This is a genomic window from Roseomonas sp. AR75 (genome assembly GCF_005222815.1).
Classification (GTDB): domain Bacteria; phylum Pseudomonadota; class Alphaproteobacteria; order Acetobacterales; family Acetobacteraceae; genus Falsiroseomonas.
On the sequence record NZ_STGB01000002.1, the window covers coordinates 54,117 to 497,600 of the forward strand.

Annotated in this window: 421 protein-coding genes, 7 tRNA genes, 1 other RNA gene and 1 pseudogene (2 of these 430 running past the window's edge); 162 read left to right on the forward strand and 268 right to left on the reverse strand. The window is 71.2% G+C overall.

Annotated elements, in window-relative coordinates:
- The 4 genes from E4T13_RS08185 to E4T13_RS08200 form a co-directional block, all read left to right on the forward strand.
- A protein-coding gene (locus E4T13_RS08185; protein ID WP_137177804.1) for a hypothetical protein crosses the window boundary here: on the forward strand, positions 1 to 1,266 show its 3' portion. 423 nt of this gene lie to the left of the window's left edge; 1,266 of the gene's 1,689 nt are visible here — the last part of the coding sequence; its start codon lies off the left edge, out of view; it ends in the stop codon at positions 1,264 to 1,266.
- 54 nt (positions 1,267 to 1,320) lie between these two features.
- Positions 1,321 to 2,589 carry a M20 family metallo-hydrolase gene (locus E4T13_RS08190; RefSeq protein WP_137177805.1) on the forward strand — a complete coding sequence of 423 codons (1,269 nt, stop codon included), beginning with the start codon at positions 1,321 to 1,323 and terminating at the stop codon, positions 2,587 to 2,589.
- A gap of 70 nt (positions 2,590 to 2,659) precedes the next feature.
- Positions 2,660 to 3,907 (forward strand): phosphoglycerate dehydrogenase, encoded by a 1,248-nt coding sequence (serA, locus tag E4T13_RS08195; RefSeq protein ID WP_137177806.1) that lies wholly within the window; start codon positions 2,660 to 2,662, stop codon positions 3,905 to 3,907.
- 136 nt (positions 3,908 to 4,043) lie between these two features.
- The gene (locus E4T13_RS08200) at positions 4,044 to 4,454 is read left to right on the forward strand and encodes a cytochrome c (RefSeq protein WP_137177807.1); all 411 of its coding nucleotides are present in this window, start codon (positions 4,044 to 4,046) and stop codon (positions 4,452 to 4,454) included.
- 34 nt (positions 4,455 to 4,488) lie between these two features.
- On the opposite strand, the gene E4T13_RS08205 is transcribed toward E4T13_RS08200, so the two are convergent.
- The 9 genes from E4T13_RS08205 to gabD all read right to left on the reverse strand — a co-directional run bounded on the left by E4T13_RS08205 (position 4,489) and on the right by gabD (position 18,570).
- Positions 4,489 to 7,674: a PAS domain S-box protein gene (locus E4T13_RS08205; protein ID WP_137177808.1), complete on the reverse strand. Its 3,186-nt coding sequence runs from the start codon at positions 7,672 to 7,674 to the stop codon at positions 4,489 to 4,491.
- A 166-nt stretch (positions 7,675 to 7,840) separates the two neighbouring features.
- Positions 7,841 to 8,638 (reverse strand): xanthine dehydrogenase family protein subunit M, encoded by a 798-nt coding sequence (locus E4T13_RS08210; RefSeq protein ID WP_137177809.1) that lies wholly within the window; start codon positions 8,636 to 8,638, stop codon positions 7,841 to 7,843.
- Between the two features lie 14 nt (positions 8,639 to 8,652).
- Positions 8,653 to 11,031, reverse strand: coding sequence for a xanthine dehydrogenase family protein molybdopterin-binding subunit (locus E4T13_RS08215; RefSeq protein ID WP_137177810.1), 2,379 nt, complete (start codon positions 11,029 to 11,031; stop codon positions 8,653 to 8,655).
- Positions 11,032 to 11,060: 29 nt separating this feature from the next.
- A complete protein-coding gene (locus E4T13_RS08220) occupies positions 11,061 to 11,564 on the reverse strand; it encodes a (2Fe-2S)-binding protein (RefSeq protein WP_137177811.1) in 504 nt (167 codons plus the stop codon).
- Positions 11,565 to 11,675: 111 nt separating this feature from the next.
- The gene (locus tag E4T13_RS08225) at positions 11,676 to 12,257 is read right to left on the reverse strand and encodes a CHRD domain-containing protein (protein WP_137177812.1); all 582 of its coding nucleotides are present in this window, start codon (positions 12,255 to 12,257) and stop codon (positions 11,676 to 11,678) included.
- Between the two features lie 100 nt (positions 12,258 to 12,357).
- On the reverse strand, positions 12,358 to 13,734 hold the full coding sequence (gorA, locus tag E4T13_RS08230; RefSeq protein ID WP_137177813.1) for a glutathione-disulfide reductase: 1,377 nt from the start codon (positions 13,732 to 13,734) through the stop codon (positions 12,358 to 12,360).
- A gap of 120 nt (positions 13,735 to 13,854) precedes the next feature.
- Complete coding sequence (locus E4T13_RS08235) at positions 13,855 to 15,429, reverse strand: ABC transporter substrate-binding protein (protein WP_240791041.1); 1,575 nt, start codon at positions 15,427 to 15,429, stop codon at positions 13,855 to 13,857.
- A 35-nt stretch (positions 15,430 to 15,464) separates the two neighbouring features.
- Complete coding sequence (locus E4T13_RS08240; protein WP_170984879.1) at positions 15,465 to 16,958, reverse strand: M81 family metallopeptidase; 1,494 nt, start codon at positions 16,956 to 16,958, stop codon at positions 15,465 to 15,467.
- A 133-nt stretch (positions 16,959 to 17,091) separates the two neighbouring features.
- Complete coding sequence (gabD, locus tag E4T13_RS08245; RefSeq protein ID WP_137177815.1) at positions 17,092 to 18,570, reverse strand: NADP-dependent succinate-semialdehyde dehydrogenase; 1,479 nt, start codon at positions 18,568 to 18,570, stop codon at positions 17,092 to 17,094.
- A 120-nt stretch (positions 18,571 to 18,690) separates the two neighbouring features.
- On the opposite strand from gabD, the gene E4T13_RS08250 reads away from it, so the two are divergent.
- Positions 18,691 to 19,479 (forward strand): cyclase family protein, encoded by a 789-nt coding sequence (locus tag E4T13_RS08250; RefSeq protein ID WP_137177816.1) that lies wholly within the window; start codon positions 18,691 to 18,693, stop codon positions 19,477 to 19,479.
- A gap of 11 nt (positions 19,480 to 19,490) precedes the next feature.
- Positions 19,491 to 20,438 (forward strand): tripartite tricarboxylate transporter substrate binding protein, encoded by a 948-nt coding sequence (locus tag E4T13_RS08255; RefSeq protein ID WP_170984880.1) that lies wholly within the window; start codon positions 19,491 to 19,493, stop codon positions 20,436 to 20,438.
- 3 nt (positions 20,439 to 20,441) lie between these two features.
- Here E4T13_RS08255 and glmU read toward each other — a convergent pair whose 3' ends face one another.
- Positions 20,442 to 21,749, reverse strand: a complete 1,308-nt coding sequence (glmU, locus tag E4T13_RS08260; protein WP_137177818.1) for a bifunctional UDP-N-acetylglucosamine diphosphorylase/glucosamine-1-phosphate N-acetyltransferase GlmU — start codon at positions 21,747 to 21,749, stop codon at positions 20,442 to 20,444.
- A gap of 83 nt (positions 21,750 to 21,832) precedes the next feature.
- Here glmU and gph point away from each other — a divergent pair, with 83 nt between their 5' ends.
- Complete coding sequence (gph, locus tag E4T13_RS08265; RefSeq protein ID WP_137177819.1) at positions 21,833 to 22,492, forward strand: phosphoglycolate phosphatase; 660 nt, start codon at positions 21,833 to 21,835, stop codon at positions 22,490 to 22,492.
- On the opposite strand, the gene E4T13_RS08270 is transcribed toward gph, so the two are convergent.
- Positions 22,448 to 23,245 (reverse strand): DUF3108 domain-containing protein, encoded by a 798-nt coding sequence (locus tag E4T13_RS08270; protein WP_170984881.1) that lies wholly within the window; start codon positions 23,243 to 23,245, stop codon positions 22,448 to 22,450. The two genes, gph and E4T13_RS08270, sit on opposite strands and share 45 nt — an antisense overlap.
- A gap of 91 nt (positions 23,246 to 23,336) precedes the next feature.
- Here E4T13_RS08270 and E4T13_RS08275 point away from each other — a divergent pair.
- A tRNA-Val gene (locus tag E4T13_RS08275) sits at positions 23,337 to 23,411 on the forward strand.
- Here the strand turns inward: E4T13_RS08275 and E4T13_RS30975 are convergent.
- Genes E4T13_RS30975 through E4T13_RS08305 form a run of 6 tightly spaced genes read right to left on the reverse strand, consistent with a single transcriptional unit; the run spans position 23,368 to position 30,246 of the window.
- Positions 23,368 to 24,303, reverse strand: a complete 936-nt coding sequence (locus tag E4T13_RS30975) for an NAD(P)-dependent oxidoreductase (RefSeq protein ID WP_137178497.1) — start codon at positions 24,301 to 24,303, stop codon at positions 23,368 to 23,370. The two genes, E4T13_RS08275 and E4T13_RS30975, sit on opposite strands and share 44 nt — an antisense overlap.
- A complete protein-coding gene (locus tag E4T13_RS08285; protein WP_137177821.1) occupies positions 24,296 to 24,826 on the reverse strand; it encodes a dTDP-4-dehydrorhamnose 3,5-epimerase family protein in 531 nt (176 codons plus the stop codon). The genes E4T13_RS30975 and E4T13_RS08285 overlap by 8 nt, the downstream gene beginning before the upstream one ends.
- Positions 24,823 to 26,058 carry a class I SAM-dependent methyltransferase gene (locus tag E4T13_RS08290; RefSeq protein ID WP_137177822.1) on the reverse strand — a complete coding sequence of 412 codons (1,236 nt, stop codon included), beginning with the start codon at positions 26,056 to 26,058 and terminating at the stop codon, positions 24,823 to 24,825. Before E4T13_RS08290 ends, E4T13_RS08285 begins: the two co-directional genes overlap by 4 nt.
- Entirely contained in the window at positions 26,055 to 27,092 is a 1,038-nt protein-coding gene (gene rfbG / locus E4T13_RS08295; RefSeq protein ID WP_240791043.1) for a CDP-glucose 4,6-dehydratase, read from the reverse strand. Before rfbG ends, E4T13_RS08290 begins: the two co-directional genes overlap by 4 nt.
- The gene (rfbF, locus tag E4T13_RS08300) at positions 27,089 to 27,859 is read right to left on the reverse strand and encodes a glucose-1-phosphate cytidylyltransferase (RefSeq protein WP_137177823.1); all 771 of its coding nucleotides are present in this window, start codon (positions 27,857 to 27,859) and stop codon (positions 27,089 to 27,091) included. The genes rfbG and rfbF overlap by 4 nt, the downstream gene beginning before the upstream one ends.
- Complete coding sequence (locus tag E4T13_RS08305) at positions 27,856 to 30,246, reverse strand: tetratricopeptide repeat protein (RefSeq protein WP_137177824.1); 2,391 nt, start codon at positions 30,244 to 30,246, stop codon at positions 27,856 to 27,858. Before E4T13_RS08305 ends, rfbF begins: the two co-directional genes overlap by 4 nt.
- Before the next feature lie 155 nt (positions 30,247 to 30,401).
- Here E4T13_RS08305 and E4T13_RS08310 point away from each other — a divergent pair, with 155 nt between their 5' ends.
- A complete protein-coding gene (locus tag E4T13_RS08310) occupies positions 30,402 to 32,003 on the forward strand; it encodes a glycosyltransferase (protein WP_137177825.1) in 1,602 nt (533 codons plus the stop codon).
- Positions 32,004 to 32,139: 136 nt separating this feature from the next.
- On the opposite strand, the gene E4T13_RS08315 is transcribed toward E4T13_RS08310, so the two are convergent.
- The 3 genes from E4T13_RS08315 to E4T13_RS08325 form a co-directional block, all read right to left on the reverse strand.
- The gene (locus E4T13_RS08315) at positions 32,140 to 32,712 is read right to left on the reverse strand and encodes an EF-hand domain-containing protein (RefSeq protein WP_170984882.1); all 573 of its coding nucleotides are present in this window, start codon (positions 32,710 to 32,712) and stop codon (positions 32,140 to 32,142) included.
- Between the two features lie 141 nt (positions 32,713 to 32,853).
- Entirely contained in the window at positions 32,854 to 34,257 is a 1,404-nt protein-coding gene (locus tag E4T13_RS08320; protein ID WP_137177827.1) for a M20/M25/M40 family metallo-hydrolase, read from the reverse strand.
- Positions 34,258 to 34,308: 51 nt separating this feature from the next.
- Complete coding sequence (locus tag E4T13_RS08325; protein WP_137177828.1) at positions 34,309 to 35,100, reverse strand: SDR family oxidoreductase; 792 nt, start codon at positions 35,098 to 35,100, stop codon at positions 34,309 to 34,311.
- A 163-nt stretch (positions 35,101 to 35,263) separates the two neighbouring features.
- On the opposite strand from E4T13_RS08325, the gene E4T13_RS08330 reads away from it, so the two are divergent.
- The 3 genes from E4T13_RS08330 to E4T13_RS08340 are packed head-to-tail and all read left to right on the forward strand — an operon-like array spanning position 35,264 to position 38,256.
- Positions 35,264 to 36,271, forward strand: coding sequence for a tripartite tricarboxylate transporter substrate binding protein (locus E4T13_RS08330; RefSeq protein WP_137177829.1), 1,008 nt, complete (start codon positions 35,264 to 35,266; stop codon positions 36,269 to 36,271).
- A gap of 10 nt (positions 36,272 to 36,281) precedes the next feature.
- Positions 36,282 to 36,746, forward strand: a complete 465-nt coding sequence (locus E4T13_RS08335) for a tripartite tricarboxylate transporter TctB family protein (protein ID WP_137177830.1) — start codon at positions 36,282 to 36,284, stop codon at positions 36,744 to 36,746.
- Between the two features lies 1 nt (position 36,747).
- Positions 36,748 to 38,256, forward strand: a complete 1,509-nt coding sequence (locus E4T13_RS08340) for a tripartite tricarboxylate transporter permease (RefSeq protein ID WP_137177831.1) — start codon at positions 36,748 to 36,750, stop codon at positions 38,254 to 38,256.
- A gap of 7 nt (positions 38,257 to 38,263) precedes the next feature.
- On the opposite strand, the gene E4T13_RS08345 is transcribed toward E4T13_RS08340, so the two are convergent.
- The 3 genes from E4T13_RS08345 to E4T13_RS08355 are packed head-to-tail and all read right to left on the reverse strand — an operon-like array spanning position 38,264 to position 43,250.
- Positions 38,264 to 38,626, reverse strand: a complete 363-nt coding sequence (locus E4T13_RS08345; protein WP_137177832.1) for a hypothetical protein — start codon at positions 38,624 to 38,626, stop codon at positions 38,264 to 38,266.
- 47 nt (positions 38,627 to 38,673) lie between these two features.
- Positions 38,674 to 39,831 carry an acyl-CoA dehydrogenase family protein gene (locus E4T13_RS08350; RefSeq protein WP_137177833.1) on the reverse strand — a complete coding sequence of 386 codons (1,158 nt, stop codon included), beginning with the start codon at positions 39,829 to 39,831 and terminating at the stop codon, positions 38,674 to 38,676.
- A gap of 20 nt (positions 39,832 to 39,851) precedes the next feature.
- Positions 39,852 to 43,250, reverse strand: coding sequence for an indolepyruvate ferredoxin oxidoreductase family protein (locus E4T13_RS08355; RefSeq protein WP_137178499.1), 3,399 nt, complete (start codon positions 43,248 to 43,250; stop codon positions 39,852 to 39,854).
- A 109-nt stretch (positions 43,251 to 43,359) separates the two neighbouring features.
- Here E4T13_RS08355 and E4T13_RS08360 point away from each other — a divergent pair, with 109 nt between their 5' ends.
- Positions 43,360 to 43,815 (forward strand): Lrp/AsnC family transcriptional regulator, encoded by a 456-nt coding sequence (locus tag E4T13_RS08360; RefSeq protein WP_137177834.1) that lies wholly within the window; start codon positions 43,360 to 43,362, stop codon positions 43,813 to 43,815.
- Positions 43,816 to 43,839: 24 nt separating this feature from the next.
- Here the strand turns inward: E4T13_RS08360 and E4T13_RS08365 are convergent, their stop codons facing one another.
- The 10 genes from E4T13_RS08365 to ccoN all read right to left on the reverse strand — a co-directional run bounded on the left by E4T13_RS08365 (position 43,840) and on the right by ccoN (position 52,598).
- The gene (locus tag E4T13_RS08365; RefSeq protein WP_137177835.1) at positions 43,840 to 44,475 is read right to left on the reverse strand and encodes a hypothetical protein; all 636 of its coding nucleotides are present in this window, start codon (positions 44,473 to 44,475) and stop codon (positions 43,840 to 43,842) included.
- Between the two features lie 86 nt (positions 44,476 to 44,561).
- Positions 44,562 to 44,741: a hypothetical protein gene (locus E4T13_RS08370; protein WP_137177836.1), complete on the reverse strand. Its 180-nt coding sequence runs from the start codon at positions 44,739 to 44,741 to the stop codon at positions 44,562 to 44,564.
- Positions 44,738 to 44,899 (reverse strand): cbb3-type cytochrome oxidase assembly protein CcoS, encoded by a 162-nt coding sequence (ccoS, locus tag E4T13_RS08375; RefSeq protein ID WP_137177837.1) that lies wholly within the window; start codon positions 44,897 to 44,899, stop codon positions 44,738 to 44,740. The genes E4T13_RS08370 and ccoS overlap by 4 nt, the downstream gene beginning before the upstream one ends.
- A complete protein-coding gene (locus E4T13_RS08380; protein WP_137177838.1) occupies positions 44,896 to 47,259 on the reverse strand; it encodes a heavy metal translocating P-type ATPase in 2,364 nt (787 codons plus the stop codon). Before E4T13_RS08380 ends, ccoS begins: the two co-directional genes overlap by 4 nt.
- Positions 47,256 to 47,747 (reverse strand): FixH family protein, encoded by a 492-nt coding sequence (locus tag E4T13_RS08385; RefSeq protein WP_137177839.1) that lies wholly within the window; start codon positions 47,745 to 47,747, stop codon positions 47,256 to 47,258. The genes E4T13_RS08380 and E4T13_RS08385 overlap by 4 nt, the downstream gene beginning before the upstream one ends.
- Positions 47,744 to 49,261 carry a cytochrome c oxidase accessory protein CcoG gene (ccoG, locus tag E4T13_RS08390; protein WP_137177840.1) on the reverse strand — a complete coding sequence of 506 codons (1,518 nt, stop codon included), beginning with the start codon at positions 49,259 to 49,261 and terminating at the stop codon, positions 47,744 to 47,746. The genes E4T13_RS08385 and ccoG overlap by 4 nt, the downstream gene beginning before the upstream one ends.
- Positions 49,262 to 49,269: 8 nt before the next feature.
- Positions 49,270 to 50,148, reverse strand: coding sequence for a cytochrome-c oxidase, cbb3-type subunit III (gene ccoP / locus E4T13_RS08395; protein ID WP_137177841.1), 879 nt, complete (start codon positions 50,146 to 50,148; stop codon positions 49,270 to 49,272).
- 12 nt (positions 50,149 to 50,160) lie between these two features.
- A complete protein-coding gene (locus E4T13_RS08400; protein WP_137177842.1) occupies positions 50,161 to 50,334 on the reverse strand; it encodes a cbb3-type cytochrome c oxidase subunit 3 in 174 nt (57 codons plus the stop codon).
- 12 nt (positions 50,335 to 50,346) lie between these two features.
- Positions 50,347 to 51,075, reverse strand: coding sequence for a cytochrome-c oxidase, cbb3-type subunit II (gene ccoO / locus E4T13_RS08405; RefSeq protein ID WP_137177843.1), 729 nt, complete (start codon positions 51,073 to 51,075; stop codon positions 50,347 to 50,349).
- 14 nt (positions 51,076 to 51,089) lie between these two features.
- The gene (gene ccoN / locus E4T13_RS08410) at positions 51,090 to 52,598 is read right to left on the reverse strand and encodes a cytochrome-c oxidase, cbb3-type subunit I (RefSeq protein WP_137177844.1); all 1,509 of its coding nucleotides are present in this window, start codon (positions 52,596 to 52,598) and stop codon (positions 51,090 to 51,092) included.
- Positions 52,599 to 52,767: 169 nt separating this feature from the next.
- Here ccoN and E4T13_RS08415 point away from each other — a divergent pair, with 169 nt between their 5' ends.
- Entirely contained in the window at positions 52,768 to 53,550 is a 783-nt protein-coding gene (locus E4T13_RS08415) for a DUF2189 domain-containing protein (RefSeq protein WP_137177845.1), read from the forward strand.
- 83 nt (positions 53,551 to 53,633) lie between these two features.
- Here the strand turns inward: E4T13_RS08415 and E4T13_RS08420 are convergent, their stop codons facing one another.
- Positions 53,634 to 54,005 (reverse strand): YraN family protein, encoded by a 372-nt coding sequence (locus tag E4T13_RS08420; RefSeq protein ID WP_137177846.1) that lies wholly within the window; start codon positions 54,003 to 54,005, stop codon positions 53,634 to 53,636.
- A gap of 36 nt (positions 54,006 to 54,041) precedes the next feature.
- Here E4T13_RS08420 and ggt point away from each other — a divergent pair, with 36 nt between their 5' ends.
- Positions 54,042 to 55,724, forward strand: a complete 1,683-nt coding sequence (gene ggt, locus E4T13_RS08425) for a gamma-glutamyltransferase (RefSeq protein WP_137177847.1) — start codon at positions 54,042 to 54,044, stop codon at positions 55,722 to 55,724.
- A gap of 78 nt (positions 55,725 to 55,802) precedes the next feature.
- Positions 55,803 to 56,282, forward strand: coding sequence for a CreA family protein (locus E4T13_RS08430; protein WP_137177848.1), 480 nt, complete (start codon positions 55,803 to 55,805; stop codon positions 56,280 to 56,282).
- A gap of 7 nt (positions 56,283 to 56,289) precedes the next feature.
- Here E4T13_RS08430 and E4T13_RS08435 read toward each other — a convergent pair whose 3' ends face one another.
- Positions 56,290 to 57,090 carry a M48 family metallopeptidase gene (locus E4T13_RS08435; protein WP_137177849.1) on the reverse strand — a complete coding sequence of 267 codons (801 nt, stop codon included), beginning with the start codon at positions 57,088 to 57,090 and terminating at the stop codon, positions 56,290 to 56,292.
- Between the two features lie 132 nt (positions 57,091 to 57,222).
- Between E4T13_RS08435 and E4T13_RS08440 the strand changes: the two genes are divergently transcribed.
- Positions 57,223 to 57,528, forward strand: a complete 306-nt coding sequence (locus E4T13_RS08440) for a hypothetical protein (protein ID WP_137177850.1) — start codon at positions 57,223 to 57,225, stop codon at positions 57,526 to 57,528.
- A gap of 1 nt (position 57,529) precedes the next feature.
- On the opposite strand, the gene E4T13_RS08445 is transcribed toward E4T13_RS08440, so the two are convergent.
- The 7 genes from E4T13_RS08445 to E4T13_RS08475 form a co-directional block, all read right to left on the reverse strand.
- Positions 57,530 to 58,318, reverse strand: a complete 789-nt coding sequence (locus E4T13_RS08445; RefSeq protein WP_170984883.1) for a M48 family metalloprotease — start codon at positions 58,316 to 58,318, stop codon at positions 57,530 to 57,532.
- 122 nt (positions 58,319 to 58,440) lie between these two features.
- Positions 58,441 to 59,478 carry an ABC transporter ATP-binding protein gene (locus E4T13_RS08450; RefSeq protein WP_206030121.1) on the reverse strand — a complete coding sequence of 346 codons (1,038 nt, stop codon included), beginning with the start codon at positions 59,476 to 59,478 and terminating at the stop codon, positions 58,441 to 58,443.
- A 4-nt stretch (positions 59,479 to 59,482) separates the two neighbouring features.
- Entirely contained in the window at positions 59,483 to 60,493 is a 1,011-nt protein-coding gene (locus E4T13_RS08455) for an ABC transporter ATP-binding protein (RefSeq protein ID WP_137177853.1), read from the reverse strand.
- A gap of 5 nt (positions 60,494 to 60,498) precedes the next feature.
- A complete protein-coding gene (locus E4T13_RS08460) occupies positions 60,499 to 61,410 on the reverse strand; it encodes an ABC transporter permease (RefSeq protein WP_137177854.1) in 912 nt (303 codons plus the stop codon).
- A 3-nt stretch (positions 61,411 to 61,413) separates the two neighbouring features.
- Entirely contained in the window at positions 61,414 to 62,397 is a 984-nt protein-coding gene (locus E4T13_RS08465) for an ABC transporter permease (protein WP_137177855.1), read from the reverse strand.
- A 100-nt stretch (positions 62,398 to 62,497) separates the two neighbouring features.
- Positions 62,498 to 64,102, reverse strand: a complete 1,605-nt coding sequence (locus E4T13_RS08470) for an ABC transporter substrate-binding protein (protein WP_137177856.1) — start codon at positions 64,100 to 64,102, stop codon at positions 62,498 to 62,500.
- A gap of 103 nt (positions 64,103 to 64,205) precedes the next feature.
- The gene (locus E4T13_RS08475; protein ID WP_137177857.1) at positions 64,206 to 65,279 is read right to left on the reverse strand and encodes an AI-2E family transporter; all 1,074 of its coding nucleotides are present in this window, start codon (positions 65,277 to 65,279) and stop codon (positions 64,206 to 64,208) included.
- 119 nt (positions 65,280 to 65,398) lie between these two features.
- On the opposite strand from E4T13_RS08475, the gene otnI reads away from it, so the two are divergent.
- From otnI to E4T13_RS08490, 3 genes are all read left to right on the forward strand, one after another.
- On the forward strand, positions 65,399 to 66,175 hold the full coding sequence (gene otnI, locus E4T13_RS08480) for a 2-oxo-tetronate isomerase (protein WP_137177858.1): 777 nt from the start codon (positions 65,399 to 65,401) through the stop codon (positions 66,173 to 66,175).
- A gap of 74 nt (positions 66,176 to 66,249) precedes the next feature.
- Positions 66,250 to 67,161, forward strand: coding sequence for a 2-hydroxy-3-oxopropionate reductase (locus E4T13_RS08485; protein ID WP_256370446.1), 912 nt, complete (start codon positions 66,250 to 66,252; stop codon positions 67,159 to 67,161).
- 254 nt (positions 67,162 to 67,415) lie between these two features.
- Positions 67,416 to 68,288 (forward strand): helix-turn-helix domain-containing protein, encoded by an 873-nt coding sequence (locus tag E4T13_RS08490; protein ID WP_137177860.1) that lies wholly within the window; start codon positions 67,416 to 67,418, stop codon positions 68,286 to 68,288.
- A gap of 15 nt (positions 68,289 to 68,303) precedes the next feature.
- On the opposite strand, the gene E4T13_RS08495 is transcribed toward E4T13_RS08490, so the two are convergent.
- Positions 68,304 to 70,967, reverse strand: coding sequence for a GNAT family N-acetyltransferase (locus E4T13_RS08495; RefSeq protein ID WP_240791044.1), 2,664 nt, complete (start codon positions 70,965 to 70,967; stop codon positions 68,304 to 68,306).
- A gap of 101 nt (positions 70,968 to 71,068) precedes the next feature.
- Here E4T13_RS08495 and E4T13_RS08500 point away from each other — a divergent pair, with 101 nt between their 5' ends.
- Positions 71,069 to 72,022, forward strand: a complete 954-nt coding sequence (locus tag E4T13_RS08500; protein WP_137177861.1) for an alpha/beta hydrolase — start codon at positions 71,069 to 71,071, stop codon at positions 72,020 to 72,022.
- 87 nt (positions 72,023 to 72,109) lie between these two features.
- Here E4T13_RS08500 and E4T13_RS08505 read toward each other — a convergent pair whose 3' ends face one another.
- Both E4T13_RS08505 and E4T13_RS08510 read right to left on the reverse strand, forming a co-directional pair.
- Positions 72,110 to 73,354, reverse strand: coding sequence for an Hsp70 family protein (locus E4T13_RS08505; RefSeq protein WP_137177862.1), 1,245 nt, complete (start codon positions 73,352 to 73,354; stop codon positions 72,110 to 72,112).
- Positions 73,355 to 73,374: 20 nt separating this feature from the next.
- The gene (locus E4T13_RS08510; RefSeq protein WP_137177863.1) at positions 73,375 to 74,526 is read right to left on the reverse strand and encodes an amidohydrolase; all 1,152 of its coding nucleotides are present in this window, start codon (positions 74,524 to 74,526) and stop codon (positions 73,375 to 73,377) included.
- Positions 74,527 to 74,606: 80 nt separating this feature from the next.
- On the opposite strand from E4T13_RS08510, the gene E4T13_RS08515 reads away from it, so the two are divergent.
- Positions 74,607 to 76,466 (forward strand): autotransporter assembly complex family protein, encoded by a 1,860-nt coding sequence (locus E4T13_RS08515; protein ID WP_137177864.1) that lies wholly within the window; start codon positions 74,607 to 74,609, stop codon positions 76,464 to 76,466.
- Positions 76,450 to 80,265: a translocation/assembly module TamB domain-containing protein gene (locus E4T13_RS08520; RefSeq protein WP_137177865.1), complete on the forward strand. Its 3,816-nt coding sequence runs from the start codon at positions 76,450 to 76,452 to the stop codon at positions 80,263 to 80,265. Before E4T13_RS08515 ends, E4T13_RS08520 begins: the two co-directional genes overlap by 17 nt.
- An 89-nt stretch (positions 80,266 to 80,354) precedes the next feature.
- Here the strand turns inward: E4T13_RS08520 and E4T13_RS08525 are convergent, their stop codons facing one another.
- Positions 80,355 to 82,073 (reverse strand): metallophosphoesterase, encoded by a 1,719-nt coding sequence (locus E4T13_RS08525; RefSeq protein WP_137177866.1) that lies wholly within the window; start codon positions 82,071 to 82,073, stop codon positions 80,355 to 80,357.
- 148 nt (positions 82,074 to 82,221) lie between these two features.
- Positions 82,222 to 82,899: a bifunctional 2-polyprenyl-6-hydroxyphenol methylase/3-demethylubiquinol 3-O-methyltransferase UbiG gene (locus E4T13_RS29810; RefSeq protein WP_170984884.1), complete on the reverse strand. Its 678-nt coding sequence runs from the start codon at positions 82,897 to 82,899 to the stop codon at positions 82,222 to 82,224.
- Between the two features lie 123 nt (positions 82,900 to 83,022).
- On the opposite strand from E4T13_RS29810, the gene E4T13_RS29815 reads away from it, so the two are divergent.
- From E4T13_RS29815 to E4T13_RS08555, 6 genes are read left to right on the forward strand one after another with little or no spacing between them, the layout of a single operon-like run.
- Positions 83,023 to 83,241 (forward strand): hypothetical protein, encoded by a 219-nt coding sequence (locus E4T13_RS29815; protein ID WP_170984885.1) that lies wholly within the window; start codon positions 83,023 to 83,025, stop codon positions 83,239 to 83,241.
- A 55-nt stretch (positions 83,242 to 83,296) separates the two neighbouring features.
- Positions 83,297 to 85,111, forward strand: coding sequence for an ABC-F family ATP-binding cassette domain-containing protein (locus tag E4T13_RS08535; protein WP_137177868.1), 1,815 nt, complete (start codon positions 83,297 to 83,299; stop codon positions 85,109 to 85,111).
- Positions 85,112 to 85,121: 10 nt separating this feature from the next.
- Positions 85,122 to 85,997, forward strand: coding sequence for a DMT family transporter (locus E4T13_RS08540; protein ID WP_137177869.1), 876 nt, complete (start codon positions 85,122 to 85,124; stop codon positions 85,995 to 85,997).
- 52 nt (positions 85,998 to 86,049) lie between these two features.
- Positions 86,050 to 87,273: a Xaa-Pro peptidase family protein gene (locus E4T13_RS08545; RefSeq protein WP_137177870.1), complete on the forward strand. Its 1,224-nt coding sequence runs from the start codon at positions 86,050 to 86,052 to the stop codon at positions 87,271 to 87,273.
- The gene (locus E4T13_RS08550; RefSeq protein WP_137177871.1) at positions 87,270 to 87,926 is read left to right on the forward strand and encodes a glutathione S-transferase family protein; all 657 of its coding nucleotides are present in this window, start codon (positions 87,270 to 87,272) and stop codon (positions 87,924 to 87,926) included. Before E4T13_RS08545 ends, E4T13_RS08550 begins: the two co-directional genes overlap by 4 nt.
- A 26-nt stretch (positions 87,927 to 87,952) precedes the next feature.
- Positions 87,953 to 88,600 (forward strand): glutathione S-transferase family protein, encoded by a 648-nt coding sequence (locus tag E4T13_RS08555; RefSeq protein WP_137177872.1) that lies wholly within the window; start codon positions 87,953 to 87,955, stop codon positions 88,598 to 88,600.
- On the opposite strand, the gene E4T13_RS08560 is transcribed toward E4T13_RS08555, so the two are convergent.
- The 6 genes from E4T13_RS08560 to E4T13_RS08585 are packed head-to-tail and all read right to left on the reverse strand — an operon-like array spanning position 88,597 to position 93,596.
- On the reverse strand, positions 88,597 to 89,097 hold the full coding sequence (locus tag E4T13_RS08560) for a GAF domain-containing protein (RefSeq protein WP_137177873.1): 501 nt from the start codon (positions 89,095 to 89,097) through the stop codon (positions 88,597 to 88,599). The genes E4T13_RS08555 and E4T13_RS08560 overlap by 4 nt on opposite strands.
- Positions 89,094 to 89,996: a branched-chain amino acid ABC transporter permease gene (locus E4T13_RS08565; protein WP_137177874.1), complete on the reverse strand. Its 903-nt coding sequence runs from the start codon at positions 89,994 to 89,996 to the stop codon at positions 89,094 to 89,096. Before E4T13_RS08565 ends, E4T13_RS08560 begins: the two co-directional genes overlap by 4 nt.
- Positions 89,996 to 90,868 carry a branched-chain amino acid ABC transporter permease gene (locus E4T13_RS08570; RefSeq protein ID WP_240791045.1) on the reverse strand — a complete coding sequence of 291 codons (873 nt, stop codon included), beginning with the start codon at positions 90,866 to 90,868 and terminating at the stop codon, positions 89,996 to 89,998. The genes E4T13_RS08565 and E4T13_RS08570 overlap by 1 nt, the downstream gene beginning before the upstream one ends.
- Entirely contained in the window at positions 90,865 to 92,070 is a 1,206-nt protein-coding gene (locus E4T13_RS08575; RefSeq protein ID WP_137177875.1) for an ABC transporter substrate-binding protein, read from the reverse strand. The genes E4T13_RS08570 and E4T13_RS08575 overlap by 4 nt, the downstream gene beginning before the upstream one ends.
- A 37-nt stretch (positions 92,071 to 92,107) precedes the next feature.
- On the reverse strand, positions 92,108 to 92,830 hold the full coding sequence (locus E4T13_RS08580; protein ID WP_137177876.1) for an ABC transporter ATP-binding protein: 723 nt from the start codon (positions 92,828 to 92,830) through the stop codon (positions 92,108 to 92,110).
- Complete coding sequence (locus tag E4T13_RS08585) at positions 92,823 to 93,596, reverse strand: ABC transporter ATP-binding protein (protein WP_137177877.1); 774 nt, start codon at positions 93,594 to 93,596, stop codon at positions 92,823 to 92,825. Before E4T13_RS08585 ends, E4T13_RS08580 begins: the two co-directional genes overlap by 8 nt.
- 118 nt (positions 93,597 to 93,714) lie before the next feature.
- On the opposite strand from E4T13_RS08585, the gene E4T13_RS08590 reads away from it, so the two are divergent.
- On the forward strand, positions 93,715 to 94,104 hold the full coding sequence (locus E4T13_RS08590; protein ID WP_137177878.1) for a cytochrome c family protein: 390 nt from the start codon (positions 93,715 to 93,717) through the stop codon (positions 94,102 to 94,104).
- Between the two features lies 1 nt (position 94,105).
- Here E4T13_RS08590 and E4T13_RS08595 read toward each other — a convergent pair whose 3' ends face one another.
- Positions 94,106 to 95,431 carry an aspartate aminotransferase family protein gene (locus E4T13_RS08595; protein WP_137177879.1) on the reverse strand — a complete coding sequence of 442 codons (1,326 nt, stop codon included), beginning with the start codon at positions 95,429 to 95,431 and terminating at the stop codon, positions 94,106 to 94,108.
- Positions 95,432 to 95,550: 119 nt separating this feature from the next.
- Between E4T13_RS08595 and E4T13_RS08600 the strand changes: the two genes are divergently transcribed.
- The 3 genes from E4T13_RS08600 to E4T13_RS08610 are packed head-to-tail and all read left to right on the forward strand — an operon-like array spanning position 95,551 to position 100,044.
- Positions 95,551 to 96,744, forward strand: a complete 1,194-nt coding sequence (locus E4T13_RS08600; protein WP_137177880.1) for a CoA transferase — start codon at positions 95,551 to 95,553, stop codon at positions 96,742 to 96,744.
- Complete coding sequence (locus E4T13_RS08605; protein ID WP_137177881.1) at positions 96,741 to 98,375, forward strand: acyl-CoA dehydrogenase family protein; 1,635 nt, start codon at positions 96,741 to 96,743, stop codon at positions 98,373 to 98,375. The genes E4T13_RS08600 and E4T13_RS08605 overlap by 4 nt, the downstream gene beginning before the upstream one ends.
- A 1-nt stretch (position 98,376) precedes the next feature.
- On the forward strand, positions 98,377 to 100,044 hold the full coding sequence (locus E4T13_RS08610; protein ID WP_137177882.1) for a DEAD/DEAH box helicase: 1,668 nt from the start codon (positions 98,377 to 98,379) through the stop codon (positions 100,042 to 100,044).
- 6 nt (positions 100,045 to 100,050) lie between these two features.
- Here the strand turns inward: E4T13_RS08610 and E4T13_RS08615 are convergent, their stop codons facing one another.
- From E4T13_RS08615 to E4T13_RS08705, 19 genes are all read right to left on the reverse strand, one after another.
- Positions 100,051 to 101,259: a hypothetical protein gene (locus tag E4T13_RS08615; RefSeq protein ID WP_137177883.1), complete on the reverse strand. Its 1,209-nt coding sequence runs from the start codon at positions 101,257 to 101,259 to the stop codon at positions 100,051 to 100,053.
- 533 nt (positions 101,260 to 101,792) lie between these two features.
- Positions 101,793 to 102,959 (reverse strand): acetyl-CoA acetyltransferase, encoded by a 1,167-nt coding sequence (locus E4T13_RS08620; RefSeq protein ID WP_137177884.1) that lies wholly within the window; start codon positions 102,957 to 102,959, stop codon positions 101,793 to 101,795.
- Positions 102,960 to 102,999: 40 nt separating this feature from the next.
- Positions 103,000 to 103,797 carry an enoyl-CoA hydratase/isomerase family protein gene (locus E4T13_RS08625; protein ID WP_170984886.1) on the reverse strand — a complete coding sequence of 266 codons (798 nt, stop codon included), beginning with the start codon at positions 103,795 to 103,797 and terminating at the stop codon, positions 103,000 to 103,002.
- The gene (locus E4T13_RS08630) at positions 103,794 to 104,801 is read right to left on the reverse strand and encodes a succinylglutamate desuccinylase/aspartoacylase family protein (protein ID WP_137177886.1); all 1,008 of its coding nucleotides are present in this window, start codon (positions 104,799 to 104,801) and stop codon (positions 103,794 to 103,796) included. Before E4T13_RS08630 ends, E4T13_RS08625 begins: the two co-directional genes overlap by 4 nt.
- A 75-nt stretch (positions 104,802 to 104,876) precedes the next feature.
- Complete coding sequence (locus tag E4T13_RS08635) at positions 104,877 to 105,278, reverse strand: hypothetical protein (protein ID WP_137177887.1); 402 nt, start codon at positions 105,276 to 105,278, stop codon at positions 104,877 to 104,879.
- Positions 105,279 to 105,327: 49 nt separating this feature from the next.
- The gene (locus E4T13_RS08640; RefSeq protein ID WP_137177888.1) at positions 105,328 to 106,224 is read right to left on the reverse strand and encodes a DMT family transporter; all 897 of its coding nucleotides are present in this window, start codon (positions 106,222 to 106,224) and stop codon (positions 105,328 to 105,330) included.
- Complete coding sequence (locus tag E4T13_RS08645; RefSeq protein WP_137177889.1) at positions 106,221 to 107,378, reverse strand: nicotinate phosphoribosyltransferase; 1,158 nt, start codon at positions 107,376 to 107,378, stop codon at positions 106,221 to 106,223. Before E4T13_RS08645 ends, E4T13_RS08640 begins: the two co-directional genes overlap by 4 nt.
- A complete protein-coding gene (locus E4T13_RS08650; protein WP_240791046.1) occupies positions 107,375 to 108,715 on the reverse strand; it encodes a class II 3-deoxy-7-phosphoheptulonate synthase in 1,341 nt (446 codons plus the stop codon). The genes E4T13_RS08645 and E4T13_RS08650 overlap by 4 nt, the downstream gene beginning before the upstream one ends.
- A gap of 153 nt (positions 108,716 to 108,868) precedes the next feature.
- Positions 108,869 to 109,912: an ABC transporter ATP-binding protein gene (locus E4T13_RS08655; RefSeq protein WP_137177891.1), complete on the reverse strand. Its 1,044-nt coding sequence runs from the start codon at positions 109,910 to 109,912 to the stop codon at positions 108,869 to 108,871.
- Entirely contained in the window at positions 109,909 to 110,901 is a 993-nt protein-coding gene (locus E4T13_RS08660; protein WP_137177892.1) for an ABC transporter ATP-binding protein, read from the reverse strand. Before E4T13_RS08660 ends, E4T13_RS08655 begins: the two co-directional genes overlap by 4 nt.
- The gene (locus E4T13_RS08665; protein WP_206030152.1) at positions 110,901 to 111,764 is read right to left on the reverse strand and encodes an ABC transporter permease; all 864 of its coding nucleotides are present in this window, start codon (positions 111,762 to 111,764) and stop codon (positions 110,901 to 110,903) included. The genes E4T13_RS08660 and E4T13_RS08665 overlap by 1 nt, the downstream gene beginning before the upstream one ends.
- A 65-nt stretch (positions 111,765 to 111,829) precedes the next feature.
- Positions 111,830 to 112,771, reverse strand: a complete 942-nt coding sequence (locus tag E4T13_RS08670; RefSeq protein WP_137177894.1) for an ABC transporter permease — start codon at positions 112,769 to 112,771, stop codon at positions 111,830 to 111,832.
- Positions 112,772 to 112,785: 14 nt separating this feature from the next.
- A complete protein-coding gene (locus E4T13_RS08675) occupies positions 112,786 to 114,384 on the reverse strand; it encodes an ABC transporter substrate-binding protein (protein WP_137177895.1) in 1,599 nt (532 codons plus the stop codon).
- 167 nt (positions 114,385 to 114,551) lie between these two features.
- Complete coding sequence (locus tag E4T13_RS08680) at positions 114,552 to 116,144, reverse strand: ABC transporter substrate-binding protein (protein WP_137177896.1); 1,593 nt, start codon at positions 116,142 to 116,144, stop codon at positions 114,552 to 114,554.
- A gap of 122 nt (positions 116,145 to 116,266) precedes the next feature.
- Complete coding sequence (locus E4T13_RS08685; protein WP_137177897.1) at positions 116,267 to 117,871, reverse strand: ABC transporter substrate-binding protein; 1,605 nt, start codon at positions 117,869 to 117,871, stop codon at positions 116,267 to 116,269.
- A gap of 100 nt (positions 117,872 to 117,971) precedes the next feature.
- Positions 117,972 to 119,585: an ABC transporter substrate-binding protein gene (locus E4T13_RS08690; protein WP_137177898.1), complete on the reverse strand. Its 1,614-nt coding sequence runs from the start codon at positions 119,583 to 119,585 to the stop codon at positions 117,972 to 117,974.
- Between the two features lie 58 nt (positions 119,586 to 119,643).
- On the reverse strand, positions 119,644 to 120,618 hold the full coding sequence (locus tag E4T13_RS08695) for a class I SAM-dependent methyltransferase (protein WP_137177899.1): 975 nt from the start codon (positions 120,616 to 120,618) through the stop codon (positions 119,644 to 119,646).
- Positions 120,619 to 120,627: 9 nt separating this feature from the next.
- The gene (locus E4T13_RS08700; protein WP_137177900.1) at positions 120,628 to 122,154 is read right to left on the reverse strand and encodes an aldehyde dehydrogenase family protein; all 1,527 of its coding nucleotides are present in this window, start codon (positions 122,152 to 122,154) and stop codon (positions 120,628 to 120,630) included.
- On the reverse strand, positions 122,151 to 122,978 hold the full coding sequence (locus E4T13_RS08705; protein ID WP_137177901.1) for an NAD(P)-dependent oxidoreductase: 828 nt from the start codon (positions 122,976 to 122,978) through the stop codon (positions 122,151 to 122,153). The genes E4T13_RS08700 and E4T13_RS08705 overlap by 4 nt, the downstream gene beginning before the upstream one ends.
- Before the next feature lie 126 nt (positions 122,979 to 123,104).
- On the opposite strand from E4T13_RS08705, the gene E4T13_RS08710 reads away from it, so the two are divergent.
- The 6 genes from E4T13_RS08710 to E4T13_RS08735 all read left to right on the forward strand — a co-directional run bounded on the left by E4T13_RS08710 (position 123,105) and on the right by E4T13_RS08735 (position 128,891).
- On the forward strand, positions 123,105 to 123,578 hold the full coding sequence (locus E4T13_RS08710; RefSeq protein WP_206030122.1) for a GtrA family protein: 474 nt from the start codon (positions 123,105 to 123,107) through the stop codon (positions 123,576 to 123,578).
- Positions 123,579 to 123,627: 49 nt separating this feature from the next.
- Positions 123,628 to 124,599, forward strand: a complete 972-nt coding sequence (locus E4T13_RS08715; RefSeq protein WP_137177902.1) for a glycosyltransferase family 2 protein — start codon at positions 123,628 to 123,630, stop codon at positions 124,597 to 124,599.
- Positions 124,600 to 124,831: 232 nt separating this feature from the next.
- Positions 124,832 to 125,353 (forward strand): hypothetical protein, encoded by a 522-nt coding sequence (locus E4T13_RS08720; protein ID WP_137177903.1) that lies wholly within the window; start codon positions 124,832 to 124,834, stop codon positions 125,351 to 125,353.
- A 4-nt stretch (positions 125,354 to 125,357) separates the two neighbouring features.
- Entirely contained in the window at positions 125,358 to 127,112 is a 1,755-nt protein-coding gene (locus E4T13_RS08725) for a type I secretion system permease/ATPase (RefSeq protein ID WP_240791047.1), read from the forward strand.
- Positions 127,109 to 128,497, forward strand: a complete 1,389-nt coding sequence (locus E4T13_RS08730) for an HlyD family type I secretion periplasmic adaptor subunit (protein ID WP_137177904.1) — start codon at positions 127,109 to 127,111, stop codon at positions 128,495 to 128,497. Before E4T13_RS08725 ends, E4T13_RS08730 begins: the two co-directional genes overlap by 4 nt.
- Before the next feature lie 82 nt (positions 128,498 to 128,579).
- The gene (locus E4T13_RS08735; protein ID WP_137177905.1) at positions 128,580 to 128,891 is read left to right on the forward strand and encodes a hypothetical protein; all 312 of its coding nucleotides are present in this window, start codon (positions 128,580 to 128,582) and stop codon (positions 128,889 to 128,891) included.
- A gap of 168 nt (positions 128,892 to 129,059) precedes the next feature.
- Here the strand turns inward: E4T13_RS08735 and galE are convergent, their stop codons facing one another.
- Positions 129,060 to 130,049, reverse strand: a complete 990-nt coding sequence (galE, locus tag E4T13_RS08740; RefSeq protein ID WP_137177906.1) for a UDP-glucose 4-epimerase GalE — start codon at positions 130,047 to 130,049, stop codon at positions 129,060 to 129,062.
- Between the two features lie 237 nt (positions 130,050 to 130,286).
- On the opposite strand from galE, the gene mepA reads away from it, so the two are divergent.
- The 3 genes from mepA (at position 130,287) to E4T13_RS08755 (ending at position 133,004) form a co-directional block, all read left to right on the forward strand.
- Positions 130,287 to 131,078: a penicillin-insensitive murein endopeptidase gene (mepA, locus tag E4T13_RS08745; protein ID WP_240791048.1), complete on the forward strand. Its 792-nt coding sequence runs from the start codon at positions 130,287 to 130,289 to the stop codon at positions 131,076 to 131,078.
- 239 nt (positions 131,079 to 131,317) lie between these two features.
- Complete coding sequence (locus E4T13_RS08750) at positions 131,318 to 132,127, forward strand: ABC transporter ATP-binding protein (protein ID WP_137177907.1); 810 nt, start codon at positions 131,318 to 131,320, stop codon at positions 132,125 to 132,127.
- Positions 132,117 to 133,004, forward strand: coding sequence for an ABC transporter permease (locus tag E4T13_RS08755; protein WP_306768484.1), 888 nt, complete (start codon positions 132,117 to 132,119; stop codon positions 133,002 to 133,004). The genes E4T13_RS08750 and E4T13_RS08755 overlap by 11 nt, the downstream gene beginning before the upstream one ends.
- A 42-nt stretch (positions 133,005 to 133,046) precedes the next feature.
- Here the strand turns inward: E4T13_RS08755 and E4T13_RS08760 are convergent, their stop codons facing one another.
- Positions 133,047 to 134,612 (reverse strand): hypothetical protein, encoded by a 1,566-nt coding sequence (locus E4T13_RS08760; RefSeq protein ID WP_137177908.1) that lies wholly within the window; start codon positions 134,610 to 134,612, stop codon positions 133,047 to 133,049.
- On the reverse strand, positions 134,609 to 136,180 hold the full coding sequence (locus E4T13_RS08765; RefSeq protein ID WP_137177909.1) for a hypothetical protein: 1,572 nt from the start codon (positions 136,178 to 136,180) through the stop codon (positions 134,609 to 134,611). The genes E4T13_RS08760 and E4T13_RS08765 overlap by 4 nt, the downstream gene beginning before the upstream one ends.
- 137 nt (positions 136,181 to 136,317) lie before the next feature.
- On the opposite strand from E4T13_RS08765, the gene E4T13_RS08770 reads away from it, so the two are divergent.
- From E4T13_RS08770 to pcaB, 10 genes are all read left to right on the forward strand, one after another.
- Positions 136,318 to 137,199 carry a 2-dehydro-3-deoxygalactonokinase gene (locus E4T13_RS08770; RefSeq protein ID WP_137177910.1) on the forward strand — a complete coding sequence of 294 codons (882 nt, stop codon included), beginning with the start codon at positions 136,318 to 136,320 and terminating at the stop codon, positions 137,197 to 137,199.
- The gene (locus E4T13_RS08775; protein ID WP_137177911.1) at positions 137,190 to 137,810 is read left to right on the forward strand and encodes a 2-dehydro-3-deoxy-6-phosphogalactonate aldolase; all 621 of its coding nucleotides are present in this window, start codon (positions 137,190 to 137,192) and stop codon (positions 137,808 to 137,810) included. The genes E4T13_RS08770 and E4T13_RS08775 overlap by 10 nt, the downstream gene beginning before the upstream one ends.
- Before the next feature lie 69 nt (positions 137,811 to 137,879).
- A complete protein-coding gene (locus tag E4T13_RS08780; protein WP_137177912.1) occupies positions 137,880 to 138,929 on the forward strand; it encodes a TRAP transporter substrate-binding protein in 1,050 nt (349 codons plus the stop codon).
- Positions 138,930 to 138,942: 13 nt separating this feature from the next.
- On the forward strand, positions 138,943 to 139,449 hold the full coding sequence (locus tag E4T13_RS08785; protein WP_240791049.1) for a TRAP transporter small permease: 507 nt from the start codon (positions 138,943 to 138,945) through the stop codon (positions 139,447 to 139,449).
- Positions 139,449 to 140,771 carry a TRAP transporter large permease gene (locus E4T13_RS08790; protein ID WP_137177913.1) on the forward strand — a complete coding sequence of 441 codons (1,323 nt, stop codon included), beginning with the start codon at positions 139,449 to 139,451 and terminating at the stop codon, positions 140,769 to 140,771. Before E4T13_RS08785 ends, E4T13_RS08790 begins: the two co-directional genes overlap by 1 nt.
- A 49-nt stretch (positions 140,772 to 140,820) precedes the next feature.
- Entirely contained in the window at positions 140,821 to 142,029 is a 1,209-nt protein-coding gene (pcaF, locus tag E4T13_RS08795; RefSeq protein ID WP_137177914.1) for a 3-oxoadipyl-CoA thiolase, read from the forward strand.
- A gap of 110 nt (positions 142,030 to 142,139) precedes the next feature.
- Positions 142,140 to 143,294: an alpha/beta fold hydrolase gene (locus tag E4T13_RS08800; RefSeq protein ID WP_137177915.1), complete on the forward strand. Its 1,155-nt coding sequence runs from the start codon at positions 142,140 to 142,142 to the stop codon at positions 143,292 to 143,294.
- Between the two features lie 49 nt (positions 143,295 to 143,343).
- Complete coding sequence (gene pcaH / locus E4T13_RS08805; protein ID WP_240791050.1) at positions 143,344 to 144,048, forward strand: protocatechuate 3,4-dioxygenase subunit beta; 705 nt, start codon at positions 143,344 to 143,346, stop codon at positions 144,046 to 144,048.
- A gap of 4 nt (positions 144,049 to 144,052) precedes the next feature.
- The gene (pcaG, locus tag E4T13_RS08810; protein WP_137177917.1) at positions 144,053 to 144,595 is read left to right on the forward strand and encodes a protocatechuate 3,4-dioxygenase subunit alpha; all 543 of its coding nucleotides are present in this window, start codon (positions 144,053 to 144,055) and stop codon (positions 144,593 to 144,595) included.
- Positions 144,596 to 144,736: 141 nt separating this feature from the next.
- A complete protein-coding gene (gene pcaB, locus E4T13_RS08815) occupies positions 144,737 to 146,104 on the forward strand; it encodes a 3-carboxy-cis,cis-muconate cycloisomerase (protein ID WP_137177918.1) in 1,368 nt (455 codons plus the stop codon).
- Here the strand turns inward: pcaB and E4T13_RS08820 are convergent.
- On the reverse strand, positions 146,091 to 146,459 hold the full coding sequence (locus E4T13_RS08820; protein WP_137177919.1) for a response regulator: 369 nt from the start codon (positions 146,457 to 146,459) through the stop codon (positions 146,091 to 146,093). The genes pcaB and E4T13_RS08820 overlap by 14 nt on opposite strands.
- A gap of 123 nt (positions 146,460 to 146,582) precedes the next feature.
- Positions 146,583 to 147,335: a 2-keto-4-pentenoate hydratase gene (locus E4T13_RS08825; RefSeq protein WP_137177920.1), complete on the reverse strand. Its 753-nt coding sequence runs from the start codon at positions 147,333 to 147,335 to the stop codon at positions 146,583 to 146,585.
- Between the two features lie 89 nt (positions 147,336 to 147,424).
- Here E4T13_RS08825 and E4T13_RS08830 point away from each other — a divergent pair, with 89 nt between their 5' ends.
- Both E4T13_RS08830 and E4T13_RS08835 read left to right on the forward strand, forming a co-directional pair.
- A complete protein-coding gene (locus tag E4T13_RS08830) occupies positions 147,425 to 148,918 on the forward strand; it encodes a hypothetical protein (protein ID WP_137177921.1) in 1,494 nt (497 codons plus the stop codon).
- A gap of 16 nt (positions 148,919 to 148,934) precedes the next feature.
- Positions 148,935 to 150,068: a mandelate racemase/muconate lactonizing enzyme family protein gene (locus tag E4T13_RS08835; protein ID WP_170984887.1), complete on the forward strand. Its 1,134-nt coding sequence runs from the start codon at positions 148,935 to 148,937 to the stop codon at positions 150,066 to 150,068.
- A 76-nt stretch (positions 150,069 to 150,144) separates the two neighbouring features.
- Here the strand turns inward: E4T13_RS08835 and E4T13_RS08840 are convergent, their stop codons facing one another.
- Genes E4T13_RS08840 through E4T13_RS08855 form a run of 4 tightly spaced genes read right to left on the reverse strand, consistent with a single transcriptional unit; the run spans position 150,145 to position 154,676 of the window.
- Positions 150,145 to 150,642 carry a GNAT family N-acetyltransferase gene (locus E4T13_RS08840; RefSeq protein WP_137177923.1) on the reverse strand — a complete coding sequence of 166 codons (498 nt, stop codon included), beginning with the start codon at positions 150,640 to 150,642 and terminating at the stop codon, positions 150,145 to 150,147.
- Position 150,643: 1 nt separating this feature from the next.
- Entirely contained in the window at positions 150,644 to 152,143 is a 1,500-nt protein-coding gene (locus E4T13_RS08845; protein ID WP_137177924.1) for a M81 family metallopeptidase, read from the reverse strand.
- 5 nt (positions 152,144 to 152,148) lie between these two features.
- Entirely contained in the window at positions 152,149 to 153,387 is a 1,239-nt protein-coding gene (locus E4T13_RS08850) for a Zn-dependent hydrolase (protein ID WP_240791051.1), read from the reverse strand.
- Positions 153,384 to 154,676, reverse strand: a complete 1,293-nt coding sequence (locus E4T13_RS08855; protein ID WP_137177925.1) for an ArgE/DapE family deacylase — start codon at positions 154,674 to 154,676, stop codon at positions 153,384 to 153,386. Before E4T13_RS08855 ends, E4T13_RS08850 begins: the two co-directional genes overlap by 4 nt.
- A 43-nt stretch (positions 154,677 to 154,719) precedes the next feature.
- Between E4T13_RS08855 and E4T13_RS08860 the strand changes: the two genes are divergently transcribed.
- Together E4T13_RS08860 and E4T13_RS08865 are read left to right on the forward strand one after the other, a co-directional pair.
- Positions 154,720 to 155,751: a histone deacetylase family protein gene (locus E4T13_RS08860; protein WP_137177926.1), complete on the forward strand. Its 1,032-nt coding sequence runs from the start codon at positions 154,720 to 154,722 to the stop codon at positions 155,749 to 155,751.
- Between the two features lies 1 nt (position 155,752).
- Positions 155,753 to 156,763 carry an NADP-dependent oxidoreductase gene (locus tag E4T13_RS08865; protein WP_137177927.1) on the forward strand — a complete coding sequence of 337 codons (1,011 nt, stop codon included), beginning with the start codon at positions 155,753 to 155,755 and terminating at the stop codon, positions 156,761 to 156,763.
- 19 nt (positions 156,764 to 156,782) lie between these two features.
- Here the strand turns inward: E4T13_RS08865 and E4T13_RS08870 are convergent, their stop codons facing one another.
- Positions 156,783 to 157,766: a tripartite tricarboxylate transporter substrate-binding protein gene (locus E4T13_RS08870; protein ID WP_170984888.1), complete on the reverse strand. Its 984-nt coding sequence runs from the start codon at positions 157,764 to 157,766 to the stop codon at positions 156,783 to 156,785.
- Positions 157,767 to 157,780: 14 nt separating this feature from the next.
- Positions 157,781 to 158,788, reverse strand: a complete 1,008-nt coding sequence (locus E4T13_RS08875) for a Gfo/Idh/MocA family protein (RefSeq protein ID WP_137177929.1) — start codon at positions 158,786 to 158,788, stop codon at positions 157,781 to 157,783.
- Between the two features lie 283 nt (positions 158,789 to 159,071).
- On the opposite strand from E4T13_RS08875, the gene E4T13_RS08880 reads away from it, so the two are divergent.
- From E4T13_RS08880 to panC, 3 genes are all read left to right on the forward strand, one after another.
- Entirely contained in the window at positions 159,072 to 160,574 is a 1,503-nt protein-coding gene (locus E4T13_RS08880) for a YifB family Mg chelatase-like AAA ATPase (protein ID WP_137177930.1), read from the forward strand.
- 117 nt (positions 160,575 to 160,691) lie between these two features.
- Positions 160,692 to 161,198 carry a GNAT family N-acetyltransferase gene (locus E4T13_RS08885; RefSeq protein ID WP_137177931.1) on the forward strand — a complete coding sequence of 169 codons (507 nt, stop codon included), beginning with the start codon at positions 160,692 to 160,694 and terminating at the stop codon, positions 161,196 to 161,198.
- Between the two features lie 57 nt (positions 161,199 to 161,255).
- Complete coding sequence (gene panC / locus E4T13_RS08890) at positions 161,256 to 162,086, forward strand: pantoate--beta-alanine ligase (RefSeq protein ID WP_137177932.1); 831 nt, start codon at positions 161,256 to 161,258, stop codon at positions 162,084 to 162,086.
- A gap of 18 nt (positions 162,087 to 162,104) precedes the next feature.
- On the opposite strand, the gene E4T13_RS08895 is transcribed toward panC, so the two are convergent.
- A complete protein-coding gene (locus E4T13_RS08895) occupies positions 162,105 to 163,436 on the reverse strand; it encodes a replication-associated recombination protein A (protein WP_137177933.1) in 1,332 nt (443 codons plus the stop codon).
- Positions 163,437 to 163,597: 161 nt separating this feature from the next.
- On the opposite strand from E4T13_RS08895, the gene E4T13_RS08900 reads away from it, so the two are divergent.
- From E4T13_RS08900 to E4T13_RS08925, 6 genes are all read left to right on the forward strand, one after another.
- Positions 163,598 to 164,266 (forward strand): CCXG family PEP-CTERM protein, encoded by a 669-nt coding sequence (locus tag E4T13_RS08900; RefSeq protein ID WP_137177934.1) that lies wholly within the window; start codon positions 163,598 to 163,600, stop codon positions 164,264 to 164,266.
- Positions 164,267 to 164,351: 85 nt separating this feature from the next.
- A complete protein-coding gene (locus E4T13_RS08905; protein ID WP_137177935.1) occupies positions 164,352 to 165,323 on the forward strand; it encodes a tripartite tricarboxylate transporter substrate binding protein in 972 nt (323 codons plus the stop codon).
- Positions 165,320 to 166,609 carry an FAD-dependent oxidoreductase gene (locus E4T13_RS08910; protein ID WP_256370440.1) on the forward strand — a complete coding sequence of 430 codons (1,290 nt, stop codon included), beginning with the start codon at positions 165,320 to 165,322 and terminating at the stop codon, positions 166,607 to 166,609. The genes E4T13_RS08905 and E4T13_RS08910 overlap by 4 nt, the downstream gene beginning before the upstream one ends.
- Positions 166,610 to 166,685: 76 nt before the next feature.
- Positions 166,686 to 167,648: a tripartite tricarboxylate transporter substrate binding protein gene (locus tag E4T13_RS08915; RefSeq protein ID WP_137177936.1), complete on the forward strand. Its 963-nt coding sequence runs from the start codon at positions 166,686 to 166,688 to the stop codon at positions 167,646 to 167,648.
- A 65-nt stretch (positions 167,649 to 167,713) separates the two neighbouring features.
- On the forward strand, positions 167,714 to 168,682 hold the full coding sequence (locus E4T13_RS08920; protein WP_137177937.1) for a tripartite tricarboxylate transporter substrate binding protein: 969 nt from the start codon (positions 167,714 to 167,716) through the stop codon (positions 168,680 to 168,682).
- Between the two features lie 154 nt (positions 168,683 to 168,836).
- Positions 168,837 to 169,667, forward strand: coding sequence for a DMT family transporter (locus tag E4T13_RS08925; protein ID WP_256370447.1), 831 nt, complete (start codon positions 168,837 to 168,839; stop codon positions 169,665 to 169,667).
- A 5-nt stretch (positions 169,668 to 169,672) separates the two neighbouring features.
- Here the strand turns inward: E4T13_RS08925 and E4T13_RS08930 are convergent, their stop codons facing one another.
- From E4T13_RS08930 to E4T13_RS09140, 43 genes are all read right to left on the reverse strand, one after another.
- On the reverse strand, positions 169,673 to 170,080 hold the full coding sequence (locus E4T13_RS08930; protein WP_137177939.1) for a cupin domain-containing protein: 408 nt from the start codon (positions 170,078 to 170,080) through the stop codon (positions 169,673 to 169,675).
- 147 nt (positions 170,081 to 170,227) lie between these two features.
- Positions 170,228 to 170,650, reverse strand: a complete 423-nt coding sequence (gene rplQ / locus E4T13_RS08935; RefSeq protein WP_137177940.1) for a 50S ribosomal protein L17 — start codon at positions 170,648 to 170,650, stop codon at positions 170,228 to 170,230.
- Positions 170,651 to 170,676: 26 nt separating this feature from the next.
- A complete protein-coding gene (locus E4T13_RS08940; protein WP_137177941.1) occupies positions 170,677 to 171,690 on the reverse strand; it encodes a DNA-directed RNA polymerase subunit alpha in 1,014 nt (337 codons plus the stop codon).
- Positions 171,691 to 171,777: 87 nt separating this feature from the next.
- On the reverse strand, positions 171,778 to 172,182 hold the full coding sequence (rpsK, locus tag E4T13_RS08945) for a 30S ribosomal protein S11 (RefSeq protein WP_109872718.1): 405 nt from the start codon (positions 172,180 to 172,182) through the stop codon (positions 171,778 to 171,780).
- A gap of 1 nt (position 172,183) precedes the next feature.
- Positions 172,184 to 172,561 (reverse strand): 30S ribosomal protein S13, encoded by a 378-nt coding sequence (gene rpsM / locus E4T13_RS08950; RefSeq protein ID WP_137177942.1) that lies wholly within the window; start codon positions 172,559 to 172,561, stop codon positions 172,184 to 172,186.
- Positions 172,562 to 172,722: 161 nt separating this feature from the next.
- Positions 172,723 to 173,373 carry an adenylate kinase gene (locus tag E4T13_RS08955; RefSeq protein WP_137177943.1) on the reverse strand — a complete coding sequence of 217 codons (651 nt, stop codon included), beginning with the start codon at positions 173,371 to 173,373 and terminating at the stop codon, positions 172,723 to 172,725.
- 121 nt (positions 173,374 to 173,494) lie between these two features.
- On the reverse strand, positions 173,495 to 174,862 hold the full coding sequence (gene secY / locus E4T13_RS08960; protein WP_137177944.1) for a preprotein translocase subunit SecY: 1,368 nt from the start codon (positions 174,860 to 174,862) through the stop codon (positions 173,495 to 173,497).
- A gap of 109 nt (positions 174,863 to 174,971) precedes the next feature.
- Complete coding sequence (gene rplO / locus E4T13_RS08965) at positions 174,972 to 175,469, reverse strand: 50S ribosomal protein L15 (RefSeq protein WP_137177945.1); 498 nt, start codon at positions 175,467 to 175,469, stop codon at positions 174,972 to 174,974.
- Between the two features lie 2 nt (positions 175,470 to 175,471).
- Positions 175,472 to 175,663 carry a 50S ribosomal protein L30 gene (gene rpmD / locus E4T13_RS08970; RefSeq protein WP_137177946.1) on the reverse strand — a complete coding sequence of 64 codons (192 nt, stop codon included), beginning with the start codon at positions 175,661 to 175,663 and terminating at the stop codon, positions 175,472 to 175,474.
- The gene (rpsE, locus tag E4T13_RS08975; RefSeq protein ID WP_137177947.1) at positions 175,656 to 176,285 is read right to left on the reverse strand and encodes a 30S ribosomal protein S5; all 630 of its coding nucleotides are present in this window, start codon (positions 176,283 to 176,285) and stop codon (positions 175,656 to 175,658) included. Before rpsE ends, rpmD begins: the two co-directional genes overlap by 8 nt.
- Before the next feature lie 11 nt (positions 176,286 to 176,296).
- Positions 176,297 to 176,659, reverse strand: a complete 363-nt coding sequence (rplR, locus tag E4T13_RS08980; protein ID WP_137177948.1) for a 50S ribosomal protein L18 — start codon at positions 176,657 to 176,659, stop codon at positions 176,297 to 176,299.
- Entirely contained in the window at positions 176,659 to 177,192 is a 534-nt protein-coding gene (gene rplF, locus E4T13_RS08985; RefSeq protein ID WP_137177949.1) for a 50S ribosomal protein L6, read from the reverse strand. The genes rplR and rplF overlap by 1 nt, the downstream gene beginning before the upstream one ends.
- Before the next feature lie 13 nt (positions 177,193 to 177,205).
- Positions 177,206 to 177,604 carry a 30S ribosomal protein S8 gene (rpsH, locus tag E4T13_RS08990; RefSeq protein ID WP_137177950.1) on the reverse strand — a complete coding sequence of 133 codons (399 nt, stop codon included), beginning with the start codon at positions 177,602 to 177,604 and terminating at the stop codon, positions 177,206 to 177,208.
- 12 nt (positions 177,605 to 177,616) lie between these two features.
- Positions 177,617 to 177,922 carry a 30S ribosomal protein S14 gene (gene rpsN / locus E4T13_RS08995; RefSeq protein ID WP_137177951.1) on the reverse strand — a complete coding sequence of 102 codons (306 nt, stop codon included), beginning with the start codon at positions 177,920 to 177,922 and terminating at the stop codon, positions 177,617 to 177,619.
- Between the two features lie 77 nt (positions 177,923 to 177,999).
- Positions 178,000 to 178,542, reverse strand: a complete 543-nt coding sequence (rplE, locus tag E4T13_RS09000) for a 50S ribosomal protein L5 (RefSeq protein ID WP_240791088.1) — start codon at positions 178,540 to 178,542, stop codon at positions 178,000 to 178,002.
- Positions 178,543 to 178,703: 161 nt separating this feature from the next.
- The gene (gene rplX, locus E4T13_RS09005; RefSeq protein ID WP_137177953.1) at positions 178,704 to 179,024 is read right to left on the reverse strand and encodes a 50S ribosomal protein L24; all 321 of its coding nucleotides are present in this window, start codon (positions 179,022 to 179,024) and stop codon (positions 178,704 to 178,706) included.
- A gap of 4 nt (positions 179,025 to 179,028) precedes the next feature.
- Positions 179,029 to 179,397 carry a 50S ribosomal protein L14 gene (rplN, locus tag E4T13_RS09010; protein WP_137177954.1) on the reverse strand — a complete coding sequence of 123 codons (369 nt, stop codon included), beginning with the start codon at positions 179,395 to 179,397 and terminating at the stop codon, positions 179,029 to 179,031.
- Between the two features lie 3 nt (positions 179,398 to 179,400).
- On the reverse strand, positions 179,401 to 179,709 hold the full coding sequence (gene rpsQ / locus E4T13_RS09015; RefSeq protein ID WP_137177955.1) for a 30S ribosomal protein S17: 309 nt from the start codon (positions 179,707 to 179,709) through the stop codon (positions 179,401 to 179,403).
- A gap of 13 nt (positions 179,710 to 179,722) precedes the next feature.
- Complete coding sequence (gene rpmC / locus E4T13_RS09020) at positions 179,723 to 179,929, reverse strand: 50S ribosomal protein L29 (protein WP_137178509.1); 207 nt, start codon at positions 179,927 to 179,929, stop codon at positions 179,723 to 179,725.
- 8 nt (positions 179,930 to 179,937) lie between these two features.
- The gene (rplP, locus tag E4T13_RS09025; protein ID WP_137177956.1) at positions 179,938 to 180,366 is read right to left on the reverse strand and encodes a 50S ribosomal protein L16; all 429 of its coding nucleotides are present in this window, start codon (positions 180,364 to 180,366) and stop codon (positions 179,938 to 179,940) included.
- Between the two features lie 23 nt (positions 180,367 to 180,389).
- On the reverse strand, positions 180,390 to 181,067 hold the full coding sequence (gene rpsC, locus E4T13_RS09030) for a 30S ribosomal protein S3 (protein ID WP_137177957.1): 678 nt from the start codon (positions 181,065 to 181,067) through the stop codon (positions 180,390 to 180,392).
- Between the two features lies 1 nt (position 181,068).
- Positions 181,069 to 181,470: a 50S ribosomal protein L22 gene (gene rplV, locus E4T13_RS09035; RefSeq protein ID WP_137177958.1), complete on the reverse strand. Its 402-nt coding sequence runs from the start codon at positions 181,468 to 181,470 to the stop codon at positions 181,069 to 181,071.
- Between the two features lies 1 nt (position 181,471).
- The gene (gene rpsS, locus E4T13_RS09040) at positions 181,472 to 181,750 is read right to left on the reverse strand and encodes a 30S ribosomal protein S19 (protein ID WP_109872736.1); all 279 of its coding nucleotides are present in this window, start codon (positions 181,748 to 181,750) and stop codon (positions 181,472 to 181,474) included.
- Between the two features lie 5 nt (positions 181,751 to 181,755).
- Positions 181,756 to 182,592 (reverse strand): 50S ribosomal protein L2, encoded by an 837-nt coding sequence (gene rplB, locus E4T13_RS09045; protein WP_137177959.1) that lies wholly within the window; start codon positions 182,590 to 182,592, stop codon positions 181,756 to 181,758.
- A gap of 4 nt (positions 182,593 to 182,596) precedes the next feature.
- Entirely contained in the window at positions 182,597 to 182,926 is a 330-nt protein-coding gene (locus tag E4T13_RS09050) for a 50S ribosomal protein L23 (protein ID WP_137177960.1), read from the reverse strand.
- Positions 182,923 to 183,558: a 50S ribosomal protein L4 gene (gene rplD, locus E4T13_RS09055; protein WP_137177961.1), complete on the reverse strand. Its 636-nt coding sequence runs from the start codon at positions 183,556 to 183,558 to the stop codon at positions 182,923 to 182,925. The genes E4T13_RS09050 and rplD overlap by 4 nt, the downstream gene beginning before the upstream one ends.
- Before the next feature lie 5 nt (positions 183,559 to 183,563).
- Positions 183,564 to 184,253: a 50S ribosomal protein L3 gene (gene rplC, locus E4T13_RS09060; RefSeq protein WP_170984890.1), complete on the reverse strand. Its 690-nt coding sequence runs from the start codon at positions 184,251 to 184,253 to the stop codon at positions 183,564 to 183,566.
- A gap of 25 nt (positions 184,254 to 184,278) precedes the next feature.
- Positions 184,279 to 184,587 (reverse strand): 30S ribosomal protein S10, encoded by a 309-nt coding sequence (rpsJ, locus tag E4T13_RS09065; protein WP_137177962.1) that lies wholly within the window; start codon positions 184,585 to 184,587, stop codon positions 184,279 to 184,281.
- 33 nt (positions 184,588 to 184,620) lie between these two features.
- Complete coding sequence (tuf, locus tag E4T13_RS09070; protein WP_137177963.1) at positions 184,621 to 185,808, reverse strand: elongation factor Tu; 1,188 nt, start codon at positions 185,806 to 185,808, stop codon at positions 184,621 to 184,623.
- Positions 185,809 to 185,862: 54 nt separating this feature from the next.
- The gene (gene rpsG / locus E4T13_RS09075) at positions 185,863 to 186,339 is read right to left on the reverse strand and encodes a 30S ribosomal protein S7 (RefSeq protein ID WP_137177964.1); all 477 of its coding nucleotides are present in this window, start codon (positions 186,337 to 186,339) and stop codon (positions 185,863 to 185,865) included.
- 15 nt (positions 186,340 to 186,354) lie between these two features.
- Positions 186,355 to 186,726, reverse strand: a complete 372-nt coding sequence (gene rpsL / locus E4T13_RS09080; RefSeq protein ID WP_109872744.1) for a 30S ribosomal protein S12 — start codon at positions 186,724 to 186,726, stop codon at positions 186,355 to 186,357.
- 314 nt (positions 186,727 to 187,040) lie between these two features.
- Complete coding sequence (gene rpoC / locus E4T13_RS09085; RefSeq protein WP_137177965.1) at positions 187,041 to 191,234, reverse strand: DNA-directed RNA polymerase subunit beta'; 4,194 nt, start codon at positions 191,232 to 191,234, stop codon at positions 187,041 to 187,043.
- Between the two features lie 97 nt (positions 191,235 to 191,331).
- The gene (gene rpoB / locus E4T13_RS09090; RefSeq protein ID WP_137177966.1) at positions 191,332 to 195,519 is read right to left on the reverse strand and encodes a DNA-directed RNA polymerase subunit beta; all 4,188 of its coding nucleotides are present in this window, start codon (positions 195,517 to 195,519) and stop codon (positions 191,332 to 191,334) included.
- Between the two features lie 220 nt (positions 195,520 to 195,739).
- Positions 195,740 to 196,120, reverse strand: coding sequence for a 50S ribosomal protein L7/L12 (gene rplL, locus E4T13_RS09095; RefSeq protein WP_137177967.1), 381 nt, complete (start codon positions 196,118 to 196,120; stop codon positions 195,740 to 195,742).
- 82 nt (positions 196,121 to 196,202) lie between these two features.
- The gene (rplJ, locus tag E4T13_RS09100) at positions 196,203 to 196,730 is read right to left on the reverse strand and encodes a 50S ribosomal protein L10 (RefSeq protein ID WP_137177968.1); all 528 of its coding nucleotides are present in this window, start codon (positions 196,728 to 196,730) and stop codon (positions 196,203 to 196,205) included.
- A gap of 417 nt (positions 196,731 to 197,147) precedes the next feature.
- Positions 197,148 to 197,852: a 50S ribosomal protein L1 gene (gene rplA, locus E4T13_RS09105; protein ID WP_137177969.1), complete on the reverse strand. Its 705-nt coding sequence runs from the start codon at positions 197,850 to 197,852 to the stop codon at positions 197,148 to 197,150.
- A 4-nt stretch (positions 197,853 to 197,856) separates the two neighbouring features.
- Positions 197,857 to 198,291, reverse strand: coding sequence for a 50S ribosomal protein L11 (rplK, locus tag E4T13_RS09110; protein ID WP_137177970.1), 435 nt, complete (start codon positions 198,289 to 198,291; stop codon positions 197,857 to 197,859).
- 168 nt (positions 198,292 to 198,459) lie between these two features.
- Positions 198,460 to 198,990, reverse strand: coding sequence for a DUF2062 domain-containing protein (locus tag E4T13_RS09115; protein ID WP_170984891.1), 531 nt, complete (start codon positions 198,988 to 198,990; stop codon positions 198,460 to 198,462).
- Positions 198,991 to 199,015: 25 nt separating this feature from the next.
- Positions 199,016 to 201,571: an HWE histidine kinase domain-containing protein gene (locus tag E4T13_RS09120; RefSeq protein ID WP_137177972.1), complete on the reverse strand. Its 2,556-nt coding sequence runs from the start codon at positions 201,569 to 201,571 to the stop codon at positions 199,016 to 199,018.
- Positions 201,572 to 201,788: 217 nt separating this feature from the next.
- Positions 201,789 to 202,325 (reverse strand): transcription termination/antitermination protein NusG, encoded by a 537-nt coding sequence (nusG, locus tag E4T13_RS09125; protein WP_137177973.1) that lies wholly within the window; start codon positions 202,323 to 202,325, stop codon positions 201,789 to 201,791.
- 7 nt (positions 202,326 to 202,332) lie between these two features.
- On the reverse strand, positions 202,333 to 202,530 hold the full coding sequence (secE, locus tag E4T13_RS09130) for a preprotein translocase subunit SecE (RefSeq protein ID WP_137177974.1): 198 nt from the start codon (positions 202,528 to 202,530) through the stop codon (positions 202,333 to 202,335).
- Between the two features lie 69 nt (positions 202,531 to 202,599).
- Positions 202,600 to 202,676, reverse strand: a tRNA-Trp gene (locus E4T13_RS09135).
- A 143-nt stretch (positions 202,677 to 202,819) separates the two neighbouring features.
- On the reverse strand, positions 202,820 to 203,245 hold the full coding sequence (locus E4T13_RS09140; RefSeq protein WP_137177975.1) for an RDD family protein: 426 nt from the start codon (positions 203,243 to 203,245) through the stop codon (positions 202,820 to 202,822).
- Between the two features lie 63 nt (positions 203,246 to 203,308).
- On the opposite strand from E4T13_RS09140, the gene E4T13_RS09145 reads away from it, so the two are divergent.
- Positions 203,309 to 204,721, forward strand: coding sequence for a cytidylyltransferase domain-containing protein (locus E4T13_RS09145; protein ID WP_137177976.1), 1,413 nt, complete (start codon positions 203,309 to 203,311; stop codon positions 204,719 to 204,721).
- A 19-nt stretch (positions 204,722 to 204,740) separates the two neighbouring features.
- Entirely contained in the window at positions 204,741 to 205,406 is a 666-nt protein-coding gene (locus tag E4T13_RS09150) for a TylF/MycF/NovP-related O-methyltransferase (protein ID WP_137177977.1), read from the forward strand.
- 85 nt (positions 205,407 to 205,491) lie between these two features.
- On the opposite strand, the gene E4T13_RS09155 is transcribed toward E4T13_RS09150, so the two are convergent.
- The 4 genes from E4T13_RS09155 to E4T13_RS09170 form a co-directional block, all read right to left on the reverse strand.
- A complete protein-coding gene (locus E4T13_RS09155; protein ID WP_137177978.1) occupies positions 205,492 to 207,042 on the reverse strand; it encodes a hypothetical protein in 1,551 nt (516 codons plus the stop codon).
- 8 nt (positions 207,043 to 207,050) lie between these two features.
- Entirely contained in the window at positions 207,051 to 208,238 is a 1,188-nt protein-coding gene (gene tuf / locus E4T13_RS09160; RefSeq protein ID WP_137177979.1) for an elongation factor Tu, read from the reverse strand.
- 79 nt (positions 208,239 to 208,317) lie between these two features.
- A tRNA-Gly gene (locus tag E4T13_RS09165) sits at positions 208,318 to 208,391 on the reverse strand.
- 83 nt (positions 208,392 to 208,474) lie between these two features.
- Positions 208,475 to 208,556, reverse strand: a tRNA-Tyr gene (locus E4T13_RS09170).
- Between the two features lie 432 nt (positions 208,557 to 208,988).
- Between E4T13_RS09170 and rlmB the strand changes: the two genes are divergently transcribed.
- The 4 genes from rlmB to E4T13_RS09190 all read left to right on the forward strand — a co-directional run bounded on the left by rlmB (position 208,989) and on the right by E4T13_RS09190 (position 210,991).
- Positions 208,989 to 209,783 carry a 23S rRNA (guanosine(2251)-2'-O)-methyltransferase RlmB gene (gene rlmB / locus E4T13_RS09175; protein WP_137177980.1) on the forward strand — a complete coding sequence of 265 codons (795 nt, stop codon included), beginning with the start codon at positions 208,989 to 208,991 and terminating at the stop codon, positions 209,781 to 209,783.
- The gene (locus tag E4T13_RS09180; RefSeq protein WP_137177981.1) at positions 209,780 to 210,547 is read left to right on the forward strand and encodes a 2-keto-4-pentenoate hydratase; all 768 of its coding nucleotides are present in this window, start codon (positions 209,780 to 209,782) and stop codon (positions 210,545 to 210,547) included. Before rlmB ends, E4T13_RS09180 begins: the two co-directional genes overlap by 4 nt.
- Positions 210,548 to 210,644: 97 nt before the next feature.
- Entirely contained in the window at positions 210,645 to 210,872 is a 228-nt protein-coding gene (locus E4T13_RS09185) for a hypothetical protein (protein WP_137177982.1), read from the forward strand.
- A 47-nt stretch (positions 210,873 to 210,919) separates the two neighbouring features.
- Positions 210,920 to 210,991, forward strand: a tRNA-Thr gene (locus E4T13_RS09190).
- 938 nt (positions 210,992 to 211,929) lie between these two features.
- Here the strand turns inward: E4T13_RS09190 and E4T13_RS09195 are convergent.
- The 4 genes from E4T13_RS09195 to E4T13_RS09210 all read right to left on the reverse strand — a co-directional run bounded on the left by E4T13_RS09195 (position 211,930) and on the right by E4T13_RS09210 (position 214,957).
- Complete coding sequence (locus E4T13_RS09195; protein WP_137177983.1) at positions 211,930 to 212,553, reverse strand: PepSY domain-containing protein; 624 nt, start codon at positions 212,551 to 212,553, stop codon at positions 211,930 to 211,932.
- A gap of 280 nt (positions 212,554 to 212,833) precedes the next feature.
- On the reverse strand, positions 212,834 to 213,532 hold the full coding sequence (locus tag E4T13_RS30875; protein ID WP_206030124.1) for a hypothetical protein: 699 nt from the start codon (positions 213,530 to 213,532) through the stop codon (positions 212,834 to 212,836).
- A gap of 29 nt (positions 213,533 to 213,561) precedes the next feature.
- Positions 213,562 to 214,326, reverse strand: coding sequence for a hypothetical protein (locus tag E4T13_RS30185; RefSeq protein WP_206030125.1), 765 nt, complete (start codon positions 214,324 to 214,326; stop codon positions 213,562 to 213,564).
- A 151-nt stretch (positions 214,327 to 214,477) separates the two neighbouring features.
- On the reverse strand, positions 214,478 to 214,957 hold the full coding sequence (locus tag E4T13_RS09210) for a CYTH domain-containing protein (protein WP_137177984.1): 480 nt from the start codon (positions 214,955 to 214,957) through the stop codon (positions 214,478 to 214,480).
- 46 nt (positions 214,958 to 215,003) lie between these two features.
- Here E4T13_RS09210 and uvrB point away from each other — a divergent pair, with 46 nt between their 5' ends.
- The gene (gene uvrB, locus E4T13_RS09215) at positions 215,004 to 217,214 is read left to right on the forward strand and encodes an excinuclease ABC subunit UvrB (protein ID WP_137177985.1); all 2,211 of its coding nucleotides are present in this window, start codon (positions 215,004 to 215,006) and stop codon (positions 217,212 to 217,214) included.
- A gap of 144 nt (positions 217,215 to 217,358) precedes the next feature.
- A complete protein-coding gene (locus E4T13_RS09220; protein ID WP_137177986.1) occupies positions 217,359 to 217,589 on the forward strand; it encodes a hypothetical protein in 231 nt (76 codons plus the stop codon).
- A 142-nt stretch (positions 217,590 to 217,731) separates the two neighbouring features.
- Here the strand turns inward: E4T13_RS09220 and E4T13_RS30880 are convergent, their stop codons facing one another.
- On the reverse strand, positions 217,732 to 220,707 hold the full coding sequence (locus E4T13_RS30880; protein ID WP_137177987.1) for a calcium-binding protein: 2,976 nt from the start codon (positions 220,705 to 220,707) through the stop codon (positions 217,732 to 217,734).
- 56 nt (positions 220,708 to 220,763) lie between these two features.
- The gene (locus E4T13_RS09230; protein WP_137177988.1) at positions 220,764 to 221,513 is read right to left on the reverse strand and encodes a sulfite exporter TauE/SafE family protein; all 750 of its coding nucleotides are present in this window, start codon (positions 221,511 to 221,513) and stop codon (positions 220,764 to 220,766) included.
- Between the two features lie 114 nt (positions 221,514 to 221,627).
- Here E4T13_RS09230 and E4T13_RS09235 point away from each other — a divergent pair, with 114 nt between their 5' ends.
- Complete coding sequence (locus tag E4T13_RS09235) at positions 221,628 to 222,005, forward strand: septal ring lytic transglycosylase RlpA family protein (RefSeq protein ID WP_137177989.1); 378 nt, start codon at positions 221,628 to 221,630, stop codon at positions 222,003 to 222,005.
- Here the strand turns inward: E4T13_RS09235 and E4T13_RS09240 are convergent.
- On the reverse strand, positions 222,002 to 223,693 hold the full coding sequence (locus tag E4T13_RS09240; protein ID WP_137177990.1) for a thiamine pyrophosphate-requiring protein: 1,692 nt from the start codon (positions 223,691 to 223,693) through the stop codon (positions 222,002 to 222,004). The two genes, E4T13_RS09235 and E4T13_RS09240, sit on opposite strands and share 4 nt — an antisense overlap.
- A 90-nt stretch (positions 223,694 to 223,783) precedes the next feature.
- Between E4T13_RS09240 and E4T13_RS09245 the strand changes: the two genes are divergently transcribed.
- From E4T13_RS09245 to E4T13_RS09265, 5 genes are read left to right on the forward strand one after another with little or no spacing between them, the layout of a single operon-like run.
- Positions 223,784 to 224,953, forward strand: coding sequence for an ABC transporter substrate-binding protein (locus tag E4T13_RS09245; RefSeq protein WP_137177991.1), 1,170 nt, complete (start codon positions 223,784 to 223,786; stop codon positions 224,951 to 224,953).
- A gap of 8 nt (positions 224,954 to 224,961) precedes the next feature.
- Complete coding sequence (locus E4T13_RS09250; RefSeq protein WP_170984893.1) at positions 224,962 to 225,834, forward strand: branched-chain amino acid ABC transporter permease; 873 nt, start codon at positions 224,962 to 224,964, stop codon at positions 225,832 to 225,834.
- A complete protein-coding gene (locus E4T13_RS09255; protein ID WP_170984894.1) occupies positions 225,831 to 226,793 on the forward strand; it encodes a branched-chain amino acid ABC transporter permease in 963 nt (320 codons plus the stop codon). Before E4T13_RS09250 ends, E4T13_RS09255 begins: the two co-directional genes overlap by 4 nt.
- On the forward strand, positions 226,793 to 227,539 hold the full coding sequence (locus tag E4T13_RS09260; protein ID WP_240791090.1) for an ABC transporter ATP-binding protein: 747 nt from the start codon (positions 226,793 to 226,795) through the stop codon (positions 227,537 to 227,539). Before E4T13_RS09255 ends, E4T13_RS09260 begins: the two co-directional genes overlap by 1 nt.
- On the forward strand, positions 227,532 to 228,272 hold the full coding sequence (locus E4T13_RS09265) for an ABC transporter ATP-binding protein (RefSeq protein ID WP_206030126.1): 741 nt from the start codon (positions 227,532 to 227,534) through the stop codon (positions 228,270 to 228,272). The genes E4T13_RS09260 and E4T13_RS09265 overlap by 8 nt, the downstream gene beginning before the upstream one ends.
- A 49-nt stretch (positions 228,273 to 228,321) precedes the next feature.
- Here E4T13_RS09265 and E4T13_RS09270 read toward each other — a convergent pair whose 3' ends face one another.
- Genes E4T13_RS09270 through E4T13_RS09285 form a run of 4 tightly spaced genes read right to left on the reverse strand, consistent with a single transcriptional unit; the run spans position 228,322 to position 231,558 of the window.
- On the reverse strand, positions 228,322 to 229,653 hold the full coding sequence (locus E4T13_RS09270) for a phenylacetate--CoA ligase family protein (protein WP_137177994.1): 1,332 nt from the start codon (positions 229,651 to 229,653) through the stop codon (positions 228,322 to 228,324).
- Between the two features lie 58 nt (positions 229,654 to 229,711).
- Positions 229,712 to 230,659: a PRC-barrel domain-containing protein gene (locus tag E4T13_RS09275; protein WP_170984895.1), complete on the reverse strand. Its 948-nt coding sequence runs from the start codon at positions 230,657 to 230,659 to the stop codon at positions 229,712 to 229,714.
- Positions 230,660 to 230,670: 11 nt separating this feature from the next.
- Positions 230,671 to 231,078 (reverse strand): PRC-barrel domain-containing protein, encoded by a 408-nt coding sequence (locus E4T13_RS09280; protein WP_240791055.1) that lies wholly within the window; start codon positions 231,076 to 231,078, stop codon positions 230,671 to 230,673.
- A gap of 15 nt (positions 231,079 to 231,093) precedes the next feature.
- Positions 231,094 to 231,558, reverse strand: a complete 465-nt coding sequence (locus E4T13_RS09285; RefSeq protein ID WP_137177996.1) for a hypothetical protein — start codon at positions 231,556 to 231,558, stop codon at positions 231,094 to 231,096.
- A gap of 284 nt (positions 231,559 to 231,842) precedes the next feature.
- Between E4T13_RS09285 and E4T13_RS09290 the strand changes: the two genes are divergently transcribed.
- From E4T13_RS09290 to E4T13_RS09300, 3 genes are all read left to right on the forward strand, one after another.
- Positions 231,843 to 232,442 carry a hypothetical protein gene (locus E4T13_RS09290; RefSeq protein ID WP_137177997.1) on the forward strand — a complete coding sequence of 200 codons (600 nt, stop codon included), beginning with the start codon at positions 231,843 to 231,845 and terminating at the stop codon, positions 232,440 to 232,442.
- A gap of 58 nt (positions 232,443 to 232,500) precedes the next feature.
- On the forward strand, positions 232,501 to 233,451 hold the full coding sequence (locus tag E4T13_RS29820) for a hypothetical protein (RefSeq protein WP_170984896.1): 951 nt from the start codon (positions 232,501 to 232,503) through the stop codon (positions 233,449 to 233,451).
- A gap of 339 nt (positions 233,452 to 233,790) precedes the next feature.
- Positions 233,791 to 235,377, forward strand: a complete 1,587-nt coding sequence (locus E4T13_RS09300) for a 2-isopropylmalate synthase (protein ID WP_137177998.1) — start codon at positions 233,791 to 233,793, stop codon at positions 235,375 to 235,377.
- A gap of 42 nt (positions 235,378 to 235,419) precedes the next feature.
- Here the strand turns inward: E4T13_RS09300 and E4T13_RS30190 are convergent, their stop codons facing one another.
- From E4T13_RS30190 to E4T13_RS09320, 4 genes are all read right to left on the reverse strand, one after another.
- Entirely contained in the window at positions 235,420 to 236,001 is a 582-nt protein-coding gene (locus E4T13_RS30190; protein ID WP_206030127.1) for a PEP-CTERM sorting domain-containing protein, read from the reverse strand.
- Positions 236,002 to 236,073: 72 nt separating this feature from the next.
- Positions 236,074 to 236,289, reverse strand: coding sequence for a hypothetical protein (locus tag E4T13_RS09310; RefSeq protein ID WP_137177999.1), 216 nt, complete (start codon positions 236,287 to 236,289; stop codon positions 236,074 to 236,076).
- A gap of 66 nt (positions 236,290 to 236,355) precedes the next feature.
- Positions 236,356 to 236,928 (reverse strand): sigma-70 family RNA polymerase sigma factor, encoded by a 573-nt coding sequence (locus tag E4T13_RS09315; protein ID WP_137178000.1) that lies wholly within the window; start codon positions 236,926 to 236,928, stop codon positions 236,356 to 236,358.
- A gap of 65 nt (positions 236,929 to 236,993) precedes the next feature.
- Positions 236,994 to 237,521 carry a sigma-70 family RNA polymerase sigma factor gene (locus E4T13_RS09320; protein WP_240791056.1) on the reverse strand — a complete coding sequence of 176 codons (528 nt, stop codon included), beginning with the start codon at positions 237,519 to 237,521 and terminating at the stop codon, positions 236,994 to 236,996.
- Positions 237,522 to 237,608: 87 nt separating this feature from the next.
- On the opposite strand from E4T13_RS09320, the gene E4T13_RS09325 reads away from it, so the two are divergent.
- The 4 genes from E4T13_RS09325 to E4T13_RS09340 all read left to right on the forward strand — a co-directional run bounded on the left by E4T13_RS09325 (position 237,609) and on the right by E4T13_RS09340 (position 241,183).
- Positions 237,609 to 238,349, forward strand: a complete 741-nt coding sequence (locus E4T13_RS09325; protein WP_137178002.1) for a PhyR family response regulator anti-anti-sigma factor — start codon at positions 237,609 to 237,611, stop codon at positions 238,347 to 238,349.
- A 91-nt stretch (positions 238,350 to 238,440) separates the two neighbouring features.
- Positions 238,441 to 238,605: a DUF1328 domain-containing protein gene (locus tag E4T13_RS09330; RefSeq protein WP_137178003.1), complete on the forward strand. Its 165-nt coding sequence runs from the start codon at positions 238,441 to 238,443 to the stop codon at positions 238,603 to 238,605.
- A 23-nt stretch (positions 238,606 to 238,628) separates the two neighbouring features.
- Positions 238,629 to 239,324, forward strand: a complete 696-nt coding sequence (locus E4T13_RS09335) for a hypothetical protein (protein WP_137178004.1) — start codon at positions 238,629 to 238,631, stop codon at positions 239,322 to 239,324.
- A complete protein-coding gene (locus E4T13_RS09340; RefSeq protein ID WP_137178005.1) occupies positions 239,321 to 241,183 on the forward strand; it encodes an ABC transporter ATP-binding protein/permease in 1,863 nt (620 codons plus the stop codon). The genes E4T13_RS09335 and E4T13_RS09340 overlap by 4 nt, the downstream gene beginning before the upstream one ends.
- 99 nt (positions 241,184 to 241,282) lie before the next feature.
- Here the strand turns inward: E4T13_RS09340 and E4T13_RS09345 are convergent, their stop codons facing one another.
- Complete coding sequence (locus tag E4T13_RS09345) at positions 241,283 to 241,516, reverse strand: YMGG-like glycine zipper-containing protein (RefSeq protein WP_137178006.1); 234 nt, start codon at positions 241,514 to 241,516, stop codon at positions 241,283 to 241,285.
- Positions 241,517 to 241,762: 246 nt separating this feature from the next.
- On the opposite strand from E4T13_RS09345, the gene E4T13_RS09350 reads away from it, so the two are divergent.
- The 9 genes and pseudogenes from E4T13_RS09350 (at position 241,763) to E4T13_RS09385 (ending at position 249,485) form a co-directional block, all read left to right on the forward strand.
- Entirely contained in the window at positions 241,763 to 242,806 is a 1,044-nt protein-coding gene (locus tag E4T13_RS09350; protein WP_137178007.1) for a rod shape-determining protein, read from the forward strand.
- A gap of 68 nt (positions 242,807 to 242,874) precedes the next feature.
- Entirely contained in the window at positions 242,875 to 243,738 is an 864-nt protein-coding gene (gene mreC / locus E4T13_RS09355) for a rod shape-determining protein MreC (RefSeq protein ID WP_137178008.1), read from the forward strand.
- Between the two features lie 8 nt (positions 243,739 to 243,746).
- Positions 243,747 to 244,280, forward strand: a complete 534-nt coding sequence (mreD, locus tag E4T13_RS09360; protein ID WP_137178009.1) for a rod shape-determining protein MreD — start codon at positions 243,747 to 243,749, stop codon at positions 244,278 to 244,280.
- A gap of 118 nt (positions 244,281 to 244,398) precedes the next feature.
- Positions 244,399 to 246,273 (forward strand): penicillin-binding protein 2, encoded by a 1,875-nt coding sequence (mrdA, locus tag E4T13_RS09365; protein ID WP_137178010.1) that lies wholly within the window; start codon positions 244,399 to 244,401, stop codon positions 246,271 to 246,273.
- Positions 246,270 to 247,421, forward strand: coding sequence for a rod shape-determining protein RodA (gene rodA / locus E4T13_RS09370; protein ID WP_137178011.1), 1,152 nt, complete (start codon positions 246,270 to 246,272; stop codon positions 247,419 to 247,421). Before mrdA ends, rodA begins: the two co-directional genes overlap by 4 nt.
- 86 nt (positions 247,422 to 247,507) lie before the next feature.
- Positions 247,508 to 247,583 (forward strand) — tRNA-Lys (locus E4T13_RS09375).
- 155 nt (positions 247,584 to 247,738) lie between these two features.
- Positions 247,739 to 248,413: a hypothetical protein gene (locus E4T13_RS09380; RefSeq protein WP_137178012.1), complete on the forward strand. Its 675-nt coding sequence runs from the start codon at positions 247,739 to 247,741 to the stop codon at positions 248,411 to 248,413.
- A gap of 1 nt (position 248,414) precedes the next feature.
- Positions 248,415 to 248,585 (forward strand): annotated as a pseudogene (locus E4T13_RS30980) (helix-turn-helix domain-containing protein); the annotation flags it as partial.
- Between the two features lie 72 nt (positions 248,586 to 248,657).
- A complete protein-coding gene (locus tag E4T13_RS09385; RefSeq protein WP_240791057.1) occupies positions 248,658 to 249,485 on the forward strand; it encodes an ImmA/IrrE family metallo-endopeptidase in 828 nt (275 codons plus the stop codon).
- An 82-nt stretch (positions 249,486 to 249,567) separates the two neighbouring features.
- On the opposite strand, the gene E4T13_RS29825 is transcribed toward E4T13_RS09385, so the two are convergent.
- The gene (locus E4T13_RS29825) at positions 249,568 to 249,726 is read right to left on the reverse strand and encodes a hypothetical protein (protein ID WP_170984897.1); all 159 of its coding nucleotides are present in this window, start codon (positions 249,724 to 249,726) and stop codon (positions 249,568 to 249,570) included.
- Positions 249,727 to 249,831: 105 nt separating this feature from the next.
- On the opposite strand from E4T13_RS29825, the gene E4T13_RS09390 reads away from it, so the two are divergent.
- Entirely contained in the window at positions 249,832 to 251,208 is a 1,377-nt protein-coding gene (locus E4T13_RS09390; protein WP_137178014.1) for an L-serine ammonia-lyase, read from the forward strand.
- On the opposite strand, the gene E4T13_RS09395 is transcribed toward E4T13_RS09390, so the two are convergent.
- Positions 251,209 to 252,150, reverse strand: a complete 942-nt coding sequence (locus E4T13_RS09395) for an alpha/beta fold hydrolase (RefSeq protein WP_137178015.1) — start codon at positions 252,148 to 252,150, stop codon at positions 251,209 to 251,211.
- Positions 252,151 to 252,284: 134 nt separating this feature from the next.
- Complete coding sequence (locus tag E4T13_RS09400) at positions 252,285 to 260,561, reverse strand: calcium-binding protein (protein ID WP_137178016.1); 8,277 nt, start codon at positions 260,559 to 260,561, stop codon at positions 252,285 to 252,287.
- Between the two features lie 242 nt (positions 260,562 to 260,803).
- On the opposite strand from E4T13_RS09400, the gene E4T13_RS09405 reads away from it, so the two are divergent.
- Positions 260,804 to 261,607, forward strand: coding sequence for an IclR family transcriptional regulator (locus E4T13_RS09405; RefSeq protein ID WP_137178017.1), 804 nt, complete (start codon positions 260,804 to 260,806; stop codon positions 261,605 to 261,607).
- A gap of 1 nt (position 261,608) precedes the next feature.
- Here E4T13_RS09405 and E4T13_RS09410 read toward each other — a convergent pair whose 3' ends face one another.
- Positions 261,609 to 262,976: an aspartate aminotransferase family protein gene (locus tag E4T13_RS09410; RefSeq protein ID WP_137178018.1), complete on the reverse strand. Its 1,368-nt coding sequence runs from the start codon at positions 262,974 to 262,976 to the stop codon at positions 261,609 to 261,611.
- A gap of 148 nt (positions 262,977 to 263,124) precedes the next feature.
- Between E4T13_RS09410 and E4T13_RS09415 the strand changes: the two genes are divergently transcribed.
- The 9 genes from E4T13_RS09415 to E4T13_RS09455 are packed head-to-tail and all read left to right on the forward strand — an operon-like array spanning position 263,125 to position 271,751.
- On the forward strand, positions 263,125 to 263,409 hold the full coding sequence (locus E4T13_RS09415) for a (2Fe-2S)-binding protein (protein ID WP_137178019.1): 285 nt from the start codon (positions 263,125 to 263,127) through the stop codon (positions 263,407 to 263,409).
- A complete protein-coding gene (locus E4T13_RS09420) occupies positions 263,406 to 264,845 on the forward strand; it encodes an NAD(P)/FAD-dependent oxidoreductase (protein WP_137178020.1) in 1,440 nt (479 codons plus the stop codon). Before E4T13_RS09415 ends, E4T13_RS09420 begins: the two co-directional genes overlap by 4 nt.
- Positions 264,846 to 264,860: 15 nt before the next feature.
- A complete protein-coding gene (locus E4T13_RS09425; RefSeq protein ID WP_137178021.1) occupies positions 264,861 to 265,769 on the forward strand; it encodes a dihydrodipicolinate synthase family protein in 909 nt (302 codons plus the stop codon).
- A complete protein-coding gene (locus tag E4T13_RS09430) occupies positions 265,769 to 266,893 on the forward strand; it encodes an FAD-binding oxidoreductase (protein WP_137178515.1) in 1,125 nt (374 codons plus the stop codon). The genes E4T13_RS09425 and E4T13_RS09430 overlap by 1 nt, the downstream gene beginning before the upstream one ends.
- A 22-nt stretch (positions 266,894 to 266,915) precedes the next feature.
- The gene (locus E4T13_RS09435) at positions 266,916 to 267,905 is read left to right on the forward strand and encodes a tripartite tricarboxylate transporter substrate binding protein (RefSeq protein WP_240791058.1); all 990 of its coding nucleotides are present in this window, start codon (positions 266,916 to 266,918) and stop codon (positions 267,903 to 267,905) included.
- 7 nt (positions 267,906 to 267,912) lie between these two features.
- Positions 267,913 to 268,815, forward strand: coding sequence for a dihydrodipicolinate synthase family protein (locus E4T13_RS09440; RefSeq protein ID WP_137178022.1), 903 nt, complete (start codon positions 267,913 to 267,915; stop codon positions 268,813 to 268,815).
- On the forward strand, positions 268,812 to 269,582 hold the full coding sequence (locus tag E4T13_RS09445; RefSeq protein WP_137178023.1) for an SDR family NAD(P)-dependent oxidoreductase: 771 nt from the start codon (positions 268,812 to 268,814) through the stop codon (positions 269,580 to 269,582). The genes E4T13_RS09440 and E4T13_RS09445 overlap by 4 nt, the downstream gene beginning before the upstream one ends.
- Positions 269,582 to 270,775, forward strand: coding sequence for a CaiB/BaiF CoA-transferase family protein (locus E4T13_RS09450; protein ID WP_170984898.1), 1,194 nt, complete (start codon positions 269,582 to 269,584; stop codon positions 270,773 to 270,775). Before E4T13_RS09445 ends, E4T13_RS09450 begins: the two co-directional genes overlap by 1 nt.
- Before the next feature lie 16 nt (positions 270,776 to 270,791).
- The gene (locus E4T13_RS09455; RefSeq protein WP_137178025.1) at positions 270,792 to 271,751 is read left to right on the forward strand and encodes a tripartite tricarboxylate transporter substrate binding protein; all 960 of its coding nucleotides are present in this window, start codon (positions 270,792 to 270,794) and stop codon (positions 271,749 to 271,751) included.
- A gap of 358 nt (positions 271,752 to 272,109) precedes the next feature.
- Here E4T13_RS09455 and E4T13_RS09460 read toward each other — a convergent pair.
- The 3 genes from E4T13_RS09460 to E4T13_RS09470 form a co-directional block, all read right to left on the reverse strand.
- A tRNA-Glu gene (locus E4T13_RS09460) sits at positions 272,110 to 272,185 on the reverse strand.
- 41 nt (positions 272,186 to 272,226) lie between these two features.
- Positions 272,227 to 272,421: a DUF2256 domain-containing protein gene (locus E4T13_RS09465; protein WP_137178026.1), complete on the reverse strand. Its 195-nt coding sequence runs from the start codon at positions 272,419 to 272,421 to the stop codon at positions 272,227 to 272,229.
- A 12-nt stretch (positions 272,422 to 272,433) separates the two neighbouring features.
- On the reverse strand, positions 272,434 to 272,676 hold the full coding sequence (locus E4T13_RS09470; RefSeq protein ID WP_240791059.1) for a DUF6476 family protein: 243 nt from the start codon (positions 272,674 to 272,676) through the stop codon (positions 272,434 to 272,436).
- A gap of 4 nt (positions 272,677 to 272,680) precedes the next feature.
- Here E4T13_RS09470 and E4T13_RS09475 point away from each other — a divergent pair, with 4 nt between their 5' ends.
- The 3 genes from E4T13_RS09475 to E4T13_RS09485 all read left to right on the forward strand — a co-directional run bounded on the left by E4T13_RS09475 (position 272,681) and on the right by E4T13_RS09485 (position 275,582).
- The gene (locus tag E4T13_RS09475) at positions 272,681 to 273,727 is read left to right on the forward strand and encodes an RluA family pseudouridine synthase (protein ID WP_137178028.1); all 1,047 of its coding nucleotides are present in this window, start codon (positions 272,681 to 272,683) and stop codon (positions 273,725 to 273,727) included.
- Between the two features lie 280 nt (positions 273,728 to 274,007).
- Complete coding sequence (gene rpoH / locus E4T13_RS09480) at positions 274,008 to 274,889, forward strand: RNA polymerase sigma factor RpoH (RefSeq protein WP_170984899.1); 882 nt, start codon at positions 274,008 to 274,010, stop codon at positions 274,887 to 274,889.
- Between the two features lie 177 nt (positions 274,890 to 275,066).
- On the forward strand, positions 275,067 to 275,582 hold the full coding sequence (locus E4T13_RS09485) for a VOC family protein (RefSeq protein ID WP_137178029.1): 516 nt from the start codon (positions 275,067 to 275,069) through the stop codon (positions 275,580 to 275,582).
- Positions 275,583 to 275,767: 185 nt separating this feature from the next.
- Here the strand turns inward: E4T13_RS09485 and E4T13_RS09490 are convergent, their stop codons facing one another.
- The 14 genes from E4T13_RS09490 to E4T13_RS09550 form a co-directional block, all read right to left on the reverse strand.
- A complete protein-coding gene (locus E4T13_RS09490; protein WP_137178030.1) occupies positions 275,768 to 276,802 on the reverse strand; it encodes an ABC transporter substrate-binding protein in 1,035 nt (344 codons plus the stop codon).
- A gap of 23 nt (positions 276,803 to 276,825) precedes the next feature.
- Positions 276,826 to 278,223: an FAD-binding oxidoreductase gene (locus E4T13_RS09495; protein ID WP_137178031.1), complete on the reverse strand. Its 1,398-nt coding sequence runs from the start codon at positions 278,221 to 278,223 to the stop codon at positions 276,826 to 276,828.
- A 115-nt stretch (positions 278,224 to 278,338) separates the two neighbouring features.
- The gene (locus E4T13_RS09500) at positions 278,339 to 279,046 is read right to left on the reverse strand and encodes an ABC transporter ATP-binding protein (RefSeq protein WP_137178032.1); all 708 of its coding nucleotides are present in this window, start codon (positions 279,044 to 279,046) and stop codon (positions 278,339 to 278,341) included.
- Positions 279,043 to 279,804 carry an ABC transporter ATP-binding protein gene (locus E4T13_RS09505; RefSeq protein ID WP_137178033.1) on the reverse strand — a complete coding sequence of 254 codons (762 nt, stop codon included), beginning with the start codon at positions 279,802 to 279,804 and terminating at the stop codon, positions 279,043 to 279,045. Before E4T13_RS09505 ends, E4T13_RS09500 begins: the two co-directional genes overlap by 4 nt.
- The gene (locus E4T13_RS09510) at positions 279,801 to 280,685 is read right to left on the reverse strand and encodes a branched-chain amino acid ABC transporter permease (protein WP_137178034.1); all 885 of its coding nucleotides are present in this window, start codon (positions 280,683 to 280,685) and stop codon (positions 279,801 to 279,803) included. Before E4T13_RS09510 ends, E4T13_RS09505 begins: the two co-directional genes overlap by 4 nt.
- Positions 280,682 to 280,834 carry a hypothetical protein gene (locus tag E4T13_RS29830; protein WP_170984900.1) on the reverse strand — a complete coding sequence of 51 codons (153 nt, stop codon included), beginning with the start codon at positions 280,832 to 280,834 and terminating at the stop codon, positions 280,682 to 280,684. The genes E4T13_RS09510 and E4T13_RS29830 overlap by 4 nt, the downstream gene beginning before the upstream one ends.
- Complete coding sequence (locus E4T13_RS09515; protein WP_137178035.1) at positions 280,831 to 281,691, reverse strand: branched-chain amino acid ABC transporter permease; 861 nt, start codon at positions 281,689 to 281,691, stop codon at positions 280,831 to 280,833. Before E4T13_RS09515 ends, E4T13_RS29830 begins: the two co-directional genes overlap by 4 nt.
- 1 nt (position 281,692) lies before the next feature.
- Complete coding sequence (locus tag E4T13_RS09520) at positions 281,693 to 282,904, reverse strand: ABC transporter substrate-binding protein (RefSeq protein ID WP_137178036.1); 1,212 nt, start codon at positions 282,902 to 282,904, stop codon at positions 281,693 to 281,695.
- A gap of 80 nt (positions 282,905 to 282,984) precedes the next feature.
- On the reverse strand, positions 282,985 to 284,241 hold the full coding sequence (locus tag E4T13_RS09525; RefSeq protein ID WP_137178037.1) for a DUF4010 domain-containing protein: 1,257 nt from the start codon (positions 284,239 to 284,241) through the stop codon (positions 282,985 to 282,987).
- 42 nt (positions 284,242 to 284,283) lie between these two features.
- Positions 284,284 to 284,817, reverse strand: coding sequence for a GNAT family N-acetyltransferase (locus tag E4T13_RS09530; RefSeq protein ID WP_137178038.1), 534 nt, complete (start codon positions 284,815 to 284,817; stop codon positions 284,284 to 284,286).
- Positions 284,818 to 284,884: 67 nt separating this feature from the next.
- Complete coding sequence (locus E4T13_RS09535) at positions 284,885 to 285,250, reverse strand: cupin domain-containing protein (protein WP_137178039.1); 366 nt, start codon at positions 285,248 to 285,250, stop codon at positions 284,885 to 284,887.
- A 24-nt stretch (positions 285,251 to 285,274) separates the two neighbouring features.
- Positions 285,275 to 286,090 carry a methyltransferase domain-containing protein gene (locus E4T13_RS09540; RefSeq protein ID WP_137178040.1) on the reverse strand — a complete coding sequence of 272 codons (816 nt, stop codon included), beginning with the start codon at positions 286,088 to 286,090 and terminating at the stop codon, positions 285,275 to 285,277.
- Between the two features lie 8 nt (positions 286,091 to 286,098).
- Positions 286,099 to 287,388: an adenylosuccinate synthase gene (locus tag E4T13_RS09545; protein WP_137178041.1), complete on the reverse strand. Its 1,290-nt coding sequence runs from the start codon at positions 287,386 to 287,388 to the stop codon at positions 286,099 to 286,101.
- Between the two features lie 5 nt (positions 287,389 to 287,393).
- Positions 287,394 to 288,536 carry an ATP phosphoribosyltransferase regulatory subunit gene (locus tag E4T13_RS09550; RefSeq protein ID WP_137178042.1) on the reverse strand — a complete coding sequence of 381 codons (1,143 nt, stop codon included), beginning with the start codon at positions 288,534 to 288,536 and terminating at the stop codon, positions 287,394 to 287,396.
- Positions 288,537 to 288,704: 168 nt separating this feature from the next.
- Here E4T13_RS09550 and E4T13_RS09555 point away from each other — a divergent pair, with 168 nt between their 5' ends.
- Positions 288,705 to 290,501 (forward strand): calcium-binding protein, encoded by a 1,797-nt coding sequence (locus tag E4T13_RS09555; RefSeq protein WP_137178043.1) that lies wholly within the window; start codon positions 288,705 to 288,707, stop codon positions 290,499 to 290,501.
- A gap of 9 nt (positions 290,502 to 290,510) precedes the next feature.
- Here E4T13_RS09555 and E4T13_RS09560 read toward each other — a convergent pair whose 3' ends face one another.
- Positions 290,511 to 291,128: a protocatechuate 3,4-dioxygenase gene (locus E4T13_RS09560; protein WP_170984901.1), complete on the reverse strand. Its 618-nt coding sequence runs from the start codon at positions 291,126 to 291,128 to the stop codon at positions 290,511 to 290,513.
- Positions 291,129 to 291,219: 91 nt separating this feature from the next.
- Between E4T13_RS09560 and E4T13_RS09565 the strand changes: the two genes are divergently transcribed.
- The gene (locus E4T13_RS09565; RefSeq protein WP_137178045.1) at positions 291,220 to 291,756 is read left to right on the forward strand and encodes a hypothetical protein; all 537 of its coding nucleotides are present in this window, start codon (positions 291,220 to 291,222) and stop codon (positions 291,754 to 291,756) included.
- A 16-nt stretch (positions 291,757 to 291,772) separates the two neighbouring features.
- On the opposite strand, the gene serA (E4T13_RS09570) is transcribed toward E4T13_RS09565, so the two are convergent.
- Together serA (E4T13_RS09570) and E4T13_RS09575 are read right to left on the reverse strand one after the other, a co-directional pair.
- Positions 291,773 to 293,359, reverse strand: a complete 1,587-nt coding sequence (gene serA, locus E4T13_RS09570; RefSeq protein WP_137178046.1) for a phosphoglycerate dehydrogenase — start codon at positions 293,357 to 293,359, stop codon at positions 291,773 to 291,775.
- 3 nt (positions 293,360 to 293,362) lie between these two features.
- Positions 293,363 to 294,535 (reverse strand): phosphoserine transaminase, encoded by a 1,173-nt coding sequence (locus tag E4T13_RS09575; protein ID WP_137178047.1) that lies wholly within the window; start codon positions 294,533 to 294,535, stop codon positions 293,363 to 293,365.
- Positions 294,536 to 294,739: 204 nt separating this feature from the next.
- Here E4T13_RS09575 and E4T13_RS09580 point away from each other — a divergent pair, with 204 nt between their 5' ends.
- Both E4T13_RS09580 and E4T13_RS09585 read left to right on the forward strand, forming a co-directional pair.
- Positions 294,740 to 295,654, forward strand: a complete 915-nt coding sequence (locus tag E4T13_RS09580; protein WP_170984902.1) for a PRC-barrel domain-containing protein — start codon at positions 294,740 to 294,742, stop codon at positions 295,652 to 295,654.
- A 61-nt stretch (positions 295,655 to 295,715) separates the two neighbouring features.
- The gene (locus tag E4T13_RS09585) at positions 295,716 to 295,880 is read left to right on the forward strand and encodes a DUF1328 domain-containing protein (protein WP_137178049.1); all 165 of its coding nucleotides are present in this window, start codon (positions 295,716 to 295,718) and stop codon (positions 295,878 to 295,880) included.
- 12 nt (positions 295,881 to 295,892) lie between these two features.
- On the opposite strand, the gene E4T13_RS09590 is transcribed toward E4T13_RS09585, so the two are convergent.
- The 17 genes from E4T13_RS09590 to ruvC form a co-directional block, all read right to left on the reverse strand.
- Complete coding sequence (locus tag E4T13_RS09590; protein WP_137178050.1) at positions 295,893 to 296,843, reverse strand: C4-dicarboxylate ABC transporter; 951 nt, start codon at positions 296,841 to 296,843, stop codon at positions 295,893 to 295,895.
- Complete coding sequence (locus E4T13_RS09595) at positions 296,840 to 297,721, reverse strand: PhzF family phenazine biosynthesis protein (RefSeq protein ID WP_137178051.1); 882 nt, start codon at positions 297,719 to 297,721, stop codon at positions 296,840 to 296,842. The genes E4T13_RS09590 and E4T13_RS09595 overlap by 4 nt, the downstream gene beginning before the upstream one ends.
- Positions 297,718 to 298,611 carry a bifunctional hydroxymethylpyrimidine kinase/phosphomethylpyrimidine kinase gene (thiD, locus tag E4T13_RS09600; RefSeq protein ID WP_137178052.1) on the reverse strand — a complete coding sequence of 298 codons (894 nt, stop codon included), beginning with the start codon at positions 298,609 to 298,611 and terminating at the stop codon, positions 297,718 to 297,720. Before thiD ends, E4T13_RS09595 begins: the two co-directional genes overlap by 4 nt.
- Positions 298,611 to 300,002, reverse strand: a complete 1,392-nt coding sequence (gene glmM, locus E4T13_RS09605; protein ID WP_137178053.1) for a phosphoglucosamine mutase — start codon at positions 300,000 to 300,002, stop codon at positions 298,611 to 298,613. Before glmM ends, thiD begins: the two co-directional genes overlap by 1 nt.
- A 10-nt stretch (positions 300,003 to 300,012) precedes the next feature.
- A complete protein-coding gene (folP, locus tag E4T13_RS09610; RefSeq protein ID WP_137178054.1) occupies positions 300,013 to 301,080 on the reverse strand; it encodes a dihydropteroate synthase in 1,068 nt (355 codons plus the stop codon).
- Between the two features lie 114 nt (positions 301,081 to 301,194).
- A complete protein-coding gene (ftsH, locus tag E4T13_RS09615; RefSeq protein ID WP_137178055.1) occupies positions 301,195 to 303,120 on the reverse strand; it encodes an ATP-dependent zinc metalloprotease FtsH in 1,926 nt (641 codons plus the stop codon).
- Positions 303,121 to 303,250: 130 nt separating this feature from the next.
- Positions 303,251 to 304,420: a tRNA lysidine(34) synthetase TilS gene (gene tilS, locus E4T13_RS09620; protein WP_137178056.1), complete on the reverse strand. Its 1,170-nt coding sequence runs from the start codon at positions 304,418 to 304,420 to the stop codon at positions 303,251 to 303,253.
- A gap of 67 nt (positions 304,421 to 304,487) precedes the next feature.
- The gene (locus E4T13_RS09625) at positions 304,488 to 305,360 is read right to left on the reverse strand and encodes a hypothetical protein (RefSeq protein ID WP_137178057.1); all 873 of its coding nucleotides are present in this window, start codon (positions 305,358 to 305,360) and stop codon (positions 304,488 to 304,490) included.
- A gap of 59 nt (positions 305,361 to 305,419) precedes the next feature.
- Complete coding sequence (pal, locus tag E4T13_RS09630; protein WP_137178058.1) at positions 305,420 to 305,896, reverse strand: peptidoglycan-associated lipoprotein Pal; 477 nt, start codon at positions 305,894 to 305,896, stop codon at positions 305,420 to 305,422.
- 138 nt (positions 305,897 to 306,034) lie between these two features.
- On the reverse strand, positions 306,035 to 307,411 hold the full coding sequence (tolB, locus tag E4T13_RS09635) for a Tol-Pal system beta propeller repeat protein TolB (RefSeq protein ID WP_240791060.1): 1,377 nt from the start codon (positions 307,409 to 307,411) through the stop codon (positions 306,035 to 306,037).
- The gene (locus tag E4T13_RS09640; protein WP_137178059.1) at positions 307,408 to 308,511 is read right to left on the reverse strand and encodes a hypothetical protein; all 1,104 of its coding nucleotides are present in this window, start codon (positions 308,509 to 308,511) and stop codon (positions 307,408 to 307,410) included. Before E4T13_RS09640 ends, tolB begins: the two co-directional genes overlap by 4 nt.
- Before the next feature lie 10 nt (positions 308,512 to 308,521).
- Entirely contained in the window at positions 308,522 to 309,016 is a 495-nt protein-coding gene (gene tolR / locus E4T13_RS09645) for a protein TolR (RefSeq protein ID WP_240791061.1), read from the reverse strand.
- A gap of 4 nt (positions 309,017 to 309,020) precedes the next feature.
- Positions 309,021 to 309,782 carry a protein TolQ gene (gene tolQ / locus E4T13_RS09650; protein ID WP_137178060.1) on the reverse strand — a complete coding sequence of 254 codons (762 nt, stop codon included), beginning with the start codon at positions 309,780 to 309,782 and terminating at the stop codon, positions 309,021 to 309,023.
- 49 nt (positions 309,783 to 309,831) lie between these two features.
- Positions 309,832 to 310,287, reverse strand: coding sequence for a YbgC/FadM family acyl-CoA thioesterase (locus E4T13_RS09655; protein ID WP_137178061.1), 456 nt, complete (start codon positions 310,285 to 310,287; stop codon positions 309,832 to 309,834).
- Positions 310,288 to 310,419: 132 nt separating this feature from the next.
- Positions 310,420 to 311,484, reverse strand: coding sequence for a Holliday junction branch migration DNA helicase RuvB (gene ruvB, locus E4T13_RS09660; RefSeq protein ID WP_137178062.1), 1,065 nt, complete (start codon positions 311,482 to 311,484; stop codon positions 310,420 to 310,422).
- Positions 311,481 to 312,104, reverse strand: coding sequence for a Holliday junction branch migration protein RuvA (ruvA, locus tag E4T13_RS09665; RefSeq protein WP_137178063.1), 624 nt, complete (start codon positions 312,102 to 312,104; stop codon positions 311,481 to 311,483). The genes ruvB and ruvA overlap by 4 nt, the downstream gene beginning before the upstream one ends.
- A gap of 186 nt (positions 312,105 to 312,290) precedes the next feature.
- On the reverse strand, positions 312,291 to 312,818 hold the full coding sequence (ruvC, locus tag E4T13_RS09670; protein WP_137178064.1) for a crossover junction endodeoxyribonuclease RuvC: 528 nt from the start codon (positions 312,816 to 312,818) through the stop codon (positions 312,291 to 312,293).
- Positions 312,819 to 312,942: 124 nt separating this feature from the next.
- On the opposite strand from ruvC, the gene E4T13_RS09675 reads away from it, so the two are divergent.
- Positions 312,943 to 314,178, forward strand: a complete 1,236-nt coding sequence (locus E4T13_RS09675; protein WP_137178065.1) for a patatin-like phospholipase family protein — start codon at positions 312,943 to 312,945, stop codon at positions 314,176 to 314,178.
- A gap of 3 nt (positions 314,179 to 314,181) precedes the next feature.
- On the opposite strand, the gene E4T13_RS09680 is transcribed toward E4T13_RS09675, so the two are convergent.
- The 3 genes from E4T13_RS09680 to E4T13_RS09690 form a co-directional block, all read right to left on the reverse strand.
- Positions 314,182 to 314,838, reverse strand: a complete 657-nt coding sequence (locus E4T13_RS09680) for a GPP34 family phosphoprotein (RefSeq protein WP_137178066.1) — start codon at positions 314,836 to 314,838, stop codon at positions 314,182 to 314,184.
- Positions 314,835 to 316,418, reverse strand: a complete 1,584-nt coding sequence (locus tag E4T13_RS09685) for a gamma-glutamyltransferase (RefSeq protein WP_137178067.1) — start codon at positions 316,416 to 316,418, stop codon at positions 314,835 to 314,837. The genes E4T13_RS09680 and E4T13_RS09685 overlap by 4 nt, the downstream gene beginning before the upstream one ends.
- Positions 316,419 to 316,491: 73 nt before the next feature.
- Complete coding sequence (locus E4T13_RS09690; protein ID WP_137178068.1) at positions 316,492 to 317,154, reverse strand: GntR family transcriptional regulator; 663 nt, start codon at positions 317,152 to 317,154, stop codon at positions 316,492 to 316,494.
- A 363-nt stretch (positions 317,155 to 317,517) separates the two neighbouring features.
- Between E4T13_RS09690 and E4T13_RS09695 the strand changes: the two genes are divergently transcribed.
- Positions 317,518 to 319,680 carry a malate synthase G gene (locus E4T13_RS09695; protein WP_137178069.1) on the forward strand — a complete coding sequence of 721 codons (2,163 nt, stop codon included), beginning with the start codon at positions 317,518 to 317,520 and terminating at the stop codon, positions 319,678 to 319,680.
- 35 nt (positions 319,681 to 319,715) lie between these two features.
- Positions 319,716 to 320,300, forward strand: coding sequence for a hypothetical protein (locus E4T13_RS09700; RefSeq protein WP_137178070.1), 585 nt, complete (start codon positions 319,716 to 319,718; stop codon positions 320,298 to 320,300).
- A 10-nt stretch (positions 320,301 to 320,310) separates the two neighbouring features.
- Here the strand turns inward: E4T13_RS09700 and E4T13_RS09705 are convergent, their stop codons facing one another.
- From E4T13_RS09705 to E4T13_RS09715, 3 genes are all read right to left on the reverse strand, one after another.
- Complete coding sequence (locus tag E4T13_RS09705; RefSeq protein WP_170984903.1) at positions 320,311 to 321,459, reverse strand: MFS transporter; 1,149 nt, start codon at positions 321,457 to 321,459, stop codon at positions 320,311 to 320,313.
- Between the two features lie 138 nt (positions 321,460 to 321,597).
- Positions 321,598 to 322,350: an SDR family NAD(P)-dependent oxidoreductase gene (locus E4T13_RS09710; protein ID WP_137178072.1), complete on the reverse strand. Its 753-nt coding sequence runs from the start codon at positions 322,348 to 322,350 to the stop codon at positions 321,598 to 321,600.
- Positions 322,347 to 323,417: a ketopantoate reductase family protein gene (locus E4T13_RS09715; protein ID WP_170984904.1), complete on the reverse strand. Its 1,071-nt coding sequence runs from the start codon at positions 323,415 to 323,417 to the stop codon at positions 322,347 to 322,349. The genes E4T13_RS09710 and E4T13_RS09715 overlap by 4 nt, the downstream gene beginning before the upstream one ends.
- 136 nt (positions 323,418 to 323,553) lie before the next feature.
- Between E4T13_RS09715 and E4T13_RS09720 the strand changes: the two genes are divergently transcribed.
- Together E4T13_RS09720 and E4T13_RS09725 are read left to right on the forward strand one after the other, a co-directional pair.
- A complete protein-coding gene (locus E4T13_RS09720) occupies positions 323,554 to 324,414 on the forward strand; it encodes a DMT family transporter (RefSeq protein ID WP_256370441.1) in 861 nt (286 codons plus the stop codon).
- Entirely contained in the window at positions 324,411 to 325,388 is a 978-nt protein-coding gene (locus E4T13_RS09725; RefSeq protein WP_240791062.1) for a DMT family transporter, read from the forward strand. Before E4T13_RS09720 ends, E4T13_RS09725 begins: the two co-directional genes overlap by 4 nt.
- Here E4T13_RS09725 and E4T13_RS09730 read toward each other — a convergent pair.
- Positions 325,325 to 325,759: a gamma-glutamylcyclotransferase family protein gene (locus E4T13_RS09730; protein ID WP_137178074.1), complete on the reverse strand. Its 435-nt coding sequence runs from the start codon at positions 325,757 to 325,759 to the stop codon at positions 325,325 to 325,327. The genes E4T13_RS09725 and E4T13_RS09730 overlap by 64 nt on opposite strands.
- Positions 325,760 to 325,806: 47 nt before the next feature.
- Here E4T13_RS09730 and E4T13_RS09735 point away from each other — a divergent pair, with 47 nt between their 5' ends.
- Entirely contained in the window at positions 325,807 to 327,210 is a 1,404-nt protein-coding gene (locus tag E4T13_RS09735; RefSeq protein WP_137178075.1) for an L-lactate permease, read from the forward strand.
- Here the strand turns inward: E4T13_RS09735 and E4T13_RS09740 are convergent.
- Together E4T13_RS09740 and E4T13_RS09745 are read right to left on the reverse strand one after the other, a co-directional pair.
- Complete coding sequence (locus E4T13_RS09740; protein ID WP_137178076.1) at positions 327,188 to 327,439, reverse strand: hypothetical protein; 252 nt, start codon at positions 327,437 to 327,439, stop codon at positions 327,188 to 327,190. The two genes, E4T13_RS09735 and E4T13_RS09740, sit on opposite strands and share 23 nt — an antisense overlap.
- 16 nt (positions 327,440 to 327,455) lie before the next feature.
- On the reverse strand, positions 327,456 to 328,196 hold the full coding sequence (locus tag E4T13_RS09745) for a TSUP family transporter (protein WP_137178077.1): 741 nt from the start codon (positions 328,194 to 328,196) through the stop codon (positions 327,456 to 327,458).
- A 100-nt stretch (positions 328,197 to 328,296) separates the two neighbouring features.
- On the opposite strand from E4T13_RS09745, the gene E4T13_RS09750 reads away from it, so the two are divergent.
- The 5 genes from E4T13_RS09750 to E4T13_RS09770 all read left to right on the forward strand — a co-directional run bounded on the left by E4T13_RS09750 (position 328,297) and on the right by E4T13_RS09770 (position 332,958).
- Positions 328,297 to 329,202, forward strand: coding sequence for a LysR substrate-binding domain-containing protein (locus E4T13_RS09750; protein ID WP_137178078.1), 906 nt, complete (start codon positions 328,297 to 328,299; stop codon positions 329,200 to 329,202).
- A 98-nt stretch (positions 329,203 to 329,300) separates the two neighbouring features.
- Complete coding sequence (locus tag E4T13_RS09755) at positions 329,301 to 329,933, forward strand: TerC family protein (RefSeq protein ID WP_137178079.1); 633 nt, start codon at positions 329,301 to 329,303, stop codon at positions 329,931 to 329,933.
- A gap of 97 nt (positions 329,934 to 330,030) precedes the next feature.
- Positions 330,031 to 331,020, forward strand: coding sequence for a TRAP transporter substrate-binding protein (locus tag E4T13_RS09760; protein WP_137178080.1), 990 nt, complete (start codon positions 330,031 to 330,033; stop codon positions 331,018 to 331,020).
- A 67-nt stretch (positions 331,021 to 331,087) separates the two neighbouring features.
- On the forward strand, positions 331,088 to 331,684 hold the full coding sequence (locus tag E4T13_RS09765; protein ID WP_240791063.1) for a TRAP transporter small permease: 597 nt from the start codon (positions 331,088 to 331,090) through the stop codon (positions 331,682 to 331,684).
- Positions 331,681 to 332,958, forward strand: a complete 1,278-nt coding sequence (locus E4T13_RS09770; protein WP_137178081.1) for a TRAP transporter large permease — start codon at positions 331,681 to 331,683, stop codon at positions 332,956 to 332,958. The genes E4T13_RS09765 and E4T13_RS09770 overlap by 4 nt, the downstream gene beginning before the upstream one ends.
- A gap of 15 nt (positions 332,959 to 332,973) precedes the next feature.
- Here the strand turns inward: E4T13_RS09770 and E4T13_RS09775 are convergent, their stop codons facing one another.
- A complete protein-coding gene (locus E4T13_RS09775) occupies positions 332,974 to 334,767 on the reverse strand; it encodes a hypothetical protein (RefSeq protein WP_137178082.1) in 1,794 nt (597 codons plus the stop codon).
- Positions 334,768 to 334,880: 113 nt separating this feature from the next.
- Here E4T13_RS09775 and E4T13_RS09780 point away from each other — a divergent pair, with 113 nt between their 5' ends.
- Positions 334,881 to 335,561 carry a DNA-3-methyladenine glycosylase gene (locus tag E4T13_RS09780; protein ID WP_137178083.1) on the forward strand — a complete coding sequence of 227 codons (681 nt, stop codon included), beginning with the start codon at positions 334,881 to 334,883 and terminating at the stop codon, positions 335,559 to 335,561.
- Positions 335,562 to 335,632: 71 nt separating this feature from the next.
- On the forward strand, positions 335,633 to 336,628 hold the full coding sequence (locus E4T13_RS09785; protein ID WP_137178084.1) for an MBL fold metallo-hydrolase: 996 nt from the start codon (positions 335,633 to 335,635) through the stop codon (positions 336,626 to 336,628).
- Positions 336,629 to 336,640: 12 nt separating this feature from the next.
- Here E4T13_RS09785 and E4T13_RS09790 read toward each other — a convergent pair whose 3' ends face one another.
- Entirely contained in the window at positions 336,641 to 337,873 is a 1,233-nt protein-coding gene (locus E4T13_RS09790; protein WP_137178085.1) for an FAD-binding domain-containing protein, read from the reverse strand.
- 87 nt (positions 337,874 to 337,960) lie between these two features.
- Between E4T13_RS09790 and E4T13_RS09795 the strand changes: the two genes are divergently transcribed.
- Positions 337,961 to 338,560, forward strand: coding sequence for an HD family hydrolase (locus E4T13_RS09795; protein ID WP_137178086.1), 600 nt, complete (start codon positions 337,961 to 337,963; stop codon positions 338,558 to 338,560).
- 180 nt (positions 338,561 to 338,740) lie between these two features.
- Here E4T13_RS09795 and E4T13_RS09800 read toward each other — a convergent pair whose 3' ends face one another.
- From E4T13_RS09800 to E4T13_RS09820, 5 genes are read right to left on the reverse strand one after another with little or no spacing between them, the layout of a single operon-like run.
- On the reverse strand, positions 338,741 to 339,505 hold the full coding sequence (locus E4T13_RS09800) for an alpha/beta fold hydrolase (protein WP_137178087.1): 765 nt from the start codon (positions 339,503 to 339,505) through the stop codon (positions 338,741 to 338,743).
- Positions 339,506 to 339,515: 10 nt separating this feature from the next.
- Entirely contained in the window at positions 339,516 to 340,409 is an 894-nt protein-coding gene (locus E4T13_RS09805) for a DMT family transporter (protein ID WP_240791064.1), read from the reverse strand.
- Position 340,410: 1 nt separating this feature from the next.
- The gene (locus tag E4T13_RS09810) at positions 340,411 to 341,724 is read right to left on the reverse strand and encodes an NAD(P)H-dependent oxidoreductase (protein WP_137178088.1); all 1,314 of its coding nucleotides are present in this window, start codon (positions 341,722 to 341,724) and stop codon (positions 340,411 to 340,413) included.
- Between the two features lie 13 nt (positions 341,725 to 341,737).
- Complete coding sequence (locus E4T13_RS09815) at positions 341,738 to 341,935, reverse strand: hypothetical protein (protein ID WP_137178089.1); 198 nt, start codon at positions 341,933 to 341,935, stop codon at positions 341,738 to 341,740.
- A 3-nt stretch (positions 341,936 to 341,938) separates the two neighbouring features.
- Positions 341,939 to 342,943, reverse strand: coding sequence for an NAD(P)H-quinone oxidoreductase (locus tag E4T13_RS09820; protein WP_137178090.1), 1,005 nt, complete (start codon positions 342,941 to 342,943; stop codon positions 341,939 to 341,941).
- A 126-nt stretch (positions 342,944 to 343,069) separates the two neighbouring features.
- On the opposite strand from E4T13_RS09820, the gene E4T13_RS09825 reads away from it, so the two are divergent.
- A complete protein-coding gene (locus E4T13_RS09825; protein ID WP_170984906.1) occupies positions 343,070 to 344,353 on the forward strand; it encodes an ABC transporter substrate-binding protein in 1,284 nt (427 codons plus the stop codon).
- 4 nt (positions 344,354 to 344,357) lie between these two features.
- Here the strand turns inward: E4T13_RS09825 and E4T13_RS09830 are convergent, their stop codons facing one another.
- The gene (locus E4T13_RS09830) at positions 344,358 to 345,251 is read right to left on the reverse strand and encodes a LysR family transcriptional regulator (RefSeq protein WP_170984907.1); all 894 of its coding nucleotides are present in this window, start codon (positions 345,249 to 345,251) and stop codon (positions 344,358 to 344,360) included.
- Between the two features lie 87 nt (positions 345,252 to 345,338).
- Here E4T13_RS09830 and E4T13_RS09835 point away from each other — a divergent pair, with 87 nt between their 5' ends.
- The 3 genes from E4T13_RS09835 (at position 345,339) to E4T13_RS09845 (ending at position 349,484) form a co-directional block, all read left to right on the forward strand.
- Positions 345,339 to 346,487 (forward strand): mandelate racemase/muconate lactonizing enzyme family protein, encoded by a 1,149-nt coding sequence (locus E4T13_RS09835; RefSeq protein WP_137178093.1) that lies wholly within the window; start codon positions 345,339 to 345,341, stop codon positions 346,485 to 346,487.
- Between the two features lie 20 nt (positions 346,488 to 346,507).
- Positions 346,508 to 347,482: a tripartite tricarboxylate transporter substrate binding protein gene (locus tag E4T13_RS09840; RefSeq protein WP_137178094.1), complete on the forward strand. Its 975-nt coding sequence runs from the start codon at positions 346,508 to 346,510 to the stop codon at positions 347,480 to 347,482.
- Positions 347,483 to 347,588: 106 nt separating this feature from the next.
- Positions 347,589 to 349,484 carry a hypothetical protein gene (locus tag E4T13_RS09845; protein WP_137178095.1) on the forward strand — a complete coding sequence of 632 codons (1,896 nt, stop codon included), beginning with the start codon at positions 347,589 to 347,591 and terminating at the stop codon, positions 349,482 to 349,484.
- 41 nt (positions 349,485 to 349,525) lie between these two features.
- Here the strand turns inward: E4T13_RS09845 and E4T13_RS09850 are convergent, their stop codons facing one another.
- Together E4T13_RS09850 and E4T13_RS09855 are read right to left on the reverse strand one after the other, a co-directional pair.
- Positions 349,526 to 350,527, reverse strand: coding sequence for a tripartite tricarboxylate transporter substrate binding protein (locus E4T13_RS09850; RefSeq protein ID WP_137178096.1), 1,002 nt, complete (start codon positions 350,525 to 350,527; stop codon positions 349,526 to 349,528).
- A gap of 81 nt (positions 350,528 to 350,608) precedes the next feature.
- Complete coding sequence (locus E4T13_RS09855) at positions 350,609 to 351,784, reverse strand: diaminopropionate ammonia-lyase (protein WP_137178097.1); 1,176 nt, start codon at positions 351,782 to 351,784, stop codon at positions 350,609 to 350,611.
- Between the two features lie 154 nt (positions 351,785 to 351,938).
- Between E4T13_RS09855 and E4T13_RS09860 the strand changes: the two genes are divergently transcribed.
- Entirely contained in the window at positions 351,939 to 353,201 is a 1,263-nt protein-coding gene (locus E4T13_RS09860) for a Coenzyme F420 hydrogenase/dehydrogenase, beta subunit C-terminal domain (RefSeq protein ID WP_137178098.1), read from the forward strand.
- Between the two features lies 1 nt (position 353,202).
- Here E4T13_RS09860 and E4T13_RS09865 read toward each other — a convergent pair whose 3' ends face one another.
- The 6 genes from E4T13_RS09865 to E4T13_RS09890 form a co-directional block, all read right to left on the reverse strand.
- A complete protein-coding gene (locus E4T13_RS09865) occupies positions 353,203 to 353,628 on the reverse strand; it encodes a thioesterase family protein (RefSeq protein ID WP_137178099.1) in 426 nt (141 codons plus the stop codon).
- Entirely contained in the window at positions 353,625 to 353,972 is a 348-nt protein-coding gene (locus tag E4T13_RS09870) for an acyl-CoA thioesterase (protein WP_137178524.1), read from the reverse strand. The genes E4T13_RS09865 and E4T13_RS09870 overlap by 4 nt, the downstream gene beginning before the upstream one ends.
- Before the next feature lie 69 nt (positions 353,973 to 354,041).
- Positions 354,042 to 355,169 carry a M20 family metallopeptidase gene (locus tag E4T13_RS09875; RefSeq protein ID WP_137178525.1) on the reverse strand — a complete coding sequence of 376 codons (1,128 nt, stop codon included), beginning with the start codon at positions 355,167 to 355,169 and terminating at the stop codon, positions 354,042 to 354,044.
- Positions 355,170 to 355,220: 51 nt separating this feature from the next.
- Entirely contained in the window at positions 355,221 to 356,192 is a 972-nt protein-coding gene (locus E4T13_RS09880) for a tripartite tricarboxylate transporter substrate binding protein (RefSeq protein ID WP_137178100.1), read from the reverse strand.
- Between the two features lie 115 nt (positions 356,193 to 356,307).
- Positions 356,308 to 357,192: a fumarylacetoacetate hydrolase family protein gene (locus E4T13_RS09885; protein ID WP_137178101.1), complete on the reverse strand. Its 885-nt coding sequence runs from the start codon at positions 357,190 to 357,192 to the stop codon at positions 356,308 to 356,310.
- A gap of 10 nt (positions 357,193 to 357,202) precedes the next feature.
- Complete coding sequence (locus tag E4T13_RS09890) at positions 357,203 to 358,636, reverse strand: amidase (RefSeq protein WP_137178102.1); 1,434 nt, start codon at positions 358,634 to 358,636, stop codon at positions 357,203 to 357,205.
- Positions 358,637 to 358,701: 65 nt separating this feature from the next.
- On the opposite strand from E4T13_RS09890, the gene E4T13_RS09895 reads away from it, so the two are divergent.
- Entirely contained in the window at positions 358,702 to 359,601 is a 900-nt protein-coding gene (locus tag E4T13_RS09895) for a polysaccharide deacetylase (RefSeq protein ID WP_137178103.1), read from the forward strand.
- 42 nt (positions 359,602 to 359,643) lie between these two features.
- Here the strand turns inward: E4T13_RS09895 and E4T13_RS09900 are convergent, their stop codons facing one another.
- Together E4T13_RS09900 and E4T13_RS09905 are read right to left on the reverse strand one after the other, a co-directional pair.
- Positions 359,644 to 360,624 carry a tripartite tricarboxylate transporter substrate binding protein gene (locus tag E4T13_RS09900; RefSeq protein ID WP_170984908.1) on the reverse strand — a complete coding sequence of 327 codons (981 nt, stop codon included), beginning with the start codon at positions 360,622 to 360,624 and terminating at the stop codon, positions 359,644 to 359,646.
- Positions 360,625 to 360,760: 136 nt separating this feature from the next.
- Complete coding sequence (locus E4T13_RS09905; RefSeq protein ID WP_137178105.1) at positions 360,761 to 361,510, reverse strand: YebC/PmpR family DNA-binding transcriptional regulator; 750 nt, start codon at positions 361,508 to 361,510, stop codon at positions 360,761 to 360,763.
- A gap of 143 nt (positions 361,511 to 361,653) precedes the next feature.
- Here E4T13_RS09905 and E4T13_RS09910 point away from each other — a divergent pair, with 143 nt between their 5' ends.
- The 6 genes from E4T13_RS09910 (at position 361,654) to E4T13_RS09935 (ending at position 368,039) form a co-directional block, all read left to right on the forward strand.
- A complete protein-coding gene (locus E4T13_RS09910) occupies positions 361,654 to 363,168 on the forward strand; it encodes a bifunctional diguanylate cyclase/phosphodiesterase (RefSeq protein ID WP_137178106.1) in 1,515 nt (504 codons plus the stop codon).
- A gap of 135 nt (positions 363,169 to 363,303) precedes the next feature.
- Positions 363,304 to 364,332 (forward strand): Rieske 2Fe-2S domain-containing protein, encoded by a 1,029-nt coding sequence (locus E4T13_RS09915; protein WP_170984909.1) that lies wholly within the window; start codon positions 363,304 to 363,306, stop codon positions 364,330 to 364,332.
- A gap of 5 nt (positions 364,333 to 364,337) precedes the next feature.
- Positions 364,338 to 365,351, forward strand: a complete 1,014-nt coding sequence (locus E4T13_RS09920; protein ID WP_137178108.1) for an ABC transporter substrate-binding protein — start codon at positions 364,338 to 364,340, stop codon at positions 365,349 to 365,351.
- 47 nt (positions 365,352 to 365,398) lie between these two features.
- On the forward strand, positions 365,399 to 366,181 hold the full coding sequence (locus tag E4T13_RS09925; RefSeq protein WP_137178109.1) for an alpha/beta fold hydrolase: 783 nt from the start codon (positions 365,399 to 365,401) through the stop codon (positions 366,179 to 366,181).
- A 24-nt stretch (positions 366,182 to 366,205) separates the two neighbouring features.
- Positions 366,206 to 367,135, forward strand: a complete 930-nt coding sequence (locus E4T13_RS09930; protein WP_137178110.1) for a 3-keto-5-aminohexanoate cleavage protein — start codon at positions 366,206 to 366,208, stop codon at positions 367,133 to 367,135.
- Positions 367,136 to 367,145: 10 nt separating this feature from the next.
- Positions 367,146 to 368,039: an MBL fold metallo-hydrolase gene (locus E4T13_RS09935; RefSeq protein ID WP_137178111.1), complete on the forward strand. Its 894-nt coding sequence runs from the start codon at positions 367,146 to 367,148 to the stop codon at positions 368,037 to 368,039.
- Positions 368,040 to 368,046: 7 nt separating this feature from the next.
- On the opposite strand, the gene E4T13_RS09940 is transcribed toward E4T13_RS09935, so the two are convergent.
- From E4T13_RS09940 to E4T13_RS09965, 6 genes are all read right to left on the reverse strand, one after another.
- Complete coding sequence (locus E4T13_RS09940) at positions 368,047 to 368,673, reverse strand: HAD family phosphatase (protein ID WP_137178112.1); 627 nt, start codon at positions 368,671 to 368,673, stop codon at positions 368,047 to 368,049.
- A gap of 2 nt (positions 368,674 to 368,675) precedes the next feature.
- A complete protein-coding gene (locus E4T13_RS09945; RefSeq protein WP_137178113.1) occupies positions 368,676 to 369,494 on the reverse strand; it encodes a TIGR00282 family metallophosphoesterase in 819 nt (272 codons plus the stop codon).
- A gap of 8 nt (positions 369,495 to 369,502) precedes the next feature.
- Positions 369,503 to 370,093: a 5-formyltetrahydrofolate cyclo-ligase gene (locus E4T13_RS09950; protein ID WP_240791066.1), complete on the reverse strand. Its 591-nt coding sequence runs from the start codon at positions 370,091 to 370,093 to the stop codon at positions 369,503 to 369,505.
- A 160-nt stretch (positions 370,094 to 370,253) separates the two neighbouring features.
- A non-coding RNA gene (ssrS, locus tag E4T13_RS09955) (6S RNA) lies at positions 370,254 to 370,408 on the reverse strand.
- A gap of 9 nt (positions 370,409 to 370,417) precedes the next feature.
- Positions 370,418 to 370,747 carry a cell division protein ZapA gene (locus E4T13_RS09960; RefSeq protein WP_137178115.1) on the reverse strand — a complete coding sequence of 110 codons (330 nt, stop codon included), beginning with the start codon at positions 370,745 to 370,747 and terminating at the stop codon, positions 370,418 to 370,420.
- Positions 370,748 to 370,750: 3 nt separating this feature from the next.
- Positions 370,751 to 370,960, reverse strand: coding sequence for a hypothetical protein (locus tag E4T13_RS09965; protein WP_137178116.1), 210 nt, complete (start codon positions 370,958 to 370,960; stop codon positions 370,751 to 370,753).
- A 174-nt stretch (positions 370,961 to 371,134) separates the two neighbouring features.
- Between E4T13_RS09965 and E4T13_RS30885 the strand changes: the two genes are divergently transcribed.
- The 4 genes from E4T13_RS30885 (at position 371,135) to E4T13_RS09985 (ending at position 373,493) form a co-directional block, all read left to right on the forward strand.
- Positions 371,135 to 371,596, forward strand: coding sequence for a hypothetical protein (locus E4T13_RS30885; protein ID WP_137178117.1), 462 nt, complete (start codon positions 371,135 to 371,137; stop codon positions 371,594 to 371,596).
- Between the two features lie 52 nt (positions 371,597 to 371,648).
- Positions 371,649 to 372,560, forward strand: coding sequence for a class I fructose-bisphosphate aldolase (locus E4T13_RS09975; RefSeq protein ID WP_137178118.1), 912 nt, complete (start codon positions 371,649 to 371,651; stop codon positions 372,558 to 372,560).
- Positions 372,561 to 372,750: 190 nt separating this feature from the next.
- Positions 372,751 to 373,167, forward strand: a complete 417-nt coding sequence (locus tag E4T13_RS09980) for a HEPN domain-containing protein (protein ID WP_137178119.1) — start codon at positions 372,751 to 372,753, stop codon at positions 373,165 to 373,167.
- Positions 373,164 to 373,493, forward strand: coding sequence for a nucleotidyltransferase domain-containing protein (locus E4T13_RS09985; RefSeq protein WP_137178120.1), 330 nt, complete (start codon positions 373,164 to 373,166; stop codon positions 373,491 to 373,493). Before E4T13_RS09980 ends, E4T13_RS09985 begins: the two co-directional genes overlap by 4 nt.
- 262 nt (positions 373,494 to 373,755) lie before the next feature.
- Here the strand turns inward: E4T13_RS09985 and E4T13_RS29835 are convergent, their stop codons facing one another.
- Positions 373,756 to 374,376: a PEP-CTERM sorting domain-containing protein gene (locus E4T13_RS29835; protein ID WP_170984910.1), complete on the reverse strand. Its 621-nt coding sequence runs from the start codon at positions 374,374 to 374,376 to the stop codon at positions 373,756 to 373,758.
- Between the two features lie 887 nt (positions 374,377 to 375,263).
- Here E4T13_RS29835 and E4T13_RS09995 point away from each other — a divergent pair.
- Both E4T13_RS09995 and thiE read left to right on the forward strand, forming a co-directional pair.
- The gene (locus E4T13_RS09995) at positions 375,264 to 375,992 is read left to right on the forward strand and encodes a sulfite exporter TauE/SafE family protein (protein WP_206030130.1); all 729 of its coding nucleotides are present in this window, start codon (positions 375,264 to 375,266) and stop codon (positions 375,990 to 375,992) included.
- 19 nt (positions 375,993 to 376,011) lie between these two features.
- Positions 376,012 to 376,644, forward strand: coding sequence for a thiamine phosphate synthase (thiE, locus tag E4T13_RS10000; protein ID WP_137178123.1), 633 nt, complete (start codon positions 376,012 to 376,014; stop codon positions 376,642 to 376,644).
- Between the two features lies 1 nt (position 376,645).
- On the opposite strand, the gene E4T13_RS10005 is transcribed toward thiE, so the two are convergent.
- From E4T13_RS10005 to E4T13_RS10015, 3 genes are all read right to left on the reverse strand, one after another.
- Positions 376,646 to 377,110, reverse strand: a complete 465-nt coding sequence (locus E4T13_RS10005) for a hypothetical protein (RefSeq protein ID WP_137178124.1) — start codon at positions 377,108 to 377,110, stop codon at positions 376,646 to 376,648.
- Between the two features lie 128 nt (positions 377,111 to 377,238).
- Positions 377,239 to 378,411 (reverse strand): glycosyltransferase family 2 protein, encoded by a 1,173-nt coding sequence (locus tag E4T13_RS10010; protein ID WP_170984911.1) that lies wholly within the window; start codon positions 378,409 to 378,411, stop codon positions 377,239 to 377,241.
- 2 nt (positions 378,412 to 378,413) lie between these two features.
- Positions 378,414 to 379,802, reverse strand: coding sequence for a cytochrome P450 (locus tag E4T13_RS10015; protein WP_240791068.1), 1,389 nt, complete (start codon positions 379,800 to 379,802; stop codon positions 378,414 to 378,416).
- Positions 379,803 to 379,974: 172 nt separating this feature from the next.
- On the opposite strand from E4T13_RS10015, the gene E4T13_RS10020 reads away from it, so the two are divergent.
- Positions 379,975 to 380,838, forward strand: coding sequence for a bifunctional 2-polyprenyl-6-hydroxyphenol methylase/3-demethylubiquinol 3-O-methyltransferase UbiG (locus tag E4T13_RS10020; protein WP_170984912.1), 864 nt, complete (start codon positions 379,975 to 379,977; stop codon positions 380,836 to 380,838).
- A gap of 66 nt (positions 380,839 to 380,904) precedes the next feature.
- Here E4T13_RS10020 and E4T13_RS10025 read toward each other — a convergent pair whose 3' ends face one another.
- Positions 380,905 to 381,972 (reverse strand): alcohol dehydrogenase, encoded by a 1,068-nt coding sequence (locus E4T13_RS10025; RefSeq protein WP_137178127.1) that lies wholly within the window; start codon positions 381,970 to 381,972, stop codon positions 380,905 to 380,907.
- A 103-nt stretch (positions 381,973 to 382,075) separates the two neighbouring features.
- On the opposite strand from E4T13_RS10025, the gene E4T13_RS29840 reads away from it, so the two are divergent.
- A complete protein-coding gene (locus tag E4T13_RS29840) occupies positions 382,076 to 382,879 on the forward strand; it encodes a YidB family protein (RefSeq protein WP_170984869.1) in 804 nt (267 codons plus the stop codon).
- An 83-nt stretch (positions 382,880 to 382,962) separates the two neighbouring features.
- Here E4T13_RS29840 and E4T13_RS10035 read toward each other — a convergent pair whose 3' ends face one another.
- The 17 genes from E4T13_RS10035 to E4T13_RS10115 all read right to left on the reverse strand — a co-directional run bounded on the left by E4T13_RS10035 (position 382,963) and on the right by E4T13_RS10115 (position 401,085).
- A complete protein-coding gene (locus E4T13_RS10035; protein ID WP_240791069.1) occupies positions 382,963 to 384,162 on the reverse strand; it encodes a toxic anion resistance protein in 1,200 nt (399 codons plus the stop codon).
- A gap of 118 nt (positions 384,163 to 384,280) precedes the next feature.
- Entirely contained in the window at positions 384,281 to 385,090 is an 810-nt protein-coding gene (locus E4T13_RS10040) for a hypothetical protein (RefSeq protein ID WP_137178128.1), read from the reverse strand.
- Entirely contained in the window at positions 385,087 to 385,299 is a 213-nt protein-coding gene (locus tag E4T13_RS10045) for a hypothetical protein (protein ID WP_137178129.1), read from the reverse strand. Before E4T13_RS10045 ends, E4T13_RS10040 begins: the two co-directional genes overlap by 4 nt.
- 11 nt (positions 385,300 to 385,310) lie before the next feature.
- Complete coding sequence (locus E4T13_RS10050) at positions 385,311 to 386,219, reverse strand: ABC transporter permease (protein ID WP_137178130.1); 909 nt, start codon at positions 386,217 to 386,219, stop codon at positions 385,311 to 385,313.
- Positions 386,216 to 387,163, reverse strand: coding sequence for an ABC transporter permease (locus tag E4T13_RS10055; RefSeq protein ID WP_137178131.1), 948 nt, complete (start codon positions 387,161 to 387,163; stop codon positions 386,216 to 386,218). Before E4T13_RS10055 ends, E4T13_RS10050 begins: the two co-directional genes overlap by 4 nt.
- A gap of 127 nt (positions 387,164 to 387,290) precedes the next feature.
- The gene (locus tag E4T13_RS10060) at positions 387,291 to 388,799 is read right to left on the reverse strand and encodes an ABC transporter substrate-binding protein (RefSeq protein ID WP_137178132.1); all 1,509 of its coding nucleotides are present in this window, start codon (positions 388,797 to 388,799) and stop codon (positions 387,291 to 387,293) included.
- Positions 388,796 to 389,872 (reverse strand): ABC transporter ATP-binding protein, encoded by a 1,077-nt coding sequence (locus tag E4T13_RS10065; RefSeq protein WP_137178133.1) that lies wholly within the window; start codon positions 389,870 to 389,872, stop codon positions 388,796 to 388,798. Before E4T13_RS10065 ends, E4T13_RS10060 begins: the two co-directional genes overlap by 4 nt.
- A 181-nt stretch (positions 389,873 to 390,053) precedes the next feature.
- A complete protein-coding gene (locus E4T13_RS10070; RefSeq protein ID WP_137178134.1) occupies positions 390,054 to 391,040 on the reverse strand; it encodes an ABC transporter ATP-binding protein in 987 nt (328 codons plus the stop codon).
- Positions 391,037 to 391,744 carry a DUF1028 domain-containing protein gene (locus E4T13_RS10075; protein ID WP_137178135.1) on the reverse strand — a complete coding sequence of 236 codons (708 nt, stop codon included), beginning with the start codon at positions 391,742 to 391,744 and terminating at the stop codon, positions 391,037 to 391,039. Before E4T13_RS10075 ends, E4T13_RS10070 begins: the two co-directional genes overlap by 4 nt.
- Before the next feature lie 188 nt (positions 391,745 to 391,932).
- Positions 391,933 to 393,900 (reverse strand): methyl-accepting chemotaxis protein, encoded by a 1,968-nt coding sequence (locus E4T13_RS10080; protein WP_137178136.1) that lies wholly within the window; start codon positions 393,898 to 393,900, stop codon positions 391,933 to 391,935.
- A 79-nt stretch (positions 393,901 to 393,979) separates the two neighbouring features.
- Complete coding sequence (locus tag E4T13_RS10085) at positions 393,980 to 394,972, reverse strand: branched-chain amino acid ABC transporter permease (RefSeq protein ID WP_137178137.1); 993 nt, start codon at positions 394,970 to 394,972, stop codon at positions 393,980 to 393,982.
- A gap of 2 nt (positions 394,973 to 394,974) precedes the next feature.
- Positions 394,975 to 395,850, reverse strand: a complete 876-nt coding sequence (locus tag E4T13_RS10090; RefSeq protein WP_137178138.1) for a branched-chain amino acid ABC transporter permease — start codon at positions 395,848 to 395,850, stop codon at positions 394,975 to 394,977.
- A 66-nt stretch (positions 395,851 to 395,916) separates the two neighbouring features.
- The gene (locus E4T13_RS10095; RefSeq protein ID WP_137178139.1) at positions 395,917 to 397,158 is read right to left on the reverse strand and encodes an ABC transporter substrate-binding protein; all 1,242 of its coding nucleotides are present in this window, start codon (positions 397,156 to 397,158) and stop codon (positions 395,917 to 395,919) included.
- 41 nt (positions 397,159 to 397,199) lie between these two features.
- On the reverse strand, positions 397,200 to 397,892 hold the full coding sequence (locus E4T13_RS10100) for an ABC transporter ATP-binding protein (protein ID WP_206030155.1): 693 nt from the start codon (positions 397,890 to 397,892) through the stop codon (positions 397,200 to 397,202).
- Between the two features lie 40 nt (positions 397,893 to 397,932).
- Positions 397,933 to 398,724 (reverse strand): ABC transporter ATP-binding protein, encoded by a 792-nt coding sequence (locus E4T13_RS10105; protein ID WP_137178141.1) that lies wholly within the window; start codon positions 398,722 to 398,724, stop codon positions 397,933 to 397,935.
- Positions 398,725 to 398,881: 157 nt separating this feature from the next.
- Complete coding sequence (locus tag E4T13_RS10110; RefSeq protein WP_137178142.1) at positions 398,882 to 400,024, reverse strand: MalY/PatB family protein; 1,143 nt, start codon at positions 400,022 to 400,024, stop codon at positions 398,882 to 398,884.
- Positions 400,021 to 401,085 carry a sulfurtransferase gene (locus tag E4T13_RS10115; RefSeq protein ID WP_240791070.1) on the reverse strand — a complete coding sequence of 355 codons (1,065 nt, stop codon included), beginning with the start codon at positions 401,083 to 401,085 and terminating at the stop codon, positions 400,021 to 400,023. The genes E4T13_RS10110 and E4T13_RS10115 overlap by 4 nt, the downstream gene beginning before the upstream one ends.
- On the opposite strand from E4T13_RS10115, the gene E4T13_RS10120 reads away from it, so the two are divergent.
- Positions 401,054 to 401,629 carry a CarD family transcriptional regulator gene (locus E4T13_RS10120; protein ID WP_170984913.1) on the forward strand — a complete coding sequence of 192 codons (576 nt, stop codon included), beginning with the start codon at positions 401,054 to 401,056 and terminating at the stop codon, positions 401,627 to 401,629. The two genes, E4T13_RS10115 and E4T13_RS10120, sit on opposite strands and share 32 nt — an antisense overlap.
- Positions 401,630 to 401,877: 248 nt before the next feature.
- Here the strand turns inward: E4T13_RS10120 and E4T13_RS10125 are convergent, their stop codons facing one another.
- From E4T13_RS10125 to E4T13_RS10165, 9 genes are all read right to left on the reverse strand, one after another.
- Positions 401,878 to 403,086: an MFS transporter gene (locus E4T13_RS10125; protein WP_240791071.1), complete on the reverse strand. Its 1,209-nt coding sequence runs from the start codon at positions 403,084 to 403,086 to the stop codon at positions 401,878 to 401,880.
- Positions 403,083 to 403,817, reverse strand: coding sequence for a class II aldolase/adducin family protein (locus tag E4T13_RS10130; RefSeq protein ID WP_137178145.1), 735 nt, complete (start codon positions 403,815 to 403,817; stop codon positions 403,083 to 403,085). The genes E4T13_RS10125 and E4T13_RS10130 overlap by 4 nt, the downstream gene beginning before the upstream one ends.
- A 167-nt stretch (positions 403,818 to 403,984) precedes the next feature.
- Complete coding sequence (locus E4T13_RS10135; protein WP_137178146.1) at positions 403,985 to 405,094, reverse strand: 5-methyltetrahydropteroyltriglutamate--homocysteine S-methyltransferase; 1,110 nt, start codon at positions 405,092 to 405,094, stop codon at positions 403,985 to 403,987.
- A gap of 130 nt (positions 405,095 to 405,224) precedes the next feature.
- On the reverse strand, positions 405,225 to 406,130 hold the full coding sequence (locus E4T13_RS10140; RefSeq protein WP_137178147.1) for a hypothetical protein: 906 nt from the start codon (positions 406,128 to 406,130) through the stop codon (positions 405,225 to 405,227).
- The gene (locus E4T13_RS10145) at positions 406,127 to 407,119 is read right to left on the reverse strand and encodes an MlaD family protein (protein WP_137178148.1); all 993 of its coding nucleotides are present in this window, start codon (positions 407,117 to 407,119) and stop codon (positions 406,127 to 406,129) included. The genes E4T13_RS10140 and E4T13_RS10145 overlap by 4 nt, the downstream gene beginning before the upstream one ends.
- The gene (locus E4T13_RS10150) at positions 407,116 to 407,799 is read right to left on the reverse strand and encodes a hypothetical protein (protein WP_137178149.1); all 684 of its coding nucleotides are present in this window, start codon (positions 407,797 to 407,799) and stop codon (positions 407,116 to 407,118) included. The genes E4T13_RS10145 and E4T13_RS10150 overlap by 4 nt, the downstream gene beginning before the upstream one ends.
- Entirely contained in the window at positions 407,796 to 408,620 is an 825-nt protein-coding gene (locus E4T13_RS10155) for an ABC transporter permease (protein ID WP_137178150.1), read from the reverse strand. The genes E4T13_RS10150 and E4T13_RS10155 overlap by 4 nt, the downstream gene beginning before the upstream one ends.
- A 74-nt stretch (positions 408,621 to 408,694) precedes the next feature.
- Complete coding sequence (locus E4T13_RS10160; protein ID WP_137178151.1) at positions 408,695 to 409,591, reverse strand: DMT family transporter; 897 nt, start codon at positions 409,589 to 409,591, stop codon at positions 408,695 to 408,697.
- Between the two features lie 19 nt (positions 409,592 to 409,610).
- Positions 409,611 to 410,171, reverse strand: a complete 561-nt coding sequence (locus tag E4T13_RS10165; protein WP_137178152.1) for a hypothetical protein — start codon at positions 410,169 to 410,171, stop codon at positions 409,611 to 409,613.
- 89 nt (positions 410,172 to 410,260) lie between these two features.
- Here E4T13_RS10165 and E4T13_RS10170 point away from each other — a divergent pair, with 89 nt between their 5' ends.
- The 6 genes from E4T13_RS10170 to E4T13_RS10195 all read left to right on the forward strand — a co-directional run bounded on the left by E4T13_RS10170 (position 410,261) and on the right by E4T13_RS10195 (position 417,533).
- The gene (locus E4T13_RS10170; RefSeq protein ID WP_137178153.1) at positions 410,261 to 411,370 is read left to right on the forward strand and encodes an AI-2E family transporter; all 1,110 of its coding nucleotides are present in this window, start codon (positions 410,261 to 410,263) and stop codon (positions 411,368 to 411,370) included.
- Positions 411,371 to 411,445: 75 nt separating this feature from the next.
- Positions 411,446 to 412,411, forward strand: a complete 966-nt coding sequence (locus E4T13_RS10175; RefSeq protein WP_170984914.1) for a radical SAM protein — start codon at positions 411,446 to 411,448, stop codon at positions 412,409 to 412,411.
- Positions 412,412 to 412,440: 29 nt separating this feature from the next.
- The gene (locus tag E4T13_RS10180; protein WP_137178154.1) at positions 412,441 to 414,735 is read left to right on the forward strand and encodes a xanthine dehydrogenase family protein molybdopterin-binding subunit; all 2,295 of its coding nucleotides are present in this window, start codon (positions 412,441 to 412,443) and stop codon (positions 414,733 to 414,735) included.
- Between the two features lie 34 nt (positions 414,736 to 414,769).
- Entirely contained in the window at positions 414,770 to 415,480 is a 711-nt protein-coding gene (locus tag E4T13_RS10185; protein ID WP_137178155.1) for a metal-dependent hydrolase, read from the forward strand.
- Positions 415,481 to 415,525: 45 nt separating this feature from the next.
- Positions 415,526 to 417,139, forward strand: a complete 1,614-nt coding sequence (locus E4T13_RS10190; RefSeq protein ID WP_137178156.1) for an NAD(P)/FAD-dependent oxidoreductase — start codon at positions 415,526 to 415,528, stop codon at positions 417,137 to 417,139.
- 4 nt (positions 417,140 to 417,143) lie between these two features.
- Positions 417,144 to 417,533, forward strand: a complete 390-nt coding sequence (locus E4T13_RS10195) for a cytochrome c (RefSeq protein WP_137178157.1) — start codon at positions 417,144 to 417,146, stop codon at positions 417,531 to 417,533.
- A gap of 16 nt (positions 417,534 to 417,549) precedes the next feature.
- Here the strand turns inward: E4T13_RS10195 and E4T13_RS10200 are convergent, their stop codons facing one another.
- The 9 genes from E4T13_RS10200 to E4T13_RS10240 form a co-directional block, all read right to left on the reverse strand.
- Positions 417,550 to 419,094: a SpoVR family protein gene (locus E4T13_RS10200; RefSeq protein WP_137178158.1), complete on the reverse strand. Its 1,545-nt coding sequence runs from the start codon at positions 419,092 to 419,094 to the stop codon at positions 417,550 to 417,552.
- Positions 419,091 to 420,386: a YeaH/YhbH family protein gene (locus E4T13_RS10205; protein WP_137178159.1), complete on the reverse strand. Its 1,296-nt coding sequence runs from the start codon at positions 420,384 to 420,386 to the stop codon at positions 419,091 to 419,093. Before E4T13_RS10205 ends, E4T13_RS10200 begins: the two co-directional genes overlap by 4 nt.
- Positions 420,387 to 420,561: 175 nt before the next feature.
- Entirely contained in the window at positions 420,562 to 422,508 is a 1,947-nt protein-coding gene (locus E4T13_RS10210) for a PrkA family serine protein kinase (RefSeq protein ID WP_137178160.1), read from the reverse strand.
- Positions 422,509 to 422,764: 256 nt separating this feature from the next.
- Entirely contained in the window at positions 422,765 to 424,726 is a 1,962-nt protein-coding gene (locus E4T13_RS10215; protein ID WP_170984915.1) for an FAD-dependent oxidoreductase, read from the reverse strand.
- A gap of 1 nt (position 424,727) precedes the next feature.
- Positions 424,728 to 425,612: an EamA family transporter gene (locus E4T13_RS10220; RefSeq protein WP_137178162.1), complete on the reverse strand. Its 885-nt coding sequence runs from the start codon at positions 425,610 to 425,612 to the stop codon at positions 424,728 to 424,730.
- Between the two features lie 56 nt (positions 425,613 to 425,668).
- Complete coding sequence (locus E4T13_RS10225) at positions 425,669 to 426,871, reverse strand: mandelate racemase/muconate lactonizing enzyme family protein (protein ID WP_137178163.1); 1,203 nt, start codon at positions 426,869 to 426,871, stop codon at positions 425,669 to 425,671.
- Positions 426,868 to 427,827: a tripartite tricarboxylate transporter substrate binding protein gene (locus E4T13_RS10230; protein ID WP_137178164.1), complete on the reverse strand. Its 960-nt coding sequence runs from the start codon at positions 427,825 to 427,827 to the stop codon at positions 426,868 to 426,870. Before E4T13_RS10230 ends, E4T13_RS10225 begins: the two co-directional genes overlap by 4 nt.
- A gap of 156 nt (positions 427,828 to 427,983) precedes the next feature.
- Positions 427,984 to 428,910: a dihydrodipicolinate synthase family protein gene (locus E4T13_RS10235; protein ID WP_137178165.1), complete on the reverse strand. Its 927-nt coding sequence runs from the start codon at positions 428,908 to 428,910 to the stop codon at positions 427,984 to 427,986.
- Positions 428,907 to 429,611, reverse strand: coding sequence for a GntR family transcriptional regulator (locus E4T13_RS10240; protein WP_240791072.1), 705 nt, complete (start codon positions 429,609 to 429,611; stop codon positions 428,907 to 428,909). The genes E4T13_RS10235 and E4T13_RS10240 overlap by 4 nt, the downstream gene beginning before the upstream one ends.
- Positions 429,612 to 429,711: 100 nt before the next feature.
- Here E4T13_RS10240 and E4T13_RS10245 point away from each other — a divergent pair, with 100 nt between their 5' ends.
- The 3 genes from E4T13_RS10245 to trpC are packed head-to-tail and all read left to right on the forward strand — an operon-like array spanning position 429,712 to position 432,169.
- On the forward strand, positions 429,712 to 430,311 hold the full coding sequence (locus tag E4T13_RS10245) for an aminodeoxychorismate/anthranilate synthase component II (RefSeq protein ID WP_137178166.1): 600 nt from the start codon (positions 429,712 to 429,714) through the stop codon (positions 430,309 to 430,311).
- A complete protein-coding gene (gene trpD, locus E4T13_RS10250; protein ID WP_137178167.1) occupies positions 430,308 to 431,336 on the forward strand; it encodes an anthranilate phosphoribosyltransferase in 1,029 nt (342 codons plus the stop codon). The genes E4T13_RS10245 and trpD overlap by 4 nt, the downstream gene beginning before the upstream one ends.
- A gap of 32 nt (positions 431,337 to 431,368) precedes the next feature.
- Entirely contained in the window at positions 431,369 to 432,169 is an 801-nt protein-coding gene (trpC, locus tag E4T13_RS10255; protein ID WP_137178531.1) for an indole-3-glycerol phosphate synthase TrpC, read from the forward strand.
- Between the two features lie 75 nt (positions 432,170 to 432,244).
- Here the strand turns inward: trpC and E4T13_RS10260 are convergent, their stop codons facing one another.
- Complete coding sequence (locus tag E4T13_RS10260; protein ID WP_137178532.1) at positions 432,245 to 432,931, reverse strand: DUF2726 domain-containing protein; 687 nt, start codon at positions 432,929 to 432,931, stop codon at positions 432,245 to 432,247.
- Positions 432,932 to 433,137: 206 nt separating this feature from the next.
- Between E4T13_RS10260 and moaC the strand changes: the two genes are divergently transcribed.
- The 4 genes from moaC (at position 433,138) to E4T13_RS10280 (ending at position 437,739) form a co-directional block, all read left to right on the forward strand.
- Positions 433,138 to 433,614, forward strand: coding sequence for a cyclic pyranopterin monophosphate synthase MoaC (gene moaC / locus E4T13_RS10265; protein WP_137178168.1), 477 nt, complete (start codon positions 433,138 to 433,140; stop codon positions 433,612 to 433,614).
- A 1-nt stretch (position 433,615) separates the two neighbouring features.
- On the forward strand, positions 433,616 to 434,821 hold the full coding sequence (gene glp / locus E4T13_RS10270; protein WP_137178169.1) for a gephyrin-like molybdotransferase Glp: 1,206 nt from the start codon (positions 433,616 to 433,618) through the stop codon (positions 434,819 to 434,821).
- Positions 434,822 to 434,954: 133 nt separating this feature from the next.
- Complete coding sequence (gene lexA, locus E4T13_RS10275) at positions 434,955 to 435,692, forward strand: transcriptional repressor LexA (RefSeq protein WP_137178170.1); 738 nt, start codon at positions 434,955 to 434,957, stop codon at positions 435,690 to 435,692.
- 313 nt (positions 435,693 to 436,005) lie between these two features.
- The gene (locus tag E4T13_RS10280; protein ID WP_137178171.1) at positions 436,006 to 437,739 is read left to right on the forward strand and encodes a radical SAM protein; all 1,734 of its coding nucleotides are present in this window, start codon (positions 436,006 to 436,008) and stop codon (positions 437,737 to 437,739) included.
- 247 nt (positions 437,740 to 437,986) lie between these two features.
- Here E4T13_RS10280 and E4T13_RS10285 read toward each other — a convergent pair whose 3' ends face one another.
- The 4 genes from E4T13_RS10285 to E4T13_RS10300 form a co-directional block, all read right to left on the reverse strand.
- Positions 437,987 to 438,520, reverse strand: coding sequence for a hypothetical protein (locus E4T13_RS10285; RefSeq protein WP_137178172.1), 534 nt, complete (start codon positions 438,518 to 438,520; stop codon positions 437,987 to 437,989).
- A 356-nt stretch (positions 438,521 to 438,876) separates the two neighbouring features.
- Entirely contained in the window at positions 438,877 to 439,869 is a 993-nt protein-coding gene (locus E4T13_RS10290) for an NADPH:quinone oxidoreductase family protein (RefSeq protein WP_170984916.1), read from the reverse strand.
- Positions 439,869 to 440,801, reverse strand: coding sequence for an SDR family NAD(P)-dependent oxidoreductase (locus E4T13_RS10295; RefSeq protein ID WP_137178174.1), 933 nt, complete (start codon positions 440,799 to 440,801; stop codon positions 439,869 to 439,871). Before E4T13_RS10295 ends, E4T13_RS10290 begins: the two co-directional genes overlap by 1 nt.
- 2 nt (positions 440,802 to 440,803) lie before the next feature.
- Positions 440,804 to 441,781, reverse strand: a complete 978-nt coding sequence (locus tag E4T13_RS10300; RefSeq protein ID WP_137178175.1) for a tripartite tricarboxylate transporter substrate binding protein — start codon at positions 441,779 to 441,781, stop codon at positions 440,804 to 440,806.
- A gap of 172 nt (positions 441,782 to 441,953) precedes the next feature.
- Between E4T13_RS10300 and E4T13_RS10305 the strand changes: the two genes are divergently transcribed.
- Positions 441,954 to 443,369 carry a CoA-binding protein gene (locus tag E4T13_RS10305; RefSeq protein WP_137178176.1) on the forward strand — a complete coding sequence of 472 codons (1,416 nt, stop codon included), beginning with the start codon at positions 441,954 to 441,956 and terminating at the stop codon, positions 443,367 to 443,369.
- Here the strand turns inward: E4T13_RS10305 and E4T13_RS10310 are convergent.
- On the reverse strand, positions 443,336 to 443,484 hold the final stretch of the coding sequence (locus tag E4T13_RS10310) for a long-chain-fatty-acid--CoA ligase (protein ID WP_137178177.1). It continues 1,423 nt past the right edge of the window; the window shows 149 of its 1,572 coding nt (coding positions 1,424-1,572); its start codon lies beyond the right edge, outside the window; its stop codon occupies positions 443,336 to 443,338. The genes E4T13_RS10305 and E4T13_RS10310 overlap by 34 nt on opposite strands.

Sequence of the window (443,484 nt, forward strand, 5' to 3'; positions counted from 1 at the left end):
GGCGCGCGCATCGAGGACCCGACCTCCGGCGCGGTGCGCGTCGAGCGGCTGCAACTGCGGGAGTTGAGGCCGGATGGCGTCGCCGCCGCCGCGCTGCGCGGCTTCGAATTCCGCGGCGCGCCGCAGGACAACCAGTTCGCCCGCATCGGCCGTGTGGAGCTGGATGCGGTGACGCTGCCGCTCGCCAATGGCGATTTCGACCCCAACGCCTTCCGTGCCGGACGCATCGAAGTGGAGGGGGCGGAGCTGCGCGACCAGGGCCAGGCCGTGACGCTCTCGCTCGGCAAGCTCGCGCTGCGCGACTGGCAGCCGGGCCGCGCCACCGCGCTGGGCGTGGAGGGGCTGCAGGTCGCGGCGCCCGCCGCCAGCTACGGCCGGCTGGAGATGACCCTCGCGCGGCTCGAAGCCTCCGGCGTCGATGCGGTGCGAACGGTGGAGGCGGTGCTGACCGGGGTGCAGATGCCCGATCCCATCGCCGGCACGCCGCAGCGGCTGCTGGTGGAAGGGCTGGATACGGCGCTGGAAGGCCAGCAGGTCTTTTCGCTGGCACGGCTGCTGACGGAAGGCGCGCTGGAGAGCGGCATGGCGCGCGGCGGGATGGTCGCGGAAGGGCTGCGCATCACGCCGCCCCCCGGCCAGGGCGCCTGGCTGGATATGCTGGGCTATCGCGAGATCGCCGGCGGTCTGGAACTGCGCGGCAGCGTGCCCCGCAGCGGCGGCCGGATGGAGATCGAGCCCTTCCGCATCGCCTGGAACGAGGCGGCGACGCTCAACATCGCGGCGCAGCTCGACAACACGCCCGGCGCGCCGGCCGAGGGCACGGCGGTGGACCCGATGATGACGGCGGCGCAGTTCGCCGCGGCCCAGCTTGCCGGGATGACGGTGGCCCTGCGCGACCACGGGCTGCTCGGCCGCGTGCTGGCCGTGCAGGCGCGGCAGCAGCGCGTGCCGGAGGCGCAGCTGCGCGAGCAATGGGCACAGATGGTGCTGGCCATGCCGCTGCCGGGCGGCCAGCCGCCGCGCCGCGGCCCGGCACCCGCGGCGCCGGCGCAGCGCAAGGGCGCGGCCGCCCCTGCCCCGGCCGCATCCGGCGATCCGATCGCGCCGATCCGCGAGGCCGTGGCCCGCTTCATCCGCCAGCCGGGCACGCTGGAGATCTCGGTGCGCCCGCCGCGGCCGGTGGCCTTTGGCGAGCTGTCCGGCCTCGGCGGCGGCAATCCCGCGCAGACCATCGAGCGGCTCGGCCTGACCGTCACGGCGCGCTGAGCGGTTGATTCCGGCCCCGGCGGCGTGCAGTCAGGCGCCGTCAGGGGAACGACGATGGACGCGACGGACCAGGCGCGCGCCGCGGCAGCGGTGGATGAGGCGCGGCAATGGGACAGGCTGATGCGGATGGCCGCGCTCGGCGCCATCCCAGGGGATGGCGTCAATCGCGCCTGCCTGACCGACCTCGACCGCCACGCGCGGCGGCTGCTGATCGGCTGGGCGCAGGACCTCGGCCTGTCCGTCTCGGTGGACCGGTTGGCCAACCTGTTCCTGCGGCATGAGGGCACGGAGCCCGGCCTCGCTCCGGTGCTGGCCGGCAGCCACATGGACAGCCAGCCGAATGGCGGCCGCTTCGACGGCATCTGGGGCGTGCTCGCCGCGCTGGAGGCGGTGCAGGCGCTGCGGCAGGCCGGCGTCGCCACGCGCCGCCCGATCGAGGTCGTCGCCTGGACCAATGAGGAAGGCGGCCGCTTCGCACCGGGCTGCATGGGCTCGATGGCCTATGCCGGCTACGCGCCGCCCGAGACCTGGGACGCCTCCACCGATACCGAGGGCCTGACCTTCGGCGCCGAGCTGGCGAAGCACCTGGCGCTGGAAGCCGACATTCCCCGCCGCCCGCTCGGCGTGGTGGAGGGCGAGGCGCCCTTCGCCTATGTCGAGCCGCATATCGAGCAGGGACCGCGGCTGGAGGCGGAGGACCTCGAGATCGGCGTGGTCACCGGCATCCAGGGCAGCCGCTGGTTCACCGTGGAAGTGAACGGCAAGTCCGACCATGCCGGGACCGCGCCGCTGCGCCTGCGCAAGGACGCGGTCCAGGATGCGGTGCGCGCGATCACCGCGCTGAACGCGCTGATGCACGACCCCGAGGACGTGCTGCGCTTCACCGTCGCGCGCATCGAGGTGAGCCCCAACAGCTCCAACTCGGTGGCCGAGCGGGTGCGCTTCAGCATCGACTTCCGCCACCCGGACCGGACCGTGCTGGCCGAGCGCGGCGACGCGATCGAACGCGTTGTCCAGGGTGCGATGACGACCTGCACCGCCGTGGTGACGGAGCGCTTCAACGCCGCGCCCATCACCTTCGACCGGATGGTGCGCGATTCCATCGAGAAGGCGGCGCGGGCCGAGGGGCTCGGCACGCTGCGCCTGCCTTCGGGCGCCTTCCACGATGCGCAGTTCCTCTCCCGCATCTGCCCTTCGGGGATGATCTTCGTGCCCTCCCGCAACGGCGTCTCCCACCATCCGAGCGAATACACCGGGCCGGCGCACCTGGCCGCCGGCGCGCGGGTGCTGGCGGCGGTGCTGGCCGACCTCGCCAACCGCTGAAGCCCGGCCGAAGCTTGCAGTCCGCCTCCGGGAGGGGCAGAACCCCGCCCCTCCCCCGGACGCAGCCGCAATGAACGACCGCATCTCCCTCCCCAAGGACCGCATCCGCATCCTGCTGCTGGAAGGCATCGCCGACAGCGCCGTGGAACTGTTCGGCGACGCCGACTACGCGACGATCCAGCGCGAGAAGCGGGCGCTGGAAGGCAAGGCGCTCATCGAGGCGGTGCGCGGCGTGCACATCCTCGGCATCCGCTCCCGCACTGAGATCACCGAGGCGGTGCTGGAGGCCGCCGACCGGCTGATCGCCATCGGCTGCTTCTGCATCGGCACCAACCAGGTCGACCTGCGCGCCGCGGCGCGGCGGGGCGTGGCGGTGTTCAACGCGCCCTTCTCCAACACGCGCAGCGTGGCGGAGCTGACGCTGGCCGAGGCGGTGATGCTGCTGCGCGGCATCGTGGACAAGTCGAACGCCGCGCATCAGGGCGGCTGGGACAAGTCGGCGGCGAATTCCTGGGAGATGCGCGGCAAGACGCTCGGCATCGTCGGCTACGGCAACATCGGCAGCCAGCTTTCCGTGCTGGCGGAGGCCTTCGGCATGCGGGTGATCTACTACGACCACACCGCCAAGCTGCCGCACGGCAATGCCGGCCCGATGGCGACCCTGCACGAGCTGCTGCGCGAGGCCGACGTGGTGACGCTGCACGTGCCGGAGACGCCGGAGACGAAGGGCATGATCGGCGCCGCCGAGCTCGCGCAGATGAAGCCCTCTTCCGTGCTGATCAACAACGCCCGCGGCACGGTGCTGGACGTGGATGCGCTCGCCGCCGCGCTGCGCGAGCGGCGCATCCTGGGCGCCGCGATCGATGTGTTCCCCGAGGAGCCGAAGCGCAACGGGGACCCCTTCGTCTCGCCGCTGCAGGGCCTGCCGAACACGATCCTGACACCCCATATCGGCGGCAGCACGGCGGAGGCGCAGGACCGCATCGGCGCGGAGGTCGCGCGCAAGCTGGTGGAGTACAGCGACACCGGCGCGACGATGGGCTCGGTGAACCTGCCGAACGTGCAGCTTCCCGCGCGGCCGACCGGCGCGCGCTGGACGCATCTGCATCGCGACGCGCCGGGCATCCTGTCCCGCATCAACGAGAGCTTCGGCCGCCGCAACCTCAACATCGCCGCGCAGTACTACCAGACGGATTCCGAGCTGGGCTACGTGGTGGTGGAGAGCGTCGAGGCGCGCGCCGATGCGGATGCAATCCTGGCGGAACTCCGCGCCCTGCCCGGCACGGTGCGTGCGCGGCTGATCTACGAGCGGGGCTGATCCGGCGCCGCGCCCCGCGGCACGGCTCCAACGCCGCCAACCGCCCCCCACAATGTTAGTTTGTCATAATATTAGATCGTCCTGATACTTTCTTGCCCGGTGCGTCTCCAGGCGCCGGCGAGGAGGACGAGCCACGATGACGTGCACAGCGAAGGCGATACCGGCCGCCCTGGCCATCGCAGCGATGTTCGCGAGCGCAGCACCGGCACAGACGCCGCCGCCGGGGCGGGAGGCGTACGTGCTGTATTGCGGCCAGTGCCATGGCGCTTCCGGCAAGGGCGACGGGCCGCTGCGCCAGGTGCTGACGACGGCACCGAGCGACCTGACCACCCTGCAAAGGCGCAACAGCAACGAGTTCCCCTTCTACCGGGTATTCCTGATGGTCGATGGCCGCTCCCTGGTGCCGGCGCACGGCACGCGGGAGATGCCTGTCTGGGGTGGGTTGTTCGCGCTTGAGGCCGAACGCTTCGGTCCGTTCGGCGGCGAGACGTATGTTCGCGGCAGGGTCGTGGAAATCGTGCGCTACATCGAGACCCTGCAGCAATAGGCGCGATCGCGCGACGCAGGCACACGCCTCCGCATCAACCGGCGAGTCCGACATCGCGACCCGCACTTCGCGGCCAGCGGATCTGGGACGCCGGCAGGGTCAGCGTGCAGGCTAGTCCCTCGGGCGGCCAGTCGAACCGGACGCGGCCGCCGAGCTGGCGCTCCACCGTGTTGCGGATGACGGAGCTGCCGAAGCCGCGTCGCTCCGGCGGGCCGTCCAGCCTCGGCCCGCCTGCCTCGGTCCAGCGCAGCAGCAGGCCGCCATCGTCAGCAGCCTCCCAGGCAATCATCACCTGGCCTACGGGGGTGGCGAGCGCGCCGTATTTCGCCGCATTGGTCGCGAGTTCATGCAGCGCCATCGCCAGCGGCTGCGCCGCGCCGGGGGCGAGCGCGGCGGCGGGGCCGGCGATCGCGACGCGTTCCACGCCTTCCTGCGTTGCGCTGCGATGCGGCGCGACCTCGGCCTCCACCAGCTCGCGCAGCTCGGCGCTGCCCCAGCCCTCGCGCGCCAGCAGCGTGTGCGCGCGCGCCATGGAGGCGATCCGGCCGGTGACGGCGGCGCGGAACTGCTCGGGATCGCTGTGCCGGGTCAGGCCGACGATCGCCTGCACCACGGCCAGCGCGTTCTTCGCGCGGTGGTCCACCTCGCGCGCCAGCAGCAGCAGGCGCTCCTCGGCGCGGCGGCGTTCCGTCACGTCGTAGTTCACGCCGCGGATCACCGCTGGCCGTCCCGTCTCGTCGCGCACCACCTCGCCGCGGGTGGAGAGCCAGCGGACCTCGCCGGTGTCGGCGCGCCGGATGCGGAACTCGAAGGAGAAATGCGCCTGGGCCGGGTCGGAGCGCATGGCATCGCGCCGCGCATGGTGGATCGCCCGGTCGTCGGGATGCAGCAGCGCGAGGTGCTCGGTTTCGTGCATCCACGGGCTGCGATCCCCGGGATCGATCCCGTAGAGGCGGAACATCGTCGCCGACCAATGCGCATAGGGGCTCGGCAGCATGCGTTCGAAGATGCCGATCTCGGCCGCCTCCTGCGCCAGGCGGAAGCGCGCCTCGCTTTCGGCCAGCGCGGCCTCCGCCTCGCGGCGCTTGGTGACGTCGCTGCCGGACGGGATCAGGTGCGTGACGCGCCCCTCCGCGTCGCGCAGCGGGGCGATCTGGAAATCGAGCGTCCAGCGCAGGTCGCCCGCCATCCGCGCCTCGACATCGTAGCGCACGGCCTCGCCGGCCGCGGCCCGGCGGCACAGCTCGCGCAGCCGCGCCTGCACGGCGGCATCGTAGGACCACCAGGGGCAGTCCCAGAAGGGCTTGCCGCGCACATCCGCAAGCGTGAGGCCCGCCGCCTCCAGCGGCGCGCGGTTGACTTCCAGCAGCGTGCCGGAGGGCGACAGCACCGCGACGAAGACGAAGAGGTTGTCCAGCACGCGGCGCAGATGCGCCTCGCTCTCGCGCAGCGCCGCCTGCGCTGCGCGCTGCTCGGTGACATCGGTATGGGTGCCGAACCACAGCGCGATCCGACCTTCCCCGTCGAGCACCGGCATCGCGCGGGAGAGGAACCAGCGATAGCCGCCATCCTTGCCGCGCAGGGGAAAGGTGTCCTCCCACGGATGCCCGCCTTCCCAGGCGCGCGCCAGCCGCGCGGTGACGTGCTCGACATGCTCGGGATGGTGCACGCGGCGCCAACCCTGCCCTTCCACCTCGGCGAGGGTGGTGCCGGTGTAGTCGAACCAGCGCCGGTTGAACCAGAAGATCCAGCCATCCGGCCGCGCCATCCAGGCGAGCTGGGGAATGTTGTCGGCCATGGCGCGGAAGCGCGCCTCGCTCTCCGCGATGCGGGAGGCGGCCTCGCGTTCCTGCGTGACGTCGCGGAAGAAGATGACGATCCCGCCATCCTCGCGCGCATGGCTCTCGGCGCGGAAGCGGCGGCCGAGCGCGGGCCAGGCGGCCTCCACCACGGCAGGCAGGCGCTGTTCCATGGTGCGGCGATAGGCGCCGGCGAAGGCAGTGCCGGCCGCTTCCGGAAAGGCGTCCCAGAAGACCAGGCCGCGGAGTTCGCGCCCTGCGGCCAGCGCCGCGGCGGCGCGGCGATTGACGAAGCTGATGCGCCAGCTTGCATCGACCGCGATCACGCCATCCCCCGTCGCCTCAAGCACGGCGGCAAGCTGGCGCTCGCCGGCCTCGGCCGCCAGCCGGATGCGGCCGCCGCGGGCCAGTGCGGTGGCGACCGCGCCGGCGAGCGCCACCACCACCGCCGCAGCCAGGCCGAAGAGCAGCGCGTTGCGCAGCAGCCGGCCATGGAACGGCGCGAGGGCGGCACTGCGCGGCATGCCCGCCGCGGCCATCAGCGGCCCGGAGAGCCGCCAGGCAACGAGGTATTCCGCGCCGCCGGGGCCAGTCCAGCCGAAGCGCCCTTCGCGCATCTGCCCGGAGGCGGCGATGCGCAGCACCTCCGCCGGCGGCATCAAGGCCACATCGAGCGGCAGGCCCTGCGCATCGGCCGTGCGGGGCAGGGGCGAGACCATCAGCGGCGCGCCATCGGGCATGCGGAACAGGGCCACACGGCCGCCGGCGCCGAGGCCAAGGCCGCGCTGGAAGCGCAGGAACTCGTCGGCCCGGAGCGCGGCGAGCACCAGGCCGACCATGTAGCCCTCGGTGTCGCGCACCGGGCGGAGGAAGGCAAAGGACCAGGACGGCGTCATGCGATCCAGCCGCAAGGGTGCCAGTGCGCTGTCCGCCCGGTCCGGCAGCGCCGGATCCTCACGCGGGAAGACGCGGATCGGCGGCGGCTCGGGATCCTGGCTGCTGGACGCGACGACACCATCCGGCCCGAGCACCTGCAGCGCGCCGATCTGCGGGAGGTCCCGCAGCATGGCCGCGAGTTCGGGCTGGCCGCTGCCGCGGAAGGCGCGCGGCCCCTCGCGCCGGATGGTCGCACCGACGCGGTCGGTGACCATCCGGGCCGCACCGATGCTGCGCCCGGCATGCTCGGCGGCGCCCAGCGCCGCGCGATCCACCGCCGCCCAGCCATCCTCCAGCGTGGCCTCGTAGTCGTGCCAGGTGATCGAGACGAAGGCCGAGCCGAGCAGAAGGAGGACGGCGGCGAGGAGGACGGCAAGGCGGCCGCCGGCAGGGCCCAGCTCGGCGGACCGGCCGGCCGGCGACACCGGCTTCGCGGTGAGATCGGCAGGGGCTCGGCGCTCGGCCGCGGTCCCGGTATCCGGCATGGCTCCGTTCCGACGCGGCGGGGTCGGGCGGCGGCCCCGCGGCCGCTGCCGTCAACCCGTCCCTCACGTCATGCACGCGCCGCGCGTGGGACGCAATTGGATACGATCGTGAGTACAAGAAAAGGGCGCCGGCCAATGCCGGCGCCCCGCTCCTAGCCTGCGCGGTTCAGCCCGCGTTGGCGACGGCGCGCTTCGCCATCACGCTGACGAGATGGGCGCGGTATTCGGCGCTGCCATGGATGTCGCCATTCATCATGCCCGCGTCCATCTTCACACCGGCGACCGCATCGGGCGACCAGTTGGCGCCGAGGGCCTTCTCCATCTCGGAGGCGCGGAAGGCGCCGTTCGCGCCGGCCCCGTTGACGCCGACGCGCACGCCCGCCGGCCCCTTGGCGACGAAGACACCGGCCATCGAATAGCGGCTGGCCGGATTCTTCATCTTCGCGTAGCCCGCCTTCTCCGGAACCGGGATGTGGATGGCGGTCACGATCTCACCGGCTTCCAGCGCGGTGGCGAACATGCCCTGGAAGAAGTCGTCGGCGCTGATCTTGCGCTTGCTGGTCTGGATCGTCGCGCCCAGCGCGAGCAGCGCCGCGGGATAGTCGGCCGAGGGATCGTTGTTCGCGACGGAGCCGCCCATGGTGCCGCGGTTGCGCACCTGGGTGTCGCCGATGGTGCTGGCCATCCAGGCAAGCGCGGGAATGGCGGCCTTGATGTCCGCGCTGGTCGCGACCTCGTAGTGCTTCGTCAGCGCGCCGATGACGATGGTGTTCCCGTCCCGCTTCACGCCGCGCAATTCGCTGATGCCGGAGAGGTCCACCACAGCGGTCGGCTTGTTCAGCCGCAGCTTCAGCGCCGGCAGCAGGGTCATGCCGCCGGAGATCGCGCGCGCATCGGGATCCGCCGCAAGGATCTTGGCGGCATCGGCCAGGGAGGACGGCTTGTGGTAGGCGAAATCATACATGGGCTCGGTCCCCTCTAGGCCGCCTTGCGGCCGCCATTGATGATGTTCCAGATCTTCGCCGGCGTCGCCGGCATCTCGATGTGCTTCACGCCATACTCCTTCAGCGCGTCCACCACCGCGTTGATCACCGCGGGCGGCGAGCCGATGGCGCCGACCTCGCCGCAACCCTTCACGCCGAGCGGATTGTGCGTGCAGAGCGTGGTGTGCGTGGCCACCGACACGGGTGCGAGATCGTCCGCGCGCGGCATGGTATAGTCCATCATGGAGCCGCTGATGAGCTGGCCGTCCGCGTCGTAGACCGCGCTCTCCAGCAGCGCCTGGCCGATGCCCTGTGCGACGCCGCCCTGCACCTGGCCCTCGACGATCATCGGGTTGATCACCCGGCCGACATCGTCCACGGCGGTGAAGTTCACCATCGAGACCTTGCCCGTCTCGGTGTCGATCTCGACCTCGGCGATGTGGCAGCCGCCGGGATAGGTGAAGTTCTTCGGGTCGTAGAAGGCTGTCTCCTCGAGACCGGGCTCGATCTCCTCGATCGGGTAGTTGTGCGGGACATAGGCGGCGAGGCTGATGTCGGTCAGCGTCTTCGTCTTGTCCGTGCCGGCGACGCGGAAGGTGCCGCGGTCGAACTCCACATCCTCGACGCTGGCTTCCATGAGGTGGGCGGCGATGCGCTTGCCTTTGGCGATGATCTTGTCCATCGCCTTGAACATCGCGGACCCGCCGACGGCCAGGCTTCGGCTGCCATAGGTGCCCATGCCGAAGGGCACTTTCGCCGTATCGCCATGCACGATGTCCACATTGGCGATGGGCACGCCGAGCCGGTCGGCGACGAGCTGCGCGAGCGTCGTCTCATGCCCCTGGCCGTGGCTGTGCGTGCCGGTGAGCACCGTCACGCTGCCCGTCGGATGCACGCGGATCGTGCCGACCTCATAGAGGCCCGCCCGCGCGCCGAGGCTGCCCACCACCGCCGACGGCGCGATGCCGCAGGCTTCGAGATAGGTGGAGATGCCGATGCCGCGCAGCTTCCCCTTGGCCTTCGCCGCGGCGCGCCGCGCTTCGAAGCCCTTCCAGTCCGCGGCTTCCAGTGCGGCGTCGAGCGTCGCGAAGTAGTTGCCGCTGTCGTACTGCAGCGCGACCGGCGTCTGGTAGGGGAAGGCGTCCACCGGGATGAAGTTCTTGCGGCGGAACTCGACGCGATCCATGCCGATCTCGGCCGCGGCGACATCCATCAGGCGCTCGAGCAGGTAGGTCGCCTCCGGCCGGCCGGCGCCGCGATAGGCGTCGACCGGCACGGTGTTGGTGAACACCGCCTTCACCTCGGCATAGATCACCGGCGTGGTGTACACGCCGGCGAGCAGCGTGGCGTAGAGATAGGTCGGCACGCAGGGCGCGAAGGTGGAGAGATAGGCACCCATGTTGGCGTAGGTGTGGACCTTGAGGCCGAGAATCTTCCCGTCCTTGTCCACCGCAAGCTCGGCCTTCGACACGTGGTCGCGGCCATGCGCGTCGGACATGAAGGATTCGGTGCGGTCCGCGGTCCACTTCACCGGGCGCTTCACCCGGCCGGCCGCCCAGGTGACGATCGCTTCCTCGGCATAGTGGTAAATCTTGCTGCCGAAGCCGCCGCCGACATCGGGCGCCACCACGCGCAGCTTCGATTCGGGGATGTTGAGCACGAAGGCCCCCATCAGCAGCCGGATCACATGCGGGTTCTGGCTGGTGGTGTAGAGCGTGTAGTCGCCCGATTGCGGGTCGAAGTCGCCGACGGCCGCGCGCGGCTCCATCGCGTTCGGCACCAGGCGGTTGTTCGTGGTCTCGAAGGTGACGACCTTGTGCGCCTTGGCGAAGGCGGCATCGAGCACGGCCTTGTCGCCGATATGCCAGTCGTAGCAGAGATTGCCCGGCGCGGCCTCGTGCATCTGCGCGGCGCCGGGGGCGAGCGCCGCCTGCATCGTCGCGACGGCTGGCAGCGGCGTGTAGTCCACCGCGATCGCCTCGGCCGCGTCACGCGCCTGCTGGCGCGTCTCCGCGATCACCACGGCGACAGGATCGCCGACATGGCGCACCTTGCCCTCGGCGAGGACGGGATGCTTCGGCTCGGCCATCGGCGAGCCGTCCTTGTTGTGGATCTGCCAGCCGCAGGGCAGCCCGCCGATGGCGGCGAGGTCGGCGCCGGTGAAGATCGCGACGACGCCGGGCATGGCCTGCGCCGCCGCGGTCTCGATCGCGTTGATCGCGGCATGGGCGTGCGGGCTGCGCAGGATGTAGGCATGCGCCTGGCCCGGGCGGTTGATGTCGTCCGTGTAGTGCCCGCGGCCCGAGAGGAAGCGCAGGTCTTCCTTGCGGCGCACGGAAGCGCCGATGCCCTCGAAGGGCGCCACGACGTTCATTGTTCTTGTCCCTCCCCCTGCCGGCGCTGCTATTCGGCGGCGCGCGCCAGTTCGCTGCGGCGGCCCTGCATCACATCGGCCGCGGCGGCGATCGCCTTGACGATGTTGTGGTAGCCCGTGCAGCGGCAGATATTGCCCTCGAGCCCCTCGCGGATCTCCTGCTCGGTCAGGCCGTTCGGGTGCTTGTTCACCAGGTCGATGGCCGACATCACCATGCCCGGCGTGCAGAAGCCGCATTGCAGCGCGTGGTACTCGCGGAAGGCCTCCTGCATCGGGTGCAGCGTGCCGTCGGCCTTGGCCAGCCCCTCGATCGTGGTGACGTCGGCGCCCTCGCACTGCACGGCCAGGATGGTGCAGGCCTTGATGCTGTCGCCGCCCATATGGACTACGCAGGCGCCGCACTGGCTGGTGTCGCAGCCGACATGCGTGCCGGTGAGGCGCAGCTGCTCCCGCAGCAATTCGACGAGCAGCGTGCGCGCCTCGACCTCGACCGTGTGCTTCGTGCCGTTCACCGTCAGCGTGACCTGCGGCATCGCGCCTCTCCCCCGAATCCCATTGGCGCCCCGGATGTGGGGGCGCCGTTTCGCGTGGGAAGCCTCGCCCTGCCTCGCGCGGCCGTCAAGCCGAGGGTGGGGGGGCGCCGCTCAGGCGGCGCGTGCCTCGCGCCGCCGCCCTGTCAGCCCCAGCCCGGCGAGGCCGAGGCCGAGCAGGGCGAGGCTTGCGGGCTCCGGCACCGCGGCGAGGAAGCCGCGGATCTCGCCGCCCGGGGCGAAGGAGGAATGCACGTTCACATAGGCCGTGCCGGCACGCATGCCCGCGAGCAGCGCAGCCTCCGCATCCAGCGGCGTGCCGACCCCCAGGAACCCCGCCGTGTAGGTCACCGCCAGGTCCGTGGCGACGGTGTGGTCATAGCTGCCCGCGGTGACGCCCGCGGGGAAGCCCGGCAGGGTGCCCGGCGTCACCGCGACGCCGACGGTGCCGCTGCCGGGCGTCGCGGTGCAGCAATGGATATGCGCGACCGTGGTGGCGCCGGTGAGGCCTGCGAACGCGACCTCGATGCGCAGCGTATTGGCGACCGGGTCGAGCGAGACGCGGGCGCTGCCCACGCCGCTGGACCCCGCCACCTCCGGTGCGAGAGGCGTGCTGAAGACCAGCAATCCCGCCCGCGCCGCGCCCGGCAAGGCCAGGGCGGCGGCCAGCACCGCGGCTGGAAGAAGGTGGCGCATGCGTCTCTCCCTCGGCATCCTGCGCAGGCAAGATTCTGTCGCAGAACGCTTCGGATTGCCAAGGTTGCATGGTTGCCTCACGCGCTGGTGAAGCGCGGTGCTACTCCGCCGCGGCCTTCACCCCCGCTTCCCGCGCGCGGGTTCGCAGCGTGACGAACTCCTCCGCGGCGGTCGGATGGATGCCGATGGTGCGGTCGAAATCCTGCTTCGTCGCGCCCATGACCACCGCGATGCCGATGCCCTGCATGATCTCGGCCGCGTCCTCGCCCAGCATATGCGCGCCAAGCACCTGCTGCGTCGCCTGATCCACCACAAGCTTCATTACGGTCTTGCGGCCTTCGCGCTTGCTGATCGTATGGCGCATCGGGGTGAAGCGCGTCAGGTAGATGTCCACCGGCCCGCCGGCCGCCGCCTCGGCCTCCGTCAGCCCGACCGTGGCGATGGGCGGCGAGGTGAAGACGGCGGAGGGCACGTTCGCATAGCTCGCCTTGCGCGGCTTGCCGCCGAACAGCGTATCGGCCAGCGCATGCCCGACGGCGGTGGCCATCGGCGTAAGGTTCACGCGGTGGATCACGTCGCCGATGGCGTAGATGTGCTTCGCGCTGGTGGCGTGGTCGTCATCCACGACGATGGCGCCATTCGCGTCGGTCGCGACGCCGGCGGCTTCCAGCCCAAGGCCCTGGGTGTAGGGCAGGCGCCCGGTGCAGAAGAACACCGCGTCCACCTCCCGCACGAAATTGGTGGACAGGCCGAGCAGATACTCGTCGCCGGCGCGGGTGATGCGCGTCGGCGCGACATCCTGGTTCAGCCTGATGCCCTGCGCGGTCAGTGCCTCGGCCAGCGCGGCGCGGATGTCCTCGTCGAAGCCGCGCAGCGGTAGGGAGGCGCGGTAGACCAGGTCCACCTCCGCGCCCAGGCCCCGCAGCAGGCAGGCGAACTCCACCGCGATGTAGCCCGAGCCGAGCACGGCGACACGCTTCGGCATTTGCTTCAGCGTGAACAGGTCGTCCGAGATCAGGCCCAGCTCCGCGCCGGGGATGGGCAGGCGCTGCGGCTGGCCGCCGGTGGCGATGACGATGCGCTCCGCCGTCACGCGCTGCTCGCCGACCTGGATGGTGTGCGGATCGAGCAGCGTCGCGCGGGCGTCGAAGGTGGTGGCGCCGGCGCCCTTCAGCAGCTTGTCGTAGATGGCGGACAGCCGCGTGACCTCGGCGTCGCGCGCGGCGGCCAGCTTCGCCCAGTCATGCCCGTGCTTCGTGACATGCCAGCCGAAAGCGGCGGCATCCTCCGCCCACATGCCGTATTCGGCGGCGTTGACCATGATCTTCTTCGGCACGCAGCCGACATTGACGCAGGTGCCGCCCCAGAAGCGCTCCTCCGCAATGCCGACGCGCGCACCGTGGCTGGCCGCGACGCGGCCGCAGCGCACGCCGCCGGATCCGCCGCCGATGACGAAAAGGTCGAAATCATAGGCCATGAAGGGCGGCTCCCGATCCTGCGGCCGGGAATGTGGCGCCGCCCGCGCGCCGTGCCAACCGGGCGGCGGCGTGGGCGGCTGATTCACCGCTCCGGCGCTTCCGCCTTCGCGGATCAGACGCTAGCCGCGCTTCACGTTCCAGAAGGTGTGCACCGAACCGTGCAGCGCGCCCGTCAGGTCGCGGCGGATCGCGCCGTCAGAGAAGGTGCGGCCGAGTGGGATTGTCGGCACCGCCTCCATCGCGCGACGCTGCGCCGCGAGGAACAGTGCATCCGCCTCCGTGGGGTCGGTGGCCGCGAGCCAGCGCGTCACGAGCTCCTCCGTCTCGGCATCCTTGAACCAGCCCCACCAGCCGGTGTCGCCGAGGCCGCGCGTGGTGGCGTTGGTGGCGGGATTGTCGATGGAGATCGCCGGCCAGTTGGTGCAGGCCAGGCTCCAGCCGCCGCGATCCACCGGGTTCTTGGAGACGCGCCGCTGCACCACCGTGCCCCAGTCCAGGTCCTGCAGGTCCACATTCATCCCGATGCGCCGCAGCAGGTCCGCCACCAGCAGGCTGTGCGCGTTGATGGAGGCGATGTCGGTGGGGTTCAGGATCACCACCTTTTCGCCGGCATAGCCCGCATCCGCCAGCGCGCGCCGCGCCGCGGCGGCATCCAGCGTGCCCATCACGCCCTTGCCCACTTCGGTCACGCCGGGCATGCCGCAGGGGAACATCGAAAGGCAGGTCTCGCCATCTTCCGGCCGCGCCGTGATGGCCTGCACGAAGGGCGTCTGGTCCAGCGCCTTCAGCAGCGCCTGGCGCACCGCGACCTTGTCGAAGGGCGGCTGCAGATGGTTGAAGCGCAGCACAGCCATGACGCCGAAGGGGTCCACGCGGAACAGCTGCACGTTGCGGTTCCGTGCCACGGCCTGGGCCAGTTCCGGCAGCACGGAGGCGACCCAGTCCACCTCGCCCGCCTGGATGGCCGCGGCGGCGGTGGCGGGGTCGGGGATCACCTGCCATTCCAGCCGGTCGAAATTCACCACCTTGCCGCCGGAGGTCCAGGCCGGCGCCTCGGAGCGCGGCACGTAGTCGGCAAACTTCTCGTACACCATGCGCGCGCCGGAGACGTATTCGTCGCGCTTGAAGCGGAAGGGGCCGGAGCCGATCATCTCCGTCACCTGCGTGGTCGGGCTCGTCTTCGCCAGGCGCTCCGGCATGATCATCGCGGGCGAGGAATGCGGCTTGCCGATGGCGTGCAGCAGGCGGCCGAAGGGGCGCTTCAGCTTGATGACGATGGTCTTGTCGTCCCTGAAGCCGAAGCTTTCCGTCGCGGCGCCAAGCGCCTGGCCGAAGCTGTCGCGCTTCGACCAGCGTTCCAGGCTGGCGGCGCAGTCGCGCGCCCGCACCGGCTCGCCATCGTGGAACTTCAAGCCATCGCGCAGCGTGATCTCCCAGGTCAGGCCGTCGGCGGAGACGCTGTGGCCGGCGGCCATCTGCGGCACGGGCTGCAGGTTGGCATCCATGCCGTAGAGCGTGTCGAAGACGCAGTAGCCATGCGTGATGGAGACGGCCGCGGGGGTGAAGACGGGATCGAGCACCGTGAGATTGGAACTCGGCACGTAGCGCAGGATTCGCGCGCGCTGCGCGATGGCGGGCGCGGCCAGGAACGGCGATGCGGCCGTGGCGGCCATGAGGGTCCTGCGGCGGATCATGCTTGTGTCCTTCCCATCCGGCGGCTTGTTGTGGATCAGACGCTGTCCGGCAGCCTTTCCGGCACGTCCCTGTCGTCGGCTGGCCAGTACGGCCGGCGCCGGTGCTGCCACGCCACGTCCTGCAGGCGCAGCGGCGTGCCACCCTGCCCGTGCAGCGCGATGAAGTCCACGCCCGGGCCGAGCAGCTTGCGGAAATTCATCAACTGCTTGAATGAGGCGATCTTGCAGGCGCCGATGTCGATCCCGCAGGCGGCGTAGTGCTCGTCGAGGTGTTCGTAAACGGCGTGGCTCGCGACGAGGATTCGCAAGCCGCCGACGCGCAGCACGGCGCTCGGGCCGAGGCGGCCGGTGGCGCCGGCGACCGGGCCGCCGCGGTAGACGAAGTTGCCGTCGCAGAGCCGCTCGACGCGCGCGGTCACGCGCACGGGCTTGAACCAGCGCGTGTCCTGCCAGGCGCCGATCTCGAATTCTGCTTCCGCTCCGACGCCGAGCTTTTCGGCGTGCCGCACCGCCGCAGGGTCCACGATGGCCAGCGCCGCGGGCACATCCGGCGCGTGCGAAAGAATCGCGGCGAGCAGCGCGGGCGCGTCGCCGGATGCGCCGCCGCCAATGGAATCCGGCGTGTCGATGATCAGCACGCGGCCTTCCATGCGCAAAGCCGCTTTCACCGCCTCCTCCGGCGTCATCGCCAGCAATTCGAAGTCGCGGCGACGGGCATACATCGCGTCCAGGATGTCCTGCGCGACGGCCTCGGCGCCGGCGGGATCGCCATCGGTCACGGCCAGGCCGGTGATGCCGACGTCTTCCATGTCCAGCCAGGGCTGCACCGGGAAGTAGCTGACCGACAGCGCGCGCCCGGCGCGCTCCATCGCGCGCGCCTCCGCCGCCACCTTGGCCATCGGCGCATCGCCGAGCGTCGCGCCGCCCAGCACCGGCACGATCGCGTTGTATTTGCGGATGCGCGTGACGGGCCGGATCTCGCCACGCATGGCGCGCACCAGCAGCCCCGCGGCGCAGGCGCCGGTACGGTAGGCGTCGACATGCGGATAGGTCTCGTAGCCCACCACGATGTTGGCCGCGGCGACCATGCGCGGCGTGACATGCGCGTGCAGGTCGAGGCTGACCGCAATGGGGATCGCCGGCCCGATGCGCGCGCGCAGCGCGGCGAGCACCGCGCCCTCGGGGTCCTTCTCCTCAGCGCAGATCATCGCGCCATGCAGCGCAAGATAGACGCCATCGAGCGGCAGCGCGGCTGCGATGCCCTCCACGATGCGGTGCAGCGCCTCCCCGAGGAAGGAATCCTCGATATGCCCGCCGGCGCCGCCCTTCGCGGCGAAGATCGGCACGACCTTCACGCCCGCCTCGCGCAGCGCTTTGATGCCACCGGTCAGTGCGAGGTCCTTGCCCTCCGCGGCCTGCAGCACGGCGGCGCCCTCGTGCAGGCCCATGCGCGCGAAATCGGCGCGGGTGGTGACGCGGAGCGAGAGGGAATTGCCCTCGAATTCGAAGCTGGCGACGGCGGCGCGCATGTCAGGGCAGCCCGATGCCGCGAGCCGTCGCATCGCGGAGATGGTGAGCGTCGGTCATAGAGGTCCCTGCCTGCAAGGGGGGCGCGGCCCCCACCCCGACCCTCCCCCGCACCGCGGGGGAGGGAGAATAAGATCAGGCGCCGATCCCACCCAGCGCCAGGTACTTGATCTCGAGATAATCCTCGATCCCGTACTTCGACCCCTCGCGCCCGAGGCCGCTTTCCTTCACGCCGCCGAAGGGCGCGACCTCGGTCGAGATGATGCCCTCGTTGATGCCGATGATGCCGCTCTCCAGCGCCTCGGCCACGCGGAAGATCCGCCCCACGTCGCGGGCGTAGAAATAGGCGGCCAGGCCGAATTCGGAATCATTCGCCAGCTTCACCGCCTCCTCCTCCGTCTTGAAGCGGAACAGCGGCGCGACGGGCCCGAACGTCTCCTCGCGGAACACCAGCGCATCCGGCGGCACGTTCACCAGCAGCGTCGGCTCGAAAAAGTTGCCGCCTCTGGCGTGGCGCTTGCCGCCGGTGATGACCTTCGCGCCCTTCGACGTCGCGTCGGCGATGTGCTCCTCCACCTTTGCGACCGCGTCGGCGTTGATCAGCGGACCCTGCGTGACGCCGGGCTCCATGCCGTTGCCGACCTTCAGCGCCTCCACCGCCTCCTTCAGCTTCTGGGCAAAGGCGTCGTAGACGCCGTCCTGCACCAGGATGCGGTTGGCGCAGACGCAGGTCTGGCCGGTGTTGCGATACTTGCTCGCCATCGCGCCCTGCACGGCGGCGTCGAGATCCGCGTCGTCGAAGACGATGAAGGGCGCATTGCCGCCGAGCTCCATCGACGTCTTCTTGATGGTCTTGGCGCACTGCTCCAGCAGCTTGCGCCCGACCTCGGTCGAACCCGTGAAGGAGAACTTGCGGACGAGCGGGTTGGAGGTCAGCTCGCCGCCGGTCTCACCGGACGGCCCGGTGATGATGTTGCACACGCCCGGCGGCATGCCCGCGCGCTCCGCCAGGACGCCGATCGCCAGCGCGGAGAACGGCGTCTGCGAGGCCGGGCGGATCACGCCGGTGCAGCCCGCGGCCCAGCCAGGCCCGGCCTTGCGCGTGATCATGGCGGCCGGGAAATTCCACGGCGTGATGGCGGCAAAGACGCCGATCGGCTCCTTCAGCACCAGGATGCGGCGGCCCTTGGCGTTCTGCGGGATGGTGTCGCCATAGATGCGCTTGCCCTCTTCCGCGAACCACTCGATGAAGCTGGCGGCATAGGCGATCTCGCCCTTGCTCTCGGCCAGCGGCTTACCCTGCTCCGCGGTCATGATCGCGGCGAGGTCGTCGGTGTTCGCCAGCATCAGGTCGTTCAGCTTGCGCAGGATCGCCGCACGCTCCTTCGCCAACATCGCGCGCCAGCCGGCGAAGGCGGCCTGCGCGGCCTCGATGGCGCGGCGTGTCTCGGCGGCGGACATGGCGGGCACATGGCCGATCACCTCACCCGTCGCGGGGTTCCTCACGGCGGTCGTCTTGCCGCTCTCGGCCTGCACCCACTTCCCGCCGATCAGGTTGGCCTGGCGGAACAGCTCGGCATCCTTCAGCGGCAGTTTTCCGACATTGTCCAGCATGGCGGCCTTCCTTCCCTTCGGTCGGGGGAAGATAGGCGCCCCGCCAGGGCCTGTCAGCCGCCCGCGATTGACCGGATGGTGCGCTCTCCATAGCGTGCGCCCGCCACATGGGAGGGAACGATGCCGCGCCGCATCGTGGACATCAGCGTCGCCTTGCAGGCCGACATCGCCTCCGATCCGCCGCATGCGCTGCCGCGCATCGAATACCTCGATCATCACGCCACGGCGCCGGGCATCGCCGCCTATATGGGAGTGCCTGTCTCCGCCCTGCCGGAAGGCGAGTATGCGGCCGTGGAGCGCTGCGCGATCAGCACGCATAACGGCACGCATCTCGACGCGCCCTATCACTACTTCTCGCGCATGAATGAGCGGCTGAAGCCTGGCGGCGAACCTTCGATGCGCATCGACGAGGTGCCGCTCGACTGGTGCTTCCGGCCCGGGGTGAAGCTCGATTTCCGGCACTTCGAGGACGGGTACATCGTCCAGCCCGGGGATGTGGAGGCCGAGCTTGCGCGGATCGGCCACGAACTCCAGCCGCTCGAGATCGTCGTGGTGAACACGCGCGCCGGCAGCCGCTATGGCCAGGACGACTACGTCGATGCCGGCTGCGGCATGGGCAAGGCGGCAACGCTCTGGCTGCTGGAACGCGGCATCCGCGTGGTCGGCACCGATGGCTGGTCCTGGGACGCGCCCTTCAGCCACACGAAGCGCCGGCTGGAGCAGGGCGGCGATCCTGCGCTGATCTGGGAAGGCCATCGCGCAGGGCGGGAGATCGGCTACTGCCACCTGGAGAAGCTCAGCAACCTCGAGACGTTGCCGGCCAGCGGATTCACCGTGGCCTGCTTCCCCGTGAAGGTGCATCGCGGCTCCGCCGGCTGGACCCGCGCCGTCGCGATCATCGAGGAATGAGAGGATACCCCATGTTCCGTCGCACGCTCGCCCTGGCCGCGGCGCTGACGCTCGCCGCGCTGCCGGCCTTCGCCTGGCCCGACCGTCCGATCACCATCATCAACCCCTACGCCACCGGCAGCAGCACCGATGCCGTGGCGCGGGCGCTGGCCGAGGCCTTCACGCCGATGCTTGGCCAGAACGTGGTGGTGACCAGCCGCGCCGGCGCCTCCGGCACCGTCGGCATGCGCGCGCTGGCCGGCGCCGCGCCGGATGGGCACACGCTGGCCTATTCGCCGCTGGTGCCGCTGGTGGTGATGCCGCACCTGCTGCGCGACACCGGCCTCGGCCCCGATGCGGTGGCGCCGGTCTGCAACGTCACGGAGAACATCCTGGGCATCATGGTGCGCGCCGACAGTCCGATACAGGACCTGTCGGGGCTGGTGGCGGAAGCGAAGCGGCGCAACCTTTCCTACGGCTCGCCCGGCCCCAATTCGGCGCCCTTCCTTGGCGTGCACCGCATGCAGGTCGCCGCCGGCGGGCAATACACGCATGTGCCCTATCGCGGCGATGCGGCGAGCCTGACGGAGGTGCTGGCGGGACGCCTCGATTTCGCGGCGATCGTCGTCGCCTCCGGCGTGCCGATGGCGCGCTCCGGCCAGACGCGGCTGATCGCCACCTTCTCCGAGCGCCGCCACCCAGCCTTCCCCGATGTGAAGACCGCGCGGGAGCAGGGGATCGAGGCGCTGCAGCCAAGCTATGCCGCGCTGTTCGCCACGCGCGGCACGCCGGATGCGGTGCTGGACCGACTCGAGACCGCCTGCCGCGAGGCGATGGCGACGCCGGGCTTCGCGCGCATTGCGGATAACTGGGGCGTGGTGCCGGACTATCGCCCGCGCGCCGAACTCGCGCGCCGCCTCGCCGCGGAATACGAGGCGACCGGCAAGGTGCTGCGCGAACTGGGCGTGCAGCCGGAATGAGGACTACTTCCGCGGCTTGGGCTTCACGCCGCGGCCGTGCTTGTTCACCTGGCGGCCGCGGCCGATTGCCATGGCGTCGTCCGGCACCTCTTCCGTGATCACGCTGCCGGCGCCTGTGATGGCGCGCGCGCCCACCTTCACCGGCGCGACCAGGGCGGTGTCGCTGCCGATGAAGGCGCCCTCCCCGATCACCGTGCGGTGCTTGTTCACGCCGTCATAGTTGCAGGTGATGGTGCCGGCGCCGATGTTGGCACGCGCGCCGATCTCGGCATCGCCCAGATAGGTCAGGTGGTTGGCCTTCGCGCCTTCGCCCAGCACGGCGGCCTTCAGTTCCACGAAGTTGCCGACATGCGCGGCAGGCCCGACCACCGTGCCGGGGCGCAGCCGCGCGAAGGGGCCGATCACCGCGCCGTGCCGCACGACGCAGCCTTCCAGATGGCTGAAGGGGCGGATCTCGACCTCGTCCTCCACCGTGACACCGGGGCCGAAGACCACGTTGGGGCCCACCGTCACGTCGCGGCCGAGCACCGTGTCGTAGCTGAAGGAAACGCTCTCCGGCTGGATCAGCGTCGCGCCATTGTCCATCGCGACGCGGCGCAGCCCGCGCTGCACCTCGGCCTCGGCCTCGGCGAGCTCGGCGCGGGAATTGATGCCGCGCAGCTCGGCCTCGGGCGCCTCCACCGCCACCACGCGCACCCCCTCGGCGGCGGCGATCGCGACCACGTCGGTCAGGTAGTATTCGCCCTGGCGGTTGTCGTTCCGCACCTGGCGCAGCCAGCGCAGCAGGTCGGCCGCATCGGCGCAGACCACGCCGGCGTTGCAGAGGCCGATCGCGCGCTGCTCCGCCGTCGCATCGGCATACTCGACGATGCGCGTCACGGCACCGCTTCCATCGGTCAGGACGCGGCCATATTTCGCTGGGTCGGCCGGGCGCATGGCCAGCAGGGCCAGCCCCGCCTCGGCCCGCGCCTCGCGCAGGCGGCGCATCGTGGCGGCAGAGATCAGCGCGTTGTCGGCATAGAGCACCGCGACATCGCCCGCGAATCCCTCGAGCAAGGGCATGGCCTGCAGCGCGGCATGGCCGGTGCCGAGCCTCTCCCGCTGCACCACGGTCGGATGCGGCGCGGCGGCCTTCTCCAGGCCGGGCATGTCCGGCCCGACCACGACCACCGCGCGGTCAAAGGCCTGTTCCACCGCGGCCAGCAGGTGGCGGACCATCGGCCGGCCGGCGATCGGGTGAAGCGTCTTCGGCAGGGCGGACTTCATCCGCGTGCCCTGGCCCGCGGCCAGCAGGATGGCGGCAGCTTGCATGACAGCCCGCGTAACCGTCCGCCGCCCGCGCCGCAAGCGCCCCCCGCTTGCCCGACCGCCCCGCCCGGCCTATCGCGCAAGTGATGACACGCCTCGCCGTCTTCGACCTGGACGGGACGCTGGTGGACAGCGCCCCGGACATCCACGCCGCCCTCGATCGCCTGATGGCCGCGCGCGGCCTGCCCGGCTTCACCCGCGCCGAGGTCACGGCGATGATCGGCGACGGCGTCCGTGCGCTCGTCACCCGCGCGCTGGCGGCCCGCGGCCAGCCCTTCGAGGAGGCGGCGCTGGACGCCTTCATGGCCGACTACGAAGCCAATGCCGCCGTCGAGACCCGCCTGTTCCCCGGCGTGGCGGAGGCGCTTCAGGCGCTCACCGCCGATGGCTGGCGCATCGCCATCTGCACCAACAAGCCCGCAGCGGCGGCGCGCGAACTGCTGGACGCGCTCGGCCTGCTGGACCGCGTGGCCGCGCTCGGCGCCGGCGACAGCTTCCCGGTCCGCAAGCCCGATCCCGGGCACCTGCACGCCACCATCGCCGCGGCTGGCGGCGCGCAGCGAGGCGCGGTGATGATCGGCGACCACCGCAACGACGTGGCAGCGGCGCGGGGCGCCGGCATTCCCGTGGTCTTCGTCGGCTGGGGCTACGGTCCCCTGGCCATGGCGGAGGGCGCGCCGGTGGTGGCGCGGCCCGAGGCGCTACCGGGTGAGCTCCGCGCGGCGCTCGACGGGTTCCGCGCCTAGCAGCACCGCGGTGACGGTGCCGAACCAGCGCGTCGGGATGTCCACGCGCACCGGGATCTGCGGCGCGCCGGCATAGGGGGAGGCCACCCAGGCGGTGCCGCGCTGCGGCTCCTCCTGGCGCGCACGGTCCTCGTCGCGGCGGAATCCGGCAACCAGGCGGCCCTCATAGCCGCAGCGCAGCGCGTCGCCATGCCAGGCATTCCGCCACGGCAGGATGCGCTCCCGCCCCTCGCTGCGAGTTTCGATCTCGCTGCGGCGGCGGCCATCGAAGACCGGGGCGGTCAGGTCGCAGCGCCCGGTGCGCCCGACCTGGCGCGTGAGCGCCGCGAAGGCCGAGAGCACATCCATCGTGCCGCGCTTCAGCGCCTCCGGCACCGGCTCGCGGTCGTCCGAGGCGCCGTCGGGCACCAGGTCCACCACCCGCGGCTCCCGGTTCGTCCAGTCCAGGACGATCCGCCTGAGACGGCCGCGCCAGGTGCCTTCCGAGACGAAGGCGGAAGGCGCCGGCGCCTGCGCCGTGAAGGCGCCCTGGGCGCGGGAGACATGCTCGGCCGGGACCAGCAGCGCGGCGAGGCCACGGGTGCGGAACGCGGTCTCGATGCGGTAGGCGGTCTCGCTGAGGTCGAAGCGGGCTTCGAGTTCCAGCAGCGTTGCGCCGAGGGCGTGAACCTCGTAGCGGGCGCGCACGGTCTGCGCGGCGGCAGCGCCGGGCAGCAGCAGCGCGATCAGGGCGAGGGCGGCGGTGCGGCGCATGATCGCCGCCATATCGGGCGTGCGCGGCGCGGCACAAGGCCGGCTTGACACTCCGGGCCGGGCGCCCCTATCCAGCGCCTCCCGACGGCATGGGCGCGTAGCTCAGCGGGAGAGCATTCGCTTCACACGCGAAGGGTCGCAGGTTCAATCCCTGCCGCGCCCACCATGCCCCTCAGATCCTTTTCGACGTCAGGAGGTTCGGTGAAGCCGACCTCCGCGCGCAGGCGCGTGACGTCCGCGATCATGCACGGCACCTCATTGGGGCGGTCCGGCAGGGCGCCGAGGCGCAACAGGTCCGGCCGGCCGACGGCCTCGGCCAGCAGGCGCGCGACATCCGCGATGGCGCGGCCCTCGCCCGAGGCGATGTTGACGGGTCCGGTCACGTCGCTGGCCAGCAGCGCGGCGAGGGCGCGACCGACGAAGCCGGTGGAGGAGACATCGCGAATGGGGCGGCCGGAGGCGCAGCGCGCCTCCCTGCCCTGTTGCAGCGCGAGGATGATCGAGGGGACCAGCCGGTCCGGATGCTCGCCGGGGCCGAAAAGGTGGAACAGCCGCGCCCAGGCGGTGCCGGGGCGCTGCGCGAGGCGGGCGGCAAGCTGAGCCTTGGCGCGACCATAGGGCGTGGCCGGCGCGATGGCGCGGGTCTCGGGCCAGGGCTGGTCGTCCGCGCCGGCGGCACCGGCGTATTCGGCGCAGGTGCCGAGGCCGACGAAGCGGCGGCCGCCGGATTCCGCGAAGGCGGCGGCGAGCGCGTCCGAGGCTTCGAGCCAGTCGGCGTTTTCCGGCGCCGTCCAGAATTTGCCGTGGGCGACATACCAGGCGCAGTGCAGCAGATGCGTCGGGCGAAGGTCGCGCAGCAGGGCGCGGGTGGCGGCGGGGTCGAGGAGATCGACCGCGTGATGCGTGAGGTGGCCGCGGCCCCCACCCCGACCCTCCCCCGCAGGGCGGGGGAGTGAGAGAGACGCTGCGTGCACCTGGAAGCCGCGCTGCAGCAGCGGTGCGATGACCGCGCGGCCGACAAAGCCCGTCGCGCCGGTGACAAGGACGCGCTCAGCCATCGAAATCCGGCCAGGTCGCGTCGCGCTCAGAAATCACCGCGGGCGCTGCGGGCCAGGCGATGTCGAACCGCGGATCGTCCCAGCGCGCCCCACGGCCAAGCCCCGGCGCGAAGGGCACGTCCATCATGTATTCCAGCGCGGCGTCGTCGGTGAGCGTGAGGAAGCCATGCGCGCAGCCGGCGGGAACGAGGATGGCGTTGCCCGCCTCGGCCGAGAGCGTGACGGCGACATGGCGCAGCCGCGTGGCGCTGCCCGCGCGCAGGTCCAGCGCCACGTCCAGCACCGCGCCACGGATGCAGCGGATCAACTTCCGCTCCTCCGAGGGCGGCGCCTGCCAGTGCATCCCGCGCAGCGTGTGGCGGTGCGGGTTCTCCGAGACGCTGATCTGCACCGGGCGGAAGGCGAGGCCGGCGGCGGCGAATTCCGCCTCGCAGAAGCTGCGGAAGAACGCGCCGCGATCGTCGCGCGCGCGCTCCGGCAGGATCTCGAAGGCGCCGGGCAGGTCCAGCGCCCGGATGATCACGGTTCGATCTCGCGCATGGCGGGCACCGCGGTGAGCACGCGGCCCTGAAATCCGCCGGCGCGGATCTGCCCAAAGATCTCAGGCGCGATGTTCCAGGGCAGGATGAGGATGTCGTCGAGCGGCATGGCCAGCAGCGCGGCCGGCGTGACGACGGGAACGCGGCTGCCGGGCAGAAGGCGCCCCTGCTTGGCGGGGCTGGCATCGGCGACGGCAAGGATGTCGGCGGCGGTGACGCCCGCCGCGTTGAGGAAGGTATTGCCCTTCGCCGCCGCGCCATAGGCGCCGATGCGACGGCCCGCCGAACGGGCTTCGCGCAGCCACGCGCGGAAGCCGGCGAGGGTCTGCTGCGCGCGCGCTTCGAAGCCTTCATAGTAGGCGTCGCCGTCGAGGTCGAGCGCCGCTTCCTCTGCGCGAATCTCCCGCAGCGTGTCGGAGACGCCGCGATCGGCGGACGAAGAAAAAACGCGGATGGAGCCGCCATGCGTCGGCAGGCGCTGCACGTCGAAGACGCGCAGGCCGTGACGCCCGAGGATGCGTTCCATCGCCAGCAGCGACCAGTAGGCGTAGTGCTCGTGGTAGATCGTGTCGAACTGCACGCCTTCGACCATGCGCACCAGATGCGGCTGCTCGATGGAGACGACGCCGCGGGGGCCGGCGAGCACGGCCAGTCCCGCCGTGAAATCGTTGATGGCGGGAACATGGGCGAAGACGTTGTTGGCGGCGACGAGGTCGGCATGGCCGCGGCGGGCGACGAGATCCCGCGCGGTGGCCTGGCCGAAGAAAAACGTCTCGGTCGGGACGCCCCGCGCGCGCGCGACATCGGCAACGTTCGCGGCGGGCTCGATGCCGAGGCAGGGGATGCCGGCGGAGACGAAGTTCCTCAGCAGGTAGCCGTCGTTGGAGGCGACCTCCACGACGAAGCTCTGCGGGCCGAGCGCAAAGCGCTGTGTCATGTCACGGGCGAAGCGCGCAGCGTGGTCGAGCCAGGAGGCGGAGGCGGAGGAGAAATAGGCGTAGTCGGAGAAGATCCCCTCCGCATCCACGACGGTGTCGAGCTGCACCAGGCGGCAGTCGCTGCAGACCACGGCGCGCAGCGGGTAGCGCGGCTCCGGCGCGTCGGCCTGTTCGGGCGGGATGTAGGAGTTCGCCACGGGCTGCACGCCGAGATCGCAGAAGGTGACGCCAAGCGCGCCGCCGCAGGCGCGGCACGCGGTGACGGGGGTGGCGCTCATGCGCGCAGGCCCTCCGCGATCGCGCGCCGCGTCACCGCGACCATGTCTTCTCCGCCACGCCAGGCGGCATACCACGCAGCGGTCTCGGCGATCGCCTCAGGCGTGCCCAGCAGCGGGCGCCAGCCGAGCGCCTGCGTTGCGCGCGAGGACTCCAGCGCGAGGCGCGGTGCCTCGTGCATGACCGCGCCGGGCGCCTGCACCCAGCGTACATCGCCCCAGAGCGTCAGCAGGTCGCGCACGCGGATCTCGCCATCCTGCGGGCCGAAGTTCAGCGTAGGCGGCGCCGATCCCGCAGCCAGCGCCTCGGCCAGCAGCAGATAGCCGCGCAGCACGTCCAGCACGTGCTGGAAGGGCCGCGTGGCATCCGGGCGGCGCACCACCAGCGCCTCGCCGGCCATCTGCGCGCGCACCAGGTCCGGGATGATGCGGGCTTCGGAAAAATCGCCGCCGCCGATCACGTTGCCGGCGCGCGCGGTGGCCATGGGTGGCAGGTCACGGGCGAAGCTGGCGCGCCAGGAGGCGACGGCGATCTCGGCCGCGGCCTTGGAGGCGCTGTAGGGATCCTCGCCGCCGAGCGGATCGTCCTCGGTGAAGCGGCGACCGCTGCCGTCGTTGCGGTACACCTTGTCCGAGGTGACGATCACCGCCGCCTGCACGCCGGGCAGGTCGCGCAGCGCCTGCAACAGGTTGACGGTGCCGGTCACGTTGCTAGCGAAGGTGCCGGCGGGATCGGCATGGCTGCGGCCGACCAGCGCCTGCGCGGCGAGATGCAGGACGATCTGCGGCTCTGCCGCATGCACCGCGTCGCGCAGCGCCGGCACCTCCCGGATGTCGAGCCGAAGATCGCGCTCCAGCGCATCGGCCACGCGCATCGCCGCGAAGGCGGTCGGCCCTGGTTCGGGATCGAGCGCGATGCCGGTCACCTTGGCGCCGAGGTCCGCGAGGATGCGAACGAGCCAGCTTCCCTTGAACCCGGTATGCCCCGTGACCAGCACGCGGCGGCCGCGCCAGAAGGCGGCCTCGGGCTGCGTCACCACACCCGCCACGGCGCACGGCCTTCCGACCACAGACGCTCCAGCTGCTCGCGGTCCCTCAGCGTGTCCATCGGCTGCCAGAAGCCGCGGTGGTCGTAGGCGCAAAGCTCGCCGTCATGTGCGAGGCCGGTGAGCGGCTCGTTCTCCCAGACGGTGGCATCACCCGCGATGCGATCGAGCACGCGGGGCGAAAGCACGAAGAAGCCGCCATTGATGGTGCCGCCGTCGCCCGCGGGCTTCTCGGTGAAGGCGGCGACGCGATCGCCCTCGCGCTGCAGCGCGCCGAAGCGGCCGGGCGGGACCACCGCGGTGACGGTGGCCTGTTTCCCATGCGCGCGGTGGAAGGCGATGAGCGCGGTGATGTCCACGTCGCCGACGCCGTCGCCATAGGTCATGCAGAAGGTCTGGTCGCCGGCAACATGCGGCGCGATGCGGCGCAGGCGGCCGCCGGTCATCGTGTCCTCGCCGGTGTCCACCAGCGTCACGCGCCAGGGCTCGGCGTTCGGGCGCAGCACCTCCACCGCGCCGGTGGCGAGGTCCACGGTGAGGTCGGCGGCGTGGGAGCGGTAGTTGAGGAAGAACTCCTTGATCTGCCAGCCCTTGTAGCCGAGGCAAATCACGAAGTCCGTCACGCCATGCGCGGCGTAGATCTTCATGATGTGCCAGAGGATCGGCCGCCCGCCGATCTCGACCATCGGCTTGGGTCGGAGCGAGGTTTCCTCGGCAAGCCGCGTGCCGCGTCCGCCCGCGAGGATCACCGCCTTCATGCGCAGACCTCCTTCGCCTTGGCGTAGAAGGCATCCACGAAGCGCTGCACGTCGCCGAGCGGGCGGGCGCGGATCATCTCGCGCAACCCGCTGCGCCACATCTTCCGCTTCGCACGGTCCTCGGCCAGCGCGGCGGCGATCTGCACGAACTCCTGCTCGCTATGCGCGCACAGCTCGCCGAGACCGGCATTGGACAGGTTCGAATAGGACAGCCGCTCGGGGAAGCCGGCGCCGACCAGGGTGATCGTCGGCACGCCCATCCACAGCGTCTCGCAGGTCGTCGTGCCGCCAACGTGAGGAAAACTATCGAGCGCGATGTCGATGCGGTTGTAGTAGGGCAGGTGCTTGCCGCGGACGCCGACGAAATCCAGCCGCGCCGGGTCCACGCCGCGCGCGGCAAACACCTCGCCGGCATTCTTCACGAAGCTCTCGCCGCTCGCCTCGGGGCGCACGAAGAGGAAGCGGCTGCCCGGCACCGCGCGCAGCACGGCGGCCCAGGCGTCGAGGCATTTCGTGGTGTATTTGTAGGGGTTGTTCATCGTGCCGAAGGTCAGCGCGCCCTGGCGTTCCTCCGGCAGCCCGTCCTCGATCGGCACGCGATCATTAAAGCCGAGGCGGCCGAGCGTCACCCAGCTCTCCGGCATCTCGAACGCCTTCTCGATCAGCAGGCGCGGATCGGCGGGGCGCAGATAGGGATCGGTCAGGATGTAGTCGATGCGCTCCAGCCCGGCCGAATGCGGATAGCCGAGCCAGCTCGCGCCGATCCGCGCGGGGCGATAGGCCATCACGTCGAGCTTGTTCATCGCGGTGGAGCCGCCGAGCTCGAACAGGATGTCGAGCTCGTCGCGCGCGATGTCCTCGGCGACCTTCGCGCTGGGCTGGCGCGGCCACCAGCGGAAGGCGTCCACCTTCTGCTCGATATGCTGCTGCACGTTGTCGCGCTCGCCCTCGTAGAAGGAATAGCAGAACACCTGCACGCGATCGCGGTCGTAGCTCTCCAGCAGCGGCAGCGCGAAATAGGTCACGGGATGGTTGCGCAGGTCGGAGGACATGAAGCCGACGCGCAGCTTGCGCTCGGCATGGATCGCGGGACGGGCCGGCAAGGCCACAGGCCTGATCGTGCTCTCCTCTCGCCGACCCCATTGCCTGTGCCATTCGACGATCTGCAGCCGGTCCTCCAGAGTCTCCACTTGGCCGAGCTCGTAATGCAGCGCGGACAGCCGGTTCTCCGCCAGCCAGAGCGGCGCGAGCTGCGCCAGCGTGCCCGTGGCTTCGAGCCGCGGCAGGTCCAGCACCCGCTGGAACACCGTGCGCAGCGAGCGCGCATAGCGGGGCACGCGGTCCGGGTGTCGCTCCATCAGGCGGCACGCGATGACATAGGCGCGTTCGAGATGCGCCACCTCGCTGTCGTAGCGGCTGCGCGAGAGGCTCTCGACCAGCGCGTCCATCACCTCGGGGCTGTCGGGCTCGGCGGCATAGGCGCGCTCCAGCGCCTCGTTCGCGCTGCGCCGGTCGCCATCGCCATGCAGCCGCGCGAGCAGCATGTTGGCGGGGCGGTCGCCGGGGTTGCGCGCGATCACCGCCTCCAGCCGCGCGCGCGCCTCCGCGATGCGGCCCTGGCGCAAAAGGATGCGGCCTTCCATCACCTCCGGCATCGGGTCATCCGGCAGCGCGACGCGCAGCTTCTGTACGATCGCCAGCGCGCGATCGTTCTCGCCGCGGTCGAGCAGCAGGCCGATCAGCGTCGTGCCGATCTCGCGGTTGCGCGGGTCGAGGCCGAAGGCCTTCTCGAAGCTTGCCAGCGCGCCATCCACGTCGCCCAGCGCGCGCAGCACGCGGCCATGCAGTCGCCACAGCTCGCCATTGCGCGGATCGAGCTTCAGCCCGGCGGCGAAGGCCGCGGCGGCCGCGCCGAAGTCGCCGCGCAGTTCCTGCGTGTTGCCCAGGTTCTGGCAGGGGGAGACGCTGCGCGGATCAAGCTTGCGCGCGAGTTCCAGCAGCGGCACTGCCTCATCCAGCCGGCCCGCGCGCTTCATGAGCACGCCCAGCGTGTTGGCCAGCACGAAGTCCTTGGGCTTCTTCGACTGCGCCGGCAGAAGTGCCGCCACCGCCTCGGCGTGCCGGCCGGCATTGCTGAGCGCGAGCGACCAGGGAAGCGCGATCGCGAGCGCCGAGGCGCCATTGCGGACGGCCTGGCCGAAGGCGTCGGCGGCTTCCGCATGCCGGCCGGTCTGCGCCAGCAGCGTGCCGAGCTGCTGCCAGTGCATGCCCGATTGCGGCTGCGCCAACACCCGTTCGCGCAACTGCGCCTCGATCCGCGCGAGGTCGGCGGCAGATGGCGCAACGCGGGCGGGCGCGCGGGCGGCGCGGAGGACTGGTGGCGGCATGGCGTTCCGTCAGTCTTGGCCGGTGTTTTCGTCGTCCGACCGTCCATCGGCGGTAACACAACGCCCCGCGCAGGGACAAGCGCGAGGCGCAGCGGAACCTTTGGAGCACCCATCGTGGGTTGACGCGCCCGCGGGGTCCGGGGAGACCGGATGCGATGCCGACGCCCGACCCCGCCACCGCGCCCGCCGATCCCGCACTCTGCGCGCGCATCCCGCTGGGCCTCGCGCGGATCGTGCAGATCGGCGGCGACGCTGCGCTCGCGGCCTTCCTGGCGCGGCGCGATCCCGGCTGCGCGCTGACGCGGCTGGCGCGGCTGGCGCCCGGCGCCATCCCGGCGGGCGCCGCGGAAGCGGATCTGGTTGTGCTGCAGGCGCTGGCCGGCGATGCCGCCGATGCCATCCGCAACGCGGCGGCGCTGCTCGCGCGGGATGGCGTGCTGCTGGTGGATCTGCCCAACGCCGAGCATTGGCGGATTGCGCAGCAACTGCTGGTCGGCGGCATCAGGCCGACTTCGCCGCCGCCCGACGCGATGACGCGAGACGGCCTGCTCGCTGCAATCCGCGGCGCGGGGCTCATCCCGCTCGACGTGCCGCAATCCGTGCCGGAGGCCGAGGCGGCCGAGGGCTTCGCGCGCCAGATCGCCCCGGCGCTGGCCGCGCTCGGTGTGGACGCCGCCACCTATCTGCGCCGCGCCGCGCCGCCGCGTTGGCTGCTGCGTGCCGCGCGGCAGGCGCCGCCGCCGCTGATGCTGCTGGCGCATGTGCTGAAGCCCGTGGGCGGCGTGAACGAGGTGCGCGTGGACATGCCGCTCGGCGCGGTCGCGACGCATCCCGGCATCGCGTTGCGCATCGGCGAACGGCCGGAGACGCCGAAGCTCGCGCCGGACGTGCCGCGCATCCTGATCCTGCACCGCCGCCTGCTGAACAACCCGGAAGCGCCCGCCTTCATCAACCATTTCCGCCAGCGGGGCTGGGTGGTGGTGCAGGAATTCGACGACGATCCCGCGCATTGGCCGGTGATCGCGCAATCCGACCATTTCGCCTTCCGCGGCGTACATGCGGTGCAGACCACCACGCCGAAGCTGGAGGCGCTGTTCCGCGCCTTCAACGACGAGGTGATGGTCTTTCCCAACACCGTCGCCGAGCTGCCGGAGGTCGAGAATTTCGCGGACGCGTCACGCCTGACGCTGTTCCTCGGCGCGCTGCGCCGGGAGGAGGACACCGCGCCCTATATCGACGCGCTGAATGCCGTGCTGGCGGAGGCGGGCGATCGCCTCGGCGTCGAAGTGATCTTCGACCGCGCGAGCTTCGATGCGCTGCGCACGCCGCACAAGCGCTTCCACCCGATCCTGCCCTATTCGGCCTATCGCGCGCTGATGGCGCGCTGCGAGATCGCCTTCCTGCCGCTGGCCGACACGCGCTTCAACAGCTTCAAGTCCGACCTGAAATTCGTGGAAGCCGGCGCGCACCGTCTCTGCTGCCTGGCGAGCCCGGTGGTGTACGGCGCGACAATCCGCGACGGCGAAACCGGCTTCATCGTGGATGACGCCGAGGCCTTGGGGGACAGGCTGCGCGCGCTGCTCGCCGCGCCGGAGCGGGCGCGGGCGGTGGGCGATGCGGCACGCGGCTGGGTGCGGGAGAACCGGCTGGTGGCACGGCAGGTGCCGGCGCGGCTGGCCTGGTATCGCGGCTTGTGGGAACGGCGGGCGGCGCTGGATGCGGCGCTTGTGAAGCGGGCGCCGGAGGTGGGGGCGTAGGCAGCGACGCCGTAGCGGGGTGCCCCCACCCCGACCTGCCGCCGTAAGCGGTGGCCGAGGCCACCGCTACTTTGGCGTCCGACGCCGTTGGCGTCGGACCCCTCGCAAAAGCGGGGGAGGGAGAAGTGAGCGCTGCTCAGTTCGACTGCTGCTGCGCCGGCGGGCCGCGGCGCTCGCCGCCCTGGCCGTGGCCGTGCGGGCCGCGGTGGTGGCTGGCGCGACGCGGCATCACTTCCTGCCGGGTGAGCTGGCCGTCGCTGTTGGCGTCCCGCGAGCGGAACATCGCCTCGGCGAAGGGCCGGATCTCCTCCAGCGTCACCCGGCCATCGCTGTTCACGTCGAGCACGCGGAACATCGCCTGGCCGCGCTGCTCGCCCTGCTCGCGCGCGCCGGCCGGCGGCGTACGGCCGCCCATGCGGGTCTGCACATAGGCGCGGAACTCCTCGATGGTCACGCCGCCATCGCGGTTCCCGTCCACCTCGGCGAAGCGGGCCTGCAGCCACACCCAGCCTTCGTCGCGGCTGACTTGGCTGTCGGCATTCGTGTCGGCGCGGGCGAAGGCCTCGCCCATGGCGAAGCCGGGCGCGCCGCGGCGCGGGCCATCGGGACCGCGACCCTGGCCGGGGCCGGGCTGGGCGAAGGCCGGCAGCGCCAGGGCACCGGCGATGACCGCGGCACCCGCGACCAGCGCAATGCGGGACGTCTTCATCGTGTTCTCCTTGTCTGCGTTCATTCGCGACAAGATCACCCTGCGCCCGCACTGCAACAAAGACATTGCGGACACCGTCTCCATCCGTGAGCAAAAGTAACGCGACCTGTCACATGCCCGCATGAAACCCTGACACGCCTGTCAGGATCGGGGCGCCGGCGCGCCGGCCTCGCCGAGGTCCCACCAGATACCGGCGAAGCCCGCGATGCCCTCGCGCGCAGTCGCCTTCAGCAGGTGCTCGTCCGGGCCGTGCTGCTTGCAGCCGGAATAGCTGTGCGGGATCCACACCAGCGGCACGCCGAGATGATCCACGAAGACATCGCCCGGCAGGCCGCCCGAGGAATTCGGGATCACCTGCACCTTCCGCCCCAGTGTACGTGCCAGCGAATCGCGTGCGAAGGTCACCCAGGGATCGTCGGCCTCCGTGCGGCTCGCGGGCATGCGGATGGCCGCGTTCTCGATCTTCACGAAGTCGAAGCCGTGGGCATCGAGATGCGCGCGCAGCGCGGCCTCGAAGCGGTCCACCGGCGCATCCACGGTGTAGCGGATCTGGCAATGCGCGCGCGCATCCGGCGCGACGGCGTTCACCGGGTTTTCCGGCCGGCCGGAGACCATGGCGAGGACGATGAAGCTCTGCCAGCCATAGATCTTCTCGGCGGCCGTCAGGCCGGGCTCGCCCCAGCCTTCGTCGATCGACGCGGCTTCGCCGCCGCCGCCCATCGGGCAGCCTTCGAGCAGCGCCTTCACCTTCGCGGGCATGCCGCCCGCCGGCAGCCAGTCACGGACGAGGATCTTGCCGTTGCGGTCCATGATGGATGCGATCGCGTGGCAGAGCAGCACCGCGGGATCGCGCGTCAGCCCGCCCCAATGGCCGGAATGCACGCCGCCCGGGCGGAAGCGGATCACCAGGTCGCAATGCCAGGTGCCGCGCGTGCCGGTGGTGACGGTGGGCATCTCCGGCTCGACGCGCGGCCCGTCCGAGGCGATCAGCGCATCGGCGGCCAGGAGCGCCTTGTTGGCGGCGACGAAGTCGCGCAGCCCCTGCGAGCCGCGTTCCTCGGCGGTCTCGATCACCAGCTTCACGTTGAAGCCGAGCTTGCCGCCGCGTTCGGCCATCACGGCTTCCAGCGCAGCGAGGTTCAGCGCGTGCTGGCCCTTGTTGTCGGCGGTGCCGCGGCCGTACCAGCGGTCGCCCTCGTCCTTCACCTCCCAGGGCTTCAGCCCGTCATGCCACTGGTCGTCCAGCCCGCGCACGGTGTCGCCGTGCCCGTAGAGCAGGATCGTCGGGCGCGACGGGTCCTCGATGCGGGTCGCGGTCAGGATCGGGCCGAAGCCGGGCTTCGGGTTGGGATGGATCGTCGCCTCGAAGCCGAGCTTGCGCACCCAGTCGCTCAGCCCCTCCTCCAGATAGCGCGGCAGCGCAGCGGCGTGCTCTGGGTCCTGCGAGGTCGAGGGAATGGCGACCAGACGCGAGAGCAGCGCCGCATAGCCGCCATCGTCGAAGAAACCGAGTGCGCGGGAGATGGCGCCGTCGCGGCTGGGCATGTCGGGATACTCCGGTGCTGATGTGGGTCCGAGGCTAGCAGGATGCGCGGGCTACAGCAGCCCGCGCGCGATCCCGCCATCGACATTGACGGTCTGGCCCGTGACATAGGCCGCGCGCGGACTGGAGAGCCACACCACCATCGCCGCCACCTCCTCCGGCGCGCCGAACCGTCCCAGCGGGATCTCGTGCGCAAATCCGGCAATGATCTCGTCGAAGGGCACGCCGCGCTCGGCCGCCAGCTTCTCCGCGCGGTCCTGCCAAAGCCGAGTCAGCGTGCGGCCGGGCGCGACGCAGTTCACCCGGATGCTCTCGGCCGCATATTCGCCGGCGAGCGTCTTGGTCAGGCCGAGCAGCCCGGCCTTGTGGACGTTGGAGACGACCTGGTTCGGATAGGGCATGCGCGACGCCGCGGCGCCCAGCAGCACGATCGAGGGCGCGACGCCCTTGCGCAGCAGCGGCAGGGAGGCACGCACGGCGCGCACCGCGGAGAGAACGTTGAAGGCGTAGTTCGCCGCCCAGTCGGCGTCGCTCAGTGCCTCGAAGCCGGAGCGGATCGAGCCGCCGACGGCATCCACCAGCGCATCCAGCGCGCCCCAGCGCGCTGCGGCCTCCGCCAGCAGCGCATCGGCCGCGCCTTCCCGGGTGATGTCGGCGACCGCCGTGGCGGGCCGCCGCCCCGCCTTCGCCGCGATGCGGTCGGCGGCCGCGGCGATACCGGCCGGATCGCGGGAGGCGATCATCACCTCCGCCCCTTCCTCCACCAGCAAAGCCGCCGTTGCGAAGCCGATCCCCGCCGATGCGCCGATCACCAGCACCCGCCGGCCCCGATAGCCCAGATCCACGGCGTCCTCCCCACCCCTTGCCGCATGACCATGCGCAGCGGCGCCGTGGCGATCAAGCCGTTGGCGATTGACGATGCGTGCGGCGCGCGGCTAGTTGCCCGCACGATCATGTCGGCAGCCCGCCAGCCCGGGTCCGCCGGCCAACAGCGGGAGACGAACCAGGATGACCAGCATCGGGCCGATGATCACGCGCCGGCGCGCGCTGCTCGCAGCGGGCGCGGGCCTCACCCTCGTCGCGCCCGGCGTCCGCGCGCAGGGCTTCCCCGACCGCCCCATCACGCTGCTCGTGCCCTTTGCAACGGGCGGCTACAACGACCGCCTGGCGCGGGCCATGGCGCCCTTCGTGCAGAAGCATGTCGGCCAGCCCGTGACGGTGGTGAACCGCCCGGGCGGCGGCACCGTGCTCGGCAACACCTTCTTCCTGCAGCAGCCGGATGACGGCTACATGCTGATGGTGCATTCCGCCGGCCCCTACATCCCGGTCTCCATCCTGACGCGCAACGCCCGCTACAAGGCGGACGATTTCTGGATGATCAACCTGCCCTCGCGCGACCTGACGCTGATGGCCTGCGCGACGGACAAGCCGATCCGCAGCGTGGACGAGGTGGTGGCCAGCCTGAAGCGCGATCCGCGCAGCCTCTCCGTCGGGCTGCAACCGGCCTCGGCGGACCTGATCAACTTCGCCCTGTTCTGCCAGGCGCATGGCATCGACCGCTCGCGCGTGCGCGTCGTTACCTATGATGGCGGCGGCCCCGCCCGCAACGCGACCGCGGGCGGCGTGGTGGATGTCGGCCTGGTCGGCGGCGAAGGCTTCCTGCCGATCAAGGATCGCATCCGGCCGCTGCTGATGTTCACCGACGAGAAGAACAGCGACTACCCGGACGTGCCGATCCTCTCGGACCACGCCAAGGCCGCGGGCTTCGAGGCCGCCTTCGTCGAAGGCTCGCAGCGCGGCTTCGTCACCTCCAAGCGCTTCGTGGAGGCCGCGCCCGACCGCTACCGCATCCTGCTGCAGGCGATCGAGCGCGCCACGAAGGACCCGGAATGCGTCTCGACGCTCGGCGGCCAGCAGCTTTCCACCACCTGGTATGGGCCGGAGGCGTCGAACCGCGCCTATCTGGCGACGGCGGCGCTGATGGAGCGCTACGCCAGCCTGCTCCGCGCCTCCTAGGGCTGCGGGCGTGAGCCAGGGGGAGACGCGCCGGCAGCCGGCCTGGGCGGAGCTTGCCTTCGTCACGGCTCTGGCGGCCGGCGTGCTCGCCTTCCTGGTGGAGGCGCGCGGCGTCTCGCTCGATCCGCAGAACCTGCTGCTGCTGCAGCCCACGGCCTGGCTGGTGCTGGGGCTCTGGGCGGTGCTGGCCATCGGCTGCCTGACGCGGCGGCGCCCTGCCGATGCGCCGCCGCGGGAAAGCACGGCGGACCTCCTGCGCATCCTCGCAATGGTCGCGGCCTTCGGCCTGTTCACCGCGGGGCTGGAGCAGGTGGGCTACGACATCGCGATCTGCGCCTTCGTCCTGGTGGCGCTGCTGATCGGCGGCGAGCGTCACTGGGCAGCCCTGCTGCTGTTCCCGCCGCTGTTCACGCTCGCGGTGATCGAGGGGTTCCGGCTGCTGATCCCCTATCCATTCCCCACGACGCTGCTGTGAGATGATCGATACCGTCGCCTTCGGCGCCGCGGTCGCGATGCTCGCGGGATCGCTGGATGCCTGGATCTGGGTGATCCCCGGGCTGCTGATCGGGCTGGTCTTCGGCGCGCTGCCGGGAATCTCGGTTTCCATGGCGATGGCGCTGGTGCTGCCGGCGACGCTCTATATGGAGTTCCTGCCGGCGATCATCTTCCTGACCTCGGTCTATACCGGCGCGGGCTTCGGCGGATCGATCCCGGCGGTGCTGATCAACATCCCCGGCACCTCCTCCGCCGTCGCCACCACCTTCGACGGCTATCCGATGGCGTGGCAGGGCAAGCATAACGAGGCGCTGGGCGCGGCGCTGTTCGCCTCCTGCATCGGGGTGCTGCTCTCCTACGTGATCCTGCTGGTGCTGGTGCAGCCGATGGCGGAGGTGGTCCTGCGCATCGGGCCGTACGAGATGGCGGCGATCGGCATCTGGGGCATGGTGCTGCTGGGCTCCATCGGCGCATCCAGCGTCGCCAAGGGGCTGTTCGCCGCGGGGCTCGGCGTGCTGTTCGGCATGGTGGGCATGAACACCGCCGGCTACATGCGCGGCGACATGGGGATCACCTGGCTGCTCGACGGCATCCCGACCATCCCCGCCATGGTCGGCCTGCTCGCGGCCAGCCAGCTTTTTGCGCTGGTGAATGCGAAATTCATCGTCGAAGCGGAATCCGAGCGCAGTATCAGCCTGCGCCGCATCCTGGCGGGCGGCATGCTGGTGCTGAAGAACCCGGTGACGCTGCTGCGCGGCTCGGCCATCGGCGTGTTCGTCGGCGCGGTGCCGGGCATCGGCTCCTCCATCGCGAACCTGCTGTCCTATGGGGAGACGCGGCGGAATGCGCGCGATCCCGAGAGCTTCGGCAAGGGCGACGTGCGCGGCGTGATCGCCGCGGAATCCGCCAATTCCAGTTCCGAGGGCGGGTCCATGGCGACGATGCTCGCGCTCGGCATTCCCGGCGGCGGCGCGACGGCGATCCTGCTGGCGGCCTTCGCCATGCACAACGTCATAGGCGGCCCGCGCTTCATGGAAGAAAGCCGGGACGTCGTCTACGCCATCATCCTGTCGAACTTCGCGCAGGCGGCGATCCTGGTGGTGGTCGGCACGCTCTTCGTCTACGGCGCGTCCACCATCGTGCGGCTGCCGTTGCGCTACCTGATCCCCTGCGTGCTGGTGATGTCCGCCATGGGCGCCTTCGCGATCGAGGGATCCATCGCCGGCCCGATCACGCTGTTCGTCTTCGCCGTGCTGGGCTGGCTGCTGTCGCGCTACGGCTTCCCGGTGGCGGCGGTCGTGGTGGGGCTGCTGCTGGGCCGGCTGATCGAGACGGAGCTGCTGCGCGCGTGGCAGTTGGCGGGCGGCGATGTGTGGTACGTGCTGAACTATCCCTGGGCGCTGGGCATCCTGGGCCTGATGGTGGTCTCGCTCGCCCTGTCCGTGCGGCGCGACCTGCGCAAGCGGCGCGCGAGGGTGGCCCGGGCGTAGGCGCCGGTCAGCGCGTGGCGGCCGGCGCGCTCGTGCCGCTGCCGCCGCTCCCGGCCAGGCTGCCGCCGAGCAGCGCCGCGGCGGCAAGCGGCAGGATGAGGCCCGGTACGGCGGCGAGACCCATCGGCACAGCCGCTGCGGCCGCGGGGGCCAATGCCGCCGCGCCACCCGGGGCCGCGGCGGTGGCCGGCGCGGCGGCCAGCGGGGCGGCGGGCGCGGGCAAGACAGGGCGGATCGGCAGCGCCGGCAGGGTCACGCCGCGCGGCGGCACGGCCACCGCCGCGTCCGGCGGCACGACCATGCTGCGCAAAGGCTGAGCCCCGGCAGGCAGCGCCACGGCGACGGCCAGCAATGCGGCGAAAAGTCGCATGGTGTATTCTACCGCAGGTCGTGACCGCCGCGCCAGTGCGGCGTGGCTCACCGCCCCAGCATCTGCCGCGCCACAATCAGCCGCATGATCTCGTTCGTGCCTTCCAGGATGCGGTGCACCCGCAGGTCGCGGACGATCTTCTCGATCCCGTAGTCTGCGAGATAGCCGTAGCCACCGAGCAACTGCAGCGCCTCGTCCGCCACGCGGAAGCCGGTATCCGTCGCGAAGCGCTTGGCCATTGCGCAGAAGGCGGTGGCATCCGGCGCCTTCGCATCGAGCTTCGCACAGGCGCGCCAGAGCAGGGTGCGCGCGGCCTCGAGCTCCGTCGCCATGTCGGCCAGCCGGAACTGCGTCGCCTGGAATTTCTCGATCGCCTGGCCGAAGGCCTTGCGGTCCTTCACGTAGGCCAGCGCGATATCAAGCGCCCGCTGCGCGCCGCCGAGGGAACACGCGCCGATGTTCAGCCGCCCGCCATCGAGGCCGGCCATGGCGAAGCGGAACCCCTGGCCTTCCTCGCCCAGCAGCGCTTCCGCGGGAACGCGGCAATCGGCAAAGATGACCTGGCGGGTGGGCTGGGCGTTCCAGCCCATCTTCTTCTCGTTCGCGCCGAAGGAAAGGCCGGGCGCGTCCTTGGGGATCAGCAGCGCGGAGACGCCGTTCGCACCCGGCCCGCCGGTGCGCACCATGGTGAGATAGAGGTCGGAGGCCCCTGCCCCGCTGATGAACTGTTTTTGGCCATTCAGCACATAGCCTGCGTTGTCCCGCGCGGCGCGCGTGGACAGCGCCGCCGCATCGCTGCCGGCGCCGGGCTCCGTGAGGCAATAGGATGCGATCTTCTCCATGCCGATCAGCTGCGGCAGCCATTGCGCGCGCTGCGCATCGTCGCCGAAGCGGTCGATCATCCAGGCGACCATGTTGTGGATCGAAAGGAAGGCGGAGGTGGTCGGGCAGCCCGTCGCCAGCGCCTCGAACACCACCGCGGCGTCGAGGCGCGTCAGCCCGGCGCCGCCCGATTCCTCGCGGACATACAGCGCAGCCATGCCGAGCTGCGCGGCTTCCCGCAGCACGTCCACCGGGAAATGCTTGCGCTCGTCCCAGTCCTGCGCGTTCGGCGCCAGGCGGTCGCGCGCAAAGGCGAGCGCCGTCTCCCGCAGTTCCCGCGTGGCGTCGGGCAGGTCGAAGACGGCGGCGTCGTCCAGGGGCATGTTCGGCTTCTCCGCCCCGACTATAGCCGCGCCGCGATCTCCGCCCAACGCGCCCGCGTCTTCTCCACGTTGCGCGCCTTGATCGGCCCGAAACCCTTGATGCCGGCGGCGGCCTCGGCCCAGTCGCAGATCGTCGCGTGGGTCGTGGGTGTCAGCTTCGGCAGCATCGCGGCGATGGTGCCGCGGTACTCCTCGATCAGCGCGCGCTCCATGCGCCGTTCCTCGGTGCGGCCAAAGGGATCGAGCGGCGTGAAGCGCAGCGCCTTGCCGTGCCGCAGCAGGCCCATCGCCGTCAGCATCCAGGGGCCGAAGCGACGCTTGGCCGGCAGCCCGGTGTTCGGGTCCTGCTTCGACAGCATCGGCGGCGCCAGGTTCATCTCGATCCGCGGCTGGCCGGCGAAGTCGTGCGCGAGCTGCGCGCGCCATTCCGGCAGGGAATGCAGCCGCGCCACCTCGTACTCGTCCTTGAAGGCCATCAGCCGGTGCAACTGCGTCGCCACCGCCCGTGTCAGCCGCTGGCTGCCCAGCGGCGCTTCCGCCGCACGGACCTGCGCGACGAACGCCGCATAGCGGCGCGCATAGCGGGCGCTCTGGTAGGCGGTCAGGTCGGCGACGCAGCGCGCAACCTGCTCATCCAGCGTCTCGGCCTTTGGCGGCGCGGCCTCGCGTCCCTCCAGCACGGCGCGGCGGCCGAGGGCGAAGGCGGCGAGGTTGCGCTCCACCTGCGCGCCGTTGAGCCGGATGGCCTGCTCGATCGCGCCGGCGGAGACCGGGATTAGCCCGCGCTGGAAGGCGCCGCCGAGCAGCCAGATGTTGACGAAGATCGCATCACCGAGCTGCGCGACGACCTCAGCTGCGGCATGCAGCGGGTGCACATCCTTCGTCGCCGCGCGCAGGCTGCCGATCATGCCCTCGGTGTCGTAGCGCGTGGCGGTGTCGCGCACGAAGGCGGCGGTCGGCGCCATGTCCGCATTGACGATGGCGGCGGTGCGCTCCGGCCCCAGCAGCGGCCGCGCGTTGCGCCCATGCGCCACGACGATGTCGGAGGCGATCAGCACATCCGCCTGGCCGGCGCCGATGCGCGGCGCGGGGATGTCGGCCTCGGTCGCACCGGCGTGCCCGATGCGGAGCTGGACGTAGACGCCGCCGCCCTTCTGCGCGAAGCCGAGCGTGTCCACGCTGCGCGAGGGACGGCCATCCAGATGCGCCGCCATGGCCAGGATCTGTCCGAGCGCCGTCACGCCCTGGCCGCCGACGCCGGCGACCAGCAGGTTCCAGGCCTTGCCGTCCACCGGCTCCGGCAGCACCGGATCGGGCAGCGCGCCATCGGGCATCGCGACGGGCTTCGGCTTCGCCGGCTCGGCGCCGATGAGCGTGACGAAGGAGGGGCAGAAGGCCGTGATGCACGAAAGATCCTGGTTGCAGGCGGACTGGTCGATCCTGCGCTTGCGGCCCCAGGGCGTGGCCAGCGGCTCCACCGCGATGCAGTTCGAGACGCGGGAGCATTCGCCGCAATCCTCGCAGACGCGCGGATTGATCACGGCGCGCCGCTCGGCCTGCGCCGCCGTGCCGCGCTTGCGCTTGCGGCGGCGCTCGGTCGCGCATTCCTGGTCGTAGATCAGCGCCGTCACGCCGGGGAAGCCGCGCAGCTCCTTCTGCACGGCATCGAGCGTCGCGCGCGGATGGAATGTCACGCCCTTCGGCATCTCGGCATCGCCCTGGTGGCGGTCCGGGTCGTCGGAGACGATGGCGATGCGCTGCACGCCTTCAGCCCTGATCTGCGCGGCGATGCGCGGCACGGTGGGGTGGCCTTCCACCGCCTGGCCGCCGGTCATCGCGACGGCGGAATTCACCAGCACCTTGAAGGTCATCGGGTGGCCCGCGGCGACCGCCGCGCGCAGCGCCAGCGAGCCGGAATGCGACCAGGTGCCGTCGCCGATATTCGCGAAGATATGCGCCTCATCCGTGAAGGGCGCGATGCCGAGCCAGGGCACGCCCTCGCCGCCCATCTGGGTGAAGGCGGTGGTGTTGCGCTCCGGCATCTTGGTGACGAGCCAGTGGCAACCGATGCCGGCCAGGCCGCGGCTGCCTTCCGGCACCTGCGTGCTCGTGTTGTGCGGGCAGCCCGGGCAGAAGAACGGATCGCGCGTGGTCACGGGCTCCGCCGCGCCGCGCTCCAACTCCTCCAGCGCGCGCAGGCGCTCGGAGAGTTGCGGCGTGCGCAGCGCCTCCGGAAGGCGCATCGCGAGCGCGCGCAGCACCTGGCCTGAGTCCAGTTCCGTCAGCTCGGAGAGCAGCGGCGCGCCGCGCTCGTCCTTCTTGCCCAAGATGCGCGGCCGCTGGTCCAGCGGGTAGAGCGCGTCGCGCAGCTGCGGCTCGAGGAAGGCGCGGCGGTCCTCGATGACCAGGACCTCCTCGAGGCCCTGCGCGAAGGCACGCGCGCCGTCTGCATCGAGCGGCCAGGCGAGGCCGACCTTCCAGATGCGCAGGCCATTCGCGCGCGCGAACTCGGGGGAAATTCCCGCATCGGCCAGCACCTGGCGCAGCGTCGCAAAGGCCTTGCCGCGCACGGCGATCCCGAAGCGCGCATTGGGGCTGTCCACCACCAAGCGGTCGAAGCCGTTGGCGCGGGCGAAGGCGACGGCGGCCGGCAGCTTCACCTGGCGCAGCCGGCGCTCCTGCGCCTGGGCCGTGTCGGGGATGCGCAGATGCACGCCATCCGGCGGCAGGTCGAATCGCGGCGCGTGGGTGGCGTAGGAAGCGCGGTCCACGCGCAGGGTCTGCGCGGCGTCCATCGTCTCGGCGACGCATTTCACCCCGGCCCAGACGCCGGCATAGCGCGACAGCGCAAAGCCCTTGATGCCGAACTCCAGCACCTCCGCGACCTCGGCGGGATCCAGCACCGGAATTTCCAGGTCCTGGAAGGTGAACTCGCAGCCGCTGGTGACGGTGGAGGATTTCGCCGCCGGGTCGTCGCCGGAAAGCGCCAGCACGCCGCCCTTAGGGCTGGTGCCGGCGGAATTGGCGTGGCGCAGCACGTCGCCGCTGCGGTCCGTGCCTGGGCCCTTGCCGTACCAGATGCCGAACACGCCCTCATGCCGCGCACCCGGCGAGCGCGGCACCTGCTGCGTGCCCCAGACCGCGGTGGCGGCAAGGTCCTCGTTCAGGCCGGGATTGAAGACGATGTTCGCCTCGGCGAGCCGCTTCGCCTCCTTCAACAGAAGCTGGTCGTAGCCACCCAGCGGCGAGCCGCGATAGCCGCTGATGTAGCCCGCGGTGTTCCAGCCCTGCGCGGCGTCCATCTGGCGCTGCAGCAGGGGCAGGCGGACCAGCGCCTGGATGCCGGTCATCACCACCGGCTCGCCGGCGGCGTTCCACTTGTCCTCGAGGCTCGCTTCGGGGCGCGTGAGGCTGCCCATGGCGGTGGCTCCGTTCATGTCGGCACTATGGGAAGGATGCGCCGCCTTGCGAAGGGGATGCTTCCGTATTTCGTTGTGCGGTGCCGAACGAACGAAATAGGCTTCCGGCATGGACGCGATCGACAAGAAGATCCTTCGGGCCCTGGCACGGCAGGGCCGGCTGACCAACACCGAACTGGCGGAGGAGGTGGGATTGTCTCCCTCCCCCTGCTGGACCCGGGTGAAGCGGCTGGAACAGGCGGGCGTGATCAAGGGCTACGCGGCGCTGCTCGACCAGGCGGCGCTCGGCCTGCCGGACACGGTGTTCATCGAGGTGATGATGGAACGCCATGACGAGGCGCATCTGAAGCGCTTCGAGGAAGCGGTGCAGGAAATCCCGGAAATCCTGGAATGCCACCTGGTCACGGGCGAATACGACTACGTCATCAAGGCCGCGGTGGGCGGCACGGTCGGCTATGAAAGGCTGCTGCGGGACAGGCTGTACCGCCTGCCGGGCGTGCGGCACACGCGCACCAGCTTCGCGCTGCGCTGCCTGAAACGGGAATTGTCGCCCGTGCCGGGGTGAGCCGGCACGGGCGGAAGCCAGGGGTCAGGCCGGCGGAAGCACGCGCAGATCGGCGGTCTCGATCAGCACCACATCCACCATGTCGCCCTGGCTGAGCGTGCGCATGAATCGGCGCATGGCCGGATCCTGCACGCGAACCGTGCGCTGGCGTCCATCGGGCTCGGTGAAGGTGACGGAGTTGCGGCCGAGGTCGATGCTGTCCACGCGCACGCGCACGCGGTTGCCTACCGTCAGGCTTGCCGCAGGGCGCTGGCCCGGCGCGGCCCGGGTGGCGAGCACGCCGGCGCCTTCCGGCGCGGCACCGTCGCCGGGCCTGGCGAACACGGCGGCCACGGCATCCGTCACGGTGTAGACCACGCGGTCACCCGGCTTGATCTGCGCGAGGTTGCGCACCTGCGGCCCGACCTTCAGCGTCACCAGCACGCCGTTCTGCGAGCCGGCATCGCCGCGGAGCAGCACGGACCGCTCCTGCATGTTCACCGTCTCGACCACGGCGGTGCGCTGCATCGTCTCGGCGACCGCGGCCCCCTGAGGCGGGCCGGCGGGCGCAGGCGCCGCGGCGGCGGCGGGCGTGGCGGCCGGGGCCATCGCCTGCTGATCGGCACAGGCGGCAAGGCCGGCCGCGCCCAGCGCGGCGAGAAGGATTCGGGCGGATCTCATGCGGCGTTCTCCTCTCGCCGGCACGGCGCCGGCGGTGGCCAGTGTCGCGCGCGCGGCGCGCCGGCGCAACGGTTGCACCCGCGGCTTCAGTGGCGGGCGTTGCCGTCCGCGAAGTCGAAGTGGCGCTTCACCAGGAACAGCGCGAAGAGGACGCCGAAGGCGAACAGGCCGTAGCCGAAGATCAGCAGCCCGATATCCTGCGCTACCGAGATGGCGCCGAGGCCCAGCACCGCCAGGATCGCGCCCAGCACGACGAAGTAGATCATTCCTTGTTGTCCTTTCGCGGAAGGTCGTCGAAGAGGATGCGGCTCGCCGCACCGTCGAGGTCGTCGTACTGCCCCGACTTCAGTGTCCAGAGGAACAGCGCGAGACCGAGCAGGCCCAGCGTCAGCGCGGCCGGCACGAGAAAGACCAGGGCGTTCATGCACGCGCCTCCTTGCCGGCGCGCAGCGCGTTCAGGATCACGACGATCGAGGAACTCGCCATCACCACCGCGGCGATCAGCGGCGTGACGAAGCCCAGCACCGCCATCGGCACGGCAATCACGTTGTAGGCCAGGCTGAAGGCGATGTTCTGCCGCGCCAGCGCCTGCGCCTTGCGCGCCACGCGCACCGCGGCGGACAGCGCCGTCAGTCCTTCCGCGCGCAGCACGATGTCGGAGGCCGCCTGCGCCACATCCGTGCCGCTGCCCGGGCTGACCGAGACATGCGCCAGGGAAAGCGCGGCGGCATCGTTGATCCCGTCGCCCACCATCAGCGGATGGCGCCCGCCGGCGCGCAGCGCCTCGATGCGATGCGCCTTGTCGGCCGGCGTGGCGCGGGCCTGCCAGGGGCCGATGCCGACCGCCGCGGCCGCCGCCTCCACCGCGCCGGCGCCGTCGCCGGAAAGCAGCTCCGTCTCCAGCCCCAGCGCCTGCAGATCGGCCACGGCCTCACCAGCATCGCCGCGCAGCCGGTCGGCGAACCGGAAGATCACGGGCGTCTCGCCCGCGACGCACCAGACCAGTTCCATGCCGGAGCCCTGCTCGTCCGGCAGGCCGCAGAAGGCGGGACTGCCGAGCCTTTCGCTGCCGCGGATCAGCCCCTTGCCCGGCACTTCCCGCACGCCGGCCAGCGCCGGGGCCTCGGGGCAGGCGCGCACCAGCGCCTGCGCCAGCGGGTGGCGGCTGGCGCGCGCGAGGCTTGCGGCGCGGCAGACCACGTCGGGGTCAAGCGTGTCGTCCGGGATCAGTTCCGGCCGGCCCTCCGTCAGCGTGCCGGTCTTGTCGAGCACGGCATGGTCGGCCGTCGCCAGGCGCTCCAGAGCGGTGGGCGAGGCCACCAGCACGCCGCGGCGGAACAGCGCGCCGACCGCGGCCACTTGCACGGCAGGCACCGCGATGGCGAGGCCGCAGGGGCAGGTGATCAGCAGCACGGCCACGGCGGGCACCAGCGCGGCCTGCCACGCCACGCCCACCCAAAGCCACCAGCCGAGGAAGGTGGCCAGCGCGACCGCGTGCACCACGGGCACGTAGAGCCGCGCCGCCTTGTCCGCGATGGAGACGAAGCGCCCCCTGCCCTGTTCCGCGCGTTCCAGCAGCCGCGCAAGCTGCGCCAGCGAGCCGTCCTTTGCCGCCGCCGTCACGGTCAGCACGAAGGCCGCGCCCATGTTGACGCCGCCCGCCGCCAGCGCCTCGCCCGGCGCCATCTCGCGCGGCAGCGCCTCGCCGGTGGTGGCGGCGGTGTCGAGCAGCACGGGGTCTTCCGCCGTGCCATCCAGGCGCAGGCGTTCGCCGGCCGCAACCAGCAGCGTATCGCCGGCCTGCACGGCCTCCGCCGGCACGGCGCGCGTCGTGCCATCCGCCAGGCGGAGCGCGACGGTGCCTTCCTGCAGCGCCAGCAATTCGGCCACGGACTGCCGCGCGCGGCGCCGCATGGCGCGGTCCAGCACGCGCCCGGCCAGCAGCAGCGCGAGCAGCGAGGTCGCGCCGTCGAACCAGGTGTAGTCGCCGTTGCGCATCGTCTCGCTCAACGACATCAGCGTCGTCGCGATCACGCCGATGGAGACGGCAAGGTCCATGTTGACCCGCCCCGCGCGGATCGCCTGCCAGGCGGAGCGGTAGAAGGGCATGCCCGCCACCAGCACCGTCGGCAGCCCGATCAGCGCGGCGAGCCAATGCATCATGTGCCGCGTCGCCGGGTCCATGTCGGTGCCGACCCAGACGGCGATGGAAACCAGCATCACGTTCATCGCGCCGAAGGCGGCGATGCCCAGCGCGCGCACCAGCGTGCGGCCTTCGGCATCCTCCGTCGCGCGCAGGCAGGCGAGCGACCAGGGCGCGACACGGAAGCCGAGGCGCGCGACGAGCCGCGCGAAGTCGTTTGCGCGGGAGGCCGGGCCACGCCAGGCGACGGTAAGCCGTCGCGAGGACAGCGCTGCGCGCGCCTTCAGCACGTCCGGCTCCACGGCCAGCGCCTGCTCCACCAGCCAGACGCAGGCGCCGCAGGTGAGCCCGCTGACGATGAGGTCCAGTTCCATCATGCCGCCAGGCTTCGCCTGCACATGCGGCGCGAAGTCGGTGGCCAGGGTCTCCGGCGGGCGCAGCGTGCCGGCCGAGGTCTCCTGCCGGCGATAGAAGGCGTCGAGGCCGAGACCGCGCACCAGCGCATGCGCTCCGGCGCAGCCATTGCAGCAGAACTCGCCCTGCCCGGGCACCAGCGGTGCGCCGCAATGCGCGCAGGCCGCACGCGACAGACCCGCCTGCCCGGGTGCGAGCCCCTCGGGATAGGCGGCGGCGACGGTCATTTCGCGAAGACCCGCTCGCGGATCTCAAGGCGCTGCGCGCCACCGCCGTGCAGCGTCAGCCGCGCCTCCCATTGTCCGGGGGCGGGCAGTGCGGCATGCGCGATGTAGCGGCCTGGGCCGGCGGCGGCGAAATCCAGCGGCAGCGTCGTGCCTTCGAGCGGACGCAGCAGCACGCCCTCGATACGGCCGCCGACCGGCAGCCCTTCGCGATCCGTCACCGCAACGCCAAGCACGCCGCCTTCCAGAGTCACCCTTGCGGTCCAGCCCAGCGCATCCTGCCGAGCCGCCTCCGCCAGCACCTGGTTGTAGGCGCGGCCACGGTCATACGACTTGCCGGTGGTCAGCCCGGTGAAGGTGCTGAGCGAGGCGAAGACCAGCACCAGGTTCACGGCGATGATCACCACGAAGGCGCCGACGAAGGCCCAGGGGATCCAGCGGCTGCGCCGCGGATCGAAATCCGTGCCGGGCGGCATGGTGCTGTCGCTCATCGGCGATGCTCCTCGTGATGCGGGGCGAGGAAGACGCTGCTGGTCCGCGCGACGGTGCGGCCGCGCGCGTCAAGCAGGCGGAAGGTGACGGGCGTGCTTTCCTGCACGCGCGCGCCGGCCGGCAGCGTCGCCAGGCCGCGCCATTCCGTCAGCCCGTCGGCGCGGGTGTTCACGGTGAAGCGGTTCTCGCCGGCCTCCGGCGCTTCCTGGATGGCAAGCGTCAGCGGCGCCGCGCTCTCGAAGGCGAGGGTGAGCTGGCCCGCCTCGCGGGTCTTGTTGGCGATCTTCAGCGTGTAGGCGTTGCGCACGCCGCCATCGGCCAGCCGCACATAGAGCGGCGCGCGGTCGCGCAGCACGGCCAGCGTCACTTCCTGCCTCAGCAGCCAGGCGCCGAGCATCACGCCCATCACCGCGGTGAGCACGCCGGCATAGACCAGGGTGCGCGCGCGGATGAATTTCGGCACGTGCCGCACCTGCATCCCGGCCTGGGTGCGCGCGGCGCAGGGCGGGATGGAGCGCGTCGCGGCCTCGGAGGAGGCGATGTTCTTCAGCGTCTCGAAGGCGATGAGCCCGATCGGGCGGTCCAGCCGCTTCATGATGTCGTCGCAGGCATCGATGCAGAGCCCGCAGCCGATGCATTCCAGCTGCTGGCCGTCGCGGATGTCGATGCCGGTCGGGCAGACATTGACGCAGGCCATGCAGTCCACGCAGTCGCCGTGGCCCTCGCCCTTCAGCTTGCCGCGCGGCTCGCCGCGCCAGGCGCGGTAGGAGACGACGAGCGAGTTCTCGTCGAGCATCGCCGCCTGGAAGCGCGGCCAGGGGCACATGTAGGTGCACACCTGCTCCCGCGCCCAGCCGGCGAGGAGATAGGTGGTGCCGGTGAACAGCCAGAAGAAGAAATAGACGCCCATGCCGGCCTGGCCGGTGAAGAACTCGCGGAGCACGGTGGGGGCATCGTTGAAATACATGATCCATGCGCCGCCGGTGGCCATGGCGATGGCGAGCCACGCGGCATGCGTCAGGATCTTCTTGCGCCACTTCTCCGCGGTCCAGGGCGCCTTGTCGAGGCGCATGCGCTCGTTGCGGTCGCCCTGGATGACGCGCTCCACCCACATGAACAGGTCGGTCCAGACCGTCTGCGGGCAGGCGAAGCCGCACCAGACGCGGCCGAACAGCGATGTGGCCGCGAACAGCGCGATGGCGCCGAGGATCAGCAGGCCGGTCAGGAAGTAGACCTCCTGCGGCCAGATCTCGAAGAAGAAGAAATACAGGCGGCCATGGGTGATATCCACCAGCACCGCCTGGTCCGGCGCGCCGGGGCCGCGGTCCCAGCGGATCCAGGGCACCAGGTAGTAGAGCGCGAGGCAGACGATCAGCACGGCCCACTTCGCCCGGCGAACCGGGCCGGCCACCGCCTTCGGATACACCTTCTGGCGGGTGGCGTAGAGCGGCTGGTCCGGCGGCGGGGACCCGCCCGCCGGCTTCAGCTTCTCACGGGCCGTGAGGTCGTTCATGGCCTTGCTCAGTTCTCGCCGCCGCCGAGCGCGTGGACGTAGACGGTCAGCATGTTGATGGTCGCGGGGTCGAGACGCCCGGCCCAGGCCGGCATCACGCCCATCCGCGGATTGGCGATGAAGCGCGCGATGGCATGGCGATCCGCACCATGCAGCCAGATGCGGTCGTTCAGCCGCGGCGCACCGACATCGCGGTTCCCCTCGCCGGTGTCGCCGTGGCAGGAGGCGCAGTTCTCCGCGTAGAGCGGCTTGCCGCGCTCCGCCTCGGCGGCCTGGCCGGGATCCGCGTCGCCGGCGAGCGAGACGACATAGGAAGCGACGTCGTTCACCTGCGCCGGCGTCAGCACGCCGTCGGCGACGAAGCGCGGCATCATGCTGGTGCGCGCCTCGTCATCCTCCTCGTTGCGGATGCCATGCGCGATCGTCTGGTGGATGGCGTCGTAGCTGCCGCCCCAGATCCAGTCGTCATCCGCCAGGCTCGGGAAGCCGCCGACCGCGCCCTGGCCGCCCGCGCCGTGGCAGGCGGCGCAGTTGTTGGCAAAGGCGATGCGCCCACCGGCCATGGCGAAGGCGCGCAGCTCGGGATCGGCCGCGATCTGCTGCGGCGTCGCTGCGCGAAGGCGGTTCATCATCGGCGCCATCCGCTCATTCGCCGCGGCGACGTCCTGCACCACCGCCTCGCGCGCGATCCAGCCGGTCACGCCGGTCGCGCCCTGGAAGGGGAAGGCAGGATAGAGGATGACCCAGACCGCCGAGAAGGCGATCGTCGCGTACATCACATAGAGCCACCACTTCGGGAGCGGCGTGTTCAGCTCCTTCAGCCCGTCCCATTCGTGGCCGGTGGTGTTGGTGCCCGTCAGGGCGTCCTTTTCGATCTTCGTCGGCATGAGACGGATTCCTCAGCGGCGTGGAGCGGGAGGCTCGTCACGCAGCGGGATCTCGCCCGCGCGCTCGTAGCCGCGCTTCCGCCAGGGAGCCATCACGTAGAGGATGATCCCGGTGAACAGCAGGAAGAACCAGACCACCCAGAGCGTGGAGAAGGTGGACTGGAAGGAGGCCAGCGTCTCGATCATCGTCGCCCTCCCCTATTGCTGCCGCATCTGCTCGGGCGTCACGTCGCGGAACTGCACGAGCGTGCCGAGCATCTGCAGATAGGCGACCACCGCATCCATCTCCGTGACCGCCGCCGGATCGCCGTCGAAGGCCGCCTGGCGGGCACGGGCGTAGCGGCCCTGGAAGGCGGCGGGATCGGCCTCCGGCCGCGCCTGCGCCTCGAGGTCGGCGCGGGCATTGGCGATCATCGCGTCGGTGTAGGGCACGCCGATCGCGCGCTGCGCCTTCAGATGCTCCGCGATGTCCGCATAGGCCAGCGGGCGGTCGAGGAAGGCGTAGGGCGGCATGATGCTCTCCGGCACCACCGCGCGCGGGCTGCGCAGATGCGCCGCCTGCCAGTCATCCGAGTAGCGGCCGCCGACGCGCGCGAGGTCGGGCCCCGAGCGCTTCGAGCCCCACTGGAAGGGATGGTCGTACATGCTCTCCGCAGCGAGGGAGAAGTGCCCGTAGCGCTCGAGCTCGTCGCGGAAGGGCCGCACCATCTGGCTGTGGCAGGTGTAGCAGCCCTCGCGGACGTAGATGTTGCGTCCCATCAGCTCGAGCGGCGTGTAGGGGCGGATCCCCTCCACCCGCTCGATCGTCGTCGCCACCGTGAAGAGCGGCACGATCTGCGCGAGGCCGCCGATCGAGACCGTGATGAGCGTCAGCACGCCCATCAGGATCAGGTTGGTCTCGATCTTCGCGTGGTTGAACCACTTCATGGCACCGCCCTCCTTCACGCGGCGGCAGCCGGCACGGCGGACGCGGGCACAAGGGCGGGGGCCGCCTCCGTGCTCTCGCCGCGGGTGACGGTCATCCAGAGGTTGTAGACCATGATCAGCGCGCCGCTGAGATACATCACGCCGCCGAGCATGCGGATGACGTAGTAGGGATGCATCGCGGCGACCGTCTCGATGAAGCTGTATTGCAGGAAGCCGTTCTCGTCATAGGCGCGCCACATCAGGCCCTGCAGGATGCCCGACACCCACATCGCGGTGATGTAGAGCACGATGCCCAGCGTCGCGATCCAGAAGTGCCAGGAGATGAGCTTCTCCGAATACACGCCCTTCTTGTTCCACAGCCGCGGGAACAGCCAGTACATCGCGCCGAAGGTCACGAAGCCGACCCAGCCCATCGCGCCGGAATGCACGTGGCCGATGGTCCAGTCCGTGTAGTGGCTCAGCGCGTTCACGGCCTTGATGGACATGACCGGCCCTTCGAAGGTGGACATGCCGTAGAAACCGACCGCGGTGACGGAGAAGCGCAGCGCCGGATTGGTGCGGAGCTTGTCCCAGGCACCCGACAGCGTCATCACGCCGTTGATCATGCCGCCCCAGGAGGGCATCCACAGCATGATCGAGAACACCATGCCGAGCGTCTGCGCCCAGTCCGGCAGCGCGGTGTAGTGCAGGTGATGCGGACCCGCCCAGATGTAGAGGAAGATCAGCGACCAGAAGTGCACGATGGAAAGGCGATAGCTGTACACCGGCCGCTCGGCCTGCTTCGGGATGAAGTAGTACATCATCCCCAGGAAGCCGGCGGTGAGGAAGAAGCCGACCGCGTTGTGGCCGTACCACCACTGGATCATCGCGTCCTGCACGCCGGACGCCAGGCCGTAGCTCTTCGCATGGCCCAGGCTGATCGGCAGCGCCAGGTTGTTGCCGATGTGCAGCATCGCCACGGTGATGATGAAGGCCAGGTAGAACCAGTTCGCCACGTAGATGTGCGGCTCCTCGCGGCGCAGGATCGTGCCGCCGAAGGCGACGAGGTAGTGCACCCACACCACCGTCAGCCACAGGTCCACGTACCACTCGGGCTCGGCGTATTCCTTGCCCTGCGTCACGCCGAGCACGTAGCCCAGCGCCGCCATGACGATCACGAACTGGTAGCCCCAGAACAGGAACCAGCCCATCGAATCGCCGCCGAACAGCCGCGCCCGGCAGGTGCGCTGCACGACGTAGAGGCTGGTGCAGAACAGCGCGTTGCCCCCGAAGGCGAAGATCACCGCGCTGGTGTGCACCGGCCGCAGGCGGCCGAAGGTGGTCCATTCGAGGTCGAGGTTGAGCAGCGGCCAGGCAAGCTGGGAGGCGATGACCACCCCCACCAGGAAGCCCACCACGCCCCAGAAGATTGTGGCGATGGCGAAGGCGCGAATCGGCGCCTCCACATAGGCATCGACCCGCACGGCGGTTGGAACGCCCGTTGCGGGTGCGGCCAGCCCTTCGGCATAGCCCGTAGCTGACATGAGGTCGGATCTCCCCTCCGCACGCCGAGGTCGCTGACCGACTGGCGCGTGCCGCAAGAAGACCCTCCAATCCGGGGAGCGTCCTTGATGCGCATCAAGTCCTGCTGCGCCGCACACCGCCTAATGTGCCAGGATCACGCCCGCGCGGTCCTTGGGGAGGAGTACCGACATGACCACCGAAACGGCGGAGCCCGTCCCGCGCGGCGCACGGCCGGCGATCCGCATCGTGCCGAACGACCAGCCCTGGCGCTGGCTGGAGGCCGGCTGGCGCGACCTGATGGCCACGCCGCATATCGGCTTCTTCTATGGCGGCACCATCGTCGCCGCGAGCTGGGCGCTGGTGCTGCTGCTGATCGCGCTGGACGCGCTCTGGGCGGTGCTGCCGGCCGTCGCGGGCTTCTTCCTGGTGGCGCCCCTGCTGGCCGCCGGCCTCTACGACACCAGCCGCCGGCGGGAATTGGGCGAGCCCGTCTCGCTCGGCACGGCGTTCTCCGCCTTCCGTCGCAATGCGCCGCAGCTGACGCTGATGGGCGCGGTGCTGGTGCTGATCAACCTGTTCTGGGTGCGGCTGGCGGGGCTGCTGTTCATGGTGTTCTTCGGCCTCGGCTTCGCGCCGTCGATCGAGACGCTGCCGATGGCGCTGCTGCGCTCCGATGCGCTGCTGCCCTTCCTGATCATCGGCACCGGCGCGGGGCTGGTGCTGGCCTCGGTCGCCTTCGCGGTCTCGGCCGTGTCGATCCCGATGCTGGTGGACCGCGACATCTCCGCCATCGAGGCGGTGGTCATCTCCATCCGCGCGACGCTCGACAACTGGCGGGCCATGGCCTTCTGGGCCGGGCTGATCGTGGTGTTCACCGCGATGGCGCTGGTGCCCTTCTTCCTGGGGCTCGCGCTGGTCCTGCCCCTGATCGGCCACGCCACCTGGCACGCCTACCGCGACATCGTCCGGTAGCCTTCTTCTCCCCCCCCCCCCCCCGCTCGCGGGGAAGGGCCGGGGTGGGGGGCTGTGGCGCGTCTCCTCGGATCCTTGACCGCCTACTCCACGCGGAACGCATCGGCGATTCGCCGCACGCACCCCTCGGCATCCACCAGCATCACGTCGAACCGCACGCCCGCCGCCCCGCGCGACGGATTCGCCGCCAGCCACGCCTCCGCCGCCGCGATCAGCCGGGCGCGCTGACGCGGGCCCAGCGCGAAGGCGGCCTCCAGCAGGCTGGCGCGCGCCTTCACCTCGACGAAGGCCAGCAGCCCCGCGCGCTCGGCCACCAAATCGAGTTCCCCCGCCCCGGTGCGGGCGCGCCGGTCCAGCACCACCCAGCCTTCGGCCGCCAGCGCAGCCGCGGCGCGGTCCTCCGCGTGACGTCCACGTCGATCCGCGGCCTTCCGCTGCTCCTCCGCCATACGCATGCTGTCGAGACTGCCACGGCCGCGCCGGAGACTGGAATGCGCCCTGTCCTCGCCCTGCTTGCCCTGCTGCTGCTCGTCCGCGTCGCGGAGGCGCAGCCGGCAACGCGGCACATGATCGTCGCGCCGCATCCGATGGCGGCCGAAGCGGGACTCGCCATGCTGCGCGATGGCGGCAGCGCGCTGGATGCCGCCATCGCCGCGGCCGTCATGCTGACGCTGGTGGAGCCGCAATCCAGCGGCATCGGCGGCGGCGGCCTCATGCTGCATTTCGCCGCCGCGGACCGCCGGATCGAGGCCTGGGATGGGCGCGAGACGGCGCCGGCCGGCGCCACGCCCGACCTGTTCCGTCGCCCCGATGGCCAGCCGATGCGATTCGCCGAGGCGATGGAGGGCGGGCGCAGCGTCGGCGTGCCTGGGCTGCTGCGCATGTTCGAGCACGCGCATCGCCGGCACGGGCGGCTGCCCTGGGCGCAGCTGCTGGCGCCGACGATTGCCGCCGCCGAGCAGGGCTTCCCGGTGCCTGACCGCATGGCGGACGCCGTCCGCGCGGCGCGCGACTCGATCCGCCGCGATCCTGCCGCCAGCGCATACTTCCTGGACGCCGCCGGGGAGCCCTGGCCGGCCGGCACGCTGCTGCGCAACCCCGCCCTCGCCGCCACGCTGCGCGCCGTGGCGGCAGAGGGCGCCGATGCGCTCTACACCGGGGCGATCGCGGCCGAGCTCGTCATCGCGGTGCAGGGCCATCCGAATCCGGGCACGCTCGGCCTGCAGGACCTCGCCAACTACGTCCCGCGCCTGCGCGCGGTGGTCTGCCAGCCCTATCGCGCGCGGCAGGTCTGCGGCATGGGGCCGCCGACGTCGGGCGGCATCGCGGTCGGGCAGATCCTGGGCATGCTCTCGCGCTTCGGCATGGCCGGTCTGGACCCGAACGGTGCGCCGGCGGCGCATCTGCTGGCGGAGGCCGGGCGCCTCGCCTTCGCCGACCGCAACCTCTACCTGGCGGATGACGACTTCGTCCGCGTGCCGGTGCGCGGCCTGATGGATGCGGGCTACGTCGCCGGCCGCGCCGCACTGATCGCCCCGGGCCGCGCCATACCGGCCCCCGCCGCCGGCGACCCGCCCTTCCGCGAAGGCCGTGCGGCGCCGCAGGCCGGCGGGCAGGAGGCCGGGACCAGCCACATCGTCGCCTATGACGGCGGCGGCAACGCCGTCTCGGTCACGCCGACCATCGAAGCGGCGATGGGATCGCGCGTCTTCGTGCGCGGCTTCCTGCTGAACAACCAGCTCACCGACTTCGCCTTCCTGCCGGAGCAGGAGGGGCGGCCGGTGGCCAACCGCGTCCAGCCGGGCAAGCGGCCGCGCTCCTCGACCGCGCCGACCATCGTGCTGGATGCGCTGGGGCGGCCGGAGATCCTGGCCGGCTCGGCTGGCGGTGCCCGCATCATCGGCCATGTCGCCCAGACCCTGGTGGCGATGCTCGACTGGGGCATGACGCCGGAGGAGGCGGTGGCGCTGCCGCGCATCGGGGTTGCCGGCACGGGCCCGGTGGAGCTCGAGGCCGGCACGCCGGCCGCAGGGCTGGCGCCCGCCTTGCAGGCGATGGGCCATCGCACGGATGTGCGCGCGAATGTCTCGGGCCTGTCGGTGATCCGCATCACCCCGCTCGGCCTGCTCGGCGCCGCCGACCCGCGGCGCGAGGGCGTGGCGCTGGGCGATTGATTGTGTTCCGGCCGCGGTTGCGGGAGGGCACGCCCCCATGCTGAGTCGCCGCAACGCCCCGCCATGGAGGATTGCCGCATGCCCCGCCCGTACCGGCTCTGGCCCGCTTTCGCCCTGCTGCTCGCCGCCCTGCCTGCCGCCGCGGCCGAGGACACGCGGGAGGTCGGCTACGTCAACACTGCCATCACCAATCTCGGCCTGACCCGCAGCCACCGCGTGGTGGTGGAGCGGTTCGACGACCCGGACGTGCAGAACGTCTCCTGCTGGATCAGCCAGGCGCGCACCGGCGGCTTCTCCGGCATGCTCGGCGTGGCAGACGACCCCGCCCGCTTCGCCATCACCTGCGCCGCGACCGGCCCGGTGACTCTGCGGGACGGCGCCCGCCGCGGCGAGCGTGGCGAGCAGGTCTATGAGAGCAGCACCAGCCTGTTCTTCAAGGAGACCCGCGTCCACCGCTTCATCGACGAGGAGCGCAATGCGGTGGTCTATCTCGCCTGGTCCACCAAGCTGGTGGACGGCTCGCCCTTCAACGCGGTCGCGGTGGTGCCGATCCGCTGATCACGGATCAGCCGCGGCGCGGCATCGGGCTGCCGCCAGCCGCCTCGATCTCGTCCACCGTCCGCTCCCACGCGGCCAGGCGCTGCGGGCCGGTAGGATGGGTGCGGAGCAGGCTCGGCTGCTCCGACCCGCCCGCCGCCTGCGCCAGCCGCACCCAGATCTGGCCGGCCTGGTCCAGGTCGTAGCCGGCGCGCTGCACCATGAAGGCGGCGAGGTAGTCGGCCTCCCGCTCCTCCTCCTGCGAATAGACAAGGCGCGCGGCGCCGCCGCCGAGCTGCGCGCCGGTCTGGGCCAGCGCGTCGCCGCCGAAATAGCCGCCGATGATGGCGCCCGCGAGCGAGCCGATCTGCGTCCGCGCACCGGCACGCTGGATGTGGTTCGCGAGGTGATGCCCGTATTCATGCGCGACGACTGCGGCAAGTTCCGAATCGTTGCGCACCACGCCGAGCATGCCGGAGGTCACGCCCACCACGTTGCCGTCGGTGGCGAAGGCGTTGATCTGCTCGTCGCGCACCAGCGCGACCCGGAACTGGCAGGGCGTATTGAGATACTGCTGGCAGAGCGGGCCGGAGGATTGCGCCACGCGCTCCGCGACGCGCCGCAGCATCGCGACCTGCTCGGCCTCGTTGACCTGACGACGCTGCAGCGGGCCGGCGGCCGCGATGGCCTGGCGCGCCTGCGCGACCTGCGCATCCCCCGCCTGGGGCAGGGCGTGCTGCGCGCCGCAGCCGCAGAGGCTGAGACCGGCGACGGCGAAGAGCCCGCGTCGCGACAGGGCGGCAGGGACAGGATGGGTGCGGTTGAACATGGCGTAGCCTCCGTCGGTCTGCCCGGAGGACGCCGCAGAACCGCTCCGGTTCCGCGCGTGCCGCGCGGCGTGGTCGCGGCGCGTCGCGATCCGCGGTAGAGAGGACCGGGTTCGACCTGGAGAGCGGCTTCCATGCGCGCGTTGCGGCTGATGTTCATCCTGTCCATGACGGCGGCTTGCGCCCAGCAGCCGGCGCCGCCGACCCCCTCGCCCTCCGCGCGCGCGCCGGCGATGCCCGCCAACGCCACGGCCGCCCCGGTGGTGATGCCGCGGGGCGAGGCGCCGGCGCAGGCCGGGACGGCCATCGGCGCCCCCGGTGTCTTCGGTGCCGGCGGCGGCGGCGGGCTGGAGCCGGGCTACCGCGCAGACGACATCGGCGCCATGGAGCAGCTTCCGGCGATGCCGGACCAGGTCTCGCCCGCCTTCCGCGGGCTGTAGCTCAGGCCCGGCGCGGCCCCGACTCGGGGTCGCGCGCGATCTCGGCGGCCACGCGGCGCCATTGCGCCAGCCGCTCCGGCCCCGCCGGATGCGTGTCGGTCATCGAGGTGACCTTGTCGCCGGAGAGCTGCGTGAGCGTCGCCCAGATGCTGCCGGCGCGCTCCAGGTCGTAGCCGGCACGCGCGGTGATCCAGGCGCCGAGATAGTCCGCCTCGCGCTCCTGCGCCTTCGAGAAGGTGAGCGAGGCCACATGCGCGCCGGCCTCCGCGCCCAGCTGCGTCAGGCCGGGGTCGTAGCCGATGGCGGTCGCCACGGCATTGCCCAGCCAGGCACCCACCCGCGCCCCGGCCTCGACCCGCCAGGTGCTTTCGGGGATGTGGCGGGCGATGTGGTGCGCCATCTCATGCGCCATGATCGCCGCGAGCTCATCCTCGTTGCGGATCACGCTCATCAGCGCCGTGGTGAAGGTGATGCGGTCCTGCCCCGAGGCATAGGCGTTCGGCACATTGGCGCGGGCGAGGTCCACGCTGAAGCGGCAGGCGCGGCCGAGCTCCGCCTCGCAGAAGGGCTGTGCGGCTGCCGCGGTGCGCTCCGCCACGCGGCGCAGCAGCGCAAGGTCCTGCTGCGGCGGGCGGGCGACGATACGGGGCGGCGGCGTGGCCGCGATCTCGCGGGCGGCCTCGGCGATGGCCGCGCGCTCGGGGCGCGGCGGCGACAGCGAATCGCCGCAGCCCGCGAGCAGCAGGCCCGCCAGGAACAGGGATGCCAGGGCGGAACGCCGCTCGGCCAAGTCTGAAATCCTCCTTGCGGCGCGGCCCCATGCCGCTCCGCGTGGAGGAAATGTAACCGATTACGGGATCGCGATGGGTCTCGATGTGCAACGGCGTGTTGCGGCCACCCGGAGACGGCCGTTCAGGCCATCGCCACCGCGGCCGGCTCGATCTGCGGGCCGCCGTCTCGGCCTTCCTCCACCGCATGGCAGGCGACCTGGCTCTGCTCGGTGCCGCGCGCCGGGATCAGCTCCGGCCGCTCCGCCTTGCAGCGGTCGTTCGCCAACGGGCAGCGGGGGTGGAAGGGACAGCCGGAGGGCGGGCTGATCGGGCTCGGCACCTCGCCGCCCACGGGGATGCGCTGGCGCCCGGTCATGTCGAGGTCCGGGATCGCCTCCATCAGCGCGCGCGTATAGGGGTGGCGCGGCGTGGTGAAGAGCGTCTCGGCCGGCGCGTTCTCCACCAGGCGGCCGAGATACATCACGCCGACGCGGTCGCTAACCTGACGCACCACGGCCAGGTTGTGGCTGATGAAGAGGTAGGTCAGGCCGAGCGACGCCTGCAGGTCCTTCATCAGGTTCAGGATCTGCGCCTGCACGGAGACATCCAGCGCCGAGGTCGGCTCGTCGCAGACCAGGAATTCCGGGTTGGAGGACAGCGCGCGCGCGATGGAGATGCGCTGGCGCTGGCCGCCCGAAAACTCGTGCGGGAATTTCTGGCCATCCAGCGGCGAGAGCCCGACCTGGCTCAGCAATTCGCCCACGCGCGCCTCGATCTGGCCGCGGTCCGTCAGCAGGCCGAAGGCACGGATGGGTTCCGAGATGATGTCCCGCACGCGCCAGCGCGGATTGAGCGAGGCGTAGGGGTCCTGGAAGATCATCTGCATCCGGCGCCGCTGCGTGGCGTCGGAACGCGCATCGCCCAGGTCGCGGCCGTCGAAGATCACCTCGCCGCGCGTCGGCGCGTAGAGGCCGACGACGAGCCGGGCCACGGTGGACTTGCCGCAGCCGGATTCGCCGACGAGCGAGAGCGTCTGGCCCTTCGGTATCTCGAAGGTCACGCCATCCACCGCGCGCAGCATGCGCCTGCCCTCGCGCGAGAGGGCGCGCTGGATCAGCGGGCGGGAGACATCGAAGAAGCGCGCGAGGTCGCGCGTTTCCAGCATGGCGGGCTGGGTCATGGCGTCAGGCATCCTGCGCCGCCTTCAGCACGCCCTGCTCGCTGGCGGCGTCGTAGAGCCAGCACGCCGCGCGCGTCTCCCCGGCCGGCATCAGTTCCGGCCGATCCATGCGGCAGCGCTCGAAGACCTGCGGGCAGCGGGGGTTGTAGGCGCAGCCGCGCGGGATGGCGGAGAGCCGCGGCATCGCACCCTCGATCTGCTGCATGCGTTCAAGGCGGTGGGTGATCGGCGGGATCGAGCCCATCAGCCCGATCGTGTAGGGGTGCGAGGGGTGCTTCACCACCTGCCGCACCGCGCCGATCTCCACGATGCGCCCGGCATACATCACGGCGACGCGGTCGGCCGTCTCGGCGATCACGCCCATGTCGTGGGTGACGAGCATCATCGCCGTCCCCTTCTCCCGCGCCAGCGTCTTCAGCAGCGCGATGACCTGCGCCTGGATGCTGACATCGAGCGCGGTGGTTGGCTCGTCCGCCACGATCAGCTTCGGCTCGGCGCAGAGCGCCAAGGCGATGACCACGCGCTGGCGCATGCCGCCCGAGAATTCATGCGGGTAGCTGTCGATGCGCTGCGCGGCGGCGGGAATGCCGACCAGTTCCAGCCACTCGATCGCCTTGCGCCGCGCCTCCGCCGGCGTCACCGGCAGGTGCGTGGTCATCGTTTCCACCAGCTGGCGGCCGACGGTGTAGAGCGGGTTCAGCGTGGTCAGCGGGTCCTGGAAGATCGCGCCGATCTGTCGCCCACGGATCGGGCGCATCTCGTTGGGCGACAGGTTGTCGATCCGCTTGCCGCCGAGGCTGATCGTGCCACCGGCAATGCGCCCCGGCGGCTCCAGCAGGCCGATGATGGCGGCGCCCGTCATGGACTTTCCCGCGCCGGATTCGCCGACGACGCCGAGCACCTCGCCGGGGTGGATGTCGAAGGAGACGTCGTTCAGCGCGACGAGCGTCCCGCGCCGCGTGGGGAACTCCACGCGAAGGTTGCGAACCTCGAGCAGGGGCTGGGTGTTGGACATGCTCGTCACCGCAGCTTCGGATTCAGCGCATCGCGCAGCCAGTCGCCCAGCAGGTTCACGCTCAGCACCAGCACGATCAGCGCCAGCCCCGGGAAGATGGTGATCCACCACTCGCCCGAGAACAGGAAGTCGTTGCCGATCCTGATGAGCGTCCCGAGCGAAGGCTGCGTCGGCGGCACGCCGACGCCAAGGAACGACAGAGTCGCCTCCGCCAGGATCGCGAAGCCGAGCTGCAGCGTCGCGATCACCAGCACCGGCCCTAGCACGTTCGGCAGCACATGCGTCACCATGATCCGCCCGCGCCCCAACCCGATCACGCGTGCCGCCTGCACGTATTCCTTGTTGCGCTCCACCATCGTCGACCCCCGCACGGTGCGCGCAAAACTCGGCCAGTTGGAGAAGCCGATGGCGAAGATCACGACATACAGCGCGATCTGGTCATGCACGTCGCGCGGCAGCACCGCGCGGGTGATGCCGTCGATCAGCAGCGCGATCAGGATGGTCGGGAAGGTGAGCTTGATGTCGGCGATGCGCATCAGCAGCGCATCCACCGTGCCGCCGAGATAGCCCGCGGCCAGACCGGCGGAGACGCCGAGCACGACCGACATCACCACCGCGAGGAAGCCCACCAGCAGCGACACCCGCGCGCCGTACATGATGGCCGACAGCATGTCCCGGCCCTGGTCGTCGGTGCCAAGCAGATAGGTCGGGTCGCCCTCCGCCGACCAGGCCGGCGGCTTGAAGGCGTCAAGCAGTTGCAGGCTGGCGAGGTCGAAGGGGTTGTGCGGCGCGATCCAGGGCGCCAGCACCGCGCCGCCGATGCAGATCGCGGCGACGATCGCGGAGACCACCGTGATCGGGTTGCGCGTGAAGGACCACCAGATGTCGGAATCGAAGAAGCGGGCCACCGCGTTCATCGCTCAGTGACCTCCCTTCGCGCCGCCGACGCGCAGGCGCGGGTCCACGGCGAAATACAGCAGGTCCACGATCAGGTTGATGGTCACGAACAGCGCCGCGATCAGGATCAGGTAGGCCGCCATCACCGGGATGTCGGCCGCGCCGACGCTCTGGATGAAGAGCAGCCCCATGCCCGGCCACTGGAACACCGTCTCCGTCACGATGGCGAAGGCGATGATGGCGCCGAGCTGCAGGCCGGTGATGGTGATCACCGGCACCAGCGTGTTCTTCAGCGCATGGCCGAAGTTGATCGCGCGGTTGGACAGGCCGCGCGCGCGGGCGAACTTGATGTAGTCGGTGCGCAGCACCTCCAGCATCTCGGCGCGCACCAGGCGCATGATCAGCGTCATCTGGAACAGGCCGAGCGTGATGGAAGGCAGGATCAGCGCCTTCAGGCCGGACACCGTCAGGAAGCCGGTGCTCCACCAGCCCAGCTGCACCGTGTCTCCGCGGCCGAAGGAAGGCAGCCATCCGAGCCAGACGGAGAAGCAGAGGATCAGCAGGATGCCGATCAGGAAGGTCGGCAGCGACACGCCGATCAGCGAGAAGGTCAGGAAGAAGCGGCTGAGCCAGGAATTGCGGTAGAGCCCGGTGTAGATGCCCATCGGCACGCCCACCAGCAGCGCCAGGAAGGCCGCCGTCAGCGCCAGTTCCAGCGTCGCCGGCGCGCGCTCCGCGATCAGGTCCAGGACCGGCCGCGACAGCCGGTACGACATGCCGAACTCGCCATGCAGCGCGTTCCACAGGAAGGTGCCGAACTGCACGAAGAAGGGCTGGTCCAGGCCGAGGTCCTGGATCAGCGCGTCGCGCTGCGCCTGGGTGTAGTCCTGCCCGAGCATGATCGCCACGGGATCGCCGACATAGGCGAACATGGCGAAGGAGATCAGCGCCACCGTGAGCATCACGGGCAGGGCCTGCAGCACGCGGGAGATGATGAAGGCGAACAAGGTTCAGGGAATTCCTAGGTGATCTCCCCCGCCCCGACTCCCCCCCGCAAGCGCGGGGAAGGGTCGGGGCGGGGGGCGACACGCGGCGAGGATCAGTCCGTCAGTTCACGACCATCCAACGGAAATACGGCTGGTTGTTCGCCGCATGCGGGATGGTGATGTTGCTGCGCATCGCCCAGGGGATCATCTGGTGATGCAGGGGGATGTGCGGCACATCCTCGCGGTAGATGCGCAGCGCCTCGTGGATCGCCTGCATGCGGGCCTCGCCCGACTGCGTCTTCATCCGCTGCACCAGTTCGTCCATCCGCGGGTTCGAATAGCCGCCATAGTTCCAGATGCCGTCGCCCTGCGCACCGTTGCGCGTGGCCAGCAGCGACTGGAAGGAATACAGCGCATCCAGCGTCGGCACGCCCCAGCCCAGCAGGTAGATGCTGGTGTCGTCGCGCTGGATCTGCGCGAAGAACGGCCCGAGCGGCTGCGCCTTCACGCTGGTCCGCACGCCGATGCGCGTCCACATCGCCGCGATCGCCTGGCAGATCTGCTCGTCATTGATGTAGCGGTTGTTCGGGCAATCCAGCGTGATGCCGAAGCCGTTCGGATACCCGGCCTCCGCCAGCAGCGCGCGGGCGCGCGCCTGGTCATAGGGCAGGCGGACATCCTCGGCCTGGCTGTAGCCGTTGACCTGCGGCGGGAAGAAGGTGCCCGTCACGATGCTCTGGCCGCGCATCGTGGTGCGGTTGATCGCCTGGATGTCGATGGCGTGATAGAGCGCCTGGCGCACGCGCAGGTCCTTCAGCGGGTTGCGGTCGCGCACGTCGCTGTAGAGGAGCTGGTCGCGCTTCACATCCATCGCGATGAAGATCGTCCGCACCTCCGGCCCTTCGAGCACGCGGATGCTGCCCGCCTGGCGAAGCCGGTTCAGGTCCTGCAGCGGCGGGTCCAGCACGAAGTCGATCTCGCCCGAGAGCAGCGCGGCCACGCGCGTCGCGTCGGAGGAAATCGGGCGGAACACGATCTCCGTCACGTTGCCGGGCGGCGTGGCGGGCGGATTGTTCTCCGGCGCCCAGCCCCACCATGCGTCGTTGCGGCGCAGGACCGTGCGGACATCCGGCTCCCGCGAGACCAGGCGGAAGGCGCCGGTGCCGTTGGCGTTGCGGACGGTGAACATCTCCTCGCGCTGCCGCGTGTTCTGCGGGCGCGTGGCGTTGTGCGCCTCCGCCCAGCCCTTCGACATCATGGCCACGGAGGCGAACTTGTTCGGCAGGATCGGATCGGGGACCTTGGTGATCACGTCCACGGTGAACTCGTCCACCTTCACCGCGCGATCCACGGTATCGACATAGATGCCGTAGTTGGAGGTCGGCTGCTGCGCGCGCGTGATGGAGAACACCACGTCGTCGGCGTTGAACGCCTGCCCCTCATGGAACGTCACGCCCTGGCGCAGGGTGAAGCGCCAGCGGGTCGGCTCCACCTGTTCCCAGCTCAGCGCGAGGCCTGGCCGCAGCGACAGGTCGGCGTTGCGGGCGATCAGGTAGTCGTAGATCTGCTGCAGCACCATCGTGACGGTGCCGACATTCTGGCTGTGCGGGTCCATCGTGTTCGGATCGCCCGAGGTCGCCCAGCGCACGGTGCGCGCCTCCGCCCCCGGCGAGGCCAGGCCCAGGGCCAGCAAGGCGGCCGCGGCCGCCAGTCCCAATCGTCGCATCCCGTTGGATCTCCCCCGGCCGTCGCGCGGGTCGTCGCGCCCGCGTCCTGCCGAACCCCGTGCATATCCTGCCGGGCCTGGACCGAAAAGCCCGGAGTGAGCCTCAACCGGCCGGGCCGGCGCCAGGTGACCGCAGCGGGTCGCCGGCCCAGTCCCGGATCAGCGAATAGCCCACCGCCAGCATCACCGGCCCGAGGAACAGGCCGAGGATGCCGAAGGCCAGCACGCCGCCGATGGCGCCCAGCAGCGTCAGCAGCAGCGGCAGGTCCGCGCCGCGGCTGATCAGCCAGGGACGGATGACGTTGTCCACCGAGGAGATGCCGGCGGCCCCATAGATTCCCATGAAGATGCCCCAGCCCCAGTTCCCCTCCGCGAAGAGGTAGATCGTGGCCGGCACCCAGATGATCGGCGCGCCGACCGGCAGGATGGAAATCAGCCCGGCAACGACGCCGAGCAGCACGGGCTGCGGCACGCCGGCGATCCACAGGCCGAACATGGTCATCGCCCCCTGCACCACGGCGGTGCCGAGCAGCCCATAGACCACGCCCTTGGTGACATTGGCGGTCAGTTCCACCAGGTGCCGCGCCTGCGGCCCGGCCAGCTTCTCCATCAGGCGCTCGGCATGCAGCGCCATGGCGGGGCCGTCGCGGTAGAAGAAGAAGGCGAGGAAGATTGCCAGCAGCAGCTCCGCGATGCCCGACAGCACCGCCAGCAGCACCGCCAGCGCGCCCTGCGCCAGGGTGCCCGCATAGGGCTGGATCGCGCCGAACAGGCCGGACAGGGTCGAATCGAGCCCGGAGAGCCATTCGCCGAGGAAGGGCCCGACATATGGCAGGGCGCCGACGAAGCGGGCGACGCCGGGCAGCCCTTCGGTGATCACCCGCTCCAGCCCGTTGCGCAGCGCGGCAACGTCCTCGGCGCTGGTGGGCGCGGCGAAGGCGATGGGCAGGCCGATCAGCAGGAACTCCGCCGTCACCATCACGAGCGCCGCCCAGCCGGGCGAAAGGCCGGTGCGCTCGCGCAGGAACTTGAAGGCAGGCCAGGTGGTGTAGGCCAGGATCAGCGCCCAGAGCAGCGCGGAGATGAAGGGGCGCAGCACCAGGAAGCAGCCGATGCCGAGCATCAGCAGCGCGAGCAGCCCGATGATGCGGGCTGGTCGGATATGGTCCTGGTCCATGCGGGAGGGCTCCTCGGGCGTTACCGGATTAGCCGATGCCGCGCCGGTGCGCATCCGGCCGTCTTGCCCGGCCCTCCCGCACAGGGCATGACCGGGCGCGCAAGGAGAGGGACGCCAGGATGCCGCGCTTCGCCGCCAACCTGTCCATGATGTTTTCCGAATTGCCGTTCCTGGAGCGCTTCGACGCCGCGGCCAGGGCCGGCTTCAAGGCGGTGGAGTTCCTCTTTCCCTACGAGCATCCCGCAGCCGAGATCGCCGCGCGGCTGAAGGCCACCGGGCTGCAGCAGGTGCTGTTCAATGCGCCGCCCGGCGACTGGGGCGCGGGCGAGCGCGGCATGGCCGCCCTGCCCGGCCGCAAGGCCGAGTTCCGCGAGGGTTTCCGCAAGGCGCTCGACTACGCCTCCGCGCTGTCCTGCCCGCGCGTCCATGTCATGTCGGGCCTCAAGCCGGCGGGCATGGCGCATGACACGATGACCGCGACGCTGGCCGAGAACCTGGCCTGGGCCGCCGAGCAGGCGACGCCGGCCGGGGTCAAGTGCGTGATCGAGCCGATCAACCACCGCGACATCCCCGGCTTCTTCCTGAACACCACCGACCAGGCCGCGGCGATCATCGAGGCGGTGGGGCCGGAGAAGGTCGGCATGCAGTTCGACCTCTACCACTGCCAGATCACCGAGGGTGACATCGTCAAGCGCGTCGAGAAGCACCTGCCGCTGATCGCGCACATGCAGGTGGCCGACAATCCCGGCCGCAACGAGCCCGGCACCGGCGAGGTCAACTGGCCCTTCGTGTTCAAGAAGATCGACGAGCTCGGCTTCCGCGGCTGGATCGGCTGCGAATACCGCCCTGCCGGCGAGACGACGGCCGGCCTCGGCTGGTTCGCCCCCTACAAGTAACGCCCGCCCTGCCCCGCCGACGTAGCTCCCTCCCCCGCGCTGCGGGGGAGGGTCGGGGTGGGGGCCCGACCAACATCGCAGCGAAAGGACAGACCATGTCCAAGATCGGCTTCATCGGCCTCGGCATCATGGGCCGTCCCATGGCCAACCACCTCAAGGCCGCCGGCCACGAGATGACGGTGGTGGAGCGCAAGTCGCTCACCGCCGAGGACCGCGCGGCCTTCGCCGTTGCCGCCAGCGCCAAGGCGGTCGCCGAGGCCGCCGAGATCATCATCCTGATGGTGCCCGACACCCCCGACGTCGAGGCCGTGCTGTTCGGCAAGGACGGCGTGGCGGAGGGTCTCTCCAAGGGCAAGCTGGTGATCGACATGTCCTCGATCAGCCCGACCGCAACCAAGGAATACGCCAAGAAGATCAACGCGCTCGGCTGCGACTACCTCGACGCGCCGGTCTCCGGCGGCGAGGTCGGCGCGAAGAACGCGGCGCTGACGATCATGGTCGGCGGGCCCCAGGCCGCCTTCGACCGCGCCCTGCCCGTGTTCGAGAAGATGGGGAAGAACATCACCCTCGTCGGCACCGAGAACGGCGCCGGCCAGACCTGCAAGGTCGCCAACCAGATCATCGTGGCCCTGACGATCGAGGCCGTGGCGGAGGCGATGGTCTTCGCCTCCAAGGCCGGCGCCGACCCGGCCAAGGTCCGCCAGGCGCTGATGGGCGGCCTCGCCACCTCCCGCATCCTGGAACTGCATGGCGAGCGCATGATCAAGCGGACCTTCGCGCCGGGCTTCCGGATCGAGCTGCACCAGAAGGACCTCAACCTCGCCCTGCAATCGGGCAAGGAGCTGGGCGTCGCGCTGCCCAACACCGCCTCCACGCAACAGCTGTTCGCGGCCTGCGCGGCGCTCGGGGGCAAGGGCTGGGACCATTCCGGGCTGGTGAAGGCGCTGGAGACGATGGCCGCGCACAAGGTCGCGCCGGACGCCTGAACCGGCCAGGGTAGGCACGCAACCGGGCAGCGCTCCGTCCGGTTGCTTGCCGCCACACGACTCGCGCAATACGTGTAATCGACAGGATCAATCCTGCGATCCTGCTTCGGCGCTGCTTGCGCCGGGGTCGGAAAGCGGGATTTCGATATTGCATTCGTCCCGCCCGTCCCGCAAAACTTGGCCAGCGACCAGGAAGTGAGATACGTCTCCGGTTCCTTGGTTGTATCCGATTCGAGCGACCTACGGGGGATTGCATGCGGTTCGCCGACATTGGCCAGCAGTTGCGGGCCTACCGTCTGGAAAGCGGGCTGCGCGCCGAGGAGATCGCCGCGCGGCTCGGCGTCTCGCGCGCCGCACTCTATCGCTACGAGAAGGGCGAGGTCATCAAGCTGGATACGATCCGGCGGCTGGCCGAGCTTCTGAAGATCTCGCCGCTGTCGCTGCTCGGGATCGGCGTCGAGTATTTCAGCCGCCCGATCGCCTTCGAGGAGCGGCTCCGCCAGATCGAGGAAGGCGCCGACCAGATCCTGATCGTGGGCGGCGGCCTCTGCTACCAGGTCGCGACCGACGCCTATGACGGCGCGCTGGCCGAGGCGTGGACGGAGGCGGCGGATGCCTCCTCCGACCGCGCTTCCGCCCGCGCGGCGACCGACCAGATGCTGGGCCTGCTGACCGCGCGCAAGAAGCTGCACCAGTCCCGCCGTCCCACCATCACCGCGATCCTCGGCGAGGGCGCGCTGGTGCGCATGCTGCGCGAGGGCGTCGGCGCCGGGCTTACGGTGCCGGAGCGCACCCGGCAGCGCTGCCTGGCCGCGGCGCGGAGCGAGGCGGAATCCATCGCCGCCATGATGGAATCCGTGCCCATCGGCGTGCAGATCGGCCTGGCATCGGCGGTGGAGCCGGCCGGCGCCTTCATGGTGCTGCGCGGCCGCGACCGCGCGCATGTCGTCGCCTCGCCCTTCGCCCCCGACACGCCGCCGCAGGGCGGCATCGGCGTGAGCTCGATCACCGCCGCGGACGAGGCGGTGGGTGCGCATCAGCGTGTGGCGGAGGCCGCCTGGCGCGACTCGCTGAAGGGTGCCGCCGCCGCCGCCCGGGTACGCGAGCTGATCCGCGAATTGGGCTGATCCGGTCGCGGCCCGCTATCTTGCCTCACCGGGCAAGGTCGCCGGGCGCGTCACCTCGAAGACGTCGTCATCCTCCGCGCTACGCTTCGCGGCGAAGCCCAGCGCGGAGACGAAGGCGAGCATCGGCGCGTTGTCGGCCAGCACCTGGCCCGCGATGGTCGCGATGCCGCTGACGCGCGCCCAGGCAAACAGCCGCTCCATCAGGTGCCGCCCGAGCCCCTGCCCCTTCATCGCACGGTCCACGATCACCGCGAATTCGCCCGTCACGCCGTCCGGCTCGCGGATCAGGCGGGAGACGCCGAGCAGGTCCTCCGAGCCGTCGGGCGCCGTGCGCACAGCGACGAAGGCCATCTCGCGGTCGTAGTCGAGCTGCGTCATCCGCGCGATCTGCTGCGGCGGCAGCTCGCGCAGCTGGGAGAAGAAGCGCCAGCGTATGTCCTCCGGCGTCAGGCGGCGGAAGAAGGCGCCATGCGCTTCCGCATCCTCGGGTCGGATCGGGCGGATGGTGAGCGTCTCGCCGGAGCGCGTGGTGAACCGGGAAACCCATTCCTCGGGATAGGGCGGGATCGCCAGCAGTGCCGCCTCGCCCGCCGGGCGCAGGGTGCAACTTGCATCGAGCGCCACCACGCCGTCGGCGCGCGCGACCAGAGGGTTGATGCCGAGCGCGGCGATCTCCGGGAAGTCCACCGCGACCTGGCTCAGCCGCACCAGCGCATCCTCGACCGCATCAAGGTCGGCCGGCGGATGGTCGCGATATCCGGCAAGCAGAACCGCCGCGCGGCTGCGCGCAATCAGCGCCTTGGCCAGCGCGTCGTTCAGCGGCGGCAGGTCGAAGGCCTCGTCGCCCAGCAGGTCCGCCGCGGTGCCGCCCAGGCCGAAGCCGATGAAGGGCCCGAACATCGCGTCGTCCTCGAGCCGCAGGCGCAGTTCCAGCCCGCGCTCCACCTGCCGCTGCACGAGGAAGCCGTCGATCCGCGCCTCCGGCCGGAGGCGCCGCACCGCCTCCAGCATGCCCGCCGCCGCCTCGCGCAGCGCCGCCGCGCTGCGCAGGCCGATCGCGACACCGCCGACCTCGGTCTTGTGCGGGATGTCGGGGCTGCGCAGCTTCAGCACCACGGGGAAGCCGAGCGCGCCGGCCGCGGCGACGGCATGCGTCGCGTCGCGCACCGCACGGCCCTGCACCACCGGCATGCCATAGGCGGCGAGCACCGCCAGCGCCTCGTCATCGGTCAGCTCGAGCCGGTCCTCGCCGCGCACCCGCGCGAGGATCGCGCGCACCGAATCGCGGTCCGGCGCGAGCGCCAGCACGTCGCTGCCCGGCAGTTCCGCTGCAGCGCGGCGGTTGCGCCGATCCTCGCAGAGCTGCAGCGCGCCCTGCACCGCCGCTTCCGGCGTGGAAAACACGGCGAGGCCCGCACGCGCCAGCGCCAGGCGCTGCGGCGCGGCCGTCGCCTCCCCGGCCCAGCAGGCCAGCACCGGCGCGGCGCGCGTCGCCTTCGCCGCGGCGGTCAGTCCCGCCGCGACGGTCTCGGCATTCTCGCCCGCGACCGGCGCATGCAGCGCGATCACCGTGTCCACCTCGGGCAGCGCGGCGAGCATCGCCGCCGCCTCGCCCAGCGCGGTGCCGGTCAGCGGTCCCAGGATGATCGGGTTGCGCCCGTGCCAGCCCGCGGGCAGGCCGATGGCGAGGCTCCCCAGCGCTTCCGGCGGCAGCGCCGCGAGCCGCGCGCCGCCAGCCAATACCGCATCCGCAGCCAACTGGCCGAGGCCGGTGGCATTGGCGACGATGCCGATGCGGTCGCCCGCGCCGCCGCGCGGCGACAGCTTCGCCCGCGCCAGGGTCTCCGCGGCCGAGAGCAGTTCGGACAGGCCGGAGACGCGCAGCACGCCGGCGCGCCGCAGCGCCGCGCCCATCACCGCATCCGCCAGGCCGCTGGCATCCATCAGCCGCCCGCCCGCACGGATCGCCACCACCGGCCGCGTGCGCGCAGCCGCCCGCGCGGCCGAGATGAATTGCCGCCGGTTCTTGATGCGCCGCAGATCCAACAGGATCGCCGCGGTGCCGGGATCGCGCGAGAGCCAGTCCAGCGCATGGGCGAAGCCGAGATCGCCATTGCCGCCGATGCCGATCACATGGCTGAAGCCGACGCTCTCGGATTCCGCCCAGTCCAGCACGGCGCGCGCGAGGGCCGAGGATTGGCAGACCAGCGCCAGCTTGCCCGGCCGCGGCGCGAGATGCGCAAGAGAGGCGTTCAGCCCGATCCCCGGCACGCAGACGCCGAAACTGCCCTGCCCCAGCGCGCGCAGCCCGGTGCGCGCCGCGATGGCGCCGAGATCGGGCGCCACGCCCGGCACCACCGCGGCCTGCGCGCCGCGCTCGGCCAGCGCGGCCATCGCAGGCTCCAGCGCCTCGGCCGGCAGCGACAGCACGGCGAGGTCGGGCGCGGGATCGAGTTCGGCGATGGAGGCGACCGTCTCGAAGCCTGCATGCGCCATGCCCACCGCGAAAAGTCGGCCTCGGAATCCGCCGGCCACCAGGTTCGCCGCGAGCAGCGCGGATTGCGGCAGCGCCGGATCGGCCACCAGCACGACATGCCGCGGGCGATAGAGCGCTTCCTCGCGCAGCTTGCCGCGCGGACCCAGCGTCGGCAGGGGCTTCTGCATGGTGCGGCGCAGCATGGTCCCGCCAGCGCGCGGCCGCAACGGCGCCGGCGTGACATCGCGAGGGGTTGCGCCCCTGCGCGCCGCGGCGTCCCATCGCGGCGAAGGAAGGAACCGCCATGCCCGCACAGGATTCCCGCTGGGACCCCGAGATGCTCGCCTTCTCCACGATGATGGAGGCGCGGGCCGCCGCGCTGCCGCCCATCGTGCTGCAGCCGCCGCTGGACGAGGCGCGGCTGCTGAATGACGGACCGCAACTCGACCTGTCGCAGGGCGGGCCGGCGATGGCGGAAAGCGGCGACCGCTGGCTGCCGATCCGCGGCCGGCGCCTGCTCTGCCGCTTCCATCGGCCGGCGGCGGGGCCGCTGCCGACGCTGGTCTACATCCATGGCGGCGGCTGGGTCTGGGGCAGCGTGGACACGCATGACCGGCTGATGCGCGAATACGCCGCCGGCGGCGGCTGCGCGGTGATCGGCCCCGACTACGCGCTGAGCCCCGAGGCGGCGTTTCCGCAGGCGCTGGAGGAATGCGCCGCGGTCGTGCGCTGGGTGGCGCGCAAGGGCGCGGAATGGGGCCTCGATCCCGCGCGCATCGTGATCGGCGGCGACAGCGCCGGCGCCAACCTGGCGATGGGGGCCGCGTTGCTGCTGCGCGAGACCGATCCCGACATCCGCCTGGCCGGGCTGCTGCTGAACTACGGCGTGTTCGATTCGAATCTCGACAGCGCGACCTATCGCGAATTCGCCGAGGGCTACTTCCTGACGCGCGCCAAGATGCGGTTCTACTGGGAATGCTACTGCCCGCGTCCCGCCGACCGGCTGAACCCGCTGGCCGCGCCGCTGCGCGCCGACCTGCGCGGCCTGCCGCCGGTGCTGCTGCATATCGCAGAACTGGACGTGCTCGCCGCCGAGAACCGGGCGATGGCGGAGCGGTTGCGGGAGGCGGGGGTCAACGTGGAGAGTCGGCTGTTCCCCGGCACGGCGCATGGCTTCCTCCGCGCGCTGAGCCATGTGACGGCATCCCGCGAGGCGGCCGCGGGTGGTGCGGCGTGGCTGAAGCGGGTGTTCGGGTAAGTCGTTTCCGGGCAAGGTTCGGGGAAGCGCAGTCGCGCCCCCACCCCGACCCTCCCCCGCACCGCGGGGGAGGGAGAAGCGGCGCCTTCACCCGCCCTCGCGCGCGATCAGCGCCAGCCCCTCCGCCACCGAGACGAACTCGCCGCCGGCCACGACCTTCTCCGCGCCGAAGCGCCGCTCGAAGATGCGGCGCACCGCCGGCACCAGGGAGGTGCCGCCGGTCATGAAGACGCGGTCCACGCCCTCCGGCGCCAGCGCCGCGTGGACGAGCGCCGCCGACACCGCCGCCTCGATCCGCGCGAGATCGGGCGCAATCCAATCCTCGAAATCCGCCCGCGCGATCGGCGCGCGCAGCACGAAATCGTCATGCGCGAAGTCCAGCACAGTCTCCGGCTCGCGCGACAGTGCCGCCTTCGCTTCCGTGACGGCGCGATACAACGCGAATCCGGCCTCGTCCTCGATCAGCCGGACCAGGTGGCGGAGCGCCTCGGGCCGCTCGGCGGTGCGCGCCACGTCGCGGATGCCGCGCAGCGTGCGCGGCGCGCGCATCAGCGACAGGCGGTGCCAGTGCGCGAAGCTGGAATACCAGGCGGGCGGCACCGGCACCGGCTTGCCCATCACCCGGTAGTCGCTGCCCTTGCCGAGCAGCGGCGAGACCACGCGGTCGATGATGCGGTAGTCGAAGGCATCGCCCGCCAGCCCGACGCCGGCATGGCCGAGCGCCGTCACGCGCCGCGGTGGCCCGGGATCGAAGCGCAGCAGCGAGAAGTCGCTCGTGCCGCCGCCGAAATCCGCGACCAGCACCGTCGCCGGCCGCTCCAGCCCCTGCGCGAAGCGGTGCCCCGCCCCCGCCGGCTCCAGCGCCACCTGCACATCGGCGATGCCGGCGGCGGCGAAGGCGGCGCGCAGCCGCTGCTCGCCGAGTTCGTCGCCATCCTCCGCCGAGACGAAGCGCACCGGCCGGCCGATGGCGACCCGCGCGCCCTCCAGTTCCGCGCGCCAGGGTGCCAGCAACGCGCGCAGGAACAGCGCGACCAGTTCCTCCAGCCGCCAGCTTCGCCCGGCGATGCGCGTCTCGGTGAAGCTGCGCTGGCCGAGATAGCTCTTCAGCGACATGATCAGGCGGCTGTCGAGCGGATCGTCGAGATAGGCCTCGATCGCGGCGGGGCCGGCGGCGCGCCGCTCGACCCCTTCCGCATCGGTCCAGAAGCAGAGCACGGAGCGGAACAGCGCGCCGGTCGGGTGGCACAGCGTCTCGGTGGCGCCATCCGGGCGCAGCATGGCGACAACGCTGTTCGTCGTGCCGAAATCGATGCCGATGGCGCGCCGCATGGCCCGCGGCAAGCTGCCGCTCAACCCGCCGCGAGCGCCCGCTTCGCGGTGGCCGCGAGGAAGCCGCTGGCCACTGGCAGGATCGCGTCGTTGAAGTCGTAGCGGGGATGGTGCAGCTCGCGCCCATCCTCGGCCGGGCCGTTGCCGATCCAGACGAAGGCGCCGGGCACTTCCTTCAGGAACCAGCAGAAATCCTCGCCGGTCATCGCCGGCGGCATGTCGCGACGCACCGGCGCCACCGTCGCCGCGGCCTCGGCCGCCAGGTCTCGCTCGGCGGGATGGTTCACCGTGGGATCGACGCCGATCTTCCAGGCGACGGTCGCCTCCACGCCGAAGGTGGCGGCGATGCCCTGCGCCACGCGATGCATGCCCTCGCGGATCGCCTCCCCGGCCGAGGGCAGCAGCCAGCGCGCGGTGCCCTTCAGCACGACGCGGCGGGGGATCTGGTTCACCGCCTCGCCGCCTTCCACGACCGTGATGCTCACCACCCCGCCCGCCAGCGGGTCGAGGTTGCGCGCGACCACGCTCTGCAGCGCAACGATGCAATGCCCGGCGGCCACCATGGGATCGCGGGCGAGATGCGGCAGCGCGGCATGCGCGGCATGGCCGTCGAAGGTCACCTCGAAGCGGCAGCCCGCGGCCATCACGGCTGCGTCATGCACGGCGATGGTGCCGGCCGGCAGGCCCGGCCAGTTGTGCCAACCGAAGATGCGCTCCATCGGGAAGCGCTGGAACAGCCCCTCCTCGATCATGCGCTTCGCGCCGCCGCCGCCTTCCTCCGCGGGCTGGAACACCAGGCGGATGGTGCCGGTCCAGGCGGGATCGTCCAGCAGCAGCTTCGCCGCGCCGAGCAGCGCCGTGGTGTGGCCGTCATGCCCGCAGGCATGCATCACGCCCGGCACGGTGGAGCGCCAGGGCAGCAGCGCGTTCTGCTCCTCGATCGGCAGCGCATCCATGTCGCCGCGCAGGCCGACGCTCCGGTTGCCGCCGCCGCGGCTGAGGGTCGCGACCACCCCATGCCCGCCGAAGCCCTCCGCGATCTCGGTGACGCCCATCTCGCGGAGCTTCTGCGCAACGAAGGCTGCGGTATGCTGTTCCGCCAGGGTGAGGCCGGGATTCGCGTGCAGATGGCGCCGCCACGCGGTCAGGGTCTCGGCAAAAGCTGGATCCATGTCACATAGCTAGCCTTTCCCGGCGGAGCGCTCCATCCCCTCGCCGGGCAACCACGCCGCCGCAACGGCGCTGTCACCGGGTGAGGACCATCCTGCCGCGCATCCTTCTGCTCCTGTTCTGCCTGTTGCTGGCCGTCCCGGCCACCGCCCAGGAGCAGGATTCCAACCTCCCCTACACGACCACGCTGGTACCGACCGGCGAGGACGCGCTGGATTCCGCGCTGACCCAGGCATCGCAGCTCCGCAGCCTCGCCGAACCGGCGCCGGTGGATGCCTATGGCCTGGTCGCGCGCGCCCGCGCCGAGCCGCGCCGGCTCGAGGAAGTGCTGCATTCCCGCGGCTATTGGGCCGGCCGGGTCCAGGTGAGCATCGGCGGCGTGCCGGCGGAGACCACGGGCCTTGCCGACCGCCTCGCCGGCTCCCCCGCCCCGCCGGAGGGGGTGGGCGTCGAGGTCCGCGTGATCCCCGGCCCGCGCTACACGCTCCGACGCATCGAGACCCGCGCCGCGACCCAGGCCGAGGCGCCGGCCGTCGCGGCTCTGGGCACGCCGGCCGGCATCGCGCCCGGCGATCCCGCCGCCGCCGGCCCGGTGCTGGACGCCGAGACGGCGCTGATCGACGGGCTGCGCGACCTCGGCCACCCGCTTGCCTCCGTGATCGACCGCGCCGTCACGGTGGATCACGAGGCGCAGCGGATGGACGTGGTCTGGACGCTCTCGCCCGGCCCGAAGGCGGATTTCGCCACGCCCGCCATCACCGGAGAGACGCAGGTCAACCAGGCGCTGATCCGCAAGGTGGCCGACCGCATCACCGGCGACCCCTTCTCCCCGGCGCGGCTGGAGCGGGCGCGGCGCGAACTGCTTTCGCTCGGCGCCTTCGACACGGTGCGCGCCCGCGCCGGCGAGCGGCTCGACGCGGCGGGGCGCCTGCCGGTGACCTTCGCCGTCGCCGACCGCCCCCGCAACGCCGCAGGCTTCAGCGTGGCCTATGAGACAGAGTTCGGCCTCTCGGGCCGGGTCTACTACGAGCGGCGCAACCTCTTCGGGAATGCCGAGACGCTGCGGCTGGAGGCGGAGGTTTCCCGGCTCAGCTCCGGCAGCATCACCGCCGACACGAACTACCGCGCCAGCGCCACCTTCCGCCGTCCCGGCCTGTTCGACGGGCTGACCACGCTGATCCTGGAAGCGACCGCGCTGCGCGAACAACTCAACGCCTATGATCGCGATGCGGTCATCGCCTCCGCCCTGCTGGAACGCCGCTTCGGCGAGCGCTGGCTGCTGCGCGGCGGCCCGATCTTCGAAACGGGGCGCATCGGCCCGCCCGAGAGCGACGATCTCGAACCCTACACCCTCGTCGGCTTCGTCGGCGCCGCGCGCTACGACGCGACCGATTCGCTGCTGGACCCGCGCCGCGGCTGGCGGCTGGATATCGCCGCGACGCCCTATTACGACCTGCTGGAAGGCGGCACCTTCGTGCGCGCCCTGGGCACCGCGCGCACCTATTTCGACCTGCGCGGCGATGGCGGGTCCGTGATCGCGCTGCGCGGCACAGCGGGCAGCCTGCTCGGCGACAGCGCCGCGGCGCCGCTCGACAAGCGCTTCTATGCCGGCGGCGGCGGCTCCGTGCGCGGCTACGGCTTCCAGAGCATCGGCCCGCGCAACGCGCAGGGCCAGCTCACCGGCGGCGCCAGCCTCGCCGAGGTCTCGGTCGAGCTGCGCCAGCGCGTCTCCGGCCCGATCGGCGTGGTCGCCTTCCTCGATGGCGGCACCGCGAGTGAGTCCGATACGCCGGATTTCGCGGATATGCGCTACGGCGTCGGCCTTGGCCTGCGCTATGCCACGGCGATCGGGCCATTGCGCGTCGATGTGGGCTTCCCCCTCACGAAGGAACCGGGCGATACCGGGTATGGCATCTATGTCGGCCTTGGCCAGGCGTTTTAGCCGCAACCGCTGGCGCGTCCTTGCGCTCGCGCTGCTGCTTCTCGCGCTGGCGCTGCCGGTCGGCGCGCAGGATGCGGCGCGCGGCACCTGGATCGAACGGCAGCTGCAATCCTGGGTGCCGGGGCTCGGCCTGCAGGGGCTGCGCAACCCGCTCTCCTCCAGCCCGGGCTTCACCCGGCTGACGCTCTCGGATTCGCAGGGCGTCTGGCTGGAGATCGAGGATGGCAGCGTCGAGTGGTCGCCGACCGCGCTGCTGCGCCGGCGCATCGAGATCCGCCAGCTCAGCGCAAGCCGCCTCATCGTGCATCGCGCCCCCGTCTCGGACACGCCGGCGCCGGCCGATGCGCCGCCCGGCCAGCTTCTGCCCGAACTGCCGAGCCTTCCCGTCGCCATCCGCGTCGACAGCCTGCGGATCGAGCGGTTGCAGCTGGACGAGGGCCTGCTGGGCGAAGCCGTGGCACTGTCCACCACCGGGGGCATGCGGCTCGACGACGAGGGCCTCGACCTCTCGCTCGACGCGACGCTGATCGACGGCGGCGCGCTGCTGACCCTGCAGGCGACGCTGCGCCCCGGCACCGGCCGCCTGAACGCCGCCGCGACGCTGCGCGGCGATGCGGGCGGCGCGCTCTCCCGCGTGGCCGGGCTCGGGCAACGGCCGCTGTCGCTCGACCTCACGCTGGACGGGCCGGCCGAGAGCGCCGCCTTCACGCTGCGGGCCGAGGCCGGCGAGGGCGTCAGCGCGAATGTGGAAGGCACCATCGCCGCGCCCGACAGCGCGCGGCTTGGCGTGACGCTGGACGGGCAGGTGAACGCCTCTGGCCTGCTGCAGCCGCCGCTGGCCCGGCTCGCCGGCCCGCTGGCGCTGCGGCTCGACACCAGCCGCATGGCCGATGGCGTCTTCGACCTGCGCGCGCTGCACATCGCCGGCACCGCCGGTACGGTGGCGGGGAATGGTCGGCTGGACCTTTCGGGGCCGCGCAGCCAGCTCAGCGTGACCGCGGACCTCGCCGGGTCGGAGGCCTTCGCGGGGCTGCTGCCGCCCGACACGGTCGGCTGGGAGTCGTTGCGCGCCGAGGCGGAGGTCAGCGGTCCGCTCAATGCGCCGCGGGTCGCGCTGACCGCGACGCCCGCCGGCTTCACCAGTGCCATCGAACCATTGCAGGCACTGCTCGGCGCCACGCCGCGCATCGTGCTGCGCGCTACGGCGCCGGACCGGATCGAGGCCTTCTCCGTCACCGGCCAGGCGCTGGAAGCCTCGGCACAGGGGCAGGTCGGGCAGACGCTGGACCTGACCTTCGCCGCCAATGTCTCGGCGCCCGAGGCGGCGGTGCCCGGCGTCTCCGGCGCGCTGAGCCTGCAGGGCACCGCGACCGGGCCGGCGGGCGACCCCACCCTGACCGTCACGGCACGCTCCGACCGGCTGGAAGCGGCGGGCCGCGTGCTGGAGGCGCTGTCGCTGGATGCACGCATCGCCAGCCCCGCAACCCGGCCCGATGTGGATGCGCGGCTGACCGCGACACTGGAATCGCTGCCGGTGGAACTCACCGTGCGCGGCACGCCCGAGGATGAAGGCTGGCTGCGCCTGCAATCGGCCGATGCGCGGGTCGGCCCGGCGCGGCTGACCGCCTCAGGCCGTGTGCAGCCGACGCAACTGCTCGCCGAGGGCGAGGCGCGGCTGGACGCGCCGGACCTCGCGCCGCTCGGCCGGCTCGCCGGGCAGGAGATCGCCGGCGCGCTGCGGGCGGAGGCGCGCGGCACCGTGGATAACGGCCAGCAGCGCATCACGGCGCGCGTCGAGGCGCCGCGCTTCGCCGGCTTCGGCGTCACGGCGCGCGAGGTGACCGCCACCGCCGAAGGCCGGCTGGATGCGCTGGACGTCGCCCTCTCGGGCACGGCGAACGAGGTGCAGGCCGAGGCCCGCGGCACGGTGCGCGCGCTGGAGGATGGCGCGCGTCGCGTGGACCTCGCCGCGCTGCGCGCCACGGCGCAGGGCGAGACGATCCGCCTGGCCGCGCCGACGCGCGTGACGCTGCGGCCGAACGGCGCGGTGGAGATCGCCGCGACCACGATCGCCCTGCCGCGCAACGGCACGCTGCGCGCCGAAGGGACCTGGGGGCCGGAACGCGCCGATATCCGCGCGACGCTCGCCGCGCTCAACCTGGCCGGCTTCGCGCCGCTGCTGCCGGATGTGAACCCGGCCGGCACGGTGACGGGCGAGGCGCGCATCACCGGCCCCGTCGCCTCGCCCGAGATCACCGCAAACCTGCGCGGCACCGGCCTGCGCGCCGGCCCCGATGCCGCGCGCGCCCTGCCGCCGGGTGAGCTGCGGCTGGACCTGCGGCGCACCGGCGCGGGGCTGCTCACCGCCGATGCCGACCTCCGCCTCGGCCCGCAGCAGCGCCTCAACGCGACCGCGCGCTTCCCGCAGGGACCCGGCGCGGAAGCGCCCTTCGAGGCGACGCTGAACGGCAACATCGACCTCGCCGCATTGTCGAGCCCGTTCCTGTCGGCCGGCGCCGACCGGGTGACCGGCCGGCTGACGCTCGGGCTGCGCGCCAGCGGCACGCCGGGCAATCCCGTGCTCGGCGGCGAGGCGCGTCTGGCCAATGGCAGCTACCGCAATGGCGTCTATGGCGTGAACATCAGCCAGCTTGCCGGCACGCTGCGCCCCGATGGCCAGCGGCTGCGCGCCGACCTCACCGGCCGCACAAGCGGCGAGGGGCGGCTGGCCCTGGCCGGCACCATCGCACCCTTCGAGGCCGGGCTGCCGGTGGATTTGCAGGTGACCGCCACCAACGCGCAGCCGGTGGCAAGCGACCTGCTGCGCGCCACGCTCGACGCCGATCTCCGGCTGCAGGGCCAGGCGACCAATGGCGCGACGCTGAGCGGACCGATCCGCATCCGCCGCGCGGAGATCCGCATTCCCGAAAGCCTGCCCGGCGGCATCCGCACGCTGGACCCGGTGCGGGAGATCGGCACGCCGCCCGGACGCGCGCCGCGCCCGGCACGCCCCGCGACGCAACCCGGGGGGACCGCGCCGAGCTCGCCCATCGCGCTGGCGCTGACGGTGGAGGCGCCGCGCAACGTCTTCGTGCGCGGCCGCGGCGTGGATGCGGAGCTCGGCGGCCAGCTTGCCATCGGCGGCACCATCGCCGCACCCGACATCAATGGCGAGCTGACCATGCGGCGCGGCGACGTGACGGTGATCGGCCGCCGCATCGCCTTCGACCGCGGCGTGCTGGACTGGAATGGCGGGCTGCTGCCCGAGCTGGACCTGCGCGCGACCAGCCAGGCCGGCAGCGTGACGGCGCGGGTGGAGATCACGGGCTCGCCGACGCAGCCGCAGATCGTCTTCTCCTCCACGCCCGAACTGCCGCAGGACGAGGTGCTGGCGCGGCTGCTGTTCGACCGCCCGCTGCGCCAGCTTTCGCCCTTCGAGATCGCGCAGATCGCGCAGGTGCTGGCGGGCGCGGCCGGGCTTCCGGGCGGCGACGCCGCGGGCGGCTTCCTGGAGCGCATCCGCCAGACGCTCGGCCTGGACCGGCTGGCGGTGGGCAGCGAGAGCGAGCGCGCCGCGCGCAACACCTCCGCCGAGGATCGCAGCGGCGCCACGCTGGAGGCCGGGCGCTACGTGGCGGACGGCATCTATGTCGGCGTGCGCCAGGGCACCGAACCGGGATCGAGCCGCGTCGGCGTCCGCGTGGACCTCGGTCCCAGGCTGCGCCTGGATGCGGAGACGGGGGACCGGGAATCGGGGAACCGAGTGGGGCTCAGCTACGAGTGGGAGTGGGGGAGGTAAGCAGCGCCGATGGTGCAAATGCTCCCTCCCCTGCGATAGCGGGGGAGGGTCGGGGTGGGGGCACGACCGTCAGCGCAGGATTTTTCGCCTCACTCCCCCGGCACCACCACACGTCGTGGCGCCAGCATCTCCAGCGCGCCGCCCTCGCCCGGCGCGAAGCCGTGCAGCCAGAACCAGCGCGCCTCCGGGTCCTTCGCGCCCATCACCGGCGAGGGCGCCGACAGGATCCGCACCCCGCCGCATTCGCCCATCCAGTCGTAATGCCGGTGCCCGTGCAGCGCGACGAGGCGCTGCGCCTGGCGCCGCAGCCGCCACACCACCCAGTGCCCGTTGACCAGCGCCGTGCCGATCCGGTCCGCCAGCTTCGCGCCGGGCCGCGGATACTCCACCAGGTGATGATGCAGGCAGACCAGCCAGCGCGCGGCCGGGAATTGCCGCATCGCCGCCTCCGCCGCGTGCATCTGCGTCGCATCCACGATGCCGAGCGCATTGGTGAAGGAGAAATGCGTGCGCCCGTTGGAATCCAGCAGCAGCACGCCGAGCCCGTCGGGCTCCGTCGGCGGCGCGACCAGCGGGAAGATCGCGTCCCACACCGCGCTGGCGTCATGCCCGTCGCGCAGCCGCCCGCGATCCATGAAGCGCGCCAGCATCGCCGCGCGCCCATCCGCCGCAAGGTAGTCGTCCAGCGTCGGCCCCAGCCGCTTCGCGCCGCGGTCCACCAGATGCACGCGCCCGCCCTGCAGGGTGGCCATGGCGGCAAGCATGCGCAGCCGCCGCAACGTGCCGCCGGGCGCGATGGGCAGTTCCAGCCGCGCGGGATTGGCGCGATCCACGATGTTGACGTCGTGGTTGCCCGGAATGATCAGCGTGCGCTCGCGCAGCGCGGGATGCGCCGCCATCGCCTCGTCGAAGGCGACGAACTCCTCGCTGCGCGCGGCATCGGTGATGTCGCCGGTGATCAGGATCCAATCGAGTGGTCGCGCCGCGTGCTCCGCTTCCAGCAGGTCCATGGCGCGCAGGAAGCGGCCATTGCCGCGCGGGCCGTCACGGCCGCATTCCAGCCGGAAGCCGTAGCGCGTGGAGACCAGGTGGATGTCGGACAGATGCGCCACGCACCAGCGCGGCGTGCCCTCCGGCCAGTCCTTCGGCAGGTCGCGCGGCGTGCCGGCCCAGGTCTCGGCCAGAGCCCAGGCGGGCGCTGCGACCATGACATAGGCGGCGACGGCCCAGGCGGCGTTGCGCAGCGCGACCTCGGCTGCGGGCCACACATCCTGCGGCGCGGCCAGCGGGACGACGAAGCGCGGCAGCGGACCCAGCGCCCAGGCGACGGCGGCGGCGCCCAGCGCGATCAGCACGCCCGCGATGACGCCCGCCGAGGCGCGCGCCGCGGCATAGCGCCGGTCGGGCGAGGCCGCCTCGATCGCGCGGCCGATCAGTTCGCGGATCGCGGTGTAGAGCGGCTGCACCAGCGTCGCGCCAAGGTTCCAGAAGCTCTGCTCGACGAAGCGCAGGGCGCGCAGGCCCCAGTACCAGGCGACGAACAGCGCCACCGCCAGCACCAGCAGCCCGAAGGACAGGTGGAAGCCGACGGAGATCTTGTCGGCCACCGTGCGCAGATACCAGGCCAGCGCGATGGGCGCCGCACCGACGGTCAGCGCCGGCAGGACGATCAGCGAGAAGATCGCCAGGGCGAGCTTCGGGAAGCTGATCTCCACCAGCATGCCCGCCGCATGGCCGAGCAGCGTCTTGCTGACCGTGGAGGAGGCGTCGTCCTCCAGGTCGCCGTCCCGCGGGTCCGAGAAGATCATGCTGGCGTGCCTGCCCGCTGGCGCGGCCAGGCCTTCAAGCGCCAGCGCGGCACCTCCGTGCCGCTCGGCTTCGCGGCAAAGGCCGCGGCGCGCCTTCGCGCGCTCGGCCGGCTGCGCCGGCCGCCTGATGCGCAGGATGCCCGCGGTCTCATCCCTTCACCGCACGCCAGACATATTGCAGCGGCATGCTGCGTTTCAGCCAGTCATTGGGATCGACGCCCATCGCCTGAAGCCCCGGCGCCAGCGCGCGGGCGAAGGCCAGCGCGCGGTCCTTGTCGAAGATGCGCGGCGCCAGTTCCACCGGGCGCAGCCCGGCCGCCTCGATGGCCTGCTGCATCGCCTCGCGGGTGAACCAGCGCAGATGCGTGCGGTCGAACAGGCCCATCTCCTCATAGCGCCACTTCCCGGCCAGCAGCCGCGCGGCGAATGACCAGTGCTCGATGTTCGGCACGCAGACAAGCAGCGTGCCGCCGGGCACGAGCAGCGCGGCGTCGCGCTTCAGCACGCCCCAGGGATCGCGCAGGTGCTCCAGCACGTCGCCATACACCAGCACGTCCAGCGTGCCCGGCGCGATCGGCGGCGATGCCGCCTCGATATCGATGCGATGGATCGCGTCGTAATGCCGCGCCGCGTGCTCGGCCAGGGCGGGGTCGGGCTCCACGCCCTCCAGGCGCGCGGCGTGCCCCTTCGCCCGAAGCCCGAGCCCGAGCCCGCCGGCACCGCAGCCCACATCCAGCAGCAGTCGTGCCGCGTCCGGCACGCGCGCCAGAAGGTCGGGATTGGCGGCTGCGCCATAGGTGGTGGCGGGATCGGGCGTGCTCGTCATCTCCCGCATCCTCCTGGGCTGCCGGCACTGTGCATGGTGCGGCCACGCAATCAAGCGCGGGTGATTGGAAGCCGCGCCGGGCGCATCCCATCCATGATGCATCCGCGATGCGGCCGGCGCGATATGGCCGCGAAGCTCATGCAGGAGGACACCGGGATGGATGGCAGCGATCTGCAGCGGCGCATGGGCGATCCCAGCCGCCGCCCACCACGGGAAGCGATGGAGGCGCTGCGGCGCAACCAGCAGGCATCGCAGGGCGGCACGGCCGAGGATTGCCTGAAGGTGGCGCGCGACCCCGAGAAGCGCCTGGAACCGCTGCGCCGGGAGACGGGCGCGGCCTGAACCGGCCGCGGCCGCCCGGTTGACGGGGCGGCCGCGCCTCTCCATTCCCCGGGGCATGCCCCCGCCGCCGCTGCTCCATCTCCGAGACATCCGCCTGCGCCTGGGGTCCACCTGGCTGCTGGACGGGGCGGAACTGATGGTCGGCGCAGGAGAGCGCGTGGCGCTGGTCGGCCGCAACGGCTCCGGCAAGTCCACGCTGCTCAAGGTCGCCGCCGGCATGATCGAGGCCGATGGCGGCACGCGCTTCCTCCAACCCGGCGCCACGCTCCGCTACCTGCCGCAGGAGCCCGACCTTGCAGGGTTCGCGACCACCGGCGCCTATGTCGAGGCCGGGCTCGCCCCCGGCGACGACCCGCACCGTGCGCGCGTGCTGCTGGAAGGCCTCGGCCTGACCGGGGAGGAGGCGCCAGCGCGACTTTCGGGCGGCGAGGCGCGGCGCGCGGCGCTGGCGCGCGTGCTGGCACCGCGGCCGGACATCCTGCTGCTGGACGAGCCAACCAATCATCTCGACCTGCCCGCGATCGAGTGGCTGGAAGCCGAATTGATGCAGCTGCGCGGCGCGCTGGTGCTGATCAGCCATGACCGGCGCTTCCTGGAACGTCTCTCGCGCGCGATGGTCTGGCTCGACCGCGGCACGACGCGCCGCCTGGAGGAAGGCTTCTCCGGCTTCGAGGCCTGGCGCGACCGCGTGCTGGAAGAAGAAGAAGCCGAGGCCCACAAGCTCGCGCGAAAAATCGTGCGGGAGGAGCACTGGCTGCGCTACGGCGTGACCGCGCGCCGCAAGCGCAACGTCAAGCGCCTGGCCGGCCTGCACGAGCTGCGCAAGCGCCGCAAGGAACGCGTCGCCGCCGTCGGCACGGTGCGGATGGCGGCGACCGAGGCGGACGGATCGGGCACGCTCGTCGTCGCCGCGGACGGCATTTCCAAGCGCTTCGGCGACGCGCCGCCGGTGGTCCAGACGTTTTCCACGCGCATCCTGCGCGGCGACCGCGTGGGGATCGTCGGGCCGAACGGCGCGGGCAAGACCACGCTGCTGCGCATGCTGACCGGCGCGCTTGCGCCGGACGAGGGCGAGGTGCGGCTCGGCACCAACCTGCAGATGGTGACGCTCGACCAGATGCGGGCCGGGCTCGATCCCGACATGACGCTGGCCGATGCGCTGACCGGCGGCCGCGGCGACCAGATCCGCGTCGGTGGCGAAGCGAAGCACGTCATCGGCTACATGAAGGAGTTCCTGTTCGTCGCCGAGCAGGCGCGCACGCCGGTTGGGATGCTCTCGGGCGGGGAGCGCGGGCGTCTGATGCTGGCGCGCGCGCTGGCGCAGCCTTCCAACCTGCTGGTGCTGGACGAGCCGACCAACGACCTCGACCTGGAGACGCTGGATCTGCTGCAGGAGCTGCTGTCGGACTACCCCGGCACGGTGATCGTCGTCAGCCACGACCGCGACTTCCTCGATCGCGTCGCGACCAACGTGATCGCCTGGGAAGGCGATGGGCGTTGGCAGGATTATGCGGGCGGCTATTCGGACATGGTCGCGCAGCGCGGCCGCGGCGTGCAGGCGAAGGTTGCCGACATCCCGCGCCGCGAAACGGAAACGCGGATGGCCGAGGAGGTCGCGCGCGCCGAGCCGAAACAGAAAATGTCGTTCAAGGACAAGCACGCCCTCGAAAGCCTCCCCGCGCGCATCGCCCAGCTCGAACGCGAGATCACGGCGCTTCAGGCGCAGCTTGCCGATACGGGCCTCTATGCCCGCGACGCCGCGGGCTTCGCCGCGCGCAGCAGCCTGCTCGGCAAGAAGCAGGCGGAGCGAGAGGCGGCGGAGGAGGAATGGCTCCGCCTGGAACTTCTGCGCGAAGAGCTGGAAGGCTAGGCTTCGGCGCATGACCCCCGCGCAGCGCGAGCAGAACGTCCTGCTCGGCATCGGCTTCATGATGCTGGCCGCGACGATCCTGCCCGTGATGAACGGCTTCGTGCAGTGGCTCAACCTGCGCTACCCGCCGGAACAGGTGGTCTGGGCGCGCATCACCGGCCACCTGGTGATCATGCTGGCCATCATGCTGCCGCGCTCCGGGCTGCGCGTGCTGGCCACCAACCGCCCCGCGCTGCAATTCGGCCGCTCGCTCTGCCAGTTGAGCTCCACCTCCTTCTACTTCGTGGGGCTGGTCACGCTGCCGCTGGCCAAGGCCGCCGCGGTCGGCTTCCTCGCGCCCTTCATTGTCACGCTGCTCGCCTGGCCGATGCTGGGCGAGCGGCTGCGCGCGGCGCGGCTGGCTGCCGTGGTCCTCGGCTTCATCGGCGTGCTGGTGGTGATCCAACCCGGCAGCGACAGCTTCCAGGTGGCGTCCCTGCTGATCCTCGGCAGCGCAGTGACGAATGCGCTCTATCAGGTGCTGACGCGCAAGGTCGCACCGCATGACCGGCCGGAGACCTCCGTGCTCTGGAGCGCGCTGGTCGGCGGCGTGGTGCTGACGCTTGCCGTGCCCTGGTTCTGGACCACGCCGGCCACGCTGCTTGACCTCGCCGCCTTCATCGCGGTCGGCGCCATCGGCGCGGCCGGGCACTACTGCGTCGCGCGCGCCTTCGGCCTGGGGCCGGCGGCGGTGATCGCGCCCTTCCACTACTGGCAGATCGTCAGCGCCACCATCATGGGCGTGCTGCTGACCGGGCTCTGGCCGGAAGGCGCCACCTGGCTTGGCGCCGCGATCATCGTCGGCGCCGGCGTGTTTCTTGCGATCAACGAAGGCCGCCGCCGCTGACGCCGCGCACGGAACGTGGCATGCATGGCCGCGCAGCACGGGAAGCAGTCGCATGACGATCGGCGTGGGCGGGTCCGATTTCGCCACGGAACTCGCTTCCATCCGCAACCAGCGGGACGCGGTGCCGCCGATCGGCGCGGAGGAGCACGCAAGCCGCGTGGAACGCGCCCAGGCGCGCATGCGCGAACTCGGCATCGCCGCGCTCTGGCTGGACGGCACCACCAACCTCGCGTGGCTGACGGGCCTGAAGCACGGCCAGAGCGAGCGCCCGGTCGGCGCCATCCTGCCGGCGCAGGGCCCCCTGTCCTACCTGTGCCCGGAATTCGAGGTGGAGCGGCTGCGCACCATGCTGGCCCTGCCCGGCGAGGTCCGCGGCTGGGAGGAGGACGAGGACCCCTACGCGCTCTTCGCGGAGATGCTGCGCGAGGCGGATGTGGCGGGCGGCACCGTGGCGCTGGACGACATGGCCCGCGTCTTCGTCGCCGAGGGCATGCGCGGCGCGCTGCCGAACCACCGCTTCATCGCTTCCGGCCCCGTCACCAGCCACCTGCGGGAGCGGAAGACGGAGCAGGAAGTCGCGATCCTGCGCCAGGCCATGGGCATGACGCTGGCCATCCACGCCGCCACGGCGCGCGCCCTCACCCCCGGCGTGACGACGACGGAGGTCGGCGATTTCCTCGCCGCCGCGCATCGCCGCGCCGGCTTCGATGCCGGACCGTCCTTCTCCATCGTGCTGTTCGGCGAACCCACCGCCTATCCACACGGCGTGCCGTATCCGCAGACGCTGCAGGATGGCGACGTGGTGCTGATCGATGTCGGCGCGCCGCTGCATGGCTACGTCTCCGACATCACCCGCAGCTACGTGTTCGGCACGCCGACGCCGCGCCAGCGCGAGATCTGGGACCTGTCCAAGCGCGCCCAGGCCGCCGGCTTCGCCGCCGCAAGGCCGGGCGCGCCCTGCGCCGCGATCGACGACGCCTGCCGCGCGGAGGTGGTGAAGGCCGGCTTCGGCCCCGGCTACAAGGTGCCGGGCCTGCCGCACCGCACCGGCCACGGCATCGGCATGGACGTGCACGAGGCGCCCTATTTCGTCGGCGGCAACCGCCAGCCGCTTGCGGTGGGCAACACCGGCAGCATCGAGCCGACCATCGCGATCTATGGCGAGTTCGGCATCAGGCTGGAGGACCACATCGTCATCACCGAGCATGGCGCCGCCTGGCTGACGCCGCCGGCGAAGTCGGTCGACGATCCCTTCGCGCTGGAAGGCGGCCGATGATCACCCTCTACGGCCTGTATCGCTCCCGCGCGCTGCGCTGCCTCTGGGCGCTGGAGGAGATGGGGCTGCCCTATCGCCTGGTGCCGGTGATGCAGGCGTTTCGGCTGACCGACCCGGCCGCGCCTGACGCGCCCTTCAACACGCGCTCCCCCGGTTTCCTGAAGCTCAACCCGGCTGGCTCGGTGCCGGTGCTGGAAGAGGACGATGTCGTCCTGGCGGAATCGCTGGCCATCAACCTGCACCTCGCGCTGCGCCATGGCGGGCCGCTCGGCGCGGCCGATGCCGCGGAGGCCGCGCGGCTCGCACAGTGGACCCTGTTCGCCGCGACCGAGATCGAGCCGCGCAGCCATCCCATCCTGATGCACCGCGTGCAGCTTCCGCCCGCGGAGCGCAGCGAGGCGAAGGTGGCGGAGGCGGCCTCCGCGCTCGCGCGCCCCTTCGCGGTGCTCGACCAGATCCTGGCGAAGGGCCACCCGGTGGGCGGGCGCTTCACCGTCGCCGACATCGCGCTGGCCGAGACCGTGCGCTACGCGCAGCCCGCGCCGGCGCTGTTCGAGGCCGCACCGCATCTCAAGGGCTGGCTTGCCGCCTGCCAGGCACGGCCGGCCTATCGCCGGATCCTCGCCCGGCGCGAAGAGGAGCCGGCGCTGTAGCCGGCGCATCAAGGGAAGGAATGGGAATGCTGACCATCTACGGCGTGCTGCGCTCGCGCGCCTCGCGCAATGTCTGGCTCGCGCATGAGCTGGGCATGCCCTTCGCGCATGTCCCGGTGATCCAGGCCGGCCGCGCCGCCGGATCGGGCGTGGCGCTGAACACGCGCTCGCCGGAGTTCCTCGCGATCAATCCGAACGGCCGCATCCCCGCGATGAAGGATGGCGACCTCGTCCTCGCTGAATCGCTCGCCATCAACCTCTACATGGCGAAGAAGGCCGGTGGCACGCTGGCGCCAAAGGACCTGGCGGAGGATGCGCAGATGACCGCCTGGTCGATCTGGGCGATGACCGAGGCCGAGCCGCACACCATCGAGGTGCTCTACAATTCCATCGGCAAGCCGCCCGCCGAGCGCGATGCCGCGAAGCTCGCGGCCTCCGTCGCGGCGCTGAAGGCGCCCTTCGCCGTGCTGGACGCGGCGCTGGCGAAGGACGGCTTCGTGGTGGGCGGCCGCTTCACCGTGGCGGATGTGAACCTCGCCGAGGTGATGCGCTACGCCCAGCCGGCGCCCGAGCTGTTCGAGGCCGCGCCGCATGTGAAGGCCTGGCTCGCCGCCTGCCAGGCGCGCCCCGCCTTCCAGCGCATGATGGCGGAGCGCAACCAGGAACCCGCCTAACCCTCCGCGATCACCTTCATCAGCCCTGGCACCGCCAGGGCTGCGAAGACCTCGGCCGCCGCCACGTCGGCCTCCGTGTACCATTGCGCCTCGTGCAGCAGGTTGATCGTGCCGATGCTGCGCCCATCCCAGCGCACCGGCACGTTCAGCACGCTCTCGCAGCCCAGGCTGCGGATCAGCTCGTGGTCGAAGAACACGTCCTGGATGTCGGCATAGGTGCGGCCGATATAGGCCTGCCCCTCGCCCAGCACGCGCTGGAACCAGTGCGTCCGGTTGATCGGCTTGCGCCCGCCCACCGGATACTCGCGCGGCATGTTGGAATAGTAGCGCTGGCTTTCCTCGGCGCCGGGATGCACCACCAGGATGGTGAACAGACGGTGGCCGATCGCCGCGCCCATCGCCTTGTCCAGCGCGGCGAACAGCGGCGCCGGTTGGCCGCCCTCCGCGGCGGCGGCAACGACGGCGGCGTAGTGCGGGGCTGGTTCGGCGCGGCTCATGGCGAGGACCTCGTTCTTGTGCGTTCGGGGATCAGCCCCTGCGGGCGGAAGCGCAGCAGCAGGATCAGCGACAGCGCGATGATGCTCTCGCGCAGCGCCGCCTTCTGCACGGGCGACACGCCCGGGATCTCCTGCGCGATGAAGCGCGTGCCTTCCAGCAGCAGCACCACCAGCAGCGCGCCGACCACCGCGCCGCGCATGGAGCCGACGCCACCCGCGGTCAGCGCCAGCACGATGTAGATGGTCAGCAGCGGCGCGAAGCCGTCCGGCGCGATATAGGCGTTGTAGTGGGCGTAGAGCGCGCCGGAGAAGCCGACCACCGCGGCGCCCAGCGCGAAGGCGCGGACCTTGAACCACAGCACCGGCTTGCCCGCCACCGCCGCGACGTCCTCGTCCTCGCGGATCGCGCGCAGCACGCGGCCGAAGGGCGAGTGGGAGGCGCGCGCCAGCAGCACGAACACCACGCCCACAGCGGACCAGACCAGTGCCAGGAAGATCAGGTTGAAGGTCTGCGGCGAGACCTCCCCGCGCCAGGGGCCGGGGATGCCGCTGATGCCGTCGGTGCCGTTGGTCAGCCACACCTCGTTGGAAGCGACCAGGCGGATCACCTCGGCGAAGCCGAGCGTCACGATGGCCAGGTAGTCGCCACGCAGCCGCGCGACGATCACCGCCATCAGCGCGCCCGCCGCGGCAGCCACCAGCGCGCCCGCGGCCCAGCCCAGCGGCATCGGCCAGGCCAGGTTCTTCGTCAGCAGCGCGGTGGCATAGGCGCCGAGGCCGAAGAAGCCGACCAGGCCGAGATTGACCATCCCGGCGAGGCCCCAGATCACGTTCAGCCCCAGCGCCATCAGCGCATAGAAGCCGGCGAAGACCAGCATGGCGATGATGTAGGCTTCCATCAGCCGCGCCGCCCCAGCAGGCCCTCGGGCCGGATCGTCAGCACAAGCAGGATGGCCAGGAAGGCCGTGACAGTGCGGTAGGCCGGCTCCAGCAGCACGCCCGCCATCTCCTCGCCGAGCCCGACCACCATCGCGCCCAGCGCCGCGCCGGGGATGGAGCCGAGCCCGCCCACCACGGCGGCGGCGAAGACCGAGAGCACCACGCGGAAGCCGGTCAGCGGATCGATCGAGGTGTCGAGCCCGATCAGCATGCCGCCGAAGCCCGCAAGCCCCGCGCCGATGAAGACCGCGACGCGCGCGATGCGCTCGGGGTCCACGCCCTTGATGTCCGCGAGTTGCGGATTGTCCGCCACCGCGCGCATCGCGCGGCCGAGCCGCGTGAAGGCCAGCAGCGCGAACAGCGCCGAGGCCGCGATCGCGGCATAGATCGCGTTGGAAAGCTGCTGCGGGTTCACCCGCACACCGTCGAAGCGCCAGTCGCGGAACACCGGCAGGTCGTAGCCGCGCAGGTCGTTGCCGAAGAAGAAGCGGACGATGTTCTCCAGCAGCAGCGTCAGCGCGACGGAGGCGATCGCGACCGTCAGCGCGCCGGAAGGCCGCAACGGCTTGAGCGCGGTTTCCTCCGCCAGCAGCCCGATGGCGCCCGCGGCAAGGAAGGCGACGAGCAGTGCGAAGCCGGCGGGCAGCCCCCATTGCGTGTTGGCGATCCAGCCGGCGAAGGCGCCAACGGTCGCATAGCCCGCCACGGCGAAGTTCGGATAGCGCAGCACCGCGAAGATGCAGTTGAAGCCGATGGCCGGCAGCATCAGGATGCTGCCGGCCATCACGCCGTTGAGCAGGACCTGGAGAAGGTCGCGCCAGTCCTGGATCAAGCGAGTTCGATCAGCTCGAAGCGGCCGTTCGCGGCGCGCTCGTAGCGGAAGCGCGTGCCGCGGATGTCGCCGATATCGTCGAAATCCACCGGGCCGGAAGCGCCTTCGTAATTCACCGGCCTGCCCGCCGCGATGGCCTTGAGCCCGTCGGTGACGCTGGTCACCTTCTCGCCGTCCCCCTGGCTGATCTTGCGCACGTTGTCGCGGATCGCCGTGCCGGATGCGTCGCCGGCCAGCGCCGCGGCGAGGATCGCGAGCGTCGCATGGTCGTTCGTCTGCGCCGAATAGGGGTCGACCGGCGTGTTGCCGAAGCGCGCCTGCAGGCGCTTGAAGGCGTCGCTGTTCAGGTCGGGGCTCGGCTGGAAGGTGATCAGGCCGTTGGTCACGTCGTTCGGCAGCGATTGGAAGATGGCGGGCGGCGCGGCGTAGGCGAAGGTGAACTTCCGACCGTCGAAGCCCGCGCGATACAGTTCGCGCAGCAGGATCGTCACGTCCGGCAGATAGCCGTTGAGCATCACCGTGTCCGAGCGCGAGCGCATGAGCTGGTCGATCTCGGAGCGGAAATTGGTCTTGTCGCGCTCATAGATGATGAACCCGGTCACCTGCCCGCCGGCGGCGCGGAAGCGCTCCGCCATCACGTCCTGGCTGGACTGCGCGAAGGGCGACTGCGCCGCCAGGTGGAAGATGCGCCGCGCGCCCTGCTTCAGCAGCCAGTCGCTGCCGGTGGTGATCTGCAGCTTGCTGTTGGGCTGGGTGCGGAAGATGTAGCCCTGGTGGGGCAGCAGCGTGATGGAATCCGCGCCCGAGACGGTGAAAAGCGGCCGCCGGTTCTCCCAGCAGAGCGGCGCGACGGCGGTGGTGACGGAACTCGCCCAGGTGCCCATCACGGCGGAGACGTTGTCCACGTCGATCAGCTTGCGCGCGCCGCGCACGCCGGCGTCGGGGTTGGTCTGGTCGTCCTCCGCCACCACGCGGATCTGCCGGCCGCGGATGCCGCCCGCGGCGTTGGCTTCCTCGATCACGCCCTGGATGGCGCGCAGCATCGCGGGCCCGTACGGGCCGCCCGCGCCGGTCAGCGGCGGCAGCGCGCCGAAGGTCACCGGCGCGCCCTGGCCGAAGGCCCTGCCGCCGATGGCAAAGCTCGTGACGGCGCCGGCAGCGCCCAGCAGGGCGGCGCGGCGGCCGATGTGCAGGTTGGTCATGGGTTGTCTCCCTCTCCCCGTTGCAGATTAGCCATGCTCAGCCGCCCAGGAACAGGCGGCGCACTTCGGGATCGGCGGCCAGCGCCTGCGCCGCGCCGGTGCGGGCGACGCGCCCATCCACCAGCACGATGCCGTCCTCGGCGATGGCCAGCGCTTCCAGCGCGTTCTGCTCGACCATCAGGATGGCGGTGCCTTCGGCGTGGATGGCGGCGATGCTGTCGAACAGGAATTCCGCGGCCTTGGGGCTGAGGCCGGCGCTCGGCTCGTCCAGCAGCAGCAGCTTCGGCTGCACCATCAGCGCCATCGCCATCGCCAGGATCTGCCGCTGCCCGCCGGAGAGCGTGCGCGCAGCGCGGCGGCGCTTTTCCGCAAGCACCGGGAAGCGCTGCATCAGCGCCTCTGTCCGCTGCCGCACCAGCGCGCGCGGCTCCAGGTAGCCGCCCATCTCCAGGTTCTCGCGCACCGTCAGGCTGGCGAAGATGTTCGCTTCCTGCGGCACGAAGGCGACGCCGCGCGCGGCGATGCCGCGCGGCGGCAGGCCGGTCAGCGTCTCGCCATCCAGGCGGATGCTGCCGGCCTTGGGCTTCAGGATGCCGGCGATCGCCTTCAGCAGCGTGGACTTTCCCGCCCCGTTCGGCCCGACGATCGCCGCCATCCGTCGCGGCGCGAGGGAGACGGTAATGCCCTTCAGGATCTCGTCCGCCGCACCGTAGCCGCCGACGATGCCCTCGATGTCGAGCAGCGCAGCCGCGTCACGCATGCACGCGGCGTCCCATATAGGCTTCCTGCACGCGGGAATCGCCGGCGATGGAGTCGAAGCCGCCTTCCGCCAGCAGCTTCCCCTCGGCCATGACGATCACGGGATCGCAGAGCGAGGCGACGAAATCCATGTGGTGCTCCACCACCAGCACCGTCATGCCCTCCTCCCGCAGATGCGCGATGTGGCGCGCGATCTCCGCGGCGAGCGTCGGGTTCACGCCGGCCACCGGTTCGTCCAGCAGCAGCAGGCGGGGCTCGGCCATCAATGCGCGACCGATCTCCATCAGCTTCTTCTGCCCGCCCGACAGCGCCGCGGCCGGGTTGTCCAGCACGCGCGTCAGGTTGAGCCGCGCGGCGACCGCCACGGCCTGCGCGCGCAGCGCCTCCTCCCGCCGCCGCGTCGCCGCGCCGCCGAGCATCGCGACCGACAGCGTTTCGCCAGGCTGGTGCTGGCCGTAGAGCAGCAGGTTCTCCAGCACCGTCAGGCGCGGGATGCCGCGCGCGATCTGGAAGCTGCGCACCAGCCCCGCCCGCGTCACGCGGTCGGGGCGCGCGCCGGTGATGTCCTGGCCGTCGAAGATGACCTTTCCGCCATCCGGCCGGATCACGCCGGAGATGCACTGGAAGGCGGTGGACTTGCCGGCGCCGTTCGGCCCGATCAGGGCCGTGACGGTGCCGCGCCGGACCGTCAGGTCCAGCCCATCCAGCGCCACCACCCCGCCGAAGCGCCGGACGAGGCCGCGCACCTCCAGCAAGGGTGCCGTCATCACGCGAACGCTACACGCGGCCTTCGCCGGCCGGAAGGGGCGCCCCCTCTTGCGCGGCGGTAGGACGTCCTCTTATTCGACCTTGCCGGGATGGAACGCTCAGGGAGTACCCGCCTTCATGTCGCATCGCCTGCTACTGGCCGCCGCCGCCGCGGCGCTGACCCTCGGCTCCATGCCCTCCGCCTTCGCGCAGGACGCTGCCGCGGGACAGCGCGTGTTCAACCAGTGCCGCGCCTGCCATGTGATCGAGAACAACGGCCGCAATGGCGTCGGCCCGAACCTGCACGGCGTGGTCGGCCGCCGTGCCGCCTCCATTGAGGGCTTCCGCTACTCCGCCAACATGCGCGAGCTTGGCGAAGGCGGCCTGACCTGGACGCCGGAGAAGCTCGACGAATACCTCACCAATCCGAAGACGCTGGTGCCGCGCGGTATCATGGCGTTCGCTGGCCTGCGCAACGAGCAGCAGCGCAAGGACGTGATCGCGTATCTGCAGTCGCAGTCGAACTGACTCACCCGGCGCCTGGCGCGTCCCGCAGCAGCGGGGCGCGCAGCGCCAGCACCTCGGCCACGGCCTCGGCAAAGGCGGCGCGCTCTGCCTCGCCGACCGCCAGCGAGAGCGCGACCATGCCGCGGCGGGCGACGTAGAAGCCGCGCTCGAGCAGGTCGAGGAACAGCAATTCCTTGAGCGGCTGGCTGCCGGCAGCGGCCTCCGCGGCGTTGCGCGGCGGCTGCTGCGCCACATGGAACGCCATCATGCTGCCGCGGCCGGTCACCTGCACCGGCACGTCCTGCCGCCTGGCGATGCCGTTCAGCGTGGCGCGCAGCGCATCGCCGCGCGCATTGTGCGCGCGCGCCTCCTCCGGCGTGTAGATCTCCTCCAGCGCCGCGATACCGGCCGACATGGTCAGCGTGTTGTTGTTGAAGGTGCCGGCATGCGGCACGGCGTCGGCGCGTCGCGGATCGAACATGCCCATCAACTCCGCGCGGCCGCCGAAGGCGCCGAAGGACATGCCTCCGCCGACATACTTGCCGAGCGTGGTCAGGTCCGGCGTGACGCCCGTTGCCTCCTGCAGCCCGCCCGGCGCCAGGCGGCTGGTCATGACCTCGTCGAAGATCAGCAGCGCGCCGGTCTCCTCCGCCAGGGCGCGCAGCCCTTCCAGGAAATCCTGGTCGGCAGGGATGCACCCGCCGCCGCCGAGCATCGGCTCCAGGATGATCGCCGCCAGGTCGCCCGCATGCGCCCGCGCCACCGCACGCGCGGCTTCGAGGTCGTTGTAGGGCGCGACCACGGCCCGGTGCGGCACGTTGATCGCCGGCGGCGCCCCGCGCGGGAAGCCGAACAGGCTGCCGTGATACCCGCCCTCGAAGCCCAGGATCGTGCGCCGACCAGTGGCGATGGTGGCGCAGGCCAGCGCCAGCAGATTCGCCTCGGTGCCCGAATTGGTGAAGCGCACCTGGTCGATCGAGGGGAAGCGGTCGCAGATGAGCCGGGCGAAGCGGGCCTCGAACGCGTTGTGGGCCGTCAGGTTCAGCCCCCCATCCAGCGCCCGCACCACCGCGGCGCGGATCGCGGGGTGGGAGGCGCCGAACAGCCCCGCGGTGTATTCGCCCGCCAGGTTCACATAGGTCAGGCCGTCCGCGTCGGTGACGCGGCAGCCCTCGCCTTGCAGCACTGTGAAGGGGAAGGGCCCGTGGAACAGCACGGTGCGGGTGTTGCCGCCCGGCATGACCTCCGCCGCGTCGAGGTGCCGCGCACGGCTCTCCGGACGGCGCCGGGCATAGGTCTCGCGAGCCTCGGCCAGGGCCTGGTCCAGCGTCATGTTGCGGCCGTGCATCGAATTCGTGTCCCTTCCCGAGAGGCCAGCCTTCCGCAGCATGGCGGCCTGCGCAAGCCGCGGGTTGCCAGATGGCGCCGAGGCGCTATGCGTCCGCCCGGCAGGATGGGGAGAGGGGCATGACACCGCTGCTCGAAGGGCTGCGCGTGGTGGAAGTCTCGGCCTTCGTCGCCGCGCCGATCGGCGGGATGACGCTGGCGCAGCTCGGCGCCGATGTGGTGCGGATCGACCCGCTGGGCGGGAACATCGATATCGGCCGCTGGCCGCTCGCGCCCTCCGGCACCAGCCTCTACTGGACGGCGCTCAACAAGGGCAAGCGCAGCGTCTCGCTCGCGCTGAACACGCCGGAGGGGCAGGAGATCGCCGCCGGGTTGATCGCGGAGGCCGGCATCCTGCTGACCAACCTGCCCGCCGAGAAGGGCTGGATGTCCTATGCCGCGCTGTCGCAGCGCCGGCCGGACCTGATCATGCTGCGCCTGACCGGCACGCATGATGGCGGCAATGCCATCGACTACACGGTGAACGCCGCCGTCGGCTTCCCGACCGCGACCGGCGAGGATGAGCGCCCGGTCAACCATGTGCTGCCGGCCTGGGACGTGGCGGCGGGGCTCTATCTCGCCACCGGGATCATCGCGGCCGAGCGGCGCCGCGCGCGCACGGGCGAGGGCGGCGAGATCACGCTCGCGCTGTCCGATGTCGCCTACGCCACCGTCGCCAATCTCGGCTATGTCGGCGATGTGCAGGTGAACGGGCATGTCCGCCCGCCGCTCGGCAACGCCATCTACGGCGCCTTCGGCCGCGATTTTTCCACGTCGGACGGGCGCAGGGTGATGCTGGCGGCGATCTCCAACCGGCAGTGGCGCGCCATCGGCAAGGCGACCGGGCTGACGGAGCGGCTGGCCCTGATCGGCCAGGTGATGGAGGTGGACATGGATGACGAGGGCGGGCGCTACACCGCGCGCGACGCGATCTGCGCCGTGCTCGCCCCCTGGTTCGCCGCGCGCAGTCTGGCCGAGGTACGCGCCGCCTTCGACGGCTCCGGCGTGCTCTGGGGCGCCTACCAGGATTTCGGACAAATGGTGCGGGAGGATCCGCGCTGTTCCGCCGCCAACCCGCTGTTCCACGAGATGGAGCAGCCGGGCGTCGGGCGCGTGCTGACGCCCTCCGTGCCGTTGCAGCCTGCGCTGCCGCCGCGCCCCGCCTCCCCGCTCGGCGCCGACACGGATGCGGTTCTGGCCGAACGGCTTTCGCTTTCCGCCGCGCGCATCGCCGAGCTGCGCGACGCGGGCATCCTCCCCCGGGACAAGTCATGACCGCCGTGTTGACCGAGTGCCGCGCGATCCTCGCGGCCGCCGAATCCCTGCTGGAAGCCGCGCGCGCGGCGATGGCGCGCCGGGTCGCGCCCGGCGGGCGGATGGATTCCGTCGCGCTGGAAGCCGAGCAGTTCGGCGCGCATGCGCTGGCCTGGACCGCGACCTATGTCGAGGCGCTGCGCCAGGCGCTGCGCTGGGGCGAGCGGCTGGAAGCCGGCGACAAGCTGGGCGCGACGGAGCGCGCGATCCTGACGCTCGGCTTTGCCGAATATGGCGGGCAGCTCGCCGGCGGCATCCCGATGAGCCAGCTCGAGATGGCGCGCCCCGCCGATATGGGCCTGGACGATGCGGCGGTGGCGCCGCTGCGCGCCGCGCTCGCGCCCTTCGACGCGCGGCGGATGACGGCTTCCTGCGCCGCGATGCTCGCCGGGCTGGAGGCGGAGAGCTACGGGGAGATCGCACTGGACGACCCCGACATGGCGCTGCTGCGCGAGACCTTCGTGCGCTTTGCCGCGGCAGAGGTCGCGCCCTTCGCGCAGGACTGGCACGCGCGCAATGCGCTGATCCCGCTGGAGACGGTCGCGAAGCTCGGCGAGCTCGGCGCCTTCGGCGTGACGATTCCGGAGGCGCATGGCGGCCTCGGCCTCGGCAAGGTCGCGATGTGCCTGGTGAGCGAGGCGCTGAGCGAGGGCTATGTCGGCGTCGGCTCCCTCGGCACGCGCAACGAGATCGCGGGCGAGCTGATCGGGCTGAATGGCACGCCGGAGCAGAAGGCGCGCTGGCTGCCGGGCATCGCATCGGGAGCAATCCTGCCGACGGCGGTGTTCACCGAGCCGAACACGGGCAGCGACCTGGCCAACCTGCGCACCCGCGCGGTGCGCGAGGGCGACGTCTTCAAGGTGTATGGCGCGAAGACCTGGATCACGCATGGATCGCGCAGCGACATCATGACGCTGCTGGTTCGGACAAACCCCGAGGCTCCGGGCCACAAGGGCCTGTCCATGCTGATCGCGGAGAAGCCGCGCGGAACTGAAGAAGATCCCTTCCCGGCGCCGGGCATGTCGGGATCGGAGATCGAGGTGCTCGGCTATCGCGGCATGCGGGAGTACGAGATTTCCTTCGAGGGCTTCGAGGTGCCGGTGGCCAACCTGCTCGGCGGCGTGGAGGGCCAGGGCTTCCGGCAGCTCATGGAAACCTTCGAGAGCGCGCGCATCCAGACCGCGGCGCGCGCGCTCGGCGTGGCGCAGAATGCGCTTGCACTCGGCCTGTCCTACGCGCGCACGCGCATCCAGTTCGGCAAGCCGATCCTGCAATTCCCGCGCGTGTACGGAAAACTCGCGATGATGGCGGCAGAGACGATGCTGGCGCGCCAGCTCACCTATTTCGCCGCGAAGGAAAAGGATGCCGGGCGGCGCTGCGATGTGGAGGCGGGGATGGCGAAGCTGCTCGCCGCGCGCGTCGCCTTCGCCAATGCGGATGCCGCGCTGCAGATCCACGGCGGCAACGGCTATGCGCTGGAATACCCGATCAGCCGCGTGTTCTGCGACGCGCGCGTGCTCTCCATCTTCGAGGGTGCCGCGGAGATCCAGGCGCACATCATCGCGCGCGGCATCCTGGGGCGGCTGAACTAGCATGCCCTTCCCCGACCTTCCCGCCCCGCTCGCCCGCGCACTTGCCGCGCGCGGCTATGCCGAGCCCACCGCCGTGCAGCAGGCCGTGCTGGCGCCGGAGACGGCCGGGCGCGACCTGCTCGTCTCCGCGCAGACCGGCTCCGGCAAGACCGTCGCCTTCGGCCTGGCGCTGGCGCCAGAACTGCTCGGCGGGTCCGAGCGCGTCGGGCCGCCACGCGTGCCGCTGGCGCTGGCCATCGCGCCGACGCGCGAACTCGCCTTGCAGGTGCAGGCGGAGCTCGCCTGGCTCTATGCGGAAGCCGGTGCGCGCGTCGTCGCCTGCGTCGGTGGCACCGATCCGCGCGCGGAGCGCCGCGCGCTCGACCTCGGCGCGCATATCGTCGTCGGCACGCCGGGGCGCCTGCGCGACCACCTGGAACGCGGCAACCTCGAGCTCACTGGGCTGAAGGCCGCCGTGCTCGACGAGGCCGACGAGATGCTGGACATGGGCTTCCGCGACGAGCTGGAAGCCATCCTGGACGTCACGCCGCAGACGCGGCGCACGCTGCTGTTCTCGGCGACCATCCCGAAGGAGATCGCCTCCCTCGCGAAGCGCTACCAGCGCGACGCGCTGCGCATCGCCGCGACGGCCGAGGGCGGGCAGCATGGCGACATCGCCTACAAGGCCGTGGTCGTGCCGCCGCGCGAAGGCGAGCGCGCGCTGGTAAACGTGCTGCGATGGCATGACGAGCGCGCCATCGTCTTCTGCGCCACCCGCGCCGCGGTGAACCGGCTGCACGGCAACCTGACGGAACGCGGCTTCAACGCCGTCGCGCTCTCCGGCGAGTTGACCCAGGCGGAACGCAACCGCGCGCTGCAGGCGCTGCGCGACCGGCGCGCGCAGATCTGCGTCGCGACGGACGTCGCAGCGCGCGGCATCGACCTGCCGGAGCTCGGCCTGGTCGTGCATGCGGAACTGCCGCGCGACCGCGACACGCTGCAGCACCGCAGCGGCCGCACCGGCCGTGCGGGGCGCAAGGGGCTGGCCGTGCTGCTGGTGCCGGCGAACCGGCGTCGCGAAGCCGACCGCCTGCTCTCCGCCGCGCGCATCCAGGCCGAATGGGGCCCACCGCCCTCGGCCGAGCAGATCCGCGCGCGCGACAACGAGCGCCTGGTGGAGCAGGCGATCGAGGCCGCCGGCACCGCGACGAACGAGGCGGAACCGATGGCGCTCGGCCGGCGCGTGCTGGAGGCGAAGGGCGCGGAGGCGGTGGCGGCCGCGCTGCTGCGCGCGCTCGGCGCCGCGCTGCCGGCGCCGGAGGAAATCGAGCCACCCGAACCCGCCGCGCCACGCGGCCCGCCGCAACAACGCGACCGGCGCGAGGGCAGCGGCGGCGAGGGCGCCTGGTTCCGGCTCAGCGTCGGCCGTTCGCAGAACGCCGATCCGCGCTGGCTGCTGCCCTTCCTCTGCCGCCGCGGCCATGTGACGCGGCAGGAGGTCGGGCGCATCCAGGTGATGGAGCGCGAGACGCGCGTGGAGATCGCGCCCTGGGCCGCCGCGCGCTTCGCCGCCGCGGCGCGGCGCCACGATGCGGATGACGAGAACATCCACATCGCGCCGATGCAGGCACCGGAAGCGCCCGGCGCCCGCCCGCTGAAGCGGCGCCCCGCGCCCCCGCCGCGGCGCTGAGCGCGCTTACCCTGGCAGCACGAGGGAGGCGGCGGGCAGGTCCGCATCCGCCGTCACCGTGGGAATCACGCGGAGATAGGCGGTCTCCCCGAACATGCCGAGGCTGCCGGAGGCGTTGGTGCCGAGCCTGAAGGTCGTGAAGCCGGCGCTTGGCCCGCCGGTGGCGGCCACAACCGCGCCGCCGTTCAGGCTTGCCGCGGCGCGTCCCGCGCCGTCGATGGCCAGCGCCAGGCGCAGCGGCGCGTTCACCGTCGCGGTGCCGCTCAGCACGCTGGTCGAGCCCGTGCCGTAGATCCGGATGTTGCCGTTGGCCGGCTGCTTGTCGACCACCCAGCGCACCGTGTTGGTGCCGTCGTCGATCTGCAGGATGGTCAGCCCGGTGCCGGTGGGAAGCTGCGGCAGCCGGCCGGACCACAGCACCGTGCAGGCGCAGCTTGCGGGCAGGCCGAGCGCGACGAGGCTGGCATTCACCAGGTCCGCGCCGCGCGTGCTGGCCTGCGCCAGGCCGACCGGCGGCAGGACCAGGGTTGAGGGGAAGGCAGAGTTGGTTTCGCTGCTAGCGCCCCAGACCAGCAGGTCCGCCGTGGCGCTGTTCCCCGCGCCGCCGTTCAGCATGATGCGGTGGAGGGCACCGCCGGCGCTGACGCCGAGCCGGCGCCAGGTGGCGTCCACGCTGGATTGCGAGCCGGCCGTGGTGGAGGTGGTGCCGATCTGGACGCTTGCCGTGCCGCCCAGCGTGCGGATCCAGACATGGCGCGCCGCGCTGGTGGAGGTGCTGCGCTGCAAGCCGGAGAAATCCGTGCTGGCGGTGCCAGGGCCGCGGTCGAGTTGCAGCCGGGTGGCCGTGAAGCTGCCATCGGGCGCAGCAATCGCGCCGTAGTTCGGCGTGACGACCGGGGCGCTGCCGCTGCCGCCGCTCTGCGTCGTCCAGCCGCCGGCGCTGGTGAAATCGATCGGGTCGACGATGTCGTTGGTGCGCTGCCCCTCGACCACGAGGCGGGCGCCGGAGCCGGAGAATCGCGGCACATCCGCGCCGAAGGCCTGGATGGTCGCGTCGTCGCTGCCGAAGGCGGTGGCGCGGGAATTGACCTGCGCGCGCAGCAGGGCGAGCGGCGCATGGATCGCGCCCTCCGAGATCAGCACGCCCTCCTCGGGCGATGCGACGGACATGCCGGCGTGCACGCCGAGCAGGGCGGGAAGCGCGATCAGGCTCATCGGGGCGTCTCCAGGGCGCGGAACGGCACGGCCGGAATGGGCCGTGCGCCGGGGGGCTGGCAGGGGAGCGAGCTTCGGGGATGGCAGGGCGGCATGACCACCCGGCGACGGACGGAGTCCGGCCCGAGGCGGATGCAGCGATAGCAGGCAAGGCCGAGGCGGGCAAGAATTTTTTCCTTGCGCGCGCATCGGCCTTTATCGAGTCTGCGCGATTGCCTCCGAAATTGCCTCGCAAAATGCGAACACGCTTTCTCGGACAGGGTCGGCGCATCAGCCTTGCTGGGCCGAAGCGCAAAAAAAGAGGGCCGATCCTTTCGGACCGGCCCGAGGCAAGGTTGAGGAAGGCTAAGCTGCCAGGGACGGGCGAGGCCCGCCGCATGACAATTGATAGGATAGCAAGGGTCGTGCCAGAGCACGGGATGGCGGGGCGGCGCTCCTGTATGGGAAGATCCGCCTGCGCCTCGGGCCATCGAGCCAGGACGACGCCGCCTGCCCTTCCCTCCGCCGTCGTGCCGGGCTGCTCGGCTGAAAGGCTACCTCAGGGGCTCCAGGATGGAGCAGTAATTCGCCACCGCCGCGCCACCCATGTTGAAGACGCCCGCGCGGTCGGCCTTCGGCAACTGCATGTCGCCGGCCTGCCCGGTGAGCTGCATCGCCGCCATGGCATGCATCGAGACGCCCGTCGCGCCGATCGGGTGGCCCTTCGACTTCAGCCCGCCGGAAGGATTCACCGGCAGCCTGCCGTCCTTTGCCGTCCAGCCTTCCAGCGCCGCCCGCGCCCCCTGCCCTTCCGGCGTCAGGCCCATCGCCTCGTATTCGATGAGCTCGGCGATGGTGAAGCAGTCATGCGTCTCGACGAAGGAGAGGTCCTGCAAGGTGAGCTCCGCGGCGTCCAGCGCGCGGCCCCAGGCCGCGCGCGCGCCTTCGAAGCGGACGATGTCGCGGCCCGCAATGGGCATGGAATCGGTCGCCTGGACCGCGGCACGGAAACGCACGGCCTTGGCCATGCTCCGCGCCGTCTCCTCGTCGGTGAGGATCAGCGCCGCGGCGCCGTCCGACACCAGCGAGCAGTCGGTGCGCTTCAGCGGCCGCGCGACGAAGGGATTCTTCTCGCTCTCGGCGCGGCAGAAGGCGAAGCCGAGGTCCTTGCGCATCTGCGCGTAGGGATTCGAGACGCCGTTCTTGTGATTCTTCGCGGCGATCGCGGCCAGCGCGTCGGACTGGTCGCCATGGCGCTGGAAATAGGCCTCGGCGATGCGGCCGAAGACGCCGGCGAAGCCCGCGGGGATCTCGCCTTCCGTCTTGCGGTAGCTGGCCGACAGCAGGATCTCGCCCACCTCCGCGGTCGGCGTCGCCGTCATCTTCTCGGCGCCCACCACCAGGGCGAAGCGCCCCTTCTTCGCGGCGAGGAAATCCATCGCGCCATGGATCGCGGCGGAGCCGGTGGCGCAGGCATTCTCGTAGCGCGTGGTCGGCTTGAAGCGCAGCTCCGGCACATGCTGGAGAAGCAAGGACGCAAAAAAATCCTGCTTGGAGAAGCCGCCGTTGAACACGCCGACGAAGGCGGCATCCACCTCGGCCGGCTCGATCCCGGCATCGGCGATGGCGGCCATCGCCACGCGGCCGAACAGGCTCTCGATGTCCGGGTCCTCGAGCTTGCCGAAGGGGGTGTGGGCCCAGCCGACGATGCAGGCGGTCATGGCATGTGTCCTTCCGCGGTTGCGGGTCAGATGGGGTTGGTCAGCGCCGGGACCAATCGGCCTTGCGGCGTTCCTTGAAGCTGGCAATGCCCTCCGCCGCCTCGGGTCCGGCGGCCTGGCGGGCGAAGGCGTCGGCGCCGGCCTCGGCATAGCCCGCCGGCAGCACCGCGCCGAGGGCTGCGATCAGCCCCTTGGTCTCGGCCAGCGCACCCGGCGCGCCCTCCAGCACATCGGCAATGGTGAGATCGAGCAGGCGCGACAGCCCCTCCGCATCCGGGGCCGCGGCATGCACCAGGCCGATGCGCAGCGCCTCCGCCGCGTCGATCACGTTGCCCTGCAGGCAGAGCCGCGCCGCGGTGCTGCGGCCCATCCGCTTCGCCAGCCAGGGCAGGATCTGCGCCGGCACCAGGCCGCGCCGCACCTCCGGCGCGCAGAACTTCGCCGTGCCGGAAGCGAGCGCGATATCGGCCGCGCAGACGAAGCCGAGGCCGCCGGCGAAGGCGCTGCCCTCCACCGCCGCGATGACCACCTGCGGCAGGTCCGCGATGGCCTGGAAGCGGGCGCCGGTGCGGCGGTTGCGCGCCTGCTGCTCGGCCAGCTTCTCCTCCGGGCTCTTCGGCGCACCGACCTCGGTCAGGTCCAGGCCTGCGCAGAAATGCCCGCCCGCGCCGCCGATGACGACGACGCGCACGGCGCTGTCGGCGCGCAGCTCCGCCAGCACCGCATCCAGCCGCGTCACCATCGCCTCGCTCATCGCGTTGCGGCGATGCGGGCGGTTCAGCGTCAGGCGCGCCACCGCGCCGTCGCGCTGGACGAGGAGAGGGTTTTCGTCGCTCACAATCCGCTATCCGTGCCGAGGTGGAACAGGCAGTCGCCGCGCGCCGTCATGCCGGGCCAGCGCTTCACCAGCACGACGCCGTCGCGCGCGAAATTCACGCGCGCGGGCTCGCGCCAGGGTGTCTCCGTGTGGTGGATCAGCCCGGCCGGCTGGCCCGCACGCACCTCCTCGCCGAGCGCGGCCAGCGGCTCGAACACGCCGGGATCGGGCGCGTAGCCGTAGTAGTCGGCGCCGCCGACATCGAGGATGCGCGTGCGATGTGCCGCGCCGCCCGCGTCCCAGGGCAGGTCGGCCGCTTCCAGATGGCGCAGCACGCCCGCGATGCCGCGCTCTGCGATGCGGATCGCGTGCGGCGTCGCATGCCCGCCGCCGCCGAGCTCCGTGCCGAGATGCAGGATGCCGCGCTGGAAGCAGATCTCGGACAGGGTGCGCCCGCCATTGGTGCCGGGGATGACGATGTAGGAATGCGGCGCGCCGAACGCCTTCAGCGCCGCGACGCCGCGCGCGAACAGCGCCTTGTCGTCGCCCCGGCGGATCAGCGCGGAGGGTGTGTACATCAGGGAGGAGCCGCCGGAATGCAGGTCGATCACGCTGCTGCACAGCGGCAGCAGCGCCTCCGTCACGTGATAGGCGATCTGCTGCGTCACGCCGCCCTCGGGGTCGCCGGGGAACAGGCGGTTGAGGTTGCCGCCGTCGATCGGGCTGGTGCGCCGACCGGCCCGGGCGGCAGGGAAGTTCAGTGCGGGCAGGATGATGAGCCGGCCCTGCACCTGCGCCGGGTCGATCTCGCGGATCAGGCGGCCGAGCGCGATCTGGCCTTCGTACTCGTCGCCATGGTTGCCGGCGACGAGCAGCACGGTCGGGCCGCTGCCATGCGCGATCACCGCGATGGGGATCGGGATGAAGCCATAGGCGCTTTCATGCGTGGAATGCGGCAGGCGCAGGAAGCCATGGCGCTTCCCCGGCGCGTCCAGGTCGATCTCGCAACTGAGCGTGCTGCGCATGGCGTTTCCGTTCCCCGTCGCGGCAGGGTCGGGCGGGGCGGAGGCGGGGTCAAGCGGCGCGCGCGGGTTACGCCGCTACTCCTCTTCCTCGTCCTCCTCCTCCCGCCGGGGATCGAGCACGCGCCAGTTGCGCTCCTCCGCGTCGTCCAGGCGATGCTCGGCGAAGGCGTGCAGTTCCGCCGTGCTGCGCCAGGCATCGTCGCCGGCGCCGACGACCTCGGCATCCTCGCCATAGGCGAACCAGGCTTCCAGCACCGCCTCGGCATCCATCCCGCCGCTGCGGCAGCGCTCGATGCTGTCCCGCACATAGCGGCGCGCGAAGGCGTTGGCGTGGGCGATGCTGCGGAAGCCCGTCACCACCTCGACCGGGTCCGACCCATTGGCGCCGGACAGGTCGAGGATGCGCACGGCCAGCCCGGCGGGGGCCGAGATCGCCTCGGCGAAGATCGGGTCTTCCTCGTCGTCGCTGTCGCTCATCCGTCCTGCTCCAAGCCGTTCCGCGTGATCGGCCGGGCGGCGTGGCGCGTCAACGCACGTCCCGGCCAGCGACGCCGAGGATCATCCCGGCCGAGACCAGCGCCACGCCCGCCAGCCCCGCCGCGCCCAGCGCCTCCCCCAGCAGGGGCCAGGCGGCGAGTGCGGCAATGGCCGGCACCAGCGCGGTGATGGTGGTGGTGCGCGGCGCGCCGAGCGCGGTGACCGCGCGGGTGAACAGGAAGCCGGCCAGCAGCACCGCGAAGAACCCCTGGTAGACGAACTGGAACGCCGCCACGCCCAGCGGCACCGCGGCAAGGTTGGAGGGCAGCAGCAGCCACCACACCGGCAGGTAGAGCGGCGCGGCGAACAAGGCGGCGGTCAGCGTCGCCTCCAGCGCCGTGATGCCCCAGCGTTTCACCAGCGTGGTGTACACCGCCCAGGAGAAGGAGCCCGAGAGCAGCAGCAGGTCGCCGCGCCAGGCGCCGGGATGGCCGCCGAAGGTGTCGAAGGCCAGCAGCACCACGCCGGCGAGGACCACCGCGAGAGAGAGGCCGCGGCGGCGCGTCCACGCCTCGTGCAGGAACGCCACGCCGAGCGCCGCCGTCAGGAAGGGCAGCATCCCCGCATTCATCACCCCGGCATGGGAGGTCGGCGCGAAGACCAGCCCGGCATAGCAGAACAGCGGGAAGCCGAACGCGGCCGTGGCGACGATGGCAGCGGCGCGCCGGGGCGGCAGGCGCGGCCAGCCGAGCAGCATGGCCAGGGGCACCGCACCAACGAAAGCGCCGGCATAGCGCAGCGCCGCCACGTCCCAGGGCGTCATCGCCTGCTTCACGGAAAGCCGCGCCGCCAGGAGAAAGCCCACCCAGACAAACAGCACCGCGACCGCGCATGCGTAGCCGATGCGCCTTTCCCGCGCCGCGTCCCCCGGAATCGCGAGGCTCATGCCCCGTTGCGCTTGCGCACGCCGTGGTGGCGCAGCAGGAACTCGCGGCCCACCTTCACCCGCGCCTGGCCGTCATAATCCACGATGTCGGCTGTCGCGTAGGTCTCCGACCAGGCATCGGGGATGAAACTGCCCGTGCCGACCACGTCGATCGGCGCCTTGGCCTCCGCCATCACCCGGCATTTCTGCACGCCGAAGCCGGAAGAGGCCACGATGCGCACCTTCGGGAAGCCGGCCTCGTCCAGCACTTCGCGCATGCGCCAGATCGCCGCCGCGGAGACGCCGGTGCCGACCAGGTGGCGCAGCTCCGTCTCGCTGCGGTAGCGGCGGACGGCCTGGGGCGCGTGGCGTTCCAGGACGGCGTAGGATTCGGCGGGGTCCAGCCCCTCCATGAAGCGGCCGCCATGGGTGTCGAGCCGCACCGCCATGCGCCCCGCCACGGCAAGCTCCGGGAAACGGCGGCAGACCTCCAGCCCGTCCGTGACCTCGCGGCCGAAATAGTCGGTCAGCACGGTCAGGTCCTGGTCGGGGAAGGTCTCGTGGAACATCTCCGCGGCGCGCAGCGTGGAGCCGGCATAGCCGATCAGGGCGTGTGGCATGGTCCCCCGCCCGCGGCCGGGCCCGAACCAGTGGGCCGTGGCGTCGTTGGCGTTGCCGATGAAGCCCTTTGCGCCCTCGCGCCGGGCCGCGGCACCGCCGACGCTGGCGGCATAGGCCATCATCGCCTGCATCTCCTGCCCGGCGCAGTGCCGCGCCTCCATCGCCAGGAACGCCACGCCGGGCAGCTCGCAGCACATCTGGTAGGCGTTGTGCGCGGCGACGCAGGCGGCACCGAGCTTCTGCAGCACGATGGTCTCGAGGTCGACGAGCTGCACGAAGCTGCCGGAGAGGTAGAAGATCGGATCGCCGGCGCCGACCCAGGCGCCTTCCTCGTGCATCACCTCGATGTCGAAGCGCGTGCCGCGCTGCTGCGCGACCGCCTGCAGCCAATCCGTCGCCAGCCGAGGGGCGGAGATCACGGGCCGGCGGAGGAACACCGCATAGGTGACGCGGCAATCGCCGAAGCGGCTGACGATGGCCTTGGTGCGGTTGAAGTAGCTGTCGGTGCGCGCGGCGATCGAGGCGTCGTCGATCGCCGCGGGTCCGTCGCTCATTGCGCGGCCTGGGCAGGCACCGCCGAACCGGGCCGGCGGGCCTTCAGCTCCTCCGCGATCAGGAAGGCCAGTTCCAGCGACTGCTCGGCATTCAGCCGCGGGTCGCAGAAGGTCGCGTAGTTGCGCGCGAGATCGGCTTCCACCAGCTTGTGCGCGCCGCCGAGGCATTCGGTGACGTTCTGGCCGGTCATCTCCACATGCACGCCGCCGGGGATGGTGCCCTCGGCTGCGTGGCAGTCGAAGAAGCCCTTCACCTCCGCCAGGATCGCATCGAAGCTGCGCGTCTTGTAGGCGCCGGCCTTGGAGCCGTTGCCATGCATCGGGTCGCAGAGCCACACCACATTGCGCCCCGCCTTCTTCACGGCACGCAGCAGCGGCGGCAGCTTCTGCCCCACCTTGTCCGCGCCCATGCGGGAGATCAGCGTCAGCCGCCCCTTCTCGTTCGCGGGGTTCAGCACCTCCGTCAGCTTGACCAGTTCGTCCGGCTCCATGCTCGGCCCGACCTTCATGCCGATCGGGTTGGCGATGCCGCGCATGAACTCGACATGCGCCCCTTCGGGCTGGCGGGTGCGATCGCCGATCCACAGGAAGTGCGCGCTGCACGCATACCACTTGCCCGGATGCGTCGAGGGCTGGCGCGTCATCGCTTCCTCGAAAGGCAGCAGCAGGGATTCGTGGGAGGTGTAGAACTCCGTCTCCCGCACCTGCGGCAGGTCGGACATGCCGCAGGCGCCCATGAAGCGCAGCGTCTCGTCGATGCGGACGGCCAGGTCCTCGTATCGGCCGGCCAGCGGGCTGCGCTTCGCGAAGTCGAGGTTCCAGCGATGCACCTCGTGCAGGTCCGCATAGCCGCCGGTCGAGAAGGCGCGCAGCAGGTTCAGCGTGGCCGCCGACTGCAGATAGGCGAACTCCATCCGGCCCGGATCTGGGATGCGCGCGGCCGCGGTGAAGTCCGGGCCGTTGATGATGTCGCCGCGATAGGAGGGCAGCGTGGTCTCACCCACCGTCTCCGTGTCGGAAGATCGCGGCTTGGCGAACTGGCCCGCCATGCGGCCGAGCTTCACCACCGGCAGGGAGGCGCCGAAGGTCAGCACGACCGCCATCTGCAGCAGCACGCGGTAGGTGTCGCGGATGGTGTTGGCGTGGAATTCGGCGAAGCTCTCCGCGCAATCGCCGCCCTGCAGCACGAAGGTGCTGCCGTCCCCGGCCTTGGCGAGATGCGCCTTCAGCCGGTCCGCCTCACCTGCAAAAACCAAGGGCGGAAATCGGCCGACCTTCGCCTCCATGGCCGCGAGGGCGGCCTGGTCGGGATAGTCGGGGACCTGACGGATCGGCATGGCCCGCCAGGATTCCGGGCTCCACGCGCGCGTAGGCATATCTTCCACCGTGCTCCACTCTGGCCAGTGGACCATAGCGGGGCCGCGGAGCTTGGCAAATCGCGGGATTCGCGGGGGTGGGGCGCCGGGCAGGCGCCCCCTTGCATCCCTTCCCTATTCCGCCGCCAGCAGCGCGGCGCCCTTGGACCCGGAGAGCGGATTGTCCGCGGCCGGCAGGTCATGCAGGTGGCAGGCGGCGATGTGCCCCTCCCCCACCGCATCGGCCACCGCGCGCAGCGGCGGCTCCTCGACCCGGCAGCGGTCGAACGCGTACTGGCATCGGGTGTGGAAGCGGCATCCCTTGGGCGGGTTGATCGGGCTCGGCACGTCGCCCTTCAGGATGATCCGTTCCCGCGCCGCGCCAGGCTCGGGCACCGGCACGGCGGAAAGCAGCGCCTCGGTGTAGGGGTGCTTCGGCGCGGAGAACAGGCTGCGCTTCGGCGCGACCTCCACGATCTTGCCCAGATACATCACCGCCACGCGATGCGTCATGTGCTCCACGATCGCGAGGTCGTGGCTGATGAAGAGCATCGCCAGGCCGAGTTCCTTCTGCAGATCCTGCAGCAGGTTCACGATCTGCGCCTTGACCGAGACGTCGAGCGCGGAAACCGCCTCGTCGCAGATGATCAGGTCGGGCTCCGCCGCCAGCGCGCGGGCGATGCCGATGCGCTGGCGCTGGCCGCCGGAGAATTCGTGCGGCCAGCGATTCACCGCATCGCGCGGCAGGCGGACCTTGTCCATCAGCCCCGCCACCTTCGCCTCCAGCTCCGCGCCATCCTTCGCGAGGCCGAAGTTGCGGATGGGCTCGGCCAGGATGTCGCGCACGCGCATCCGCGGATTGAGCGAGCTGAACGGGTCCTGGAACACCACCTGCATGCGCCGGCGCATCGGCCGCAGCGTGCCGGACGCCATGTCGTCGATGCGCGCGCCATCCAGGATCACCTGGCCGCCGGTGATGTCGAACAGGCGCAGCACCGCCTTGCCGACGGTGGACTTGCCGCAGCCGGACTCGCCGACCAGCGACAGCGTCTCGCCCTTCGCGATGTCGAAGGACACGCCGTCGACGGCGTAGACATAGCCGGTGGTGCCGCCGAAGAAGCCGCCGCGCAGCGGGAAGTGCTTCTTGAGGTCGTTGACCTGCAGGACCGGGGTGCTCATGCGGCCATCGCCTCCGTCCGCAGGGCGTAGTGGCAGGCGGCGACATGGCCCGGCGCCTTTTCCTCCAGCGCGGGCGCGACGCTGCGGCAGAGATCGGTGGTGTGCGGGCAGCGGCTGGCGAAGACGCAGCCCGGAATCTTCTGCTTGAGGCTCGGCACCAGGCCCGGGATCTCGGCCAGCCGCGTCTCCTCCCCATGCAGGGAGGAGCCGAGCTTCGGCATCGAGCCGAGCAGGCCCTGCGTGTAGGGATGCCGCGGCGAGCGGAACAGCGGGCCGATCGCCGCCTCCTCCACCTTCTTGCCGGCATACATCACCACCACGCGCTCCGCGACTTCGGCGACCACGCCGAGATCGTGTGTGATCAGCACGATGGCGGCGCCGACGCGATGCTTCAGGTCGCGCATCAGCTCCAGGATCTGCGCCTGGATCGTCACGTCGAGCGCGGTGGTCGGCTCGTCCGCGATCAGCAGCTTCGGATTGCAGGCAAGCGCGATGGCGATCATCACGCGCTGGCGCATGCCGCCCGAGAGCTGGTGCGGATATTCGCGCACGCGCCGCCTCGCCTCGGGGATGCCGACGAGGTTCAGCATCTCCACCGCACGGTCCTCGGCCTGCTGCTTCGACAGGCCCTGGTGCAGGCGCAGCGTCTCGCCGATCTGCCGGCCGACGGTCAGCACCGGGTTCAGGCTGGTCATCGGCTCCTGGAAGATCATGCTGATCTCGTTGCCGCGGATCGCCCGCATCTCCTTGTCGGAGAACGTCAGCAGGTCGCGCCCGTTGAAGCGGATCGCGCCGGCGATCTTGCCCGGCGGCTCCGGAATCAGGCGCAGGATCGACATGGCGGTGACGGACTTGCCGCAGCCGCTCTCGCCGACGATGGCCAGGGTCTCGCCGGCGTTCACGTGGAAGCTGACGCCGTCCACTGCGCGGTTGATGCCGTCCGGCGTGCGGAAATGCGTCTGCAGGTTGTCGACTTCGAGCAGGGCCATCAGAGTCGCTTTGCCATCCGGGGGTCGAGCGCGTCGCGCAGGCCGTCGCCCAGCAGGTTCACCGCCAGCACCGTGATCGAGAGGAACACGGCGGGGAAGAACACGATGTAGGGCTTCACCTGCCAGAGCGCGCGGCCCTCGGCCATGATGTTGCCCCAGGAGGGGATGATCGGCGGCGTGCCGGCGCCGATGAAGGACAGGATCGCTTCGGTGATCATCGCACTGGCGCAGATGTAGGTGGCCTGCACGGTGAGCGGCGCCAGCGTGTTCGGCAGGATGTGGCGGATGATGATCATCGGCGTGCGCGTGCCGGCCGCGACCGCCGCATCGACATAGGGCTGCTCCCGCAGGGACAGCACCACGCCGCGCACCAGGCGCGAGACGCGCGGGATCTCCGCGATGGTGATGGCCAGGATCACGTTGCCGACGCTGCCGCGCGTCAGCGCCATCAGCGCGATCGCCAGCAGGATGGAGGGGATGGACATCATCCCGTCCATGATTCGCATGATGATCGCATCCGCCACGCGGATGAAGCCCGAGATGAGCCCGATCACCAGACCGATCAGGGAGGCGCAGATCGCCACGGAGAAGCCGACCGTCAGTGAGACGCGGGTGCCGTAGAGCACGCGCGAATAGACGTCGCGCCCCAGCATGTCCGTGCCGAACCACCACTGCGCGGAGGGCTCGCGCGTGCGCAGCGCCGGCGCCAGCGCGGTGGGGTCCTTGGTGCCGAGCCAGGGCGCGAAGATGGCGACGCAGACCATCAGCAGCACCAGGAACCCGCCGATGGCGATGGTCGGGTTGCGCCACAGGAAGCCGACGAAGCCCTTGCGCCGCTTCACCGGCGGCATGATGTCCGGCATCGGCGTCGCGGCGGCGACGCCGGCTGGCAGCGCCGGGGCCGCGCCCGGCGACAGGGTGGCCGTGCTCAATAGCGGATCCTCGGGTCGAAGAGGGTATAGGCGAGGTCGATGGCCAGGTTCACCAGCACGTAGACGAAGCTGAACAGCAGGACGACGCCCTGGATCACCGGGTAGTCGCGACGCAGGATCGCATCCACCGTCAGCCGGCCGAGGCCGGGGATGGCGAAGACGCTTTCCGTCACCACCGCGCCGCCGATCAGCAGCGCGATGCCGATGCCGATCACGGTCACGATCGGCACCGCGGCGTTCTTCAGCGCATGCAGGAACAGGATGGAGCGCTGGCCCACGCCCTTGGCGCGCGCCGTGCGGATGTAGTCCTGCTGCAGAACTTCCAGCATTGTCGCGCGGGTGATGCGCGCGATCAGCGCGATATAGACCGAGCCGAGCGCGATGGCCGGCAGGATCAGGTTCTCGAGCCAGGGCCAGAAGCCCTGCGAGAAGGGCGTATAGCCCTGCACCGGCAGCAGGTCCCATTCCAGCGCGAAGTAGTACGCGAGCAGGTAGCCCACCACGAAGACCGGCACCGAGAAGCCGAGCACCGCGAAGGCCATCACCGCGCGGTCGATCATCGTGCCCTGCTTCCAGGCCGCCACCACGCCCATCGGCACGGCGATGCTGATGGCCAGGATCAGCGTGACGATCATCAGCGACAAGGTCGGCTCGATGCGCTGCTGGATCATCGTGCTGACCGGCAGGTTGGTGAAGATCGAGACGCCGAGGTCGCCGCGCAGGATGTCCCAGAGCCAGGCGCTGAACCGCACCAGATAGGGGCGGTCCAGACCCAGGCTTTCGCGGATGCGCTCGACATCCTGTGGCGTCGCCTGATCGCCGGCGATCACCGCGGCGGGATCGCCCGGCGCGATGTAGAGAAGCGAGAACACGAACAGCGCCACCACCGCCATGACGGGGATGGTGGCGAGCGTGCGCCGGACGATGTAGGCGAACATGATGTTCCCTTAGCTCAGGTCTTGGACACGCCCCAGGCGAAGGGAATCGGTCCCTTCACGATGCCGGAGACGTTCCGCCGCCACGCCTGATAGCCGAGGAAGAAGCCGGTGGGGCAGTAGACCACGTTCTCCACCGCCGCGGCGTTCAGGCGTCCGATCGCCGCGCGCTCCTGCTCAACGGTGCTGGCGGCGAGCCAGTTCGGCACCTCGGCCTCTACCGCCGGCACGTTCGGCCAGCCGAACCAGGCGCCGTCCCCATTCGCGCGCACCGCGTTGTACAGCACGGGGTTGATGGCGTCCGCGCCCGCATGCCAAGTGTGGAACATGCCCCAACCGCCCTGGTTCGGCGGGTTCTTCATCGAGCGGCGCTGTCCGACCGTGCCCCAATCGGTGGCAACGTAGTCGACATTCATCCCGAGCCGCTTCAGCAGGTCCGCAGTCACGTCGCCCTGCGCCTTCGTGATCGGCTGGTCCTGCGCGACGAGGCAGATGACCGGCTCCCCGGCATAGCCGGATTCGCGCAGCATCTGACGGCCGCGCTCCATGTTGGCGGCCTTCAGCATCTCGCCGCCCTGCTCGGTGTAGAGCGGCGTGCCAGGCGTGAAGAAGCCGCCCATCACCTTCCACAGGTTGCGGTCGCTGCCGACCAGCGCCGTCATGTAGTCTTCCTGGCTCAGCGCCGTCATCACCGCCTGGCGCACCTTCAGGTTGTTGAAGGGCGCATGCAGATGGTTCATGCGGAAGCTGCCGATGTTGCCGAGCGGATCGGCGATGTCCACCGCGATGTTGCGGTTGCGGCGCAGCACCGGCACCAGGTCGGTGATCGGGTTCTCCCACCAATCCACCTCGCCGTTCTGCAGCGCGGCGGCGGCAGTGGCCGGGTCCGGCATGATGGTCCATTCTACGCGATCCACCATCATGCGCTTGCCGCCGGCCAGCCAGCTCGCCGGCTCGTCGCGCGGCACATACTGGTCGAACTTCGCGAACACCGCCTTGGCGCCCGGCACCCATTCGTCGCGCACGAAGCGCATCGGGCCGGAGCCGACATACTCGTTGATCTGCGTGAAGCTGTCGAAGCGCGTTGCGATGCGTTCCGGCATGATGAAGCACATCGGCGTGGCGTTCTTGCCAAGCGCCATCTGCATCTTCGGGAACGGCGCCTTCAGCTTCCAGGTGAAGGTGCGGTCGTCCACCGCGGCGAGCTCGTTGTTGATCGCGCGCAGCAACTGGCCCATCGGGTCGCGCGGCATCCAGCGGTTGATCGAGGCGACGACGTCGCGGGCACGCACCGGCTCGCCGTCATGGAAGCGCAGGCCCTGGCGCAGCTTGAAGGTCCAGGTCAGGCCGTCGGAGGAGATCTCCTCCCCCTCCACCATCTGGCGCTTCGGCTCCAGCTTCTCGTCGAAGCCATAGAGCGTATCCCACACCAGCACGGACGCGTTGCGAACGACATACTGCGTGCCCCAGATCGGGTCGAAATTGGCAAGGTTGGCCTGCGGTACGAAGCGCAGCACGCGCGCATTGGCCTGGCTGTAGGCCGGCGCGGCGAGACCACCGAAAGTAGCGGCGGCGCCGGCGGCAGCGCCGGATTTCAGGAACGACCTGCGATCCATTTCAAGACTCTCCCATGCGGGCCGTTGCCGCCTTTGCGGGCAGACTGCCCCATCCCTGTGCGATATGCCAGACCCGCCTTGCGAGGTTGCAGGGCAGGCGGCGATCGGCCTCCGTGGCTTTGCACAAGCCATGCCATGCGCGCGCCAAGCGGCGCGCGCATGGCCCGTCACCCGCGGCGGATGCCCCAGAACAGGGCGAGGCCGGAAACGCGTCCGCTGAGATCGTTGCGGAGCGCGGTGTTCGAGAGATAGGCGCCCACCGGCACATAGGGCAGCTCATCCATCGCCACCGTCTGGATCTCCCGCGCGATGCGCTTCTCCGCGTCGAGGTCCGGCGCCTCGAACCAGGCGTCGCGCAGTTCCTCGAGCCGCGGCGCAGTCGGCCAGCCGAACCAGGCGCCGGTGCCGTTGCCGCGCAGCGGGAAATGCGCCGCGGGATTGGCGAAGTCGAAGGAGGAGAAGGCTGTGAACAGCATGCTCCACCCACCATTCGCCACCGGCTCGCGCGAGGTGCGTCGCTGCACCACCGTGCCCCAGTCCGCCAGCACGATGTCGGCATTGAAGCCCAGGCGCCGCACCAGGTCCGCGCCGACCTGCGTCATCGCCGAAGGTGCCAGGATGTCGGTCGGGCCGATCAGGCGCATCGGCTGGTTCGTGTAGCCCGCCGCGCGCATCAGCTCCTTCGCGCGGTCGACGCTGCGCGGCCCCGTCAGCGGGCCAAGCGCCGCATCATTCGCCAGCGGCGTGCCCGGCGTGAAGAAGCCGACGCCGGTGCTGTAGTTGCGGGGATCGGTCCCCACCACAGCCGCCATGAAATCCTCCTGCGCGATGGCGGGCAGGATCGCCTGGCGCAGCGCCTTGTTGTCGAAGGGCGGATGCAGGTGGTTGAAGCGCAGGATGCCCGTCAGCGGCAGCGGGTCGATCGCCTCCACGCGGATGTTGCGGTTGCGCCCGAGCAGCTGCTGGATTTCCGGCGGCGGCTGCTCGTACCAGTCGATCTCGCCCGTCTGCAGCGCCGCGGCGGCGGTCGCGGCATCGACGATGATGTGCCACTCCACGCGCTCGAAATGCGCCACCTTCGGGCCCGCCGTCAGGCTCGGCGTCCCGCCGGAGATCGGCACGTAGTCGGCGTTGCGCGTGTAGACGACCATGCTGCCGGAATTGTACTCGTCCGCCTTGAAGCGGAACGGGCCGCTGCCGATCGCCTCGCGCACCTGCTGGAAGGGATCGGTCTTCGCCAGCCGCTCCGGCATGATGAAGGCCGGGCTGTTGGAGACCTGCGCGAGGCCCGCGAACAGCGCCGGGAAGGGCCGCTTCAGGCGGAAGCGCAGGCGCCTGTCGTCCACCACCTCGACCGCGTCGGTTACGCTCGCGATCTTCTGGCCGAAGGGATTGCGGCGCATCCAACGCTGCAGGCTCGGCACCACGTCCTGCGCGCGCACCGGCTCGCCGTCGTGGAACTTCAGCCCGTCGCGGAGCGTGATGACGATGGTCCTGCCGCCATCCTCCGCGACATGCCCGGCGGCCATCTGCGGATGCGGGCGGAACTGCGCATCCATGCCGTAGAGCGTGTCGTAGATCATGTGCCCGTGGTTGCGGGTGATGTTGGCGGTGGTCCAGATCGGATCGAGGCTGGTGAGGTTCGCCTGCGGCACCATGCGCAGCACCTGCGCGCGCGCCGTCTGCGCGACCGCCGCGCGCGTCAGCCCGCCGGCGAAGCCCGTGGCAACGCCGGCCTTCAGCAGATCCCTGCGAAGCATGCCAATTCTCCCGTCGTGAAATCCCTGTGGCGCGGATCAGACCAGGGCTGGGCCCGGCCTGCAAGGCAGCGCGGGCGCCGCGGTCTTCCGCGGCGCCCTGCCGGCACGCTGCGTCGCGCGGCTCAGCCGCTGCGCTGCACGTTCCAGAACAGCGGCAGGCCCTTCAGCACGCCCGTCAGGTTGCGCCGATACGCCGTCGCCTGGAAATACTGGCCGAGCGGCAGATACGGCACCTGGTCGAAGGCCACCTCCTGGATCTGCCGGCAGATCTGCTGCTGCGCCTCGAGGTTCGGCGCGTCGAACCAGGCCTGGCGCAGTTCCTCGATCCGCGGGATGGTCGGCCAGCCGAACCAGGCGCGTTCCCCATTGCCGCGCAGGCTCTGGTGCACACCCGGATTGAACATGTCGAGCCCTGCCCAGAAGGTGCAGAACATGCTCCACCCGCCGCGCTCCGGCGGTTCCTTGCTGGCGCGGCGCTGCACGACGGTGCCCCAGTCCGTGTTGACGAACTCCACATTCATGCCCGCCTTCTTCAGCATGTCGTTCGACACCTGCGCCAGCGCGTTCAGGCTGGGGAAGTCGGAGGCCGCCATCAGCACGACCTTCTCGCCGTTGTAGCCGGCCGCGGCCAGGTCGCGCTTCACCTTCTCCATGTCGCGGTCCGAGGTCAGCGCATTCAGCCCGACATCGGAGGCGAAGGGCGTGCCCGGCGGGAAATAGCCGATCTCCTCGCGCCACAGGCTGCGGTCGGTGCCGATCACCGCGGTCATGAAATCCGCCTGGTTCACCGCGCCCAGCAGCGCGCGGCGCACCGCCGGCTTGTCGAAGGGCGCGTGCAGGTGGTTGAAGCGCGCAATCGCCATCAGCCCGGTCGGGTCGGGGATCTCCAGGGAGATGTTCCGGTTGCGCCGCAGCACCGGCTGCAGGTCGCCGGTGGGCTGTTCCCACCAGTCCATCTCGCCGTTCTGCAGCGCCGCCGCGGCCGTCGCGACATCCGGCGTGACATGCCATTCGATGCGGTCGAAATTCGCCTTCTTCGGCCCCGCCGTCCAGGAGGGCGTGCCCTCGGCGCGCGGCACGTAACCTTCGAAGCGCGTGTAGACCACGCGCGCGCCCGGAACGCGCTCATTCGCCACGAAGCGGAACGGGCCGGAGCCGACGATGTCGCCGGTCAGCGGGCGGTTCGCATCCTGGCTCGCCAGCCGCTCCGGCATGATGAAGCAGACCGGGCTCGAGGGCTTGCCGAGCGCATCGAACATCAGCGGGAAGGCGCGCTTGAGGCGGAAGACGATGGTGCGGTCGTCGGGCGCGGCCAGCTCGTCGGTCACCGACATCAGCACCTGGCCCAGCGCATCGCGCACCGCCCAGCGGCGGATCGAGGCGACGGCATCGGCCGCGCGCACGGGCGTGTCGTCGTGGAACTTCAGCCCGGCGCGGAGCCGCATGGTGACGCGCTTGCCGTCATCCTCGACGGTGTGGCGTTCCACCATCTGCGGCTGCGGCTTGTAGTCGCCATCCAGCCCGTACAGCGTGTCCCACACCAGGTAGCCGTGGTTGCGCGTGACATAGGCGGTGGTGACGATCGGATCGAGCACCGCGAGATCGGCCTGCGGGATGAATTTCAGCACCCGCGCCGCGCCGGCGGTGCCCTGCCCCAGCGCGGGCGCGCCCAGGGCGCCCGCGCCGAGCGCGGCCCCTGCCCCGGCGAGAAGGTGGCGTCGCAGCATCGATTGGACCTCCCTTGCGGCCGGCGCGGGCAACCCGCGCCGGACCCGGTGCATCAACCGCAAGCGCGCGCCGCGCGCAAGGGGCGCGTGGTCCGGCCCCTCAGGCCCGCCGCAGGTTCCAGAACAGCGGCGGCTGGCCCTTCAGCATGCCCGTCAGGTTCCGACGATAGGCCGTCGGCTGGTAGTACATGCCGGTCGGCACATAGGGCACCTCCTCGAAGGCGATGCGCTGCATCTCCGTCGTCGCGGCCTTCGCCGCGGCTTCGTCCGGCGCATCGAACCAGGCATTGCGCTGCTGCTCGATGGCGGGGATGGTCGGCCAGCCCGGCCAGGCATTCGCGCCATGCCCGCGGATCGAGGCGTGGCTCGCCGGGTTCCAGTGGTCCACGCCCGACCAGAAGGTGAAGAAGCCCGACCAGCCGCCCTGATCCAGCGGATTGCGGCTGGCGCGCCGCGCCACCAGCGTGCCCCAGTCCGTGCTGACCAGGTCGACGTTGAAGCCCATGCGGCGGAACAGGTCGGCGCCCACCAGCGTCGCCGCGTTGATGGAGGCAAGGTCGGTCGCGTTCAGCAGCACGAGCTTCGCGCCCATCGCGCCGGCCGCCTGCAGCTCGGACCGCGCGGCATCCACGCTCTTCTTCAGCCGGTCGAGCCCGACCGTGGAGGCGGAGGGGCTTTCCGGCGCGAAGTAGCCGATGCCTTCGCGGCGCAGATTCGGCCTTCCCTCGATGCCCGTCTCGCCGATCACGGCGGTCATGAAGTCGACCTGGTTGATCGCGGTCAGCACCGCGCGGCGCACAGCGGGGTTGTCGAAGGGCGCGGTGACATGGTTCGGGCGGAAGATGCCGATCAGGCCGCTGTTGTTGATGATGCCCACGCCGATGTTGCGCGCGTTGGCGCCGCGCAGGAACAGCGGGAACAGGTCCGCCGTCGGCTGCTCCCACCAGTCGATCTCGCCCGATTGCAGCGCTGCCGCGGCGGTCGCCTGGTCGGCGATGATGTGCCATTCGACGCGGTCGAAATGCGCCACCTTCGGACCCGCCGTCATGCTCGGCGTGCCGTTCGGCACCGGCACGTAGTCCGGATTCTTCGCATAGGCGAGGCGCGAGCCCGGCACCCACTCGTTCGCGACGAAGCGATACGGCCCGCTGCCCACGGCCTCGGTGATGTTCTGGAACGGGTCAACATTGGCAAGCCGTTCCGGCATCACGAACAGGCAGCTCGTCGTGACCTTGGAGAAGGCCTCGATCATCTTCGGGAAGGGGCGGTTCAGGCGGATCGCGAAGACGCGGTCGCTCTCCTCCGTCATGTCGGCGACGCGCGCCATGAGCTCCTGCCCGAAGGCGTCGCGGCGGCCCCAGCGCTTGATGGAGGCGATGCAGTCGCGGCCGCGCACCGGCGTGCCGTCGTGGAACTTCAGCCCCTCGCGCAGGGTGAAGCGCCAGAGCAGGCCGCCATTCTCCACCACATGGCCCTGCACCATTTGCGGCACGGGCTCGAAGCGGTCGTTCATGCCATAGAGCTGGTCGTAGACCAGGAAGGCATGGTCGCGCGCGACGAAGGCGGTGTTGGTGAAGGGGTCGATGTTGCCGGGGTTGGCGTGCGGCACGTATTTGACCGTGCGCGCCTGGGCCGGCTGGGCGATGGCGAAGCGCGGCAGCGCGGCGCCGCCGGCGGCCGCAGTGGCGCCGGCGAGAAGGTGACGGCGATGCATGTTTGGATCGTCTCCCAAATGACGTGGCCGCGAAGCTAGCGGCCACCGGCCCGATCCCTCAAGGGGAAGCCGACGGCCTGTGCAGGATGAAACGGTTCGACACCTGCGTGATGCGCGCCAGGGAGTTGTCGCGATAGCAGGCCAGCACCGTGCAGCCGGCCTCGGCGATGGCGCGGAACACCGCCGCCTGGGGCAGGGCGTGCAGTTCCTGGTCCTCGATCGCATCCATGACAGCCAGATACTCCGCCAGCACGAAGCGATAGCCGTCCAGGAAGACCGGAAGCTGGAACACCGCGACGCCGCCCGGGCGCAGCGCCGCCAGCATCCGGCGCAGCAGGAACAGCATGACCGGCGGCGGGTTGTGCTGCAGGACGATGCGCGAATAGAGCAGGTCGCAATCCGGCAGGACGAGCCCGGCCGGGTCCTCGATCTGCGCGAGCGTCACGTTGCCGACGCGCTCCTCCGCCAGATGCGCCCGTGCGAGCGCCAGATGCGGCGCCGAGACGTCGAGGCCGGTGACCTGGCGCGCGAAGCCCGCGAGGTGCCGCGTGACCCGCCCGACGCCGCAGCCGAGCTCGACGCAATGCGACCAGCCCGTGGTCTTCAGCCCGTGACCGGCCAGTTCCGCCGCCAGCATCTCCGCCTCGGCCTTCCCGGTGGCCAGGAAGGCCGGCAGGGTGGCGGCGATATGCGCCGGCTTGTAGGCGGCGTGGCTCATCACGGAGAAATGCGGCTCCTCCTCGCCCAGCCGGCTCCAGACGCGGCGCACATGCGCAATCAGGCGGGCGAGGTCCTCGGGCGAGCACGCCGTCTCGACCGGCTCGTGGCGGCGTGTCGCGGCCCATCCGGTCATGAAGCGCAGGATCTCCCGCGCATTCGCGTGGCAGAACTCCGGCGCGCCCAGGAAGCTGGCGCGCAGCGCCGCGAGGTCGGGCGTCGCGGCGGCGCGCGCCGACACCACCGCCTCGCTCTCCGGCTCGCGGCCCAGCAGCAGGCGATACGCGGCGCGCACATCCTCCGGCGGCACCGGCATGGCGACGCCTCAGCCCGTCGCGGGACGGTGGCCGAAGCCCAGCACCGGCTTCTCGGCCGTCTCCACCCAGACGGCCTTCGACTGCGTGTAGGCCTGCAGCGCCTCGATCCCGGAAGACCGCCCGTGGCCCGAGGCGCCGAAGCCGCCGAAGGGCGCGCTGACATGGATGGTGCGGTAGCCGTTCACCCAGAAGGTGCCGGCGCGCACCGAAGCCGCCACGCGATGCGCCCGCCCGACATCCCGCGTCCAGACCGCGCCGGCGAGGCCGAAGGGCGTGGCGTTCGCCAGCCGGATCGCCTCCGCCTCGTCCTCGAAGGGGATCGCCGCCACCACCGGCCCGAATATTTCATCGCGTGCCACGCGCGATTCGTTCCCGACGCCCGCAAGGATGGTTGGCGGCACCCAGAAGCCGCCGGGCGGCAGTGCCGCGTCGCGCGGCGCGGCCAGCACCTGGGCGCCTTCCGCCGCGCCGGCCGCGATCAGCGCCTCGACATGCGCGAACTGACGGGCGTTGCAGACCGGCCCGGCCTCCGTCGTCATCTCCAGCGGGTCGCCGAGCGCGATGCGGCGGGACGCCTCGGCCAGCAGCGCGACGAAGCGGTCATGGATGCGCCGCTGCACGAGCAGGCGCGACCCCGCGACGCAGCTCTGCCCCGACCCCGCGAAGATCGCCTGCTGCGCGCCCTGCACCGCCAGCGGCAGGTCGGCGTCGTCGAAGACGATGTTCGCGCTCTTGCCGCCGAGTTCCAGCACGCAGGGGATGGTGCGCGCGGCGCAGGCGGCGGCGATGCGGGCACCGGTGGCTGGGCCGCCGACGAAGGTGACCATCGCCACATCATGCGCCTCCAGCAGCGCCGCGCCGGAGGTGGCGCCGAGCCCGGCGACCACCTGCACCAGCCCCTCCGGCAGGCCGGCTTCCAGTGCGAGGCGCGCGAAGGCGATGGAGGTCAGCGGCGTGTATTCGGAGGGCTTCAGCACCACCGCGTTGCCGGCGGCCAGCGCCGGCAGCACGTTCCAGCCGCAGGTGAAGAGCGGCGCGTTCCAGGGCGTGATCGCCAGCACCACGCCGAAGGGTTCCCGCCGCACATAGACCAGATGGCCGGACGGCACGGGGATGGTCCGCCCCTCGATCTTGTCGCACCAGCCCGCCCAATACTCGGCCATCTCGGCGACCCGGGCGACTTCGCCGCGGCAGTCGCGGATCGGCTTGCCGGTATTGGCGCATTCCAGCAGCGCCAGCGCCTCCGCCTCCCGCCGGACCAGCGCGCCGAGCGCCCAGAGCCGCCGGCCCCGCTCGGCGGCCGGCAGCCCGATCCAGGCACGCTGCGCCTTCGCCGCGCCCGCCGCCGCGGCGTTCGCCAGCGCCGGGCCGGCATCGGCATAGCTCAGCAGCATGGCGCCCGTGGCGGGGTCCTGCAGTTCGATGGCGGCGCCCTCGCCCTCGCGCGTCGCGCCATCCACCAGACTGCCGACGCGCCCGCCGAGCAGCGCCTGCACGCCGTCGCGCGCGACGATCGGGGCGTCGAAGGCGCTCATGCCGCGTCTCCCGCCATCAGCAGGGCGGCGATGCGGTTGAAATCCGCATCGTCGGCGAGCGAGGCGCCCTCCCAGGCGGCCACCGCGGCGCCGCAGGCCGAGGGCGCCGCGCCAACCGCGCGGGCCAGGTCCATCGCCAGCCGCGCGTCCTTGCGCATCAGCCCCGCGGTGAAGCCGGAATCGAAGCTGGCGGAGAGCACCCAGCGCGGCAGGTTGACCTCGGTCACCGCCGACCGGCCGGACGCCGAATTCACCACCGAGAGCAGCGCCTCGGCCGATACGCCGGCGGCCGTGCCGATGCGCAGCGCCTCGCCGGCGACGACCAGATGCGTCGCCACCAGCAGGTTGTTCACCAGCTTCGCCACCTGCCCTGCGCCGGATGCGCCGACATGCAGGATGCGCGCGGCGATACGCTCCAGCCCCGGCCGGGCGCGTTCCAGCGCCGCCTCGGTCCCGCCGAGCATCACCGTCAGCGTCCCCGCCGCCGCCCCGGCCGGCCCGCCGGAGACCGGTGCGTCCAGATAGGCATGGCCCGCCGCCTCGGCCCGCGCGGCGAAGGCGCGGGCCTCGATCGGCGAGATGGTGGAGGTGTCGGCGATCACCGCGCCGGCCGTCAGGGCGGGCAGCAGGCCGTCCAGCACGGCGCCGACCGCCCTCGCATCGGGCAGGGAGAGCAGGACCAGCGGCGCCGCCACATCCTCAAGCCTTGCGACGCCGCCATGGCCGGGGGCGATGTCGAAGGCCAGCACCTCCGCCCCGGTCTCGGTCAATCGCGAGCGCATCGCCGCGCCCATCCGCCCGAGGCCCACCAGCCCGATCCGCATGCCCTGCCACCCTGGATTGCGAGGCCGGCAGGGTCGCAGCCCGAAACCAACCCGTCCAGCGCCCCCCCTGCCTTGGCGCCGCCACCGGGGCGTGGTCTGTGCGCGCCGCCACGCAAGAGGAGCCGCATGTCCGCCCACGCGCTCGAGAGCCTGCTCGCCGGCATCCTCGCCAGCCTCCTCGGCGCGGAGCGCGGCCGCATGGCCCTGCAATTCCTCAAATTCGGCGTGGTGGGCACCATCGGCTTCGTGGTGGATACCGCGGTGCTCTATGCCGGGCTGGCGCTGGGACTCGGGCTCTATGGCGGGCGCGCGGTGTCGTACCTGGCGGCGGCGACGACCACCTGGGCGCTGAACCGGGCCTGGACCTTCCGCGGCCAGGGCAGCGGCCCGGCTCTGCGGCAATGGGCGGTGTTCGTGGCGGTGAACCTGGTAGGCTTCGCCTGCAACTACGGCACCTATGCGCTGCTGGTGGCCTTCGTGCCCTTCGTGGCGAACCACCCCATCCTGGGCGTGGCGGCGGGCAGCCTGGCGGGAATGGTGGGCAATTTCGTGCTGTCGCGCCGCTTCGTCTTCGCCAGCCCGCCGGACACCCGGCCTTGATTTCCGGCCCGACCTGCGCTGACTGCGCCCTGTGACGCAGGATCGCACCATGGACGCCTCCGCTGCGCTCGACACCGCGCGCCGGGCGCCGCGCATTGCCGTGCTGGTGCCCTGCTACAACGAGGAGGTCGCGATCCCCAAGGTGATCGCCGATTTCCGGGCCGCCCTGCCGGAAGCCACGATACACGTCTACGACAACAACAGCCGCGATCGCACGCGGGAGGTTGCCGCCGCCGCCGGCGCGGTGGTGCGGCGCGAGACGCAGCAGGGCAAGGGCCATGTGGTCCGCCGCATGTTCGCCGATGTCGAGGCGGATGTGTACGTGCTGGTGGATGGCGACGACACCTACGATGCCGGCTCCGCCCCCGCGATGGTCGCCATGCTGCTCGAGGAGCAGTTCGACATGGTGACCGGCGTGCGGGTGACCGATGCCGCGGCCGCCTACCGGCCGGGCCACCGCCTGGGCAACCGGGTGCTGACCGGCGTGGTGCGGCTGGTGTTCGGCGACCGCATCACGGACATGCTTTCGGGCTACCGCGTGTTTTCCCGCCGCTTCGTGAAGTCCTTCCCGGCGCTGGCCGTGGGCTTCGAGACGGAGACGGAGTTCACCGTGCATGCGCTGGAGTTGCGCATGCCCGTGGGCGAGTTGCGTACCCGCTACAAGGAACGGCCGCCGGGCAGCCACTCCAAGCTCAGCACCTACCGCGACGGCTTCCGCATCCTGCGCACCATCGGCCTGCTCGTCCGGCGGGAGCGCCCGTTGCCCTTCTTCACCGGCGTGGCCGCCGTCTTCGCCATGTTCTCGCTGCTGCTGGCGGTGCCGGTGCTGCAGACCTGGTTCGACACCGGCCTCGTGCCGCGCCTGCCGACGGCGGTGCTCTCCATGGGGCTGATGCTGCTGTCCTTCCTGCTGCTGTCCTGCGGGCTGATCCTGGATACCGTCACCCGCGGCCGGCTGGAGGCGCGGCGGATCGCCTATCTCGCCATCCCGGCGCCGGGGCCCTTGCCGCCGGCGCGCTGAACACGGAACGCCGGGCGCTCCACGCGACCTTCCGGAATGGGAAGGCCGCGAAACGATGTCGCGACAAACGTCATGTTTCGTAAAGGTTTCTCCTGTTTCGAGCCTTCATCCTTGATTTTGTTCCCTCCCCCCTGTCGTGCTACAACCCCATCCACGCGCCGTTCATGTGCGGGGCGGCAGTCTGCATCCTGCATCCTTCCAGTCCGACGGTCAGAAGAGCCCCAAGAACCCCATGACGGCCACCGCCCCAGAAGCCAGCGGTGACACCGCCGACCGTCCCGCGGTCGCGCCGGTCGCCACGGCCCGCCTGAACCGTCTCGGCACGGTGCCCGGGCCGACGCCCGCGCCGGAGGGCGCGCCGCCATCCCTGCGGGATTTCCTGGGCAGCTTCCTCGGCAGCGAGGAGACCCGGCTGCGCGACCTGCTGGCGTTCGGCCTTGCGGTCCAGGCCGGCAAGCCGCCGGGGCCGGACGGGATCGACGCGCTGCGCCGCAAGGCCGATGCCGACCTGAACGACCACGCCTTCCGCCTGCTGCACAACCAGGTGGCGGAGATCCGCCGCCAGGCCGTGGAGGAGGAGGCCGCCCGCCAGCCCCGTCGCTTCGGCTTCTTCCGCGCGGTGCTGGCCAACCTCGTCGCCCTGGCCATCGCGGGGCTCGTCGTCCTGGCGCTCCTCGCCATGGACCCGGGCCTGCCGGCCGAACTTGCCGGGCAGGCCGCACGGCTGCTCTCGACGATAAACGGGGGGGGCTGACGCGATGCTGCGCCCGATGCCGCTCAACATGCAGATGCCGGAGCGGACCGGCGAAACCGTGCTGTCCAAGGCCGTGGCCTCCTGCCGGCGGCACATCGCCGCGGTCGCGCTGTTCAGCGGCGTGGTCAACATGCTGCAGCTCACCGTCTCGCTTTACATGATGCAGGTGTTCGACCGGGTGCTCTCCACCCGCAGCATGGACACGCTCTACTACCTGACCGCGATCGCGATGTTCGCGCTGCTCGTCATGGCGGTGCTGGACGGGTTGCGCGGCCAGATCATGCAGCGCATCGCCGGCTGGGTGGAGGGCAAGGCCGCGCCCGAGGCCTTCCTGCGCGCCATCGAGAGCCAGCTCCGCAACCGGCCCTACCGGATGGAGGCGCTGCGCGACCTGTCGGTCTGCCGCAACTGGCTCGGCTCGCCCGCCTCGCTGACCCTGTTCGACGTGCCCTGGGTGCCGATCTTCCTGGCGGTGATCTTCCTGCTGCACCCGATGCTGGGCGCCATCGCCCTGGTGGGCGCCGTGCTGCTGTTCCTGCTCACGCTGACCAACGAGTGGGCGACGGGCGCGCTGGTGCGCCAGGCCTCCACCGGCGCGATGGCCAGCCAGCGCCGGGCGGAGAGCATGGTCCGCAACGCCGAGGTCATCGACAGCATGGGCATGGGCCCCGCGGTGCTGCAGCGCTGGCGAGAGGGGCTCTCGGCTTCCCTGCCGCCGCAGGAGCGCGCGGCGGACCGCGCGGCCTTCCTGCTCTCGATCACCCGGTTCTTCCGCCTGGCGGTGCAGGTCGCGGTGCTCGGCTACGGCGCCTACCTGGTGCTGGAACAGCAGCTGACCGCCGGCGCCTCCATCGCCGCCTCCATCATCATGGGCCGCGCGCTGGCGCCGGTGGAGCAGATGATCGGCGGCTGGAAGCAGCTGGTGCAGGCGCGCCAGGCGTATCGCCGCCTGCTCGGCTTCCTCTCCCTGCCGCGCATGCGCCCGCCGGGCATGGCGCTGCCCGAGCCGACCGGCCGGGTCGCCGCGGAGCGCGTGACCTTCGGCTTCCCCGGCCAGCCCGTGGCGATCATCAAGGGCGTGTCCTTCAACCTCGCCGCCGGGGAATCGCTGGCGGTCATCGGCCCCTCGGCGGCGGGCAAGACCACGATGATCCGGCTGCTGATCGGCACGCTCCAGCCTTCCGCCGGCACGGTGCGGCTCGACGGCGCCGACGTCTTCACCTGGATGCGCGAGGATTTCGGCAAGTATGTCGGATACCTGCCGCAGGATGTGGAGCTGTTCGACGGCACGGTGCTGCGCAACATCTCCCGCATGGCCGATGCCGACCCCGAGCTGGTGTTCGAGGCGGCGAAACTCGCCGGCTGCCACGAGATGATCCTGCGCCTGCCGCAGGGCTACGACACCGAGATCGGCGATGGCGGCCAGCACCTCTCGGGCGGCCAGCGCCAGCTCATCGGCCTGGCGCGCGCGATGTTCGGCAGCCCGAAGATGGTGGTGCTGGACGAGCCGAACTCGAACCTGGACGGCGATGCCGAACAGGCGCTGATCCGGGGCCTCGAGGAGCTGAAGCGCCGCGGCGCGACGGTGATCCTGGTCTCCCACCGCCCGACCCTGGTGCAGGGCGTGGACAAGGTGCTGCTGATGCGCGACGGCGCGGTGGAGGCCTTCGGCCCGCGCGCCGAGGTGCTCAAGCGGCTGGTGCAGCAGCAGAGCCGGCCGGCTGAAGTGCCGGCCCGCGTCGAGGGTGGCGCCCGATGAACCAGATGACGCTGCCCCGCAACGCCGCGCCGGCGCCCATCCCGGCAGGCGGCCCGCCCGCGCTCTGGCAGCCCAAGGACGAGCCGCTGATCCTCGATGCGCCGAAGCCGCGCACCGGCATGCCGGTGATGATCGGCTCGATCATCGTGCTGCTCTTCGTCGTCGGGCTCGGAAGCTGGGCCGCCTTCACGCCCCTGGCCGAGGCGGCGATCGCGCCGGGCGTGCTGAAGGTGGAAGGCACGCGCCGCACCATCCAGCATTTCGAGGGCGGCATCGTCCGCGAGATCCTGGTGCGCGACGGCGACGAGGTCCGGCGCGGCCAGGTGCTGATGAAGCTGGAACAGCCCCAGGCCCAGCAGCAGACCGAGACGCTGCGCAGCCAGCGCTGGGCGCTGCTGGCGCAGGATGCGCGGCTGGTGGCCGAGCAGAACGGCGCCGAGCAGATCACCTTCCCGCCGGAGCTGATGGATGCCCCGGCGGCGCGCGCGCAGGATTCGCTGGTCGGCCAGCGCACCCTGTTCGAGGCCCGCCGCGTCGCGCTGCAGAGCCAGCTCAACGTGCTGGAGGCCCGGGTGGACCAGTTCCAGGCGCAGATCCGCTCCGCCGAAGCGCAGCGCGAAGCGCAGGAACGCGCCCTGGTGCTGCTGCGCGCAGAGGAGAGCAACACCGCCCGCCTGCTCAGCCAGGGCCTGGCGCGACTGCCGCAATTGCTGGCCATCCAGCGCCAGGTCGCGTCCTCGGAGGGCAACATCTCCGACCTGCGCAACCAGGTGGAGCGCAGCAACGCCCAGATCGCCGAGGCGCAGCGCGAGATGCTCCGCCTGCGCGACCAGCGCGCGCAGGAGGTCTCGGCCGAGCTGCGCGAGGTCCGCGTCAAGCTGGCCGAGGCCGAGGAACGGCTGCGCGCCGCGGAGGACGTCTCGACCCGGCTCGAGATCACCGCGCCGGAGGCCGGCACGGTGCTGAACCTGCGCGTCTTCACCGTCGGCGCCGTGATCCGCCCCGGCGACCCGGTGATGGACCTGGTGCCGCGCGAGGACCGCATCGTCGCCGAGGTGAATGTCCAGCCGAACGACATCGAGGTGGTGCATCCCGGCCTGGTGGCGGAGGTCCGCCTGCCTGCCTTCAAGCAGCGGCTGGTGCCCTACCTGCACGGCCACGTGATCTTCGTCGCCTCCGACGTCACGCAGGACGAGCGGCGCGGCATCGCCTACTACAAGGTCAACATCGAGATCGACCAGAGCCAGCTTGCGGCGCTGAACGGCGTGCAGCTTCGACCGGGCATGATGGTGGAGGCGCAGATCCAGACCGGCGAGCGATCCTTCGCGCGCTATCTTCTGCAGCCGGTCTTCGACAGCTTCCACCGCGCCTTCCGCGAGCAGTAGAAGCCGCACCCGGCCCGAAGCGCGCCGCCGCCGCGGCGCGCGGCCGCGTCACCTCTCCACCATCCACGACAGGACCATCCCCATGGCTGCCAGCCCCATCATCTTCGGCGACGGCGTGCTCGATGTGCACATCGCCAACGGCGTCGCGCGCCTGACCTTCGGCGCGGCCACGGCGCAGAAGGACGCGAAGCCCGAGCCTTCGGGCACGCTGGTTGTTCCCGTGGTGCAGTTGCCCGCCCTGGCGCGGGTGATGGTCGAGGTGACGAAGCAGGTGGAGCAGCGCGCGAAGGAGGCGATGGCCCAGGCGCAGAACCAGGCCAAGGCCGCCCCCGCCGAGGCCCCGGCCACCGCCGGCACCGACCAGGTCACCGGCGCCTTCCGCTTCAACGGCTAGAGCACGTTCCGATCGACTGGAATCAGTCGATCGGAAGGTCGTGCTCTAGGAAACGCGATTCTAGAGCAGCTTATGCCCGTTCGGCGGAACCGTGGAGCGGTTCCACTCGAACGGGCGCTGCTCTAGGAGGCTCGCCCTCCCCTGCTTGCGAGGGAGGGTGCTTCGGCGTCACCCCGCCGCATATCCCTGCGGATGCGCCGCGTGCCAGGCCCAGGCGGTGCGCACGATATCGTCCAGCGCCGGAAAGCGCGGCGTCCAGCCCGTCTCCTGCCGCAGCCGCGCGGAGGACGCGACCAGCGCCGCCGGATCGCCGGCGCGCCGGGGGCCGTATGAATGCGGCACCGTCCGCCCGCCGACGCGTTCCACCGCCTCCAGCACCTGCCGCACCGAGTAGCCCGTGCCGTTGCCGAGGTTGTAGCGGACGGATCGCGTCTCGAGCACCTCGAGCGCGCGCAGATGCGCCTCGGCCAGGTCCGTCACATGGACATAGTCGCGGATGCAGGTGCCATCGGGCGTCTCGTAATCGGCGCCGAACACGGTCAGCGCCGGGCGTAGCCCCATCGCCGCGCCGATCGCCAGCGGGATCAGATGGGTCTCGGGATCGTGGTCCTCGCCCGCGCGTCCCTGCGGATCGGCGCCGGCGGCGTTGAAGTAGCGCAGCGCGGCGAAGCGGAGGCCATGCACCGTCTCCGCCCAGGCCAGCGCACGTTCGCAGAGCAGCTTGCTCTCGCCATAGGCCGAGGCGGGTTCCAGCCGCTGCGCCTCGTCGATCGGGATGCGCTCGGGGAAGCCGAACAGCGCGGCGGTGGAGGACAGCACGAATTTCCGGCAGCCCGCCTTGGCCGCGGCACCCGCCACGGTGGTCACGCCGGCCACGTTCTCGCCGATGTAGCGCATCGGATCGCGCATGCTGTCGCCCACCAGGGAGAGCGCGGCGAAATGCAGCACCGCCTCGAACGGGCCGCTGGCGAAGGCGGCTGCCACCAGGTCGCGATCGTCGCAGCGCCCTTCGATCAGCGTCGCCCCCGCGGGCACCGCGGCCCGATGGCCCTTGGACAGGTCGTCGAGCACCACGACCTCGTCGCCGCGGTCGAGCAGCGCCAGCACGGTATGGCTGCCCACATAGCCGGCCCCGCCGGTCACCAGGAAACGCGCCAAGCAGACTTCTCCCAGGAGATTCCGCCCGAGCGAAAGCAGGCGGCAGGCGGAAGTTCACGCACAGCACTGTGGCTGCCGCAAGGCGAGGCCGGGCCCGGCTTCGCGCCACCCCCCGGCCTGGACTATCCCTGGCCGATGCGCACGCAGCTTCGAAGGCGGATCGGACGTGGCGCGGGGCTTTCGGCCCTGCTGGGGATGCTCCTCGCGGCGGCGTCCGCGGGCGCGGCGGAGGGGCCGGTGGCCCGTGCCGCGGACTGGGCGGCGCGCTCCTTCCCCACCGAAGGCCCCGCCCGCGCGATCGGCAGCACCTCGCTCGGCTGCATCGCGGGCGCGGTGGCGCTGCCGGCGGAAGGGCCGGGCTGGCAGGCCATCCGGCTCTCGCGCAACCGCAACTGGGGGCACCCTGCCACCATCGCGCTCGTCGCGCATGTCGCCGGACGGGCCCGAGATGCCGGCCTGCCGGATCTCTGGATCGGCGATCTCGGCCAGCCCCGCGGCGGGCCGCTGCCCTGGGGGCATGCCAGCCACCAATCCGGCCTGGACGCCGACATCTGGCTCGACCTTCGTCCCAAGCCGCTGGTCCCGGCCGCGCGGCGGGAGGAGCTTTCGATCCCCTCCCTCGTGCTGCCGGATGGCAGCGGGGTGGATCCCGCGCGCTGGACCGCACGCCATGCGACGCTGATCCGCATCGCGGCGGAGGCGCCGGGGCTCGACCGATTGCTGGTGAACCCCGCGATCAAGCTGCGGCTCTGCCAGGACCACCGTGGCGAGGCGTGGCTGCGCCGGGTGCGGCCCTGGCGCGGGCATGACAGCCACATGCATCTGCGCCTGCGCTGCCCTGCCGGCAGCCCGGAATGCCGCGACATCGCACCGCCGCCCCCGGGCGATGGCTGCGACTCGACACTGGACTGGTGGTTCAGCGCCGAGGCACGCCGGCCCCCGCCCCGCCCCGCCCAGCCCGGTCCGCCGCCGCGGCTGCCGAGCGCCTGCGCCGCGGTGCTGGCCGCCCCGGATATGCCCGCCAGATAGGCATTCAGCGCATCGAAAGGGCAGCCCCGCCGCTGCTGCTGCGCTGCGGCAAGGGCTTGGCCGTTGGCGCGCGTCTTGCGTGGCCCTGCCCCCGTGACGCACATCTGGGGGCGTCTGGAGCAGATCGCGGACGGCCGGATCCGGCCGGGAGCGTGAATCTGCTCCACAAACAAACGGCTGGAGTCGTCGCCGCGAGCGCATGCGAGCGGCAGCGGCGGCCGGCCCGGGCAGGGGGCATAATGGAGCGGCCTTTCGTCGAGATCACCGGCGTTGCCATGCGCTACGGCGGCGTCGAAGGGACGCTGGCGTTGCAGGGCACCACGCTGGACGTGAAGAAGGGCGAGTTCATCGCCGTCGTCGGCCCCTCCGGCTGCGGCAAGTCCACGCTGATGCGGCTGGTCACCGGGCTCTGGCCAGCCACCGCCGGCACCGTGGTGGTGGCCGGGCAGGAGGTGGCGGGGCCGCTTTCCATCGCGGGGATGGCCTTCCAGAACCCCACGCTGCTGCCCTGGCGCAACATCCTGGACAACGTGATGCTGCCGCTCGAGGTGGTGGAGCCGCATCGCCGCAAGCTCCGCTCCGAACGCGCCCAGTACGAGGCCCGCGCGCGCGAGTTGCTGCGCCTGGTCGGGCTGGAGGGCTTCGACCAGAAATTCCCCTGGCAGCTCTCGGGCGGCATGCAGCAGCGCGCCAGCCTCTGCCGCGCGCTGATCCACGAGCCCGCCCTGCTGATGCTGGACGAACCCTTCGCCGCGCTCGACATCTTCACGCGCGAGGACCTCTGGTCGGTGCTGCAGGATGTCTGGATCGCGCGCCGGCCGACCGTGATCCTCGTCACCCACGACCTCCGCGAGGCCGCCTTCCTGTCCGACAGGGTGCTGGTGATGTCCTCCCGTCCCGGCCGCATCATTGCGGAGCGCGTTGTGGACTTCCCGCGGCCGCGCACGCTGGAGGACACCTACAAGCCGGAGTTCGTCTCCCTCGTGCATGACCTGCGCGAGTACATCAGTGCCGCCCGGAAGGGCGAGGAGGTCGCCCATGCCCAGTGAGGCCGCACTCGCGCCCGGCGTGGTCGCCGGCGACAACGGCATGTCGCCGGAGGCGCTGCGGCGCCTGGAATCCATGGCCGCCGCCGCGCGGCGCCGCCGCCGGCTGCAGACCGCCCTGCCCTGGCTGGTGATCATCGGCATGTTCCTGGTGTGGGAAATCGCGGTCCGCGCCTTCGACGTGCCGGAATTCGTGCTGCCCGCGCCCAGCGCCATCGCCGCCAGCATGGTGAAGTGGTGGTGGCCGCTGATGGACAATGCCTGGCAGACCACGATGACGACGCTGATCGGCTTCGGCCTGGCGATCGTCTTCGGGCTGCTGCTGGGCATCGCCATCGGCAGCTCGACGCTGCTCTATCACGGGCTCTATCCGCTGCTGATCGGCTTCAACTCCATCCCGAAGGTCGCGGTGGTGCCGATCCTGGTGATCTGGTTCGGCATCGGCACGGTGCCCGCCGTGATCACAGCCTTCCTGATCAGCTTCTTCCCCATCGTGGTGAACGTCGCCACCGGCATCGCGACGGTGGAGCCGGAGTTGCGCGACGTGCTGCGCGCGCTGGGCGCGCGGCACACCGACATCATCCGCAAGGTCGGCCTGCCGCGCGCGATGCCGTATTTCTTCGCCTCGCTGAAGATCTCGATCACGGTCGCCTTCGTCGGCTCGATCATCGCGGAGACGGTCGCGGCGAACAAAGGCATCGGCCACCTGATGATCCTGGCCTCCTCGCGCTTCGACGTGCCGCTGGTCTTCGCGGGGCTGATCGTCACCGCGATCCTCGGCGTGGTGCTCTATGTCATCGCCGTGGCGATCGAGAACCGCACCACCGGCTGGGCCATGCGCGGGCAGAACGACCAGCAGGTGAAGTTCGGCGGCGCATGACGGCGTCGGGGAGCGGGGCGCCTCCCCGCTCCCCCGCCGCGATCAGCCGCGGCGCAGCGGACACAGGGCCAGCGGCCCACCGATGCTGGTCGTCAGCCGGCGGCACGCCGCGAAATCGGCGACAAGCCCGTGGCGCGCCAGCGAAGCGGCCACCGGCGCCTCGCCGCCCGGCGTCATCAGCACCAGCAGGCTGCCCTCATGGGTCGCGATGCGCTGTGCGATCTCCCCGTCGAACCCGGTCACGAGGCGTCCCGCCGGATCGTCATGCGCGACGATGCGCAGGAACGGCACCTCCGGCGGGAAGAAGGGGATGACGAAAGCGTTCGGCCTCCAGCCGCGATGCCAGCCGGGCACGACCACCAGCGCATCGTCCAGCGCCATTCCCTCGGGCGGTGCCACTGCGACGAAGGGCGACCAGAGCGCGCCCGCCCAGGGGATGCGGTCCCGGTTGCTCGGCTGGATCGGCAGCACCACGAGCATCAGCGCCAGCGCCAGCAGCCGCGCCGCGCGCCCCGCCAGCGGCAGGAACCCGACCGCCGCGACGACGGCAAGCGGCGCCAGCATCTCGAGCGGGATGGCGTAGCGATAGATCGAGAACAGGTAGAGCCAGATCAGGTAGCCGGCCGCGATGGTGAACAGCACGAACAGCGCCGCGCGGCGCTCCGCCAGCAGGTTGGCGGCGCGCGGCCGCAGCAGCGCGAGGACGAGGCCGGCCGGCACCAGCACATAGGCGACCAGCAGCTTCGGATCGCGCACCGGGCTGTCCACGCGCCAGGGCATGCGCAGCATCACCCAGGGATAGACCAGGGCCTCCCACAGGTCGCGCGGCAGCGCGTGGCGCGTGCGCATGTCGGCGATCGGGCCGAGGGGCGAGCGGAAGACGTGGTTGAAATAGGGAAACAGCGGATTGCCCGTGGTCTCCCACAGATGCCAGAGCCAGAAGCCGGATGTCGCGAGCACGCCGATCGCGCCGCCCAGCCCATAGGCCAGCATGGCCGCGACGCGCCGCCCCGGCGTCAGCAGCAGCGCGAGCCCGATGCCTGCGGCGAAGACGATCACGGTCTGCTTGAGACCCACCCCAGCGCCGGCAGCGATCCCCGCCAGCACCAGCAGCGGCAGGGCGCGGGAGGCCGGACCAGCGAAGACGAGGTCGGCGCGGCGCAGGATCAGCCACATCGCCAGGAAGACCGGCAGCGCCACCAGCGCGTCGTAGTAGGTCGTGCCGAGAACGTAGAGCGAGCCCGCGCCGAGCATGCCGACCAGCGCCGGCACCACCGGCGGCACGCCGGCGCGCCGATCCAGCACATGCCCCGCGATGCCCCACAGCAGCAGCCCGCTCAGCCCGTGCAGCGCGCCGAGGAGGAAGGTCAGCGCCGCGCCAGGCAGCACCCGGTTGCCGAGGTGGAAGGGCAGGTCGAGCAGCGGGTTGAAATAGACGTGGAAATCCGCCGCCAGGAGGTCATGCCCGTGGCGCCCATGCAGCCAGGCATGCGGGTTGTAGAAGTGGTAGTGCAGCAGGTCCCAGTTGTCGTCCTTGCCGAGCGCCACCGCCAGCAGCCCGAAGCCCAGCGGGAAGCCGAGCGCGGCGAGGATGCGCAATCCGCTCATCGCAGGCGCCACGCGGCGACCGTCGTGCCCGACGGCAGCAGGCGCCGCGCCCCCGGCTCGGTCTCCAGCGCGCGGTCGGCGGCGCTGCCCGGCGCCACCAGCACGACGCCGGGTTGCAACCGGCGCAGCCGGTCGTCCTCCGGCAGCGCGTCCTCCGTGCCTAGGAAGGGACGCCCGGCGAAATAGGCCGCGAAGATCGCCGCGAAGCCGAGCTCGCCGACCGAGGCGATACCGCCCGGCACGTCCTGCGCGCCGATGGCGTGCGCGACCTGCCGCGCCGCCAGGACCGCCGGGTTGGGCCGGCCGAGCACCGCGACCGCGATGTCGTGCCGCAGGGGCAGCAGGAAGGCGAGCAGCAGCAGCAGCGCCGCCAGCGCCCGCCGCAGGTCGCGCCAGCGCCCCTCCCCGGCCAGGGCGAAGGCCATGCCACCGGCCGCCGCCAGCATCAGCGGATAGGCCAGCATCAGGTAGCGCGCCTCGCCATTCGACAGCACCGGCAGGTAGATCGCCGTCAGCATCGCCGCCGGCAGCAGCGCGAAGCGCCAGGCATGCGCGCCACCCACCACCGCCAGCGGCGCCAGCAGCAGCGCGACGAGGCCGAGCCCGATGGCGTCGAAGCCGCGCAGCGTGACCAGGCTGCGCTCGAGATTGTTGCGCATGACGCGCCCGAGATGCCGGAGCGACGCCGCATCGGCCCAGGGCGACCAGGCGGCATAGGGCATCTCGGTCGCCTCCTCCCACGCCGTCACGCGGCCCTCGCGCGGTGCATGGAAGGTCGTGAAGGCCGGGTGCGGCGGATCGAAGCGCCCGCCCGCGGCGGCGACATAGGACGGGCCGACCAGGGCAAGGTTGACGGCACCGCTGGTGCCGAAGCTCGGCTTCCCGTACTGCGCGGACAGCGCGCCGATCCAGGGCGCGGCGACGAGCAGCAGCACGACGGCGCTGCGCAGGGTGGGCCCCGCAGCCCGCCAGCCGGCGCCGCCCGCCGCCGCATGCCAAAGGCCGCAGAGGGCCACGAGGCCGAGGCCGAGCGGCAGCGCGACCGCCTTGGCGTAATAGGCCAGACCGAACAGCAGGCCGACCAGCGCCTGCTGCCGGAAGCGCATGACCCAGCCCGGCTGCAGCGCCGCCGCCAGCCCGCCCAGCAGCAGGCCGCTCACCAGCAGGTCCGGCGTGATGATGCGCACCGACCAGGCCAGCGCGAAGGCCAGCAGGCAGAGCCCGCCCACTGCCCGCGCCGCCGACGGCACGCCGGCGGCGCGCAGGAAGGCCATCGCGCCGCCCAGGAACAGCAGCGCGGAACCCGCCATCGCCAGCCGCGCCGCGCGCAGCGCGTCGCCTGTCAGCGGCTCCAGCGCGGCCACCAGCCAGGGCAGCAGCGGCCCCCAATAGCCGCTCAGCGCCAGGTCCCAGGCGCCGGACCGCCAGTGCCGCGCGATCATCAGGTAGCCGATCGCGTCCGGGTTCAGCCGGTCCGGATTGACCGCCGCGGCGAGCCCGAACAGCACCGCCGCGGTGAGCAGCAGCAACGCGGGCAGCAGCCTTCCCTCGGCGCGCAGCACGGCCATCCCCTCCGCCGGTCACGCAACGGTTGCAGGCTTGCACGAGGCGCGCGCCGGTGGAAGGCCGGTGCGGCGTCGCACGCCCGCGCGATGCGGCACCGGGCCGCTTGCGCTCCGCCGCCGGGCGGCCCATCCCTGGCGGCATGATCGGCGTCGACTGGGGCACCACCAGCCTGCGCGCCTACCGGCTGGGGCCGGGCGGCGCGGTCACCGACCGGCTGGACCGGCCGGGCGGAATCCTTACCGTGCCCGCCGGCGGCTTCCCCGATGCGCTGCGGGAGGCGATCGGCCCCTGGCTCGCGGCGGGCGAGGCGCGCGTGCTGCTCTGCGGCATGGTCGGCAGCCGGCAGGGCTGGGTCGAGGCGCCTTATCTGCGCTGCCCCGCCGGCCCGGCCGAGATCGCCGCCGCCACCGTTCCCGTGCCGTTCGAGGGCGCAGAGGTCCGCCTGGTGCCGGGCCTGACGACCGAGGACGCGGACGGCGTGCCCGACGTGATGCGCGGCGAGGAGACCAAGCTGGTCGCGCTCGCCATCGGGCTGGATGACGGGCTGGCCTGCATGCCCGGCACGCACAGCAAATGGGCGCGGCTGGAGGCCGACCGCGTCACCCACTTCACCACCCACATGACCGGCGAGGTTTTTGCGGCGCTGTCAACGCATACGATCCTGGCGCGCACCAGCACGGATGGCCCGCCGCGGCCGGAGGCCTTCGCGCGCGGCGTGGCGCGCGCCCGGCAGCAGGGCGGGCTGCTGCATCACCTGTTCGGCACCCGCGCGCTGAACCTGATGGGACGGCTGAAGGAGGCGGAGACGCGCAGCTACCTCTCGGGCCTGCTGATCGGGCACGAGATCGCCGCCGCGCTGGCGGAACGGCCCACGACGCAGGTGGAACTGGTCGGCGCGGCGGAGCTTGCCGCGCTCTACGAGGACGCGCTGCGCATCGCGGGCGTCACGGTGCGCAGGCACGACCCCGACCTGGTCGCGGCCGGGCTGCACCAGATCGGACGGAGCCTCGGATGGGCCTGAAGGACTGGCTTTCGCGCTGCCCGCTGGTCGCCATTCTGCGCGGCGTGAAGCCGGCGGACGTCGAGGCCATCGGCGACGCGCTGCTCGCCGAGGGCTTTGCCGTCATCGAGGTGCCGCTCAACTCGCCGGACCCGCTGGAGAGCATCGGCCGGCTGGCCCGGCGCTGCGGCGACCGCGCCCTGGTCGGCGCCGGGACCGTGCTCGATCCCGCCGATTGCACCCGCATCGCGGAGGCCGGGGGGCGGCTGGTGGTGACGCCGCATGCGGACCCCGAGGTAGTGCGCGCCGCGAAGGAAGCGGGCATGCTCGCCGTGCCCGGCTTCTTCACGCCGGGCGAGGCCTTCGCGCTGCTCAAGGCGGGCGCTGACGGCCTGAAGCTGTTCCCCGCCGAGGCCGCCTCCCCCGCGGTGCTGAAGGCGCTGCTGGCGGTGCTGCCGAAGGGCACGCCGATCCTGCCGGTGGGCGGGATCGATCCCGGCACCATGGCGCCCTGGCGCGCCGCCGGCGCCGCTGGCTTCGGCATCGGCAGCGCGATCTACCGCCCCGGCGACGCCGCCGCCACCGTCGCGGCAAAGGCCCGCGCCCTGCAGGCCGCGCTGCCCGGCGCTTGAAGTCCAGCGCCCGCGCATCTATTGCGGAAGGGTGGCCGCAGGGCCGCGACCTGGGAGGCAACGAACATCATGATCGCCCGCCGATCGCTTCTTCTCGCGGGGGCCGCCGGCCTCGCCGCGCCCGCGCTGGTGCGTCCGGCCTCGGCGCAGGAGGTGACGCTTCGCCTGCACCACTTCCTGCCCGCGGTGTCCAATGTCCACCGGCACTTCCTCATGCCCTGGGCGCAGAAGATTCAGACCGAGAGCGGCGGCAGGCTGCGCATCCAGATCTTCCCCTCGATGCAGCTCGGCGGCGCGCCGCCGCAGCTCTACGACCAAGCGCGCGACGGCGTGGCCGACATCATCTGGACGCTGCCCGGCAACACCCCCGGCCGCTTCCCCAAGGTCGAGGTGTTCGAACTGCCCTTCGTGGCGCATCGCCTGGCGATGCCGAACGCCAAGGCCTGCTGGGAATTCACCGAGAAGCACCTGCGCGACGAGTTCCGCGAAGTCCACCCGATCACCGTCTGGGCGCATGACGGCGGGCAGATCCATTCCAACAAGGAAGTCCTCCGCATGGAGGACCTGCGCGGCCTGAAGCTGCGCTTCCCCACACGCCAGGCCGGCGAGGCGCTGCGCGCGCTTGGCGCCGCGCCGATCGGCCTGCCCATCCCGCAGGTGCCGGAGGCGCTGAGCCAGCGCGTGATCGACGGCGCCGTGGTGCCGTGGGAGGTGGTGCCCTCGATCCGCCTGCAGGAGCTGGTGAAGAACCACACGGAGATCCCGGGCAGCCCGACGCTCTACGCCGCCACCTTCATCCTGGCGATGAACCCGGCGAAGTACCAGGCCCTGGCCCCCGACCTGAAGCGCGTGCTGGATGCGAATTCCGGTATGGTGGCGGCCGAGATGGCGGCGAAGGTCTGGGACGAGCAGGGCCCGGTGGTGCGCGCGATGGTGGAACGCCGGCGCGACAACAAGATCGTGCAGATCAGCGAAGCCGAGAAACAGCGCTGGATCGAGACGACGAAGCCGGTGATCGACAGCTGGGTGGCCGGATCGCGCGAGAAGGGCTTCGACGGCGCCGCGCTGCTGGCCGATGCCCGCGCGCTGATCGCGAAGAATTCCGGCGGGGTCGGCTGAGCCGGACGCGACGGTGAGCGTGGAGGCACGGGACGCCGGGCCGCCTGCCGGCCCGGTGCCGCTGCTGGCGCGCGCGCTGGCGTTCCTTGGCGGTGCCTCGCTGCTGGTCGCGGCCTGCATGACGACCGTCTCGGTCGTGCTGCGCTGGCTGACCAGCCAGCCGATCCGGGGCGATTTCGAGATCGTCTCCATCGCGTCGGGTGTCGGCGTGCTCGGCTTCCTCGCCCATGGCACGCTGATGCGGTCGAACATCCTGGTGGACAGCTTCACCACCTGGCTGCCCCGGCGCGTGACCGGCGTGATCGACGCATTCTGGATGCTGGTCTGGGCGGGGCTGGCGCTGTGGATCGCGGAGCGGCTGGTGCTCGGCGCCTGGGACAGCTGGCGCAGCGGCACGCGCACCATCGGCCTGCTCGCGCTGCCTTACTGGTGGGCTATCGGCCTCGGCGCGCTGTGCTTCGCCGCGACCGCGCTGGCCGCGCTGTGGTGGCTGCCGCGGCTGGTCCGCGGGCGCATCTGATGGCACCGGAATTCGTCCTGGCCGCGACCGGCTTCGCGGTGCTGCTCGGCCTGATCGCCATCCGCGCGCCCGTGGGCCTCGCGATGCTGCTGGTCGGCATCGGCGGCTATGTCCACATTCTCGACTGGTCCGCGCTGGCGAATTATCTGAAAGCGACGCCCTACCACCTGTTCGCGAACTACACGCTCTCGATCATCCCGCTGTTCATCCTGATGGGCGCGCTGGCGGAGCGCGGCGGGCTGGCGCGCGACCTGTTCGCCGCGGCGAATGCGCTGGTCGGGCGCAAGCCCGGCGGCATGGCGATGGGCGTGATCGGCGCCTGCGCCTGCTTCGGCGCGGTCTGCGGCAGCTCCGTCGCCACCACAGCCACCTTCGGCCGCGCCGCGCTGCCGGAGCTGCGCCGCTACGGCTACGATGCCGGCTTTTCCACCGGCACCATCGCGGTGGGCGGCACGCTCGGCATCCTGATCCCGCCGAGCGTGATCCTGGTGGTCTATGCCATCAGCACCGAGCAGAACATCGCCAAGCTGTTCATGGCGGCGCTGATCCCCGGCGCGATCGCGACGGTCCTCTACCTGCTCGCCATCGCCATCGTGGTGCGGCTGAAACCCGCCTTGGCGCCGCCGGGCGCCGTGCCGACCGGCGCGGAGAAGCGCGCGGCCTTCCTCAACGTCATCCCCGTGCTGCTGATCGCCGTGGTGGTGGTGGGCGGCATCTATGGCGGCGTCTTCACGCCGACGGAAAGCGCCGCGGTCGGCGTGATCGCGACGCTGCTGGTCGGGCTGCTGCGCGGCACGCTGCACGCCCGCCACGTGAAGGAAGCGCTGTTCGCCACCGCCGAGACGACGGCGATGATCTTCGTGATCCTGCTCGGGGCCGAGGTGTTCAACGCCTTCCTGGCCCTGACCCAGGCGCCGGACCTGCTGGCGCTGTGGATCACCGAGCAGGATTTTCCGCCCTATGGCGTGCTGGCGCTGCTGCTGCTGGCCTACATCATCCTCGGCGCGGTGATGGACGAGCTGGCGATGATCCTGCTGACCCTGCCGGTGTTCTTCCCCGTGATCACCGCGCTGGATTTCGGGCTCAGCACGGAGGAGACGGCGATCTGGTTCGGCATCCTCGTGCTCTGCGTCGTCGGCATCGGGCTGACGGCGCCGCCGATCGGGCTCAACGTCTTCGTCATCTCCGGCCTGGCGAAGGACGTGCCGATCGCCCGCACCTACAGGGGCGTGCTGCCCTTCCTGGCGATGGACGTGATCCGCCTGGTGCTGCTCGCGGCTTTCCCGGCGCTGTCGCTGTGGCTGGTCGCGCTGCTCAGTTGACGGCGGGCCGGGCCAGGGGCAAGCCCTGCCACACAGGAGGACCCATGCCATGGCCGACGCCTTCATCTGCGACGCCGCCCGCACCCCCATCGGCCGCTATGCCGGCGGGCTGAAGGAGGTCCGCACCGACGACCTCGGCGCCATCCCCATCAAGGCGCTGAAGGAGCGCAACCCGAAGCTCGACTGGGCCGCGGTGGAGGACGTGATCTATGGCTGCGCCAACCAGGCCGGCGAGGACAACCGCAACGTCGCGCGCATGGCGCTGCTGCTGGCGGGCCTGCCGGACAGCATCCCCGGCAGCACGGTGAACCGCCTCTGCGGCTCGGGCATGGATGCCGTCGGCATTGCCGCGCGCGCGATCAAGGCTGGCGAGACCGAGCTGATGCTGGCCGGCGGGGTCGAGAGCATGACGCGCGCGCCCTTCGTCATGGGCAAGTCGCAGGAGGCGTTCGGCCGCACCGCGGAGATTTACGACACCACAATCGGCTGGCGCTTCGTGAACCCGAAGATGAAGTCGGAATACGGCATCGATTCCATGCCGGAGACGGCGGAGAACGTCGCGCAGGAATTCCAGGTGAGCCGCGCCGACCAGGACGCCTTCGCGTATCGCAGCCAGCAGCGCGCCGGCAAGGCGCTCGCCTCCGGCCGCTTCAAGGAAGAGATCGTCCCGGTGACGATCCCGCGCCGCAAGGGCGAGCCCCTCGTTGTGGATACAGACGAGCATCCGCGCCCGGACACCACGCTGGAAGCGCTGCAGAAGCTCGGCACGCCCTTCCGCAAGGAAGGCGGCACGGTGACGGCAGGCAATGCCTCCGGCGTGAATGACGGCGCCTGCGCCATCCTCGTCGCCAGCGAGGCCGCGGCGAAGAAGCACGGGCTCACGCCGCGCGCGCGGATGGTGGCGGTGGCGACCGCGGGCGTCGCGCCGCGCATCATGGGCTTCGGCCCGGCGCCCGCCACGCGCAAGGTGCTGGAGAAGGCCGGGCTCAAGCTCTCCGACATCGCCGTGATCGAGCTGAACGAGGCCTTCGCCGCGCAGGCGCTGGCGGTCACCCGCGACCTCGGCCTGCCCGACGATGCGGAGTTCGTGAACCCCAATGGCGGCGCCATCGCGCTGGGCCACCCGCTGGGAATGAGCGGCGCGCGGCTGGTGCAGACCGCGGTCGCCGAGCTGCATCACCGCCAGCAAAAGTATGCGCTGGTGACGATGTGCATCGGCGTCGGCCAGGGCATCGCCATGATCCTCGAGCGCGTCTGAGTTTCGGCTCCGTCCCCCACTGTTCTTCTCCCTCCCCCGCCACTTCGCGGGGGAGGGTCGGGGTGGGGGAAACCCACTCACGCAACTCCTTTTCGGAGCGAGCACAAGCAATGTTCCTCCAGCTCCACGACATCGCCATCCACGCGCTTGTCGAAGGCCCGCCGCCCACCGCGGACGCGCCGCCGATCCTGCTGCTGCATTCCATCGGCACGAACCTGCACGTCTTCGACCCGCAGGCGGCGGGGCTGGCGCGCAACCACCGCGTCATCCGCATGGACCTGCGCGGCCACGGCCTCTCCGGCGTCACGCCCGGTCCGTACACGATGTCTCAGCATGCGCAGGACGCGCTCGCGCTGCTGCATGCGCTCGGCATCCCCCGCGCGCATGTGCTTGGCCTGTCCATCGGCGGGCGCATCGCACAGCAGATGGCGGCCGAGGCACCCGACCGCGTCGCCTCGCTGATCCTGATGGACACCGGCGCGGAATTCCCGCCGCCGGACTCCTGGCAGCAGCGCATCGACATCGTCACCGCGCAGGGCATGGCCGGCCTGGTGGACATGGTCATGCCGCGCTGGGTGGTGGATGCGACGCTCGCTTCCTCGCAGGGGCTGCGCCGCATGCTGCTGGCGACCGACCCGCTTGGCTATGCCGGCTCGGCCGCCGCGCTGCGCGATGCGCGGGCCGCCGAATTAGCCGGCCGCATCGCCTGCCCCAGCACCGTGATCGTCGGTGAGCGCGACGTCGCCACGCCGCTCGCCGTGGCGGAGACGCTGCGCGACATGATCCCTGGCGCACGCCTCGCCACCATTCCCGAAGCCGCGCACATTCCCACGCTGGAAGCCGCGGAGGCGACGACGGCGGCCGTGCTGGAGCATCTCGCCGCGCTGCGGCCGCAGCCGGGCCTCGATGGCGGCTTTGCCGTGCGCAGGGCCACGCTGGGCGACGCGCATGTCGCCCGCGCGCAGGCGCACCTGACCGCGATGGACACCGCCTTCCAGGACTGGATCACCGGCAATGTCTGGGGCGAGATCTGGACCCGCCCCGGCCTGACGCGCCACCAGCGCAGCATGCTCGTGCTGGCCGTCACCGCGGCGCTCGGCAGGCATGAGGAATTCGAGCTGCATGTCCGCGCCACGCGCAATACCGGCGTTACGCCGGAGGAGGTCGGCGAATTGCTGTTGCAGGTCGGCGCCTATGCGGGTGTTCCCGCGGCCAATTCCGCGCTTAAGATCGCCAAGCGCATCCTGCTGGAGGAGGCGGGCTGACCCTGCCGCTTCCGCAAGCTTTGCGACAACGCGCCAAGGAAGCCACACGGTGAGCGACCCGATCCCCTATCGCCCGCTGCAGCCCGGCACGCAGCCGCCGCTGGACAGCCCCGCCTATGGCAGCACGCACAAGCGCCATCCGAAGCAGGCGCTGCTGCGCATCCCGCAGACCCTGACCGAGACCAGCGCGCCGCGCTTCGACACATCCCGCTATCCCGCGCATGCCGACATGAGCCAGGTGAACGGCAAGGGTGCGCTGGGCGAACGCATCATCGTGGCGGGCCGCATCACCGACGAGGACGGCCGCCCGCAGCGCGGCGTGATGGTGGAGGTGTGGCAGGCCAACGCCTCCGGCCGCTACCACCATCCGCGCGACCAGCACGACGCGCCGCTCGATCCGAATTTCGAGGGCCGCGCGCGCATCTTCACCGACGACGACGGCAAATACAGCTTCGTCAGCGTGAAGCCCGGCGCCTATCCCTGGCGGAACCACTGGAACGCCTGGCGTCCCATCCATATCCATTTCGGGCTGCACGGCGCGGGCTTCGCCCAGCGCATGATCACCCAGATGTATTTCCCCGGCGATCCGCTGCTCGATCTCGACCCGATCTTCCAGGCGACGCCCGACAAGGCGGCGCGGGAGCGGCTGGTCTCGAAATTCGACCTCGAGATCACCAAGCCCGAATGGGCGCTGGGCTACCGCTTCGACATGGTGCTGCGCGGCCGCGAGGCCACGCCGTTCGAGAAGGCCTGAGGCGATGACCGCAGCCACTGCGTCGCAGACCGCCGGCCCCTACTGGCATATGATCGACTTCCCGGAATGGGCGGACCTGCTCCGCGCCGGGTCCGGCAACGAAGGCGTGCAGGGCGAGCGCATCGTGCTCACCGGCCGCATCACCGATGGCGACGGCGCGCCGGTATCAGACGGCCTGGTGGAGATCTGGCAGGCCGGCCCGGACGGTCGCTACGAGGATGTGTTCCACGGCTTCGGGCGCAGCGCGACGGATGCCGAGGGCGTGTTCCGCTTCACCACGCTGAAGCCCGGCCCCGTGCCCGGCCGCGGCAATGCGATGCAGGCGCCGCATATCGAGATCACCATCTTCGCGCGCGGCCTGATGCAGCACCTCGTCACCCGCGCCTATTTCGAGGGCGAGGCGCTGAACGCGACCGATCCCGTGCTGACGATGGTGGAAGACCCCGCCCGCCGCGCCACGCTGGTGGCGAAGCCGCAGGGCGAGGGCGTGTGGCGGCTGGACATCCGTTTGCAGGGCGAGGGCGAGACGGTGTTCCTGGAGGTTTGAGTCTGGAACCTCCCTCGCCGTCTTCTCCCTCCCCCGCATGCGGGGAGGGCCGGGGTGGGGGCGGAGCGCCGTCCCCACTCATATCTCGCGGCCCCCACCCTAACCCTCCCCCGCACGCGGGGGAGGGAATGTGAGTTCGCCATGACCGTGAACCCCGCCGATGCGCCCGTGCAAGGCGCCGTCTACGGCTCCGACGCGATGCGCGCGATCCTCGCGGAGCCCGCCGCGCTGCAGCGCATGCTGGATTTCGAAGCGGCGCTGGCCCGCGCCCAGGCCCGCCTCGGTCTGATCCCCGCCGAGGCCGCCGAAGCGATCACGGCAGCCGCCGACGCGACGAAGCTCGACCTGCCCGCGCTCGCCGGCGCCACGCGGAACATGGGTTTTCCCACCGTCGGCCTGGTGAAGCAGCTATCGGCCCGCGCCGGCGCCGAGGCTGGCCGCTGGACGCATTGGGGCGCCACCACGCAGGACGTGCTGGACACCGCGCTGGTGCTGCAACTGCGCGACGCCATTACGCTGCTCGACGCCGACCTGGCGCGCCTGATCGCCGCCCTCGCAACACTGGCCCGCACGCATCGCGACACCGTCATGCCCGGCCGCACCCATGCGCAGCAGGCGCTGCCGATCACCTTCGGCTACAAGGTGGCGCTCTGGCTCGATCCGCTGGTCACGATGCGCGAACGCCTGGCGCAGCTCCGCCCGCGCGTGCTGCGGCTGCAATTCGGCGGCGCGGTCGGCACGCTCGCCTCGCTCGGCGAAGACGGGCCGAAGGTTGCAGCGGAGCTGGCGCAGGAACTCGACCTCGCGCTTCCCGCCATCACCTGGCATGTCGCGCGCGACGGCATCGCGGAGCTCGGCTGCTGGTGCGGCCTGCTCTGCGGCACGCTGGCCAAGCCCGCCACCGACATCCTCTGGCTGATGCAGTCCGAGGTGGGCGAGGCCAGCGAGCCCGCCGCGCCCGGCAAGGGCGGCAGCTCCACCATGCCGCAGAAGCGCAACCCGATCGGCTGCGAATACGTCATCGCCCAGGCGCGCGGCGCGCAGGCGCAGATCCCGCTGCTGCTCGGCGCCATGCTGCACCAGCACGAACGCGGCGCCGGCCCGATGCAGGAGGAACAGCTCGCCCTCGGCCAGATCCTGCTGCTGACCCATGGCGCGCTGGCGACGCTGCTGCCCATCGCCGAAGGGCTGGAGGTGGATGCCGCGCGCATGCGCCGCAACCTCGATGCGGGCGGCGGCATGATCATGGCGGAGGCGGTGATGATGGGCCTCGCGCCGCATCTCGGCCGAGGCGCCGCGCATGACGCGGTGCACCATGCCTGCGACGTCGCGCTTGCGGAGGGCGTGACGCTGGCCGCGGCGCTGGGCAGGGACGAGCGCATCACAGCGCTGCTCGATGCCGCGGGCATCGCGCGCCTGACCGACCCCGCCGGCTACCTCGGTGCGGCGGGCGCCTTCACCGATGCGGTGTTGCTGCGCGCGGACGCATCACGCCTCAGTGCGGCGTGACCGCGCGCTGCAAGGTCTCCACCGCGCAGGTCAGGCTGAAGGGCTTCGCCAGGAAGGTGGCGCCGGGCAGGGCACGGCGCGGGTCGGCCTCGCGCACCCGACCTGAGGCGTAGACCACCGGCAGGTCCGGCCGCAGCCGACGCGCCGCGCGGGCCAGCACGAAGCCATCGGCGCCGGGCAGGTTGATGTCCGTCAGCAGTGCCGCGAGATCGCCGCGCTCCGCAACGAGATGCAGTGCCGTCTCCGCATCGGCGGCTTCCAGCACTTCGAAACCGGCATCGGCCAGCGCCTCGGCCAGCGTGCCGCGGACCAGCGCATCGTCCTCCACGAGGAGCAACAGGGGCGACGAGGCCATGGAGGGCGAGGAGCTCCGATGCCGACACCGGGACACTGGGGTCGGGCCGCACATCCGTCCTGTGACACTTGCGTGATCCGGCCGCGGCGGCGTGCGATTCCGCCGCGGCGTGTCGCACTTCCCTCAGCCGAGTTCCACCACGACCTCGCCAAGTCCCTCGAAGCCGCCGACCACGCGCTGGCCGCCATCCACCCAGAGCAGGCCGGTCCAGCTTCCGGTGGTCACCACCTGCCCCGCCTGCAGATGCAGGCCGAAGCCGTGCAGGTGGTTCGCCAGCCGCGTGAGCGAGACCAGCGGGTCGCCGGCCGGGTTGCTGCCGCGCTTCTCCACCTGCACCTGCCCGCCGCAGCTCTGCCGCACCAGCAGGTTGCCGAGGTCATGGCTGCGCCAGCCCGGCACCTCCGCGCCGCAGACCAGGCCGGCATGGGCGATGTTGTCGGCCATGTTCTCCAGCAGCGGCACCGCCTTGATGTCGGAATAGCGGCTGACCACCAGTTCCACCGCGGGGAAGCAGGCTGCGATCGCCTCGCTGACTTCCTCCTGCGTATACGGTGTGCCGCGCTGCGGCAGGTCGCGGCTGAGGCGAAAGGCGATCTCCGTCTCGATGCCGATCTTCCCGCCCTTCGGCACCGGCCAGGTCACGGGCGACCCCTTGATGCCGCGGGCGTCCAGCAGCGCGGCGGAGGGCGGCGCGCTGGCGGGCGTCGCGCATTTGTAGCCGCCGATGATGCCACCGAGCCGGCGCAGCACCTCGCGCTGGATCGCCCAGGCGCCTGCCTCGTCGGCTGGCGCGTTCGCGCCGAGCCCGGCGAGGGGCGGCGCGCCGTTGCGCACGGCAAGCAGCGCCTCGGCGGCGCGTTGGACAGTATCGGACATCAGGCGTTTCCCGTGGTTTCCCGGCGCGCAGCGTTGTGCGCCCCGGCCACGCTGTCTAGCCTGCGCGCCACGCGAGGAGGAAGCAGGGCATGGATGGGCGCTACAGGATCCTGTTCGGCGACATCCACAACCACAACGGCCATGGCTACGGCGTCGGCTCCATCGAGCGCAGCATCGAGGTCGCGCGCACGCATCTCGATTTCTTCGCCTTCACCGGCCACATGCAGTGGCACGACATGCAGCCAATGGAAGGCGGGCGGGAGCAGCACTGGCTGAAGGGCTTCGCCCGCCTGCGCGAGACCTGGCCGCGCGTGCAGGGCGCCATCGCCGATGCCAACCGTGACGGCGAATTCAACGCCTTCCTCGGCTTCGAATGGCATTCCAGCGAGTATGGCGACCAGTGCGTGATCTTCCCGCAGGACCACCGCCCGCTGCACGAAGCGCCCGATGTGCCCGCGCTGCGCCGCTTCTGCGTGGCGGAGGATGCGCTGATGATCCCGCATCACCTCGCCTATCCCTCGGGCATGCGCGGCGTGAACTGGGGCGTGTTCTGCGAGCGCTGCACCCCGGTGGTGGAGATCTATTCCGAGCACGGCAATTCCGAGGACGACCGCGGCCCGCTGCCGATGTTCTCGCATTCCATGGGCGGGCGGCAGACCTCCAACACCGCGCGCGCCGCGCTGGCGGAAGGGCTGCGCTTCGGCTTCGTCGCGTCGTCGGACACGCATTCCGGCTTTCCCGGCGCCTATGGCGAGGGGCTGATGGCGGCGCTCTGCACGGATCAGACGCGGCCGGCGATCCTGGAGGCGATCCGCGCGCGCCGCACCTATGCGCTGACGGGCGACCGCATCGAGGTGGATTTCTCCGTCGATGGCGCGCCGATGGGCAGCAGCATCGAGGCGGGGCGCGAAGTGGAGGTTTCCTACCGTGTGCGAGGACGCGACGAACTCGACGTCGTGGAAGTGATCCAGGACGGCGCGGTGGTGCATCGCAGCTTCGCGCCGGAGGCCACGCCGCCGGATGCGCTGGACGCGCCGATCCAGCTCCGCTTCGAATGGGGCTGGGGCCCCTGGGGCGCGCTGGCGCTGCAGCGCATCTGCGATTGGCGCTTCGACATCGTCGCGGACGGCGCGGAGATCCTGCGCGTCTTCCCCTGCCTGCAATCCGGCCCGTACGATGAGGATCGCCGCCACCGCTTCGCGCTGCGCGACCCCCGGCAGCTTTCCGTCACCTCCTACACTTCGCGTCGCGAGGCCTATCGTGAGAACCCGAATCAGAGCGTGGTGCTGGAAATGCAGGCGAACTCCGACGCCGCGCTGACGCTGCGGCTGGAAGCGCCGGTCGCGCAGGAGAGCACGTCGCGCATCGCCGACCTTCTGCGCGAATCCCACAACATGCGCACCGGCCCCTTCCCCAAGGAGAGCCACCAGTGGCACCGCATCGTGCCGCGCAGCGCGTCGTCGCTGGAGGACCGCTGCCGCCTTGCCGTGCCGACCGATCGCCGCTCGCATGTCTATCTGCGCGTGCGGCAGAAGAACGGGCACATGGCCTGGGCCAGCCCCGTCTTCCTCAACCATCGCTGAGACGGACCAGGCGCCGATGAAGATCGCGACGATCGAAGTCTTTCCCATCGCGCTGCCGATGAAGGCGGTGCTGACCCTGCCGCGCGGCGCATCGCACACGCCCGATGTCGGCCGCCGCTCCTCGGTGGTGAAGATCACCGCCGATGACGGCACCGTCGGCTGGGGCGAAAGCATGCCGAGCCCGCGCTGGTCCGCCGAGACGCTGGAAAGCTGCGTCGCCGCGCAGCGCCGCTATCTCGGCCCCGCGGTGATCGGCCATGACCCCTTCGACATCGCCGGCCTGCACGCGAGGATGGATCGAGAGCTCGCGCCGCTCTTCGATCCCGGCCAGCCCATCGCCAAGGCCGCCATCGACATCGCCGTGCACGACCTGGTCTGCCGCAAGCTCGGCATCACGCTGCAATCCTGGCTCGGCGCGAAGCGCCGCGGCTCCGTGCAACTCGCGCGCCTGGTCTCCGCCGGCAGCGCCGAGGATGCCGCGCGCATCACGCGCGACGCGCATGCGCAGGGCTTCCGCGGCTTCAAGGTGAAGGTCGGTCATGCGCCGGAGAAGGACGAGGCGATCGTCGCCGCGGTGATCGAGGCCGCGCAGGGCGGCTACGTCTGGCCCGACGCCAACCAGGGCTACGATGTCGAGACCGCCATCGCGAAATCCCGCGCCTTCGAGCGGCTGGGCATCACCCTGTTCGAGCAGCCGCTGCCGGTCACCGACATCGCCGGGTTGCAGCGGCTGATGCGCAGCACGGGGCTGACCATCGCGCTCGACGAATCCGTGCTGTCCGCGCCGATGCTGCTGGACTTCCTCAAGCGCGACCTGGTGCAGGGCATCGCGATCAAGCTCGGCAAGGTCGGCGGCATCCACCATGCGCGGCGCATCTGCGACATGGCGCAGGCCGCCGGCGTGCGGCTGATCGGCAGCGGGCTGATGGACCCGCCGCTCGGCTTCGCCGCCTCGGTGCATCTCTTCGCCGCGTATGGGATGGACCTGCCCGTGGACCTGAATGGCCCGCAGCACATCGCCGAGGATTATCTCGCCGCGCCCTTCGCGATGCGCGGGCAGGAGGCGCTGGTGCCGGAAGGACCGGGGCTCGGCGTGACGGTGGACGAGGCGAAGCTTTCCCGCTTCGCGCTGGATGTCGGGTTGCGCTGACGGGATCGTCTCCGGCGAGGTCGGTCGCGCCCCCACCCCGACCCTCCCCCGCAAAGCGGGAGAGGGAGCAGGGCGCCTAGGCCCGCAACCCCGTCACGCCCCGGACATCCTCGTGCAGCGCATCGCGCAGCGGCAGCACATGCGTCGCCGCGCGTTCGCCGACCGCGCGCAGGAAGCCGCAACGCTCGTAGAAGCGGAACGCCGAGGCCGGCGCGCGCACGCGAACCCGCGGCCATCCTGCCTCCGCCGCGCCGGCGATGATCGCCTCCACCAGCGCGCGCCCCGCGCCATGCCCGCGCGACGCGCGCCGCACATACAGCCGGCGCACGCGCCCGGCGGAATCCTGCAGATACGGATCGCGCGTCAGGCCGCCGAGGCCGAGCAGCGCATCGCCGGCATAGGCCGCGAACAGCGCGGCGCCCGGCCCGTCGAAGCGTTGCGTACCGCTCTCCCAATCCTCGCGCAGCACCTCCAGCATCTTCTGGCTGTCGGCAAGCGCGTCCGCCGCCAGCTCGCCGAAGGCGGGCGGCAGGGCGCGGATCAGCGCGACGCGGATGGGCTGGGCGGTGCGCATCTCACCCCACGCGGCGGTTGTCGCCAGGGCGCAGGCGCAGCCCGGGCCGCAGGTGGCGGAAGGGCAGGATCGCGGAATCGGCCACCACGGGCCCCGGCGCCGCCGCGACCAGCACGGCTTCCGCGATCGGCTGGAAATCCGCACGGAAATGCACGCTGGATTTCAGGGCCAGGATCTTCTGCCGCGCCGGCTCCACGCCCAGATGCCGGAACAGCGCCTGGTCATAGGCCTGCATCTTGCGCGAGGTGACGATCACCGCCACCCCGCCGATGCCGATCAGCGCGCTCGGCCCGAGATCGGCATGGTTGCCCGCCGCCATCGGCCCCGTGCAGGTGAACTGCCCATCCGACAGCGCCAGCACGCGCGCCTCCACCTCCAGCGGCGCGCCATCGGACTTGCCGCCGAGCGCCAGCGAGACCTGCGCCCCCTCGCCCGCGGCGTGGCAGGCGGCCGCGCTCTCCGCATCGTTGATCAGGCCGAGCACCGCGCCTTCGGCGCGCTGCGCGAGGAGTTCGGCCAGCAGACCGGTGGTGTCGCCATGGCCACCACCGCCGGGGTTGTCCTGCGTGTCCGCGATCACCACCGGCTTCGCCGCGCCGCGCGCGAGATCGAGCGCCTGCGCCACGGCTTCGCGCGCTTCCAGGACGGGTTGCGCGAATTCCGTCTCGCGCAGGCGCAGCTCCTTCAGCAGCGCATCGGCCGCCGCGTCCGCCGCCTCTTGCGTCACGCCATAGGCCACCAGCGCGCAGCCGCAATCGGCAAAGTCGGCATAGGGAAAGCCGAAGCAGAGCGAGAGCTCCGCCGCGCCGAGCTTGGCCGAGATGGTCTGCCGCGCCGCCATCACCTCCGCCATCGGCGGCACCAGCGTGCACTGGCTGGTGATGGGAATCAGGTAGTCGAGCTGCCGGAACGCCTTGGCGAAGGGCTCGGCGCGGGCGATGCGGGCGAGCAGCAGCGTCATCGCGCGCGCGCCGGCTTCCTTCATGTCCACATGCGGATAGGTGCGGAAGGGGCAGAGGATGTCGGCGTCGCGCACCATCGCCGCCGTCAGGTTGCAGTGCGGATCGAGGCTGGCAGCGATGGGTACGCCCGGTCCGAGGATGGCGCGCGCGCGGCGCAGCAGCTCCCCTTCCGCATCGGGGAAATGCTCCGCCACCATCGCGCCATGCAGGTCGAGATAGAGGCCGTCGAGCGGCCCTTCCGCCAGCGCCGCCTGCAAATCGTGGAAGATCAGCGAGGCCAGGCGCTCGAAGGCTTCCGCGCTGACGGGGCCCGCGGGATTGGCGAAGCCCCAGGAGAGCGGCGCGATGGCAACGCCCGCGGCCTCGGCCTCCCGGATCGCGCCGGCAGCAGGCACGGCCGTGTCGCGCAGCGCCGCCACCAGCGTCGCCGGTCGCTGCACGGCAGGCCAGCCGCCGGGCTCGAGGAAATCGCGCCAGGTCGTCGGCCGTGGCGCGAAGGAATGGCTCTCGTGCAGGAAGCCGCCGATCGCGATGCGCATCTTGCTCAGTCTCTCGAAACCCCGGCGGCCGCGACAACGGCGTCCGCCAGCACCACCAGCCCCGCCTCCGCCCAGGCGGGCGTGATGCTCTCCGCCTCGTTGTGGCTGATGCCGCCATGGCAGGGACAGAACAGCATCACCGCAGGCACGCGCCGCGCCACATAGACCGCATCATGCCCGATCGCCGTCGGCATTTTTCGGACGTTGACGCCGCGGGTTTTCGCGGCGGCTTCCAGATGACCGACCAGGGCGGGATCGAAGGGCGTGGCCGGAGAGATCCAGAAATCCTCGATGGCGATGGTCACGCCGCGGCGCGCCGAGATGCCCGCGGCCTCGGCGCGCATCGTCGCCGCCAGCGCCGCGAGCTGGTCCTCATGGTCGTGCCGCGTGTCCAGGCTGAACCACACGCGCCCCGGCACCACGTTGCGGCTGTCCGGGTGCAGCGTCATCCGCCCGATGGTGGCGCGCGCGCCGGCCGCCAACGCCGCGCGCTCGATCATCAGCGCGCATTCCGCCGCCGCCATCAGCGCGTCCTTGCGCCCGGCCATGGCGCTGCCGCCATGCGCGTCCTCGCCGGTGACGGTCACCTCGAACCAGTGCTGCGCCAGCGCATGGGTGACGAGGCCGAGGTCGAAGCCCTCGCGCTCCAGCACCGGCCCCTGCTCGATATGCAGCTCGAAATAGGCGCCGAGCTCCTGCAGCGCCGTAGGATCGGCCTTGCCTGCCCAGCCGATGCGCGAAAGCTCCGCGCCGAACACGGCACCCGTGCTGTCGGTCTTCGCCAGCACCTCGGATTCAGGAAAAATCCCCATCGCGGCGCCGGAACCCATCATCGGCGGCGAGAAGCGCGCGCCCTCCTCGTTCGTCCAGTTGATCAGCGCGACCGGCGCCTCCGTCTCCACCCCCGCCTCATGCAGCGCGCGCAGGATTTCGAGGCCCGCCAGCACGCCCAGCACGCCGTCGAATTTTCCGCCCGTGGGCTGCGTATCCAGGTGGCTGCCGATGGCCACCCGCTTGCGCGACGGATCGCGCCCCGGCCGCGTCAGCACCATGTTGCCGACGCGATCCACGCTCAGCGTCGCGCCCGCCGCCGCGGCCTGCTTCGCGAGCAGATGCCGCGCGTAGGAATCGAGATCGGTCAGCGTCTGCCGGTTGCAGCCGCCCTTCGGCGTCCCGCCGATGCGAGCGTATTCCATCAGGCTGTCCCACAGCCGCGCGCCGGAGACCGGAAGGTTCCCTTTCACCGCACGGCCTCCACTCCGCACCACTCCGCCATGGTCAGCGCAATGGAGCGCGTGATGTCGTGCATCGAGTCCAGTCCCACGCTCTCGTCGATGCCGTGGATCTCCTGCGCATCCGGCCCGAAGCAGGCCACCGGCGTGCCCTGGTAGAGCTGGAAGAAACGGCCGTCCGTCAGCCCCGTCGCCGGATATTGGCGCAAATCCCCGCCCGTCACCTCGGCATAGCTCCGCATCGCCAGCTTCACGATCGGCGCCTCCATGTCGAAGACGCAGGCATCGGCGTGGAAGCCGCGGAATTCCACCTTCACCTTGGCGCCCTTCAATGCCGCATCGTCGCGCGCGGCATCCACGATGCGCTCGATATCGGCGCGGACGCGATCCGCGCTGTTCCCCACCATCACACCCACCCGCAGCCCCAGCCTCGCCCTGGTCGCGACCGAGCTGTTCCACTCGCCGCCGTCGAAGGTTCCGAGATTGACGTTTACCGGATGGTTAACGCCGCGGAAGCTGGCGTGGATGTGTTCGGCGCGGTTCATCTCGCGCTCATAGGCCTCGAAGCGCGACCAGATTGCCATCGCCGCCTCGATGGCGTTCACCCCCGCCTGCTTGTCCCGCACATGGGCCGGCCGGCCGGTGACGGTGACGAAGGCCCAGACCACGCCGACCTCGGCGGAATACATCGCGGGCAGGCCAGGGCCGGGCTCGGGGATGATCGCGGCCTGGCAGGGCGGCATTGCCACCATGCAGGCCAGCGCGCCGTTGCCGCTGCATTCCTCCTCGATCACGGAGTGCATCTGCACCTCGGCCGCGGGCTGCAGTCCGGCCTCCTTCAGCGCGCGGAAGGCAGTGACGTAGCTGATGATGCCGGCCTTCATGTCGCCGGCGCCGCGGCCGTACATGCGGCCGTTGCGGATCGCGGGCTCGTAGGGCGGCGTGGTCCATTCGTCGGCGGCGCCTTCCGGCACCACGTCCACATGCCCTTGCAGCACCAGCGAGCGCCCCGTCGCGCTGCGCGGCCGATGCACCGCGACCACGTTGTCCCGCCCCTCGTACGAAACAAGCGGCGGCGAGAAGCCGGGATGCGCCTTGAGCTTCTCGACCTCGACCGGCACGCGCTGTGGCGCGAGGCCAAGCCCCTCATAGATCCGCGCCATCTCGTTCAGCGCGGAGGCCTCGTTCCCCAGCGTGGAGGGGCAGCGCACCAGGCGCTCCAGCAGGCGCACGGACTCCCCGCGCAGCGCCTCGCAAGCATCCAGGATCGCGCGCCGCGCGCCCGGGTCCAACTCCGTCATGCCGTCCTTCCCGCCGTCAGGTGGCGGGCCTACCCTGCCAAAGATGAAGGCATTCGCCCACCCTGCCGAGGCGCGGCACGACCCGCGTTTCTTCCTCATGCGCGGCCGCGTCCGCCAGAACTTCGAGGTGCCGGCCCGCGCCGCCGCGCTGCGGGTCGGACTCTCCCGGCTGGGCATCGTTCCGGAGATCCCGCCCGAGGCGCCGCGCGCCGCGCTGGAGGCGGTGCATGCGCCGGACTACCTCGACTTCCTGCGCGACGCGCCCGCCGCCTGGGCCGCGCTGCCCGAGCCGGGGCCGGAGGTCGTGGGCAACATGCACCCGACGCCCGAGATGCTTCTGGAGGATGCGCGCCGTCCGAAGGGGCTGGTCGGCCAGGTCGGCTGGTACACCGCCGACACCGCCTGCCCGATCGGTGCCGGCACCTATGACGCCGCCATCGGCGCCGCCGCCTGCGCACTGGCCGCGGCGGCCGAAGCGGCGCAGGGCCGCACCGCCTACGCCCTCTGCCGCCCGCCGGGCCATCACGCCTATGCCGCGCGGGCGGGCGGGCATTGCTACGTCAACAACGCGGCGATCGCCGCCCAGGCTTTGCGTGATGCCGGCGCGCAGCGCGTCGCAGTGCTGGACATCGACAGCCACCATGGGAACGGGACTCAAGGACTCTTCTGGCTGCGCGGCGACGTGCTGACCGTCTCCGTCCATGGCGACCCGGACGGCTACTATCCCTGGTTCGTCGGCCGCGCCGAGGAACGCGGCGATGGCGATGGCGAGGAGCGGAACCTGAACCTGCCACTCGCGCAGGGCACCGGCGATGCCGGCTGGCTGGAGGCGATCGGGACTGGGCTGTCGGCCATCCGCGCCTTCAAGTCGGATGCGCTGGTCGTCTCCCTGGGCTTCGACGCCAGCGAGCACGAGCCGCTGAATTTCCTGGCCGTGACCGAGGACGGCTTCGCGCGGGCGGGCGCGATGATCGCCGCGGCGGGGCTGCCGGCGGCGATCATCCAGGAAGGCGGCTACAATGTGGACCGCATCGGCGGGCTGCTGGGACGCTTTCTCGGGGCGTGGAGAGGCTGACATGGCCCCGCAGACCAACCGCCAGGTCCGCCTCCGCGCCCGCCCGGAGGGCATTCCGCAGGCCGCGCATTTCGAGATCGTCGCAGCCCCCTTGCCGCCATTGGCCGAGGGCCATTTCCGCCTGCGCAACGCCTTCCTGTCGGTGGATCCCGCGATGCGCGGCTGGGTCTCCGCGGTGGCGAACTACTCGACACCGGTCGGTATCGGCGAAGTGATGCGCAGCTTCGCCGTCGGCGAGGTGATCGAGAGCCGCCACAACCTCTACGCGCCCGGCGACCGGCTGGTCGGCATGTTCGGCTGGCAGGACTACGCCGACAGCGACGGCACCAACGTCACGCGCCGCGTGCGGGAGACGAACCTGCCACTGTCCGCGCAGCTCGGCGTGCTCGGGCTGAACGGCGTCACCGCGCTGCTCGGGCTGACGCGCATCGGCGATCCGCGGCCCGGCGAGACGGTGGTGGTCTCGACCGCCGCCGGATCGGTCGGCGCGACGGTCGGCCAGGTCGCGAGGATCCTCGGCTGCCGCACGGTGGGCATCACAGGCGGCCCGGCGAAGGTCGCGCTGTGCCGCGATGAATTCGGCTACGACGTGGCACTCGACTACCGCGCGGAGGCTGACCTCTCCGCCGCCGTCGCCGCCGCCTGCCCGGATGGCGTGCATGTGTATTTCGACAACACCGCCGGCGCGGTCAGCGACGCGGTGATGCCGCATCTTGCCGTCGGCGCACGCGTGGTGATCTGCGGCACGGCCGCCATCGCCAGCTGGAACCCGCCGCCCCTCGGGCCCCGCGTCGAGCGGCACCTGCTGGTCAAGCGCGCGCGCATGCAGGGCTTTTTGTACTTTGATCACCTCGATGGCGCGGAGCAGGCCATCGAGCAGCTCGCCGGCTGGATGCGCGAGGGCCGGCTTGTCCACCGCGAGGACATCCTTGAGGGCCTGGAGGCCGCGCCGGATGCCATCGCGGGGCTCTATCGCGGCGAGAACCTGGGCAAGCGCCTGATACGGCTCTGACCCGGCGCGCTTCGCCGCCTCAGCGCGGCGTCGCCGCGTTCACCCGCCGCCCGATCTCCTGCGCGATCTGCGCCTTCTCCCGCACGAACACCGCGAACTCGTCGGGCGGCATCGCGATGCCCTGCAGCCCCTGCGTGTCGAACAGCGCGACGATCTCCGGATCATTCACCGCGGTGCGCATCGCCGCATGCGTCTTTTCCACCACGGCGCGCGGTGCGCCGGCCGGCATCCACAGGCCGAACCAGTTGACCACGTCGTAGCCGGCCAGCCCCTGCTCCTGCATCGTCGGCACGTCGGGCATGCCCTTCCAGCGCCGCGCGCCGGTCAGCGCGATGGCGCGCAGACGTCCCGCGCGCACATGCTCCAGTGCGACATTCGTGCCGACGAAGAACATGTCGATGCGCCCGGCCAGCAGGTCCGACACGCCCTCACCCACGCCGCGATAGGGCACGGAGAGGATATCGGTGCCGGTCATCGCCTTCATCAGCTCGGCTGGGATGTGGCTGGCCGTGCCGTTGCCGGCATTCACATAGGTCAGCTTGCCCGGCTCGCGCTTCGCCAGCGCGATCAGCTCCGCGAGGTTCGTCGCCCGCACCGAGGGATGCACCACCAGCGCCTGGCCGAAATTCTGCACGGCGAGCGTCACATGGGTGAAGTCGGCGATCGGGTCGAAATTGACGTTCGAATTGAAGGGCGGCGTGTTCACGTGGCTCGCCGTGGTGAACAGCCATGCGTAGCCATCGGCGGGCATGCGCGCGACCGCGGCCGTGCCGACGATGCCGCCCGCGCCCGGCCGGTTCTCGATCACCACCGTCTGGCCGAGCGCGGCCGAGAGTTTCGGCGCCAGCGCGCGGATGATGAGATCGGGCGGCCCGCCCGGCGGCGAGGGCACCACGGCGCGGATCGGCTTGTTCGGATAGTCGGCGCCCTGCGCCATCGCGCCGCCCGAAGCCAGCGCCGCCGCGCCGGCCAGCGCCGCGCGTCGCGTCAATCGCATCGTCATCGCACGCATCTCCCTCAGGAAACCTTCACCGGTCCGCCGGAGGCGATGGAGGCCATGATCGCCTCCAGCACCGCCACGTTGTGCACGCCGTCGCCATCCGGCAGCGCGAGCGGCCGCTTCGCCTGCACCGCTTCGGCGAAGTGGTCCAGCTCCGCGCGTTCCGTGCTGGTGTCCTCGAAGGTGATCACCTGCGGACGCTGCTTCTTCCCGATGTCGTTGCGGTCGATCAGGCAGAGCCGCAGCTGCCAGGTCGGCAGGTGCTCCACATCGCCCACCTCTGCCCAGCCATTCGATCCGAACACCTGCAGCCGCCAGGTTTCGGCGGTGGCGATGAGGGTGCCGAGATAGCCCGTCGCGCCGGAGCGGAAGCGGAACAGCATCGAGGTCGTGTCGTCCATGCCGAAATCCTGGACGAGGCGAAAACTCTGCGCCGTCGCCTGCTCGATCGGGCCGGCCAGCGAGAGCATCGCATCCACCACATGCACCCCGCGCCCGGTCATGCCGCCGGCCGGTCCCTCGTTGCGGTCGTGCCGCCAATGGCCCTTCGGGAAGCGATAGGCGGAGGGGCCGCAGAAATTGCCTTCCATGTGCAGGATGCGGCCGAGCGTGCCGTCCTCGACCAGCGCCTTGATGCGCTGCAAGGCCGGCTGGAAGCGCCAGTTGTAGCCGACCGCGAGCGTGACGCCCGCCTTCGCGCAGGCCTCCGCCGCGCGACGTGCGTCAGCGGCGTTCACGCCGAGCGGCTTCTCGGTGAAGACCGGCTTTCCGGCCGCCGCGGCGGCAACGATCTGGTCGGTGTGCTGGGTGTGGGGCGTTGCCAGCACCACCGCGTCGATCTCGGGATCGGCCAGCGCGGCCTCGTAGCTCTCCAGCATGCGCAGGCCGCGCGATGCGGCGAAGTCGGCGGCCTTGGCGGGGGTGCGCGTGGCGGCGGCGGTGAAGCGGATGTGCTTCGCCCCCTCGGCGCAGCGCACGAGATGCTGCCCCCAGGTGCCGAGGCCGATGATGGCGGCGCGGATCATGCGTGCGGTGTGCCCGTGTTGTGTCGCGTTGCATGAAAGGGCGATGCGGGACGGGGGGGAAGAGGGGTGGCGCTGCGTTCGGCAGGTCGGGCGCGCCCCCACCCCGACCCTCCCCAGCTTCGCAGGGGAGGGAGCAAGCCGCGCCGCCGGCGCCTCCCTCCCCCGTTTACGGGGGAGGGCCGGGGTGGGGGCGCGACCCGCCGCGAAGAAACCGCGCAGGACCCCCGGCGCTGACAAAACCCACGGTTGATCTGCCACCCCCACCCGCCCCACCCTGCCGCGCGTGTCCTCCATCGCCCGCATCCCGACCTTCGCCTTCGCCGGCATCGAGGCCGTGCCGGTCGAGGTCCAGGTGCAGATTGCCCCCGGCCTGCCTGCCTTCCTCGTCGTCGGCCTGCCCGACAAGGCCGTGGGCGAATCGCGCGAACGCGTCCGCGCGGCGCTCACCGCCATCGGCCTCTCGCTGCCGCCCAAGCGCGTGCTGGTGAACCTCGCGCCCGCCGACCTGCTGAAGGAAGGCAGCCATTTCGACCTGCCCATCGCGCTCGGCGTGCTCGCCGCGATGGAGGTCATCCCCCGCGATGCCGTGGCCGAATTCGCCGCCTTGGGCGAATTGGCCTTGGACGGCACGCTCGCGCCTGTCGCCGGCGTGCTGCCTGCCGCCATCGCGGCCGGCGCCCGGGAACTGGGCCTGGTCTGCCCTGGCCCGCAGGGTCCCGAAGCCGCCTGGGCCGGCACGGTGGAGGTGCTGGCGCCGCCCGACCTGCCCTCCCTGATCAACCACTTCGCAGGCCGCCAGCTTCTCTCGCCGCCCGCGCTGCCGGATGTCGAACCGGAACCCTGGCGCGGCCCGGACCTTGCCGAGGTGCGCGGTCAGGAATCGGCGAAACGCGCGCTGGAAATCGCCGCGGCGGGGTCGCTGAACCTGCTGATGGTCGGGCCTCCCGGCGCCGGCAAATCCATGCTCGCCGCGCGCCTGCCCGGCCTGCTGCCCGACCTGATCCCCGCCGAGGCGCTGGAAGTCTCGCTGGTGCATTCGGTCGCCGGCATGCTGCAAGGCGGCAAGCTGATCCGCCGCCCGCCCTTCCGCGATCCGCACCACTCCGCCAGCGTCCCTGCCCTCGTCGGCGGCGGGCATCGCGCCAAGCCGGGCGAGATCAGCCTGGCGCATCTCGGCGTCCTGTTCCTCGACGAGTGGCCGGAATTCCCGCGCCCCGCGCTGGAGGCGCTGCGCCAGCCCATGGAGACCGGGCGCACCACGATCAGCCGCGCCAACGCGCATGTCTCCTACCCCGCACGCTTCCAGTGCATCGCGGCGATGAACCCCTGCCGCTGCGGCTATCTCGGCGATCCCGCGCGCGAATGCGCCCGTGCGCCCGGCTGCGGCCAGGACTACCTCGCGCGGCTCTCCGGGCCGCTGCTCGACCGCATGGACCTGGTGATCGAGGTGCAGCCGATCCCTGCGGTGGAACTCGCCCGCGCCCCCATCGGCGAGCGCACGGAGGTCGTCGCTGCCCGCGTGGCCGCCGCGCGCGAACGCTGCCGCGCCCGCGGCGGGGCCGCGCGCAACGCCGGGGCCGGCTGGGACGAGCTGCAGCCGGGCCTGGATGCCGATGCGCTCACCCTGCTCGAGACCGCATCGGGCCGGCTGCGGCTCTCCACCCGCGGCCAGGTGCGGGCGCTGCGCGTGGCGCGCACCATCGCCGACCTGGCCGGCGCCGCGCGCATCGGCCGCGCCCATGTCGCGGAGGCGTTGGCCTTCCGGCACCGCGTGCCGGGTCGCTGATTCGTTCTCACCTCACTTTCGGATTGATTTCGTCCGGCTCTCGGGACGCAGCGCCCGGCTTCTGGTGCCCTGCGCATCAGCCGCAGCACGCGGCACTGAGTCGCCAGGAGAGAAGAGATGCTTGCCAGCAGCCGCCGGATCGCGATGCCGCCGATCACCGCGCACGCACCCGTCTGCTTCCGCCGCGTCAATGGCGAGGATCGCCACGGGCTGGCGGTGCACCTCCAGGAGCTCTGCGGCTGGGATCGCGTGGCGCGCTGGGGCGCGCCGCGCACGAATGCGGAGATCGAGACGGAATGCCGCGGCTACGACTTCCGCCCGCGCATCGGCAACGCCGTCGGCTTCGTGGCGCTCGCCAGCAGCGGGCGCGTCATCGGCGCGGCGCTGTCCTGGCGGCTGCCGGACGGCAGCGCGACGCTCGGCGTCAGCGTCAGCGAGTCCTGGCGCCGCCGCGGCATCGCCAGCGAATTGCTGGCCTGCCTGGTGCCCGGTGGCCTGCTCGGCCTCGGCGTCAGCAGCGCGGAAATCGACTTCGAGGCGGAGAACATCGCCATGCGCCGCCTGCTGCGGGGCCTGAAGGCGCATGTGCTGTTCGGCGCGCGGCGGGCCATCGTCACCGTTTGAGCAGCGGGGCAGTGCCCGTCGGTTGACCACGGCCTGACCGCATGGGAGGCAGCGCGGATGGAGATCATCCGCGCGCTCCCGGAACTGCGGCAGGCCAGCGCCAGGCTGCGCGCCGGCGGCCGCCGCCTGGCCCTCGTTCCCACCATGGGGGCGCTGCACCAGGGCCATATCGCGCTGGTGCGGGCCGGGCGCGGCGCCGCGGATGCCGTCGCCGTCTCGATCTTCGTCAACCCGCTGCAGTTCGGCCCGAACGAGGACCTCTCGCGCTATCCCCGCGACGAGGCAGGCGACCTGCGCAAGCTGCGCGAGGCCGGCTGCGACCTGGTCTGGATGCCCGAAATCGCCACCATGTATCCGCCCGGCGCCGCCAGCACGATCGAGGTGGGCGGCCCCGCCGAGGGCTTCGAAGGCGAGGCGCGCCCCGGCCATTTCCGCGGCGTCGCGACGGTCTGCACCAAGCTGTTCTGCCAGACCCAGGCCGATGTCGCGGTGTTCGGCGAGAAGGACTGGCAGCAGCTCCAGGTGATCCGCCGCGTCGTCGCCGATCTCGACCTGCCGCTGGCGATCCTGCCGCATGAGACTGTGCGGGAGGAGGACGGCCTCGCCTGCTCCTCCCGCAACATCCGCCTGACGCCGGAGCAGCGCGCGCAGGCGCCGCTGCTGCCGCAGAGGATGCGCTCGGCGCTGACGCGCATCGCCAGCGGCGAGCCGCCGGGGCCGGTGCTGACGGAAGCGGTGTCGGACCTCACCGCCGCCGGCTTCGCGCCCGACTACCTCGCGCTGGTGGAGCCGGAGACGCTGCGCCCCTGGCAATCAGGCCCGGGCCGACTGCTCGCTGCCGCACGGCTCGGCGATGTGCGGCTGCTGGACAACATGGCGCTGGACTGACGACATAAGCGGGCGCTGTCAGCGTCGGCGCTGCCGATCCCGACGCAGGCGGTGCAGCTCGGCCAGGCGCTCCGCGACGGCGCGTTCGGCGCCCCGGTCGGTGGGGGTGTAGAGGCGCTGCGGGTCCATGCCCTCGGGCCAGTAGTTGGCGCCGGAAAAGCCTTCCTCCGCGTCGTGGTCGTATTCGTAGCCGCTGCCGTAGCCAAGCTGCTTCATCAGCTTCGTCGGCGCGTTGAGGATGTTCTGCGGCGGCATCAGGCTGCCGGTCTCCTTCGCCGCCCGCATCGCGGCGCCGAAGGCCGCATACACCGCATTGGACTTCGGCGCGGTGGCGAGATGCACGACAAGCTGCGCCAGGGCGAGTTCCCCCTCGGGCGAGCCGAGCCGTTCGTAGGTCTCCCACGCCGCGATCGCGAGCGGCAGCGCGCGGGGATCGGCCATGCCGACATCCTCCGCGGCGAAGCGCGTCAGGCGGCGGGCGATGTAGCGCGGGTCCTCGCCGCCCGTGAGCATCCGCGCGAACCAGTAGAGCGCCGCATCCGGATCGGAACCGCGCAGCGATTTGTGCAGCGCGGAGATCAGGTTGAAGTGCTCTTCGCGATCCTTGTCGTAGAGCGCGGCGCGCCTCGCCAGCAGCGCGGCGAGCGCGGTCGGGTCCAGCGCATCGCCGCCGGGCGGGATCGCGAGCAACTGCTCCGTCATGTTCAGCAGGTAGCGGCCATCGCCATCGGCCATGGCGCGGAGCGTGGCGCGGGCGTCCTGCGTCAGCGGCAGGGCGCGTTCCTCCATCGCCTCGGCGCGGGCGAGCAGCGCCTCCATCGCGTCGTCGTCCAGCCGCTTCAGCACCAGCACCTGGCAGCGCGAGAGCAGCGCGCCGTTCAGCGCGAAGGAGGGATTCTCGGTCGTCGCACCGACCAGCGTGATGGTGCCGTCCTCCACCACCGGCAGGAAGCCGTCCTGCTGCGCGCGGTTGAAGCGATGCACCTCGTCCACGAAGAGCAGCGTCCCTTTGCCCTTTCGGCGGCGGTCGCGCGCATCGTCGAAGGCGCGCTTGAGGTCGGCGACGCCGGAGAACACCGCGGAGAGCGGATGGAAATGCAGCCCGGCCGCGGCGGCGAGCAGCCGCGCGATGGTGGTCTTCCCCACACCCGGCGGCCCCCAGAGGATCAGCGAGGGCAGCGAGCCGCGGGCGAGCATCAGCGTCAGCGTCCCCGCGGGGCCGAGCAGGTGGTCCTGGCCGATCACCTCGGCCAGCACGCCCGGGCGCAGCCGGTCGGCCAGCGGGCGGGGGCCGGTTGGCGCGGCGGCATCGGTCTGAGGGTCGCCGAACAGGTCGGGGGCGCGGGCCATGCGGGGGAATGTGGGCCGGGCGGGGATGGACGGAAAGCCATGGCGCTGACCTTCCCCTACATGATCAGACGTATCGTTTCTGTCCTGTTTACACGAAAAATGAGATGAATGCGGCAGCGGGGTCGCAGTCCGCGACCTCGGCTTACCTGGACCCTCCACCGATGCGTGTTCCCCTCGCCGCGGCCGCCGCCGCGCTGTCACTGCTGGCCGCCCCCTCCCAGGCCAGCACGATCACCATGCAGACGCGCGAATACACCGGCGGCGCGCTGGGCTCCGCCGCGGCGTATCAGAGCCTGATCGACGGCCTGGTCGCCGCGCCCGCCACCGCCGGCTATGGCGATGCCGCGCCGATGGTGTTCAACGGGCTCAACAACAGCATCACGATGCAGGGGCCGTCCGGCAGCTACGCGGCAAAGTTCACGATCGACTTCGCCATCGGGCCCGGCCAGGCCGGCACCTACAGCATGCAGTTCGGCGTGGATTTCGGCCTGGGCGGCGCGCTTTTCGTGAACGGCGCGGCGGTCGCCTTCAGCGCGGACGACATGTGGTGGGGCGGCAGCTACAACAATGCCGGCGAGATCCTGCAGGCCGATGTGACGCTCGGCGCCGGGCAGCATCGCGTGACGCTCTACGGCCTCGAAGGCTGCTGCGACGGCACGATGCAGGGCCGCTTCCTGGCGCCGAACGCCTCCAGCTACACGCTGTTCGGGACGAATGACGGGCTGAACTCCGCCTGGCCGATCACGGATGTGCCGGCGCCGGCTGCGCTCGGCGTCTTCGCGGTGGGTCTGCTCGGCCTTGTTGCATCGCGGCGGCTCCGGGCGGCCTGAGCGCCTTCGCCCCGGGCGTGAAGGGAGACTGGCGCGCTTCCCCATGACGCGGCATCACGGTGCCGGACCCTGGAGGAAACACGTCATGACCCGTCTGAGCCGACGCGCCCTGGGCGCCGCGCTGCTGGCCTCTCCTCTGGCAGCGCGGGCCCAGGGCCAATGGTCCCCGAGCCGGTCGATCCGCATGATCGCGCCCTATCCGCCGGGCGGCGGGGTGGACACCACCTCCCGCCTGCTCGCGGGGCCGATGGGCAGCGTCCTCGGCCAGCAGATCGTGGTGGAGAACCGCGGCGGCGCCGGCGGCTCGATCGGTGCGGCGGAACTCGCGCGCAGCGCGCCGGATGGCCACACGATCATGATCGACGCGATGGCGCATACGGTGAACCCGGCGCTGCTGCGCAACCTGCCCTTCGATTACGCCACCGCCTTCACGCCGATCAGCCAGGTCGTGGTGCTGCCGCAGATCCTGGTGATCAACCCGCAGATCCCGGCGCGGACGCTGCAGGAATTCGTCGCCTATGTGAAGGCGCGGCCGGGGCAGCTTTCCTACGGATCCTCGGGCAACGCGACGGCGGCGCACCTGGCCGCGGCGCTGTTCGTCAACCGCGCGGGGCTCGACATCCAGCACGTGCCTTATCGCGGCGGCACGCCCGCGCTGCAGGACCTGCTGGGCGGCAGCATCGCCTTCGTCTTCGGCACCGTCTCCTCCTCGCTGCAACTGGCCCGCGACGGCAAGCTGCGGCCGCTGGCGGTGAGCACGGCGACGCGCATCGCCTCGCTGCCGGATGTGCCGACGGTGGCCGAGCAGGGCTTCGCCGGTTTCGAGCTGAATGAGTGGAACGGGCTCTACGCGCCGGCGGGGCTGCCGCCGGGTGCCGCGGAGCGTCTGTACGAGGTGGCGAAGCACGCGCTGGCGGATGCGACGGTGCGCCAGCGGCTGGATGCGTTGGGCGCCATCCCGCTCGGCACGCCGCCGGCGGAGTTCGCGCGCTTCGTCGCGGCGCAGCGCGAGGCGATGGCGAAGCTGGTGCGGGAGACCGGGATCGAAGTGGGGTGAGCCTCTCGCCCGTTTCCTGCGATGTCCTCGTCGCGGGGGGCGGGATGGCGGGCTGCATGGCCGCCATCGCCGCCGCGCGCGCGGGGGCGTCCACGCTGCTGGTGGAGCGCTGGGGGTTCCTCGGCGGCGCTGCGACGGCCGGCGCGGTCGGGCAGTTCGTGGGCTGGGAGACGGCAGCCGGCCGTCGTGTGATCGGCGGCCTCGGCGCGGCGCTGGTGCAGCGGCTGGTCGCGGCCGGGATCGCGGATGGGCACGGCCATTTCACCATGTCCACGGGCCACCGCATGGACCGTGTGAACTACGAGCCGGAGGCGCTGAAATCGGCGCTGGACGACTGGATGGCGGAGGAAGGCGTGCGCGTGCTGCTGCACGCCGCCATCGCCGAGGTCACCTGCGCCGGGCGCGGCGTGGAAGCCGTGCGGCTGCTGACGCGCGGCGGCATGCTCACCGTCCGGCCGCGGGTGGTGGTGGATTGCTCGGGCGAACTGGACCTGATGGCGCGGGCGGGCGCGGATTTCCTGCCGCTGGAGTCGGATGAGACGCTGCAGCCGGCAACGCTGATGTTCCGCTTCGGGCCGCTGGACTGGGATGCGTTCGACGCGATCCCGGCGGCCGATCGCGCGGCGCTGGCGCGACGCGGCGTGGAGAGCGGCGCGCTGGCGCGGGCGGCGCTGCATGCGGCGCCGGTGCCGGGCAGCGCCGATGCCTGGTTCAACATCACCCGCGTAGCCGTGGACGCGACCGAGCCCTTCGCGCTGTCCGACGCCGAGGCCGAGGGGCGGCGCCAGGCGTTCCGGGCGGCGCGCTACCTGCGCGAGAGCGTGCCGGGCTGCGCGGCGGGGCGGCTGGTGGCGCTGGCGCCGCAGCTCGGCATCCGGGAGACGCGGCGGATCGCGGGGCTGCATGTGCTGACGGCGGCGGAGTTGCGCGCGGGGGTGATCTTCCCCGACACGGTGGCGCTCGGCGCCTATCCCATCGACATCCATCCGGCGCAGGGCGCGGGGCTGGGCTTCGAGGAACTCGGCGCCGACCATGCCTATGCGATTCCCTATCGCAGCCTGGTGCCGGCGCGGCTGGACAACGCGCTGGTGGCGGGGCGCGGGATCAGCGCGACGCATGAGGCGAATGGCGCGATCCGCGTGATGCCGATCGCCATGGCGCTCGGCCAGGCGGCGGGGAGTGCCGCGGCGATGCTGGCGGCGGCGAATGTTCCGGCGGCAGGGTTGGATGTGGGCGCGTTGCGGGAGAGGCTGCGCGCGGAGGGGGCGGTGCTGGCGCCTGGCTGAGGAGGTCGGCGCGGCCCCCACCCCGACCCTCCCCCGCACTGCGGGGGAGGGAGAAGGACGAGGGAGGGAACGAGACATGACCACGATCACACGTCGCGCGGCGCTCGCGCTCGGCGGCGCAGCCTTCGCCACGCGCGCCCACGCGCAGGACAGCTGGCCGAACCGGCCCTTGCGCATCATCGTCCCCTTCCCGCCCGGCGGCCCGGCCGATGGCTCGGCGCGCGCGCTGGCGGAGGTGATGTCGCCGGCGCTCGGCCAGCCCGTGGTGGTGGAGAACCGCGCCGGCGCGGGCGGCGTGATCGGCATCACCGCCGCCGCGCAGGCGACCGACGGGCACACGCTGCTGATGGGCAGCACCTCCATGACCGTGACGCCGGCGCTGCGCGCCGACCTGCCCTATGACATCTTCCGCGACTTCGCGCCGGTGGGGATGGTCTCGGCGCAGCCGCTGGTGCTGGTGGTGCCGGCGAACTCCCCGCTGCGCGACGTCGCGGCCGTGGTGGCGGCGGGGAAGAACCCGGGCCTCAATTCCGGCACCAGCGGCAACGGCACGCTGAGCCACCTGGCGATCGAGCTGTTCAACGCGCGGACCGGCACGCAGATCAGCCCCGTCGCCTATCGCGGCGAGAGCGCGATCGTGCCGGACCTGCTGAACGCCACGCTGTCGATGGGCTTCCTCAACCTGCCGATCCTGCTGCCGCTGCTGGCCGAGGGGAAGCTGCGCGCGCTGGCGGTGGGCTCGCCGCAACGCTCCGACCGGCTGCCCACCGTGCCGACCTTCGCCGAGGCCGGCGTTCAGGGCATGGAAGCGCAGGGCTGGGCCGCGCTGCTGGCGGCGAAGGGCGTGCCGGAGGCGGGACTCGCGAAGCTGGAAGCGGCCCTGCAGACCGCGCTGCGCAGCGAACCCGTGAAGGCGCGCTTCGCGGCCTTCGGCGTCACGCCCGTGATCTCCACCCGCGCCGGTCTCGCGCAGTATCTGCGCGAGGAATACGAGCGCTGGGGCGAGGTGGTGCGCAGCCGCGGCATCCGTGCCCAGTAGCGCGCGCGCTTGACGGCGCCCGGCCGGCAGCGCCATTCCCGGCGGAAACGCCAGGAGAAATGACGATGTCGGTCTTCAGCCGTCGCGCGACGCTCGCCGCCCCTGCCCTGCTGCTGCCCTTCGCCGCCCGCGCGCAAGGCGCCTGGCCGACGCGCTCGATCCGCCTGGTCGTGCCCTTCTCGGCCGGCGGCGCGGCGGACAGCTCGGCGCGCGTGCTGACGGGGCGGATGGGCGAGAAGCTCGGCCAGGTGATCGCGGTGGAGAACCGCACCGGCGCCTCCGGCTCGCTCGGCGGGCTGGAGGTCGCGCGGGCGACGGATGGCCATACCTTCCTGTGGGATGCGTCGAGCCACATCGTGAACCCGACGCTGCTGCCAAACCTGCCCTTCGACTATGCGACGGCCTTCACGCCGATCTCGCTGGTGGTGCTGTTCCCCTCCGCCGTCGCGGTGAAGAACGACTTCCCGGCGCGCACGCTGGCGGAGTTCGTGGCGGCGGCGAAGGCGCGGCCGGGCGCGATCACGGTCGGCACGCAGGGCAATGCGACGGCGGGGCATCTCGGGCTGCTGGCCTTCGCCAAGGTGGCGGGGATCGAGGTGATCCACGTGCCCTATCGCGGCGGCGCCGCGGCGGCGCAGGACCTGGCGAGCGGCGCGATCGACGCGGTGTTCACCACGCTGGTCTCGGCCGGGCCGGTGGTGGATTCCGGCCGCGCGCGCTTCCTTGCCGTGGGCACGACGGAGCGGGTGGAGAGCCGGCCACAGGTGCCGACCATCGCGGAGAGCGGGTATCCCGGCTTCGAATCCAACGAATGGGCCGGGCTGTTCGCGCCTTCGCGCACGCCGGAAGCAGTGGTGGCGCGGATGTACGACGCGCTGACCGACGCCATCGCGGTGCCGGCGAACCGCCAGCGGCTGATCCAGATCGGCTGCGTGCCAGTGGCGAGCCGCCCGGCGGAGTTCGCGCGCTTCGTCACCGAGGGCCGCGCGGCGATGGCGACGCTGGTGCGGGAGGCGAATATCCGGGTGGATTGAGGGTTTCGGCGCCACGCGCGGAGGCGACGCTCTTGCGTTGCTGCACGCCCCCCTCACCCAACCCTCTCCCCCCTGTGGGAGGAGAGGGCTTGCCTGACGGATTGGACGGACGGTCCTGACCCAGCAGCCCAACCAGCACCTGGCCGGCATCCTGCTGATGTCGGCCGCGGTGCTCTGCTTCACGCTGAACGACGTGCTGGGGAAGTGGCTGGTCGCCACCTACACCGTCGCGCAGGTGCTGGTGCTGCGGAGCATCGCGGCGCTGGTGGTGCTGGCGCCGATGGTGCGGCGCGAGGGCTTGGAGCATCTGCTGCGGCCGAAGCGGCCCGGCCTGCAGGCGCTGCGCGTCGCCTTCGGCACGGTGGAGGTGGGTGCCTTCTACTGGGCGGTGTCGATGATGCCGCTGGCGGATACGCTCGCCTTCTGGATGGCGATGCCGATCTTCGTCGCCGTCGCCTCCGCCGTGGTGCTGAAGGAGAGGCTGGAGCCGGCGCGGCTGGCGGCGGTGGTGCTGGGCTTCGTCGGCGTGGTTCTGGCGCTCGGTGCCGGGCTCGACCATGGCTGGAAGCCGACGCTGGTCGCGCTGGTCGGCGTCTCCGTCTACACGGCCTATCTGCTGATGACGCGCGCGCTGCGCGCGACGCCGGCCGGGGTGATGGCGGTGTACCAGATGACCGGCGCGATGCTGTTCGGCCTGGTGCTGGCGCCCTTCGGATGGGTCACGCCGACCTGGTTCGATGCGGGGCTGCTGATGCTGCTCGGCGTGGTCGGCGCGGGCGCGCATGTGATGGTGACGAAGTCGCTGGCGCTGGCACCGGCCGCGGTGGTGGTGCCCTGGCAATACGCGATGATCCTGTGGGGCATCCTGTTCGGCTGGATCTTCTTCGGCGACGTGCCGGAGCCGCTGATGCTGGTGGGCGTCGCGGTGATCGTCGGCGCGGGGCTTTGGCTGACGCGGCTGGAGATGCGAGGCACGCGGGGGTAGGCGCCCTACTCCCGGAGCTTCGCCACCCAGCGACCCGGGACATGCGCTGCCTCGTCATGCCCCGGCCAAGGCGGCATCGTCACGCCCACCGCTTCGAAGGGAACATCACCGACGCAGCGGAACTGGAAGCGTGTGCCGAGCGGAATCGAAAGGCTGACGCCCGGCACCAGCGGCGTCATCTCCTCGCGGCCGGCCTGGCTGCGCCACATCTCGCCACGGCCGCCGACGACATACCAGAGTTCCTCCACGGTGCGGTGCTCGACGGCGATGGAGACCTCGCCGGGCGCCAGGCGGAAATGCGCCATGCTGCCGCCGGCGAGGCGCAGCAGCACGCGCACCTCCGAGCCATCGGGCGCAAGGACATCGGGCGCGTCGGGAAGCGGCTTCGTGGCGAAGGGCGGCGGCGCGGACATGGCGGAAGGATGCCTCGGCAAGGCCGAAAAGAGAAAGGGCGCCTTGCGGCGCCCCTTGAACCCCCACCCCGACCAACCTTCGGCCTCCAACGCCTTCGGCGTTGAAGCCCCCGCACGCGGGAGAGGGAGCAGGCCGCGCGGCGTGGCTTACTCCTCGCCCTCGTCCTCGGTCGCCTCGGGCTTCGGGCCGCTGTCCTGGCCCTTGGCGGAGAGGTCGCGCTCGACCAGTTCGATCACCGCCATGGTTGCGGCGTCGCCGTAGCGCATCCCGGCCTTCAGCACGCGGGTATAGCCGCCATTGCGGGCCTTGTAGCGCTCCGCGACCGTGGTGAAGAGCTTGTCCACCACCTTCTCGTCGCGGATCTGGGCCAGCGCCTGGCGGCGCGCATGCAGGCCGCCGCGCTTGCCGAGCGTGATGATGCGCTCGACATACGGGCGCAGCTCCTTCGCCTTGGGCAGCGTGGTGGTGATCTGCTCGTGCTTGATCAGGCTGGTCGCCATGTTGCGCAGCATCGCCACCCGGTGGGTGGAGGTGACGCCGAGCTTACGGCCGGAAACGCCGTGACGCATGATACCGTGTCCCTATGTCCCGAGCCTCAGAACGGCTCTTCGAGCTTCTTCGCGAGATCCTCGATGTTCTCCGGCGGCCAGCCCGGCACGGTCATGCCGAGGCCGAGGCCCATGGAGGCGAGGACTTCCTTGATCTCGTTCAGCGACTTGCGGCCGAAATTCGGCGTGCGGAGCATCTCCTGCTCGGTCTTCTGCACGAGGTCGCCGATATAGACGATGTTGTCGTTCTTCAGGCAGTTGGCGGAGCGCACGCTGAGCTCCAGCTCGTCCACCTTGCGCAGCAGGTTGCGGTTGAAGGGCAGGTCGTCCCGCACTTCCTCCACCACGCGCTGGCGCGGCTCCTCGAAGTTGATGAAGAGCTGCAGCTGCTCCTGCAGGATGCGGGCTGCGATGCCGACCGCGTCCTCCGGGGTGACGGTGCCGTCGGTCTCGACGGTCAGGACCAGCTTGTCGTAGTCGGTCTTCTGGCCGACGCGGGTGGGCTGCACCTGGTAGGCCACGCGGCGCACCGGCGAGTAGATCGCATCCACCGGGATCAGACCGATCGGCGCATCCTCCGGCCGGTTGTCGGCGGCGGGGACGTAGCCCTTGCCGGTCTCGACCGTGAGTTCCATCGAAAGCTTCGCGCCGTCGTCCAGCGTGCACAGCACGAGGTCGGGGTTGGCGATCTCGATGTCGCCGGTGGTCTGGATCTGGCCGGCGGTCACCTCGCCGGGGCCGGTCGCGGTCAGCGCGAGGCGCTTGGCGCCGTCGCCCTGGTAGCGGATGGCGAGCTGCTTCACGTTCAGGACGATGTCCGTCACGTCCTCGCGCACGCCCTGGATGGAGCTGAATTCGTGCAGCACGCCGTCGATGCGGATGCCGGTGACGGCCGCGCCCTGCAGGGAGGACAGCAGGATCCGCCGCAGCGCGTTGCCGAGCGTCATGCCGAAGCCGCGCTCCAGCGGCTCGGCCACGATCGTGGCGGTGCGCGTGGGATCGGCGCCGAGCTCGATGTCCTTCTTGGTCTCGATCAGCGAGCGCCAGTTCTTTTCGATCATCTCTTTCCTCGTCCCGGAAGCGCGGCGCGGCGGTGGCGGCGGGGCGATGCCCCGCCGAACGTCACACGTGCGGTTTCCCGCGCGTCATCAGACGCGACGGCGCTTGCGCGGGCGGCAACCATTGTGCGGGATGGGCGTCACGTCCTTGATGGCCGTGACGTAGAAGCCGACGGCCTGCAGGGCGCGCAGCGCCGATTCGCGGCCCGAGCCGGGGCCGCTGACCTGGATCTCCAGCGTCTCCATGCCGTGCTCGCGGGCCTTCTTGCCGGCGTCCTCGGCGGCGACCTGAGCGGCGTACGGGGTGGACTTCCGGCTGCCCTTGAAGCCCTGGCTGCCGGCCGACGACCAAGCAATGGCGTTGCCCTGCGCGTCGGTGATGGTCACCACCGTGTTGTTGAAGCTGGCGAGAACATGCGCCACGCCGGAGCTGATGTTCTTCCGCTCCTTCTTGCGCGGGCGGTTGCCGGCGCCACCGCGGGGTTCGCGAGCCATCTTACTTCGTCACCTTCTTCTTGCCGGCGATCGCGACCGCCTTGCCCTTGCGCGTGCGGGCATTCGTGTGGGTGCGCTGGCCGCGGACCGGCAGGCCCTTGCGGTGACGCAGGCCGCGATAGCAGGCCATGTCCATCAGCCGCTTCTTGTTCATCGCCTCTTCGCGGCGGAGATCGCCCTCGACGCGGTATTCGCGGTCGATCAGCTCGCGGATGCGCAGCACCTCGTCGTCGGTGAGCTGGTTCACGCGACGCTCCTCGGGGATGCCAAGCTCCTCGATGATGTCCTTCGCGTTCTTCGGACCGATGCCGTAGATGTAACGGAGCGAGATGGCGACCCGCTTGTTGGTCGGGATGTTCACGCCGGCGATGCGCGCCACGATGCGTCTCTCCTCACGGGGCCGGCCGGCCCCTCGTGCAGCCGACCGGGGTCGGCAAGGTGATCAACCAGTTGTTGCAACGGCGAAGGGCGGCCGGAGACACGCCCCTGACCGCGAGGGCGGGGCATTACCCCCTGCCCGCCTATCGAGTCAAGATCCCGTCAGCCCGTCCCCAATATGGCGCGGATCTGGCGCGTGACCTCGTCCATCTCCGCCATGCCGTCCACCGCCCGGAGCTTGCCCTGCGCCTTGTAGAAGGGCAGCAGCGGCGCCGTCTGGCGGTGATAGGCCTCGAGCCGCGCGGAGACCGTCTCCGCCTTGTCGTCGGCGCGGCGGATGAACTCCGTGCTGCCGCAGACATCGCACACCCCGACCTTGGCGGTCGGCTTGAAGCTGTCGTGATAGCCGGCGCCGCATTTGGCGCAGGTGAAGCGACCGGCGATGCGATCCACCAGCGCGGCGTCGTCCACCTGCAACTCGATCACATGGTCGAGCGCCATTGCCTGGTCGCGCAGCATGACGTCGAGCGACTCGGCCTGCGGCACGGTGCGCGGGAAGCCGTCCAGGATGAAGCCCTTGACGCAGTCCGGCTGCTGCACGCGCTTGGCGAGCATGGCGGTGACGATCGCGTCCGGCACCAGGTCACCACGCTCCATGATGGCCTTGGCTTCGCGGCCGAGGTCCGAGCCCGACTTCACCTCGGCGCGCAGCATGTCGCCGGTGGAGATCTGGGCGATGCCGTAGGCCTCCTCCAGCCGCTTGGCCTGCGTCCCTTTTCCGGCGCCCGGGGGGCCAAGAAGGATCAGGCGCATCACGCAATCTCCGCACGGCGGTTCGCGCAGCGGACCGAGGCCGCGAATGCGGCCCGCCGCCGGTGCGGCGAGCCAAGCCCGGGGATGCGGGCGCCGGCGCTTGAGGCACCGACCAGGCTTCTCATCGTCCGCGTCCCCCCGGTTGCGTGCCGCGGCCACCGAGCCGGGCCTTCTTGATGAGCCCCTCATACTGGTGGGCGAAGAGATGGGACTGGATCTGCGCCACCGTGTCCATGGTGACGGAGACGATGATCAGCAGGGAGGTGCCGCCGAAGTAGAAGGGCACGTTGTACTGCGAGATCAGGATCTCCGGCAGGATGCAGATCACCGCAAGGTAGATCGCGCCCACGGTCGTCAGGCGTGTCAGCACACGGTCGAAATACTCCGCCGTCGGCTGGCCGGGGCGGATCCCCGGGACGAAACCGCCGTACTTGCGCAGATTGTCCGCCGTCTCCTGCGGGTTGAACACGACCGCGGTATAGAAGAAGGCGAAGAATACGATGCCGACCAGGTAGAGCAGCATGTAGAGCGGCTGCCCGTGCGCCAGCATGTTCGCCATGTCGCCGAGGAAGGAGGGCTCCGTCCGGTCGGTCTGGAAGGCCGCGAATGTCGCCGGCAGCAGCAGCAGCGAGGAGGCGAAGATCGGCGGCATCACGCCCGCGGTGTTCAGCTTCAGCGGCAGATGCGTGGTCTCGCCGCCCATCATGCGGTTGCCGACCTGGCGCTTCGGATACTGCACGGGGATGCGGCGCTGCGCGCGCTCGATGAAGACCACGGCGGCGATGATCAGCAGCGCCGCGAGCAGGAAGAAGATGATGAAGAAGGTGGAAAGAGCGCCGGTCCGCCCGAGCTCCAGCGTGGAGGCCAGCGCACTCGGCAGGTTCGCCACGATGCCGGCGAAGATGATGAGGCTGATGCCGTTGCCGACGCCCCGCGCGGTGATCTGCTCGCCGAGCCACATCAGGAACATGGTGCCGCCGGTCAGCGTGATGACGCAGGACAGGCGGAAGAACATGCCGGGCTCTGCCACCGCGGGCGCGAAGGTGCCGCGCAGCGATTCGAGGCCCACGGCGATGCCGTATGCCTGGAAGATCGCGATGACCAGCGTGAGGTAGCGGGTGTACTGGTTGAGCTTCTTGCGCCCCGTCTCGCCTTCCTTCTTCAGCGCCTCCCATGAGGGGATGGCCGCCGTCATCAGCTGCACGATGATCGAGGCGGAGATGTAGGGCATGATGTTCAGGGCGAAGACGGTCATGCGCCCGAGCGCGCCGCCCGTGAACATGTCGAACATGCCGAGGATGCCGCCGCCCATCTGCTGCAGCAGCTCGCCCATCACGCCGGCATCGACGCCCGGCACCGGCACATAGGAGCCGATCCGGTACACGATCAGCGCACCGAGCGTGAACCAGATGCGCTTCTTGAGCTCGGTCGCCTTGGCCAGGACGCCGAGGTTGAGATTGGCCGCGAGTTGTTCGGCGGCGGACGCCATGCCTGTCTCTCCTCGCGCATGCGGCGTCCCAGGCCGGGCCGGGGACGCCGCATCGCAGCCGTCTTAAGGTGACGCCCGCACCCCGCCGGTGCAAGGGCGCCTGCTCATCTCAGGCCTCGGCGGCCTCTTCCGTGGCGACGGGCATGGTGGTGGTCACCGTGCCGCCGGCCGCCTGTACCGCGGCGACCGCCGCGGCGGAGGCCCCGGTCACGGTGATGGTCACCGCCCGCTTGATCTCGCCCTTCGCCAGCAGGCGCACGCCCACCAGCTTGGCAGAGGTCTTGACCAGCCCCGCAGCCTTCAGCGCCGCTTCGTCGATCGGCTGGCCTTCCGGCAGGCGCCCTTCCTCGATCGCGCGGTCGAGCGCGCCGAGGTTCAGCACCGCATAGTCCTTGCGGAACGGGTTGACGAAGCCGCGCTTCGGCATCCGGCGATAGATCGGGAGCTGGCCGCCCTCGAACCCGTTCAGCCGCACGCCGGTGCGGGCCTTCTGGCCCTTCACGCCGCGGCCGCCGGTCTTGCCCTTGCCGGAGCCGATGCCGCGCCCGATGCGCTTGAACTTGTCGCGCGCGCCGTCGTTGTCGCGGATCTCATTCAACTTGGGCATGGTCAGCCCTCCACCTTCACCAGGTGCGCGACCTTGCGGATCATGCCGCGCACCGCGGGCGTGTCCTCAAGCTCGCGGGTGCGATGCATCTTGTTCAGGCCGAGGCCGATCAGCGTTTCGCGCTGACCGGGCTTGCGGCCGATCGGCGACCCGGTCTGGGTCACCTTCACGGTCTTCTTGCTGCTCTCAGACATTCGCCTGCTCCGCCGCCGGCTCGGCTTCCTTCTTCGTGCCGAGCAGGTCGGTGACCTTCTTGCCGCGCCGCGCCGCCACCGCGCGCGGACTGGTGCAGTTGGACAGCGCCGCGAAGGTCGCCTTGACCATGTTGTGCGGGTTCGTCGTGCCGGTGCACTTGGCGACCACGTCGCCCATGCCCAGCGTCTCGAACACCGCGCGCATCGGACCGCCGGCGATGATGCCGGTGCCCGCCGGCGCCGCGCGCAGGATCACGCGGCCCGCGCCGAACTCGCCGATGATGTCGTGGTGCAGCGTGCGGCCTTCCTTCATCGGCACGCGGATCATGCCGCGCTTGGCACGCTCCGTCGCCTTGCGGATCGCCTCCGGCACCTCGCGTGCCTTGCCCGCGCCCCAGCCGACGCGGCCCTTCTGGTCGCCCACGACGACCAGCGCCGCGAAGCTGAAGCGCCGGCCGCCCTTCACCACCTTGGCCACGCGGTTGATGGTGACGAGCTTGTCCTTCAGCTCGTCGCCTTCCGTGCGCTCCTGGCGCTGATCCCGATCGCGGTCGCGCCCGCGGCCACGACGGCGATCGCCGCCCTCGCCGCCTTCGCCGCCAGTCCTCGGCTCACGTGCCATCGTTCAGTTCCTCAGAAGGAGAGACCGCCCTCGCGGGCAGCCTCCGCCAGCGCCTTGACGCGGCCGTGATAGAGATAGGGCCCGCGGTCGAACACGACCTTGGACACGCCGGCGGCGAGCGCACGCTCCGCCACCAGCTTGCCCACGGCGGTTGCGGCATCCTTGTCCGCGCCGGTCTTCAGGCTCTCGCGCATCGTCTTCTCGAGCGTCGAAGCGGCGGCCAGGGTCACGCCCTGTCCGTCGTCGATCACCTGCGCGTAGATGTGCCGGCCCGAGCGGAAGACGGAAAGGCGCGGACGCCCCCCGCTCTTCAGCTTCAGCTGGTAGCGCAGACGCGAGCGGCGCCGCGCCTGCAATGCGAGCTTGTCGGCCATTACTTCTTCTTACCCTCCTTCCGGAGGATCACCTCGTTGTCGTACCGGACGCCCTTGCCCTTGTAGGGCTCGGGGCCGCGATAGGCCCGGATCTCCGCCGCCACCTGGCCAACCTGACGCTTGTCCGCGCCTTCCACCTTGATGGCGGTCGGGCGTTCGCAGGTGATCTTGATGCCCTTCGGAACCGGATACCGGATCTCGTGGCTGTAGCCGAGGTTCAACACCAGGTCGCTGCCCTGCACCGCGGCGCGGTAGCCGGTGCCGGTGATCTCCATGGACTTCGTGAAGCCCGTGGAAACGCCGGTGACCATGCCCTGGATCAGGCTGCGGGTGGTGCCCCACATGGTGCGCGAGCGCCGGTCGCTGCCCTTCGGCGCGACGGCAACCTCGTTGCCCTCGATCTTCACGTCCACGTCCTCGGTCAGGTCGAGCCTGAGCTCGCCGTTCTTGCCCTTGGCCGTGATGGTGCGGCCCTGAAGCGCCACCTGGACGCCTGCCGGAACCTGCACCGGATACTTGCCGACGCGTGACATGCCTCTGCCCTCCTCAGAACACGCGGCAGAGGACTTCGCCGCCGACATTGGCGGTGCGCGCCTCATGGTCGCTCATCACGCCCTTCGGCGTGGAGAGGATGGAGATGCCGAGGCCGTTGTAGAACTTCGGCAGCTCCGCGATCTTCGAATAGACCCGCCGGCCGGGCTTCGAGACGCGGTGGATCTCCTTGATGGCCGGCTCGCCCTCCGAGTATTTCAGCTCGATGGCGATGACCTTCACGCCGGGGCGCAGTTCCTCGGTCGAGAAGGCGCGGATGTAGCCCTCGCGCTTCAGCACGTCGAGCACGTTCTCCCGCAGGCGGGAGGCCGGTGAGCTGCAACGGCTCTGGCGCGCGCGCTGCGCGTTGCGGATGCGGGTGAGCAGGTCGCCCAGCGGATCGGACAGAGACATCTTCTGTCCCCCTTACCAGCTCGCCTTGACCACGCCCGGAAGCTGGCCGGTGTTGGCCAGCTCGCGGAGCATGTTCCGGCTGAGCTTGAACTTGCGGTAGTTGCCGCGCGGGCGGCCGGTGAGCTCGCAGCGCAGGCGCACGCGGTTCTTCGCGCCGTTGCGCGGGAGCTGCGCGAGCTTCAGCGTCGCCTCGAAGCGCTCCTCGACGGGACGGTCGCGGTCCATCACCACCGCCTTCAGGGCAGCGCGCTTCGGGGCGTGCAGCTTGGAGAGCCGGGCCCGCCGGTTGTTCTTCTCGACTGACGAGGTCTTGGCCATGTCGTCTCAGGTCCTCCGGAACCTGCCGCGCTCCCGGTCACTGTCCGGGGTCGCGGCGGTTTTCCTGTGGAAAGATTTCAGTTGGCGAAGGGAAGGTCGAAGGCCTTGAGCAGCGCCTTCGCTTCCTTGTCGGTCTTCGCCGTGGTGACGAACTGGATGTCCATCCCGCGCACCGTGTCCACGCGATCGTAGTTGATCTCGGGGAACACGATCTGCTCCTTCAGGCCCATGGCGTAGTTGCCACGGCCATCGAAGCCGCGATTGCCGGGGATGCCGCGGAAGTCCCGCACGCGCGGCAGCGCGATGGTGACCAGGCGGTCCAGGAATTCGTACATCCGCGCCTTGCGCAGCGTGACCTTGCAGCCGATCGCCTGGCCTTCGCGGATCTTGAAGCCCGCGATCGCCTTCTTGGCCAGCGTCTTGACCGGCTTCTGCCCGGCGATCGCCATCAGCTCCGCGACGGCGGCATCGAGCTTCTTCGAATCGCCCGCGGCCTCGCCCACGCCCATGTTGATGACGATCTTCTCGAGCTTCGGAACCTCCATCGGGTTCTTGTAGCCGAACTCATCCACCAGGCGCTTGCGCACCACATCGTCGTACAGCTTGCGCAGGCGCGGCACATCGGCCGGCGAGGCCGCCGCCGGGCCGGCCTTGGCGACGACATTCGTCGCCGCCTGCCCGCCACGCCCATCCTGCGCCGCCGCCGCCTTCGCGTTGGTCGGCTTCGACGACGTCTTCGCCGCGCCCTTCTTCGGCGCCGGAGCGCCCTTCTTCGTACCGCTCATCGGTCGATCACCTCGCCCGAGGCCTTCGCCACACGGACCTTCTTGCCGTCCTCGAGGGTCTTGAAGCCCACGCGGGTCGGCTTGTCGGACTTCGGATCGAGCAGCGCCAGGTTGGAAAGGTCGATCGGACCCTCCTTCTCCGTGATGCCGCCCGGACGGTTCAGGCCCTGCGGCTTCTCATGCCGCTTCACCATGTTCACGCCCTGCACGAAGGCGCGGTTCTCCTTGGGCACAACGCGGATCACTTCGCCCCGCTTGCCCTTGTCGCGACCGGCCAGCACCTGGACCTTGTCGCCCTTCCTGATCTTCGCGGCCATGGCCTTACAGGACCTCCGGCGCCAGCGAGATGATCTTCATGAACTTCTTCGCGCGCAGCTCGCGCACGACCGGTCCGAAGATGCGCGTCCCGATGGGTTCGCCCTGCTTGTTGATCAGCACCGCGGCGTTGCCGTCGAAGCGGATCGCCGTGCCGTCGATGCGGCGCACCGGATAGGCGGTGCGGACGATGACGGCGCGATGCACCTCGCCCTTCTTCACCTTGGCGCGCGGGATCGCCTCCTTCACGGAGACGACGATGATATCGCCGACCGATGCCGTCTTCCGCTTCGAGCCGCCCAGCACCTTGATGCACTGGACGCGGCGCGCACCGGAATTGTCGGCAACCTCGAGGTTGGATTCGACCTGGATCATGGATCAGGCCCCCGCCTCGGCAGCAGCAGGCGTCGTCGCCGCGGGCGCGTCATAGCCCGCGGGGCGCGCGACGTCCTCGCCGTTGCGCGCCACGACCAGCCACGACTTGCTGCGGCTGATCGGACGGCACTCCTCGATCGAGACCAGGTCGCCCTGCTTGCACAGGTTGGCCTCGTCATGCGCGGCGTACTTCTTCGAGCGCCGGATGAACTTCTTGTAGAGCGGGTGCATCACGCGACGCTCGACAAGGACGGTCACCGTCTTGTCGGTCTTGTCGCTGACCACCCGGCCCGTGAGGACGCGCCTCGGCATCGCCCGGAACCCCTTACGCTTTCGCCGGAGCGCGATTGCGCTCGGCCATGATGGTCTTCACCCGCGCGATGGTGCGGCGCACTTCCTTGATGCGCCCCACCGCCTCGAGCTGTCCGGTCGCCCGCTGGAAGCGCAGGTTGAACTGCTCCTTCCTGAGGCCCACCAGCATTTCCTGCAGCTCGTCCGCGGACTTGCCGCGCACGTCCGCGATCTTCGTCATCGCCATGATCAGGCCTCCGCCGGCGTCGCGCCGAGGCGCGTGACGATCTTGGTCTTGATCGGCAGCTTGGCGGCGCCGAGCGTCAGCGCCTCGCGCGCGATGTCGCCGGATACGCCGTCGAGCTCGAACATGATCCGACCCGGCTTCACGCGGCAGACCCAGTATTCGGGCGCGCCCTTGCCGGAGCCCATGCGGACTTCGGCCGGCTTGGTCGAGACCGGCACGTCCGGAAAGATCCGGATCCAGACGCGGCCCTGGCGCTTCATCGCGCGGGTGATCGCACGGCGCGCGGCCTCGATCTGGCGCGCGGTGACGCGCTCCGGCTCGAGCGCCTTCAGGCCGAACCCGCCGAAATCCAGCGTGAACCCGCCCTTGGCGACGCCCTTGATGCGGCCCTTGTGGGCCTTGCGGAACTTGGTGCGCTTCGGTTGCAGCATCTCACTTCACTCTCAGCGCCATGTCACCGTTGCGGCGCCTGTTCCGCGGCGCGCTTGTCCTGCGCCATCGGATCATGGGCCATGACCTCGCCCTTGAAGATCCACACCTTCACACCGCAGGTGCCGTAGGTGGTCTTCGCGGTCGCCGTGCCGAAATCGATGTCCGCGCGCAGCGTGTGCAGCGGCACGCGGCCTTCGCGGTACCACTCCATCCGCGCGATCTCGGCGCCGCCGAGACGGCCGGAGCAGTTGATCCGGATGCCCTGCGCGCCGAGGCGCATGGCCGACTGCACCGCCCGCTTCATCGCGCGGCGGAACGCCACCCGGCGCTCGAGCTGCTGCGCGATGCTCTCGGCGACCAGCGTCGCGTCGATCTCGGGCTTGCGGATCTCGACGATGTTCAGCGACACCTCGGCGCCGGCCATCTTCGCGAGGTCCTTGCGCAGCACCTCGATGTCGGCGCCCTTCTTGCCGATCACCACGCCCGGGCGCGCCGCATGGATCGTCACGCGCGGCTTCTTCGCCGGACGCTCGATCACCACGCGGGACACGCCCGCGCCCTTCAGCCGGTCGCGCAGCGTGCGGCGCAGCTTCAGGTCCTCGTGCAGCATCTTGGAATAGTCGTTGTTGGCGAACCAACGGCTGTCCCAGGTGCGGTTGATGCCGAGCCGGAGCCCGATCGGGTTGACTTTCTGGCCCATGCTACGCGGCCTCCTGCTGCGCCGGCGCCTCGGGCGACACCTCGGCGACGACGATCTTCAGGTGGCTGAACCACTTCTCCACCCGGGACGCACGACCACGACCACGAGCATGGAAGCGCTTCATCACGATCGAGCGGCCGACCTCCGCGCGCGACACGACCAGGCGGTCCACGTCGAGCTGGTGATTGTTCTCCGCGTTGGCGATCGCGCTCTCCAGCGTCTTCTTCACGGTCTGCGCGATGCGGCGCTTGCTGAAGGTCAGCGTCGCCACCGCATCCTGCGCCGTGCGGCCGCGGATGAGCTGCGCCACCAGGTTCAGCTTGCGCGGCGAGACGCGGATGTTCCGCGTGATCGCCTGCGCCTCGGTTTCCTCGAGCGTGCGCTCGTGCTTCGGCTTGCTCATCTCAGCCCCGCTTCGCCTTCTTGTCGGCGGAGTGGCCGTTGAAGGTGCGCGTCGGCGAGAACTCGCCGAACTTGTGGCCCACCATGTTCTCCGTCACCTGCACCGGGATGAACTTCTTCCCGTTGTAGACGCCGAAGGTCAGGCCGACGAACTGCGGCAGGATCGTGCTGCGGCGCGACCAGATCTTGATGATCTCGTTGCGGCCGGACGCACGCGACACTTCCGCCTTGTTGAGCAGGTAGCCGTCCACGAACGGCCCCTTCCAGACGCTGCGCGCCATCGCGATCAGCCCTTCGTCGCGTTGCGGCGCCGGACGATGAGCCCGTCGGTCCGCTTGTTGTTGCGCGTCTTCGCACCCTTGGTCGGCTTGCCCCAGGGCGTGACCGGATGACGGCCGCCCGAGGTCCGGCCCTCACCACCACCATGCGGGTGGTCGACCGGGTTCATCACGACACCGCGGTTGTGCGGGCGGAAGCCCATCCAGCGGGTGCGACCGGCCTTGCCGATCTGCTGGTTCATGTTGTCCGGGTTGGACACCGCGCCGATCGCGGCCATGCATTCGGCACGCACCACGCGGAGCTCGCCGGACATGAGCTTGATCTGCGCGTAGCCACTGTCCTTGCCGACGAGTTGCGCGAAGGTGCCGGCGGAGCGTGCGATCTTGGCGCCGGCACCCGGCTTCAGCTCGATCGCATGGATGATCGTGCCGACCGGGATGTTCGCCAACGGCATCGCGTTGCCCGGCTTGATGTCCGCGCCCTTCGAGCCGTTCACCACCGTGTCGCCGACCTTCAGGCGCTGCGGCGCGATGACGTAGGCGAGTTCGCCGTCCTGATACTTGATCAGGGCGATGAAGGCCGTGCGGTTCGGGTCGTATTCCAGGCGCTCGACCGTGGCGGGCACATCGAACTTGCGGCGCTTGAAGTCCACCAGCCGGTAGGACTGCTTGTGCCCGCCGCCGCGGAAGCGGCTGGTGATGCGGCCGTGATTGTTGCGCCCGCCGGTATGCGGCTTGCCGACCGTCAATTGCTTGACGGGCTTGCCCTTCCACAGCTCGGAGCGGTCGATCAGGACCGTCCCGCGCAGGGACGGCGTGATCGGATTGAAGTTCTTCAGTGCCATGACGTCACGCGAGCCCCGTCGTCAGGTCGATGGTCTGACCGGCCTGCAGCCGCACCACCGCCTTCTTCCAATCGGACCGCCGGCCTTCGCGCCCGCGGAACCGCTTGGTCTTGCCCTTCATGACCACGGTGTTCACCGCCTCGACCTTCACCGAGAACAGCTTCTCCACCGCCGCCTTGATCTCCGGCTTCGTCGCATCCAGCGCGACGCGGAAGGTGACCTGGCTGAACTCGTTCAGCCGGGTGGCCTTCTCCGTCACCACGGGGGAGACGATCACCTGGTACATGCGCTCGGCGCTGAGCTGCGCGCCGGCCTTCTCGGTCGCCTCGCTCATGCCGCGGACTCCCCGTTGATGCGCTTCTCGAGCGCCGCGACGCCCGCGCGCGTCACCGCCAGCACGTCGTGCTGGAGGATGTCGTAGACATTCGCGCCGCCGGTCGGCAGCACGCTGACCTTCGGCAGATTGCGCGTGGCGCGCGCGAAGCCCTGGTCCACCGCCGCATCCACCACGAGCGCGCTGGACCAGCCGAGCGCCTTGAGCTGCTTCGCCACGGCCGAGGTCTTCGCCTCGCCGGGGGAGGCGGCATCGAGCACTACCAGCTTGCCTTCGGCGGCCTTGGCCGAAAGCGCGTGGATCAGGCCGAGGCGCCGGACCTTCTTGTTCAGGCTGTACTCGTGACTGCGCACGACCGGGCCGTGCACGACGCCGCCGGTGCGGAACTGCGGCGCGCGCAGCGAGCCCTGGCGAGCGTTGCCGGTGCCCTTCTGGCGATAGGGCTTCTTGGTGGTCCCGGAGACCTCGCCCATGCCCTTGGTCTTGTGCGTGCCGGCGCGGCGCTTGGCGAGCTGCCAATGCACCACGCGCGCGAGGATGTCGGCGCGCGGCTCGGCGCCGAACAGCGCCTCCGGCAGCTCGATCTCGCCCGCCGGCGCGTTGTCCAGCGTGATGACGGGAACGGTCGGCATATCGCTTACCCCTGCACCACGGCGGCCGGGAACGGCGCATCGGCCGGGCGCGCGCGCTTCACCGCATCGCGCACCAGCACATAGCCGCCCTTCGGGCCGGGGATGGCGCCCTTGATCAGCAGCAGGCCCTTCTCCGCATCGTGCCCGGCGACCACCAGGTTCTGGGTGGTCACGCGCTCGACGCCGAGATGGCCGGCCATCTTCTTGTTCTTGAAGGTCTTGCCGGGATCCTGGCGATTGCCGGTGGAGCCGAGCGAGCGGTGGCTGATCGAGACGCCGTGCGACGCCTCGAGGCCGGCGAAGTTCCAGCGCTTCATGCCGCCGGCAAAGCCCTTGCCGACCGTCACGCCCGTGACGTCCACCTTCTGGCCCTTCACGAAATGCTCGGCAGAGAGCTTCGTGCCGGGTGCCACGAGACCCTCCGCGTCCACGCGGAACTCCGCGAGCCTGCGCGGCGCCTCGACGCCGGCCTTCGCGAAATGGCCCTTCTGGGGCTTGGTCACGTTCTTCGGCTTGGCGTTCCCGATGCCGAGCTGCACCGCGGAATAGCCATCCTTCTCCGCCGTGCGGTTCGCCACCACGCGCACATCGTCCAGATGCAGCACGGTGACGGGCACGGTGGAGCCGTCTTCGTTGAAGAGCCGGGTCATCCCCAGCTTGCGGGCGATCAGCCCGGTACGGCCCTGAGTGGCCATGATCCCAGTTCCTTCGGCCGCGGCGTCAGATCTTGATCTCGACGTCCACACCCGCGGCCAGGTCGAGCTTCATCAGCGCGTCCACGGTCTGCGGGGTGGGATCGACGATATCCAGCAGGCGGCGATGCGTGCGGATCTCGAACTGCTCGCGCGACTTCTTGTCGACATGCGGCGAGCGGTTGACGGTGAAGCGCTCGATCTGCGTCGGCAGCGGGATGGGCCCGCGCACCCGCGCGCCCGTCCGCTTGGCCGTGTTCACGATCTCCCGCGTGCTGCCATCGAGCACGCGGTGATCGAACGCCTTGAGGCGGATGCGGATGTTCTGGCTGTCCATGACCGTAAGGCCCGTATCCCTGCGTCCGTTGCCTTACTTCACGATCTTGGCGACGACGCCGGCGCCGACGGTGCGGCCGCCTTCGCGGATGGCGAAGCGCAGCCCCTCATCCATGGCGATCGGCGCGATCAGCTCGACATCCATCGTCACGTTGTCGCCCGGCATCACCATCTCCGTCCCCTCCGGCAGCTTCACCACGCCGGTGACATCGGTGGTCCGGAAGTAGAACTGCGGGCGGTAGTTCGTGAAGAACGGCGTGTGACGGCCGCCCTCCTCCTTCGTCAGGATGTAGGCCTCGGCCTTGAACTGCGTGTGCGGCGTGATCGAGCCCGGCGCCGCCAGCACCTGCCCGCGCTCCACATCCTCGCGCTTCGTGCCGCGCAGCAGCGCGCCGATGTTGTCGCCCGCCTGCCCGCTGTCCAGCAGCTTGCGGAACATCTCCACGCCCGTCACCGTCGTCTTCACCGTGTCCTTCAGGCCGACGATCTCCACTTCCTCGCCAACCTTGATGATCCCGCGCTCCACGCGGCCCGTCACCACCGTGCCGCGGCCCGAGATCGAGAACACGTCCTCCACCGGCATCAGGAACGGACGATCCAGCGCGCGCGCCGGCTGCGGGATGTAGGCGTCCACCGCCTCCATCAGCTTCAGCACCGCCTGCTCGCCGATCTCCGGCTCACGGTCCTCCAGCGCGCACAGCGCACTGCCCTTGATCACGGGGATGTCGGCGCCCGGGAACTGGTAGGAGGACAGCAGCTCGCGCACCTCCATCTCCACCAGCTCGACCAGGTCGGGGTCCGCCATGTCCATCTTGTTCAGGAACACCACCAGCGCCGGCACGCCCACCTGCCGCGCCAGCAGGATGTGCTCGCGCGTCTGCGGCATCGGGCCGTCCGCCGCCGACACCACCAGGATCGCGCCGTCCATCTGCGCCGCACCCGTGATCATGTTCTTCACGTAGTCGGCGTGGCCGGGGCAATCGACATGGGCGTAGTGGCGGTTCGTCGTCTCGTACTCGACATGCGCCGTCGAGATCGTGATGCCGCGCGCCTTCTCCTCCGGCGCCTTGTCGATCTGGTCATACGCCGTGAAGGTCGCACCACCGGTCTTCGCCAGAACCTTGGTGATCGCCGCCGTCAGCGACGTCTTCCCATGGTCCACGTGACCGATCGTCCCGATGTTGCAGTGCGGCTTCGTCCGCTCGAACTTTGCCTTGGCCATTGTCGTGCTTCCCGATCGATCCGTGCTTCACAGCCACGCGCGAAGGCGCGGCGATTACCAACGATAGTGGCTGAAGGCCTTGTTGGCCTCGGCCATGCGATGCGTGTCTTCGCGCTTCTTCACCGCGGTGCCGCGGTTGTTCGCCGCGTCCATCAGCTCGGCGGAGAGGCGGTCTTCCATCGTGTTCTCGCCACGCTTGCGCGCGGCCTCGATCAGCCAGCGGATCGCCAGCGCCTGGCGCCGCTCCGGCCGGACCTCGACGGGCACCTGGTAGGTGGCGCCGCCAACGCGCCGCGACCGAACCTCGATCGCGGGCTTCACATTCTCCATCGCCTCATGGAACAGCCGCAGCGGGTCGGCATTGGCGCCGCCCTTGCGCTTCAGCGTGTCCATCGCCCCGTAGACGATGTTCTCCGCGACGGACTTCTTCCCGTCGTACATCAGCACGTTCATGAAACGGCTGAGCACGATGTCCCCGAACTTCGGATCGGGGAGAACCTCGCGCTTCTCGGCGCGGTGACGGCGCGACATATCTCCAGCGCTCCCTTACTTCGGCCGCTTGGCGCCGTAGAGCGAGCGCCGCTTGCGCCGCTTCGGCAGGCCCTGCGTATCCAGCACGCCGCGCAGGATGTGATAGCGCACGCCCGGCAGGTCCTTCACGCGGCCGCCGCGGATCAGCACCACGGAGTGTTCCTGCAGGTTGTGGCCTTCGCCGGGGATGTAGCTGACGACCTCGTAGCCGTTCGTCAGGCGCACCTTGGCGACCTTGCGCAGCGCCGAGTTCGGCTTCTTCGGCGTGGTCGTATACACGCGCGTGCAGACGCCACGCTTCTGCGGGCAGCCCTGCAGCGCGGGCACCTTGTTCCGCTTCGGGTTCGGCTCCCGCCCCTGGGCGATGAGCTGGTTGATCGTCGGCATGACGCCCCTTCGAAGTCCTAGCGGTCCGTCAAGCACATGAACCCGTCGGGCGCGCGCATGCGCGACCCAACGGGCACTTGTCCCACCATCGGCCTCAGCCCCCCTGCGGAAGGCGGCGCCGACAGCGCTGCGCTGTTGGACCAAAAACAGCCCAGCCGAGTGGAACGCCTTCGCGGCGCCGCCCCCGGCCGAGGGAGGGGTGATTAGCCCTGCCCCCGGGGCGAGTCAAGCGAAGGTGACGCCCCGGAAGCACGAAGGCCGGCCCCTTCGCAGGGAACCGGCCTTCACGTTTCGCAGGGCTGGTATGCCCCGGGCTATTCTGCTGCGCGTGCCGGCCCGGGCAGCGGCGTCGGCGAGGCCGGCGCCGGCTGCGGGATGCGCCCGCGGTCGCGCTGCGCGGCCAGGGCGCGCAGGCGGTTCATCACGCTGCCCGTGCCCGCCGGGATCAGGCGCCCGACGATCACGTTCTCCTTCAGGCCGGCAAGCGTATCCACCTTGCCCGCCGTGGCGGCCTCGGTCAGCACGCGAGTCGTCTCCTGGAAGGAGGCCGCGGAGATGAAGGAGGTGGTCTGGAGCGACGCCTTGGTGATGCCCTGCAGCACCGGCTCGGCCCTCGCGGGCCGCTCCTTCGCGGCGATCCGCTTCTCGTTCTCGATCTCGAACTCGATTCGCTCCACCGTCTCGCCGATCAGGAAGGTGGTGTCGCCCGGATCCAGGATCTCCACCTTCTGCAGCATCTGCCGGACGATGACCTCGATGTGCTTGTCGTTGATCTTCACGCCCTGCAGTCGATAGACGTCCTGGATCTCGTTCACGAGGTAGTTCGCGAGAGCCTCCACGCCCAGCACGCGCAGGATGTCGTGCGGCACGCGCGGGCCGTCCACCAGCGGATCGCCGGCCTTCACATAGTCGCCTTCCTGCACCGAGACGTGCTTGCCCTTCGGCACCAGGTATTCGCGCGGGGTCGGCGGCTCATCGCTGCCTTCCGGCGCGTCCGGCACCACCAGGATGCGGCGCTTGGCCTTGTAGTCCTTGCCGAACTCCACGCGGCCGTCGATGTCGGCGATGATCGCCGCATCCTTCGGACGCCGCGCCTCGAACAACTCCGCCACGCGCGGCAGACCGCCGGTGATGTCGCGCGTCTTCGACGATTCGCGCGGCATGCGGGCGATGACGTCGCCGGCAAAGACCTCCTTGCCGTTCTCGACCGAGAGCAGGGAGCCCGGCGGCAGGAAGGTGATCGCCTCGCTCCCGTTGTCGCGCTTCACGACATTGCCGCGCTCGTCCCGCAGGATCAGGCGCGGGCGCAGGTCGGCGCCGCGGCCGGCCGTCTTGTACTCCACCACCTCCTTGAAGGAGAGGCCGGTCACTTCGTCCGTCCGCTCCATCAGCGTGAAGCTGTCGATCAGGTCGGCGAACTCCACCTTGCCGTTCTTCTCCGTGATGATCGGCAGGGTGAAGGGGTCCCATTCGGCAAGCTTCTGGCCGCGCGTGACGCTCGCGCCATCATCGATCAGCAGCCTTGCGCCATACGGCACGCGGAGCCGGCCGCGCTCCCGTCCGTTCGCGTCGTAGACGACGGCCTCGCAGTTGCGGCTCATCACGATGGACGCGCCCTGGCTGTTCGTGACGACCTGGCGGTTCAGGAACTTCGCCGTGCCGTCCGTCATCGCCTCGACCGCGGACTGCTCCGCGCCGCGCTGCGCCGCACCGCCGATATGGAAGGTGCGCATCGTCAGCTGCGTGCCGGGCTCGCCGATGGACTGCGCGGCGATCACGCCGACCGCCTCGCCCACATTCACGGGCGTCCCGCGCGCGAGATCGCGGCCGTAGCAATGGCCGCAGACGCCGACGCGCGAATCGCAGGTCAGCACGGAACGAATCTTGATCGCCTCCACGCCGGCCTTCTCGATCTTCTCCGCGTCGGTCTCCTCGATCAGATGGTTGCGCGGGATGATCACCTCGCCGGTCGCGGGATCCAGCACGTCTTCCTGGCTGGTGCGGCCGAGGATGCGCTCGGACAGCGAGGAGACGATCTCGCCGCCATCCATGACCGCACGCACGGTGATGCCGCGTTCGGTGCCGCAATCATCCTCGACGATGATGCAGTCCTGCGCGACGTCCACCAGGCGGCGGGTGAGGTAGCCGGAATTCGCCGTCTTCAGCGCGGTGTCGGCCAGGCCCTTTCGGGCGCCGTGCGTGGAGTTGAAATACTCCAGCACCGTCAGGCCTTCCTTGAAGTTCGAGATGATCGGCTGCTCGATGATCTCGCCCGAGGGCTTCGCCATCAGGCCGCGCATGCCGGCAAGCTGGCGCATCTGCGCGGGCGACCCGCGCGCGCCGGAATGCGACATCATCCAGACGGAGTTGGCGGGCTTGCCCACCTCCTGCTTCTGGATCTCCTTCATCATCGCCTGCGCGACTTCCTCGGTGCAGCGCGACCAGGCGTCCACCACCTTGTTGTAGCGCTCGCCCGCGGTGATCAGGCCGTCGAGATACTGCTGCTCGAACTCCTTGACCTGGTCCTTGGTGGCCTGGATCAGCCCGGTCTTGCTGTCCGGGATGACCATGTCGTCCTTGCCGAAGGAGATGCCGGCCTTCGCCGCGTTGCGGAAGCCGAGGCCCATCAGGCGGTCGGCGAAGATCACCGATTCCTTCTGGCCGCAATGGCGGTACACCGCATCGATGACGTCGGAGATGTTCTTCTTCGTCAGCAGCCGGTTGAGCAGGCTGAAGGGCAGGTTGGGATGCAGCGGCAGCAGCGCGCCCATCATCATGCGGCCCGCGGTGGTGACCACGCGCTCGGTGACGACGTTGCCGTCCTTGTCCGCCGTCTTGCGGCGTGCACGAATCTTGCTGTGCAGCCGGATCGCGCCATTCGCCAGCGCCTGCTCGATCTCGCCCATCGTCGCGAAGGCGGGGGCGTCCTTCTCCTCGGTCGCACGGAACTCCGGCGTGTCGAGCGAGAGGTAATAGAGACCGAGCACGATGTCCTGCGACGGCACGATGATCGGCTTGCCGTTGGCGGGGCTGAGGATGTTGTTGGTGGACATCATCAGCACGCGCGCTTCCAGCTGCGCTTCCAGCGACAGCGGTACGTGCACGGCCATCTGGTCGCCATCGAAGTCCGCGTTGAAGGCGGTGCAGACCAGCGGGTGCAGCTGGATCGCCTTGCCCTCGACCAGCACCGGCTCGAAGGCCTGGATGCCCAGGCGGTGCAGCGTCGGCGCCCGGTTCAGCATGACCGGGTGCTCGCGGATCACCTCCTCGAGGATGTCCCACACCTCCGGCCGCTCCTTCTCCACCATCCGCTTCGCGGCCTTGATGGTGGTGGCGTGGCCGTACTTCTCGAGCTTCGAGTAGATGAAGGGCTTGAACAGCTCCAGCGCCATCTTCTTCGGCAGGCCGCACTGATGGAGCTTCAGCTCCGGCCCGACGACGATGACCGAACGGCCGGAATAGTCCACGCGCTTGCCGAGCAGGTTCTGCCGGAACCGGCCCTGCTTGCCCTTCAGCATGTCGCTCAGCGACTTCAGCGGGCGCTTGTTGGCGCCGGTGATCGCGCGACCGCGGCGGCCATTGTCGAACAGCGCGTCCACCGCTTCCTGCAGCATGCGCTTCTCGTTGCGCACGATGATGTCGGGCGCGCGCAGCTCGATCAGGCGCTTCAGCCGGTTGTTCCGGTTGATCACGCGACGATAGAGGTCGTTCAGGTCGGAGGTCGCGAAGCGGCCGCCATCGAGCGGCACCAGCGGGCGCAGCTCAGGCGGAATAACCGGCACGACGTCCAGGATCATCCACTCCGGACGCGCCCCGCTCTCCGCGAAGCTCTCGAGCATCTTGAGGCGCTTCACCAGCTTCTTGCGCTTCGCCTCGGAGGTCGTCTCCTTCAGCTCCGCACGCAGCTTCGGCGCTTCCTTCTGCACATCGATGGCCGCGAGCATCTGCTTCACGGCTTCCGCGCCGATGCCGACGCTGAAGGCGTCGTCGCCGAACTCGTCCTGCTTCGACTGCAGCTGGTCCTCGGTGAGGAGCTGGTGGAGCTTGAGATCCGTCAGCCCCGGCTCCAGCACCACATAGCTTTCGAAGTACAGGACCTTCTCCAGCTCCTTCAGCGACATGTCGACCATTAGGCCGACGCGGCTGGGCAGCGACTTCATGAACCAGATATGCGCGACCGGCGAGGCGAGCTCGATATGGCCCATGCGCTCGCGCCGGACCTTCGCCAGCGTCACCTCGACGCCGCACTTCTCGCAGATGATGCCGCGGAACTTCATCCGCTTGTACTTGCCGCAGAGGCACTCGTAGTCCTTGATCGGGCCGAAGATGCGGGCGCAGAACAGCCCGTCCCGCTCCGGCTTGAAGGTGCGGTAGTTGATCGTCTCGGGCTTCTTGATCTCGCCATAGGACCAGGACCGGATCGTCTCGGGCGAGGCGATCGAGATCTTGATCTGGTCGAAGGTCATCGCCTGGCCGGTCTGGCCGAGGATCTTCATCAGTTCGTTCATGCCGTCGTCTCCGTCCGGCCGGCACGAGCGGGGCAGGCGCGCGCCGTGAGAAAGGGAAGCCGCGCCGCATCGCGGCGCGGAAGGCGGACCCGCCGTGTCAGGTCGGGCGGGTCTCGAGATCCACGTTGAGGCCGAGCGACTTCAGCTCCTTCACCAGCACGTTGAAGGATTCCGGCACGCCGGCCTCGAAGTTGTCCTGGTCGCGCACGATCGCCTCATAGACCTTGGTGCGGCCCGAGACGTCGTCCGACTTCACCGTCAGCATCTCCTGGAGCGTGTAGGCGGCGCCGTAGGCTTCCAGCGCCCAGACCTCCATCTCGCCGAAGCGCTGGCCGCCGAACTGCGCCTTGCCGCCCAGCGGCTGCTGGGTGACGAGCGAGTAGGGGCCGATCGAGCGGGCGTGGATCTTGTCGTCCACGAGATGGTGCAGCTTCAGCATGTAGATGTAGCCCACCGTCACCTTGCGCTCGAACTGCTCGCCGGTGCGACCGTCATGCAGCCAGACCTGGCCCGAGCGTTCGAGACCGGCCCGCTCCAGCATGCCTTCGATATCGGCCATCCGCGCGCCATCGAAGACCGGAGTCGCGATGGGCACGCCCTTCTTGAGGTTCTCGCCGAGCTCGATCAGCTGGTCGTCGTCCAGCGGATCGACGTCGCGCGCGACGATCTCCTCGCCATAGGCCTCGACCAGCTTCGCGCGCAGCTCCTCGCGCATGGCGCCGCCGCGGCGGTACTCCTCGACCAGTTCGCCGATCTGCTTGCCGAGATTGGCGCAGGCCCAGCCCAGATGCGTCTCCAGGATCTGGCCGACATTCATGCGGCTGGGCACGCCGAGCGGGTTCAGCACGAGGTCAACGCTGGTGCCGTCCTCGAGGAAGGGCATGTCCTCGACCGGGACGACGCGCGAGACGACACCCTTGTTGCCGTGGCGGCCGGCCATCTTGTCGCCGGGCTGCAGCTTGCGCTTCACCGCGACGAAGACCTTGACCATCTTCATCACGCCGGGCGGCAGCTCGTCGCCGCGCTGCAGCTTCTCGACCTTGCTCTCGAAGCGCTTCTGCAGGCGCTCGACAGCGGCGTCGAACTCGCGCTTCAGCGCCTCGATCTCCGCCATCGAGGCATCGTCCTGCACAGCGATCTGCCGCCAGGTCGCCTTGGCGTATTCGTCGAGCACCTGGTCGGTGATCTCCGTGCCTGCCTTGATGCCCTTGAAGCCGCCGGCGGCCTTGCGGCCGAGCATGCGTTCGCGCAGGCGGGAGTAAAAGGACCGCTCCTGGATGGCCTTCTCGTCGTCGCGGTCCTTGGCCAGGCGCTCGATCTCGGCGCGCTCGATCGCCATGGCGCGCTCGTCCTTGTCCACGCCGCGGCGGGAGAAGACGCGCACATCCACGATCGTGCCGGCGACACCGGGCGGCAGGCGCAGCGAGGTGTCGCGAACGTCCGACGCCTTCTCGCCGAAGATCGCCCGCAGCAGCTTCTCCTCGGGCGTCATCGGGCTCTCGCCCTTCGGCGTCACCTTGCCCACCAGGATATCGCCGGGCTGCACCTCGGCACCGATGTAGACGATGCCGGCCTCGTCGAGGTTGCGCAGCGCCTCCTCGCCGACATTCGGGATATCGCGGGTGATCTCCTCCTGGCCGAGCTTGGTGTCGCGGGCCATCACCTCGAATTCCTCGATGTGGATGGAGGTGAAGACGTCATCCTTCGCGATGCGCTCGCTGATCAGGATGCTGTCCTCGAAGTTGTAGCCGTTCCACGGCATGAAGGCGCAGAGCACGTTGCGGCCGAGCGCGAGCTCGCCGAGCTCCGTGCTGGGACCGTCGGCGATGATGTCGCCCGCCTTCACGCGGTCGCCCACCTTCACCAGCGGACGCTGGTTGATGCAGGTGGATTGGTTGCTGCGCTGGAACTTGCGCAGGCGGTAGATGTCGACGCCCCGCGTCGTGCCCTCGTCTCCGGTGGCGCGCACCACGATGCGCGCGCCGTCGATGCTGTCGATCACGCCGTCACGGCGCGCGACGATGGTCGCACCCGAATCGCGCGCCACCGCGGCTTCCATGCCGGTGCCGACCAGCGGCGCATCGGCGCGGATCAGCGGCACCGCCTGGCGCTGCATGTTGGACCCCATCAGCGCGCGGTTGGCGTCGTCGTTCTCGAGGAACGGGATCAGCGCCGCGGCAACCGAGACAAGCTGCTTCGGCGAGACGTCGATCGCCGTCACTTCCTCCGGCTTCACAAGCCGGAAGTCGCCGCTGGAGCGCACGCTGACCAGCTCGGACTTGAAGTTGCCATCGGCATCGAGCTCGGCATCGGCCTGCGCCACGACGAGCCGCTCCTCCTCCATCGCGGAGAGGTAGCGCGGATCGCCGGTGACCTTGCCGTCGCGCACCAGGCGGTACGGCGTCTCGATGAAGCCGTATTTGTTCACCTTGGCGAAGGTCGCGAGGCTGTTGATCAGGCCGATATTCGGGCCTTCCGGCGTCTCGATCGGGCAGATGCGGCCGTAATGCGTCGGATGCACGTCGCGCACCTCGAAGCCGGCGCGCTCGCGCGTCAGGCCGCCCGGACCCAGCGCCGAGAGACGCCGCTTGTGCGTCACCTCGGAGAGCGGGTTGGTCTGGTCCATGAACTGGCTGAGCTGCGAGGAGCCGAAGAACTCCCGCACCGCCGCCGCGGCCGGCTTCGCGTTGATCAGGTCATGCGGCATGACGCTGTCGATATCGACAGAGCCCATCCGCTCCTTGATCGCGCGCTCCATGCGCAGCAGGCCGACGCGATACTGGTTCTCCATCAGCTCGCCGACCGAGCGCACCCGGCGGTTGCCGAGATTGTCGATGTCGTCGATCGAGCCCACGCCGTCCTTGAGCTGCAGCAGCACGCGCACGGTGGAGACGATGTCCTCCTTGCGGAGGGTGCGCTGCGTGTCCGGCACTTCCTCGGTCGAGAAGCCGAGGCGCATGTTCATCTTCACGCGGCCGACGGCCGAGAGGTCGTAGCGTTCGCTATCGAAGAACAGGCCGCGGAACAGGTTCTCCGCGGTGTCCGCGGTCGGCGGCTCGCCCGGGCGCATCACCCGGTAGATGTCCATCAGCGCCTCTTCGCGGTTGGAGTTCTTGTCCACCGCGAGCGTGTTGCGCATCCAGGGGCCGGTCGACTGGTCGATTGCGAGCGTCGGCAGGCGGTCGAGGCCGGCTTCCTCGATCGCCGTCAGCTTCGCCTCGGTCAGCTCCTCGCCGGCCTCGGCCCAGATCTCGCCGGTCTGCCAGTTCACCAGGTCCTCGGCGACGAAGCGGCCGAGCAGGTCGGCGCGGCCGACCAGCACTTCCGTGGTGCCGCCTTCGGCGATCTTGCGCGCCATACGCGCCGTCATCTTCGCGTCGCGCCCGGCGACTTCCTCGCCGGTCTTCGCATCCACCAGCGCTTCCGCCAGCTTCACGTTGCGGAACGCCTCGGGGTCGAAGGGTCGCGACCAGCCCTTCGGGCCGCGGGTGAAAACCACCTGGCCGTAGAACGCCGCGAGGATCTCCTCGGCATCCATGCCGCGGATCTCATGCGGCTCCAGCGACGGCAGGCCTTCCTCGGCGCGGCGCTTGCGCTCGCCCTCGGTCCAGGTGCTGTCCAGCGCATAGAGCAGCGTCGTCGCCGGAAGCTTCCGCTTGCGGTCGATGCGGACGTAGCAGATGTCCTTCGCGTCAAACTCGAAGTCGAGCCAGGAGCCGCGATAGGGGATGACGCGCGCGGCAAACAGGTACTTGCCGCTGCTGTGCGTCTTGCCCTTGTCGTGGTCGAAGAAGACGCCCGGAGAGCGGTGCATCTGGGAGACGATGACGCGCTCGGTGCCGTTGATGATGAAGGTGCCGTTGTCCGTCATGAGCGGCATGTCGCCCATGTAGACGTCCTGCTCCTTGATGTCGCGGACGGAACGGCTGCCGGTGTCCTCGTCCACGTCCCAGACGATCAGGCGCAGGCGCACCTTGAGCGGCGCGGCGAAGGTCAGGCCGCGCTGGATGCACTCCTCGACGTCGTACTTCGGCTCCTCCAGCTCGTACTGGACGAATTCCAGCCGGCCGCGGCCGCCGAAATCATCGATCGGGAAGACCGACTTGAACACTTCCTGCAGCCCGGCGTGCAGCCGCGCATCCGGGTCCACCCCCATCTGCAGGAAGGCCTCGTAGGAGGCCCGCTGCACGTCGATGAGGTTGGGCATCGGCGCCACTTCGGGCAGACGCCCGAAGGACTTGCGAATGCGCTTGCGCCCCGTGAACGACCTCGTGATAGCGTTCATGCCTGTCCCGCTTCCCTCGACCGCCGGCCCCGCGCTGGGCCGGTCGGCTGCTTCTGGCAATCAGAGCGGCCCCGCCGGAGCGGAGCCGAAAAACGCAGGCGCGGGCGGGATTCCGACCCTGGAATCCCGCCCGTTCCCAACCCTTGAAACGCGGTCCGGGTGCACCCGGACCGTCTGGCGCGGTCGCCCCGCCGGGGGGCGTTGCGGCCGCGCCGGCCGATCAGTTGATCTCGACCGTGGCGCCGTTCTCTTCCAGCACCTTCTTGATCTTCGCGGCCTCGTCCTTGTTCACGCCTTCCTTGACGGTCTTCGGCGCGCCCTCGACGAGGTCCTTGGCCTCCTTCAGGCCGAGACCCGTGATGGTGCGGATCTCCTTGATCACGTTGATCTTCTTGTCGCCGCCGGCCTTGAGGATGACGGTGAACTCCGTCTTCTCCTCGGCGGCCGGGGCCGCAGCCGCGGACGCGGCAGGTGCCGCCGCAACGGCGACCGGCGCCGCGGCGGAGACGCCCCACTTCTCCTCGAGCATCTTCGAGAGCTCGGCAGCCTCCAGAACGGTCAGGCTGGAAAGCTCGTCAACCAGCTTCGCAAGATCGGCCATGTTCGTGTATCCTCTGATCTAGTGGCTTGGCTTGATGTTTGCAACACCCGGGAGGGTTCGCCTCCGGGCGGGCAGGTCTTGGTCAGGCGGCCTCAGCCGTCTCGTCCTTCTTGGCATAGGCCGAGAACACCCGCGCGAGCTGGCTGCCGGGGGCCTGCAGCACGCCGGCGATGCGAGTCGCCGGGGTCTGGATCAGGCCGAGCAGCTGCGCACGCAGCGTCTCGAGCGAGGGCAGTTCGGCCAGAGCCTTCACGCCATCGGCGTTCAGCGTCTGGGCGCCGAGCGCCCCACCCAGGATCACGAACTTGTCGTTGGTCCTGGCGAACTCCACGGCGGTCTTCGCCACCGCCACCGGATCCTTCGACCACGCAAGCGCGGTCGGACCCTTCAGCAGGGGCTGGATGCCCTGGAAGCTCGAGCCATCGAGGGCGAGCGAGGCCAGCCGGTTCTTCGCAACCTTGTAGCTCGCGCCGGCTTCCCGCATGCGCCGCCGCAGGGTCGTCGCATCCGCCACCGTCAGCCCCTTGTTCTGGCTGACGAGGACGAACGACGTCTCCGCGAACACCGCCTGCATCGCCTGCACGAAGGCGCGCTTTTCCGTACGGTCCACGTCCCGTCTCCTGTAGTGAGCCGCGGCGATTCACGCCTTCGGTGCTCGGGGCCTTCGGCCCTCTGCGCCCTCCGGCGATCGCAGCGGGGCTCCGCCTTCTGGAAGGGCGGAGGCCGGTTCATCCGCACCGGTCGCCCGGCACGGCACTCGCCTGTTGGAAGGGACCGTCAAGCCAAGCCGATCAGAGGCTTGCGCCCCTGGCCAGCGTACTTCTCGGCACCCCATCTATCCCCTGCGAGCCTTGCGGCCGCTTCAAGGCGTCCCGGCGGACCGGTGCGCCACAGAGGGTCTCCGACAGGTTCGGGCATGGGGCCGAGGCCCCTGCCCTGCCCGGCGGCCGAAGCCGCCGTATCCTTTGGATGGGCCGCGCTTGCCCCCACCCCGACCCTCCCCCGCAGGCGGTGGAGGGAGAATGCTTCAGGCCTGGGCCGCGCTGAGCGTCGCCAGGTCCACCTTCACGCCCGGCCCCATCGAGGAGCTGAGCGAGACCTTCTTCACGTAGGTACCCTTGGCGCCGGTCGGGCGGGCCTTCTGGATCGCGTCGATGAAGGCGCGGGCATTCTCCAGCAGCTTGTCCTCGCCGAAGGAGGCCTTGCCGATGCCGGCATGCACGATGCCCGCCTTCTCGGCTCGGAACTCCACCTGGCCGGCCTTCGCCGCGGTGACCGCACCCTTCACGTCCATCGTCACGGTGCCGAGCTTCGGGTTCGGCATCAGGCCGCGCGGGCCGAGCACCTTACCGAGCCGGCCGACCAGGGCCATCATGTCCGGCGTCGCGATGCAGCGCTCGAACTCGATCTTGCCTTCCTGCACCAGGGCGGCGAGGTCGTCCGCGCCCACCACGTCGGCGCCGGCGGCCTTGGCTTCCTCGGCCTTCGGGCCGCGGGCGAAGACGCCCACGCGCACCGTCTTGCCGGTGCCGGCCGGAAGGCCGACCACGCCGCGGACCATCTGGTCGGCATGGCGCGGGTCGATGCCGAGGTTCATGGCGATCTCGACCGTCTCGTCGAACTTCGCCTTGGCGTTCGACTTGACCAGCTTGATGGCCTCCTCGAGGCCGTAGGACTTCTCGCGGTCGAAGGCGCCATTCAGGGCCTTGAGGCGCTTGCCGATCTTCGCCATGGCGTCAGCCCTCCACCACCGTCATGCCCATCGATCGGGCGGAGCCGGCGAGCATCCGCACGGCGGATTCGACATCGGTGCAGTTCATGTCCTTCATCTTCACCGCGGCGATCTCGCGCAGCTGGGACTTCGTGACGCGCCCGACAGTGGCCCCCTTGCCCGGGGTCTGGCTGCCCTTCTCGATCTTCGCGGCCTTCATCAGGAAGTAGGTGTTGGGCGGGGTCTTGGTGATGAAGGAGAAGGTGCGGTCGGAATACGCCGTGATGACGACGGGCGTGGGGGTGCCCGGCTCCATCTGCTGCGTCGCCGCGTTGAATTCCTTCACGAACTGCATGATGTTCAGGCCGCGCTGGCCGAGCGCGGGACCGACGGGCGGCGAGGGATTCGCCTTGCCGGCCGGGATCTGCAGCTTGATGTAGCCGACGATCTTCTTTGCCACTTAGAGCATCCTTCGGGTTCAAGAGGCCCGCGGTCCAGGCGATGCCCGCACCGGCATCTCCCGCGTTCCCCGAAAAGCGCCGAGCGGCCCGGAACCGGTCCGGGCCGCGCGACAGGGGCGGGCATATAGCGAGCGCGTGAGGGGATGTCGAGTCGGCAACGCGCACCCTCACGAACGCCGACTCGACGCCGACACCGCTGCCTCGCGCCGCTCCATCCGCGCCGCCTCCCTGCGCAGCACCGCGCGCAGGATCAGGAAGGCGGGCGGCGCGACGAGGAGGCCGAGCACGACGCCGCCGGCCAAGGCCTCCTCCGCCACCGGCACCAGATCGGCGGCCCAGGCCGGCAGCCAGGTGGCGTGCGGCCCCGGCGGATCCGGCAGCAGCCAGCGGCCGATCTCGTAGGAGGTCGGCAGGATCACCGCATGGGTCAGCGGGTTGCCGACCAGCAGGCAGGCGGCCGCCGCCGCGCCACGCCCGCCCCGGATCAGGAAGGCCAGCAGGATCGCGAGCAGCAGATGCGCGCCGAAGGCCGGGAGCATGCCGGCGAAGACCCCGGCCGCGCCGCCGCGTGCGACATAGGACGGGCCGCCGGGGCTTTCGATCAGCATGCGCCAATGCATCGCGGCGCGCGACCGCAGCGCGGCGATCCAGCCCCCTGCCCGCCCCGCCGCGCCGTCCTCGCGCTCGTCCCGCCGCACCGTCGCCTCTCCCGTCGCGGTCGCGCTACGTCCGCAGCGCCTCGGCCACCCGCGCACCGACATCCGCGGCGACATAGGGCTTCTTCACCACCGGCGCGCCCGCCAGGGAGGACGGCACCCGGAGCTCCTCGCCATAGCCGGTCGCGAAGACGAAGGGGATGCCGAGCGCCTTCAGGCGCACCGCCACCGGCAGGCTCGTCTCCTCGCCGAGATTGACGTCCAGCAGCGCAAGCCGGGGCGGCGCCGCCTCGATCAGGCGCATCGCCTCGGCCACCGAACTCGCGATCTCCACCCGCTCGGCGCCGAGTTCCCGCAGCACCTCCTCGCCATGCATCGAGACGATCAGGTTGTCTTCCACCAGCAGGGCGATGCCGGAGAGCGGCGCGGTCGCCGCGCCGTTCGCAGCGCGCTGCGGCTGGGCGGGTCGCGCGGCGGCACCGCGGGCGATGAAGCGGCGCGGGACGCAGAAGGCGGCGCTCATGCCGGTCAGCGCGTATTCCAGCCGTGCCGTGCCGCCGAGGTCGTGCGGCACCAGCCGTTCGATGATGGAGGTGCCGAAGCCGCGGCGCGTCGGCGCGCGCACCGGTGGCCCGTCCACGTCCAGCCAGTCCAGCGCCAGGTCGCCCCCGGGCAGCAGGCGCCAGGACACCTTCACATGGCCGCGGCGGTCGCTGAGCGCGCCATACTTCGCGGAGTTCGTCATCAGCTCGTGGCAGACCAGCGCGATGGCGGAGAAGGCGGCGGGTTCCAGCAGCACCGCGGGGCCGTCCATGCGCACGCGGTTGGCGCCGAGATGGACGAAGGCCTCCGCCTCCGCCGCGACCAGCGCGCTGAGCGGTGCCGGCCCCCAGGCGTCGGTGGTGATCTGATCGTGCGCACGGGCCAGCGCCTGGATGCGGCCGCCCAGCACCTCCGCGAAGTGATCGAGGTCGCGCGCGCCGCCGCGGGTCTGCGTCACCAGGGCGCGGATCAGCGCGAGGATGTTGCGCACGCGATGGTTCAGCTCCGCGATCAGCAGTTCCTGCCGCTCCTGCGCGCGGCGGCGCTCCTCCTCGGTGGCGGCGCCCATGCGCAGCAGCACCTCCAGCAGGGAGATGCGGAGCGATTCGGCGATGCGCAGCTCGGTGGGGTTCCAGGCCTCGGCGCGGCCGCGCACCGATTCCACCCAGGCGGCGAAACTCTTGCGGGGGGAGAGGCGCACGCCGTCCTCGGCAGGTGCCGCCACCTTGCGCGGATCGCCGGCCCAGGTGACGCGCCGCGCCGTCTCGCGCCGGAACAGCACGATGTAGTCGCGCGGCAGGCGGGAGATCGGGATCACCAGCATCCCCGCCGCGCGGTCCACGAAGGCGCGGCCGGGCGGGTAGTGGCGGCCGATCTCCTCCTCCGCCAGCACCTGGGCTGTGCCGAGGCTTGCCAGATGGGCGACCAGGCCGGCGAATTCCTCCGGCGTGGGCGTCGAGCCGACATGGCGCTCCTGCCCTTCCGCCAGCACGGCCACGCCGTCGCAGGGGATCAGCTCGCCGATCAGCTCGCCGCAATCCACCAGGTTCAGCGTGCCGCCTTCCACCGCGGCCAGGCGCGCCATCATCGCATCGGCGGCGCGGCGTGCCTCGGCCTCGGCCGTCGCGGCGGCTTCGCGCTCGCGCGCCTCGTTCACCAGGGAGAAGACCTGGCCCAGCAGTTCCACGGCGGTGCGCTGTTCGAAATCCAGCGTGCGCGGCGCCATGTGGTGGCAGGCGAAGAGGCCCCAGAGCTTCCCGTCCTGAACGACGGAGACCGAGAGCGAGGCCTGAACGCCCATGTTGCGCAGGTATTCGACATGCACCGGCGAGACCGAGCGCAACACCGAATCCGAGAGGTCGAGCGGCTGCCCCGCGGCATCGAGGGCGGGCACGATCGGCACCGGCTCCGCGCCGATGTCGCCGATCGAGCGCAGCAGGTTGCGCAGATAGAGGATGCGCGCCTGGGCGGGGATGTCCGTCGCCGGGTAGCGCAGGCCGAGGAAGGATTCGAGGCCGGGCTGGCGCGCTTCGGCCACCACCTCGCCGGCGCCGTCGGGCAGGAAGCGGTAGAGCATCACCCGGTCGAAGCCGGTCAGCAGGCGAAGCTGGCGCACCGCGGCATCGTGCAGGGCGGCAAGGCCCTCGGAGCGCTTCAGGCGGCTGAGCAGCGCACCGATCGGCGCGTCCGGCCGGCGCTGGGCGGAGGAGGGCTCGGCCTCCACCACGATCAGGTTGCCGGCGACATGCACGGCCAGGTCGAAGGCGGGCCCGTCGGGCATCATCGGCACGCGGAAGGCACGCTGCACCCCGCCGCCGCCACGCATCATGCCCAGCAGGTTCGAGATCGCGTGGACGGCCTCCGGCGCCAGCAGGGTGCGCAGCGACAGCCCGGCCATCGCCTCGGGTCGCGGATCGGCAAGGCCGAGCAGGGACGGCGCATTGGCCGAGACGCGGGCGATGCGCCAGTCGCTGCCCGCGGCCAGCAGCAGGCCCTGCGGCTGGATCGCGCCGAGAAGATGGATCGGCTCCCGGTCGCAGACCGAGAGATCAGGCGGCGAAGAGAGGCTCGCCTCGGCCATGCGGTGGAAATCCCAGAGGGTGGAGCGGCGCTCGCCCGCCCGCGCAGCGCGAGCGGCGCGGGCCTGGCGCCAGCGGCCCAAGGCCGTCGCGCAGGGGCGGAATTGTCACCAATCCCGCGCGGATGTCTGTCGGAAAGTGAACACAACGCCGGCTTTCGGTGCGCGGGCGCATCGCAATCGCGCGAGGCGCGGCGCCATGCCGCCGCGCCGGGGCGTTTCAGAGCTTCTCGACCTGCCCGTATTCCAGCTCCACCGGGGTGGAGCGGCCGAAGATGGAGACGGAGACCTTCACGCGGCCGCGCTCCTCGTCCACTTCCTCCACCGTGCCGTTGAAGCTGGTGAAGGGGCCGTCGGCGACGCGCACCTGCTCGCCCACCTCATAGACGATGGCGGGGCGCTTGGGCTTGTCGGCCTGGTCCGTCATCTGCTTCAGCATCCGCTGCGCCTCGGCTTCGCGGATCGGCGTCGGTCGGTTCTTCTCGCCGAGGAAGCCGGTGACCTTGGGCGTGTTCTTGACCAGGTGCCAGGCGTCGTCGGTCATCTCCATCTTCACCAGCACGTAGCCGGGGAAGAACTTCCGCTCCTGGTTGGTCTTCTGGCCGCGGCGGACCTCGACGACCTCCTCCGCCGGGACGAGGATCTCCTCGAACTTGTCGGCCAGGCCCTTCTGGGCCGCCTGCTCGCGGAGCTGCTGCGAGATCTTCTTCTCGAAGCCCGAATAGACGTGCACCACGTACCACTTCTTGTCGGCCATGATGCGGCTAAACCCCCACCCCGAACAGCAGGCGCATGACGCCCGCGATGATCCAGTCCACCAGCATGAAGAACAGCGCCGCCAGCGCCGAGAGGCCGAGCACCAGACCTGTGGTGATCAGCGTCTCCCGGCGGGTCGGCCAGGTGACTCGCGCCACCTCCTGCCGCACCTCACGCACGAAGCCTACCGGATCGAACCTGGCCAAGACGGCCCCCTTCTCCTGGGCATGCGCCGCAACGCCAGCGCGCGCCGCGCAAAGATCCGCGCGGCCGCATGGCAGGGGCGGAGGGTCTCGAACCCCCAACCTCCGGTTTTGGAGACCGGCGCTCTAGCCAATTGAGCTACGCCCCTAGCGTGCGGACCGCCGGCCTGCCTTGCGGGCAGTCTTCCGGCGTGCCGCGCATGGGCCGCGCGAGCGCGGACACATAGCGGCCAGCCCCCCGGGTGACAAGCCGCGGAGCGCGGGAACCGGCGGGGCCGCCCCGCGGTGCGCGTCAGCGGCGCAGGTCGCGGATGACGAGCGTACCGGCCATCTTGTCGTGCCAGCCCTGGCGGCGCGGGTCCCAGATCGCCCAGAGATAGCCGAGGCCGAGGGGCAGCGCGGAGATCAGGTAGCCGACATAGCGCAGCACGAAGCGCCCGAGCGTCGGCACGCCGCCCGTCGCGGCATCGACGATGCGGAGCCCCAGCACCAGCTTGCCGGGGGTGCCCTGCCGCTCCACCCAGAACAGCAGCACGACCAGGGCGCCGATCAGGTTGGCCATCATCTCGCCGCCGAGCGACATCTCGCCGCCATTCACCACGGCGGCGACGGTTCCGAGCACGAAGGACAGCGGCAGCAGCCAGAACAGGTCGATGACCTGCGCCAGCAGCCGCGACCACACGCTCGCCAGTTCCACCTGCCCCTGTCCGCCGGACATCGCCTCGCCTTCAGCCGATCCGGCGCGGTAACGCCACAGCGTCGCGGCGCTGTCCAGTGCGGGATGGCGGCGCGGGGCGGGCCGGGGGCTGTCGCAACCTTCGCGCGAACCGGTTATGCAGGGGCCTCGGCTTCTCCCCTCCCCGCCCGAAAGGACCGGCCGTTGCGCATCGTCGGATTTGTGCCCGCCAAGGGATCGAGCGACCGGATCCCGTCCAAGAACATGCGCATCCTCGACGGCGAGTTCCTGTTCCGCCGCAAGCTGCGCCAGATGATCGAGAGTGGCGTCTTCGACGAGGTCTGGCTGGATACCGAATCGGAGGAGATCGCAGCCCTGGCCTCGGATATGCCGGTCAAGGTGCTGAAGCGCGATCCCGGCCTGGCTTCCAACGCGACCGACGGGCACGAGCTCTTCGCCAATGAATGCCGCTCGGTGCCGGGCGCCGATGTCTATGTGCAGGCGCTCTGCACCGCGCCCTTCGTCGGGCCTGAGACCTTCCGCCGCGCCGTGGCGGCGCTCCGCGAGGCGCCGCAGGCCGACAGCCTGGTGGCGGTGACGAAGGAGAAGCACTACGAGTGGTCGGGCGACGACCCGGCCTATGGCCGCGGCCGCGTGCCGAACAGCGTGGACCTGCCGGCGCACACGATCGAGGCGATGAGCCTCTACATGATGCGCGCCACCTCCGCCGACTTCCCGGACAAGCGCTTCGGCCGCGCACCGCTGCTGTTCGAGCTGACGACGCGGGAGCGGCTCGACATCAACTGGCAGGAGGATCTCGACCTCGCCGAGACGCTCTGCGCCGGGGAGCGGCAGAAGGAGGTGATGCTGTTCCGCGCGCTGCGGCCGCATCTGAGCTCCTGCGTCTTTTCCGACCTGACGAAGGAGCTGGGGCTGCCCTGCACCCTGCCGGCGGAGATCAAGCCGCTGGCGGGCCGGCGAATCCTGGGGCGCGCCAAGACGCTGAAGCTCGTCGCGCTGCCGGAAGGCGCCACGCGCGAGAGCGGCGAGTGGAAGGGCATCTACGATGCGCTGAAATCCTACGCCTTCCTGCGCGCCGGCGACGTGATCGTGGTCTCCACCACGGTGCCGGACCGGGCCTATTTCGGCGAGCTGAACGCGCATCTCGCGATGCGTGCGGGCGTGGTGGGCGTGGTGGTGGACGGCTACACCCGCGACATCGAGGCGGTGACGCCGCTCGACCTGCCGGTCTTCGCGCGCGGCGCCTGGGCCAACGACATCAAGTATGAGGGCACGACCGGCGCGATGAACATCGAGGTCGCGGTCGGCGGCGTGCCGGTGCGCAACAACGACGTGGTGTTCGCCGATGCCGACGCCGCCGTGGTGATCCCGCGGGAACGCTGGGACGAGGTGCTGAAGCTCAGCCTGGACGCGATCGTCAACGAATCGCGGGTGCGGCTGAACGCCGCGCTCGGGCGGCCGGTGAACGAGCTGCTCGAGAAGTTCGGCTATTTCTGAACGGGGCGGCCGGCGCGTCATGGATACCTACCGCATCGACACCAAGGCCGACCTCTACGAGGTCGAGAACACCTTCTACCTGCGCGCGCCGGTGGGGCGGCTGGGCAAGCTGATGGCGCATGCCGAGCTCTATCGCCGCATCGTCGGCCTGCCGGGCGCGGTGGTGGAATGCGGCGTCTACAAGGGCGCCTCGCTGATGCGCTTCCTGGCTTTCCGCCGGCTGTTCGAGACGGACGAATCGCGCAGGGTGATCGGCTTCGACGCCTTCGGCCGCTTCCCCGTGGCACCGGGCGAGGATACGGACGGGCGCGGCTTCATCGCGAAGTTCGAGGCGGCGGGCGGGCTCGGCATCGCGCGGCCGGACCTGGAAGCGGCGATGGCGGCGAAGGGGTTCGGCGGCGTCGCGCTGGTGGAGGGCGACGTGTTCCGGACCGTGCCGGACTACCTGGCGGCGCATCCGGAGTTGCGCATCGCGCTGCTGCATCTCGACATGGATGTCGCGCCGCCGACCCGCTTCGCGCTGGAGCAGATGGCCGCTCGGATGGTGCCGGGCGGGCTGGTGGTGTTCGACGACTACGGCGTGGTGGGCGGCGCGACGGAGGTGGCGGACGAGTTCGCCGCTTCGCGCGGGCTACGACTGGAGAAGCTTTCCTTCTACTCGGTGCCGGCGTTCATCGTGGTGTGACGGCAGAAAGCCCTCTCCACCCGCAGGGGGGAGAGGGTTGGGTGAGGGGGGGCGTCGCGGCGGCGCGCCGTTCCGCGACTGCCGCTCAGCCCCCGCCCCGGCCCTCCCCCGCACTGCGGGGGAGGGAGATGGACGGGGGCGAGGCAAGCTCGCGTTCCAGGCCGAGGCGCTCGCCGACTGCGCGCACCAGCGCATCGTCCAGGCCCCAAAGCGCCAGCGTGAAGCGGCTGCCATGCTGGGCGGCGCCCTCGGATTCCTCGATGACCGCGCGCTGATCAAGCTGCACCACCGTCGGCTCATGCAGATCGGAGCGGTTCGGGACCATCGCGGCGACGTGGTAGACGATGGTCGGCCGCTCCAGCAGCCAGCTCGGCAGCAGCGCGCCAGTGCCTTGCGTCGTGATTACCAGATCGCAGGGCGCGATCTCCGGCACCTTGGCGTAGGCGGAGCGTCCGAACAGCCGGGTCTCGCTGGCGACCGGCACGCCGAGATCCTGCGTGATCTCGGCGATCACCGCCTCGATCTTCGCCATCACCATGCGGTCCCTGTCGTTCGGCTCGCCAGGCACCGTCCAGCCATCCCACACGATGTCGAGCGCCAGGCCACGGCGCAGGCAGGCCGTGCCGAGCCGGCGCAGCGCGAAGCGGAAGGCCTCCACCTGGTTCAGCACGCGGCCGCGCTCCGCATCCACGGACAGCATCACCCGGAAGCGCGCGGACGGGGCGGGTGCGGCGACGGAGGACAGGCCGAAGCGGCGGCGCAGCCAGGCCGGCCCCTCATGCGTCTTGTTGCGGTAGACGCGATGCGCATCCACGCCGGCCTCGACCAGCGCCAGCGCGGCGCCGGGGCTCGTCATCCGCTGGATCTCGCCCTGCGCGAAGGAGGGGATCACGGCCAGCGGATCCATCGCGCACCAGTCGGAGAGCAGCACCAGCAGCCCGCCGCGACGCTGGAAGGCGATGATCTCGGCCTCCGCCGCATCAAGATAGGCGAGCGACTCCTTCAGGTAGTGCCCCGGCCGCGGATCGCCGACGACCAGGGCCGGGCGCAGCGTGCCTGCCGTGCCGCGCGCGACGAAGCGGGCGATGCGCTGCGGCTCCGCGAGGAGGATGCGCAGGACGCGCCAGGCGGCATTGCGCTCGTCCAGCCAGTTCGGGCGCAGCACCAGGAACAGGTCGCGCGCCGGATAGTAGATGCCGAGCGGCAGCCGGCCGACAAGGACGAAGACAAACAGTTCGCCCCCATGCTGCGCGAGGTAGAGCTGGTGCGAATCGGCCAGGATTTCGCCAAGCACGGGCACGGCGCAGTGATGCAGCGGCGAGCGCAGCAGGCGGGGATGGCCGGCGAGGTAAGCGGCGTGGAAGGCACGCAGATGCTCGACCCAGAGGGCGGAGCGATACGCCCTTACGTCGTCCTTGTCGGGGCGCGGCAGATCCGCCGGCCAGTCGCGGCTGCCGAGCTGCAGGAAGCGGCAGCGTCCGAGCAGCGCGCTGATGCCGTGCCGAGCCGGATGACGCGGCGGGCCGGCGTAGGAGAATTGCTCGGGCGCAATGCCGCAGAGCGCCGACAGGTATTCGGCGGCCTGCTGCGACGTCGCATCGCGGGGGAGGCTGGAAGCACCCTCCCCCGATTCCATGCGCAGGATTACTTCACGATCTTGGCGACGACGCCGGCGCCGACGGTGCGGCCGCCTTCGCGGATGGCGAAGCGCAGCCCCTCATCCATGGCGATCGGCGCGATCAGCTCGACATCCATCGTCACGTTGTCGCCCGGCATCACCATCTCCGTCCCCTCCGGCAGCTTCACCACGCCGGTGACATCCGTGGTCCGGAAGTAGAACTGCGGGCGGTAGTTCGTGAAGAACGGCGTGTGGCGGCCGCCCTCCTCCTTCGTCAGGATGTAGGCCTCGGCCTTGAACTGCGTGTGCGGCGTGATCGAGCCCGGCGCGGCCAGAACCTGCCCGCGCTCCACATCCTCGCGCTTCGTGCCGCGCAGCAGCGCGCCAATGTTGTCGCCCGCCTGCCCGCTGTCCAGCAGCTTGCGGAACATCTCGACGCCCGTCACCGTCGTCTTCACCGTGTCCTTCAGGCCGACGATCTCCACTTCCTCGCCAACCTTGATGATCCCGCGCTCCACGCGGCCCGTCACCACCGTGCCGCGGCCCGAGATCGAGAACACGTCCTCCACCGGCATCAGGAACGGACGATCCAGCGCGCGCGCCGGCTGCGGGATGTAGGCGTCCACCGCCTCCATCAGCTTCAGCACCGCCTGCTCGCCGATCTCCGGCTCACGGTCCTCCAGCGCGCACAGCGCACTGCCCTTGATCACGGGGATGTCGTCGCCCGGGAACTGGTAGGAGGACAGCAGCTCGCGCACCTCCATCTCCACCAGCTCGACCAGGTCGGGGTCCGCCATGTCCATCTTGTTCAGGAACACCACCAGCGCCGGCACGCCCACCTGCCGCGCCAGCAGGATGTGCTCACGCGTCTGCGGCATCGGGCCGTCGGCCGCAGAGACCACCAGGATCGCGCCGTCCATCTGCGCCGCACCCGTGATCATGTTCTTCACGTAGTCCGCGTGGCCGGGGCAATCGACATGGGCGTAGTGGCGGTTCGTCGTCTCGTACTCGACATGCGCCGTCGAGATCGTGATGCCGCGCGCCTTCTCCTCCGGCGCCTTGTCGATCTGGTCATACGCCGTGAAGGTCGCACCACCGGTCTTCGCCAGAACCTTGGTGATCGCCGCCGTCAGCGACGTCTTCCCATGGTCCACGTGACCGATCGTCCCGATGTTGCAGTGCGGCTTCGTCCGCTCGAACTTTGCCTTGGCCATCGCCCTGGTTTCCCGACGCGCAAGAAGGTGGTGTCCGGTGGCCTGCCGCCCGACCGTCTGCGCGCCTGCCCGGGCGGGCTGGAGCGGGTGACGGGAATCGAACCCGCACAACCAGCTTGGAAGGCTGGGGCTCTACCATTGAGCTACACCCGCGCCCGGCACGCCGTACCTAGATGGGGCGCGTCCTAGCCGGCCTGCAAGACAGGCACCCGCGCGTCCACGGGCCTCGACGGGAATGGAGGGGGTTGGATTCGAACCAACGTAGGCGAAGCCAACGGATTTACAGTCCGTCCCCTTTAGCCACTCGGGCACCCCTCCGTGCGGCCGGCAGAAAGCCGGCATCACGTGATCCGTCGCGGCCCGAAAGTGCGGGCCGCGCGGACTAGCCCCATGGGCGCGGCGCTGTCAATTGCGATGGCCAATTGCAATGGCCCTGGGGCCGTGCCGCTTGCGATGGTTGGAGCGGCGCGCGGCCGGGCGCAGGATGGCGGCATGCATCGCCCGCCGCCCCGCCGCCCCGGCCCGCCCGGTTCCCGCCCGCCCGGCGGGTCTCGCCCGCCTGCCTCCCGCCACGGCAAGGGGGCCAAGCCGCAGGGTGCGCCGCCGCGCGAGGCGGAGGAGCCGACGCCCTCGCCACGCGGGCGGGATCGGCGCGGCATGGGTGATCCGCGACCCGGGCGCAGCGAGAAGGCACCGGGTGGCGGCGGGCAGAGGGGAGCGGGTTTCCCCCCACCCAGCCCACCCCCGCCGATGCGGGGGAGGGAACAGCAGGCCGAGGCGGCGCCGGCGGGGACGATCTGGCTGCACGGGCTGCATGCGGTGGCGGCGGCGCTGGCGAATCCGCGGCGTCGGCTCAAGCGGCTGCTGGTGACCGCGGATGCCGCCGCGGAGTTGGCGAAACGTGTCGAGAAACCCTGGCGCGTGCAGCCGGAGATCGTGGACCGCCAGCGCTTCCAGACCTTTCTGCCCGAGGATTCGGTGCATCAGGGCGCCGCCCTGCTGGCGGAGCCGCTGACGCCGCTCGCGCTCGACCAGGCGATCGCGAAGCATGGCGGGCCGGTGCTGCTGCTCGACCAGGTCACCGATCCGCGCAATGTCGGCGCCATCCTGCGCTCCGCGGCGGCCTTCGGCGCGGCCTGCGTGGTGATGCAGGACCGCCACGCGCCTCCCGAAACCGGCGCGCTGGCGCGTGCCGCCTCCGGCGCGCTGGAGATCGTGCCGATCGCGCGGGAGGTGAATCTCTCCCGCGCGATCGTCACCTTGCAGAAGGCCGGCTTCTGGGTGCTCGGCCTGGCCGGCGAGGCGGCACGGACGCTGGCCGAGGCTGCGCCGCGCGACCGGCGCGTGGCGCTGGTGCTCGGCGCCGAGGAATCGGGCATGCGTCGGCTGCAGCGCGAGACCTGCGACGAGCTGGTGCGGCTGCCGATCGCGCCCGGCATGGAGAGCCTGAACGTGGCTGCCGCGGCAGCCGTCGCGCTGTATGAGGTTGCGCGCGACCGAACGCCGCAGGCGTCCGCCGAATCCGAGGAGGAGACCGAGGCATGACCAGCGCCGCCGCAGAGGCGATCCTCGCAGCCCGCCGGGAACGCCGCATCCTGCTGCCGCTCGGCCCCGCCGCGCCGGCCGATGTCGCCGCCGGCTATGCCGCGCAGCGCGAGATCGCCGAGGCACTGGGCGCGGTACCGCCGGCAGGCTTCAAGATCGGCGCGACGACGAAGCAGATGCAGGCCTATCTCGGCCTGTCCGGCCCCGCCGCAGGCTTCGTGCCGGAAGGCGGCGTGCAGCGCAGCCCCGGCAGCTTCCGCTATGCCGACCTGATCGGTCCCGGCGTGGAATGCGAGGTGGGGCTGCGGCTCGGTACCGATCTGCCGGCGGGCCCCTGCACGCGCGACCAGGCTGCGGCCGCCGTCGCGGAGGTCTTCGCCGCGATCGAGATCGTCGAGAAGCGCTACACGGACCTTGCGGAGCTCGGCACGCCGACCCTCGTCGCCGACCAGGTGTTCCATCGCGCCGGCGTGCTGGGTCCGGCGGCGCCAGGCTGGCGCGCGGCCGATCTCGGTGCGATCCGCGGGCGGATCACGGTGGACGGCGCCTTGCGCGGCGAGGGCGTGGGCGCCGACCTGCTCGGCCATCCCTTCGAGGCGCTGGCCTGGCTCGCCGCCTCACCCGCCGCTGCGGTGTTCGGCGGGCTGCGCGCGGGGCAGGTGGTGTTCCTGGGCTCGGTGACCCCGCCGATCTGGCTGGACGGCCCGTGCCATGTGACGGTGGAGTTCGACGTGCTGGGCAGGGCTGAGGCAAAGTTCGCGTAACTTCACGCTTCCGAAAGGCTTGCCAGCGCAGGGTGGCGGCGCCGCAGGGTCGAGTGCGGCGTTTCGCCAGGACGGCGCCGAATGAGCCCGGAGCGTCATGCGAACCGCCAGTTGGAACACCCTGCCCGAGGAATTGCAGCTCGTGCTCTCGCGCGAGGCGCTGCGGCGGGCAGCCGAAACCCTCGCCGAGCACGCGGACATGCTCGCCGAGGAGATGGAGCGCGGCACGCTGACCGATCGCGGCGGGCCGGATGCACTGCGGCTCTTCGCCGCCGTGGTGCGGGCGACGAATGACGACGCCTTCGGCCCCGTGGGCCACGCCTGAACAGGATTGTTGAGCCGGGCAGCCCGCCGCGCTAGGTGTCGCGGCGCGCCGGGTTAGCACAGCGGTAGTGCAGCGGTTTTGTAAACCGAAGGTCGGGGGTTCAAATCCCTCACCCGGCAGGTACGCCCTTCCGCCACCGATCACGTCTGCGGAGCACGGTGGGCGGTCAGGACAGTGGGCGGCCAGGGCGGCGTCTTGCCCGAGGGCATCGCCGACTTGTCGCGGCTCACGCCGCTGGTGCTGCAGATCGCCGAGTTGTCGCACGACGAGCGCGGTTTCCGCCGCGGTGTCATCGCCACACCGCGGTCGCCCGTGGGTTTGGATCGCCGCGGGGCGCTTTCACGCTTTCGTCCGCATCCTGACACATCCGCACCCCGTCGCGGCCGCACCCCCGCGTAGACTCCGTCGCGAGCGCGAGCGCTACCGCACGAGGAGCGATGGAGGGGATGCCGCTGAACAGGGGCGGGAGGCCGCCGGGAGCCCGGCGACCGACCGAGCTGGAATTCGTGGCGTGCAGCGAATGCGGCGTACGCTTCCTTGCGCGCGGCGTGCAGCAGACCTGTTCGCACGCCTGCGGCCATCAGGCGCGGCGGAAGCGGCGAGAGGCGAAGCTCGCCCTCGGTGAAGGCCCTGCTGCGATACAGCGCGCCACGTCACGCGAGACAGACAACTAGCCTCCGGCCGCGGCCGTCTATCGCGTCGGGGGTGGGGCGAGGAGCTCGCGCGGTGCGGGCGCCGGGCCGCCGCCATCAGTCTCCGGGGGGACCATGCTGGTGCCTGTCGTCGTGGGCGAGGCGGTTTTGGTCGTGATCTGGGCTTGGGCGGCCCGGCGCGGCTGATCGTTCACCGCGCCGGTATTCGTGCTGTCGTCGATGGCTTGCCCGGACTGCACGCCCTGGCTGCCCGCCTGGCCAAGCTGCCGATTGCCCTGCATCTCCGGAGCTTGGCCGCCGCGCTGCGCGCCGGCGCTGGGCGCTTGGTCGCTGTCGTCTGGGCCGGGGCGCCGGGGGAGGCGCAGCCGAACAGCGGGCGGCCTGTGCCGCCCGCGTTCGCCAGCTCAGTTGCTGGCCTGCTGCTGCGTCACCACGCCGGTCGAACGGTCCACGCGCAGTTTCATTTCGCGATCGTTCTGCTTGGCCGTGGCAGTGATCGCATCGCCATCGCTGCTGACGTCGCTGACGTCCGAGTAGCCGCGATCCTGCAGCATGGTGCGCACCTGGGATTCGCTCAGCTTCTTCTCGTCGCGCACCTGGCCGGTCCGCGCATCGATGCGAAGGTTCTCGACATCCTCGCCATAGCGCTCCGCGCCCTCGACCTTGAAGTGGTCGCCATCACGCTCGAGGCCTTCGATGTCGGAGTAGCCGCGGGCGCGCAACACGTTGCGGATGGCGTCCTCGCTCATCGCGCTCGACTGCGCGGCGGAGCCGCCGGAGCTGCTGCCGGCCGGTCCCGGAGCCTGCGCGCCGGACTGCGCGGAGGAACCGCTCATGCTGCCGCCGGGCATGCCGGGGTTCCGCGTGCCGGTGCTGCCCATCGGGCTGCCCGCCGTGCCGCCCTGCGCCTGCAGCCCGCCGCTGGCGCTGCCCGGCTGCGCCGGATTCACGGCCTGAGCGCCGGCATGACCGATTCCGCCGAACACCAGGGCCGCCGCGATCGCGGTCGTGGAAAGAAGATGCTTCATGTTGATGAGCCTCCATTGTGGGTACTGCCGTCGCCCCGATGGGCGCGACGAAGGCGGGATTGCCGGTGGCGACCACCCCGCCTTCAGGACCACAACATCCCCTGGCCCGCATCGTTCGCGTGTCTTCCCCCTGCCCAACAATCGCGGTCGGCAACGGGATTTTCTTCAGGGAGGATCTTGAACAGGCAGCAACCCTGCCTGACGGTAACTTGTACGATTGGCGAGTTTCTCATGCAGCGCGTCGCTGCGGCCGCCCTGCCAGGACGGCCGCATCGATCGCTCAGGCCACGTCGCCGCGCTTGCGCAGCGTCGGGTCGTTCGCACCGGGAACGCTGTCGGCGCCAAGGCCGGGCGCCGCCACGCCGCCGCGATAGGCACCGGGCGGGGCTCCGGCCACCGTGCCGCTGCTGACGCTACCCGAGGTCGCGGCCATGCCGGTCCCGCCGGAGGTGCCGGTCCAGCCCTCGTTGCGCCAGTCGCTGCTCCGCCGGTTCATGTCCACCGGCTCGTGCCGGTCCAGGATGCGCTCGGCCTCGGCGGCGCGGCTCACCTCGGCGCGCACCACGACGAGGTGGCCGCCACGGCGGACGCCCTCGGAATAGGTGGTGGCTTCCTCCTCGCCGAAGCCGGCGCCGGCCAGCGCACCGATCAGCCCGCCCGCGGCGGCGCCTGCGCCGGCGCCGGTCAGCGTGGCGATCAGCCAGCCGGCCGCGACGACCGGGCCGACGCCGGGAATGGCGAGCGCGCCAAGCCCGGCGAGAAGGCCCGCGCCACCGCCGAGCACCGTGCCCAGCGTGGCGCCGGTCGCGGCGCCGCTGTCGGCGCCGGTGTCGTCCTCGCGGCGCAGCGTCGTGCCGTCGCCCTTGGGGCCCATGTAGCTGATGTCGCTGCGCGCGAAGCCTGCGGACTCCAGCTCGGTGACCGCCGCATGGGCGCTGCCGGAGCTGTCGTAGAGGCGCGCGATGTTGCGTGTCGCCATGTCATGCTCTCCTTGTGTGACGGCGACGCTCACTGCGTCGCGACGATGTTGCCGCGGAAGTCCATCGCCACGCCGGTGGGCTGGCCGTTTCGGATCGCGCGCCCGCGCCAGATGCCCTGCTCGTCAAGGCGAAGGCTCTGGACATCGGCGAAGCCGGCATCGGCGATTCGCTCGCGCGCCTGGCCCTCGGTGAAGGAATTCGCACCGGATTCGAGGCCACCGGGCGCGGCAGCGGCAGGCGCGCCGCCACCCTGCGCGGCGCGGCCGGGCGTGGTGGTGCCGGCGGCGGGTGCTTCGCGGTCGGGCGCGGCGGGCGTCGATTGGGTGGATTGCACGGCGCTGTCCGTGGATGGCGCGGCGGGGGCGGGCTGCGCGGCGGTCACATTGCCCGGCATGGCATTGGGCGCAGCGGCGCTTGGCGCGGCAGCGTTGGGCGCGGCAGCGTTGGGCGCGGCGGTGCTGGGCGCTGTGCCCGTCTGCGCCGTGCTCGCGGTCGCTGGGGCGCCGGGCGCGGGCGCGCCGTCTGCTGTGCCGGCCGGGTTGGCAGGCGTGCGTTGCGCGGCGTTGCCGGGCTGAACAAGCGCGGGATTGGCGCGCTCATCATCCGCCCCAGGCCTTGTTCCGGCGGCGGGAGGGCCACCCGGGCTCATGCCCGGTGCATCGCCGGCCCGGGTGCCGGGCACCATCGGGCTGGGGTTCACTTCCTGCGCGCGCTGCTGCGCCTGCGCCATTCCGGCGCCGAGCGCCAGCGCCAGCGCCGAGGCAATTGCCGCGTCGCGAATCCGCATGGTCATTGCTGTCTCCGTCCTGACTGGCCGCGAGGCTGGCCGCCTCGCCTCCGATCTCAACGGTGGCGCACGCAAGCTGTTCGTCGCGCGCCCGGCATGACCGCGCACAGGCGCGCGAGCGGAACGGGCGGAAGGCGAGACGCTGACGCGGTCGCGATCAGCCCCCGGGCGCGGCGGCGAGCGCGGCGGCGAGTGCCGCGTTGCTGTAGCGCGGGTCGTCCGTGACCTCCGGGCCGAGCCAGTCCGGCAGGTCCGGTGCGTCCTCGGCAGAAGCAAGCTCGACCTCGGCCAGGACGAGACCTGCGAGCGTGGCGGGGGCGGTGAACTCGTCCACGGTCCACAGATGCCCGGCGAACTCCACCTCCCAGCGGGTCTTGGCCAGGGCGGCGAAGGGCGAGAGGGCGAGCATCGCCTCGGCGTCGGCGACGGGGACCGGATATTCGAACTCGGCGCGCACCTTGCCGCCGGGGCCCTTCACGGTCAGCGCGGCGGCATCGCCGGCGATGCGGATGCGGACGCTGGGCTGGGTGGGCCCGCCGGCCGCCAGGTAGCCCTGCCGCATCGGCAGGGGTGCGCGCGCCGCCGACCGCCAGCCCGCGCCGGCGACGAGGAATTTCCGTTCGATCTCGATGCCCATGGGCGGCGCTGTAGCGCATCGCGCCGCGCGCGCCCACATTGGCGGCATGAACGTGCTCGCCCCCACCCCCGTGCTGTTCTTTCCGCAGAAGCGCCCGGTGCCGGATTCGGGCGCGCGGCTGAAGGTGGTCTCGCCCTTCGAGCCGAATGGCGACCAGCCCGCCGCAATCCGCGAGCTGGTGGCGGGGCTGGAACGCGCCGAGCGCGACCAGGTGCTGCTCGGCGTCACCGGCAGCGGCAAGACCTTCACCATGGCCAAGGTGATCGAGCAGGTGCAGCGGCCGACGCTGGTGCTGGCGCCGAACAAGACGCTGGCCGCGCAGCTCTACGGCGAGATGAAGTCCTTCTTCCCCGAGAACGCGGTGGAGTATTTCGTCAGCTACTACGACTACTACCAGCCGGAAGCCTATGTGCCGCGCACGGACACGTACATCGAGAAGGACGCGCAGATCAACGAGCAGATCGACCGCATGCGCCACTCCGCGACGCAGGCGCTGCTGGAGCGGTCGGACGTGATCATCGTGGCGTCGGTGAGCTGCATCTACGGCATCGGCTCGGTCGAGAACTACAGCCGCATGGTCGTGAAGCTGGAGCGCGGCGGGCGGATCGACCGGGAGGTGCTGATCAAGGGCCTGGTCGAGCAGCAGTACCGTCGCAACGATAGTTTCTTCGCGCGCGGCACCTTCCGGATCCGGGGCGAGACCGTGGACATCTGGCCCTCTCACCTGGAGGACCGCGCCTGGCGTGTCTCCCTGTTCGGCGACGAGGTCGATGGGTTGCGCGAATTCGATCCGCTGACCGGAGAGGTGGTGGGCGAACTCGATCGTATCGCGATCTACGCCAACAGCCACTACATCACGCCGCGCCCGACGCTGCAGCAGGCGATCCGCGACATCAAGATCGAGCTGAAACAGCATCTGGAGAAGCTGCACGCCGAAGGCCGCCTGCTGGAAGCGCAGCGGCTGGAGCAGCGCACCACCTTCGACATCGAAATGCTGGAGACGACGGGAAGCTGCAAGGGCATCGAGAACTACAGCCGCTACCTGACGGGCCGGAAGCCCGGCGAGCCGCCGCCGACGCTGTTCGAATACCTGCCGGAGAACGCGCTGCTGATCGTGGACGAAAGCCATGTGACGGTGCCGCAGATCGGCGGCATGTATCGCGGCGACTTCGCGCGCAAATCCATCCTGACCGAGTTCGGCTTCCGCCTGCCCTCCTGCACCGACAACCGCCCGCTGAAGTTCGAGGAATGGGACGCCTATCGCCCGCTGACCGTCTTCGTCAGCGCGACACCCGGCCCGTGGGAGATGGAGCGCACCGGCGGGTCCTTCGCCGAGCAGGTGCTCCGCCCGACCGGCCTAGTGGACCCCGTCACGGAGATCCGCCCCGTCGAAGGCCAGGTGGACGACCTGCTGGCGGAATGCCGGGAGGTCGCGAAGAAGGGCGGCCGCGTGCTGGTGACGACGCTGACCAAGCGCATGGCGGAAGACCTGACGGAATACATGACCGAGGCGGGAATACGGGTCCGGTATCTCCACTCCGACATCGACACGCTGGAACGCATCGAGATCATCCGCGACCTGCGCAAGGGCGTGTTCGACGTGCTGGTCGGCATCAACCTGCTGCGTGAGGGCCTCGACATTCCCGAATGCGCGCTCGTCGCCATCCTCGACGCCGACAAGGAAGGCTTCCTGCGCAGCACGACGTCGCTGATCCAGACCATCGGCCGCGCGGCGCGCAACGCGGAAGGGCGCGTGGTGCTCTACGCGGACACGATGACCGAAAGCCTGCGCCGCGCGCTGGAGGAGACGTCACGCCGCCGCGCCAAGCAGATCGCCTGGAACGAGGAACACGGCATCACGCCGCAGAGCATCAAGCGCGACATCTCCGACGTGCTGCAATCCGTCTACGAGCAGGACTACGTGACGGTCGAGGCGGTGGAAGGCGACGACACAACCAACTTCGTCGGCAAGGACATCGCGGCGACCATCGCCGAGCTCGAGAAGAAGATGCGCGCCGCGGCGGCCGACCTGGAATTCGAGGATGCGGCCCGGCTGCGCGACGAGATCAAGCGGCTGGAATCGCTGGAGCTGGGTCTGCAGCCGAACCTCGCCGGGCGCTCGCTGCAGGCCAGCACGCCGGCCGGCGGCAAGGCGCGGCAGAAGGAGGACTGGAAGCCCAAGCCGCTTGGGCCAGGCGGCGGCGGCTACGATCCGAAGAAGGGGAAAGGCGGGCGGGGACGCGGCCGGCGGGCATAGGTGCGCGTCGATCCGCAGACGGGTCCTGCGGCTCGGGAATGAATTGCGCGGGCATTCGTTGTCACGCGTCGTTGCCCAGGAAACGCCTCGTCTTCGCCATGACGGGCAGCTTCGCTGGCGACGCCACGACAAAGGGAGTCCCGCATGACCACGCCCCGCCTGCTGCCCCGGCTGATCCTCGCCGGCCTTCTCGCCATCCCGCTCGCAGCCTGCGACGGGATGACGCGCACGCAGCAGCGCGCCCTCTCCGGCGGCGCGATCGGCGCGGCGGGCGGCGCGGCGCTTGGTGCCATCACCGGAGGCTCTGCCGTGACGGGGGCATTGCTTGGCGGTGCGGGCGGCGCGGCCATCGGCGCGGTGACCTCGCGGCGCTGAGCGGCCTCGCGCTGCGGAGAAGCCGCGAGGGGCCATGCCGCGCGCAGCATCCGCCTTCGAGCGCTCGCGCGCCGGCGTTGCGCCGGGCCCGCCGCCTCGCCCCTTGCCGGCAGGCGCGGCTGGAATCGTGATCCGCGAGGAATCAGGCGATCAGGATGTCCTGCGCGCGCAGCGCGCCGGGGCCAAGGCCCTCCAGGAACACCGCGCCACCGGTGAGCGTCAGCTCCAGGCCGCCGCCCACCGCGCGGAAAGCCGTCAGCGCCGCGCCGGCGCTGCCGTGGCCGACGCCGGTCAGCAGCAGCACATCCTCGCCGGGGGTGAAATCGGCGATCACGTCGCGACCACTGGCGGCGATCATGACGAAGATATCCTCGCCGGTGCCGCCGACCAGCGTGTCGTTGCCGGCGCCGCCGAGCAGCGTGTCGGCCGCGGCGCCGCCGCTCAGCCGGTTGTCCAGCGCATTGCCCTCGATGCGGTTGGCCAGCGCGTTGCCGTAGCCGTCGCGCGCGGCGCCGAGCAGCACCAGCTCCTCGACATTCGCCGGGAGCGCATAGAAGCCGGCATCGAGCAGCGCGCGGATCGTGTCGATGCCGCCGCCCACCTCCTCCACCACGCGATCGGCAAAGCCATCCACGACATAGAGGTCGTTGCCGAGGCCTCCGACCAGCAGGCTGCCCGCGCCCTCCCCGGCCGAGGCGTCCAGCGTGTCGGCGGCCTCCGCACCGCGGAGTTCGGAGCCGCCATCGGGGCCCGCCAGCAGCAGGTCGTTGCCGGCGCCGCCATCCAGCCGGTCGGCGCCGGCGCCGCCATCCAGCGTGTCGGCACCAGGGCCTCCGGCGATGGTGTCGTTCCCTGCGCCGCCGCCGAGGGAATCATTGCCCTCGCCGCCAAGCAGCAGGTCGGCGCCCTCGCCGCCATCCATCAGCTCGTTGCCGGCCGTGCCGGCCATGATGTCATCGCCATCCTCGCCCTGCAGCGTGTCATCGCCGGCCTCGCCCAAAACCAGGTCGTTGCCGGTGCCGCCGCGCAGGCGGTCGTTGCCGGCGCCGCCCTCCACCAGGTCCGCGCCGGCCTCGCCGCGCAGCGAGTCATTGCCGTCCTCGCCGCGCAGCAGGTCGTCGTCGTCGCCGCCGAACAGCGTGTCCGCATCGGCGCCGCCTTCCAGCGTGTCCGCGCCGGCGCCCCCGGCGAGGCTGTCGGCGCCCGTGCCGCCGCGCAGCAGGTCGTCGCCGTCACCGCCCAGCACCGTGTCGGCGCCGGTGCCGCCTTCCAGCATGTCCGCGCCCTCGTCGCCGAGCAGGCGGTCGTTGCCGTCGCCGCCGAGCAGCGTGTCGTTCTCGCTGCCGCCGGCGAGCGTGTCGGCCTCGCTGCCGCCATCCAGGCTGTCCGCACCCGCTCCGCCGGACAGGCTGTCCGTGCCGGCCTCGCCCGCCAGCGTATCCGCCGCCGCGCCGCCCTCCAGCGTGTCGGCGCCGTTGCCGCCTTCGAGGCGGTCGGCCTGCTCCGCGCCGCGCAGCAGGTCGTTGCCCTCGCCGCCCGCCAGCGTGTCGTCCTCCGTGCCGCCATCCAGCGTGTCGTTCGCCGCGCCACCCTCCAGCCGGTCCGCGCCGGCGCCGCCGGCCAGGCTGTCCGCGCCCTCGCCGCCCAGCAGCAGGTCGGCGTCGTCGCCGCCGGCCAGCGTGTCCGCGCCGGCGGCACCCTCCAGCGTGTCCGCGCCCGCCTCGCCGGAGAGCAGGTTCGCGCCTTCGTTGCCCAGCAGGCGGTCGGCCAGCGCGGCGCCGAAGGCCGCCAGGTCGCCCGCGCCGTCTCGCAGCCGCAGCACCTCGATCCCGCCGGGGATGGTGGTGGCGAAGCCGGCGATGGCCGTGTCGGTGCCGCCATCCTCGGCTTCGAGGATCAGGTCGCCATCCCCGGCGAGCAGATAGGTGTCGTCGCCCTCCCCGCCGGCCAGGCTGTCCGCCCCCTCCCCGCCATCAAGCGTGTCCGCGCCGGTGCCGCCGGCCAGCGTGTCGGAGGCAGCGCCGCCGAGCAGCGAATCATCGCCCGCGCCGCCATCGAGCAGGTCCGGCTCATTGCCGCCATCCAGCGTGTCGGCGCCGTCGCGGCCGAGCAGCGTGTCGGCGGCGGTGCCACCGGAGAGGCTGTCCGCGCCCTCGCCGCCATCCAGCAGGTCGAAGCCGTTGTTGCCCTGGAGCATGTCGTTGCCGGCGCCGCCCTCCAGCACGTCGTTGCCGGTCTGGCCGTAGAGCGTGTCGTTGCCGTCGCCGCCCCGCATGGCGTCGTTGCCGAGGCCGCCCCAGAGCAGGTCGAGGCCCGGCCCGCCCTCCATCGTGTCGTTGCCGGTGCCGCCATCCAGCACGTCGTTGCCGGCCCAGCCCTCCAGGATGTCCGCGCCGTCGCCGCCGCCGATGTTGTCGTTGCCGCCATAGCCCAGGATGAAGTCGGCGCCGGTCCCGCCGACCAGCGAATCCGGATCCTCGGTGCCGGGGATGGAGGTGGTGCCGCCGCCGCCGGCCAGCACGGTGATCTCCAGGCTGAAGGCGGCGGATTGCAGCCCGTCCCAGGCCTCGACGATGACATGGCGCGTGGTGCCGCCGAGGCCCCAGAGCGTGACGCCATCGCGCAGGCGCAGCACGTCGCCGTCCACGACGAACCAGGCGTCGTCGGGCCAGGTGACGGTGTAGGTCAGCGGCCCGGGGCTGTCGGGATCGTCGGCGATGAGCGTGCCGATGGGTGCGCCCGGGTCGTTCTCCAGCACGGTGCCGCCGGAGAGGAAGCGCAGCGCCTCCGGCGGCGTGTCGTCCAGGCCGAGCAGCGCGACGTGCCAGGCCTGCGCCAGGTCGTGCCAGCCGGCGGCGGTCTCGACGGAGAGGCCGAAGCTGAAGACCGCCGCGCCCAGCGCCTCGGCGTCGAAGCGCGCCACGGGGGTGAGGGTCAGGCGCTGCGCGGCGCGGTCGAAGACCGGCTCGAAGCGGTTGGCATCCGGCCCGGTGAGGACGAGGTCGAGCACGCCGCCGGAGAACTCCAGGACGGCTTCCCAATCGCCGGGGCGGGCATTCTCGAAGATGCTGTCCGGCACGGCCCCCGATACCGTGACCGGGACCGCCGGCGCAGACATGACTTCCCCGTCCTGGGAACGGGGCGAGGCTTAGCGGGGCTGGGTTAACGCGCCCTTCAGGCGACCAGCCGCCAGGCCATGCCAGCCAGCACCACGGCGTTCAGGGCGAAGAGCGCCGCGCCGGCCAGTTGCAGCCCGGCGCCGGCGCGGCGCAGGAACAGCCGGCCGAGCAGCGCGACGCCGACCAGGGCCGGCACGGTGCCGAGGACGAAGGCGGCCATGACGATGGCGCCGGCCAGCGCGCTACCGGTGGCGGCGGCTCCGGCCAACGCGGCATAGAGCATGCCGCAGGGCAGCGCCGAGAGCGCGAGGCCAAGGCCGACGCCACGGAGGCCCGTCGGCGCAGCAATCAACGGCGCGACCACCGCGCCCAGCCGGGCCGAAAACCCGGTGAGGCCGGGCAGCGCGAAGCGTCCATGCGGGCGGAAGCGCTCCGGCAGGCGTTCGGAGGCCTGCAACGCCATCAGCACCGCGGCGCCGAGCAGCAGCAGCGCCAGCAGCCAGCGCATCCCGCTGAGCTGTGTGACCAGCCCCGCGCTGGCGCCGGCCAGCGCGCCCAGCAGCGCATAGCCGAGCATCCGACCCAGATGGTACGGCAGCAGGGCCGCGCCGCTGAGCCGCGCCAGCATCCCCCCGCCGGCGCTGCGATCGGCCCGCGCGCCGGCCTGGGCCAGCACGAAGGGCGCGCACATGCCCGCGCAATGGGTGAAGCCGCCCGCCAGGCCGGCCAGGAACAGGGCGAGGGCAACGGCGGGCACGCCCTCCGGGCCGAGGGCCGTCAGGTCAGCGAGGCAGTTCGCGATCATGGCCGCCTTTCCACCATGGCAGGCCCGCCCTGTCCTTGCGCTGGATCAAGGGCTTGGCCCGTCCCGGGCAGGCCGGGGTTGCAACATTCGGCATTGCGGGCTTCCTTGCGCCGCATGAGAGCGACCCCCTGGCGACGCATCCCGTCGCACGCCCTCCTCGCGCTGGTCCTGCTGGCGCCCTTCCAGGCCAAGGCCTTCGAACCCCAGGAGGGCGGTGCGGCGATCTACGCCAAGCGCTTCAACGGGCGGCCCATGGCCAATGGCCGGCCCTTCGATCCCGCCGCGAGTCACGCTGCGCACCGGCACCTGCCCTTCGGGACGGTGGCGGAGGTGATCAACCTGCGCAACGGCGCACGCACGCGGGTGGTGATCAGCGACCGGGGCCCCTTCACGCCGGGTCGGATCATCGACCTGTCGCCCCGCAGCGCGCGAGAGCTTGGGATCAACGGCGTGGGCCGGGTGGAGATCCGACCGGTCGTGGACAGCGATTAGCGGCAACGCACCGAGACCAGCGCCTGGGTGCCCGCGCGGACCGTCGCGATCGCCTCGGCCAGCGCCGCGTCGAGCGCATCCGGCTGCTCCACGCGCCAGCCGCGCCCGCCGCAGGCTTCCACGATCCGCACATAGTCGGGCACCGCAGTGAAGCGCGACAGTGGGATGTCACCGGAGGCGACGGCGGCGCCTTGCGGGTACATTGCGGTGGTCGCGCGCCGCACCGCGCCATAGCCGGCATTGTCGAAGACCACCGACAGCACCGGCAGGCCCGCGGCCGCGCTGGCCTGGTGGCAGGCGACCGGGTTGGCAAACAGGTAGGAGCCGTCGCCGAGCGCCGCGACCACCAACCGGTCGGGCGCGGCGAGCTTCGCGCCGAGCGCCGCCGGCAGGCCCCATCCGAGCGACCCGACGGGGGATGAGCCGAGGAAGCTGCCGGGATGGCGCAGCGTCATGGCCGTGCGGATCAGCGGGTATTCGTTGACGAAGACGACATCCGGCCCCGGCCCGCCGAGCGCCGCTGCAAGATGGGCGGTGACGAAGGCCATGGACATCGCCTCGCCGCCGGGATCGCGTGCGGCGGCAAGGCCGCGCTCGCGCTGCGCGGCATTCGCCTGCGCCATGGCCGCGCGGCGGGCGGCGATGCGCGACCCATGCGCGGGTGCGGCGCGTTCCAGCGCGGCCGCAAGCGCAGGGACGAAGCGGGCCGCGCGGACGGTGATCGCGGCTTCGCCGCCAAAGCCGCGCATGGGATAGCGTGCGAAGAGCGGGTCCGGGCCGGCGTGGAAGATCCGTGCCTCGGCGCGCGGGGCGCGCTGCGCGGGGATCCAGGGCACGTCGCATTCCATCACGAGGATCGCGTCGGACTCCGTTAGCCAGGGATCCACCTCGAAGCCGCCATGCATGGGATGCGCGTTGTCGAGGCTGTGGAACCGCGGGCGGTACTCCACCACGCGCAGCGCGAAGCGCTCCGCGAGACCGGCGAGCATTGCGGGCACGCCGGTGTCGCGCCCGGCGGAGGCGGTGATGATGAGCGGACGCTCGGCTTCCGCGAGCGCGGCGGCGATGGCTGCGACCGCATCCGGATCGGGTGCTGCGGGCGCCGCAGCCGGCGGGTCGGGCGCGACGGCGCGCGCGGGCACCGGCGCGGCCAGCACCTCGCGCGGCAGCATCAGCGCAACCGGGCCTTCGGGGTCGGAGCGCGCGATGGCGAGCGCGCGCGCGACGGCGGGCTCGGCCTGTTCGGGGCGGCGCAACTCGTAGTCCCACTTCACCGCCTCGCGCAGCATGCCGCCCTGGTCGAACATTTCCTGCGCCCAGTGGATGTTGAGGCTGCGCGCGCCGGGCGCGCCGGATTCCAGCACCGGCGTGCGGCCGGCCATGAACAGCATCGGCACGAATTCGCGCGCCGCGTTGAACAGCCCGCCCAGCGCATTCGCTGCGCCGACATTCACATGCACCATCACCGCCTGCGGCTGGCCCGAGACCAGCGCATGGCCATGCGCCATGCCGACGGCGAGGTTCTCATGCGCACACAGGATCGGCCGCGGCAGGCCAGCGGGATCGCGCGCATAGGCCTCGATGACGGAGGGAAAATCCGTGCCGGAATTGGCGAAGAGGCAGGTCACGCCGCGCGTCGCCATGGCGCGCAGCAGGGTCTCGCCGGCGCTCGGGCCTGGCTGATCCATCCGGGTCCCTCCGGCTTGTCCGAACAACTGCGCAAGCCTAGGCTCCGCGACAATTCCGCGCCAGCGGAGCACGGGAGAAGGAAGCTCATCATGCCGATGCTGACTCGTCGGACCGTTGCGGCGACGCTCGCCGCCGGCCTGCTCGGCGCGCGCCACGCCGCCGCGCAATCGGCCGGCACGCTGAGCTTCGGCATCCTGACCGCGCTTTCCGGCCCGCTCGCCGCGCCCGGCCGCTTCCAGATGAACGGCTTCAACCTGGCGAAGGACGCGTTGAACGAGGCCGGCGGCGTCGAGGTGGGCGGGCGCAAGCTGATGGTCGAGCTGAAGGTCTACGACACCCGCGGCAACCCGGCGGAGGGTGCGAGCGCGATGCAGCGCCTGACCACCGTGGACAAGGTGCCGGTGGTGCTGGGCGAGCTTTCCTCCGGTGTCGTGCCGGCCGTCGCGCCGATCGCGGAGGAGAACGAGGTTCCCTTCATCATGACGGTGCCGACCGGACCGGGGCTGACGAAGCAGCGCAATCCGTATGTGTTCCGCGTCAACGCGCATAACGACATGCTCGGCAAGGCGCTGGCGGATTTCGTCGCGCAGCGGGACTGGAAGCCGATCGCCTTCATCGCCTGGAACAACGATGCCGGCCGCGGCGGCGTGCGCGGCATGCAGGCGGCGCTGCCGCAGGGCTTCCCCGTGGCCTACACCGGCTACTTCAATGTGGGCGAGGTGGATTTCTCCGCGCACATCACGAACATCCGCAATTCCGGCGCCAAGGCCGTGATGCTGTTCATGGACGAGGAGCCGGGCAGCCTGGCGATCAGCCAGATCCGCGCGGCCGGCCTGCCGGTGCAGCTGATCGGCACGCTGGCCATGGGATCGGACCGCTTCCTCGCGCGGCTCGATGCACAGCGGCTGAACGGGATGGTGCAGTACAACGCCTTCCCGCCCAACGCGCCGATCCCGCGCATCCAGCAATTCTCGCAGCGCTACCGCGCCCGCTTCAACGAGGAGGCGCACGGCTTCGCGGCGCAATCCTATGACGGGCTGATGGTGGCGGCCGCGGCGATCCGCGCGGCGGGCAGCCTGCAGGGCCCGCGCATCCGCGACGCGCTGGCGCGCATCGAGCACCAGGGCGTGACGGGCGTGATCAAATTCGACGCCGAGGGCCAGGCAAGCCCGCCCGTCTACGTGACGGAATGGTGCCCGGACGGGAAGCGCAGCATCCTCTATCCGACGGAGCTTGCGGCGGGCTGCGGCGCGGGCTGAGCGCCCGCATGCTGGCCTTCGCCGAGCAGGCCCTCAACGGCCTGATGATGGGCTCCATCTACGTGTTCGTCGCACTCGGCATGATGCTGATCTACGGCGTCATGCATGTGCTGAACTTCGCGCATGGCGCGCTGTTCATGCTGGGCGGCTATGTCGCACAGACCATCTTCACGCGGGTGTTCGACAACTACCTGGCGGCGGTGCTGGGCGCGGCGCTGGTGCTGGTGGCGCTGGGCGCGCTGCTGGAACGCGGCGTCTTCGCGCCGCTGCGGGGCAATTTGCGCAACCAGGTGATCGCGTCGCTCGGGCTGGTGCTGGTGATCCAGAACACGGTGGTCGCGGTGTTCGGGCCGAACGCGCTGCAATTCCCGGTGCAGGCAACGCGCGCGACGGTGCAGCTCGGCCCTCTGTCCTTCGCCGTGCAGCACCTGCTGATCATCGCGGTGGGCGCGGCCTGCGTCGCGGCGCTGTTCGCCTTTCTGCAACTGACGAAGCTCGGCACCGCATTGCGCGCCGTCTCGCAGAATCCGCGCGGCGCGCTGGTGGTGGGGATCGACGTGGAGGCGACGCACAAGCTGGCCTTTGCGCTGTCCATGGCGCTGGCGGCGATCGGCGGCGCGCTGCTTGGGCCGCTGTTCCTGGTCTTCCCGCAGATGGGCGACCTGCCGCTGGTGAAGGGACTGGCGGGGATCGTGCTGGGCGGGATGGGATCGATCCCGGGCGCGGTGATCGGCGGGCTGGCGATCGGCGTGATCGAGGCGACCTCCACCCTGGTGCTGCCGACCGACTACAAGGACGTGGTGGTGTTCGGCACCATCGTCGTCGTGTTGCTGCTGCGACCGCAAGGGCTGTTCGGGCTGCGCACGCGGGACGAGCCGTGAATCCGCTGGCGGTCCTCGGCTTCTGCGCGGCGGTGCCGGCGCTGGTGTGCTACGTCGCGCAGGGCGGGCTGCCGCCCTACCTCCTGCACATCCTGGCGCTGGCCTGCACCTACGCCATTCCCGCCATCGGGCTGAACATCATGCTTGGCTATGGCGGGCTGGTCTGCCTCGGCCATGCGGCCTTCGTCGGGCTCGGCGCCTATACGCTCGGCATCCTCGCGGTGGACCATGGCTGGGGGTTCTGGGCGACGCTGCCGCTGGCGGCGCTGGTGGCGGGTGCCGCGGGCGCGCTGCTCGGCGCCGTCACGCTGCGGCTGCGCACGCATTTCTTCATGATCGCGACGCTGGCCTTCGGGCTGGTGACGCATGCCGTGCTGAACAACTGGGAGGAGCTGACGCGCGGCCCGGTGGGCCTGCCGGGCATCCCGCGGCCGGACGGCTTCGCGTTCTTCGGCTTGGATTTCGCGTTCCGGCGCCTGCCGGATTTCGCGGCCTTCGCGGTGGGGGCGACGGCGGTGGCCTTCGCGCTCTCAGCGCTGCTGATCCGGTCCGATTTCGGGCGGATGCTGGTGGCGATCCGTCAGGACGAGACGCTGGCGGCGGCAAAGGGCGTGAACGTCACCGCTGGCAAGGTGCTGGCCTTCGCCATCGGCGCGGCGATCGCGGGCGCGGGGGGCGCGGTGAAGGTCTCCTTCCTGCGCGTCGCGGCGCCGGCCTCCTTCGAGTATCTCGAGGGCATCAACCTGGTGCTGATCGTGATCATCGGCGGCGCGGGGCGGCTTTCCGGGCCGCTGCTCGGCGCGCTGCTGTTCGTGGCACTGCCCGAGTATCTGCGCGTCGCCGCGGAGTGGCGGCTGGTGTTCTTCGGCGTGGCGCTGGTGCTGCTGATGCGCTTCGCGCCCGAGGGGCTGGCCGGCATCGCAGCACGCCTGTTCCGCAGGCGCCCCGCGGTCGCGTGATGCTGCTGGAAGCGCGCGACCTGACCAAGAACTTCGGCGGCGTGCGGGCGCTGGACGGGGCGGGATTCGCGATCGCGGAGCCCGGGATCGTCGGGCTGATCGGGCCGAACGGCGCGGGCAAGACGACGCTGTTCGACATGATCGCGGGGCGGCAGACGCCCGATGCGGGACACGTGCTGCTGGACGGGCGCGACGTGACGGCGCTGCCGCCGGAACGCCGCGCGGCGCTCGGCCTGGCGCGCACCTTCCAGGAATGCCGCGTCTTCCCGGAATGGACGCTGCGCGAGAACCTGCTTTTCGCGGCGCGGCCGCGCAGCTTCGGCTCGGCGCTGCTGCGCGCCTTCACGCGGCGCGAAGCGCTGCCCAATGGCGCCGCGGCGCGGGCGGAGGACCTGCTGCGGCTGGCGACGCTCGATGCCTATGCGGATGCGCCGGCCTCGATCCTGTCCTTCGGCCAGCGGCGCATGCTGGAGATTGCGAGCGCGCTGATGACGCGGCCACGCTGGCTGCTGCTGGATGAGCCCGCGGCGGGCATCAATCCCGGCCTGCTCGATGCGCTCGGGCGCTTCCTGCGGCAGGCGCATGCGGACCAGGGCGGGCTGTTCCTGATCGTCGAGCACAACATGGAGTTCATCATGGGGCTCGCCGGGCGGATCATCGTGATGCACCAGGGCGCGGTGCTGGCCGATGGCCCGCCCGAGGCCGTGCAATCCGACGCGGCGGTGATCGAGGCGTATCTTGGTTGAGCCGCTGCTCACTGCCGCGGATGTCTCCGCCGGCTATGGCGGGCGGATGATCGTGGAGGGCGTCTCGCTGCGCGTGGCGCCGGGCGAGGTGCTGTGCCTGCTCGGCCACAACGGCGCGGGCAAATCCACGCTGCTGCGTGCCTTCTTCGGCCTGCTGCCGGGGCGCACGGGGCATGTGGCGGTGGAAGGGCGCAGCCTGGACGGGCTGGCGCCGCGCCAAGTGCTGCTCGCCGGCCTCGCCTATGTGCCGCAGGAGCGCAGCGTCTTTCCGAAGCTGACGGTGCGCGAGAATTTGCGCATGGGCGGCTATGCGCTGGGCGACGCCGCGCTGCTGGCGCGGCGGATGGAACAGGCGCTCGATCTGTTCCCGCGCCTGCGCGAACGCGTCGGGCAGTTGGCCGGCACGCTCTCGGGCGGCGAGCAGCGCATGCTGGAAGTGGCGCGGACCCTGCTGCTCGACCCGCGCGTGGTGATGCTGGACGAGCCCTCCATCGGCCTGGCGCCGCGATTGGCAGAGCAGGTCTTTTCCACGATCCGCGACCTGGCGGTGCAGCGGCGCGGCGTCCTGCTGGTAGAGCAGTCCGTGAAGCGCGCGCTGGCCGTTTCCGACCGCGCCGTGGTGATGGAGATGGGGCGGATCGTGCTGGAGGATTCCGCCGCCGCGCTGGCCTCGGACGACCGGGTGGCGAAGCTCTACATGGGCGCGGCCGGGAAGGCGTTCGGGGGGCAGTAGGGCGCGCGGCCCCCACCCCGGCCCTCCCCCGCACTGCGGGGGAGGGAGATCAGGCGCGCTGATCCACCCAGCGCTTCGCCTTCCAGGATTCGCCTTCGATCCGCTCCGCCAGCACCACGCGTGGCGTGACGCCGATGGCGTCCTTCACGCGCTTCGCGAGCAGCGCTTCCACACCGGGCTCCGCCACCACCAGCAGGACGAATTCGTCCATGCCCAGCGCGCCGCTGCGCGAAATCTCGAACCGGAAGTCGCGTACGGCGGCGACGCCCTCCACCGCGGCGAGGGCCAGCACCGGGTTCACCAGCATGCCGCGGATCTTCGTCAGGTCGTCGGCGCGGCGCGGCGTGCCCAGGATGCGCTCCGTCACGCGGCCGCAATGCGGGCAGGGCGCGGTGCTGCGCACGCCGAGGTCGCCCACGGCATAGCGCAGCAGCAGCGTGCCGCGGCGGCGCATGTGCGACAGCAGGATCAGCCCCTCCTCGCCATCCGGCAGCGGCGCATGCGTGACGGGGTCCACCACGTCGATGGCGATGGCCTCGGGGTGCGGATTGTGCAGACCGTGGCCGGCGGCGCATTCCACAAGGCCGCCCTGGATCTCCGTCATGCCGTAGCTGATGGAGACGCGCGCATCCGGCGCCCCGATGGCGGCGAGGCGCGCGAGCAGGTCGCCCCTGCCCTCCTCCGACAATCCCTCGCCGGTAACGAAGACGAGCCGCAAATCGGGCAGCGCCACGCCAAGCTCCCCGGCGCGGGCGACGACGCGCCGCATGTACGACGGCACGCCCCACAGGATCGTCGGCCGCGTGCGCGCGAGCGTGTGCACGACGCCATCCAGCTCCTGCCCCACCGCGAAGCCGGGGCCCGGATTGCCGGGCAGCGCGCTGACCACCGGGATGTGCAGCGCGGCGGCGGCATGCAGCACGCGGATGAAGGCGCCGTGCGGATGCCGTGTCAGCGGGAACAGGTTGGCAATGCGGTCGTCCTGTGTGACGCCGCGGATCTCCAGCATGCGCCGCTGAAGGATCAGGATGTCCCAGAAGTCGGAGGTGGTGCTGACGAAAGGCGTCGGGCGGCCGCTGCTGCTGCCGGTGGTGTGCATCGTGTCCCAGGTGACGCGCTGCTCCTCCGGCACCGCGGCACCGTCGAGGTCGAGCAGCGCATCCTCGGGCCGCGCCATCAGCTCGGCCTTGGTGGTGATGGGCAGGCGCGCGAGGTCGGCGGGCGTGGCGATGTCGGCGCGGGTCAGGCCGGCCTCGGCCAGCTTGCGGCAGGTCAGCGGGTGGCGCGTGGCGGCGAGATCGAGCGTCACGCGCAGCGCGGCGGCGCGGGCGGCGGCGATCTCGTCCCAGCTTCCCGGGAAGTCCAGAGCGGGATCGGGCATGGCGCCATGCTGGCGCGGGCGTGCCGGGATCGGCAAGCGCCCGCACCCGCATGCGTGGTCAGCCAGGCGGGTTGGCGGCCTGCTGCTGCCAGTAGCGGTCGATCCGATCGCGCCGCTCGGTGTAGCGCGTCATGTCGTCGAAGGCGTCGCGATCCACCTTGGGCGCGGCTTCCAGGGCCTGCTCGGTGGCGTCCATCACGAAGACGTCGAGGGAGGGCGTCGCGCGCAGACGGGACCAGGGCACGGCGACATAGTCCTCGCCGATGCCAAGGAAGCCGCCACGGGCGAGGATGACATAGCCGATCCGCCCGGTCTGCGGATCCATGACCACGTCCTCAACGCTGCCGAGATAGGCGTCGCGTGGGCTGCGCACATCGGTGCCGAGCAGGTTGTCGGCGCGCAGCGCGCCGCGCAGCTCCGTCACCGGCCGTGCGGCAACCAGCCGCTCGCGGCGCCAGTCGCCCATGCGCTCATTCGTCACGCCGGCCTGGCGAAGCTGCGTGCCGTATTCGGCATAGGCGTCGCGTAGCGCGGCGAGCACCGCGCGGCAGCCTTCCTCATTGCCGCGATGCCCGAGCATCGCTGCGGCCTGATGCAGGCTGCGCATCTCCTGTATCGGCGGCATGCCCCAGCCGATGCCGGACCACGGCGAATCGGCGGGATCGCCCGGCGTGGTGCGCGTGGCGCCGCCGCCCTGCGCCTGCACGCCGGCGGCGCGTGCCCGTGCGGACGGGCCGGAGAGGTCGGCGATGTCGCCGAGGCCGGGCGCAGTCCGCGCCGCGGTCTGGTCGTAGCGCGTCGCGGCGCTCACCGAAGGCCAGCCATAGCCTTCACGATAGCCACTGAGCCACAGGCCGTCGTCGCGAAGCTGCGTTCGGAACGCCTGCAGATCGGCAAGGCAGCCCGATTGGGCCCGGGGCTGGGGAGCGGCCGGCGCCTGTGCGCGCGCGGGCGCATGCGCCGCGGCCAGAGCGAGAGCCGATGCGGCGAGCAGGAGAGACTTCACGCGCATCCTCCTCACAGGCCCATGGGAAAGGGCAGGCCGTAATAGCCGTAGACGGAGCGGCCATAGAGCGGGTCGTTCCACGGCGTTTCGTCGCGCGCATAGCTCGGCGCGGATTCGAGCTGCTCGCGCGGGATGTCCACGACATAGCCGCCCTGGTCCGGATCGTAGGTCAGCTTCTCCCAGGGCAGCGGGTGGTAGCGCTCTCCGATGCCAAGGAAGCCGCCGAAGCTCATCACCGCATAGCGCACCTGGCCGGAGCGCTTCTCGATCATCACCGTATAGATCGAGCCGAGATGGTCGCCGGCGCTGCTGTAGACCGCCGTGCCTTCCACCTTGTCGGCGGAGATGAGCTGCTCGGTCTCGCTGGTCGCGACGCCTTCCTGGCGCATGCCGCCTCGGCGGCCGGTTTCGTCCTGCATCATCAATCTCCCTTATCAGCTCGCCCAGCCGCCGGAGGCGCGTTCCGCGCCGATCCCGCGGCCACCGCGGCGTTGGTATTCACGTTGCGCGTCACGCGACGGAAACGCCCCCATCGCCTGCTCCACGCGCCGCAGCGCCGCGCGCGCCTCGGCGAGGGCCTCGCCATCCTGCGAGCGGGCCTGCGGTTGCATGCGCAGCAACAGGATGGCGCGGCGCAATTCGAAGGCGGCACGCTGCAGCCGCTGTTGCGCGCGACGCTGCACGCGGTCCATCGGGTCGCCGCGCTGCGCACGGCTTTCGTCCTCCCGGCCCATGCGGTAGCCGCGCTCATAGGCGGCACGCGCAGCCTGGTCGTTGTCGCGCTGCCAGGTGCCGGCTGCACTCGGGTAGCGATCCGCCTCGGCGCGCGGCTGCGCCTGCGTCGTCATCGGCGCGGCGCACAGCGCCAGCGCCGCCGCCAGCATGGCGATCCGTGGCACGGTGATGGCCTCCCTGCCCTGTTGCGATGTCCTGGACAGGAACAATGGGAAGGCGGGCGCGGCGGCGCATTCCGCGTTCCTACCTAGGCAACCGTTGCCCTTCGTGAGTCACGGCGGCGGCGTCACGACCGTACGTAAACCACCGGACTGCCGTGGTACGCCGCGGCGCTCAATCTGCTGCGGGCGCCTCGCCGAGAACCGGACGGCCCGTGCGGAGACAAGCGGGCACGGCGCGACGGCGCGCGATGACAACAGACAGCAGACAGCAGGAGGAGCAGCGCAGCATGGCAGTGAGGAGCTTCCTGGCGGCGCCTGCCGTCGCAGCATTTCTCGGCGCGGCTTTGGTCGCAGCACCACCGGCCGTCGCGCAGGACCGGTGGCAAGGCACGCCGAGCCAGGGAGAATACCAGCGCGGCGAGTACCATCGCGGAAACGGCGGCATGATGGACTCGAGCATGGATCAGCGACGCCACCACGACGTGATGCGCCGCGACGCGCAGGAGGCCTTTGACCGCGGCTATCGCGCCGGGCGCGCGGAAGAGCGGCGGCGCAGCATGCAGGGCTCCCAGCACTCCGGCGCGTCGCAGCGCGACCGGGATTCGGCCGGTGGCGGGCGCGGCGGCGATTGGTGGCTCGTCGTGCCGGACATCCTGCCGGACGAGCCGCGCTATCGCGGCATGCAGGATTTCGCGCTGATGCCCGACTACACGCCCTCCATGGACTGGCTGCTGGTGGCGGCCCAGAGCCTGCGTCGCGCGATGCAGGCAATGGCGCAGCAGCCGCCGGGCCAGGGGCGCAACGAGGCCATGGACCGCGCCCGCGAGGCGCTCCTGGAGACGCAGCAGGCGATGGTGGAACTGCCGCCGCGGCTGCGTCAGCGATAGGCGCGCCGGCAGGCGGCACATGGCGGATACGGAATTTACAGCAGCAAGGAGATTGCGGATGAGCAGGACCAGCATGGGAATGGCGGCGACGGTGGCGGCGGGGCTCGCGCTCGGCGGTTTTGCGGGCCAGGCGGCAGCCCAGGGCTATATGGGCGGCAGCAGCGGGCAGGACCGCTATGGCACGCCGTTCAACAGCGGGCAGCAGGGCAGCCAGATGGGCAGCTCGTCGCAGTCCTGGCGCGACCAGTATGAGCGCGGCTACCGCATGGGGCGCGACGACGAGCGTCGCGGCGGGATGAGCGGCGGCCAGTATGGCAGCCAGTATGGCAGCGGCCAGCAGGGCGGAAACCAGTACGGCCAGTATGGCGGCAGCCAGCAGGGTGGTCAGATGAGCGGCGGCCAGATGGGTGGCCAGTCCGGCAGCCAGTATGGCAGCGGCTCCTCCGGCGGCAGCTATGGCAGCCAGTACGGCATGGGCCAGGGCGGCAACTGGGGCAGCCAGCAGAGCGGTTGGAACGATGATCGCGGCGTGCTGATCCTCCTGCTCGAGCGTGACCGGCAGCAGCAGGCGATGCGGGACGTGCGCCAGTCGCTGCAGGACGCGCGCAGCGCGATGCAGCAGGGCGACCAGAACAGCGCCCGCACGGCGCTCGACAACGCCGACCGCACGCTGCGCGAGGCGAATGCGCTGCAGAACCAGCAGCGCATCGAGCAGTCGCTGAACCAGGCCGAGCAGGCGCTGCGGCGCGGCGACCGCCAGGGCGTGCAGCAGGCGCTGCAGCAGGCGCGCACGGCGATGCGCGAGGGCGGCAGCGGGTCCGACAGCATGGGCTCGCAGTCCTCCGGCACCGGCGCCAGCAGCATGAGCGGCAGCACCAGCTCCGGCACGAGCGGCAGCAGCAGCACGGGCAACACCGGCAGCACCACCGGCACCGGCTCGCAGACGGGCTCCGGCTCCTCCAGCGGCTCCGGCGGCAGCACGGGCAGCGGCAGTTCCAGCACCCAGTGACGCCGCGGGAGGCCCCGCACAGGTCCTCCGACGAACAAAAGCCCTCTCCCCGTCTCCGGGGAGAGGGCGCCTGCCTCGCCGCGGTGCTTGCACCCGCCCGGCCGGGCGGCTAGCTTCCAGCCAGCCATGACCGCGCGCGCGCCCCGCACCGTGCCTGAAGCCGACCTGCGGGTCGGGCTCGGCCTGCGTACGGCCGCCGCCCTCGCCCTCCTTCGACTTCGTCGCCCCTGGGCGTGACGCCCGGCCGCTGAAGGCCGGGTGCGCTCAGGGGACAGCCCCTCGGGGGCCATTGGGCGCCACGCGCGCCTTCGTGGAACGACAGTCGCAGGACAGGCCGACATGACGATCACCCATCCCTCCTTCGGGACCCTGGACCCCGAACGCATCATCATCTTCGACACGACGCTGCGCGACGGCGAGCAGTCGCCGGGCTTCTCCATGAACCTCGAGGAGAAGCTGCGCATGGCCGAAGCCCTGTGGGAGCTCGGCGTGGATGTGATGGAAGCCGGCTTCCCCATCGCCAGCGTCGGCGACTTCGAAAGCGTGCAGGCCATCGCGCGCAAGTTCGCGAAGGACGGGCCGGTGGTCTGCGGCCTGGCCCGCACCGCGCCGGGCGACATCGCGCGGGCGGCGGAGGCGATCAAGCCGGCGGCGCGCGGGCGCATCCACACCTTCGTCTCGACCAGCCCGCTGCACATGCGCGTGAAGCTGCGCATGGAGCCGGAGCAGGTCCTGGAGCTGGTCTCCAGCTCCGTCACCGCCGCGCGCAACGCGACCGCCGATGTCGAGTGGTCGGCCGAGGACGGCACGCGGACCGAGCCCGACTTCCTCTGCCGTTGCGTGGAGGCCGCCATCAAGGCCGGCGCCACCACGATCAACGTGCCCGACACGGTCGGGTATGCGGTGCCGGAGGACATCACCCGGATCTTCACGATGCTGCGCGAGCGCGTGCCGGGCGCGGACCGCGTGATCTTCTCCGCGCACAACCACAACGACCTAGGCCTGGCGGTGGCGAACACGCTGGCCGCGATCCGCGCCGGCGTGCGGCAGATCGAATGCACGATCAACGGCATCGGCGAGCGGGCGGGCAATGCCAGCCTGGAGGAGATCGTCATGGCGCTGCGCACGCGCCACGACGCGATTCCCGTGGAAAACGGCGTGAAGACGCCGAACATCCTGCGCACCTCCCGCCTGCTGGCGACGATCACCGGCTTCGACGTGCAGCCCAACAAGGCGATCGTCGGGCGCAACGCCTTCGCACATGAGAGCGGCATCCACCAGGACGGCGTGCTGAAGGACGCCTCCACCTACGAGATCATGACGCCGGAGAGCGTGGGCTGGTCCACCTCCTCCCTCGTGCTGGGCAAGCATTCCGGCCGTGCTGCGTTCCGCGACAAGCTGAAGTCGCTGGGCTACGAGCTCGGCGACAACGCGCTGAACGATGCCTTCAAGCGCTTCAAGGACCTCGCCGACCGCAAGAAGGTCGTCTACGACGAGGATGTCGCCGCGCTGGTGGATGACGAGGTCGTGCGCGGCAACGACCGCATCAAGCTGGTCGGCCTTTCGGTCTCCACCGGCATGCAGGTGCGGCCGATCGCCTCCATCGCGCTGGAAGTGGATGGCGAGCGGCGCGAGGGTGTCGCCGGCGGCGATGGCGGCGTGGACGCCACCTTCGCGGCGCTGCGGCAGGCCTTCCCGCACGACGTGAACCTGAAGCTCTATGCGGTGCAGAGCGTCACGGGCGGCACCGACGCGCAGGCGCGCGTGACGGTGCGGCTGGAGGAGCAGGGCAAGCTGGTGGACGGCCAGGGCGCCGACACCGACACCATCGTGGCCTCGGCCCGCGCCTATGTTCACGCGCTGAACAAGCTGCTGGTGAAGCGCACGCGGACGGCGCCGGAGGACATGGCGGCGCCGGCCGCCTGACCCACCCGCGGCCTCCGCGCCCCGTGGGGCGCGGGGCCGCGATCAGCGTCGGCGGCGCGACGCCGCCAGGCCGAGCAGGCCGGCGCCGAACAGCAGCGCGGTGGCGGGTTCCGGCACCGGCACGCCTTCGACCTGGATGGTCAGCGTGTCGCCGAAGGTCTGCCCGCCCCAGGAATACACATACGTCCCGGGCGTCAGGCCGAGCGAGGCGATGGTCGCGCCGGTGAAGGCCATGTCGGTCGCCAGCGGGGTGCCGGGAACATAGCCCACGGGCACGCCGATGCGCCCAGTCTGGCCGGAGACATAGACGTTGTCGCCGCCGAAGATCGCGGTGAAGGCGGCACCACCGGGTCCGAAAACCGGTCCCGTCACGCCTTCGTAGAGATCGAAGTTGCCCGAAGTGGCCGACAGCGTGCCGGTGAAAGGCTCGATGCAGGTGCAGCCGACCACGGTGTTGTCGAAGCTGAGCCCGGACAGGTTCAGCGTGCCGGAGCCGATGATCACGACATCGCCGGCGATCTCCGCGATACTGAAGGTGTAGGCGGCCTCCGCGCGCCGTTCGGGCACCGCGGCCAGCGCGCCTGCCGCCAGCATCACCACCGCCGCCTTGCCAACTCCCCGCATCGCCGCTCTCCCGTTCCGTGCGAATGAACGGGATGGTCTACCGGAACGGCAGCGAAAGCAATGTGGTCCGGATCAGCCCTTCTCGCGCTTGCGCTTGTCTGCCTCGATCAGTGCGGCAAGTTCCGGCGGGATCGGTTCCTTGGTGACGCTGTCGTAGAGCTGGTGCAGCCGGTCGTGCAGCCAGACATCGAAGGCGCCCTCAGGCCCGGAAGGCCGCTCCGGCTGGGCCGGAGCGGCTTCTTCCTCCGCGCTGTCCTTGTCGCGCGAGCGCTCTTTGTCCTCGTCCATGCCGGTCGCTATCCTCCGCGCGGCCGCACCCCGGTGATCGGCGCGGCCGCACCGACCGGCGCGATACTAGGCGCCGGGGAACGCCTCGCCAAGCCGCGCGGAACGATCCTTGTCCCGCGACGCCTCGGCACGCGGCGCATCGCTGCGCGGCGCGGGACGATCCTCGCCCATCAGCCAGGCCTGCAACTGCCGGCGTGCGCGGAACACGCGGCTCTTCGCCGTGCCCACCGCGCAGCCCGTCGCCGCGGCGACCTCCTCGTAGGAGAGGCCCTGCAGCACCACCATGAACAGCGCCTCGCGCTGATCCACCGGCAGCTTGTTCACCGCGCGGCCGAGTTCCTTCAGCACGAGGCGGTCCTCATGCGTCGCGGCGACGGCGAAGGCGCCTTGCGGCAGGTCCTCGATATCCGTCGTGTCGCGCTGCTTGCGCAGCGTGGAGATGAAGCGGTTGCGCAGGATGCGATGCATCCAGGCGGCAAAGTTGGTGCCCGGCGTGAAGCTGTCCTGTGCGGCCAGCGCATTCGCGACTGCGTCCTGCACCAGGTCCTCGGCGGCCGCGCGGTTGCGCGTCAGCGCGAGTGCCTGCACGCGAAGCCGCGGCAGCAGGGCGACAAGTTGCGAATGGAATTCGTTAGGCATCGGATGCTCCCGTCCTGATGCCTTATCTATGACCGGCCCCAGGCGATGGTTGCATCGCGGCGGCGTTACCCGTTCACGGAACCGAGAGTTTTCGCGAGGCTCGCCCGCGCGCGCGAGACACGCGCCTTCATGGTGCCGACCGGCACCTTGCAGATCTGCGCCGCCTCTTCGTGGCTCAGGCCCTGCGCGCCGACCAGGACCAGCGCCTCGCGCAGCGCTGGCGGCAGCGTGGCAAGCGCGCGGCCGAGGTCGCGCATCCGCGCCATCGTCTCCTGCCCGCCGGCCTGCCCTTCATCCTCGCGCGCTTGTGACTGCACGTGCAGATCGTCGCGACGCCGCTTGCGCCAGTCCTCGCGGAAGGCATTCCGCAGGATCGCGAGCCCCCAGGGACGCAGCGCCGCGACCACGTCGCCGGCGTATTCGGGGCCTGCAACGAAGCCGTCCAGGCCGCGCAGCATGCGGAGCACCGCATCCTGCACCAGGTCGTCGGCCTCGGCTCTCGACCGGGTGAGAAGGCGGGCGGCGGCACGGAGCTGCGGCAACAACTGCGCGATGGCCGCGCGCTGGACGTCGCGCTCGTCTTGCTGCTCCACTATTCACCATGACATATCTGGAGGGAACGGGACGGCATCGCACAGCCATGCGCGGTTGCCCAGGCCCGAGCAGGAGATGATCTGGCGATGAGCGACATGGACCGCGCGGCGATGCTGGACGCATTGCCGTATGCCCGTCGCTTCGCACGGGCGCTGGCCGGCAGCCAGGAAGGTGGCGACGCGATGGTCGCCGAGGCGCTGCGCACGGGGCTCTCCCCCGTGCCGGGACCGGACGGCGCGCGGCTGGCGCTGTTCGCAGGCGTCGCGCGGGTGGCGCAGCGCCAGCCGGAAGAAGCACAGGCGCGGCTGCCGCGCATCGGCCGCATGCTGCTGCTGCTGACCTCGCTGGAGGAGCTCGATCCCGCCACCGCCGCCGCCGTGCTGGGGCTGGAGACGGAGGAGGCCGAGGCGATGCTCGCCGCGGCGCGCGACCACCTTCGCGCGGCGACCGCGGCGCGCGTGCTCATCATCGAGGACGAGGCGATCATCGCCATGGACCTGCAGCAGCTCGTGGAGAGCGCGGGACACGATGTGGTCGGCGTCGCCGCGACCGAGGACGAGGCTGTCGCCATCGCCGACCGGGAACGGCCCAGCCTGGTGCTGGCCGACATCAACCTTGGCCATGGCGGCGACGGCGCTTCGGCCGTGGAGCGCATCCTGGCGCGGCATGCCACGCCGGTGATCTTCGTCACCGCCTATCCGGAGCGGCTGCTGACCGGGCGTCGCGTGGAGCCGGCCTTCGTCATCGCCAAGCCCTTCGAGCCGACCGCGCTGGCGGTCGCGACCTACCAGGCGGTGACGCGCGACCTGCCGATGGGCGCGGGCTGAGCGCGGAGGCGCCTTCCGGCACGTTGCGGGACGGAACCGACGGCAGGTGGGGCGCGTTGCTGCGCCCACCAACCGTCGGAAAGGTGATCTCGTGCTCTACTGGACCCTCATCTTCCTTGTCGTCGCGCTGATCGCAGGCCTGTTCGGCTTCGGCGGAATCGCCTCGGCCTCGGCCGGGGTCGCGCAGGTGCTGTTCACCATCTTCATCATCCTGTTCCTGGTCAGCCTCGTGGTGGGCCTGATCCGCCGGCGCTGAGGCGCAAGCCAGGGAGAGGGGGCATGCGACGGCGGGCGCTGATCGCGGCCGCGCTTCTGCCACCTATGGCGGCGGCAGCGCAGGAGGCAGCGCCGCGGAACCGGGCGAGCGAATTCTGGTTCGACCCGACACAGCTTCCGGCCTTCACCGGCACCGTGGAGCGCTACCTGATCAACCCGCGCGGTGAGACCGATGCCCTGCTGTTCCGCGAAGGCCCGCAGATCGTCTTTCCCCCAGAGTTCGGCCAGGCGGTGCGGGAGGCTGCACCGCCCGGCCGCCCCATCGTGGTCTGGGGCATCCGCGCGCGTCAGGCGCCGGTGATCACCATGCTGGCCTTCGCACCGAATGCCGAGATCGCGCCGGTGGTGGTCGAGCGCTTCTACTGGCGCCTGCTCGGCCGCGACGCCGCGGAGCGCGCGGAGCCATTGGAGGCACAAGGCACCGTGAAGGCGCCGTACTACACGCCGCAGGGCGAGGTGGCCGGCGCGGTGCTCGAGGACGGCACCGTCATCACCGTGCCGCCCGGCAGCGCGGAAGCGCTGCGCGACCGTCTGCAGCCCGGCGCGAAGCTGGCCGCTTCCGGCCGCGGCGTGGCGGGCGAGCACGGCCGCGCGCTCGCCGCGGAGCGGATCGGCGCGGAGCCCGAAAGCCTGCAGCCGGTGCCCGTGCCCGCGGCGAACCCGTCCCAGACACCCTCACGGACCAGAGCGACCCAGTGACCGAGGATACGGCGCAGCCTGCGCCCTCGCCGCGCCGGCGCGGCTTCTTCGGTCAGTTCTGGCGGATCATCCGGATCTACTACTTCACGCCGGGCGACCGCGTGCGGGCCTGGGGCTACACGCTCTCCGTCATCGGCCTGACCCTTCTGCAGATCCTGGTGGAGCTGCGCTTCAACACCTGGAATCGCGACTTCTTCGACGCGCTGGAAGCGCGCGATCCTTCCGCCTTCTATGGCCAGCTCTGGACGCTGCTGCTGCTGTTGCTGGCCGCGATGGTCAGCGCGGTGGCGCAGCTCTGGGCGAAGCAGATGCTGGCGCTGGACTGGCGCCGTTGCCTGGTGTGGAACATGCAGTCGCGCTTGCTGAAGCACGGCACGCATTACCAGCTCAACTTCATGCCCGACGCGGCCGACAACCCCGACCAGCGCATCAGCGAGAACACGCGCTGGGCGACGGCGATGGCGGTGGATCTGCTGGTCGGCCTGCTCGGCTCCATCCTGACGCTGGCGACCTTCCTCGGCGTGCTGTGGACGCTGTCGGGTCCGCTGCACCTGGCGCTGGGCGCCAGCGAGTTCACCATCCCCGGCTACATGGTCTGGGCCGCGCTGGCCTATGCGACGATCGGCAGCGTTTTCACCTTCCTGCTCGGCGGGCCGCTGGTTACGATCAACATGCGGCGCAACGAGGCGGAGGGCGACCACCGTTTCGCGCTGATCCGCATCCGCGAGAACAGCGAGGGCGTCGCGCTGATCCAGGGCGAGCCGGACGAGGACCGTGGCCTGCGCGCCGCCTTCGGGCGGGTCATGGCCGTGATGAATCAGCTCTACGGCCGCGAGCGTGCGCTGATGTATCTCACCTCCGCCTATGGCATGGCGGCGGGCGTGGTGCCGATCATCGTGGCGAGCCCGCGCTATTTCGCCGGCGCGATCACCCTCGGCGTGCTGATGCAGATCACCCAGGCCTTCCTGCAGGTGACGCGCAGCCTCAACTGGTTCGTGGACAAGTATCCGCTGCTGGCCGACTGGCGCAGCCACATCGAGCGCGTCGCCGAGCTGGAGGACACGCTGGAAGCCGCGGAATCGCTCGAGGCCGACCAGACCATCAGCCTCGTCGTCGGCCCCACCGAGGACGGGCGGGAAGTGCTGGCCTTCCGCGACCTGCAGGTCGGCCATGCCGACGGCAACGTGGTGATCCAGGAAGCCACGGCGGAGATCGCGGCGGGCGAGAAGGTGCTGATCGTCGGCGAGAGCGGTACCGGCAAGTCCACGCTGTTCCGCGCGATCGCGGGGCTCTGGCCCTGGGGCTCGGGCGAGATCCGCACGCCCCCGCGCGAGCACATGTTCTTCATGCCGCAGCGCCCCTACATCCCGCTCGGGCCCCTGCGCGCGGCGCTGGCCTATCCGGCCAATCCGCGGAAGTTCAGCGACGCAGCGATGGTGGCGGCGCTGGAGCGCTGCGGCATCGGCCAGTTCGCCTCCCGACTGGATGAGGAAGAGCGCTGGGACCGGGTGATGTCGCTTGGAGAGCAGCAGCGCCTGGCCTTCGCCCGTCTGCTGCTGCAACGTCCGCGCTGGGTGTTCCTCGACGAGGCGACGGCGGCGCTGGACGAGGAGAACCAGGATTCGATGATGCGGCTGTTCCGCGAGGAGCTTGCGGAGACGGCACTGGTCTCGATCGGGCACCGGCCTGGGCTGGATGTGTATCACGACCGCACGCTGCACCTGATGCGGGCGCCGGATGGTGCGCGGCTGGAGGTGCGGCGGAAGGCGCCGGCGGCGCGGCAGTTGCGGTCGCGGCGCACGGGCCCGCTGGTGGCGGCGGGCCAGGGAGCACTGCGGCGGATGCTTCGACGGGGGTGATGCACGCCGGCAGGCGGACTGCTCCGACCGTGCGCCCTCCCCCGCCGGCGCGGGAGAGGGCCTCGGAGAGCCCTTAAGGTCTCCTCAAGTCACAACGCGTCAGCGCCAGGCGGGGCGGCCCAGATTCACCTGGTTCGAATTGGTCAGCGCACCACCCGCGGCGCCCGCCGCGCCGCCGATCAGCGCACCCGTGCCTGCGCTGCCGGTCAGCGAGCCGATCGCGGCGCCCGCGCCGGCGCCAAGCAGGCCGCCCGACACCGCGCGATCGCCCGTGGACTGGCCGCAGGCACCCAGCAGGGCCGCAAGACCGAGGGCCATGGCAAACTTCCGCATCCGCTGTCTCCTTTGTCCTGTGAAGTGACGCAGCCGGAACGCCTTCCCCGGCGCCGGGTTCGCGCGACCGGGGCGCCACTGGGGCTTGAGCGGGGGACGGGGGAAGGCTAAGCGGAGGCCCGCGCGCCATCCCGCGAAACCGTGATCAGCAGGCGCCCGCCCGCCATCGCGGGCCGGGCGCCCGGCCGGGCGGGCCAGAGGGTCGGCGGCGCACCGGCAACCGGCCCGCTCGGAAGGTTCCTCCGCATGTTTGCTCGCCTGTTCGGCTTCTTCTCGGCCGACATGGCCATCGACCTCGGCACCGCGAACACGCTCGTCTACGTGAAGGGACGTGGCATCGTGCTGAACGAGCCTTCGGTGGTGGCCATCGCCGACCAGCGCGGCAAGAAGCAGGTGCTCGCGGTGGGCGAGGAAGCCAAGCTGATGCTCGGCCGCACGCCGGGCTCGATCGCCGCCATCCGGCCGCTGCGCGACGGCGTCATCGCCGACTTCGAGGCGGCGGAGGAGATGATCAAGCACTTCATCCGCAAGGTGAACAACCGGCGCGGCTTCGCCTCCCCCATGGTGGTGGTCTGCGTCCCCTCCGGCTCCACCGCGGTGGAGCGCCGCGCCATCCAGGAAAGCGCCGAGAGCGCCGGGGCGCGCAAGGTGCTGCTGATCGAGGAGCCGATGGCGGCCGCGATCGGCGCTGGCCTGCCGGTGACCGAGCCCTCCGGCTCCATGATCGTGGATATCGGCGGCGGCACCACGGAAGTGGCGGTGATCTCGCTCGGCGGCATCGTCTATGCGCGCAGCGTCCGCGTCGGCGGCGACAAGATGGACGAGGCGATCATCTCCTACATCCGCCGCAACCATAACCTGCTGATCGGCGAGAGCACGGCCGAGCGGATCAAGATGGAGATCGGCGCCGCCGCCCAGCCCGAGGGCGGGGAGGATGGCCCCCTGACCGAGGTGCGCGGCCGCGACCTGATGAACGGCGTCCCGCGCGAGGTGATCGTCAGCCAGCGCCAGATCGCCGAGAGCCTCTACGAGCCGGTCAGCCAGATCGTCGAGGCGGTGAAGGTCGCGCTGGAGAACACGCCGCCCGAACTCGCCGCGGACATCGTGGACAAGGGCATCGTGCTGACCGGCGGCGGGGCGCTGCTGCACGGGCTGGATGCGGTGCTGCGCAACGCCACGGGGCTGCCGGTGGCGGTGGCGGAGGACGCGCTGTCCTGCGTGGCGCTCGGCACCGGCCGGGCCCTTGAGGAAATGAAGCGGCTTCGCCACGTCCTCAGCTCGATGTATTGATGCAGGGGCTGGGACGCGGGGGCTGCTGGGGGGCCGCCGCCGCCGTCCCGATCAGGGGGTAAGGGCGCGTGATCCGACTGAGCATCCCGCTCCGTCAGGCGCTGTCGCGGCTGTCGCTGCCGCTGATGATCGCGGCTGCCTTCGGCACCATGCTGCTGGGCAAGGCCGACACGATGCTGGCCGAGCGCGCCCGGATCGTGCTCGCCGACGTGCTCGCCCCCTTCTACGCCGCCTTCGCCGAGCCTGCCCGCGCGGTGCGCGGCGTGGTGGCGGAGCTGCCGGAGCTGCTGGTGCTGCGCGAGGAGAATGCCCGCCTGCGCGAGGAGAACGAGCGCCTGCGCCGCTGGCAGGCCGCGGCACTCGCGCTGGAAAGCGAGAACGCCCTGCTGCGCCGGCAGCTTGCCTACATCCCCGAGCGCGCCCCCTCCTACCAGACGGCGCGCGTGGTGTCCGATGCGGGCGGGGTCTATGCGCGGGCGGTGCTGGTCGCGGTGCCGCCGGATGTCACGCTCCGCCGCGGCCAGATCGCGCTGGACGAGCGCGGCTTCGTCGGGCGCGTGACGGAGGTGGGCAACCGCTCCGCCCGCGTGCTGCTGGCAACCGACATCAACAGCCGCATCCCCGTGACGCTGGAAGGCAGCCGCGCGCGAGCCATCATGGTCGGCACCAACGGCCCGCGGCCGCGGCTGCAGCACTGGACGGAGGGCACCCGCCCCGCCGAGGGCGAGCGCCTGGTGACCAGCGCCGAGGGCGTCTCCTTTCCCGCCGGCCTGCCGGTGGGCGTGGTGCATTGGAGCGAGTCCGGCGTGCCGGAGGTGGAGCTGTTCGCCCGGCTGACCCGGCTGGACGTGGTGCGACTGTTCGATTTCGGCCTGGGCGGCATCCTGCCGCCCGAGGCGATCGCGCGGCCCGAGCCGCGGTCGCGCCGGTGAGGAAAAGCGTGGTCGGGCGGCGCCAGCCCTCCCCCGGCCTGCTGCGGCGCGTGGAAGCGATCGCCCGCTCGCTGCTGCCTTCGCTCTTCGTCGCGCTGGCGATGGTGGTGGCAGCGGGGCCCACGGGCGTCGCGGCGCTCGTGCCGGCGGTGACGCTGCCGCAGGTGGTGTTCTGGTCGGTATTCCGCCCCGGCGCGATGCCGGCCGCGGCGGTGTTCCTGCTGGGGCTGCTCCAGGACCTTCTCTCGCTCGCGCCGCTGGGGACGGGGGTGCTGACGCTGCTGGTGGCGCATGGCCTGGCGATCACCTGGCGCCGCGTCCTGGCCCGGCAGAGCTTCCTGGCGGTCTGGATCTGCTTCTGCGGCTTCGCACTCGGTGCGGCGGCGCTGGGCTATCTGCTGACCGCGCTGATGTCCCTCTCGCTGCCGCCGCCGGCGCCCATGCTGTATCAGGCTGCGCTGACCGCCGGGCTCTATCCCGCCTTCGCCTTCCTCCTGGGCCGGCTGCAGGCCATGATGCTGCGGGCGGAGGAGGCGCTGTGACCTGGCAGGACGCAACGGTCGAGGCACTGCCGTCTTCTCCCGGCCCTCTCCCCCCTCCGGGGGGCGAGGGGAGAATGGCGGTAACGATCAGCCGCCCGCCGTCTGAGGGCAGCCACACATGAGCCGCCGGCAGCGGGAGGAAGAGCGGGTACGGGGCAAGTTCACCCGGCGCGCCCTGGTGCTGGGCGCGGCCCAGATGGGCCTGCTCGGGCTGCTCGCCCACCGGCTCTACAGGTTGCAGGTCGAGGAAGGCGAGCGCTACGCGACGCTGGCCGAGGAGAACCGCCTCTCGGCCCGCCTGCTCGCCCCGCCGCGCGGGCGCGTGCTGGACCGCAGCGGGCGCATCGTCGCCGGCAACCAGCTCAATTGGCGCGCCCTCCTCGTCGCCGAGCAGACCGTGGATGTCGGCGCCACGCTGGAGACCTTCGGCAAGATCGTGCCTCTGAGCGACGTGGAACGCGGCCGCGTGGAGCGCGAATTGCGCCGCCGGCGGCGCTTCGTGCCGGTGGTCGTGCGCGAGTTCCTGACCTGGGAGGAGATGGCGCGGATCGAGATGAACGCGCCGGACCTGCCGGGCATCAGCGTGGATGTCGGCACCACCCGCATCTACCCCGAGGCGGAGCACATGGCCCATGTCGTCGGCTATGTCGCCCCGCCCTCCGAGCGGGACATGGATGGCGACCCGCTGCTGGAACTGCCGGGCATCCGCGTCGGCCGCTCCGGCGTGGAACGCCACCACGACAAGATCCTGCGGGGCCGCGCCGGGGCCGTGCAGCTTGAGGTCAACGCCGTCGGCCGCGTGATCCGCGAACTCGACCGGCGCGAGGGCGCGCAGGGCCAGGACGTCCAGATCAGCATCGACACCGAGTTGCAGAAGACGCTGCGCGGCAAGATCCAGGAAGGCACCTCCATCGTCGTGATGGATGCGCGCAACGGCGAGGTGCTGGCCATGGCCACCCAGCCCTCCTTCGATCCGAACGTGTTCAATTCCGGCGTCTCCGCCGCGCAGTGGCGGCAATGGACGGCGAACCGCGCGACGCCGCTGATCAACAAGCCGACCAACGGACTCTACGCGCCCGGCTCCACCTTCAAGATGGTCGTCGCCCTGGCGGCGCTGGAGGCGCGGGTGACCAGCTTCGGCGAGCGGGTCCACTGCCCCGGGCACATGGACCTCGGCAATGCCCGCTTCCACTGCCACAACCGCGGCGGCCATGGCGGGATGGACATGCGGACCGCCCTCAAGCTGTCCTGCGACGTCTATTTCTACGAGATGGCGAAGCGCGTCGGCATCGACCGCATCGCGGCGATGGCGCGGCGCTTCGGCATGGGCGTGCCGCTCGAGATCGAGCTGCCGGGCGCGCGCGCCGGCCTGGTGCCGACGCTGGCCTGGCGCCGCGCACAGGGCAAGCCCTGGGCGCTGGGCGATACGGTGGTGCACGGCATCGGCCAGGGCTTCTACCAGCTCACCCCGCTCTCGCTGGCCACCATGACGGCGCGGCTGGCGACGGGGCGCGCGGTGCAGCCACACCTGACCCGCGCCGTGGGCGGGCAGCCCGTGCGCGGCGTGCGGCCGGAGGATTGGCCGAGCCTCGGCATCCCCGAAAGCCATCTGCGACTGATGCGGGAAGCGATGTGGGCCGTGGTGAACGAGCAGGGCGGCACGGCGCGCATCGCCAAGCTGCCGGCCGAGACCGGGGCGCAGATGGCCGGCAAGACCGGCACCACCCAGGTCCGCCGCGTCTCCCGCGAGCAGCGCGAGCGCGGCTTCCGGGTGGAGCAGATGCCGCGGGAATGGCGGCCGCACGCGCTGTTCGTCGGCTTCGCGCCCTATGACAACCCGCTCTTCGCCTGCTCGGTCGTGGTGGAGCACGGCACCAGCGGCGGCCAGGCCGCGGCGCCGCTGGCACGCGACGCGCTGGTCGAGGCCTTCAAGCGGCTCCGCCCCGGCCCTGGCGGGCTGGGCCCGCGCGTGGCGGAGGCCGCGCCGCGATGATCTTCGAACGCCGCCTGCTGCTGCGCGACCGTGGCACCGGGGTGCTGGAGAAGCTCTGGCGGATCCCCTGGCTCTATGTGCTGATGCTCTGCGCCGTGGCGGCGGTGGGCTATGTGGCGTTGTATTCGGCCGGCGGCGGCGGGCCGGAGCCCTATGCCGCCCGGCATGCCATCCGTTTCGGCTTCGGCCTGGTGGTGATGCTGTCGATCGCGCTGGTGGACATCCGGGTGATCGCCCGCTTCGCCTGGGTGGGCTACGCGCTGGGCGTCGGGCTTCTGGTGCTGGTGGAGCTGCACGGGCGCATCGGCGGCGGCGCGCAGCGCTGGATCAATATCGGCCCGCTGCAGTTGCAGCCTTCCGAGCTGATGAAGATCCTGCTGGTGGTGGCGCTGGCGGCCTGGTTCCACAAGGCGACCTGGGAGCGGATGGGCAACCCGCTGTTCCTGCTGCCGCCGCTGCTGGCGATCGCGGTGCCGGCGGGGCTGATCTTCAAGCAGCCGAACCTGGGCAATGCGCTGATCACCGTGATGATCGGCGGCGCGGTGTTCTTCGCCGCCGGCGTGCGGCTGTGGAAATTCGCGCTGGTGATCGGCGGCGCGGTGCTGGCCGCGCCGATCGCCTATGACCACCTGAAGGACTACCAGAAGGCGCGCATCACCACCTTCCTGGATCCCGAGAGCGACCCGCTCGGCGCCGGCTACAACATCATCCAGTCGAAGATCGCGCTGGGCTCGGGCGGCCTGTGGGGCAAGGGCTTCCTGCAGGGCACGCAGGGGCATCTGAACTTCCTGCCGGAGAAGCAGACCGACTTCATCTTCACCATGATCGCCGAGGAGTTCGGCCTGGTCGGCGCGCTGGGGGTGCTGGGGCTGCTGGCCTGCGTGATCGCCTTCGGCTTCCTGGTGGCGGTGCGCAGCCGCCACCAGTTCGGCCGGCTTCTGGCGGTGGGCCTGGCGACGAACTACTTCCTGTATGTCTTCGTGAATGTGGCGATGGTGACGGGCACCATTCCGGTGGGCGGCGTGCCGCTGCCGCTGATCAGCCATGGCGGCTCTGCCATGCTGACGACGATGGTGGGGTTCGGGCTGCTGATGTCGGCCTATGTCCACCGCGACGTGGACATGGGCGCGACGCGGGACGGGGTGTAGCGGGCGGGTTGCACGGAGCGGGGGTCTGGGCTGCCGGGGTGGGCTGGACAAACCCGCCGCATCCCCCTAAGTCCCGGCTCCCGGTCGGGCGCATAGCTCAGTTGGTAGAGCAGCTGACTCTTAATCAGCGGGTCCTAGGTTCGAGCCCTAGTGCGCCCACCATTTCCGGATCAAATGGTTCGGCTGCGGGCAGCGTGAACGCAGCAAGAACACGTCCAACCCGCCTCCAACCTAGACATCCAACCCGCCTGCACCGATTGCTGGATGGCCCCCTCGACACTACTGTTCCGTGCTGCCGCCCAAGAGAATCAGTTGACGTGTCGATTTTTTCCACCTACTGGGAGGGAAGGAAAATCGACAAGGGGTGTTGCATGCCTTGGCTTCCGACCCGAGTGATCAAGGAACCTCCAGACGTTGAACAGCGGTTGGAGGAGCTGGAATTGTCGCGTCCGAAGCTGCTGCGTGTTCGTGACATTGCGTTCGCAGAGGCGGGCAACGCAACGCCAAATCACTGCGTGAACGCAGCCGGAGTATTCAGTTACCAGCACGGGACTTGGGCCTTGAGAGACCAGTTTGTCGGGCAGCTCTGGAGGCCTGACAGGCTGAACGGCGTCGAGTCGATCAAGAATAGTGTGACCGACATTCGGGTTGTATATCAGAATATTGATAAGGCTCTCGACGACGAATACCAGCCTCGGCCCCGGTCAGCGAAGGGCGGGGGTTCAGAGAAGCTCTGTCAACCCAATCTGTTTGGAACAGCACTTCCGCACTACCGGAAAGGCGATGCTCAGCCGCAGCTGGTTTATTACCTCATGGTCGATGAATCTGGCGCATGCGAACTTTCATGTCCTATAGTCAAAGACAGTGTATTCACAGAGTTCGTAGAGAGAATATACCTTTCTGACGGTGCAGATTTTGGTGGACAGAAGCTCCCACTCGACGAAGAAGACGCTGTTTCCGATTTTGATCCGATCGTTGCCAGAAAAGCCTGACATGTTTAACAATGGCCGACTAACGCTGGCTCGGCAGCGGCGGCGTCTAACTGGAAAGGCCCTAGCAGAGAGATCGGGGCTCGCACCGGATACTATTTCGAGGTTAGAGAATGGGCTCCACGCCCCAGATGAAGCGACAGTCGAGAGGCTGGCACGCGCTCTCCACTTTCCGACGGACTTCTTTTTTATCTCAGATACTCCGAGCATAGATACGGGCGCGGTAAGCTTTCGTAGTTTCTCTAAGATGAGTGCGAGGGAACGCGATGCCGCGATCGCCGCAGGTGCGTTGGGCCTTCAACTGAATAATTGGGTGGAGGCTCGTTTTGGGCTTCCAAATCCTAATCTGATTGATCTGAGTTACGAAACTAGCCCCGAGGCCGCGGCGCATATGCTTCGGCAACACTGGGGTTTGGGCGAGAAGCCGATCGGCAACTTGCTGGGGCTACTGGAGTGTCACGGCGTGCGGGTGTTCTCCCTGTCCGAGAATACCGCATCAGTCAACGCTTTCTCATTCTGGCAAGACAGCAAGCCATACGTCTTCCTGAATAATTTCAAAACCGCTGAGAGCAGTGTTTTCGACACGGCTCATGAATTGGGCCATTTGATAATGCACCGACACGGGGATCCCAAAGGGGTGCGTGCGTTCGAGCGAGAGGCTGACTCTTTTGCTTCTTCGTTTTTGATGCCAGCGGCGGATGTGAAAGCGCGAGTGCCAAGCTTCGTAACAGTAGATGTTGTTCTTCTTGCGAAGAAGCGCTGGCGTGTCTCAGCAATGGCGATGGCTTATCGACTCCGTTCATTAAATATTCTTTCGGAGTGGACCTATAAATCAATCTGTATTGAGTTGTCGAAGCGCGGATATCGTAGTGGCGAGCCCAATGGAATGGCGAGAGAATCGTCGGTTGTATGGCGTAAAATCTTGATGGATTTGTGGTCAAGGCGGATTACCAAGGAGGATATCGCCAACGAACTTTCTTTACCAATCGATGAATTGGAAGGGCTTATTTGGAACTTGGTTGGCCCGATGGATCGACCAGCTAAGCAGGAGGGGGGTTTGCGCGCAGTAGTTTAGCGATCGAACGCGCCGCAAAACTTCTGCAGCTGCATCCGACGCGGAGTTCGACCCGAGGAGAGCGAGCATTTCAAACTATTGCTCATCGCTCGTCCGCCGCCCCCTCCTTGCTCTCGCCCAAATAGTGCTTGTCGATGATCGCCTGCACCGTCTTCGGGCTGTGGCCCATGATGCGCGAGATCCCCAGCGCGTCGGCGCCGGCGGCGTGCAGCGTGGTGACCGCCGTGTGGCGCAGGTGCATGAACAGTAGTTCGGCACCGGCGCCAACTCACGCTCCTTGTCAGCCGCGTGACCGCGCCGCATTCCCCCTCACCCTCTGCCCCCACCCTGGGGCACACTCGCGGCCATGAGCACGACGGAACAACCCTGGATCGGGCTTTTCGACCTGTTCCGGATCGGCGTCGGGCCGTCCAGCTCGCACACCGTGGGGCCCATGGTCGCGGCGGGGCATTTCGTCGCGGGGCTCGATCCGCAGGAACCCGTCGCGGCGATCCGGGTGGAGCTGTTCGGCTCGCTCGCCCTCACCGGCAAGGGCCACGCCACCGACAGCGCGGTGATCCTGGGGCTGGCCGGCGCGCGGCCGGATGCGCTCGATCCCGACGAGGCGGCGTCTCTGGTCCAGGCGGTGCGGCAGACGCGCACGCTGACACTGCCGGGCGGCCACCGCATCCCCTTCGATCCCGAGTCCGACATCGTCTTCCGCCCGCGCGAGACGCTGCCGCTGCATCCGAATGCGCTGCGCATCACCGCGGGAACGGGCCAGCCGCGCGCCTACTACTCCGTCGGCGGCGGCTTCGTGCTGGACGAGGCGGGCCAGCCCCTCGCCGCCGCCGCGGCGGCGCAGCAGGCGCCGGTCCCCTACCCTTTCGCCGACGCCGCGGAACTGCTTGCGCGCGCCGACCAGGCCGGGCTTTCCATCGCGGGGCTGATGCAGGCGAACGAGGCGGCGCTGCGCAGCCCCGCGGAGATCGAAGCCGGCATCGACCGCATCCGCGACGCCATGCAGGCCTGCATCGAGCGCGGCCTGCGCGGCAGCGGCGTGCTGCCGGGGTCGCTGCGCGTGCGCCGGCGCGCGCCGGATCTCTGGCGCCGGCTGGAAGCGAGGTCCGGCCGCAACGAGGCCGATCCGCTGCATGCGATGGACTGGGTGAACCTCTGGGCGCTGTCGGTGAACGAGGAGAACGCCGCCGGCGGGCGCGTGGTGACGGCGCCGACCAATGGCGCGGCGGGCATCGTGCCGGCGGTGCTGCGCTACTACGAGCGCTTCGTTCCGGGCGCGGATGCGGCGGGGGTGCGCGTCTTCCTGCTCGCCGCGGCCGCGATCGGCGCGATCATCAAGCGCAACGCCTCGATCTCCGGCGCGGAGGTGGGCTGCCAGGGGGAGGTCGGATCGGCCTGCGCCATGGCGGCGGCGGGGCTGGCGGCGGCGCTCGGCGGCAGCAACGCGCAGGTGGAGAACGCGGCGGAGATCGGGCTGGAGCACAATCTCGGGCTCACCTGCGATCCCGTCGCAGGCCTGGTGCAGATCCCCTGCATCGAGCGCAACGCCATCGCCTCGGTGAAGGCGATCAACGCCGCGCGGCTGGCGCTGCATGGCGATGGATCGCATGTGGTGAGCCTGGATCAGGCGGTGGCGACGATGCGCCAGACCGGCCTCGACATGTCCCACAAATACAAGGAGACGTCGCTCGGCGGCCTGGCGGTGAACGTCATCGAGTGCTGATCAGCCCGCGGGCGCGTCCGCCAGGAAGGCGCGCAGCGCGCGGGCGGAGGCTTCCGGCGCCTCCTCCATCGGCACATGGCCGATGCCGGGCAGGATCACGGTACGCACGTCGGGCAGCGCGGCTTCGTAGTCGGCGGCGTGGGAGACGGGCACCGCACCGTCCTGCTCGCCCCACAGCAGCAGCACCGGCACGCGGATCGTCGCCAGGATCGGCTCGGGCGGCACCAGCCGCGTCTGCAGCACGCGGTCGAGGATGGCGCGACGCACGCCGGGCGCGAGCAGCATGGCGTGGTAGCGGTCCACCGTCTCGTCGGTCAGCGCGCCGGGCACGGCATAGGCGTTGCGCATCGTGCTGCGCAGCAGCGGCTTGGGCGCGGTGTAGGGCAGCAGCCGCATCAGCCACGGCACGCTCTCCGGGGCGTCGCCATAGCCGCGGCCGGGGCTCGCGAAGCCGTCCGGCGCCATGAGGACAAGCTTCGAGACGCGCGAAGGCTGCGCGGCGGCGAAGCGCCAGGCGATCCGCCCACCCATGGAGGAGCCGACCACCGCCGCCCGCGCGATGCCGAGGCGGTCCATCAGCGCGGCGAGCACGGCGATGCTCCGCTCGTCGGTGTAGTCGCCGGTCGGGTCGGGGCCGGTCAGGCCGAAGCCCGGCAGGTCGAGCGAGACGATCCGGAAGCGGTCCTGCAGCAGCGCCGTCCACGCCTCCCAGGTGTGCAGGGAGGAGCCGAAGCCGTGGATCAGCAGCACCGCGGGGCCGTCGCGCGGCCCGGTGTCGCGGATGTGCAGCCGAACGCCCGCGACCTCCAGGAATTGCGAGGGCGGCGGCGCATAGCGCCGTTCCACGGCGTCGCGCGGCAGGTCGGGGTTATGGAGCCAGATCCCGCCCGCCAGCAGGATGAGGCCCAGCATCACGGCGAAGATCGTCACCCAGCGTCTCATTCATGCCCTTCCGGCGCCGCGTGCCTCGCGGGCCGCGCAGGGCATATGCGAGCGGCGGCATCGTCTGTCACCCGGCGAACCGGTCCGCGCGGCGGGCTTCGGCCGGCGGCCGCCGCGATACGCGATGCGGGGGACTACGCCACGATCACCAGATCGGTGTCCGCAAGCGTCGGCCTGCTGTCGAGCGTGGCGATCGCCACCGCGGCGATCCCTCCCGTGCCGTCGGCATCCCATTCCAGCACGCCGGTCGCCTTGGTGTAGATGAACTGGGCGACCGCGCCGGCCGGCGCATTCTGGGAGAGCGTGACCGACGCCAGGCCACCGAAGCCGCTCGCGAGGAAGGCCAGCTTGTCCTCCGCCGGGCGGAAATCCACGACCCTGTCCCCGCCCTCCAGCGGGCTCAGCCAGAGGAATTGATCCAGCCCACCGCTGCCGGTGAGCGTATCCGCGCCGGACCCGCCTTCCAGCGTGTCGCCCGCCTGGCCGCCGGACAGCCGATCATGCCCGCCCAGGCCGCGCAGATGGTTCGCGCCGCCATTGCCGGTCAGCACGTTGTCCAGCGCATTGCCCGTGCCCGAGAGGTCGCCGCTGCCGAGCAGCGTCAGGTTCTCCACGGCGCCGGGCAAGGTGTAGCTGATGGCGCTCAGCACCGTGTCGATGCCGGAGCCGACCAGTTCGATGATCAGGTCGAGGTCGCCGATCAGGTAGGTGTCGTCGCCATTCCCGCCGTCGAGACGGTCGACGCCCTCACCGCCCACCAGGCTGTCGGCGCCTTCGCCGCCCTGCAGCGTGTCGTTGCCGACGCCGCCATTCAGCGTGTCGTTGCCATCGTAGCCCAGCAGGCGATTGTTGCCGACATTGCCGAGGATGAAGTTGTGCTCCGCATTGCCGTCGCCCCGCACATTCGCGGTGCCGTTGAAGCGCAACACCTCGATGTGGTCGGGCAGGGCGAAGGTGGCGTTGGCGATCACCGTGTCGTTGCCGCCGCCCGCCTGCTCGATCAGCAGGTCGGTGGCGTCGATCAGATAGAGGTCGTTGCCGCCGCCGCCGATCAGCGTGTCCGCGCGCCCGCCACCGAGCAGCGTGTTCGCCGCGCCATTGCCGGTGACGACGTTGTTGAGGTTGTTGCCGGTGCCGTCGATCGCGGCGTCGCCGGTCAGCACCAGGTCCTCGAGATGCGCGCCGAGCGTCCAGCTGATGGAGGAATGCACGGTGTCGGCGCCGCCGGTGCGTGTCTCGGCGATGCGGTCTGCCGGGTCCTCCACGCCATAGGCGTCGTTGCCGGCGCCGCCCACCAGGCTGTCCGCGCCCGCGCCGCCATCAAGACTGTCATTGCCGATGCCGCCGGCGAGCGTGTCGTTGTCGGCACCGCCGGAGAGCGTGTCGTCGCCCGCGCCGCCAAGCAGGCGATCATTGCCGGCCAGGCCAAGCACCGCGTCGTCGCCGGCGAGCGCATCGATCGTGTCGGCCGTTGCCGTGCCTTCCAGCGCATCGTCGCCGGCGGTGGGCCAATTGGTCCCGATCAGCGTGTCCGCGAAGACGAGCAACTCGATGCCGAGCAGCGTGTCCGCGCCCTCCGGCGAGCCTGCGCGGAGGTCCGTCACCGCCAGGCCGCCGCCGGCAAGCAGGGAGATCGCGTAGTCGGCCTGCGTGCCGCCGAACACCGCGGTGTCAAATCCCTCGCCGCCGTCAAGCCGGTCGCTGCCGTTGCCACCCGCGAGGCGGTCATCGCCCGTGCCGCCCAGCAGCGTGTCGGATCCGGCGTCACCGGTCAGCGTGTCGGCCTCGCCGCCGCCATCGAGCCGGTCGTTGTCGATCCCGCCGGCCAGGAGATCGCCGCCGAGCCCACCGCCGACGTCGAGGCGTTCGAATCCCGAGAAGGCGATATGGACAGCGGCGCCGCGCCGGATCTGCCCGTTCGCGGCATCGAGCACCAGCGCCACCGTCTCGGCGGAGAGCGAGACGACCAGCGTGTCGAGCCCGTCGCCACCCTGGGCGCTGCCGCCGCCGCTGCCGAGGTCCACGAGGTCGTCCCCCGCCCCGGCATTCACCGTGTCGTTGCCCGCGCCGGTGCTGATGCTGTCGGCGCCGCTGCCGGTGCGGATGTTGTCCGCGCCGCTGCCGGTGGCGAGCTGGAACCGCTCCACGCCGCTGAAGAAGGTGTAGCGCCCGAAATCCTGGAAGACGCGGCCGGCATAGCCGCCGCTGACCGTGTCCGCCGCGAAGTCGCCATTGCCGGTGCCGAGAAACACAGCGCCCGTCGCACTGCCATAATCCAGCACCAGCAGGTCGTCGCCCGCGCCCGCCGCCCAGCTGTCCAGGCCGACACCGCCGCGGAAGGTGTCGTTGCCGCCGAACGTCGTGATGACATCGTTGAACACGACGCTGGCCGAGGTGGTGATGTCGCGCGCGCCGTCGCCGAGCCAGCGCAGGTTCACCCCCTCCACGTCGCGCAGCTGCAGCGAGCCGAGGTCCTGCCATTCGTCGCTCGCCAGGTCGAGCGCGCGCGCCGCGTCGCCGCCCTCGACGGTGGCGGCCAGGTAGTCGCTGCCTGCACCCGCATCGACGGTATCCGCGCCGGTCAGCGGATTGATCGTGTCGTTGCCGTTGCCGCTGCTGATGCTGTCCGCGCCGTCCCCGGTGCGGATGTTGTCCGCGCCGCTGCCGGTGGCGAGGTGGAACCGCTCCACGCCGCTGAAGAAGGTGTAGCGGCCGAAATCCTGGAAGACACGCCCGGCATAGCCGCCATTCGTGGCATCCGCGCCGAAGTCACCATTGCCGGTGCCAAGGAAGACGCTGCCCGCGGCGCTGCCATAGTCCAGCACCAGCAGGTCCTCGCCCTCGCCCGCCGCCCAGCTGTCCAGGCCGACGCCGCCGCGGAAGGTGTCGTCGCCGCCGAAGGTCGTGATGACGTCGTTGAACACGACGCTGGCCGAGGTCGTGATGTCGCGCGCGCCGTCGTTGAGCCAGCGCAGGGTCACGCCTTCCACGTCGCGCAGCTGCAGCGAGCCGAGGTCCTGCCATTCGTCGCTCGCCAGGTCGAGCACGCGCCCCGCCTCGCCGCCCTCGACGGTGGCGGCCAGGTAGTCGCTGCCTGCACCCGCATCGACGGTATCCGCGCCGGTCAGCGGATTGATCGTGTCGTTGCCGTTGCCGCCGCCGATGCTGTCCGCGCCATCGCCGGTGCGGATATTGTCCGCGCCGCTGCCGGTGATCAGGTGGAACCGCTCCACGCCGCTGAACCAGGTGTAGCGGCCGAAATCCTGAAAGACGCGCCCGGCATAGCCGCCATTCGTGGCATCCACGCCGAAGTCGCCGTTGCCGGTGCCAAGGAAGACGCTGCCCGCGGCGCTGCCGTAGTCCAGCACCAGCAGGTCCTCGCCCTCGCCCGCCGCCCAGCTGTCCTCGCCGAGACCGCCGCGGAAGGTATCGTCGCCGCCGAAGGTGGTGATGACGTCGTTGAACACGACGCTGGCCGAGGTGGTGATGGCGCGCGCGCCGTCGCCGAGCCAGCGGAGATTCACGCCCTCCGCGTCGCGCATCTGCAGCGAGCCGAGGTCCTGCCACTCGTCGCTGTCGAGAACGAGGCTGCGCCCAGCCTCGCCGCCCTCTACCGTGGCGCGCAGGTAGTCACTGCCGCCGCCGGCATCCACGGTGTCGGCGCCGATTCCGCTGTTGATCGTGTCGTTGCCGCTGCCGGTGCCGATGCTGTCCGCGCCATCGCCGGTGCGGATATTGTCCGCGCCGCTGCCGGTGATCAGGTGGAACCGCTCCACGCCGCTGAACCAGGTGTAGCGGCCGAAATCCTGGAAGACACGCCCGGCATAGCCGCCATTCGTGGCATCTACGCCGAAGTCGCCGTTGCCGGTGCCAAGGAAGACGGGGCTCGTCGCGCTGCCGTAGTCCAGCACCAGCAGGTCGTCGCCCGCGCCGGCCGCCCAGCTGTCCTCGCCGAGACCGCCGCGGAAGGTATCGTCGCCGCCGAAGGTGGTGATGATGTCGTTGAACACGACGCTGGCCGAGGTGGCGATCTCGCGCGTACCGTCGCCGAGCCAGCGCAGGGTCACGCCTTCCACGTCGCGCAGTTGCAGCGAGCCGAGGTCCTGCCACTCGTCGCTCACCAGATCGAGCGCGCGCGCCGCGTCGCCACCCTCGACGGTGGCGGCCAGGTAGTCGCTGCCTGCACCCGCATCGACGGTATCTGCGCCGGTCAGCGGACTGATCGTGTCATTGCCGTTGCCGGTCGCGATGCTGTCGTCACCATCGCCGGTGCGGATGTTGTCCGCGCCGCTGCCGGTGGTGAGCTGGAAGCGGTCCACGCCGCTGAAGGAGGTGTAGCGCCCGAAATCCTGGAACACGCGGCCGGCAGAGCCGCCGCTGACCGTGTCCGCCGCGAAGTCGCCATTGCCGGTGCCGAGGAAGACGCTGCCCGCGGCGCTGCCATAATCCAGCACCAGCAGGTCGTCGCCCGCGCCCGCCGCCCAGCTGTCCAGGCCGACACCGCCGCGGAAGGTGTCGTCGCCGCCGAAGGTCGTGATGATGTCGTTGAACACGACGCTGGCCGAGGTGGTGATGTCGCGCGCGCCGTCGCCGAGCCAGCGCAGGGTCACCCCCTCCACGTCGCGCAGCTGCAGCGAGCCGAGGTCCTGCCACTCGTCGCTCGCCAGGTCGAGCGCGCGCGCCGCGTCGCCGCCCTCGACGGTGGCGGCCAGGTAGTCGCTGCCTGCACCCGCATCGACGGTATCCGCGCCGGTCAGCGGATTGATCGTGTCGTTGCCGTTGCCGCTGCTGATGCTGTCCGCGCCGTCCCCGGTGCGGATGTTGTCCGCGCCGCTGCCGGTGGCGAGGTGGAACCGCTCCACGCCGCTGAAGAAGGTGTAGCGGCCGAAATCCTGGAAGACACGCCCGGCATAGCCGCCGCTGACCGTGTCCGCCGCGAAGTCGCCATTGCCGGTGCCGAGGAACACAGCGCCCGTCGCGCTGCCATAATCCAGCACCAGCAGGTCGTCGCCCGCGCCCGCCGCCCAGCTGTCCAGGCCGACGCCGCCGCGGAAGGTATCGTCGCCGCCGAAGGTGGTGATGACATCGTTGAACACGACGCTGGCCGAGGTGGTGATGTCGCGCGCGCCGTCGTTGAGCCAGCGGAGATTCACGCCCTCCGCGTCGCGCATCTGCAGCGAGCCGAGGTCCTGCCACTCGTCGCTCGCCAGGTCGAGCACGCGCGCCGCATCGCCGCCCTCGACGGTGGCGGCCAGGTAGTCGCTGCCTGCGCCGGCATCCACCGTGTCGGCGCCGGTGCCGACATTGATCGTGTCGTTGCCGTTGCCGCTGCTGATGCTGTCCGCGCCGTCCCCGGTACGGATGTTGTCCGCGCCGCTGCCGGTCGCGAGCGAGAAGGCCTCGACGCCCGTGAAGCTCGTGTAGCGCCCGAAATCCTGGAAGACGCGGCCAGCATAGCCGCCGTTCACGGCATCTACGCCGAAGTCGCCATTGCCGGTGCCGAGGAAGACGCTGCCCGTGGCGTTGCCGTAGTCTACCACCAGGCGGTCGCTGCCCGGGCCGCCATGCACCGTGTCGAGCCCCGCCGTGGTGGCGAGCGTGTCGTTGCCCTCGCGCCCCTCCAGACGGTTGTTCGACGCGTTGTCGGTGATCAGGTTGTCCCGCGCATTGCCGAGCACGTTGCGCGCGCCGGTGACGACGAGAACGAAATCCTCGATCTCCGCCGCGCCGTTCAGCGCGCCGTCGAAGGTGGTCGGCGCCGCGCTGCCGGCGACGAGGCGGAGCGTGTCGCGCCCGCTGCCCTGCGATTCCACGAAGATGTCGTCGCCGCCATCGGCCAGGAACACGTCGTCGCCCGCGCCGCCGACGAAGGTGTCGGCGCCGTTCGCGCCCTCCAGCGTGTCGGCCGCGTCGGTGCCGGTGAGCCGGTTGGCCAGGGCATTGCCGGTGCCGAGACGGGCCGCGCCGACCAGCGTCAGGTCCTCGACCGTCGGCGTCGCGAGCAGCGAGAAGTCCACATGGCTGATGACATGGTCGTGGTCGCCCGGCAGGCCGGTCTCGATCACCACCTGGTCGGCGCGACGCACCACGAAGGTGTCGTTGCCGGCGCCGCCGCGCAACTCATGCGCGCCGCTGCCGCCCACCAGCGTGTCGGCGCCGAGGCCGCCCTCCAGCGCCTCCGTGGTGCCGCCGACCAGCAGGTCGTCGTGGTCGCTGCCCTGCACGCTCTCGAAGCCGGAGACGACATCCACCGCGCCGGCGGCATCGCGCGCCGTGCCCGTGGCCACCGCCACGCCGCCCGCACCCTCGATGGTCTCGGCGCTCAGGTTCAGCGTCACGCCGGTGGACAGCGACAGGAAGGAAAGCAGGTCCGCATCGCCGCCGCCCGCCAGCGTGTCGGCGCCGTCGCCGCCATCGATCGTGTCGGCCCCAGCCTCGCCCTCCAGCAGATCGGCACCCGCACCGCCCGCCAGCGTGTCGGCGCCCTCGGCGCCCAGCAGCACATCGTCGCCGTCCTCGCCGAGCAGCCTGTCGTCGCCCTCGCCGCCGGCGATTGTGTCGGCCTCCTCGCCGCCGTTCAGCGTGTCGTTGCCGGCCGCGCCGTCCAGGCTGTCGGCGCCGGCTTCGCCGATCGCCCAGTCATTGCCCTCGTCCAGCGTCACGGTGTCGTTGCCGCCGCCGGCGCGCACCTCGTCGTGGCCGGGGCCGGTCGCGACGAGATCCCCGCCGCCGCCGGAGACGACGCGGTTCGTCCCGGTGCCGGCGAGCAGGATGATGTCGTTGCCCGCGCCGGTCTCGATCTCCTCGATGCCGAGCAATGCATCGATCCCGCCCAGCCCGTCCGTCGCCCCGCCATCGCCAAGCGCGTCCAGCGTGACGACGACATCGCCGCCGCCCTGGAACAGCGCGCGATCGCTGCCAGGGCCGCCATCGAGCGTGTCGTCGCCTGGGCCGCCTTCCAGCGTGTCCGCGCCTTCGCCGCCCGAGAGCGAATCATCGCCCTCCGCGCCCGTAGCGCTGTCCTCGCCGCCGCCGAGCGTCACGGCATTGTCGAGCGCATTGCCCGTGATCGCGTCGTCGCCGCCCAGCGCATCCATCTCCACCTGGTGCGGCGTGAGGGTGCGGATGTCGGCGTCCGGCGTGCCTTCCCAGAAATTCTCCCAGTTGACGACGTAGGTCTCGCTCAGCGGGGCGAAGGCAGCATCCACCGCGAAGGCGTCGTCGTAGAGGTAGAACTTCGCGAAGTCCCAGCCTTCCGCCGAGGGGAAGCTGCCGCGGAAGAGCGGGCCGAAGTCGAAGCCGCCGCCATTGTTCTGCGGGTCGCCTTCCGCGGTCTGGCCGAAGACGGTGAGCTCGGCATTGCCGGCGAACCAGTCATGGTCGATGCGCGCGGAGGCGACGAGCCCCGACTGGTTGCGGAAGCTGCCGACGAGACTGTAGGTCGCCTCCACCGCCATCGTGCCCCAGCCGCCATCGGGCGTCGGGATGTCGAAATCCTCGCCGAGACGACCGGTGACGACGTCGCCGAATTCGGTCTCAAGCCGGACGTCCACATGGCTGGCGTCGAAGGTGAAGCGCTGGCCGAATTTCAGCGCCAGCACCGCGGCCGCGCTCAGGATCGTGTAGCCGAGCTCCAGGCGGAAGATGCCGGTGTCGATGGTGAGGTCGCCCTCGAGCTGGATCGGCAGGCCGAGCGAGGCGAGCAACTGGCTGATCGCGCCATCCAGGTCGAGCTGGATGTCGGCGAAGGGCACCGCCGAGGCGCCCTCCGAGACGAGGTCGGGCAGGTCGTCATCCGCGACCAGCGCCGAGGTCCCGGTGTCCACGCGCGACGGCAATTGCAGCGTGCCGCCGAGCAGGCCTGGGATCAGCGAGACGTAGAGCGGATCGAGGTCGCCGCCATCGATGCGGAACAGGTCCTGCGTCCGCGGCCCGGTGGAGAAGCCGACGCCCTCGATCGCGGCGGAGGGATCGTTCACGCCCGCCCATTCGAGCGGGATGTCGAGGCGCACGCCGGTCAGCGCGGCGGCGAGTTCCCAGTCCAGCCCCAGGCGGAAGAAGCCGCCCGCCGGGTCCGGCCCTTCGGTCTGCATCGCGCCGCCAAGCACGCTGAAGCCCGAGGTGTCGAAGGCGACGGGCGCGTTCAGGAACAGCGAGTCGGACGGCGCATCCACCGCCACCCCATAGTCGACGGAGGCGGCGCCCAGCCCGAGCTGCAGCTCCGCGAAGAGCCCGGCGTGACCACTGATGTTCCCGTCCAGCGTGACCATGGCACCGGGCACGCCGAGCACGGGGACGCTGACATCCTGGTCCAGCGCGATACGAAAGGCGTCCCACCGGAAATTGAGATCGGTCGGCGCACCCAACGCCCAGGTGGAGAAGCTGGCCGCGCTGAAGGACAGTATTGTCATCCGAGAACCAACAATGTGATGAAATGCCGCAGCCAAAGCCGCACTGTTTGGGCAGCGATATTGATACAAGATCGCTCAAGAATCAAGACGTCCGACGAGCGAGTGGTTCTTGATCAGATGCGGTTCTTCGCGGTCCGGCGGCTGCGCTCGGCCCTGCCCTGGGTTCCGGGCGCTCGGTGCGCGTTTCGCGTCACGCGCCCATTCTCGACGCTCACCTCGCCGGCCTGTATGCCTGGGACGGCATGAGCAGCCGCGGCGCGCCAGAGGATCACCAGGTCCAGCACAAGAACCACGACGCCTATTTCGTGCCCGGCCTGCAGCGCGGCCTCCGCGTGCTGGAAGTCTTCGCCACGAACCAGCGTCCGCTGACCATCACCGAGATCGCATCCGAACTCGGCCTCACCCGATCCGCGGTCTTCCGCCTTGTCTACACGCTGCGCCACATGGGCTTCCTGGAGGAGAGCAGCCAGCGGCTGTTCACGCTGGGGCCGCGCGTGCTGAACATCGGCTTCTCCTTCCTCGCCTCCAAGGACATCATCGAGACGGCACGGCCCGAGCTGGAGGCGCTGCGCGACGAAACCCAGGTTTCCGCGCATCTGGCGATCCGCGACGGGCGGGACGTGCTCTATCTCAGCTGCGTGCAGACGCGCTCCGGCTTTCTCAGCAACATGAATGTCGGCGCGCGCGTGCCTGCGCATGCTTCCCCGATGGGCTGGCTGCTGCTGTCGGACCTGCCGGCGGAGGAACTGACGGCCCTGCATCGCGGCGTGGATCTCGCGCCCCTGACCGACAAGACGCCGCGCTCGGTGGAGGCGCTGGCGCAGGCGGTGCGGCGGGCCGGCCAGGACGGCTTCGCGATCAGCCGCGGCGTGATGGAAGCGGGCGGCAGCTCGGTCTGCGCGCCGGTGCGCGACCGGCGCGGCCAGGTGGTGGCGGCGATCGACATCTCCGGCCCCGATTCCGCCTTCGACCTCGACGCGCTGGAGACCCGCTACCTGGATGCGGTGCGGCGCACCGCCGGGCGCATCTCCGACCGGATCGGCTGAGTCAGGCCGCCTCGGCCTGCTTCAGGCACTGCCCGATCGCCTGGCCGAGGATGGCGACGATCTCCTCGATCTGCGCCTCCGTCACGATGAAGGGCGGCGCGAGCAGCACATGGTCGCCATTCACGCCATCCGCGGTGCCTGACGAGGGGTAGCAGATCAGCCCCATCTCCTGCGCCGTCGCCTTGATGCGCGCAGCGAGCCGCAGCGAGGCATCGAAGGGCCGCTTCGTCTCCCGGTCCGCCACCAGCTCCAGCGTCTGGAACAGGCCGCGGCCGCGGATCTCGCCGACATGCGGGTGCTGGCCGAAGACGTCCTGCAGGCGGCGCGCGAGCAGCGCGCCGCGTTCGCGCACGGCGTCCAGCAGATGCTCCGCCTCGATGGTGCGGATCACTTCCAGCGAGGCGGCGCAGGCGACCGCGTGGCTCATGTAGGTGTGGCCATGCGCCAGCACGCCCGATCCCGTCTCGATGGCGCGCACCACGCGCTCGCTCGCCAGCATCGCGGCGATCGGCTGGTAGCCGGCGCCAAGCCCCTTGGCGATGGTGATGATGTCAGGCGCGATCCCTTCCTGCGTGGAAACGAACCAGTCGCCGCAGCGGCCCATGCCGCACATCACCTCGTCGGCGATGAGCAGCACGCCGTGGCGGTCGCAGATCCTGCGGATGCGCGCCAGGTAGCCGGGCACTGGCAGCACGGTGCCGAGCGTGGCGCCGCCGATCGGCTCCACCACGAAGGCGGCGACGGTCTCCGGCCCCAGGCGGTGGATCTCCGCTTCCAGCTCATCCGCGACGCGCCGGCCATACGCCTCCGGCGTCTCGTCGTCGCGCTGGCCGCGATAGGCATAGCAGGGCGCGATCTGCGTCGTGTCGATCAGGATCGGCGCGTACAGCGCCCGCCGCCCTTCATGGCCGCCGACCGCGAGCGCGCCGAGCGTATTGCCATGGTAGCTGCCGCGGCGCGAGATGAAGCGGCCGCGCCGCGGCTCGCCGCGCTCGACGAAATATTGCCGGGCGAGCTTCAGCGCCGCCTCGACCGCTTCCGAGCCGCTGCCGAGGAAGGCGACGCGCCCCTGGCCGAAGCCGGGCGGCGCGCGGTCGATGAGCGCCTGCGCGAGCGCCTCGCTCGGCTCGTTCGTGAAGAAGGAGGTGTGGATGTATTCGAGGCGGTCGAGCTGCGCGCGCACGGCGGCGACGATGCGCGGATGGTTGTGGCCGAGGCAGGACACCGCCGCGCCGCCGCTGGCGTCGAGGTAGCGGCGGCCTTCGGAGTCCAGGATGCACGCGCCTTCGCCCGCCACGGCAACCGGCGGCGTGCGCCGGAGGTCGCGGTGCAGCACGGCGGAGCGGCGTCGGGGGTCGAGGCTGGTCATGCCCGTCCTGCCTGTTGACGTTGGTATGGGAAACACGGTTTCATGGATCAAACAAGTGTCCATGAGGTGCCGATGCGGATGCGCCTTTCGGCGAGCCGACCGGGGCGGTGCAGAGCGGGCGGCGCGCGCCTGCTGATGCGGCGCGCCCATGGGCGCTGAAGCGCTGCGCATCGCCGGCGTCGCCCGCGGTCCCGCGGTGACGATCCAGGTCGATGGACGCGCGGTGCCCGCCTTCGCCGGCGAGAGCATCGCCACCGCACTCTGGGCGGCCGGCATCAGGCGGCTGCGCAGCAGCCCCGGCGGCGCGCCGCGCGGCATGTTCTGCGGCATGGGCGTCTGCCAGGAATGCGTCGTCGAGGTGGATGGAGCGACCATGCCGGCCTGCCAGGCGCGCGTGGCCGATGGCCTGGTGGTGCGGCTCGGTCCGGCATGAACGCGACGCCGGGCTTCCGCCACGATCTGATGGTGCTCGGCGCAGGCCCGGCCGGCATGGCGGCAGCGACGGAGGCCGCATCCAGCGGCCTGTCGGTCGCACTGCTCGATGAGCAGGGGCAGGCGGGCGGGCAGGTGTATCGCGCACCGCCTGCGGAGTTCGGCGCAATGCCGGCTTCGCCCGACGCCCAGCGCGGCGATGCGCTGCGCGGCGCGCTGGCGCGGAGCGGCGCGCGGCACCTGCCGCTGCGCCGCGCCTGGTTCGTGGAGCCGGGGTTCCGGGTGCATGTCGTCGGACCCGATGGTCCCGAACTGCACGAGGCGCCACGCCTGATCCTGGCGACAGGCGCATATGAGCGCGTGGTGCCCGCGCCGGGCTGGACGCTGCCCGGCGTGGTCGGGCTCGCCGCCGCGACGGTGATGCTGAAGGCGGAGGGGCTGCTGCCGGGCCATCGCACGGTGGTGGCCGGCGCGGGCCCGCTGCTTGCCGCCGTCGCCGCGGGTATCCTGAAGGCGGGCGGCGCGGTGGCGGCGGTGGTGGATCTGGCACGACCGGGCGACTGGCTCGCGCGCCTGCCGGCGCTGGCGTCGCGGCCGGACCTGTTGGCGCGTGGCGCCGCGTGGCGCGCGCGCCTGGCCGCAGCACGCGTGCCGGTGCTGCACGGCCATGCCGTGGTCGCGCTGCATGGCGACGCTGCCCTGGACGCGGTCGAGATTGCGCCGGTGGACCCCGTCACCTGGGCGCCGCGCGCGGAGGGCCGGCAGCGCATCGCCGCGGATGCCTGCGCGCTCGGTCACGGCCTGGTGCCGGACACCGCGATCACCCGCCTGCTGCAATTGCGCCACGTCTTCCGGGCCGAGGCCGGCGGCTGGATCGCCCAGACCGACGATGCACTGCGCGGCAACCTTCCCGGGGTCTACATCGCCGGCGACGGTGCCGGCATCGGCGGCGCTGCCGCGGCGGAATCGCGCGGGCGCATCGCAGCGCTCGCGGCCGCACTGGATGCCGGGCGGCTCGACGCCGCCGCGCATGAGGCGCGCGCCGCCGCGCCGCGTGCCGCGCGGGCGCGGGCGGAACGCTTCGGCGCGGCCATCGCCACGCTGATGCAGCCACGCCCCGGCCCCTATGCCGCGATCCCGCAGGACACGGTGGTCTGCCGCTGCGAGGACATCACGCGCGCCACGATCGAGGAAGCACTGGATGCCGGCGCGCGCGACGTGAACCAGGCCAAGGCCTGGACGCGCTGCGGCATGGGCCCGTGCCAGGGCCGCATGTGCGGCGAGACGCTGGCCGAGCTTGTCGCGCTGCGCATGGGCGGCCGCGAGGCGGCCGGGCAACTCACCGGCCGGCCGCCGCTGCGACCGGTGCCCTACGACCTGCTGGTGGGCAGCTTCGACTACGATACGCTCGACCTGCCCGCGCCCGCACCAAGCTGAAGGAGGAACGCTGCCATGGCCCCGCTCAAGGGTGTGATTCCCGCGCTGACCACGCCGTTCCACCCGGACCTGTCGCTCGACCTGCCGGGCTTCGCGCGGCTGGTCGAGGCGGTGATCGCCGACGGCGTGGACGGCATCCTCGTCAATGGCTGCACCGGCGAAAGCTGGGCGCTGACCGATGCGGAGCGCCGGCAGGTCTACCGCACCGCCGTCGCGACGGCGCGCGGCCGCGTGCCGGTGGTGGCGGGCTGCGGCCACATGCTCGCCGCGGATTCCGCGAAGAAGACGCGGGAAGCGGCGGAGGATGGCTGCGACGCCGCGCTGATCCAGCCGCCCTGGTACATCCTGCCCGGCAACGAGGAGGTGATGGACCACTTCGCCGCGGTACTGAAGGAAACGCCGCTGCCCGTGGTGATCTACAACATCCCCCGCCGCACCGGCATCAACCTGACGCCGGAGATGTGCGACCGGCTCGCGGATCATCCGAAGGTCGTGGCCTTCAAGGAATCCTCGAAGGACTTTCTCCTGCTGCAGGACATCATCCGGGCGGTGGGTGATCGCGCGAATGTCTTCGCGGGGTATGCGTCGCTGCTGGGGCTTGGCGCGCTGGCCTGCGGCGCGGTGGGCTACATGGACAGCACGACGCCGGTGATGGGGCGGCTCTCGGCGGATTTCTACCGCGCCGCGACATCCGGCGACCTCGCTCAGGCGCGCGCGCTGCAAGGCCGCATGGCGGCGCTGACCAAGGGCTTCTTCGGCATCGGCACCTTCCCCGCCGGCGTGAAGGCCGCGCTGGAGATGCTCGGCCGCCCCGGCGGACCGACGCGCCCGCCGATCCGGCCGCTGGATGCGGCGCAGAAGGCGCGCATCCGCACGGCGCTGGTCGGCGCCGGCCTGCTGGAACAGGCGGCGGCGGCCGAGTGATGCGATACGACGCGCTTGTCATCGGCGGCGGGGTGATGGGCGCGGGTACCGCGCTCGGCCTGGCGCGCGGCGGCATGCGCGTGCTGCTGCTGGACCGCAAGGGGCTGGGCACCGGCGCCTCCGGCGTCAATGCAGGAACGCTCTCGTTGCAGATCAAGCGCGCGGCGCTGGTGCCCTATGCGCTGCGAGGGCGCGAACGCTGGGCGGCGGCGCAGCGGCTGCTCGGCGTGGACGTGCAGTACCGCATGACCGGCGGGCTCACGCTCGCCTTCACCGAGGCCGAGGCAGCGACGCTGCAGCTGCGGATGGGCGAGCGCAAGGCGGCGGGCGTGCCGCTGGAGATCATCGGCGGCGACCGCGCGCGGGAGATGGAGCCGGCGATCGGGCCGCGCGCGATGATGGCGTCCTACTGCGCGATCGATGGCTATGCCGACAGCACCGCGACCGGCCGCGCCTATCGCCGCGGGCTGCTGGATGCCGGCGTCACGCTGCATGAAGGCGATGGCGTGGTCGCGCTGGAGCGCAGCGATGCCGGCTTCGAGGTCCGCACGACGCGCGGCGCGCAATTCTCGGGGCGTCGCCTGGTGCTGGCGGCCGGCGCCTGGACGCAGCGCCTGGCGCGCATGCTGGGCGTCGAGCTGCCGATGGTCGTGCGCTTCAACCTGGTCTCGGTGACCGAGCGCACGCGCCGCCTGGTGAAGATGACGATCGGCCATGCCACGGGCCTGCTGACGCTGAAGCAGTCGGACAATGGCACGATGCTCGTCGCGGGCGGCTGGCAGGGCCGCGGCGACCAGGAGCGGGACGAGACGGAAATCGTGCCGGAGAACCTGATCACCAATCTGCGCCTGGCCGCAACGGCGCTGCCCGCCCTGCGCCGCACCCGCCTGGTCCGAAGCTGGATCGGCTACGAGGCGCATGTGCCGGATTTCATGCCGCTGGCCGGCGCCATGCCCGGCGTGCCCGATGCGTGGCTGCTGGCCTGCGTGCGCGGCGGCTACACGATCGGGCCGTATCTGTCGGAACTGCTCGCGACCCGGATCCTCGGTCAGGAGCCGGAGCTGCCACTGTTCGATCCCGGCCGCTTCAACTCGGTGACGGCGGGCGCGGCGGTGGCTGCATAGGTTGGAAAACAGGAGGCACGTCATGAAAGAGAACGCTACGATCCCGATGCGGCGGCGCACGCTGCTGGCGGCAGCCGCCGCGCCGCTTCTCGTGCCGCGTGCCGCGTCGGCGCAGGCCTGGCCTTCGCGGCCGATCACCATCGTCGTGCCCTATGCGCCGGGCGGCGGGTCCGACGCCGCGGTGCGCGCAGTCGGCCCGTTCATGGAGCGTGTGCTCGGCCAGCCCATCGTGGTGGAGAACCGCGCCGGCGCCGGCACCTCCATCGGCTCGGCCTATGTCGCGCAGGCGCGGCCGGATGGCTACACGCTGCTCGCCGGCGCGACGCCGCTGGCGGTCAATCCGGCGCTGCAGCCGCAGCTGCCGCCGAAGGAGCCGATGAAGGATCTGGCGCCGATCGGGCCGATGTACCGCAGCATCTTCGTGCTGCATGTCCACAACAGCGTGCCGGTGAACAGCCTGGCGGAGTTCATCGCCTTCGCCCGCGCCAACCCGCGCGCCATGACCTATGGCAGCGCCGGCGTCGGCGCGCTGAACCACCTCGCGATGGAGCTGCTCGGCTACCGCGCCGGGGTGCAGCTGGAACACGTGCCCTATCGCGGCACCGGCCCCGCGCTGATCGATCTGCGCGCCGGGCGAATCAAGTCCATGTTCACCTCGCTGCTGGAAGGCGGCCCGCTGATGGAGGAGCGGATCACGCGGCCGCTCGCCGTCTCCTCCCTCACGCGCATGTCGCAGCTTCCGCAGGTGCCCGCGGTGGCCGAGACGCTGGAAGGGTTCGACGTGACCTTCTGGCAGGGCCTCTTCGCACCCGCCGGCACGCCGGAGCCGATCATCGCGCGCCTGGCGGAGGCGCTGCGCGCCGGCACCACCGATGCGGCGCTGACGAAGCGCTATGCCGATGCCGGCACGCCGCTGCTGGTCGGCGGTCCGGCGGAGCAGGCGAAGCTGCTGGCCGATGACACCGCAGTCTGGGCGCGCGTGGCGCGCGAGACGAACCTCCGGCTCGATTGAGGACGGCATGACACGATTGACGCGCGAGACCGCCTTCGGCCCGATCCCCGCCGTCGTCACGCCCTTCACCGAGGCGGGCGAGATCATGGAGGACGCGTTCCGCGAGGTGGTGGAGCGCCAGATCGCCATCGGCGCCGGCGGCATCTGCGTCGCCGGCGACAACGGCGAATCCTGGACGCTGGACGCCGCGGAGCGCGGGCGGCTGACAAGGCTGGCCGTCGAACAGGCGCGCGGGCGCGTGCCGGTCATCCTCGGCGCTTCCGCGCCCACGGCGCGCGGCACCATCGCCTATGGCCGCGTCGCGCTGGAGGCGGGCGCGGCAGGGCTGCTGGTGATGCCGCAGCCCTATGTGCTGAAGGCGACGCGCGAGGAACTGCTGCGCCGCTTCGATGCGCTGGCCAAGGCGGTGGACCTGCCGATCGTCGCCTACAACACGCCGCGGCGATCCGGCATCGACCTGACGGTGGACGACATCATGGCGATCTGCGACGCGGCGCCGGTGGTCGCCATCAAGGAAAGCAGCCGCGACTTCTTCCACCACACGCATCTGCTGCACCGGCTGCGCGATCGCATCTCCGTGCTCACCGGCCCGTCGCACTACATCCTGCCTTGCGTCGCGCTGGGCGCGCGCGGCTTCATCGCCACGGGGCCGGAACTGCTGGGCAAGGACTGCGCGCGGATCATGCCGCTCGGCGCGGCCGCGCCTTCCGACGAAGGGCGGGCGATGCACCAGAAGCTGACAGTGCTGTACCAGATGCTGATGGGCACCGGCACCTGGCCTGCGGCGCTGAAGGCCGCGCTCAACCTGCTCGGCTGGCCCGCCGGCGTGCCGCGGGAGCCGGTGCTGGCACTGGCGGGCGCGGAGCTCGACAAGGTGCGGCGCACGCTGGACGAGCTCGGCCTGCGATGAGCGGCCTCGTGCTGCGCGACCGCGTCGCCATCGTGACGGGTGGCGGCAGCGGCATCGGCCGCGCCATCGCGCGCCGCTTCGCCGAGGCCGGTGCGCGCGTGGTCGTCGCGGGCCGCGGGGAGGCGGCAATCGGCGCGGTCGCTGCCGAAACCGGCGGGCTTGCCTTGCCCTGCGACGTGACGCAGCTCGACCAGGTGGAAGCGCTGTTCGCCCGCGCGCGGGAATGGGGCGGCGGCTGCGACGTGCTGGTCAACAATGCCGGGCAGACCGGCCCGGTCGGCGCGCTGGCCGATGTGGACCTCGCCGCCTGGCGGGAATGCGTCGAGGTCAACCTGTTCGGCGCCATGCATTGCCTGCGCGTCGCCGCGCGCATCATGGGCGAGCAGGGGCGCGGCTCCATTATCAACATGTCCTCGCGCATGGGGCTGCACGGCTATCCGATGCGCACCGCCTACAGCGCGACCAAGTTCGCCCTGATCGGCATGACGGAGGCCGTGGCGCGCGAGGTCGGGCCGCGCGGCGTGCGCGTGAACGCGCTCTGCCCCGGCGCGGTCAGCGGCGAGCTGATGGAGCGCGTCATCGCCGCGCGCGCCGCCGCCGAGGGTCGCCCGCCGGAGGAGATCATCCGCCGCGACTACACCGACAGCGCCGCGCTGCGCCGCTGGCTTTCGCCGGAGGAGGTTGCGGAGACGGCGCTGTTCCTGGCCTCCGACGCATCCTCCGCGATCACGGGCGAACGCATCCGCGTGGATTGCGGCCGCTTCTGATGCGCGCGCTGGAAGGCTTCCGCATCCTGGACTTCAGCCATGTGATCGCGGGGCCCTTCTGCACGGCGCAGCTCGGCCTGCTCGGCGCCGAGGTGATCAAGGTGGAGGCGCCGGAGGGCGACTACATGCGCGGTCGTGGGGGCGACGACGCGCTGCGCCGCATCGGCATGGGCGATCACTTCGCCGTCCAGAACGGCAACAAGCGCTCCATCGTGATCGATCTGCAGACGGATCAGGGCCGCGCGCTCGCACGCCGGCTGGCCGCGCGCGCCGATGCGGTGGTGGAGAATTTCCGGCCCGGCGTGATGGCGCGGCTCGGGCTGGACTACGCGACGCTCGCCGCGGCCAATCCGCGCCTGGTCATGTGCTCGCTCAGCGGCTTCGGCGCAGAGGGCGCTCTCGCGGAACGGCCGGTGTACGACAACGTTGTGCAGGCCTTCAGCGGCCTGATGGCGATGACCGGCACGGCGGAATCCGGGCCGCTCAAGGCGGGCGCGCCGATGCTCGATTACGCCTCCGGCACGATGGCGGCCTTCGCCCTGACGGCAGCGCTGCTGCGGCGGGAAAGGACGGGTCAGGGGCAGCATGTCGAGCTTTCGATGCTCGACACGGCGTTCCTGCTGATGGGGCCGGTGATCTCCTCGCTGCTGAATGGCGGCCGCGCGCCGCGGCTGCATGCGAATGAGCACGCGCTGGCGGGGGCTTCCTGTTACGCCGCCGCGGATGGCGCACTGATCATGCTGGGCGCCTGCACGCAGCGCCAGTTCGAGACGCTGTGCCGGCGCATCGGCCGCGCCGACCTGCTGGATGATCCGCGCTTCGCCGATGTGCGCCGACAGGACCCGCACCGCGCCGCCTTGTCGGAGATCCTGGCTGCGGAGATGCGGCGCCGTCCCGCCGCGGAATGGGAGGCCCTGCTGGCCGACACGGTTCCGGCCGCGCGCGTGCGCAGCCTGGTGGAGGCGCTCAACGACTCCGACGCCGCCGGCCGCGGCGTGGTGGCCGAGGCGCCCTGGCCCTCCGCATCGGGCCGTGTCGCGATCCCCGTTGCCGCCTGGCGCGCCGCTGCGGACGGGCCATCGCTGGATCGCGCGCCGCCACGCCTGGGCGAGGACACGGACGCGGTGCTGGCCGAAGCCGGGCTGGAGCCGGACGAGATTGCGACACTGCGCGCATCGGGCGCGCTGGGATGAGGAAGGAAGCAGGATCATGATGCGACGACGTTCCCTCGCCGCGCTTGCGGCTGCTGCGGCGCTGCCTCTGCCGGCGCGCGCGCAGAGCTGGCCCAGCAAGCCTGTGCGGTTCCTGGTCGGTTTCGCGGCGGGCGGCACCATCGACATCGCGGCGCGGCTCCTGGCCGAGAAGCTCTCCCCGGTCTGGGGGCAGCCCGTGGTGGTGGAGAACCGCGCCGGCGCCGGCGGCACCATCGCCGGCCTCGCCGTGGCGCGCGCCGAACCGGATGGGCACACGATGCTCGTCTCCGCCGCGGCCGAGATCGTGGTCGCGCCCTATACCCAGGCAAGCCTGGCCTACAACCCGCGCACCGACCTGACGCCGATCAGCCTGATCGCGCGCAATCCCTTCGCGCTGGTCGTCACCGAGAGCCTGCCCGCCAGGACGCTGCCGGAATTGCTGGAGCTCGCGAAGCGCCAACCGCTGACCTATGCGAGCTCGGGCGTCGGCACCACGACGCACTTCGTGACGGAGCTGTTCAAGCTGCGCACCGGCGCCGATATCGAGCACGTGCCCTATCGCGGCACTGCGGCGCTGCAGGCCGATCTGGTAGCGGGCCGCGTGAGCATGGCCTTCGACGCGGTCTCCGCCATCCTGCCGCAGGTGCGCGCGGGGCGGCTGCGCGCCATCGGCGTGGCGACCGCCGCGCGCAGCCCGCAGGCGCCGGACATTCCGACCTTGTCTGAACTCGGCTTGGCCGGGTTCGAGGGCGGCGGATGGGCCGGCTTCCTCGGTCCCGCGGGCCTGCCCGCGCCCCTTGCCGCGCGGTTGGAATCGGATGTCCGCGCGGCGATGGCTGCCGGCGTCGGGCAGGAACTGGCCCGCCGCGGCTTCGATCCCGTCGGCAGCAGCAGCGCCGAGTTCCGCACCTTCATCGAGGAGGAAACGGTGCGCTGGGGCGAGGTGGCGCGCGCCGCAGGTATTCGTCCGGCGTGAGGCGGTCACTCGCGGCCGCGCGCAGGAGCATCGTGTTGTGTTGCCAGGCGGGCCAAGACCCTCGTCATCAGCAAAGGTGAGGACGAGGCCGGCCGCGCCCATGCACGTTCCGGTCCGGTGACTCATGCGTGGGCGGCGCTGCTGTCCCATACGGGCGAGCAGGACCGGGACATCGCGTGGCTGTGCGAACAGCGTTGACGAGCGCCGGGTTCACTCACGCAGCGCGTGAGGCGACGCGGATCCGCGCCTCGTTGCGACGAACTGCTCCTGGCGAGGTGACGTCGAACGCGAAATCCCCGGATCCCTGTGCCCCGCGGCACAAGCCCGACTGCGGGGAAGAGTGTGTTCCAGCGAGGATTGGCGTCCCATAGGGGATTCGAACCCCTGTTGCCGCCGTGAGAGGGCGGTGTCCTAGGCCTCTAGACGAATGGGACCCAAGGCCGCCGCAGCCACAAGGGCCGCGGGAGCGCCGTATCTAGCCTCGACCCGATCCGCGATCAAGCCGCCCCGACGGCCTCGCGATGGCCTGCGCCCGGCGGCCGCTGCGGCATGCCTCGGAGCAGTAGCGCACGGCATCCCAATCCCGCGCCCATTTGCGGCGCCAGGCGAAGGGGCGGCCGCAGGCGGCGCAGGGCTTGGTCGGCAGATGCGGCTTGGCGTGACCGGGCATGTGCCGGGCGCCTCACTCGGACGCGCGCAACGCGCCCAGCACGCGGCCGGTGCGGGGATCGAGGATCAGCACGCGCTCCCCATCCGGGCGGGAGACCAGAACGGCAATGCGGCCCTCGGCGCCAGCCACGGACAGGATCCGCGTGCCGGCCGGCTGGCCGAGATGGCTCGGGCTTATCGCCGCATCCCCGGCATTCAGGCGCTGGACGATCACCGTCACCAGGCCCACGGTGCCGGCCACGATCAGCACCCCCATGATAATGACCAGCCACTTGAGCGCCGCCACGCCACCCCCTGCCCTGCAATCCACCGACGACCTGCGCGAGGCGATCGCGCCGCCCGAAGCCGCCGGCATGCGCGCCGACCGCTTCCTCGCCGGGGCGGTGGAGGGCCTTTCGCGGTCGCGTGTCAAGGCGCTGATCGAGGCGGGGCACGCCACGCGGGATGGCGTGGCGCTGACCGACCCGGCCGAGACGGTGCGCGTCGGCGCGCGCTACGTGCTGCGCATCCCCCCCGCCGTGCCGACCGCGCCGCAGCCGCAGGCCATGGATCTGACCATCCTGTTCGAGGATCGCGACCTGATCGTGCTGGACAAGCCGGCCGGGCTTGTCGTCCACCCCGCGCCCGGCAACCAGGACGGCACGCTGGTCAATGCCGTGCTGGCGCATGCGGCGGAGGACCTCTCCGGCATCGGCGGCGAGGCGCGGCCAGGCATCGTGCACCGGCTGGACAAGGACACCTCCGGCGTCATGGTCGTGGCGAAGAGCGAGCGGGCGCACACCGCCCTTTCCGCCGCCTTCGCCAGCCGCGACCTGGACCGGGAGTACCTGGCGCTGGCCTGGGGGCTGCCCGCCGGGACCGCGGGCGAGGTGGAGGCCGCGATCGGACGACATCCGACGGACCGCAAGCGGATGGCGGTGGTCGGCCCGCAGGGCGCGCGCAACGGCAAGCCGGCGCTGACAAGATGGCGGCTGGAGCGCGGCTATGGCGCCGCGGCGAGCCTGCTGCGCTGTCGGCTGGCGACCGGGCGGACGCACCAGATCCGGGTCCACCTGGCGCATATCGGCCATCCCATCGTCGGCGACCCTGTGTATCTCCGCCGGATCCCCGCCGCCGCGAAGCTGCTGCCGGCGCCCGCGCGCGACGCGCTGCTGGCCTTCCCGCGCCAGGCGCTGCACGCGGAAACGCTGGGATTCCGGCATCCGGTGACGGGCCAGGCGCTTTCCTTCCGGGCCGAGATGCCACGCGACATGGCCGAACTTCTCGCCATCTTGGACAACCCTGTGTCGAAAGGTTACAAGACGTAAACCGACCTTGCAGGTCGGTTTTTCTGGACCCCCCTCCCCGAATCCGTTATAAGCACTGCGTCAATGATCGCCGGGTGCCGCTTGCACCGGCCGGTCCCGGGGCCGCAACGGTCCCGCCGGCAAGAGGGCCCCGACCCATCTCGCTCCGTCGTGACCGGGGCGAGAGGGGCACGGGAGGGCCCGGAGGACGTTGGCGCAACACGCAGGCCGTGAACCCGGCATGCCGTTGCGGACCCCGCCGTCACGGGGGGAGCCGAACGGCCCAGGAGGCAGACACCTTATGGCTTCCATGTCCATCCCGATCGCCCCGGAGGGCAACCTTTCCCGCTACCTCCAGGAGATCCGCAAGTTTCCGATGCTCACCGCCGAGGAGGAATACAACCTCTCGAAACGGTGGAAGGACGAGGGCGACGAACAGGCCGCCCACAAGCTGGTGACCTCGCATCTGCGCCTCGTGGCGAAGATCGCGATGGGCTATCGCGGCTATGGCCTTCCCGTTGGCGAGCTCATCTCCGAAGGCAATGTCGGGATGATGCAGGCGGTGAAGCGCTTCGACCCCGACCGCGGCTTCCGCCTGGCGACCTACGCCATGTGGTGGATCCGCGCCGCCATCCAGGAATACATCCTGCACAGCTGGTCGCTCGTGAAGATGGGTACGACCGCCGCGCAGAAGAAGCTGTTTTTCAACCTGCGCCGCCTGAAGGGTCAGATGTCCGCCCTGGAGGAGGGCGACCTGAAGCCCGAGCAGGTCGAGAAGATCGCTAAGGCGCTGCAGGTGCCCGAGCAGGATGTGATCAGCATGAACCGGCGCCTGGCCTCGCCGGACAACAGCCTGAACGCCCCCGTCCGCGCTGACAGCGAGGGCGAGTGGCAGGATTGGCTGGTCGACGAGTCCGAGAGCCAGGAGAGCGAGCTCGCCGAGCGGCAGGACATGAGCAATCGCCGCCAGTTGCTCGGCGAGGCGCTGAAGACGCTGAACGACCGGGAACGCCACATCCTGATCGAGCGGCGGCTGAAGGACGAGCCGACGACGCTGGAGGAGCTCTCCCAGCAGTACAACATCAGCCGCGAGCGCGTGCGCCAGATCGAGGTGCGCGCCTTCGAGAAGTTGCAGAAGAGCATGAAGACACAGATCGTGGAGCGACGTCTCGCGGTCGGTTGACCGAGGCGTCCCGCGGTCGGCTGATCGGCTGAACGCACCGCAGCACAAGCGCCCTGGTCCGGTTGCGGACCAGGGCGCTTTGCATCATGGGCCGCAGCAATCATGGCCATCGCCGCGGCCCATTGGAACCGCACGGTGCCGGCTGCCATCTTCGGACGGCAAGCAAGGAGCAACGCCATGTCCGCGGTCCTCGATCCCCCGCGTGCCGCCGCGCCCGCCGCCGTCACCGGCCTGCGCATCGGCCATGTCCATCTCAAGGTCGCCGACCTCGATCGCGCGCTGACCTTCTGGCGCGACCTGATCGGGCTGCAGGTGCAGCAGCGCATGGGGAACCAGGCGGTGTTCCTCTCCACCGACGGCTACCACCATCACATCGCGCTCAACACCTGGGAGAGCGCCGGCGGCAGCCCGCCGCCGATGGGCACGACGGGCCTGTATCACGTCGCGCTGCTCTATCCCGACCGCCCTGCCCTCGCCCGTGCGCTGAAGCGCCTGGCGGAGGCCGGATACCCGCTGGAAGGCGCTTCCGACCACGGCGTGTCAGAGGCGCTCTACCTGCGGGACCCGGACGGCAACGGCGTGGAACTCTACCGCGACCGCCCGCGCGAGGACTGGCCGCGCGACCCGGACGGCAGCCTGCACATGGTCACGCGCCGGCTGGACCTGCGGGCGCTGCTGGCGGAGGCGGGCTGAGCGGCGCTTGCAGGGGGACGCCGTCCCCCTGCGCCCCCCGCCGGGGAGCTTGAAACTCCCCGGACCCCCACATTCATTTTCAACGCCGAAGGCGGAGGCCTTCGGCGTTAAACGGATGCAGGTCCAGGAGCCTCAGGCTCCTGGCGGGAGGGGTGCGGGGAGGGCAGCGCCCTCCCCGCAACACGTCACGCCCCCGTCGCCACCTGCAGCTCGCTCGCCGGCGGCAGGAAGCTGCCGTCGAAGACCTGGTCCACGCTCGGCGTGCGCGGCAGCGAGAAGGTCTCGACGATCGCCTGGATCTGCTTCTGCGCCCGCGCGGGTTCGAAGTAGCTCAGGCCGTGGCGCTTCACCGTGTCGCTGATCATCATCTCGTCGAAGGTGACCTGCTGGCGCTCGGTCTCGATGGCGACGTCGGTCAGCGTCTCGCGCTGCTTGAGGAAGGTGATCGCCTCGGCCGGGTTGCGGTAGGCCCAGATGGTGGCCTGCAGGATCGCCTTGATCGCGGCGCGTGCGGCTTCGGGCCGTTCGCGCAGGAAGGTGCGCGTGGTGATCAGGCCGGAGCCGTAGAAATCCATCCCGTAGTTCTTGTAGCGGAAGATGCGCTGCTGCGGCCAATCCATGCCGAGGGCCTTCAGGCTGAGGCCGGTGGAGGTGATGAAGCCGGTGATGCCATCGGCGCGGCGCTGCACCAGCATCGGCTCGCGCAGCTCGGGCGAGATGCTGTTCCAGCGGATGGTGCTGGCGTCGATGCCCACGGCGCGCGCGAAGACCGGGAAGATCTGCCGCCCGCCGTCGAATTCCGGCGCGGCCAGCGTCTTGCCCGCGAGCATCTTCGGGTCGGTGATCGGGCCGTCGGCGCGCACCGTGCAGCAGGCCGGCGACTGGTCGTAGACGATGGCGACGGCGACGATGTCGCGCTGCGGGTTCTCCGCCATGAAGCGGATCGCGGGCGTCATGTCGCCGATGCCGATGTCATAGGTGCCGGCGGCGATGTCGATCGGCACGCGGCCGGAGCCGAAGCCGCGGTTGATGGTGAAATCCACGCCGTTGTTGCGGAAGATGCCGTTGCGCTCGCCGGCGGCGGCGAAGCTGTAGGAGCCGTGGAACACCCAGTCGAGCGTGAAGCGCACGCGGTGCAGGCTTTGCGCGGTGACGATTCGGGGCGCGGCAAGCAGCACGCCCGCGCCGAGAAGCGCCTGGCGGCGCGAGATATCGGTCATGTGGTCTTCTCCTTCGTGTCGCCTCAGGGTTTGACCGGGACGTAGCTTTCCATCTTCCCGGGATTGAGCAGCCCGTGCGGGTCCACCTCGGCCTTGAAGCCGAGCTGGTCGCCGGGCACGCGCTTGTGGCGGCTGCCGGCTTCCACCGTGCTGACATGCGGATTGGCCACGGGGATGCCCGCGGCCTCATGCGCCTCGATGATGCTGTCGAGCGTGGCGGCCGCTTCGGACGGATCGGGGGGAAGGCGAAGCAGATGCGCGCCGTTCGCGGCGACCTCGCCCTCGTAGAGGATGAAGCAGAGATGGATCGGCATGGTGCGGCCACCATAGTGGCGCCAGGACCACTCGACGCTGTCCAGCACGCGCCCCGGCGGGTTCAGCGTCTGCAGGTAGGTCAGCCCGCGATCCAGCTTGCGCGCATGCAGCGTGGTGTGGCCCCAGGCGCATTCGTAGACCGGCGTCGCATCCGGATCGGCCTCCCGCGCGCGGCTGCCGGTCCAGAGCGTGACGCGGCCACGATGCGATTCCATCAGCGCGCGGCCATCGCGCTCGGCCTCGGCGGGCAGCATGGCGAGCAACAGGTGCGCGCCGGGCGGCGCGACGTCCTCGCCCAGCACCGGCGGCAGGCCGATGGCGGCAGTGTCCTCCAGCACGTCGCAGAGCTTCGCGCCGAGGCCGCTGCGCGCCAGCGCATCGCCGGCGCGGGCCGCATCCATGAAGTCGTCGAAGGCAACCACCATGTCGCGCCAGTCGCGATGCGGGGCGAGCGGGACCTCCACCTCCGTCACGATGCCGGTGGAGCCGTAGGTGCGGTTCACCAGGTTGCAGTCGGCGCCGCGCAACTCCAGCACGCGCGGCGTTTCCTCCAGCGTGATCACGCGCGCGCCCTGCATGTTGCCGGGCTCCCGCAGCCCGCCCCAGAGCAGCGCACCAATGCCGCCCGATCCGCCGCAGAAGAAGCCGCCCAGCGTCGCCATGCGCTTGGTCGAGGGATGGATGCGCAGCTCGCCGCCGGCGGCGATGGCCGCGTTCTCGGCCTCCATCATGCGGATGCCGGATTGCGCGCGCAGGCCGCGCGCGGGATCGGCGAAGACCAGGCGGTCCAGCCGCGTCATGTCGAGCAGCACGCCGCCCTGTTCCGGCACGCCCTGGCCATAGGTGCCGGTGCCGGCGCCGCGCAGCGTCACGGGGATGCGCAGCCGGGCGCAGGCGGCGGCGAGCGCGATCACCTCCGCCTCGTCCGAGGGCAGCGCCACGACATCGGCGGATTTGCGGCGAAGCTGGCGGTCCAGGATGGGGCTGAACCAGAAGAAGTCGCGCGAGCGCTGGCGGACCAGGGCACGATCCTCGATCAGCGTCAGGCCGGGCAGCGCGGCCTTGAGCGCGGCGATGTCATGCGGGCGGGGTGCGCCATCGGGCATGCCCCGGTGTCGCAAGAAGGATGCCGGCGGAACAAGCGCGCAAAGCGCCGCGGAACGGGGCGGCGGAACCGGCCTGCACAGGCGGCGGGCAAAGGCGCCGCACAGCCGCCCAAACTCAGTGCATCGCCTGCCCGATATAGAGCGCCGCCGCGCGCGGATCGGCCAGCAGCGTCGCCGCCGGCCCGAGCATGGCGACACGCCCGCCATCGAGGATGCAGCCGCGCTGCGAAATCGCCAGCGCCTGGCGCGCCCGCTGCTCCACCATCAGCACCGTCACGCCGAGCGAGGGCAGCCGCGCAATCCGGGAAAAGCTTTCGGCCACGAGGGCGGGGGCGAGCGCGGCGGTGGGTTCATCGAGGATCATCAGCCGCGGGCGGCTCATCAGCGCGCGGGCGAAGGCCAGTTGCTGCCGCTCGCCGCCGGAGAGGCTGCCGGCGCGGGCGCGGCGGCGTTCGGCAAGCGCGGGAAACACCTGCATCAGCTCCACGATGCGCGCGCGCTGATCGCGCACGCCGGCGACGACCTGCAGGTTCTCGGTGACCGACAACGACGGGAAGACGTTGCCGACCTGCGGGACATAGGCGAGGCCGAGCGCGAGGCGATGCTCCACCGGCTCGGCCAATATGTCGCGCCCTTCGAAGGTGACGCGGCCGCGCACGCGCGGCAGCAGGCCCATGATCGCCTTGGCCAGCGTGGACTTGCCGGCGCCGTTCGGCCCCGCGACGGTGAGGATCTCGTCCTTCTCCAGCGCGAGGTCCACGCCGTTCAGGATGTCCGTCTCGGCATAGCCGCCGGAAAGGGCCTCCACCGTGAGCAGGCTCATGCGGCGACGCCGCCGAGATAGGCCTCGCGCACGCGCGCATCCGCCAGCACGGCGGCGGGCGTGCCATCGGCCAGCAGGCGGCCGCGATCCATCACCGCCATCCGCGGCACCAGGCGAGACAGCGCCTGCAAATCGTGCTCGATGATCAGAAAGCCGATGCCGCGCGCGTTCAGCTCGGTGATGCGCGCGGCGATCTCCTCGACCAGCACGGCATTCACGCCGGCGAAGGGCTCGTCCAGCAGGATCATGCGCGGCTTCGCCATCAGGGCGCGGCCCAGCTCGACCAGCTTCTTCTGGCCGCCGGAAAGTCGGCCGGCCTGCTGGTCCGCGACCGGCCCCAGGCGGAGGAAATCGATGGTCTCCTGCGCGGCATCGCGCAGCCGCGATTCCTCGGCGCGCACGCGGCCCGGGCGCAGGAACAGGCCGAGCAGATGCTCGCCGCTCTGCCCGGGCGCCGCGGCCATCAGGTTGTCGCGCACCGTCAGGTGGGCGAATTCGCGCGGCACCTGGAAGGTGCGCACCAGGCCGCGCCGCGCCCGCGCGGCGGGCCCGAGGCGATCGAGCGCGCGCCCATCCAGCGCGACGCTTCCCGCATCCGCGGCGATGAAGCCGGAGATCACCGAGAACAGCGTGGACTTGCCCGCGCCGTTCGGCCCGATGATGCCGACGAGGCCCTGCTCCGGCATTTCCAGCGAAATGCCGTCCAGCGCCTTGAAGCCGCCGAAGGCGACGGCGATGTCGCGGATTGCCAAGGTCACTTGCGGTAATCGCCCATCAGCCCTTGCGGGCGGAACAGCGTGAACAGTACCAGCGCGAGGCCCACGGCGCCGAGCCGCACGGAGGCCATCTCCACCTCGCTCACGCCCGGGATGAAGTCGCGCAGGAAGCGCGTGCCCTCGAGGAAGGCCATCAGCAGCGCCGCGCCGACCACCGCGCCGGAGACGCGCCCGACGCCGCCCATGATCATCGCCATCCAGGCGTAGAAGGTGACGAGCGGGATGAACTGGTCCGGCGAGAGATAGGTGATGTAGTGGCCGTAGAAGGCGCCCGCGATGCCGGCGAGCGCGGAGCCCAGCATCATCACCTGCAGCTTGAAGCGCGCGGGATCCTTGCCGAGCGCCTTCAGCGCGTCCTCGTTGTCGCGGATCGCGCCGATGACGCGGCCGAAGGGACTGGCGGCGATCCGCCGCAGCATCAGCGCCGCCACCGTGCAGGCCAGCGCGATCACCGCGAAGGTCGCGAGCGCTTCCGGCAGGCCGACCGGCATCGCGCTGAACAGGCGCGGGATGCCGGGGATGCCCTGCACGCCGTTGGTCAGCCAGCCTTCGGAGGTGATGGCCAGCCGCACCGTCTCGCCGAAGCCGAGCGTGACGACGGCGAAGTAGTCCTCCCGCAATCGCAGCGCGACCAGCCCGATCGGCCAGGCCGCGATGGCGGCGGCGAGTGCCGCGGCCAGGAAGGTCAGCGGCAGCGGCACGCCCTGCAGCGACAGCAGCGCGGAGGCATAGGCGCCGATGGCGAAGAAGCCGACATGGCCGAAATTCACCAGCCCCGTCAGCCCGTATTGCAGCGTCAGCCCCAGCGTCAGCAGCACGTAGATCGCCGCCATGATGCCGATGGCGAGGAGATAGGCGGTCATATGGCGCGCACGAAGGCTTCGCCTTCGTGCCCCTCAAACGCCGGGCGGGCCGCATCCGCGTCCCTTGGCTTCGCGGCATAAGCCGCGGCGCGCATTCGCGCGCTCGGCCCTTCGGGCCGCAGGTCGGCCGTTTGCTGCGCGATCATCACCGCACGCCCTCCACGCGCCCGAAGATCCCGCGCGGCCGCACCAGCAGCACCAGCAGCATCACGAAGAAGGCCAGCGCGATCTTGTAGGTGAAGCCGACGATGGGCGTGGAGACTTCCTGCGCGATGCCCAGCACCAGCCCGGCAACCACCGCGCCCACCGGCGAGCCGATGCCGCCCAGGATGGCCGCGGCGAAGGCCGGCAGCAGGCTCTCCCATCCCATCTCCGGCGCGACGACGGTCTTGATGCCGAGCATCATTCCCGCAATCCCCGCCGCCGCCCCCGCCAGCAGCCACAGCGCCGCCATGACGCGGAAGGGATGGATGCCGGAGACGCGCGCGAGGTCCGGGTCGTCCGCCACCGCGCGCATCTGCCGCCCGATCGGCGTGGCGTAGAGCACCAGGAAGGCGACGGTCAGCGACGCGGCGGCGACGCCGGCCAGCGTGATGTCCATGGGCGAGATGCGCAGCCCCATCACCTCGATCGGCCAGGCCAGCGGCACCTGGTACACGCGCTGCTGGTGGCCGAACACCACACCGAGCGCGGCGCGCAGCAGGAACGCCACGCCGATGGCCGCGACCAGCAGCGCGGCGAGCGACCGCCCCGCCAGCCGGCGGAACACCAGCAGGTAGCCGAGCAGCGAGGCGGCGCCCGCCGCCAGCACCGAGGCACCGCCCGCAACCAGCAGCGATCCCGTCGCGCCATAGGCCGCAAGGCCGCCATAGGCGCCGACGGTCATCGTGTCGCCCGCCGCAGCGTTGGGGAAGCGCGCGATGCCGAAGACCAGCGTGACCCCCAGCGCCGCCAGGCCGATGATCAGCCCGTGGACGACGCCCGCGACGAAGAGCTGCGCGAGCAACTCAGATCTTCACCACGTATTTCCGCACGATCTGCCCGCGCTCGATGAAGAACACGCCGAAATCCGGCGTGACGTCGCCGAACTCGTCGAAGTCCAGCACGGAGGAGGCGCCGTCGTAGTTGACCTTGCGCCCCGCCGCGATGGCGGCCTTGCCTTCCGCGAAGGTGGAGACGCCCTCCCCCGGCGGGTTCGCCACCTGGCGGATCGCGGCGTTGATCGCCGCCGTCTCGAAGCTCTTCGCCTGCTCGATGGCGAGGCCGAGCGTCGTCGCCATGTCCCAGGTCATCGCGGCGTAGACATTGGACAGGCCCGGCTGGTTCATCGTGCGGCGATAGGCGGCGTCATAGGCGGCGAAGGCCGGGCTGCCTTCGTTGGAGACGCTGTCCACCGCGATGATGCCCTCCGTCACCGCCGGCCCCAGCGCCTGCACCAGCTGCGGGTTCGCCGCCCAGGCCGGGATGATCCACTTCACCGGCACGCCCATCTGGAACCATTCGCGCAGGATGATCGTGGTGTCCGGCAGGAAGCTGCCCATCACGATCACGTCCGGCCGCGTGGCCAGCACGCGCAGCAGCTCCGCGCGGTAGCTCGGCTGGTTCGGCTCGTAGACGACATGCACGCCGTTCTGGAATCCCTTCGCCGCCCAGGCGCGCCGGAAGCCTTCGGTGTTGCCGATGCCGGAAGCGTTGTTGAAGGCCATCGTCGCGGGGCGCCTGAAGCCCTCCTTCACCGCGATCTCCGCGAAGGCGCGGCCGAAGCGGTCGTTCGTCGCCTGGAAGCGGTAGCCGAGATGCCTGGCGTTGGCCGGCGGCACGGACAGAGCCGGCGCGCCGGAGGTGTGCATGAGGATCATGTCGGCATCGTTGGTCAGCGGGATCACCGCGAGCGACACGCCGGAGGACCAGGTGCCGAGGATGGCGCGCACGCGGTTCACCTCGATCAGCTTCTTCGCCGCCAGCACGGCGGCCTGCGGCGCGGTCTGCGTATCCTCGGAGAACACCTCGATGCGCCGCCCGTTCGCACCGCCAGCGGCGTTGATCGCCTCCACCGCCGCGACGATCATGCGCTGCATCCCCGCGCCATAGGGCGAGCCCGCGCCGGTGACCGGGTTGAGCGCGCCGATGCGGAAGGTCTCGGCCTGGGCGCGGGCGAAGCGTGGCGCGGCGAGCAGGCCGGCGGAGGCGGCAAGCAGCGTGCGGCGATGCGTGGTCATGCTGGGTATCCTTCCCGTTCCGGACCGGCGCCGCATCGTCTCCCGGCGCGCGGGGTCTCCGCAACCCACCCCGTCCGCGCTCACCACAGCAGGAGCAGCGCACCGCCCAGCGCGAGCGCGGCCGCCGAGGGCAGCGCCAGCCGCAACGCGTAGCGCGCGCCGCCGATCACCAGCGCATAGCCGGCCTTGGCGACGATGTTGGTCGCCACCGCCACGCCGATCGCGGTGGCGGCGACCGCTGCGGTCAGGCTCGCCGGCACGAGTTGCGGCACGGAGAGCGTGACGGCGTCCACATCCGCGAGGCCCGTCAACGCCGCCACCACGAGCACCGCCTCCGCGCCGAGGCGCTCGGCCGAAAGCCGCGCGACCAGCGCAACGGCGGCCAGCAGCAGCGCGAGCTTCAGCACGGCCAGCAGCTCGAAGGGGTTCTCGGGCAGCGTGGCCGCATGGCCCTGCGCGGCGCGGCGGTCCGGCAGCAGCGCCGGCAGGCCGAGCGCCAGCGCCGCGCCGCACAGCGGCAGCCAGAGCTGCCCGCCCACCGCCGGCGAGACGGCGAGCGCCAGCGCGGCGGTGCGCAGGCAGGAGACGGCGCCGGCCGCCAGCGCGCCGGAAGCGAGCGCCGGCACCGGCCCGCCGGCGCGCGCCGCGCGGCCATTCGACAGCGTGACGGCGGTGGAGGAGACCAGCCCGGCCGCCGCGCCGGCCAGCAGCAGCCCGCGTTCCGCGCCCACCAGGCGCATCGCCAGGTAGCCGGCGAAGGAGACGGCGGCGAGCACGATGGCCAGGCGCCACACCTGCGCGGGATTCACGCCGCCCAGCGTGGCGATCGGCGCATCCGGCACCAGCGGCAGCGCGACCAGCGTCATGGACAGCAGCAGGATCGCGCTGCGCATCTCCGCCCAGGTGATGCGCGCCAGCAGCCCGTGCAGCGCCTCCCGGCTGGCGAGGATCGCGGTGAGCGCCACGGCGGCGGCGCCGGCGGCGGCGGTCTCGCCGATGGCGGCGAGCGCACCGAGCGCGACGGTGGCCACGGCGGCGACGGTGGTGGTGGCGCTGAAGCTGTTGTCGGCCGCGGCCTCCCGCAAGGCGAAGGGCAGCACGGCGCCGAGCGCCGCCAGCATCGTGCCGGCCAGCACCAGCCCCTGCGCGGCGCCCGTCAGTTCCGCGGCCAGGATGCCGGCGACGCCGCCAAGCAGGCCGAGCGTACCGAAGGTGCGCACGCCCGCGGTGCGATGCCCGGCCACCGCGTCGCGCTCGCGCCAATGCCGCTCGGCGCCGACCAGCAGGCCGATGGCCAGCGCGATGCCGAGGCGATGCAGGACGGCGTCGTGCTCCATCGCGCCAGTGTCGCGCCCTGGCGGGCCGATGCAAGCGCCGCTTCAGTCCCTCGGCGGCGTGGTCGCGCCCTCGCCGAGCGGGCGCGTCATCAGCACGCTGTCCACCCAGCGGTCGAACTTCCAGCCCACGGCCGGCAGCGTGCCGGTCATGGTGAAGCCGCATGCCCTGTGCAGGCCGATGGAGGACGCGTTGGCGGAATCGCCGATCACCGCGACCATCAGTCGCAACCCCTGCGCCGCGCAGCGCGCGATCAGCGCCTCCAGCAGCGTGCGCCCGATGCCGCCGCGGCCGGCATCCTTGTGGACATAGACGGAATTCTCGCAGGAGAAGCGATAGGCTGGCCGCGTGCGCCAATGGGAGGCGTAGGCGTAGCCCAGCACGCGCCCGCCCTCCCCTTCGGCGACCAGGTAGGGGAAGCCGGCGGCCAGGATCGCCTCCCGCCGCTTCGCCATCTCATCCGCGGATGGCGGCGAGAGTTCGAAGCTGGCGAGGCCCGAGGCGACCCAATGGCCATAGATCGCCGTGATCGCGGGGATGTCCTCGGCGCGGCTGTCGCGGATGGTGATGCTTGTCATGCCGCCAGCCTTGTCCCGCCGCGCGCGCGCCGCAACCGGATGTCCGCCGGAAAAGGGCGAGGCGGCTTCAGCCGAAGCCCTGGCCGGCCTTCCGGTATGCCTCGCGCGGCGGGGCGAAGATGTCGAGCACCTTGCAGCCCTCCGGCCCCGCCCGCATCGTGTGCGGCACGCCGCCGGGCGTGCGCCAGAAATCGCCCTTGCGGACCTCGATCTCCTCGCCGCCCTGGAATCGGATGGCGCTGCCTTCCAGCAGCACGCCCCATTGTTCTTCCGGATGGTCGTGCATCGTGCCCATCGCGTTCGGCGCGATGGTGACCACGGACAGCATCGCATGCTCGCCCGGGAAGATGCGCGTGGTGAGGCCGGGCGCCAAGTCGCGCCCAAGGCCCCGGGTCTCGTCGAACAGGTGGTGGAACTCGTCGCGCTGGCTCATCGGTGGTTCCTCGCGGATCAGACGCTATGCCGGCTTCCGGCCCCAGACCTGGAACACGCCGTACAGGGTGAACAGCGTGCCGGGCTCCGCCAGATGCGCGCGGCAGTCGCGCAGCGAAGCGTCGAAGCCCGCCTGGTCCAGCAGCCCCGCCTTCAGGATCGCGCCGTGCATGGATTCGCAGCTTGCCGGCAGGAAGTCCGCGAAGCCGTCGCCATGCCGGAAGCCGAGCAGGAACGGCCGGAACGCGACATCACGCAGCCCGAGACGCTGCAACATGGGGAACAGCTTCGGCCCGATCGAGACATCGGCGCCGACCGAGGCGAAGGCGCGGCCCAGCGCATCCGCCAGCGTCGTGAAGGCCGGATGCGGCGGGAAGCAGCGCAGCGAGCCCCATTCGGGCTCCTGCAGCACCACGACGCCGCCGGGACGCACGAGGCGGATCATCTCGCGGATCAGCGTCTCCGGCTCCCCGGCGGTGCCCGCGACGAAACGCACATGCACCAGGTCGAAGCTGCCATCGGCATCCGGCGCCCTGTAGCCGTCCGCCACCTCGAAGCGCTCGCCGCGCGTCGCGTGACGGCGCGCGAAGTCTATGAAGACGGGGTCGCGGTCGAGGCCCACCACGCTGCCCGTCGGCCCCACGCGCTCCGCCAGCAGGTCGGTGATGCCGCGCGGCCCGCAGCCGAGATCGAGGCAGCGCCATCCCGGCGCCACCCCGATCCGGTCGAACATCCGCCGCGTCTCCTCCTCCATCGCCGCACCCTGGGCGAGCAGCCGCTCGATCTCGCCGGCGCGGCGCTCGATCGGGTAGTTGCCGGTGGCGTCCTGGAGGTAGGGCATGGCGCGCGCTATCCGGCGAAGGGATCGCGCAGCACGATGGTGTCGTCACGCTCCGGGCTGGTGGACAGCAGCACCACCGGCGCCTCCACCAGCTCCTCGATGCGGCGGATGTATTTCACCGCCTCGGCCGGCAGCTCGGCATAGCTGCGCGCGCCACGGGTGGAGCCCGACCAGCCCGCCATGTCCTCATAGACCGGCTCGGCCGCCGCCTGCGCCGCGACGCCGGTCGGCAGGCGCCGCATCGTCTCGCCCGCCACGCGGTAGCCGGTGCAGATCCGCAGCGTCGGCAGGCCGTCCAGCACGTCGAGCTTGGTCAGCACCAGGCCATCCACGCCGCCCACCTTCACCGCCTGGCGCACCATGGCCGCGTCGAACCACCCGCAGCGGCGCGGACGGCCGGTGACGGTGCCGAATTCATGCCCGCGCTCGCCGAGCAGCTTGCCGGTGTCGTCGAACAGCTCGGTCGGGAAAGGGCCGCTGCCGACGCGCGTGGCGTAGGCCTTGGCGATGCCGAGGACGTAGCCGATGCGGTTGGGGCCCACGCCCGCGCCCGCCGCGGCATTGCCCGCGACGGTGTTGGAGGAGGTGACGTAGGGATAGGTGCCGTGGTCGACGTCCAGCATCACCGCCTGCGCGCCTTCGAACAGCACGCGCTTGCCGGTGCTGTGCGCCTCGTCGAGGCGTTCCCACACCGGCTCCGCGAAGGGCAGCAGCTTCGGCGCCAGGTCCAGCAGCCGATCCATCAACGCCTGCTTCTCGAAGGTCGGCGCACCGAGGCCCCGCAGCAGCGTGTTGTGGTGCAGCAGCAGCTCGTCGAGCCTCTTCGAGAGGATTTCGGGCTCCGCCAGGTCGCACAGGCGGATCGCGCGGCGCGCGACCTTGTCCTCATAGGCCGGGCCGATGCCGCGCCCCGTCGTGCCGATCTTGCCCTCGCCGCGCGCGGCCTCGCGCGCCTTGTCGAGCGCGGGATGGACGGGAAGGATCAGCGGCACGTTCTCCGCGATGCGGAGATTGTCGGGGCCGACCCGCAATCCCTGCGCGCCGACCTTCTCGATCTCGCTGAGCAGGTGCTCGGGATCGAGCACCACGCCGTTGCCGATCACGCCGAGCTTGCCGCGCACGACGCCCGAGGGCAGCAGCGACAGCTTGTAGGTCTGGTCGCCGACGACGAGCGTATGGCCCGCATTGTGCCCGCCCTGGAAGCGCACCACGACATCGGCGCGGCTGGCGAGCCAGTCCACCACCTTGCCCTTGCCCTCGTCGCCCCATTGGGCGCCGATGACGGCGACATTGGCCATGGGCTCTACTCCGTAAGGGGGCGCGGCATGCCGGCCGCGTCGAGGATATGGGTGCAGCGCAGGCTGGCGGGCGTGTCAGCCGGCGAAAGCTGCGCGACCGTCGCCATGCCCCGGGCGCGCAGGGCGGCCGCCTGCGCCGGATCGGCGCCAGACGGAAGAAAGACGCGCGGACGCGGCGGCGCCGGCGGCACCGCGCGGAGCAGCGCATCGGGGTAGAGCGTCATGCCCGTGGCGGATTCCTCGCCGGAGAGGTAGCGCCCGCCGCGCGCGATCTCGCCGGTGGCGCCCGCGCCGAACACGGTGAAGGCGACGCCGGTGTGGTAGCGGAAGCCGCGGAACTCCACCGGGTCCAGCGTGATGCGCAGGCCCGGCGCGCGGGCGCGCAGCGCCGCGATCACCGCCGCCGCGTTGTCGGCGATGGCACGCGCGGCCGGCGGCAGCGCGGCATCCTCCAGCGCGGCGAGCGCGCCTTCCGCCGGCCCGGCGGCCGCGAGCAGCCCGGGCAGCACATGCGCGGCCGCCCCGGCCTCGCGCACCAGCGCCTGCACGGCCGAGGCGTCCTTGCGGTCCAGCGCGCGGGCCAGCCGCCGCCGCGCCTCGCCCTCCACGCCGGCGGCGTCGAGCAGCGCGGGGGAGAGGCGCGGCAGGGTGATGTCCAACGTGGGGTCGGCGATGCCGATGGCCGCCAGCGCCTCGGTGGCCACGGCGGCGACCTCGGCATCGGCTTCGGGCAGGTCGGGGCCGATCAGCTCGATGCCGGCCTGGGGAAGCTGGCGGGCAGGCGCGAGTTGGGTGCCGCGCACGCGCAGCACCTGCCCGGCATAGGACAGGCGCAGCGGGCGGGGCGTGCGGGCCAGGCGGGTCGCGGCGATGCGGGCGACCTGCGGCGTGGTGTCGGCGCGCAGCCCCATCATGCGCTGGCTGACCGGGTCCATCAGCCGGAAGGTCTGGTCGGCCAGCGCGGCGCCCGATCCGGCGAAGAGGCTGTCCTCGAATTCCAGCAGCGGCGGCTTCACCCGTTCGTAGCCGTGTCGCCCGAACACCGCGACCATCGCCTCCACCAGCGCGGCCTCGCGCTCGGCCTCGGGCGGCAGCAGGTCGGAGAGGCCGGCGGGCAGCAGGGCCGGGCTGGGCGGATCATCGGTCATGACGGCGCGGAGGGATGCCAGCCGGGGCGGCGGGGGGCAAGCCGCGCAGCGCAGACCTGCCCCGCCGCGAGTGGCGTCATGTTGAAAGCGAACCGGATGGAATCCGCCGGCGAGGTCCGCTAGGAACGTATGCGATTGCTGCACACTTCTTGATTTTCAGACGAGACCATGGCCCTCATCCCTGGCTCCCCCGACGACGACATCCTCGACGGCACCGACGAATCCGACCTGATCCAGGGCTTCGGCGGCCACGACACCATCTATTCCAGCAAGGGCGCCGACACCGTCGAGGGCGGCGATGGCGATGATCACCTGTGGGGTGGCCGGGGCGGTGGCATCCTGCTCGGCGGGGATGGCGCCGACACGCTGCAGTCCGGCCTCATCCCCGCGACGATGACGGGGGGGCCGGGCGCCGATCTCTTCGTCATCGCCCTGCCGCGCGACGACCTGGTCGGCGATCCGCTGGCGACGGTCGCGACGATCACCGATTTCGACGCCGCCTCGGGCGACTTCCTTGCCCTGATGCCCGTGGACGTGACGCCGCCGCCGTCGCCGCCCGGCACGATCAATGCCCTGCCGCCGTGGCCCGGCTTCCTCGGCGGGCCGCGCGGGCTGCTGCCGGTGGTGGTCGCCGGCGTGGCGGATGGCGTGGCGCCCGTTGCCGGCATGACCCTGGCGGAAGCCGACCTGTCCCGGCTCGTCCATGCCGTGTCGGTGGTGACCGATCCGGCCGGGGGCGGCTGGCTGATCTTCGACATGGATGGCGACAACCGGCTTGGCACGGGCGACCGCATCCTCCGCCTGGACGGCGACGTACCGCTCGGGAACGAGGCCGGCGCCTATCTCGAGACCGTCACGGCCAGGCGTGGTGGCGACGGCGACGAGCGGCTTCTTGGCGACCGGGGCACCCACCCCGCGCTGGCCTACAAGTCCGACATTCTCGCTGGCGGCGCCGGGAACGACACGCTCATCGGCGGCATCAGCTCAGACTGGCTTTCGGGCGGCGAAGGGGCCGACCTGATGTTCGGTGGCAGCGAGAGCGACACCTATCTGGTGGACGACCGCCGCGACATCGTGCGGGAGACGGCCGATGGCGGCGCGCTCGACCAGGTCTTCGCCAGCGTCCCCCATGCGCTGCGGCCGCATGTCGAAAACCTGACCCTGCTCGACGCGTCGGGCGCGCTCGCCGGCCTCGGCAATGCCGAGGACAACCTGATCCGCGGCAACGTCTTCGGCAACGTGCTGAAGGGTGGCGCCGGCGACGACACGCTCTACGGCGGCGGCGGCAACGACGTGCTCGACGGTGGCGACGGGAACGACCTGCTCGTCGGTGATGCCGGCGACGACACGCTGCGCGGCGGCGAGGGCATGGACCTGCTCGCAGGCGACGGCAACGACCTGCTGTTCGGCGGCGCCGGCAACGATGCGCTGACCGGGCGCGACAATGCGCGCCTGATCGGCGGCACGGGCGACGACCGCTACGTGCTGATGAGCGCGACCGCGCGCGCCTTCGAGGCGGAGGGCGAGGGTGCGGACACCATCATCTCGCTGGCGGTCGAGACCTTCGTGCTGCCGCGCACCTTCGAGGCGCTGCTGATCAACGACAACACGCGCATCGGCATCGGCAACGGGCTGGACAACCGGATCGAGGGCCGGTCCGCCGCCGAGCGGCTGGAAGGACGCGCCGGCAACGACACGCTGTTCGGCTCCACCGGAAACGACACCTTCGTGGGCGGCGGTGGCGCCGACCTCTTCGTGTTCAGCAACGACGACGACCACGACGTGATAGCCGATTTCCGCCCGGGCCTGGACAGGCTGCACATCAACCGTCCGTGGGAGGGCGCCGTGAGCGACACGCCGGAGGGTGCGCTGGTCCTCACCGGCAGCGTGTGGAGCGACAGCACGGTGCTGCTGGAAGGGGTCGCCGCAGCCAGCCTCTCGGCCCGCGATTTCCTCATCGGTTGAAGCGCGGCCCTACGCGACGAAAATATCGAACTCCGCGCGCTGCCCGCCATCCATCGGCATGACGCGCGCGATCAGCAGCGCGCGGCTTTCCGGCGGGAGGCGGCGCAGCAGGCCGTCGGTCTCGTTGCGCGGCTCGCCGGGGAAATAGACCTGCGTGGTCAGCGCGGCCGCGCTGCCCGCAGGCTGCGCGCGCAGATGGATGTGCGGCGTGCGGCCGGGATAGAGGCCGGGGCGGATCGTGCGGAAGGCGTAGCGGCCGGCACCATCCGCGACCGCACGGCCATAGCCCTGGAACCCGCCGTCGCGCTGATCCAGCCGCGGGTCACGCGGGTGCAGGTAGATGCCCTGCGCATCGGCCTGCCAGATCTCGATGCGCGCCCCGGCCAGCGCGGCGCCATCCGGCCCGCGCACCACGCCGGTCAGCAGCAGCGGCATCCCGCGCGCCGGTGCGGCCTGGCCGGCGACGCGCAGCAGGTCAGCATCGGCATCCGCCGGGATGGCGCGGGGGTAGTACGGGCCCTCCGTCTGGCTCGGCGTGCGCAACCCCTGCGCCGCGGCCGGCAGCGCGGCGAAGGCCGGCAGGGCCAGCAGGGAACGGCGGAGCAAGGCAGGACGGGAGAGGCTCATGCGCCCATCTGTGCGCGCGTGGGACGCCGGGGCAAGTGACGAAACGTCGCGCCGAAACCGGACCTGCTGCCGCCGTGCTATGACCTGCGCCATGAAGCGCCGCCTGTTCCCCCTGCTGCTCCTCGCCGGCTGTTCCGCAGACCCGACCACCGGCTACCTGATCGGCCTCGGCGATCCCGTGCGCGGCGCCGCGCTGGCCGCGCCGACGCGCCTCGGCGACACATCCCGCCTGGCGGGCGATCAGGTGGCGGCGGCGCGCGGCGTGATCCTGCTGGAGTTCATCGACCTCTCCTTCCGCACGGACCCGCGCTACATGCACGACGTGGCGCCGGTGAACGTCCACACGATCCGGCTGGGCCGGACGGAGATGCGCGCCGCCGTGGGCATCGCGCCCAACGCACCGCCCGAGCCGCTGATGGCGCAGCTTCGCGAATTCGGGAATGCGCTGGAAGCGGGCAACCTGGTGCAGGCGGAAGTGGCGCTGAGCGGGCCGATGTTCCCGCTCGGCGCGCAGGAGACGATGCGCCGGCTGCGCAGCCTGCCGCGCCTGCCGGCCGTCAGCGCGGCAGCGGGCGCGGCGAACAACCAGATCACCATGCTGGACATGCGCCGGCGCAGCCCGAGCTGACGCGCGGCGCGGCGGGTCAGAACGCCAGCGGCACGGCGCGGACCACCAGCTTCAGGCCGCGCACCGTCTCCAGCACGCCATCCGGCAGCGGGCCGTCGAGGCCGACCAGGCAGATCGCGTCGCCGCCCGGCGCCGTGCGGCCGAGATGGAAGGTGGCGATGTTCACCCCGGCCTCGGACAGCGTCGTGCCGAAGCGCCCGATGAAGCCCGGCTTGTCCTGGTTGGTCACATAGAGCATGTGCGGCGCGAAATCGGCCTCCACGGGGATGCCCTTGATCTCCACCAGGCGCGGCCTGCCGGTGCCGACCAGCGTGCCGGTGACGCTGCGCGGCCCGGCTTCCGTGACGACGGTGACGCGCAGCAGCGTGACGTAGTCGCCGCTGCGCTCATGCACGGTCTCCGCCACCTCGATGCCGCGCTGCTGCGCCAGCACGGGGGCGTTCACCATGTTCACCGCGCCCGAGATCGGCGTCAGCACGCCGGCCAGCGCCGCGGCGGTCAGCGGGCGGCGGTTCAGCTCCGCCGCCTGGCCCTCGTATTCCACGCGGATCGCCTGGATCGAGGAATCCTGCGCGACGGTGAGCTGCCCGGCCATGGAGCCCAGCAGCCGCGCCAGCTCCATATAGGGCTTGAGGCGCGGCGCTTCCTCGGCGGTGACGGAGGGCATGTTGATGGCGTTGGAGACGGCGCCGGTCAGCAGGAAGTCCGACATCTGCTCGGCGACCTGCAGCGCGACATTCTCCTGCGCCTCGGCGGTGGCGGCGCCGAGATGCGGCGTGCAGACCACGTTCTCCAGCGCGAAGAGCGGGCTGTCGGTGGCAGGCTCCGTCTCGAACACGTCGAGCGCGGCGCCGGCGAGGTGGCCGGATTGCAGCGCCTCATACAGCGCCTGCTCATCCACCAGCCCGCCGCGGGCGCAGTTGATCAGCCGCGCGCCCTTCTTCATCGCGAAGATGCGCTCGCGCGACAGGATGTTCTTCGTCTGCTCGGTATAGGGCGCGTGCAGCGTGATGATGTCGGCGCGGGCGACCAGCGCGTCCAGCTCCACCTTTTCCACGCCGAGTTCCACGGCCCGCTTCTCCGACAGGAAGGGATCGAAGGCGATCACCTTCATGCGCAGCCCGTTGGCGCGATCCGCGACGATGGAGCCGATGTTGCCGCAGCCGACGAGGCCGAGCGTCTTGCCGGTGAGCTCGACGCCCATGAAGCGGTTCTTCTCCCACTTGCCGGCCTTGGTGGATGCGCTGGCTTCGGGGATCTGCCGGGCGAGCGCGAACATCATCGCGATGGCGTGCTCGGCGGTGGTGATGGCGTTGCCGAAGGGCGTGTTCATCACCACCACGCCGCGCGCGGTCGCGCTGGTGATGTCCACATTGTCCACGCCGATGCCGGCGCGGCCGACCACGCGCAGGCGCGGCGCGGCCTCGATCAGCTCGCGCGTGACCTTCGTCGCGCTGCGTACTGCGAGGCCGTCGTATTCGCCGATGATCTCCCGGATCTCGGCGGGCTTGAGGCCGGGCTTGAAGTCGACGTCGATGCCGCGGTCGCGAAAGATCTGGACGGCGGCAGGCGAGAGCTTGTCGGAGATGAGGACCTTCGGCATGGCTCAGGCCGCCTTCTTCGCAAACTCGGCTTCGACGCGGGCGAAGGCCCAGTCGAGCCAGGGCAGCAGCGCGACAAGGTCGGCGGTCTCCACCGTGGCGCCGCCCCAGATGCGCAGGCCCGGCGGCGCGTCGCGATAGGCAGCGGCATCCAGCGCCACGCCTTCCTTCTCGAGCAGCGCAGCAAGCTTTTTCGCCGCCGCCGCCTGCCCTTCCGCATCCAGCGCCATGAACCACGGCGCCACGATCTTCAGGCAGATCGAGGTGCAGGACCGCGTCGCCGGCACCTCCGCCAGGAAGTCCACCCACGGCGTCTTCGCGACCCAGTTCGCGATGGCCGCGAGGTTCGCCTCGCTGCGCGCGACCAGGCCCTTCAGCCCGCCGACGCCTTCCGCCCAGCGCAGGCCGTCGATCGCATCCTCCACGCAGAGCATGGAGGGCGTGTTGATCGTCTCGCCCCTGAAGATGCCTTCGTTGATCTTCCCGTCCTTGGTCATGCGGAAGATCTTCGGCATGGGCCAGGCGGGCTTGTGGGATTCAAGCCGCGCCACGGCGCGCGGGCTCAGCGCCAGCATCCCATGCGCCGCCTCGCCGCCCAGCACCTTCTGCCAGGACCAGGTGACGACATCGAGCTTGTGCCAGGGAAGCTCCATCGCGAAGGCAGCGCTGGTCGCGTCGCAGATCGCGAGCCCCGCGCGGTCGTCGCGGATGAAGTCGGCATCCGGCAGCCGCACGCCGCTGGTCGTGCCATTCCACACGAACACCACGTCGCGATCGCCACTCACCTGCGAGAGATCGGGCAGCTTGCCGTAGCCGGCCGCGATCACCTTCGCGTCGGCCAGCTTCAACTGCTTCGTGATGTCGGTGGCCCAATCCTTCGAGAAGGACTCCCAGGCCAGGATATCCACGCCGCGCGCGCCGAGCAGCGACCACAGCGCCATCTCCACCGCGCCGGTGTCGGAGGCCGGCACGATGCCGAGCCGCCAATCCGCGGGCATGCCGAGGATCGCCTTGGATCGCTCGATGACGTCCAGCAGCTTCGCCTTGGGATCCTTGGCCCGGTGGCTGCGCCCGAGCATAGCGCCCGACAGCGCCTCCAGCGTCCAGCCGGGACGCTTGGCGCAGGGACCGGACGAGAAACGGGGGTTCGACGGACGGGTGTCCGGTGTGGCGGTCATAGGAAGCTCCCTTCCAGAAGCTGATGCGCCCCGGTGGGGGGGCGTGGCCCGCCGCGAGACTTAGCGGCGCGCGCGCGGGCGGACAAGCATGGCCCGGCCACCGCAACCCATCCGCTTGCGCTCCGTTGTCACCGAGGACCCGGCGCGGCGCGACGCGATGCGCCGGAGATGCCGCGAGGCAGGACAGACAGGGAGAACCAGACAATGCGGCTCCGCAAGGAAACCGCCATCGCGGCGGCATGGCTTCTGGTGCCGGGCATCGCCATGGCGCAGGCGCAACAGCCGGCCCAGCCGGCGCAGCAGCCTGCCGCGCAGGCGCAGTCCGCCAGCCAGTGCACGAGCGATCTGCAGGCCTTCGGGCGGCAGATGAACGAGGAGGGATTCTGGTTGACCGGCGCGCGGCGCGGCTATGGCTGGTTCGGCTACGGCACGCCCTATGCGACGCCGGCGCGGCCCGGCGTGGCAGCGGGCGCAGCACCGGGCATGGTCAGCGGCACCGGCGCCACGGCGACCGGCCAGCCCGCAACGGGCGGCGGCGCGGCCACGCCCTTCGCCGGCATGGACTGGCGCATGGCGCCGACGCAGGCGTTGCGCACCCTCTACACCGCGGCGCATGTGCTGGCGCAGAACGGCAGCGAGCAGACTTGCCAGTCCGTGCTGCGCGAAGCGCGCGACCTGTATGGCGCCTACACCACGCAGCTTAGCCAGGCCGGCGTTGATCCGAATGAGGTGCGGAGCTGGCGGCAGCGGCAGCTTGCGCTCGCCACGCCTGTCACCGCGCGCGCGCGCGGCATTCGCGCAGAGGCGATCACCGGCACCGACCTGCGCAATCCGCGGAACGAATATCTCGGCAGCATCGAGGACGTGGTGTTCGACCCTCGCAACGGGCAGGTCGCCTATGTGGTCGTCGGCCGCGGCGGCTTCCTCGGCATCGGCGAGGACCATGTCGCGGTGCCGTGGCAGCGGCTTCGCGTGACTCCGATGCTCGACACCTTCGTGCTCGACGTCCCGGAGAGCCGCATCGAATCCGCACCGCAGGTGGATCCCGACGCCTTCTCCACCGACGAGGGCTACGACCGTCGGCGCGGCGAGATCGACCGCTTCTGGCAGGCCGGGTGACGGCAGCGCGGCCGGCCGGCGCCGGCCGCTTCCCTACAATTCCACGAAGGAGGAGTGAATCATGCTGACCTGGGCCATCATCGCCCTTGTGATCGCGCTGATCGCCGGCGCGTTGGGCTTCACCGGCGTCGCCGCGGCGGCCGGCACCGTCGCCAAGATCCTGTTCGGCCTGTTCCTGGCGATCGCGATCATCCTGTTCCTGATGAGCCTGTTCGCCGTCGCCTGACGGCGCCAGGCATCACTCGGGCCGGTAGAACGCGCCGGCCCGGGCGGCCTGTGCGGTGCGCCAGGTGACCCAGGCGGTCAGCGCGGTGGCGAACAGCAGCGCGGGCCAGGCGAGCCAGGCCGGGAAGCGCAGCGCCATCAGCATGATGGCGAAGGCGGCGGTAGGAAAGGTGGTGCCCCACCAGCCCATGCCGAACGGGATCCGTGCGATCTCGCCGGCCAGCGAGAGCAGCACCGCCGCAATCAGCAGCGCCATGCCGGCCAGGCCGAGCGCCGCGCCTTCCGCTTGCCCCGTAAGCGCGGCAAGCGCCACGGCGCCCACGGCGGGTGGCGCCAGCAGCACGACCAAGCTCGGCACCAGCGGCGGCGGCAGCGCCGGCCCAGCGAACAGGCGGTAGAGCAGCAGCGGCAGCACCGCCAGCCACAGCAGCAACCCGACGCCGAACATGATCCAGGACATGTGCGCGAAGCCCATCGCCACGCCGAACACCGGCGCGAGGATGTTGCCGACCAGCGGAATCAGCAGCGGCGGCGCGAGCATCGCGGGATCGCCGCGCCCGCCCACGACCCGGCGCAGCAGCAGCATCGCCACCAGCAGGTGCACCGCGACCGCGACGGACCATAGCAGCGCGCCGAGGGCGGGCAGGTGCGGGAAGGCGGCGGCGGAGAGGATCATCAGGCCGATGGTCGGCGCTGCGGCGAAGGCGACGCGCACGGGATGGCCGATCTCCTCCATCACCGCCTCGGGGTGGCGCAGGAGGCGCGCCACCTGCAGCCCCACCACGCCGAGCCAGGCCAGCGCAGTCAGCAGCAGCAGCGCCTCCCCGATGGCGGCCGGCGCACCGAGGTAATGACGCGCCTGGCGCCAGGCCAGGCCGACGCCGCCGAGCCCCATCGGCATCGCCAGCAGCGGCAGCGGCAGGAATTGCAGCGTGGGCCGCAGCGTGCGCGCCGCGGCGTTCACAGGATCGCCTCGCCCTGCATCACGGTCACGCAACCGCCGCCGACGGTGGAGCGGATGCCATCCGCCGTGCGGCGCGCGGTGCAGCGGAGCAGGCTCGGGCGGCCCATCTCGACGCCCTGCACGAAATCCCATTCATCCCGCTCCGCGCCGGACAGGTGCAGCAGCATGGCGGCCAGCGCGACCGCCGCGCTGCCCGTCGCCGCATCCTCCTTCACGCCGAGGCCGGGACCGAACATGCGCGTGCGCACCGCAGCGCCGTCGCGCGCGTAGAGATAGATCGCCAGGCGCTTCGCCACGTCAGGCATCGCCGCCATCACGCGATGGAACTCCGGCTCCACCGGCTTCGCGCGTGTCAGCGCATCCGGCGTGACCTGCATCAGCACGAAGGGATTGCCGACGGAGGCGATGACGGGGCGGTGGTTCTCCGTCACGACGTCCCACGGCTCGAGGCCGGCGCAGGGCGCAAGCTGCACCGGCGTGAACTCGGCACCGAGCGAAAGCGGCTGCGGCGCGGCGATGTCGGCCTGCGTCACGGCGCCCGATGCATCGCGCGCGATGCGGATCTCGACCAGGCCGGCGATCTCCTCGAAGTGCAGAACATCGCCACCCCGTTCCGACGCGATCACGTAGCCGGTGCCGACATTCGGGTGGCCGGCGAAGGGCATCTCCACCTTCGGCGTGAAGATGCGCACCCGCGCGGTGTTCGCGGGATCCTCGGGCGGCAGGACGAAGGTGGTCTCGCTGAGATTGAACTCGGCGGCGAGCGCCTGCATCTCGGCATCGCTCATGCCGCGCGCATCGGGGAAGACCGCAAGCGGGTTGCCGCCGAAGCGCGTGTCGGTGAACACGTCGAGCGTGACGAAGCGATACTGTCTCACGAGAGATCCTCGAGGCGGGAAGCATCCACGGTGACGCCATGGCCGAGCGGGCCGTGCCCGGCGCCGAAGCCCGGCGCGGCCAGCATCGCCGCGCGCACATAGGCGCGGGCGCGCATCACCGCGTCCCGCAGCGTCATGCCCTGCGCCAGGCCGCAGGCGAGCGCGGAGGCGAGGGTGCAGCCGGTGCCATGGGTGTGCCGCGTCTCGATGCGTGGGCTCTCGAAGGCCTCGGTGCCGTCGCGCGTGGCCAGCAGGTCGGTCAGCACCGCGCCGGTCCCGTGGCCGCCCTTGAGCAGCACGGCGCGCACGCCCATGCCCAGCAGCGCGTCGGCCGCACGATGCATGTCCGCGACCCCGGCGATGGCGATGCCGGACAGCGCCTCGGCTTCCGGGATGTTCGGCGTGATCACCGCGGCCATCGGCAGCAGGCGCGTGCGCAGCGTCGCCACGGCTTCCGGCGCCAGCAGCGGATGCCCGCCTTTCGCCACCATCACGGGATCGGCGACCAGCGGGATGCCGGGGCCGAACTCCGCCAACGCATCGCACACCGCTTCAATGGTCGCGCTGTCGGCCAGCATGCCGGTCTTGATCGCGTCGGCGCCGAGATCCTGCAGCACCACGCGGATCTGCAGCCGGATGAAATCGGACGGCACGCCCATCACGCCGTGCACGCCAAGCGTGTTCTGCGCGGTCAGCGCGGTGATCGCCGTCATCGCGAAGCCACCGAGCGCGGTGATGGCCTTGATGTCCGCCTGGATGCCCGCCCCGCCGCCGGAATCCGATCCGGCGCAGACGAGAACCCTGCCCTGGCTCGACAGGCCCGTCCGATTCAGCTCTCCGGTGCTCGCCGCCTTTGGCGGCTGCGCCCTCCGACCTTCGGACGGGTGCATCACTCCGCCGCTTGCACCTTGCGCGCCGCGCCCGCCGCAGCCCGCGCGCGGATCAGCGCGGCCAGATCCTCCACCGTCGCCTGCATCTCGGCCTGGTCCTCGGCTTCCGCCATCACGCGGATCAGCGGCTCCGTCCCGCTCGCGCGCACCAGCACGCGGCCGCGGCTGCCGAGCCTGGCGCCGGCCGCCTCGATCGCCTGCTTCACCGCCTCGTCGGCGAGCGGCGAGGCGCCGGCGTAGCGGATGTTGACCAGCTTCTGCGGCAGCGGATCGAAGCGGCGGCAGACCTCGCTGGCGGGCCGGCCTTCCTCGACCAGCAGCGCCAGCACCTGCAGCGCGGCGACCAGGCCATCGCCCGTCGTCGCGAAGTCGGACAGGATCATGTGGCCGGACTGCTCGCCGCCCAGGTTGCAGCCGGTCTCGCGCATCACCTCCGCCACGTAGCGGTCGCCGACCTTGGCGCGGTGCAGCGCGAGCCCCATGCCCTGGAGGTGCCGCTCCAGCCCGAGGTTGGACATCACCGTGGCCGCGATGCCGCCGCCGCGCAGCCTTCCGTCGCGATGCCAGGAGCCGGCGATCAGCGCCAGGATCTGGTCGCCATCCACGATGCGGCCCTGCTCGTCCGACAGCACCAGCCGGTCCGCGTCGCCATCCAGCGCGATGCCGAGATCGGCGCGACGTTCCTTCACCAGTTCCGCCAGCTTCTGCGGTGCCGTCGCGCCGCACTCGCGGTTGATGTTCAGCCCGTCCGGCGCGACGGCGACCGAGACGACCTCCGCGCCCAGTTCCCACAGCACGGTCGGCGCCACCTTGTAGGCGGCGCCGTTGGCGCAATCGAGGACGATGCGCTTGCCTTCCAGGCTGCGGCCCTTGGGGAAGCTGGATTTCGCCGCCTCGATGTAGCGGCCGGGCGCGTCCTCGATGCGGCTGGCGCGGCCGAGCTTGCCAGGGGTGGCCAGATGGTCGGACAGGTCGGACGAGACCATCAGCGCCTCGATCTGCGCTTCCTCGGCATCCGAGAGCTTCAGCCCGTCCGGGCCGAACAGCTTGATGCCGTTGTCCTCGTACGGGTTGTGGGAGGCCGAGATCATCACGCCGAGATCGGCCCGCAGGCTGCGCGTCAGCAGCGCGATGGCCGGTGTCGGCAGCGGGCCGACGATCATCACATCCATGCCGGCGCCGATGAAGCCCGCGGTCAGCGCCGGCTCGATCATGTAGCCAGAGAGCCGCGTGTCCTTGCCGATGACCACGCGGTGGCGGTGGTTGCCGCGGTTGAAGAAGCGGCCGGCGGCCTGGCCGAGGCGCAGCGCGGTCGCCGCATCCATCGGCGGCTTGTTGGCCGTGCCGCGGATGCCGTCGGTGCCGAAGAGCTTGCGGGCGGGCGTGGTCATGGCGGGCTGATTATTCCTCCTCAACCTCGGCGTCCACCGGCGGCGGCGCCCCGGCCTCGCAGGCGGCCCGGACGCGCAGCGCCTGGACTGTCTCAGCCACATCGTGGACACGCAGGATGGCGGCGCCCCGCTCCGCCGCGGCCAGCGCCACGGCGATGCTGCCGGCCAGGCGGCGATCCGCGGTGGCGACGCCTGACAGCTCCCCAATGAAGCGCTTGCGGCTGGCGCCGAACACCACCGGGCAGCCGATCCCGGCCAGGATCGGCAGGCGCTCGATCACCGCCAGATTCTCCGCCATGCGCTTGCCGAATCCGATGCCGGGGTCGACCGCGATGCGGGCCCGCGGGATGCCCTGTGCCTCGGCCCAGGCGACGCGCCCGGCCAGGAATTCCGCCACCTCCAGCGCCACGTCGTCGTAGCGGATGGCGTCCTGCATGGTGCGCGGGTCGGTGCCGAGCATGTGCATCAGGACCACCGCCGCCTCGCTCTCCGCCACCACCCGTGCGGCGTCGGGGTCGTGGCGCAGCGCGGTGACGTCATTGACGATCTCGGCCCCGGCCTCGATCGCCGCGCGCATCGTCGTGGCGTTGCGGCTGTCCACGCTGACCGTCGCGGCCTTCGCCAGTTCGCGCAGCACCGGCAGGATGCGCTGCTGTTCCTCCTCGGCGGTCACGGGCGCGGCGCCCGGGCGGGTGCTCTCGCCGCCGATGTCCAGCAGGTCCGCGCCGGCTTCCAGCATCGCATGGCCCGCGGCGACCGCCGCGCCGGGGTCGAAGTGGCGCCCGCCATCGGAGAAGCTGTCTGGCGTGACGTTCACCACGCCCATCACAAGCGGCCGGCCGGTGGGCAGGCCGGCAAAGGGCTGCGGCGCCTCGGTCAGCGCCATGACGCCGGCCTGCCACGCGGTGGGCACGTCGGCCAGCGCCAGCGGGCCGTCCGGCGCATCGGGCCCGTGCAGGCGGACCATGGTGAAGGCGGCCGGCCCGCCCGCGAGCGGCAGCGCGAGATCCGCCTCCCGCGCCAAGCCCGCCGCCCGGCCGTGCAGCAATGCCAGCGGCTCGACACGGATTGCCGACATCATCAACCCCGGAAAACGAAGCGGGCGGAGACGATGCCTCGCCTCCGCCCGTTGGGAAAGGTGGGAGACCCCCACCCCGGCCCTCCCCCGCTCCGCGGGAGAGGGAGTATCGAATCAGGTCCCCGGCGCGGGCTGCTCGCTCCAGGGGCCCGCCGGGCGCGGTGGCGAGGAGCGGCCGGAACTCGGCACGCTGCCACGGGTGGGCGCGGGCTCGTCCGGGCGGTTGCGCACCACCGGCTCGCCGCGGATCACGGTGCGGATCTCGTCGCCGGACAGCGTCTCGTGCTCCAGCAGGCCCTTGGCCAGCAGGTGCAGCTCGTCGATGTTCTCCGACAGCGTCTTGGTCGCGCGGGCATAGGCGTCGTCGATGATCTTGCGGATCTCGGCGTCGATCTGCCGCGCGGTCTCCTCGGAGATGTTCTTCGACTGCGTCACCGAATGGCCCAGGAAGACCTCCTGGTCGTTCGAGCCATAGGCGATCATGCCGAGCTTCTCGGACATGCCCCATTCGGTGACCATCCGGCGCGCCTGGTCGGTCGCCATCTTGATGTCGCCGGAAGCGCCGTTCGAGACCTTGTCCGCGCCGAAGATCAGTTCCTCGGCGACGCGGCCGCCCATCGCCATGGCAAGCTGCGCCTTCAGCTTGGACTTGTGCATGGAGTAGCGGTCGCCTTCCGGCAGCGACATCACCAGGCCCAGCGCGCGTCCCCGCGGGATGATGGTGGCCTTGTGCACCGGGTCGCATTCCGGCTCGTGCAGCGAGACGAGGGCGTGGCCAGCCTCGTGATAGGCGGTCATGCGCTTCTCGGCCTCGCTCATCACGAGGGAGCGGCGCTCAGTGCCCATCAGCACCTTGTCCTTGGAGGCCTCGAACTCGTGCATGCCGACGGTGCGGCGGCCGGTGCGCGCGGCCAGCAGCGCGGCCTCGTTCACCAGGTTCGCGAGATCGGCGCCGGAGAAGCCCGGCGTGCCGCGCGCGATCACCTTCGGATCCACGTCGGACGCCAGCGGGACCTTGCGCATGTGAACGCGGAGAATCTTCTCGCGGCCGTTCACGTCCGGGTTGGGCACCACGACCTGCCGGTCGAAGCGGCCGGGGCGCAGCAGCGCGGGGTCGAGCACGTCCGGCCGGTTGGTGGCCGCGATGATGATGACGCCCTCGTTGCTCTCGAAGCCGTCCATCTCGACGAGCATCTGGTTCAGCGTCTGCTCGCGCTCATCATTGCCGCCGCCGAGGCCGGCGCCGCGATGGCGACCCACCGCGTCGATCTCGTCGATGAAGATGATGCAGGGCGCGTTCTTCTTGCCCTGCTCGAACATGTCGCGCACGCGGCTGGCGCCGACGCCCACGAACATCTCGACGAAGTCGGAGCCCGAGATGGTGAAGAAGGGCACGTTCGCCTCGCCGGCGATGGAGCGCGCCAGCAGCGTCTTGCCGGTGCCGGGGGGGCCGACCAGCAGCACGCCCTTCGGGATCTTGCCGCCGAGGCGCTGGAACTTCTGCGGGTCGCGGAGGAAGTCCACGATCTCCTCGAGCTCGCCCTTCGCCTCGTCGATGCCGGCAACGTCCTCGAAGGTGACGCGGCCCTGCTTCTCGGTCAGCAGCTTGGCCTTGGACTTGCCGAAGCCCATGGCGCGGCCGCCGCCGCCCTGCATCTGGCGCATGAAGAACACCCAGACGCCGATCAGCAGCAGCATCGGGAACCAGGAGAGCAGGTAGTGGAACAGCGGGTTGACGTCGCTGTCCTCGGGCCGCGCGACCACGCGCACGCCCTTCTCGGTCAGCTTGCTGACCAGCGTGGGGTCTTCCGGCGTGTAGGTCTGGAAGCTGCGGCCATCCGAAAGCTGGCCGGTGACGGTGCGGCCCTGGATCGTCACGTCGCGGACGTGACCGGCATTCACCTCGTTGAGGAAGTCGGAATAGGCAACCTGCTGGGAGGCCCGGCCTGGCCCCGAGGAGGGCTGGAACAGGTTGAACAGCGCCACGAGCAGCAGCGCCACGATGACCCAGAGCGCCAGATTGCGACCGAAATTGTTCACCTTGGGGTTCCCATGTCTCGCCACCCGGCAGGGCAGCGGCACCGTGTAGATAGGGAGGCTGCGGCGTTCTTCCATCCGCCGTCGGACAACGCGCCATCATGGCGCGCCCCGGGCATTGCCGCGGGGCGGCTCACGTCATCGCCCCGCCTGCAGGCGCGAAGCGGAAGGCGTAGCCGGCATGACATCCGCCCGCAGGATAGGACAGTGCGGGCACCTCCGCCAGCGTTCCCTTCAGATGAAGGGAAGGCAGAGTCGGCACAACCGAGGCGGGCATCCAGGCGGGACGCGGCAGGCGCCGCGCCGCCTCCCCCGCCGCGGCCATCACCGCACCCGCCGGCGGAGTGCCGACAAGGCGGAAGCGCCCGTCCCAGAGCGCGCCGGGCCGCGCCGGCACCGGTGGCCCCAGCGCCGCCTCCTCCCGCAGCAGCACGCCGTTCCGCCGCAGCACCGCACCGCCCGACGTCCCCTCCCCCTGCGCGATCAGGCGCCGCAGCGTGTCCTCCGCGGGCGGGTAGCGCCGCCCGCCGATGGTGCGGATCAGGGCGCCGAGGGCCGAACGCGCCACCGCATCCTCGCCGAGCGCCGCAAGGTCGAGCCGTGCGAAGCCGGCCTCGTGCAGCAGGCAGGCGCCGGCCAGGCGGCCTGCCACGCCATCCGCCAGCGCCTGGCGGCGCTGGCCGAACCGGGCCGCGGTCTCGGCCAGGGCCGCGACCGCGGCGGCGCCAAGCTCGCCGCGCAGGCGGATGCGGGTGAAGCGCCGGTCGGCGTTGGAGGGGTCGCGCACGGGATCGACCCCGGTCGCGGCGCACACCGCCTCAAGCCGGTCCGGCGACACGCCGAGCAGCGGGCGCAGCACCAGGGCGGCCGCGGCCGCCCGCGCCGGGGCCATCGCGGATAGGCCTGCCGGCCCGCTCCCGGCCAGCGCGCGCATCAGCAGGGTCTCGGCCTGATCGGCGCGGTGATGACCGAGCAGCAGCCACGGCGCGCCTGCCGCCCGGCAGGCCTCCAGCAGCGCGTTCAGCCTGGCCTCCCGCGCCCGTTCCTGCGTGCCGGGGCCGCCAGCAAGGCGCAGGGGCTCCACCCGGGCCTCGACGCCCTGGGCCGCGAGCATCGCCGCCACGCCGGCCGCCTCCGCCGCGCTCTCCGGCCGGAGCCCATGGTCGCAGACGAGGGCGAGCACGCGGCCGCCGCGTTCCCGCGCCCAGTCCCGTGCCAGCAGCGCAAGTGCCAGGCTGTGCGGCCCGCCGGAGACGCCGGCCAGAAGGCATGGTGCCGCGCCGAACGGACCCAGCGGCGCCATCAGCGCCGCGAAGTCGTCCCCGGAAAGCGGGCCAGACGAATCTGGGGGCAGCGGGCGCCCCGCCTGCCTAGCGGCAGGAAGCGCGGCGCCGGGCACTCGCCGCGCGTTCCGCCAGCGGGCCGGAGAGGTTGGGATTGCTGCTCCGCAACTCGTTCAGCAGCGTGCAGGCATCGCGGTTGTTGTTCAGCCCGATCAGCGCATTGGCGATGCCGATCGTCGCCTCCGGCGCGCGGGAGCCGCGGGGGTTGCGCCGTCGCGCATCGTCATAGGCGACGGCCGCCGCGGCGAAATCGCGCTTGCCCAGCATGGCGTCGCCCAGAAGGATCTGCGCATCCGCCAGGCGCGCGGTGTCGCGGCTGGCGATCACCTCGCGCGCGGCTGCCTCGGCGGCGGCGTAGTTGCGCCGGCCGAGCGCCGCCTGGCCCTCCGCCAAGGCGCGCTGCGCGGTGCGGGCCGGTGCGGCAGCGGCGGCCGGACTGGCGCTGGCCGCCGCGGCCCCGCTCGCCGCCGCGGCCGGCGGGCGCTGGGCGGGCGCGGCGCCCTGGCGCTGGCCTTCCAGCTGCTGCAGGCGGAAGTCGATGTCGCCTTCCAGCTTCTGCACGCGCTCGCGAAGCTGGCGCTCGCGGAACTCGGCTTCCTCCGCGCGGCCGCGCACGCTGCGCAGTTCCTCCTCCAGGCGCTGCACGCGGTCGAGCAGGGCCGGCACAAGGTCGCCCTGGGCGCCGGCGGGGCGTTGCGGCGCCGGCGCGCCGAACAGCGAACTGCCCCCGGTCGAGGGCTGGGGCGGCGCAAGGCCGCCGCGGCGGAGGATCTCGACCTCCTGGCGCAGCTGCAGGATCTGGTTCTGCAGCGCGATCCCCTCCCGGCTGTCCACCTGGGCCGAAGCCAGCCTCGGCAGGGCGATCAGCAGGACGGCAAGGGCAAGGCCGGCACGACGCATGGCGTTCTCCCCCGGATGCGAAGCGCCCGGGCCGGCGAGGGCAGGCCCGGGCCGCACCGTCAGCGAACGACGGTCACCGCGCGGCGGTTCTGCGCCCAGGCTTCCTCGTTGGAGCCGAGCGCCGCCGGGCGGTCCTTGCCGTAGGAGATGGTCGACAGGCGCGCCGGCGCCACGCCACCCGCCACCAGCACGTCGCGCGCGGCATTGGCGCGGCGCTGGCCGAGGGCGAGGTTGTACTCGCGCGTGCCGCGTTCGTCGGTGTGGCCCTCGATCGTGGCCTGGACCTGCGGATACTGGCCGAACCAGCTCGCCTGCCGCTCCAGCACCGGGCGCTGGTCGGCGCGGATGTTGCTGCGGTCGAAGTCGAAGAAGACGCGGTCGCCGACATTGGCGACCAGGTCCTCCTGGCTGCCCGGGCGGGGGCCGCTGGTGGTGGCGGCGGAGCCTGCGCCGCTGGCCGCGGCGTTCTCATCGCCGCTCTGGCAGGCGCCGAGCAGCGCGATGGCGGCGAGTGCGCCGATCAGCTTCATGTTCATCTGGTGATCACCCTTTCTGGTGTCGTGCCCGGCGGGCGTGGCCGGGCCGTTACCGATGCGGCCCTTGCAGGTCAACGATTCGCACGGCGCCCGATTCGCAGGCGCGCCATGCCGGCGGCGCAACCCGCGAGCCCGGCATCAGGACAGCAACGGCGACCAGGCGGGGTCGGAGGCGTCCGAGGGCGTCATCATCGGACGCTCGTTGAAGCCGGCGATGTCGATCTGCGCAAGCCGCGACGAATAGCCGGAACCCCGGGCATCGCGCGCCCGCGTCTCGCGGTAGAAGGCCAGCACGCGGCCATTCGGCGCGAATGTCGGGCCTTCCATGGACCATCCTTCCGAGAGGATCCGCTCGCCGCTGCCGTCCGGCCGCATGACGCCGATGGCGAACTGGCCGCCGCTCATGCGGGTGAAAGCGATGAGGTCGCCGCGCGGCGACCAGACCGGCGTGGCGTAGCGCCCGCTGCCGAAGCTGATGCGCCGCACGCCCGATCCGTCCGCGCCCATCACGTAGAGTTGCTGATCGCCGCCGCGGTCCGAGTTGAACACGATCTGCGTGCCGTCCGGCGAGTAGCAGGGCGAGACATCAAGCGAACCGCCGGAGGTGAGCTGGCGCTCCCGCCGGCTGGCGAGGTCCACCGAGAAGATGTTGGCGTCGCCGCCGCGCGAGGCGGAGAGGATCACGCTGCGGCCATCCGGCGCGAAGCGCGGGCTGAAGGTCATGCCGGAGAAGCTGCCCAGCACCTGCTGCTGCCCGGTGTCCAGGTTGAACAGGTAGACCCGCGGCTCGTTGCGGAAATAGCTCATGAAGGCGATCTGGCGCGCATTCGGATGGAAGCGCGGCGTCAGCGCCTGGAAGCTGCCATCGGTCAGGAAGCGGTGGTTCTCGCCGTCCTGGTCCATGATGGCCAGGCGCCGCGTGCGGCGGTCGCGCGGGCCGCTTTCGGCGATGTAGACGATCTGGGTGTCGAAATAGCCCTTCTCGCCCAGCATCCGCTCATAGATCACGTCGCTGATCAGGTGCGCGATGCGGCGCCACTGCGCGGTGGGCGCGGTGAAGGCGGTGCCCTGGATCTGCTGCTCGGCCAGCACGTCGAACAGGCGGAACTCCACGCGGATGCGGTCGCCCTGCGCGTCCACGCGGCCGGTGGTCAGGGCCTGGGTACCGATCACGCGCCAATCCTGCCAGCGCGGCGTGGCCGCCGCCGCTTCCGCCGACTGGATGAAGGCCTGGCGCTCCACCGGGCGGAACAGCCCGGAGTTGCGCAGGTTCGTCTGGATCACGTTGGCGATGTCGCGCCCGTAGCGCTGCGCATCGGGCGAGGCGCCGGCCATCGCCGGGATGGCGATCGGGATCGGATCGGTGCGCGCGCGGGTGATGTCGATCACCGCGCCTTGCGCCATGGCCGCGCGCGGCATGAGCGGCCATGACAGCACGCCGGGCGCGACCATCGCGGCGCCGGCGCCGAACAGCGCGTGGCGCCGCGTGATGACGGAAGGAGCACGGAGGCTCATCGGACGAGTCCCCTCGGATTGAAGCGGAAGGTTGAAGCCATGACGGTCTGCATCTTGTCGGACGGGACCCTGAGCGGGTTGCACTGCGGCGACAAGAGCGCGCGGCGGGCTGATTCGTAGACCGCACGAGCGCGCGCGTCGCTGGGCACGCCGCGGTCGCCCGGCACCACGTTGCGCACATTCCCCTGGCCGTCGAGCTGCACGCGCAGTTCCACGACGATCTCGGACAGGCCGAGCATGCCGGCATCGACGGACCAGCATTCGCCGATCTGCTCGGCCAGGCCGCGGATCTCGCCCTGGGTGAGGCTGGCCGTGCCGGTCGGCGCGCCACCGCCGGAGGCCGGCCGGCCGGATTGCGGCTGCGGCCGCGCGGTCGGGGGGCGCTGCTGCGCCTGCTGCTGGCGGAGCCGCTCCAGCGTGTTCATCGCCTCGCGCGAGCGCTGGTCCGGATTCTGCACCGGTGGCGTCTGCGCGGTGCCGGGCGCGCGCGACGGCGTCGGCGGCGGCGGTGCGGGCGGCGGCGGCAGCGGGACGGGCTCGCTCGGACGCTCGGCCACCGCCGGCGCGGGCGGCGCGGGCACCGCAGGCGTCGGCGCGGCCGGGGTCGGGCGCGGCGGCGGCGTCGGGGTCGCCTGCGGCGACGGCGCCGGGGGGGGCGGCGGCGGGATCGGCTCCGCCTGCGGCGCCGCGGCCTGCGGCGTTGGCGGCGGCGCGACCGGGGCCGGCGCGGGCGGCACCGGCACGGTCGGCGCCACCGGTGTCGGCGCCGGCGGCGGCGGCGGCGGCGGCGGCGTGGGCTGCGGCGGCTGGGTGGTGGGCGGGGCCGCGAGGTCGGGCACCGTGGTGTCGGGCGGCTCGGGCGAGGGCACGGGCGAGGGTGCCGGCGCGGGCTGCTCGCCCGGCGCCTGCTGCGCGGGCACGGGCGCGGTGAACTCGACCGTCACCGGCACTTCCAGCGGCGGCGGCAGCGGCTTCACGTAGCCATAGACCAGCGCCGCGACCGCCAGGGCGACATGCAGCCCCAACGACACGCCGAGCCAGCGCCGCAGGTCGCGGTCCTCCTGGTCAGGCTCCAGCGGAAAGGCGGCCGCCCCGCTCATCGCGCCAGGCTCAGCGCCTCGGCGGCACTTGCTGGGCGGGCGCGGCGGGGCGCGCACCCGGCGCCTGCGGCTGTTCGGCCAGCAGGGCCACGCGCTGGAAGCCGGCGGCGCTGACGGTGCCCATCACCTCCATCACGCGGCCATAGGAGATGGCGCGATCGCCGCGGACGAAGATGCGCCGCTCCGGCTGGCCGGCAGGCTGGTTGCGCAGGATCGCCTGAAGCTGCGGCACCAGGTTCTCGATCGGGACCTCGGTCTCCTGCAGGAAGATCCGGCCCTCCGCATCCACCGTGATGGTCAGCGGTTCCTGCTCCTGGTTGAGCGGGGTCGCGGTGGTGCGCGGCAGATCCACCGGGACGCCGACGGTCATCAGCGGCGCGGCCACCATGAAGATGATGAGCAGCACCAGCATCACGTCCACCATGGGCGTGACGTTGATCTCGCTCATCGGGCGGTAGCGTCGCCCGTTCCGGCCGCCATTGCCGCCCATCAGCCCGCCGGCCATCGGCCTACTCCGCCACCGGCGCCGGCGCGCTGCGCGCGGGGCGCCCCGGCTCGGCCGCCGCTTCCGACTGGCGCGTCAGGATCGCGGAGAATTCCGCCGCGAAGCCTTCCAGCCTTCCGGCGAAGCGGGCGAAGTCGCTGCTGAACTTGTTGTAGGCCATCGTCGCGGGAATCGCGGCGACCAGGCCGATCGCGGTGGCAAACAGCGCCTCCGCGATGCCGGGCGCCACCACGGCGAGCGAGGTGTTCTGCATGCCGGCAATGGCGCTGAAGCTGTTCATGATGCCCCAGACCGTACCGAACAGACCGATGAAGGGGGCGGCGGAGGCGATGGTGGCAAGGAACACCATCCAGCGCTCCAGCCGCTCCATCTCCCGCGAGATGGCGACGGACATGGCGCGCTCCACGCGTTCCTTGGTGCCGAGCACGGCGAGTTCCGAGCCGAAGCCGCGGCCGGTCGAGCGCTTCCATTCGCCCATCGCGGCGCCGAACACCGCGGCCATGGGGTGCGTCGGCTGCTCGCCTTCGCGCGTGTAGAGCTCCTCCAGGCTGCCGCCCGACCAGAAGCGGTCCTCGAACCCATTGGCGGCGCGACGGATGCGACGGAGCGTCGCGACCTTCTCGAAGATGATGGCCCAGACCCAGACCGAGGCGAGCAGCAGGGCGATCATCACGCCCTTCACCACCCAGTCCGCCTGGAGGAAGAGCCCCCAGAGGGACAGGTCGTGCGCCGCCTGGCCGAGCGGGGTCTGACTCACATTGCCCAAGGCCTGGGCCTCCTTTCCGTCGCGCGGGCCGTGCTTCGGAGCGGCCGCGTCAGTCGCCGCGCTCCGCCAGCTTCCCGCTCAAACTCGTCCGCCAGGGTTTGGGAATCCTGGCAGGCTTCAATCCATCCGCCGCGTCGGCCGGGCTCGCGAGGCTGCCCTGCACGCAGACCAGCCCGACCAGCAGCCGCGCCAACTCAACCCCGTCCCCCTCCCGGACGACCCGCTGATCCAGGTCGAGGGTGGCGGCGCGCAGCGCGCGAATCCGGGTCTCGACGATCAGCAGGTCGTCGAGCCGGGCCGGGCGCACATACGCCACTTCGATGCGCCGCACCACAAGCATCGCATTGTAACGCTCCATCATAAGCGCATGGGGCAAGTGCATGGCACGCAAGGATTCGGTCCGGGCGCGCTCAGCCCATCGGAGGTAGTTCGCGTGGTAGGCCACGCCCCCCGCATCGGTATCCTCGAAATACACCCGGACCGGAAAACGGTGGCTCTGGGTCATGTTTGTGGCCTCGGACGCTGGGCGCGGCTTCCGGCCGCCTGGCTTTCGCGCCTCAGACATGGCGCGCGCGGACCCTCAGTCCCGAGCCGCGCGGGGCCGCTTCGCGGCCCTGACCGATCCGGGGCTGTGCGATCACCCCTCCCCCTCCCCCGGCGGCGCCTGGGCCAGCAGGTCGAGCTGCGCGCCGAGGCCAGCGGGCGGCATCAACCCCAGGTGGCGCCAGCCGGGCTCGCCGAGCATCCGGCCGCGCGGCGTTCGCAGGACCAGCCCCTCCTGTATCAGGAAGGGCTCGACCACCTCCTCCAGCGTGTCGCGCGATTCCGCCAGCGCGGCGGCCAGCGTCTCCACCCCGACCGGCCCGCCATTGTGATGCTCCGCAATGCGGCGGAGGTAGCGGCGGTCCTGCGCGTCGAGGCCGAGCCGGTCCACTTCCAGCCGCGCGAGCGCAGCGTCCGCCATGGCGCGGTCCGCGGCGCGCCCGGCAGCCTGGGCGAAGTCCCGCACCCGCCGCAGCAGCCGTCCGGCCACGCGCGGCGTGCCGCGGGAGCGGCGGGCGATTTCCAGCGCGCCATCCTCGGCCAGGCCGAAGCCCAGCTTCTCGGCGCCGCGCCTTACGATCAGCAACAATTCGTCGACGTCGTAGAACTGCAAGCGCAGCGGGATGCCGAAGCGGTCGCGCAGCGGCTGGCTGAGCAACCCTGCCCGCGTGGTGGCGCCGACCAGGGTGAAGGGCGGCAGGTCGATTCGCACGGTGCGCGCCGCCGGCCCCTCGCCGATGATCAGGTCGAGCCGGAAATCCTCCATCGCGGGATAGAGCGTCTCCTCGATGGCGGGTTGCAGCCGGTGGATCTCGTCCACGAACAGCACGTCGCGCGGCTGCAGGTTGGTCAGGATCGCGGCCAGGTCGCCGGCGCGCTGCAGGATGGGGCCGGAGGTCGCGCGGAAGCCGACGCCCAGTTCGCGCGACACGATCTGCGCGAGCGTCGTCTTGCCGAGGCCCGGCGGACCGAACAGCAGCACATGATCCAGCGCCTCGCCCCGCTGCCGCGCGGCGCTGACAAAAACCTCGAGATTCTCGCGCAGCGCCTTCTGGCCGATGAAGTCCTTCAGCGTCTGCGGCCGCAGGCTGCCTTCGGTCGCGTCCTCCTCGCTGCGCGCGCCGCTGGTCAGGCGTTCCTCGCTCCCAGGGGCACTCATCGTGGCGCCATCTCCTTCAGCGCCTCGGTGATCAGCGCCTCGAGCGCGGCCTCCTTGCCGACGCGCTTGGCGGCGCGCGCGACGGCCGCACTCGCCTCGGGCCGCTTCATGCCGAGATTGACCAGCGCGGAGACGGCATCGGCCTCGCCGCCCTCCGGCGCCTGCACGGCGATGGCGACGCCGCCGAGCCCGTCGGCCTCCGGCGTGGCGCGGCCGACGGCCCATTTCTGCATCGCGGGCTCGTCGATGATGCGGTTGGCGGTGGCGGCGCCGAGCCCCTTCACCTCCGAGAGCTTCTTGCGCTCCTTCGCCGCGATGGCGGCGGCGAGCTGGTTCGGCGTGAGGCCCGACAGCACCAGCAGCGCCTTCTGCGGGCCGACGGTCTTCACCTCGATCAGCGCCCGGAAGGCCTCGCGCTCGGCGGCGTCGAAGAAGCCGTACAGCGTGATGGCGTCCTGGCTGACGCGGGTCTCGACCAGCAGCCGCTGCGCGCCGTCGCGGCCGGTGAGCTTGTCGAGCGTCTTGCGCGAGCAGGCGACGAGATAGCCGACGCCGTTCACGTCAAGCACGCAGCCATTCTCATGGACGCTTTCGACGATGCCGCGGAGGGAGCCAATCATGCGCGGCGGCTCCGGCCAGCGCTAGTAAGACCCCCACCCCGACCAGCCTTCGGCCTCGCGGCAGTGCCGCAAGCCCCCGCTTCGCGGGAGAGGGAGCAGAGGCGCGACCCACTCCCTCTCCCGCTTGCTGGGGAGGGTTGGGGTGGGGGTTCGATCCGCGCGCCCATCATGCCCGCGCCCTCCGGCTCATCCCCGCGCGCTCCGCGCGACCGCCGCCGAATACGCATTCCGCGTGCTGCGGTGATGCGCGTGGCAGATCGCGATGGCCAGCGCATCGGCGGCGTCCGCGCGGCGAAACGTCACGCCCGGCAGCAACTGCCGCACCATCGCCTGCACCTGCTCCTTCGCCGCGTGGCCCGTGCCGACCACCGCGCGCTTCACCTCCATCGCGCCGTATTCACGCACCGCCACGCCGGCCAGTGCCGGCGCCAGCAGCACCACGCCGCGCGCCTGGCCGAGCTTCAGCGCGCTTTCAGGGTTGCGCGCGACATAGGTGTGCTCCACCGCGGCCTCGTCCGGGGTCCATTCAGCGAGCACCGCCGCCAGGCCGCGATGCAGCGCCAGCAGGCGCACGGAAAGGTCCTCGCCGGCGCTGGTGGAGACCACGCCGTCGGCCAGGAAGCGCAGGCGGAAGCCGTCATGCTCCACCAGCCCCCAGCCAGTGTGCTGCAGGCCGGGGTCCAGCCCCAGGATGCGAATCGGTGCGCCCGCCATGCTCCCTGCATAGACCCACCGGCCCAGGGAAAGCACGCCCGTCCCAGGGGAAGACCCGCAGGCTGCGCCTCGTTGCGTGGTGCGCTAGGTTCGCCCCCGAATGCACCCGGCCGGAGTCCTGCCCATGCCGATACGGTCTGCCCATCCGACCGCTTCCGGTCGCCGCCGCCTGCTGCGCGGCGCGGCGGCGGGCGCGCTCGCGGCCGGCCTGCCCGGCTGCGCGCTGCCGGTGCGGGAGCCGCCCGTGCCGCGTTACCTTACCGGCACCGCCCGCGTACTCGGCGTGCCGAACGAGCGCTTCCGCCCCGACCAGCCGAACGGCTTCGAGGCCTTCGACGCGGAGGCGAGCGCGGCGCTGCGCCGGCAGGCCGCGCGTCGCGGCATCGCGCGGACGTCCGATCTGTCGGGGCTCAACCTGCTGGCCATCTCGGGCGGCGGCGAGAACGGCGCCTTCGGCGCGGGGCTGCTGAATGGCTGGACCGCGCATGGCAACCGGCCGGTCTTCGACCTGGTCACAGGCGTGTCCACCGGCGCGCTGACAGCGCCCTTCGCTTTCCTGGGCAGCGCCTGGGACGAGAAGCTGAAATCCGTCTACACCGACATCACGCCGGAGCGCGTGGCGATCCGGCGCTGGTTCACCGCGGCGCTGTTCGACGACGCGCTGGCCGACACCGCGCCGCTCTTCGCGATGATCTCGGAATACCTCGACGACGCCATGATCGCGGCGATCGCCGAGGCCTATGACGAGGGGCGGCTGCTGATGGTCGCCAGCACCGATATCGATGCGCAGGTGCCGGTGATCTGGAACATCGGCGCCATCGCCAAGAGCGGACACCCCAGGGCGCTGGACACGGTGCGGCGCATCCTGCTGGCCTCCGCCGCCATCCCGGGCGCATTCCCGCCGGTGCTGTTCGACACCGAGGTCGATGGCGTGCGCCACCAGGAGATGCATGTGGATGGCGGCGCCTTCGCGCAGGCCTTCCTATACCCCGCCGCGGCCACGCGGGCGCGGCGGGACGCGCTGGCGAACAATCGCCGTGTCACGCCGGCGACGGCCTGGATCATCCGCAACGGCCGCATCGACCCGGAATGGGCCGATACCACGCGGCGCACCGTCTCCATCGCCGGGCGCGCCGTCTCCACCATGATCGCGGCAAGCGGCTACAACGACGTGGTCCGGATGTATTTCGCCGCGCAGCGCGACGGAATCGATTTCAACCTGGCCTATATCGGGCGCGACTTCACCGCCGAATACACCGTGCCCTTCGAGCAGGCCTATATGCGGGCGCTCTACGAATACGGCTTCGAACGCGCGCGCCGCGGCTTCGACTGGACGCTGATCCCGCCGGGCGCGGCGTGAGGATCAGTGCGGCCGGCTGCGCGCCGCGCGCACCTCGGCCACGGCGGCGCCGAGCGAACGGTTCAGGCTCTCGATTCGCGTCACCAGCTCCAGCCAGTCCTGGATGCGCAGCAATTCGTCGCTGCTGAACAGCAGCGGCAACAGGCCGGAGGCGCGGACGAGGCCGAGCAGCAGCGCATCGCGCGGCTCCGGGATCTCCTCCGCCAGCAGCAGGCGGCGCAGGCGCGCGCGGGCATCCTCCGCCATCTCCCGCCCCGAGCCCTTCGGATGCCGCCGGTCGGGGAAGACCCAGAGCACCCGCCCCTCCTCCCGCCGCAGCACGCCGGAAGCGACCAGGCGATCGAGCAGCGCCTCTCGGGCCGCCGGCACCTCCCGCGCCAGCAGAACCAGCGCCCCGCGCGCATCTCCGGGCGCGCCCGGGGTGTCGAGCGCGGCGAGGATGCGGTCGGCGACCTTGTCCCAGGTGGGGGTGCTGTCCACCACCCAGAGCCGGTCGCGATCCGTGTCCACCCGCCCGGCCAGCGCCAAATCCATGATCAGCGCGCCGGCCAGCGCGAGGTCCGGCGCCATGCCGAGCCGCCCCACCGGCCGCCCCGTCTCGTCGTCCAGCGACAGCAGGACGATCTCCTCCGCGAGGGTCGGGGCGGGGGCGGCGGTCATTGCGCCAGCGCGGCCGACCAGGGCGACATCGCGTCGCTGACGCCGGTGCGCATGCCGTCCGGCCCGATGGCGATCAGGTTCGGGCAGGCATAGTTCACCGGCAGCACCGCGTGCTCGACCGCCTGCAACGGGCCGGCGGCCTCGGCGAGCGCCGCGAGCGATTCGGGCGCGAGCCGCGCATCGGCCATCACCCCCTCCGGCCCCGAGACGTCGATGCGCGGCTGGTGCGCGGCCTGCGCCGGGTCCATGCCGAAGCCCGCGACGAAGGACAGCATCTGGAAGACGGCGGCCAGGATGCGCCGGCCGCCCGAGGCGCCAAGCGCGATCGCAGGAACGCCCGCCGCATCGGTCGCGATCACCGGCGACATGTTGGTCAGCGGCCGCTTGCCGGGCGCCATCGCATTGGGCGTGCCGGGGCGCGGATCGAACCACATCACCCCGTTGTTCATCAGCACGCCCGAGCGCGGCAGCACCACGCGGCTGCCCATGGAGGAGAGCAGCGTGGTGGTCATCGAGACCATCATGCCCTCCGCATCGCAGACGGTCAGATGCGTGGTGCAGCTGTCCGCGCCCTTCGGCTCGGCATCGCCGAGGCCGGAAAGGCGCTCGGCATAGGCGCCCTGCACGGCGCGGGCGAAGGCAAGGTTCCAGCCGGGTGAGGGTTCCTTCCCCGACCAGTCGGCTGCCTCCATCAGCGCCATGACGCGGCGGAAGGTCGGCGCGGCGGTCAGGCCGTTGGAGAGATGCACGGTGCGGCCGCGCCAGGGCACCGAGACGGCGGGCAGGAACCGGGCCCGGCAGGCGGCGAGATCGGCCGCGGTGAGCAGCGCGCCCGCCTCCCGGCAATCGGCGGCGATCGCCTGCGCGACCTCGCCTTCGTAGAAGTCGCGGAAGCCGCGGCGGGCGAGCTGCTCCAGCGTGTCGGCCAGCGCACCGAGGCGGAAATAGCCCGGCGCACCCTGATAGGGCGGCACGGGCGGCAGTCCGTTCGGCAGATAGATCCGGGCGGATTCAGCGTAGAGCCGCAGCACCGAGGCGGAGTTCGCGACCTTCAGCGTGGTGAACCAGTCCTGCGGCAGGCCGCGCCGGGCCAGCGCGATGGCGGGCGCGAGCACATCGGCCACGGGCAGCTTGCCATGCTTCGCGTGCAGCGCCGCATAGCCCGCGACCGAGGACGGGATGACGAAGGAGAGCGGGCCGTGGATGTTGCGGTCGCCCTCCACCTCCGGCCAGGTGAAGAGGTCGCTCTTCACGCGGCCGGTGAGCGGGAAGGCCGAGGGATCGAGGCCGGCCGGCGCCACCGGGCCGAAATCGAGCGTCTCGGCGGCCTGCCCGGGGGCGGCGACCTGCGCGAAGCCGATGCCGCCCAGGCCGGAATTCCAGGGCTCCATGGCGGCGAGGGCGAAGGCGGTGGCCACAGCGGCATCGGCCGCATTGCCGCCGGCCTCCAGCATGGCGATGCCGGCAAGGGCGGCGTCGCGGGACTGGCTGACCACCATGCCGCGGCGTCCGCGGGCGGCCGGCTTGGTGACCTGCCAATGCTGGGTGAGATGGGCGGGCGGGTCGTAGTTCAGGGGCATGCGGCGTTCCTTTCCGCCGGCCAGGATCGGCCCCGGCCGCGGGGCCGGCAAGCGGGGCGGCGGCGCCGACGCCTCAGCGCCGCTGGCGACGGCGTGCCTCGATGGCAGTCTCGAAGTCGAAGCCCTCATGCCAGGCGATATGCGCTTCCAGCGCCGTGCGCGCGCCATCCGCATCGCCGCCTTCCAGGCAATCGAGCAGCGCGCGATGCTCCGCGACGATGGTGCGCGAATCGCGCACGCCGAGGCCGAGCCCCCACACCACGCAAAGCTGCCGCGCCAGGCCCAGCCACAGCGCATGCAGCGCGGCGTTGCCGGAAAGCCGGCAGAGCTCCCCATGGAAGGCGGCATCGGCCGCGACGGCCGCGGCGGTATCGGCCTCTGCCACGGCCTGCTCATGCGTCTCGGCGGCGCGGCGCGCGCCCTCCAGCGCGGCGGCGCGCATCCCCGCGGCGACGATCTCCCGCAACGCCAGCGTCTCCAGCGCATTGCGCACCCGGAAGAGTTCCGCGACGCCCTGGCTGGTGACCTGCATCAGCCGCATGCCCTTGTAGGGCGTGCTGACGACGATGCCCTGGCTTTCCAGCAGGCGCAGCGCCTCCCGCACGGGCACGCGGCTGATGCCGAGGTCGCGGGCGATCTCGGCTTCCACCAGGCGGTCACCCGGCAGGAAGGCACCCCGCGCGGCGGCAGCGACCACGGCCTCGGCGGCCTGTTCCACCATGGTGCGGGGCTGCACCGGGGAGAGCCGGCGGGCCGGGCCAGGTCCACTTGGCAAACCGTGGCGCGGCGTGACGGAGAAGGGGCTCACGATGACGGGGGTTCCCGATATTGTGATTAGTCTACTTTCTATCTCTTTGTTGACCAAGTCCAGTCATGCCGAAACTGAACCTTTTTTCGGCGCGTGCCCTGCCGCACTACTTCGGGTGTGTTCAGAACTGATTTCTCTCGCAAGAGTTGTGCGCCGCGGGCCGCTGCGCTGAACACGCCGGAAAACCCCGCCGCCCCCTCCGCCCCCTTGCCTCTGCTGGCGATTGCCCGCAAACCCCGCCGCGCCGCCGCCCCGCCTTGGGTGGACGGCCAGGAACGGAGTGAACGACAGGTGGCAGGAACGGTCCGGATCGGCGGCCTCGGCGTGGCCGCCGCGCTGCGCGATTTCATCGAGAACGAGGCGCTGCCCGGCACCGGCGTGGAGCCGGCCCGGTTCTGGTCCTCGCTGGAAGCGATCCTGCGGGACTGGGCGCCGCGCAACGCGGCGCTGCTGGAAAAGCGCGACGCGCTGCAGGCGAAGATCGACGCCTGGCACCGCGCCAACCCCGCGCGCCCGGTGGACCTCGACGCCTACAAGGCGTTCCTGACCGAGATCGGCTACCTGCTGCCGGAGCCGGCGGATTTCACCATCGGCACGACCGATGTGGACCCCGAGATCGCGCAGATCGCCGGGCCGCAGCTTGTCGTGCCCGTCTCCAACGCGCGCTATGCGCTGAACGCGGCGAATGCGCGCTGGGGCAGCCTGTACGACGCGCTCTATGGCACCGATGCGATCGCCGAGGATGACGGCGCGGAGAAGGGCAAGGGCTACAACCCGAAGCGCGGCGCCCGGGTGATCGCCTTCGCGCGGAAGGCGCTCGACCAGGCCGCCCCGCTGGCCGGCGGCGCGAGCCATGCCGAGGCGACGAACTACGCCATCGAGGGCGGCGCGCTGACCGTCACGCTGAGGGATGGCCGCAAGGTCGGCCTGGCACGGCCGGGCCAGTGCGTCGGCTACCAGGGCGATGCCTGGGCGCCGACCGCGATCCTGCTGGTCAACCACGGCCTGCACATCGAGCTGCATGTCGACCGCACCAGCGCGATCGGCAAGGACGATCCCGCCGGCATCTCGGACGTCGTGCTGGAATCCGCGCTGACCACCATCCAGGATTGCGAGGATTCCGTCGCGGCGGTGGACGCCGCCGACAAGGTGCTGGTCTATCGCAACTGGCTCGGCCTGATGAAGGGCGACCTGACGGCCGAGCTCGAGAAGGGCGGCAGGACCATCACGCGCCGGCTCAATCCCGACCGCATCTGGAAGACGCCCTCCGGCGGCGCCGTGACGCTGCATGGCCGGTCCGTGATGCTGGTGCGCAATGTCGGCCATCACATGATGACGGACATCGTCACCCTCGACGGAGCGGAGGTGCCGGAGACGGTGCTGGACGCCATGGTGACGGTGGCGATCGCGCTGCACGACATCCGCGGCAAGCGCCTGAACTCCCGCGCCGGCAGCGTCTACATCGTGAAGCCCAAGATGCACGGGCCGGAGGAGGTGGCCGCCGCCGACGCGCTGTTCGCGAAGGTGGAGGATGCGCTGGGTCTGAAGCGTGCGACCTTGAAGATGGGCATCATGGACGAGGAGCGGCGCACAACGGTCAACCTCAAGGCCTGCATCAAGGCCGCGAAGGACCGCGTGGTGTTCATCAATACCGGCTTCCTCGACCGCACCGGCGACGAGATGCACACCTCGATGGAAGCCGGCGCCATGGTGCGCAAGAACGACATGAAGGGCCTGCCCTGGATCAAGGCGTACGAGGACTGGAACGTCGATGTCGGCCTGGCCTGCGGCCTGCGCGGGCGGGCGCAGATCGGCAAGGGCATGTGGGCGATGCCCGACATGATGGCCGCGATGCTGGAACAGAAGGTCGGCCACCCCAAGGCCGGCGCAAACACCGCCTGGGTCCCCTCCCCCACCGCCGCGACGCTGCATGCGCTGCACTACCACGAGGTGGATGTGGCAGCGCGGCAGGCGGAGCTTGCCGGCGGCGGGCGCCGCGCGAAGCTCGACGACATCCTGACCGTGCCGCTGGCGCGCGAGACGAACTGGGCGCCGGCCGATGTGCAGGCGGAGCTCGACAACAACGCGCAGGGCATCCTGGGCTATGTCGTGCGCTGGGTGGACCAGGGTGTCGGCTGCTCCAAGGTGCCGGACATCAACGATGTCGGGCTGATGGAGGATCGCGCGACGCTGCGCATCTCCTCCCAGCACATCGCCAACTGGCTGCGCCACGGCATCTGCTCGAAGGAGCAGGTGATGGAGACGATGCAGCGCATGGCGGCGGTCGTGGACCGGCAGAATGCCGGCGACCCGGCCTATGTGCCGATGGCGCCGGGCTTCGACGGCGTCGCCTTCAAGGCGGCCTGCGACCTGGTCTTCGAGGGTGCGGCGCAGCCGAACGGCTACACCGAATTCGTGCTGACCCGCCGGCGGCGGGAAGCGAAGGCGGCGTGAGCCGGCGCGGCGCGGCGCGCGCCTGACAGCGCGCCGTGGACCCCGCCATCCTCGCGGAGCTGCATCGGCGCTATGCGGAGCCGCATCGCGCCTTCCATCGCTGGCCGCGCGTGGCCGAGCTGCTGGCGCAGGCCGAGGACGTGGCTGCCGCCATCGCGGACCGCAGCGCCTTCATCCTGGCGGTGCTGTTCCACAAGGCGGTGTTCGACCGCCGCGAAGCCGATTGCGCGAAGCGCAGCGCCGCGCTGATGCGCGAGATGCTGGGCAAGGGCGTGGCGGATTGGACGCTGGCGCGCGCCGAGCGGCTGATCCTGGCGCTTGAAGCGCAGAAGGTGCCGGAGACCCGGGACGTCTCGCTGCGCGGCGACGCGGCGCTGCTACTCGACATGGACAATGCGGTGCTGGGCACCGACGCCGCCGAGTTCGACGCCTATGAGGCGGGCTACCGCGAGGAGTTCGCGCATCTGCGCGAGGACAACTACCGCCTGGGCCGCGTCGCGGCGTTGCAGATGCTGCTGTGGCGCGAGCGCATCTTCCTGACCGACCGCTTCTACCTGCCGCTGGAGAAGCGCGCGCGGCGCAATGTCGAACGGCTGCTGACGAAGCTGGAGGGGCGGTAGCACCCGGCGGCTACGCCTGCTTCCGCCCGCCGATCGCCAGCACCGTCCCCAGCAGCGCCAGCCCCGCCGACATCGGCGCGAAGCCCTCGAAGCCCCAGAGCGCGATGACCAGCCCGCCCACCGCCGCGGCGGCGAGCCAGCCGATGGACGCGGAGGTCACGTTCAGCCCCAGCACGGTGCCGCGGATCTCGTCCGGCACATTGCTCAGCACCGCCATCAGGCAGGGGCGGGAGACCGAGGTCGCCATGATGAAGGCGAAGCCGAGTGCCGCCGTCATCACCACGCCGCCCTGCCACAGGAACAGCGGCAGCGAGACCAGGCCGGCGCAGGCCAGCGCGCCAGCGAAGGTCAGCAGCCGGTTCGGCAGCCGGTCCGCGAGTTGCCCGCCGAGCAGCGTGCCGAGGATGTTGCCCAGAGCAAACAGCGCGAGCGGCAGCGCGACGCCCGCCAGCGAGATGTCGTACGACATCTGCAGGAAGGTCGGGAAGAAGGTGACGGCGAGCGCGTAGCAGCTGCGCTCCGCCACGCCCATGGTCAGCAGCCGCAGCACGCGCGGCGAGAGCGCGGCGCGATAGTCGGTGCGCCGCTTCGCGCTGCCGCCGCGCTGCGCGGCCGGCCGGCGCGTGGTCAGCACCATCCCCAGCGCGGCCAGCAGCGCCATGCCGCCGACCACCAGGCTGACGCCGCGCCATCCGATCAGCGCCCCGATCCAGGCCGCGCCGGGCACGCCGAGCAGCAGCGCCATGGATTGCCCGGACAGAGTCCAACCCAGCGCGCGGCCGCGCTGCTGGTTCTCGACGCGGGAGGAGACCTCCGTGACGAGCGTGGCGGAGATGCTGCCGGCCGCGGCGCCGGATGCCGTCGCCCAGAAGGCCACCGCCCAGAAGCTTTCGGAGAGCGCGACGGCGGCCATGCAGATGGCCAGTGCGATGGGACCGCCGATCAGGAAGGGCCTGCGGCCGATGCGGTCCGACCAGGCGCCCGCGACCAGCGAGGCGAGGCCCCAGGAGATCGCGTTCAGCGCCATGATGTTGGCGGTGAGCGAGAGGCTCACCGCGAGGTCCACCGCCATGTCCAGCAGGAACGGCGCGCGGCTGCTGCCGCTGGAGGAGAGCGCGAAGAAGGTGAGCGCCGCCGCGACGATCAGCGCCCACGGCATCGGCGCGCCTTTCATATTGCGCCCTCAGGCGCCGGGCACGGCCTCCGGCCGCTTGGCTCGCCGCACTGGCGGCGGGCCGCGTTCGCGGCCTCGGCCTGCCGCGTAGGCCGCCAAAGCTTCATGGAACTTAGCGGCCGATCAACCGCCATCCACCGACAGGATCTGGCCGCTGACCCAGTTGGCCTGCTCGCTCGCGAAGAACAGCACGCCGTTGGCGATGTCCTGCGGCGTGCCGAGGCGGCGCATCGCGATGCCCTCGACCAGCGCCTTCTTGCCGGCCTCGCCATAGCTTTCGAACTGCACGATGGTCGCGGGGTTGGACAGCACGAAGCCCGGCGCAACGCTGTTCACGGTGATGCCGAAGGGGCCGAGCTCGCGCGAGAGCTGCTTCGTCAGCCCGACCAGCGCGTGCTTGGCGGCGCAATAGGCCTGGATGCCGGTCTTGCTCGGCTTGATGCCGGCGCCTGAGCTGATGGTCACGATGCGCCCGCCACCGGCCTTCTTCATCCCCGGCACCACGGCGCGCGCCAGGTTGAAGGCGGCATGGGCGTTGATGTCGAAGATCGCGTGCCAGTCCTCCTCCGGCACTTCCTCCACGGGGCGCATCACCTGGCCGCGCACGCCGCCAGCATTGCAGACGAGCACGCCGACGGGGCCGCCGGTCGCCTCCTCGATGGACTTGATCCATTTGGCCGCGGCGCCCTTGGCGGTGAGGTCGAAGGCAGCGGTGGTGATGCCGGTGCCCTGCTTCGTCTCCGCCAGCTCGGCCTCCGAGAGATCGCAGGCGAAGACGCGCGCGCCGAGCTTGTCGAAGCTCTGCGCGATGGCGCGACCGAAGCCGTGGCCGGCGCCGGTGACGGCGACGGTGACGCCGTCGAAGCGGATGTTCATGTCAGGCCCCTCGCCAGTTCCGTGAGATTCTGGTCGGACATCGGCCGCTCGCCGCGCTCGCATTGCTTGATCATCGCGATCAGCCGTTCGAGCGTCGGGCAGGCGATGCCGTGCGTCTTCCCGATGGGGATCACCACGCCGATCTGCGCATCGGCGGGGGTCGCGCGATGGCGCACCCACAGGTCGCGCCAGATGCCGGAATGGGTCTTGGCGTTGGGGCGGTTGAACCGCTCCAGCGCGGCGACGGATTCGCGCGCGGCGGCCTCGCCCGCGCCGGGCATGAAGGCCGCGGGATCGAAGCCGTTGAAGCCGAGCGGGCGCACGCCCTCGGCGCGCGCCACCGCCATCACCTCGCCGCAGAGCGCGCGGATCAGCGGCAGCAGCTCGGGCCGCGCGAGGGTGTCGGCGATGCCCTTCTCCGCCAGCCCCTGCATGTAGAGCAGCGAGGAATAGGCCAGCTTGCCCCAGAGATAGCCCCAGATGTTGTCGGTCAGCACCGCATCCGGCTCGAAGGTCTCGCGCAGCAGCGCGTGCAGCGCCTCGACGCGTGGCGTGCGCGCGCCGTCCAGCTCGCCCACTACCACCGCGCCGCGGTTGCCGTAGAGGATGCGGCCCGGCCCGAGCCAGTCGGCGCCGAAATTGACGAAGGCGCCCATGGTGCGCCCGGCGCCGCAGACCTCGGCAATCACGCGCTCGCACAGGCCGTTCTGCAACGACAGCACGTAGCCGTCGGGGGCGAGATGCGGCAGCAGCTGGCGGCAGGCGGCTTCCGTGTCGTGCGTCTTCACGCAGAGGAAGATGCGGCGGAACACGCCCTGCACCGTGTCCGGCGTGAAGGCGGGCGCCGTCACGCCGAAGGATGCCACCGGGCCTTCGATGGCCAGACCCCGCGCGGGATCGGCGATGGCGGCGACGTGGTCCGCGGCGATGTCCACGAACACCACGGCGTGGCGCGCGCGGACGAGGTGCGCGCCCACGACCCCGCCGATCGCGCCGGCACCCCAGACGAGGATCGGGCCGCGATCCACGGCCTCCCGCGCATGCGCCTTCTCGGCTTCCTTCGCCATGCGCCGATCCCCCGCCCGCCTTGTCCGCGCAACCCGCGCATGCGCCCGCCGCGCTTGTGCCCGCGGCTGGCGACCCGTCAGATGCCTCCACGCTAGCCGGGATAGGCGGAAGGTCAATGCGGGCGCCTCGCGCCAGATGAGGTCGTCGGACACACTGCGCGGCGCGGCCCTGATGGCCGCTGCGGCCGCGATCTTCGCGCTGGAGGCGGTGGTCCTGCGCTACCTGTCGGCGCGCGGCGTGCCGGTGGGCGTGCAGCTCTTCGCGCGCACGGCGGGGCAGCTTCTCTGGGTGCTGCCGATCATGCTGGCGATGGGACCGCGCGTCTTCCGCACGCAGCGCCTGCCGATGCACCTGGCACGCGGCGCCTCGTCGCTGACTTGCTGGGGGCTCTACTACCTCTCGCTGACGATGCTGGACTTGGCGACAGCCACGGCGCTGAGCTTCACCGCGGTGATGATCACCGCCGTGCTGGCCGGGCCGGTGCTGGGCGAGCGCGTCGGCGCCTGGCGCTGGGCCGCGGCGGTGATCGGCTTCGCCGGCATCGTCCTGATGCTGCGGCCCGGTGGCGGCGCCGATCCGCTGGGCGCCGTGGTCGCCATCGCCAGCGCGGTCGCCTGGTGCGGAATCACGCTCACCTCGCGCAGCCTGACGCATACCGACATGACCGCGACCATCATGGCCTGGGTCGGGCTGACCACCTTCCTCGGCGCGCTGCCGGTGGCGATCCTGACCTGGAAGCCGATGGCGCTGGCGGATGCGGCGGTGCTGGCGGCGATCGCGCTGGTCACGCCCTCGCTGATCTGGCTGACGACGGAGGCGCTGCGCATCGGCGAGGCCTCCGCCATCGCGCCGTTGCAATACCTGCGCCTGCCCGTGCTGGCGCTGGCGGGCTGGCTGGTCTGGGGCGAGGCGCCGGATGCATGGAGCTGGGTCGGCACCGCCGCGATCCTCGCCGGCGCGCTGCTGGTGACGGTGATGGAGGCGCGTCGGCGATGACGACCCCGCCGCTCGCGGCGATGACACCGCTCGCGCGCGCGGCGCTGCTCGCCGTCGCCTCCGCCTTCCTGTTCAACCTCGAGACGGTCGTGGTGAAGGCGATCGAGGGCGTGCCGCTGGCGACCATCGTGCTGGCGCGCGCGGTGGGGCAGCTCGCCTGGGCGATGCCGGCCTTCGCGCGCGATCCAATCGGCGTGATGCGCACAGGGCAGCTGAAGCTGAACCTGCTGCGCGGCGCGCTCTCCGGCATCTCCTGGTACATGTATTTCGTGTCCTTCGCGATGCTGCCGCTGGCGACGGCGACCGTGCTCTCCTTCACCTCGGTGCTGTTCGTCACGGCGCTCGCTGGCCCCGTGCTAGGCGAGGTGGTGCGCTGGCGGCGCTGGACGGCAACGCTGGTCGGCTTCGCCGGCGTCGTCGCCATCGTGCGGCCCGGCACGCTGGAGGTGGGCTGGCCAGTACTGGCCGCGATCTGCTCGGCCTTCCTCGGCGCGGGCATCGTGCTCACCACGAAGATGCTGGCGCGCAGCGAGCGCACCATCACCATCATGTTCTATATCGGCCTGGTGACCACCGCGCTGGCGCTGCCGGTCGCGCTGCCCGGCCTCGCCTGGCCCGGCTGGTGGAATCTTTTTCTGCTGTTTCTCACCGCGACCTGCGGGCCGGCAGCGATGATCCTCTGGATCAACGCGCTGCGGCTGGCGGATGCCAGCGTCGTCGCGCCGGTCGGCTATGTGCGGCTGGTCTTCGCCGCCGCCTTCGGCGTGGTGCTGTTCAACGAGATCCCGGATGTGTGGCTCGGCATCGGCGCCGTGCTGATCGTCGGCAGCGCGCTCTACATCACGCAGCGCGAGGCGAAGGTGGCGCAGCGCAAGGCGGCGCCGCTGGTCGCGGCACCCGCCATCCCGCCTCAGCGCGGCCCGGCCGAAAGCGCGTCCTCCAGCGCCGACGCATCCAGCCCGAAATCGCGATAGCCCTGGCGGAGATGCGCGACATACCAGGCATCGGGCGGGCCCGGTCGGTGCACCTGCTCCAGATAGGTCCAGGCCTCCGTGAAGCCGGCCACGGGCTGCGGCAGGCGGATGCGGATTCGGCGATAGATGCCGAGTGCGGTGCCCTCCGCCCGGTCCAGCGCGCGCAAATGCCGCGGCAGGATGCGCCACAAGCCCAACGGCACGGCGGCAGCCTCGTCGCGCGCGATGGAGGCGTAGCGGTTCACCACCAGCCGCCAGCCCGGCAGCAGCACCGCGCCGAGCGGCGCGGCACCCGGGCAGCGCGTGGCGTGGCGCATGCGCGCATGATCGAGATTGCTGCCGTAGGCGGCGTAGGGAAGCGTCGGCTCCATCGCGCCGCAGGCTCGCGCCGCCGCGCGGTGCAGGCAAGGATCGGGCGATGATCCTCGCGCTGGAGGCGCTGCCGCTCGTTCTGCTCGTGGTGCTGCTGGTCTCCGGCAAGGCAGGACCGGTGCCGGCGGTGCTGGCCGCGCTGGTCGCGGCGCTGCCGGCGGTGCTGCTGGCGCTGCCGGACAGCGTCGCGCCCGCTGCCTTCTTCGCCGAGCAGACGCTGCGCGGCGCCTTCCTGGCGGCCAGCCCGATCGGCGTGGTCGCGGGCGGGCTGCTGTTCCACGCGGCGGTGCAGCGCGCGCCGGCCTCCGGCGTGCGGCGTGAGGCGACGCCCTGGCGCATCCTGGCGGCGACGCTGCTGGCCGGCGCCTTCCTGGAAAGCGTCACGGGCTTCGCCGTCGGCGCGGTCTTCGCGCTGTCCACGCTGCGCGGCATGGGCCTCGGCGGCGCACCGGCCGGCGCGATGGCGCTGCTGTCGCTCAGCCTGGTGCCCTGGGGCGGGCTCGGGCCGGGCACCGCGCTCGGCGCGGCGCTGGTCGGGCTGCCGGCGCAGGCGGTGGCGGCGCTGACGGCGTGGCCAAACGCGCTCTGGTATCCGCTGCTCGGGCCGGTGCTGTGGCGGCTCTGCGCGTCCGCAGGAATCGCGGTGACGCCGGCCGATCGGCTTGCGCAGATGCTGGTGCTCTGCGCGGTGTCCGCGCTGCTGCTGGCCTGCCACGCGCTGTTCCCCTTCGAGGCCGCGGGCATCGTCGCCACCGGCCTGCCGCTGCTGGCGGTGCTCTGGCGGCTCGATCCGCCGCGCGACGCAGAGGGCTGGCGCGCGGCGTTGCGTACCCTCGCACCCTATGCCGGGCTGACCGTCGCGCTGCTCGCGGGCCGCGCCTGGTCGGGCGCGCCGGCCTGGACACCCTTCGGCGACCTGCCCGCCGTGCCGCTGACGCATGTGGCGTTGATCCTGTGGCTCGTCGCCGGCGCCCTGCTGCTGGCGCTGCCGGATGGCGGGGCGCGGGCGAAGGCGGCGCTGCTGCGCGCGCGGCGGCCAGCGCTGGCCATGCTGCTGTACGTGATTCTGGCGCGCTGGCTGGCGGGATCAGGCGTTGCGGCCTCGCTGGCGGAGGCTGCGGCGCAGGGCCTCGGCCCCCTCGCGCCCTATGCGGTGCCGGTGCTCGGGCTCGCCTCCGGCATGGTGACGGGCAGCAATGTGGGATCGAATGCGGCGCTGATGCCGGTGCAGGCGGCGCTGGGCCAGGCGGCGGGTCTGCCTGCGCTGCTGGCGCCCTCGCTGCACAATTTCGCGGGCTCCGCCGGCGCGGGCATGTCCTTCGCGGTCACCGCGATGATCTGCGGCTTGCTGGCCGACGGCACGCGGCCGGCGGCGATCTGGCGGCTGCTGCTGCCCTCGATGGCAATGGTCGTCGCGATCGGCTGGCTTACGGTGTGGTGGCTGGGATGAGCCGCCCGGCGCCAGCCAGAGCAGCGCGGCCGGCCTCGCTTGCAGCGATCAGCAGGCGGCCGTCGGGCTGCCAGCGGAACACCACCAGGCCGCGTTCCGTCGCCTCCTCCCAGACCGTCAGCCGCGGGCAGGAGGTGCGCCAGGCCTCGATCACCTCGGCATAGGGGCGCGGGGCGTCGGCGACGCTCTGCACGAGGTCCAGGATCAGCGGTTCCAGCGCGTCGTTCATGGCGTCCTCCTCAGGCTCATTCGAACAGCAGCCAGCCGCCCTGCGCCAGGTAGAACGCGGCGATGGCGGTCACGATGCGTCCGGCCCAGCGGCGATAGGCCTCGTCGGTCAGCGCGGCGAGCAGGGGCTGGGCCAGCACCGTGCCGACCAGCGCGGCGATCACGGCACCGCCGGCAGCCAGCGGATCCAGCGTGCCGGGGGCGGCGATCAACGCGCCGAAATACAGCAGCTTCAGCGCATGGCCCTGCACCTGGCAGACCGCCTTGGTCGCGACGATGGCACGCCGGTCCAACCGCCCGCCCAGGAAGAAGCGGTCGAGCAGCGGCCCGGAGACGCCGGTCAGCAGCATCAAGGACATGCTGGCGATGCCGAAGCCGAAGCCGTGCGCCGGTCGATCCGCATCGGGCTGCAGACGCGGCGGCAGCGCCATCAGAAGGAAAGGACTGAGGCCGAGCGCGATCAGCGCCACCGGCTTGGCGGGCACGAAGCGCAGCAGCGACCAGAAGGCGGTGGCCGCGAGGCAGCCCAGGCCGAAGACGGCGGCGACGCGCCAGCGGACATGCTGCAGGCCGAAGGCAGCGCGCCAGGCGTTGGAGGCGATCTGCGTCACGGCATGCAGCGCCATTGCCGCCGGCAGCGGCAGCAGCACCAGCAGCACGCCGATCAGCAGCAAGCCGCCGGCCATGCCGAAGACGCCGGAGAGCATCGTCGTCGCGATGGTCAGCGCCCAGATCAGCGAGAGCAACGGCAGGGTCATGGCGGCAACCTCCTTCCGCTTCTGCTTGCGCCCGCGGTAAGCCTTGCACAAACTGCGTTTTCTCAGGCTGAGGCTCAGTTTTCCTGATGCTGCGTTCCAGATGCTGCCGGCGTCGCGGCAACCCTTCCTGAACGGCATCCGCGCCTTCGAGGCGGCGGCGCGCGCCGGCAGCTTCGTGGGCGCCGCGGCGGAGCTGCATGTCACCCCCGCCGCGGTCAGCCGCCTGGTGAAGCTGCTTGAGGAACGCATGGGCGTTCCGCTCTTCGCCCGCCATGCCAACCGCCTGGCGCTGACCGAGGCCGGCGAGCGCTACCGCGACGGGCTGGTGCCGATCCTGGCCGCGCTCGCGCGGCTGACGGAGCAGGTGGCGGAGCAGGCCGGACCGCAGCCGCTGACCATCGGCGTCGGTCCCACCTTCGCCATACGCTGGCTGATCCCGCGCCTGGCCGCCTTCCAGCGCCAAGCTCCAGGCGTGGAGGTTCGGATCACCACCGGCGGCGCCGCCGCGCCCTTCTCGGAAAGCTGGAGCGGCGGCATCCGGCTCGGCGGCGGCGACTGGCCGGGGCTCGTCGCGCATCACCTCTTCGCCGCGGACCTGCTGCCGGTCTGCACGCCGGCTCTGGCGGCACGGCTCGCCGCGCCGGCAAGCCTTCCGCCGGGGATGCTTCTGAGGGTATCGCATGCGCCGCAGGACTGGCCGCGCTGGCTGGAAGCGGCGGGCGTCCCGGGCATGGCGGCGCAAGGGTCGGTCTTCGAGTTCTATGGCCAGGCGCTGCAGGCCGCGGCCGATGGGCTCGGCATCGCCATGGGGATCCGCCCCTATGTGGATGACGACCTCGCCTCGGGCCGGCTGGTCGCACCCTTCGCGACGACGCTGCCCAAGGGCGGCGGCTGGTACCTGGTGCATCGTCCAGGCCGGGAGGCCTCGCCCGCCTTCCGCGCCTTCCGCGACTGGCTGCTGGAGGAAGCGGCACGGCCTTCCGCGGCGCGCGCATTGCAGGATTGACAGCCTTCGGAAAGTTTCGGCGCGCCTGATCTCCCGCTAGCGTTGTTGCGTCAGTTGCGCGACCGGGCTCGGTCCGCCCGTGGAAGAGAGACCGACGCATGGACGCCCTGATCGGCCAATGGCCGCAGTTCCTCGAGATCCTCTGGCTGAACGTCATCCTCTCCGGCGACAATGCCGTGGTGATCGGCCTCGCGGCGGCCGGCCTGCCACCGCATCTGCGCTCCCGCGCCGTGCTGTTCGGCATCGTCGCCGCGGCGGTGCTGCGCATCGTCTTCTCGATCTTCGCGACCTTCCTGCTGAGCCTCTGGTGGGTGGACATCGTCGGCGGCCTGGCGCTGCTCTACATCGCCTGGAGCTTCTGGCGGGAGTTGCGGCACGGCGGCGAGGATGCCGAAGGCGAGCATGACGGGCGCGAGAAGACGCTGATGGCGGCGCTCTGGCAGATCATCGTCGCCGACGTCTCCATGAGTCTGGACAACGTCCTGGCAGTGGCCGCGGTGGCACGCAACAACCTGACCATGCTGGTCACCGGCCTGATGGTCTCCATCGTGCTGATGGGCCTGCTGGGCGGCGCGCTGGCGCGGCTGCTCGACCGCTACAAGGTCATCGCCTATGTCGGGCTGGCGCTGATCGCCTGGATCGGCGTGGAACTGCTGTGGGAAGGCGTTGCCGCGGCGAACGACGCGCTGCATCTCGGCCTGCCCCTGCCCCACCACGGCACGGCGCACTGAAGGGCCGCGGCGCCGCGCGGGATTGAGGGGTCGCGCCGCCTCTCCTATACGGCGCCCCAGGGCGCGCGCCGGAGCGCGCGCAATGGGGAGACGCTCGATGAACCTGACCCGCCGCCTGGCGCTGGCCGCCCTGCTCGCCGCGCCCTTCGCTGGTGCGCCCTTCGCCACCCCGGCGCTGGCGCAGACGCAGATCACCATCCAGCACCCGCTGCCGCTGAACAGCCACTACGGCGCCGGCGCGACTGCCTTCAAGGAAAGCCTGGAGCGCGCCACCAACGGCCGCTACCGCGTCACCATCCAGCGCAACGACAATGAGCGCGAGGCGATCGAGAGCGTGCAGATCGGCACGCTGGACTGCAACATCACCTCCACCGGGCCTGTCGGCAACTTCGTGCCGGACGTCCGCAACGTGGACGTGCCCTTCCTGTTCCGCGACTACGCCCATGCCCGCGGCGTGCTGGACAGCCAGATCGGCCAGGAGCTGCTGGCGAAGTTCAACGCGCGCGGCCTGGTCGGCGTGGTCTGGCTGGAGAACGGCTTCCGCCACCTGACCAACTCCCGGCGCGAGGTGAACACGCCCGCCGATGTGCGCGGCCTGAAGGTGCGCACCATGGAGAACCAGGTGCATATGCGCGCCTTCACCACGCTGGGCGCGCTGCCGACGCCGATGGCCTTCAGCGAGCTGGTGCCGGCGCTGCAGCAGGGCACGGTGGACGGGCAGGAGAACCCGATCCCGGTCATCGTGGCGAACAACCTGAACCAGGTGCAGCGCTACCTGACGCTGACCGGCCATGTCTATTCGCCGGCCCTTCTCATCTGCAATCCCGGCGTCATCTCCCGCCTGTCCGCGGCCGACCGCACCGCATTCATGGAAGCCGCGAAGGCTGCGCAGAAGGCGAATCGCGACCGCGTCTCGGCCGACGAGGCCTCGGGCGTGGACGAGCTGCGCCGCCGCGGCATGACGGTCGTGACCAATGTCGACAACGCCGCGTTCCAGCAGGCGCTCCGGCCGGGCGCCTCGCAGATCGAAAGCGGGCTCGACAGCGCGCTGCTCGGGCGCATCCGTAACTGGCAGCCGGGGCAGTAAGGCAAGGATACCCGGCCTTCCCCGGCATGCCGGGGAAGGCTGATTCCGCCGCGGACCACCCCGCGCCATGAACGCGATGAACACCTTGCCGCTGCAGGCGATCGGCGCGGCCACGCTGCTGGTCGTGGCGCTCGCGGCTTGGCTCGGCACGGGCGGCGGCATGCGGCGGCGATTGCGCGACGCAGTGCTGGCGCTGGATCGCGTCACGACGGGCATCGCCGGCATCGCCGCCTGCCTGGCGCTGGCGGTCGCGGTCGCCGCGGGGCTCTGGCAGGTCTATTCCCGCTTCGCGACGGAGACGCCGGCGATCTGGTCGGAGGCGCTGGTACGCACCGCGCTGATCTGGATGGCCTATCTGGGCGTGGCGCTGGCGCTGCGCGGCGGCGCGCTGGTGTCCATCGACGTGGCGCACCGGATCAGCCGCGGCGCGCTGCGGCGCGCGCTGGAAGCGGCGGCGCTGGCCTGCTCGCTCTCGCTGATGGGCGTGATGTTCTGGTTCGGCTGGACCATGGCGCAGCGCGTCACGTTCCAGGAGATGGCCGGCCTCGAGGTCTCGATGTCCTGGGGCTATGCGGCCATTCCCATCGGCGCGGTCTTCGCGATGGTCGGCGCCGTCGCGCATTTCCTCGACCGCCGCGACACCGAGCTGGAGTCCGCCACATGAGCGGCGCGATGCTGACGGTCATGCTGGTGCTGTTCGCCGCTTCCGTGCCCGTGGCGGTCGCGATCGGTATCGCGGCGGTGGTCGGCATCCACGGCTACACGAACTTCCCGCTGATCGTCGCGGCGCAGCAGCTTTTCGTGGCGCTCGACAAGTTTCCGCTGGCGGCGATCCCCTTCTTCATCCTGGCGGGCAACCTGATGGAGGTGGGCGGCATCTCCCGCCGCCTGGTGGATTTCGCGAAATCCATCGTCGGCGGCATCCAGGGCGGGCTGCCGGCGACCTGCGTCGTCACCTGCATGATCTTCGCGGCCATCAGCGGCAGCAGCGTGGCGACCACCTTCGCCATCGGCTCCATCATGATCCCGGCGCTGGTGCGCGCCGGCTACCCCGCGCCCTTCGCCGCGGCGCTGCAGGCGACGGCGGCGGAGCTCGGCGTGGTGATCCCGCCCTCGATCCCGATGATCCTCTACGGCGTCACGACGCAGGTGAGCATCCCCGAGCTGTTCATCGCGGGCTTCGGGCCGGGCATCCTGATCGCCGCGGCGCTGGTGACGACCGTGCTGGTCTGGTGCCGCATCAAGGGCTGGGGCAAGCAGGATGCGGAGGGCAGGCTGCCGGTGCTGGTGGCGCTGCGCCAGGCAGGCTGGGCGCTGCTGATGCCGGTGGTCGTGCTCGGCGGCATCTATGGCGGCGTGACCACGCCGACCGAGGCGAGCGTGATCGCGGTGGCCTATGCGCTGCTCGTCGGCCTGCTGGTGCATCGCGAGATCGGCCTGCGCGACCTCTATCCGATCTTCCGCAAGTCGGTGGTCAGCAGCGCGGTGATCCTGTTCATCATCGCCTGCGCCGGCACCTTCTCCTGGCTGCTGAACCGCCAGGGCGTGCCGGACGCGGCCGCCGCCTGGCTGGTGGAGACCTTCGACGGCGCGGGCTGGTACCTGCTCGGCGTGAACCTGTTCCTCTTCGTCGTCGGCATGTTCGTGGAGACCTCGGCCAGCATCATCGTGCTCGCGCCCGTCCTGCAGGAGGCGGCGGGGCGCTTCGGCATCGACGGCGTGCATTTCGGCACGATCATGGTGGTGAACCTGGCGATGGGCATGATCACGCCGCCCTTCGGCGTGAACCTGTTCGCCGCGGCGCAGGTGGCCGGCATCGGCATCGACCGGATGATGCGCTACCTGCCGGTCTTCATCGGCGTGATCTTCGCCTGCCTGATGGTGATCACCTATGTGCCCTGGATCAGCCTGGCGCTGCCGCACCTGGTGTTCCGCTGAGGCGGGGCGCCGCCGCTACGCGCAGTGGCGCACCGGCAGCGGCTCCTGCAGGAGGTCCCGGTAGTAGCCTTCCAGCGCGGGGTCGCCGGGCACGAAGATGCCGTCCGGGGTGATCGTCACCGCCCGCCCGTCGAAGCTGCGATAGCCCAGCATCACGTTGGCCTCGGCATAGGACCGGGTTGCGCGCGCAAGGATGACGGTGGCGACGATCTCGCCAAGGCGGAGGCTGCGCGTCGCGTCGCTGCGCCACTGCACGCCGGCCGCGCTGCGCCCGAACGCGATGTTGCTGGCGAGCTTGTTGAGTTCGCCGCCGACGGTCATCGCGTCGAGGTCGGCGCCGGCATAGGGCTCCGCGGTGCCCTCGGTGCGATGCGCCCTGGCCACGTGCAGGCGCTGGCGCGTGTCCGGGTGGTGCGCGGCCTCGATCATCGGGCGTATCGGCTGGCCCTCCTCGAACCAGGCCTTGAGCACCGTCACGCAGGCACCGGCCACCACGGCGTTGCCCGCGCCATAGGAAGGATGCGCCGGGGCGCCGGCCGAATAGGCCATGGGCAGCAGCAGGTTGTCCTCCCGCGCATGCCGGGTGCCATGATTGGCCTCCCGGTTCAGCGCGCGGACCGCCGTCGCCGCCTGCGTGGCCATCGCCCATTCCGGAAGGCCAAAGCCGCGGCCGCGGACCGCCTGCATGGTCATCAGCCCCGCATGGGCCTCCGGCCGCAGCCGGCGATGCACCATCCATTTCTGCCGCCACACCACCTTCTGCGCGCGCTGCGCGACCTCGCCGAGCAGGGCAAGGAGATCGGGCGCCCCGAGCGTGGCTCCGGGGGCCTGTCGGGCAAGGCGCCGCCGATACGGATTGCCGGGGTCGGCCGGCGCCTTCCAGTCCAGCAGCAGCAGCGCCGCATTGATACAGGGCTGCTGCGGCGTTCCGCGATGCACCAGGCGGGCCAGGTCGCGCATCGTGCCGATGCGGCGCGGCGTCGCTTCATGCGCGGAGGGATCGTCGTCGAAGGCGTTCGCTTCCGTCGCATCGCGGCCATGCCTGTCGCGGCCGAGATCCTGCGCGCGCAGCCAGTCCTCGATGCATTGCAGGTAGTCGCGCCTCGGCGCGTAGGGGCGTTGCAACTGGCGCAGCGTATGGCTGCCGAAGGGCACGTCCTGCAGCAGGAACTGGCTGACCAGCGGCCCCTGCCGCTCGTCGGGAAGGCCCCCGCGGAACAGGGTGGAGCGGTCCAGCGCCAGCCTGCCATCGGCGTCGCAGGGCAGGTCGAGCCCGAGGCCGAGGCCAGGCCGCAGATGCAGGCCGGCATCCATGTCCTGCCCGGCCCGGTCGCTGTCCAGCGCGCGCGCGAAGGCGGCGGCGAGCTCGGCCACGGCGTCATCGGCCATGCGACCCGCGGCGCCCTCGCCGCCATGCAGCGCATCGAGCGGCACGTCGCGGCAGAGCGCCAGCCAGAACAGCTCCGTCATCTCCGCCGCGGTGCTGTCGGAAGCGAATTTCGGCGCGGGCCAGAGCTCGATGTCGAAGGGATCCACGCCGAGCGAATCCCGCGCGCGTCCCGCCTGCGGGTTGGACAGTGCGGCGGCCACCCCGCCCTGCGGCACGGTGCCGCGCGGGATATCCTCGAAGCTGGCGGAAGCCGGTCCGGGCCGGCGGTCGCCGGCGGCCTTCATCAGCAGGGCGTAGGCGGCGGGCTCCACCACGCCGTCGGCGTCATGCGGCAGCGTCTTGTGGAAGTTGCCGAGGAAAGGCGCGGCTTCGTCGCCATTGGGGGTGGGGACGCTCGGCGGTATGGTCGTCGGGCGCATTCAGGCAGGGAGCTCCGGTGGCAGCGCGGCCATTGGAAGACGGGACGCGGAGGCAACTCCAACGAAATGACCCGAAACAGCGGCGAAATCAGAACGAAGCGGGAAATCTCGGCATGGTTGTAACGGCGCTGGCGCCGGCACGGTTGCGTCCGGCACCCGTGCTGGGCGGGGCGGAGGCGCTGCGGCACCTGCGGCGCGATCCCGTGCTGAAGGCGGTGATCCGCCGTATCGGCCCTTGCACGCTGCGCCCCGTGAAGCGCGAGCCCTATGAGGCGCTGGTGCGCGCCATCGCGCATCAGCAGGTGCATGGCCGCGCGGCGGAAGCGATCCTGGGCCGCTTCATCGCACTGTATCCGGGCCACGACTTCCCACCCGCCACGTCCGTGCTGGAGACGCCGGTGGAGGCGATGCGCGGCTGCGGGCTTTCCGGCAGCAAGGTGGCGGCGATCCGCGACATCGCGGAGAAGGCGGCGGGCGGGCTGGTGCCGACGCGCAAGGTGGCCGCGCGCATCGCCGACGAGGCGCTGATCGAGCGGCTCTGCGCCATCCGCGGCGTCGGCCGCTGGACGGTGGAGATGCTGCTGATCTTCACGCTCGGCCGCCGCGACGTGCTGCCGGTGGACGATTTCGGCGTGCGCGAGGGCTGGCGCGTGGCGACCGGCGCGGAGGCGCAGGTGAAGCCGAAGGAGTTGGCCGCGATCGGCGAGGCGTGGGGGCCGTGGCGATCCATCGCCGCCTGGTATCTGTGGCGCGCGGCAGATGCGGCGAAGGCGAGTGCGTACAAGCCGCAGTAGGAGAGAATGGTGACGGGGATTTCCCCCACCCCGACCCTCCCCCGCGAAGGCGGGGGAGGGAGCAAGGCGCGATGACGCCCACGCTGCATCCGCGCCTGCTGAACGGGCGCGCCGGCGATCCCGCGGTGTTCGTGGAGGCGATGCACGCGCCGGGCGCGGTGCTGTTCGATTGCGGCGATCTCTCCGCGCTGTCCAACGGGCACCTGCTGCGCGTGCAGCTGCTGTGCGTGAGCCACGCGCATATGGATCACTGGGCGGATTTCGACCGGCTGCTGCGGCCACTGATCGGGCGCGAGGCGCTGCTGCGCGTCGTCGGCCCGCCGGGCTTCGCTGCGCTGCTGCATCACCGGCTCAACAGCTACGTCTGGAACCTGGTGGACCGCATCGCCGCACCGCTGGTCTTCGAGGTGACGGAGATCGCCGCGACCACGCCCTTTCCCGCCGCGCGGTTCCGCTTGCAGACGGGCTTCGCGCGGGAGGACCTGCCGCCCGTGACGCCGGAGGCGAATGGCACGCTGCTGCGCCTCGGCGCGCTCGGCCTGCGCGCTTCGGTGCTGGACCATGGCACGCGTTCGATCGGCTACGCGCTGAGCGAGGAGACGCATCTGAATGTCTGGCGCACGCGCCTGGCGGAGCGCGGGCTGGCGACAGGCAAGTGGCTGGCGGCGCTGAAGCGGGCGATCGCGGAGGAGCTGCCGGACGAGACGCCGATCGCAACGCCCGCGGGCGATCAGCCGCTCGGCGCACTGCGCGACCTGGTCGTGGCGACGCCGGGGCAGCGCGTCGCGTATCTCACTGATTTCGCCGACACGCCGGCGAACCGCGCGGCGGCGGTGGCGCTGGCGCGGGGCGCCGACACGCTGTTCATCGAGGCGCCGTTCCTCGCCGAGGATGCCGCGATCGCCGCGGACCGCATGCACCTGACCACGCGCGCGGCCGGAGAGATCGCGCGCGTGGCGGGGGTGCGGCGGCTGGAGCCGATGCATCTCTCTCCGCGCTACACCGGGCGCGAACAGGAATGGCTGGCGGAGGTGGAGGCGGCATTCGGCGGGGTGCTCAGCGCCTAGGCGCTGTTACTGTCAGGGCGAGCGGCCCCCACCCCGACCCTCCCCCGCAAGCGGGGGAGGGAGGACATGCGGATGTAGCCGTGCGATCAGCGCAGGGATGTTCTCGCGGAACGGGAAGAAGCCCTTCGTCGCCAGCGGCCAGCAGGCTTCGTCCCAGTCGCGACGCAGGCGGTGCAGCGTCACGCCGAGCCCATCCAGCGCCGTCGCCGTCCAGCCGACGGGCGACCAGGGCGTGACCACGGGCAGGCCATGGTCGCGCGCCCATTCCGCGACGCCGGCGGGCTCCAGCAGGGTGGCGGGAACGCCGAAGTGCTGCGCCGCGCGGTCCAGCCCGTCGCGCAGCGCGGCGCGCGCGTGGTCCGCGACCAGCGTCGCGCAGCCCAGCGGCGAGCGCGCCTCCGGGACCGCGATGCCGGCGATGGCGGCGACGGGCACGGTCGGGCGCAGCAGGCTTTCGGGATGCAAATCGTCCTCGTGCAGCAGCAGCGCGATGGGGGCGGCGGGCAGCGTATCGGGCCGCGGCAGGGGGCGCGGCGCGGGCGGCGGCGGCGCGGCGAGCGGCAGCGGGCTCTCGTTCAACTGGCCGACTGGATCGAAGCGGCCGAGCGTGTGCGTGCGGATGTTCTCGGCCCGCGCGACATAGTGCTTGCCGCGCGTCTGCATGCCCGCCACCCAGCGCCAGGACAGCGTGTTGGACGCGGCATCGCCATCCAGCAGGTGGCGCAGGAAGAAATCCGCGCCGAGCGTCCAGGGCAGGCCGAGCGTGAAGATCCAGATGCTGGCGAACCACATGCGCGCGTGGTTGTGCAGCCAGCCGCTCTCGCGCAGTTCCTCGGCCCAGGCATCGAAGCAGGCGATGCCGGTGCCGCCGGCCTCAGCGCGCGCGAGCGCCTCGCGCAGCGCGGGGCTATTCGCGACCACCGCACGGTCCTGCACGAGATCGCGGCGATACTGATCCCAGAGGCCCGGGCGAAGCTCCAAAAAACCCTTCCAGTAGCTGCGCCAGAACACCTCCTGCACGAATTTCCCGGACGCGGCGGCGCCGTGTTCGGCAAGCGCGGTTCCGACCAGCTCGGCCTCCGTCACCAGGCGGTGGCGCAGCGCGGGCGAAAGGCGGGAGATGTCGCGGCGCAGCCCCGGGCCGGGATCGGTGTTGCGGCCGTCCGCGTAGTCGCGACCCATGCGCGGGGCGAAGGCGGCCATGCGGGCCAGCGCGCCTGCGCGGTCGGCGGGGAAGGTTTCCATCGTCATCGCCCCGGCAGATCGGACCGGTGGCCGAAGGCGCAAGGCGCGGTTGGGATCGTGACGCCCCCACACCATATCCCCGCGTCCATGACCGATACCGACATCAGCGGCACCATCGCCTTCCTCGCGCTCATCGAGCGGCTGAAGGACACGCTGCGCAACAGCCGCACAAGCACCGGGCGCGTGGAGAGCACGGCGGAGCACACCTGGCGCGTGGCGCTGATGGCGCTGCTGCTGGGACCGGCGATGGGCGTCGATTCCGGCAAGCTGGTGAAGATCGTGCTGGTGCACGACCTGGCCGAGGCCTTCACCGGCGACCTGCCCGCCCCCGCGCCGCGCGCCCCCGGCGTGAAGGAAGCGCGGGAGCGGGAGGCGCTGGCGACGCTGACCATCACCCTGCCTTCCGCCCAGCGCGCCGAGCTCTTCGCGCTGTGGGAGGAGTACGAGAGCGGCAGCACGGCGGAAGGCCGGATCGCCAAGGGCCTCGACAAGCTGGAGACCATCCTGCAGCACGCCCAGGGCGTGAACCCGCCTGAGTTCGACCTGGCCTACAACCTCGGCTACGGCCGCAAGGAGACCGACGCGCATCCGGTGCTGGCCGCGTTTCGTGCGCGGCTGGACGAGGCGACGCGGGCCCGGCTTGCGGGCGAGGGCGTGATGCTGCCGGGGACGCCGGAACGCGCCTGATCCTGGCAGGTCGGTCGCGCCCTCACTCGCCCTCGCTCCGCTCGGGCACCCTCTCCCGCGCCGCGGGAGAGGGAAGCAAGGCCGCCATTGCCCTCTTCCGCTGTGCGGGAGAGCAAGGGGCCCGGCCGGCAGGCCGGGAGGGTGAGGGCGCGACCGACCGCCGGCGTCGAAGCGACCTGTCTACGCCTCCAGGAAGGCCGCAATCTCCGCCAGGAATGCTTGCGGGTTCTCGGCATGCAGCCAGTGTCCCGCTTTGATGCTTGCGAAGCGCGCCGCCGGAAACATCGCGCGGAATGTGTCCTCGTTCTCCGGACGGATGTAGTCGGAGGCATCGCCGGCCAGCACCAGCACCGGGCCGTCGTAGCGTCCGGGCAGGTCCGGCCAGCCGCCGATCACCGCCAATTCCGCCGCGATGACATCCAGCGCCACGCGCCAGCGCGGCGGGTCCTCGGCAAACAGAAGATTCTGCAGCAGGAAGCCGCGGAGCGCCGGGTTGGGCACGGCCTGCACCAGCGCCGCATCGGCCTCGCGCCGCGTCAGGCCGGGACGCAGCGGAATCGCCCGCATCGCCGCGACATACTGCGTGAAGATCGGCGTCGGGTAGGTCACCGGCGCGATGTCCGCCACGACCAGACGCGTCACGCCCTCCCCGTGGCCGAGCGCCAGCGCCATCGCGACCTTGCCGCCCATCGAATGCCCCACCACCGCGCAGGGCCAGGCGCCGACATCGCGCAGCGTCTGCGCGACATCCTCCGCCATCTCCGGATAGGACATGCTCGGCGCATGCGGCGAACTGCCATGATTGCGGAGGTCGAGCGTGAGCACGCGATGGCCGCGCGACGCCAGCGCCTTCTGGATCGCGCCGAAATTCTGGCCCGCGCCCAGCAGCCCGTGCAGGAAGGCCACCGGCGCGCCCTGCCCCGCTTCCGTGACGGCAAGCTTCATCGCGCCCTCCTCATCCCCGCGCCGCGACCAGCACGCTGATCACCACCAGCACGCCGCCGACGATCACGTCCCAGCCGATCGGCTCGCCGAGCCAGAGTGCCGAGACGAACACGCCGAAGGCCGGGATCAGCAGCAGCCACACCGAGGCCACCGCGCCCGGCAGCCGCCGCCCCGCCTCGATGACGCAGAAGGTGCCGATCGGCGCCGCGAACAGCCCGATGAACAGCGCATGCGGCCAGGACGGCGTGCCGATGCCGCCCTGCGGTTCCAGCAGCAGCGCCAGCGGACCCAGCACCAGCGTGCCCAAGCCGAAGCACCAGGGCAGCAATTCGAGCACCGGCGAGCGCGGTGGCCAGCGGCGGCTGGCGATGATGGCGAGCGTCCAGGCCAGGCTCGCCAGCACCAGCATGCCATGGCCGAGCAACACATCCCGGTCGCCCCAATCCACCGCCCAGGGGCCGATCAGCACCGCCGCGCCGGCCAGGCTGATCCCCGCCGCGATCCAGCGCCGCGCCGAGACGCGCTCGCCCAGCAGCAGGACGGACAGCGGAATCAGCCAATAGGCGATGACGTTGGACAGCACCGCGGTGCGCCCCGCCGGCACCAGCGCGACCGCCAGATGCGTCAGCACGAAGAAGCAGCCGAGCTGGAAGACGCCGAGGCCGATCACCGCGCGCATGTCCTGCCGCCGCGGCAGGTGCAGGCGCCCGAGGAAGGCGAGCAGCAGCGCCGCCACCAGCGCGGCGAGCGCGGCACGGCTCGTGCCGAACCAGAGCGGCGTCGCATCGGCCAGCGCCGCCTTGGTGACCGGCCAGGCGCCGCCGAACAGCACCACGGCGACCAGCACAAGGCGCAGCGCGGGTCCCATCGGTGTCGGCGCCGGCTGCGGCGCGGCTGCGCTCACCTCAGCCGGCCAGCCCGGCGAGGGCGGCGCGCATCGCCAGCGCCTCCGAAGCCTGGCCGGCGGGGCGGGGCGCGAGGTCGGCCTCGGTGACCATCGCGCCTTCCGCCACCTCGCGCGCCAGCGCCACACCGTGCGCAAGGCCGATCGGCACCGCGCCCATCGCGCGCGACCGCGTGGCGGGGACGCATTTGCCCCACACCGTCGCGCCGCCCTCGCCATCCAGCACCTCGCCCGCGCGCAGCTTGCGCTTGGCGACGGCGACGCAATCGGCGGTCCAGGTGGTGGAGCAGCCCGTGGGCTCCCGCCGCAGCGCAGCCGACGCCACGGAAACGCCGAGTTCCAACCCGATGAAATGGTAGGGCCGCCACAGCGCGGCATAGCGCCCGCTGTCGTCGGTCGCGACGCCGTATTCGGAGAAGCAGCGGCGCGCGTACTCCGTCTCGCCCTCGAACACGACATAGACGCCCCAGCGGAGGTTGTCCGGGATCTCCGCACCGTCGCGCGTGAGCGAGGACACCACCTCCACCATGCCCTTGCGCGGCAGCACGCCGCCCTCGTTGTGCGGGCGCAGCAGGTTCGGCAGTTGCGCCGTGCCGCAGGGCGGGAAGGCCAGGCCGTCCTCGGGCGGCGCCAGCGCGCAGGCATTGGCGATGGCCGCCATCTCGATGCCGGACTTCGTCCCGTCGAGGAAGGAGTTGAACATGCGCGGGTTCATGCCGCCGGCTTGCGCCTGTTCCGCGGTCAGCCCGTAGAAGTCCCAGACCGTCTCCGGCGTGGAAGCGTGGTACCGCGGCAGGTACTTTGTTCCTTTTCCCGCGGCGACCACGGAAAAGCCCGCGGCGCGGATCGTGTCCACCATCTGCGCCACCAAGGCGGGCTGGTCGCCATAGGCCATGGAATAGACCACGCCCGCGCGTTCCGCTTCCCGCGCCAGCACGGGGCCGGCGAGGACATCGGCCTCGACATTCACCATCACCACATGCTTGCCATGCGCGATGGCGTGGCGCGCATGGCGCAGGCCGGCCGCGGGATCGCCCGTCGCCTCCACCACCACCTCGACCAGCGGATCCGCGATGAGCGCGAGCGAATCCTCGGTGATCGGCGTCGCGGCGATCAGCGCCGCGTCCCAGCCGATCCGCGCCAGCGCCTGCTTCGCGCGCGGCGGCGAGAGGTCGGCGATGCCGTGGATCACCATCCCCGGCGTTCGCGCTGCCTGGTGCAGATACATCGAGCCGAACTTGCCGGCACCGATCACGGCGACGCGGATCGGCCGGCCCTCGGCCTCGCGCTTCAGCAGCAGACGATGCAGGTTCACGGCGTTCCGTTCGTCATGGCTGGTGCCAGCGGCGCGGCCCGTGGCCCGGCAGGTTCAGGCCCGATCCGGGCCGGCGGAGCAGCAGCAGCGCGCCGCCCGCGGCAACGAGCATGGCGATGCCCTGCGTCATGCCGCGCGCCGCGCGGCCGCCGATGCGCGCGGCCAGCACCAGCGCCACCAGCCCCGCCAGCAGCAGCGCCACGCCGACCACCGCTCATCCCACCGTCAGCATGATCTTGCCGATATGCGCGCTGCTTTCCATCAGGCGGTGCGCGGCCGCGGCCTCGGCGAGCGGAAAGCTGCGGAAGATGCGCGGCCCGCACTTGCCGGCTTCGAGCAGCGGCCAGACCTTGGCTTCCAGGGCTGCGGCGATGGCGCCCTTCTCCTTCGTCGTGCGCGGCCGCATCGTGCTGCCGGTGACTGTCAGGCGCTTGACCATGATCGGGCGCAGGTCGAGCCCGTCCACGACATGGCCATCGAGGAAGGCGATCATCACCAGCCGCCCGTCGAGCTTCAGGCAGCGGATGTTCCGCGCGAAATAGGGCGCGCCGACCATGTCGAGCACCACATCCACGCCCTTGCCGCCGGTGGCCGCCTTCACCGCCTCGACGAAATCCTGCTCGCGGTAGTTCACGCCGGTGTCGGCGCCAAGCTCCGCGCAGGCCGCGACCTTCTCCGCGCTGCCGGCGGTCGCGATCACCGTCGCGCCAAACGCCTTGGCGAGCTGGATCGCGGTGACACCGATGCCGGAGGTGCCGCCATGGATCAGCACGGTCTCGCCGGCCACGAGCCTTCCATGGCCGAACAGGTTGGCGAAGACGGTGAAATAGGTCTCCGGCAGCGCGGCGGCGCGGAGCGCGTCATAGCCCTTCGGCCAGGGCAGCGTCTGGGCTTCCGGCGCCGTGCAGTATTCGGCATAGGCCCCGCCATTGGTCAGCGCGGTCACGCGGTCACCGATCTTCCAGCGCGCCACGCCCTCGCCGACCGCCACCACTTCGCCGGCGCATTCCAGGCCGATCACCGGGCTCGCGCCGGGCGGCGGCGGGTAGCTGCCGCTGCGCTGCGCGACATCGGGGCGGTTCACGCCGATGGCCATGGTGCGGATCAGCACCTCGTCGGCGCGGGGCGCCGGCACCGGGCCGCGCTGCGCCGCCAGCACCTCCGGCCCGCCGCCCGCGCCATGACCGATCAGCGTCATTTCCTGCGGAACCGCAACCATGCCGTGCATCCTCTGCTGCAACCGGAGGGACCACGGCGAGGGCTCGGCGGTCAAGACGGCCGCCGAGGCTTGCGCCCCGCGCTTCGCCGATGTGAGCTAGCGGCGAGGAAAGGGAGAAGCTGCCCCATGCACGAGCGCGTCCGCTCGATGGCGCGCCGCGCTCTGTTCGGCCGCAGGGCGCTGGCCCTCGCGGCGGCGGCGAGCCTCGCGGGACCCGCGCGGCCCGCCCTGGCACAGCAGCCCGCCCAGCCGGCGGCGGAGCTTCGGCTCGGCGCGCTGTTCCCGCTCTCCGGCCCGCTCGCGCTGCTCGGCGACGAGAGCTTCCGCGGCGTCGAGCTGGCGGTGGAGGAGCGCAATGCCGCGGGCGGGGTGCTCGGCCGGCCGGCCAGGCTGGTGCGTGCCGACGTGCCCGACGAAGCGACAGCCGTGGCGGAGGCGCGGAAGCTGACGGCCGGCGCCGATCGTGTCGCGGCGATCTTCGGCAGCTATGCGGCCGCCATCGCGCTGCCGGCCTCCCAGGTGGCGGAAGCCGCCGGCGTGCCCTGGTTCGAGCTGAACGCGATCAGCGATGCCGTCATGGACCGCGGTTTCCGCTGGGTGTTCCGCGCCTCGCCCTCCGCCGCCGATTTCGCCGCCGCCGGCATCGCCGCCGTGACGGAGGTCCTGTCGCCGGCGCTGCAACTGGCGCCCGATGCGCTGCGGCTCGCCATCGCGCAACAGGATGCGCAGGGCGCCCAGTCGGTTGCCGATGCGCAGGAGGCGCTGGCCAAGGTGCGTGGCCTGACTCTGGTGGAGCGTGCGACCTATGCCGCGCGCGCCGCCGACCTCAACGCCCTGGTGCAGCGGCTGCGCGGGCTGGAGGCGGATGTGGTGCTTCACACCGGCGCGCCGGGCGACGAGGTGCTGCTGTTCCGCGCGCTTCGCGAGGCGAACTGGCAGCCCCGCATGGTGATCGGCACCGCCGGCGGCTACGGGCTGACGGAAACCGCGCGCAGCATCGGCGACGCCTTCCTCGGTGCGATGAGCGCGGACTGGACGCCCTTCGCGGTGAACGAGCGCTTCGCGCCCGGGGCGCGCGCCTTCGCGGAAGCCTATCTGCGCCGCTACGGCGCGGAGCCGCGCTCCGGCATCAGCCTCGCGTGCTTCGTCGGCGCGCGGCTGTTCCTCGAAGCCCTGCAGCGCGGCGGCGGGGTGGAGAAGGAGAAGGTGCGCGCCGGCGTGCTGGCGCTCGACCTGGCGGAGGCGACGACGGCGACGGGCTGGGGCGCGCGCTTCGACGAGCGCGGGCAGAACCTGCGCGCCAAGCCGGTGCTGTGCCAGTGGCAGGCCGAGCAGCAGCTCATGCGCCAGGTCGCGATCGAGCCGGCCGCGGCGGCGGTGGCGAGCGTGGTGCCGCGGCTGGGACGCTGAGGCCTCAGCCCGCGGCGCAGCGTTCCACCTCCGCGCGGAAGGCGGCGGCAAGGCGCGACGGCACGCGGCCGCGCGGCACCACCAGCGTGACTTCCAGCGGGATGCGCGGGGCCAGCTTGCGGATGACGAGCCCCTGCGCCGCCGCTTCCGCCAGGCCGAAGCCGTCCAGCACCGCGACGCCCGCCCCGGCGCGCACCAGCGCGCAGGCGATGGAGGATTGCGAGACCTCGATGGCGATTCGCCCGCTGAGCCCCGCCGCATCCTGCGCATCGCGCACCAGCAGCCCGACCGGCTGCTGCGGGCCGAGCGAGATCACCGGATGCGCGGCAAGCTCCGCCAGCGTCAGCCTTCGCCGCGGCGCCAGCGCATGGCGCGACGGCAGCGCGACGCCGATCTCCGACGCGCAGAGCAGCCGCGCCTCCACCCGCGCATCGCCCGTGCCGCCGAGGATGACGCCGAGATCGGCCTGATGGTCCGCGACCTGGTTCACCACCTCCAGCGCCGACATCGCGCGCAGCCGCACGCGGACATCGGGCCGCGCCCCGCGGAAGGAAGCGACGGCCGCCGGCAGCAGCGCCGTGGCCAGCACCGGCACGGCGGCGATGGAAAGCTGGCCGCTGCGCCCGGCGCGCAACGCGCCCGCCAGCCGCTCCAGCCCATCCAGCGCGGCGAAGGCGCCGAGCAGCTCCGGCAGCAGGGCATGCGCCTCCGGCGTCGGCACCAGGCGCTTCGCCTCGCGCCGGAACAGCGCGAAGCCCAGGCGCTCCTCCGCCTGGCGCAGCATCTTGCTGGCGGAGGGCTGGCTCATGCCGAGCTCCGCCGCTGCGGCGGTGACGCCGCCGGCTTCCATCACGGCGCGGAAGACATCGAGTTCGCGCAGGTTGAGGAGCATAGCCATGTGGCTATGGATACGCCGCTTCCGGCTATTTGACAGCATGAAGCGGCGGGCCGACCCTCCGCCGCATCGCAAGGGAGGCGTCGTCCGGTGAAGCTCCGGTCCATCGAGGGATTCCTGGTCGGCTTCTCGCCAAGCCCGGCGCTCGGCAACGCCTCTACCTTCATCCGCCGGCGCGACTTCCTGCTGCTGCGTTTGACCGCCGAGGATGGCAGCACCGGCTGGGGCGAGGTGGCGAACGGCCCCTTCGCGGCTTCCGGCCATGCCCGCGCGAAGTTGCCGCCGCTGCTGCTGGGGCAGGATGTGACGCAGCCCGGGCGGCTGTTCCACGCGATGCTCGGCACGCTGGGCTACGACCGGCGGGGGTCGGCGATGATGGCGGTGTCCGCGGCTGACATGGCGCTGCACGACCTCGCGGCGCGGGCGCAGGGCATCAGCGTGGCGCGGCTGCTGGGTGGCGCGTTGCGCGACCGGCTGCCGGCCTATGCGAGCGGCCCCTTCATCGCGGAAGGCGGCGATCCCTACGGCGCCTATCCCGCGCAGGTGGACGACCTGCTCAGGCGGAACTTCCGCGCCATCAAGCCGCGCGTCGGCGCCCATCCGCGCAAGGACGGCACGGTGATGCGCGCGATGCGCAAGCAGGCCGGCGACGACGTCGCGCTGATGGTGGACATCAACCAGGGCTACACGGTCGGCGCCGCGCTCGAGAGCATCCGCCACATGGAGGAGGCCGACCTGCTCTGGGTCGAGGAGCCGCTGCAGCCCGAGGACATCGCCGGCTGCCGCAGCGTGGCGCACTCCGCGCGCTGCGCCATCGCCGGCGGCGAAGCGCTGGGCAGCCTCGCGGCGTTCCGCGATGTGCTGGCGGCGGGCTGCTATGCGGTGCTGCAGCCGGATCTCTGCGTCTGCGGCGGCTTCAGCGGCTTCCGCCGGGTCGCCGCGCTGGCGGATGCCTTCGACGTGCCAGCGATGCCGCATGTCTTCGGCACGCTGGTGAACGCGCATGCCGCAATTCAGATGGGCGCTCTGCTCACCACGCGGCGCGGCGGCGGGCCGATGCCCTATCCCTTCATGGAAGTGGACGTCACGCCGAACCCGCTGCTGACGCTGCTCGGGTCGATGGACCCGCGCGCTGACGGCACGGTCGCTGTGCCCGATGCGCCCGGCCTGGGCTTCGACCTGGCGCCGGAGCGGCTGGCGCCCTGGCTGGTCGAACAGTGGCGGGTCGAGGCGGGGTGAGACGGGGAGAGGGACGCATCATGCACATCACACGCCGCCAGGCGCTCGCCACGACGCTCCTGCTTACCGCCGCGCCGCGGCTGGCGCGAGCACAGGCCTGGCCGAGCCGCAGCGTCCGCCTCATCGTGCCCTACCCGCCCGGCGGCGCCAGCGACATCACGGCGCGGCTGCTGGCGCAGGAACTCGGCAGCGCGCTCGGCCAGTCCTTCGTGGTGGAGAATCGCGGCGGCGCGGCGAGCATCACCGGCACCCAGGCGATCGCGACCGCCGCACCCGACGGCACCACCTTCGGCGTGGTGGACACCGCGTTCCTGGTGAACCCCGCGCTGCTGGGCACGCGCCTGCCCTACGACACGCTGCGCGATTTAACCCCGGTCTCGCTGCTGGTGCGCGCGCCGCTGGCGCTCGTCGTGCCCGCCTCCGCGCCGTGGAGAACTGTGGCGGAGCTGGTGGCGGAGGCGAAGGCGAAGCCCGACAGCATCGCCTTCGGGTCGGCCGGCAACGGCACGGCGGTGCACATGGCCGGCGAGCAGTTCCGCCAGGCCGCCGGCATCACCTATGTCCATGTGCCCTATCGCGGCGGCGGGCCGATGATCACGGACCTGCTGGCCGGGCGCGTGCATATGGCCTTCGGTACTGTGCCGGCCATCGCCGGGCATGTGCGCGATGGCCGCCTGCGCGCGCTGGCCATCACCGGCGCCACGCGGGCGCCACTGCTGCCGGATGTGCCGAGCATGGCGCAGGCCGGATTCCCGCAGGTGGATGCGGCGCTGATCAATGCGCTCATCGGCCCGGCGGGCCTGCCCGATGCGATCGTGGATCGGCTGGCGAAGGCGGCCGCCGACATCGTCGGCGCAGCGGCGATGCGCACGCGCCTGGCCGAGATGGGCTTCGATCCTGTCGGCGGCACGCCGGAGGCGCTGCGCACGGTTATCGCGACGGACATCCCGCGCTGGGAGCAGATCGTGCAGAAGGGCGGCATCCGCCCTGATTGAAAATATGCGACGGATATCGCCCGGAGGGCTCTAGCAAAATTTACTAGACTTCTGATACAGCCTCCGAACGGCCCGTCCGGTATCAAGGACGCAGCCCGGGAGGCCGATGGACCGCGTCGCCTACTCGCCGCCAGTGGTGACGCCCTGTCCGGCGGCGCCCACTTCCCCCGCCGCGCAGCGCGCCGGGCGGCTCCGGCGCGTCCTGCCCGATGCCGGGCTGCTGGCCCTGGCACTGCTGCAGCTCTGGCCGTTCCTCGGCGCATTCCACCAGACGGCGGACGACAATTTCTGGCAGTTCGCGGTGCTCAGCGCGATGGACCGGCCCGCCATCACCTGGGAAGAGACCCGCAAGCTGGCGGAGTTCCAGGGGCGGATCGGCATGTTCCTCGCCATGCCGCTGGTGCTGCTGGGGGCGATGATGCCGGAATATGCCTGGACACGCCTGCTGGTCGTCGTGCTGTTCGGCGCGAGCCTGCTCGCCTTCGGCCATGTGCTGGCGCTGTATTTCCGGGTGCCGCTGACGCGGAGCGCCTGGCTGGCCATGCTCTGCCTTGCGCCGATGGCAGCCTTCCATCTGCCGCCCAATTCCTATCCGCTGATGATCACGCTGCCGCTCCTGGCGCTCTGCCTCGTCCATGTCGGACTGGCGGCGGAAGCGTGGCGCGGATGGCGGCTGTCGGCGGCCTTCGTCGTGCTCTTCGCGCTGACGCTGATGCTGGAATACGCCTTGGTGGAGGCCGCGGGCCTCGCGCTCATTGCGCTGATTGCCGCTTCGCCCGGCACACGGCGCCGACTGCTCTGGCGCCATGGCGCGGTGCTTGCCACGGCGGCGGCCGTCTATCTCGGCTACCGCCTCGCTTTCCCGAGCCAGTATCCCGGCAATGCGCTCGCCGGCTTCTCCTGGCGGGACGTGCTCTCGATGCAGGTGCAGCACCTGTTGGGCGGCATCGCCCTGTCACACGCCATTTCCCAGCCGATCGGCCGTACCGACCTCGCCCTTGCCGCCCTCGCCTTCCTGCTCGCCGCGGCTGCGGGCGGGCGACTTCTGCCCGGCCTCGCGCGCGTTCTGCCGGCGCGCAAGGGCCTCGCCATCCTTCTGGCATGCGCCGGCTGGGCAGCCCTGACCACGCTGCCGCATGCGCTGACCCCGAAATACCAGGCGTGGTGCCAGGCCGGCGAATGCATCTATGTCGATTCGCGTATCGCAGCGCTGGCGGCCGGCGCGGCGCTTGCCGTGACAGTCGCCCTGGCCTTGCGCTGGCTGCAGCGCCGGACGCGACTGCCCGCGCCGCTGGCCTGGCTGGCCTGCGGGCTGCTGGCGGGCGCGGCCAGCGCCAGCACGCTGCTGCACAATCGCGCCGCCGCGCGGGAGATGGCGGCGCGCGAACGGCCCTTCGAGGTGATGCGCCTGGCCAACTGCCATGGCTGGGGCGAACCGGCGGTGCTGGCTGCCGCGATGGCCTCGTCCACGAGCTGGCATCCCGAACTCGCCATCGGGCCGGACGCGCATCTGCGGCTCTACGCCGCGCGGCTGCACCGTCTCGGCCTGTCCTGCTCGGCCATGCCCTTCACGCCACGCTTCGGGGCGGTGGAGCGCCCGGGTTGGGTCCGCTGGGTGGTCGGCGCGCCGGACGGCTACTGGTCCGTCGGCGAAGCGGGCGTGCTGCTCGTGGCAGGCTGGCCGGGAAGCTCGGGCACCATCCTCTCCCTCGGCGGCTTCGTGCCGCAGGGGAGTGCGCCGCAGCACGCTTGGCTCGGGATGAATGGCGGGCCGGCCTGCAGCGTGGTGCTCGGCGCGGCGCCCCGCCCGGTCTTCGTGCCTGCCGCTGGCGGCCGGCCGCACCTGATCCTCGTGACAACGCCCGACGCCTTGAGCCCTGCCGAGGCCGGGCTGGGCAGCGACCAGCGCCGGCTCGGCGCGCGGATCGTCGAGGCGCATCCCGCACCGCCGGGCGATCCGCCGCCGGGCGTGCTGGACCTCGCCCGCTGCCCGGCCGATTGAAGCCGCTCCGGGAAGGGCCGTGCCCTTCCCGGGCGCCTGCCTCAGTTGGCGCGGATACCGGCGGCGCGGACCACGGGCTCGAGCGTGTCCATCTCGCTCTTCAGATAGGCCGCGGCATCGGCGGGGCTGCCATTGCCCACCACCTGCATCGCCAGGCCCTTCAGCCGCTCCTGCACGTTCGGCAGCTGCACCGCGGCGTTCACCGAGCGGTTGATGGCGTCCACCACCGGCTGCGGCGTGCCGGAACGCACCATCACCATGTGCCAGGTATAGGCCTCGTAGCCGGGCACGCCCTGCTCGATGAAGGTCGGGATTTCCGGCGCCAGCGACGACCGCTCCTTCGTGCTGATCGCCAGCGCGCGCAGCTCGCCCGAGCGCGCATAGGGCAGCGCGGAGGCGGCGATGTCGAAGATCATCGGGATGCGCCCGGCCAGGATCTCCGGGATCGCGGCGGAGGAGCCGCGGAACGGGATGTGGTTCACCTTCAGCCCGCCCGCCTTGTGCAGGAACAGCTCGGTCGCGAGATGCACCGCGCCGCCATTGCCGGAGGAGGCGTAGTCGTACTTGCCGGGATTGTCGCGCAGCAGCTTCACCAGTTCCTGCACGTTGCGCGCCGGGAAGTCCTTGTTCACCAGCAGGATCACCGGCACCTGGCCGACCAGCGTGACGGGCGTGAAATCGGCCACCGGATCGAAGGGCAGCCGCGCGAACATCGGGCGCAGCACGGCATGCGCGACCGTGGTGTAGAGCATCATCGAGCCGTCCTGCGGCCCCTTGGAGACCATGTCGGTGCCGATCACCACGCCGGATCCGGTGCGGTTCTCCACGACGATGCGCTGCGGCAGCGCCTTCGACATCTCCTCCGCGATCATGCGCGCGGGCACGTCGGTGGGGCCGCCGGCGGCGAAGGGCACCACCATGCGTACGGGCTGGCTCGGCCAGGTGCCCTGCGCGGCCGCCGGACGCAGGCCGAGCGCCGGGGCGGTGAGCGCGCCGGCGCCGAGGGCGAGCAGGTGCCGGCGGGGCAGGATGATGCGAGTCATGGCGTGTTGCTCCCTGTCCGACGCAGGGCGCCGGCCCGATGTTTCTGATGGGCCACGGATTGGGGAAGCCGCCGGCCCCTGTCAACCGGCGCCGGTCTCGCTGCCTACAAGTTGTGCATAGGTCTCGGGATCGGTGGCGCCTTCCGTGCCGAACAGCAGCACGCGGCTCTCCGCATCGAGGCCGAGCATGGCGCGCGACAGCGGATCGCGCGCGGCGAGCAGCAGCGCGGCGAGGCCCGCGACCGCGCTCTCGCCGGCCACCACCTTCGACCGGCGGCGTGCCAGCAGGCGCATGCAATCCACCGCGCTCTCATCCGGCACCGCCATGAAGGCGAAGGCGCCGCGCTCCAGCTCCTGCCAGGCGAGCAGGCTCGGCTCGCCGCAGGCCAGCCCCGCCATCAGCGTGTCGAGTTCGCCCTCAACGGTCGTAGGCTCGCCCGCCTCGGCGGAGGCGAGCAGGCAGGCGGCCTTCTCGGGCTCCACCACCACCACCTTCACAGCCGCGCCGTAGCGCGCGCGCATCTGCACCGAGACGGCGGCCGCGACCCCGCCGACGCCGCCGGGGACGAAAGCGTGCGTCGGCGGCGCATCGAGCTGGTCCGCGGCCTCGTCCGCCATCAGCCGATAGCCCTGCATCACGTCGCGCGGCACCTCCGTGTAGCCGGGCCAGGAGGTGTCGGAGACGACGAACCAGGCCTCGCGCTCGGCCTCATGCGCGCAGGCGCGCACGGCGTGGTCGTAGGTGCCGGGCACCACGCGGATCTCCGCGCCGTAGCGCGCGATGGCATCGCGGCGGCCCTGGCTGACGCCTTCATGCACGAAGATCACGCAGCGGCAGCCGAAGCGCTGCGCGCCCCAGGCGACGGAGCGGCCGTGGTTGCCGTCGGTCGCGCAGGTGACGGTGATGTCCCGTGCGGCGTCGCGATGCGCGCCCTGTTCGAGTTCCGTGGTGGTCGCGTTGTTGGCGACGCCGCGGCGGGCGAGTTCGGTGATGAGAAGCCGCGCGACGGCATAGGCGCCGCCCAGCGCCTTGAAGGAGCCGAGGCCGAAGCGCCCGCCCTCGTCCTTGTACATCACGGCGGCGACGCGCGCCGACTTCGCGACGTCGTCGAGCGGCACCAGCGGCGTCGGCGCGTAGCCCGGCCAGGATTCGATCTCCGCGCGGGCGCGGCGGAAATGGCCGTCGGGCAGCACGACGACGCCGGGCGTGCCGTGGCGGCGGTTCAGGATCAGGCGATAGGGGCGGTCGGGGATCATGGCGGCGGAGAGTGGCGCGGGGCGCGGCCTGCGGGAAGCGCGACCCGCCAAGCTTCGCTCGGACGGAACGAAGTTCGTCGCGAGATCAGTCGCTTGGGTGGCCACCCTGCCTCGGCTGGCGCCACCGCACGGCACCGCCTAGCCTCGGGGCCGCATGCCCGATGACAGCGCGGCTCCGCCGCCCGGACCCTGGACGCCCCCGCTCGCCGCGCCGGCGCCGCGCGCGCTGTGCACGGATTGCGGGCTGTCGCGCACCGCACTCGCCAAGGCCTGCGGCCAGGCCTGCCAGTTCCTCCGCCCCGACTACGACGCGCTGGAGCGCCAGGTGCATGGCCGCGCGCGCGATCCGGACCGGCCGGACGAGCTGCATTTCGGCCCCTTCCGGCGCATGCTGCGGGCCGGGCTGCGCGCGCCGCTGCCCGGTGCGCAATGGACGGGCATCGCGAGCCGGCTCGGCGAGCGCCTGCTGGAGACGGGCGCGGTGACCGCCGTGCTGGCCATGGCAGCCGATCCGGCGGATCGCTGGAAGCCGGTGCCGGTGCTGGTCACGCGCGCGGCGGACATGGCGGCGTGCCGCGGCATGAAGATGGGGTTTGCGCCGCTGCTGGCGCTGCTGGAACCCGCCGCCGCCGCCGGGCATCGGCGCATCGCCGTGATCGGCATCCCCTGCCAGGTGCATGCGCTGCGCGCGCTGGAGCGGCAGCTTGGGCTGGAGCGGCTGTATGTGATCGGCACGCCGTGCTCCGACAACACGACGACCGAGATGTTTCATACGTTTCTCGACCTGCTCGACCCCGAGCCCTCCTCCATCACCTATCTGGAATTCCGCGCCGACTACCAGGTTGAGCTTCGCCATGCGGATGGGCGCGTGCGGACCATTCCGTTCCTGCAGCTGCCGATCAGCAGGCTGCCGCCCGACTTCTTCCCGCTGACCTGCCGCACCTGCGTGGACTACACCAACGTGCTGGCCGACATCACCGTGGGCTACATGGGCGGCACCGGCGCGCAATGGCTGGTGGTGCGCAACGAACGCGGCGAGGAACTGCTGCGCCTGATCGAGCCGGAGCTTGCGTTCTCCGCCCCTGTCTCCGCCGGCAAGCGGGCCGGCGCGGTGAAGGGCTTCATCGCCAACACCGCGCGCGCCGCGGGCGGCCTGCCGCTGCGGCGGATGCCGGGCTTCCTGCGTCCCCTGGTCGGCTGGCTGATGCCGAAGATCGGGCCGCGCGGCCTGGAATTCGCCCGCGCGCGGGTGGAGATGAAGGCGTCGGAGACCGTGCTGTTCCTGCGCCACGCGGCGCCGCGACGTCTGCGCAGCATGGTGCCGGCCCATGTCTGGCGCCTGGTCGCGCCCTATGGCCTCGCTCCGCGGCCGGGAGAAACGCCCGGCTCCGGCCGCGCGCCGGAGCGCGACGGCTGAGCTATCCTTCCGCCGCGCCTTCGCCCAGCAAGGTCTCGCGCAGCTCCGCCCAGAGCGGCACCTTCTCCCCGGTGTCCTGCCGCGTGATGACGATGACCGCGCGGGCGGTGCAGCAGGCCTCGCCATCCTTCAGCAGCGCATACTCGTGCACGAAGGAGGTGCGGCGGAAGCTGGCGACGCGGCAGGCCAGCGTGACCTCGTCGTTAAAGCCGACGGCGCGCAGGTAGCGCACCTCGATCTGCCCCACGACGGGACCGGCGAATTCCGGCGAGACGGGCCGGCCGCTCAGCGCCTGCCAGTGATCGACGCGCAGATCCTCGAACAGCGTCAGATAGGCCGCGTGGTTGACGTGGCCATACATGTCGCATTCCGCCCAGCGGATGCGATGCGGGCGTTGGATGGCCCAGGGCGGGCTGGCGTCGCTCATGCCGCGGCTCCCTCTGGCGGTACCGGGCGCGGGCGGCGCGCGGCGTCGATGGCGACGAAGGTGAACACCGCCTCCGTCACCAGGTTGGCGGCGTCCGAGGCGCGCTCGCGCCGCCACGCCTCGATGTCGATGCGCATGGAGGTGCGGCCGACATGCACGATGCGGCCATGGATCGAGACCTCGTCGCCCACCAGCACCGGCGAGTGGAAGACGATCGCATCCACCGCGACGGTCGCGACGCGGCCACGCGCGCGGCGGCCGGCGGCGTTGCCGGCGGCCAGGTCCATCAGCCCCATCAGCCAGCCGCCGAAGATGTCGCCATTCGGGTTGGCGTCGGCGGGCATGGCGATGGTGCGCAGCAGCGGCGCCTCGTCGGGCGGAGCCAGGCGCGGGGTGCTGCTCTTCGCCACGGATCAGATGCCCGCCTGGTCCAGTCGCAGGATGGCGCGCGCGAGCGCCTGCGCACGCGGCACCAGGCTATCCAGCTCCAGGTATTCCTCGGGGCTGTGCGCCTTGCCGCCGACGGGGCCGACGGCGCAGAGCGTCGGCGCGCCCATCGCCGCGGTGAAGCCGGAATCGGCGCAGCCGCCGGAGAAATTCGCCACCGCGTCGAAGCCGCTGTCGCGGGCGGCATCGTGATACAGGCGATAGACGCGCTTCGACGCCTCGTCCTGCGTCAGCGGCAGGAACTCGCCGCGGATCGTCATCGTCGCGCGCGTGCCGGGGATGAAGGACTTCGCGATGATCGCCTCGATCTTCGCCATCACCTCGTCGCGGTCGGCGGGCTCGACATAGCGCAGGTCGATCTGGCCCTGCGCCCAGGGTGCGACGGTGTTCACGCTCTGCCCACCCTGCACCAGGCCGACATTCAGCGTGATGCCGCGCTTGAGGTCCGTCAGCGCGTGGATCGCGGTGATCTTCGCGGCGAGCTCGCCGATGGCGCTGATGCCCTGCTCGAAATTGCCGCCGGAATGCGCCGCCTTGCCCTCGATGTCGAAGATCATGAAGACACCGCCCTTGCGGCCGGTGACGACGCCCTTGTCCGGCCGGCCGGGCTCGCTGTTGAACACCACGCGCGCGCCGCGCGCCTCCGTCTCGATCACCGGGCGGCCTTCGGGGGAGCCGATCTCCTCGTCGCCGGTGAAGAGGCCGACCACCGGGCCCGGCGCGCCGCCGAACTTCTTGAAGGCCGCCATGACGAACATGTTCATCACGAGGCCGGCCTTCATGTCGGCCACGCCGGGGCCATAGGCGCGGTCGCCCTCGATGGTGAAGGGGCGGCGTGTCGGCTCGCCCTTCGGAAACACCGTGTCGCGATGGCCCATCAGCAGGATGTTCTGGCGCGCATTGCCGCGCGGCGCGCCGCCCTCGGCGTCCACCGTCGCGCGCAGGCAGTCGCCGTAGCGCTCCTGCCGCACCACTTCCAGCCTGATACCGTTGGCGGCCATGAAGCGCGCGACCTGCGCGCCGACGGCATCGACGCCGGCCTTGTCGTAGCTGCCGCCGTCGGTGTCCACCATTTCGCGCAGCGTGGCGATCATCGCCTGCTTCTGCTGTGCGAGCCAGTCGAGAATCTGCTGTTCCACGCCGTCCTACTCCACCTTGCCGATCTTCTCGACGGCGCGCAGCAGCCGCGCGCTGTCATCCGCGAAGAAGCGCTGGAACTCCGGCGCGTCGAGATAGGCGACGGGCGCGCCCGCCGCGGTGAAAGCGCGCACCAGGTCCGGGTCTCGCACCGCCTCGCCCATCGCGGTGCGCAGCTTGGCGATCACCGGCGCGGGCGTCGCGGCGGGGGCGAAGAGACCGGCCCAGATGTAGAACTCGACGCCGGAGAACCCCTTCTCCATGAAGGTCGGTACGTCCGGAAAGGCCGCCACGCGCTCCTTCCCCCAGCAGGCGAGCACGCGCACGCGCCCGTCGCGCACATGCTGCGTCAGCGTGCCGGGCGCGGAGGCCATCGCCTTGGTCTGCCCGGACAGCAATGCGGTGATCGCCGGGCCGGCGCCGCTGAAGGGCACGTGCAGCAGCCGGATGCCGGCGGCGTTCGTGAACATCTCCATCGCCACGTGCAGCGTACCGTAATTGCCGGAGGAGCCGTAGGGGATGTTCCCGGGATCGGCCTTCGCCGCGGCGATGAACTCCTCCAGCGTGCGCCACGGCGTGGAGGCGGAGACGGCGAGCATCGTGGGATCGGCGTTCACCAGCGCGATCGGGGCGAACTGGTCCACCGTGTAGGGCGGCGTGCGGCCGAACAGCTTCTCGGCCTCGGGGATCACGGCCAGCGAGGACAGCGCCATCAGCAGCGTATAGCCATCGGGCGCGCTGCGCGCGACGAAGGCGTTGCCGATCGCGCCCGCCGCGCCGCCGCGATTCTGCACGACAACGGGCTGGCGCAGGATCTTCTCCAGCGCCGCGGCGGTGGGACGCGCGGCAAGGTCGGCTTGGCCGCCGGGCGGAAAGGCGACGACCATGGTGATGGCGCGGGTTGGGTAATCGGTCTGCGCCTGCGCGGCGGTCGCGAAGGGCAGCGCGGCGGTGGCGGTGAGAAGCGTGCGGCGGTGCATGTGCGATTTCTCCCTGTTGCTTGGTTGGTCTCGTTGCGCAGCGGGCTTCCCCCACCCCATCCCTCCCCCGCAAGTGCGGGACAAGGAGGCGCCTGGGCGGGAGAGGTCGCGCGCGTCAGGCGACGGCGTTTTCGAGAACGCCGATGCCGGTGACCTCTATGCGGATCACGTCGCCCTTCTTCAGGAACTTTGGCGGGTTGAAGCCGATGCCGACGCCGACCGGCGTGCCGGTGGCGATCACGTCGCCGGGCTCCAGCGTGATGGCGGCGCTGATCGCCTCGATCAGCGTGGGAATGTCGAAGATCAGGTCGGAGACCGCGGCCTTCTGGCGCTGCTCGCCATTCACCCAGGTGGTGAGCACCAGCTTCGTCGGGTCCGGCACCTCGTCGGCGGTCAGGATCGCCGGCCCCATCGGGCAAAATGTGTCGAGGCCCTTGCCCAGGATCCACTGGCTGTGGCGCTTCTGCAGGTGCCGCGCCGTCACGTCGTTGACGATGGTGTAGCCGAACACATGCTTCAGCGCGTCGGCCTTCGCGATGCCGCGCCCGCCATGGCCGATCACCACGGCAAGCTCGCCCTCGTAGTCGAGACCGCCGGTCGGATCGACGTCGCCGAGGATCGGCTCGCCGGTCGCGATGATCGCCGTGTGCGGCTTGGAGAACACCACGGGGAATGGCGGCACCACGTCCTTCGCGCCGCCATCGAAGCCCGATCCGGCGAATTCCTTCGCGTGCTCGTGATAGTTCTTGCCGACGCAGAACACGTTCTTTGGCGTGCGCGGGATCGGCGCGCAAAGCTTCGCGTCCGCGACCTTCGGTGCCTTCGCCACCGCCGCACGCAAGCGGTCGAGCATCGCGGGCTCCGCGCCGGCAACGTCCAGCATCGTCTCTCCGCGGATCGCCGGCTCCACCGCGCCGAGGTCGAGCACGGCGCCCTCCGCGTCGAGCGCGCCGATTTCGTACTGCACCCGCCCCGCCCGCTTGAACGTCACCAGACGCATGCTTCGCCCCTCAATGGATTTCCGTCCTGCCGCGCATCTGCACTTTTTCGGCCGGCTCCGCCAGGGGCAGGCTGGCCGCGCGCTCGATTGCGCGGGCGGCGCGCAGTGCGATGTCGTCGCGGTAGAGCGCGGCCGCCACCTGCACCGCGCGCGGCATCCCCGCCTCGTCGAGGCCGATGGGCACGCTGATCGCGGGCTGCCGCGTCAGGTTGAAGGCGAAGGTCCAGGGCGCCCAGTCGCGCCACAGCGCCTCCATCGGCTTCACCGTCGGCGCATCGGCATCGAAGGCGGCGGTCGGCGTGGCGGCGGTCAGCACCAGGTCATAGCGCTGGTGGAAGCGCGCCATGCGGTGCGCGCATTCGATGCGCAGCATGTCGGCGCCGAGGAAATCGGGCGCGTGCATCATCTCGTTCTTCTCGCGCACCTCGGCGAGGCCGGCATCCAGCAGGTGGCGCTTGTCCTCCGGCGTCTGGTCCCAGATGCGGGCAAGCGCCACGCCCCAGACGCGGGAGAAGATGGCGCGGGTATCCGGCAGGTCGGGATCGGCTTCCTCCACGATGGCGCCGGCCTCCTCCAGCAGCTTCGCCGCCACCTGCAGCGCCGCCGCGCCTTCCGCGTCCAGCGGCGGGTCGAAGCCGAGGCGGCGGACCAGCGCGACGCGCATCCCCGCGACGCCCTGTTCGATGCCCTCGCGCCAGTCGCGGCGATCGTCCGGCAGCGAGACCGGGTCGCGCAGATCGTGCCGCGCCATGGCGGAGAACATCAGCGCCGCGTCGCGCACCCCGCGCGTCATCGGCCCCGCGACGGCGACGGCGGAGAAGGCGCCATGCGGCCATTGCGGCACGCGGCCGTAGCTCGGCTTCATGCCCACCAGGCCGCAATAGGCGGCGGGGATGCGGATGGAGCCGCCGGCATCGGTGCCGATATGCAGCGGCCCGAAGCAGGCGGCACCGGCGGCCCCTGCCCCGCTGGAACTGCCGCCCGGCGTGCGCTGCGGGTTCCACGGATTGCGCGTGATGCCGTGCAGCGGGCAATCGCCCGGCGACTTCCAGCCGAATTCCGTCGTCGTGGTCTTGCCGATGATGACCGCGCCCTCGGCCTTCAGCCCGATGACCGCGGGCGCGTCCTCCGTGGCCGGCGTCGCATCCGTGGTGCGGCTGCCGCGGCGGGTCGGGAAGCCCGCCATGTTCAGCAGGTCCTTCACCGTGCAGGGCACCCCGTCGAGCAGGCCGAGCGGGCGCCCTGCCGCCCAGCGCGCCTCGCTCTCCCCGGCGGCGCGCAGCGCGTGCGGGTTCATCGCGGCGAAGGCGTTCACCCAGGGATTGTAGCGCGCAACGCGCTCCGTCACGGCCTTCAGCGCTTCCACCGGCGAAAGCGCGCGGCGGGCATAGAGGTCCAGAAGCTGCTCGGCGCTCATCAGCGCCGGATCTGTCGGCTGGGTCATCGGGGGCTTCCGGCATCGGCCACGGGGCGGCAGCATGGCGCCCCCTCCACGGCAGGAAAACCCCGATGACCCAACTCCCGGAAAACCCTTGGGAATGGTCCGAGCCGCAATGGCGCGAGATCGTCGGACGCGCGCGGGCGGGGCGGTCGCTGGCGCCGAAATCCTGGCCGGGCGGGGCGCGCTGCGCCGTCAGCCTCTCCTTCGACGCGGACCACGAGACCATCCCGCTGCGCGATTCGGACCAGAGCCCGATGCGCATCAGCCAGGGGCAGTACGGCAACCGCCAGGGCGTGCCGCGCATCCGCGCGCTGCTGCGCAGGCACGGCGTGAAGGCGAGCTTCTTCTACCCCGCCGTCTCCGCCCTGCTGCACCCGCGCGAGGTGAAGGAGGTGGCCGATGAGGGCCATGAGATCGGCATCCATTCCTGGATCCACGAGGCCAACACCAAGCTTCCGCCGGGCGTGGAACGCGACCTGACGCTGCGCGCCGCCGACGTGCTGGAGAAGACCAGCGGCCGCCGCCCCGTGGGCATGCGCACGGCGAGCTGGGATTTCTCGGTCGACACGCTGCCGATCATCCGCGAGCTCGGGCTGCTGTACGATTCATCGCTGATGGGCGACGACGATCCCTATGAGCTCGAGGAGCAGGGCCAGCCGACGGGCATCGTGGAACTGCCGCCGGAATGGATCCGCGACGACGCGCCCTATTTCAACTTCGTGCGCTTCTCCGCGCTGCGCCCCTACACGCCGCCTTCGGGCGTGGAGGAGATCTTCCGCGCGGAGTTCGACGGCGCGCTGGCGGAAGGCGGGCTGTTCCTGTTGACCATGCACCCGCATGTCATCGGCCATCGCAGCCGCATCGCGATGCTGGACCGGCTAGTGGAATACATGAAGGCGCAGCCCGGCGTGTGGTTCGGCACGCATGAGGAGGTGGCGCGCTGGTGCAAGGATCAGGCGAAGCTCTGAGGGCAAGCTCTCCCCCGCATTGCGGGGGAGAGTGCAAGGGCTTCAGCCCACCACGATGTTGAACTGCCGCGCCACGGCGGTCCATTCGCCGATCTCCTGGCGCATCAGCGCCACGAAATCGGGGCCGGCCGGGAAGGCCGGGTTGCGCGGCAGGGTCTGCAGGTCGGTCAGGCGCGCCATGATGTCGGGGCGCGCGATGATCGTCGGCATCAGCGCGGTCAGCCGCTCCGCGATCGGGGCGGGCAGGTTCTTCGGGCCGGAGAGGCCGAGCCACTGCGCGGAGGTCAGCTTCGGATAGCCGAGCTCGGCGAAGGTCGGCACGTTCGGGAAGGCCGGCAGGCGCTGCGGCGTGGAGACCGCCAGCGCGCGCAGCGAGCCGTCCTGCATCTGGCGGACATTGGTGGTGATCGGGTCCACCATGGATTCGATGTTGTTCGCCAGCAGGTCCTGCATCGCCGGCGCGCTGCCGGCATAGGGCACATGCTCGAGATTGGGCGCGCCGGCCTCGGTGGACAGCATCGCGCCGAGCAGGTGTGGCGCGGAGCCGATGCCGGAGGAGCCGTAGCGCACGGGCCGCGTCTTCGCCGCGGTGATGTATTGCTCCATCGTCTGGAAGGGCGAGTTGCCGCGCACCAGGATGACGTTCGGCGCCTCGACCAGGTGCACCATGTGGGTGAAGTCGTTGATCGGGTCGAAAGGCAGCGTCGGGCGGGTCGCCGTGGCGAAGACATGCACCGAGGCATGACTGACCAGCAGAGAGTAGCCGTCCGGCGCCTGCTTGGCGGCGAAGTCGGTGCCGATCACCCCGCCCGCGCCGGCGCGGTTCTCGACCAGCACCGTGGCGCCCAGCGCCTGGGACATGTGCGGCGCCATCAGGCGCGCGACGGTGTCAACCAGCCCGCCCGGCGGGAACTGGGCGATCAGCCGGATGGTCCGGTTCGGCCAGGCGGCCTGGGCATGGGCCAGCGACGGCGCGGCAAGGGCGCCGGCCGCGAGGCCGAAGAGATGGCGGCGATTCAGCATGTCTGCACTCCCGGCGGTCATGCGGTCCGCGCGCTGCACATTTCCCGGGCGTAACGCACGGGCAACAGGGCAGGCGGCGGCCGCACGGCCGGGCGCAAAGCAAGCGGCGTGCCGAGACGTCCCCGGCCACCCCGTGTCAGGCGGTCAGCTTCTCCATCGCCGCCTCGTCCACCTCGAGATTGGCGAAGACCTGCTGCACGTCGTCGTGGTCATCCAGCGCGTCGAGCAGCTTCATCACCTCCGCCGCCTTCTCCTCGTCGAGCGTCAGGGTGGTGGAGGGCCACCATTCCAGGCGGGCGGCCTCCGCCGTGCCGAACCTGGCTTCCAGCGCGTCGCGCACGGCGGCGAAATCCTCGACGGTGGTGCTCACCTCGTGGCCATCCTCGGTGCTCTCGGCATCCTCGGCGCCGGCCTCGATGGCGGCTTCCAGCATGGTGTCGGCGTCGGCAGCGGAGGCGGGGTAGCGCAGCACGCCCTTGCGCTCGAACTGGAAGGAGACCGAGCCGGTCTCGCCCAGCGCGCCGCCGCCCTTGGCGAACATGGACCGCAGGTCGCCGCCGGTGCGGTTGCGGTTGTCGGTCAGCGCCTCGACGATCACGGCGATGCCATGCGGGCCGTAGCCCTCGTAGCGGACCTCCTGGTAGTCCTCGCCGGCGCCGCCCTGGGCGACGCGCTTGATGGCGCGGTCGATGGTGTCGCGCGTCATGTTGGCGGTCAGCGCCGCCTTCACAGCCGCGCGCAGCCGCGGGTTGTGCGCGGGGTCGGGCAGGCCGGTCTTGGCGGAGACGGTGATCTCGCGGATCAGCTTGCCATAGGCGCGGGCGCGCTTGGCACCCTGCACGGCCTTGCGGTGCATGACGTTCTTGGCGTGCGAATGGCCGGCCATGGCCAGGTGGCTCCGTCTGTCTCGGTCTGGGTCGGGTGCCCCGCCCTATAGCGGGGCGGCGCCCCCGCGGGCAAATCGGCGCGTATCGCGAATATGCGGTTTGCCTCAACCAAGGGTTCATCACTCGCCGCCATGGTGGCGCCATGGCAGGACCCCTCCGCGATGCGCCGGCCCGCCGGCCCGCCCCGATGCTCGGCCTCGCCGCCGCCGCGCTGCTGCTCGGCGCGGTGGTCTGGGCGCTCGCCCGGAACGAGGCCCCCGCCTCCCCGGCGCAGCGCTGGGCGGGGCCGCTGCTGCTGCTCGGCCTGGCCGCGCTGCCGGCCCTGTTGCTGCTGCGCCGGATGCGGGCGGCCGGCGCCGGGGCCACGGTGCGGCAAGATCCGTTGACCGGGCTGCTGAGCCATGCCGGCCTGCGGGCGCGGCTGGAGGAGACGCTGGCCCTTTCGCGCCGGCGCGGCTGCAAGCTGGGCATGCTCGTGCTCAACCTGCGCCAGTTCCGGGACGTGAACGCCGCGCGGGGCCGGGCGAGCGGCGATGCGGTGCTGTGCGTCCTGGCCGGACGGCTTCAGTCGGCCGTCCGACAGGAGGACGCCGTCGCGCGGCTGTCTGGAGACCGCTTCGCGGTGGTGCAGTCCGGCCTGCAGGACCCCGCCGATGCGCCGCGCCTGGCGGAACGCCTGGCCGCGCTGATCGCCGAACCGGTGCCGATGGAGGGCGCCTTGCTGCGCATCGCGGCCGATATCGGCATCGCCATCGGCCCGGACGACGCCGACGATGCCTGCATGCTGCTGACCCGCGCCGAGGACGCGCTGGCCGCCGCGCGCGCCGAGCCGGCGCCCGCGATCAGCTGCTTCGCGCCGGAACGCGACGCCGCGCTGCGCCAGGCGCGGGAGATGGAACGTGAACTCGGCGAGGCGATCGCCGCCGGGCAGTTCCAGCTGCATTGGCAGCCGCAGCGGCGGCTGACCGACGGCCACCTGATCGGCTTCGAGGCGCTGCTGCGCTGGAACCACCCGACCCGCGGCATGGTGCCGCCCGATGCCTTCATCCCGCTGGCGGAATCCTCGGGGCTGATCGTGCCGCTCGGCGCCTGGGTGATCCGCACCGCGACGATGGAGGCCGCCGCCTGGCCCGGCGGGCTCAAGGCGGCGGTGAACCTATCCGCCGTGCAGGTCCGCGCCGAGGGCCTGCTGGAGATGGTGGCGGAGGCGCTGGAGGCGTCCGGCCTGCCGGCGCACCGGCTGGAGCTGGAAGTGACGGAAAGCGTGCTGATGCAGGACGGGCCGCAGGCGGCGAAGGTGATCACCGGGCTGCAGGCGCTCGGCGTCTCCGTCGCGCTGGATGATTTCGGCACCGGCTGGTCGAGCCTCGCCTATCTCCGCCGCTTCGCTTTCGACGAGCTCAAGATCGACCGGCAGTTCCTGCGCGACCTGGAAGCCGATCCGCGCGTGGAGGCGGTGGTCACGGCGATCCTGGGCATGGGGCGGGGGCTCGGCATGCGGGTGGTGGCCGAGGGCGTGGAGACGCGCGAGCAGGCAGACCGGCTGCTGGCGCTGGGCTGCGAGCGCGGCCAGGGCTGGCTGCTCGGCCGCCCGATGCCGGTCGACCAGGCGCGCGCGCTGATCTCGGCGGAGACAAGCCCGGCGCTGACCGCCTGACGCGGCTGCCGCGAAGCGCGCCACGCGGCGCTGCTTCGGTGGGCACACGGCCGCATTGCAGGCCCAGGGGCAAGGCGAAGCGCTGGCATGCGGCTTGCTGAACGGCGTGCGACGTCCTGCAAGGGAGACGCGCGCATGAAGGTCGGCGATTCACCTGCATTCCGCCGCTTCTGGTACGTGGCGATGCCCGTCGCGAAGCTGGATGAAGGGCCGCAGCCCTTCAGCCTGTTCGGCGAGGACATGGTGATCTGGCGCGCGGCCGACGGAACCGTCTCCGCGTTGAAGGATGAGTGCTGCCACCGCGCGGCGAAGCTCTCGCTGGGCGAGGTCATCGGTTCCTCGATCCAGTGCCCCTATCACGGCTGGCAGTTCGGCGCCGACGGGCACTGCACCAGCATCCCGCAGCGCCCGGGCCTGACGCCGGAGATCGCGGCGCGCGCCTTCGTACCGAAATACCACGTCGCCATCCGCTACGATTATGTTTGGGTCGCGGTGGAAGATCCGGTGATGGACATCCCCCACCTGCCGGAATTCGGCGCGGAGGGTTTCCGCTTCATCGACTGCTTCCACGAGGTCTGGGACATGTCGCTGTTCCGCCTCGCCGACAATTTCTTCGACCTGGCGCATGTCGCCTTCGTGCATCGCGACACCCAGGGCGACATCACCAACCCCGTCCCGCCCGCCGAGGACGTGGAGGAGACGGAGTTCGGCATCATCTCCAAGGCGATCGTGCCCGTGGCCAACCGCCAAGTCGGGCAGGACTACACCGGCATCAAGCAGGACAAGACGGTGCGCGACCGCACGGTGACGTGGTGGGCGCCCTGCACGCGCAAGCTGCACATCAAGTTCCCGAACGGCGTGCAGCACATCATCTTCACGGCCGGCACGCCGCTGGCCGACAAGAAGATCATCTTCACCCAGTTCTGCATCAGGAACGACACCGAGGCGCAGGTGCCGGCCGCGGCCGCCATCGCGCATGACCGCAAGGTGACGCTCGAGGACAAGTTCATCCTGGAGAGCACGCGCGCCGACGTGCCGATCATGCCGTGGGAGAAGCCCGAAGCCGGCATGCCCTGCGACAAGGCCAACAACATGGCGCGCAAGAAGCTGCGCGAGATCGTCGAACGCTTCGGCGGCGCGCCGATGGCGCAGGCAGCGGAGTGAACCCCATGCAACGTCGTACCCTGATCGCCGCCGGCATCGGCACGCTCGCCGCGCCGGCCGCGCTGCGCGCGCAGCCGCGCAGCCTGCGCTTCAGCCTGGACTGGGCGCTGGGCGGCTCCTCCGCCTTCGCCATCGCCGCGGACCGGCTGGGCTACTTCCGCGAGGAAGGCATCGAGGCCCGCATCAGCCGCGGCTTCGGCTCGGGCCGCGTGCCCGTGGATATCGGTGGCGGCGCCTATGAGATGGGCTTCGGCGACTTCTCCTCCATGGCGAAATTCGCCGCCGAGAACCCGCAGGTCGGCATGGTCTGCGTGCTGATGGTGTTCGACGGGCTGCCGCTGGTCGCCGTCGCGCGCGGCGATGGCCCGATCCGCACGCCGAAGGACCTGGAAGGGCGGCACCTTGCGGCGCCGGAAGGCGATGCGGGGCGGCAGATGTTCCCCGTCTTCGCCGACTTCGCCGGCTTCAACGCCAGCAGTGTGCGCTGGACCAGCGTCTCGCCCCAGCTGCGCGAGCCGATGCTGGTGCGCAGCCAGGTGGACGCGATCACCGGCTTCATCAGCTCCACCGTGATCAGCCTGAAGGGCCTCGGCATGCCGCCCGAGCGGCAGGTCATCATGCGCTACCGCGATGTCGGCGTGCCGCTCTACTCCAACTGCGTGATGACGACGCGCCGCTATGCCGAGGCGAACCCGGAGATCGTGCGCGGCGTGGTGCGCGCCATCACCCGCGGCGTGCGGCTGATGGTGCAGGACCCCGCCGCCGCCACCGCCACGGTGAAGCAGGTGGAGCCGCTGATCGACCTGCCGCTGGAGACCGAGCGCGCCGAGGTGGTGGTCAAGGAGATGATCATGACCGACCATGTCCGCCGCAACGGCCTCTCTGCAGTGGAGCGCGGGCGGATGGCGCAGGGCATCGAGATCCTGGAGCGCGTCGAGCGCTTCACGCGCCGCCCGTCGGTCGAGGAACTCTACACCGACGCCTTCCTGCCGGCCGCCGCGGATCGCGCCATGTCATAACCGCCGGGGGCTGCTGCCGGCGGCGGCGATCTGCTCTACTCGCGGGCATGATCGAAGCCGTCGCAGCGTTGCCGGAGGTCCGGCTGGCCTATTGGGACACCGGCGGCGCCGGCGACCCCGTCGTGCTGCTGCATGCCGGCACCGGCAGCCATGCGGTGTGGGAACACCAGGTTCCGGCGCTGACCGCGGCAGGCCATCGCGTCATCGCCTATTCCCGGCGCGGTCATCTCGGCTCCGATCCCGGGCCCGAGGATCGGCTGGGCACGGGCAGCGGCGACCTGCTGGCGCTGCTGGATCACCTCGGCGTCGGTCGGTTCCATGCCGTGGGCACGGCGGCCGGCGGGATCGTCGCGCTCGACTTCGCGCTGTCCTGTCCGGCGCGGCTGCGCAGCCTGACGCTGGCCTGCTCGATCCTCGGCATCACCGATCCCGACTATCTCGCCCTGGGCGAGCGGCTTCGCCCGCCCGGCTTCGCCGCCATGCCGCCCGACTTCCGCGAGCTCGGCCCCAGTTATCGCGCGGAGAACCCCGAAGGCGTGGCACGCTGGCTGGCGCTGGAACACAAGGCCATCCCGGGCCGCCAGATCCGCCAGCCCACCGCGAACCGCATCACCTTTGCCTCGCTGCGCGGCCTCGCCCTGCCCTGCCTGCTGATGACCGGCGATGCCGATCTCTGGACGCCGCCAGCGGTGCTGCGCCTGTTCGCGCGCCACCTGCCGCGCAGCGAGAGCGTGGTGATCGCGGAAGCGGGGCATTCCGCCCATTGGGAGCAGCCGGAGGCGTTCAACGCGGCGCTGCTCGATTTCATCTCGCGTCATGCCGCCGCCTGAGCGGCACGGAAGGAACGCGCCGGCATGGCCAAGATCACGCACAGCAAGCCCGTCATCATCACCTGCGCGGTGACGGGCGCGACGCTCACCCCTTCCATGTCGCCGCACCTGCCGGTGACGGCGGAGCAGATGATCATGCAATCCGTTGATGCGGCGAAGGCCGGCGCGGCGATCCTGCATTTCCACGCGCGCGACCCGAAGGACGGCCGCCCGACCAACGATCCCGCGGTGTGGCAGAGCTTCCTGCCACAGATCCGCCAGCAGACCGATGCGGTGATCAACATGTCCTGCTCGATGGGCGAGACGGCAGAGGACCGCGCCTCCGCCGCGCGCGTGATGAAGCCGGAGATCGCGACGGTCATCGTCGGCTCGATGAACTACGGCCGATTCCAGAAGGCGATCGACCAGGGCATCTCCGAGTTCCAGCACGATTGGGAACGGGAGTTCTATGGGCCGAAATCGCACCACATCGTCACCCAGAACACCTTCGCAAAGATCGGCCGGCTGATCGACATCTTCCTGGAGATGAACATCCTGATGGAGTTCGAGTGCTACGATGTCGGGCACCTCTACATCCTCGAGCACCACCTGAAGACGCGGAAGCTGCCGCGGCCGCTGATCGTGCAGTTCCTCACGGGCATCCTGGGCGGCATCCCCTCCGACATCGACCACCTGCTGCACATGAAGCGCACGACGGAACGGCTGTTCGGGATGGACACCGAGATCTTCACCCACGGCACCGGCCCGGACAACATGCGCGCCGCCGCCTATGGCGCGCTGATGGGCACCAATGTGCGCGTCGGGCAGGAGGACAACGTGACGGAACGGCCGGGCCGGCTGTTCCGGTCCAATGCCGAGCAGATCCAGAAGATCCGTCGCATCATCGACGAATTCGACATCCCCGTGGCGACGCCGGCCGAGGCGCGTGCGAGACTGGGCCTGCCGACACCGTGAGAGGATACGCATGACGGAGGTGAAGCAGCAGGTCGCCGGGGTCTACCATCGCCGCGTCGGCGACATCCTCATCACCGCGCTGAACGACGGCCACCAGGATGTGAGCATGGCGACGGTGCTCGGCATCCCGCAGGAGGAAGCGGTGGCGCTGCTGCACGCCGCCTTCCGCCCGGCGCCGCGGCGGACGGCGGTGAACGGCTTCCTGATCCGCGCCGGCGGGCGCGTGGCCCTGATCGATACCGGCTGCGGCCCGGCGAAGCCGACGGTCGGGCGCTTCGCCGCCAACCTGGCCGCGGCCGGCGTCGCGGCGGAGGCAGTGGAAACGGTGCTGATGACGCATCTGCATCCCGACCACTGGGGCGGCCTGACCGATGCGGCGGGCAGCGCGCTGTACTCGCGCGCCGTGCTGAAGCTGCACGCGACCGAGCATGCCTACTGGCACAACGACGCGGCGATGGGCCGCGCCGATCCCGCGCGGCAGGACATGTTCTTCCGCGGCGCGCGCAAGGCGCTGGCGCCCTATGCCGCGCGCACCGAGCATTTCACCGCGGGCGAGGTCTTCCCCGGGGTCACCGCGGTGCCGCTGCCGGGCCACACGCCCGGCCATACCGGCTTCCTCGTCGCCTCCGGCGGCGAATCCCTGCTGATCTGGGGCGACATCATCCATGTGCCGGAATTGCAGGTGCAGCGGCCGGAGGTGGTGATGGCGGTGGATGTGGACACGGTTCAGGCGGAGGCGACACGGCGGCGCCTGTTCGACCAGGTTGCGAGCGAGCGCACCGCCATCGCGGGGATGCATCTGCATTTCCCGGCGCTCGCGCATGTCGCGCGCGAAGGTGCGAGCTACCGGCTGGTGCCGGATGCGTGGTCGCTCGACCTGCACGGGGATGCGGCGACGGGGTGAGCCGCTGTCACAGCAGCGTCAGCAACTCCGGCAGGCTGCGGATCGCCGGAACGCCCTGTGGCAGCCAGGGCGCGGCTTCCTCATGCACCAGCGCGACGACGCGCATGCCCGCCGCGAGGCCGGCAGCGACGCCCGGCGCGCTGTCCTCCACCACCAGGCAGCGTGCGGGCGCAGCGCCCATCGTCTCGGCGGCGTGCAGGAACAGGCGAGGATCGGGCTTCCACGCGCCGACCTCGTACGCGCTGAACACGCGCGACTCCGGGAAGAAGCGCGCCAGCCCCGCAGCTTCCAGGCACAGCGCGATCTTGTGGCGCGGCGCGTTGGAGGCGACGCAGGCGGGATGCGTCATCGCCTGCAGCAGCGAAGCCGCGCCGGCGATCTCGGTCAGCCGCTCGCGATAGACCTCCAGCGTGCGCGCGCGGAAGGTGTCGCCGAATGCCTCCGGCAGCGCGCCGAAGCGCTCGCGCAGCTCCTCCAGGCTTTTTGCGAATTGCTGGCCGCGGAAGCGCGCGAGGATGTCCACGGGGTCGGTAAGGTGGCCAAGCTCGGCCAGCAGCTCGCAGAACACTTCCGCGGACAGCCCCTCGCTGTCCACGAGCGTCCCGTCGCAATCGAAGATCACCGCATCGTGCATGGTCAGTCCGGCATCGCCTGGCTCAGCCGCCCGCCCATGCGCAGCGGCGCGACGCGCGTGGCGAGGCCGCTCGCGTCCTCGGTCTCCACGAACAGGCCGCAGATGGTCGCCTCGCCTTCCGCCGGCGCCAGGCGCTCGCCCGGCACCTTCTTCCAGAAGCGCAGGCTGGCATTGCCCTTGTCCATGCCGATGACGCTGTCGTAGTCGCCGCACATGCCGGCATCGCTCATGAAGGCGGTGCCGCCGGGCAGCACCTGGTGGTCGGCAGTCGGCACATGGGTGTGCGTGCCGATCACCAGCGAGAGCTTCCCGTCGAAGCTGTGCGCCATCGCGAGTTTTTCGGACGACGCCTCCGCGTGGAAATCCAGCACCGACGCGGCGATGGTGCCGCCCGCGCCCATGCGATGCGCCGCCAGCGCGCCCTGCACTGCGCGGAAGGGATCGTCCAGCGGCTCCATGAACAGCCGGCCCATCGCGTTGATCACCAGCACGCGCCGGCCGTCGCGCAGCTCCACAACCTGCGCGCCCCGTCCGGGCGTGCCGGGCGGGTAGTTGATCGGCCGCAGCAGCCGCGGCTCCTGCTCGATGTAGGGAATGATCTCGCGCCGGTCCCAGGCATGGTTGCCGAGCGTGATCGCATCGGCGCCGGCGGCGAGCAGCGCGCGCGCCATGTCCGGCGCCAGGCCGAAGCCGTGGCTGGCGTTCTCCGCATTCACCACGACGCAGTCGAGGGCGAGGCGTTCGCGCAGCCCCGGCAGGGCGGCCGTTGCGGCGTCGCGCCCGCTGCGGCCGACGAGATCGCCGAGGAAGAGGATGCGCAAGGTGCCCTTCAGCGTTCCGGGATGATCAGCCCCGCCTCGGTGGCGATGGCGTGCAGAAGCGCGTCCTCGGGCCCGGCGGGCACTTCGTCAAGTTCCTGCGCCGCATATGCGCATCCCACCGCGGTCGCGCCGGGAAGCGCGGCGAGGGTGCGGTCGTAATAGCCGCCGCCGTAGCCGAGGCGCCGGCCGGCGCGGTCGAAGGCGAGCAGCGGGACGAGGAGGTAGTCGGGCGTCAAAGGCTCCGCCTCCGGCCCCGGCTGGCGCGTACCCATCGGCCCGCGGGCAAGCGCGTCGCCGGGGCGCCAGCGGCGGAAATGCAGCGGGTTGCCGCGCCTCGGCGTGACCGGCAGCGCGATGGGGTGGCCGCGTTCGTGCAGGGCGAGCAGGACCGGGCGGATGTCGATCTCCGGGCCCATCGGCCAGAAGCCGGAGACGATGGCGCCCCGCGCTGGGGGCAGGCGGTCAAGGATGAGCGGAAACAGCGCGGCGCCCGTCGCGGGGTCGAGCGCGGCGCGGCGCGCCAGTGCGACGGCGCGGGCCTCGGCTTTCAGCTCGGCGAGGAGGACGGGGCAGAATTCCAAGGTCGGTCGGCCCCCCACCCCGACCCTCCCCCGCCAGCGGGGGAGGGAGATAGACCAGAGCGGCCGCAAGGCGGCCGCCGCGCGGCTCAAGCCCTCACCGCCAGGGGCGCCATGTCTGAGGCGCGCAAGCCAAGCCGCCGGAGGCGGCGCCCGGCGCCTGAGGGCATCCAAACAAAGCTGCGAAGCCGCCATGGCCGTGGGCGGTCAGCCCTCCTGAGACCTGCTTTGCAGGTGGGCGCCGGATAACCGGACCACGATCCGATCAGAGCCAGCTCCCGGAGGATGCTCATTGGCCCCGGGGGTTGAAATGCCGCACGCACCGGGCAGCCTCGCCCGTGACAGTTAGGCGCGGTCGAGGTTCGCGGCAATGCCCTCGATGCGCTCGGCGATGCGGGCGAGGCGTTCGGCCATGCGCGGATCATCGGCCTCCGCCGGCGCGGCGCCGCCGGTGCGGGCCTGCGCCACGGCCACTTTCAGGTCGTGCACCTCGTCCGCCAGCAGCAGCGAGGCGAGCAGCAGCAGCCGGCTTTCGCCGAACTGGCCGCCCATCGCCTTGATCGAATTGATCCGCTTGTCCACCTCCGCGGCGAGCGAGACCAGATGCGCCTCCTGCCCGTCCTCGCAGGAGACGGGATGGCTGTAGCCGCCGACGCGCACGGTCACCTGCCCCATAGGCTAGCCATCCTCCTCGCCCAGCGCGGCCCGCAGCCGCGCGATGGTCTCGTCAAGCCGGTCCGCGATCGCCTGGACCTGGGCGCGCGAGACGCCCTCGCCCGGCGCGGCGGGTGCCCGCGGCCTGGCGGCGACGATGGCCAGCCGTTCCACGGCCGATTCGAGCCGGGCGAGCGCCTGGCCGGTCTCCGTCGTTCCGGCGGAGCCGGACATGCCGCCTGTTCCGGCGGAGCCGGACATACCGCCTGTTCCGGCGGAGCCGGACAAACCGCCTGTAGCGCGTGCGCCCGACACCTGTGGTCCCCAGTCCCGAAGCCGCGTGCGGCGGCGCCTGCAGCCGTCCAGACAGGCTTGCCGCAGGCCGCGCCGCCCTTCATGACGCTTTGCATGGGCGGGGCAGGCGGTCAACGGGCGCTGGTAACACGGGGCGCGGCGGAAGCCGCGGCGGCGCTGCGCCTGGCCGGATCGGTCCCGGTGCTGCTGCTGTCCGCGCCGGCTGCGGCGGGCAGCCTCGGCCCGCGCGGCTGGCGCGCCCTGGTCGCGGCGGCGCAGGCGGCAGCGCCGCAGGCCGCGGTGGACGACGCACTCTGCTGCGGCGATGCGCCCGGCCATGCGCTGGCCGCGCTGCGCGCGGGCTGCCGCCTGCTGGTGCTGGAGCCGGATTGTCCCGCCTTCGCTGCGGTGCAGGCGGCGGCGGCGGAATGCGGGGCGGTCGTGCTGCCCACCCGCCCGCCGGCCCTCGACCTGCACGGGCTCGACCTGCGCAAGCCCGGCGGACGGGCCCTGCTCGCGCAGTGGTTGGCCGGCGAGTCCCCTGCCCCCGATGACAGCAGCGGCGCCAAAGGGTAGATCGCGCCCGCGAACCGCCGCCGAGCCGGACAAGAGAGAAGGACACGCCGCCATGCGCCTGACGCCCAAGGTCCAGGAGATCCTGTCCTGGTACGAGAGCGACAACCCCGGCACGAAGGGCAACCTCGCCCGCATCCTCATGCAGGGCAAGCTCGGCGGCACCGGCCGCATGGTGATCCTGCCGGTGGACCAGGGCTTCGAGCACGGCCCGGCCCGCAGCTTTGCGCCGAACCCCGCCGGCTACGACCCGCGCTACATGTTCGAGCTGGCGCTGGAAGCCGGGCTGAACGCCTATGCCGCGCCGCTCGGCATGATCGAGGCCGCGGCCGCCACCTATGCCGGCACCATCCCGACCATCCTGAAGGTGAACAGCTCCAACAGCCTGTCCACCACCAAGGACCAGGCGGTGACGGCGACGGTGCAGGACGCGCTGCGCCTCGGCTGCTCGGCGATCGGCTTCACGATCTATCCTGGCAGCGAATACCAGTTCGAGATGATGGAGGAGCTGCGCGAGCTCGCGCAGGAGGCGAAGGCCTGCGGCCTGGCCGTGGTGGTGTGGAGCTACCCGCGCGGCCCGATGCTCGACAAGGTCGGCGAGACGGCGCTGGATATCTGCGCCTATGCCGCGCACATGGCGGCACTGGTGGGTGCGCATATCATCAAGGTGAAGCCGCCGACCGCCGCGATCAGCCTCGACGCCGCGAAGAAGACCTACGAGAAGCACGCCGTCGAGGATGACGCCGCGAAGCGCTTCGCCCATGTCGTGCAGGCCTGCTTCGGCGGCCGTCGCCTGGTGGTGTTCTCCGGCGGCGAGGCGAAGGGCACCGAGGACATCCTGAAGGAGGTCCGCGCCATCCATGCCGGCGGCGGCAACGGCTCCATCATGGGCCGCAACGCCTTCCAGCGCCCGAAGGCGGAGGCGCTGAAGCTCTTGGCCGACATCATCGCCATCTACCAGGGCTGATTCTTTCGCCCGGCCGCCCGCTTCTCCCTCTCCCGCTCATGTCGCTCCCTCTCCCCCTCTCGGGGGGAGAGGGTCGGGGTGAGGGGGGCACGCCCCGCAGGAGGCTAATGCCCGCTCCGAACGGGCGACGCCGCCCCTGGATCTGGCATGCATTGGCGCCGAAAGCACCGGGCGCGCAATAAGCCCCACGATGAGCCGGTTTGCGCGCGCCATGTGGCGCCAGGCAGTCCACGACCTCGACGTCGCGCGCCGCGCACAGGGCGCCGGCGATTTCGATTGGGCGATGCTCGCCGCGCAGCAGGCCGCCGAGAAGGGACTCACGGCCGTCCTGCTCATCTCTGGTCTGCGCGCGGAGCAGACTCACAACGTCGCAGGCCTTCTCGACGCCCTCGTCGCGGCTGGCGTCGCGACGCGCGAGCAGCGCGCGTCGCTCAATCTCCCGCTCGCGCGCCTGACTGTCGCCTTCGGCTTTGCCCGCTACCCGAATGCCGAAATTGCGGAAGCGCCCGCTGACATCATCGTGCGGGAACAGGGCGAGGAGGCGATCCGCGATGCGGAAGCCATCGTTGCAGCGGCGCGCGCGATGGCCTCGGAACTCGATGCATGAGCCCCGCCGCTTGTCACCGCGCCGCCCTGCGCGAGCAGACGATTGCCGCACTCCGCGCGCATTTCGCCGCGCACCCGCCCGCCGACGCCGAGCGCGTGCTGCTCTTCGGCTCCCTCGCGCGCGGTGATTTCGACGGTGCCTCGGATGCGGACATCCTCGTCATCGGCGAGACCTGGCCGAATGACGCGCCCGGCGCCGTGCTGGATCGCGGCGTGGACGTGCTCCACTGGACGCCGGCGCAATGGGCGAAGGCCCTGGCCGACCGCCACCCCTTCGCGCTGGAGATCGCACGCGACGGCGTGGAGCTGTGGCGCGCCGCGCCGTAGGTTTTGGGCAGTCCGAAGGGGGGCGCCGCCCCCCTTCACCCCCAGCCAGGGGCGACGCCGCCCCTGGACCCGGCGTTCATCGGCGCGAAAGGCACCGGGCAACGCCGCGGGCTAGGACCTGAAGCAGGCATTGCGCCGACAGGGCTTCCAGCCGGACCTCAGAAAGCGCGGCAGCCTGCGCAGCGTCCTCGACGGGCGTCAAAAGTTCACCCGCTGCTTCGCCTGGACCCGGGCTTCGCTGCCCAGGACTCGGCCGCGCGGCTCAGCCGGCGGCCGGCGCGGGCAGGCGTCGGCGCAGCGCGGCCAGGCCCAGCAGCGCGGCGCCGAACAGCGCGGCGGAGGCGGGCGCCGGCACCGCGGTGGGATCGATGATCTTCAGCGTCAGGCTGTCGGCCTGGTCTTCCCGGCCCCAGGTCCAGACATAGGTGCCGGGCGTCACGCCGAGCGAGGCGAAGGTGGAACCGCCGAAGAACCCGGTGTTCGAGAGCTGGCTGCCCGAGACGTAGTCATCCGGCAGGAGCAAGAATTCGTAGATGCCGACGAGGACGAGCGGATCGCCGGACCGCGCGGTCGTGTTCTTGTTGACGGTGCCGGGCCCGAAGCTCACCGGGCCGGTCACGCCGAACCACTCCGTGAGGTCGAAGCTGCCGTTCCCACCGCGGATGACGCCTTCGTTGGGAAGCACACCGGACACCCCGAAGCTGTTGGGATCGCCGATGGTCAGCGCCGCCGTGTTGATCGTCCCGCTGCCGTTCAGCTCGACGCCGCCGGCCACTTCCTGCATCGTGAAGACGAAGGCCGCCTTCGCAGGGGCGGCAGCCAACGCCAGCCCCAATGCCAGAGCGACGCCGCCCGCCGCCCGCCCGAACCATCCTGCCTGCATGCTCTGCTCCGTGGTGGTGCGGTGATCGCGTCCGCCTGCTTGGCCCTCGCCGCCCCGGATGGCGAGTTCGCCCCCTGTCGTTAAATAACGGTAACAGAACCGTGCGGCTCTTGCAACGGTTTGCGCATTCGCCCTTCAGGCGAACTGCCGCACCACCCGGGAGAAGCGACGAAGCGCCCCCGGGCCCATATCATCACCTCTGCTGGCGATGAACCGGGTCCAAGAAAGCTCCGCAACGGGCGCCAGAAGCCTACCCAACGCGGCGACGGTGACGCGCTGAATCGCGGCGCCCCGGTGTTCGAGGCCGCCTTGCACGACGTCATCCGCGCCAAACCCCGCTACGCCCGAGGCTATAAGGTGCCAGGGTCGCACGGCCGCATCACCGGCGCGCAGGCCACATCCTTGGCCCACCGCCGACGCATTCCCCGCCCCGCCGCTGCATCCTGGGCCGATGGACATCCCGCTCGTGGCCATCATCGCCCTCGCCTTCCTGCTCGCCCGGGCCCGAGCGCTCCTCTGCGCCCATCGCTGAGCACCCACGCATTAGGACTTGAGGTATTTTTTCCTGTATTTGCCACCCCGCCGAGTCTATCCTCCGCCTATGCGCACCGCGGCCCCGCCCCTCCCCCCAATCCGACGGCCACCCCCAAAACCGCCCTCCGGCGGCGACGCACCCCGCCTGCATCATCCACCGGCCGGCATTTTGTCCGAAACGCGCATCACGCCCACGCCCCGGCAATTTGTCCGAAACGCCGCAACGGCACTGTCCACCCGCCGCCGCCCGCCATCGCCCTGCCCCGATGCAGCGCTGGCGGGGCGCGGTACGCCGCGACAGACTTCGGCGCCCCCCGAAGCATTCCACCGCCCGCCGGTGCATGCTCCGCCGCATGGACTCGCTCGTCGTCACGGTCTTCCTCGTCTTCCTGCTCGCCGGCGCTGTGAAGGGCGTCATCGGGCTCGGGCTGCCGACGGTCGCAATCGGCCTGCTCGCGCTGGTCATGCCGCCGGCCGAGGCAGCGGCGCTGCTGATCCTGCCGGGCGTGCTGACCAACATCGCGCAGTCGCTCGGGCCGCATCTGCGCCCCTTGCTGCGCCGCTTCGCGGTCACGCTGCTGGCGCTGGTGCCGGGCACGCTCGCGGGCAGCCATGTGATCGCAGCGGGCGCCGCGGCGTTGCCGGTGCTCGGCGCGGCGTTGCTGATCTACGCCGCCTGGGGCCTCGCGACGCCGCATTTCCGCCTCTCGCGCCGCTGGGAACGCGCCACCGCCCTGCCGGCCGGCCTCGCCTGCGGGCTGATGACGGGGGCAACGGGCGTCTCCGTCATTCCCGCCGGGCCGTGGCTCGCCTCGCTCGGCCTGACGCGGGAGGAACTGGTGCAGGCGCTGGGGCTGACCTTCCTGGTTTCCACCCTGGCGCTCGCCGCGGCGCTGGCATGGCAGGGGGTGGCGACGCCCGGGTTGGCGCTGGGCTCGGCGCTGGCGGTCATTCCGGCGCTGGTGGGGCAGCGGCTGGGCTCGCTGCTTCGCCACCGCATCCCGCCGCTGCTGTTCCGCCGGCTGTTCTTCCTGGCGCTGCTGCTGCTCGGCGCGCAACTCGCCTGGCGCGGATTCTCGTGAGGCGCGCTACACCGGCGCCATGCCCGATTGCCGCCTCTACCTGATCACCCCGCCTGTCCTGCCCGACCCGGCGCGCTTCGCCGCGGAAGACCTGGCGCGCGCGCTGGATGGGGGCGACGTCGCCGCGTTGCAGATCCGGCTGAAGGATCTGCCCGACGACGCGATCCTCGCCGCATCGGAGCCCATCCTGAAGGCGTCGCAGCCGCGCGGCGTCGCGGTGCTGATGAACGACCGGATGGACCTGGCGAAGCGCGCCGGCTGCGACGGGGTGCATCTCGGCCAACAGGACGGCGACCCCGTCGCGGCGCGGCGGCTGCTGGGCGCGGAGGCAACAATCGGCGTCACCTGCCACGCCTCCCGCCACCTGGCGATGGAGGCGGGCGAGGCCGGCGCCGACTACGTCGCCTTCGGCGCCTTCTTCCCCACCGACACGAAGCAGACGGTGCACAAGGCGGAGCCCGAGATCCTGGAATGGTGGTCCGAGATGTTCGAGATCCCCTGCGTGGCCATCGGCGGCATCACCGCCGCGAACTGCGCACCCCTGGTGCGGGCGGGGGCGGATTTCCTTGCCGTCATCGGTGCGGTGTGGGGGCACCCGGAAGGCCCGGCGGCGGGCGTGCGGGCGATGAACGCGGCGATCGCCGCGGCCTGATCTAATCCTTGTTGGCGGTGGCGAGTTGCAGCCCGACCACAAGCAGCAGCCCGCCGAGCAGCACCGCGCCGACCGTCCACAACAGCGCGAACCAGTCCGTGCGGTCCACCCATGGCAGCCCGTCCGCCACCCGCACCGCCACGCGCGCGCCCGGCGAATACGGCGCCAGGAGCGACTCCGCCTGCTCCGGCGAGGTGGCGGGATCCTGGCGCACCACGCCGCGCAGCCGCGCCGTGGCTTCGGAGCCGGGGGGCCAGGACACGTCCACCACCGCATCGAAGCGCTGGCGCCCGTCGACCACCCCCGCTGGCTCCACACCGGTGGCTCGGACCACCGTCTCGGCGCGGCTGAACACCGAGCCGAGCGGAGGCTCGCCGCGCATTGGGGCGTCGAAGGCGCCGAGGATCAGGGCCAGCAGGCCCACCAGAGGCACGGCCCACCGGATGGCAAGCCCGATCAGGCGCATCCGGCCCCCTGACGCGGCGCGTCGCCCTGGCTCTCCTGCCCACCCATGCCTTCGTTACCGCCGCGCGTCATGTCCGCCCCGACCCATTGTCCCAAAGACGTCCGGCAGACTCTACCGATTCGCAAGGGTTACAAGCCATTTGCCGCAAGCCCCACCCGGTCGGGCGCCGCCACGGCATAGACGCGCCCGCCCCAGCGGATCCGGCGACCGAAGGCCGAGGCGAGGAAGGCCGCCGCCTGTAGCGGCAGCACGAGGGGCAGCAGCAACCGGTCGCGGGGCAGCGCCCGCATGACGGCCGCAGCCTGCACGGGCGGCAGGACCCGGCGTGCGACCTCGGCGCGCATCCCCGCGCGATGCTGCTGCAGCAGCAGGCCTGTGGCCAGCGCGGCGACGGCCCAGGCCTCGCCGGTCGCAGCCGCGGCAAGCGCTGCGACCGCGCCGGCCAGCGGCAGCAGCAGCGTCACCCCGATCGCCAGCCAGCGACGCAGCGCGTGCAGGCGGACCAGCATGTATTGCCGCCGGCCGAAGCCCAACACGCCGAGCCAGCCGAGCGCAACCGGCGTGGGCAGCAGCACGCGGCGCGGCGTCCAGGCGGGCATGCCGGCGGCGCGCAGCGCGCCCGTCAGCGTCAGGTCGTCCGACACCGCGGCGTTCCACAGCGCCGGCAGGTCGAGCCGTTGCAGCGCCGCCGCGCTCAGCGCCGTCGAGCCGCCCCAGCACAGGTTGAGCCAGCGCGGCCGCGGGAAGGTGGCCGGGCCGCGCTCGGCCAGGGCGAGGAGGCGGGCGGGCACACCCTGCGCCATCGGCCAGCGATAGCCGCTGGCGGCCTCGGCCAGGCCGAGGCGCAACGGCCGGGTGAGCTCGGCGAGCCAGCCCGGGGGCGGAAGCGTGTCGGCGTCCAGGGTCGCGAGTATCGCCTCGCCGGGCTCGCGCCGTGCAAGGCCGGCCAGCAGGTTGTGCAGCTTCTGCGCACGCCCCGGCGTGGGGCCGGCCGCCAGCACCGCGAAGCGCGCGGGATCGGCCGCGGCGGCGATGCGCCAGGCGGGATCGGCGGCATCCTCGAAGATCACGCATGCGCGCCACGGCCCCGGATAGTCCTGCGCGGTCAGTGCGGCGAGGCAGGCGCCGACCTGCGCAGCCTCGGCGGCGTCGGTGCTGCGCACGGGCAGCAGAACCAGAACCGGCGGGAAGGGGCCGGGATCGGGCGATGGCGCGTCCCCCAGGCCACGCAGGTAGCGCGCGGTGGCAAGCGTTGCGAGCAGGCTCGCCGCAAGCCAGCAGGCCGCGAGCGCCGCCAGCACCGTCAGACGGCGCGCGGCCGCAGCAGCATCGGCAGCGACTCGCCGGGGCGGAGCGTGAGCCGCGCCACCGGCATCACCGCCGCGCCCGGCGCCAGCCGCAACTCCACCGCCTGGAACAGGGTGGCGAGGCACATGATGGCTTCCGCGAGACCCAGATGCTGCCCGGTGCAGACACGCGGTCCGACGCTGAAGGGCACATAGGCGTGGCGCGAGGGCTTCGGCGCGCCTGGCAGGAAGCGGTCCGGGATGAAGGCGTCGGGCTCGTCCCAGAGTTGCGGGCGGCGATGCAGCAGCCAGGGCGCGACGAGGATGATGGCACCCTTCTTCACCTCCCGCCCCGCAATGGTGCCGGGTGCGATGGCCTCTCGCGACAGCAGCGGCACGGGCGGGTAGAGGCGCATCGTCTCCTCGACGACGGCACGCGTGAAGGGCAGGCGCGGCAGGTCCTCGAGCGTCGCGGCGCGCCCCGCCAGAACCGCCGCGAGTTCGGCGCCCAGGCGCACCGACGACCGGGCATCCTGGCTGAGGATGAAGAGCGCCCAGGCGAGCACGTTCGCGGTGGTCTCGTGGCCCGCCATGAACAGCACGATGGCCTCGTTGCGGAAGGCGCGGCGGTCCATCGGGCGCTCGGTGCCCGGCACCACCGCCTCCGCCATCGCCTTGATCAGCGAGGCCTCCTCGGCACCGCCATCGAGGATCGCGGCGATCAGCCGGTCCACCACGGCATGGATGCGCGCCACGGCGCCGCGGATGCGGCGCCCGCGCGGGCGGGGAAGCCAGTCCGGCAGGCCGGCCAGCGAGAGCAGGTCGGTCTGGTCCACCAGCGCCTGGTATTCGGCGAAGGCGCCGACCACCTCGGCGGCCGCGTCGGCGCCGAGCGCGCGGCCGAAGATGGTGCGGCAGATGATCTCGGCGGTCAGCCGGCCCATCTCGCCGAGCACGTCGAGAGGGACATCGGGCGGATGGCGGCGCCAGGCGGCGGCGCGCTCGGCGGCGGCCTCGGTGATGGCGGGGGCGAGTTCGGGCAGGCGCGTCGCGTGCGTCACCGGCGCGACCACGCGCCGGCGCTCGCGCCACAGCGGGCCGTCGGAGACGAACAGGCCATCGCCCAGCAGCGGCGCGAGGGCGTGGCGGTGCTGCGGGCTTTTCCGCTGGAACTGCTCGTGCTGCGCGACAAAGGCCTCGGCCACCGTCTCCGGGCTGTTGCAGATCACGAGGTCGCGGAACAGCAGGCGGCGGAACATCACGTCGCGGTTGAAGGCGCCGCGCGGCCAGACCGCGAGGTAGTTCCGGCGCGCAATGCGGATCATCTCGCGCAGCGGCAGCGTCTTCTCGTGCCGTGGCGGGAAGGGCGGGACGTAAGGCTCGGCGGCGCGCAGGTCGTCCGGCATGGAAGGTGGTGTAGCGCAGGCGGGCGCGGCTGGCACGCCGGGCGGTTGACCGGCCGCGCGGCGCGGGTCAATCCGGCGCGTGACCGATACGCCGCCCGCCTCCCCTCCCCCGGCGCTTCCGGCGCCAGCCTGCCCCATCACCGGCGCGCCGGGCTCGCGGTTGATCCAGCGCGTGCCGACACGGCTGCTGCGCGCGTTGTGGCGGGCGACCTTCGGCGTGGACCCGGCGCCGCTCTACGCGGGCATTGCTCGGCTTCACCTCTGGGAGAGCCCTTGCGGGCTGGCCTTCTGGGACCCGCCCGTGCCGGGCGACGCGGCCTTCTACCGCGGCCTCTATGGCAGGAACCGGCTCCATTCCTGGCTCGGCGAGGACCGGGCCGAGTTTCGCACCGCCGCCGCGCATATCCGGCCGGGGTCGAAGGTGCTGGACGTCGGCTGCGGCGAGGGCGCCTTCGCCGACCACATCCCGCGCTGCACGCATGTCGGGCTCGACCCCTTCTTCGCCGGCACCGCGCCGCCGGGGCGCGACATCCGCGCCGAGCAGGTCGTGTCCCATGCCGCGGCGCAGGAAGGCGCCTATGACGTGGCCGTCGCCTTCCAGGTGATGGAGCACCTGCCCGATCCCCTGGGCTTCGCGCGCGATGTCGCGCGCTGCGTGCGGCCAGGCGGGCTGGTGATGCTGGGCGTGCCGCTCTGGCCGTCAAGCACCACGGCCATTCCGAACTTCGTGCTCAACGCACCGCCGCATCATTGCAGCCTGTGGACGCCGCAGGCGCTGCGGGCCGTCGCCGCCGCGGCGGAGCTGACGGAACCCGAGATCGTGGAGCTGCCGGCCTCCGGCGCGACCGCGCTCCTCGCCTGGGCGGCGCGACTGGCACCGAAGCGGCCGGCGGAACCGTGGTTCCGGCATGCCTGGTCCTGGCATGCGGGGCTGGCCTGGTCGCTGCTCGGCGCGCGCGTCATGCATGCGCTGGCCGGGCCGCCAAGCGCCGCGCCACCTTGCGACGCGCTGATGGTGGCGCGGAAGCGGGGGTGAGTCCGCGGCTGCCTGTGCCCCCCTCACCCAACCCTCTCCCCCCTCAGGGGGGAGAGGGCTTTTGGGCTACGCGGCTTCGGCGGTGAGGACGATGCGGCCGACGACCTGGCCGTGGCGCAGGCGCGTCAGCGCGGAATCGGCGTTGCGCAAGGGCTCGCGCGTGATCGGGATGGGCGCGAGGCGGCCGCCCTGCGCCAGCTTCACCAGTTCCCGCAACTCCTTCGGGCTGCCGACATAGCTGCCGCGCACGGTCAGCGCGCGCATCGCCATCACCGGCAGCGGCAGCACGAGCTCGCCACCGAACAGGCCGACCTGCACCAGCTTGCCGCCCTTGGTCAGCGCATCGAAGCAGAAGCGCGCGGTCTCGCTGCCGTTCACGAGGTCGATGATCGCCTCGACGCCGCCGGGGCAGAGCGCGGTCAGGCGCTTCGCGACCTCCGGCTGGCTGGCATCCACCGTATCGGTGGCACCCGCCTGCTGCGCCGCCGCCAGCTTCTCCGCGCTGACATCCACCGAGACGATGCGCCGGTGCCCCATCGCCTTCAGCACGCTGATCGCCTGCAGCCCGAGACCGCCGGCGCCGACCAGCACGATGGCGGTGTCGGGGTCCATCGGCATCACCTTGTTGATCGCCGAGAACACGGTGATGCCGGAGCAGGCATAGGTCGCGGCCAGCGCGGGATCGAGGTCGCCGGGATCGACCAGGTGGCGCGGTTCCGGCGCCAGCACATGCGTCGCGTAGCCGCCATTCTGGAACACGCCGAGCGCCTTGCCCTGCAGGCACATGTTGTCGTCCTCGGACCGGCAGCGGGCGCAGGTGCCGCAGCCGACCCAGGGGAAGACGATGCGCTCCTGGCCGACCGCGAGGCCGTGGCCTTCTGCCTCCGGCCCCCACTTCACCACGCGGCCGACGATCTCATGGCCCATCGCGAGCGGCAGCTTCACCCCGCGCTCGGACAGCTTCATCTTGCCGCGGCTGCCGAGGTCCCACTCGCCTTCCCAGATGTGGATGTCGGAATGGCAGACGCCCGCATGCGTCACCTCCAGCAGCACCTGCTTGCCCGTCGGCTCCGGGGTGGGCAGCTCGATCTCCTGCAGCGGCTTCTTGGATTCCACCACGGCCCAGGCACGCATGGGCGCTCGCTCCTTTTGATTGTGCGGCCATCGAAGAACCGGCAGCATCCGGGGTCAACACGGCCGGGACGCATCCCCGCCGGCCGAGACGGGAGACGCAGCGATGTCGGACGTGCTTTCCAGGATCCTCCAGGGCGCGCTTGGCGGCGCCATGGGCGGCGGCGGGCAGCAGGGCGGCGGCTATGGCGGCGGCAATTCCCCGCTCGGCGACCCGCGCCTGCGGCGGGGCGAGGCGCCCGGCTATGAAGGCGGGCGCGGCGCACCGATGGGTGGCCCAGGCGGCGGAAGCATGGGCGGAGGCATGGGCGGTGGCGGGCTGGGCGACCTGCTCGGCGGTGCCGGTGGCGGCCTCGGCGGGCTGCTGGGCGGGCTGCTCGGCGGCATGGCCGGTGGCGGCGCGCCGCAGCAGATGCCCCAGCAGCGCGCGCCGGCGCCTTCGGCTGGCGGTCTCGGCGGGCTGGCGAGCGGCCTCGGCGGGGTGAAGGGCCTCGCCCTGATGGCGCTGCTTGCATACATGATGCGCGGCCAGGGTGGGCGGCAGGGGCTCGCCTCGCTGACCGACCAGCTGCGCGGAGCCGGCCTCGGCGACCAGGTGGATAGCTGGATCGGGCCGGGCGCCAACCGGGACGTGCGACCGGACGAACTGGCGCGCGTGATCCCGCCGCAGGCGCTGCAGGATATCGAGCAGCATACCGGCATGGGGCGCGACGAGGTGCTGTCGGAGCTCAGCCGCGGGCTGCCGGGCATGGTGGACCGGCTGACGCCGCGCGGCCAGATGCCGGATCGCGACGACGACCTCAACGACATCGACGAGCGCGAGGTGCTGAGCGGGTTCAACATCGGCGGCGTGGATGGCGCGGCCTATGGCAAGTTCGGGCCGGGCCAGGGGGGCGGGAAGAAGTACTGATCGGCGGAGGGCAGTCGCGCCCCCACCCCGACCCTCCCCCGCACTGCGGGGGAGGGAGAAGGAGGGCGACCTGCGTCGGAAAGCTAGAAAGGTCGCGAGGGCGGCGTCGTCGGCTTCGTCGCCGCCGCGGATTTCGCCTGCATCAGCACGCGGCGGATGTCCTCCTCGAGCTTCGCCAGTTCCTCTGCCGCGCGCGCCCGCTGCCCGCGCGCCTCGTCGGCGATCTTCAGGCTGTCCTCGATGGTGGCGACCAGCGCGGCATTCGCTTTCTGCACCGCCTCCAGGTCGAAGACGCCGCGTTCCAATTCGGTCCGCGCTTCCTGGTTGCCACGGCGCAGCGTCTCGGCATTCGCGGTCAGCAGGCGGTTGGTGAGATCTGTCGCCTCCTTCACCGCGCTGCCGGCTTCGCGCATGCGGTGGATCGCGAGTGCCTGGGCAAGCTGCTGGCGCCACAGCGGCACGGTGTTGGCCAGCACCGAATGGATCTTGGAGGACAACGCCTTGTCGTTCTCCTGGATCAGCCGGATCGAGGGCAGCGCCTGCATCGCCACCTGGCGCGTCAGGCGCAGGTCGTGCACGCGCCGCTCCAGCTCGTCCCGCGCGCCGCGCAGGTCGCGCAGGCGTTGCGGCGCAAAATCGTCGCCGGTGTTCTCGGCGACCTGCTTTTCCAGCGCGGGGATTGTTGTCTCGTTCGTGCGCTTGAGAACGGCGTCGCCGGCCGCGATGTGGTCGCCGAGCGCGTGGAACCATTCGAGCGTCGCGGCATAGAGCCGCTCCAGCCGCTCGACATCCTCCAGCAGGCGGGTGCGATGGGTGTCGAGACGGTCGCCGATGGCCTCGATCTGGCCCTTCACGCCCTCGTATTTCGTGATGATGCCGCTGACCTCGGCGCCCGCCCTGGTGAAGATGCGGGAGAAGAATCCGGGCTTCTCATCCAGGTTGGTCACGTCGAAGCCGCGCAGCGTGGTCAGCAGCGAGGACAGCGTGCGCCCTGCCTCTCCGGTCTCCTGGTTCTTGGCACCTTCCAGCATGGCGTCGGCGGCGGCCTGGGCGCGGCTCTGCGCCTCCTGTCCGAAGCGCAGGATGGAGCCGGGGTCGGAGAGGTTGATCTGGTCGGCCAGGCTGGCGATGGCGGCCTGGTGTTCCGGCGTGAGCTCGGCCGGCGCGCGGGGCGGCGGCGTGATCTCGACGCTCGCCGTCATCTGCGGCGCGGTCGCCGTCTGCGTGGCCTGCGTCTCCGGCGTCGGATTGTCGCCAAAGCTGATGCGCACATGATCGCTCATGTCATTTGCCTCATTTGCCGGCGCGGCCTCCGGCCGCTTGGCGCGCCGCACAGGCGGCGGGCCGCGTTCGCGGCCTCGGCCAGCTTCGCTGGCCGCAGGTCGGCTCCTGGATCGGGGGTCACGCGTAGCCCTCCTGGCGCAGCCTTTCGGACAGCACCTTCACCTGGATGTCGAGCGCGGCGGTCTCCTCCGCGCGGATGCGGTCGCGCAACTCGTCGGCGGCGGAGGTCAGGTCCTCCAGCAGCTTCGGCAGGCCCTCCGGCGGCTCCGCGCCGGCTTCGAGACGCGCGCGGATGCGGTCGAGGCCGTCGAGATGCACGACCAGGAAGCGCCGCGCCTCCGTGATGCGATCGGGGCGGGCGGCGAGGTCGTCCAGCACGCCCGCCAGCGCGCCGGAGATGCCGGCCAGCCGCGGCTCCGCGGCAATCCGGGCCAGGCGCGCGCGATGCTCGTCCAGCGGGCCGGGCGGCGCCGGGGGCACGGGCGGCGCGGCTTCCTGCACGGCGCCGTCATACAGCAGCCGCGTGCCGAACCAGCCGCCGGCGCCGAGCAGCACCGCCATCAGCGGGTTCAGCGCGGCGCCCAGCCCCGCCACGAGGCCGGTGGCCGCGCCGACCATCAGCGCGGCGCGGCGCGTGTCGCCATGCCGGCCGCGGCGCAGCACTGCCGTCGCGCCGATGGTGAGACCGATGCCGAGCGCCGCGGCCACAAGGCCGCGCAGGTCGCCCGTGCCGATCTCCCAGATCGCGTCGAAGAACAGCGGCCAGGTGAACAGCGGCAGCAGCAGGCCGCGCGTGCCGTGGCGGAAGCGGGAGAACCCCTTCTCGATGCGCGCACGCCCCTGGTCCCAGGGCGACAGCGCACCCTCCTGCCCCCAGGGCCGCGGCGGCGGCGGCTCCCAGGGCCGGCGCGGCCGGTTGCCGCTCATCCGCGGACAAGCGCCAGGAAGCTGGCGAGCCAAAGGGTCAGGGTCAGCAGCCCGAGCCCCAGACCGCGCCGGGCCGGCCAGGGCAGCAGGGCGAGCATCGGGCGTGGGCGCGCCGACGGCGGCGAAGAAGGGCGATCCATGGCATCCATCACATCGCCCCGAAGCAGGGCGGCATCAAGGTCGGCCCCCGGTGACAACCGCAGGATCACGACCGCGTGAGCTACTTCCGGTCCGCCCGCGGGTCCAGCGCGTCGCGCAGCCCGTCGCCCATCAGGTTGAAGGCCAGCACCACCACGAAGATCGCGACACCCGGCGCGATGGCCAGCCACGGCGCGGGATCGAGGAAGCGCTGCGCCGAATTGAGCATCGAGCCCCAGGAGGGCGACGGCGGCTGCTGGCCGAGGCCGAGGAAGCTCAGCGACGCCTCCGCGATGATCGCCTCCGCAATGGCCAGCGTGCCCTGCACCAGCAGCGGCGGGACAATGTTCGGCAGCACATGGACGACGGCGGTGCGCCAGGGCGGATTGCCGAGCGCGCGCGCCGCCTCGACCCAGTCGGTCGATTTCGCATCCAGCGTCATGCCGCGCGCCAGGCGCACGAAGACGGGGCTGGCGGTGATGGCGATGGCCAGCATCGCATTCTCGAGCGCGGGGCCGAGGAAGGCGGCCAGGGCGATGGCCAGGATCAGGAAGGGCACCGACAGCATCGCGTCGGCGATGCGGGACAGCAGCGCATCCACCCAGCCACCGGCGAGCCCCGCCACCAGCCCGATCGGCACGCCGATGGCGATGGCGCCGAGCACCGAGACGACGCCCGCCATCAGCGAGGCGCGCGCACCCCAGATCAGGCGGGACAGCACATCGCGCCCGTTCTCGTCCGTGCCGAGCCAGTGCTCCCAGGAGGGCGGCTTGCGGATGCGCGACCAGCTTGTCTCGATCGGATCGAAGGGCGCGATCCAGGGGGCGAGGATCGCGACCAGGATGAAGCTGACCACCACGACCAAGCCGAACACCGCGAGCTTGTGGCGCAGGAAGCGGCGCAGCGCGCGCCGCGCGGGGCTTTCGCCGCGTTCCAGCATGGCAGGGATGGCGGTCGCGCCCGGCAGGCGCGCGGGAGAATGGGCGCTCATGCGGCGCGCAGCCTCGGATTGATGGCCATGTACAAGAGATCCGCGACCAGGCTGAGCAGCACGAAGATCAGCGCGGTGGCCAGCACGACGCCCTGCACGACGGGATAGTCGCGGTTGAACACGGCATCCACCACCAGCTTGCCGAAGCCGGGGATGGTGAAGATCTGCTCGGTCAGCACGGCGCCGGCCAGCAGCCTTCCGAACTCGATGGTGCCGAGGGTGACGACGGGGATCAGCGCGTTGCGGAGCGCGTGCTTCCAGACCACGGTCTTCTCGGCCAGCCCCTTGGCGCGCGCGGTGCGCACATAGTCCTGGCCGAGCGCCGTCAGCATCGCCGCGCGGGTGTGGCGCATCAGGACCGAGGCGATGCCGGTGCCCAGCACGAAGGCGGGCATGATGGTGGTGGAGAGCGACTGCACCGGATCCTCCCACAGCGGCACGTAGCCGGAGGGCGGCAGCCAGCCGAGCTGCACGCTGAACAGCAGGATCATCATGATGCCGAGCCAGAAATTCGGCGTGGAGATGCCGAACAGCGCAATGCCGTTGGCGAGGAAATCGGCCGGCGTGTCGCGCCGCGTGGCGGAGAGGATGCCGAGCGGCACGCCGATGGCCACCCCGATGATGAAGGCCATGGTGGCGAGTTGCGCCGTGACCGGCAGCTTCTGCAGGATCAGCTCGGCGACCGGCATGCGGATGCGCCAGGAGAAGCCGAAATCGCCCTGCACCACATTGCCGATCCAGTGCAGGTATTGCGCCCAGATCGGCTGGTCGAGGCGCAGTTCGGCGCGGATCTGCGCCAGCACCTGCGGATCGCCGCGCTCCTCCCCGGCCAGGATGATGGCGGGATCGCCGGGCATGAGCTGCTGCAGCCCGAAGATCATGAAGGAGAGGATGATCAGCGTCGGGATGATCTGCCCGACGCGGCGGAGGAGGAAGCCGGTCATGTGGAACGTTCCCTCCCCCGCTTGCGGGGGAGGGTTAGGGTGGGGGCGGCGAAACCTGCCGGGATGCGGGCGCTACCCCCACCCCGACCCTCCCCCGTGAACGGGGGAGGGAGAAGGACGCGAACGCTCAATTCAGCCTCATGTCCTGCAGGCGGATCATGCCGTCGGCGATGGGCTGGTAGCCCTGCAGGCGTGCGGAATGGATCATGATGTTCTTGCGGTGCCACACGAACATCCGCCCCATGTCCTGCGCGATGGCGATCTCCATCGCCTGGCGATAGAGGTCGCGCCGCTTCGCCACGTCGCCTTCCAGCCGGGCCGCATCCAGCAGGCGGTCGACCTCCGGGTTGGAATACTTCCCGTCATTCTGCCCGCCGCGCGTGTGCATGAAGGCGTGGATGTTGCCGTCGGGATCGGTACGGCCCGACCATCCAACGAGGTAGAGCTGGAAGTCGCCGCGCTGCGCCGCCTGCAGCGAGGACGCGAATTCCATCGCGCGCAGGCTGATCTCGAAGCCGGCCTCGCGCGCCATGGCCTGCACGACCTCGCCCACCTGGCGCAAATCGGGGTTGTTCGGCACCGTCATCTCGAGTTGCAGCGGGCCGGTCACCCCGGCCTCTCGCAGGAGGGCGCGAGCCGCGTTCACGTTGCGCGCGGGCGGATCGAAATTCGGGATGCGGAAGGCGCTGGCCGGCGGGATCGGCTGGCGGGTCGGGCTGAACATGCCCTCATAGACCACCTGCACGATCGCGGCGCGGTCGAGCGACAGCTCGAAGGCGCGGCGCACGCGGGCGTCGCGCAGGGGTGCGGATCGCTCGCCGTTGTTCACGTTGAACTGGATGGACTGCCAGCCGAGCTCGTCCACCGCCACGCCGCGCAGGTTGCGGTTGCGCTGGATGGCGCGCAGGTCGTCCGGTTCCATCCGCTCGCCGAATTCCGCTGCGCCGGATTGCAGGTTGGCCAGCCGCACGGTGTTGTCGGGGATCGGCAGGTAGGTGACGCGCTGCAGGTGGACGCGGCCGGCGTCCCAGTATTCCGGGAAGCGCTCCAGCACGATCCGCTCCTGCGCGACGCGTTCGACGAAGCGCATCGGCCCGGCACAGACGGGGCGGTTGCCGAAGTTGCGGCCCGCGGCCTCGGCGGCCTTCGGGCTGAGGATCATGCCGGCGCGGTCGGTGAGCGTGGCGATCAGCGCGGCGTTGGGCGCGCCGAGCTTGATGCGGACGGTCTGCGGGTCCACCACCTCGATCGCGGTGATGTTGCCCAGCTCGCCGCGGCGGAAGCTGCCCTGCATCGTCAGGTGGCGGTTCAGCGAATAGCGCACGGCTTCCGCGTCCATCACCTCGCCGTCGTGGAAGCGCACGCCCTGGCGCAGCGTGATGATCAGCGTTGTCGGGTCTTCCCAGCGATAGCCGGTGGCGAGCTGCGGCACGGCCTCCAGCCGCTCGTTGATGTCGAACAGCTTGTCGCAGAAGCCCATGTAGACGATGCGGCCGACATAGGTGCGCGACAGCGTGGGATCGAGGATGTCCGGATCCTCGCGCAGCGCGATGCGCAGGTTCTGCCCGAGTGCCGGCATCGCCGTCGCGAGGACGGCAGCGCCCAGGCAGGCCGCAGCGATTGTCTTGCGGATCATGTCTTCGTCGCTCCCATTGTCGTTGTCGGAATGTGGCGGTCCGTGAAATAGGCCTGCAGGCGCCGCAGGCGCTCGCCACCCGCATCATGTTCGGCCGGCGGGCGGGGCGGCGGCAAGCGGTCCTGCAGATGGCAGGCTGCCCGATGCGCCGCCCCCTCCAGCTCCGGCATGCGTTCCGCGCAGACGGCCTCGGCATAGGGGCAGCGCGTGCGGAAGCGGCAGCCGGAGGGCGGGTCGATCGGGCTGGGCACGTCGCCTTCCAGCGGGATCGCCTTGCCGCCGTCCCTGCCCCCTTGGCCCGGCACGGCGGCGAGCAGCGCACGGGTGTAGGGATGGCGCGCCGCGCGGAACACCGCCTCGGTCGGGCCTTCCTCCACGATGCGGCCGAGATACATCACGGCCACGCGGTCCGCGATGTGGCGCACCACGCCGAGGTCGTGGCTGATCAGCACGAAGGTCAGCCGCAGCTCCGCGATCAGGTCCTGCAACAGGTTGATCACCTGCGCCTGCACGGAGACATCCAGCGCGCTGACCGGCTCATCGCCGATGATCAGCCGCGGCCGGCTGGCCAATGAGCGGGCGATGGCGATGCGCTGGCGCTGGCCGCCGGAGAATTCGTGCGGCCAGCGCCGCGCAAGTTCCGGCCGCAGCCCGACGCGCGCCAGCAGCTCCGCGACGCGCGCGGGTTCCTGCGCGCGCGGCACGATGCCGTGCAGGCGCAGCGGCTCGCTGACCGCCTGCTCCACGGTCATGCGCGGATCGAGGCTGGCGAAGGGATCCTGGAAGATCAGCTGCATGTCGCGCCGGCGGCGGCGCAGATCCGCCGGCTTCAAGGCGCGCAGATCCTCGCCCATGAAGCGGATGCTGCCCGCATCGGGCTCGATCAGCCGCAGGGCGAGGCGGCCGAGCGTGGACTTGCCACAGCCGGATTCGCCCACGATGGCCAGCACCTCGCCTTCCGCGACGGCGAGCGACACGCCATCCACCGCGCGCACCGCGCCCTTCGCGCGGCCGAGCGCGTCGCGGACGGGGAAGGCGCGGACGAGGTCGCGGAGTTCGAGGAGGGGGGTCATGGCGAGTGCGACGGCAAACGGCAGGCAAACGACAACCCTCTCCCCCCGACGGGGGGAGAGGGATGGGTGAGGGGGGCTTGGCGGGCGGCAAGAGCTATCTTGATCCGGGGCGTCCCCCTCACCCAACCCTCTCCCCCATAAGAGGGGGAGAGGGCTTCCCCATGCTGGCGCGCAGCAGACGTCACGCCGCCGCCTCCAGCACCGCATCCAGCGGCGCGCGCCAACAGGCGGCGAGGTGGCCCTCGCCCATCGGCGCCAGAGGCGGCTGCTCCGAGCAGCGCGCGATGGCGAAGGGGCAGCGCGGGGCGAAGCGGCAGCCGGGCGGTGGCGCGCGGAGATCGGGCACCGTGCCCTCGATGCTCGCCAGCCGCTCCGCCCCGCCTTCCAGCGAGGGCGCGGCGCCGAGCAGGCCGACCGTGTAGGGATGCTGCGGCCGGGCGAACAACGTCGCGGCCGGGGCGCGCTCCGCGATGCGGCCGGCATACATCACCGCGACCTCGTCTGCATGGTCGGCGACCACGCCGAGATCGTGCGTGATCAGCAGCACCGCCGTGCCGGTCTCGGCCTTCAGCTCGTCCATGAGAGCCAGGATCTGCGCCTGCACCGTCACGTCGAGCGCGGTGGTCGGCTCGTCCGCGATCAGCAGGCGCGGGCGGCAGGCCAGCGCCATGGCGATCATCACGCGCTGGCGCATGCCGCCCGAAAGCTGGTGCGGGTACTGCCGCGCGCGCCGCGCTGCATCGGGGATGCGCACCCGCGCCAGCATCTCCTCCGCGCGCGCCAACGCTGCGGCGGGCGAGAGGCCCTGGTGCAGCCGCAGCGCCTCCGCCACCTGCTCGCCGGCGGTGAAGGCGGGGTTCAGGCTGGTCATCGGCTCCTGGAAGATCATCGCGAGCTCGGCGCCGCGCTTGCGGCGCAGCGCCTCGGCATCCAGCGCCGCCAGGTCCTGGCCGGCGAAGCGCACCGAGCCGCCGATGCGCGCGCCCTGCGGCAGCAGGCCCATGATGGCCAGCGCGGTGACGGACTTGCCGCACCCGCTCTCCCCCACCACCGCAAGCGTCTTCCCGGCCTCCACCACGAAGGACACGCCATCCACCGGCCGCAGCGGACCACGGTCGGTGGTGAGCGTGACCGAGAGGTCGCGCAGTTCCAGGACCGGTTCGCTCACCCTTCGTCCGCCTGCGCCTTGGCGATGGCCGCCTGGATCACCGTGCGATCGAAGACGCCGGGATGGTCGCGCCCCGGCAGGAAGCGGCGGAAATGCCGCAGGTAGCCGCGCCAGACCGTGTGCAGCCGGCGCAGCTCCGCCAGCGGGTCAGGGTGGTCGTCCACGCGCAGGTCGAGATCGGGATAGGGATCGGCCGAGCCGACCTGGATCGCCGCCGATTGCCGCCCGCGCCTGTCGCCGCCCGCGGCCTCACCGGCCTCCATCGCGGCCAGCAGGCGCTCGGCCAGCGGCAGGCCGGCGGTGGCGAGGAAAGCGTCGCGGGTTGCTTCCACCACCTCCGGCCCGGCCAGCATGTTGCCGGCGACCGAGACATCCTCGGCCGCGACATGGCCGCACCAGCCGACGCAGCCCGCGCCGGTGTGCTGCGCTATGGCGCCGGCGGCGGAGAGCACATGCACCTGGCGCGTCGCCTGTCCGGCATCGGCGGCGATCAGCGCGGCCAGCGCCGGGCTCGGCACCTCGCCGGCGCGCAGCCGCGCCAGCGCGTCGGGGCCGTGGAAGGGGTTCACCAGCGCCTGGGTGCAGGCGGCGCCGACGCCGCCCTCGACGCGCGGCACCAGCGCGCCGGCGGCCAGGAAGCGGCTGGCCACGGCGGCGCCGATCTCTCCCGTGGCGCGGTCGCGGGCGAGGATGGACCAGGTCATCCTCTGCTGTGTGCCACGCCGGGCGGGCGGCGCAAGCCCGGGCGGCCATGCTGCGCGGCCCGCAAGCCGGCAAGACGCTCGCCGGATGGGCAGGACTGCCTCGGCCTGGGGCACTCCGCTGGCCGGTCCGGTTGTGGCTCGCCGCCCCCACCCGCGAGCCTCCCCGCGCAGGGGTAAGGACGGGAAGGTCAGGCGGCGCGGGCGCTCGGGGGCGTTGCGCCGAGGGCGGAGAGGCGCTCCGCGGCCAGGCCGGGGGCGTCGAAGCCGAGGCGGAGCAGCCCTGCCTCCTCCTCCAACACCGTGGCGCGCAGTTCCGGCCCGCCATCCGGCAGGCGCAGGCCGACGCGACCGCCGGTCGGCAGCGCGGGGGCATCGCGCAGCGCGGCGCCGCCTGCCGAGAGATTCGCGAGCCGCACGGCCGTCACCCCGGCCTGGTGAACGAGCTGCACCGAAAGGTCGAGCGCCAGGCGCGGCACCTCGCGGCGGTCCACGTCGTCCGTGGAGCTTCGCACGGCCTGCACCAGGCGTCGGCGCAGCTCCTGCATCGCGGCGGTCGCGGCCTCCGCCGCGCCGGTCACCTCGCGCGCGCGGGTGCCGACGGCGCCGCTTTCGGTGCCGATGCCGGCGGTGCGCTCCGCCACGGACCGGGCGGCGGCGGCGGTGCCGGCGACGGTGCGGGCGATGTCCTGCGTCGCCGCGTTCTGCTGCGCCATCGCATCGGCGATGCTGGCGGAAATGCCATCGAGCTCGCCGATCGCGTCCAGCGTCTCCCGCACGGCCAGCACCACCGCGCCGGTGGCGTCGCGCACCTCGGCAAGCTGGCGGGCGATCTCCTCGGTGCTGCGACCGGTCTGGGTGGCGAGCGTCTTGACCTCCTGCGCGACGACGGCGAAGCCCTTGCCCGCCTCTCCGGCGCGGGCGGCCTCGATCGTGGCGTTCAGCGCGAGCAGGTTGGTCTGGCCTGCGATATCGCCGATCAGACGGGCGACGTCGCCGATCCGACGCACTGCTTCCTCCAGCCCTTCGATCGCGCGGGAGCCGGTCTCGGTGCGCTGCACGGCGCGGCGCGCGGCGGCGGCGGCGGCCTCGACCTGGGCGGTGATGCTGCGGATCGAGGCAGAGAGTTCCTCGGTGGCGGCGGCGCCGGATTCGGCATGCTGCATCACCTCATGCGCGGCCTGCGCCACGGCACCGCTGGCCGCTGCGGCGCGTTCGGCGCTTTCGGTCATGCCGATCGCGTTGTCATGCATGGCCGTGACCTGGCCACCGATGGCGTCGACCGCGGCGCGGCCTTCCTGTTCGACGCGGTCGGCCATGGCGCGCAGCGCCGCGGTCTTCGCGGCCTCGGCGGTCAGGCGCTCGGCCTCCTGTGCGCGGCGCAGCCCGGCGGCCTCGGCGGCCTTGCCGCGCATCGCATCGAGCGCGGCCGCGACGGCGCCGATCTCGTCGCGCCGGTCGGCATGGGGAACCGGCGTGTCGAGCCGCCCTTCCGCGAGCGCGGCCGTGCTGCGGGCCAGCGCATCCAGCGGAAGGGAGACGCGGCTGCGCACCACCCACCAGCTTCCGGCAACGGCCAGCAGGCCGAGCAGGGTGGTGATCGCGAAGTCGCGGGTCGAGGTGGCGCCATCGGCCTGCACCTCCGCCACGGCGGAATCGGCGCGGGCGATGAGCGTCGTGGTGATCTGCCCGATCGCCTCGGTCAGCGGGTCTATGGCGGGGTAGAGCCGGGTGAGGACGAGGCGGTCCAGCGCCGCGCGATCCTCGGCCGCCACCGCGGCGCGCAGATCGGTCAGCAGCCCCTCGGCGCGCGGCAGGGCGGTGAGGACCTGCGACCAGTCGGCGCTTGGGGGCGGCGCCTCGCGCAGCGCGCCGAAGGATTCGGCGATGCGCGCTTCCGCCGCGGCGAGGGTCCTGCGCCCTTCCGGGAAATCCATGCCGCCATTGCGCAGCTTGTGCGCGAGGTCCACCACCGAGACGGCATAGGCATCCGACAGCGTCCAGAGCCGGCCGAGCGGCGCGACGACCTCGGCGCGCAGGCCTTCGATGCGGTCATGGTCTTCGCGCTCGGTGAACCAGCCGCGCAGCGCGGTGGCGACGAGCGCCCCGGCCAGAAGCACCTGGACGAGCAGCAGGATACGGCGGATCGAGAGAGTCACTGCGGGCCTCGCGGATGGTCCGCGGCAGATGCCACGGCATCGGCAAAGCCCGCGTTAACGGCGGGCGGCGCAGCCCCCGCTACAGCTTGACCTTGAGCGCGTGCCCGATCTCGCCCACCACGCCACGGCGGAAGGCGAGCACGCAGGCGATGAAGATGCCCCCCTGGATCACCAGCACCCAGGCGCCGAACTCGGCCAGGTAGTTCTGCATGGTGATGATCACCGCGGCGCCGACCACGGGGCCGAACACCGTGCCCAGGCCGCCCACCAGGCTCATCAGCACGACCTCGCCCGACATCGCCCAGTGCACGTCGGTGAGGGTTGCGATGTTGAAGACCAGGGCCTTGGTGCCGCCGGCGATGCCGGCCAGCGTGGCGGAGAGCACGAAGGCCATGAGCTTGTAGTCGTCGGCGCGGTAGCCGAGGGAGGTGGCGCGCGGCTCGTTGTCGCGGATCGCCTTCATCACCTGGCCGAAAGGCGAGTGGACGATGCGGTGGATCAGCAGGAAGCCGGCCAGGAACACGGCGGCAACGAGCCAGTACATCGTGAAGTCGCTGGTCAGATCGAACACGCCGAACAGCGTGCCGCGCGGGATCGCCTGGATACCGTCCTCGCCCCCGGTGAAGGGCGCCTGCAGGGCAAAGAAGTAGACCATCTGCGCAAGCGCCAGCGTGATCATCGCGAAATAGATGCCGGCGCGGCGGATCGCGAGCCAGCCGAAGGGCAGGCCGAGCAGCGCGCCCGTGGCACCGCCCATCAGGATGGCGAATTCGGGCGGCACGCCCCAGGCCTTGGCGGCGTAGCCCGTGACATAGGCGCCCATGCCGAAATAGGCGGCGTGCCCGAAGGAGAGCAGGCCGACATATCCGATCAGGAGGTTGAAGGCGCAGGCGAAGAGGCCGAAGCACAGGACCTTCATCAGGAAGACCGGGTACAGGAAGAACGGGCTCACCACGACGAAGGCGACCAGCACCAGGAAGGCGGTGGCCTGCGCACGGGTGAAGCCGAAGACGGCCTCCTTCTCGACGGCGGGGGCGCCGACGGTGCCGGCGACGAGACTGCCTTCGGCCATGCTCAGGCCCTCCCGAACAGGCCGGCCGGCCGCGTGAGCAGCACGATGGCCATGATGACGAACACCACGGTCTGCGAGGCCTCGGAATAGACGACGTCGGTCACGCCCTGCACGAAGCCGAGCAGGAAGCCGGTGACGATGGCGCCGAGGATGGAGCCCATGCCGCCGATCACCACGACGGCGAAGACGGTGATGATGAAGTTCGCGCCCATCGCCGGGTGCACCGAATAGACCGGCGCGGCCAGCACGCCGGCCAGCGCGGCCAGCGCGACGCCGGCGCCGTAGGTCAGCGTCATCATCAGGGGCACGTTGATGCCGAAGGCCTGCACGAGCTGCGGGCGCTCCACCGCGGCGCGCAGGTAGCTGCCGACCTTGGTCTTCTCGATCACCAGCCAGGTGGCGATGCAGATCGTGGTGCCGGCGATCAGCACCCAGACCCGGTAGCCCGGCATGAAGAAATCGCCGAACTCGAGGTCAAGCGCCTGGAACTCGCGCGGAGCGGAGTAGCGCTGGCCGGAGGAGCCGAAGATGTTGCGGAACAGCCCCTCGATCACCAGGGCGCAGCCGAAGGTCAGGAGCAGGCCATAGAGGTGATCCAGCTTGTAGAGCCGCGCGATCATCAGCCGCTCCATCGCGACGCCGACGAGGCCGACGATCAGCGGCGAGAGCAGCAGCGAGGGCCAGTAGCCGATGCCGAGCTGGGTGAGGAGCAGCCAGGCGACGAAGGCGCCCATCATGAACTGCGCGCCATGCGCGAAGTTGATCACGTTGAGCATGCCGAAGATCACGGCGAGGCCAAGCGACAGCATCGCGTAGAAGGCGCCGTTGCTGATGCCCAGCGCCACCAGCTGCAGGTTGAAGAGAAGGTCTTCCAGCACGTCGGCCCCGTCCGGTTTGCGTCGCGGCAGGAGGCCGGGAGGGCGCCGCCCTCCCGGCCATTCGGGTCAGGAACGGACCAGCGAGCAGCCGCCCTGCGCCAGCGGGCGGAAGGCCTCGTCGGCGGGGATGGTGGCGACCAGCTTGTAGTAGTCCCACGCGCCCTTGCTCTCGGAGGGCTGCTTCACCTCGAACAGGTAGGCCGGGTGGATCTTGCGGCCATCCGCGCGGATGGTGCCCTGGCCGAAGGCGTCGTCGTCGGCGGGCATAGCCTTCATCTTGGCCACCGCCTCGGCGCCCGAGGCCTTTGCCGCGGCCGCCCCCATCTCCTTCACCGCCTTCAGGTAATGCAGCACGGCGGAGTAGCAGCCGGCCTGCACCATGGAGGGCCTCAGGCCGCCGGGCATGTTGCCCAGGCGCTGGGTGAAGGCGCGGGTGCGATCGTTCAGGTCCCAGTAGAAGGTTTCGGTCAGCACGAGACCCTGCGCCACCTCAAGCCCGAGCGAGTGGACGTCGGTGATGAACACCAGCAGGCCGGCCAGCTTGGTGCCGCCGCGGGTGATGCGGAACTCGGCGGCCTGCTTGATGGAGTTGATCGTGTCGCCGCCGGCATTCGCCAGCCCGATCACCCGCGCGCGGGACCGCTGCGCCTGCTGCAGGAAGGAGGAGAAGTCGGTCGTGCCGGGGAAGGGCGTGCGCACGCCGCCCAGCACCCGCCCGCCGGCCGCGGTGACGAAGGCGGTGGTATCGCGCTCCAGCGCATGGCCGAAGGCGTAGTCCGCGGTGATGAAGAACCAGGTGTTGCCGCCGGCCCGCACCATCGCGCCGCCGGTGCCGTTGGCGAGCATGTAGGTGTCGTAGGTCCAGTGGATCGTGTTCGGCGAGCAGGCGCTGCCCGTGAGGTCGGAGGTCGCCGCGCCGGAATTGAGGAACACCTTGTTCCGCTCGCGCGTCAACGTGTTCACCGCCAGCGCGACCGAGGAGGTCGGCACGTCCACGATCACGTCCACGCCATCGCGGTCGAACCACTGCCGCGCGACAGTGGAGCCGACATCCGGCTTGTTCTGGTGGTCGGCCTGGACGACCTCCACGTTGATGCCGGACTGGGTGATGCCGCTCTCCTTCACCGCCATCTCCACGCACTGGGTGGAGCCGGGGCCGGAGATGTCGCGGTAGAGCGCGGACTGGTCGTTCAGCACGCCGATGCGGATGGTGTTGGCGGCCTGCGCGCGGGCCGAGCGGTAGGGCAGCGCGCCCCAGACGGGGGCGGTGGCGGCGGCGCCGAGCAGCGTGCGGCGGTTGACTGACATGGTGTGGTCCTTCCCTGGTGTGGTTGCTTCGCCCGGCGCCGTCAGACGCCGAGGTAATCGTGCAGCCGGTCCATGCTGGCGGCGAGATCCTCGTTCGCCACCATGTCCACGACCTTGCCGTGCTCCATCACGTAGTGCCGGTCCGCCACGGTCTGGGCGAAGCGGAAGTTCTGCTCGACCAGCAGCACGGTGAAGCCGCGCTGCTTGATCTCGCGGATCATCGCGCCGATCTGCTGCACGATGACGGGCGCAAGACCCTCGCTCGGCTCGTCCAGCAACAGCAGGCGTGCGCCGGTGCGCAGGATGCGCGCGATCGCCAGCATCTGCTGCTCGCCGCCCGAGAGCTTGGTGCCCTGGCTGCGGGCCCGCTCCTTCAGGTTGGGGAACAGCGTGTAGATCTCGTCGAGCGAAAGCCCGCCCGGCGCGATCACCGGCGGCAGCAACAGGTTCTCGGTCACGTCGAGCGAGGCGAAGATGCCCCGCTCCTCGGGGCAATAGGCGATGCCGGCGCGGGCGATCAGGTCCGGGCGCGCGGCGATCAGCTCCTTCCCCTCGAAGCGGATGGAGCCGCTGCGCCTTCCCACCAGCCCCATGATGGCGCGAAGCGTGCTGGTCTTGCCGGCGCCGTTGCGCCCCAGCAGCGTCACCACCTCGCCCTGGCGGATGTCGAGCCCGACGCCGTGCAGCACGTGGCTCTCGCCGTACCAGGCCTCCAGGCCGCGGATCTCCAGCATCGCCGTGCCGGCCGCGGCCATGCGCGGTGCGGTCATCGCCTCAGCCATGCGCCTCGCCTCCGGAGATGCCGGGATCGGTGCCGAGATAGGCGGCCTTCACCTCCTCGTTGCGGCTGACCTCGGAATAGGTGCCCTCCGCCAGGACGCGGCCGCGCGTGAGCACCGTGATGCGATCGCAGAGCCCGGAGACGACGGTGAGGTTGTGCTCCACCAGCAGCACGGTGCGCCCCTTCGCCACCCGCTGCACCAGCGCCATGATCCGCCCGACATCCTCATGCGTCATGCCCGCCGTGGGTTCGTCGAGCAGCATCATGCGCGGCTCGAGCGCGAGCGTGGTCGCGATCTCCAGCGCGCGCTTGCGGCCGTAGGGCAACTCGCCCGCGGTGTAGCTGGCATAGGTGGTGAGGCCGACATCCTCCAGCAGTTCCATCGCACGCGGCTCGAAGCGCTTCAGCGAAGCCTCGCTGCGCCAGAAGTCGAAGGACCCGCCACGCGCCCGCTGCAGGGCGACGCGGACATTCTCCAGCACCGTCAGGTTGGGGAAGACCGCCGAGATCTGGAAGGATCGCACCAGGCCGAGCCGCGCGACCTCAGCCGGCTTCATCGCCGTGATGTCCTGCCCGTCGTAGCGGATGCTGCCGCGGGTCGGCGGCAGGAACTTCGTGAGCAGGTTGAAACAGGTTGTCTTGCCGGCGCCGTTCGGCCCGATCAGGCCGTGGATGGTGCCACGCCCGACGCGAAGCGCGACGTCGGAGACCGCGACGAAGCCGCGGAACTCCTTGGTCAGCCCTTCCGTCTCCAGGATCGTCCCGTCCGGATCCTTGGATGCCACGCCCGTCTGCCTCCCCGAGCAGCCCGGAGGGGATGCGGCGGGCGGAACAGACCCGCCCTGCTTGCATGCCCGCCATGAATTTCCGTCTTCATGGATGCTGGCTTCGCCGGATGCAAGAGCGCCGGACGCCCGTCACGGGGAAGAAATTGCGATCCCGTCACGCTTCGGCGAGCGCGCGGGCCATGCGCCCGACCCCGTCCTCCAGCAGGGCGCGGGGGCAGCCGAAGTTGAAGCGCACGAAGCCCGCGCCGGGTGGGCCGAAATCCGGGCCGGGGTTCATGCCCACCCGCGCCTTCTCCAGGAAGAAGCGATGCGGGTCTGCGGCGGCTGCGCTGCCGCGGCAATCGAGCCAGGCGAGATAGGTGGCCTCCGGCAGCCGCATGGTGACGCCGGGCAGGCGGGACGCGACGGCATCGGCCAGCCAGTCACGGTTGGCCTGGAGATAGGCCAGGACATCGTTCCGCCACGCGGCGCCTTCGGCCAGCGCGGCCTCCGTCGCGATCAGGCCGAGGATGTTCACGTGGTCCGCGACGCCGGCAAGCACCGCGGCGAAGCGCGCGCGCAGCGCCGGATCGGTCACCACGGCCCAGCAGGCGTTCAGCCCGGCGATGTTCCAGGTCTTGCCGGCGGACATCAGCGTGATCGTGCGCGCCGCGACCGCGGGCGCGAGGCTGGCGATGGGGATGTGCCGCCTTCCCTCGAAGAGAAGGTCGCAATGGATCTCGTCGGAGACGATGGCGACGCCGGCAGAGAGGCAGGCGGCCGCCATGGATTGCAGCTCGTCGCGCGTGAAGGCGCGGCCGGTCGGGTTGTGCGGGTTGCACAGAAGGAAAGCGCCCTGCCCCGCCGCACGCAGCGCCGCACCGAGCACATCCAAGTCCACCCGGTCATCGGCGGTCAGCGGTGCGTCCAGCCGCCTCAGCCCGCCATTCTCCGGCGCCTTCAGCATCGGCGGATAGACCGGCGTCTGCACCACCACGCCCGCGCCCGGCGCGCAGACGGTGCGCAGCGCCAGGTTGAAGCCCGGCACCACGCCGGGGAGCATCAGGATGTCCTCCGGCGTGACGCGCCAGCCATACTGCGCTTCCAGCCAGAGGACGATCTGCTGCTTCAACCCGGTCTGCGAGACGCCGTAGCCGAGAACGGGATGATCGAGCCGCGCGCGTAGCGCCTGCAGGATCGGCGCGGCGACCGCGAAATCCATGTCGGCCACCCACATGGGCAGCACATCGGGCTCGTAGCGCGACCATTTCGAGCAGCCGGTGCCACGGCGGTCGATGACCTCGTCGAAAACGCTCACTCGGGACGTCCTCCCACCACAACGGGCCGCGCGGGATCGGCGCTCCAGGCCGACCAGGAGCCCGGATACATCGCCGACGCGATGCCGAGCGAGGCGAGCGCCGCGACATTCACCGCCGCCGAGATCCCGGCGCCGCAATACACGCCGACGGGCTTCGTGCCATCCGCCCCGAGCGCGGCATACAGATGGCGCAGCGTCGCCGCATCGGCGAAGGGGCCGGGCTCGGTGAAGTTGTCGGCGGCGGGTGCGCTGAGCGCGCCGGGAATATGGCCGCGCGGCGGCGTCCCCGGCGGCACGATCCCGCCGATGTAGTTGGGCCGCACGCGGGAATCGAGCAGCACGCCGTCACGCGCCATCGCCAGCGACGCGTCCTCGTCCAGCACCGGCAGGTGACCCGCGCTCAGCACCACATCGCCCGCGGTCGGCGCCGGGGGGCGATGCACCACCGGCAATCCTGCCGCGACCCACGCGGGTAAGCCGCCATCGAGCAGGCGCACATCGGCGATGCCCGCCCAGCGCAGCACCCACCAGGCGCGCGCGGCGACCAGGCCGCGATCATGGTCGTAGACGACGACCGGCTGCCCCTGTCGCAGGCCCCAGCCTCGCGCGTGACCTTGCAGCGCCTTCACGTCCGGAAGGGGGCGACTGCCGCGCGTGCCGCCACCGGGCGACGCGAGTTCGGTCGGCAGGTCCACATCCACGGCGCCGGGAATGCGCGGTGTGGCCTGCTCGTCACCGCGTGGGTTGCGGATCGCCAGAACCGCGACACCTTGCTGCGCGGCGAGCGCCTGCGGGGTGACGAAAACGCTGGCGCGCAGCGAATCGACCTGCTGCATCCCGCTTCTCCTTGCGATCGGTTCATGATGAAGCATAACCGCGGCGCCGGGGAGGCAGGAGAGCAACCGCGTTGCGCACAAAAGACCCGTGCGCTGCACGCATGAGCGATCCTGCGCGAAAAGCTTGATCTTCGCCGCGACCAACGTCATCTGGATGTCTTCCGACAGTTCCTGATGAATGGAGCCGGCCGCTATGCCGAAGCCCGACGCCGCCCGCACCGCCACGCAGCCCGCCGCGAAGTCCAAGGACCTCGCGGGCTTCGCGGTCGGTGATGCGGTGATGCACCCCGCCCACGGCGTCGGTCGCGTGACCGGCGAATCGACCGCCACGGTCGGCGGCGAGACGCTGGAGCTCGTCCACTTCGCCTTCGGTGAGGGCCGCCTGCTGCTGCGCGTGCCGCGCGCGAAGGTGTCGGTGAACGGCATCCGCCGCCTCGCGGGCGGCGCGCTGATCGGCGAGGCGCTGGACGTGCTCACCACCACGCCGCGCGGCGCGGTGCGTGGCATCACCTGGGCGCGGCGCGCGGCGGAATTGCAGGCGAAGCTCAACAGCGGCGATCCGCGCAAGGTGGCGGAAGTGCTCCGCGACCTCGGCCGCAACGTGAACAACCCCGAGCGCAGCTTCTCCGAGCGGCAGATCTTCGAGGCGGCGCTGGAGCGCCTGGCCGTGGAGATCGCCGCGGTCGAGAACATCACGCGCGACGAGGCGGTCGGGAAGATTGCGCAGCGCATCCCGGTGGCGCCGACGCCTGTGGCCGCGGCCGCCTGATTTCCGGCCCGGGCGGCGCACCACGGCGCCGCCCGAAACGGATCGCGGTGCACGACGTTGTGCCCGCATGAGTGGATCCGATCCGACGCCGGAAGTCCCGGCCCCGCCCCCTGAACCGCCCGTCGAGACGCCGCCGGTGCAGCCGCCGCCCGGACCCGGGCCGGAACTGCCGGGCCTGCCCCCGGTGACGCCGCCGCAACCCGGCCCCGAGATCACGCCGCCGGCGACGCCGCAGGAAATCCCGCCAATCACGCCCCCCGGCCCGACGACCCCGCGGCCGGTCGCGTAACCGGCGCCCGCAACAGCATCATCGCGACGAAGGCCGCCAGGCAGAGGCCCGAGGTCAGTGCCAGCGCGGCGCCGACCGAGGCGCGTTCCAGCAGCAGGCCGAAGGCGAAGGGCGACAGTGCCTGAAGGAAGCGCGAGGGCGCTGAGAGCAGTCCCTGCCGCGCGCCGTAGCCGACGGGACCGAATATCGCGAGCGGCAGCGTGCCCTTCACGATCGTCATGATGCCGTTGCCCATGCCGTGCAGCACGGTGAAGGCCGGCGCCGCGACCGGCCCGAACAGCAGCAGCGCGGCGGCGCCGAGCGGATGGCCGAGCGTCGCCAGCCGCCCGGAGACCAACGGATGGAAGCGGCCGAGCAGGCCGAATTCCAGCACGCGTGCTGCGACCTGCGCCGGTCCGACCAGCGCCGCTGCCGCGATCGCCGCGGCTGCGCTGGCGCCGGTCGCCTGCAGCAGCGCCGGAAGATGCGCAGCCATCGCGCCGGCCACCGCCCAGGTCGCGGCGAAGACGAAGGCCAGCAATGGCATGGCGAAGCGCGGGGCCGGCGCGGCCTCGGCGTCTTCCTGCACAAGCTTCTTTTCCGGTGGCGGCGCGGCGGGCAGCAGGAAGCGGTTGATCGGCAGCGCGACGAGCAGGTTGAGCGCCGCCCAGCCGAGGCAGGCGCCGCGCCAGCCCCAGGCTTCCGTCATCAGCGCCGAGAGCGGCCAGCCGACGGTGCTGGCGAAGCCTGCGATCAGCGTGATGCCGGTGATCGGCCCGCGCGCCGCGCGGCCATACAGGCCCGCCAGGGTGGCGAAGGCGGAATCGTAGAGGCCGAGCGCGATGCCGAGCCCGAGTACGAGCCAGCCCGCGATCATCATCGCCGGGCCCTGCGCGAGCGCGAGCAGGACGAGCCCGGCGGCGAGCACGAAATTCGAAGCGACCAGCACGACGCGCCCGCCGCTCCGGTCGATCACGCGGCCGACCCAGGGGCCGAGCACCGCGGAGAGCAGCAGCGCGCCCGAGAACGCGCCGAAAACCCAGGAGGCGGGCAGGCCGAGCGACTCCGCCATCGGCGCCGCCAGAATCGCCGGCAGGTAGTAGCTGCACGCCCAGGCCAGCGTCTGCGTCGTGCCGAGCGCGACGACGACGCGCCGCGAGCCCGGCGGCGCGGCAGGCGCGGCGGTCAAAGCCCGGCGAAGCCGGCGCGCGCCACGCGGTAGTCCCAGCTTCGGCGCAACGGGCGCTCGGTGCGCAGCATCGCGCCGGTCTTGGCGATCTCGCCGGGCGTCAGATAGTCCACCGCGCCGCCCAGCGCCTCGGCCGCGTATTGCAGCTCGGCATTCTCCTTCATGTAGATGGAGACGAAGCAGGCCTCGGGGATCGAGGCGCCGACGCAGACCGCACCGTGGCGCCGCAGCAGCGCGCAGCTGTGCGGACCCAGCGCCTTCGCCAGGCTGTCGGCCTTGGGGATGGTGTCGATCAGCATGTTGGTGTCGCCGAACTCGTCCTGGCTGTCCCAGAGCGGGATCGTGGCGCCGATCACCGAGCCCATGTGGAAGACCGGGCGCAGCGGACGCTGCGTGACGGTGAAGGGCAGCACCGGGCGGGCGTGGTGATGCACCACGCAGTTGACGTCGGGCCGCACGGCGAAGATGCGGGCATGCAGCACCGTTTCGAGATACGGGCGGCGATGGCCGGCATTCTCGGGCGTCGCCTCGAGGTCGAAGCGGATGAGGTCGTCGCGCGAGACGACCTCCGGGCTGCGCGAGCGCGAGAGCCAGAAGCGCGAGGGGTCGCGCGGGTCGCGGACGGACACATGGCCGAAATCGTCCACGACATCCTCGCGGGCGAGGATGCGGTTGGCGATGACGAGATCTGTGAGCAGCGATTCCAGTTCGCGGTCGGTGGCAAGGCTCATGCGGTGGTCCCCCTCACCCGCGAGGCTACTCCCTCGCCTGCGCGCGGGGGAGGGTCAGGATTCTGCGAGGGTTCGCACTCGACGATGGGCGAAGTGGTCCGTGCCCTCACCCCATCCCTCCCCCGCTTCGCAGGGGAGGGAGGCGCCGGGCGAGACGGGAAGGTTCGCTACAGGCTGCCCCAGACCTCCTCCGCCACTTCCACGCAGCGGCGCAGCTTGGCCCATTGCTCCTCGACCGTCAGCACGTTGCCTTCCTCGGTGGAGGCGAAGCCGCATTGCGGGCTGAGGGCGAGCTGGTCGAGCGGCGCGTATTTCGCCGCCTCCTCGATGCGGCGCTTCAGCAGGTCCTTGGATTCCAGGTCGCCGCGCTTGGAGGTGACGATGCCCAGCACGACCGTCTTGCCCTTCGGCAGGAAGCGCAGCGGCGCGAAGCTGCCGGAGCGCTCGTCATCGTACTCCATGAAGTAGGCATCCACATTGATGCCGTTGAACAGCACCTCCGCGACCGGGTCGTAGCCGCCTGAGGCGATGTGCATGGAGCGGAAATTGCCGCGGCAGAGATGCATGGAGACCACCATGTCCTGCGGCCTGCCGTCGATCGCGCGGTTGATCAGGGCGGCGTATTTCTGCAGCAGCCCCTCCGTTTCCTCGCCGCGCGCCTTCAGCCCGGCAATCTGCTCAGGGTCGCAGAGATAGGCGATGTTCACCTCATCCAGTTGCAGGTAGCGGCAGCCCGCCTTCGCGAAATCCTGCACCGCGTCGTGATAGGCCGCGCCGAGATCGGCGAAGAAGCCGTCCATCTCCGGATAGGTGTGGGTGTCCACCGCGCGCCTTCCGCCGCGGAAATGCAGGACGCTTGGCGAGGGGATGGTGATCTTCGGCACCGCGCCGCCGGCATTGTCGCGCACGAACGCAAAATCCTGCACGAAGGGATGGCCGGCATAGTGGATGCGGTCCGTCACCTTCAGCCCATAGGCCTTGGTCTGGCCGCCCTTGAACTGGATGCCCTGGTCGCTCTCGTACATCTCGACGCCGCCGAGCCTGGCGAGGAAGTCGAAATGCCAGAACGCGCGGCGGTATTCGCCATCCGTCACCGCCTTCAGCCCCACCGCCTTCTGCTGGGCGATGACATCGCGGATGAAGCGGTCCTCCACCTCGCGCAGCGCCTCGGCGGAGATGGTGCCGGCGGCCCGGGCGGCACGCGCCTCGCGCAGCGGGATGGGGCGCAGCAGGCTGCCGACATGGTCGGCGCGGAAGGGCGGCATGGTGCCGGGCATGGGCTTCCTCCTTCGGCCGTCCTGCGGCCTTGCATGCAACGGAGCCGTGACGCGGGCAGGCGAGGCCCTCCGCGTCGGCCCAGTTCCTTAACCGGCGCATACCATCACGGGTCCGCTGCATGCAATGCGGCTAGTTTGCCCGCGCCAGGGAAGCGGCGCTGCGGCGTGCCTCCGCCCGCAATTGCGGCCGCCCGGCGGCCTGCGCCAGCCGCGCCGCCTGGTCCAGCCAGCGCCGCGCATCGGCGCGTTCGCCGCGCGTCGCCGCGCTCTGTCCGGCGCGCAGCAGCAGGTCGGCGGCTTCGGCGCGCTCGCCCAGCCGGGACCGCGCCTCGCCTTCCAGCGCCAGAGCGCGCGAGACGCCGCGGTAATCCAGTGCATCCTGCCGCAGCGTGGCGGCCTGCGCCGCCAGCGCCGCCGCGCGCCGGTCCTCGCGCGCCAGCAGCGCGCGATGCGCCGCAAGCTCCACCGCGTCGGCCTGGAAGGCCGGCTGCGCCGCGCCCTGCAGCGCGGCGATGGCAGCATCCAGCCCTGCGGCGTCGCCCTGGCCGGCGGCGATCAGCCCCAGCAGGAACCAGGCGCGCAACGCGGCCGCCGCGTCTTCCTGCGCACGCGTTGTAACGGCGGCGGCGATCGGCCTGGCCTCGTTGTCGCGGCGCAGGCGGTGAAGCGCGGTCGCCTCCACCAGCATCAGCCGCGGCACGTCCGTACGGCCGCGCCGGGCGAGATCGGCGCGCACGTCGCGGGCGACGCGCAGCGCGCCCGCCGCATCGCCCTGCGCCAGCAGCGCCGTCGCCTGACCGAAGCCGGTGTCCGCGATGGCCTCGGCATCGTCGCGTTCCCGCGCGCGTTCCAGGGCATCGGCGTAGAGCCGCGCGGCGCTTTCGGGCTGGTCGAGCTCCAGCGCGTCGCGGCCGGCGCGCGCGAGCCGCGTCAGCACCTCGTCCTGCGAGGCGTCGGTCGTGGCTTGCTGCGCACCGCCGCCGCAGCCGGCCAGCAGCGTGCAGGCCAGCAGCAGCGCGGGAAGCCCGCGGATCACGGCCGCACCCGGTCGGCGGGCGGCCGAAGCTGTTCCGCCTGACCGCGCGCGCCGGCGCCGCCCAGCAGCCAATTGCCGCGAAGCTGGCTGGCAAGCTGCTCGACGCTGCGAGCGGTCTGCTGCAACTGCACCACCGCCGCCGGCAGCGGCTGAGACGCGCGCTCCACATTGCGCACGATGCGCGTGACGCCCGGGGTTGCGCCCGCGATCGCCTCGCTCGCGCGTTCCAGCGCGGCCATCGTCTCGTTGGCGCGGGCGACCAGCGCAGGGATGCCTTCCGCCTCCCCTTCCCCGGCGAGTTGCGCCGCCATGCCGCGAAGCTGCTGCGCCGTGGCATCGAGCGTTTCCAGCATGCCGTTGACGCGGCGCGCCGCTTCCTCGGCCTGGTCGGCGATGGTCCGGTCCGACAGCAGCCGGCCGACGGTGCCCTCGCCGCGCTCCAGCCGGGCCGCGACCTCCGAGAAGGCGCGGGTACCGCGCTGCAGGTCGTCGAACACGGGCACCACGCGGTTGCGCAGCTCCTCCAGCAGCGCGCCGGCGGTGGCGGTTGCGGCTTCCTCCACCTGCGCCTCGATCACGGGATTGCCGCTCCAGTCGAGCGGCGCCGCCTCTCCGCGGGCGATGTCGAGATAGGCCGGTCCGGCAACACCGAACCGCTTTCGGATGGTCGCGACGCTGTCGGTGCGGATGAAGACCTTCGCCTGGTCGTCGATGCGCAGCTCCGCGCGGATGCGCCCCTCGGGCGCGACGATGATGCGACGCACGGCGCCGACGCGGATGCCCAGCACCTCCGCCTCGCTGCCTTCGGACAGGCCGGCGAGGCCGCCTTCCTCCGGCATCAACACCGTCAGCTCCTCGCCGCCGGCGAAGAACTGCGTGATGACGCTGCGCTGGATCGCTGCGCCGAGGAAGATCGCGACGGCGAGCAGCACCAGCGCGCCGACCCAGCGATCCGTATGCCGCAGCCGGACCCGATCCTCCTCCGTCATGCTGGCGCGAGCCCCTCGGCGCTCAGGCAGAGGCGGCGCGCCCCTCGCAGCGCCGGGCCGTCCCAGGCCAGGCGCGAGCGGCTCAGCCAGATCGCGGCGACCCCTTCGCCAAGGGCGCGCTGCAGCTTGCGGCGCAGCGGCTCCGCCAGAGCTTCGGCCGATTCGGCGTCGCGTGGGCTTTCCAGCAGCAGCAGCGCGGGATGCTGCAGAAAGGCGCGCGCACAGCCGGCGCGGGCGAGGTCCAGGCGCGACAACTCGTGCGGCGTCGCGTCCGGGATGCCATCGAGGCCGAAGTCGCGCGCCAGCGCCGCCGCTTCCGCCCTGAGTTCCTCCGCAGGGCGCGTGCCGTGGTGGCGGCAGGCCAGCAGCATGCCCAGCTCCATGTCCAGGTGCGGCAGCCAGCCATCCGCGGCCGGCGCGATGCCGATGCGGCCGCGCAGCGCCTCCGCCTGACGCCGTGGCAGCGTGGCGATCGTCTCGCCGAACAGCGTGACCCTGCCGGATCGCAGGGCGGGAAGCCCGGCGCAGAGGCCGATCAGCGCGCGCGCCTGGTCGGCGTCCGGCGCCTCGACCAGCGCCAGTTCGCCGGCATCCAGGTGCAGCCTGATCGGGCCGACCAGAGCGGACTCCTCGGCCTCCGCAGGGACCGCGTCGGCGATGTCCAGCACGGGCGCGCTCACGAGAAGGCCATGGTGAGCAGCGTGCTGGCCAGCAGCACGGCGAGGACGCCGCGCACGAAGCCACGCGGGAGCAGGTAGGAAGGCGTGTCGCGCCGCGTCGCCGACATGCCTGTGATCGCGGAGGTCAGCGCCACGAGGCTGCCGATCAGCACGAGCTTCACGGCGAACAGCACGAAGTCGCGGCGCTGCGTGGCCGCAATCACCTCGCCGGCCAGGGCGAAGGCACCGGGATGGCGCAGGCCGAGCACCTCCGCCGCCAGCCACCCGCTGCCGAGCGCGGCCAGCAGGAAGAAGACGCCGAGCGCGAAGCCGGCGATCGCCATGGCGGCGACGCGCGGCAGCACCAGCAGCGTGAAGGGATCGATGCCTTGCGCCTCCAGCAGGTTGAGCTGGCCGGCTGCCTTGATCGCGCCGAATTCCACCACGGCGACCGTGCCGCTGCGCCCCAGCAGGATCAGCCCGACCAGCACGGGCGCCGTCTCCCGCACCAGCACCGTCACCAGGATGCCGCCGGCAAGCCCTTCCTGCCCGACATAGGCGAGCCAGGATATCGCCTGGAATACGATGCCGAGACCCACGATCACGCCGGTGGCGATCGCCGTCATCAGCCCGCCGAGCATGGCCAGGCGCAATTCGCGGCGGAATTCCTGCCGCACGGTGCCAAGCCGCCACACCCGGCGAGTCGCGGCCTCGGTTACCACGCCCAGGGCCAGCGCGGCCGTGGCCAACGCCACCTGCGCGCCGCGCCGCGGCGGTGCGCCGATCCTCTCGAGCATCCGTGGCACCAGCGGCCGGCGTCGCGCCGCTCCGGTCGCGGACAAGGCGGACCCTCCCCAGGCGCGGCACGACACGCGCACGCAACAGCCTATCGCTCAGAGGCCGTCCGTAGTTCCCCTTACGCCGCGCGGGCCGCCTTCGCGCGCACCCGCTCGCGATGCGCCATGTAGAGCCCGCTCGCAGCGATCACCGCCGCACCCAGCAGCGTATAGCGGTCCGGCACGGTGCCGAAGACGAACAGGCCGAGCAGGCCGGAGAACACCAACTGCACATAGGAAAAGGGCGCGAGCACCGAGGCCGGCGCGGCACGATAGGCGAGCACGACCAGATACTGCGCGATGGAGGACACCAGGCCGATCAGCAGGCCGATCCCCACCTGCGCCGCATCCGGCACCACCGCGTCGAAGGGTAGCAGCAGGCTCAGCACCACGAAGCCGGTCGCGGCGGTCCAGAACAGCGTTGTCGCGGTGTCGTCCTGCGTGCCGATCCGCCGCGTCGCGATCACCGCGCAGGCCCAGGCGGCGGAGGAGAGCATGGGCAGCAGCGCCTCCACCCGGAAGGCCTCCGCGCCGGGGCGGACGATGATGAGCATGCCCAGCATCCCCACGCCGATCGCCGACCAGCGGCGCCAGCCCACGCGCTCGGCCAGGAAGATGACGCTGAGCACGGTGACGAAGGCGGGGGAGACGAAATTGATCGCCGTCGCCTCGGCCAGAGGCAGGAAGCGCAGCGCGACTATGAAGGCGACCGCCGAACCTACCACGGTCAGGCCGCGCAGGATCTGCAGGATCGGCACGCGGGAGGCGAGCACCGCGCTGCCGCCGCGGCGCATCAGCGGGATGGCGGCCAGCGCCAGGAAGGCGGCATAGCGCAGCCAGGCGATCTCCACCGGCGGCAGCGTCTCGCCGAGATGCTTGGCCAGCGCGTCGGAGACGGAGAACAGTGCGATGGCCGAGAGCAGCAGGGGTATGCCGCGCATCGGCTCGTCACGCGGCGCGGCGCCCGGCTGGGTCATGGCCGGGGCTGGAGGGCGCTCAGCCCGGGCCTTTCCCCGGCGCGCCGACCGCGTTCAGCGCAACCAGGCCGGCGGCCAGCCGCACCAGGCTGCGCGCCGCCCGCAGGCGGATCGCGGCCTGCCCCTCCACGCCCTCCGGCAGGGTGCAGCCGGCGAGCGTGATGGCGGCGCCGAGGATCCGCGCCTCCAGCGCGGCGGTCAGCGTGGCGGCATCGGCGGCGCGGCCGAATTCGCTGTCCAGCGCCTCCCCGGCGCGATCCACCTCGGCTTCCACACGCGCATCCTCCGCGGCGATGCCGAGGATCTCGGCAGGCGGGTCCGGTTCCTCGCCGGCATGCACGGCAAGCAGGCCAAGCGCGGCGAGCAGCGCCTGCATCGGGCCATGCGCGTCGCCGCGCTCGGCAAAGGCGCCGAAGGCGACGGCCAGCGCAGCCTCGCCCAGCACGCCGCGCGCTTCCGGATCGAGCGCCGTGGGCGGATCGGCGTCCTCGCCCGGCGTCGGCGGCACCTCGCCGGACGCGCAGGCGCGGCACAGCGTGGCAAGGGCATCGAAGAGTCGCTGGTCGGATTGTGTGCTCATGCCGCGGATCCCGGTTGCCGGGCGCGGCGCCGAACGCCCGGTGCCGTTGCACGTTGGAGCAGGCGAAGCCGGAAGGGAACAGGCGCAGCGTGGATGACGCGGAAATGGCGGCTCGGCGGGACGATACCCCGCGCGCCGGGGAGCCGCTGCCGCCGAACCGGTGGCGCGGCGAGGTGGCGTTTCTGCGCCGAACCTTCATCGTGGCAGGCGTGATCGTGCTGCTGCTGTTCCTGTGGACGGTGCGCGGGGCCCTTCTGTTGGCCTTCGCGGCGATCCTGGTGGCGGTGCTGATCCGCGCCGTGGCGGAGCCTCTGCATGGGCGGCTGCGGGTCCCGAAGGGTCTGGCGGTGCCGCTTGCCTGCCTGCTGATCGGGCTGCCGCTTGCGACGGTCGTGGTCCTGGTCGGCAGCGAGATGCAGGCCCAGGTGATGACGCTGCTTGAGAACCTGCCGGAAGCGGCGGCGGCGATCGAGCGCGAATTCGGGCTGCAGATCCCGATCCCCGGCACTGGCGAATCGGGCGCGGCGGCCGATGCCTCGACGGTCGGCCAGGTCGCGCGCCAGGCCGCTTCCGTGGCGCTGACTGCGGTGGACTGGCTGGCGGGGGCGGCCATCGTGATCGTCGGCGGGATCTATTTCGCCAGCGATCCGCGGCTGTACCGGGGCGGCGTGGCGCATCTGCTACCTAAATCGCAGCAGGCACGCGGACGTGATGCGCTGGACGCCACGGGGCGGGCGCTGCGGCTGTGGCTGCTGGCGCAGCTTGCGGCGATGGCCGGCGTCGGCACGCTGACAGGGCTGGGCGCCTGGGCGATCGGGCTGCCGGCGCCGCTGGCGCTTGGCCTTTTCGCGGGCATGGTCAACATCGTGCCGCTGCTGGGGCCCTTCATCGGCGCGGTGCCGGGCGTGCTGCTGGCCTTCAACGAGGGCTGGGAGATGCTGGCCTGGACGGCGGCGCTCTACACCGTCGTGCAGCAGGTGGAGGGCAACATCCTGACGCCGATGCTCAGCCAGCGCATGGTTTCGATCCCCTCCGCCCTGCTGCTCTTCGCGGTGGTGGCCTCCGGCGCCGCGCTGGGGATCGGGGGCGTGCTGATGGCGGCGCCGCTGACCGTGGTGACGGTGGTGCTGGTGAGCAAGCTCTATGTGCGCCAGACGCTGGGCCAGCGGGTCGAGGTGCCCGGCGAGGCGGAGGATTGACCGCCGCCGCCCCGCCGCGCGTAACCTTGGCGTGACCCCGCGGCGAACACGCGCCCGACAGCCCCAGGAGTATTCGTGTCCGTCCGCAGCCTGGCGACGCCGCCGCCCCTGAGCCCCGGCAAGTTCCGCGACCCCGTCCTGACCGCGAAGGGGGAACGCCGCGCCGCGGTGGCGCCCACCGGCCTGCGGACGCTCTGGATCAACACGGGCACGCTGTGCAACATCACCTGCGCCAACTGCTACATCGAGAGCAGCCCGCGCAACGACGCGCTGGTCTACATCTCCGCCGCGGAGGTGAAGGCCTACCTGGACGAGGCCGCGGCGCGGGGCGACGGGCTCGCGGAAGTCGGCTTCACCGGCGGCGAGCCCTTCATGAACCCTGACCTGCTGGCGATGCTGGCGGAGGTGCTGTCCAGGCCCGGGCTTGCCGCCATCGTGCTGACCAATGCGATGCAGCCGATGCGGCGCCATGCGGCCGGCCTGCTGCGGCTTCGCGACCGCTTCGGGACGGAGCGTCTGACCCTGCGCGTCAGCCTGGACCACCACGAGCCGGCGCATCACGACGTGGAACGCGGCGAGGGCAGCTACGCGAGGACGCTGGAAGGCTTGGTGTGGCTGGCGGCGCAGGGCTTCCGCCTGCATGTCGCCGGCCGCGCCGGCTTCGGGGGCGAGGACGAGGCCAGCATGCGCGCGGGCTTTGCGCGGCTGTTCGCGCAGCATGGCATTCCCGTGGATGCCGACGATCCCGTCGCGCTGATGCTGTTCCCGGAAATGGACGCAGGCGCCGACGTGCCGGAGATCACGGAGGCGTGCTGGGGCATCCTGCACAAATCGCCGGACAGCGTGATGTGCGCCTCCTCCCGCATGGTGGTGAAGCGCAAGGGCGCGGCGCGGCCGGCGGTGCTGGCCTGCACCCTGCTGCCCTATGATCCACAATTCGAACTCGGCGCGACACTGGCCGAGGCGATGCGGCCGGTGGCGCTGAACCACCCGCATTGCGCGCGCTTCTGCGTGCTGGGCGGCGCGGCCTGCTCGCGCTGAGCCGCGTCCGGGGGTAGCATCGGGCCATCATGGCCTTCGATGCGCTGCCTGGCCTCGGCCAGCCTCTCCGCCGGCTCGAGGATCCGCGGCTGCTGACCGGCGGCGGGCGGTTCACGTCTGATCTCCCCGCCGCCGGCGCGCTGCATGCGGTGTTCCTGCGCTCGCCTTACGCGCATGCGCGCGTGCTGCGCGTGGACAGCGATGCGGCGCGCGCGATGCCCGGCGTCGTCGCGGTGTTCACCGCGGAGGACACCGCGTCACTCGGCCACAGCCCCGCGCTGACCGAGATCTTCGATCCCGCCGGCAGGCGCCATGCCGAGCCGCCGCGCCTGCCCATCGCGCCCGGCATCGTGCGCCATGTCGGCGAGATCGTCGCGATGGTGGTGGCGGAGACCGCGCACCAGGCGCGCGACGCGGCGGAGGCCGTAGAGGTGGAGTACAATCCCCTGCCGGCGCTGATCCGGCCGGAGGATGCGCTGGCCGAGGGCGCGCCGGCGATCCATGCGGAAGCACCGGGCAACCTGGTCTGCGACTGGCACAAGGGCGATGCCGAAGCGGTGGACGCGGCCTTCGCGCGCGCCGCCCATGTCACGCGCGTCGCGATCCGCTCGCCGCGCATCGTCGCGGGCTATATCGAGACCCGCGCGGCGCTGGCGGAATGGGCTCACGGGCAGGTGACGCTGATCACGCCGTCCCAGGGCGTGCATGTGCTGCACCGGCTGCTCTGCGACCATGTGCTGCGCTGGCCGCGCGAGAGGCTGCGCGTGGTGACGCCGGATGTGGGCGGCGGCTTCGGGCCAAAGCTGCCGCTCTATCCCGAGCAGACGCTGGTCTGCTTCGCCGCGGACCGGCTGCGGCGCGCGGTGCGCTGGGTGCAGGACCGCACAGAGCACCATCTGGCGGATACGCATGCGCGCGACCTGGTTGCGGAGATCGCGCTTGCGCTGGATGCCGAAGGCCGCTTCACGGCGCTGCGCGTGGAGGCCATCGCGAATTTCGGCGCCTATGTCTCCGCGGTGACGCCCTCCATCCCGACCGGCGGCCTTGCGAAGGTGATCACCGGCCTCTACGCCATCCCCACCGCGCATATCCGCATGCGCTGCGCCTTCACCAACACCGTGCCGGTGGATGCCGTGCGCGGCGCCGGCAAGCCGGAGGCGCTGGTGCTGCTGGAAGGCGCGGTGGACCAGGCGGCGCGCGAAACGGGACGCGATCCGGTCGCGCTGCGCCGGCTGAACCTGGTGCCGCGCGACGCCTTCCCCTATCGCACCGCGCTCGGCTTTTCCTACGATAGCGGCGACTATCATGCGCTGCTGGATGCGGCGCTGGCGGCGGCGGATGACGCCGGCTTCGCCGCACGCCGCGCCGCCAGCGCAGCGCGCGGCATGCTGCGCGGCCGCGGGATTTCCTGCCACCTGCACGGCTCCGGCGGCTGGGGTGACGAGACCTCCATCGTGCAGGTGCTGCCGGACGGCACCATCGCGGCGCGCACCGGCACGCAGAGCCAGGGCCAGGGCCATGCCACGGCCTATGCGCAGGTCCTGGCCGCCGCCTTCGGCGTGGAGCCCGCGCGCGTGCACATCCTGCAGGGCGACAGCGCGACCATCCCGCGCGGCGGCGGCACCGGCGGCTCCTCCTCCACGATCGTCTCCGGCACCACCTTCGTGCGCGCCGCGGAGGCCGCGATCGAGGCCGGCATGGACGCTGCGGCCGAGGCGCTGGAAGCCGCAAAGGCCGACATCGAATGGCAGCACGGCGCCTATGCCGTGGCCGGCACGGACCGGCGCATCGGCCTGTTCGACCTCGCGGCGCGCGGCGGCACGATCGAGGGACGCGCCGACTTCGCCGACACCGTCGTCACCTGGCCCGCCGGAATCGCCGTCGCGGAAGTGGAGGTTGACGCGGAGACGGGTGCGGTCACGCTCGATCGCTTCAGCGCCGCGGTGGACGCCGGAACCGTGGTCAACCCGATGCTGCTCGCGGGCCAGTTGCACGGCGGCTTCGCTGCCGGCATCGGCGGCGCGCTGCTGGAGGAAGCCGTCCACGACGCCGACGGCCAGCTTCTGACAGCGACGCTGATGGACTACGCCATGCCGCGCGCCGCGGACCTGCCGGATTTCCCGCACGTGCTGGCGCCGGTGCCCTCCCCCAACAACGCGCTCGGCATCAAGGGCGTGGGCGAGTTGCCGACCAATGGCGCGCCGGCCGCGGTGGCGAACGCCGTGCGTGATGCGCTCGGCGGAGCATCGGTCGCGCTGCCGATGACGCCGCGCAACGTCTGGGCGGCACTGTCCGGCTTACGGGGCGCCACCAGCCTCGGCTAGAACCCCGCATCGCGGCTTTCGGGAGAACGCAGCCATGAAGCTCACCTGGTTCGGCCATTCGGCGTATCGGCTGGAATTCGGCAAGTCGGTCGTGCTGATCGACCCCTTCCTCACCGGCAACCCGTCCTTCAAGGGCGATGCGGAGCAGGCCTCGGCCGGCGCCACGCATGTGCTGATCACGCATGGCCACGCCGACCATGTCGGCGATGCGCTGGCGATCTCGCAGCGCACCGGCGCGAAGGTGGTGGCGAACTACGAGATCTGCATGTGGCTCGCGCGCCAGGGCCTCAAGGCGATGGACCCGATGAACACGGGCGGCACCACCGACCAGGGCGAGTTCAGCGTGACGCTCACCATCGCCTTCCACTCCTCCTCCGTGATGGATGAGAACGGCGTCACGCAGGATCTCGGCCTGCCCGGCGGCATCGTGGTGACGCCGAAGGATGCGGCGGAGCCGACCGTCTATCACATGGGCGACACCGAGATCTTCTCCGATATGGCGCTGATCGGGGAACTGCACGCGCCGAAGGTCGCGATCGTGCCGGTGGGCGACCGCTTCACCATGGACGGCAAGCGCGGCGCGCTGGCCGTGCGGCGCTTCCTGCCGAGCGTGACGACGGCGATCCCCTGCCACTGGGGCACCTTCCCGATCATCGCGCCGACGCCCGACGCCTTCGTGCAGGCGATGGAAGGCGCGACGGCGAAGGTCGTGGTGCCGGAGAAGGGCAACACCGTCACGCTGTAGCGCGCGCGTCCGCGCCTCGTTACGCTCCGCCCCGTGGAGGGACCCATGGGCGCGGAGCGGACAGACATGGCGGCGGGCGGCACCAGCCGCCGCGCGCTGCTCGCGATGATCGGCACCGTCGCCGGCAGCGCAGCGATGTATCATGCGATGACGCGGCTGGGCTTCGCCGCGGACAGCACCTATCGCGGCCTGCCGAACCTGCAGGGCGCACCGCCCGGCAGCACCGTGCTGGTGCTCGGCGCGGGGCTTGCGGGCCTGACCGCGGCGCTGGAACTGCGCAAGGCGGGCTACCAGGTCGAGGTGCTGGAATACCAGCAGCGCGCGGGCGGACGGAACTGGACGCTGCGCGGCGGCGACATCGTCACCGAACTCGGCGGCGGCGTGCAGCATGTGGGCTTCGACGCCGGGCAATACGTGAACCCCGGGCCGTGGCGGATCCCCTATCACCACGCCGCGGTGCTCGATACCTGCCGGCGCCACAACGTGGCGCTGGAGCCCTTCATCCAGGTCAACAACAACGCGCTGCTGCACAACAGCCGCGCCTTCGGCGGCAAGCCGGTGCGCTGGCGCGAGATCCAGGCGGATTTCCAGGGCCATGTCGCGGAGCTTCTCGGCAAGGTGACGAATGCCGGCGCGCTGGATGGCAGCGTCAGCAAGGACGACAAGGAGTTGCTGCTGGAGGCGCTGCGCCAATGGGGCGCGCTGGATCGCAACATGGCCTATGTCGCCAACCGCGCCAGCAGCGAACGCCGCGGCTATGCCTCCCCGCCCGGCGGCGGCATCGCCGGCGCGCCGCGCTTCTCCGATCCGCTGTCGCGCGAGGACGTGCTGGATTCGCGGCTGTGGGTGTGGCTGGCGGAAGCCTTCATCTACGAGTTCCAGACCACGATGTTCCAGCCCGTCGGCGGGATGGACGCGATCGGCAAGGCGCTGTTCGCCGCGCTGGGGCCGGAGGCGATCCGCTTCGGCCGCAAGGTGACGGAGATCCGCCAGGACGCGGATGGCGTGCGCGTGGTGCATGTGGATGCCGCGCAGGGCGGGGAGGCGCTGACCAGCACGGCGCAATGGTGCGTCTGCACCATTCCGCTGACGGTGCTGAGCCAGACGCAGATCGACTGTTCGCCGGCGCTACGCGCGGCGATCGACGCGGTGCCGTATTTCTCCGTGGTGAAGGCGGGGCTGCAGTTCAAGCGCCGCTTCTGGGAGGAGGATGACGGAATCTTCGGCGGCATCTCCTACACCGACCTGCCGATCACCTCGATCTCCTACCCCTCGCATGGCGCCTTCTCCGGCGGCAAGGCGGTGCTGCAAGGCGCCTATGCGTGGGAGAACCCGGCCTCCTACGCGCTGACCTCGCTCGATCCGGCGGAACGCGTGCGGCAGATCGTGGAGCACGGCGCCGCGCTGCATCCGCAGTACCTGCACGAATACGAGAATGGCGTGGCGGTGGCCTGGCATCGCGTGCCCTGGACACTGGGCTGCGCCGGCAACTGGAGCGATGAGGCGCGCAGGGACCACTACGCCGATCTCTGCGCGCTGGACAACCGGCTGATCCTGGCAGGCGAGCATGCCTCCTACCTGCCGGCCTGGCAGGAGGGCGCGATCCTGTCCGCGCTGGATGCGATCGAGCGGCTGCATCGCCGCGTGATGGGAGGCTGAGGCGATGCGACGCTGCACCCTGGCGCTGGCGCTCGCCGCGCTCGCACTGCCGGCCTTCGCCGATTCCAGCGGTCCGGCACCGATCTTCGCGCCGCACCGCATCGCCGCGCAGGATGGCGAGGGCATCTACCGCACCGTCTGCCAGGGCTGCCACATGCCCGATGGCCGGGGTGCGCAGGGCGCGGCGCGATACCCCTCGCTCGTCGCCAATCAGAACCTGGCCGCCGGCGGCTATCCCGTGACGATCATCGTGCAGGGGCTGCGCGCCATGCCGCCGGTCGGCGCGATGATGGACGATGCGCAGGTCGCGGCGGTGGTGAACTACATCCGCACACATTTCGGGAACAGCTACACCGATGCCGTCAGCGCGGAGGATGTGAAGGCGGTGCGCTGAATGCGGCGCTGACGCGCTATTCCACGATGCCGGGACGGGCGCCGGCGTGGTGCTCCCGCAGGACCGCGCCGGTCGTCGCGTCCACCTCGCGCAGCAGGACGCCATATCCCCACAGGTCCGCCAGATGCTGCAGCACCGCGCGCGCCTCGTCCGGTTCCAGCATCTGCCGCTGCAGCACGCGATGGTGCAGGATCAACCGCCGGTCGCCGATCAGGTCGACATCCTCCACCTGGATGTCGGGATCGAGATGGCCGACATCGTATTGCCGCGAGAGTGCGCGCCGCAGCCGGCGATAGCCGCGCTCGTCATGGATGGCGCCGACGCGCAGATCCTCCTCCTGCTCGTCATCCACCAGGTGGAACAGGCGCAGCTTGCGCATGAGCCGCGGCGAGAGGTACTGCGCGATGAAGCTGTCGTCGCGGTGGTTGGCCCAGGCTTCCCGCAGCGCGCCTTCCGCATCGCCGCAGCCGGCGAGGTCGGGGAACCATTCGCGGTCCTCCGCATCGGGAGTGGTGGCGATGCGGGCAATGTCCTCCATCATGGCAAAGCCGAGCGCATAAGGATTCAGACCGCCATAGCGGGGATCATCGAAGGTCGGCTGGAACACCACGTTGGTGTGGCTGTGCAGAAATTCCAGATACTGGCCGTCGGTGAGCCGCCCCTGCTCGTGCAGCCGCGTCATGATGCGGTGATGCACCCAGGTGGCGCAGCCCTCGTTCATCACCTTGGTCTGGCGCTGCGGATAGAAATACTGTTCGACGTGGCGGACGATGCGCAGGATCTCGCGCTGCCACGGCCGCAGGCGCGGTGCGGTCTTCTCCAGGAAATACAGGATGTTTTCCTGCGGCAATTGCAGCAGGGCGCGGCGACGCGCTTCCTCGGCCTTCGCAGCGGGGGCGTTGCGTGGCCCGGGAATGGTGCGCCAGAGATCGTCGTAGATCCGCTCCTCGTGCTGGCGCCGCTCGCGTTCGCGCCGCTCCTCGCTGGCGAGGTCGGGGATGCGCCGGCGCGGCACGCGGAACACGCCCTGGGACGACAGCGCATGCGCGGCGTCCAGCACGCGCTCCACGGCCGCTTCGCCGTATTTGTCCTCGCAATTCATGATGTAGCCGCGGGCGAATTCCAGGTAGTCGAGGATGCCGTGCGCGTCCGTCCATTCCAGGAACAGGTGGTTGTTGCGGAAGAAGTGGTTGTGGCCGTATGCGGCGTGCGCGATCACCAGCGCCTGCATCGTCGCCGTGTTCTCCTCCATCACGTAGCAGAGGCAGGGGGAGGAGTTGATGACGATCTCGTACGCCAGGCCCTGGAAGCCCTTGCGGTACATCGTCTCGTGCCGCGCGAAGCGCTTGCCGAAGGACCAGTGGCGGTACAGCACGGGCATGCCGTTCGCGGCATAGGCGTCCAGCATCTGCTCGGCGGAGATCACCTCGATGCGCGTGGGATAGAGCGAGAGGCCGAGCTCGCCGGTGGCGATCTCGCCGCAGGCATCGTGGATGCGGCGCAGCGTGTCGAAATCCCAGTCGGCGCCCTGGAACAGCAGCTTGTCGCGGAGCCCGCTCACTTCCCCGCTTCCTCCATCGCGCCCTTGCGGAACAGGTCGCGGAACACCGGGTAGATGTCCTTGCGGTGACGCACCTTGCGCATCGCCAGCCGCGGCTCCTCCGCGCGCAGCCGGCCATAGGTGCGCCACAGCTCCGTCTCGCGCGGCATGAAGCCGATAGGGCCGCCATCATCCTCGCGGCCGACTTCCAGATAGGCGAAATACTGGCAGGCGGGGATCACGCGGTTCATCAGCAACGCGGCGGTGCGGTCGTTGTCGGCGGAGGTGTTGTCGCCGTCCGACGCCTGCGCCACGTAGATGTTCCAGTCCGCCGGGCTGTAGCGCGCATCCATCACCTTGATCATCTCCTCGAAGGCGGTGGAGACGACGGTGCCGCCGGTCTCGGGGCTGCGGAAGAAGGTCTCCTCGTCAACCTCCTTCGCCTCATGGGTGTGGCGGATGAAGACCACGTCCACGTGCTTGTAGCGGCGACGCAGGAACAGGTGCAGCAGCAGGTAGAAGCGCTTCGCCAGGTCCTTCATGCCCTCCGTCATGCTGCCGGAGACATCCATCAGGCAGAACATGACCGCACGCGCGATGGGCCGCGGCGCCGGCTCGAACTGTCGGTAGCGCACGTCGATCGGGTCGATGTAGGGAATGCGCAGCGTGCGGTTGCGCAACCTGGCGATGCGGATGCGCAGCGCCTCTGCTTCCGAGGGGTCGTTCTCCTCCGCAGTGCGCAGCGCGTCTTCCAGTTCCTCCAGCTCATCCGGCTTCGGCCGGCGCAGCGCGAGCCGGCGCGACAGAGCGTTGCGCATGGTGCGGCCGAGCGCGAGATTGGCCGGCGAGCCCTGCGTGGCGAAGCCCGCGCGCCGCACGCCGGAGGCATCGCCCTCCACCACGCGCTTCTTTGCGAGTTCCGGCAGTTCCAGGTCTTCCAGGAACAGCTCCAGGAACTCCTCCTGCGTCAGCGCGAAGCGGAACGCGTCCTCGCCCTCGCCGTCAGGGCTGCCCTCGCTGCCGCCGCCACCCTCGCCGCCCTGCGGGCGGGGGATGGTGTCGCCTTCCAGGTATTCCTTGTTGCCGGGCAGCACATGCTCCCGGAAGCCGCCGCCGGCGCGGCGCAGATGCGGCTCCTTCACGCCGGAGGCGGGGATGGTCACCTCGCCGCCGCGCTCGATGTCCTTCAGGCTGCGCTCGCCTGCCGAGTTTCGCACCGCCTCGCGCACCATGTCCTTGGCGCGTCGCAGGAAGCGCTGGCGGTTCGCGAGGCTCTTGCCGCCCGGGTTCAGGCGGCGGTCAACGATCTGCATTATCTGCTGCCCTCAGACGCCGGGCGCCGCCTCCGGCGGCTTGGCTGCGCGCAGGCCACTGGCGTGCCCGGCGTCACGGGTGGTGTGTGCGCGGGCCGCGTTCGCGGCCTCGGCCCGCCTAGAGTGAGGCGGGCCGCCATCTCCTGACAGGAAATGGCGGCTCCCATGTCCATGGTCAGCCCGACTGCTTGACGCGCATGTACCACTCGACCAGGCGCCGCACCTGGCGTTCCGTGTAGCCGCGGCTGACCATGCGGCGGACGAACTCGTCGTGCTTGCGCTCGCTGTCCTGGTCCTTCTTTGAGCCGAAGGAGATCACCGGCAGCAGCTCCTCCACCTGGCTGAACATCCGCCGCTCGATCACCTCGCGGATTTTTTCGTAGGACGTCCAGGCCGGGTTCTTCCCCGCGTTCGAAGCACGGGCGCGGAGGGAGAACTTCACCACCTCGTTGCGGAAGTCCTTGGGATTCGCGATGCCCGCGGGCTTCTCGATCTTCGTCAGCTCCTGGTTCAGCGCCTCGCGGTTCAGCAGCTGCCCTGTGTCGGGGTCCTTGTAGTCCAGGTCCTCGATCCAGGCGTCGGCATAGGACACGTAGCGATCGAACAGGTTCTGGCCGTAGTCGGAATAGCTTTCCAGATAGGCCTTCTGGATCTCGTTGCCGATGAACTCGGCGTAGCGCGGCGCCAGCTCGCCCTTGATGAATTCCAGGTAGCGCTTTTCGGTGTCGTCGCCGAACTGGTCGCGGCGGATGGATTGCTCCAGCACGTACATCAGGTGCACCGGATCGGCCGCGACCTCGGTCGTGTCGTGGTTGTAGGTGGCGGCCAGCACCTTGAAGGCGAAGCGGGTGGAGATGCCGTCCATGCCTTCGTCATTGCCCGCGGAATCGCGGTATTCCTGCAGGCTGCGCGCGCGCGGATCGGTTTCCTTCAGGCTCTCGCCATCATAGACCCGCATCTTGGAGAACAGGTTGCTGTTCTCATGCCGCTTCAGCCGCGAGAGCACGGAGAAGCGCGCCAGCATCTCCAGCGTGCCGGGCGCGCAGGGTGCCTCCGCCAGTTCGCTGCCGGCGACCAGCTTCTCGTAGATCTTCTGCTCCTCCTGGGCGCGGAGGCAGTACGGCACCTTGATGACGTAGATGCGGTCGATGAAGGCTTCGTTGTTGCGGTTGTTGCGGAAGGTCTGCCATTCTGCCTCGTTCGAATGCGCCATGATGATCCCGTTGAACGGGATCGCGCCGATGTTCTCCGTGCCGATGTAGCTGCCTTCCTGCGTCGCGGTCAGCAGCGGGTGCAGCATCTTGATCGGCGCCTTGAACATCTCGACAAATTCGAGCATGCCCTGGTTCGCGCGGTTCAGCCCGCCCGAGAAGCTGTAGGCATCCGGGTCGTTTTGCGCATGCAGCTCCAGCTTGCGGATATCCACCTTGCCCACGAGGGAGGAGATGTCCTGGTTGTTCTCGTCACCCGGCTCGGTCTTGGCGATGGCGATCTGACGCAGCCGCGACGGGTTGAGCCGCACCACCTTGAAGCGGGATATGTCGCCGCGGAACTCGTCCAGCCGCTTCACTGCCCATGGCGACATGAAGCCGCCGAGACGCCGACGCGGGATGCCGTAGCGGTCCTCCATCACGGCGCCGTGCTTCTCCACGTCGAACAGGCCGAGCGGGCTCTCGAACACCGGCGAGACCTGATCGCCCGCCTTCAGAGCATAGACGGGCATCACCTCCATCAGCGCCTTCAACCGCTCCGCCAGCGACGACTTGCCGCCGCCAACGGGGCCGAGCAGATACAGGATCTGCTTGCGCTCCTCGAGGCCCTGTGCGGCGTGGCGGAAGAAGCCGACGATGCGCTCGATCGTCTCCTCCATGCCATAGAACTCGGCGAAGGCGGGGTATCGGCGGATCGTGCGGTTGAGGAAGATGCGGCCGAGCCGCGGGTCCTTCGCGGTATCCAGCAGCTCCGGCTCGCCGATGGCGGCGAGGATGCGTTCGGGCGCGGAGGCGAACATGCCGGGATCGGTGCGACAGGCTTCGAGATATTCCTGCAGCGACATCTCGGCGTCGCGGCGCCTGTCGTAGTCGCGGGCGTAGCCGGAGAAGACGTCGTCGGTGATCAGCATCAGCCGCTCCACATCGCCAGTCCAGGCGGCAACGGAACGTGCATGTAACCGGCGGGATGCTCCCCTCCTGTCACGCCTCCGTGTCCCCTGTTCGACCCGCGATAGATGGTAGCATTTTCGCCGCGCGCCATGCCACGAAATGCATCATCTGCCTCAGGTGGCGGCGAAGTGCTTTGCCGTAACTTGCGATTCTGCCTGCGAAGGCGTCACTCCATGTTGCATTCCGTCACGCAGCTGCGATCCCACACGACATTATCTACACGGAATCCGCCGCCGCCTGTCCTTCGCGCACGGCCGAGAGCATCAGGCGCGGCGCCAGTGCGTCTCCGACGAGTCGCACCGCCAGCCCCGCCGCGCGCAGCGGCCCCGCCAGGTCGTCGCGCGGTACTCGTGACGTCGCGTAGGTAAAGAGATCGACACCGGCGATCCGCTCCTCCGCGCCGGTGAGCGCATGCCGCAGCGTCAACACGCTGTCGCGCAGCGAGACGGCGTCACGGCAGGCGAGCAGCGTGACGCCCTTCGCCGCCAGTCGTTTGTGAACGCCCTGTGCGACGAGCAACGGCGAATCGCGCGCGATCGCATCGCGAGGCGTCACGAGCGTCACGCGATCGAAGTGCGACGCCAGCAACTCCGCCGCGTCGTACGTCGCCGGCGTCGCATCCAGATCGAGCAGCACCGCCAGGCCCCCGCGTCGCGCGGGATTGTCCAGCAGCGCGGCGGCGGCGGCGCGGATGTTCTGCGCCGCGCCCGCCGGGTCTTCGAAACCTGGCGGCGGCGGCATCGCGGCACCCGTCGCGAGGATCACGCTGTCCGGATCGGTGTCGCGGATCGAGGCGAGATCGGCGGCGGCACCCAGGCGCCACGTCACGCCTGATGCCTGCGCCCGGGCCATGAGGTGTGCAATGGCCCGGGCGATGTCTGCGCAGCCGGGCAGGCGCGCATGCAGCGCGGCCGCGCCGCCGGGCGCCGGCGCCGCGCCGATGAGCGTCACGTGATGACCGCGCTCCGCCGCCCCCACCGCCGCCTGCAGCCCGGCCATGCCGGCGCCGACCACCGTCACGCGCTTCGGCTGGGCCGCGCGTTCCACCGGCTTCCCGTCGCGGGGTGAGCCGGCATGCGGGTTCACGCTGCAGCCGGTGGCAACGCCACGGTGGATCTCGCCCCAGCAGGCATTGCAGCCGATGCAGGGGGTGATGGACGCGGCGCGCCCGGCCGCGGCCTTGGCGGGCCAATTGGGGTCTGCCAGCAGCGGGCGCGCCAGCATCACCAGGTCGGCATCGCCGCTGGCCAGGATGTCCTCCGCGATGTGGGGCGCCTGGATGCGACCGATGGCGGCGATGGCGACCGGCCCCGCGGCTTGCCGCATGGCGCGCCACAGCGCGCGATAGGGCGCGACGGGATCGTGCATGTCCGGTGCGTGCAGATGCAGGGCCCAGCCATTGCTGTGGCTGCCCTGGCTGAAGCAGAGCCAGTCCGGCGGCACGTCGGCGACGATGTGGCGCACCAGGCGCTGCGCCTCCGTCACGTCGATGGAGCCGGGCACGCCGTCATCGGCCGGCAGCTTGAGGCCGATCAGGAATCCTGCGCCGCAACGGCTGCGGATGGCGCGCAGGATCTCCCGCACGAACAGGCTGCGCCCCGCCGCATCGCCGCCCCAGCGGTCCGGGCGGCGGTTGGTGACGGGCGAGAGGAACTGCAGCGGGAGAAAGCCGTGGGCAGCCGAGACTTCCACGCCCGCGAAGCCGGCGCGCAGCAGGCGCTCCGCGCTGGACGCATAGTCCTCGACGAGACCCGCGATCTCGGCATCGGAGAGGATGCGCGGCACCGTCCACGACATGCCGTCCGGCACGGCGGAAGCGCCGACGGCGTCCAGCCCGCGCGGCCCGTGATGGGCAGAGCCGCCATGCCAGAGCTGCCCGACGGGCAGCGCGCCCTGCGCCGAGACCGCCTCCGCCACCCGGGAAAGGCCGGGCAGCGCCGCTTCCTCGAAGGCGGAGACGCGGACCGGCGTGGCAGCGGAAGGGGCGGCGGCCAGCGCCTCCGTGACGACCAGGGCGGCGCCGCCGGCGGCGCGCGCGGCCAGATGCGCCACCTGGCGTTCGCTGATGCGGTAGGGATCGCCGTAGCGGGTGGACAGGGCCGCGAAGCCGATGCGGTTCCTGAGGGTGCGGCCCGCCAGGGTCAGCGGCGCGAACAGGTGCGGAAAGGCAGCGTCCATCTCAGTTCCCCTGCTTCGCCGGCATCTCGAACAGCACCAGCCCGGCGACCACCAGCACAACCCCGGCCCATTGCAACGGCGCCAGCCATTCGCCGAGCAGCGCCATCGCGAACAGGATGCCGAAGACCGGCTCGACATTGCTCAGCATGGTCGCCCGCACCGGGCTCACGTAGCGGAAGCTGGCGAGGAACATCAGCAGGCCGAGCGTCGTGCCGAGACCCGCGCCGAGCACCCCGAGCCAGCCGATCGTCCCGGCCGGGAAGGCCCAGGCGCCGAGCGCGGTGGTGAGCCCGCCGGTCAGCCCGGCGCTGACCAGCGCGACGAGCAGGTTGATCGGCGCGCTGCCGGCAAGCTGTCGTGCGCGGGCGGAGAAGGCGATCATCCCCGTCACCGCCACGGAGGCCAGCGCCGCCAGCAGGATGCCGCGCGGATCGAGCCCGTCGAAGGCGGTGCCGATGGCGAGCCCCAGCCCCGCCAGCACCACCAGCGCCAGGCCGAGCTTGCGCAAAGTGAAGCGCTCCTTGCCCTGCCAGTGCCACAGCGCCGCGATCAGCAGCGGATGGGTGAAGAACACCAGCAGCGCCAGCCCGACCGGGATGAACGCCACGGCGCCGACGAAGCCGTAGGAGACGACGGCGCTGAGCGCCCCGGCCGCGAGGCTCGGCCGCAGCGCGGCGGGCGGCAGCCTGAAGCCTTCGCGCGTCGCGGCCAGCAGCAGCGCGATCAGCACCACGCCGACCGCGGCGCGCAGCGTCGCGACCGTCAGGGTGTTGCCGCCGGCCTCGAAGGCGAAGCGCGCCGCGGTGGGCGACATCGCGAAGGCGGCGCAGGACGCCAGCACGAGCAGGATGCCGGCGATCTGGCGGCGTTTTTCGTCTGGCGGCATCGCCGCGGATGGTGCCCCGGCCCCGTCGGGTTGCGAACCCCGCCGGGGCCGGCACGCTACGCCCGGCTCTCCCGCGTGGCGGCCCGCTTGCGTGTGTCAGGCGTCAGCTTCGTCCCGAGGCCCGGCCCCTGCATCGGCAGCACAAAACCCTTCTCCAGCACCGGCAGGTCGGTCACCAGCTCCCGATACCAGGTGGCGAGCGTCGCACGCACCACTTCCTGGAAGATGGCGGTCGCGGCGTGCAGGGCGAAGTGCAGGCTGGCGACCAGCGTCACAGGCCCGGTGCAGTCATGCGGCGCCACGGGGCGGGCCCAGGCCTCGGCCATCGCGGCGATCTTGCGCGCCTCGGTCAGGCCGCCGCACCATGTCAGGTCGAGCATCACCACATCGGTGCCGCCGGCCACCAGCAGGTCGCGGAAGGCCACCTTGCCGCCCAGCGTCTCGCTGGCGCAGATCGGCACGCCGGGTGCGGCGCGGCGCAGCTCCGCCAGGCTCAGCGCGTCGTCCATTTTTCCGAGCGGGTCTTCCACCCAGAAGGGCTGCAGCGGGGCCAGCGCGTTGCAGATGCGGGCCGCTGCCGGCAGCGACCACAGCGAGTGCAGCTCCGCCATCACCTCGATCCGGTCGCCCACCGCGGCCCGGATCTTTTCGAACGGCTCGAGGCCGCGCTTGAGGTCATCCAGGTTGATGAGCTGGCCGCCCGACGCCGCGGCGGCGCCGTCGAAGGGCCAGATCTTCATCGCGGTGAAGCCCTCTTCGAGGAGGGAATGCGCCAACTCGTCGGCCGAGCGCATGAAGGCGATCTGGTCGTCATAGGGGCCGGTGGCGTTCTCCTTGCCGTCCACCTCGCGCCGAATCTGGCGCGAATTGTAGTCGTAGCCCGCGCAGGTGTTGTAGGCGCGGATGCGGTCGCGCGAGAGGCCGCCCAGCGCCTCATGCACCGGCACGCCGAGCCGCTGCCCCGCCAGGTCCCACAGCGCGATGTCCACCGCGGAGGCGGCGCGGATCTCCGCCGAGGAGGAGCCGAACCCGACATAGGGCGTCATCAGCCATCGGTGATGCCGCTCGATGTCGCGCGCATCCTTCCCAAGCAGGTAGGGCGCAACGAGGTCATGGATCTGGCCTTCCACCGCGGCGGCGCCGCGAAAGGCCTCGCCGAGGCCGGTCAGGCCCTCGGCGGTCTCGATCTCGACCCAGCAGAGATTGGCGCGCTCCGCCACGCGCAGCGTGCGGATCGCGGTGATGCGGGAAGCGGTCATTCCGCGCGGATCCCCTGCTTGCGCACCACCTCCGCCCAGCGGGCGACTTCCGTGCGGACATGGGCGCCCATCTGCTCCGGCGTGCCGCCGAGCGGCGTGACGCCGAGGGTCGCCATCCGCTCCCGCACCTTCGGGTCGGCCAGGGCGCGGCCGAAGGCGGCGTTCAGCGCGGCGACGGCGGCAGGCGACGTGCGCGCGGGCGCGAGGAAGCCGAACCAGCTGTCGATCGCCATGCCCGGCACGCCCTGCTCCGCGAAGGTCGGCAGGTCCGGCAGTTCCGGCAGGCGCTCCGCGCTCACCGCGGCCATCGGGCGCACCGTGCCCGCGCGGATATGCGGCAGGATGGAGGGCAGGTTGTCGAAGAACACGTCGATGCGCCCGGCGACGAGATCGGTGATGGCGGGGCCGCTGCCGCGATAGGGCACGTGCTGCATCTCGATCCCGGTGATGGAGCGCAGCAATTCCGGCCCAAGATGGTTGGACGCGCCGACGCCGGAGGAGCCGAAGGTGAGCTGGCCCGGCCGGCTGCGCGCGAGCGCAAGCAGTTCCTGCACGTTCTGCGCCGGCAGGTCGCGGCGCACGGACATCACGTTGCGCACAGCGCCGGTGAGGATCACCGGGGTGAAGTCGTTGAGCAGGTCGTAGCCGGGATTGGCGTAGAGCGAGGGGTTCGCACCGCAGGGGCCGAAGGCGCATTGCAGCAGGGCGGTGCCGTCGGCCGGCGCGCGCGCCGCCTCGGTCGCGGCGATGTTGCCGCCGGCACCGCCGCGATTCTCCACCACCGCACCGCGCGGCAGGTAGGGGCCGGCCGCCTCGGCCAGGAGCCTGGCCATGATGTCGCTGGTGCCGCCGGGCGGAGCGGGGATGATCAGCCGCACGGGACGGTCGGGCAGGTCTGCCGCAAGAACCGGCGCGGCGAGCAGCGCGGCGGCGAGGGCGATCAGTACTCTTCGCATGGGACGTTTCCTTCCTTCGTTCCTTGGGAGGTCAGCCGGGCCCCCACCCCGGCCCTCCCCCGCATGGCGGGGGAGGGAGAGTCGGCGTCTCCGTGCCACTGCTCCCCCCCCCCGCCATGCGGGGGAGGGTCGGGGTGGGGGAGACCCGGTCCGCGTCTAGGCGCCTGGCCAAGCCGCCAGCACATCCCTGAGAGTCGCGATGGCGGACGGCGGCAGCGGCCAGGCGGCGGGTGGGCGCGCGGCGCCGACATCCTCGCCCTGCAGCGCCAGCGCCGCCTTCACGACGGACACGTTCGCGCCGTTGCCCTCGGCGGCGCGCAGCCGCTCGAAGGGTTCGATGCCGGCGATGGCGGCGTTCGCTTCTTCCATGTCGCCCTGCCGCAGCGCGCGCAGCACGCGCATCGACAGATGCGGCGCGACATTGATGACGCCGGAGGTGAAGCCGCGCGCGCCGAGCGCCGTCATCGGCGGCGCCCAGGGCTCGGCCAGGCCGCAGATCCAGGCGAGATGCGGATGCGCCCGCCGGGCCGCGGCCAGGTTCATCAGGTTGGGCGTTGCCCATTTCACGCCGACGACGCCGGGGATGGCGCAAAGCGCAGCAATGGCGTCGGCGCCGCCGCTGTCGTCGCGCAGATACAGCACGACCGGCAGGCCCTGCGCCGCCTCCGCCACGCGGGCGACATAGGCGGCGACGCCGCGCGGCGCGCGGAAGGGATCGGGCGGCTGATGAACCATGATGGCGTCGCAGCCATCCGCCTTCGCCGCGGCCGCAAGCTCCGCCGCTTCCGCCACGCTGCGACCGACGCCGGCGACCACCACGGCGCGACCCGCGACCAGCTCCGGCACGGCGGCCTGCATGCGGCGCGCCTCGTTGAAGGTCAGGCCGTAGAATTCGGAGGTGTTGCCGTTCACGGTTAGCGCGCCGATGCCCGCTTCGGCGGCGCGCGCGATGATCGGTGCGAGCCGCTCCGGCACGGGGCGATCCGCGGCGTCGAAGGGCGTCACCAGGATGCCGGAGACGCCGGACAGCGCCTCCAACACGCGCGGCGAGGCAGGAAGTGGGCGGGGCAATCCGTCGGTCATGGCGTGCGTGTCCAATGGCTGGGCGTGGCAGCGGAATCCGGGAAGGCGATGGCCAGCGAGCGCAGCGTGTGGGCGCGGATTGCTGCCTCGGCGGCTGCGGGGTCGCGGGCCAGCACGGCGGCGACGATGGCAGCATGCTCGGCCAGGGCGCGGGCCGGCTCCTCCGCGGTGCCGAGGATGCGCGCACGGGTCAGGTGGTCATAGGCGCGCAGCCCCGCGCGCAGGCGCTGGATGTCGGGGCTCGCGGCGGCCTGGTGCAGCGCCTCGTGCAGCGCGGCATTGGCAGCGGCCAGCGCGGCGCGATCGCCCTGGCGCGTCGTAGCCTCGATGTCGGCAAGGCAGCGTCGCAGCGCGGCGCGGTCGGCCTCGGTCGCGCGCGTGGCGGCGAGGGCGGCTGCAAGCCCCTCCAGCGCGGCGCGGATCAGGCCGATCTCGACCAGCCGCGCCGGGCTGAGATCGGCGACATAGGTGCCGCTGCGCGGGCGGCTTTCCACCATCCCCTCGGTTTCCAGCTGGCGCAGCGCCGCCCGCACCGGCTGGGCGGAGATGTCGAGCGTCGCGGCCAGGCCACGTTCGGAAATGCGCTGGCCGGGCGCGAGGGTGCCGGCCACGATGGCATCGCGGATGCGCTCATAGGCGCGGCCGGCGAGGGAACGGAGTTCGTCCCCGGCAAAGGGGCGCAGCTTCAGGTCATCGGGCACGTTTCTGCCATAGCAGATGGCAGATGTGGCGGCAACGCGGCCCTGCCCCATTGCGGTCACACTTGATGAATCCGCGGCGCCGGCAGAGAGTCCCCGCGCCATGATCCTGCTGATCGACAACTACGACAGCTTCACCTTCAATCTCTTCCACTTCCTCGGTGATCTTGGGGCGGTGGTCGAGGTGCGGCGCAACGACAGCCTCTCCGTGGAGGAGGCTTTGGCGATGCAGCCCGAAGCCGTCGTGCTCTCGCCGGGCCCCTGCACGCCGAACGAGGCGGGGATCTCGCTCGACCTGATCGCCGCCGCGGCCGAACGGCGCCTGCCGCTGCTTGGGGTCTGCCTGGGACACCAGGCGATCGGCCAGGCCTTTGGCGGCAAGGTCGCGCGCGCGCCGGTGCCGGTGCACGGCAAGGTCTGGGAAGTGACCCATGGCGGCACCGATATCTTCGCCGGCCTCCCCTCCCCCTTCCGCGCCACGCGCTACCATTCCCTGGTGGTCGAGGATCTGCCGGAGACCTTGATCCCGACCGCGCGGACCTCGGACGGGCTGGTGATGGGCCTGGCGCATCGCGACCTGCCGATCTGGGGCGTGCAGTTCCACCCGGAGAGCATCGCCTCCGAGCATGGCCACGACATGCTGCGCAATTTTCTGTCTCTCTCGGGCGTAGGCGCGGGGCGGAACGCGCCGGTGGCGGCGTGAAGCAGGTCCTGGCGCGGCTGGCCGCCGGCGAGCGGCTGGCGGAGAGCGAGGCCGAGGCCGCCTTCGGGATGATCATGGCCGGCGAGGCGACGCCTGCGCAGATCGCCGGGCTTCTGATGGCCATGCGCGTCCGCGGCGAGACCGTGGCGGAGATGACCGGCGCCGTCCGTGCCATGCGCGCCCGCATGACCGCGGTGGAGGCGCCGCCGGATGCCATGGACATCGTCGGCACCGGCGGCGACGCGGCCGGCACGCTCAACATCTCCACCGCCACGGCGCTGGTCGTGGCCGGCTGCGGGGTGAAGGTGGCCAAGCACGGCAACCGGGCTTTGTCCTCGAAGTCCGGCGCGGCCGATGCGCTGACGGCGCTCGGCATCCCCGTGATGGAGACGCCTTTGGAGCGCCTGCCGGCGATCCTGGAGGAAGCCGGCATGTGCTTCCTGATGGCACCGCGCCACCACAGCGCGCTGCGCCATGCCGCGGGTCCGCGCATGGAACTCGGCACCCGCACCATCTTCAACCTGCTGGGGCCGCTCGCGAATCCCGCCCGCGTGAAGCGCCAGATGACCGGCGCCTTCTCCGCCGATTGGCTGCGCCCGATGGCGGAGACGCTCGCCCGGCTCGGGACGGAACGCGCCTGGCTGGTGCATGGCCAGGGGCTCGACGAGCTGACGCTGGCCGGTCCCTCCCAGGTGGTGGAGCTGCACGCCGGCGCGATCCGCGCCTTCGAGATCACGCCCGAGGAGGCCGGCCTGCCCCGCGCGCCCGCCGAGGCGCTGCGCGGCGGCGAGCCGGCGGAGAACGCCATCGCGCTGCAGGCGCTGCTGGAAGGCGCGCCGGGTGCCTATCGCGACTGCGTCCTGCTCAACGCCGCCGCGTCGCTCATCGTCGCCGGCAAGGCAGCCACGCTGCGCGACGGGGTTGCCATGGCGGCGCGGAGCCTTGATGGGGGCGCCGCGTTGGATGTGCTGCGCAAGCTCCGCGCCGCGGCGGCCCCCCCGCCGCCCCTGCCCCCCGAATCCTGAGCACCCTTACCATGAATGCCTCGACCGACCTGATGTCCGACACGCTCGCCCGGATCCTCGCCGACAAATACGACGAGGTGCGGGACCGCTCGGCCGAGCTCCCGCTGGCCGAGATGGAGCGAAAGGCGCGCGACGCCGAGCCGCCCCGCGACTTCACCGGCGCGCTGTGCGAGGCCGTGGCGGAGGGCCGGGTCGGGCTGATCGCCGAGATCAAGCGGGCCTCTCCCTCGGGCGGCCTGATCCGCGACCCGTTCGAGCCGGCGGCGCTGGCGAAGGCCTATGAAGCGGCGGGCGCCGCCTGCCTCTCGGTGCTGACCGACGGCCCCTATTTCCAGGGGTCCGCCGAGGACCTTGCCGCCGCTCGCGGCGCCTGCGCCCTGCCGGTGCTGCGCAAGGACTTCATGGTGCATCCCTGGCAGGTGTTCGAGGCCCGCGCCATGGGCGCGGACTGCATACTGCTGATCCTGGCCGCGCTTTCGGACGAGCAGGCGCACGAGCTTGAGGACATCGCCCGCTCGCTGGACATGTCCGTGCTCGCCGAGGTGCATGACCGGCGGGAGCTGGACCGCGCCCTGGGGCTGGAGACGCGGCTGATCGGCGTGAACAACCGGAACCTGAAGACGCTGGTGACGGACCTGGCGGTGTCCGACGAACTGGTGCCGCTGATCCCCGCGGACCGCATCCCGGTCAGCGAGAGCGGCATCCGCACGCCCGAGGACGTGGTGCGCATCTGCAAGGCCGGCGCCCGCTGCCTGCTGGTGGGCGAACACCTGCTGCGCCAAGAGGACGTGACGGCGGCGGCGAGCCAGTTGATCCACGCCATTCCGGGCTAGGGCAAGGGCGGCGCCAATGGATCGGATACCCCGGCTCCGCTGAGCTTCGCCTGCGCCGTAACGGCAGGCAGACGGCTAACGCGGCGCGCCGGCCGGCACGAAAGCCGCGGTGCTGCAGGGATTCGATGGGACGGGCGAGAACGCAATCAAGCCACCCGTGCTGGCGTCCGGTCTATCGACCAACTTTTCGACGAGTCTGCGCAACTCGGCCGGCGTCGTGAAGCCAGCAACAACTTCGTGGTAGCCAACGCCGGCCCGGCGAAGTGCCTCCTTCTTGACGGCATCCCGTGCAGCCGCCGTGCCTTGGTAGTGCGCGCCACCCTGGTACTCGATGGCATAGCGCGGCCGATAGTTTCCATCCATGAGAAGCAGGTCCACCCGCTTCGAGTTGACGCATCGGAACGCTTCCTGGTCCTTCGAGCGGAGAACCTCCCCGAGCGACACCTGCGCCATGACATGCCACGACGGATTGCAGGCGTGAACGGCGCGGCGCAGTTCGGCAAAGACGCGCGCTTCGCCGCTGTTGAGCAGCGGCTGGATCGTGAACTCCGCGTCCATGACGATGCGCAGTTGACCAGCGGCGTCGGGCGGCGTTCGACCAGCCCAGTCCCGTCGCGTTGGCCAAGTGCCTCGTGGAGCGCTCGCGCCCGCCGGTCCAGAAGCAGGAGCCTTTGAGCGCGGTTCGGCCCGCTTGGCACGGCGTAACCGCCCGAGTGTACGCAAAACGAAGATCAGACCCAACACAAGCGCGATGATCGGCATGATCACCGCTTCTGCAGTGTCGGCGTTCTGTGGTGACATGGCGGCAAGCGACTTCGTTCTTGAAGCGCACGATCTACAGCCGGACCCGGGACCGGAGCACCCGCTATCGCTTTCAATCTGCGATAATGCGCGCTTCAGACCGAGCCAGCCCCTTTTGCGCCAGGCCAACCCTCCCCCGGGCATCCTGGACCGCCTATCCTGCCGCCATGACCGGCAAGCTCACCCATTTCGACGACCAGGGCCGCGCGGCCATGGTGGACGTCTCGGCGAAGCCGGACACCGCCCGCACCGCGATCGCGCGCGGGCGCATCATCATGCGGCCCGAGACCTTCGCACTCATCAACGACGGAAAGATGGGCAAGGGCGACGTGCTGGGCGTTGCACGTATCGCCGGGATCATGGCGGCCAAGCGGACATCCGACCTCATCCCGCTCTGCCACCCGCTGATGCTCTCCAAGGTGAGCCTGGAGCTGACGCCGGTCGCGCCCGACGCGGTGGAAATCGAGGCGACGGTGAAGCTGAACGGCCAGACGGGCGTGGAGATGGAGGCGCTGACCGCCGTCAGCGTCGCGGCACTCACCATCTACGACATGTGCAAGGCGGTGGATCGCGGCATGACCATCGAGGCGGTGCGCGTGGTGCACAAATCCGGCGGCAAGTCCGGCAGCTGGGACGCCGCCTGAGATGCTCGCGCTGGAAGAGGCCCGCGCCCGCATCCTGGCCGCGCTGGAGCCCACGCCGGCCGAGACCGTCGCGCTGGCCGAGGGCTGGAACCGCGTGCTGGCCCGGCCGGTGCCGGCGCGGCTGACGCAGCCGCCGGCCGATGTCTCGGCGATGGATGGCTACGCCCTGCGCGCGGCGGACGGCGCGGAGGGCGCGCGCCTGGATGTGATCGGCAGCGCGCCGGCCGGGCATCCCTTCGCCGGCGCGGTGGGGCCGGGACAGGCCGTGCGGATCTTCACCGGCGGCTTCGTCCCGCCAGGCGCCGATGCGATCCTGCTGCAGGAGGATGCCGAGGAAACGGACGGTCGCGTCCTGGTGAAGGAGGCGGTGAAGCAGGGTCGCTGGGTCCGCCGCAAAGGGCTGGACTTCGCGGCCGGCGACACGCTGCTGCCAGCCGGGCGCCGCCTCACCGCGCGCGACATCGGCCTCGCCGCCGCCGGCAACAATCCCTGGCTGACGGTGCACCGCCAGCCGCGCATCGGCATCCTGGCGACCGGCGACGAGATCGCCCTGCCCGGCGAGCCGATACCCGCCGGCGGCATCGTCTCCTCCAACGCCCACGCGCTCTCGGCGCTGGTGCGCGCGGCGGGCGGCGCGCCGATCATCCTGCCGATCGCGCCCGACGACCGCGACGCGATCGCGGCCGCGGCCGCTGCCGCGCGGGCCTGCGACATGCTGGTGACCACAGGCGGCGCCAGCGTGGGCGAGCACGACCTGGTGCAGCAGGCGCTCGGGCCGGAAGGCTTCGCGCTGGATTTCTGGAAGATCGCGATGCGGCCGGGCAAGCCGCTGATCTGGGGACGGCTCGGACGCACGCCGGTGCTTGGGCTGCCGGGCAACCCGGTTTCGGCACTGGTCTGCGCGGTGCAGTTCCTGGTGCCGGCGCTGGCGGTGCTCTCCGGCCTGCCGGCCGCGCCGCCGCGGACCATGCTGGTGCGCGCCGGGGCGCCGCTGGCGGCCAACGACAAGCGCTTCGACCATCTGCGCGCCAGCCTCTCGGCCGACGCGGCGGGGCATCCCGTCGCCACGCCCTATCCGGTGCAGGACAGTTCCATGCTGGCGACCCTGGCGCGGGCGGAGGCGCTGATCCTGCGCCCGCCGAACGCAGCCGCCCTGCCCGTGGGCGCCGAGGTCGAGGCCATTCCGCTGGGTCAGTTCGGCATCTGATCCGTTTTTCCCACAGGGCCTGTGGAAAAGGTTTGACGCGACGCGGAGAACCTACCTAGAACACGCGAACTGATTCCCCGTTTGTTCGCCGGCTGCTGCCAGGGGGGCACAGCGGCGGCGGGAAGGAGGACGCATGCTCACGCGGAAGCAGCACGAGTTGCTGATGTTCATCGACAGGCACCTGCGTGACACCGGCTTCTCGCCTTCCTTCGAGGAGATGAAGGAAGCGCTGCGGCTGAAGTCCAAATCCGGCATTCACCGCCTGATCACGGCGCTGGAGGAGCGCGGCTTCCTGCGCCGCCGGGCACACCGCGCCCGCGCCCTGGAAGTGATCCGCCTGCCGGAAAATCTGGCGCCGCGGGGCGCCATCGCTGCCGCGCAGGCGGCGCCCGCGGCTTCGGCTGCCGCAGCCGGTTTCGCGCCGAATGTCATTCGCGGCAACTTCGCCGCCAATCTGCCGGGCGTTCCCAAGGCCGCGAACGAGGCGCCGGCGGTCCACCTGCCTCTTTATGGGCGGATCGCCGCCGGCCTGCCGATCGAGGCGCTGCGCGATTCCGGCGCCAGCGTCGAGGTGCCGGCGGCCATGCTGGCCAGTGGCGAGCACTACGCGCTGGAAGTCGCGGGCGACTCGATGGTGGAGGCCGGCATCCTCGATGGCGACACCGTCATCATCCGCCGCGGCGACACGGCGGAGAACGGCTCCATCGTGGTGGCGCTGGTCGATGAGCAGGAAGTGACGCTGAAGCGCCTGCGCCGCCGCGGGAATTCCGTGGCGCTGGAGCCCGCGAACCGCAGTTACGAGACGCGAATCTTCGGGCCGGATCGGGTGCGGGTGCAGGGACGCCTGATCGGGCTGCTGCGGCGCTACTGATCCGCCCGCGGACGCAGCCGACGACCCAGGCGGCAGGCCCGCGCAGGGCGCGCGCCGCGAGGCAGGCCGCGTGCGCCGATCTGCGCGAATCAGACCGCCGGGGCTGCTGGTCGCCGCCCCGGCATCACGGGCCGGTCATGCCGCCGAAGATGCAGCTTGCACCGCCCGTGGATACGTGTTGCAGCAGCCTTCGGGACCTGCCGCGCCGCGGCGGGGTGATCCGGGGGGTGCTTCGATGGGCGGGCAGTCAGGCGCTTCGGGCCGGGTATCGTCACAGAACGGCGGTGCAGGCGAGGATCTCTTCCACTTCGTGATGATCAAGCCGTCGCACTACGACGACGAGGGCTATGTCATCCAGTGGATCCGCTCGGCCATCCCCTCCAACACGCTGGCAGCGCTGAACGGACTCGCCGAGGCGGCCGTGCAGCGCAAGGTGCTGGGACCTGGCGTCGAGATCCGCCTGCACACCTTCGACGAGACGAACCGCCGCGTCCGGCCGGATCGCATCATCCGCATGATCCGGCGCAGCGGCGGGCGTGCGCTGATCGGCCTGGTCGGCGTGCAGTCCAACCAGTTCCCGCGCGCGGTGGACCTTGCGCGCCCCTTCCTGGCCGCGCGACTGCCGGTGATGATCGGCGGCTTCCATGTCTCGGGCTGCCTGGCGATGCTGCCGGAGATGCCGCCGGAGATGCGTGCGGCGCAGGACATGGGCATCGCCTTCTTCGCCGGCGAGGCGGAGGAAGGCCGGCTTGATCAGGTGTTCCGCGACGCCTGGCACGGCACCCTGCAGCCGCTCTACAACTACATGGACGCGCTGCCCAACCTGGAAGGCGAGCCGCCCCCGATCCTGCCGGCGCAGCATCTGGTGCGCACCTCCGGCTCGCTCTCCTCGATCGATCTCGGCCGCGGCTGTCCCTATCAATGCAGCTTCTGCACCATCATCAACGTGCAGGGACGCAAGAGCCGCGTGCGCTCCCCCGACGACCTCGAGCGCATCGTCCGGGAGAACTACGCCCAGGGCATCAAGCGCTTCTTCATCACCGACGACAACTTCGCCCGCAACAAGGCGTGGGAGCCGCTGTTCGACCGCCTGATCCTGCTGCGCGAGCAGGAGAAGATGAAGCTCGGCTTCACCATCCAGGTGGACACGCTGTGCCACAAGATCCCCGGCTTCGTGGAAAAGGCGGCGCGCGCGGGCGTGCGGCGCGTGTTCATCGGGCTGGAGAACATCAACCCGGACAACCTGATCGGCGCGAAGAAGCACCAGAACAAGATCACCGAATACCGCACCATGATCCAGGCCTGGCGCGACGCGGGCGCGATCACCTATGCCGGCTACATCATCGGCTTTCCCGGCGACACGAAGGAATCGGTGCTGCGCGATGTCGAGATCATCAAGCGCGAACTGCCGCTGGATATCCTGGAGTTCTTCTTCCTCACCCCGCTGCCCGGCTCGGAGGACCACAAGACGCTGTTCGGGAAGGGCGTGTGGATGGACCCCGACCTGAACAAATACGACCTGAACCACCGGGTCGCGCACCACCCGCGCATGAGCGACACGGAATGGGAGGACGCCTACCGCTCGGCCTGGGACGCGTACTACACGCCCGAGCACATCCGCACGATCCTGCGGCGCGTCGCGGCGAATCCGAAGGGACGGCTGAAGACCACGCTGACCACCATCCTGTGGTTCACGCTGATGGTCCGCTACGAGGGCGTGCATCCGCTGGAAGGCGGCGCCTTCCGCCTGAAGTTCCGGCGCGACCGCAGGCACGGCATGCCGGTGGAAAGCCGCTTCGTCTTCTACCCGCGCTATGCCGCGGAGACGCTGCGCAAGGCCTCGCAATACCTGCGCTTCTACCTGCCGATCCGGCGCATGCTGAAGGCGGTGGCGAGTGCGCCGGACCGGCTGGCGTATCGCGACCTCGCCATCACGCCGCCCGACGCCGAGGAGTTCGAGGAGCTGGACCTCTACAAGGCCACCGCGGGCGGGCAGGGCGCGCTGGTGAGGATGCGGCGCCTGCAGAAGGCTGCGGCCGGCGACTGATGCCGAGCGCATGAAGGTTTCACCTTCGTGCGCTCAATCGCCGGCGCTGCGCTTGGCTCGCCACATAGGCGGCGGGCCGCATTCGCGGCCTCGCCCGCCTTCGGCGGGCGCAGGTCGGAACTTCATGCGCTTGGTGTGAGACGGGGCACGAAGCTCCGACTTGCGGGCCGCCGTGAGGGGGCGTCGGCGAGCAGCCGGCGTCGATCCGCCGGCAGTCTAGGGCTGTCCGCTCGCCGAGGGCGTTTGATCAGCCGCAGGCAGCGCAGGTCATCAGGCCGCGCTTCTCCCGCGCAGGCTCGACGAGATAGCCGCAGCGCAGGCAGTTCGCGCCGTCATCCTCGGCGTCGAAGGGATCGGCGACCCGGCGTTCGGCGGGGTGGGCGGAGGCACCGCGCTCCGCGCTCCGCTTCGCGCGAAGGCGCGGCGGCGGCGGTGGTGGTTCCGCCGCCGGCTCCACGCCGCTGCGCTCCCACATCGGCATGACGTGCACCTTCGGCGCGGCGGCGACACTTTGCTCCGCTGCCCGCTCTGCAGGCGCCTTCGGCGTCGTGGCGGCATGCGCCGGGAAACCCTGGTCCCAACTCTGCGCGCGCACCTGGAAGTCGTTGCGGCGCGAGTCGCTGCCGGGGGCCGCGCTGCCGCGCGAGGGCAGGCGGACAACTTCCACGACGCGGTTGCCGGTCAGGCCGCCCTTGCGCGGGATGCGGCGCGTCTCCCGCTGTTCGGTCGAGGCCTGCGAGCCTCCACCCAGTCGGGCAAAGACGCGGTCGATATCGGACATGGAATTCCAGAAGTGTTGCGTTCGGTTCGGAGCGATGGGCAGCGTCGCCTTGCTGCCGGGAACTGCCTGCGGGACCGGCAAAGGTTGCGCCGTTGGGAAACCCTCCGGCGCGCTTGCCCGGACAACAACATAAGATTGCTACCAGGGTTTCCAACAGAAGTCGCGCCGGGTCAATGCCCAGGCCCGGCGGCTTTCGCACCCGCAGCGCGGGAAAGCAAGGCGCCGCCTGCCCTACCGCACGACATCGACGGTGACGAAACGTGTCACGGTAGCGCGAGGCTTCGCTCAGCAAGCTCCCCACTTGCGGCGGCCGCTCGGGCGGCGGGGCAGCGGGGCGCAGCGTGTCGCGCCGCGCATCAAGGCTCGACCACCACATGGCCGATGCGGTCCCGGTCGAGCACCGCCGCGAAGGCCTCGGCGACCTGGTCCAACGGGAAGCGAGCGGCCAGCAGCGGCGACAGCCGCGCTTGCATCCACCAGGTTCCGAGCCGGTCGAACAGGGCGCGCACGCGGGCTTCCTGCGCATCGCGCGCGTCGATCTTGTACCAGCCCATGTAAAGGCCGCAGACGGCGATGTTCTTCACGAGAAGCAGATTGGCCGCGACGTCCGGGATCTGGCCGCCGGCGAAGCCGATCGGGCAGATGCGGCCTTCCGGGCGAAGGCAGCGCAGCGATTCGCGAAACAGCGCGCCGCCGACGGGGTCCAGAACGGCATGCACGCCTTCGCCGCCGGTCAGCGCCATCACCTGCGCCCTCAGCGCCGCCGGATCGGACGCGATGGCATGCCGCGCCCCGTTGGCCAGCGCATGCTCGCGCTTCGCTTCCGTGCCGGCGGTCGCGATCACCGTGACGCCCAGGTTGCGCCCGATCTCGCAGGCCGCGCTGCCGACGCCGCCGCCAGCGCCATGCACCAGCAGCTGCTGCCCTTCGGCAACGCCCAGCACATGCGGCCAGGTCAGCGCCGCCAGGGCGGAGTTGTAGGACGTGTTGAGCGCCGTCGCGCGCGCGAAATCCATGCTGTCGGGGATTGCGTAGGCATTCGCCTCATGCGCCGCCGCGTATTCGGCGAGCGCGCCGTACTCGATCGCAACGAGCACGCGCGCACCGGGCCTGAAGCGCGTGGCGCCGGCACCGCAGGCCACCACCTCGCCCGCTGCCGTGTTGCCGGGGATGAAGGGCAGCGGCGGCTTGCGCTGGTAGCGCCCGGCGATGAGCAGCGAGAGCGCATGGCTGACGGCGGCGGCGCGCACGCGGATCAGTACCTGCCGCGGGCCAGGCACGGGGATGGGCTGGTCGGCTGGCAGCAGGCCCTCCGGCGTGGTCCATTCCCGCACCAGCAGGGCGCGCATCAGGCGGTCATCGCCTCCGACAATTCCCACAGGCGATGCGCGCTGGCGGGGTCGCGGGCATGCGGCAGCACACCCTGCATCGGCCGGTCGGGATGGGCCGGCGCGGCCTCCTGGCATTCCTCCAGATAGAGGCCACCGATGCCGAGCAGGTCCGGCGCCGTCGCGGCCCAGGTGGCGGTGGCGGCGCACTGCGCGGCGCTGCGCCACCGCGCGGGCGGGCGGCCATTCTCGTCGAGCCAGCCATTGGCGCGCATCTCCTCCGTGGAGAGATGGCGCATCAGCCCGGTCATGGCGCCGCCGGGGTTGAGTGCGTTGCAGGCGATCCCGCGCGCGCCGAGCCGCTCGGTAGCCGCGATCGCCAGCAGCGCGCAGGCGGTCTTGGATTGGCCGTACGCCTCCCACCGGTCATAGGGGCGCCGGCGGTAGTCCAAATCCTCCCACAGGATGTCGGAGCGACGATGCGCGATGGAACTCACGGAGACGATGCGCGCCGGTTCGCCGGACTCCTGCGCAGCCTGTTCCAGCGCCGGCGCAAGCTGCGTGGCGAGCATCCAGTGGCCGAGATAGTTCACGCCGAACTGCAGCTCATGCCCTTCGGCCGTGCGACGCTCCGGGCAGGCCATGACGCCGGCATTGTTGACGAGCATGTGCAGCGGACCCCGCCAGGCAGCCGCGAAGCGGCGGATCGCGCCGAGTGCCGACAGGTCCAGGGGCACCGCCTCCGCAGCGAGCGTCCCAGCGGCGTCGCGCAGCTTCGCCTCCTCCACATCGGCCATCACCACCCGGGCGCCGGCGCCGGACAGCGCCGCCGCGATCTCCTGCCCCATCGCACCGGCCGCGCCGGTGACGAGGGCGGTGCGCCCGCGCAGGTCGAGGCCGGCGACGACGTCACGCGCCGTGGCCTCCGCATCGAAGCGGGAGGTGACGCGCATCGCTACTCCACGCGCAGATCGGCGGCGCGGATCACCTCCGCGGTGCGCGCCATCTCGTGGCGGATCACCTCGGTCAGCTCCTCCGGCGCGCCGACCTTGCGTTCGAGGCCATAGACCTCGAGCTGGCGGCGCACCTCCTCGCCGTCCATCACATGGCGCACCGCGGCGCTGATCTGCGCGAGCAGCGGCGCCGGCATGCCGGCCGGGCCCAGCAGGCCGTACCAGGAATCATAGGCGACGTTGGCAATGCCCTGCTCGGCGAGAGTCGGCAGGTCGGGCCAGCTGCGCAGCCGCTCCGCATAGACCACGCCGAGCGGCTTGGCGCGCCCGCTCTGGATCAGCGGCCGCACGGTGGAGGCGCCGCCCATGTACATATCCACATTGTCGGAGATCAGCGCCTGGGTCGCCGGCGCCGCGCCGTTGAAGGGCACGTGGATGATGTCGATGCCGGTGGCGAGCTTCAGCAGTTCCGAGGCGAGATGCGGCGCGCTGCCAAAGGCGGCGGAGGCATAGGTCAGCCGACCTGGCTGCTGCCGCGCAAGCGCGACGAAGCCCTTCGCATCGTCCACCGGCAGGCTGGCGCGTGCGATCATGATCAGCGGCGCGATGCCGATCAGCGCGATCGGCGTGAAATCCGTCAGCGTGCGATAGGGCGTGTTGCGTGGGCTGAGCTGCTCGATCGCGCCATGCGTGGCGTTGTTGCTGAACACCAGCGTGTAGCCGTCCGGCGCGGCGCGCGCGACGATGTTGGAGCCCAGCGTGCCGGAGGCCCCGGCGCGGTTGTCGATCACCACGGGTTGCCCCCAATAGGCCGCCAGGCGCTGGCCGAGGAAGCGGCCCATCAGGTCGGTCGGGCCGCCCGGCGGGAAGGGAATGACGAGGCGCACGGGCCGGTCGGGGAAGCTGCCCTGGGCCTGCGCGCGCTGCGCGAACAGGGCGGCGCCCGTGGCCATCAGCAGCGAACGACGGGACTGCGTCACGATGCGTCCTCCTCCCCCTTGGCGGGCTGGTGCGCCGCCATGTTCCTACCGTGCGGTAGATTTGTGGCTACTGAACCGCAGCGGCCTTCGGCGTGTCAACAGCGGATCGGCCTCGGGCTTGGCCATCGCCGGTGATTTGCCTACCGTTGGGTAGATCGTCGGGGAGCCCGCCATGACCGTGTCGCGCCAGCCCTACGGTGCCGGTGACTTGGCGCGCCTGCTGGCGCCGCGTTCGGTCGCGCTGGTCGGTGCGTCGCCCACGGCGAATTCGATGGGCGCGCGCAGCCTGGCGAACCTCGCGCGCTTCTCCGGCCGCGTGTTTCCCGTGAACGGCCGCTACGCGGCGATCGCCGGCCTGCCCTGCCATGCGTCCCTGGACGCGCTGCCGGAGGTGCCGGATGTCGTCATCGTCGCGCTCGCCGCGCCGCAGGTGGAGGCTGTGGTCGCGGATTGCGCGCGGCGCGGCGTGGGCGGCGTGGTGATCTATGCCGCGGGCTATGCCGAGACGCAGACGGCGGAAGGCCGGGCGGCGCAGGCACGGCTCGCGGCCATCGCGCAGGAATCCGGCATGCGGATCGTCGGCCCGAACTGCGCGGGCTATGCGGTGCTGCCCGCGGGGCTGCTGGCGGGCTTCCCCGAATTCCCCGCCCCGCGCCCGGGCCCGCGCGGCATCGGGCTGGTCGCGCAATCCGGCGCGCTCGGCCTCGCGCTCTCGCAGGCGGCCGAGCGGGGCGTGGCGCTGACCCATGTGCTGACCTGCGGCAACTCCTGCGACGTGGACGTGGCGGACTGGCTTGCCGCACTGGCCGAGACCGGCTCCTGCGCGGCCGTTGCGCTGACCTGGGAGGGGCTGGAGGACGAGGCACGTCTTGTCGCCGCAGCACGCCTGGCGGCTTCGCGCGGACTGCCGGTAGCGGCGTGCCGGCTCGGGCTCAGCGAGGTCGGCGCGGCGCAGGCGCTGGTGCACACCGGCAGCGTGGTGACGCCGCCCGAACGCTTCCCCGCGCTCTGCGCCGAAGCGGGCTTCGTACCGGTGACGCGCATCGAGGCGCTGATGGAGACCGCCTGCTTCCTGGCGAAGGCGCCGGCGCGGCCGCAGGCGGGCGGCGTCGCGATCGCCTCGGGTTCCGGCGGCACCGCGATCCTCGCGGCCGATGCGGCGGCGCGACATGGCGTGGCGGTGCCACCGCCGACACCGACAACGGTGGAGGCGCTGCGCGCCGTGCTTCCCGCATTCGCCGCGCCACGCAATCCCTGCGACGCGACGGCGCAGGTCACCGCCAATCCCGCGATGCTGCGCGGCGTGGTGGAAGCGCTGCTCGCCGATCCCGGCATCGGCGCGCTGGTCTGCCCCTGGGGCAAGGCGTATCGCTCCGACAACATCGCCTTCCTCGGCGAGGCAGCGCGGCGCCACGGCAAGCCGGTGTGCCTGGTGTGGATGAGCCAGTGGCTGGAAGGCCCTGGCACGACGGAAGCCGAGGCCGACCCCGACCTCGCGCTGTTCCGGTCGCTCGATGCGTGCTTCGCCGCGCTGGCGGCCTGGTTCGCGCGCGATCAGGCGATGCCGCGCGTCTCGCCGGACCAGTAGGGCTCGCGCAGCACCCGCTTCAGCACCTTGCCCGAGGCGTTGCGCGGCAGCGCATCCACGAAGGCGTAGCGGCGCGGCACCTTGAAGCCGCCGAGACGCTCGCGGCAGAAGGCGA

Excerpts from the sequence above, each read along its gene's own strand:
- ruvC (WP_137178064.1), bottom strand. The coding sequence starts at position 312,818 with ATGGCGGGCGCACCGATTCGCATCCTGGGGCTGGACCCCGGCCTGCAG.
- E4T13_RS08545 (WP_137177870.1), top strand. The coding sequence starts at position 86,050 with ATGACGATCGGCGTGGGCGGGTCCGATTTCGCCACGGAACTCGCTTCC.
- E4T13_RS09290 (WP_137177997.1), top strand. The coding sequence starts at position 231,843 with ATGGCAGTGAGGAGCTTCCTGGCGGCGCCTGCCGTCGCAGCATTTCTC.
- E4T13_RS09345 (WP_137178006.1), bottom strand. The coding sequence starts at position 241,516 with ATGCGGAAGTTTGCCATGGCCCTCGGTCTTGCGGCCCTGCTGGGTGCC.
- E4T13_RS10075 (WP_137178135.1), bottom strand. The coding sequence starts at position 391,744 with ATGACCTGGTCCATCCTCGCCCGCGACCGCGCCACGGGAGAGATCGGC.
- E4T13_RS08665 (WP_206030152.1), bottom strand. The coding sequence starts at position 111,764 with ATGCCGGACATCATGCCGCCGGTGAAGCGGCGCAAGGGCTTCGTCGGC.
- E4T13_RS10055 (WP_137178131.1), bottom strand. The coding sequence starts at position 387,163 with ATGACCGGCTTCCTCCTCCGCCGCGTCGGGCAGATCATCCCGACGCTG.
- E4T13_RS08590 (WP_137177878.1), top strand. The coding sequence starts at position 93,715 with ATGTCGCATCGCCTGCTACTGGCCGCCGCCGCCGCGGCGCTGACCCTC.
- gph (WP_137177819.1), top strand. The coding sequence starts at position 21,833 with ATGACACGCCTCGCCGTCTTCGACCTGGACGGGACGCTGGTGGACAGC.
- E4T13_RS09535 (WP_137178039.1), bottom strand. The coding sequence starts at position 285,250 with ATGAGCCAGCGCGACGAGTTCCACCACCTGTTCGACGAGACCCGGGGC.
- E4T13_RS08455 (WP_137177853.1), bottom strand. The coding sequence starts at position 60,493 with ATGTCCAACACCCAGCCCCTGCTCGAGGTTCGCAACCTTCGCGTGGAG.
- E4T13_RS08305 (WP_137177824.1), bottom strand. The coding sequence starts at position 30,246 with ATGCCGCCACCAGTCCTCCGCGCCGCCCGCGCGCCCGCCCGCGTTGCG.
- E4T13_RS08475 (WP_137177857.1), bottom strand. The coding sequence starts at position 65,279 with ATGGACCAGGACCATATCCGACCAGCCCGCATCATCGGGCTGCTCGCG.
- E4T13_RS30885 (WP_137178117.1), top strand. The coding sequence starts at position 371,135 with ATGGGCGGGGCAGGCGGTCAACGGGCGCTGGTAACACGGGGCGCGGCG.
- ruvA (WP_137178063.1), bottom strand. The coding sequence starts at position 312,104 with ATGATTGGCTCCCTCCGCGGCATCGTCGAAAGCGTCCATGAGAATGGC.
- E4T13_RS09995 (WP_206030130.1), top strand. The coding sequence starts at position 375,264 with ATGGACTCGCTCGTCGTCACGGTCTTCCTCGTCTTCCTGCTCGCCGGC.
- tolB (WP_240791060.1), bottom strand. The coding sequence starts at position 307,411 with ATGAGCCTCCGTGCTCCTTCCGTCATCACGCGGCGCCACGCGCTGTTC.
- rplO (WP_137177945.1), bottom strand. The coding sequence starts at position 175,469 with ATGCCCAAGTTGAATGAGATCCGCGACAACGACGGCGCGCGCGACAAG.
- E4T13_RS09420 (WP_137178020.1), top strand. The coding sequence starts at position 263,406 with ATGAACGCGACGCCGGGCTTCCGCCACGATCTGATGGTGCTCGGCGCA.
- E4T13_RS08920 (WP_137177937.1), top strand. The coding sequence starts at position 167,714 with ATGTCGGTCTTCAGCCGTCGCGCGACGCTCGCCGCCCCTGCCCTGCTG.
- E4T13_RS08955 (WP_137177943.1), bottom strand. The coding sequence starts at position 173,373 with ATGCGCCTGATCCTTCTTGGCCCCCCGGGCGCCGGAAAAGGGACGCAG.
- E4T13_RS09850 (WP_137178096.1), bottom strand. The coding sequence starts at position 350,527 with ATGACTCGCATCATCCTGCCCCGCCGGCACCTGCTCGCCCTCGGCGCC.
- folP (WP_137178054.1), bottom strand. The coding sequence starts at position 301,080 with ATGTCGGCAATCCGTGTCGAGCCGCTGGCATTGCTGCACGGCCGGGCG.
- E4T13_RS08365 (WP_137177835.1), bottom strand. The coding sequence starts at position 44,475 with ATGAGATCCGCCCGAATCCTTCTCGCCGCGCTGGGCGCGGCCGGCCTT.
- E4T13_RS10190 (WP_137178156.1), top strand. The coding sequence starts at position 415,526 with ATGGGCGCGGAGCGGACAGACATGGCGGCGGGCGGCACCAGCCGCCGC.
- rplP (WP_137177956.1), bottom strand. The coding sequence starts at position 180,366 with ATGCTGCAACCGAAGCGCACCAAGTTCCGCAAGGCCCACAAGGGCCGC.
- E4T13_RS08310 (WP_137177825.1), top strand. The coding sequence starts at position 30,402 with ATGCCGACGCCCGACCCCGCCACCGCGCCCGCCGATCCCGCACTCTGC.
- tilS (WP_137178056.1), bottom strand. The coding sequence starts at position 304,420 with ATGGCGCCGCTGGGTCCGTTCGGCGCGGCACCATGCCTTCTGGCCGGC.
- E4T13_RS08915 (WP_137177936.1), top strand. The coding sequence starts at position 166,686 with ATGACCACGATCACACGTCGCGCGGCGCTCGCGCTCGGCGGCGCAGCC.
- thiD (WP_137178052.1), bottom strand. The coding sequence starts at position 298,611 with ATGCACCCGTCCGAAGGTCGGAGGGCGCAGCCGCCAAAGGCGGCGAGC.
- E4T13_RS08775 (WP_137177911.1), top strand. The coding sequence starts at position 137,190 with ATGGGCCTGAAGGACTGGCTTTCGCGCTGCCCGCTGGTCGCCATTCTG.
- E4T13_RS09580 (WP_170984902.1), top strand. The coding sequence starts at position 294,740 with ATGCGGCTCCGCAAGGAAACCGCCATCGCGGCGGCATGGCTTCTGGTG.
- E4T13_RS08510 (WP_137177863.1), bottom strand. The coding sequence starts at position 74,526 with ATGGATCCAGCTTTTGCCGAGACCCTGACCGCGTGGCGGCGCCATCTG.
- E4T13_RS08350 (WP_137177833.1), bottom strand. The coding sequence starts at position 39,831 with ATGCCCCTGGACGACGCCGCCGTCTTCGACCTGCCCGACGCCACGCGG.
- E4T13_RS09735 (WP_137178075.1), top strand. The coding sequence starts at position 325,807 with ATGATCCTCGCGCTGGAGGCGCTGCCGCTCGTTCTGCTCGTGGTGCTG.
- E4T13_RS08200 (WP_137177807.1), top strand. The coding sequence starts at position 4,044 with ATGACGTGCACAGCGAAGGCGATACCGGCCGCCCTGGCCATCGCAGCG.
- rpsG (WP_137177964.1), bottom strand. The coding sequence starts at position 186,339 with ATGTCGCGCCGTCACCGCGCCGAGAAGCGCGAGGTTCTCCCCGATCCG.
- rpoB (WP_137177966.1), bottom strand. The coding sequence starts at position 195,519 with ATGAACGCTATCACGAGGTCGTTCACGGGGCGCAAGCGCATTCGCAAG.
- E4T13_RS30880 (WP_137177987.1), bottom strand. The coding sequence starts at position 220,707 with ATGTCTGCGCCGGCGGTCCCGGTCACGGTATCGGGGGCCGTGCCGGAC.
- E4T13_RS08220 (WP_137177811.1), bottom strand. The coding sequence starts at position 11,564 with ATGCCGCAGGTCACGCTGACGGTGAACGGCACGAAGCACACGGTCGAG.
- E4T13_RS10005 (WP_137178124.1), bottom strand. The coding sequence starts at position 377,110 with ATGCGCCTGATCGGGCTTGCCATCCGGTGGGCCGTGCCTCTGGTGGGC.
- E4T13_RS08420 (WP_137177846.1), bottom strand. The coding sequence starts at position 54,005 with ATGCGTATGGCGGAGGAGCAGCGGAAGGCCGCGGATCGACGTGGACGT.
- E4T13_RS09855 (WP_137178097.1), bottom strand. The coding sequence starts at position 351,784 with ATGATCCCCGACCGCCCCTATCGCCTGATCCTGAACCGCCGCCACGGC.
- rplX (WP_137177953.1), bottom strand. The coding sequence starts at position 179,024 with ATGGCCGCGAAGATCAGGAAGGGCGACAAGGTCCAGGTGCTGGCCGGT.
- E4T13_RS09775 (WP_137178082.1), bottom strand. The coding sequence starts at position 334,767 with ATGCGCCCGACGACCATACCGCCGAGCGTCCCCACCCCCAATGGCGAC.
- E4T13_RS08680 (WP_137177896.1), bottom strand. The coding sequence starts at position 116,144 with ATGCTTCGCAGGGATCTGCTGAAGGCCGGCGTTGCCACGGGCTTCGCC.
- E4T13_RS08330 (WP_137177829.1), top strand. The coding sequence starts at position 35,264 with ATGACCAGCATCGGGCCGATGATCACGCGCCGGCGCGCGCTGCTCGCA.
- E4T13_RS09310 (WP_137177999.1), bottom strand. The coding sequence starts at position 236,289 with ATGGACGAGGACAAAGAGCGCTCGCGCGACAAGGACAGCGCGGAGGAA.
- E4T13_RS10230 (WP_137178164.1), bottom strand. The coding sequence starts at position 427,827 with ATGCGAAGAGTACTGATCGCCCTCGCCGCCGCGCTGCTCGCCGCGCCG.
- E4T13_RS10025 (WP_137178127.1), bottom strand. The coding sequence starts at position 381,972 with ATGCGTGCCTGGGCCGTGGTGGAATCCAAGAAGCCGCTGCAGGAGATC.
- ccoO (WP_137177843.1), bottom strand. The coding sequence starts at position 51,075 with ATGAAGTGGTTCAACCACGCGAAGATCGAGACCAACCTGATCCTGATG.
- E4T13_RS09270 (WP_137177994.1), bottom strand. The coding sequence starts at position 229,653 with ATGCCCGATCCCGCTCTGGACTTCCCGGGAAGCTGGGACGAGATCGCC.
- E4T13_RS08860 (WP_137177926.1), top strand. The coding sequence starts at position 154,720 with ATGAAGGCATTCGCCCACCCTGCCGAGGCGCGGCACGACCCGCGTTTC.
- E4T13_RS09440 (WP_137178022.1), top strand. The coding sequence starts at position 267,913 with ATGACACGATTGACGCGCGAGACCGCCTTCGGCCCGATCCCCGCCGTC.
- rpsE (WP_137177947.1), bottom strand. The coding sequence starts at position 176,285 with ATGGCACGTGAGCCGAGGACTGGCGGCGAAGGCGGCGAGGGCGGCGAT.
- E4T13_RS08470 (WP_137177856.1), bottom strand. The coding sequence starts at position 64,102 with ATGCGACGATTGGGACTGGCGGCCGCGGCCGCCTTGCTGGCCCTGGGC.
- E4T13_RS09400 (WP_137178016.1), bottom strand. The coding sequence starts at position 260,561 with ATGACAATACTGTCCTTCAGCGCGGCCAGCTTCTCCACCTGGGCGTTG.
- E4T13_RS09435 (WP_240791058.1), top strand. The coding sequence starts at position 266,916 with ATGAAAGAGAACGCTACGATCCCGATGCGGCGGCGCACGCTGCTGGCG.
- E4T13_RS10135 (WP_137178146.1), bottom strand. The coding sequence starts at position 405,094 with ATGCCCGGCACCATGCCGCCCTTCCGCGCCGACCATGTCGGCAGCCTG.
- E4T13_RS08430 (WP_137177848.1), top strand. The coding sequence starts at position 55,803 with ATGCCCCGCCCGTACCGGCTCTGGCCCGCTTTCGCCCTGCTGCTCGCC.
- E4T13_RS09765 (WP_240791063.1), top strand. The coding sequence starts at position 331,088 with ATGAACGCGATGAACACCTTGCCGCTGCAGGCGATCGGCGCGGCCACG.
- E4T13_RS08730 (WP_137177904.1), top strand. The coding sequence starts at position 127,109 with ATGAACCAGATGACGCTGCCCCGCAACGCCGCGCCGGCGCCCATCCCG.
- E4T13_RS09980 (WP_137178119.1), top strand. The coding sequence starts at position 372,751 with ATGAGCCGGTTTGCGCGCGCCATGTGGCGCCAGGCAGTCCACGACCTC.
- E4T13_RS09680 (WP_137178066.1), bottom strand. The coding sequence starts at position 314,838 with ATGACCGCCGCCCCCGCCCCGACCCTCGCGGAGGAGATCGTCCTGCTG.
- E4T13_RS08695 (WP_137177899.1), bottom strand. The coding sequence starts at position 120,618 with ATGCCGGTGCCGCCGGAGGATGTGCGCGCCGCGTATCGCCTGCTGCTG.
- E4T13_RS09875 (WP_137178525.1), bottom strand. The coding sequence starts at position 355,169 with ATGATCGCCACGCTGCGCGAAATGGTGGACACCGACGGCGGCAGCTAC.
- E4T13_RS09335 (WP_137178004.1), top strand. The coding sequence starts at position 238,629 with ATGCGACGGCGGGCGCTGATCGCGGCCGCGCTTCTGCCACCTATGGCG.
- E4T13_RS29820 (WP_170984896.1), top strand. The coding sequence starts at position 232,501 with ATGAGCAGGACCAGCATGGGAATGGCGGCGACGGTGGCGGCGGGGCTC.
- mrdA (WP_137178010.1), top strand. The coding sequence starts at position 244,399 with ATGAGCCGCCGGCAGCGGGAGGAAGAGCGGGTACGGGGCAAGTTCACC.
- pal (WP_137178058.1), bottom strand. The coding sequence starts at position 305,896 with ATGAACATGAAGCTGATCGGCGCACTCGCCGCCATCGCGCTGCTCGGC.
- E4T13_RS08855 (WP_137177925.1), bottom strand. The coding sequence starts at position 154,676 with ATGACGGAGTTGGACCCGGGCGCGCGGCGCGCGATCCTGGATGCTTGC.
- E4T13_RS09520 (WP_137178036.1), bottom strand. The coding sequence starts at position 282,904 with ATGACCACGCATCGCCGCACGCTGCTTGCCGCCTCCGCCGGCCTGCTC.
- rplB (WP_137177959.1), bottom strand. The coding sequence starts at position 182,592 with ATGGCACTGAAGAACTTCAATCCGATCACGCCGTCCCTGCGCGGGACG.
- E4T13_RS09770 (WP_137178081.1), top strand. The coding sequence starts at position 331,681 with ATGAGCGGCGCGATGCTGACGGTCATGCTGGTGCTGTTCGCCGCTTCC.
- E4T13_RS09415 (WP_137178019.1), top strand. The coding sequence starts at position 263,125 with ATGGGCGCTGAAGCGCTGCGCATCGCCGGCGTCGCCCGCGGTCCCGCG.
- E4T13_RS10205 (WP_137178159.1), bottom strand. The coding sequence starts at position 420,386 with ATGCAGATCGTTGACCGCCGCCTGAACCCGGGCGGCAAGAGCCTCGCG.
- rpoC (WP_137177965.1), bottom strand. The coding sequence starts at position 191,234 with ATGAACGAACTGATGAAGATCCTCGGCCAGACCGGCCAGGCGATGACC.
- E4T13_RS08760 (WP_137177908.1), bottom strand. The coding sequence starts at position 134,612 with ATGAGCGGATTGCGCATCCTCGCCGCGCTCGGCTTCCCGCTGGGCTTC.
- rplL (WP_137177967.1), bottom strand. The coding sequence starts at position 196,120 with ATGGCCGATCTTGCGAAGCTGGTTGACGAGCTTTCCAGCCTGACCGTT.
- E4T13_RS10220 (WP_137178162.1), bottom strand. The coding sequence starts at position 425,612 with ATGCCGCCAGACGAAAAACGCCGCCAGATCGCCGGCATCCTGCTCGTG.
- E4T13_RS09705 (WP_170984903.1), bottom strand. The coding sequence starts at position 321,459 with ATGCCGTGGGCGCTGATCGTCGCGGCGGCGCTCACCTTCTTCGCGCTC.
- rpoH (WP_170984899.1), top strand. The coding sequence starts at position 274,008 with ATGGCTTCCATGTCCATCCCGATCGCCCCGGAGGGCAACCTTTCCCGC.
- rplF (WP_137177949.1), bottom strand. The coding sequence starts at position 177,192 with ATGTCACGCGTCGGCAAGTATCCGGTGCAGGTTCCGGCAGGCGTCCAG.
- E4T13_RS09585 (WP_137178049.1), top strand. The coding sequence starts at position 295,716 with ATGCTGACCTGGGCCATCATCGCCCTTGTGATCGCGCTGATCGCCGGC.
- E4T13_RS09555 (WP_137178043.1), top strand. The coding sequence starts at position 288,705 with ATGGCCCTCATCCCTGGCTCCCCCGACGACGACATCCTCGACGGCACC.
- E4T13_RS08650 (WP_240791046.1), bottom strand. The coding sequence starts at position 108,715 with ATGCCGATCCGTCAGGTCCCCGACTATCCCGACCAGGCCGCCCTCGCG.
- E4T13_RS08560 (WP_137177873.1), bottom strand. The coding sequence starts at position 89,097 with ATGAGCCGCGCCGAACCAGCCCCGCACTACGCCGCCGTCGTTGCCGCC.
- E4T13_RS08835 (WP_170984887.1), top strand. The coding sequence starts at position 148,935 with ATGAAGATCGCGACGATCGAAGTCTTTCCCATCGCGCTGCCGATGAAG.
- E4T13_RS08500 (WP_137177861.1), top strand. The coding sequence starts at position 71,069 with ATGCCCGCACAGGATTCCCGCTGGGACCCCGAGATGCTCGCCTTCTCC.
- gorA (WP_137177813.1), bottom strand. The coding sequence starts at position 13,734 with ATGGCCTATGATTTCGACCTTTTCGTCATCGGCGGCGGATCCGGCGGC.
- E4T13_RS08255 (WP_170984880.1), top strand. The coding sequence starts at position 19,491 with ATGTTCCGTCGCACGCTCGCCCTGGCCGCGGCGCTGACGCTCGCCGCG.
- glp (WP_137178169.1), top strand. The coding sequence starts at position 433,616 with ATGCTCGCGCTGGAAGAGGCCCGCGCCCGCATCCTGGCCGCGCTGGAG.
- E4T13_RS09240 (WP_137177990.1), bottom strand. The coding sequence starts at position 223,693 with ATGGATCAGCCAGGCCCGAGCGCCGGCGAGACCCTGCTGCGCGCCATG.
- E4T13_RS08290 (WP_137177822.1), bottom strand. The coding sequence starts at position 26,058 with ATGAGCGCCACCCCCGTCACCGCGTGCCGCGCCTGCGGCGGCGCGCTT.
- E4T13_RS09830 (WP_170984907.1), bottom strand. The coding sequence starts at position 345,251 with ATGGCTATGCTCCTCAACCTGCGCGAACTCGATGTCTTCCGCGCCGTG.
- E4T13_RS08250 (WP_137177816.1), top strand. The coding sequence starts at position 18,691 with ATGCCGCGCCGCATCGTGGACATCAGCGTCGCCTTGCAGGCCGACATC.
- E4T13_RS09730 (WP_137178074.1), bottom strand. The coding sequence starts at position 325,759 with ATGGAGCCGACGCTTCCCTACGCCGCCTACGGCAGCAATCTCGATCAT.
- E4T13_RS09450 (WP_170984898.1), top strand. The coding sequence starts at position 269,582 with ATGCGCGCGCTGGAAGGCTTCCGCATCCTGGACTTCAGCCATGTGATC.
- E4T13_RS08790 (WP_137177913.1), top strand. The coding sequence starts at position 139,449 with ATGGCACCGGAATTCGTCCTGGCCGCGACCGGCTTCGCGGTGCTGCTC.
- E4T13_RS29815 (WP_170984885.1), top strand. The coding sequence starts at position 83,023 with ATGGCCGCGAAGCTCATGCAGGAGGACACCGGGATGGATGGCAGCGAT.
- E4T13_RS08725 (WP_240791047.1), top strand. The coding sequence starts at position 125,358 with ATGCTGCGCCCGATGCCGCTCAACATGCAGATGCCGGAGCGGACCGGC.
- E4T13_RS09715 (WP_170984904.1), bottom strand. The coding sequence starts at position 323,417 with ATGGCGAAGGAAGCCGAGAAGGCGCATGCGCGGGAGGCCGTGGATCGC.
- E4T13_RS08370 (WP_137177836.1), bottom strand. The coding sequence starts at position 44,741 with ATGATCTACTTCGTCGTGCTGGGCGCGATCCTGGCGGTGCTGGGCCTC.
- E4T13_RS08315 (WP_170984882.1), bottom strand. The coding sequence starts at position 32,712 with ATGAAGACGTCCCGCATTGCGCTGGTCGCGGGTGCCGCGGTCATCGCC.
- E4T13_RS08385 (WP_137177839.1), bottom strand. The coding sequence starts at position 47,747 with ATGAGCGACAGCACCATGCCGCCCGGCACGGATTTCGATCCGCGGCGC.
- E4T13_RS08645 (WP_137177889.1), bottom strand. The coding sequence starts at position 107,378 with ATGAGCGACGGACCCGCGGCGATCGACGACGCCTCGATCGCCGCGCGC.
- E4T13_RS29835 (WP_170984910.1), bottom strand. The coding sequence starts at position 374,376 with ATGCAGGCAGGATGGTTCGGGCGGGCGGCGGGCGGCGTCGCTCTGGCA.
- E4T13_RS08755 (WP_306768484.1), top strand. The coding sequence starts at position 132,117 with ATGCCCAGTGAGGCCGCACTCGCGCCCGGCGTGGTCGCCGGCGACAAC.
- E4T13_RS08640 (WP_137177888.1), bottom strand. The coding sequence starts at position 106,224 with ATGAGCCTCGCGATTCCGGGGGACGCGGCGCGGGAAAGGCGCATCGGC.
- E4T13_RS08900 (WP_137177934.1), top strand. The coding sequence starts at position 163,598 with ATGCGTGTTCCCCTCGCCGCGGCCGCCGCCGCGCTGTCACTGCTGGCC.
- E4T13_RS08870 (WP_170984888.1), bottom strand. The coding sequence starts at position 157,766 with ATGACGATGCGATTGACGCGACGCGCGGCGCTGGCCGGCGCGGCGGCG.
- nusG (WP_137177973.1), bottom strand. The coding sequence starts at position 202,325 with ATGGCCGACAAGAAGTGGTACGTGGTGCACGTCTATTCGGGCTTCGAG.
- E4T13_RS09425 (WP_137178021.1), top strand. The coding sequence starts at position 264,861 with ATGGCCCCGCTCAAGGGTGTGATTCCCGCGCTGACCACGCCGTTCCAC.
- E4T13_RS10095 (WP_137178139.1), bottom strand. The coding sequence starts at position 397,158 with ATGTCAGTCAACCGCCGCACGCTGCTCGGCGCCGCCGCCACCGCCCCC.
- E4T13_RS09455 (WP_137178025.1), top strand. The coding sequence starts at position 270,792 with ATGATGCGACGACGTTCCCTCGCCGCGCTTGCGGCTGCTGCGGCGCTG.
- E4T13_RS10040 (WP_137178128.1), bottom strand. The coding sequence starts at position 385,090 with ATGAGCGGCAACCGGCCGCGCCGGCCCTGGGAGCCGCCGCCGCCGCGG.
- E4T13_RS09385 (WP_240791057.1), top strand. The coding sequence starts at position 248,658 with ATGAGTGCGAGGGAACGCGATGCCGCGATCGCCGCAGGTGCGTTGGGC.
- E4T13_RS09865 (WP_137178099.1), bottom strand. The coding sequence starts at position 353,628 with ATGAGCGACGCCAGCCCGCCCTGGGCCATCCAACGCCCGCATCGCATC.
- E4T13_RS10235 (WP_137178165.1), bottom strand. The coding sequence starts at position 428,910 with ATGACCGACGGATTGCCCCGCCCACTTCCTGCCTCGCCGCGCGTGTTG.
- E4T13_RS09390 (WP_137178014.1), top strand. The coding sequence starts at position 249,832 with ATGAGCACGACGGAACAACCCTGGATCGGGCTTTTCGACCTGTTCCGG.
- E4T13_RS08345 (WP_137177832.1), bottom strand. The coding sequence starts at position 38,626 with ATGCGACTTTTCGCCGCATTGCTGGCCGTCGCCGTGGCGCTGCCTGCC.
- E4T13_RS10145 (WP_137178148.1), bottom strand. The coding sequence starts at position 407,119 with ATGACGGAGGAGGATCGGGTCCGGCTGCGGCATACGGATCGCTGGGTC.
- E4T13_RS09145 (WP_137177976.1), top strand. The coding sequence starts at position 203,309 with ATGGCGGCGCGGGGCGGGCCGGGGGCTGTCGCAACCTTCGCGCGAACC.
- E4T13_RS09245 (WP_137177991.1), top strand. The coding sequence starts at position 223,784 with ATGCCGATGCTGACTCGTCGGACCGTTGCGGCGACGCTCGCCGCCGGC.
- thiE (WP_137178123.1), top strand. The coding sequence starts at position 376,012 with ATGCCCGATTGCCGCCTCTACCTGATCACCCCGCCTGTCCTGCCCGAC.
- E4T13_RS29810 (WP_170984884.1), bottom strand. The coding sequence starts at position 82,899 with ATGACGAGCACGCCCGATCCCGCCACCACCTATGGCGCAGCCGCCAAT.
- E4T13_RS09925 (WP_137178109.1), top strand. The coding sequence starts at position 365,399 with ATGATCGAAGCCGTCGCAGCGTTGCCGGAGGTCCGGCTGGCCTATTGG.
- E4T13_RS08660 (WP_137177892.1), bottom strand. The coding sequence starts at position 110,901 with ATGGCCCTGCTCGAAGTCGACAACCTGCAGACGCATTTCCGCACGCCG.
- rpmC (WP_137178509.1), bottom strand. The coding sequence starts at position 179,929 with ATGACGAAGATCGCGGACGTGCGCGGCAAGTCCGCGGACGAGCTGCAG.
- E4T13_RS09140 (WP_137177975.1), bottom strand. The coding sequence starts at position 203,245 with ATGTCCGGCGGACAGGGGCAGGTGGAACTGGCGAGCGTGTGGTCGCGG.
- E4T13_RS09540 (WP_137178040.1), bottom strand. The coding sequence starts at position 286,090 with ATGCCCTACCTCCAGGACGCCACCGGCAACTACCCGATCGAGCGCCGC.
- E4T13_RS09465 (WP_137178026.1), bottom strand. The coding sequence starts at position 272,421 with ATGCCCGGTCACGCCAAGCCGCATCTGCCGACCAAGCCCTGCGCCGCC.
- E4T13_RS09840 (WP_137178094.1), top strand. The coding sequence starts at position 346,508 with ATGCACATCACACGCCGCCAGGCGCTCGCCACGACGCTCCTGCTTACC.
- E4T13_RS09575 (WP_137178047.1), bottom strand. The coding sequence starts at position 294,535 with ATGACCGCCACACCGGACACCCGTCCGTCGAACCCCCGTTTCTCGTCC.
- E4T13_RS08580 (WP_137177876.1), bottom strand. The coding sequence starts at position 92,830 with ATGCGTGACGCGGCTGCGCTGCTCGACATCGAGGGCATCGTCGGCGGC.
- E4T13_RS08535 (WP_137177868.1), top strand. The coding sequence starts at position 83,297 with ATGCCCCCGCCGCCGCTGCTCCATCTCCGAGACATCCGCCTGCGCCTG.
- E4T13_RS09860 (WP_137178098.1), top strand. The coding sequence starts at position 351,939 with ATGCCCGATGACAGCGCGGCTCCGCCGCCCGGACCCTGGACGCCCCCG.
- E4T13_RS09155 (WP_137177978.1), bottom strand. The coding sequence starts at position 207,042 with ATGGAATCGGGGGAGGGTGCTTCCAGCCTCCCCCGCGATGCGACGTCG.
- rlmB (WP_137177980.1), top strand. The coding sequence starts at position 208,989 with ATGCGGGGGAGGGAACAGCAGGCCGAGGCGGCGCCGGCGGGGACGATC.
- E4T13_RS09750 (WP_137178078.1), top strand. The coding sequence starts at position 328,297 with ATGCTGCCGGCGTCGCGGCAACCCTTCCTGAACGGCATCCGCGCCTTC.
- pcaG (WP_137177917.1), top strand. The coding sequence starts at position 144,053 with ATGACCGCAGCCACTGCGTCGCAGACCGCCGGCCCCTACTGGCATATG.
- E4T13_RS09780 (WP_137178083.1), top strand. The coding sequence starts at position 334,881 with ATGGTTGTAACGGCGCTGGCGCCGGCACGGTTGCGTCCGGCACCCGTG.
- E4T13_RS08765 (WP_137177909.1), bottom strand. The coding sequence starts at position 136,180 with ATGGCCGTGCTGCGCGCCGAGGGAAGGCTGCTGCCCGCGTTGCTGCTG.
- E4T13_RS08700 (WP_137177900.1), bottom strand. The coding sequence starts at position 122,154 with ATGAGCGCCTTCGACGCCCCGATCGTCGCGCGCGACGGCGTGCAGGCG.
- E4T13_RS09820 (WP_137178090.1), bottom strand. The coding sequence starts at position 342,943 with ATGGTTGCGGTTCCGCAGGAAATGACGCTGATCGGTCATGGCGCGGGC.
- E4T13_RS09445 (WP_137178023.1), top strand. The coding sequence starts at position 268,812 with ATGAGCGGCCTCGTGCTGCGCGACCGCGTCGCCATCGTGACGGGTGGC.
- rpsQ (WP_137177955.1), bottom strand. The coding sequence starts at position 179,709 with ATGCCGAGGCGCGTCCTCACGGGCCGGGTGGTCAGCGACAAGACCGAC.
- E4T13_RS08440 (WP_137177850.1), top strand. The coding sequence starts at position 57,223 with ATGCGCGCGTTGCGGCTGATGTTCATCCTGTCCATGACGGCGGCTTGC.
- E4T13_RS09150 (WP_137177977.1), top strand. The coding sequence starts at position 204,741 with ATGGATACCTACCGCATCGACACCAAGGCCGACCTCTACGAGGTCGAG.
- E4T13_RS09895 (WP_137178103.1), top strand. The coding sequence starts at position 358,702 with ATGACCCAACTCCCGGAAAACCCTTGGGAATGGTCCGAGCCGCAATGG.
- E4T13_RS09760 (WP_137178080.1), top strand. The coding sequence starts at position 330,031 with ATGAACCTGACCCGCCGCCTGGCGCTGGCCGCCCTGCTCGCCGCGCCC.
- E4T13_RS08875 (WP_137177929.1), bottom strand. The coding sequence starts at position 158,788 with ATGATCCGCGCCGCCATCATCGGCCTCGGCACCTGGGGGCAGCATCTC.
- panC (WP_137177932.1), top strand. The coding sequence starts at position 161,256 with ATGGAGATCATCCGCGCGCTCCCGGAACTGCGGCAGGCCAGCGCCAGG.
- E4T13_RS08235 (WP_240791041.1), bottom strand. The coding sequence starts at position 15,429 with ATGATCCGCCGCAGGACCCTCATGGCCGCCACGGCCGCATCGCCGTTC.
- pcaB (WP_137177918.1), top strand. The coding sequence starts at position 144,737 with ATGACCGTGAACCCCGCCGATGCGCCCGTGCAAGGCGCCGTCTACGGC.
- E4T13_RS09905 (WP_137178105.1), bottom strand. The coding sequence starts at position 361,510 with ATGGCCGGCCATTCGCACGCCAAGAACGTCATGCACCGCAAGGCCGTG.
- E4T13_RS09550 (WP_137178042.1), bottom strand. The coding sequence starts at position 288,536 with ATGACCGATGATCCGCCCAGCCCGGCCCTGCTGCCCGCCGGCCTCTCC.
- E4T13_RS09050 (WP_137177960.1), bottom strand. The coding sequence starts at position 182,926 with ATGAGCGAGGCGACCGAGAAGGCCGGCGCGCAGCTCAGCGCCGAGCGC.
- E4T13_RS09195 (WP_137177983.1), bottom strand. The coding sequence starts at position 212,553 with ATGAAGCATCTTCTTTCCACGACCGCGATCGCGGCGGCCCTGGTGTTC.
- E4T13_RS08780 (WP_137177912.1), top strand. The coding sequence starts at position 137,880 with ATGATCGCCCGCCGATCGCTTCTTCTCGCGGGGGCCGCCGGCCTCGCC.
- E4T13_RS10195 (WP_137178157.1), top strand. The coding sequence starts at position 417,144 with ATGCGACGCTGCACCCTGGCGCTGGCGCTCGCCGCGCTCGCACTGCCG.
- E4T13_RS08270 (WP_170984881.1), bottom strand. The coding sequence starts at position 23,245 with ATGCGCCGCACCGCCGCCCTCGCCCTGATCGCGCTGCTGCTGCCCGGC.
- E4T13_RS08575 (WP_137177875.1), bottom strand. The coding sequence starts at position 92,070 with ATGACCAACCTGCACATCGGCCGCCGCGCCGCCCTGCTGGGCGCTGCC.
- E4T13_RS09845 (WP_137178095.1), top strand. The coding sequence starts at position 347,589 with ATGGACCGCGTCGCCTACTCGCCGCCAGTGGTGACGCCCTGTCCGGCG.
- E4T13_RS08550 (WP_137177871.1), top strand. The coding sequence starts at position 87,270 with ATGATCACCCTCTACGGCCTGTATCGCTCCCGCGCGCTGCGCTGCCTC.
- E4T13_RS09625 (WP_137178057.1), bottom strand. The coding sequence starts at position 305,360 with ATGCGTCGTGCCGGCCTTGCCCTTGCCGTCCTGCTGATCGCCCTGCCG.
- E4T13_RS08320 (WP_137177827.1), bottom strand. The coding sequence starts at position 34,257 with ATGCCCAGCCGCGACGGCGCCATCTCCCGCGCACTCGGTTTCTTCGAC.
- E4T13_RS09495 (WP_137178031.1), bottom strand. The coding sequence starts at position 278,223 with ATGCCCGATGGCGCACCCCGCCCGCATGACATCGCCGCGCTCAAGGCC.
- E4T13_RS08210 (WP_137177809.1), bottom strand. The coding sequence starts at position 8,638 with ATGTATGATTTCGCCTACCACAAGCCGTCCTCCCTGGCCGATGCCGCC.
- rpmD (WP_137177946.1), bottom strand. The coding sequence starts at position 175,663 with ATGTCTGAGAGCAGCAAGAAGACCGTGAAGGTGACCCAGACCGGGTCG.
- E4T13_RS08685 (WP_137177897.1), bottom strand. The coding sequence starts at position 117,871 with ATGCTGCGACGCCACCTTCTCGCCGGGGCAGGGGCCGCGCTCGGCGCG.
- serA (WP_137178046.1), bottom strand. The coding sequence starts at position 293,359 with ATGCCGAAGGTCCTCATCTCCGACAAGCTCTCGCCTGCCGCCGTCCAG.
- E4T13_RS09795 (WP_137178086.1), top strand. The coding sequence starts at position 337,961 with ATGACCGATACCGACATCAGCGGCACCATCGCCTTCCTCGCGCTCATC.
- rpsS (WP_109872736.1), bottom strand. The coding sequence starts at position 181,750 with ATGGCGCGCAGCGTCTGGAAGGGGCCGTTCGTGGACGGCTACCTGCTC.
- rplC (WP_170984890.1), bottom strand. The coding sequence starts at position 184,253 with ATGGCCACTCAGGGCCGTACCGGGCTGATCGCCCGCAAGCTGGGGATG.
- E4T13_RS09920 (WP_137178108.1), top strand. The coding sequence starts at position 364,338 with ATGCAACGTCGTACCCTGATCGCCGCCGGCATCGGCACGCTCGCCGCG.
- E4T13_RS10295 (WP_137178174.1), bottom strand. The coding sequence starts at position 440,801 with ATGCGCGTCACCTCCCGCTTCGATGCGGAGGCCACGGCGCGTGACGTC.
- E4T13_RS30875 (WP_206030124.1), bottom strand. The coding sequence starts at position 213,532 with ATGGCGACACGCAACATCGCGCGCCTCTACGACAGCTCCGGCAGCGCC.
- E4T13_RS09470 (WP_240791059.1), bottom strand. The coding sequence starts at position 272,676 with ATGGGGGTGCTGATCGTGGCCGGCACCGTGGGCCTGGTGACGGTGATC.
- E4T13_RS09880 (WP_137178100.1), bottom strand. The coding sequence starts at position 356,192 with ATGCACCGCCGCACGCTTCTCACCGCCACCGCCGCGCTGCCCTTCGCG.
- ccoG (WP_137177840.1), bottom strand. The coding sequence starts at position 49,261 with ATGAACGACCTCACGGCCCGTGAGAAGCTGAAGCCGGCGGGCGGGTCC.
- E4T13_RS10060 (WP_137178132.1), bottom strand. The coding sequence starts at position 388,799 with ATGATCCGCAAGACAATCGCTGCGGCCTGCCTGGGCGCTGCCGTCCTC.
- E4T13_RS08460 (WP_137177854.1), bottom strand. The coding sequence starts at position 61,410 with ATGAACGCGGTGGCCCGCTTCTTCGATTCCGACATCTGGTGGTCCTTC.
- E4T13_RS09560 (WP_170984901.1), bottom strand. The coding sequence starts at position 291,128 with ATGAGCCTCTCCCGTCCTGCCTTGCTCCGCCGTTCCCTGCTGGCCCTG.
- E4T13_RS09530 (WP_137178038.1), bottom strand. The coding sequence starts at position 284,817 with ATGACAAGCATCACCATCCGCGACAGCCGCGCCGAGGACATCCCCGCG.
- E4T13_RS08735 (WP_137177905.1), top strand. The coding sequence starts at position 128,580 with ATGGCTGCCAGCCCCATCATCTTCGGCGACGGCGTGCTCGATGTGCAC.
- E4T13_RS09430 (WP_137178515.1), top strand. The coding sequence starts at position 265,769 with ATGCGATACGACGCGCTTGTCATCGGCGGCGGGGTGATGGGCGCGGGT.
- E4T13_RS08340 (WP_137177831.1), top strand. The coding sequence starts at position 36,748 with ATGATCGATACCGTCGCCTTCGGCGCCGCGGTCGCGATGCTCGCGGGA.
- E4T13_RS09475 (WP_137178028.1), top strand. The coding sequence starts at position 272,681 with ATGACCAGCCACTTGAGCGCCGCCACGCCACCCCCTGCCCTGCAATCC.
- E4T13_RS10305 (WP_137178176.1), top strand. The coding sequence starts at position 441,954 with ATGACCGTGTCGCGCCAGCCCTACGGTGCCGGTGACTTGGCGCGCCTG.
- ccoS (WP_137177837.1), bottom strand. The coding sequence starts at position 44,899 with ATGAACGCCCTGGTCTTTCTCGTGCCGGCCGCGCTGACGCTGGGCCTG.
- E4T13_RS09315 (WP_137178000.1), bottom strand. The coding sequence starts at position 236,928 with ATGCCTAACGAATTCCATTCGCAACTTGTCGCCCTGCTGCCGCGGCTT.
- E4T13_RS08415 (WP_137177845.1), top strand. The coding sequence starts at position 52,768 with ATGACCACCGAAACGGCGGAGCCCGTCCCGCGCGGCGCACGGCCGGCG.
- E4T13_RS10210 (WP_137178160.1), bottom strand. The coding sequence starts at position 422,508 with ATGCTGATCACCGACGACGTCTTCTCCGGCTACGCCCGCGACTACGAC.
- E4T13_RS08215 (WP_137177810.1), bottom strand. The coding sequence starts at position 11,031 with ATGAACGTCGTGGCGCCCTTCGAGGGCATCGGCGCTTCCGTGCGCCGC.
- rpsH (WP_137177950.1), bottom strand. The coding sequence starts at position 177,604 with ATGTCTCTGTCCGATCCGCTGGGCGACCTGCTCACCCGCATCCGCAAC.
- glmU (WP_137177818.1), bottom strand. The coding sequence starts at position 21,749 with ATGCAAGCTGCCGCCATCCTGCTGGCCGCGGGCCAGGGCACGCGGATG.
- E4T13_RS10245 (WP_137178166.1), top strand. The coding sequence starts at position 429,712 with ATGATCCTGCTGATCGACAACTACGACAGCTTCACCTTCAATCTCTTC.
- E4T13_RS08360 (WP_137177834.1), top strand. The coding sequence starts at position 43,360 with ATGGACGCGATCGACAAGAAGATCCTTCGGGCCCTGGCACGGCAGGGC.
- E4T13_RS08690 (WP_137177898.1), bottom strand. The coding sequence starts at position 119,585 with ATGCATCGCCGTCACCTTCTCGCCGGCGCCACTGCGGCCGCCGGCGGC.
- rpsJ (WP_137177962.1), bottom strand. The coding sequence starts at position 184,587 with ATGGACAGCCAGAACATCCGCATCCGCCTCAAGGCGTTCGATCACCGC.
- rpsN (WP_137177951.1), bottom strand. The coding sequence starts at position 177,922 with ATGGCCAAGACCTCGTCAGTCGAGAAGAACAACCGGCGGGCCCGGCTC.
- E4T13_RS08720 (WP_137177903.1), top strand. The coding sequence starts at position 124,832 with ATGACGGCCACCGCCCCAGAAGCCAGCGGTGACACCGCCGACCGTCCC.
- E4T13_RS09745 (WP_137178077.1), bottom strand. The coding sequence starts at position 328,196 with ATGACCCTGCCGTTGCTCTCGCTGATCTGGGCGCTGACCATCGCGACG.
- tolR (WP_240791061.1), bottom strand. The coding sequence starts at position 309,016 with ATGGCCGGCGGGCTGATGGGCGGCAATGGCGGCCGGAACGGGCGACGC.
- E4T13_RS09525 (WP_137178037.1), bottom strand. The coding sequence starts at position 284,241 with ATGGAGCACGACGCCGTCCTGCATCGCCTCGGCATCGCGCTGGCCATC.
- E4T13_RS08800 (WP_137177915.1), top strand. The coding sequence starts at position 142,140 with ATGTTCCTCCAGCTCCACGACATCGCCATCCACGCGCTTGTCGAAGGC.
- E4T13_RS09755 (WP_137178079.1), top strand. The coding sequence starts at position 329,301 with ATGGACGCCCTGATCGGCCAATGGCCGCAGTTCCTCGAGATCCTCTGG.
- E4T13_RS09410 (WP_137178018.1), bottom strand. The coding sequence starts at position 262,976 with ATGACCAGCCTCGACCCCCGACGCCGCTCCGCCGTGCTGCACCGCGAC.
- E4T13_RS10035 (WP_240791069.1), bottom strand. The coding sequence starts at position 384,162 with ATGAGCGATCATGTGCGCATCAGCTTTGGCGACAATCCGACGCCGGAG.
- E4T13_RS30185 (WP_206030125.1), bottom strand. The coding sequence starts at position 214,326 with ATGACCATGCGGATTCGCGACGCGGCAATTGCCTCGGCGCTGGCGCTG.
- E4T13_RS08820 (WP_137177919.1), bottom strand. The coding sequence starts at position 146,459 with ATGGCCTCGTCGCCCCTGTTGCTCCTCGTGGAGGACGATGCGCTGGTC.
- rplN (WP_137177954.1), bottom strand. The coding sequence starts at position 179,397 with ATGATCCAGGTCGAATCCAACCTCGAGGTTGCCGACAATTCCGGTGCG.
- E4T13_RS08750 (WP_137177907.1), top strand. The coding sequence starts at position 131,318 with ATGGAGCGGCCTTTCGTCGAGATCACCGGCGTTGCCATGCGCTACGGC.
- E4T13_RS10260 (WP_137178532.1), bottom strand. The coding sequence starts at position 432,931 with ATGCCGATCATCGCGCTTGTGTTGGGTCTGATCTTCGTTTTGCGTACA.
- trpC (WP_137178531.1), top strand. The coding sequence starts at position 431,369 with ATGTCCGACACGCTCGCCCGGATCCTCGCCGACAAATACGACGAGGTG.
- E4T13_RS08830 (WP_137177921.1), top strand. The coding sequence starts at position 147,425 with ATGGATGGGCGCTACAGGATCCTGTTCGGCGACATCCACAACCACAAC.
- E4T13_RS08825 (WP_137177920.1), bottom strand. The coding sequence starts at position 147,335 with ATGTCCGATACTGTCCAACGCGCCGCCGAGGCGCTGCTTGCCGTGCGC.
- tuf (WP_137177979.1), bottom strand. The coding sequence starts at position 208,238 with ATGGCCAAGGCAAAGTTCGAGCGGACGAAGCCGCACTGCAACATCGGG.
- E4T13_RS30190 (WP_206030127.1), bottom strand. The coding sequence starts at position 236,001 with ATGCGGGGAGTTGGCAAGGCGGCGGTGGTGATGCTGGCGGCAGGCGCG.
- E4T13_RS09545 (WP_137178041.1), bottom strand. The coding sequence starts at position 287,388 with ATGGCCAATGTCGCCGTCATCGGCGCCCAATGGGGCGACGAGGGCAAG.
- E4T13_RS09405 (WP_137178017.1), top strand. The coding sequence starts at position 260,804 with ATGAGCAGCCGCGGCGCGCCAGAGGATCACCAGGTCCAGCACAAGAAC.
- rpsK (WP_109872718.1), bottom strand. The coding sequence starts at position 172,182 with ATGGCTCGCGAACCCCGCGGTGGCGCCGGCAACCGCCCGCGCAAGAAG.
- E4T13_RS09565 (WP_137178045.1), top strand. The coding sequence starts at position 291,220 with ATGAAGCGCCGCCTGTTCCCCCTGCTGCTCCTCGCCGGCTGTTCCGCA.
- E4T13_RS29840 (WP_170984869.1), top strand. The coding sequence starts at position 382,076 with ATGTCGGACGTGCTTTCCAGGATCCTCCAGGGCGCGCTTGGCGGCGCC.
- E4T13_RS09655 (WP_137178061.1), bottom strand. The coding sequence starts at position 310,287 with ATGACCCAGAGCCACCGTTTTCCGGTCCGGGTGTATTTCGAGGATACC.
- lexA (WP_137178170.1), top strand. The coding sequence starts at position 434,955 with ATGCTCACGCGGAAGCAGCACGAGTTGCTGATGTTCATCGACAGGCAC.
- E4T13_RS08865 (WP_137177927.1), top strand. The coding sequence starts at position 155,753 with ATGGCCCCGCAGACCAACCGCCAGGTCCGCCTCCGCGCCCGCCCGGAG.
- E4T13_RS08670 (WP_137177894.1), bottom strand. The coding sequence starts at position 112,771 with ATGTTCGCCTACATCGTCCGGCGCACGCTCGCCACCATCCCCGTCATG.
- E4T13_RS09985 (WP_137178120.1), top strand. The coding sequence starts at position 373,164 with ATGAGCCCCGCCGCTTGTCACCGCGCCGCCCTGCGCGAGCAGACGATT.
- moaC (WP_137178168.1), top strand. The coding sequence starts at position 433,138 with ATGACCGGCAAGCTCACCCATTTCGACGACCAGGGCCGCGCGGCCATG.
- E4T13_RS08605 (WP_137177881.1), top strand. The coding sequence starts at position 96,741 with ATGACCGCCGTGTTGACCGAGTGCCGCGCGATCCTCGCGGCCGCCGAA.
- E4T13_RS08380 (WP_137177838.1), bottom strand. The coding sequence starts at position 47,259 with ATGACCGTCGCCGCCGCCTATCCCGAGGGGCTCGCACCCGGGCAGGCG.
- E4T13_RS08655 (WP_137177891.1), bottom strand. The coding sequence starts at position 109,912 with ATGAGCACCCCGGTCCTGCAGGTCAACGACCTCAAGAAGCACTTCCCG.
- E4T13_RS09800 (WP_137178087.1), bottom strand. The coding sequence starts at position 339,505 with ATGAAGCTTGCCGTCACGGAAGCGGGGCAGGGCGCGCCGGTGGCCTTC.
- E4T13_RS09725 (WP_240791062.1), top strand. The coding sequence starts at position 324,411 with ATGACGACCCCGCCGCTCGCGGCGATGACACCGCTCGCGCGCGCGGCG.
- E4T13_RS08595 (WP_137177879.1), bottom strand. The coding sequence starts at position 95,431 with ATGCACGGCCGCAACATGACGCTGGACCAGGCCCTGGCCGAGGCTCGC.
- E4T13_RS08565 (WP_137177874.1), bottom strand. The coding sequence starts at position 89,996 with ATGGAAGCCTACATCATCGCCATGCTGGTCTTCGCCGGCTTCTATGCG.
- E4T13_RS09915 (WP_170984909.1), top strand. The coding sequence starts at position 363,304 with ATGAAGGTCGGCGATTCACCTGCATTCCGCCGCTTCTGGTACGTGGCG.
- E4T13_RS09210 (WP_137177984.1), bottom strand. The coding sequence starts at position 214,957 with ATGGGCATCGAGATCGAACGGAAATTCCTCGTCGCCGGCGCGGGCTGG.
- E4T13_RS09935 (WP_137178111.1), top strand. The coding sequence starts at position 367,146 with ATGACGGAGGTGAAGCAGCAGGTCGCCGGGGTCTACCATCGCCGCGTC.
- E4T13_RS08190 (WP_137177805.1), top strand. The coding sequence starts at position 1,321 with ATGGACGCGACGGACCAGGCGCGCGCCGCGGCAGCGGTGGATGAGGCG.
- E4T13_RS09185 (WP_137177982.1), top strand. The coding sequence starts at position 210,645 with ATGCGAACCGCCAGTTGGAACACCCTGCCCGAGGAATTGCAGCTCGTG.
- E4T13_RS29825 (WP_170984897.1), bottom strand. The coding sequence starts at position 249,726 with ATGCACCTGCGCCACACGGCGGTCACCACGCTGCACGCCGCCGGCGCC.
- rodA (WP_137178011.1), top strand. The coding sequence starts at position 246,270 with ATGATCTTCGAACGCCGCCTGCTGCTGCGCGACCGTGGCACCGGGGTG.
- E4T13_RS08225 (WP_137177812.1), bottom strand. The coding sequence starts at position 12,257 with ATGCGCCACCTTCTTCCAGCCGCGGTGCTGGCCGCCGCCCTGGCCTTG.
- E4T13_RS10290 (WP_170984916.1), bottom strand. The coding sequence starts at position 439,869 with ATGCGCGCCCTGCTGGTGCGGGAATGGACCACGCCGGAGGGCCTGCTG.
- E4T13_RS09350 (WP_137178007.1), top strand. The coding sequence starts at position 241,763 with ATGTTTGCTCGCCTGTTCGGCTTCTTCTCGGCCGACATGGCCATCGAC.
- tuf (WP_137177963.1), bottom strand. The coding sequence starts at position 185,808 with ATGGCCAAGGCAAAGTTCGAGCGGACGAAGCCGCACTGCAACATCGGG.
- E4T13_RS08355 (WP_137178499.1), bottom strand. The coding sequence starts at position 43,250 with ATGGGCAGCCTCACGCGCCCCGAAGCGAGCCTCGAGGACAAGTGGAAC.
- E4T13_RS08540 (WP_137177869.1), top strand. The coding sequence starts at position 85,122 with ATGACCCCCGCGCAGCGCGAGCAGAACGTCCTGCTCGGCATCGGCTTC.
- E4T13_RS09870 (WP_137178524.1), bottom strand. The coding sequence starts at position 353,972 with ATGCCCGCCGACGCCAACCCGAATGGCGACATCTTCGGCGGCTGGCTG.
- E4T13_RS08555 (WP_137177872.1), top strand. The coding sequence starts at position 87,953 with ATGCTGACCATCTACGGCGTGCTGCGCTCGCGCGCCTCGCGCAATGTC.
- E4T13_RS10050 (WP_137178130.1), bottom strand. The coding sequence starts at position 386,219 with ATGAGCGCCCATTCTCCCGCGCGCCTGCCGGGCGCGACCGCCATCCCT.
- E4T13_RS09230 (WP_137177988.1), bottom strand. The coding sequence starts at position 221,513 with ATGATCGCGAACTGCCTCGCTGACCTGACGGCCCTCGGCCCGGAGGGC.
- E4T13_RS09220 (WP_137177986.1), top strand. The coding sequence starts at position 217,359 with ATGACCACGCCCCGCCTGCTGCCCCGGCTGATCCTCGCCGGCCTTCTC.
- rpsL (WP_109872744.1), bottom strand. The coding sequence starts at position 186,726 with ATGCCGACGATCAACCAGCTCATCGCCCAGGGGCGGGAGCCGAACCCG.
- E4T13_RS08940 (WP_137177941.1), bottom strand. The coding sequence starts at position 171,690 with ATGATCGAAAAGAACTGGCGCTCGCTGATCGAGACCAAGAAGGACATC.
- E4T13_RS08205 (WP_137177808.1), bottom strand. The coding sequence starts at position 7,674 with ATGCCGGATACCGGGACCGCGGCCGAGCGCCGAGCCCCTGCCGATCTC.
- rplA (WP_137177969.1), bottom strand. The coding sequence starts at position 197,852 with ATGGCGAAGATCGGCAAGCGCCTCAAGGCCCTGAATGGCGCCTTCGAC.
- E4T13_RS10120 (WP_170984913.1), top strand. The coding sequence starts at position 401,054 with ATGCCGAAGCCCGACGCCGCCCGCACCGCCACGCAGCCCGCCGCGAAG.
- E4T13_RS09675 (WP_137178065.1), top strand. The coding sequence starts at position 312,943 with ATGCCGATACGGTCTGCCCATCCGACCGCTTCCGGTCGCCGCCGCCTG.
- E4T13_RS10285 (WP_137178172.1), bottom strand. The coding sequence starts at position 438,520 with ATGTCCGATATCGACCGCGTCTTTGCCCGACTGGGTGGAGGCTCGCAG.
- rplQ (WP_137177940.1), bottom strand. The coding sequence starts at position 170,650 with ATGCGTCACGGCGTTTCCGGCCGTAAGCTCGGCGTCACCTCCACCCAC.
- secY (WP_137177944.1), bottom strand. The coding sequence starts at position 174,862 with ATGGCGTCCGCCGCCGAACAACTCGCGGCCAATCTCAACCTCGGCGTC.
- E4T13_RS08845 (WP_137177924.1), bottom strand. The coding sequence starts at position 152,143 with ATGCGCATCGCGATCGGCGGCTTCCTGCACGAGAGCCATTCCTTCGCG.
- E4T13_RS08630 (WP_137177886.1), bottom strand. The coding sequence starts at position 104,801 with ATGCGCAGCACGCTCAGTTGCGAGATCGACCTGGACGCGCCGGGGAAG.
- glmM (WP_137178053.1), bottom strand. The coding sequence starts at position 300,002 with ATGACCACGCCCGCCCGCAAGCTCTTCGGCACCGACGGCATCCGCGGC.
- rplV (WP_137177958.1), bottom strand. The coding sequence starts at position 181,470 with ATGAGCAAGCCGAAGCACGAGCGCACGCTCGAGGAAACCGAGGCGCAG.
- E4T13_RS08615 (WP_137177883.1), bottom strand. The coding sequence starts at position 101,259 with ATGAGCCTGATCGCGCTTCCCGCCCTGCTCGGCGTGCACGCCGGCATG.
- rpsC (WP_137177957.1), bottom strand. The coding sequence starts at position 181,067 with ATGGGCCAGAAAGTCAACCCGATCGGGCTCCGGCTCGGCATCAACCGC.
- E4T13_RS08490 (WP_137177860.1), top strand. The coding sequence starts at position 67,416 with ATGCGGTTCGCCGACATTGGCCAGCAGTTGCGGGCCTACCGTCTGGAA.
- E4T13_RS09940 (WP_137178112.1), bottom strand. The coding sequence starts at position 368,673 with ATGCACGATGCGGTGATCTTCGATTGCGACGGGACGCTCGTGGACAGC.
- E4T13_RS09790 (WP_137178085.1), bottom strand. The coding sequence starts at position 337,873 with ATGGAAACCTTCCCCGCCGACCGCGCAGGCGCGCTGGCCCGCATGGCC.
- rplR (WP_137177948.1), bottom strand. The coding sequence starts at position 176,659 with ATGGCCGACAAGCTCGCATTGCAGGCGCGGCGCCGCTCGCGTCTGCGC.
- E4T13_RS08610 (WP_137177882.1), top strand. The coding sequence starts at position 98,377 with ATGCCCTTCCCCGACCTTCCCGCCCCGCTCGCCCGCGCACTTGCCGCG.
- E4T13_RS08600 (WP_137177880.1), top strand. The coding sequence starts at position 95,551 with ATGACACCGCTGCTCGAAGGGCTGCGCGTGGTGGAAGTCTCGGCCTTC.
- pcaF (WP_137177914.1), top strand. The coding sequence starts at position 140,821 with ATGGCCGACGCCTTCATCTGCGACGCCGCCCGCACCCCCATCGGCCGC.
- E4T13_RS09485 (WP_137178029.1), top strand. The coding sequence starts at position 275,067 with ATGTCCGCGGTCCTCGATCCCCCGCGTGCCGCCGCGCCCGCCGCCGTC.
- E4T13_RS08705 (WP_137177901.1), bottom strand. The coding sequence starts at position 122,978 with ATGCGGATCGGGCTGGTGGGCCTCGGGCGGATGGGCGCGGCGATGCGC.
- ggt (WP_137177847.1), top strand. The coding sequence starts at position 54,042 with ATGCGCCCTGTCCTCGCCCTGCTTGCCCTGCTGCTGCTCGTCCGCGTC.
- E4T13_RS09325 (WP_137178002.1), top strand. The coding sequence starts at position 237,609 with ATGAGCGACATGGACCGCGCGGCGATGCTGGACGCATTGCCGTATGCC.
- E4T13_RS08435 (WP_137177849.1), bottom strand. The coding sequence starts at position 57,090 with ATGTTCAACCGCACCCATCCTGTCCCTGCCGCCCTGTCGCGACGCGGG.
- E4T13_RS09965 (WP_137178116.1), bottom strand. The coding sequence starts at position 370,960 with ATGTCCGGCTCCGCCGGAACGACGGAGACCGGCCAGGCGCTCGCCCGG.
- E4T13_RS09890 (WP_137178102.1), bottom strand. The coding sequence starts at position 358,636 with ATGACCCAGCCGACAGATCCGGCGCTGATGAGCGCCGAGCAGCTTCTG.
- E4T13_RS09235 (WP_137177989.1), top strand. The coding sequence starts at position 221,628 with ATGAGAGCGACCCCCTGGCGACGCATCCCGTCGCACGCCCTCCTCGCG.
- E4T13_RS09180 (WP_137177981.1), top strand. The coding sequence starts at position 209,780 with ATGACCAGCGCCGCCGCAGAGGCGATCCTCGCAGCCCGCCGGGAACGC.
- E4T13_RS10225 (WP_137178163.1), bottom strand. The coding sequence starts at position 426,871 with ATGACCGCTTCCCGCATCACCGCGATCCGCACGCTGCGCGTGGCGGAG.
- E4T13_RS08495 (WP_240791044.1), bottom strand. The coding sequence starts at position 70,967 with ATGCTGCGCCGCACCATGCAGAAGCCCCTGCCGACGCTGGGTCCGCGC.
- E4T13_RS09260 (WP_240791090.1), top strand. The coding sequence starts at position 226,793 with ATGCTGCTGGAAGCGCGCGACCTGACCAAGAACTTCGGCGGCGTGCGG.
- E4T13_RS08240 (WP_170984879.1), bottom strand. The coding sequence starts at position 16,958 with ATGCGCGCCGCCGTCGCCAGCTTCGAATTCGAGGGCAATTCCCTCTCG.
- E4T13_RS08905 (WP_137177935.1), top strand. The coding sequence starts at position 164,352 with ATGACCCGTCTGAGCCGACGCGCCCTGGGCGCCGCGCTGCTGGCCTCT.
- E4T13_RS10100 (WP_206030155.1), bottom strand. The coding sequence starts at position 397,892 with ATGCTGGAGATCCGCGGCCTGGAGGCCTGGTACGGCGAGAGCCACGTG.
- E4T13_RS08715 (WP_137177902.1), top strand. The coding sequence starts at position 123,628 with ATGGACGCCTCCGCTGCGCTCGACACCGCGCGCCGGGCGCCGCGCATT.
- E4T13_RS08675 (WP_137177895.1), bottom strand. The coding sequence starts at position 114,384 with ATGGATCGCAGGTCGTTCCTGAAATCCGGCGCTGCCGCCGGCGCCGCC.
- E4T13_RS30975 (WP_137178497.1), bottom strand. The coding sequence starts at position 24,303 with ATGGCTGAGCGCGTCCTTGTCACCGGCGCGACGGGCTTTGTCGGCCGC.
- E4T13_RS08450 (WP_206030121.1), bottom strand. The coding sequence starts at position 59,478 with ATGACCCAGCCCGCCATGCTGGAAACGCGCGACCTCGCGCGCTTCTTC.
- E4T13_RS09500 (WP_137178032.1), bottom strand. The coding sequence starts at position 279,046 with ATGAGCCTGCTCACGGTGGAGGCCCTTTCCGGCGGCTATGCCGAGACG.
- E4T13_RS09910 (WP_137178106.1), top strand. The coding sequence starts at position 361,654 with ATGGCAGGACCCCTCCGCGATGCGCCGGCCCGCCGGCCCGCCCCGATG.
- E4T13_RS09395 (WP_137178015.1), bottom strand. The coding sequence starts at position 252,150 with ATGAGACGCTGGGTGACGATCTTCGCCGTGATGCTGGGCCTCATCCTG.
- E4T13_RS09900 (WP_170984908.1), bottom strand. The coding sequence starts at position 360,624 with ATGCTGAATCGCCGCCATCTCTTCGGCCTCGCGGCCGGCGCCCTTGCC.
- E4T13_RS08620 (WP_137177884.1), bottom strand. The coding sequence starts at position 102,959 with ATGACCGCCTGCATCGTCGGCTGGGCCCACACCCCCTTCGGCAAGCTC.
- E4T13_RS10165 (WP_137178152.1), bottom strand. The coding sequence starts at position 410,171 with ATGAGCACACAATCCGACCAGCGACTCTTCGATGCCCTTGCCACGCTG.
- E4T13_RS09710 (WP_137178072.1), bottom strand. The coding sequence starts at position 322,350 with ATGAACATCCGCTTCGACGGCGTCACCGTCGCCGTCACCGGCGCCGGC.
- ccoP (WP_137177841.1), bottom strand. The coding sequence starts at position 50,148 with ATGCCGACGAAGATCGAAAAGGACGCCCTGACGGGCACCAACACCACC.
- E4T13_RS10015 (WP_240791068.1), bottom strand. The coding sequence starts at position 379,802 with ATGCCGGACGACCTGCGCGCCGCCGAGCCTTACGTCCCGCCCTTCCCG.
- E4T13_RS09490 (WP_137178030.1), bottom strand. The coding sequence starts at position 276,802 with ATGACCGATATCTCGCGCCGCCAGGCGCTTCTCGGCGCGGGCGTGCTG.
- E4T13_RS09280 (WP_240791055.1), bottom strand. The coding sequence starts at position 231,078 with ATGCAGGACGAAACCGGCCGCCGAGGCGGCATGCGCCAGGAAGGCGTC.
- E4T13_RS08770 (WP_137177910.1), top strand. The coding sequence starts at position 136,318 with ATGATCGGCGTCGACTGGGGCACCACCAGCCTGCGCGCCTACCGGCTG.
- E4T13_RS09250 (WP_170984893.1), top strand. The coding sequence starts at position 224,962 with ATGCTGGCCTTCGCCGAGCAGGCCCTCAACGGCCTGATGATGGGCTCC.
- E4T13_RS10065 (WP_137178133.1), bottom strand. The coding sequence starts at position 389,872 with ATGACCCCCCTCCTCGAACTCCGCGACCTCGTCCGCGCCTTCCCCGTC.
- E4T13_RS09740 (WP_137178076.1), bottom strand. The coding sequence starts at position 327,439 with ATGAACGACGCGCTGGAACCGCTGATCCTGGACCTCGTGCAGAGCGTC.
- E4T13_RS10280 (WP_137178171.1), top strand. The coding sequence starts at position 436,006 with ATGATCAAGCCGTCGCACTACGACGACGAGGGCTATGTCATCCAGTGG.
- serA (WP_137177806.1), top strand. The coding sequence starts at position 2,660 with ATGAACGACCGCATCTCCCTCCCCAAGGACCGCATCCGCATCCTGCTG.
- E4T13_RS09825 (WP_170984906.1), top strand. The coding sequence starts at position 343,070 with ATGCACGAGCGCGTCCGCTCGATGGCGCGCCGCGCTCTGTTCGGCCGC.
- E4T13_RS08505 (WP_137177862.1), bottom strand. The coding sequence starts at position 73,354 with ATGCGGCGCGCCATCGGCATCGATTTCGGCACGACGAACAGCGTTGTC.
- E4T13_RS09960 (WP_137178115.1), bottom strand. The coding sequence starts at position 370,747 with ATGGGGCAGGTGACCGTGCGCGTCGGCGGCTACAGCCATCCCGTCTCC.
- E4T13_RS09685 (WP_137178067.1), bottom strand. The coding sequence starts at position 316,418 with ATGCCCCTGAACTACGACCCGCCCGCCCATCTCACCCAGCATTGGCAG.
- ruvB (WP_137178062.1), bottom strand. The coding sequence starts at position 311,484 with ATGAGTGCCCCTGGGAGCGAGGAACGCCTGACCAGCGGCGCGCGCAGC.
- E4T13_RS08930 (WP_137177939.1), bottom strand. The coding sequence starts at position 170,080 with ATGTCCGCGCCGCCGCCCTTCGCCACGAAGCCGCTTCCCGACGCGCCC.
- E4T13_RS09885 (WP_137178101.1), bottom strand. The coding sequence starts at position 357,192 with ATGCGTCTGGTGACGTTCAAGCGGGCGGGGCGGGTGCAGTACGAAATC.
- E4T13_RS10215 (WP_170984915.1), bottom strand. The coding sequence starts at position 424,726 with ATGGACGCTGCCTTTCCGCACCTGTTCGCGCCGCTGACCCTGGCGGGC.
- E4T13_RS10085 (WP_137178137.1), bottom strand. The coding sequence starts at position 394,972 with ATGGCCGAAGGCAGTCTCGTCGCCGGCACCGTCGGCGCCCCCGCCGTC.
- E4T13_RS08635 (WP_137177887.1), bottom strand. The coding sequence starts at position 105,278 with ATGAGCGACAGCGACGACGAGGAAGACCCGATCTTCGCCGAGGCGATC.
- uvrB (WP_137177985.1), top strand. The coding sequence starts at position 215,004 with ATGAACGTGCTCGCCCCCACCCCCGTGCTGTTCTTTCCGCAGAAGCGC.
- E4T13_RS08885 (WP_137177931.1), top strand. The coding sequence starts at position 160,692 with ATGCTTGCCAGCAGCCGCCGGATCGCGATGCCGCCGATCACCGCGCAC.
- ccoN (WP_137177844.1), bottom strand. The coding sequence starts at position 52,598 with ATGTCAGCTACGGGCTATGCCGAAGGGCTGGCCGCACCCGCAACGGGC.
- E4T13_RS09720 (WP_256370441.1), top strand. The coding sequence starts at position 323,554 with ATGAGGTCGTCGGACACACTGCGCGGCGCGGCCCTGATGGCCGCTGCG.
- rfbF (WP_137177823.1), bottom strand. The coding sequence starts at position 27,859 with ATGAAGGCGGTGATCCTCGCGGGCGGACGCGGCACGCGGCTTGCCGAG.
- E4T13_RS09120 (WP_137177972.1), bottom strand. The coding sequence starts at position 201,571 with ATGGCCGAGGCGAGCCTCTCTTCGCCGCCTGATCTCTCGGTCTGCGAC.
- E4T13_RS08525 (WP_137177866.1), bottom strand. The coding sequence starts at position 82,073 with ATGATCTTCTCGGACCCGCGGGACGGCGACCTGGAGGACGACGCCTCC.
- E4T13_RS09785 (WP_137178084.1), top strand. The coding sequence starts at position 335,633 with ATGACGCCCACGCTGCATCCGCGCCTGCTGAACGGGCGCGCCGGCGAT.
- E4T13_RS08895 (WP_137177933.1), bottom strand. The coding sequence starts at position 163,436 with ATGGCCCGCGCCCCCGACCTGTTCGGCGACCCTCAGACCGATGCCGCC.
- E4T13_RS10160 (WP_137178151.1), bottom strand. The coding sequence starts at position 409,591 with ATGACCCAGCCGGGCGCCGCGCCGCGTGACGAGCCGATGCGCGGCATA.
- E4T13_RS09300 (WP_137177998.1), top strand. The coding sequence starts at position 233,791 with ATGACGATCACCCATCCCTCCTTCGGGACCCTGGACCCCGAACGCATC.
- E4T13_RS10185 (WP_137178155.1), top strand. The coding sequence starts at position 414,770 with ATGAAGCTCACCTGGTTCGGCCATTCGGCGTATCGGCTGGAATTCGGC.
- E4T13_RS08710 (WP_206030122.1), top strand. The coding sequence starts at position 123,105 with ATGTCCGCCCACGCGCTCGAGAGCCTGCTCGCCGGCATCCTCGCCAGC.
- E4T13_RS08840 (WP_137177923.1), bottom strand. The coding sequence starts at position 150,642 with ATGCGCACCGCCCAGCCCATCCGCGTCGCGCTGATCCGCGCCCTGCCG.
- otnI (WP_137177858.1), top strand. The coding sequence starts at position 65,399 with ATGCCGCGCTTCGCCGCCAACCTGTCCATGATGTTTTCCGAATTGCCG.
- E4T13_RS09930 (WP_137178110.1), top strand. The coding sequence starts at position 366,206 with ATGGCCAAGATCACGCACAGCAAGCCCGTCATCATCACCTGCGCGGTG.
- E4T13_RS10130 (WP_137178145.1), bottom strand. The coding sequence starts at position 403,817 with ATGAGCCTTGCCACCGACCGCGAACTGGAATCGCTGCTCACAGATCTC.
- gabD (WP_137177815.1), bottom strand. The coding sequence starts at position 18,570 with ATGCTGGACAATGTCGGAAAACTGCCGCTGAAGGATGCCGAGCTGTTC.
- E4T13_RS10180 (WP_137178154.1), top strand. The coding sequence starts at position 412,441 with ATGGCCTTCGATGCGCTGCCTGGCCTCGGCCAGCCTCTCCGCCGGCTC.
- E4T13_RS08400 (WP_137177842.1), bottom strand. The coding sequence starts at position 50,334 with ATGATCGAGACGCTGGCCTCCTTCCAGTCCACCTTCTCCACGCTCTGG.
- E4T13_RS09510 (WP_137178034.1), bottom strand. The coding sequence starts at position 280,685 with ATGACCGCCTATCTCCTCGCCATCGGCATCATGGCGGCGATCTACGTG.
- E4T13_RS08585 (WP_137177877.1), bottom strand. The coding sequence starts at position 93,596 with ATGACGGCACCCTTGCTGGAGGTGCGCGGCCTCGTCCGGCGCTTCGGC.
- rplD (WP_137177961.1), bottom strand. The coding sequence starts at position 183,558 with ATGCCGACCGTTCCCGTCATCACGCTGGACAACGCGCCGGCGGGCGAG.
- E4T13_RS09975 (WP_137178118.1), top strand. The coding sequence starts at position 371,649 with ATGCGCCTGACGCCCAAGGTCCAGGAGATCCTGTCCTGGTACGAGAGC.
- E4T13_RS09640 (WP_137178059.1), bottom strand. The coding sequence starts at position 308,511 with ATGAGCGGGGCGGCCGCCTTTCCGCTGGAGCCTGACCAGGAGGACCGC.